The following is a 461,373-nucleotide window of genomic DNA, read 5'->3' on the forward strand; positions in this document are numbered from 1 at the left end:
TTCTGCTCTCCTCCGGTCGGGGGGCGGCCATGCGGGAAGGACAACCGCTGGCCCGGTCATCTTTTATCGTAGCTGCTTCGATCGATGATCGCGCTACACAGGGGGCAATTATGCTGGCAGCTGAGATAGAAGAAGGACAACTGCTTACCTATCATGCAGACCGCATTACAGAAGAAGCGGATGTGTATTGGGATAAAGAAAGTGGGAGTGTGAAGAAACGTCGTCGCACAATGCTCGGCGCGTTGGTCTTAAAAGAAACTTCACATGAAAGACCCTCCGCGGAAGAAACGGCAAACGTACTGTTAAGTGTCATCGCTACAGATGGCATTGAAACTCTACCATGGGAGAAGGGAACCTTACAGCTTCGCGAACGTTTGATGTTTATGCATGCCTTACGTTCAGATTGGCCGGATGTATCAGATGTTGCTTTAATTGCTACGTTGGAGGAATGGCTTTTGCCATATCTGCAAGGTATGAGGAACCTACGTGACCTTCAGCGTGTACCGTTAGCACGGGCGCTTGAGGGGATGTTGGACTGGAATCAGCGACAGATGCTGGAAAAGGAAGCACCTACACATATATCTGTTCCCAGTGGCTCGCGTGTGCCCGTAGATTATACTAATTCTGCTGCCCCAGTATTGGCAGTAAGATTGCAAGAGATGTTTGGACAGCTGGACACACCTCGAATTGGAGGGGGAAAGGTGCCGGTATTGCTGCATCTTTTGTCACCAGCTAGACGGCCTGTGCAGGTAACCTCTGATCTAGCAAGTTTTTGGCGGGGGACCTATTTTGAGGTCAAAAAAGATCTGAAAGGACGGTACCCGAAGCACTATTGGCCAGATGACCCATTACAGGCTATTCCGACTAATCGTACACGTCCCGTAAAATAATTTATGGTTACATATGCTCTTGAAATTTTTCCTTAGATGTTTGGTCTCCCGTTTAAAGGGTAATTACTAGCGAAGACAATTACTAAGGAGGGCTTCAAGTGACTAAAAAAATCGTAGGTATTTTCGACACAGAACAAGAAGCAACCAGAGCAATTGAAGGACTTCACAATCAAGGATTTAGTAATGATGAAATATCAGTAATCACACGTGATCGTGATGAGCTTAGAAACATCTCAGAGGATACAGGCACAAAAGCTCCAGAAGGAGTAGCAACAGGCGCTGCTACAGGTGGTGTAGTTGGCGGCGTTGCCGGACTATTAGCAGGGATCGGAGCATTGGCGATTCCGGGGATTGGACCGATCCTGGCGGCAGGGCCTATAGTTGCAACCCTTACAGGTGCAGCAGTTGGTGCGGGCGCAGGTGGATTAGTCGGCGGCTTGATCGGACTCGGTATTCCGGAGGATGAGGCTAAAGAGTATGAAGGTTATGTGGAAAGCGGCAAAATCCTTGTACTAGTCGATGATAATGGACGCGGCTATCAAGCGCATGATGTGTTCCGCGGTAACCGCTCACTGAATACTCAGCGTTACGAAGGCGTCTATAACGAAGACACTAGACTAGGAAATTCGATGGCTAACAGAGCGGATCGGACGGCTGAAGTCTACAACCGCGATAAAATATAAACATTATCATAACCTGCTTTAAAAGCGGTAAAAGGTTACAAGGAGCGATTCTCCGATTAATGGAGAATCGCTCCTTTTGTATTTATAGTCCATCGCGCCTCCCGTAATCCCCCTTTTCTCATACTCTTCTGAGGGGTACGGACCCAGATGACGCTATTTGCTAATTTTTGCTCTTTGCAGCAGGATTTCGGACTCCATGGACGCTATTCTATAGAATGAGGCTCTAATTTGCTGTTTTTTTTGCCAATAGCTGCAATGGGGTCCGATAGGGTTCCAAATATTGAATAATATTGCGTTTAAGATCCCCTGTGTCCTTTGCTACTATGTACCTGCATCGTTACGCAGTGTCCTTATGCTGCTACGCACGTGCTGTCTTTGTACTGCAATGTATGCGTACCTGATCACTGTGTCCTTATGCTAGAGGTGCATCGTTCCGCTGACGTACATGCACCGTTCCCTAGAGTCCTTTTGCTATTACATACGTGCATCGTTCCACTATGTTCTTATATTGCTACGTAAGCGCACCCGAACTCTGTGTCCTTATCCTACTGAGCATAAGCCCACGGTTTTGCTGCTACGAAATCCTCCCGTTCACAGCGCCCTTATGTTTGCTAAGCACATGCCCCGTTCCGGAGTGTCCTTATGTGCTGCTACCTGCACGATCTTAATCAAGGATGCGAAGCATGCGGACGAAAGAATCAGCTGCTACGGATAACCTCATATCGCGATGGATTGCGAAACCTATATTCCGGGGGGGAGGGGGATCATCTAATTGCAACTCGAAAAGTTCTCCTTTTTGAATCTCATCAATTACAAAAGAACGGCTAATAAAGGCTACCCCGTAACCAAGTCTTGCGAATTCAGAGAGTAAATCGATGCTGCCCAGCTCTATATCTGGTTTAACGGACAATCCCTTACTAGCAAACCAATGATCAACAAACAGTCTGGTGCTGCTTTCTGGGGATAATAAAATAAAAGGTAACTCTGCAAGTTCTTTTGCCGTAAGCGAACGGTTTGCCAGTTCCTGAAAGGCTCGTCCCACTACAAAACAATCCTCAAGGGTGGCAAGCGTCTGAATATTCAATTGTGGATCGTCAATAGGCATATGGACGAGCGCACAGTCTATTTCGCCTTCTTTCAAACGTTTGGTGATCTCATGCGTTTTTCCGTGTGATAGCCGAATTCGTATGCCGGGATATTGTTTGTGGAATGCGTTCAATTGCGGCAGCAAAAGATTTTTTATGAGGGAATCACTCGCTCCGATCCGAACCTCTCCCTCATTTAACTGCTTTAGATTGTGAAGATGCTTTTGTGCAGAATCCAGCATGACTAAAGAGGGCTCAACATATTCCAATAACGCCCGTCCTTCCTCAGTTAGCTCTACACCTTTAGATAAACGATGAAATAATTTGAGACCTAAAGAATCCTCCATTTGTTTAATGGCATAACTTACGGATGGCTGTGTAATATGCAATTCATTTGCAGCTTTAGTTAGATTTTTGTAACGAGCCGTATATAAAAAAATGCGATACCATTCAAGGTTAAAAAATTTGATATAGATCACCTCTATGACAGTCTATTGAAAATGTGATTTCATTAATTGCAACAATCTTATTATAATTTGGATATATAAATAATAAAAGAGTCGGCAATGGAGGTTTGAATATTATGGCAGGTAACACATTTGGAGAAGTATTCAAGATTACTACCTTTGGAGAGTCACATGGTGCAGCGGTTGGGGTCATAGTGGATGGGGTTACACCTAATGTTGAAATTGATGAAGCATATATTCAGAAACAGATGGATAGAAGGAAACCAGGACAGTCCTCAGTAACTTCACCGCGTAAGGAATATGATGTGGTGCAAATACAATCAGGAATATTCGAAGGGAAAACAACCGGAACTCCACTCTTCGTAGTCCTGTACAATAAAGATATGAAACCGGAAGCCTATAACGATATTCAGCATTCATTTAGACCCGGCCATGCGGATTTTACTTTTTTGCAGAAATACGGAATTCGCGATCATAGAGGCAGTGGGCGGGCATCTGGCAGGGAAACAGCGGCAAGAGTAGCTGGCGGAGCGATCGCTCGGAAACTGCTCGAAAAAAGAGGGGTTGAGGTACTGGCCTACACGCAAGAGGTCGGCGGGATTAAGTGTCAAACCTTTAATGAAGATGTTATTGAGCAAAATGCAGTCCGCGCCTGTGATGCTATGGCTGGAGCTGAAATGATAAAAAAAATTGAACACTTAGCTTCGATTGGAGACAGCTGCGGAGGTATCGTGGAGTGTCGGATTAGGGGGGTTATTCCGGGTCTTGGAGAACCCGTATTTGATAAATTGGATGCAGAGTTAGCTAAAGCGATGTTATCTATTGGTGCCGTAAAAGGAATAGAGTTTGGAGCTGGATTCGAAGCGGCCTCTATGCTTGGAAGTGAACATAATGACGCGATGAATAAGGGAGGATTTCTTAGTAACCATTCCGGTGGGATTATAGGCGGAATTAGCACAGGAGAAGAGATTATTTTTCGAATAAGTGTAAAGCCTACATCCTCGATTTCTGTTACTCAACAGACCATAAACACGAATGGTGAAGAAGTAGAGATTAAAACGGAGGGCAGACATGATCCATGTATTTGTCCGAGAATCGTGCCGGTTGTTGAAGCAATGGCTTGCTTAGTATTAGAAGATCTTTATAAAAGACAAGCTGCTATTTTTGGATGAAACACTATTTAAAATGAAACAACTTAAAGACTGCACCTCTTTGCAATAAGCTGTGAGGTGCAGTCTTTTTTGCATATGTGGTATCATATGGATAATCATTCAAATTATGCTTTATCTCTAGCTATGCCATAGTTACAGTACAGCGAAAAGGAGGGAATAGATGAGAATCTTTGTTGCAGGTGCTGCAGGTGTGATTGGACGGTCATTGCTTCCTAAGTTACTACAAGCGGGGCATGAGGTTATCGGTCTGACCCATAAAGAAGAAAACAAAAGAATCCTTGAGAGCATAGGGGCACAAGCGGTAATCGCGGATGTGTATGAGCGTGAGTCTATATTTGCGGCTATTTATGCAGCTCAACCTGAAGTGGTAATTCATCAGCTGACTTCACTAAGTCAGCGGAATTTTGCAGATAATTCAAGGATAAGAATAGAAGGAACACGAAATATTGTCGATGCTTCGATGGCAACCGGTGTTAAACAGATTATTGCCCAAAGTATCTCTTGGGCTTATGAAGCTGGTGAGGGACCTGCCACGGAGAATACTCCATTAGATACTAATGCTTCTGAATCCCGGATGAGAACCATTGACGGTATTCGCTCCCTTGAAAAAGCAGTTGCAGAAATTCCTAATCATGTGATTTTGCGATACGGAATGTTGTACGGCCAAGGGACGTGGTATGATACTGCGGGATTAATGACAGAAGAAATTCGACAAGGGAGACTGACTGCAACAGAAGCAGTTACGTCATTCCTTCATGTGGAGGATGCAGCTAAAGCGGCGGTTCTTGCTCTAAACTGGCCTTCTGGTCCAGTTAATATTGTGGACAATGAACCTGCGCGAGGAATAGATTGGGTGCCTGTTTTTTCTGAAACCTTGGGAGTTCCTAAACCTCCTTTGCATATGGGCAGAGAAGGCTGGGAACGGGGGGCGTCCAATACAAAAGCTCGAATGGATTACGGATGGAGTCCATCATACCCATCATGGAGGTCAGGTTTTGCTCAGAGCTTGAAAGGTTAGCGATGAATCCAAACATGTACAAGGAGAGATGACATGAGTAAATTAAAGAATTTTTCTTTAGTAGTCGTGAATTTGATTGCTGATCTATGGTTTGGAATCGTTCGAAAACCAGAGTTTTATGATAAACACACCGTTACAAGAACAAAGAAAGGGTATGTCCTGTTTGTATCTATGGCAGGCATTATCGCAGTGGGTTCAGCTTTTTGGTTATACTCGAGAATATATTAGAAAAAGGCTGCCCATTGGCGGTCTTTTTTTTGGATATTGGACGTCAGAAAGCTAGAATGTTATGTTATTGCTTAATAGATGGTTAAAAATTGAATTTTTAAAAGAGGAAGCTTCCAATGAATTCTTCTACACCGAACCAACATGTGTTCACTTATTCTCAACAATCCATAGTAGCCTCTCGGTCACCATTTCAAAGCAGGCTCCTTATTATGTTCAGCGCATAAGATTAATATCTAAACTCATGGATGAAAATCGCGCCAAATTGATGCTTATTGCCGCCTCAGCTGGATTCGGAAAAACGACACTTGCAGCTAAATGGGCTCGCACTCATTCCGATGAGGTTGCATGGTTGTCACTGGAAAACCTCCGCTGCATCTTCCACATACCCCATTGCTTTTAACATTTTAGCTTGCAAAACAACCCCTGGCACCCACACGCTTCGAGGAATTACACATGACAAGCGCTTTGTCCAGTTGCACGTTTGCATCTTTAAGATGATTCCGTTCATAGAAAAGATCCGCCAAAAATACAAAACCATGTCCTTGTAACGCAAAATGAAGCAACGTTCTTCTTACTTCTGAGGTAGATACTTTAGCGGATAAATAAGCCATTTTGTTCACCGGGAATACGAACAAATCACACTCGCGCGTATGCTGGTGGTACGTCAAGCTTTTAGTGAGGTAATACCTTGGTTGAACAAACTGCTGAGTGAGGCTAGACGAACGGATCGAATTGGCAGCCAGATGGAGATCTTGTTACTACTTGCTATATCTTATGAAATTCTCAGAAAAGATAATCAAGCCTACGAGGTTCTAGAACAGGCCCTTGAACTCGCTGAGCCAGAGGGTTATATCCGTATTTTTCTTGATGAAGGACAACCACTTATACGATTACTACAACACTGGTTAACTGCCAAGAGAGCAGCTTCCGGACATGATTATGTAAGTCAATTGATTCAGTCTTATCAGAGCGAGCAGATAGATAACGTCAATACTATAAATATTCATTTTACAAAAAGAGAACTAGAACTCATGCATCACATCATCGATGGACTTTCAAATGATCAGATTGCTCGTCAATTATTCCTTTCTCCGGGAACTGTTAAAAGATATATTCACGATATTTATCAAAAGTTAGAGGTTAAAAACCGGGTACAAGCCGTTTCTAAGATAAAAGAAAAGCATTGGCTTTAAATCGGCAAAAGATTAATGTAACAGTTTATTACCAAACATTTACTTTAAGAAGTGATACTATGGAATACAGAAGGTGATAGGACTTGAGGGGGAAATGTAAATGCAATTAATGGCATGGTCTGATTACGAGATTTCATATGACTTAAATAATGATTATTCTATTCGTAAGGCAGAGTCGGAAGAATGGGGACTGTATTGTTCCATTTATTATAATATGCAATATAATGGTTTTTTTAAAGAAGAAAGGTTCAATTCTGCCCAAAGAAACGCTTTTTGGATCTATAAAGGCGAGTCTAAAATAGGTGGAGTAAGGATGTCGCCTAATCGGATATATCATTTATTTGTTATCCCACCTTTTAATGATACATTTGTGGTGCTGAAGCTATTAAAAAAGCTTTTGATTTATTGGTCAGATAGAACAAAACCTATAAAAACCTTCGAGGTTCTGCCAGACCAGGTTCAATTATTTGCGCGGGCAGGGTTTTGGCCTGATGAGTTCAGATGCCGTTGGATGCACCGTCCTACAGATCATTTTGAGGTCGAATGGAACGAAGAGTTAAGGATTGAAAGTCCTCAGATCGATGATAATGGTATGGGCGCTAAACGATTTATTCTTGAAGAACAGATCGCCGAATGTAACTATGCGAGCTTTGATGGAAGTCTTGAGGCAACAAGGAGAAAGAAATTCTCTTATGAAGATTTTATCCCAAGTGAAGAACCAAATTATACAAATGAAGTATTACTTACAGCGTCCACGCTTGTGTATGATAAGAAATCGGGACAGCTAATTGCGAATTGTCTCTTGGGTTTACAAGATGATTACGCAGCAGTTTACAGTATTGGTGTAATACCTGCTTACAGAGGAAAAGGGATTGCTACACGGATGTTGAAAAGAGGACTTAATCTCCTGAAGGATAAGTATCCGATCCTAAGGTTATATGTCATGGAAGGTAATGACGCGGAGTCTGTTTATTTAAATCTAGGATTTGTCCCTGGAGTACAAGAGATACAGAGTATGTATATTCCTATGCACGATTAAGAAAGGCTGCCAGGTGGCAGCCTTTTTATTCGTTAACTAGGCATGAGAGGTAATAGGAAACATGAAATGTTGAGGGAGTTCTTTTAATAGCGGACGTATAAATAAGGTATCTTCACTCTGTGAAATTAATTCTGCCTTAACTTGATCGATTGGATAATCTGGTGTGAAATAAAAATGTATAACCTCAGTTTCCGGAGAAATAATGCTTTTCAATACTGTGTTGATATCAAAACTTGTTGTACTGATAATATCAAAAATATGAAGCTGATGATCCTCATGTTTAAAGATCACAATAACGTCAGCCTCTTTAATATAATAAAAGGAATCATGAAAAGGAAGAATAAAATAAAACAGCAGCTGATGTTCATTATTTATCACACTTAGCGCGGAGGATACTGGTGTTCTTTTGACTGCAAAATTTTTGATCATGCTAAAATCAACGGGGTTACCTATAGATAAAGGCCGCACAGAGTAGGTTGTAGTTGGCTGATTGCTAAGATGAGCAACGTTAAGTGAAAAGCTGCTTTCTTGCATGCGTTCAAACCCGAATTTAGGATAAAAATCCAAAGCGCGCTCATTAGCAAATAAGTAGAGGAAGTCGTATTCATGTTCGTACTTAGCGATAATGTGGTCTATTAATTTTCGGGATAAACCTTGCATACGATAATCAGGATGTGTCATCACCGTCCCAATTTGGATGGCGTTGTATTCTTTTTTGTTGATGAGAATAGTCATTTTATTAATAGATGCATTCGCAATGACATGATCTTCATCGATAAAGGAATAACAAATATATTTGTCATTCCAGCCCCCATGTTCATACCAAGGTTTAAAATCAATGCCAAAGATCGAATGGGCTAAAGAATTGAAGCTAAGCTTATATTTATCGATGTGTTTATAATCGCTAATCAATTGATATTCATTCATAGAATATACCTCTATTTCAGATGATTTTGGAATTCGCATTTTATGAATATATAATACTATGCTTTTTAACCGTAAAGTTGATTTTAAAAATACTATACCAATATAATCCTGTAGATGTGTTATCATAATCTCTAAATTATTAACTCGGAGGTATAAGATGAGAGAGATAGATTACAGTCATTATTTTTGGCAGGATGAGAAAATAAGACTAAGATCCGTTCAGGAAGAGGATTGGGAAGGTCATTACATCAACCGTTTCGATACACCAGCGCGGCGACTTTTAGAGTGTACTGTTGAACTACCACCTACCATTGCTGAATCTCGAAAATTTGTAGAAACATTTGCAGAATTCTCATCACAGCGGCTGATGTTTACGATCGAAAATCTGAATGGTGAATATGTGGGTGGAGTAAATCTTAATAGCATAGACGAGAAAAATGGTACGTTCAGTATAGGCGTGCAAGTGGATAGAGACCATCGAGGTAAGGGGTATGGGACAAGAGCTATCAACATCCTGTTGAAGTATGCTTTTTTGGAGCTTAGACTAAACAAGTTTAACGAATGTGCGCTCGAAGGTAACGAACCCTCAACAGCTATGCTTAGAAAAGTGGGCTGTGTCCAAGAAGGCGTGCGCCGGAAAGTAATTTATACAAATGGACAGTATTTAGACTTACTGTTGTTTGGATTGACGAAGGATGAATTTATGGAGAAAAACGCTATGAAATAGTGATTAGAGAGGTTACTTGGAAAGCGATTCTTCAATACATGGAGGATCGCTTTTTTGTGTTTTGTTTTGTGGATCGATGTTCTATTGAAGCTTGCGGACCCAGAAGACGCTATTTGCATATTTTTTGCTTTTTCAGAGTAGTTTCGGACACCAGTGCAGCTATTCCTCAAGAATCGCTGTATATATGTTACTTTTTATGCCAATAGCATCCATGGGGTCCGATAGGACAGGAAAAGTGGGGAAAAGCAGCGAATAGGGTCAACTGGGTCCGATAGTGGCTCGAACGAGTAAACTTGATCAAACTAAACTGATCAAATTAAACAAAAAATGGGAGGGCGTGCAGAAGCATGTGGGTCCAGAAGGAGTTTGTATCATGCAGAAGTATGTGGGCCTACTTCTTCGAGGATCATTCTACGAAATCAACGATGTACAACCATTTATTCCGTACTTTCATCATATGAAAAATTCACAATAGAAAACCACAAAAACCACACTCTCCCTACTCACATCAACATAAATCATCCTACATACCACCAAATATCTATAAACAACGGAATAAGTGAACCCTCTACCAAATTTCAGGTTGTGAAAGTTGGAAAATAGTGCTTATACTAGAGTAATAGAAGGAAAGATTAGCCAACAACATTTACAACATGAGGAGGGTTTATATGGCGTTTATGATTGCTCAACGAGCGTTTATCAAAGTGTATCTTATAACAATGGTAGAACAACACCGCGGTTACGGATATCAAATGCTGGAGGATTTACGTCGGGATTTCAAAGCCCATGGTTATTCCCCTCCACAGAGTGAAATCTATCGCGCCCTGCATGAGCTGGTGCAGCAAGGGATTTTATATCGAACCAAGCAGCTGAAAGGCAATGATCCTAAAGTGGATTTTCAAGAAATCGTACTTTACCATTTCACCTCAGATGGAGAAGAGAAAGCAAAGTTATATAAAAAGCAGGTAAAGACGGATCTTGACCGCTGCTTAGGCATTTTGAATAAAGCTGTTGTGGACAACTATTAGAACTGCAACTATAGTAATATTTTCAGGATGCTCTCACCCTGTTATAATGGTTACTGCCGGATGATTGCAGTATATACTTGGAGGTAGCAAAAGATGGATGAACATATGAAACGCCGGTTAGACAAACAGCGGAAGCTGTTCAGTCAACTAGGCATCACATTAGACGCTCTAACCATACATGAAAAAGAATTCAGCATGAAGCTGCGTGGCTACGATGCGGAGGAAGTAGATACATTTCTGGACAGCGTAATCAAAGATTACGAACGTTTCTATGCGACGATAGCTGATCTGATGGATAAATGGCAAGAGCAGCAGCTGGAAATGCGGGAATTAAAGGCAGAAACAAAAACAGAGATTATCCAGGTTCCTGTTTCCCGAGGCATTGATCCAAAAGAATTGGAAGAGGTTATTCTGAGGCTTGAAACTAACGTCCGCCAGCTTAAAGATAAGCTTCCTCGCATGGAAGAGTTTTTATAAGGCGCTGTTTGGGATAATGGGAGCTCCGCTTGACATTTCTAAATTTACCATTGACGAGTTAGCAGTTCATGAATTATGATATGTTCATAAATGATCATTTATATTTTAGTGGCGTGTTACCGTTAAGGGCATGAGCCAAGAATTGTCTTTATTTCCATTAGACAATTCTTGGCTTTTTTTGTTCCAATTTGACGATAATTAGGGAGAGGAGTGATGAGCTTGTCGCGAGAGATCGAGCAATTTCAAGTACAGCGTGTAATTGGGAATAACGTTGTAATGGTTCAGGGAAGCAAAAACGGGAAGGAATATGTCATCATTGGCAAAGGTATTGGATTTGCAGTGAAGGGTTCTGGTGTGATCGAAGGGAATGATGCTCGGATTGAGAAGTTGTTTCGTCTAGAAGATCGCGAAGCCTGGAGCCAATATCAAGTTTTGCTGGAAGATATAGATCCTAAGGTAATGAAAATAACTGATGAGATAATTGCAGATATCCAAAGTCAATTTCCTGACAAGTTAAACGACAAGATTTATCTGGCACTCCCGAGCCACATACAGTTCACCATCTACCGTCTGCGCAACGGGATGGATATTATTAATCCGTTTTTGCAAGAAACCAAAATGTCATTTCCGAAGGAATTTGAGATCGCTTACAAGGCATCGGAGAAAATCAATGCTGAATTTCAAGTGCAAATCCCCGAAGATGAGATTGGATTTCTTACTTATCATGTGTATTCAGCAGTCAATAATGTATCGGTTGGTCAGTTAGTCAAGGCCTCTAATATTGTCAATGAGCTTCTAGACATGATTCAGCAAGAACGAAAGATAACTTTTGAGCACGGCAGTATGAATCATATCCGGTTAATGATCCACTTGCGTTTTTCGCTGGAACGTATTTTAAAAGGATCACTAATAGATAATCCCTTTGTGAAACATATTAAGAAAGAATACAAAGAGGAATACAAGCTGGCTAAAAAGCTCGGTAAAGTAATGCAAAGGTCGCTTGAGGTCGAAATTCCGGAAGAAGAACTATGTTTTCTAGCCATGCATTTGCACCGGTTATTTCAGACCTTAGTGAAATCAAATTAACATCTTAAGAGGAGTGGAGCATATGTTTTCCAAATGGAAATCAAAAAAAGAAGAGAAACATACTGAACATACCATCGAAATCATGGCACCAATCAGCGGGGAGTCAGTTCCACTAGCACAGGTTCCGGATGAAACCTTTGCTGGCGGTCATATGGGTAACGGAATTGCAATAAAACCATCTGAAGGAATTTTGAAAGCGCCTTTTGACGGTAGGGTTGCTCATATCGTGAAATCGAGTCATGCAGTCATTCTGGAACATTCCTCCGGTATGCAATTGCTATTACATATCGGAATCGATACTGTCAGCCTCAAGGGCAACGGTTTTGTCAGTCATATAACCTCTGGAGATCAAGTAAAAGCAGGTCAAACTCTAATCGAATTTGATCTGGACGTAATTCGCGCGGCAGGTTGTGACACAATTTCGCCTGTAATCGTGACCAGTACAGAGGAGAATCCACCTCAAGTAAGCGGACATTATGGTCAGGTTACAGCAGGACAGGATCTGATTCTTACCGTGGCTTCAAAGTAATTGGTTTATAGAGCACTACTACTATTGAACCGAAAGGATGATTTTAAATGTTGGCTTTTCTACAAAAATTAGGTAAGTCGTTAATGCTTCCTGTTGCAACCATGCCGGCGGCAGCTATTCTTCAAGGGTTTGGTTTGCTTAACTACGAAAAAGATATTCCGCTAGGAGCGACCATTGGTGGATTTCTAAATCAATACTTTGCTCCATTTCTAAACGCCGGAGCGAATGCGATCTTCGGTAACCTAGCCTTAATCTTCGCGGTAGGGGTTGCCATTGGATTTGCCGGTGACGCCGTAGCAGCTTTGTCAGCTGTAATATCGTACATGGTACTGACTAAGATTCTGCTTATCGTACCGCTTCAATTCTCTTTCATCAATGATGATGTTGTATTGAACATGGGTGTGCTTGGTGGTATTTTTGCCGGTGCTTGGGCAGCGTTCTTATACAAGAGATATCACAATATAAAAATGCCTGATTGGCTTGGATTTTTTGCAGGTAAACGTTTTGTTCCAATCATTACGGCAGCTTCTATGATGGTTCTTGCTGTATTTGTGGGTATGATCTGGAGTCCGATACAAGATGTTATCAGTGACTTCGGGAACTGGGTTGTGTCACTGGGGGCTGTTGGAGCATTCATCTTCGGTACAGCTAACCGCTTGCTGATTCCGTTCGGTCTTCACCACGTGCTTAATACGATTGCTTGGTTCCAAATTGGTGATTTTACGAATGCAGCTGGTGAACTGGTGCATGGTGACTTGTATCGCTTCTTCGCTGGAGATAAAACTGCTGGGATGTTTATGACTGGATTCTTCCCAATTATGATGTTTGCGCTTCCAGGGGCAGCACTTGCATTTATTCATACAGCTAAACCGGAAAAACGTAAAATGGTTGCTTCCATCTTCATCGGTTCTGCCATTGCTTCTTTCTTAACAGGGATCACTGAACCACTTGAGTTCTCCTTTATGTTCGTAGCACCACTCTTGTACGGAGTTCATGCTTTATTAACAGGATTCTCCATGGCCTTGATGTACATTTTAGATGTTAAGCTTGGTTTTGGTTTCTCCGCAGGTTTGATCGATTATCTTGTAAACCTGAAACTGTCTACTAATGCATGGATACTTATTCCTGTGGGTCTTGGATTCTTCGTCTTGTATTATGTACTATTCCGCTTTATTATCTCATTGTTCAAGCTAAAAACACCTGGACGTGAAGATGATGAGGAAGAAAGCCTGTTAGCACCACCTGGAGGTAATGGAACGCCTTCATCATCTTCTAAAGCTGCTCAAATTCTTGAGAACATCGGCGGTCCATCAAACATCCGCAATATCGATGCATGTATCACACGTCTTCGTCTGATTGTTAATGACGAAAAAGCCGTGAAAGATTCCGCATTGAAACAGCTCGGAGCTTCCGGTGTCATGAGACTGGGTCAAGGGGCTGTGCAGATCGTATTTGGTCCAAAATCAGAGCAAATTAAAGATGATATTCAAAAACTGTTATAACTAAATTAACCATGTTGAAATCATTAAACAGGGCTGGTTCTCATACCAGTCCTGTTTTTTTTGCTGTGTCCAGAGATAAAGGGTTGCTTTATAGATAATGCCTAGTATAATACTTGGTATAAGTAAGCAAAGGAGTCGGTACACATGTCAGTCGATGATTATCTGGATCTTTTAAATTACGCCAAGGCGATTAAAGATGGGCAGTGGCAGGCTGACATCATTGAGCGCTTAAAAAATCTTAGTGCAGCAGCGGAAAGTCCTCAGACACAAGAAGCAAGTGTAATAGAACTTTGGTCAAGGTTTGATGCCATTAACATAATGATCATGAAGCTGTTTGAGAAGCTACGGGAGAATGAACATTCAGAACAACAGTTTCAGTGGAAAGAGCAGCTCTGGGAGCTTAGGCTGGAACGGAGTATTTTATCTAAAAAGATTCTTAATCGTTACATTCGAATTAGGTAAACACTAGAAGGCAGTTTCCTTATTAATTTAGGGGCTGTCTTTTTTTTACGTAATCTTGATACAAAAATGCATTGAAAGTCGTCTTACTTATAGCTGCAGCTGATAAGGAGGATTTACAAGATGGAAATTCCGGAATCTGAAATTTTTAAAGCAATATTCTATGAACATTATCCTATTGTCAGACGTAAGCTGACCGCTTTGGTTCGTGATGAGTCGGCAGCAGATGATTTGGCACAAGAAGTTTTTCTGAGATTGTATCGTAACCCCCCAGATGATCCAGCAGCGCTCGGTGCCTGGCTTCATAGAGTCCTTACTCGTATTGGATATGATTATCTGGACAAAAAAGCAAGGGAACGGCGGCTGCAAAATAAACAAGAACAGCTATACGAAGTGGGGGAATCACCTCCTTCAGGAGAGGAAGTCTTAATCAGTAAGCTGGATCAGGAGGATGTTCATGAATGGTTGAACGAACTGCCTGACAGGGATAGACAAGCGCTTCTGCTTAGATACTCTGGTTATAGTTATGCGGAAATAGCAGGCGAGCTTGGTCTAAGACCTCCCGTAGTAGGGACATTACTGCACCGTGCAACCCAGAGGTTAAGACAAAATGCAGCAAAATCACTGTCTCAGACGGAATAACAAAACGAGATAAGCGAAGCTCCAAATTATTTAGGAGGGTTTACTAATGACTAAACAACCGCTAAATCAAGATCATAATAATCAACATACAGATGAAGCCTGGGTCAAATTGCAAAACAAGTTAGCGTCTGAGCCTGTAAGTCCCAAATGGTCTGTGTGGAGTCAGCAGTTGTCTGTGGATGATATGAAAGATGATGATAAAACAGATCCGCAAATAGACCAGCCTCAATCTGCGGATGACAATCCAACAGCAAATCGCCCATCCAAACGTCTTCGCATGAATCGTCGGCGTAAGTGGGGAGTAGCAGTGGCAGGTGCCGCTATCTTTGCGGTTATACTTGGAACTCCAGTAGGAAATACGGCTATGGCATCGCTGCTGAATCAGTTTCGGATGGAAGAAGTTACAGTGGTGAATGAAAATGATATCCGGGATATTTTTTATCAGGTAAATGAAAGTCAATCCATGAATGAAGCTATGAACAAATTTGGTGTGTTTACAAGTTCCTTTGGTTCAAATAAAGGGATTATTCCGCTAGATCAGGTGGAAGAGACTCTAGGTTTTACACTTCCAAGCGGAACTTTGCTCGAGAATGTGAAGAGCGCATATATAACCAATTCACAAGAAATAACCTTGAAGCTTAATATTGAAGCAGTTAATAAAGCAATGAAAAGATTGGGTGCAAAACAGCTTCTTCCAGAGGCCATAGATGGGAAAGAAATTAAACTAGATCTTTCGGAGATCGTGAATTATGATCTTTCGATGGATAATGATAAATGGGCTAATCTTACACAGACGAAGACTCCTTTAATTACGGTAGATCCAACTATAAAGGTTGATGAAGCTTTGGAAGCTATAATCGATTTTCCATTGCTGCCAGATTATCTGAAATCCAGCTTAAAGCAGAGCCGCATTTTATCGGGTGAAATTCCTCTGCCACTGGTAAAAGGCCTGAATACCGATCAAATAAAGATTAAAGATACTACGGTTCTACTGAATCAGAATGAATATAGTCAAGGGATTGTGTACTCGGCCGTTTGGGTACAGAACGGACAACTGTTTGATTTCAACGGAGGAAGCGTGTATACAGATAAAGCTGTATTTCTAGAGAAGCTAGGGGAGTTGATTGAATAATGACGGCGGCCGCAATAGAAGCGAAGTCTTTGACCAAAGAATATGATAACGGACGTGGTTGCCGTGATGTAACGATTACTGTTGGGAAAGGGGAAGCCTTTGGCTTCCTCGGCCCTAATGGTGCGGGGAAAAGTACCTTTGTCAAAATGCTGGTAGGTCTCATTCGTCCATCGAAGGGTAGTGCTACTCTATTTGGCCATAAGATCGGTTCACTTGAAGCCAAGTCCCAAATCGGATATTTACCGGAATTATATCGTTATCAAGAATGGCTTACGGGGGAAGAAGTAGTAAGACTGCATGCCAAGCTCTGCCGTGTAGAGCGATCTGTAGCCGACAAAAGAATTCCAGAGCTTCTAGCAGAAGTTGGAATTGGAAACCGTGGACGGGATCGTGTGAAACATTATTCCAAAGGGATGCAGCAGAGATTAGGGCTTGCTTGCGCTCTTGTAAACAATCCGGCCATCGTTTTTCTGGATGAGCCCTCATCGGCGCTAGACCCGATTGGACGTCAGGAAGTTCGGAATATTTTGCAGAGGCTAAAAGAGAAGGGAGTTACAATTTTTCTTAACTCTCATCTACTGGAGGATGTTGAACTCCTCTGCGACCGGATGGCACTGCTGAATAACGGAGTTATACTGCGGCATGGGAAAGTATCTGAGATCTTAAATAAGCGAACAAGCTGGCATTTTAAAGTGGGCGGTTTTACGCCTATTTTGTTGTCTTGGTTACAGGATAGCACTGAACTTCAGATCAAAGTTTCAGCGGATATCGGAGCTCAATCTGAAAAAGGCGCTTCAATCCCAGCTACATTGGAGAGTAGCACAGTTTGGCTGGAAGCGGAACTGGAGAATGAGGAGCAAGTAGGCTGGCTGAACACGTTAATTATTGAACAGGGTATGACATTATATGAAGTCTCACGGAAGCGAGAACGTCTGGAAGACTGGTTCATGAGTGCTGTATCCGGCTTAAGTCACAGAGGTGAACACGAATGAGAATAATCATAGGAATGACCTGGAAGGAATTGCTGCGAAAACGAGTAATGGTATTAACATTGCTAATGACCATTGTCTTTCTTATAGGATTTTGGTTTGTGGCAAATACGATCGGACAAAGTGGAATACCGAACAGAACAGATATTAGCAGTGGCGAGCATCTCTTAGCTAATTTTACAAATGGTGCTTTTATATTATCACTTGGATTCTTTTTTGGCGCGTTTGTACTCGCCTTTTTGGCGATCTTCAGTTCCTTCTCAGCTATTGCAGGTGAAGCGGAACAAGGGGTTATGCAGGCTTTACTGCCAAGACCGCTGCCGCGGTGGAAATGGTACACAGGTCGCTGGCTTGGATATGTGACGCTTGGGATCGGCTATGCCCTGATTTTATTTATTTCTATTTTATGGATTACTGAGATCCATGCCACCGTTCCTAGAGATGCCGTAGTCCTATTGAAATCATTTTTGTTATTCTCCTCTGTAGTGCCTTTGCTAATTACGATTTCTATGCTGGGTTCTGGATTCTTCTCAGCAGTGGGGAATGGTGTCTTTATGACAATGTTATATGGGGCAGGCTGGTTAGGCGGGATGATTGATAAGATCGGAGGATCGCTGAGATTAGAACCCGATGTTCTTGACACATTAAATAATTTGTCAGGAATGATGGCACTGCTTATGCCAGTGGATGGTTTACAGCGGAAAATGACCGCCGTCCTGTTCAGCGCTAATGAAATGAGTGGAATGATGGGATTGTTCGGCAGCATGAATGGATTGCTGGATTTTAATATGGTTCCGTCAAATATGTTTATTTTTTATGCGATAGGATATACCCTGTTAGCTTTTGTTATAGGTCTACTTCGCTTCGAGCGAAAAGACTTATAAAGGGGATGTTAATCCAAAAAGAGCCCTCTTGTCTCCTGATCGGGACATTTAGGGCTCTTTGAGTTGTGTAGCGGGAATCATTTCTTAATACCAAGCTCAATCCATTCGGTAGACCAGTTTCCAATTTCACCAAGTATAGGAGCAAGCGCTGTGCCTTTTGGAGTTAGAGAGTACTCAATACGTACTGGCATTTCGGGATATACAGTTCGCTCTATAATGCCTTCGGTTTCCATTTCCTTCAATCGGTCAGATAACACCTTGCCACTGAGATTGGACAGACAGCTCTCAATTTCACCAAAACGGCGTGGTCCTGGCATAAGCACGAAAACAATAAGCGCGACCCAACGTTTACTTAGCAAGTCTACCGCTTTTTCAAAGCGAGGACACATGTTGAAATCATTCATAATATCACCTCGACATTCATTATATCATAAACTTACATAAAGTAATTATAAATATTTAAAGATATATTATAACTTGACGAAGTTATATTACAATGATAAACTTACTTACAAATAGTTACTTATAATTTAACTAATATTTTATCCTTATGCTTAGCTCTATCTAAGCATTGATGAACAATGAGGAAGGTGTAATTATGATTAAACCAGAAATCACTTCTATTTTACAGAATAAAATCACGCGAATTCCTTTAGCAAATTCTACAAATATATTGGTTGGACCCATCACGTTACCGGTGAATTTAGACGGCGAGACCGTTGTTTTTAAATGGTACAACTGGCTGAATACAACGGATGCAGAGCTTCTTCAAGAGGATAGCAGTAAAGCAACGGCAGCTTTAATTTCACGTTTGCCATCCATGAACTTAGCAGAAGGACAACAATCCAGTGTGTTGGTATATGGCGATTTCGAAGGGTCTGAGGATGCATTGATCCGGATGCATAGCATCTGCCATACTGGCGATATTTTTGGCAGTAAACGTTGCGATTGCGGATTCCAGCTGCATCAATCCATGAAAATGATTGTTGAGCATGGCTCTGGGGCATTATTTTATCTCGCGAATCATGAAGGAAGAGGCATTGGCCTGTTCAGCAAATCTTTAGCGTATCTTTTACAGGAAGAAGGATACGATACAGTTGAGGCTAATTTAGAGTTGGGATTTGCTGACGATTCCAGAAACTACGAAGAAGCAATTAGTGTTCTGCAAACTTTACGTCACAAACCAGTGACACTGATCACGAATAATCCGAAAAAATTGGATGCGCTCAAGGCTGCAGGGATGAATGCTGTGAAGAGAGTAGCGTTATGGGGAGATGTATCTTCTTTTAACGAGAAATATTTGCGGACTAAAGTCGCTCGCTCAGGGCATTTAGAAGCTGTGAAGGACACCCATTCACTAAATGAAAGACTGGCTAAGTAAAGATTGAAGTAGTGCTTTTGCGCTTCTTCTATTATAATGGGGTACTGGGAACCAACTCTAAGCTTAGTGAGGTACAATATGACTGCTATTCAAGTACAAGACTTACGCAAAACATTTAAAGTACAAAAAAACCGCGAGGGTCTCAAAGGGGCCTTCGCTGATTTGTTTAAAAGGGAATATACGGAAGTGACTGCGGTGAAGGACATTTCCTTTTCCATTCCTGAAGGGGAGATCTGTGGTTATATCGGCGAGAACGGTGCTGGGAAATCGACCACGATCAAAATGCTCACAGGTATTCTCGTGCCGACTTCCGGAAACCTGACAGTAGGTGGGTATGTTCCGTATTTGGAGCGCGAGAAATTCGTGAAAAATATCGGCGTGGTATTCGGGCAACGCAGTCAGCTATGGTGGGACATTGGCGTGATTGAGTCGTTCCAGCTCCTACGCAAGGTTTACCGGGTGTCTGAACAAGATTTCAAGAAACGGCTGGATGAATTGGTCGAACGGCTGCAGCTGCAAGAACTGCTGAATCGTCCGGTTCGTAAGCTTAGTCTAGGTCAGCGGATGCGTTGTGAATTAGTAGCAGCATTGCTTCATAATCCGTCGATTGTATTTCTGGATGAGCCGACTATTGGCTTAGATATTGTGGTGAAGTCAGAGATCCGTGAATTCCTAAAAGATATGAACCGCGAGCATGGGACAACCATACTGCTGACAACACATGACCTGCAAGATATTGAGGCGCTTTGCTCCCGAGTGATAATGCTTGATGATGGCCGTATCATTTATGACGGAGGACTGGAAGACCTGAAGCAGCGCTGGGGAACCGGACGTGAGGTTCAATTTCAATTTGGAAATGCTACGAAACGTCAGCAACTTGAGTTATGGACAGAGGGGTTGCCTGTTATTTGGTCTGCGGAGAACGATCTAGGGGCGTCTGTCTGGATACCGCTAGAGCTAAATGTATCGGATGTATTAGGAAGAGTAGTGGGAAAAGCAGACATTACTGATATCAAAATCATTGAGACCAATACGGACGATATTGTTCGCAGTATTTATCAATCCGGGTCTGCAGACAAGCCTGATGAAATGGCTGCCGCTCTGAAGGATGAAAGAGAGGCTTTACATGTCTGATAAGCTTAATCCTGCAACAGCTATGTCTTCCACCTCAGGAGGTTCATCTTCTGGCGGTCCTCAGGAGAATAGCCGTAAATTACTATTCGGGGCTTACTTAGATTTTATACGCATCCGTTTCCTTACCATGCTTGCTTATCGGATTAATTACTACTCAGGTATTCTTATCTATTCACTGAATATTGGGGTTAACTATTTCACTTGGATGGCCATCTATGGCAATGGGGATTCATTGGGTGGCTTTACTGCAACGCAAATGACATCATATGTTGCTGTGTCGTGGATGGCTAGAGCCTTTTATTTTAATAACCTAGACCGCGAGATCTCTACGGATATCCGTGATGGAAGTATCGCTATCCAGTTTATAAGGCCCTATAACTATGTCTTAGTCAAAATGATGCAAGGTCTTGGAGAGGGAATGTTCCGCTTCCTCTTATTTATGATTCCCGGCATGGCCATAGCGATGTTGCTGTTCCCGGTACAATTGCCAACAGCGCCATCTGCTTGGGCAGGGTTTCTGGTGATGCTCTTTTTCAGCTTTTTAATTAATTCACAGATCAATATCATTACAGGGCTCTCGGCATTTTTCGTGGAAAATAATGAAGGCATGATGCGAATGAAGCGGGTGATTGTAGACTTATTCTCCGGCTTAATCGTACCGATCAGTCTGTTTCCTAACTGGTTATCTTCCGTACTTGAGGTGCTGCCGTTTCAGGCGATTACCTACTTGCCAGGTTCAGTGTTTACGGGACGGGTGCAAGGGGTTGGAATATGGAATGTATTAGGGATACAAATTATTTGGTTCCTGGTATTGCTGATTCCAATTGTCTGGTTATATCATGCGGCGCGGCAGCGTCTCTTCGTGCAGGGAGGTTGAGGAAACATGTATTACCTGGGATTATTAATTGAATATATCAAAAACTATATGAAGAGCCGGCTCACCTATCGCGCTGACTTTTGGGTAGAGGTCATTTCAGACTTACTTTTTCAAGCTACCAACTTTATCTTTATTCTCGTGATTTTTATGCATACAGATAGCCTGGGCGGCTGGAATCAGAATGAAGTAGTGTTCGTTTATGGATTCTTTATGGTGCCTTTTGGGGTGTTTAGTTGTTTTGTGAATCTATGGGGATTTAGTGAACGTTATATCGTTAAAGGTGAGATGGACCGTATTTTAACACGCCCAGCTCATAATTTGTTCCAGATCTTTTTGGAAAATGTTGATCCACCAGCACTTATGGGATCATTCATAGGTATTATTATAATGGCCATCAGTGGCAGCAATCTGGGTCTTCCCTTTGAATGGTGGACGATACCGGCTCTGATCATTCTGACGTTAAGTGCGGTCGCCATCTATACGGGGATTTATACAACGTTGACTTCATTATCTTTCTATTCGGATGCTCCTACTGGGATTCTTCCGTTAATGTACAACATTCAGACTTATGGCCGTTACCCGGTAACGATTTACAATCGTGCTATACAGGTATTGCTTACTTGGATCATTCCATTTGCATTCGTCGGAGTGTATCCAGCCGCGCTTTTTCTGCAGCGGAAGGAGATGACCAGCCTTGCTCTGATGACACCTGTAGTAGGCGCTATATTCCTGGGGATTGGTTTGTTAGCGTGGAGTTATGGCGTACGAAGATATAAAGGTGCGGGCTCTTAAGTTAAGCTAGTGTTTTGTTAAGTTGGAAAGGCTACCTTCGGGTAGTCTTTTTTTTCACCCGGAATTCATGAATATGCTAAAATCATTAATATCTACATTGGGGAGGAATCATAGATGAATGTGTTAGATATTTTACCAGCACCCGAAAACTTAAAAAAACTTATGAAAATACTTGCTTCTCTAAATATTGTCTTATGTCCAGAGGACTGGCTTCGCTATCATAGTTTTGATTCTATATTTGATAAGAATGTTTCTCTAGCATCGATCGATAATGGCTCAGGTGATAATTTGTTTATTATTTTTACACCTCAAGGAACGATAATTAAAGGTTTTGATCATGAGTCCGAAGTAAGTCCATATGCGCGTGACGAACATGAAGTTTGGCCAGGAATCTATGAAGAGGTCCCAACCTCGCTATTGTCTTTACTGGAAGATGAGGCGATAGCTAAGGATGATGTTACTTTTTGTTTTTGGCGTGAAAATAACGACTTGACGTGGCAGAAGGGGAAGGTAGAAATTCCAGCGGAGGTAGAAGATGGTTCGGACTTTTTGCTAGGGACTATTTTCCGCACAGCTGAGGATTTTGTGGAATTTGCCGAAGGTTATTTTGAACTCACACTCCCTTTAGAGGTCGTTGCACAAGTTTATGAGGGTGCAGCCATTACCAAAGAGATGATCAAAGCGTTAAATCCTGATGGTGATGTAGAGACAATTCTTCAGGAATTAGCGGAGCTAGACACTTAGGGACTTATCAATTTTGAAAATAAAGGGGGATGCGTAATGGAACTTTACGTGGAAAAGTTGAATGCTGATGCTGCTAGGGATATTTTAAGCTGGCAATATGATCCACCCTATGATTTTTACAATAATGAAACAACTCCTGAAGCTATAAGTGAAATGCTAGAGGAAGCATTTTTTTCTGTACTTGATGCAAATAAACAATTGATCGGATTCTTCTGTGTAGGAAGTCCGGCACAGGTTCCAAATGATAAATATACATATTCTCAGGATTTTATAGATGTGGGTTTAGGAATGAAGCCAGAGTTAACCGGACAGGGGAATGGGACTCTATTTTTCACAACAGTCCTTAACTATATTAATGAGAGATTCGAGGAAAAACCAAAGCGGCTGACAGTGGCGAAGTTCAACGATAGAGCGATACGCTTGTATGAAAAACTAGGATTTAGCCGGGAAGCTGAAATCGTTAAAGGAACTACAGAATTTATTATTATGATTTGTAATGAAAATGACAATCTTACTCCCCTGTATGAGCGGGCAAAACCCGGCGAAATAATTACTATTGGCTCTTATCCGCAAATGGCGGACGGAGCAGAAAAAATGCCGATAAAGTGGCGGGTGCTGCAAAATTCAGGTAGAGAGCTGTTCATTTTAAGCGAGTACATTTTGGACTGCAGGCGGTATCACGGTGAATATGTTGATGTTACATGGCATGACTCCGATTTGCGAAAGTGGTTGAACGATGATTTTTATAATGCCGCTTTTAATGACTCCGAGCACAGGCTCATCAAGACTACACAATGCTCAGATAACGGAGAGGGAAGTATAAACACGGAAGATAAGATTTTTCTGCTCAGTTTTTCGGAGGCGAATGAATGGACCTTTAAGCTTGGTGAAGATACTTTACGTGCGAAGCGTAGGGCGATAGGAACGGGATTCTCCAAAGTGAAAAAGAACGATGGATGTAAATTATATGTGTATGATAAAAAAGTCAAAGCTGATTATATCCTTGAGAAGGATGAAGAGTTTGGCTGCTCATGGTGGTGGCTGAGAACTCAACCTGCGATTTCTTCACGTGCGTATTTTGTAGGTACCCGTAGCAGTATTCGCAGTTACGGACATGTCAACTTAGCTTGTTACGGTGTGCGCCCAGCTTTAATCCTTAATTATTAAGCTCTTTCTACAACATCGTTTCATGGGAAGCGAATCTTACCACAGAAACAAAACAGCCTGAACCCTAGGAAAACAGGACTCAGGCTGTTTATTATTGTTTCTATTTCATGGAATTAGATTTGTCTTTAGCATTGAGTGTAGCAATCAGTTTCTCGCCTTCGACATCCAGGTTTGGCAGAATACGGTCGAGCCATTTTGGAAGTGCCCAAGCTTTGTTGCCGAAAATAGACATTACAGCAGGAACTAATCCCATCCGAATAATGAAAGCATCGATTAAGATCCCTACGGCCAGTGTAAAGCCGATTTGTTTAATCATGACATCATCCGTAAAAATAAACCCTGCAAAAACGGAGATCATAATTATAGCAGCACCTACTACGACACGGCTCACCTGGTTGTATCCATGAACAACGGACTCTGATCCCTCATGACCATGAACGTACGATTCACGCATGGAACTGACAAGGAAAACCTGATAGTCCATCGCGAGCCCATACAGGATACCCGTAACGATGATTGGCATAAAGCTTAGCAATGGTCCACCGGTGTCAAAACCGAAGAGAGAATGGAGCCAGCCCCATTGGAACACGGCTGTGGTGATCCCGAAGGTAGCGAGTATGCTAAGCAGAAAGCCGATCGTAGCTTTGATAGGAACGATAATCGAACGAAATACCAACAGAAGAATAATGAGTGATAGGAGAATGATGATTCCTACATAAATGGGAAATACATCTGCCAGTTTGGCCGACATATCGATGTTAACAGCGGTAAAGCCGGTAACCCCGAGTCTAACATCATTACTTTGAGCGATACTAGATTCCGTAGCCCGTAAATCATTCACCAGATTTTTGGTTGTTATATCGCTAGGACCCGTTTCTGGAATCAGACTGAAGATAGCCAAATCCTTAGTCATGCCCAGAGGAGTGACCTGCGCGACATTCTTTTGAGCTTGAAGCTCTTTTATAAGATTTCCCAGGAGCTCCGGAGTGACTGGAGTGGAAGAATTCTTTGGTTCTGCAACCAGAATAAGCGGTCCGTTAAACCCCTCTCCAAAACCCTCGGATATTGCATCATAACTTTGTCTTGCTACCGTGTCCAAATTCGCAGAGGCAGCTCCGGGAATGCCCATTTCCATTTTCGCTATGGGGGTTGCTGCTACGCCAAGTACCACGACGATGGCAACAATAGTGACCCAACGATACTTGATGACGAATTTAACCCATCTATCCGCTATACCGTGGTTACCCATTTTATGATGATCCTTGTTTTTATTGCGAGCTTTAGGCGAACAGATGCGTTCACCCACCAATCCGAGCAATGCCGGTAATAAGGTTAAGGCAACAAATACGTTGATGAGGACGGTAGCGGCTGCTACTAACGCCATCGTAGATAAGAAAGTGAGCCCGATTACAAGCATACCGCAGAGAGCGATAATAACCGTCAAACCGGCGAAAAATACGGCGCTGCCGGATGTGCCAATTGCTCTAGCCGCAGCTTCTTGTGCGCTTAATCCTTGATCAATAATCATCCGGCGTTGGCGATTTACAATGAAAAGAGCATAATCGATTCCGACGGCTAAACCAATCATAAGCGCCAAGACGGAAGTGACACTAGGCATTTCAATGAATTTGGAAATAGAAAATGCTCCACCTACACCAATGCCGACTCCAAGCAATGCAGTTATAAGGGGCAAACCTGCTGCAACGACAGAGCCAAGCGTCACCAGCAAAACAATTGCAGCAATGACAAGTCCGACAATCTCAGCTGATCCTACACCGATCGATACTGATTTGAGTGTCTCACCCGGCAGTACAGTAATGTTGGTATCTTTCTCGACATTCTTGACGGTATCAATTACAGAATCAAAAATATCTTGAGAGATAGCAGATTGCTCAATAGTAAACTGGAATTGGAACAAAGCAATTCTACCGTCTGCGGAAAGAATAACACCAGGCACAGGAACGCCATCTGCCATCAGAGGACCATAGGAAAGGGGCGCTGTGGCTGCTGCAGACTGATCCATACTGGCAGCCTGAGTTGCTTCAGTAGTTGAACTACTTGCTTCCGCTGCATAATCCGCAGGATTAATTACTTCGTTTATACCGTAAACCTCATTAACACCCTTAGTGATCGCTGCCAGACGTTCTGGCGTATCCAATCGCTCGTTTTGAGGTGCTTTGAACACGACACTCCCTTGTCCACCAGATGCAGCCGGAAGTTCTGTTGCTAATTGATCCAAAATCTTTTGCGATTCTGTGCCTTCAATCTTCATTTCCGAACTGATATGCACACCATTCATGCTGATCATAGAGATGACAATTCCTAAAATTAAAATCCAACCTAAAATGAAGTATCCAGGTTTGCGATAAGCGTTTTTTCCCACTCTGTATAATAATGTTGACATGTATCTATTTTACACTCCCTCTATGATTAAAACTGATGGTTAGCCTATTAGAATCCGTTGCGTAAATAACCGTAAATAGTTTCCAAAAATTGATCAAAGGTAAGCGTTTCAGGACTTGGATTGTTGCTCGTCGTCTGTCCCGGAAGCTGTACATTAAGTTTTCCTTCAATCAAAGGAAGTACAGTTCCATATACTGAGTTAATAAGCAGATAAGTATAGACCTCGTCATACTTTCCATTTGACAAGTACAACAATGTTTTTTGTGCTTCAGTTTGCGTAAGATGTATGGCTCTTAGAAAATGGGGCTCAAGGGCAGGGAATTCTCGGGAAAGTAATGAAAGCTCACGTAACCTCCCTATAAGCTCAGCTGTAAGTTGCATCTTTATTAGCTGATATAGGGTGTCAAGCAAGGAGGCATTAGCAGGGATTTTGGTGAGCAATTCCTCATACTCATTCGTGTTCCGAACGGTAACTGCTCCCCTCGCAACTGCCTCTTCCTTGCATGTGAAATAGTTTGCGAAAGTTCTTCTGGAGTAGCCGGCTTTTTGCACGATATCTTCAACAACAAAACCGTCCAACCCATGTTCAAGTGCAAGTTCGAATGCCGCTTCAGCTAGCGCTTTTTCAGTGGCTTCTTTTTTGAAATCTCTCAACGTTTGTTTAATCATAATTTTATGTATACACCTCCCATTTGGCTGTTATTGTGGTGAAGATTAGGATTAATGACTATATACTAATGTAAACTTGCCCAAAGTGCAAACTTTCTCATTGGGCAAGTTTATACTTAGGGATCTGCTTATAGAAAACTCTCAGCTGTTACAGACCAGAAAACAGGAAATAAAAATAGAATAATTTCTCTTTATCAACAGATGAAAAGAGTACATAATTACAGACGACCTCATTAACTCTAGAAATATTTTGTGAGAATTATAAAACTGATCTTTTTCAAAGAGGGGAGTTCGTTATATGTATGGAATTCTGGCTGTTTCCGGCCTGTCTTTTCTTCTGGTGGCGGTGTTTACGCCTCTATTAATCTGGACGCTGCATAGACTGAGGTTAACGCAGCCGATTCGTGCCGAGCTTCCAGCAGAGCATCAGGCCAAACGGGGTACACCACTAATGGCAGGGTTGATCCTGCTTATCGGGATAGCGATTTCGCTGCAGTTTCAACCCGGGCCTCTAATGTTACTCTTATGCGTTACGTTTTTGTTGTTTAGTTCAGTCGGATTTTTGGATGATTTCAAAAAGGCTTTTTGGCAAAATCCATCCGGCATCAGTGGTCGCTCAAAACTAGTGCTTCAATTTCTTTTTACTGCAATTATATTATATGTGTTGTTCCATTCGTTCGGCCTGACGAGTGATATCGAGTTATTTAAAGGGCAAAATCTGCAGTTGCCTGTGTACCTTTATGTGGCCATCATTTTGCTGTTTGTGGTCGGCTCCGCGAATGCCATCAATTTTACAGATGGTCTCGATGGGCTACTGATCAATGTTGCCATACCATCGTATTTTTTCTTTTTCATGATTTCGGACAAACCTGAAGTGCAGACATTTTCACTTGTTATGATCGGTTGTCTGCTAGGGCTTTTGCTTTACAATATTTATCCTGCAAGAGCGTTTATGGGCGATACTGGATCACTGGCGATCGGTGGCTCCCTTTCCGTTCTGGCTGTCATTGAAAAGGTTGAGCTTTTGCTTCCGATTTTATTTTTCGTTTATTTTGCGGAGCAGTTGTCGGTCATTTTACAAGTTTGGTACTACAAACGGACGAAGCTGCGGCTATTCCGGATGGCTCCGATCCATTACCATTTCAGCTTAAAATACGGATGGAGTGAGAACAAAATCGTGATGATTTTTGGTTTCATTTCGTGGGTATCCGTACTACTTTGCTGGTTGTTTTGGGAATATTTAATACACTAAACGAACAATTCGATACGAAACATGAATCTACATAATAATATTGCAACAACGAGAGATCGGCATCTTTTGTATTTACAAATCTATAAAAATAGATATAATGGAACACATGGAACCTTTATTGATATTCAAAGCGTTGTCTAACGAGACTCGTAGTCAAATTATGATGTGGCTAAAAACTCCCGAGGAATTTTTTGATGAAAAGCCTTATTTACAACAAGGCCTAAATTTTCGAATCGGGATTTGCGTGGGAGATATTCAAGCTAAAGCGGGGCTTGCACAGTCGGTTATTTCGAGCTATCTATTGACCATGCAAAAAGCTGGTTTGCTGGAATCTGAGCGAATTGGGAAGTGGACGTATTATCGTCGAAACGAAAAGACAATTCAAGAATTTTCCGATTATATTAAAGAGAAACTATAGGAGAGAGGAGGAAGGGCTTTTTTTTGATATTACATATCTACAAATCTAAATATGTAAATATAAATGGAGGATTATTTTAAAATGAAAAAGGTTAACCCTTTACTTATTATTATTTTGGCTTTAGGCGTATTTGGCATTATTACAACGGAAATGGGGATTATAGGTATTCTGCCACAGGTAACTCAAAAATTTAATATATCAACTTCTCAGTCTGGATGGCTTGTAAGTGTATTTGCTTTAGTTGTTGCTATTTCAGGTCCATTTCTGACCTTATTGGCTTCTGGAATTAATCGTAAAGTAATTCTATTAACTGCTGTGCTTATTTTTGCAATTTCAAATATTGTTTATGCGTATACGACCATGTTTGAAGTAATGCTGATTTTCCGTATTATCCCTGCTATTTTTCATCCCGTGTTTTTTTCAGTTGCACTTGTTACCGCTGCCCAACTTGTCCCTCCGGAAAAGAGCACTAAAGCGGTGACAAAGGTTTTCGCCGGAATAACGGTGGGGTTTGCTTTTGGTGTGCCTTTGACTTCTTATCTCGCGGACAAAATTTCGTTAGAAGTCGCTTTTTTATTTGGAGCTTTTGTAAGTATAATTGCCTTTTTAGGAATACTAGCTTGGCTTCCTTCCATGCCAGTTAAAGAAAAAATGTCATATGGTAAACAACTTGGTATTTTACGCAAACCCCTATTGTGGTTAAATATTGTGGCAGTTATTTTTATCTTTGCAGCTATGTTTTCTGTGTACAGTTACTTTGCTGAATATCTTGGGCAGGTAACACATATGAACGGGTCATGGATTAGTATCATGTTGATGGCCTTTGGGATAATCATGATTTTTGGGAATTTTTTATTTGGAAGCCTTTTGCATAAAGGTATTACAAAAACCGTTATTATGTTTCCACTGTTATATGCGGGAACTTACTTGTTCGTGTATTATCTAGGTTCTTATTTCCTTCCGATGGTTGTTATTATAATCATTTGGGGGGCAGTGCATTCCGGTGGATTGATTGTCAGTCAAGCATGGTTAACGACCGAAGCGAAAGAAGCTCCCGAATTCGGTAACAGCTTGTTTATCTCATTTTCCAACCTTGGAATTACTATAGGGACTGCTTTCGGTGGTTGGTTTATTTCTCATGCAGGAATACATCAACTCATCTGGATCGGAATTGTGTTTTCTCTGCTTGCTTTCTTATCGATCATTATCAAAATAAAGATTTCCAAATTAAACGTGGTGGAAGTAGAGTAAAGGCGAAACAGCGATAGCCAAGTATCTTTTTTCTGGTACATGGTTGTCGCTATTTCTATGATTGGTAGTACAGTCTTGTGTTTTTAAGTGTTTTAATTTACTTTTAATAGACCCCATGAAATTACATACGTGTATAAGAAAGAGGTTAACAATGAATAAGATTTATCTAGTAAAAAGCTTTTTAGCCATCACACTCTTACTTGGAACAACAACTGCCTGCAACTTAGCCGAGCAGATTACTTTAGAACCAGTTCCGACGATTACGGCTGATTCCAGTTCTGGTTTGAAGCCTACGCCAGAGAATACAACAGAGGACAACAAACGTTTAATAGATGCAAAGGTAACACGAGTAGTCGATGGTGACACCATGAAGCTGACTATAGGCGGCAAAAAGGAAACCATTCGTTTATTGCTGGTCGATACTCCAGAGTCAGTGAATCCGAATATCCCTGAACCACAGCCATTTTCGCTAGAAGCTTCTGATTTCGCAAAAAAGATGCTTACGGATAAAGATGTACAAATTGAACTAGATGTATCGGAGCGGGACAAATATGGCCGCCTACTTTGTTACCTCTATATAGATGGGAAAATGTTCAATGAGATTCTGCTAGAGCAGGGTTATGCACGTGTAGCCTATGTATTTGCACCTAATACAAAATACGTAGATCAATTTCGAGCGATTCAGGATAAGGCGCGAGAGCGGGGAATAGGTATTTGGAGCATTGAAAATTACGCGCAAGACAATGGTTTTCATGTGCAGAAAAAGAAATAAGCTTTAATTAGAAGAAAGGATGTAGTTTTTTGAGCGATTATATTATGGAGTTAAGAAAGCTGGTAGGTACCAGACCGCTTATAATGGCAGGTGCCTGTGTTTTATTGTGCAGCAATCATCAATTATTATTGCAACGTAGAATGGACAACGGATGCTGGGGTCTGCCAGGTGGCTCGATGGAGCTTGGGGAGACTTTAGAAGAGGTCGCTAAGAGGGAGCTTTTTGAGGAAACAGGCTTAACAGCCAAAGGTCTTGAATTGTTCGACATGTTCTCTGGAAAAGATCTTTATTATAAATATCCGCACGGTGATGAAGTATATAATGTTGTGGTTGCATATCTATGCACAGACTTTGATGGAGAGCTAGAAGTAGATGGAATTGAAGTGCAAGAATTGCGTTTTTTTAGTTATGAAGAATTGCCAAGCGAGCTGTCTCCTCCTGATGTTCCCGTCATTAAGAGGTTTTTGGATCGTTTTATTTGTAACTGAACCGGCTAACGAAACCACATCTCACTCAAAGCGTCACCTTTCCCTGGGTATGTTAATAAGATGAACAATGAAACATGACATCAGCCCGGAAAGGTGTGCGATTATGGACGGAACAATCCTGAATTTCTTTGCTGGCGGCAACACAGCTCACGGCTTCTCTAACCTCTATGAGTCGTCATTGCAAGGTTTAACACGTTTGTTTGTTTTAAAAGGAGGCCCCGGTACGGGGAAAACTAGAATCATTCGAGAAATCGGAGATCTCCTGGTTCAACAAGGTTATGAGATCTGGTTAATTCACACAGCGTCAGATAATGATTCACTCGACGGAGTGGTTATTCCTGAATTAAAAGTAGGAATTATAGATGGTACGGCTCCACGGGTTATTAAGCCAGAAGTGCCTGAAGAGGCCATCGTACATGTGAATTTGGAGCAGGCCGTCGATACGCTCCAGTTAAGCCAGCGTTGTGTTGAGATCGACAGCTTAGTTGATCAGTACACGGAAGAGCATGAACTCGCTTATTCAGGCTTTGCTGAAGCACTCCGCATTCATGACGAATGGGAAGCGATTTATATTGCGACAATGAATTTCCAAGCCGCTGATGAGCTGACTCAGGAGTATATTCAACTTCTGTATGGTGATCAGAACTTCGAAAAAGCAAGCCGGGTGGATCACCGTTTTTTAGGTGCAGCTACGCCTAAGGGTGCCGTGGATTTTGTACCTAATTTAACCGCAGGCCTAAAAAGATATCTCGTAAAAGGTCGCGCGGGTTCCGGTAAATCTACACTTTTAAAAAAATTGGCGGCTGAAGGAATAAAACGTGGTGTCAATGTTGAGATTTACCACTGTGGTTTTGATCCGAACAGTCTTGATATGATTATCGTACGCGAGCTTGGGTTTGCTATTTTTGACAGTACAGCTCCGCATGAGTATTTCCCTGACCGTGCCTCTGACGAGATTGTTGATATGTATTCACGGTGCATACAGCCAGGTACGGATGAAGCTTTTGCCGAAGCCATCGCAGGTATTAAAGAGCGATATTCCAGCACCATGAAACAATCCATTCAACATCTGACAGATGCCAAAGTATTTTTGGATGAGTTAAAGACAATCTATGCCGCAGCTACAGATTTTGACCATGTAGATCAGATTAAATCCCAAATTCAACAAGAAATCATCGGGATTGTGGAAAGTCCTCAGGAGGTTTAACCTTCTTAAAGATCGCTCTCTTAGCGGGCGGTCTTTTTTCTATGTCAAGAAATTGGTAGGGTACATACGCACCCGTGCGGTTATTTCCACCAGAATTGTATTCAAGTATGCTCTCTCTAGGGACAACGATAAGGGAGAGAGAAACTTATGAGTGATCAGAAAGTGATGTTTAGAACGGGTCTTAAGGATTCTGTAGCTATTGTTGCAGGATTTATTCCTGCTTGTTTTACGTTTGGATTGGTCGGTAAGGGATTAGGCCTGGGGAGTCTGGAAGTGTTCTTATTGTCAGCGCTCGTATTTGCGGGAGCCAGCCAATTTATTGGCGTAAAAATGCTTGCCGCTGGGGCCGCCGCTCCAATGATCCTGCTGCTTACGTTGATCATTAATTTAAGATATTTGTTTATCAGCCTATCTTTTGGGGGTCAGCTTGACCGTACAATCAATCCACTGGCAAAAGTCTGGATTGGATTCAGTTTAACAGAAGAAGTGTACGCTGTTAGTATGATCCCCCGCAATCATTCAAAAGAAAATATAACTCTTCTATATTTGCTGGGTCTACAAATTCCTCCGTATATAGCAAATTTGCTGGCAACAGCTGCGGGAATATCGCTGGCATCCTACATTCCGGCTATATACTTACCTGCTTTGAACACCTCATTATATGCCTTACTGATAGCACTAGTAGTGCCACAACTAAAGGGAAGCCTTCGGAATTTGGCCATATGTTTAGCAGCGGCGGGTTCTTCATGGCTCCTACATCCCGTACTTGGAAACTCCTCGATACTTGCAGCTATGTTAATGGGTATGGCAGTAGGCTCCTTATTTCGAGAGCAAGCTGAAGTAGAAAAGGAGGTATCCGTATGACTATTCTGATCATTATCGGGATGGCAATCCTTACATTTTCATTTCGTTTTGTACCTTTGCTGCTGACAAAGCATACGAATGGCTCTTCCAAAGTCCAAGCTTTGTTGGAATATTTGCCTATCGCGGTTCTTAGTGCTTTAACGGTTCCTGGGATATTTCAGGTGGACGCAGATGACAATCTTGTAGGTATCGCTTCGGGTATAGTCGCTGTTATACTGGTATTAATTAGGAAAATCCCGCTGTTACTCGTGATCTTAGGTGCTGTTTCTGCAGCACTAATTGTAAAAATCCTTATTATGAACCATTAAGAAAACCCGGATTAGAAGGGTAGGAAATCTTATGAAGCATGATTTGCTGATTACTCTCGATAAACAAAGACCCATTCCATTAAGCCGTCAAATTTATGAGCAGATTCGTAATGCTATCCATTCAGGAGCTTTAAGTGGGGGGGATTCACTGCCTCCATCAAGGACTTTGGCTAATCAACTGGAAGTATCCAGAAGTGTAATTCTTCAATCCTACGAGCTACTTCAAGCAGAGGGTTATCTGGAGATGAGAAAAGGGGCAGGAACCTATATAGCGGGACTGCCGGTGGAAGAGAAAGATCCCCAGAATTCTGAGAACCCTTACAATTTTATAACGAAAGGTCCTGATTTCCTTACACTCAATCCTACTTCTATTATAGAAAACGACTTGAACACAGTATTATGTAATTTTCGGCACGGTGTACCTGCATGGGACGCTTTTCCAATGGATCAGTGGCAAAAAGCATTAATGAATGCCTGTCGTCGTGCATCTCCTGATACTTTGGGTTACGGCCCGGTCGAGGGCTCTTTGGGACTACGCCAAGAGATTGCACGTTTATTACGGTCCACACGTTCGATGCCCGTGGTTCCGGAGCAAATTGTGATTACATCCGGGGCAACGCAGGCATTGGATATATTATCGAGAATTTTTGTTTCAAAAGGTGATCATGTTATTGTTGAAGATCCATCACATAACGTTGTGCGGGAGATTTTTTCGTTCGCTGGAGCGGTGGTTACACCCATCAGAGTTGACCTAGAGGGTATCTCTGTAGATGAGCTCCAAGCAAGGTGTGATCACATCAAAGATGGTCCTCATAAAAAACCAAAACTAGCTTATGTCACTCCTTCGCATCAGTTTCCTTTTGGGGTGACCCTGTCGATGAAACGAAGAGTGCAGTTACTGGAATGGGCCAAAGCCAATCAAGCTTTTATTATTGAAGATGATTATGATAGTGAATACAGGTACGAGGGTTCGAAGCTATCATCACTTGCTGGACTAGATGTGGACGGTAGAGTAATTTATGTAGGCAGTTTTAGTAAAGTGTTATTTCCTTCTCTGCGCATAGGTTATGTTGTATTGCCTCCGACTCTGATTCAACCTTTTTTGGCGGTCAAATGGATAACAGATCGTATGTCTTCTGCTCTGGATCAGGAAGCGTTGGCGGAATTTATTCAGAATGGACATTATGCAAGGCATGTTACGCAGATGGGGAAACTTTATGCTGCCCGCAGGGCTTGTCTAGTAAAAAGTTTGGATGCTGAATTTGGCAGTCGTGTCCGCTATTATGGGGAAGAGGCGGGTCTTCATTTATTGATTGAGCTGGAATCCAATGCCGAAGAGCATCGCATAGCTGAATTGGCGTTACGATATGGAGTTCGGGTCTATCCTGCGTCTTCTTATTTTGTGGGCAGTAAACCTCAAGGTCCTGTCTTTCTACTTGGTTATTCTAATCTCACCGAGAATCAGATTAAGATGGGTGTGAACCGCTTGATGTTAGCTGAAACGGAAGCGGCAGTTAGTACTAGAACTTAATCGAAAGCGATAGAATATCTAATTCTGGAGGTTTTTATGAAACGGTATATGTTAGGGATTGATCTTGGCGGAACCAATATTAAAGCAGGGATTTACGATACTGATTTTATAGCTGTAAAAGAAAGATCTATACCAACAGAGGCTGCTAAGGGCCCAGCCCATGTGTTGGGACGGATTAGAGAAGCTGTACGTTTAATCACGGATGAAGCGAATATTGCATTGGATTTGGTAGAAGGAATGGGGATCGGAGTGCCGGGATTACTGGATCCAGTAACGGGAATTTCTTTTTTCTCACCGAATTTTCCGGATTGGGAGCATGTACATGTTGTAGATGAGATGAAAAAATTCTATGACTTTCCTACTTTTATTGATAACGATGTTAGGGTTAATCTTTATGGTGAATGGCAACAAGGTGCAGGGAGAGGGTATAACAATCTGGTTCTGATTACCTTGGGAACGGGATTAGGGTCGGGTATTGTGAACGATGGAAAAGTGATCTACGGTACATCTTATAGCGCTGGTGAAATTGGGCATATGAATATGTACAGGAACGGGCGTCCCTGCAAATGTGGAAGCTCCGGTTGTTTGGGGCGTTATGTATCCGCGATTGGCATGGTGAATACTTTTAAAGAGAAGCTGAAAGAAGGACGAACAAGTGTTATTCAGACTTGGACTAAGGATCAAGATGAGCAAATTACCGCGTTAATGATATCTGAGGCTTACGAACTTGGAGACGCTCTCTCTATGGAAGTAATGCAGGAGACTGGAACTATACTTGGATTTGGATTAGCGAATGTTGTGAATATCCTCAACCCGGATCTTATTATTGTAGGTGGGGGAATGGCAGCTGCGGGAGATAAATTGCTCCAATCTGTAAGAGAGACTGTACATCAGCATGCGTTGAAGCTATCAAGCAGGAAGTGTGAAATTGTTCAAGCAGAGCTTGGGAGTCGGGCAGGAACTATAGGTGCGGCCTCTTATGCGTATAGTAAGCTGCAAGATGCAGGGAAATTAAACTTTGCTTAGTGTTATTTGTTTTTTTACATGAAATGGAACCAGATTGAGCCACCCGGAATACAACTGTATAAAACCGTGGAGGTGCTCTTATGTTTGCAATCATGCAATTAATAGGTGGAGTGATTCTTTCTTTGGGATGGATCCCGCAGATTGTTCAAATCCTCAAATCAAAATCCGTAGCCGATTTAAATCTCAAATCGTATTTACTTATGCTGCTCGGGATTAGTCTAATGGAAGCTTATGCGATCAGTTTGGCGGTTACGGGGGTTGGATTAGCTTTTTTGATTACGAATACGATGTCTTTATGTGTTGTATTGCTGGTTATTATTCTAGTGATTAAATATCGAACAAGACCATGAATGAAGCTTATAAATTTAATCTAGAAAGTGAATGCAGGAGGTTAATTTGCGCGAAAAAAATTATACATATGAAATCGATGCCGTAACTTTTCAATTACAGGAAGCCTGTGATTTTGCTTGGTTAACTAAGCTGGGAAAAGTGTTTAAAGTATTCGATCAGCAAGACTCCGGAAATCTTTCTTTTGCTGTGGAGCAGCATGGGAAGAAGTATTTTGTGAAATTTGCTGGGGCGAGACCTTTGACTTATGCCGGGAATCCTCAGGATGCTGTTAACCGTTTAATTGAAGCTATTCCGTTATATCACGAACTTAGATATGATACGCTGATCCCGCTACTGTCGCATTTTGAAGTTGAGTCGGGGTATGTAGCAGTTTTTGATTGGTTTGCAGGTGAATGTTTACATTCGCATTGGCTGTTTGCGGGAGAAGCGAAGCTGAGTCACCCGGAGTCGCCTTTTTTTCGTTATAAGCAATTATCCGTTGAAAAACGTCTGTCTTCATTAGATGTAATCATTTCGTTTCATGAACATGTGGAGTTACAGGGTTATGTGGCTGTTGATTTTTATGATGGAAGTATTCTATATGATTTTGTAAACGATGAAACTAAAATTTGTGATATTGATTATTATAGACTAAAGCCTACTGTAAATGATCTGGGAGAGAACTTCTGGGGTTCATCCAGATTCAAGTCACCGGAAGAGTTTAGCTTGGATGCGCCGATTGATGAAGTTACGAATGTATTTAATATGGGCGCCACAGCATTTGTTTTATTAGGAGGAGCATCCGATCGATCGTTTGTAAAATGGGAAACCAGTCAAGCCCTCTACGAGGTAGCTTTACGGGCCGTCAGTGCGGTGAGGGAGCAGCGGTATCGGAATGTAGCAGAATTTAAATTGGCATGGGATGCGGCAAAGAATGTTTGAGGCTGGTGGGAAGGCGAGGGATATAATTGCAGGTAAACTTTTTTGAGTTGGATAAGGAAAAAGAAGTTGACCTGAAGTACGTTGCTATTATGGTTAAACATGGTGAAGAATGGATCTTAGCGAGACATCAGGACCGTTCGACGTGGGAGTTTGCCGGAGGGCATATAGAGGTTGGCGAAACCCCGGAGCAGGCTGCTGCCAGAGAATTATATGAAGAAACGGGTGCGGAACAATTCTCACTTTTTCCAATAGCTATTTATAGGGTCACTAGTATCGACGCTCCAGAAAATTATGGTAAGTTATATTTTGCAAATGTGGAACAGTTCGCAGAACTTCCTCCTTATGAGATGGCAGAAATCAGAGGATTTACTGAGATACCAAAAGAGCTGACGTATCCCTTGATTTACCCAGCTTTGATATTAAAAGTTCAGGATTTCATTAACCATTCATCTTCAGCTGTAGGATAAGAATGATAGCCCTGCTGTTGTCACATGATATGATTAATAAATAGAACAAGCAGGAGGGATTTCATTGAAAAGAGACATTCAGCATGTACCCTATGGCTATGAGCCACCAGTTGAGCAACGTAAAGGGACTTTAGTGTTTTACGACTCTTTTGAACATATAACAGATCAAGAGCTTGAATTGGCGGCAAAAACTGCAACAGACCGGCGTTTCACCAAACTGGTGTTATATCCACTTCATGAGGAAACGGTGCGACGGATGACCAAAGAGCCGGTGAGCGCTTATTATAAGCGAGAGGACCGGCTGCATGAATGGAAAAGGGAGCAAGGGCGTAGCTTTATTACGGTAGAGAGTTTGGAAGGAAAACGAAAGAAGTATACTCCGCTTGATTCAGCGCTGCGGCATCTTTTGGAGATCTATCCTTCGCCGATTTTTCTGTATTTAACGCCTGAGGTGGCGAATCAGTTTGCATCTTATTCTTCTTTTGAAGAGTGGATTGTAAAGATTCGGTTATTGTTGCCAGCTGCACCTTCATCACTGCATCCACGGTTACTAAAATTTCGCCATCGTTGGGATGTTGTTGGAGAAGAGAAAGATTAAGATTAAGAAATTTAATTAGTGCTGCTTTGTTTACGTCTGTAATTGTACATTCTCCATTGATAATGGATAAAACATCCGATACAAAAACCTAGGATTGCCACAGTGGCGGCCACCGCAACGAGCGCTGTGAAAATGTAAGCTGCGATCGTCCAGCCAACGATGAAGCTGATCAGACCCCCTGCGAGGCAGAAGACAGCTATGCTTTGATTAAACTGTTGTTGTGACCAGTCTTCGAGTACATAGTGGGAACGCTCTTTTGTCAGAAACCTGGCAGCTAGCTTAATGATGGGATTATAACCGAACAAAAGACCGAGTAATCCGGCAAACAAGGGCAGCGCTAGTATCCAGTGTTGTCCTGTTAGCCATGTTAATATTACAGAAATGACGATAAACGCCTGATTAGTTTTTACTAATGGCCGGGGAATTCCTTTGGGCACGTTTTGCATCTTATTCACACCTTTCTCATTGGAATAATTATAGTATACGCTGGGATTGGGGGAATGGGAAGTAGATAATTTCGTGCGAGAGTGGATTAGTGAGGGATGGAGAAGGTATGGAGTTAGCTGGAGGGGATGGGCTTTAATAGCATCCCACCCATTAAGCACATTACGTCCTCATCTCCTCTCCACAGCACATTGGGTCTTCTCTCCTTCACCTCTTCTGCTTCACTCCATCGGACTCCAGAGTCCTTATTTGCTCGAAATGTAACCTATTGAAAGATTAACGGACTCCATTGCAGCTATGAGCACAAAAAGGGATGAAAACAGTCCGTTTTGAGTGGAATAGCGACGGTGAGGTCCGAAAATGTGTCCAAAAGGCTTTTTTAGCATAAATAGTTGCATCTGAGTCCGATAGAATTGTTAGCTTGAGAGTAGTGTAGTACATGGAAAACAAAAGTGTGGGAGTAAGTGTGAGGCAAGGGAGTGCGCAGATAAATGCATGCGCGGAAATAGTGTGGGCCAAGTGTAAGAACTAATGAAGCTAATAGCTCGATGAGAAGTAAATGTTGTAAAAGGATGCTCGAAGCTAGGAGCTATCGGACCTCAGAGTCCTTATATGCTGGAAAAGTAACCTTTTGAGTCATTATCGGACTCCATTGCAGCTATGAGTACAAAAAGGGATGAAAACAGTTCGGTTTAAGTGGAATAGCGACGGTGAGGTCCGAAAAATTGTGAAAAGACATGATTTAGCGCAAATAGCTGCATCTGAGTCCGATAGGGAGGATGGAGCTAACCCAACCCAACCCAACCCCCACGATCTTCCAACAAAATTACTTTGAATTTAAGTAATTTATGTGTTGACATATCTCTTTGAAATATGGTTTTATTATGTAGACCAATTGTTATAATGCAAAGGAAGTGTCAGCTTGTCGAACAAGCCGAATACGCGTGAGGCGATTTTGGACACAGCTTCGAAATTGTTTTTTTCTCAGGGATATCATGCAACAGGACTGAATCAGATCATTAAAGACAGCGATTCACCGAAGGGGTCACTTTATTACTACTTTCCTCACGGTAAAGAAGAACTGGCTTTAACATGTATTAACCGGACTAGTGAAGTTGTCGCTCAGAAGCTTAGACATCATATGGAGAACAGCAAGAGTGCGTCTGAGGCAATGGAGGATTTCATTCTAGGAATGGCTAAAGATGCTGTGGAATCCTCATACGAAGGGATTGTTCCGTTTAGTTTTTGGTTGGCGGCGGAGACATCCTGTATTAGTGAGGAGCTGCGGACTGCATGTAAATCTGTGTTTATGGACTTGCAGGATGTGATCAAGAAACGTCTTTTGGATGAAGGCGTAGAGAACAAGCCCGCGGCCGATATGGCTTCAGTGGTAATCTCTTTATTTGAAGGGGCGCTTCTCCAGACGCTGACTTTTCGGGATGAACAACCGCTTCTCGCGGCGGCAAAGTTTATCCCAGTAATACTTGGTTAGATACAGACAAATAGACAAGATTATCAGGAGGATTAAGGGTGGAAGCAACTATGCAAGGGAATCAACAAAAAGAGGTCAAGAAGTTTAAGACTATTCCAATTCTTGTCTCTTTATTACTAGCAGGCTTCATCGGAATGTTCAGTGAAACGGCATTAAACGTTGCCTTAAGTGATCTTATGAATGTCCTACAAATTACCCCAGCAACAGCTCAATGGTTGACAACAGCATACCTGCTTACACTGGGTATATTAGTACCAATTTCGGGGATGCTGCTTCAATGGTTCTCGACGAGACAACTGTTTATAGCGGCTTTATGTTTTTCAATCCTAGGAACATTCCTAGCGGCAGTATCACCTAACTTTGAGTTCTTACTTACAGCAAGAGTGGTTCAAGCTATGGGAACAGCGCTTCTGTTACCACTGATGTTTAATACAATCCTTATCATCATTGCTCCTGAAAAACGGGGTGCAGCAATGGGGATGATTGGCCTAGTTATCATGGTTGCTCCGGCGATTGGGCCTACCATTGCTGGACTGCTAATTGAAAGCCTCAGCTGGCACTGGATCTTCTGGTTGTCATTGCCATTCTTAGTGATTGCATTGATATTCGGGATTCTGTTTATGCAGAATGTAACAAAGGTGACGAAACCGAAGATTGATATCCTCTCCATTGTGTTATCTTCACTCGGGTTTGGCGGTATTGTGTTTGGTTTCAGCAGCGCCGGTGAAGAAGCGGGCTGGGGAAGTCCGAAAGTGATCATTGCAGTCATCGTAGGTGTAGTAGCACTGTTATTGTTTGGACTTCGCCAAATGAAGATGAAGGAGCCAATGATTAATCTGCGTGCTTTTAAATATCCAATGTTCGCTATTGGTGTAGCTATGGTATTTATCTGTATGATGGTTATTCTGTCCTCCATGTTGATTCTTCCGATGTACCTTCAACAAGGACAAGGTTATACAGCTTTCAAAGCGGGTCTGTTGCTACTTCCAGGCGGTATTATAAACGGATTGATGTCCCCAATTATGGGTCGCATGTTTGATAAATACGGTCCGAAATGGCTCGTTATTCCAGGTCTGATTATTGCAGCAGTAGCCTTGTGGTTCTTCTCCAGTATTACTGTAGCTTCTACGGTTGTGTTCGTAATCGTACTTCACAGTACGCTTATGATTGGTATTTCAATGGTATTTATGCCGGCACAAACGAATGGTATTAACCAGTTGCCACTAGAACTTTATCCAGATGGTACAGCTATTATGAATACACTGCAGCAGGTTGCTGGTGCCATTGGTACTGCATTAGCAGTCAGCATTATGACGGCGGGTTCAAAAAGCTACATGAAAACTGTGGAGAATCCAGCAGATCCAGCTAATATGTTACCTGCGTTCACGAATGGTGTACAAAATGCTTTTATTTTCGGAATGAGTATGGCGATTGTAGGACTAATTCTTGCTTTCTTCATAAAAAGAGTAGTTGTAAATCATAAAATGAATACCACCATGCATTAATAAATAAATTTGACGCACGAAAAAGTGTTCGAATAGGTTATTTTGTAAAATCCCCTTAGGATAGACAGTGAAAAAAAGTTCATGTTCTCATGGACTTAACACTGTTGATCGAAGGGGATTTTTTTGTTCGCAATAAGAAAGAGGACCACTCCTCGGTAGAATACCGAAAAGCGACCCCACTTAACGCTTTCTTTTTTAAGAAAAATGCTGGGATATATTAGTCAGATATTCTTCTTCGGCCGTATTTTCTTTCATTTGAATAAGCATTTTTGCATCTTCACCAACAACATATCGGAATTGATTAGTCCCATCTGTGGCGGCTTGATAAATTGTTTCCGCAACAATTTCTGGAGGCGAAGCATAGGCAGGTTGTTTTTCCATCTCTCCCAATTTACCCAAAAATGCAGTAGTAAAAGGCTTATATTCCGTTAATGCATCATTAAAAAAGAACTCCATTGATCTACCACCAAAGTCCGTCTGAATGGCACCAGGTTCAATTAACTTTACTTTGATGTTTTGTGATGCTAATTCATAGGATACGGATTCAGTAAAACCTTCTACAGCGAATTTCGTTGAATGATACAGAGACATTGTAGGAAAGGTTACTTTCCCACCCATAGAAGAGATATTGATCAGCAAACCATCTTGGTTAGCTCTAAAATGTGGCAGCATGGCTTTAGTCATACTGATAAGACCAAAAACGTTGACTTCAAACTGTCTTCTGATCTGCTCATCTGTAGCTACTTCTATAAGACCCATTGTTCCATAACCAGCATTATTGAGTAGAACGTCAATTTTACCGAACCGCTCAATCGCCTTCTCTAACGCAGGTTGAATCGTGTCTGCTTTCTCAACATCGAGACGTAACACCAACACATTATCAAGTGTAGTGAATTCACTTTCTTGTTCAGGTGAACGCATCGTGGCTACCACATTCCAGCCTCTTTCAGCAAAATACTTTGCTGTAGTTCTACCGATACCAGAAGAAGCACCCGTTATAAAAATTGTTTTCATTTTCAATTCCTCCTAAAAGTTTTATGAGCGGTACATCTTAACCTGGTTCGTATTAAACTCACTTCGTAAGTACTAACTTCTCCATGTGTAACAATCCCTCAGCAATGGTTGTTAGTTTAGCCTTATATTCTTCTATGCCAATTTGAATGCAGATGATCTGTGCTGGATGCATTTCATCTTTATAAAGCGAATATTGAGCGAGTAATTGATCTAACTTATGTTGTGATTCCTCTTGAGCTTGCTTCAACCAAATAATCACCTTCTCATACCCGACAAATTCACCAAAATAAAGTCTCATCATAAAATCAGATTTTTTAATACTGTCAGCCTCTAGTGGGGCTAGTAAATAGGCATTAAAACTATCTCTTCCTTTATCCGTGATGTTTAAAAGATTTTTATTAGGCTTACCTTCCTGAAGTATGTTTTCCTTAGTAATCAGACCCTCCTTTTCCATGCGAGCAAGTGTAGGGTAAATCGTTCCATAACTAGAACTATAGAAATTAGAGAATATTTCCTCCAATAACTGCTTTATTTCGTATCCAGTCAACGATTTTTTCATAAGCATACCTAAAATAACATCCTGACTGTTCAAAATAGGGCCTCCTTTAAGTTTTGAAATATTTGTATATCGTTATCATAATATATCAGACCAGTATATATTGAGTCAATATATATTGGGTAGATACTTGAGGTTATTTTTATGTATTCATTTGTCTGAAATGAAAATACAGTGGCAGTAGAATGAGGATCACAAGTATGAGGATTATAATAATTAAGAGGCATCACGAAAAAATGACGATCGCTACCTGGCAGAATACCGGGGAGCGATCGTCATTTAATTTTCACTTATTTAATTTTCATTGTGTCCATTCCAGCATATATATTCGTTGTAACTCCACGTTAAGGATCACGATACAGTAGCTACCATCATCTTTTTTCTTATAGTAATACAATCCTCTTTCTTCGAGTTCTATAGGGTTCGCCTGAAATAATTTTTCGTATTTTTCTTTTTCATTAGGATGAATGGCTATCACAGAGTCTTTGAAACTTGATATTCTCTCTTTTATGGGGGCAATAGATTCAACATTGAGGGGATGCCAAAATGCTGCGTCTTTGATTTCTTTGAATTGCTTTTCGTCATAATCTAATACGTAAAAGCTTTCGCCATCCCCATGGAAACTGGGTGGACTTTCAAATATCACCTTTGACTCTGTGGGTTTAGAGAGCGATATGCCCCAATTTATCTTCCACGTCTCATAATAGTTTATCGAATTGTTACGGAGCATATATCCAACGAAAATAAATAGGAAAAGAACGGTAAAACTCAAGATTGTTATTGTTGTTTTTCTCATCGTTGATCTCCTCAACATGCTGCTTGTATTACCATTATTATACATGAATGAGGAGGGAATAAGGGATTTCTTAATAGAAACTTTACATACATAGATTTACTATGTATAGTTATCCTAGGTATAAAAGGATAACTAATATTCGTGATATACAGATATTAGTCATTAGAAGGGGAAGCAAATCAACGGTATAAATCCCGTAGAATGAGCCGAATCCGGACCGAAGCAGCAAATCAACGGTATAAATCCCGTAGTATGAGTGGAATTCGGTCCGAGGAAGCAAATCAACGGTATATATCCCGTAGAATGAGTGGAATCCGGTCCGAGGAAGCAAATCAACGGTAGATATCCCGTAGAATAAGCCGAATTCGGTCCGAAGCAGCAAATCAACGGTATAAATCCCGTAGAATAAGCCGAATTCGGTCCGAAGCAGCAAATCAACGGTATAAATCCCGTAGAATAAGCCGAATTCGGACCGAAGCAGCAAATCAACGGTATAAATCCCGTAGAATGAGCCGAATCCGGTCCGAGGAAGCAAATCAACGGTATAAATCCCGTAGAATAAGCCGAATCCGGACCGAAGCAGCAAATCAACGGTATAAATCCCGTAGAATGAGCCGAATCCGGACCGAAGCAGCAAATCAACGGTAGATATCCCGTAGAATGAGCCGAATTCGGTCCGAGGAAGCAAATCAACGGTATATATCCCGTAGAATAAGCCGAATCCGGACCGAAGCAGCAAATCAACGGTATAAATCCCGTAGAATAAGCCGAATTCGGTCCCACGCCAATTGTAAAGTTAGAATTTAGGAGGTGTTAGCCGTTGAAAGTAAGTAAAGAGATGCTGAAGGGCAGTACGGGAACGTTAATTCTGACTCTTTTATTGGAGAAGCCATTATATGGTTATGAGTTAATCAAAGAGCTGGAGCTGAGATCACAGGGTGTTTTTTCATTAAAAGAAGGAACCTTGTATCCAATTCTGCATGCGATGGAAAGTGAGCGCTGGGTAGAGGCTTACTGGATGGAGGTAGAGGGAAGGAAGCGTAAGTACTATAGAATTCTGGAGGAAGGTAAAGAGAAACTCAAGGAGAAAAAAGCAGAATGGGTTATGTTTAAAGGTGCAGTTGACTCCGTTCTGGGAGAGGGGGGTGTATGATGAAAGAGAGGCAGCAGCTATTTTTGGATGAAGTGTGTGCAGAGATTAAAGCGAAAAAAACTCACCCAGAGATACGTCAAGAATTAGCTAGTCATCTAGAGGATTTAATTTGTGAAAAAGAAGCCGACGGTGTATCACGGGAAGAAGCCATTACTTGGGCGATCGCACAAATGGGGAACCCGCAAACGTTAGGGAAGGAACTTCATCTAATACATAAACCACATGTACCTTGGGGATTGTTTGGAATTGTAGCTTTATTATCCGCGATCAGTCTGATCGGAATGAGTTCTGTGGATGTAGGCTACAGTGATATTGTTAAGGGTGCTTTTTTGGATAATGCGTTTAGACGCCAAGCGATAAATATACTCATTGGAATTGTATTGATGTTTGGATTGTATTTTATCGATTTCAGAAAGCTGAAAAGTTTCTCGTGGGTATTATACGGAACATCAATAGCAGGAATTCTGTCGAGTATATTCTGGGGGATAACAATAAATGGAGCGAATTATGGTCCTAGGATTTTTTTGATCTTACCTGATATGACATCCTATCGTCCTTATGTTTTGATAGTCGCGTTAGCAGGGATTTTAGTGAATCGTAAGGAATCGGCTAAAAAGAAAACTTGGCGGAGTGGGTTGTTCGACATAAGCCTTCTGTTAGCACCTGCATTGCTTCTTATCTCTCTAAACTCTCTTCCAGAGCTTGTGGTGTATCTAATCTCTTCACTAGTATTATATGTATGGATTACTCACGATTGGAAAAAGAGTGTAGTATTATTAGGGTCCTTTATAATAGTTGGACTAATGTTCATCTTCAATAGCGACTACCTGATGGCCAGAATCATTAGTGCAATAAATCCATCTTTAGATCCAGAAGGTTATGGCTATATATATCAAGTAATGCGTGAAGTTATTAGTTCAGCGGGTTGGTGGGGGCACGGATTCGGAGCAGTAGAACAAAAGCTGCCGTATGTCTACTCAGATATGTTGCCTGTCTATCTTATTCATTGTTTTGGTTGGGCGGGGGCGCTGCTTTTGCTTGGAGTTATCTCCTGGTTCTTTATCAAGCTTCTATCTACGATACGAGCGATTCGTGAGCCCTATGGACAAGCTTTAGTGCTGGGTTTGGCATTTTTGCTAGCGATAAGACTAACCTATGGTCTTGCTATTTTGAGCGGCGGAATGATACTGACTTCTATCCCGTTCCCTTTCCTGAGCTATGGGAGTCATGTGTGGTTTGAATATGCGGCTATTGGACTTTTGATGGGCATTTATCGTAGGAAGGACATTGGAACCGTCCAGGATAATACTGTACTGAGTTAGATTCAGGATCCTCTCGTATGTCTAATTATTAAGTATGAATACTTAAGGGAGGTCTTTTAATGGGATGGAAAAAAACAGGCTTGTTAAGTGTTGCCTTTGCCCTAGGCTCTATGGGAGGGTTTGGGAGTATACATACAACAGATACTGTAGCTGCCGCAACTGTGAAAGAATCTGCAAAAGTCTATAATCAATTCCAACAATATGTACAGAAGCCGGCATCTCTGGCTAACGCCCGGAATTATTTGATTAACCATATCAAAGAAGTGGATACCTGGACAGCAACTCAGATGACACTCCAGCTCGAAAATGCACAGAAGGCATATTTACCTGTGTACTCTGCGAAGGTTTTTCCGGAGAATGTTCAGAAAGAGATAAATAATGCTTTTTCCAAAAGCAAAAATCTAACCTACAGCACACTCCTTAATGCGATCAAAGATGCTAATGTGCGCAATATGTTAATTGAAGGACGGGATAAGGGATATAAGCTGGAGACTAGTGAGGGCATGTACTATCCAGTGATGCATTATGAGGGCTTCAAAAGCTTTAAGCCGTATGTCACGAAGGACATCGCAGCTTACATTGACATCATGGCCACTGAATCGAATCAACCAAGTGTATTTGATGCAGCTATTGTGATTAGTTGGACAGAGTTAACGAACAGGGCGCTAGCACTGGAGGATTTTGTGACGAAATATCCAGCTTCCAATCGGTCAACCGTTTTACAAAAAGAGCTGCTTAATGCAACTTCACGCTTATTATATGGGTCAAGCAACACACCAGCATATGACTATGATGAGCAAGTAATCAAACCTGAAGTGAAAAAGGCGTATGAGAATGCATTAAAAGGAAACAAAGGCGACACCAGAATCCTAATGATTTTAGAAAAATTACTGCAGTTACTTGATTCCACGAATAATAAACTCACACCTGAAGTGGAAAAATTTCTGAATCAAACGGTTAATTCGAAATGAAGAGGCGGGATCTATTGAGAACCGGATTTAGAGGAACAAAAATCATAGTTTTCGCATTTGTGCTGTTGTTATGGACAAACACTATTGTTATGGGCAGTGCAGATGCAGCTTACGTTGGATCATCTACAGACAATGTACTTCAGCAAATGCAGTTGGAGAAGAAAAACAGTCTGCCGCAAGGATTTGTCTATTTGGATGAAGTGATTCCTACTGCCCAATTTGAAATTCGTTATTACGGAGATAATAATTTTGTAGGGAAGCGGATTGATGGATATAAGGCTCCTTTAGCGATCTTTTCACAGACTGCAGCTACAGCCTTGAATGCAGTAAGTGAGGATTTAGCCAAAAAAGGATATATCCTAAAAATCTATGATGCTTATCGTCCGCAGACCGCGGTGAATCATTTTGTAAGATGGTCTCAGAATTCCGCGGATACTAAGATGAAGCAGCAATATTACCCGCTACTGGATAAACGTAATTTATTCAAACTCGGATTTATAGCGAAAAAATCAGGACATTCCCGTGGCAGTACCATCGATTTAACGATCGTCAATAAAGAGACCGGTGTAGATGTAGATATGGGCAGCCCGTTTGATTTTTTCGGAGATATCTCTTTTTATGATACATCGTTAATCACCAAGACTCAGAAAGCAAATCGTGCAATTCTCAAAGAGGTTATGGTGAAGCAAGGCTTTAAACCTTATAGTAAGGAATGGTGGCATTTTACGCTGATAAAAGAACCTTTTCCTAAGCAGTATTTTGACTTCAAAGTGGAATAGTTATTTAAAAGAAGCGGCTCAACATAATGTTGAACGGCTTCTTTTTTTTGCTTGTCTTGATTATCCTTAGGATTAGCACATGCTGGAAACGCACATAATACTTGTAATAACTAAAGGGAGGTTTCGAGCGGATGATCAAAATGGCAGCGGTTGTTGTGTTAGGTGTTCTATTTTTAACTAATGGATTTGGTGGATTTGCCGCTCCAACAGTATGGGCAGACTCCGGCAAGGTTAGCGTAATTTTGAATGGTAAACTACTGGAAACTAATCCCCATTCAGCCTACAATAAGGGCTCCACGGTCATGATTCCGCTCAGAGAGGCTTCCAATGCACTTAAATATACAACAACTTATCAAAAAAGTTCAGAAACTATAACACTAACAAGGATAAATGAAATAATTAAATGGAAGCTTAACGAACATCAGGTTAGCATTAATGATGCACAAGAATTGTTTTTTAAAGATGATTTCGAATTCAGAGAGGGTCATATCTATGTTCCAATCTCCTTTTTTAAGACAATTGGTTTAGTAACCTCATATGATGGGGAGTCCAATCAAGTTGAAGTGTATACCCCTGAAGTGACAGCGAGTGTTATAGCGGGGTTACTGGTCGGTGGTAAATATAATGAATTATCGGAGCGATATCATTATGATGTGGTCGTAAATAAACCAAGCTCAAATGGATTACTGGGAGACTGGAAGCAAATTACGGTAAAAGCCGGGAATTATCATGGGATTAAATCTACAAAAAGTAGCTATAACGAGGGTCAATTTTCTATCCGCTGTGTATTGGATTTTGCAGAGACAGAGATTCCACTTGAAATTATATTGAACACATCGGGCAAAATTATAGAATTAAGAGAGACGCTCTAATCGGAAAATGATTCCATGATGACTATGCACATTTCCCAAGCGAGAAGATTTTAGGGGATTATGCATAGTCTTTTTGCTGTTCTAATATACATTTCGAGATCATTTCTGAAGGGTATCGTAAACCCGATGTGTTTTTAATGTAAAAAATGGTTTTATTTGTTGACTTCCAGATTCATCGAATGTAAATTAAAATTTGAAATAATCAATAAAGCATTTAATTAAATTAGAGAAATGAGTGGAGTACTGGATGACAAAAACAATGACTGGAATGAGTACTGCAGAAGAGCAACCCTTTTCATTAAAAGCAATCATCCCCCCGCTTCTTGCTATTATTGTCGGTATGATTATGGTTATTCTGGATGGTACTGTTGTGAATGTGGCCGTTCCCAAGCTGGTTGATTATTTTGCTTCCGATCTCAAAACGATTCAGTGGGCAATTACGGGTTATACTTTAGCTCTAGCGGCTGTAATCCCACTCGCGGGCTGGATGACCGATCGTTTTGGATCGAAACAAGTTTTTCTGACAACTCTTACGATGTTTATTCTTGGCTCTATGTTATGTTCGGTTGCACAAAGCTCATCTCAGCTCATTATTTTTCGAGTCATTCAAGGTCTTGGCGGGGGGATGGTTGCTCCCATTGGGATGGCGATGGTTTTTAAATTAGCTCCAGTAGAACGTCGAGGTTCTATTATGGGGATGCTTGGTATTCCAATGCTCTTAGCTCCGGCACTCGGTCCAGTCTTATCCGGTTGGCTGGTGGAGTACGTAAGCTGGCACTGGATCTTTCTGATTAATGTACCTATTGGAATCGTTGGCATTATTCTTGGTGTTAAATATTTGCCGAAGTCTGAAAAAAAGAGCAAAGGTAGACTCGATATCCTAGGCATTATCCTTGCCCCAATTGCCTTCTCTATGTTGGCTTATGGGGTGAATGAAGGCGGTGGAACAAGCTGGTCGTCTACTCCCGCTATTGTTGGCTTATCTGTTGGAGGGGTTGCATTGATCCTTCTTGTCATTGTGGAGCTGCTTCACAAAAATCCGCTTTTACAACTGCGAGTTTTCCGTTCGTCGGATTTCACTCGGGGTATTATTTTAACTTGGGTTATGCAAGCCGCTTTGTTTGGGTCCATGTTATTTGTGCCCCTTTATCTGCAGCAGATTAGAAGCTATACCCCGCTGGAGACCGGCCTAATTCTACTTCCGCAGGCTTTAGCTTCAGCAATCGGAATGCCGATTGGCGGCAGGTTGTTTGATAAGATCGGGGCTCGTCCGCTGGCGTTTGTTGGACTTAGTATCATTACGGTCACCTTGTTCCTGTTATCCGGAATTAGTGTTTCAACAAATTTACCGTTAATTATGACATACCTGGGTTTCTTAGGCTTTGGTATGGGTCTAACGATGATGCCTTTGAATACTCATGTTTTGAATGCTGCTCCACGTGAATGGGTGGGAAGTGTAACTTCACTTACTGCTGCTGCTCAACAAGTCGTTGTTTCATTTGCTATAGCTGGAATGACAGGTTACCTGACTAGTCAGATCGCTGTTCATATGGGAGCACTGAAAGCGGGAAGTAATCCTTTGACAGCCGCAGTTAGTGGTTTTGATGATGTATTCTTCCTGTCTGGCTGCATAGGTGTGGTAGGTGTATTGATGAGTATTATTTTGCGCAAGCCTAAGCTTTCCACTGGAGATCCTTCCTCTGGAGAGGGACAGAAGGCAGATGCGGCGATGATGATGGGGCATTAATTGAACCCATAAACATAGGTAATATAGAAAAGGCGTCGTTCAGCTTGTATAGTTGAACGACGCCTTTATTGTTATAAATGCTCTGGTTTCTTCTGAGCCCACGATGCGGGGAGACTTGCTTTACCAAGCATCTCAGAAGCCACGATTCCCAGCAGAACAAGCGCTGCGCCAGCATAGCCTTGCATCGATAACTTCTCAGCAGCGAACCAATAACCAAACATCGCAGCGAAGACCGGCTCAAGGGAGAAGATTAGTCCGGTGCGGGTTGGTGAAGTATATTTTTGAGCAATAGGTTGTAGGATGAAGCCACAGGCACTGCATAGGATACCAAGCGCTAGAATTGCTGTCCAACCTGGCAAAGTTGAGGGTAGCGAAGGTGTCTCGAAGATTGCGGACAACACTAAGGCCAACCCTCCGGCAAATCCTAACTGCAAGATTCCAATATTCAGGGAATCACATTCTTTTACTGCCTTGCCTGTAAATAAGATCTGTACCGCATAGAACACTGCTGAAAGGATACACAGAAAGTCACCCGGTTGAATAGTTAAGGTTGCATTTAAGGTAAGAAGTCCAATCCCGGCTATGGCGAGGACGGAGCCGAACACTTGCGGAGGTGCAACTCTTTTTTTGAAAATAACTCGATCCAAGATCGGTACAAAAATAACCGTCAATGCAACTAAAAATCCTGCGTTTGAGGTGGTGGTTGTTTGAAGTCCGAAGGTTATACATGTGAATACGCCGAGCAGGAGGAATCCGAGGAGAGCACCATATTTTAATGTTCTCATGTCTACTCGTCTTAATCGTTTATGGAATATCATAGCGGCTAATATAAAAGCAAGTCCGAAGCGGAGTGCAATCAGATTGAATTCACCTAATGTACCTAATCCCATTTTCATAAATATGTAGGAGGAGCCCCAAAATAATGTTACAACTAACAGCAGCAGCTCAGCTTTGAGCGGTTTCATCTCTTCATCCATCCTTCTTCATTTTCAACTCAATATAGTATAATACGGCTCTATACATAAGGTAACTGAATGTTTATCATAGGATACATGAGTAAAACTTATGTAATTGATAAGGGTGGGAACAGAGGTTGAGCATTAATAAATATGAGATTTTTCTGAAAGTTGTAGAGCTAGGCAGCTTAACAAAAGCAGCAGATATGCTGGGTTTTACGCAATCCGGAATTAGTCACACCATCAGTAGCTTGGAGATGGAGTTTGGGTTCGCGTTATTAATTAGAAATAGATCCGGTGTGAAATTGACGGTAAACGGGGAACAGGTTCTGCAGCCTATCCGTGAAATCTTGAAATGGAACGAGAAATTGAAGCAGGAGGTAGCGGACATCCACGGGCTAGAGATTGGCACGATCACCATCGGTACGTTCACCAGTGTGTCTGTGCATTGGCTGCCAGGGATGATTAAGCAATTTCGCAGTGAATACCCATATATAGAAATTAAGCTGATGGAAGGCGGTTATTTGGAGGTTGAGCAATGGATAGAGGCTGGAGTGATCGACTGCGGTTTTATTTCACTGCCTACACGTGAGAAGTTTGACGTAATTCCTTTAAAAAAAGACCGGATGTTAGGGATTGTATCTAAAGAGAATCCGCTTAGTGCAGAACCCTTTCTTTCCTTATCACAAATTGCTAAGGAGGATTTCATTATCCCGAAAGCAGGCTCGGATTATGATGTTAGACGTGTACTGGATAAGGCGGGTATTAAACCTAATGTTAAATTCTCAGCAGGTGATGACTATGCCATTATGTCGATGGTGGAGAAAGGTCTTGGCATTAGTATTTTGCCAGAGCTTGTCTTAACCCGGCAAAATTATAATGTGGCCATGCTAGAATTGGAGGAACGTAGTTTCAGATCGTTAGGAATTGCTGTCCACTCTATGAAATACGCTTCTCCCGTCACCAAAAAATTTCTAAAGCATGTGCAAGTGTGGCTGAAAGATAACACCTAAATGAATACGTCAGAAAATAAGAAACTGATACCTCATCAAAGTTAAGGGGGATCAGTTTTTTTGTTTAGTACTTCAGCTAGTTTTTCAGAAAACAGAAACTACACATATGCTGCTGTAATCGATTTTAAGGGATTTAATCTAAATATATGTATCTCTCCATTATCATATAGTTTTAACGTTGTTATAGGGGATTTAAGGGGTGTTAAATTACGTGTATTTCCTCTATTGATATCTGTTTTATAATAATTAATATGTTATAATTAGAAGAGTGGAAATAAGGAATGTATTCAGATGTTCTGGAAATGTGAGGACTTTATGCACAATTACAGATGGATGAGATTAGGAGGAGGATTAAACGATTGAGCGTTACAATAATTACACTAGTCGTAGTAGCAGTATTTATAGGTGCCTTAATGAGAACCGTGTTTGGTTTTGGTGAAGCGATTGTGAGCATGCCACTGCTTGCACTGCTCCCGATACCTATACATACCTCAGTTTCTTTGATTGGATTGGCAGGCCTCACGGTTGCTTCACTTACAGTTGTGAGTGGGTGGCGGCATATAGAACGACCTATTCTGATTCGATTAGCACTCTCCACAGTGATAGGAATTCCTGTAGGACTAATCATGCTTTATTTAGCACCTGCAAGTGTAATGATGACTGGACTTGGTATATTTTTGATTGTTTATGGAGTTTATTCGGTGATTAAGAAGAGAGTATTTAAGACGATCGATCGTCCCTTGCTTAAGGCAAAAGGTTGGGTGTATCCCTTCGGATTCGCTTCGGGTGTACTTGGCGGTGCTTATAACTTTAATGGTGTCCCGGTCGTGATCTATGGTACTTTACGACAGTGGAATCCTGATCGCTTTCGGGGTACGTTGCAAGCTCATTTTCTTATTTCTGGTGTACTCGTTGTAGCGGGTCATGCTATCGGGGGATTGTGGACGGTGGATGCTCTTGTTCTTTATGGATATTCTTTACCAGCGATTCTCTTAGCTACGGTGTTTGGGGTATATGTAAATAAACGTATTCCTGCTAAAAAATTTGAGAGTTACTTATTTCTGATTATCATTTTACTTGGTGTTCTATTGCTAGTACCTCGCGGATAGTTGAAAAGAAATAGAAAGACGTTCTTCTCCTTAGTGTATATGAACGTCTTTTAAATTTATCCAATCTTAGGGTTGACTAAGAGCCTTGTTCATGAGAAAATGTACGCGCGTACATTAAATGAATGCGTTTTCGAATAGCGTATTGAACGAGGCTAAATGTCACTGTTCATAACCTATGAGAAGGAGGAATTTATATCGCCAGCCGTAAAGAGGTTGCCGAGCTTGCAGGTGTCTCAGAAGCCACAGTATCTCGCGTGTTAAATAACGTTGGTCCGATTAAGGAAGAAACGAAGGAACGTGTGTTGGCAGCTGCTCTGAAGCTAGGCTATACCCCTAGTTCACTCGCACAGAGCTTTGCACGTAGAAGGAGCGGGAACTTGGGTGTAGTGATGCCTTATTTGCCGAAAGCCCGCTTGTTCTCCACTTATTATTTTTCAGAAATATTAAGTGGAATAGGGAGCAAGGCGCGAGAAGAGGGTTATGATCTGTTAATGCTGTTTCGAAATGCCGAAGAGCCAATGGATTATAACGAGTTGTTTAAGATGCGGAAGATCGATGCTTGCATTGTGCTTGGCGCTAAAGAAGAGCCAGGTGAGCTAGCCTCACTCCGCCGTTTGAAGGAAGAAGACCATCCTTTTTGTCTGATTAATCAGCATTTTGCTGGGGAAGCTTTTCACGAGGTGGATGCCGATCATGTCGAAGGAAGCTGGCAAGCGGCTAAACACTTACTGAAACAAGGCTTTACGAGGATTGCTTTTCTAAATGGGCCTGAATCTTATTCCAACAGCCGAGATCGTTTAACGGGGTATGCCCGCGCTTTGGCAGAGGTGAATCTTTCTGTAGATTCTTCACTTTTGTTCGAAGGTAACTTCAGCCGGAAAAGCGGGATTATAGCTGCCAAAGAAATGTTGCCTTTGCTGAATGAGATTGATGCGATTATGGCCGCCAATGATCGGATGGCCATTGGTTTGCAGCAAGGGCTGCAGGAGCTAGGAATACCAAGGGATCGCCTGCCAGCTATTGTGGGTTATGATGATTCGGAAGCTGCGGAGCTTACCACACCTGCATTAAGCAGTGTGCGGGTTCCCTTTTACGAACTAGGTGAACTTGCCGCAGCCCAAATCATTGAATTGCTGGGAAACAATCTGGCAGAAGTACCCGCACCAGCCGTACAGATCAAATTACCGACAGAACTAGTTATACGAGCTTCATCTAAATTTATCAACACTTAGGAGGAATAAGATGAAACAGCTTCGCATTGGAATGATCGGTTATAAATTTATGGGTAAAGCCCACAGTAATGCTTATCGCAGTTTGCCTATGTTTTTCCCGAAAGCGCTTAAACCAGAAATGTCTGTAATCTGTGGACGTAACTGTGAAGCGCTTGAAGAAGCTGCATCGCAGTTAGGCTGGGCGGATTGTGTTACAGATTGGAAGGATCTGATCGCTCGAGAGGATATTGATCTTATAGATATTAATGCTCCCAGCAATGCGCACAAGGAGATAGCTTTGGCAGCAGCCAAAGCAGGTAAACATATTTTTTGTGAAAAACCACTTGCGCTGACCTTGGCGGATTCCCGTGAAATGCTGCAAGCTGCTGAAGACGCGGGAGTTACACATATGGTTGGTTTTAATTATCGCTTTTCTCCGGCAGTTCGACTGGCTAAGAAGCTCATAGAGAGTGGGCGGCTAGGAAAAATTTATCATTTTCGGGCTTGGTTTCTACAAGATTGGATAATAGATCCAGATTTTCCTTTAGTATGGAGACTGCAGAAGGATATCGCCGGTTCAGGTTCGCATGGAGATCTGGGGGCGCATCTTATAGATTTAGCTCATTTCTTAGTAGGTGATATGAAGGAAGTAATCGGCATGAGCGAGACCTTCATAAAAGAGCGTCCGCTCGCCGCTGAAATGACTGGTTTAAGCGCTAAAGGAGATAAAAATGCACCCAAGGGTAAGGTTACCGTTGACGATGCCACCTTGTTTTTAGCCCGTTTTGATAATGGTGCTCTGGGCAGCTTTGAAGCTACAAGATTCGCAGCGGGTCATCGCTCTACCAATTCTTTTGAGATCAATGGAAGTCTGGGCAGTGTGAAATTCGACTTCGAACGTATGAATGAATTAGAAGTTTATTTGACCTCGGATGCCGAGGATGTACAAGGTTTTCGCCGTGTGCTGGCGACCGATCCTGCTCATGAGTATGCAGAGGCATGGTGGCCGCCTGGTCATACGATTGGTTTTGAACATACGTTTATTCACGAAATGCTGGAGCTATCTAACGCAATTGAAGAAGGTCGTCAGCCAGAACCAAATTTCAATGATGGAGTGAAATGCCAAGCGGTGTTAGAGGCTGTAGAACGTTCTATTGATGAACGCCGTTGGGTCGATTTATCCGAGATGTAATCTAACCTTAGAAGGAGTGCTGAAGATGAGAAAAGCATTGATTGTATGGGGCGGTTGGGAGGGTCATGAGCCTGAGCAGGTAGCTGATATATTCGCTAAAATGTTGCAAGAGGAACAGTTTGAAGTTGAAGTATCGAATACACTGGAGGCTTTTGCTGATGCAGATAAGCTTCTTGGACTAGATTTGATCGTTCCGGTATGGACGATGGGTACAATCGAACAGGATCTTGTGAATAATGTCTCCGCAGCTGTACAGCATGGGACAGGTCTTGCCGGTTGCCATGGCGGGATGTGTGATTCTTTTCGTAATAATGTAGATTGGCAGTTTATGACGGGTGGACAATGGGTAGCTCATCCTGGGAATGACGGTGTTAACTATACCGTAGAGATTTGTCAAAGCTCAAGTCCTCTGGTAGAAGGATTAGAAGATTTCAGCGTATGCTCAGAGCAATATTATCTGCATGTAGATCCAGCTGTTGAAGTTCTTGCTACGACTCGTTTTCCTGTAGTTGAAGGGCCTCATTCGTATAATAAGGCTGTTGATATGCCAGTAGCTTGGACAAAACGTTGGGGCTTGGGCAGAGTTTATTATAATTCACTCGGGCATCATGCGGACATTGTAGATCAGCCGCAAGTGCGTGAAATGATGCGCAGAGGATTAATATGGGCAGCTGAAGGTAAAGCGCAAGCATTATCCAATGTTTCGGGGGTTAGGAATAGCTATAGTGGAATGGCAGACAGTCAATAAATTCTGGGAGCGATCAGCGAATGGATAAAGTTAAAGTTGGTATTATCGGATGCGGTAAAATCAGTAGTATCTATATGGAGAACTGTAAAAAGTTCGAGATCCTTGATCTAGTTGCATGTGCGGATTTGGATTTGGTGAGAGCACAAGAACAAGCGGATAAATACAATATTCCAAACGTCTATACCACAGAACAATTACTGAACGATCCAGAGATAGAAATCGTAATCAACTTAACGATACCAGCTGTTCATGCGGAAGTATGCCTGAAAGCTATTGAAGCGGGTAAACATGTATACGTTGAGAAACCTCTAGCTGTGACGAGAGAAGAAGGACGCAAAGTTCTGACTGCGGCGCGGGAAAAGGGAGTACTTGTGGGCAGTGCACCGGAGACGTTCTTCGGAGCGGGAATTCAAACGGTATTGAAGCTGATAGATGAAGGAGTAATTGGCGCACCCGTTGCAGCTACTTCGTTTATGATGGGCCGTGGACATGAGCATTGGCATCCAGATCCGGAATTTTATTATGCCGCTGGTGGAGGTCCAATGTTCGATATGGGTCCTTACTATTTGACGGCTTTGGTGCAGCTGCTGGGTCCTATTCATACGGTTAGTGGAATGACTGGGAAAGCGCTGGAAGAACGTACGATTACAAGTGAGAAGAAATTTGGGAATAAAATTCCTGTCCAAATTCCAACTCACGTAGCCGGAACCTTACGATTTGAAAATGGTGCCATTGCAACGTTGATTACAAGCTTTGATATCTTTGGCGGGAGCAACCTGCCGCATATAGAAATCTACGGAACGCTAGGAACGATTCAAGTTCCAGACCCGAATAACTTTGGGGGTCCCGTGAAACTCCGGCTTATGGGTGAAAATGAGTGGACGGAACAGCCGTTGTTGTCAGGGTATGATCAGAATACCCGCGGGATTGGACCAGCAGATATGGCTTACGCCATTCGGACGGGTAGAGGGCATCGTGCCAGTGGAGAACTGGCTTATCACGTATTAGAAGCAATGTGGGCTTTCCATGATTCTTCTGATGCTCATTCATTCTACGAAATGGAAAGCACCTGCACTCGTCCTGCGGCACTTCCAATCGGTCTTGCTCCTTACACTTTGGATTAGAGAATTCTTCCTGAATCTGCAACCTATCACTTCCGGTCTTCGTTTGAGAAGATGAAGAGTGGAGGTGTTAATAGGATGCGTAAGATGATTTTTGGTTGGATATGGATTCCCGTTGTTATTTTGTTAATCAGTGGCTGTTCAGAGGCTCAACAAGCAAATAAGGAGCCGGTTCCAACTCCTGTAATTAGTTCAGAACCACAAATTCTAGCTTCTACGAACCCCGCAATGGATGATCCAGGCGCGGTTAAGACTTTCTTATCTACTCAGAAGATTCCTAACGGAGATATTTATCTGCAAGATAACAAGGTTCATATTAATATTGTAGGTTTGAACTCGGAGATTGAGCAAAGCCTTGCTCAGACTTTCACTGCTGGTACTTATGAGCTTCATGATGTGAAATATACGATGCAAGAGTTATTAGCTGCTCAAGAATTGTTGCATGAACAAGAACTATACCAGAAACTGAATCTCTACGGCTCTGGTGTAGATACGATTGGTAATAAAGTAACTATTACCATTCCGTCTGATGATGCGGAAGCAGCTAAGCTTGAAATTGAAAAGTGGATCGATCCAAAGATGTTGACCTATGATATTTCAGAAATTGGTGATCCGCATGTAGTAGGTACAATCGTTGATATCGATACTAAACAGGCGAAGCGGATTCTAATCCTTGAACCTGGTAACGAAGATCCATCTTACTGGTTCACTTTCAATGCGAAATCTGAAATGTTTAATGAAGCTGGAGAGACCATCAGCTTTAAGGATTTGCGGGTTGGACAGCAGGTTAAGTTATGGAATACAGGGATGGTGCTGGAATCTTTTCCCGCGCTTGCGAGTGTGCGGAGGATGGAGCTAGCAGTTACTGAATAATCTAATAGACCCGTCAACAGGTAGCAAGTGCTCCACGCATTTGAACTGTAGATGGAAAGTGAGGGTGCTCTAACCCTCACTTTTTTTCTTAATTAGGTATAGTATACTTTTTCTGCTTTATATAATGTATGCTCGATTGTTGGACAGAGATTGGCATCTACTTTGTAATATTTAACTCGGAAATATAAACTTTTCAAAAAGTTCTTTATATTATTTTTTTGTTTAAAGGCAGGAAGAAATTCTGGATTTTTCTCCACAGCACCAAAACTTCGAATCCATTGCTCTACATAAGTCTGACTAAGCATTTTTCTATCTAAAACACTCATTATGGATCTTACCATTCGCTCATCTTCCCCATCGGAGTATATTCGATCTGTTATGGTCATCTTTTCGTAAACCAAATTGAGGATAGTTATGAGGTCATTTTTATCCAGTTCGGAGCATTGAGCCAATTCATCTAAAGTATCTGCTGCATGGGCTATAGCATGAGCCCAGCCTTTTTCTTCGTCATACCCCCGGTAATCCCGCTCATTTTGCACACTGCAAAATACCTTCTCCTTTATCTGATGAATTTGCTCTCTTGAGAGAAATGGTGATTCTTTATGCCTCATGAAGAGGAGTGGGATAACTAGCATAGAGAAAGATCTGGTAAAGACAGAGTCTGTATTGGTTTCACCAAGCTTAAAATGCAAATGGTTTTTATCCAAGATAACGGGTATAAGTTGTTCCAGTTCGTTTGTAGTTAGAGAATTACCTGGGATCCAATGTGATAAGGTTGTATAAATTAGCTCATCCCGTAGTTGGGCATCTAAAGAACCAATGTTATTTATCATTTCTAGTACCAACTGGAAGGTATCGGGAGGTGCTTGGTAATCATTTTCTTTTATACATATCAATGTTTCTTTTAAATTCATTTCATATGCTCCTATTTCCAGTGTGAATTATTTTCTAATACCGGATGGTGTAGTTCCTTTATATTGCTTAAACAGCTTGGTAAAATAATTAGGATTGTCGCAGCCCACTCGTCCAGCAATCTCCGTTACAGTAAAATCTGTCTCCAGCAGCAGTCGTTCTGCTTCATTTACGCGGCAAAGATTAACATAATCGATGAAGGTTCGTCCGGTGAGCTTCTTAAAGGTTTTGCAGAAATGGTATGGATTTAGATTAACGGATCTCGCGGCGCTTTCAATGGTCATTTTCTCATCAAAATGGTTCTCCATGTACTCCAGCAGTGGCTTAAAACGCTCACGATTGAAAGATTGACGTTCATTTGTTCTGCCAGAAACCTGCTCAGGCAAAAAGGTACGGGAGAGCAATACAAAAAGCAGATGAAGTTGATTTTTGATGATCAGCTGAAATGCAGGACCTTTCTGATGCACTTCATCCACGATAGTGTCCAGAAGAGAGTAATAAGTAGAACAGGTTGGAACTAGTGCCGCTGGTTTAACTGGTAGCTGATATCGATTCTCCAAATAGGGAGCTACGAATTGTTCATGTTGAGGATCTTGCTTCCAATCTTTAAATAAAGAACTGTGAAATACGACGGATATAAATCGGACATGATCATCCTGCAGACTATATCCAACGTGCAAACCTCCAGAAGGAACAAACAAAACCTCTCCGGGATGCAGTTCGTAAGGTTTGCTGTCGATGTGGAAAATGGCGCTGCCTGCTTGCATGATAATGATTTCGAAATGCTCATGCCAGTGTAGAAAAAGAATGTTCTGGCCGATTTTCGCATGTCTGCATTCATTAAAAAACAATCGAAACGGATAGGTGTTTCCTTCTAATTGAGGGTATTCTTTAAGATCATTAGGATAGCTCAATATTTATTCAACTCCCACAATATACGACTATATAAACACAATATAATAAGAGTTTTAAGCTCAAATGCAGTATATACTCGGGTTATAGAACTTACTATAAACCAATATTGGAGTGGTACACAAGATGAAGGATACAATGCGTATAGGCACATTAGTTGGTGGCGGAGATGCTGTTAGAGTAATTCCGCAAATCGTAGTCATGGCTTCGAATCTTTTAGCTTAACCTTCTGGCAGACTACAGGTGAAACAGATCTTGTGGAAACTGGTAAGCGTGTGCAAGAACTTGCGGCAAAACATGATTTTGTGATTTCATCGGTTGGCATCTTTGGCAATCCTTTGACGAATACGGGTGACAATTCCGATGCATTAGCGAGCTGGGAGCGGCTTATTGATCATGCTCATGTATTTGGTACTGATATGGTATCAGGATTCACGGGACGACTACCAGGAGTGTCCATTGATGAATCGATTCCGAAGTTTGCCGAGGTATTTGGTGAGCTGACCAAAAGAGCAGCAGATCGCGGAGTAAGAATTGCTTTTGAGAACTGTTCCATGGATGGCAATTGGACATCAGGGGACTGGAATATCGCTCATCATCCAATAGCCTGGGAAAAGATGTTTAACGCTGTACCTGCTGACAATATGGGACTCGAATGGGAGCCCTGCCATCAGATGGTGCAGCTGATTGATCCGATTCCACAGCTGCGCAAATGGACAGATAAGATCTTCCATGTACACGGCAAGGATGCCACCATCGCTTGGGATATTGTAAAAGAATATGGAATCCACGGCCCGAAACCTTATGTATGGCACCGTACTCCGGGTTTTGGTGATACGAACTGGACGGATGTTATCTCCATTTTGCGTCAGGCTGGTTATAAAGGCACCATTGATATTGAAGGTTGGCATGATCCTGTCTATCGGGATGAACTGGAAATGATGGGTCAAGTACATGCCTTGAACCATTTAAAACAATGCCGCGGGGGCAGCTTTGTGCCTAATCCGCTTTAATAAGTCAGGGGGAGAAATATGACAGCAGAGTACCGTGTAGCGGTTGCAGGTTGCGGAGGAATGGCTAACGCATGGATTGAATACGCTTTATTGCGTCCAGATACTAAGATCGTTGCTCTAGTAGATATAAGGTTGGAATCGGCTGAGGCGATGGCTGCGAAGCATGGGATTTCATGTCTGACGTTTACGGATATTAAGCAGGCGATTCAGGAGACCGCAGCAAATCTCGTCTTTGACGTTACCGTTCCCGGAAGTCATTTCAATATTTCTAGCACTGCATTGGAACTTGGGTGTAATGTGTTTAGTGAGAAACCGTTAGCTGAGACTATGGAGGAATGTAATAAGATAGTTGAGATCTCGGAACGGACTGGAAATGCTCATGCTGTGATGCAGAACCGCCGTTATGATCCTCGTATTCGTTCTTTAAGAAAAATCATAGAATCAGGAATGATTGGTAGAACAGGATTTATCGGTGCAAGCTTTTTCCTTGGGGCTCATTTCGGGGGATTCCGTGATGTTATGAAAAGTCCGTTGCTGCTGGACATGGCGATTCATACCTTCGACCAGGCCCGGTTTATTAGTGGTGCGAACCCTGTGTCCGTATATTGCCAGGAGTTTAATCCTCCCGGTTCATGGTATGAAGGGAATGCTTCGGCAGTGTGCATTTTCGAGATGTCCGACGGTTCAATATTTACCTATCAGGGATCTTGGTGTGCAGAAGGTGCATCCACGTCATGGGAAGCTTCTTGGCGGGTTAACGGGGAGAAAGGAACCGCAATCTGGGATGGTCATGAGCTGCCATATGCTGAGGTAGTTGCTGCAGGAGATCAGAGCGATATGTTCATTCGTGACGTAAAGCGTGTAAATGGTGAAAACGTTGAGATGAGTAAAACATTCCATCACGGGTGTTTGGATGAGATGTTCTTGTCATTGGCAGAGCAACGTCCTGCAGAGACGAATTGTAGAGATAATCGGTATAGTATGGCAATGGTGTTCGGAGCGCTGGAAAGTGCTGAATCTGGCCGGAAAATCAATCTAATGGAGTTCTGAGATTGACTTCTGTTACTATAATCGCCAACAAGGAGATCAAAATGAATATTAGAGCTTACCGAGAATCGGATCTTAGTCAAATTGTCTCATTGTTCTACGAAACAGTTCATTCCGTAAACAAACAAGACTACTCACAGGAACAGCTGGATGCTTGGGCACCTAAAGAGGAAGAGGCACTTAAGCTTAATACTTGGAGAGCTTCTTTACCTCAAAATATCACTTATGTAGCCGAAATTAATAATATTATTGTGGGCTTTTCTGATATGACAGCAGAAGGACATTTGGATCGATTATATGTTCACAAAGATTACCAAGGGCAAGGTGTAGCCTCTGCATTGGTGAATAAGCTTGAATTGAAAGCAAAAGAACAGAGTCTTTATGAAATGGATACCGAAGCAAGCATCACTGCTAAACCTTTTTTTGAACGACTGGGATACCAGGTTATTGCGAAACAAAGTGTAGAGCGAAAAGGTATTCTGTTGGTCAATTATAGGATGAGCAAAAAAATAATGTAATTCAAAAAAGCAGGTTGCTCATTAGAGCATTCTGCTTTTTATGATAAGAAGGATATTCAGATTCACCCATCAATCAAGTTCATTAATGCTACAGTATCAAATCGATCCCCTTGCACTAACCATTTACCGTCCACATCAAAGAGAGTCAATATACCTTCCAAAGGCACACGTTTACTTTCTTTGTCATCCTTATCCAATAAAACAAGATCCACCGTATATTTTAACTCGATAATATCTTTTTTTTGTTCGGAAAGGTTGAATTTTAGGTTTTCCGGTTTTAAAGAAAGCTTTTGTGTATCAGCGATTTTAAATGGGATAGTTGTAATTCGGTTCGCTATAGCCTTTTCGGAAAAGTATTCTGTAAAATACGGTTTCATCTCTTCATTTCGCGCAAGAATGGATTCATCAGACATTAAATCCTCAGAAGCCTTGACGGTATATTCTACATTTTTATATTTTTCTGCGGCTTTAGTAGCATCATCTACTTCTGAACCACATCCCATAATTAACGCCAGGGATATTAATATCATGCTTAATATCAACGGCGATTTACGCATTAGTACACCCCCAATGTATTTGATCTTGCATTATTATACTTATATTACCATGTTGTGGTTTCATAATTTCAAGAAGAAAATGATTCAAATCCCTAAATATGGTATGGTGTAAATATGATCGTAAATTTGAGGAGATTAAACTAAAAAGTAGAATTGAAAGGATTATTAAAATGAACACAACCTTAAAATTTACTCACGGGAATAAAGTAGGACTGATTGCTTGTTCAGATGGTGTGAGAGTAGAAAACCTAGCTAAAGTAGAGGAATTAAAAAGAGTTTTGCATTCATTTGGACTCCATGTAGTGGTGGCTAATACTTTGTTTAGAAAAGAGGGTTATTTCAGTGGCAATCCCCAGGAAAGAGCAGCGGAGCTGAATCAACTATTTAAAAATACTGAAATTAGCGCGATATTCGATATTTCAGGTGGGGATTCTGCCAATCAGATCTTAGAGTACATAGACTATGAAAGTATCCGAATGAACCCCAAACCTTTTTTTGGAATGAGTGATTTGTCCGTTATTTTGAACGCTTTATTTACGCAAAATAATTCGAAATCCTATCATTATCAGCTGATGAATTTAGTGTCTTCTGATGGGGCGGAGCAGCAAAGGGCTTTTTATCGGACATTCTTCGAGGGTCAAAACGATCTTTACGATTTCCGGTATCATTGGGTTCGTGGTAACCAGATGAGCGGGATAGTAATCGGGGGGAATATTCGCTGTTTTTTAAAGCTGGCAGGGACAAGCTATTTTCCGGATCCTTCGGACAATATATTATTGTTGGAGAGTTTAAGTGGCAGAGCTAACAAAATAGTCTCCTTTTTTGCTCAGCTCCAGCAATTGAAATATTTTGATGCTTGTGCTGGATTGATTCTAGGGTCATTTTCAGAACTAGAGAATTTTAATGAATTCCCGATAGTAGAAGAGTACGTGAAGGAAATTAGCCATTCCGCCTCCATTCCTATCATAAAGACAGCTGAGATTGGGCATGGCAGTAACAGTAAGTGTATTGTTGTGGGCGATAAAATCACTTTGTAAAAAAGGTGGAGTGTGCGATGGGCAAAATTCTTTGCTTCATATCTGATGATTTTGCGGATTTTGAGATTACCTTGGCACTACATAAGATTAGAAATGTTGGAAAAAAAGAAGTGTTATCCGTAGGATACAGTTATGAATCTGTAGTTAGCGAATCTGGTCTGACTTATCAACCTGATTTGGTCCTCAAAGAAGCAGTTAAGCTTAATGATATTGAAGGGCTAATTATTCCCGGAGGTCCGATTGTACATCAAAAACAGGATTTAACTGATCTGATAAACCATCTTGATCGAGAAGAGAAGATGCTGGCAGCCATATGTCATGGACCACAGTATTTAGGACGAGCGGGCATTTTAGACCATTGTAAATTCACTACTTCGTGTTCAGTGGAAAGAATCAGTAAACTTAATGTAGATGATCCATTTCCAAGAGACAATTATGTTGATAAGAGAGTAGTTAGAGATGAACATATCATTACTGCTAAAGGCCGTGCATTTGTTGATTTTTCATTTGAAATCTTTGATTATTTAGGGATTTATCAGGATCTAGATGAAGAAAAAGAACAATTTTTTAGGGATATTATGGATAAATAGCAGTGATAGATGATAAACAGGGAGAGTTGACGTGGAAACTAATTTAAACGAGAAGAAAAATGATTATAAACCATTAGGGGTATCAGGACTTGGGGGATGGTTGATTCTTGTACAAATCGGTCTTTATGGGACGATTATCATTCAGTTGATGCAGCTTTTTCAGGATTCTTTTACAGCGTTTGATGCCGATATCTGGACTGCTTTTACTTCTAAAGGTTCGGATTTCTATCATCCCTTGTGGGGATTTATAATTGTTTTTGAAACCACTTTCAATATAGCTATATTAGCGTTTAGTTTATACATTCTAATTAATTTCTACAGAAAAAAAGCATTTTTACCACGGTTATTGATTATTTTCTATATTGCAATCCCTGTAGTAGGAATCATTGATGTTGTACTTCTTTATCAAATTCCTCTTGCCAGAGAACTTGGAAATGGAGATTCACTCAAAAGGATCATTAGGTCAGCGTTTACTTGTGCAATTTGGACTGCATATTTATTGAAATCAGAGCGAGTACATAATACATTTGTAAAGTAATTTAATAAAGTGATTTAAAGGAGGGGTATGATGTCAACCGATTATCTATCAAAAGAAGAATTGAAAGATGCGATTCATATGGCCTATCAGTCTCTTGATCAAGAATTTGATGGCATTGAGAACTCCCAAAGAGACAATCGTATGGAAGGGGTTGATCGTACCCCAGCAGAAATCATTGCTTATCAATTGGGCTGGTTGAATCTTGTTATGAAATGGGATAAGGATGAAAAAGCAGGGTTAACCGTTATTACACCTTCCCCGGATTATAAATGGAATCAACTTGGCGGATTATATCAATCGTTTTATCATACATATGCTGCCTACTCATTAGACGAGTTAAGATCTTTATTTCAAGAGACAGAACATCAGTGGCAGAACTGGATTGATTCTTTAAGTGATGAAGAACTTTTTACGCAAGGCGTGCGGAAATGGACAGGAAACAATCCAAGATGGCCTATGGTCAAATGGATTCATATTAATTCAGTAGCACCGTTTAAGACTTTTCGTTCTAAGATTCGAAAATGGAAAAAGCTTAATGTAACTAAGGAAGTATAAAAGGACGGATTATTGTTGAAGAAAATATCTATTATTGTAAGTACATTTATATTTTTGATTGCATTAAGCTCGATTATATTTGTCGTGGTAAACAACTCTGCAAAACCCATTAAAAGTCCTGAGAACATTGAACTAAAAGAGTTGGCGAATGGAAACAAAATACAAGTGGACTTCTCGAAGAAACCCACTGTATTCGTATTTTTCACCTCATGGTGTCCATATTGTAATGACGACGCTCCTAAGATTGTCTCATTGTATGAGAAATATAAAAATAGAGTGAACATATACGGAATCAATTTGCTTTATCAAGATGATCTTTCTGATGTAGAACAATACGTGGCGAATTACAACATTAAGTATCCCGTTCTCCTAGATGAAACAGGTGATCTCCATAAACAATTTGGTGAACAAGCTTTTCCTGCGTTGTTTTTTATAAACTCTGATGGCAAGGTTATGGATCAAATTATTGGCTCGACTGATTTTGACGCAATTGAGAGCTCGTTTAAGATTTTCATTAAAAACTATGATTAGTGTGAGATATATGAAATCAAAGAAACCCATAATCATCTTCGCATTTCTTTCATTTTTGCTTCTCACAACAACGATACTTTTGAACGATTTCGAACAATCGAGGGAGAGAGTTACTGAGTTCTTCGAAGATTTAAAAGACCAATCGAATCCCAAAGCTAGGAGGTTGAGATGAAGAAATTCATTATTGTAATTCTAGCCATAATTGCTGTATTGCCATTACATGCGGTCTCCGCGGATTGGGCCGGTTCGTTTGTTGTTTATTCAGGTGACATCTACGAAATATCAGACGATGAACTCATCCCCTCGGAAGAAATCGATAAGGAGATAGGGCATGTAACTAAATATTCCGATGAGGAAGGAACGTACAGGGGGAATTTCTCGAATATTTATCCTAAAGGTACGCCCTACTATTCAATTATCAATACCGATCCAAAAGATTACATTGCTATTAAGACCCAAGAGGGTATCTTTGTAAAAGCTTATAATAAAGGCCATTATCCCAATGATGAATTGGTTAAAAAAACGATTTGGATGTATTTCTTATTGGGGACATCGGTTATCGTCTTATTAATAATTTGGATAATGAAGCGGAAGAAAGCAGTGTTGTAGCTAGAACGGCGTGGTAAATTATTCAAACTCGAAGGGTGAATCTAGTGGATGAAGTATCAAATTTAATCAAAAAGTTATCATGGCACACACGCGAAGAGGAAAAGGAAGATGCAATAAAGAAGTTACAACATATAGAGGACGAAGATCTTCATTTGTTACTGCAGCCTATATCAAAAGACTATTGGGATGGAGCGGCTGAAACAGTCATACGTTTAGGATATCCACGTGTGAAAAGCATATTGCCGGGTTTGCTTGAATGGATACAAGATTTAAATTGGCCAGGTGCGCGGGAAATAGCTGATTTTTTACTTGAAATAGGTGATCCGATGATTCCATATGTTAAAGATGTACTAAATCAACACAGCGATGATCAAGAATGGGTGTACTGGATTTTTGAAGTATTAATTAATCATTGGAATACGGTACAAGTCCTACAGATACAAGCAGAATTAATTAAGATTTCACAGGAAAAAGCCAATGACCTATCGGCATTAAGAATCTTATTAACTCACGGTATATACGCAAAAGATGTGGTCTATGAAATAATCCAGCGCAAAAAAGATGTCCTTGTATTTGAACTCAAGGAACTTCATGATCCTCATCCTGAAATTGATTGCGAAGCTCTTCATAAAGAATTCTTAAATCAGCAGCCTAATGTAATTAAACAATTTCATGAGCACAATAAAGACCGGTTTTATATATGTAATGCGATATCTAACCGCCAAGAAGTTTTAAGAGAAATAGAAATTTTTACAGCTGAGTTTCTCACTTCATGAAGTTATCAAGCTTTATTGAAATAAATTGAAAGGAGACTTACCAGTGAACAACATCAAAGTGCTTCATTATGATGCTTTTTCGCCCTATCCGAACAAAGGAAATCCAGCTGGTGTAGTATTAGATGCGGCTCATTTGAGCGAAAGTGACATGCAATCGATAGCTCATAAGGTTGGTTTTAACGAAACAGTTTTTGTAGTCTCATCAGATGTAGCTGATTTAAGGCTTAAGTATTTTACACCAGGCCATGAGATTAATCTTTGTGGACATGCTACAATGGCATCTTTATTCGCTTTAAAAACAAAGGGTATCCTTGGAGAGGCTAGCTCGGTAAAGATCGAAACAAACGTGGGTGTGCTACCCATTCAATTCAGTGTGGACAACAATGATCATTTATTTATAAAAATGAAGCAAGATCATCCGGAGTTTATTGAATTTGACGGTGATAGAGGGAAGCTTGCACACGCAATTGGCTTATCAGTTGAAGAGTTAGATCGGGATATGCCGATGGTATATGGTTCTACTGGGGCATGGACGTTATTAGTTCCTATTAAGGATATTGATAGTTTTAGTAGAATGAAACCGTTAAACTCGTTGTTTCCGGAGATTTTAACGCAGCTTCCAAAAGCATCTGTACACCCCTTTTAGCTCCACACGCTTGATCCGCACGCTTTAATGCATGCCAGACATTTCTCATCTCCTTTTTCGGGAACCGTTGAAGATCCAGTAACAGGTACAGCATCGGGAGTTATGGGGGCTTATTATTTAAGATATATTGATTCGCACATGGACTCAATCCAATTTGATGTAGAACAAGGGCAAGAAATCGGTAGAGATGGGAAAGTAAATGTAGAAGTATACCGAAATGAATCCGGTGAAATGGATGTTTTTATTTCTGGAACTGCGGTGTTTGTGGGAGAGGTAGATTTAGGGAAATGATAAAATATTCTCAGCTTGGAGTGTACGGAGTCTTAGTGATACCCAGTTAGAAGAGTTACACCATATAGGGATCATATATAATGTTTTATTATTAGATGTGAACTTTGAGCTTAAGGCTGATGGTGACGGACAAGACTCTGATGGGGCACATTGGATAGAAATCAAACAATTAAACAACCTTGCTATAATCCCTTTTATGAAGAAAATAATGCTGGGTCATTATTAGAATTTTATTGATCTATGGAATGGAGGTAACTTCATGATTGAAATTGATTGTCTGGGAGAAATCTGCCCAGTACCAGTAATGATGTTAAAAAAACATCAAAAAGCCATTCAAAATGGCGAAAAGGTGATGTTGGTTACTGATCATAGCTGCGCGAAAGTTTCTATCACGGATTACTGTCGTGGTTCAAATCTAAAATGTACCATTCAAGAAGTCATTAATGGGGTATGGGAGATTACGATTGAGCTATAAGTTCAACATAATGTATCAATCAATGTCTTTTCTATATAACGAATTAATTGTTTCGTATCATTGTCACAACGCTGATTATGTTTTTTTACCATGTATACATCGTTATTTACCTGGAACTGATCAATATGAATAATCTTGAGTTGTTTACTATACAACTCTTTTTTTATGGACATATAAGGCAGAAAGGCGACACCATGTCCTCTAATTGCTGCAAGCTTTACCGCCTCAAGGGAGTCCAGATTAAACAGTATATTTAGTTTAAGCTCCCCTGCAGATATGTTGTTCAAAGCTCTTTGCACACAATGAAGCTGTGAGGACCAGATTAACGGATATTTAGGGAGCTCATTCAGTGTGATTTTATCAGGACAAACGGTCGTACTGCTTGCCACTAGCATAACTTGATCAGAAAACACCATATTGGAGCTTAATTCAGATTTCGGGGAAGGCCCGGAAATAAAGCCAACATCACCTTCTTCAAGAAGCAAACGTTCTTCTACTAGTGACGATGCCCCTTCGTTTAGAGTGATATGGCAATTGGGAAAATGCTTTTTTACCTCATATAAGGTACATGGCAGTGCATAATTACAGACTTCTGGAATCGCATAAATAGACAGCTCATGTTGTGTTGGCTGTAAATGATTGATCTCTGTGACCATATCATCATACAACTTACAGATTTGCTCCGCATACTTCTCCGCTATAATCCCTGCTTCGGTTAGGCTGGCCCCTTTATTACTTCTCACAAAAAGCTCAGAACCTAAGGTATTCTCCCAGGATTTCAACTGCTGACTTAGTGCGGATTGGGTGATATGAGATTTCTGAGCGGCTTTAGATATACTTTTTAACGAAGCAATATCTAAAAATAATTTAAGCGTTTCCATATTCATACTTATTCCTCCTGTTGCCCGCTGTTAGTGCAAACTATAGCATACTTGATTACGCTCCATCTGTGCCATTAGTAACACTTATACAGCATAAAGAAAGCAGATAACCACAGCATAAATAAGTATGTTACTATTTTCACATAGTCAATTACATAAAACGATGGAGGTGTTAGACTATGGGGCAAACCGTAAGTCCCGAAACGAAATCAACCCGAACCAGAGCTCCTAGAAAACCTAAAAAGAGTCAGTTGCCCATCGCGTTGCTGGTCACAGTTCTCATTATTGGGTTTGGTTTTTTCCTAGACCATTCCCACGATAAAATGGTTGTCTACCTGCTTTTTGGTATTTCGTTTGGGGTTATTTTGCAACGATCACGTTTCTGTTTTACTGCATCACTTAGAGATCCATGTATTACAGGCAGCACATCGGTAACAAGAGCTGTACTGATAGCATTTTCTCTTGCTACGATCGGATTTACAGCCATAAAGTATCCAGCGTTTCTGGAAGGTAAACCGATTCCTGGGATGGACAATGTGGGTCAAATCAGTTTTGCTTTGATAATTGGCGCAGTATTATTCGGAATTGGCATGGTTATTGCAGGGGGTTGCGCTTCGGGTACATTGATGCGTGTAGGTGAAGGATTCACGATGCAGATGTTGTCACTTGTGTTTTTTGTCATTGGTTCACTTTGGGGATCACATGATATGGGTTGGTGGAGAGCTAACGTTATAAAGGATGCACCAACAGTATTTTTACCAGACGTCTTTGGTTGGCTTGGAGCACTAGTTGTTCAGTTCCTGATCATTCTTCTGTTGTACATCGCTGCAGTTAAATGGCAAGAGAAAAAGATGGGAAGCGCAGATTAGTTTAAGTTATTACGTGAATATTTTCACTATTGGGAATTCCAAAAAATATAAAAGGTGGTTTTTAAGATGGCTGAATTTACACTTGATTGCATGGGAGAAGCTTGTCCGGTACCGTTAATGAGAACAGAAAAGAAGATGACTGAACTAAATGTTGGAGACGTTCTAGTTGTTGCTATTGATCATAGCTGCGCAATGAAAAACGTACCAGAATGGGCGAGAAAACAGGGACATCATGTGGAAATCGAAGAGGTCGATGATGGCGAGTGGGAAGTTGTTATTGAGAAGGTAAAATAGGATCGCTGAGTAGGAAAGGACGGTGAATGAAACGGTGAACGAATTCTGGTTGAAGATATCGTCTAACCGCTTTTACAAGCAATTGCTCAAAGAACCGTTTACTTATGTAACTGGAGCTGTACTTCTCGCTGTGTTCGCTACAGCACATCTGGCTGTTTTCTCAAAAGGATGGGGAGTAACCAGCGCCTTCGCGGACTGGGGAGCTTGGGCGTATCGACTGGTAGGAGGAAATGTAGATAACTGGGCTTACTTTAGTACGGAGAAAGCTCAAAAAACATTATCTTCCGGATTTTTAAATGATGGTGGGTCCATTCGAAATGTTGGGATTATCTTAGGTGCATTAGCGGCGACATTGTTTGCTTCCGAGTTCAAGCTGAAGAAAATCAAGTCCAAAAAGCAAGTAGTGGCGGCAGTACTTGGTGGGTTGCTCATGGGGTACGGAGCTAGACTGGCTAATGGATGTAATATAGGTGCATTATTTACGGCTATAGCTTCTTTATCGCTTTCAGGCTGGATTTTTGGATTGTTCCTGCTGGTTGGTGCATTTATAGGCAGTAAATTATTAGCCAAATTCTTTATGTAAAAGTGAAATAGGCTGAGCTTATAGTGCTGACGAGAGTCAGCCTATTTTATTGAAGTCATAGTTTACACAGGAGGGACAATTGAAATGGAAAAGAAGACAGAACAGTATGATGTCGTCATTATCGGTGGCGGGGCTGCTGGATTAACAGCAGGGATCTATTGTGGACGTGCCAAATTGAAGACACTCCTTTTGGAAAAATCGCTGGTAGGCGGTCTTGCGACTTATACTAATGAAATAGAAAATTATCCTGGTTTTCCTGAAGGAACGACCGGAACAGATCTTATGGGATTATTTCATAAACAAGCCAAAAAATTTGGTGTTGATTTCAAAATGACAGATGTCAAATCTGTCTCGGTAGCGGAAGAGATTAAAGTAGTGGAAACCTTTCGGGTTCGATATGAATGTAAAGTCATTATCATAGCCAGTGGAGGAAAACCAAGAATTACAGGTGCAGCTAATGAAGATATGTTCTTATATGATAAAGGGATTTCCTTCTGTGCAACCTGTGACGCTGCGGCAAATACGGGGAAAACAGTTATGGTCGTTGGCAGTGGTGATGCAGCTATTGAGGAAGGGATGTTTCTGACTAAGTTTGCAGATAAAGTGATCGTATCTGTCATGCATGATCATGGGAAAATGGATTGTAATGAAATTGCCAAAACGCAGGCACTAGAAAACCCTAAAATGGAATTCATGTGGAATACGGTGGTGAGTTCTTTCGAAGGTGAGGAACGTTTAAATTCCGTCGTCCTGAAAAATTTAAAAGCTAATGAACTGCAAAACGTAAAGGTCGATTCATGTTTCTTGTTTATTGGATACACCCCGAACACAGAAATTGTATCAGAGGTAGTAGAGTTGAATCGTAATGGATATGTACGTATTAATGAGAAAATGGAAACGAATATACCTGGGGTTTTTGCAGCAGGAGATGTGTGCGATAAGTTTCTAAAACAAGTTGCTACCGCTGTTGGCGATGGTGCCATTGCAGGCTATGGTGCAGAGAAGTATATATCTGAATGTGAGGTGTATGAGCATCAAATTCTGAATCAAGGCAAAGCATCTGTTGTTTATTTATGGAATGCCACAGATCCTTCCTGTCGGGAGTTATTGCCTCTAATCGAAGGATTTGAGCAATCCCATTCGGATGTCAGGGTCACAAAGGTAGATGTATATAAGTCACCCGGACTTGCTGCCAAGCTGGGAATAGATTCAGTTCCTTCTATTGTTTATCTGGATAATGGGAAGGTTCAAAAAGTAATTACTCAAAAGATAAATGAAGAAATACTGAGTACTCTTGCTAATTAAGGAGAAAGTCAAAGACACATGCAGATGTTATCTCTGTAGGTGTCTTTTTTTATTCAAGCTTAAGGAATGTGGGACGAGCTAATGCAAGAGAGTGTCAAAGTATCAATAATAGTTGTTTTGTCATATATTTTTGAAAGCGCTTAAACCTTATGATTATTTTATAAATGTTGCAACTATAGCGGAGGGAGAAAGGACATTAATTATCTGTACATATCTTTAAAATCATCACAAGGAGGATTCACCTATGGCGAACGCAAGCGTCGCACCAGACAAGAGATCCGGACCGAATCTCAACAAGCAACGAACTAGCGGGATCAGACGCTTTTTTAAGCAAATAGATCTACAGCTTATGGTATTACCAGCACTTGTTCTAGTTTTTATTTTTGCCTATATCCCCATGTACGGGATTCTAATTGCATTTCAGGATTACAAGTTAGGAAATAGCTTTATTAGCAGTGATTGGGTTGGCTTAAAGCACTTTATTTACTTCTTTAATGCTCCTGAATTTGAAGTGGTTATGAAAAATACAATCATCATCAGCTTACTGAAGTTTTGTTTTGGATTTCCTGCACCGATTATTTTGGCGTTAATGCTGAACGAAGTCCGTAAAATGTTCTTTAAACGGGTTATTCAGACCGTTACTTACTTACCTCACTTCTTATCTTGGGTAGTTATCGGCTCGATGGTTACGTCGATGTTATCCGTAGATAACGGCAGCATAAATATGCTGCTTGAGAAATTGAATTTCATTGATGAACCGATCAACTTCCTTTCCATGACAGAATATTTCTGGGGCATTTTAGTTACAACCAATGTATGGAAAGAAATTGGATTTGCTTCAATCGTCTACTTAGCTGCCATTGCTGGTATTGACCCGCATTTATACGAAGCGGCTTCGATGGATGGTGCAAGTCGGTTTAAACAGATATATTTGATTACGTTGCCTTCAATTATGCCAGTTGTAATCATCTTTATGATTTTGGCAATCGGTAATCTGGTGAATGCAGGATTCGAAGATATTTTGATCCTAGCTTCCAATCCTGCTCTGCGAGAAGTGTCAGATTCAGTTGATGTATATGTTGTACGTGTCGGTATAGACAATTTCAGGTACTCCTATGCGACTGCTATCGGATTGTTCAAGGCCGTGATCAGCGTGACATTACTTACCTTTGCCAACTTCATTGCCAGAAGAGCAGGGAACAGCTTGTGGTAATGAATTACTCAATATAGGGGGACCAAACTATGAAACGTATTAATATAGGAGATCGAATATTTATAGGATTCATATATGTATTCTTGACCTTACTGGCATTTTCCGCTTTTTATCCATTTTGGAACTCACTTGTTATTTCCTTTAATGAGGGGATGGATACTTCGAAAGGTGGAGTTACTTTCTGGGTCCGTGAGTTCACGCTTGAGAATTATAAGATTGTTTTTGAAGATTCTCGTCTAATGGGTGGATTCGTCATTGCTACATTGCGGACAGTAATCGGTACAGTAACAGCGATACTGGCCACTTCGATATTCGCTTATGGAATGTCGAAGCGTGAACTGATGGGTCGCAAATACTACATGATTATGTGTATCATTACTATGTATTTCGGTGGGGGACTCATTCCGTCATACATGCTTATTAGAAGTTTAGGTCTCTTCAACTCATTTTGGGTGTTTATAATTCCTGCACTGGTCAGTGTATGGAATATGATCATATTCCGGACCTTCTTTCAAGGTCTTCCACAAGGTTTAGAGGAGTCAGCAAAGATTGACGGTTGCGGATATTGGGGGACTTTTGTCCGCATCGTACTTCCTTTGTCGGGACCAGTTATAGCAACATTATCTTTGTTCACAGCAGTAAATCACTGGAATGAGTGGTTCGTAGCGAGTATTTACATTACGAAAGAGGAGTTAATGCCGATTCAGACCATCTTAAGACAGATATTGTTCTCTAATATTGCTTCAGAACAGCTGTCAAATGTAGATGCAAGCTCCATTGCTCATATTAACTCGGCTAAGAAAATTACCTCGAAGTCTTTAACGATGGCTACGATCATGGTTGCAACCATTCCGATTGTATGTGTGTATCCATTCCTACAAAGATTCTTCGTTAAAGGGGTCTTGGTCGGATCATTGAAAGAGTAGGATGATAGAATGAGATTGGGTTTAGAGCGTATTGCTTTGAACATAGATTACAAATTGAAAGGGGAAAATACATTGAAGACTAAGAGAAAGATGCTTCTCGGTATGATGTCTACCTTGCTATTAACGACTTTGGTGGCGGGTTGTGGTGGCAACAATTCAAGCGCTCCGGCGGCAACTGCTGAACCAGAGAAAGAGGGAGGAACAGCGGTTAACACAGCAACTGAAGCTCCTGCGGCTGATTTGTATGAATTAGGAAAAGAACCGCTTGAAGTCTCATTCTACGGAAATTACGGCTGGTATCAAATGCCGAAATGGGGCAAAGATGCTGCTTCTAAATGGATTTTAGATAATCTGAAGATCAATGTCACAGGAATTAGCTCTGGTGGTAATAACGCTCAAAAGCTGCAAACAATGATCGTTGGTAACGAGCTGCCGGATATTGTGTGGACCGAGAAGGGTGCTGACGTAGAACGTCTTCGCCAAGCGGATATGCTAGTTCCTTTGGATGAATATATTGATAAATATCCAAACTTTAAGAAATACTTAACAGCTGGACATTTGGAATTGCTTCGTTCCCCTGATGGGAAGATCTATCAGCTGCCGAATTATTATACAACTCAACCAAACGGAAATGCCGGTTATGCTATTAATAAGAAGATTTACAAAGAGCTTGGTTCTCCTAAGCTTGAAACGACAGATGATTTGTATGCTTATTTAAATGCTGTTAAGGCGAAGTTCCCTGACGTTATTCCGTTCGAGACGGGTTTAGCGAGAGATGGTAACGGAATTGACCAGTTATTCTCCTCTTTTAAAGAGAGTAATCTGTCGTATACTAGAATATACGCCGTACCTGATGGGGACAAAATGGGTTCGATATACAAGGATGAAGGATTCCGTGAGTCTGTTGTATTTGCTGCTAAATTAATGCGTGAGAAGCTAATGACGCAGGATGCGAATACTCAAACAGAAGATCAAATTAGAGAGAAAGCGATGAATGGTAAGTTTGCTGTTATTGCGACTTTTGATCCAATGAAATTGCTCGCCACTGCTGATGAAGAGATGAAGAAGACGGATCCGGAAGCTGGGTATATGTTTATTAAACCGATTTACAAAGCTGGTTTGGATCAAAGTAAGATTACTCCAGGAACGTACAATCAGTTAGGTTGGAACGTTGCTACAATCACTAAAAACGCTAAAAATCCAGAGGCTGTATTCGCTATGCTTGACTGGATGACAGGACCAGAAGGTTCTATGGTTCTTAACTGGGGTCCTCCAGGACCAGAAGGGTATTGGGATGGATTTGAAGCAGATGGACTTACTCCTAAATTTAATAAAGATAAATATCTGAATGAGCCAGAAGCTCTGTCCGAAATTAACGGAAAAGCCGGTGACTTGGTATGGGTAGGTAATACAGTTTTCTTGGATAATACAAAGAAAATGATGTTGCAAACCCTTCCAGCTGACAAAATTGACTTTAGTAACCGTTGGCAGATGGAAGTAACTTGGGCTTCGCAAGGTGACTTCACGGAGTTCCTGAATTGGGATCCGGCTCCGGACAGTGAAGAAGGGATTATCAGACAAAGTGTCAGAGATATCTGGTTAACAGCAAGAGCAAAATCGATGTATGCGAAGACTGATGCAGAAGCATTAGCAATTCTTGATAAAGCACATGAAGATTCTATCAAGGTTGGCTACGAGAAATTCCTTGATTATGTAACTAAAGTATGGACAGAAAATAAGAAAGCTTTAGGTAAATAATAATTTGTAATACGAAGGTTTGCTATTTAGCGAGCCTTCGTTTTTACGTCCCATTTCCAGTGCTCATTGCTTTATAAGCTGTTAGGGAAGAGAATGAATGGTATACTGAAAAAGATTGGTTAGTAGAATTCAGCAGTTGGTTTAAAAACATTTCAAAGGGGGATTGTGTTGATGTACAACGTATTATTAGTAGACGATGAGATGCTTGATCTTGAAGGCATGAGACAATTCATTCCTTGGAATGAACTGGGTATGCAGGTCGTGGAGGCAGCGAATAACGCGTTTACGGCATGCGATATTTTAGAACAGCATGTTATTGATATTATTGTTAGTGATGTGAATATGCCGAATATGTCGGGTCTAGAGCTGGCTCGGATTGCCATAGAGCGAAAAAACGATATACGTGTCATTTTTGTAAGCGGTTACCAGGATTTTAGCTATGTGAAACAGGCACTTTCGCTAAAAGCATATAGCTATGTCCTTAAGCCAATGGATGACAAGGAACTTATTGCTGCACTACAGAAAGTAAAGCAGGATTTAGATGATGAAAGTAAACGGCGTGACGTTGAAGAAGCTTATCAGCATATGATTCCTATGGCCAAAAATGATTTGTTGATCCGCTTATTTGAAGGGGAATGGGAGGGGGACACTCAAGCTGGAATGTTAAAGCTTATGAAGTCCTACGGTCTGGATAAGCTGGAATGGCCTATACGTGTGGCGGTTTTGGAGCTGGATTATTTCAACTGGTTTCAAGAACAGGATAGTCTAACTAAACATCTAATGTCCAAGGACTTTCTGTATGAAGTGAATACTATTGCTCAGAAGCACGGTATGCCACATTGCTATAAGGTATCTTCTTATCGAATCGCGTTGTTGATTAACGAACAGGAGATGGAGAGGTTTATTGAAGAAATTTATGAGTCGATTCGCACAAAATTTCCTGTCACTATGACCGTAGGTGTAGGGAAGCCTACATTTGCTATGGACCAGGTTCACACCTCCTATCGGCAAGCTATGGAAGCCGTTGACGGAAAGATGTTTCTCGGCAAAGGCAAACTTATTATGTATGAAACGGTTAGCAGCGAACCTGGAATGATCGATGCCCGTACGTTGGATGCCCGTATGGATACGCTTTTTAAAGCGATGAAAGAATATGAGTTAGTCCTTATTTATGACGAGATCGATAAGCTGTTCAGATCCGTGAGTAGTTTAAGATCTAAATTCACGATTCATAATCTAGCCATGTATATTATATGGAAGCTGGATCAGCAGTTGAAAGAGGTTAGTGAGGATTTATTTGAAATCTTAGGTATGGAGTTACATAGTTTAGATATTTTGCTTCAATTCGATACGATCAGTGATATACGCTCTTGGCTTGTCCTCAAAACGTTTGAGATATCCGAGTATCTACGCAGCAAAACAGAGTCAGTGAACAATAAACTGATTAGAGAAATTATGCAAATGATGAAGGATAAGATGAGCGAGAATTTTACGTTAAAGGATATTGCACAGCAGTTCTCGTTCTCACCCAACTATTTAGGATATCTATTTAAAGAGGAAACAGGGAAAACGTTCAGCGAAGTACTCATTCAGCTGCGAATGGAACAAGCAGGCAAGCTTTTGAAAGATCCGAAGTGCAAAATCTATGAAATCGCGAGCCAGGTAGGTTACCGTTATCTTCCTTACTTTAGCAGACAGTTCAAAGAAGCCTATGGTATGACACCTATGGAGTATCGTAAGCGGGAGAAGTGATGGGGGATGATGTTGCATGAAACAACCAAGAAGTAAACATAAATATGTGCCGATAGGGTATAAATTAATGCTGACATATATTTTTTTCATTATTATCCCAGTATCTGTGATTGGTTTTGTCTCTCATTCTATGTACAATGATTCATTACGCGAGCATACAAGCTCGAATATTAAAGGTACGTTGTTGCAGATTCGCGATAATATTGACTATAAAATGGGGGAAGTTACCCGGATATCAACACAATTATATAGTGATTATGATTTCTATCGGAATCTTCGAAGCTATGAAGAAGGCTGGGAAAATTATGACCGGATGTCTATGAAGGTACTTCCAAAGCTGGACGTAGCTATTCAATCAACGGGTATGAGGATTGGGATGTCGTTATTTTTAAAGAATGAATCCATTCCTGAGATCTATTCGAATTCACTAGAGGGCTATCTGGATAATAGCAGCTTCTATCATCTCTACCATATGAAACGGATTGAAGGGAAATCCTGGTATTATGATTTTCCAACCGAGAAATATGCAGAGACTATGAAATGGTGGCAGATTGAGCGCGATGTAGAAAATAATCGTATCTCGTTGCTACGTAGATTAATAGATACATATGACCCTCTCGTGCCTAAGGAGATTGGCTTCCTGCGGATTAATGTAGGCATTCCAGATCTGTTCAATAGTGTGAATTATACAAAGATAGGAAAAGGAAGTATTCTAATTTTAAAAAACGAGTTCGGAAGAACGATGTACCAATCGGGAGAACTACCAGAGGACTATACCAATGAAGCCGAACTTAATAAGGATTATCTGACAATTAGTGAAACCGTTACGGTTTCTAACCAAGCATGGCAATTAAACGCATTAGTTCCAATTACGATTCTTGAACAGGATGCAGTGAAGGTACGACTGTTTATTATTTTGATGTGTCTCATCTGTTGTGTGGTTTTTAGTTTTGTCGGCATATTTATATCCCGATATTTTTCAATTCGGATTAATAAGTTCGTATACGTGCTGAATGCCTATCGGGAGGGTGATCTTCACAAGCGTATTTCCTATCGGGGCAAGGATGAATTCTCTCAGATTGCAACCGCATTAAATGATATGGGCGAAAATATCGATATGTTGATTAAAGAGGTATATTTGACGCAGCTCCAGAAGAAGGAAGCAGAGCTTGAAATTCTGCAATCACAAATCAATCCTCATTTCCTATATAATACGTTGTCATCTATTATTCAATTAGCCAAGTTTGGTCAAAATGAGAAGCTGCAGCAGATGGTGCTTGAATTAGCGAAGTTTTATCGCCTGACACTTAATGAAGGACGTACCATGATTCCGGTCCCGACTGAAATTGAGCAGGCAAACGCTTATTTAGAAATTCAGAAAATTAAATACGGTGATCGTCTGGAAGTTATGTTTGATTTTGATACAGAAATCTGGCCTTATGAGACCATAAAGCTCATTCTACAACCATTTATCGAGAACGTGCTAAAGCACGCCTGGTGTGGTGATCACATTCATTTACGCATTGTTGGGCGTAAAGAGGGCAAAGATATTCTATTCCGCATCATTGATGATGGAATCGGCATGAGACAGGAACGTATTGATCAAATTTTTGATCCAAAGGGCCACACGAATACAGGCTATGGGGTCCGTAATGTGGATCAGCGGATTAAACTGCAATATGGATCTGAGTACGGCGTAACTATTTTTAGCCGTGTTGGAATTGGCACTTCTGTTCAGATACTAATCCCTGCTAATAAGGGTAAGCGTGGCATTCGTTCGAATGTTGTACCTGATGAAAAGGGGTCTTAAAGCTAGTATTTCTAGCCTAAGACCCCTTTAATTTTAATTAGAATCCTTTATATTGAGGCTCTTCGGACTCTAATTCGGTTACCCGGTTCTCTACTTGAGTTACGATTTGTTGTGTTTGCTCCGCTGCGTTTGTGAACAAGGTTTTTGCACTCTCGTTTTGTGTTTCTAATGCAAATTGTTCAAGACTGGCTTGAGCACCTTTTAAAGAAGATAAACATGTTTTTACTTGTGAGGCTACTGTCATTGAGTTTCTCTCCTCTGTGTTGGATTATTAGCATGACGATTGCTATTGTCCTCAAATGCATCTGTCGTTATGCAGGAAAAAAATTCATACTTGTAGTAATAGATGATTTTCCATAAATAAGTAGTGAAATTCCGGATTGAATGTGACTTTATTGACAAATAATGAGTGTTAGTAAACAAGCTTTGATTCAAAAGGAGGGTAATTGTAATGCCGGAGTGGTTAGAGGTTGTAGTTCGAACGCTCTTTGCTGTGGTTGTACTTTTCTTTTTAACAAAATTACTGGGAAAGAGACAAGTATCGCAGCTCTCGTTCTTCGAGTATATTACGGGGATAACCGTCGGCAGCTTAGCCGCTTACATTTCTTTGGATACGGATAAGTTATGGCATTTAGGGCTCATTGCACTGATTGTATGGGTGGCTTGTTCCTTAGGGATCGAATATCTTCAAATGAAGAGTAAAAAAGCAAGAGACTTTATTGATTTCAAGTCCACCGTACTAATTAAGGACGGAAAAATACTCGAAGATCACATGAAAAAAGAACGTTTAACCACAGATGAGCTGCTGGAGGAACTACGCAAAAAAGACGTTTTCAATATATCGGAAGTAGAATTTGCGATTATGGAATCTGATGGAGCCATAAATGTTTTACTCAAGAGTGAAAATCAACCGGTAACCCCTAAGCAATTGGGGATAAAGGTTGCCCCGGAGAAAGAGTCACAAGTTGTCATTATGGATGGTAAAGTGCTGGACAAACCATTAGACACCCTAAACCTGACGCGAAGCTGGCTGGATGGAGCCCTTGAGAAAATGGGTTTTACGGTTGAAAATGTTTTTCTTGGACAAGTTGATTCTTATGGTGAGCTGACGGTCGATTTGTATGCAGATAACTTTAAAGTCCCACAGCCGCAGGATAAGCCTCAATTATATGCTTTACTGAAAAAGTGTGAAGCTGATTTAGAAATGTTCAGTTTATCAACAGATAACGAAAAAGCTAAAAAAATGTATGAACAATGTTCGGAGCAATTGCAAGCTTCACTGAAGGTATTGAAACCGTTAATTCAAAGCTAAGAGTAAAGATAAAGGCACTCTCGAGTAGATCGAGGGTGTTTTTTATATTAATTTAAATAAATGTAATAATATGGGCATAAAGTAGCTGTACAACTTCAAAATATTATTTATAGTTGAGATTAGGCTGGAGTTATAGATGACATAAGATTGGAGGAATGCCCTCGCTTTTTATTTAAATCAGAAAACAAGGAGGAAGATGTTCACGTGAAACTAAAAGGAAGATTTTCATTCGGAATTATGGTTACGCTTACAACTTCGCTGGTTCTAGGTAATTTGGTATGGAGTAACCCTACCGCACAGGCAGCAAATATCTTCAGTAATGATTTTGAGAATGGAAAAGCCGACAATTGGACGAGTACAACAGGAACTTGGTCTGTAGTTGAAGAAGGTGGCAATCATGTGTATTACCAATCCAGTCCAAACGAAGGACGTTCGTTCTCCGGTAGCAACACGTGGACAGATTACAGCGTTCAAGCAGATGTGAAGATTGATAATTTCAATGGGACTAATCGAACTTATGTGTGCGGGCGCTATGTTGACGGAAATAACTATTATGCTGCATCTCTGTCCAACAGTAATGGCGGGACGCTTGAAATACGAAAAAAAGTGAATGGTTCAAGTTCAACACTGGTTAGTAAAACGGATTTTCCTGTAACTACTGGGACTGCCTATACAGTTAGGCTAGAGCTTAGTGGAGATTCGCTTAAAATGTATATTAATGATGTTTTGCAGTTGAATGCACACGATAACATTTTAACTTCAGGAGGTATTGGACTTGTAGCTTATAAGACAGCAGCGAAGTTCGACAATATCAATGTCTCCGATATCACAACGGGCACCCCGACACCAACGCCTACTATAGCTCCAACAATTGCACCAACGGTAGCTCCTACGGCTACTCCAATAGCAAGCGCAACCCCCACTGCGACAGTAACTCCAACCGCCACTCCAACTGCAACACCAACAGCAACACCAGTTGCAGGCTCAATTTATGTAGCTCCTAATGGTCTGGACAGCAACGCAGGAACAATTGGAAGTCCAACCACTCTGGTCTCAGCGATTGCGAAGGTAGCCCCCGGGGAAACCATCTATATGCGTGGAGGGGTTTACACGTATTCTTCAACAATAATTGTTGGACAAGATAATAGCGGAAGCTCTAACTTACGAAAGAACATCACTGCATATGGGACTGAGAAGCCTATATTGGATTTTTACGCCCAGCCATTTGACCCAGCTCAACGTGGTTTGCAGATATACGGTAACTACTGGAAGGTAAAAGGATTAGAGATAAGAGGCTCAGGAGACAATGGGATCTTTATTGGCGGGAACTATAACATTATTGAGAATGTTGAAACCCACCATAATCGGGATTCAGGACTGCAAATCAGCCGTTATGCTTCATCACTGACCAGCATGAGTCAATGGCCGAGCTATAATCAGATCATTGGAGTGTATTCTCATGATAATTATGATCCGGATAACGGGGAAGACGCTGATGGTTTTGCTGCTAAGCTGACCATAGGTCCTGGTAACGTATTCGATAAATGTATAGCTGCATGGAATACAGATGACGGCTGGGATCTTTACAGTAAATCAGAAACAGGTCCCATCGGAGTGGTGACGATCAAGAATAGTATCTCCTATAAGAACGGACAGACCTCAGATGGAAATTCAACGGCAAACAGTGATGGGAATGGATTCAAACTAGGTGGTGAAAAGATTTCAGTAAACCACATTGTGCTGAATAGCATAGCGTTTCAAAATAAAAAACACGGATTCAATTACAATAGTAATCCGGGTTCCATTCAGTTAACAAATAATACTTCTTGGAGTAACGGACAGAGTAACTTTGCTTTTGATGCCGGTACTCACCAATTTACGAACAACTTGTCTTTTGCTGGAGGCTCGAGTGACAAAACAAGTGGAACCGATATTCTAAGTACTAATGTGTGGTGGAAAAGTAATGCAAGTGCCAATGCCAAGGGTTTGATAGCCAGTGCCGCTGATTTTGTAAGTCTTACGCCTTCAGTGGTGCGAAGTGCAGATGGTTCTTTTAGTCTGGGCAGTTTCCTCAAATTAACTGGGGGTAGTGATCTAATCGGATCTGGAACACCTAGCGGAACTAATATTGGTGCAACTTTTCCGTGATTTGAAAGCTAGGGGTTTGAGCTCCTTATTAAAGTGACTCTGTAGGATTAGATAGGTCATTTTATTCAATATTTTGATGGGCATGAGTCCGGAACTATACCGGATTTGTGCCTTTTTGGTTTGTTTTAAGTATAAACCTTCCATCACGTTGGCAAACTAAACCAGATTAACAAGTCACAATTTTGGAGGTAGTCTGCAGATGTCTGGAATTATTGAAACAATAAAAGAACAACTGGAAGGATCTAGTGATGCAGTTTTTCAAAACATTCGCCTTCATGGGCATTCCTGTGACTTGATCTATATCCCATTCATCGTGAATTCTCTGAGTCTTCATAAAGATATTGCATTGCCGCTAAAAAATGAAGCAAATTCAGAGCACAAATGGCCGGATTTTTTAGAACGACTGGATCGAGGAGCTGTTTTTCCCATCCCGTATCTTAAGGAGTTTGACATAAACAAGGTTGTGGATTTGATTGTCGCTGGAAAAGCAGTGCTTTGTTTTGAAGAGCTTCCTTATGTTTATTATTTTGAGATCACGCAATATCAGAAAAGATCGGTTACGGAATCACAAAATGAACTTGTGGTGATTGGACCACAAGAAGCATTTATTGAAGATATTGAAACAAATCTGTCCCTGCTCCGACACAAAATTAAACATCCGGATCTAAAGACTATTCATTATACGATTGGTAAATATACAAAAACTGATGTGTATGTTGTATATATTGAAGGACTATATAAAAAAGAAGTTCTTGCTGAAATTGAAAAGCAACTAAATGAAATAGATATTGATGGCATATTGGGCATTAGTTATATATCGGAACAATTGCGGAAGGGGAACTTGACTCCATTTCCGGTATTTCAATATACGGAACGCCCCGACTCGGTGGCAGCTTCTTTAATGGAAGGCCGGATCGGAATATTACAGGATGGCACACCCACTGCAATGATTGCACCTACATCTTTTTTTACAATGCTACAATCCTCTGAGGATTATTATCAAAGCTTCTATGCCGCAAGCTGGATTCGAATGGTTCGATTTGTATTCTCCATCATATCGATGATTCTTCCATCGCTTTATGTTGCGATTACAACCTTTCATCCTCAGATCATTCCCTCAAACCTGTTAATTACGATAGCATCTGCCAGAGAGAACATTCCTTTCTCAGCATTGACTGAGGCTTTGATTATGGAGCTTACCTTCGAAGCCCTTAGAGAAGCTGGAACCCGAATACCAAAGCCTGTGGGCCAGACCGTTTCTATTATTGGGGGTATAGTCATCGGTCAGGCTGCGGTACAAGCGGGAATTGTATCCGCTCCAATGGTTATTGTTGTTTCCATTACCGGAATTGCCACCTACATTATTCCCCATTATGAGCTCGGTCTGACTTTTCGCTTACTTCGTTTCCCTTTATTGATTATGGGGGGAACAATGGGATTGCTCGGGGTATATATTACAGCGTTTTTGATTTACGGGCATTTAGCTAATCTTAGACCGTTAGGCTCACCGTATTTACAACCCGTTGCCCCTTTGGTGTTAGAAGATTGGAAGGACACTTTATCTCGATTTCCCTCTAACTATATGAAGAAACGCAGCAAACTTTATAGCAACAGGAATCTAAGGAGACAGAATCAAAAATGAGAACTCTAAAGATAGGAGTGGTTATACTTCTACTCCTAAATTTAACAGGCTGTTGGTCGTCCAAGGTGGAACTGGACGAATTAACCTTTGTGTACGGCTTATTTATAGATGTAGGCAAAGAAGCAGGCACCGTTGAAATTACGATTAACTCTCCTTTGCCTAATCGTCTTAACTCGGGAAGCCAGCCCTCAAGTGGTGGCGGTGATGGGAATAGTTATTCTACAGTTTCTAAGACCGCAGATACGATCGCAGACGCCATGTTACTAGTTCAAAAAGATCTGACACGTCAACTTAGTCTTTCCCAATTGAAAATAATTGTCTTAGGGAAAGCTTATGCAGAACAAGGGATCGGCGAACTCCTATTATGGATTAGAAGAGAGCCAAGTCTCCCCCTTGGAACCTATGTCATGGCTAGTCCCGGCAGTGCAAAAGAGATGAATACATTAACACCTATTTATGAACAATTACCTTCTGATGTACTGAGGAGCTTTGGAACAGAAAAATATATGTTTTCGACTACAATTAAGGACTGCATATTCGCTGAGGCATCGGGCGTTGGATTTGCTATAAATAATCTTTCATTTGGTAAAAAAGAAGAAACTACAAAAGAAGGCAAACCACAATATTGGGCAGGCATTCAAGGCGCTATGTTGTTTCAGAATGAGAAAATGAAGGGAATACTAAAGCTTAAAGAGGGTAGGGCATTGGCATGGGCCGCAGGCAAGCTTAAGCTGTCGGTTTATTCTGTTACCTGGGATGGTGGAGAAAGTGCAGCAAGTGTTGTATTTGTTAGTACCAAATCGTCAAAAAAAGTAAAAATAACGGATGAGGGTCCAGTTTTTACAGTGAAATTAAAGGGAAAAGCTAGTGTGATTTATTTAAGGGATCCTAAGAATAGAAATCTAGAAGAGATCAGTAATATCATTACAGAGAAACTAAGCGGTAAAGTAACTGCTAATCTGACCGAAGCTATACGTTTATCTCAACAAGCAGGTGCGGATGTTCTACAGCTCGGGATGTTACTGGAATGGAATGATCCGAAACTTTGGAAGCAATTAAGAGAACGTTGGGATAATTACTACGCTCATGAGGCGGATATTAAGGTGAAGACGGACTTTCGGATTGTAGATTTTGGAACAGCAAAATAAAGAACTGAGGAAGGAGAAGTTATGCGTACAACAAAGTGGCAGCTGTTCCGGTTTATCACCATTTTTTTTAGCTCACAAACCACCATTTTTTTGATACCAGCTATTATTGCTACTTCCTCTTATCAAGGCTGGATTGCATTAATCGTTGGCTCCTTATTAGGATTGATATTATTGTGGTTTACAATCTATGTTGGTAAGCTGCGACCTAATCAAGCTTGGGTTCACTTTGGAAAAGAGATCATTGGCAAATGGCCACATAAATTTATGATTCTGCTCCTACTATGCTGGTGTGTTTATTATGTTTCTTTCGATATAGAGAATTTCGTACTATTTTTTGGCTCGAATTATTTAAGAGGAACTCCACCTCTATTTATCCAGTGTGTCGTTGGTCTGGTGATCATGTACACGGCAAGTCTAGGATTTGCAACAATTACATATATGGCCGATGGATTATTTATTATTTTCTTTATTACCGTGATCATTTTATTTAATTTGTTCCTTCCGAATGCGGACTTTAGTATGGTACCTGCTTTCTTTCATTATCATGATCCTGGAATCGCCCTGAAAGATTCTATTGTGGTCATGTCATGGTTTGGAGAATGGATTGTCCTTTTGTTCATTGCACCTGATTTAAAAATTGAAGCGAAAATGATAAAAAGATTAGTATTTGCGCAGTTCTATGTTTCAATTACGGTCTTAATAGGATGGTTATTGACAATGATGAGTTTTGGTCCACATTTAGGCCAGCAACTCCAATATCCTTTTCTTGAGATGGTGCGTAGTTCGAAAGAAGATAATTTATTAGGGAATACAGACCCGCTTTTGATTGGAATATGGTCGTCTTCGATGTTTATTCACAGCGCTTTCCTTATCTATGTAGCTTCAAAATGTGTAGCAAGTTTGTTTAATACTAATAGTAAAAAAATTTACGTTCCCCTTTTAACACTGGCTTCAGTGACAATAGCGTACTTATATTCACGCGACGTCGGCAGATATTACGAACACTACAAAAGCTTTGCCATTGTGATCATTTGGTTAATCGTTGAAAGCATACCCATTTATTACGGGATTGTAGCTTTCTTTCGATATCGGCATAAGACGGCGAAATGAAAATCGAATGGAAGACGGGTGCTGTCTAATTATGGGCAGTGCCTTTTTTTGTGAATTATAAATCGGGTACGCTTTCTGTTATGATTAAAGCACTTATTACATAATTATCCTCAGATTGGATGGTGTATTCACATGAATCTTCAAGAAGTAGCTGAACTTATCAAATCTATTAGGGCCAATCTTGCCAAAGTCATTGTAGGAAAAGAGGAGGGAGTAGAGCTGCTGCTGACCGCATTACTTGCGAATGGACATGTCTTGCTGGAAGATGTACCTGGTACGGGTAAAACCTTGCTGGCAAAGGTTCTTGCCAAATCATTGGATTGTTCATTTAAGCGCATACAATTTACACCGGATTTATTGCCTTCCGATTTAAGCGGGATCAACTATTACAATCAGAAGACAGGAGAGTTTCATTTCAGACCAGGTCCGGTATTTGCTAATATACTGCTGGCTGACGAAATTAATCGTGCAACCCCTAGAACCCAATCCAGCCTACTGGAGTGTATGGAGGAGCGGCAAATTACTATCGATGGGGTAACGCACGGATTAGAAGCACCGTTTCTTGTCATTGCTACTCAGAATCCGATAGACAACCAAGGGACCTTCCCACTGCCTGAGGCTCAATTAGATCGATTTTTGATGCGGATTACTACGGGTTATCCTACCTTTGATGAAGGGATACATATTTTGCAGCGTTTTCGTGAGAATAATCCGCTCGAAAAGTCTTTTCCAGTAGCAACGGCACAAGATATTCAAGCCGCACAGCGTTTAGCCGCATCGGTAAGTATCAGTGATGATTTATTAGGTTATATCGTACGGATAACGGAAGCTACCCGCAAATCTACGGCAGTAAAACTGGGTGCAAGTCCACGGGCTAGTGGCGCGTTGCTTAGATCCGCTCAGGGATATGCACTTATTCAAGGCAGATCCTATGTAACACCGGATGATATCAAAGCCGTGGCTGTTTCCGTGCTTGCACATCGTCTGCTGCTTCATCGGGGATTAGGCTCAAAAGAGGGACAAGCCGCGGATATTGTATTGCAAGTGCTTCGTGAAGTTGAGGTACCGGCTGAACCCGTGACGCCCTTAAGAGGCGGAAAGGTGGAATGACCTATGGCTTTGCCTTGGTTCATTTTCATTACAGTGGCGTTGGTGTTACTACTTGCTGACATTTATAAACGGAATGGCCTGAAAGCGCTTAGTTATTCTCGCTATTTTTCACGTAAGACTGCTTATGAAGGAGAACGTATTGAGATGATCGAGGAGATCGTTAATGCGAAGCTTCTTCCTTTGCCGTGGCTCCGATTGGAGTCTAGTATTGCGAGAGGTCTGGAATTTGGAAGTCAGGATAATCTTGGGATTAGTACGGGTGAAATCTCTCAGAATCATATTAGTTTATTCTATTTAAAATCTTATCGCCATATTAAAAGGCGGCATCAAGTGACATGTGAGCGCCGTGGTTTATATCGTTTGGAATCCGTGACTATGACAACGGGAGATCCATTTGGTTTGACTCGAAAAAACAAAACATATCCACTCGAATTAGAGTTGTTGATCTATCCTGTTCTGCTGAATCTAGACGAGCTTCCATTGCCTATTCATAGCTGGCTGGGTGAGCTTCCTGTGAAAAGATGGATCGTTGAAGACCCTTTTCTGACTGCTGGCATTCGTGAGTATAGCTCAGGAGATTCTATGGGATTGGTAAACTGGAAGGCTACAGCACGTACTGGTGTTATGCAGGTTCATAAAAAAGATTATACTGCTGACTCCCGGCTCATCATCTGTCTGAATATAGAGGATAGTGATTCCATGTGGAGAACGGTGACTGATGTGGAACGAATCGAGCAAGGAATAAGATATGCAGCGACTATAGCTGAATACGCAATGCAGCATGGAATTGAGACCGGATTAATCTGTAATGGTAGGTTGGACGATGCTGGCGAAAGAGATCCAATTGAAGCAGAGCCGATGGCTCAGCTCGAAGATATGTTAGAGCTGCTGGCAAGGCTGAAGCTGGATAGAACACTTCCTATGAGTCGACTATTGGAATTGCAGGTTGAGAGTGGAATTAGTGACACAGACTTTCTAATCATAAGCTGCCATAGGGGAGCAGAATTGCAAAAGGCGACGGATCTCTTAATGCAGCAAGGCAATGGTGTGGAATGGCTGGATATTCCGGAACAAGGGAGAGAGAGTGCATGAAGCTTACGTTGTCTGGCTATGTAAGGGAAACAGTGAAACTCTGGTTGTGGTCTATTATTGAATTGTTGCTATTTCTACCGGTTTGGGTTCTATTTCAGATTTATTTGTTGCCCCAACAAGATGAGCAAATATGGTTGATTGCGCTGCCTATACTAGCTTTAGCGGGCATTCTTTTGCGCAATTTTTGCAATGTAAGATGGAAGCAATTGCTTGCCGCCTTAATCCTCGGAGCATTATTAGGTGCGGTTTCAGGGAGTTTATCCATCGAAAGCCTTCCCTTAGGTGTGGCTGGATTTATATGTACATTCTTAGGGATGACGGTAGACTCTAGAAATAATAGATTCAGAATGTTTTGGATAGGTATAATAATCTATTTTGTAGCTACTATAGCGTTTCATAGAGTTCCTGAATTGGAGCCAAGTGTGCCGTTATTGACCTGGTGTGGCAGTCTGTATTTAATACTGACGTTACTTATTTCTAATAGCAGCTATATACGATACAGCGCACTTACTGAAGAGAATGAAACGCTGCCCAAAGGGATACAACGGAATAATCGTATATATGTCATTGTGATTGGAGTTATTGCAGCTGTACTAGCGGCAGGTGTCGGTAAAGCTATAGGATCATTGGTATGGAGACTCTTACGCTCATTTTTCAATTTTATTAATCAGTTATTTTCTGGCACAAAAGAACCAGAGCCTCCGCCAGCAGAATTGCCGCCAGCAACTCCGATGTTACCACCTGTTGGCGAGCAAAAGCGTGGCTGGCTAGCTATTATACTAGAATACGGGTTTTATATTTTGGCGGCGGTATTATTGGGATTTGTAGCCTATTATGCACTTCGCTGGTTGTACAGAAATGCAGGAGAAAAATGGCGGAAAGCCATAGATGCATTGTTATCGATGTTACGTAGGGAACATACCCCTAAGAATAATACAGCATATCTTGACGAGGAGAAAAGCGTCTTTACTTGGGAACAAACCGTTCGAGGGTTAAAGGATTTCTGGAGCTCCCATCTTCCTTCAAAACATCGTAAGGATCGCTGGGATCAGATGAATGGCGAGCAGGAACGTGTCCGATGGCTTTATCGGCGGTGGCTTAATATAAAGCGCGAAAACGGTTATGAAATGAAAAGTTATCTTACGCCGCAGGAAACAAAAAGGGATGTTTTGCTATGGGGAGATCGTAGCAAGCATAAACGTAAGGGTGATGAAGATTCTTTAGCAGCAGACCAATTGATTGAAGTATATGAAAAAGTTAGATACGGAGAAGACCGGCCTCCCGCTTCTGATATTGCAGCTTTGAAAAATCAACTGAAATTATAAAATCATTTTCAGAATACATGCAAATTGGAACAAATAGGTTACAAAAGATCTATAAGAGTTACAACATGGATACAATTGGAACTGCGCTAACCACTATAATAATTCTAGTAAAATACTCGTGGAGGGAAGTCAATGAGAAAGCATAGCAGTACATATGTTGTTTTACTCTTAAGCACCTTTGTCATAAGCCAGTTGACAGGGCATACCGCTTCGGCTGCGGCAGTTAGTTCTGTTCAGCCAAAATCTGCGGTAGCTGCTGCAACTGTAACAGCTCCTAGTAATCTGGGTTCCGTTTCTTTAGGAGCTAATATCAAAGCTACACTGGAAGATGTGAATATTTGGTCACAGCCTGGAGGCAATATTTTAACTTATACAATTAACTATTCGAATGGCAGCAATAAAAGTGCTAGCCTACTGTATTATTTTTCGAGAGTTATGACCTCTGGCGGCTCTGTCATTCCAGGGAATCCACTAAGTGCGGACGCTACTAAGAAAAAAGTGGGTTCTAACGAAAGCTTGCGCGTTACTTATTATGTTAATGTCGGTCAGGTAAATTCGTTAAAAGGTATCAAGATTCCAATGTACGTTTGGGATTCCAAAACCAAGGGGTATCTCAAGCAAGTAGGAACTTTTAATATACCCGCCAACTATTCGCCAACCGCTGTAAACGGTAAAAATGTAAGCACTACAATGAATGACATTCCGGTTGTTGCTAAAAGTGAATCCTTGGAGCTCTACAAATACAGCGGAAAGGTTTATGCCAAGGTGGGCATAAGCTTGACCAATAAAGGCAGCAAAGTATTAAGTGATCCTGGTTACGCAGCATATTTGGTCTCGGCAGGAGGAAGCTCATATGAATTAGCCCTTGACCGTTCTCAGCTTAGTTATAAAATTCAGCCCCAAGAGAAAAAGACCATTTATTATCTTACAGAAATTCCTTCGTATATGAAGACGGAGAATATGAAACTGCAATTCACCCAAAAGGATGAGGCGCTGAAGCTGGAGATTGCCAAATCCTCGTACAAGCTGCCTGCGGCTACTACACCAAATCTAGTAGTTGGCAAAGGTGTAATCAAGAAAATTACCATCAATAACAATACGGTTGAAACCCAATTAAATAACGCAACCGTATACGCAGAGAACAATAAGGGATTCTGGACTTTTCAGCTGCGAGTGAAGAATACAGGGAAGTCAGCCGTTACGTTACCTTCTTATGAGCTTGCCGTCAAATCCTCAACTGGGACAACCTTTCCGATCAATTCTAAGGGCTTGAGCGGATTAACCATAAAACCGCTGGAGGAAAAAATCATCCCGCTTACCGCACAGGTACCCCTTGAAGTAGAACAGAATTCACTGCAATTGCAGATGATTGAGGCTGTTTCTGCTCCAGATAATAGTGAAACGGGAACTACTGGAGAAGGTGCAGCAACTGGAAGCACTGGTGGAACTAATGTCGTTACGAGCAACACAGCTAAACTAACGGTTCCGGTTGCTTACTTTACGATCTCCTATACCTTGCGTCCTGAGATACAGAAAGGTATGGAATATAGAGCAACAAATGAATATGGGACGTTTACTTATAGTTTAGTTTCCTTGCAGCGTTTTCCATGGAAAGACGATGATATCGTTGTTGCCAGATTAAATATTACGAATACCCAATCGGTTGCCTTGTCTCTGCCGGAATTAAAGGGAGCTGTTCAGGTAGACAATGAGGACATGTCATCTTCAACGGAATTGTTTATGGATAAGGAAACTTCAACGATTGGGCCCGGTAAAAACGCTGAAATCTATGTGTTTGCCAAAATTCCTTATACACAAGAGTTCGATAAATTAAAATTAAATCTTTATTCTATGGTAAAAGAAGAGAAAAGCTCGTTCCTGTCCGTTACTACGAACAGCATGATGAACGCTGTAGCTTCTATTGAAACTGGAGGAAGTTATGTTATCTCTGGTAAAGGCAAAAACGCTAAAGTGCAAGAGAACAAAACCATTATATATGAAGGCCTTAACTCCAATCTCGTATACACAGAGCTGCTTCTGAGCAGTGAAGAGAAAAGACAAAGCAAAATGGCTCGCCTCCAAGCTTATTACAAAACGGGAGATGGTCAGCTATTCGAAGCTACAGCCAATCAGCCGGATACGTCTGCTACTCCAGGCGGTAAGCAATTAATCACCTTCTGGGCGAAGGTTCCCAAGGCTGTTAATGCTTCGGATGTAAGCCTGTTCCTTGGGCCAGGGATTACTGGGAATAAACTGACGGAACCCGGTCAGGAATCCACTGGATTTATTAATATGGCTTCACTGTCATTAAATCCGGTCATCACACCACCTGAGAAGAACTTGACGAAGGTGGCTATTTATCCGTATACCATGTCCGTTCTAAGTTCGGAAGGACGCTCACTACAAGGCAGTGACTCTATAAATATAGTTATGAATTACAATCTTCTTCGTGACAGCAGCTATGATATGGGAACCTTCACGCATAAGCTGGTTCTCAAAATGACGGATCCATATGGTCTATCTCAGGAACGAAGCTTGAACATTGGCACCGATATTCTTGAAGGGACCAACAACTCGTATACAGCAAGCTTTAGCAATAATATGTATAAGAATTTGTCAGGAGGAACCTACCGGATCACGCTGTACGATGAATTCCAAGGCGAACGGATCGAGCTGGCTAGTCAAGCTTATAACATCAAGATTGATAGAGCAGTTGTAACTGAGAAATAGCATTTCATATCTATTATTGTACGAAGAGGAGCAGCTCCAATGTTGCGAGTGGAAAATGTAACGCATTCTTATAAAAACGGTAATGAAACTACAGCAGTGCTTCATCAAATTGACTTTTCTGTGAAAGAGGGGGAGATGGTGGCACTGCTGGGGAGCTCGGGTTCCGGTAAGTCAACGATGCTCAATCTGATGGCAGGACTAATGAAACCTACTGAAGGCCATATTTATATTGCCGATCAAGATATCGTGAAGATGAGTGAGAATAAGCTATCGGAATTTCGCAGAAAAAATATCGGGTTTATCTTTCAAGCTTATGAGCTGATTACTAGCATGACAGTCCGTGAAAATGTAGAGCTGCCGCTGGTTTTTCAATCCGTTGCACCCTCTATACGTAAACAAAAAGCTTTAGAATTGTTGGAAGGAGTCGGCATTCCTGATAAAGCCGACTTGTTCCCTTCCCAGCTGTCTGGCGGACAGCAGCAGCGTGTCAGTATTGCACGCTCCTTGATTACGGAACCATCTGTTATTTTTGCAGATGAACCAACCGGAAACCTAGATTCGAAGACAGAAGAAGAAATTATCAATATCCTGCTTAACCTGAACAAGAAGATGAAGACCACCTTCATAGTTGTAACTCACGAGCTAAAAGTCGCGGAGCAAATGCAGCGGATATTCACACTTCGGGACGGATATATGATTACTGAAAACCAAACTTCTTCGAATACTGAACTCGAAGGGGGTATACTCATTGAGGATAAGTGATATTTCTCGCTTGGCTTGGGAACAGGTCAAACGGCGGAAAGTTGTCACAGGTCTTTGTATGGCTGGCATATCCATTGGATGTGCTGCAATCATAGTTGCATTAAGTATAGGAGACTCCGCACAGAGCTACACGGAGCGGGAAATCAACCGCAATTTCAAAATGGATGAAATTACGGTGTCTCCCAACGGAGGTATACCCTCCCAAGGAGGAGGCAGCGGTGGCAGCGGATCGTCTGCGGCCAATGAAAAGCTTGATCCCGGCAGGCTGACGGCGCAGAAGCTGGAAATTATTAAAGGCTTGCGGCATGTAACTGCAGCAGCTCCCTTTCAAGAGCTAGGGTACATACAGATGTTGACTATCGATAATAAAATAACGGATGTACAGCTTATTGGAACGGATCTACGCTTGTTAACGAAATATGATAAGAAATTCAAACAAGGCGGACCTTCTGATTTGGTAGGAATGGCTGTACTGAACTATGGTGCAACCGTTGGACTGATTGATAATGAAACCCGGCAGCGTCTTTTTGAACAATTGAGTACAGATCCATATAACAATAAGTTGATGGAACAGTACAACAGCTTAAGCATGCTACCAACAGATATGTATAAGCAACAGGTTCAATTACAATCTTTTGATCCCGCCTCTCAAACCGGAGGGATGTTAGTTAGCTCACCGATTCAAGTGGTGGGAATCCTCGACAACCCGAGTGGAACGAACGAAAATATGGCTATGTACGACAAGAAGATCTATGTGTCTCTAGAGACTGGCGAGCGGCTTGTAGAACAAATGAAGCTATCGAGTGGAACCGCTGGGCAAAAGGGTGTCTATAACTCAGCAATTGTAAAGGTAGACAGCACTGAGAATATCGTGGAACTAGAGAAGCTTATTCAGAAACTTACCTTAACAACAAGCACAAATTTGTATCAAAAAGAGGCACTCGCTGATACCTTCAGCATGGTCAAGAAAGCAGCTCTCGGTATAGGTGTATTTATTCTGATTATTGCTTCAATCTCCATTATCGTTGCGATGACTATGTCCACTCATCAACGACGACGGCAGATCGGTATTATGAAAGTGTTGGGCGCCAACATGGGCCAGATCCGCAATATGTTCATTACAGAAGCGGCATTGCTCGGGATGTTGGGCGGCTTGCTCGGCATAGCCTTTTCATACTTGATTGTATTAGGAATTAATAAGCTCATCGGTAACTCTTCAGGAATGGGTGGAGGCGAGCCTTTGGTGATTTATATTCCTCTGATGACTCTTCCGGTAGGGATCGCATTTGCGGTAATGACAGGGGTATTATCGGGTATTTATCCGGCGATCAGTGCATCCAGAACGAATGCACTCACGGCGATTAAACGGGATTAGCTATTTTTAAGTTGAAAGGAAGCCAAAGTGATGAAGAGGAGAATCAAGTGGATTGTATTGGTACTGATTATAATTGCAGCAGGTTATTTTCTATATAGTAAGATGTATAAGCCTGAAGCGCAGTTAGAGCCTGTTGAACCCCCACAAGCCATAACTTTTGAGGTCACACAGGAGACCATTACCAATTCCATACAGGTTAAAGGTAATTCTAATTATGAGAAAGAAACGCTTGTTTATGCTCCATATGCTTCAAAGGTGACAAAGTGGAAGGTTGAGAACGGTGGACAGGTCAAAAAAGGTGACTTACTGTTTACTCTCGATCAGGAAGCCTTGAAGAATGAGATTGCTACACAAGAGGCGACCATCCGTAAAGCAAAGCTGGAAGCAGAGCTGAATGCATTTGTGAGCCAGCAAGACGAGGAGAATGCAGCCCTTGGTGCGACTGAAGCAGAACGGATTAAAGCACTCACAGCTCAAGAAGCAACAAGGCTAGGGGACGAGCTTAATCAGGTCAATGCCGAAATACAGGCACGTGAATTAACAGAGAAAAAAGCCAAACTCAAAACAGCACTTTATTATGCTCCGGCAACCGGCATTTTCTTATTTGACAGTGCAAGCGAAATTCCGCAAACAGTGACAGATAATCAATATATCGGAAAAATAGTAGATATGAACAAGCTAGAATTCATTGCTCTTGTAGGTGAACAAGACGTTTTCCGTATAAAGACAGGCATGAAGGTCGACGTAAAAATGACAGCTATAAAAGATTTGAAGTTATCTGGAGAAGTTACGAAGGTAGCGAAATTTGCGAAGACTGCTTCAGGTCAGAATGCCACTGCCAGTTCTGTTCCTCAATTCGAAGTGGTTATCACGCTGCAGCCTGACGAGCATTTGATTGGTGGCTTAAGCTTAAACGGAGAAATTGAAACAGTTCGCAAAGAAAATGCCACCGTTGTATCCAGCATAGCTGTAATGCATGAAGGAGACCTCTCCTACGTTATGCTGGATAAAGGGGACGGGCAATATGAACGAAAAGACATCGAAGTGGGTCTGGAAACAACGGACAAAACAGAGGTTCTCTCTGGGTTGAAGGTTGGAGATGTTGTTGTTCTTCAGTAAAAATGACTAACGCTTAGAGTTACTTCTTAATCGTTTGACGCCAAACGTTAATATCTTTATTAAGATCGGTAAGATCAGGAACCGGGATTTGCTCATCGGAAAGGTTATATTTGGCTTTTAAGGCTAAGATCCGATAGACGCTTTCATCAATCCGTGTTTCTTGAATCTTACCGTTTTTTACGTTTTGTAGGAGGGACTCCATGACCCGTTTTTCATTATCATAGCCATGAGCGACAAGGAGAATATCACTACCTGCATTCACAGTATCTACTGCTGCTGTGGCCAGATCGTAGTTCTTCATAATGGCTCCCATGGTTAGATCATCAGTAATTACGATTCCTTGGTAGCCCATTTCATCTCGAAGCTGTTCACCAATAATGGTACGCGATAAGGATGCGGGTTTGTCTGGATCTAATTTTGGAAACAAAATATGAGCGACCATTACGGCGTCCGTCCCCTCTTTAATGGCTGCTTGGAAGGGGAGCCATTCTAATTCGGCTAGCTGACCGGCTGTTTTGTTCACAATCGGCAGATCCAGATGGGAGTCGACAGAAGTATCTCCATGTCCTGGAAAATGCTTGACAACAGGAATGACACCTTCACTCTCAATTCCCTTCATTTCGGCAATCCCTAGTGCAATGATTTGGCCAGCAGCATTGCCGAACGACCGGTCTCCGATGACTGGATTGTCTGGATTGCTATTGATATCGAGAACGGGAGCGAAGTTCATATTAAATCCTGCTGAACGTACTTCTCTTGCGAGCAGCTTTCCCATTTTCTCGGCAGCGGCAGGATCATTACTTGCACCCACTATTCCGTTAGAAGGGAATGTAGCATATTCTTTAGGCATCCTGCTGACTTTTCCACCCTCCTGATCAACACTCATGAATAGTGGGGAAGGGTTGCCAGTGTTACTCTTTTTCATAGAATTGATAAGACTGATCATCCCTTTCAGACTTTTAATATTGTCCTTATAGAGGATGATTCCACCTATTTTGTCTTCGGTAATCATCTTTTTAGCTTGCTCATCAAGGACAGTTCCATCAATTCCAACTAGGAGCATTTGTCCGATTTTTTCTTCCAAAGTCATCTCAGCAACCTGAAGAGCAATTGGATCGCTGACTGCTGAGGGGGTGGGAGCCAAGCTGGTGGTTGGTGCAGGTGTGGATTGGGAGGCCGGTGAATCGGTAGCTTCGGACTGTGAATTATTGCTGCTATTAGAACAGCCAGCTATGAGGAACAGTGACACCATAGCTGCAATAATGAAGAGTGTACCGGAAATTTTAGGCTTTAGGCTGTGACGGGTGAATCTAATCATCTGAATAGTCGTCCTTTCGTTAGCTAAAATAGATATTGGGAGAGGAATCCTTGCTGACTTAGAAGCACGGTGATAAGATAAACTTAAATATTTACATATTAAATTTGAATAATGAGGTGACGGTCCAATGAAAGATGGATTAGTACAAGCACTTAATGAACAGATGAATTTCGAGTTTTATTCCGCTCATGTTTATCTAGCGATGGCTGCTTATTGTTCCGGCGAAAGTCTGGATGGTTTTGCAAACTTTTTTCTAATTCAAGCCGAAGAAGAACGGTTCCATGCCATGAAGATTTATAAATTCCTTAACGACCGGGATAACCGTGCTACGCTAGAAGCACTACCAGAGCCGAAGAACGAATATAACTCGATGTTAGATGCTTTTGAACATGCCTTCGCGCATGAACAGCAGAACACTAAACGCTTCTATCATTTGGCTGACCTTGCTCTGGATGAGCGTGAACACGCGACGATTTATTTCTTGAAATGGTTTATTGACGAGCAAGTAGAAGAAGAGGCACTCTTTAGCAACATCATCAGTAAACTGAAACGAATTGATAAAGATAGCAACGCCTTCTACATGCTGGATGCCGAGTTTGCTGCACGTACTTTTACAGCTCCGGCTGAATAAGTTATTGAAGCCCAAAAGCCTGAGAAATCAGGCTTTTTTATTTTATAGATGCAGGAAGCTTAATCGCGAGCAGCTTATTATCCGTCCGAATCATCAGCATCCCTCCAGTTTTAAGGGAAGGGGAAAAGTTACGAGAGCCTGTGTTCACAGTGAAAATAGGCTTTAGTGTTAACATGTCATAAGCGTGAAATAGGCCATCAGATTGTCCACTATAAACCACGTTTCCGAACAGATCCGTCTGTACCACCGGATTCTCTCCAATATTGAGGTCGACAAGCTGTCCGGTTCCTAACTTAAGTGCGGATAAAGTACCTTTATCTTGATTTTGAAATAACATTCTTTGTTGATAAACTTGGTTCAATGGAAAGTCTTTTTCTTTAACCATCGAGGCCCAGGTTTGCACCGGTTTACCTTCTGCAGAATAATTCCAGAAATCATATTTCACAAACTTACTGCCCTGAAAGATGTAAAAGTCCTTTCCATCCAAAAACGCGTTTCCATTCATCCCATTATAACTATACACACCATCTTTATTCTCGGTATCTGTCCATGTATATAAACGTTCTCCTTTTAATTCACCTGTCTTTATGTTGAACACGGATACTTTGACTTTTCGATTTACCGGGTCATCATCCATCATAAATGTATTCGTGATAGAGTAGAGGAGCCCATCCTTCACTGCTAACGGCATCGCTTGCCGGGTCTGGTCCCATAGCTTTTTTCCAGTCAGACTGTCATAAGCAGCCAGTCCAGCAGTTGTTAAGGCTCCTTGAGACAGATAGCTGCGAATAATGACCCCATCTGATTCCATGACCTCTGATAAGCCTGTAAAGTTATTGCTTTTCTCTACAGCCTTCCATTTGATCTTTCCGGTTACGGCGTCAACTGCTGCTAATTGTTCCTCTTGAGTAACATATATAGTAGATCCTAAACGTTGTATATTTGTAGCTTTCGGGAGTGTTATGGAAGCCGACCATGCTTTTTTACCTGCCTCATTAACGGCATATAGGGAGCCGCTTTGGGTCAGACCGTAGATAAATCCATTGCTGTATGTGAATAGTGGCGCTAATCCACTTCCGAACTCCCATAATTTTTTGCCTGTTGCCGCATTCATTGCAGTTAATTTTTCATTGCGCTGCAACGCAAAGATCTTCCCGTTTTCCGCGAGTGCTGTAATGTCCTGTCCGGTGATTCTGTCTTTTTTTAAAATGGCGAGTTGTGCTGACCAAACAGGTTTTAGGATCGGGGCTGTGACTTCACTGTAATAAGTGTTACTTAGGCTTACAACTGCTTTTTCTGCGGAAATGACTGACATTGATCCACTGTTTGTTATTGGAATTAAAATACTGCCTATAGCTAAACATGTAACAATTTTTTTCGGCAAAGACTGAATCATCACTCCACGCTCCTTTGAATTTGTCATTACTATAATTAGACAATAAAAATAGCAAAAAGTTACTATTCGAGAAGAATGGAAGCAAAGTTGAACGAGGGCAAACTATGTTACGTCCTGCAAAACAGTTTTGACCTTGCAACTCTATTTGACAGAGGGAACTATTGCGCCCCGTAGCAACACTGTTTCTCTAGACCCACCCGATTCTCAAAGTGTAGTATAGAACAATACTATTCTTTGGGGGTTCTTTTTTTGGAAACTTATAACGACATTAAACAAGGCGAAAAAGGAGCTTGGCTAAGCATCGTTGCATATATCTTTTTATCAGCTATCAAGCTGTTCATAGGTACGGTCTCAGGATCTCAAGCGTTGCTTGCAGATGGATTGAATAACAGTACAGATATTATTGCTTCTATCGCGGTACTAATTGGCCTGAAGATTTCCAGAAGACCGCCGGATTCGAACCACAGCTACGGGCATTTTAGAGCGGAGACCGTGGCTTCATTAATTGCTTCATTCATTATGATTGCGGTAGGGCTTCAAGTTTTGTACCAAGCTGTGAACAAATTTATTCAACCAGCACTGGAAAGTCCTGATCTCATAGCGGCGTGGACGGCAGTGGGCTGTGCTGTAGTTATGATGGCTGTCTATATGTATAATATTAGGCTGGCCCGTGCCATTAACAGTAACGCAATGCGGGCAGTAGCACTGGATAATCGATCAGATGCTATAGTTAGCGTGGGCGCTTTTATCGGAATTGTGGCTTCCTCCTTGGGCGTTCCTTGGCTTGACCCGCTTACAGCCATCATTGTCGGACTAATCATTTGTAAGACGGCATGGGATATCTTTAGCAAAGCTACGCATGATCTAACGGACGGATTTGATGCGGAAGAGCTTGAACATATGAAAGAAACTGTGGCAGAAATCGATGGTGTACAATCCATAAAAGATATCAAAGCCCGTATCCATGGGAATAACGTATTAGTTGACACAACTGTGCTAGTGGATTCTCAGCTAAGTGTGGTGCAGAGCCATGATATTACGGAAGAAATTGAAGAGCAGTTAAAAGACCGGCACCAAGTTTCCAATGTACTTGTACATATCGAACCCGTGATGAAGTAGAAATTAATCAGTTGGTGCCATATGTACTGCTAAAGGTTGAATATAGGCACCTGTGATGTTGTTAATAGTTCTTTTGTGGAGAAAGGTGGAAAATAAAATTGAAATGTAATTTTCAAGAAACGGAATGGTGATTTCATGATCGCTTGGAAAGATTCATATGATATCGGTGTAGAGAAAATTGACTGCCAGCACAGACAGTTGCTAGCGAAATTGAACGAGTTTTTTGAAGCATGCAGTAATCAGCAAGGGAAAGAAAAGATCGAGGAAACGCTGAAATTCTTAAAAGAATACACGATTGAACATTTCAGTAATGAAGAGCAACTGATGGAGGAGATCAACTTCCCTGAACTAGCTGAACATCGTCAGACGCATGCTGATTTCGTGAAGGCTGTTCTCGAATTGGAAGAAACGGTCAAAACAAAGGGAGTATCCGTACTCTCAACCATCAAGCTTAATCGAACGTTAACAGACTGGCTGATAAATCACATCAATAAATGTGATAAGCTGATTGGTCAATGTATGGCCACACGTGATAAAGCGATATAAGATAAACTTCCAAAGAAGATGCCGATGGGCATTTTCTTTTTTTAGTTCCGATGTTTTCCGAACACCGCATTGCAGTTTATACTGGGTTAACGGTTTGTGTTATGATTTGAGATAAGAAGTAGAGAAGTAGTAAGGTAAAGGGGAGAGAAACGATGAAAACATTACGAATGTTAGCTTCAGGATTTGCTATGCTGCTCATTCTGGGTCTTGTTAATTTCTACATTGGCTATCACGGCTGGTTACTTATTCATGAGTGGTTTTCAGGTGTTTCGTCAGCAGTATTCTGGACATTATTTATGCTCATCGCTTTTGCGTATGTCATTGGAATGATCCCATGGCCAAAGTCGGTTAAACCGATCGCCAGATTCTTTAAAGTGATTGGATCGTATTATCTAGCCTGTATGGAATTTGCTATCATTACGTTACCTTTGGCAGACCTATTATATGTGATACTGGGATGGTCGGGAATCGATCGTACCTATTACATCGCAGAAGCGGGCGGGACAATTCTGATATTACTGGCAGTTTTTCTGGTCTGGGGTTCAATCAACGCCTGGAGTACCGTGATCCGCACACATTCCATTCCTATTGATAAATCTATTGGCACCAGCACGCCGTTAACGATCGCGGTTGCTTCAGACCTGCACTTAGGGAATATCGTGGGCAATCGTCATCTCAAAAAAATGGTGTCACAAATGAACGCTATGCAACCCGATGTGATTTTGCTGGCTGGAGATGTCTTGGATGACAGCATTGAACCTTTTATCCGCAATAGTATGAGTGAACAGATTAAACAGTTAAAAGCTCGTTATGGTGTCTACGCAGTACTGGGCAATCACGAATATTATGGTGGATCCATTAAGGAATATACCGATTTGATGAGTAGTATTGGGATCAAGGTCCTGCAAGATGAGGTTGAAGAAGTCGCAGGAACCTATATTGTAGGCCGAAAAGACAAGACAGCCGAGGCGATGGAAGCTGGTGGCAGACAAAGTGTAAGCACCTTGCTCGAAGGACTTGATCTTACACGTCCTGTGATTATGATGGATCATCAGCCTACAGGATTCGACGTAGCCGCTCAAGCTGGGGTAGACGTTCTACTCTCTGGTCATACGCACCGAGGACAGATTGCTCCTAATCACTGGATCACTAAACGTTTGTTCGAGCTGGACTGGGGATATCTTCGTAAGGACAATTTGCATGTAGTGGTGTCGTCAGGATATGGAACATGGGGACCCCCAATTCGTTTAGCTAGCCGGTCGGAGATCATTAAGCTGGAGGTTATGCTGGAGGATTCTAAAAAATACAGTGAAGAGCCTGTTTCCACAAAAACGGTGTTAATCTAAGGTGAGTTTATTTAGAGGCTGTTTCATCAGCAGATTTATCTGCTAGGTGAGGCGGCTTCTTTTTTTTTGACAACTCATGGGGATTATAGTATGTTTAAAATTAGTTAAGGACTTAACTATATTGGAGCTGAATTATAGAATATGGATCATTTACAACAGTTTGTGCTGAATCAGCCATTGCATACCAAAGCATTTTTTACATTAGTTGAAGCTACTGCAAATTTAGTTTCTGTTTCTGAGAAATATTGGCAGTCGAAAGGATTGAACGGAGCAAGAATTCGTATCTTGGTGGAGATCTCTAAACATGGAGGTGCGATTTTACCTTCTACATTGGCTCAAATTATTGGAGTTACCAAAGCTAATATAAGCATGCTGTTAACACCATTGGAGCGAGATGGATTAATAACCCGTTCGAATGATACAAAGGATGGCAGAAAAAGCGTCATTTCGATTACAAGTGAAGGCCAGCAATTACTTCTGGAGCATCTTCCAGAGAATCGTCAGGCTGTCGCAGAGAGAATGCAGAACCTGAATGATCAGGAGCTACACCAACTTATCTTTTTATTACAAAAACTCAGTACATTCGAATAACAGAAAGGGTGTTATGTATGTCGATTATGGTTACAGGAGCCACAGGTCAATTAGGCAGCTTAATTATGGAGGACCTTGAGAAGTATGTTCCGGCTAGTCAAGTTATTGCTTGTGTTCGTCAGCGAGAGAAAGCTGCTAATTATTTAGAAAAAGGGTTCGAAGTCCGTTTTGGCGATTATGACCAGTTGGATTCGTTAATTGAAGCTTTTACAGGGGTCACAACATTACTTTTAATCTCCAGCTCTCATACCGATGATAAGATCAGATTAAATCAGCATGCTCAGGTCATTCATGCAGCAAAAAAAGCCGATGTGAAACATCTGCTTTATACTGGATTTGCCTTTCCCCCCAAAGGTCCGATTCCTTCTTATCATATTCATTTACTAACTGAGCAGTTGATTCTTGAATCAGGGATAGCTTATACGTTTCTGCGTAACGCTTTGTATATAGATTTTGTGGGTGTGCTTGGGTTGAAGGAAGCGATGGAAAGCGGCGAGCTACCCACTTATCCAGGGAACTGGCAGTTTAATTCTGTCACTCGTGAGGACCTCGCTTTAGCTACGGCAAAGGTTCTTACAACGAGTGGACATGAGAACCAAGTCTACGAACTAGCCGCACCTAACGTTTGGGACTTTAATGACTTAGTTGATGTATTATCAGAGTTATCAGGGAAAAGAATTACGTATCGCCAGGATTCAAGTATTCAGCATTGGATATATTCGTTTCTTGCGAAGATAGATACTGCTTCTACATCAAAAGATCTGGAGAGACTGATGGAGCGGCCGGTTACCACACTTAGAGAGAGTATCAAGCCTTTTGTTTGATCTGACTTTAGTTGTTCTATCGTTATAAAGTTGTTACTATGAGTTCATCCATTATTCAGGGAGTGTAAATGATGAAGAAGATTTTAGTAGCAGATGACGATGTGAATATTCGAACATTATTAAAACATGTACTAACAAGGGAAGGATATCAGGTGATGGAAGCCAGTGATGGCCGAGATGCGATACATAAATTGCAGGACAGTATTGCGGATTTAGCGGTCGTAGATGTAATGATGCCACATGTAGATGGGTTAGAGCTATGTCAGCATATTAGAGAAACGTATGATATTCCGATCATTTTATTGACAGCACGCCAGCAGCTGAGTGATAAAGAGCAAGGTTATTTGCGGGGGACGGATGATTATGTAACGAAACCTTTTGAGCCTGAAGAGTTGCTGTTCCGGATCAAAGCGTTATTTCGCCGCTATTCCATTGCTTCAGATGATCGGATTCGATTAAATTCTCTAGTCATTGACCGCAAAAATTATGAAATAACCGATGGTGATGAGGTTCTGCTGCTGCCGGTAAAAGAGTTTGAGCTTCTGGCCCAACTCGCACAATATCCAGGCAGGTTATATACACGTAGTGAGTTAATTGAACTGGTATGGGGCATGGATTATGAAGGTGATGAGCGAACAGTCGATGTACATATCAAACGTTTGCGTCAACGCTTCATAGATTATCAGGAGGATTTTGTGATCCGAACCGTTCGAGGCATTGGTTATAAATTGGAGATGGTTAACGTATGAGATCCTTGTATGTCCGGATGTGTATTGTCTTCTGTTCAGTAATTGTGGTAAGTAGCCTTCTTGGATTTTTGGTGTCTAATATCTACTATCAAGCCCAGATTAAATCTCAGAACGATGCCAAACTTACCGGAATGGCTATCGAGGTTCAACAATTCGCAGAATCACATCCGGAAACGATGGAGGATTATTTGCGGAGTATAGCCAAGCTAGGTTATAAAATCTATTTAACAGATGCTGAAGGGGAATCAAGATTCTACGGTAAGCCCTTTAGAAAAGAAGATTTGGATGAGCAGCAACTAGAGAAGGTTCTGAATGGGCAAATTTATCATGGGGTCGCGGATTTCCCGGACAGTGCATTTATTACCGGATTTTTTGATAATCAACTGCGTAATTCAATTGGTGTTCCTGTAAAAGTAAACAATGAGACGTATGCTTTGTTTATGCGTCCGGATGCTGAAGTACAGTTCGGTGAGCTCCGCGTCTTTTTCGCTGTGATCATTGGGTTCACCGTGTTGTTTAGCTTAGGCTTTGTAATGATTAGCGTACTGCATGTAGTTAGACCTATTACACGTTTGACGACGGCCACTAAACGGATCTCAAAAGGCAGATACGATATCAAATTGAATACGTGGCGGCGTGATGAGATTGGTCAGTTAGCTTCCCATTTTATGATTATGAGCCGGGAGCTGGAACGAACAAATCGGGCACGTCAGGAATTTGTCGCTAATGTATCGCATGAAATTGAGTCGCCATTAACATCTATTCAGGGATTTGCCCAAGCGTTACAAGATTCAACCTTACCTGAGGATGAACGGTTACAGTATCTCAATATTATTGACCAAGAAAGCCATCGCCTTTCCTTGCTAAGCAAACAGCTGCTTACCTTGTCTTCGCTTGATTATGATCCTAATTCCATACAGAAAAAGTCGACAGACTTGCGTGCACAACTAAGACAGGTCGTACAAATCATGGAATGGAGATTAACAGAGAAACAACTGGCCGTGCGTTTGAATCTTGCTGACATCAGCGTTCTAGGGGATTCAAATCTATTGTTCCAGGTATGGATGAACCTGCTCTCCAATGCCATAAAATACACACCTGCTGAGGGTTCCATTATGATTTCCGCGAAGCTTGTGGAACAGAACTGTATTGTTTCTGTGTCTGATACTGGTGAAGGTATTTCAGCCGAGGAGTTACCGTTAATCTTCGATCGTTTCTATAAAGTAGATCGAGCACGAACGCATGAAACCCATAGCAGCGGACTTGGACTTGCGATTTCTCAAAAAATCGTAGAAGCGCATAACGGAACCATTGAAGTAACCAGTACTTTGGGTGAAGGGACTACCTTTACAGTTACACTTCCGCTTTTGTAATTCATTATTCATACTCCGTTCATTTTCATCTTCTAAACTGTGACTATACAGATTAGAAGGAGTGGTAATATGTTTTTAGCCTTAAGGGAAATGCGACATTCTAAAGCCAGATACCTATTAATTATGGTTATCATGTTATTGGTTTCCTTTCTTGTACTTTTCGTCACGGGACTAGCCAGAGGATTAGCTTATGCAAATATCTCTGCAGTAGAGAACATGCCGGCGAATTATTTTGTAGTACAAGGTGATGCGGATCAGACCTTTAGACGTTCTCAGTTAACAGATGCGGAGCTCCAGAATGTACGTGCAGTAGTTGGAGACAATAATGCGTCTTCGCTTGCAATGCAGATGAGCACTGTCACTGCTAACGATGCAGACGTAAAAGCAGATATTACTTTTTTTGCAGTAGATATGAATGGGTTATTAGCTCCTAAAGTAGTTGAAGGTGACAAGATTACAAATGAGACAAACGGTAAAGTCCTTGTTGATCGTGACCTGGAACAGTCAGGAATCAAACTTGGCAGTTTCATTCGTGATCAGGCAACCGGGATGGAATTTACTGTCGCAGGTTTTGTTGAGGATAGCTCTTACAGCCATACCCCAGTAGTTTATATCAACAATCAGGATTGGCAAGCTATGAAGCAGGGGGTTAACCAAGGAGAAGAAAACTCTTCGTCGGTACCGTTTAATGTGATTGCCCTTAATGCGAATGCTGATCAAGTAGATAAGATTTCAACGAATGTAAAAGATGTAGAGGTCATTACGCAAAAAGTAGCTATATCTAATGTTCCGGGCTACTCGGCTGAGCAGGGTTCACTGCTTATGATGATTGTTTTCCTGTTTGTGATCGCAGCGTTTGTTCTGGCAGTATTTTTCTATGTCATTACGATTCAGAAAACTAGCCAGTTTGGTATTCTGAAGGCGATGGGTACCAAAATGTCTTACTTGGCTTGGAGTGTGGTAGGGCAGGTTATGATTTTAGCTATTTCAAGTCTTTGCATTAGCTTACTGCTTACCTTTGGGATGAATAAGGTTCTACCTGATTCGATGCCATTCCAACTGGAGCCTTCCACCATTCTTTTAACCAGCTGTTTATTCGTTGGGATGTCTCTTTTAGGATCACTAATTTCTGTCGCTAAAGTGGCAAAAGTAGATGCATTAGAAGCTATTGGGAGGGCTGGAGCATGAGTGCAAAACTAATTATGAAGCAAGTAACCAAAAACTACGGTGATGGCGATACAACGGTGTCTGTGCTGAACAATTTGAATCTAATCGTGAATGAAGGGGAGTTCGTTGCCGTCCTAGGACCTTCGGGTACAGGGAAAAGTACATTCCTTTCAGCGGCTGGTGCGCTTCTAACACCTACTAGCGGTGAGATTTTTATAGATGGGGAATCACTTACAGATAAAAGTAAAAGTGAGCTGACAGAGCTTCGTTTAGAGAAGATAGGCTTCATGTTCCAAAGCGCTCAACTATTGCCTTATTTGAAGGTAGAGGAGCAACTCCTTTTTGTAGCTAAGCAGGGGAAAATGAGTGCTAAGGAAGCGAAGGAACGGGCTGCCGATTTGATGAAACGTTTGGATATCTGGAAACGGCGTAATCACTATCCGGAGCAGCTATCCGGTGGGGAGAAGCAGCGTGTAGCTATCGCAAGAGCATGGATGAATAAACCAGCGATTCTCTTTGCAGATGAGCCTACAGCCAGTCTGGACTTCAAACGCGGAAGAGAAGTTGTGCGGATGATCGCTGATGAGGTGAAGAATGAAGGTAAAGCAGCGGTAATGGTCACTCATGATGAACGGATGCTCGAATGGTGTGACCGTGTTCTGCATCTGGAAGACGGGCATTTGGTTGAACATGAGTTAAGCAAAATTTAGTAAAGAAAACGATTCATGCCATTGATGGCATGAATCGTTTTCTTGTGTGAACATGGGTTTCACTTATTTGTCAGCTATGGTGACTTGGCCTGAGCCATAGGTGTCAAACCAACCTTTAATAGTGTTGAAATCGCTACTGAATGAGAGTGCCAGTTCTAGTAGAATTCGGGCATGTGCTGCGTTCAGATTGTCTCCGGCAATGATGCCGTCACCTGATGCATAGTTGGAACCGGAACCCGTACGTGTGGTAGACACGAAGATCACCCCGTTTTCCTTAATTGCTTTCGTGCGAGCTTCCCCCATCGCTTTGGATAGACCACCAGCCCCTGTACCTGAAGTAACAATGCCTTTTGCACCGTCTTGGACAAACCCTGTAATTGCTCCGGAACCAGCATCTTGGTAGGCATAAGCAATCTCTACCTTAGGCATATCGCTGCTTTTAATCTTAGTAAGATCGAATGGTGTTGCCCATTTGTCAGCGGTCAGGAGTGCTCTGGAATTTGCACGATATATTCTTATATTATTTTCATCGATATATCCGAGGATTCCTAGTTGTGGACTTTCAAAAGTGTCTGTACGATAAGCATTGGTCTTTGTAACCTCTCTAGCCGTATGAATCTCGTCATTTAACATGAGCACAGTACCATAATATTTCGTTTTTCCACTAGCAGCTAGTTTAATAGCGTTAAATAGATTGGCCTGAGCATCACTTCCGATAACAGTCCATGGACGCATGGAGCCAGTTACTACGACAGGTTTGGAGCTACGCACCGTGAGATCAAGGAAATAAGCAATTTCCTCCATTGTATCTGTACCTGTAGTTACAACGATGCCATCTTGAGTTTCGAGTGCATTATCTACTTTTAAGGAGAGATCATATAGTTGTTGCATAGTGTACGAGCCAGAGCCTGAATTCCCAAATTGATAGCTAGTTACATCAGCGAACTTTTTAAGGTTAGGCAGCGCCTTAACCATATCTTCCATTAACAAAGTCCCGGCTTTATAGTTCTGGAAGCTGGTCTCATCCACAGATTTACCGGCAATAGTACCACCGGTCGCTATGACTTGGACCTTTGGAAGCTTAACCGTTCCTTCAATCGTTTGGGTGACCTCAGCAGCGTAAGTGGTAGAAACGGGAAGCATGGGTGTAGCGGAGAAGAGTAGAGTAAAAGTGAGTCCTGCGGCAACAGTAGTTTTGGCGAGCTTTGTTTGTAATCCATTCATAGATGTAACCTCCCATTTGATTAGCTGCTTTCACAAATATGTGATGTTATATAACATATTAGTGATTCATGATTGGATTATATCTATGCATATTATATTGTGACAAGTTTACTAACATATGAATAAAGCGCTTAAATGTATTGTTATTATAGAATATCGACTATTTTCTTACGTATTCTATGAATTTTATTATATTATTTTTAAAGTGAAATCCCGTATGTATGTTATGTTTAGTTACATATCTTTTAGGATTATCTTTGGCTTCCTTATTTCATATAAAAAGGCTGCCGAGACTTTCTCGGCAGCCTGACTACTTGTCTTTTCTATAGACAAGTAGCTTTTTTATAAAGACATCGGTAGCTAAGGAAGAAGAACATTCTTGATGTCGGATGATTGAGAATTGCCTTTCCAGATGATGTTGCCTGATTGGCAGCTCTTTGATTTCACCGCTTTCTAGTTCCTTCCGTACAATCCATCTGGAGAGCATGGCGATTCCGAGGCCGGAGGCCACAGCTTCTTTAACACCTTGAGAGCTGTTGAAGACATAGGATCTTTTAGCAGAAATATCTTCCTCCTGTAGGAAATGATCACTGAAAGCTCGTGTACCTGAGCCGTGTTCGCGAAGCACCCAAACCTGATCCTGCAACATACTCTGCTCCACAGAAATCGCTTTTGACAGAGGGTGGGTAGCAGGAGCGACCATAATCATCTCGTCCTTCATATAAGGAGTGACATTCAGATCATTCTCATGGACCTCACCTTCAATAAACCCTATGTCCAGTTCGTTGGATTTAACGCCTCCAATAATCTCCTCAGTATTGCCTATCGTCACTTGCAGCTTGACCTGCGGATATTGATTGGCAAAATCAGCAAGTCTTGCCGGCAAAATATATTCACCAATAGTAAAACTAGCGCCGATATGTATACTCCCAGTGACTTCGTCCTGAAGCATATGGATTTCCTGACTTGCTTCATCGAAATGAACCAATATTTGTTTGGCGTGTTTATAAAGAATACTGCCGGCTTCTGTTAATCTAACCTGTTTAGAAGAACGATGCAGGAGTTTAGCACCGAGCTCATTCTCAAGATTCCGGATATGCAGACTGACACCGGGTTGAGATAAATTCAGCGCTTCTCCTGCTTTGGAAAAATGACTCAGTTCAGCTACAGTAACGAATACGCGTAATGGATCTACAATCATTGTAATCCCTCATTAGATTAGTCTATACTCCCGAATAAGCCAAGAATCCACCGTCAACGGGGACGGTAACTCCGGTCACAAAGCTGGACATTGCTTCATCTGCTAACCAGAGTAGTGTACCAAGCAGATCCTCCGGCTGTCCAAAGCGGCGCATTGGAGTATGAGAGATGATTTTTTGGGAACGGTCTGTAAGCTCGCCATCTTCACGAACCAACAGCTTCTCATTTTGTTTAGTAAGGAAAAAGCCAGGGGCAATGGCATTCACACGTATACCAGACTCAGCGAAATGAACGGAGAGCCACTGGGTGAGATTATTAATTCCTGCTTTGGCAGCGCTGTAGGCAGGTACTTTAGTCATTGGAGAAGGTGCGCTCATGGATGAAATATTAATAACAGATGTGCCCGTTCTGCCGAGCATCTGCTTGGCAAAAACTTGGGTTGGGATCAATGTTCCAATCAGATTAAGGTCCATCACATTGCGAAATCCATCTACACTAAGGTCAAAAAAAGTAAATATGTCCGGGTTCTCCAGGTCATCATTTTTGAAAATCTCTTGGGTCGTATTTGCTGAGGAGTCATTTCCGCCAGCGCCGTTAATTAATAGATCGCAAGGACCCCAGTGATTCTTAACAGCTTCTGCGGCTTTCATAACACTATGTTGATCTGTAACATCACAGGAAAGTGAAATGGCTTGACCTCCAGCGGCTGTAATTTCAGCGGCAACTAAATCTCCCTTAGCTGCGGTACGATTTAGAATCGCGACTTTAGCTCCTTGCCGACCTAACTCTAGCGCCATAACCCGGCATAATACACCGGCTCCTCCGGTAATCACAGCGATTTTTCCTTCTAATGTTGGATGCAAAGTTAATTCTAGCATAACCATTGAGCCTCCCTAAAAGTCCTGAGTGTGATTAAAGTTCCTTATCAAGTACGTGTTGTGATTTTTTTTGCGAAAATCCTATATGATTATAGAACTGTACAGCATCTTCTCTGGTTTGATTGGTCCGTACTCTAATTTTGCTAAACCCTGTTTGGATTGCCCATCGTTCACAGGTTTCTACAAGCTGTCGGCCAATTCCTTCTCCGCGGCAAGTCTGATCAACAACTAGACCTCCGATTTCAACAAATGAAGGAGATTCAAGTAAGATTCGAACGGTCGCATGTATCCATCCTACCAATTGGTGATCTGATTCAGCTACATATACAGTATGATCTTTGTGTGTTCCGATTTCTTGTAGTCTTTCTCCTAATTGTTCGATATTCAAAGGATATCCAAGCTGGCTTGAGAGTCTTGCTATCTCTTGGATGTCGCTTATAGATGCTGTTCTGATAAGAATATTGTTCACCACCTCAAAATTGTAGGTTAGAGCCTTTTTATTATAGTTCATCACATGTTTTAAACATTCCCTAATAAATTTACTTAGTGCTGTTACGATAGGCAGAAGGGGAGATTCCTATTGTCTTTTTGAAATATTTAGAGAAATGGGCTAATTCCATACTTACTTGCTCCGCGATATCTGAAATGCTGAAATTGCTATAAGAAAGCTGTCTTTTAGCATGCTCCATTCTTTTCAATTGTACATAATGCATGGGGGGAACCCCTATAAATTTCTTGAAGTAGGGGATGAAATAGTTCGGATGTAAGTGGACAATTTCTGCTAACTCTTCTATTTCTATGGGTTTATCCAGCCGCTCATCAATATATTGAAGAACATAGGCGAGCTTTCCCTGATCCCCCGTATGTATAAATTCTTGCATAAAGTCTGTTTTGATATTCTCGTTCGATTCAAGACAAGTAGCAATTAGATTGAGGACGTTCGCCTGAGTACGCAGAATGGACAATACATCATCTTTTTGAAACTGTTCGATCATTTCTGTGAAAATAACCCGTACCGAATCTGGGTTGGGCGCATCACAGATAAACAGTTTGTTTGCCGAATGGAATAAGGGCCACTCCCCAATATCAGCATCAAAATGGCAGAAATAGCGTGTATAGGGATCATTCATTGACGTTTCTGTAGTTTGAGTGCTTCCTGCGGGCATAATCATTAGTTGACCTGCTCTCGGATAATAAGTAACACCGTTAATGATAACTTTTCCCTCGCCGCGGTCAATAAAATACAGTCGATTAAATGTTGGAGTTTCCAGCGTACGATTCCACCCGCTAAATCCGCTTCTAAGTTGGGCATGGGTCACTTTTACGGTAAGATTCTGGAGGAATCTGCCCGTAAGGTTACCTGGATTATTCATCATCTAGCTCCTCTATGACTTGATTATCCTTATTATACCGAATTTATTTAACTAAATCATCTTATTATTATGCAAATAATGCTTAGTTTCGCTCATGTTCATGTCTATTAATTAAGTATATTCTCATAACATAACCTCAAATAGGGAAGTGATCTGATTGAATAAAGTACGGTATGGCATAATTGGAATTGGGAATATGGGGAGTGCACATGCACAAAGTCTGTTGAATCAAATTAAAGATGCTGAGCTTACAGCTGTATGTGATGTAAGGGTAGAACGTTTGAAATGGGCAGAAGAGCATTTACCGGAAAGTGTACAGAAATTCACAACACCCCAAGAGTTATATGAGTCTCATCTCATAGATGCAGTATTAATCTGTACTCCACATTATGATCATCCAACTTTAGCTATCGAGGCTTTACAATATGGTTATCATGTATTGGTAGAGAAACCGGCTGGGGTCTATACCAAAGCTGTTAAGCAGATGAACGAAGCTGCAGCAAAGTCTGATCGCAAATTCGGAATCATGTATAACCAGCGGACGAATCCTTTATATCAAAAGCTTAGGGATCTCATTCAATCTGGTGAACTAGGCGAAATCCGCCGCACAAATTGGATCATCACCAACTGGTACAGATCACAAAGTTACTATAATTCCGGTGGTTGGCGGGCAACATGGGCAGGCGAAGGTGGTGGGGTACTGCTGAATCAAGATCCTCATCAACTAGATTTATGGCAGTGGACGACAGGTATGATGCCTAAGCGGATCAGAGCGTTTTGTCATTTTGGTAAATACCGCAATATTGAGGTTGAAGATGATGTAACCGCTTATGTGGAATATGAAAATGGTGCGACAGGGCTTTTTATCACTACAACAGGTGAAGCACCGGGAACTAACCGTTTCGAAATTACTGGTGATCATGGAAAAATCGTAGTGGAAGACGGGAAGCTAACCTTTTGGCGTCTACGCACGCCGGAGCCGCAATTCAATGCAGAGTTTATGGGAGGATTCGGCAGCCCAGAGTGTTGGAGATGTGAGATTCCTGTAGAAGAGGGTGGCGGGGAGCAGCATAAAGGAATTTTGCGGAACTTTACGAATGCTATTCTACATGAGGAGAAATTGTTAGCTCCGGGTGAGGAAGGCATTCACGGTCTAACACTATCTAATGGAATGTATTTATCGGCTTGGACCGACGATTGGGTGGAGTTACCGATTGATGAAGATTTATTTTATGAGAAGCTCATGGAAAAGGTAGAGAATTCTAACTTCAACAAGGAAACCACAGCCGCCCAAACCTTTGATGTTAAGGGAACTCATTAAATTCTAATCAGAGAGGAAAGATCCTATGAATCGTTCAACCATTGCTGCTCAAATGTACACATTACGTGATTTTACTAAAACTGCGGAGGATTTGAGATCCACTTTTCAAAAGGTCTCTGCTATGGGTTATGAAGCTATTCAGATTTCAGGCATCGGGCCAATCGATCCGAAGCTCGTAAAAGAGTATGCAGATGAAGCAGGTTTGGCAATATGTGCAACTCATGTGTCTTGGGATCGGCTAGTGAAAGATTTGGATGCTTTAGCCGCTGAGCATAAGCTGTGGAACTGCAAAAATATTGGACTAGGAAGTTTACCGGAAAAATTCCGTACGGGACAAGAAGGTTACCGTGATTTCGCCAAGCTGATGTCGGGCATTGCAGTTAAATTAAAAGAACAACATGATCTGCAATTTGTTTATCATAATCACGATTTTGAATTTGAACGGTTTGATGGATTGACTGGCATGGAAATTCTGCTCACTGAGTCTGATCCTGCCGTTGGTTTTGAGCTGGATTTATATTGGGTTCAAGCGGGCGGAGGGAGTCCAGCCGAATGGATACGCAAAGTTGCAGGTCGAATGCAGGTAGTGCATTTAAAAGATATGGCGATTGTTAATAGAAAACAGATCTTTGCTGAAGTCGGTGAAGGGAATATGAACTATAAAGAGATTATCAATGTCTGTCGCGAAACGGGTGTTGAATGGTTTGTAGTAGAGCAGGATGTTTGCCGCCGTGATCCTTTTGAAAGCTTGGAGATCAGTCTGCGTTATCTTCTTAATACGTTATAGAATGAAGTAATACTGATTAGGAGGGTTTCTATGAATCGAAAAAATGGGATGACCTATGCACCAACGTATGAATCCAAACCCGTAGTGAAGCCGGGGGAATTCATCATTGCCGCTATTGCCCTAGATCACGGTCATATTTACGGGATGTGTAACGGACTGGTTGAGGCAGGGGCAGAGCTGAAATGGGTATATGATCCGGACGAGGAAAAGGTCAAAAATTTCATTAGTAAATATCCCGGTGTCAAAGCTGCCGGATCAATGGAAGAAGTTCTGGAAGATCCCGAAGTACAATTAATTGCAGCGGCCGCAATTCCATCTGAACGAGGACCTTTAGGCAATAGAGTAATGGCTCACGGAAAGGACTATTTTACGGATAAAGCCCCCTTTACAACCCTGGAACAGCTTGAATCCGCTAGAGCAATGGCAGCTGCAACCAATAAGAAATATATGGTCTACTATAGTGAACGTCTTCACGTTGAAAGCGCTATCTATGCGGGGCAGCTGATTCAACAAGGCGCTATTGGCCGTGTCCTGCAAGTCATTGGATTAGGGCCACATCGTCTAAATGCTCCTAACCGGCCGGAATGGTTTTTCCAAAGGGAGAAATATGGTGGGATTCTGTGTGACATAGGCAGTCATCAAATAGAACAATTTTTGTATTATGCCGATTGTCAGGATGCTTCGGTTATTCATAGTAAAGTGGCCAATTACAACCATCCGACTTATCCCGAATTGGAGGATTTTGGTGATGCTACTCTTGTAGGGGACAATGGGGCAACACAATATTTTCGCGTGGATTGGTTTACCCCTGAAGGGCTGGGCACTTGGGGAGACGGGCGCACGATGATTATGGGTACTGAAGGATACATTGAACTGCGTAAATATACTGATATGGGTCGTTCAAATACACCGGATCATGTGTACTGGGTCAATGGGGAAGGGGAACATTATGAGCATGTAGCTGGGAAGGTTGGTTTTCCTTTCTTTGGTGAACTAATACTTGACTGTCTGAACCGGACAGAGCATGCGATGACACAGACCCATGTGTTTAAAGCTGCCGAGCTATGCTTGAAGGCTCAAGAACAAGCGATCAATCTAACCCCAGCAATACTCAGATAACGATTGAATGATGAACGGAGGGTAATATAGATGAAAGAACTTGGAGCAGCCATTATTGGATGCGGAGCCATTTTCCCTCTTCATGCAAAAACATTAACAGGCATCGATGGTGTGAGATTACTTGCGGTTGCAGATATTGATGCTGACAAAGCATTGCAGACGTCTAATGAATATGACTGCCAAGCCACTAATGATTATAGAGAAATTTTAAAGGATGACCGTATTCATGTTGTACATCTCTGTACGCCTCATTATTTACATGAAGAAATGGCTACGGAGTTGTTACGAGCAGGAAAACATGTCCTTACCGAAAAGCCTCTGGCGGCAGATCTCCTTTCAGCCAGACGAATACTTGAAGCCGCACAGCAAAGTACAGGTCAGCTTGGTGTGGTGTTCCAGAACCGTTATAATGATGCCTCCATGTATATTAAGCGGGTTATTGACTCAGAAATATATGGGAAGCTGCTCTGTATGAAAGGAATCGTGACCTGGCACCGCAGCGAAAGTTATTATAGTGATAGTAACTGGAGAGGACGCTGGTCTACGGAAGGTGGAGGTCTGCTAATTAACCAAACCATTCATACACTGGATTTACTTCAGTGGTTTGGTGGAGAAGTAGCATCGGTGAAAGGGAGTATTACCACGGATGTGCTAGATGGGGTCATAGAGGTAGAGGATACCGCCCATGCCTGCATCGATTTCACTAGTAATGTCAGAGGGCTCTTTTATGGTACAAATACCTATCTGGAGAATTCTCCAGTGGAGCTGGAGCTAGTTTTTGAAGAAGGTACTATCAACCTCCGCAGAGATCATTTATATCTTTGGAAGGATGGAAAGGAAACCTTGCTGTGCGAACCTAGATTCAGTGCTACGGAAGGTAAATCCTATTGGGGCACCGGGCATAAGAGACTGATTGAGGACTTCTATGAGCATGTCGCCAGGGGTCAAAAGTTTTGGTTGGATGGTGCTGAAGGGATAAAAGCGCTGGAGTTGGTGGCGGGGATTTATAGTTCATCGCAGGAAGGCTGAATAAATAATAAATAAGCTGTATCAAAAGTAGATTGATCTACGAATGATACAGCTTATTGTATTTTTAATGTGAATCACTTATTCTCAATCCTCCTAAATCAACAGAACTCTAAATAATCTATAACCTTCCTTGGTAGCTTGTCCATGGGGTTGATTTATGTAATTATGTTCTTGGGTAAGTAATTCGTAGATTTACAATAAATATAAAATGATGATTAACGGCAGGTAGGAGGGGTTTAGAATGAGTGTTACATCGAAAAGAAGGATTCTGATCAATGATCCTATTTCACTAGATCCAGTTCAGATTCAGCAAGACTTGTACAGCGGCAACCAAGTGATTGTTCAGTTCTCTGATCCATCGACCTATGGTTCGATTCTGGATGAAGTAAATGAGCTTTGCGCGCGTTTTGATGAAAATTTTGGAGTGCGTTTTTATGGCCATTATTCTGTATCCTTTGATTGTGAGACACTCCTGCAGATTCCAAATGTTAAAATGCTGCTGCTGAATTGTCTTCGCCAGGCACATAACACGAACGTATTGGCTAAGCTGAATAACCTGTATAGTCTGAGCGTGGATATTTATGAGCTTGAGAATCCGGAGATTCTGAGTATAGATACATTGCGCTCTTTAAGCATTTTAAATATTAGTTCGGAGAAAAAGACGCTTAATCTGGAATACCTAAAAGAATTCTCTCGTCTAGAACAGTTGCATGTAATAGGTAAAGTTAAAAACCTTGATGCTATTGGAGATCTGGAGGATCTTACCTATCTCGCGCTGCACTCCATCAGCAACAAACCCTTACATTTTATTAATCGGCTAAAGAAATTGAAAGAACTTCGCATTTTACTTGGAGGCAGAGAACATATTCAGGACATCGAAGAGAATGAGATCGAGAGCCTGGAAATTTGTAGAGTCCGTGGCTTTCATGATCTGAGTAATATTACGGTTTTTCGTGCGTTAAAAAAGCTTGTGATTGAAGATCAAATCCAGCTACGTGAGATTAACTTTGATCAGCAGATGAAGGCACTGGAAGAGCTAACGATTATGAATTGCAAAACATTGGCTCATTTGACGGGAATGGAGCAATTACCTTTTCTGCACAAGCTTCGTATTTTCAAAACGGCGATCGATTTTGATTCATTTATAGAACAAGAGCTTCCAATCGGCTTAACCACATTAGAGTTTGCAACTTTTAAAAGAAAAGTAGATCAGGAAATTCAAAAAACAATAGTGGGGTTGGGCTATCAAAACGGAATTGTCTACAATGAGAACAGGGCATGATGCAGCCTTTTTTTGTTCCATAAATCTTGAGGACTTATTTCTATCTTTTTTACAAGCTTTTAAATATTTTATTTTTTTCATATAATAGTAGATATTAAATTTATAAATAATTGTAATACACCATGATAAGGTTATAATTGATACAGAAAAGGTGTGACGCCTAAGAAGGAGCGCCCACATCCTTTCTGCAAAATTCAGGGGATAAGGATGGTAATAATGGGCAAAAGTGCAACTGATACAGACGTCATTTTAATTGGTGCCGGAATCATGAGTGCGACTTTAGGAACACTTTTGAAGGAATTAGTACCGGAATGGAAAATTAAAGTATTTGAAAAGCTTGAAAAAGCAGGGGAAGAAAGCTCTAATGAATGGAATAATGCAGGAACCGGACATGCGGCGCTCTGTGAGCTTAATTATACTGTTGAAAAGCCAGACGGATCTATAGATATTAGCAAAGCTATTCAGATTAATGAACAGTTTCAGCTTTCGATGCAGTTTTGGTCTTATCTTGTAAATCGCAAGCTGATACATAATCCCCAGGACTTTATTATGCCATTACCTCATATGAGTTTGGTGCAAGGGGAGAAGGATATAGCTTTTTTAAAGAAAAGATTTGAAGCGCTCTCAAAAAATCCTTTATTCCAAGGGATGGAATTTTCCGCTGACGCTAAAAAACTGATGGAATGGATTCCGCTTATTATACAAAATCGTCCTGCGAACGAATCTATTGCGGCTACAAAAATTGACTCTGGAACGGATGTTAACTTTGGTGCTTTAACGCGTATCTTATTTGAGCATTTAAAGAGTAAAAACGTCGATCTTCACTACAAACATAGTGTCAATAGTATGAAGCGCAACAGTGCTGGCTTATGGGATCTAAAAATCAGAAATGCCAGCGGTAACATTGAACAACATACAGCGAAATTTGTGTTTATTGGTGGCGGGGGAGGAAGCCTGCACTTACTGCAGAAATCCGGTATTCCTGAAGGGAAACATATCGGCGGATTCCCAGTAAGCGGTATTTTTATGGTGTGTAATAATCCGGAAGTTATTGCGCAGCATCATGCCAAAGTATACGGCAAAGCTAAAGTTGGAGCCCCTCCAATGTCCGTACCACACTTAGACACAAGATTTATCGACAATAAAAAATCACTGCTATTTGGACCATTTGCCGGCTTCTCACCTAAATTCTTAAAAACGGGCTCAATGTTTGATTTAATAACTTCTGTGAAACCGGATAACCTCATAACAATGCTGTCGGCAGGTGCTAAAAACATGTCATTAACAAAATACCTGATCGAACAAGTGCTATTATCGAAAGAAAAACGTCTGGAAGAACTGAAAGAGTTTATCCCCAATGCCAAAATTGAAGATTGGGATCTTGTTGTAGCTGGCCAGCGTGTGCAAGTTATCAAAGATACAGAAGCTGGCAAAGGCACACTTCAATTTGGTACGGAGGTTATTAGTGCCGCTGATGGTTCGGTCGCAGCATTGTTAGGGGCTTCCCCTGGAGCTTCTACAGCTGTTCACGTGATGCTTGAAGTGCTTAACAAATGTTTCCCTCAATATATAAAAGAATGGGAACCCAAAATAAAAGAAATGATTCCTTCTTATGGCTTGTCGCTAATGGATAATCCCGTGCTTCTGCAGAAAATACACACTACAACAGCAGATACACTGGGTTTAGGTGGAAAAGAACAGGTTTTTAATCAAAAGGTGTTTTAGTAATAAAAGGGCTGCCGAGAGGCAGCTTTTTTTCTGCTCAAGTCTGAACTATTGACACAAAAGTGTATTACACGTATAGTACATAAATAAGATGTATGAACCACTTAGTACACACACTTAGTATATGGAGTTGGTTGTATGACAGAAGAACAGAAATCAGGCGTCAGCTTTAATATTCGTGAGCCGGTATATATTCAAGTTGTGCGTCATTTCAAGGAACAGATCGCCACAGGGCAAATCGGAGCGGGAGACAAAATTCCTTCACGGCGTGAACTGGCATCAGTAATGAAAATTAATGCGAACACGGCGCAGAAGGCATATAAGGAAATGGAGGAACAGGGTTTGATCGTAACAGAAGGGAATTCCCCGAGCCGAATTACACAGGATCAGCAAATACTAAACTCGATTCGAGCTGAATTAATTGAAAGTGCAGTGGATATATTTATCAGCTCCATTCAGAATATTCAAATTCCAGTTGAAGAACTGGTAGAGATCATAAAGACAAAATATACATCTGAGCGCAAGTTATCTCCAGAGGGTGGTGACACAAGATGATCCAAGTGAATCAGATGGTGAAGAATTATGGATTCAAGAAGGTACTAAATGGTGTTAGCTTCACTGCTGCCAAGGGAGAGATTACCTGCCTGATCGGAATCAATGGTGCCGGGAAGTCAACAGTGCTGAAGTCCATCATGGGACTGACACCATTCAAAGGGGAAGTCTTAATCGATAATGCATCACTAACACCTGCGATGTATGAGAAAATCACTTTCATTCCAGATTCGTTAACGATGCCCTCCAATATGCGAATTGCTGATTGCCTGAGCTTTATGGCTGACTTTTATCGGAATTGGAACGCTGAACGTGCAAAGGAAATGCTTAAGTTCTTCCGACTGAGCTCTTCAGATCGCGTATCCTCATTGTCGAAAGGGATGGCTGCGAAGGTGAATTTGTTGCTGGGACTTGCCTTGGATTGTGATTACATCCTAATGGACGAGCCGTTCTCGGGAATTGATATGTTCAGCCGCGAGCAAATTACTGATGTGTTCACGAGTGAATTGATCGAGGATCGTGGTGTGATTATTACAACTCATGAAATTAACGATATTGAGCATTTAATTGATAAAGCGGTCTTGCTACAGCACGGGAAGGTAGAACGTGAATTCTACTGTGAAGAGGTTCGCGAGCAGGAAGGTAAGTCCATTACGGACGTAATGAGAGAGGTGTACATGAAATGAGAGCTTTTGTGAAGCTATTGAATTTTGAAATGAACCGATTTGCCAAAATATATATTGGACTCATGGTGCTGACAGTTGCCTTGCAGCTTGCAGCAGTCACCATCGGTGCTAATCATTGGCTGGACTCTGCGAATGAGGCAATGAGAGTGAATCAATGGACGCTTGAGCAATATCACAATGTGACTGGATATATTCAGCTAAACAGTATGATGTATGCTCGCTATAATGGACTTCTATATTTCGGACCCATATTTTTGAGCATAACAGTGTTGCTAATATATAGCTGCTTCATCTGGTACCGTGACTGGAGAGGTAAAAATACGGTAGTATATCGCCTGCTCACCTTGCCATCCAATCGGGCGAATTTGTATTTTGCCAAGCTGGTTACGATCTTGCTATTCGCATTTGGACTTGTTGCCCTGCAAATTGTGCTTGTGCCACTGGAGCGTTTGATAGCACAGTCGATTCTTCCTGCTGAACTATATCGGAATATCTCGGTATTTGATTATTTGAAGTATCCTACTGTGCTTAAAGTTCTGGTTCCGCCCTACTTTTCTGAGTTTGTACTATATTATGGACTGGGCATTACGGGGTTGATCGTCTTGTTCACAGCGATTCTAATGGAGCGGAGCTACAGACTGAAAGGGATTGGCTTTATCATATTATACTTAGCGGTTCTAGCTGGATTAGCCTCAATACCCTATCTTATGGGTTATAGCAGATATGATAGCTACTTCTATCCCGGAGAGATCATAGGTGCTTGTCTCGGATTAATAGTGATTATTGCTGGAGGTTCGCTTTGGTATAGCTTGTATCTATTGCGTAAGAAAATATCGGTATAATTGAAGAGGGATGGAGGTTAAGGAATGAGAAAATATATGGTTACCGCCGTTCTTGTAGTGTTCGCGGTTGTTACAATCGGGACGTATTATGTTCAGGCCTCACAAGAGACACTACCTAATTATAAGCTGACGATGGTTCAAGGGGATGCTTCCCTCGTTGAAGGTATAGCCTTATACGGAAATTATCTGACTAAGGATAGTGTTTTTGGCATCAAACGAGCTAATATCACTACAAATGGTACAGATTATCCAGATGAAAAGTTAACGATCAGCAGCCAAAGCTTAAACCGAAGACCAGTGAACACACAATTGGATAAATGGAGGGATCAACATCGTCAGTTCATGCGTGGAAAGAAGAACTTAGCTGGGTTCTATGAAAATCAGGATATGCTTGCTTACGTGAATTGGACCGTAGATAAGCAGCAATCAAATGATCCATCAGCGAAGAAAAATGCTAGACTCAGTATTTCTGTGCTTAATAAGCAGAAGGATAATACGCAGGAAATCAGATCCGATATCAATGTGGATCATGATGTTTCAGATATCTATGTACAAAATGTACAGCTTGTTGATCAAGAGCTTGTTGCAATGGTGTTTTTGAATCACAGCGCCAAAGGTTATGTATCTGAACCGCAGATTATCCGTGTTAATCTAACAACAAAGGAGATTACGAATGAGCCGCTCGTATTACCAGGAGCTAAATCTGAAGCTGCAAATGGGGATAATCAATTCGTTAGGTTAGCCAATCAAAATCTGGATCACTCGGATCAATGGATTTTAACGGTTAGTAAAGATAATCATAAAAAGGCATATCAAGTAGATGTTGCAACAGGACAAATCTCGCCGCTCGCGTTCCAAGGGCATGAAATATTATTGAATAATATTATGAATGCGTATGGGCAGAAAATTTATTTCCTGCAAAAAGCTGTATCGGGTAAGGAGAATATAGGATTTACTGTTATTTCTTACGATCTCGTGAGTAAAGAATATGAGACTACTTTGAAGAATACAAATATAGATTTAAGTGAAAACATTACCTATGATTTTAAACAAGACTATCTCTATATTGTGGGTTATAAGAATATGGGTAATAGGTACTTCAAAGGTAATCGTCTATATGTATTCAATTTGACAAGCGGTAACCTTGAATACAAAGGAAAAGCAGTATCAACAGAGGTTACAAATCAGGCTGAAGATGAAGCTAACATGGATTTGAATTTTATCGATCTCGGTCAGTATTAGAATTACTTGTAGAATAGAAAAATAGAGATAAAGAGATATGAAAAGGTGAAATAAGCCGAGCTAGTGACTTCTAAAGTCAATTAGCTCGGCTTTTTAGTCGAAAGTTATAAAACAATCAATAATCACTGTATATCGATTAAAATATATTGTAAAACAATAAATAATGTGATAAATTCAATTCACAATAAATCTGTGAGGTGTGTTTTTTATGGAAAGAGGTTCAACACTTTTTTTAAGGGCAGCGGTTATTCTTATTGGTATCCCGGTGCTTGCTTTGTGCATATTTGTGGTGCCGGAAATAGCAAGTTTCGCAGCAGAACTGTATCCGGATTATAGTTTATTGAAATATCTCCTTGCCATTGATTTGTATGCCTCGGCGATACCTTTTTACTTTGCACTGTATCAAGCTTTTAAACTGTTAGGCTATATTGACAAAAACAATGCTTTCTCGGAAATGTCTGTGCAGGTTTTAAAGAAAATAAAATATTGTGCAATCATCATCAGTTGCTTGTATATAGTTGGTATGCCACTCTTTTACCTTATGGCGGAGAAAGATGATGCCCCAGGGATTATAGTCATCGGCTTGATTATCATTTTTGCCTCTATGGTGATTGCCGTTTTTGCTGCAGTTCTACAAAAGCTTTTAAAAGAAGCTATTGATATAAAATCAGAAAATGACTTAACTGTCTGAGGTGAAAACAATGGCGATTATAATTAATATAGACGTGATGCTGGCTAAAAGAAAAATGAGTGTTACTGAGCTTTCGGAGAGAGTTGGAATAACAATGGCTAATCTTTCTATATTGAAAAATGGAAAAGCAAAAGCGGTGCGATTATCTACTTTAGAGGCAATTTGTAAGGCTTTGGAATGTCAGCCTGGAGATCTATTAGAATACAAAAATGATGAGGAAACATAAGAATGAAGTCAATAACACAATTACTGCATTTCGGATATCATCAGGCGATGAGTTGCATATTTCCAGTTGCGATTTTTGGGACTTTAGCTCTTTCTAACATAATAGAAATGCCTTTTCTTTACCGTTATGATGCCATTCTTCTAATACTGCTTACAGTGCAGTACCTCATGTACCGTACTGGATTAGAGACACTGGATGAAATAAAAGTAATCTGTGTGTTTCACGTTATTGGTTTATTGCTGGAAATCTATAAGGTAAAGATGGGTTCATGGGCATACCCTGAGCCAGGGTTTACGAAGGTGTTTGGTGTACCCCTCTATAGTGGATTTATGTATGCAAGTGTCGCAAGCTTTATGTGCCAGATATGGCGAAGATTGAAAATGGATATGACCGGTTGGCCGGGGCTTGCTTCAGCGGGATTATTGGGAGGAGCCATCTATTTAAATTTTTTCACACATCATTTTATTCCTGATTTTCGTTGGTGGCTGACAGCGCTTGTGGTTGTTGTCTTCTGGAAAACATGGATCATTTATAGGGTACGGACGGTTACCTATCGAATGCCCTTGACACTGGCCTTTTTTATTGTGGGATTTTTTATCTGGTTAGCTGAAAATATCGCTACATTTTTTAATGCATGGAAATATCCTGATCAATATCAAACGTGGCAACTGGTTAGTTTCAGTAAGATCAGTTCGTGGTTCCTTCTAGTGATCATTAGCGTCATTATAGTTGCCCAGCTTAAACATGTTAAGGCTAGCCGTAATCCGATAAATTCATAATTGAGCTGAGTTCGGACAATAGGGTTGATTTGACGAATAAATCAATCGTTTGTTACAATGACGGCATCAATTAGGAAAAGGATGAGGACGATGGTTCGTCGTTTGAAACGGTTTAAGAATGTCGCTACTGCATCAAGCTTCTAAGTATAAATGAATTACATTACTTAGAAGCGAGGGAAAGAAAATGAAACAACATCAGTTTAGCCATTGGTCTGAAATTAAGTATTTGAAGGATATTGTCACCAACCCAATGATTGAGGTAGGAGATTACTCTTACTACTCTGGTTATTACGATAATCTTGATTTTGAAGATGGGTGTGTTAGATACCTTTGGGGTGATGAACAATCAAGAAAGTTGTTTAATCCCAGCGAAGATTATGGTTGGCATTTAGATAAATTGATTATAGGAAATTATGTTTGTATTGCTAGTGGTGTAATTATTCTCATGGGTGGGAATCACAATCATCATCCTGAATGGATCACCGTATATCCTTTTGTAGATCAGATTGCAAACTCTTACGAATCCAAAGGGGATACAATCATTGCTAGTGATGCCTGGATTGGGATGAATGCAATGATTATGCCCGGTGTGAAAATAGGCGAAGGTGCTATTGTGGCGGCAGGATCGGTTGTTGTAAAGGATGTCCCACCGTATACGATAGTAGGCGGCAATCCTGCTAAAGTGATCAAGCAACGGTTTACAGATCTAGAAATCGAAAAGTTAAAGGAAATGCGCTGGTTCGATTGGAAACGTGAGAAAATTGAGCAAGCCACGTCTATCTTTTCAAGTTCATCTGTTGATCAATTATATGAATTTTACCTTAAAGAAATAAAAAAATAACAAATCAGAACAGGCTGCCAGTATATTCTGCAGCCTGTTTTTTTAACTGATGGGTAGTTTAACAATAATTGTTTTTTACCAGATTAATCCTAATTAGTATGTTAATATAGGAATGGACTCATTTAATAAGTTAGGAGGAAATTATATTATGGCCTTACCTTTACAAATCCGTCGAATGACACAAAATGATATTGATATTATACATACGGGGTTATCTGAGCATGATGTAAGCCAACCTCTTGACTATGTGCAACGTTGTTGGGAAGAAAATCAAAATGAAAAGCGAGTTACACTTTTAGCTTTTTGTGAAAATGAGTTTGTTGGATGGGGACATGTGGTATACAAGTCGGAATACCCTTATTTTGCAAAAAATAATATACCTGAAATTCAAAACTTTGACGTCATCCCGCCATTTAGGAAACGTGGGGTAGGAAGTGTATTAATTGAGGCTCTTGAAAAAGATGCTTTTACTATTTCTAATACTATTGGTATTGGTTTTGGATTATACGCTGACTATGGAACTGCACAACGGCTGTATATAAAGCGTGGTTTTATCCCTGATGGGCGGGGAATCATGTACGATAATAAGCCTGTTGAGCCTGGGGCACATGTTTGTGTGGACGATGATCTCTGCCTTTATCTTATAAAAACTATTGAGCAATAGAAGCAGCTCTTGTACGGGGGAGATAGATTCTGAAGTATATCGAATTTGGTCTCGGTAATACGTGGCTTATTAGAACTGAAACGGAGTTAGAGGATGGAACGGAATATGAAGAAAAAGGCATAGTGAAACCGGTAAAGTTCCGCTCGTTATATTTCAGGATTTGGATTGGCAAAACCGTAATCATTCTAGACTTAAAACAAGGCTTGAAAATAAGTAAGAAGAGTCGTAAAACGTTGAAGATTATTTTTGGTATAACAAGTCTTTAGGTTTAGCATGACAAGGTTGCCGTCTAAATGAACAAATGGAGGAGACCTGACACGAGACTTAGCAGTCCACCTGAGAATTATTAAAAAACTCAAAAATATAACGACAAGCGAGGTTTAAATGGATAATCCAGAGATTTTAACCCAAGCGCTGTCTAAATTTTATGAAGAACTTGAACGAACTAATTTACCGGTTAATACTTTTATGCTATTGCGAAAGGGAGAAGTTATTACTGACTTTTACCGTCAACCGTACCGCAAAAACGTTCCCCAGGTTTTATTTTCTCTAAGTAAGAGCTTTACATCTATTGCAGCAGGCATAGCATGGGATAACGGTTATTTTGAATTAACGGATAAAGTAGTTTCTTTTTTCCCGGATCAGCTTCCTAGCTCAATTTCACCTAATTTGGCTAAGATGACGATACATCATCTTCTTTCCATGAATACGGGACATAACAATAATATATATGGTGCGATAGCCAAGCAAAATGATTGGGTTCGTGCCTTTTTAGCTTTGGACGTAGAAGATGAACCGGGAAGTTATTACAATTACAATACACACGCCACTTATATGGTTTCGGCTATTATCGAAAAGACGACTGGAGAAAATCTTGTTGATTTTCTAATGCCAAGATTATTTACCCCATTGGACATAGAAAGACCGGAATGGGAGACTTGCCCGTTAGGAATGGTTGCTGGTGGAATGGGACTAAGCATACCAACAGATGGAATTGCGAAATTTGGCCAGATGCTCCTCAATCAAGGGGTTTATAATAGCCGTAGAATTGTTTCTGAAGATTATTTAAAGCTGGCGCTAAATGAACAAAGCGATAATCGTTGGGGACAAAATAAGGCTGACTGGTCAAACGGATATGGTTATCAGTTCTTTATGTGCAGGAATGGATGTAAGATGGGGAATGGAGCTTTTGGTCAATTGTGTTTCATTGATCCGAGTCAAGAGATTGTGATTGCTGCAACTTCAAGTTTTACCGAGATGAAGAAGTTACAGGATTTTTTAGATATCATATATGCAAATTTACTGAACCTTGATTGGCCAACGGTTGCATCTAACATTATAAAACCTCCTACCTTTAGCTCCTTAGTAGACAAGATAGTTAAAGTAGATTATAGATCGTACAGTGGAACTTATATCTTTGAAGACAATAAGCATAAGATCAAAGAATTAACAATGAAGTTTGAAGAGGAGCACCTTAGTTTTTCTTTACTTTACGACGATCATTTAGATGAATTTCCGTTCGATTTTTCAAGGCCTACCCATGCAAAGAGTTTATTTATTAAAGACTTATCCCTTAGTGAACAGGAAGTTTGTACATCTGCAAGCTGGCAATATGATGATTCCAAATTAATCCTCACGGTATATTACATTGAAACCCCTTACGTAGTTGATTATACCTTGAGCTTTAGCGGTAAAAAAATTGAACTGTATATGCATAGGAATCTTTCCTTGGAGGTTAGAGAAGACATAACTGTTATTGGTTGGGAGGGATGAAATGACCAAGGGTAAAGGTTGGATGGCTGTTTTATTTTTGCTGTTTTCTTTAGTTTTTGTGGGAATCACACATCAGGGAACTATGTTTGGGGATGACCTCTTCAGAACTATTGAAATTCCGCCTTGGAGCGAGCCTGCGACAAACCATGGTTTACATTACTCAGCAATATTCGGGATTATTATGTTAATCGCCAGTGGGAGTTTAACTATAAAGCACTTTAGACAGCGTTATAAAAAATATGTAGGCAGAACCGTTTTACTTGCTATCATCATTTTCATTACATTATATCCATTTCTAACAGAACGATTGTATTATCTTGTGAATATGAACAATGAAGGAATTGAAGTTGTGGATTTTCTGAAAAAAGATTCGCACTGTATGTACGGTACTCAAGAGGATATTGTGCAGGTTCAATGTACAATCAGGCTAATCAACTATGGCGGGCAAAATGAAACCGTTATGATCCGTCCAATCTTTCGAGAGTACGGTAATCCTCAAGGGATCTGGTCATTCGCAGAGGTTCAGCCGCAAGAGATTACCTTGTTACCAAGATCTAATATTAAACATAACATTCACTTTGAGAGTAAGCCTGACGCTCGGATTGCTGAATTCAGGGCGAACGGTAATACCGATTATTTTGGTGTGGAGTTCGTCAAGGATGGACATAAAAAGGAAGTCATTAGGGACTGAATTAATAAAAAGATTCATGTCAGTATTAGCTTTGATATTATTACAGCTGAGTAGTAACGGAAGGGAAGGTTTCCAGTGACTCAACGACTGATAACAAAAGTGAACCAGCGCCTCGATAGTGTGCGTGTGCTGGTTCAAGAAATGATCATGTCTATAGGTAGCGAACAACGGAAACAGGAAGCATGTGTTCTTCTATACGGAGTGTCTAGCTTCGCTTCATTCCTTGCCATGAAAAGAGAACAAAATCAGGAATTGGCAGCCATTATAGGACTGCTTCATAATTATTATTTCTTCAAAACCGGAGTCAAGGAATTTCCAGGTCCCAACAGTGCAGATACCGTAAGGCCTTTATTAAGAGACTTGAATATGTTTACCAAAGAAGAGCTGATTCAAATTCTAAAGGCGATCTTCCATCAAGGGGACAGGAATAAAGTTCAGGGTCCCTATGAAGAGATTCTAAAGGATGCTCAAGTTCTACAATTACACTTGCAGAATAGGGGATGTAATGTAACACAGCAGGACACGAATAGGCTTCGGAATGTACTTCGTCAAATGACGATTCCAGAGGACTTTTTGGCAGAGGTAGATTACAGTAGCGGGGCTGAAGTTCACCAGCCTACAGATAAACGAGGTAAGTTAGCTAATATTGCTGAAGCATTTGGAAAAGAAAACATTGTTGGAATACCAGGAAATGAACGATATCGAGAAATCTGTAAATATTGGCCTGACCAAGGGATTTATAAAGTATTACAAAACAATTGGTGCGCAGCATTTGTATATTACTGCTGTATGCAAGCTGGATTTCTGCTGCCGATTCGATATCCGAATGCTGATTTTCGATTAGCTGGCGTAGGGGCTTGGTTAGAGTGGGCGCAACTACCTGAGACCCAATTTTTTTATTTTGACGGGCAAGAGGGGTTTACTCCTCAACGTGGTGATATTGTGATTTATGAAAAATTGCTAACTAATGACCCTCACGATCATACAGGTATTGTTTTAGCATGTGATGACAAAGAGATCTTAGTTGCTGAAGGAAATAGGGATAATCAGAATTATTCCAGTGTTTTTTACAGAGATCGCTGGCATTGCGTATATGGCTATATCCGTATCGCTAATGACTATGAATTTGAGTTTAATGGTGAGTATACTCCAATTAGTTGAGGATGAAGAAGATTGCTTAATGGGCGAGTGTAGGAATTATATACTTGCCTTTTAAAAACGTTAGAGTTATCATAGATTTCTAAAGTCGTTAATGGAGGTGCTGAATGAAATATTCCCAAGCGACAGATTATGCACTTCATGCAATGCTCTATATGGTAACAGTGGCGTCTGATAAACCGGTGGGTGTTCAAATGCTTGCTGAGAAGTTAGGTGTTTCCCAAACCTATCTGTCCAAAATGATGACTAAGCTAGTGAAGGCTGGATTGATTCAATCTGCACCTGGCGCTAATGGTGGTTATCGTCTCAGACGCAAGTCGGAAGAAATCTCTTTTTTGGATATTATCCATGCAATCGAAGGAACGGCTTCCTTTTTTGAATGCAGTCTAGATCACGGAAGTGAATGTCTGATTCAACAGGTTGTGATTGACGCTGAGCGACAGATGGAGCAGTACTTAGAGAACACGAAAATTGCAGATTTGGCAAAAACGATGAAGACGGAGTAAAGATCCGTTCTTTTTTCGGGATTAATAGAGATAATGTGAATCCGTAATGACTTTAATAGGGGTTTTGATACTAAAATGTGAAATTTAAAACAATGGAGGATGATTACAATGACTGAAGAGCAAAAATTAAATGCCAAGAGGGCGACCTATGAAAAAACCACTCATATTTCGATTCCCTCTTATGATTCATTATTTTCCATGATCCAATCTTATTTTCGTTTCGAATTAGGTGACATCCCTGTATCTATGCTCGTGGTCGGTGCGGGGGGAGGAAATGAATTTTCGGCATGGGGGCCTTCTAACCCAAACTGGACATTTACGGGAGTGGATCCTTCGGAAGATATGCTTAAGATCGCGAAATTAAAGATAGATGAACTGGGCTTAGAGAGCCGTGTCAGTCTGATTCCTGGGACAATCGATGATCTTCCTCAGCAGGACTCAAAGTTCGATGTGGCAAGTTGTATTTTGGTCCTTCATTTCATCCATGATGTTCAAGAAAAATTGAAATTGCTTCGCTCCATAAAGGATAATCTGAAACCGGGTGCTCCATTTGTTCTCGTAAGTGCATATGGAGATTTGGATGATCCTGAACTCCACCACAGAATAAACGTATGGAAAAGCTTTTGGGTTGCAGGGTATGAATCTCCCGAAGCGTTTAATAATGTAAGTAACAATATTACGAAAATTTCTTTCCTTCCCGAAAAACAAATTGAAGAGTTATTGAAAGAATCAGGCTTCACGAGAATCACTCGATTTTATTCTACTGGAATTATGGTAGGCTGGATGTGTCACGCGGAGTGACTTGAATACCTTCGGACCCAGATGACGTTATTTGCATATATTTAGTCTTTGGAGCATGATTTCGGACTTCAGTGCTGCTATTCCTTAAATAGAGGATGATATATGGTGATTATCAAGCTCATAGCGGCTATGGAGTCCGCGAGCACCCTTAATATAGGAAAAAGTAGCGCATAAGGTCAACTGTGTCCTATAGCGGCTTCGTTCGTGTAAAAAATGTCAAATCAAACCAAGTTTAAGGATTAGATCAGCGATCAGTTAGGCACAAGAAGTAAGGGTGCCCAACAGCCATTATATGGCTATGGACACCCCATTGCTCTTAACGAAAGTGACTAATCTATACATGAAGCTTGTAACGATTTGCTTTGCTCATCCGCTGAATGTCTGCAAGTTCCTCCGAAGTGAGTGGAGCTACATCAGCAGCCATTACATTGCTTTTTAATTGCTCCAGACTGCTTGCCCCAGGAATAATAACGGCTACAGATGGATTAGCTAGTGGATAATGAAGCGCTGTTTGTGCAAGATTGCGAGAGTCACTAGTTTCCTGCGAAAGCTGATCATGTAAATTCAGAAGTTCCTCACTACTGTAATCTAAGTAATTCTTCTCCGCCTTGCTGCGACCACGCTCTGATAGAATGCCCCCTGCTAAAGGTCCGCGTGCGATCATGCTAATTCCCTGCTTAGCTAGCAGAGGAAGGATTTCTTCCTCAGGACGTCGATCTAAAATGCTATATTGGCTCATAACACTTACGATATTTGATTTTTTCACATATTCTCTAATTACATTAGGACGAATAGAAGAGATCCCATAATAGCGGATAAGACCCTCTTGCTTAAGTTCTTCGAAAGCTTCAATCGTTTCGTCAATTGGATCTTCAATAGTGCCGCCATGCAGCTGGTATAGATCGATGTAATCGGTTTGCAGCCGTTTGAGACTATCTTTGACTGCATTTTTAATATAGACTTTTGAAGGATCCCAGCTCAAGCCATCTTGGCCGGGAATTCTGCGGTTGCCAACTTTTGTGGTCAGGATTACATCCTGTCGACGTTGACGAATGGCTTTGCCAATGATCTCTTCATTACGGCCCTCATCATAAAGATCTGCTGTATCAACAAAATTGATTCCTTGATCGAGTGCTTCATGAACAATGGAAATGGCTTTCGCCTCATCCGTACCCAAAGACATACAGCCAAGTCCTATCTCACTTACATACAAATCGGATTGTCCTAAACGATTTTTTCTCATAGCGCATTCCTTTCTACTTCTGTTGTTGTTATATTATAACGTTTTGGAGAATTGAATTCTAATGGTGCTTCGGGCTTCCATTGACTTTATGATCTTTTGGCTTTATCGTCATAGCATATATTATTTATTAGATGAAGATAGATAGGGAGAGATTTGAACATATGGAACAAGCGATGTTTGCAGGCGGATGTTTTTGGTGCATGGTGACACCGTTTGAGGAATTACCAGGCATTCATGGAATTGTATCGGGCTATGCGGGAGGGTTAACCAAGAATCCAACCTATGAAGAAGTCAAAACCGGAACAACGGGGCATTACGAGGTTGTGCAGATTACGTTTGATCCAGCGCTTTTTTCATACGAGAAACTGCTTGAATTATATTGGCCTCAGATTGACCCTACCGATGATGGTGGGCAATTCCAGGATCGAGGAACTCAGTACCGGACAGCGATCTTCTATTATAATGAAGAACAGCGTTTAGCAGCTCTTGCCTCGAAGGAAGAGGTTGCGGGCAGTGGCAGATTCTCCGGTCCAGTCGTTACGGAAATCCTTCCGGCGCCAACTTTTTATCGTGCAGAAGAGTATCATCAGGATTATCATCATAAGAATCCCAAGCACTACAAAGAAGATCGGGAGCAATCCGGTCGGGATACTTTTATCGCTAAACACTGGTAAGTGTTGAAAAAAATTTTAAACCAAGAGCATCCTGAGTCATTCATGGCTTACGGGATGCTCTTTTTGCATTATATACAAATTTTATTTATTTTAAATTCTACATACTTTCCACACATTTGTAGCCTAAACTACTCTAAATTAAGCGAGAACATAACACAGGAGGGTTTAGGATGAAAAAAATCATACCATTTGTTGCCGTTAGTTTGCTTTTGAGTACAGTGATAACAAGCTGCCAAGCAGGCAATAATGTTCCATCTAAGGTTAATTCGCAAGCTAGTTCTGCAACGGTGGAGCAACCTTGGATAGCTACGAAGAATACTAGTCGCATTAACACTTCAGATCCGATTCAAGCCGCAGTGTTAGTTTCTCAGACTTTATGGACTGCGCAAACAAAGAATAATAGACCCTCAAGTGTAGTTTTGACGGATGTGAGTAATTGGCAGATTGCCGCAGTTAGTGCAGATTTGATTCATCATCCCAGTAATGGCCCTGTACTGTATACCACAAAAGAAGGGGTTCCTGAGATTACTCTCGCAGAACTTAAGCGACTGAATCCAATAGGTGCTGAAGGCAATAAAGGGGTTCAGGTAGTGCTTGTTGGGCCTATGGCATCCAATGTCGGACAACAATTAAAGGCCTTTGATTTAAAAGTAGACCGGATAGAAGGGGATGAGCCAGCGGCAGTAGCTCAGGCTATAGATACTTATTACGCCAAAGCAGCGGGTGAACTTCCAAAGTCGGTTATAATTGGTTCTATGGATAGCCCTGAGTACACGTTGCCAGCAGTGAATTGGATCGCACATATGCCGGAACCTCTACTCTATGTAACCAAAGACGAAATTCCAAACTCAACGGTCGAGGCTTTAAAAGAACGTGGAGGTAGCGCAACCATTTACATCCTAGGACCAGAAGACATTGTCTCAGCAGATGTAGAAAAGCAATTAAAAGAATACGGAACAATTACCCGTATAGCTGGAGAAGATGTTTTTAAGAACGCTATAGCTTTTGCAAGTTTTAAGGATGCCAATAACGGATTCGGCTGGGGAATCACTACACCCGGTCATAACCTGTCTTTGTTAACCACGGATTCAACGATGCTCGCTATCGCCGCTGCGCCTTTTTCCCATTTGGGGAAACATGCGCCGCTTATTTTTACGGAAAAAGACGGGCTGCCAGATTCAGTAATGGAGTATATGATGGAGCTTCAACCTAAATTTCAAGATTCACCAGCGGAAGGCCCTTACAATCATGCTTGGATAACTGGAGATAACCTTACATTAAATGAGCGAGCACAAAGTGAAATTGATGACATGCTAGAAATCTCACCTGCTGCAGGAGGCAATCCCCATTCCGGCCACTAACCATAATCACAGGCTGGCATCATTTAGGGATGATGTCGGCTTGTTCTGTGTTTTTTTGTATAATGAGAAGAACTAGGTCATAAAGAGGGTGAACGGCTTGAATAAGCTACAGATACTGATCGTAGATGATGAATGGAACATGCGGAATTTATTGCGGATTTATTTAAGTAAAGAAGGGATGTCTACCCAAGAGGCGTCAACGGGCCATGAGGCACTCCAACTGTTGAAACAACACAGCTTTGACCTAATCTTGCTGGATGTGATGATGCCGGATATGGATGGTTGGCAGGTCTGCAAGCTGGTGAGGGAGACAAGCTCTATCCCCATTCTAATGCTAACCGCACGTTCTGAAACCAAGGATAAGGTCCTTGGTCTTGGTATAGGAGCAGATGATTATCTTACTAAACCGTTTGAGCCGGAAGAATTAGTGGCTAGGATTTATTCTCTGCTGCGGCGTTCAACACTTACATTTGCCTGGCAACCTCAGGAAAGGGTGCTCATATACCCTGATTTTAAAATATACCCAGAAGCTAGGGAGGTATATATTCAAGATACAACCATTGAATTCACTCTCAAGGAGTTTGATCTACTGGCCACTTTGGCGCAAAACACTACCCGTGTTTTTACTAGAGAAGAACTGGTGGAGCGATTATGGGGGAATAATTATGAGGGGGAGAATCGTGTTATCGACACCCATATTAAGAATATCCGTGAGAAATTACATAAAGCAGGCCTAGCCTATAATCCGGTTCAAACGGTGTGGGGATTAGGATATAAATTTCATGCTCCCGGTAATCAGGTATGAAAAATAACATCATCGGACTTAAGCTTGGTTTTGTTATTATATCTGTTTTTGTAGTTGTTTTACTTGTCCTTGGAGTTACTATAGACCGGATGTTTACAAGCTTCTATTACAACGAGATGCAAAAAGAGACGGAGGAACTCACCTCACATTTTATTGGAATGGCGGAATCGCAGGATAGTTCAAATGAGCAGATGATGAGTACTTTTGCAGAATTTTCGGATGTCAGTATCTTTAATATCTCGAAGGATGGCAATGTGATACTCCACTCGGGTGTACATGATCGTACGGATCGTTCATTTATCCATGCTTCGGATGTTAGCCGGATTTTCGCTGGGAAAAGTGTTGATTTTGAGTATAAAGATCCTGCCGGACATTCTTATTTTATCACTGGAAAACCAATAATGGAGGGGGATACAACTCAGTCTGCACTTTATGTAATGTCCTCTACAGAAAGTATGAAGCAATCTTTGGCTTCCATCCGGAACCTGCTGCTGATTGCAGGCTTCGGGGCTTTTATATTGGCTTTAGGGATCACTGGTGTGATCGCCATGATTTTGTCCAGACCTTTGATCAAGATGCAAAAGGCAACCCGGAAAATCGCGGCTGGCGAGCTGGAAACGAGACTTTCTATACGTAGTAACGATGAGATTGGTTTTTTGGCTGCGGCCATAAATGATCTGGCTGTCGATCTGCAACGATACAGAGATACACGGCAGGAATTTCTGGCAAATATCTCACATGAGCTGAGAACGCCCATTACATATTTGGAGGGGTACACCAAGGTTATAAAAGAGGGACTTTACGAGACCGAAGGGGAAAGAGATCTATACCTGGACATCATTCATCAGGAAGCACATCGGCTCCAGCATCTGGTGGATGATTTATTTGAACTGGCAAAAATGGAGGAAGGAAAGGTTACTCTTACCCAAGAGTGGATCGATCTCAGTCAGCTAGCGGAACAAGCCGTGCGCAGAGTTGAACTGAAAGCAAAGGAGAAGGGGTTACTGCTGAAGCTTCAGCTTAGCGGAGATGCGTATATGATCCGTGGAGATCAAAAACGTATGGAACAGATTATTATGAACCTTCTGGAGAATGCAATTCGTTATACAGATGAAGGCGAGATTATAGTTCATATGGAATTCGCAGCGGATGCTGCAACTCTAATTGTTGAAGATACAGGAATAGGTATTCCTGAGGAAGAGCTTCCCTATATCTTCGAGCGTTTCTACCGGGTAGAGAAATCACGTTCAAGACAATACGGCGGTTCAGGTCTGGGACTTTCCATTGTTAAAAAGCTGGTGGAATTGCATGGAGGCAAGATTCGAATGATAAGTCAGCCTGGAGCGGGTACTCGTTGCGAGGTGCAACTATTGAATCTATCTAAATCCGAATAAGTGTAAGTAAAAAGAGACTTCATCATATACAAAATGAGGTCTCTTTTTTGCTTGTTTATAATGTTATTTATTCGACTCAAGCTCTTCAAGTGCCCATTCGCAAAATTGTATAGAGCACTCCATATCAAGCACACGTTTGCGGATCAATAAATAACGTCCAAAAGTGGTGGCTTTTAACTCACGAGTCTCACCGCGTTCATCACGCAAGACTTCGTTTGCTTTGAGCAAAACCTTGTATCGCTCCAGCTCACTTTTACAAAACTCTGCACGTTTTAGCAATAGGTCCTTGGCTTCATCCGGGTTGGATAGCCATAAGCTATACAGCTTAAAATGCAGTTCATCCCGGAGCACCGGTGGCTCTGCAGTAGTTTCCACCCATTGCCGCAATTGCTCCAGTCCTGCTTCCGTAATGGAGTATTCTTTTTTATCCGGTTTGTCGGTCTGTTCAATGAGCTTAAAGGTGATATAACCTTGCTGCTCCATGCTCATTAATAGAGGGTAGATTTGACTATGTCCAGCACGCCAGAGCGGCTTGATATTCTGAGTTAATTCATATCCAGACAATGAGTTAGCGCTAAGTAAAGCTAGAAGTCCATAAGACAGTGTATTCATTACTATAAAGCCCTCCAGTTATTATAAATCCGTTTTCATTGAATTTTTCGGGGATATGTCATCATTGACATATTGATCATACGATTATAACATTATTCAAGTCACCTTATATATGTAAAAGTAGACATATAAAAATAATGAGGAGGGGAAGCATGGAAGAAAATCAAGCAAGCAAAATACATTTTTGGCCGATCATGATTGCCATATTCTTCGGAAACTTCGTCTCTGTCTTAAGTACAACGACGATCAACATTGCTGTTCCTCTTTTAATGGATCATTTCAATACGAGTCTGAACACCATGCAATGGATGGTCACGGGTTTTATGCTGGCGACAGGAGTAACCGCACCACTCGCCGGATATCTTGGAGGAAGATTCAGCTACAAAAAGCTTTATCTTTTCGCCTTGATGGGATTCACCATGTTCTCTTTGCTTTGTGCTTTGGCATGGGATCCAACATCGTTAATTGTATTTCGGATGCTTCAGGGTTCGTGCAGCGGTCTCATCATGGCTTGTACGATGACCATCATATTTCAAGTAGTACCGGGAGAACGCAGACCTTTTGCAGTAAGCCTCTGGTCGTTATCCGCGATGGTCGCGCCAGCCATAGGACCAACGTTTAGCGGGTGGCTGCTCCAATATGCCAGCTGGCATTGGTTATTCTTAATTAACATCCCTATTGGAATCATAGCTGTTATTCTAACCCTAACGTTAATTCCATATTATCGAATGAATATTCCGAAGTCATTTGATATTCCTGGTTTCCTTACGGTTGTCCTCGGTAGTTTATCATTATTAACTGCATTTAGCCAAGGCAATAGCTGGGGATGGACTTCATGGAAAACCTTATCATTAATCCTTTTGGGGGTTGTGTTGTTAGTTTTGTTTGTTTTGCGCGAGCTGAAGGCGGAGGTACCTCTGCTGAATTTGCGTGTATTCCGTAATCGCCGTTTTACCGCCATGCTAAGTATCTATAGTTTGGTTACGATTGCGATGTATGCCGGAACTTACTTAACCCCTTTGTTCTTACAAACGGTAGAAGGGGCTACAACGCTTAAAACAGGGCTGATTTTATTGCCGTCCTCGATCCTCCTTGCCTTATTGAGTCCAATCGTAGGTAAGCTGTATCCAAAGTTCGGACCTGTGAAGTTGATTTCTGCGGGTATTTTATTTATATTCATCGGTTTATTCATGCTTAGTCGGCTGCAAACGAACATATCTTATAGCTTTGTTATGTGGGCGATGGTCGTTCGTAATCTCGGCATTGGACTAGCCAATGTTCCAAGCAGCACAGCCTCAATGGAGGAAATTCCCGTCGAATGGTCTGGGCATGCTACATCGATCAATAACTGGGTCCGCAATGTGTTAAGCTCACTTGGGATTGCAGTATTCACCTCCCTGCTGTCGAGTAGATCTTTACTCCACTCTAAAGAGTTGATCAGCTCCGGTGCAAGTAATACAGATTCGATACGTTTACTATCGTTCACGATGGGGGTGAATGATGTTTTCGTGGTGGGTTCCATTATTGTGTTGTTTGGATTTCCACTGATGTTTTTATTACGCAAGAAGCGTACTGTGGTAACTGTACAAAACGCGGGATGACCGGTGCGATAAAAAAAGCAGATCAAGGGTTTATCCTTGATCTGCTTTTTGACTTAGATTACGTTATGTTAATAAACTTTAATGCATCATATCGCCCATTCCACCCATACTCCCTACAATTTCCGGATTAATCATCCCAAATATCATCGCGATATGCGCCACGACCAAGAATCCACTAATAAGCAGAAAATGCAGCTTCATCTTGTGCTCTTCCGATCGTTTACGAGCAATTAGACCAAGATCTAAGAAAGCCAGTGGCAATAAGAAGAGTACTCCGCTTAAATAGAAGCCCACAGCTACAATATCAACCCATGTGTGCCATTCCCCATTCACAGACAAAGGAATAAACACAGTTGGGAACAAGTAGAGGAATACACCTGTGAAATATAACCCTGCGAGTATGCTGCAGACTTTGTTGAAGGATCGTAGTGGGCCTGTTAGATTCTTGGTGAACAAAATAATAAACTCTGTAATAGTAATCGTCTCAGCAAAAATCACGGGGATTGCCATGAATATTATCAAGTTCCAAGGCTGGTTGTCCGCTAGCAAAGACATGTAATGCGTCATGTTCATAAGATACTCCTCCGATAATATGTAATAGCTTCAGTTACTTATCGTATTCGAGAAGTATGTGGAAAGTATGTGGAAACGAAGGTATGATAAATATATGCAATAATAACAGTCGAGGGGAGCAAGACAACCGTGGGAAGAGGATTACAAAACATTTTATTTGACTTAGATGGTACTTTAACAGATCCCAAAGAAGGCATCACCAAAAGCGTAGAATACGCTTTGAACAAATTTAATATACAGATCGAACATTTGGATGAGCTTCTTCCTTACATAGGTCCTCCGTTATATGATTCATTTATCGAGCTGCACCATTTCACTGAGGAACAAGCGCTTCAAGCGCTTGCTTTTTACCGGGAGCGTTACAGTGCCACGGGATTATTTGAGAATATGGTGATTGAAGGTATACCCCAATTGCTGAAAGGACTTAAGACGAATGGATACTCATTGTATGTAGCAACCTCCAAACCGACTGTTTTTGCAGCACAGATTCTTGAGTATTATAAGCTCGATCACTATTTCGAACATATCGGAGGAAGTAATCTGGACGGTACCCGTTCTAAGAAGCAAGAGGTTATTCAGTACGTCCTTGATGAGAATGACATACATCCAGAGGAAGCTGTAATGATAGGAGATCGTAAGCATGATATCATCGGTGCTATTGGCTGTGGTGTTGAATCCATTGGAGTAACTTTTGGTTATGGTCCCAAGGAAGAGCTTGAACAAGCTGGAGCAGACCATATCGCCTTTCGTGTGGAAGAAATTGCAGATATCATTCAGCATATTTCATTGAGAGAACGGTGCACCAAATGAGTGTTATGAATACTGAAATACTTGACGGGAAATCGATTAAGCTGGTTCCAATAGATGAAAGTCATGCAGAAGGATTGGCGAAAGTGTTAAGAAATCCAGACATCTGGGAATTTACCTGGCGAAAAATAACGTCGGACGAGCAGGTGCAAGGGTTAATCTCAACAGCTTTAGCAAATCAAAAGAACGGTTCACAAATTACCTTTACTATCATTGATAAAGCAACGGAGCGAATTATCGGAACCACTCGTATTATGCATCCGGATTTGGTTCATCGTAACGCTGAAATTGGATGTACCTGGATCTCACCAGACTATTGGAGAACTAGTGTGAACACAGAAGGCAAGTCGCTGCTGCTACACTATTGTTTTGAAGAACTAAAGCTGATCCGCGTAGAATTTACAGTGGTCGCGAACAACTTGAGGTCACAAAGAGCAGTAGAACGAATAGGGGCGGTTAAAGAAGGGGTTCTGCGCAAGCATAGAATCAAGTCTGACGGATCGATTCATGATAATGTGGTCTTTAGCATATTGGATACCGAATGGCCTGCTGTAAAAGAGAATCTGCATTATTTGATAAATGATAAATACGCATAAGTAAATAAACGGGCTAGGGGCTGTTCCATAGGGAGCTACCCTTCATCTAGAATTGATGAATCCAGAGTGGCGACGGAAGTAATTTGTTAAAGCAGAGTGAGCGTTTAATTGTATTTTGTACAACTATAATTCCTTAATTGGTCGGATCATAGATATAACTGTATTTAGTACATCTATTTTTCTCATTTACTCCTTTATAGGTGGATTTTCAGGGTTTTAATTGTACAGAATACAATTAAAACAAGAATAGTTACTTTTGCATACGGAATAAGTGTACAGAATACAGTTATTTCACATTTACCCTATATCACTCTCCATTATCTCATTGGAATCCTTTAATTTCGGTACCAGAAGTATACCAAGAGGGAATGCACCGGAAGCTACGTTCTGTCTGAAAGGATTTCTTCAAGGCATCAGACTTGCAACTCCTGCTTAGTGAGGATGAATATACTTTGGTGGATCAGCGGATGATTAAGCGAGTTAAGTCAGAGTGTAAGGATGTGCCCATAAATTTGCTTAAACACCCCCCCACAGATCAAAAACACCAGGCAGTGATACTCCAATCCCGGAGAATCGCTGCCTGGTTGTTTTTTAATAACAGAGACCGCTACAAATTCTAGAAAGAGCTGCTTGGGGTAGCGCCTTCTTTTATGATTCAGCCCATGGGCTGCTTATGGTTATTGTTTAGGACTTACAAGGATTTTTACTTGATTTTTTTCTTTCAAAAGAGCCTCAAACCCGTGATCAATCACTTCATTCAGTTTAATTCTCTTAGTAACAAGTTTCTCAGCAGGGAAGTACCCTTGTTCCATCAAGCTAATTACAGCTGGGAAAACATCACGGTAACCAATGATACCAGTTAAGTTGCGTTCTTTAAGTACGATATTGTTTGGAGTAATCGTAGCATCTTTTTCGAAGATACTAACGATCATGATTTGTCCACTCAATTTAGTGGAATTGATGGCTTGGGTTAGAACGGGAGGTACGCCTGTGACTTCAAAAGCTACATCTACGCCACCATCGGTACGTTTTTGAATTTCTTCGACCACATCATATTGTTTAGGATCGATTACAATACCACCAAGTTCTTCAGCTTTACTCTTACGTTCTTCAGAAAGTTCTACTACATAGATTTCAGCTGCGCCGGATGCTTTCAAAGCTTCAATGACCAGCAAACCGATTGGGCCAGCACCGAATACTACAGCTTTATCTCCAACCTTCAGTTGACTGGAACGAACAGCGTGTAGAGCAACGGCAGAAGGTTCCACTAGAGCACCTTGTTCATAGGATAAGCTGTCTGGAATTTTGTGCACCATATGTTGGTCTGCTGCGACGTATTCTGAGAATCCACCGCCACCACCAGCCAAACCTAGGAAGCCCATTTTTTCACAAAGATTATATTTACCTTGTCGACAAGCCACACATTCACCACATGCAAAAACAGGCTCGACGACGACGCGATCACCAACATTAAACTTGCTAACGCCTTGACCTACTTCTACGATTTGTCCAGAGAATTCATGTCCCATTACGACTGGAGCTTTTTCACCAGTAAGGGGATGATCTGTTCCTTGGGGAATGAAAATAGGGCCGGCTACATATTCGTGAAGATCGCTGCCACAAATTCCGCACCATTCGATTTTGATTTTCACTTTTCCTTCAAGGGCTGCTGGTTCTTCAATCGTTTCTAACCGTAGATCTTTGACGTTATGCCATCTTAATGCTTGCATATCATTCATCTCCTAGATTAATAATTGATAATAAATAGTATTTTATTTCTGGAAAAGAGGAAACGTTTCCGAAAACAAATATGTCACATAATTTTCATATTGTCAAATTTAAATATTGAAAATATTAATATCGAAAATTAGTGAAATAATTCACTAAAACAGAGTTATATCATGACTTTAGGCTCGCAGTAGCAGCTGAGATAAGTATTCTTCTATGTACTATTATGTTATAATCTATACATTGGAATTTTGATTTTAGATAAGTGAAATAGAGATGAAAACGAAAACGATTCCGGAAATAAGGGGACTATCAGAGTGGCTAATAAAAACAAAGTAACCATAGAGGATGTAGCGAAACGGGCGGGGGTAGGGATTGCTACTGTCTCAAGAGCCATTAATAATTCAGAGGGAATTAGTTCCAAGACCAAGGCGCTGGTACTGCAAGTGATTGAGGAGATGGGTTTCACTCCAAATACCTCTGCGCAAAGCCTCAAAATCCGCCAAACGAAGCAAATTGCTTTGGCCGTTCCTGACATTCGCAACGCAATTATTCCGGATATCGCCTGGTCTGTAGAGCAAGCCGCCAAACAGCATAGCTATCGGGTAATTCAAATTAATACTTCTGGCAACCCGCGCACTGAGCTCGAAACGATCCGTGAGGTCAAAAAATTACATGTAGATGGACTCATTATCATGCCCCTTGCTTATCCAAAGACCATGGTAGAGTTAATTAATAAATCAAGTGTTCCGGTCTCCATCATTAACTACGGGAAAAGAATCACAGAAAATGTGAAAGCAGACATCGTTAGTTTGTCACGTTTTGAAGGACAATTAGTGATGGAGCATTTAATTAATATCGGTCGTACCAGAATTGCATATGCAGGGGCTCAAAAAGATCTTATTGAAGATCGTTATCTTGCTTATCAGCAAGCTTTAAATCAAGTGGATATTTCGCTTGTTTATTTTGGCGAAGACTTTTCCTTGCAAACTGGACTACAAGCCGCTGATTATTTTTACAGCCTGACACATATGCCAGACGCTATTTATGCAGTCAATGATATGGTGGCCATTGGTATTGTGAATCGCTTTAAAGAATTGGGCGTTCGTGTTCCAGATGATGTGGCGGTGGTTGGGGTGGATAATAACGCATGGACAACCATTACAAGTCCGCAGATTAGTTCGGTCTCAATCATGGGAAATGAAGTGGCACGATTAGCCACACAGCTTCTTTTGCAACGTATTCAGGATAATATTACCGGGGAGTATCAACGGGTGCAGCTTGATCCGCGATTAATCGTGCGAGAGTCAAGTGTTTCGGTTAGACGTAGTACGAATTAAAGGCTTTAAGTTTGCGACTACTAAGAATGAATAGGTTGTAAATCCTTTAAATCCTGCTAGACTTAATACAGAGTAATTTGATTGGAAATTAAGAAATGAGGTGCGGATCATTATGGCTAATATTTATAAGAGCTTAACCGATCTGATCGGAAATACACCGTTATTAGAGATTTCAAAGTATAGTAAAACCCAAAACGTAGAAGCAAGGGTTCTTGCCAAGCTGGAATCTTTTAATCCCGCAGGTAGTGTTAAAGATCGTATTGGGTATGCAATGATTAAAGATGCGGAAGAGAGAGGTCTCATCAATAAAGATTCTGTCATTATTGAGCCTACTAGTGGAAACACTGGGATAGGGCTTGCTTTTGCAGCTGCCAGCTTAGGGTATTCACTGATCATCGTCCTACCAGATACATTTAGTATTGAACGCCGTAAATTAATGCTGGCATTAGGTGCCGAACTTGTGTTAACACCGGGAACTGAAGGAATGAGCGGAGCTGTAAGAAAGGCAGAACAATTAGCTGCGGAAATTCCAAATTCATTTATTCCTCAACAATTTAGCAATCCTGCGAACCCGGAGATACACAGAACGACTACAGCAGAGGAAATATGGCGGGATACCGATGGAGATGTAGATATTTTCATAGCGGGTGTTGGTTCTGGAGGCACTATCTCGGGTGTTGGGAAAGCGTTGAAAGAAAAGAACCCCGCAGTCCAAATTGTCGCCATCGAGCCGTTTGACTCTCCTGTTTTATCAGGAGGCCGTCCTAAGGGACATGGTATTCAGGGCATTGGAGCAAACTTTATTCCTGAGAATTACGATAATGAAGTAGTGGATGAGATTTTTCAGGTGAAAAATGATGATGCCTATAGTGTATCACGTGCTCTTGCGCGAACAGAAGGATTGCTGGTGGGTATCTCCTCCGGAGCAGCTGTTTACGCAGCTACACAAATCGCTAAGCGTCCTGAGAATAAGGACAAGACCATCGTCGTGATTCTGCCGGATACCGGTGAACGTTACTTAACAACTACGCTGTTTGATTTTTAACGGAACATGAGCGCTAGATCCAACTAATTGGCTTTAAAAAGCAAGCAAAAGGTTCAGCTATAGGCTGAGCCTTTTTGTTGTTGGAGTATTGGCTGTATATCTCCAGATAACGGTATCTCAAGTAACGAAGAAGTTTAAGAGGGATTCCAAAACTCCCATTAGTACAAGTAGCTAAGAGAGTTTAGTGTGTTACGGACCGTATTGCAGCTATTTCGCCATTTAAGCTCATTTTGCCGAGGTATCGGACTGTATAGCACATATTGGCCAACATTTGCCGATAGACAGTGTGATTTTGAGCAAATAGCTGCAACTGAGTCCGATAGCCTGCCACAAACCCGCAAATGAACAAAATAACGTCTCCTCAGTCCGATCCATCGGCGATAAGTGTGTTAATCAGCAGAGGGTTCCAAATCTCCAATGTTCTTGAGTTTGATCCATCAACACAACACGATGATTGCCCCTAAAGCGACTTGCACGCCTCAAATCACCTGTCTCACAAACTCTAACCGTTTTTTCCTGTTGTGTAATTTCCAGTTTAGAATAAAATGGAACTATTCCGCTAACCACGCGTAACCGATAAATAAGAGAGATAATGATAGATCAGGAGGTACAGATGAACACGAGAACTCTAAAAATACTGCTACATACCACACTTGCTGCCTTATTGTTAAGTGTATTGCTTTTGCCGGCTGTAAGTTTAGCCAAAACTGCTGTACCAAAGCATACAGGGTCATTTTATGTGAATGATTTTGCGAATGTGATTGACGAGAAAGCAGAGAATTACATGGTGAACTATGGGATTCGATTACATCAGGCTACTGGAGCTCAAGTTGTGCTTGTAACTGTCGACTCTACTGAAGGGGTTTCGATGGAAGAGTATGCAAAATCGCTTTTCAATAGCTGGGGTGTGGGGGCTGCGGATAAAAATAACGGTCTGCTGCTGCTCCTTTCTATAAAAGATGATGATTATTGGGCGGTACAAGGTAAAGGTATAGAGGAATCATTGCCTAACAGTAAGATTAAAGAGATTCTTTCACAATATCTTGAGCCGGATTTCGCAGCTAAAACTTACAGTAATGGTGCTAGGAAGACGTATGGAGCTTTTATTCAAGCTATGGGCGGCACTTGGGCAGAAAATGTTGGCACCAAAAATTACGTATCCGATAATGCGGGTGTGCTCAAAAAAGTAACTAAAGACTATCTGAACGATTCCAGCAACAGATATAAAACAACAACTGGAAGTGGAATTTATGTGGTTACCGTAAAAAATGCTGGAGATAAAACATTGCAGGACTATACCTATATGAAGTTTGCTTCGGTAGGTGCTGGTCCTAAGGATGTTATGCTTGTATTGGACATAGGCGGAGACAACTATCATGTTCTACAAGGTAAAGATATCGACAAGGTTTTAACCAATGAGGCTATTAGTAATATTTTAAGTACCGTGCTTGAACCCCAATTTGTGAAAAAAGATTACGGAACGGGAGCTACAACGACAGTTAATTCGTTCTACAGTTTCTTGTTAGCGAGAGCGGATCATCCGCAAGGAGTCACTGGAAACAACGGAAACAATGTTAATTCTGGAACTACAACGAATTCTGGTACTTCCTCTACTACAGCTACAAGTGGAGGTGAGGCGGTTAGTAAAAGCAAGGCTTTTCTAATCTTCTCAGCAATTTTTGGTTCGCTCATCTTATTTGGATTTACTGCTTCACGACGCAATAGATATATAGAAATGTATGGTTTGCCATTTAATCCATATAGCCAAAGGAATATACGCCGTTATGGCCCTTGGCATGGTCAAGCGGATTACGGTTATGGCAGACGCTGGCACAGACGTTATTATCATCACCATCATAATCATCATAGAAATACGCCATCCAATAACTCACAGTCAAGCTTCTGGGGAAACAGTGGTGGCGGAGGCTCTACTAACGGTGGCGGTGCAGGACGGTATTCCTCAAGCAATGAGAACCATGGTGGCGGAGGTTCCAGCAGTGGTGGAGGAGCAGGAAGACATTCTTCCAGCTCTTCAAGCAGCAGCAGATCTAACAATGATAGTGGCTCTTCCGGTGGAGGTGGCTCATCTGGTGGTGGCGGTAGCGCTAGCAGCGGCGGTGGAGTAGGAAGACACTAAATAAATCATGTAGTTAATAAGAGGTGCAAAGGAGCTGTCTCACAAGTAGAAATTCTACTACTGAGACAGCTATTTAAATGGAAAAGAGATTAAGCACTCCACTCAGTTTCTAGTATAAAACCATCTGTATAATGAAGACACGACTAACAAGACCACAAGAACACTTGCCAATGTGAAAAAGATAACCTGATTGAAGAAAGATGAGATAATACTTCCAAATGAAAGCAACCAAATCATAAAACTTATAGTGGAGCTGTAACTTTTTAATTTGATACTTTGATTTCTTTCATCTTCTTCATAGATCACCATTTCTTCAAGCGCATTCTCGTCTTTAAGCAGCTTTCTAAGCTGTATTATGTTCATCACACAGACGCCTTCAATACCAAAGAAAAATCCTGTGATATACGCATCAATAGAGGCGAAATCTACCGTGGTATTGAGCAATTTAATGATATAGGTACCTATTACAGCAAGTCCACCAATAACAGCGATAACTATTTTGGCGCGTAGGCGTTTTTGAATCCGTGCTTTATATTTTTGATTCATCATTTTCCTCCACCTCAGAGAAATCAAATACTTCCTCAATCATTAATCCAAAATACTTAGCTATTTTATAAGCAAGGATTAAAGAAGCTGTGTATTTTTCATTCTCAATTGAAATAATGGTTAAACGAGTGACACGAACCGCTTTTGCTAATTCCTCTTGAGATATCTTTCGCTCTTTTCGCAATTCTCTTATTCTTGTTTTCATGTCATGCTCCCATGTAATAATTAATATCGAAAATTGCTTTCGTGATGAAAACCAAAAACGACAACATCGTACTTTCTTATTATATCAATAAAAAAATTTATCACAATCAAAATAAGTATAGTTAACTATACAATTAATGTATAGTCTGCTATACTTATTTTGGGTTTCTTAAGGAGGATTGTGCGATGCGGAAAATTGAACTGAAAGATGTGAAAAAGACATTCGGGAGTGTAAATGCTATCAATGGATTGAGCCTCTCCATTCAGGAGGGAGATGTTTACGCCTTATTGGGACATAATGGAGCTGGGAAAACAACTACACTTCGTTTCTTATTAGGACTTTTAGAACCTGATGAGGGAGAAGTATCTGTATTTGGTTGTAATCCTAATCTGGAGGGTGACACTGTTCGTAAAATGTGTGGTGTTTTATCAGAAGACGTTGGGTTATATGAGCCTATGAGTGTATATGATAACTTAAGTTATTTTGCTCAAATATATGGTATGAAACGTAGTAATTACGACAAACGAATAGACGAGCTATTGAGTGATTTTGAAATCCTAGATAAGAAGCATTTGCCTGTTAAGGGCTTTTCTACAGGGATGAAGAAGAAGGTTGCTTTAACTAGAGCCTTACTTCACAAACCCAAAATCCTTCTATTAGATGAGCCCACGAATGGACTAGATCCAGTAAGCATCGATCATTTAAGAGTAATGCTGCATGATTTAGCGCAGAAGTATGGGACCACCATTATTTTGACCACACATAATTTAGAAGAAGTAAAAAAGATCTGTAATAAGATCACAATCATGCGACATGGGAAAAACGTATATACTAACACAATGGCAGCATTGAAAGAGCAAGCCAGTAATAAAGTCCGTATTATCTGCAACCAAGATTTGTCCGCTGATTTGGAACGTCTTCATACGGCATTGTCTAGTCTTGAAATAAATATTGAATACAAGGTACAGCAAAACACGATTATCGTTGAACTAACAGAAAATATTGCGATTTCGAAGTTGATTAAAGTGTTAGCCACATTAGAGATAGATGTGAAGAATATTGAAACTAAGGAATTTGATCTCGAAGAGCTGTATATGCAGGTAGAAAATGGTGAGAAACCAAATGAATGAAATAGAAATCGTCTTTAGGATGCAGTTAAAAGAGTATTTCAAGGATAAAGGCGCTCTGATCTTTCATTTATGTGCTGTAGTTCTCATAGGGATCGTTGCTCCTGTATTTCGAATGAACGATACTGTTTTGTTGAGTGCATCAATCTTATTTCCACTTATTCTGTTAAAGCAATGGACAGCCAACAGCTTTGCGGGCGAGAAAGAAATGAAAACGATAGAAACATTATTATCCTCACCAATTAAGAGCAAAAGCCTATTCTATGGAAAATGTATGTATTGCTTCTTTAGCAGTGGAGTTTATTATTTATCCATATTCATTCTAATACTATTAGTGAAGAGTTTCACAAAAGAACATTTTCAAATGAATTTTTGGGAATGGGTAGGTATGTTGATTCTATGTATTCAAATTCTATTAACCGTCACTTTGATAGGAGTAGATAGGTCCATTACTTCTGATGATATACAGATGGCGAATAGTAAGCTAACCGTAGTTTTTTATCCGATTTACATTTATATTGTTATTCTTATTAATTTATTTACTCAGCATTTGATGGTGGCTACTTATTTACTATCAGCAGTATTTTTAGTCGTTTTGATGGGGGTTAACTCTTATTTTATCTTTATAAAAGTTAAGAAAATGAATCGTTCGTATTTTTTTGCGGAGTCATATAAAAAGGTAGGTGTTTCTGATGAAATCACAAATATCTAGTGTACTTCATCATGAGTGGAAATATTTCGTAGCTTTAAAGCGATTTCGGTTTAGCATGCTTTTCTTAATCATTGCTCCAGCCATCTTTACGATGCTAGCCTATTTTTATTTTGGCAAATTGAACTTTTATTATCCAATCATCATTATGGCTCTAGGTGTGCCTCGAATAACAGTAAATATGATCTCATATTCGATTGGAGGAGAAAAAGTATATAAGACCTTTGAATCTTTATTGTCAACGCCAATACGAACAGAGTCAATGTTCATTGGGAAGAGTATGATTGCAATCCTGATTTCACTAGTAATGCTGGTAGTATCGTCATTGTTTACTTGGCTGAGCGCAAACTTCATCCAATATGTTTTCATGCATGAAACCAGCCTCATTTGGTTCTCAACAGCACAAAGTATATTAATCTTTGATAATCTTCTGATTTGCATTTTCATGATCTTTATAACTGGAATATTATCCATGGTAATGCAAAAGCCTAGACAAGGATTATATATTACTTCAGCACTAAGCTTCTTGACGATGGTACCTTCTTTACTGGTTACATTTTGTGTAAAGCATCCATTAGAATGGTCAGCAGGGATTATGATTATTTTGCTGGGAATAAATCTATTCTTCATTTGTTATGTATTGCAGCGAATAAAGAGACCACAAATAATGGCGAAATTATAAAAGAGAACTAACAATCGTCGTATGATGAGAATCGTACGGCGATATTTTTTTGTGTGCTCAGAAACTTACGTATAACTAGTAATTCCCTTAACAGAAACTTTTCATGGAATTTATCGTCTATGATAAAGTTAGACATTTATTTTCAAATTTCGTAATAGTTAGGGAGGAATACTCAGAAGTGAGCACTTCATCATTACCTCAACGTTCCAATGCACGCAATAAGAAACCTGTAAAGAAACCAATGAAAAAGCGGAAGAAACGGAGTTTTTTTCGCACCTTATCCAAAGTTTTTTTATTCTGCTTATTCTTAATGATCGCTGCTGGTGGATGGCTTTATTTTGCACCCTCGGCTCAGAACTTACGTTATACAATCGCAGACACGCTAATAACAACACAACATCGCTATATGGCTAAATATATTATAGGGGAAGATCAACTGAAGGACCGGGTAACAGAATATACCGCCCGTTTTGAAGAGATGGGGGACGAAATAGATACACATACGATCGCTCCCGAACCTGAGGTGGTTGAGAAACCACTTGTCGAGATTGAAAATGTCTCAGGCAGTGGGTATACAGGATATGTAATGATTGTTAATGATCCAACCAAAGTCCGGCTAGGAATACCTAATAAGATTGGTTCAGGTGAAAAAGTAACCAGTATGGTGAAACGTACAGGCGCTATCGCTGGAGTTAACGGTGGTGGGTTCGCTGATCCAAACTGGAAAGGTAACGGATTTAAACCTATCGGTATTGTGATCTCACAAGGTAAGTTATATTACAACGGTCTCGGTGGCAAGAAATCCACGCAAATCGTTGGTCTTGATAAACAAGGGAAGATGGTTGCCGGGAATTATACACTAGATGAGATTAGTAAAATGGGTGTTCAGGAGGCAGTTACTTTTAGCCCACGACTAATCGTCAATGGCAAAGGATTGATTAAGAATGCAGCGGAAGGTTGGGGAATTGCACCTAGAACAGCGATGGGCCAGCGAGCTGACGGAGCGATTATATTTGTTGTTATTGATGGAAGACAACCTACTTATAGTATTGGGGCAAATCTATACGATGTACAGCAAATCCTTCTTAAGCATGGAGCAGTGATTGCCGCCAATTTGGATGGAGGTTCTTCTACCGTACTGGTAAAAGACAACGAGATTATGAACAAGCCGTCCTCTCAATATGGGGAACGATATTTACCTACGGCTTTTCTTGTATTTGAGCACCCTGAGCAAGTCGATATGCCGAATATTTGGAAGGGACTAGATCCTGCCATGATTGATGCTGGGAAAAAGAGATCACAATAAGTATGCATTATTAAGCACATAATAAGGATTATCTTGGAATGAGATGTGTATTTATGCTACGATATCACCTAGCATGAAACAGAATACAGAACTAACAGGTCTGGAACAGGGGGAATAGGAGTGACGTTGCAACAACTCCGCTACGCTATCGAAATTGCAAATAGTGGCTCCATGAATGAGGCGGCAAAGAAGCTCTTTGTTTCTCAACCGAGCCTGTCCAATGCCATTAAAGAGTTAGAAAGTGAACTGGGGATTACGATTTTTGAGCGGACCAACCGTGGAATCAGTATTTCCGTTGAGGGAATGGAATTCCTGGGTTATGCCCGCCAAATTATTGAACAGACGGAGCTTATGGAGAATCGTTATACTGGGAAAAAGCGTAGTCCGATCTATTTTTCTATCTCTACGCAGCACTACGCCTTTGTGGTTGATGCCTTTGTAAATCTCATGAAGCACAATGACGTCGCAGAATACAATTTTAGCTTGAGAGAGACGCAAACCTACGAGATTATCGAAGATGTACGTACCTTGCGTAGTGATTTAGGAATTCTTTATATTAACGAGAGTAACTATAAGCATATGAATAAACTGTTTAGTGATGGCAATCTGAAATTCACACCACTTTTTAATACCGATCCGCATCTTTATGTTCGAACTGGACATCCGCTGGCTCGTAAAGAAGTTATTACTCAGGATGATATTGTGCCGTTCCCTTATATCACTTTTGAACAGGGTGAGAACAATTCTCTGCACTTCTCAGAGGAAATGTTAAGCTTTTCACAAATTGAGAAGAATATTAAGGTGAATGACCGAGCGACACTGACCAATTTATTAATGGGTACGGATTGCTATACGGTAGGCACAGGAATTCTGGCGTCTGATCTAAATGGTGATGGACTGAAGACGATTCCTTTTGAGAGCAATGAAGTATTTACGGTTGGCTGGATAGCGCATAAAGATCGCAGACCGAGTGTAATGGCATCTAAGTATATCGAGATTTTGAATGACCTGGTTTCAGGAAGTTATTTTGATCTAAATCATTTTTTACTATAGCAGTAGGAGGATCGGTATGATTAGACCCGTAATTGGCACCCAGAGAAATGCTCCACCCTTTCGCTACGATATCGTTGGCAGCTTCTTACGAACGGATGAGATTAAAGCAGCCCGCCTCCAATATGACAATGGTGAAATCACGGGCAGTCAGCTTCATGAAATTGAGAATATTGAAATCGCCAAATTACTGGATCTGCAAAAAGATGTGGGTTTATTGGCGGTCACTGACGGAGAATTTCGCCGTTCCTGGTGGCATCTCGATTTCTTTGTAGGGATTAAAGGAACTGAGAAGATTAACTTAAATCAAGGAAGAGCGGAAGCAGTTCAGCGCGCGGAATCTTTTCGAATTGTGGACCGAATTGCCTTTGAAGATCATCCAATGATCGAGCAATTTATCGCGTTGAAACAAATGGCCGGAGACCGAATTCCGAAAATGACGATCCCTTCACCCGCTTTATTTCACTTTGTGGAGGATTTTAACGGGAATGAAGTTTACCCGGATCAAGAAACCCTATTTCAAGATATTATTGCAGTTTACCGAACTGCAATCCAAGCGTTCTATGATGCAGGCTGCCGTTACCTCCAGTTAGACGATACAACTTGGGGAACGCTGTGTAGTGGTAGACATCGGGCGCATTTACGAAGTAGAGGTACAGATCCAGATCAATTGGCTAAGGATTACGTTAGGCTGATTAACGAGAGCATTGCCAATCGTCCAGATGATATGACGATCGCGCTTCACGTATGCCGAGGTAATTTCCGCTCCACATGGTTCGCAGCTGGTGGTTATGAGCCTGTTGCCGAGGTGCTTTTTTCTCATACAAAAGTTGATGCCTTTTTCCTGGAATATGATAATGAACGAGCTGGTGATTTCGAGCCCTTACGATTTATTAAAGACCAATTTGTAGTGTTGGGATTAGTGACAACCAAACATGGGGGTCTGGAGAGTAAAGAGCAGCTTAAGGCAAGGATCGAAGAAGCCGCGCAATATGTAGATATTGAGAAGCTGTGCCTAAGTCCTCAATGTGGATTTGCTTCTACGGAGGAAGGAAATATTCTAACTGAAGAAGAGCAGTGGGATAAAATACGCCTTGTGATCGAAACCGCCCGAGAGGTCTGGTTATAACTAAATAAGCTAATTCGGTGGCCTGCTATAGCGTAAGCTTATGGTAGGCCATAGTTTTTAGGAGTTACCCTGTCCTGATTGTACAGTGCTATAGTGAATTCAACAGAAAAGCACAGACAATGAAGGAGGACGAACCCCTATGAGTACCATCCAAAAAGGAAAACAAAGAACTGAAGTGCCATTCAGAGTAGATATCGTGGGCAGCTTCTTACGTCCGGAAACGATTAAGAGAGCTCGTGTCCAATATCAAAATAATGAAATCTCCGCTGATGAATTGCGCAAGGTTGAAGATACAGAGATTGCCAGAGTTGTAAAAAAACAAAAAGCGGTCGGATTAAAAGGTGTAACGGATGGAGAGTTCCGCCGCTCCTGGTGGCATTTAGATTTTATGTGGGGCCTTGAAGGGGTAACAAAGAAAGTCAGCCCAGTGGGCTACCTGTTTAATGGTGTAGAGACCAGAGCAGAAACTGCAGAATTATCCGGAAGAATCCGTGGGACTAACCATCCGATGATCGCTGACTACAGACAATTGGTTAGTATAGCGGGAAATGATGTTGTAGCTCGCCAAACGATTCCTTCGCCAGCGCAGTTCCTTGCTGAACTTCAGCGCAATCAAAAGACTACTGTAGCGGTTTACAACAACCAGGATGAACTAGTGGCTGATATTGCTGCAGCTTATCGTGAAGTTATTCGCGACTTCTATGAGGCAGGTTGCCGTAATCTGCAATTGGACGACTGCACATGGGGGATGCTCTGTGATAAAGGATATTGGGAAGCTCGTCAAAAAGAGGGTGTAGATGTTAACGAAATCGCTAAGCTATACGCATTTGTAAATAACGAAGCGATAAAAGATCATCCAGCAGATATGGTAATTACGATGCATGTATGCCGTGGAAACTATGCGTCCACTTGGGCAGCATCCGGCGGATACGAGCCTATCGCAGAAGTGTTATTCGGAACGGTGGATGTAGATGGTTTCTATCTGGAGTTCGATACGGATCGGGCCGGAGATTTTTCACCCCTTAGATTTATTAAAGATCAACAAGTGGTTTTAGGTTTGTTCAGTTCGAAGTCAGGTGAGCTTGAGAATAAAGAAGAAATCATAGGACGGATTAAAGAAGCTTCGCAATATGTGGATATCAATCAGTTGTGCCTCAGCCCACAATGTGGTTTTGCCTCTACGGAAGAAGGAAACCATCTGACAGATCAACAGCAATGGGACAAACTGCAGTTTATTAAAGAGATTGCAGATGAAATATGGCAGTAATCTATAAAAAATTAGCAGGCTCCTGATTGAATCAGAAGCCTTTTTCTATTCGTATTGTGACAGCTTGGAGGATTAACCTACTACTGCACTTTACTAGAGCTATCGAAGAAGGGTATAATAAGTAACAATTGTTTTTAATTCATGTTGAAAGAGAGCGGGAACAATATGGGTCGTAAGTGGAATAATATTAAAGAAAAGAAAGCTTCCAAAGACGCAAACACAAGTCGTGTTTATGCAAAGTTTGGTGTTGAGATTTATGTAGCAGCAAAGAAGGGTGAACCCGATCCAGAAGCGAACCGGGCTCTGAAAGTTGTATTAGAACGTGCAAAAACTTACAATGTACCAAAAGCGATCATTGACCGTGCGCTTGATAAAGCTAAAGGCAGCGCTGAAGAAAATTATGAAGAGCTTCGTTATGAAGGATTTGGACCTAGCGGTTCAATGATCATCGTTGATGCGCTCACAAATAACGTTAATCGGACAGCTCCATTAATCCGTTCAACCTTCAGTAAGAATGGCGGAAATATGGGTGTCAGCGGATCAGTAGCTTACATGTTTGACTCTACGGCCGTTATAGGTGTGGAAGGTAAAACTGCTGATGAAGTAATTGAAATGATGTTTGATGCAGAACTTGATGTACGCGATGTGCTGGAAGAGGATGATGCAGTTATTGTTTATGCAGAGCCTGATCAGTTCAATGCAGTGCAAGAAGTATTCAAAAATGCAGGCATCACTGAATTTACTGTTGCTGAGTTAAACATGCTTCCACAAAACTATGTGGCACTCCCAGAAGATGCTCAAGCTCAATTCGAGAAATTGATTGATGCTTTGGAAGACCTGGAAGATGTTCAACAAGTGTATCATAACGTAGATTCAGAAGAAGAATAATTTAAGTTTTATAAAGGGCGATGGAGTTCGCCATAACTGTCTCTCTGAGACTAATGACTCCTACCAGTGTGAGCTTCCCTGGTAGGGGTCTGTTTTATTGTTGTGACTAATTTATTTTGTCCTTAGGAGCTGTCGAGATGAATCCATGGTCTGCCCGATGGTTTGAAATCACTAAGAAGCGAAGTTATTTTGCACTTTGGAGTACTTTTATCAAATGGATTGTGTTTGGTAGTGTGGTTGGCATTTTATCCGGCACTGCCTCTGCTTTTTTTCTGAAAAGCTTGGATTACGTTACAGATGTACGTTTAGAGCATCCGTGGCTACTTTATTTGTTGCCTCTTGGGGGAGTACTCGTTAGTTTCTTATATATGCGTTACGGAAAAAACAGCGCTAAAGGTAATAACCTTATTATAGAACAAATTCAAGACGGCCAAGAGACTATACCTTTGAGAATGGCTCCATTGGTGTTGTTCGGAACATTAGTAACCCACTTATTCGGTGGATCCGCTGGGCGTGAAGGGACAGCTGTTCAAATGGGCGGAAGCCTTGCGGAATGGTTCGGAAAGCTGATTAAAATCAGTCCTATGGATCGCAAAATATTGTTAATGTGCGGAATTAGCGGTGGTTTTGGATCTATATTCGGCACTCCACTAGCAGGAACTTTGTTTGGTCTAGAGGTAGTAACCATTGGACTTATTAGTCAACAGGCATTACTTCCATGTTTTGTGGCTAGTTTTGTTGGTGATCTGGTCACCACTCGATTGTGGGGTGTTCATCATACGCACTATGTAGTGAATGAATTTCCAGCCTTAAGTTTAATGATTATTCTAAAAGTGGTATTGGCCTCTGTAATTTTTGGTCTCGTGAGTATGCTTTTCAGTGAACTGACTCATTTTCTAAAAAGAATCTTCACCGCAATGATAAGCAATCCAATGATAAAAGGTGCAGTAGGTGGATTAATTATCATTGCCTTAGTATTCCTTGTAGGGTCTCGTGATTACTTAGGCCTCGGAATTCCATTAATCAAGGATTCTTTTGAGGGAAATGTCTCACCGTTTGCCTTTTTATGGAAGCTGGTCTTTACTGCCTTTACCTTAGGAACAGGATTTCAGGGTGGTGAGGTTACTCCGTTATTTGCGATTGGTGGCACACTAGGCAATGCTTTGGCTGGAATATTACATGTGTATGGACCCTTTTTAACTGCCCTTGGTTTTATTGCTGTCTTCTGTGGAGCTACTAGCACGCCTATCGCTTGCTTTTTAATGGGGATCGAGCTGTTTGGTTCGGAAGGAGCCATATACATGTTTATCGCTTGTGTGGTGAGTTATTTATTCTCCGGACATAGTAGTATTTATACTTCACAGCTTATTGGTGTATCGAAGAGCCAGTTCATTACAATTCCTCAAGGGACTAGGATCGGTACGGTCAAACGCGCCCGCAAAAAATAACAGCACCTCTCGGATGGTGGTTGACAAGTGCGGGTACACGATTTAAAATGTAGCCAAACGAAGGGATGGTTCAACATGATTCATGTGGAAACTGAAAAATTATATACCAGAAGCTGCTCCGAACAATCGGATACAAACGATGAAACGTTGTCCGGAGCTTAATCGAAAAGCGGATCGCTTTTTATATCATCGAAAGATAGCTAGGTCATTTTAGTATGATTATTCATGCTTATTTGATTACGCCATCTTCCGATGTTAATGATTAAGAGGCTGTAGACAATTTTTAGTCTACAGCCTTTTGTGTTTATAATGTTCAGTTTCTAAACTGACAATTATCTATTTGTGCCGTCTATTCGTGCACTAATAAGCAGAAGGCTTGCGCCCAAGGGCGCGGTGTCTTCTGCTTTTTTTTTGTGCTTAAAAACAATTATAGAAAAGAGGAAAGCAAATGAGTTTACTTGAGGTTTCTAATTTATCACATGCTTTTGGAGATAAAGTGCTGTATAAACAGGTTGCTTTAGAAGTCTACAAAGGGGAGCATGTAGGTGTAGTGGGTCAGAATGGAACAGGGAAAAGCACATTGATTGGTATTCTGACGGGCGAGGTGATTCCTGATGGTGGAACGATTAAATGGCAGCCCAATATCAAAATAGGTCATCTTGATCAATACGCGGTTATTGATGGGTCAAGTACCGTTCAAAGTTATTTAAGGAGAGCGTTCACTGAATTATACGAAATGGAAGAAAAGATGAATGCACTTTATGCGGAATGTGCTGTTACTGGCAATGAAGTGCTTTTGCAGAAGGCAGCAGACCTTCAGGAACGACTTGAGGCGCTCGACTATTATTCTATCGAGAGCAATATCAGTAAAGTGGTTACGGGGCTAGGATTAAATGCAATGGGGATGGACCGTCCTATTGATCAGCTTAGTGGGGGGCAGCGAACCAAAGTTATATTGGCAAAGCTGTTGCTTGAACAACCTGATGTGTTATTGCTCGACGAGCCCACCAATTATCTCGACACCACGCATATTAACTGGCTTGCTGAATATCTGATAGCGTTCGATCAAGCCTTCATTGTGGTCTCTCATAACTATACTTTTCTCGATAAAATATCAACAAGCATTTGCGATATTGAAGGGGAAACGATTAAAAAATATCATGGCAAATATGCTGATTTTTTGAGACAGAAGGAGCATTTTCGCGAGAGCCATATCCGGCAGTACCATGCACAACAGAAAAAAATTGAAGCCACTGAGCAATATATCCGGAAAAATGGTGCTGGTGTTAATTCTAGAATTGCCCGTGGCCGTCAGAAGCAGCTGGATCGTATGGAGAGAATCGCTGCACCGACGTTTGTCACAAAAGCATCTATCCGTTTTCAAGAGCTTCCTGTTAATGCACAAGTTGCGCTTAGAGTAGACCATCTTGTGGTTGGTTACGATAAGCCGCTGCTGCCAAAATTAACATTTTCGATACGAGGAGGACAAAAGATAGTCATAACAGGCTTTAACGGCATCGGAAAATCAACATTGCTGAAAACATTAGTTGGCCAAATCCCCTGTGTTGCCGGAGCGTTCCGCTTTGCCGAACAAGTCTCTATTGGTTACTACGAGCAAAATTTAATTTGGGAAAACGATAACATGACACCTATAGAAATCGTCTCATCGTTTTATCCAAAATTGACTATTAAGGAAATACGTCGTCATCTAGCATTATGTGTTGTAAAAGATAGTCACGTTACACAGCCTATCCGTACACTCAGCGGTGGCGAACAATCCAAAGTTAAGCTGTGTCTTTTATTGCTTACAGCATGTAATTTCATAATCTTAGATGAACCCACCAATCACTTAGATGCCGAAACAAAAGATGCTTTACAGAATGCTTTAATCCAATTTAAAGGTACAGTGATTCTAGTTTCTCATGAGGAGCAATTTTATCAAGGGTGGGTGGATCGTGTAATCAATATTGTGGATGAAAATAGAAATAAAGAACTAAAGTATAGCCATAGATAAGATTAACTAGTAACATGAAGTTGTTCCAAATTAATACAATATTCTTCGAAAGGTTTCCTGGTTTAGGTGAATATTAAGGAGGGCTCCAATCAGACATGTACATTAATAAATCTTCGTTAGCTCAGTTTGCTCAGGGCAATAAGACCTCAGATGTGACCATGGATAGATATCTTACACAATATTTAGATCTTTACGATAAGGTAGAACCACACGTGCGTGCTTTTGTGCCAGAGGAGAACCGAGCAGATAGAATAAAAAATGAAGTGTCTAGGGTAAGAGAGAAGTATTCGGAATTTCCTAACCCATCGCTATATGGAATACCTGTTGGAATCAAAGATTTAATTCACTTAGACGGGTTGCCTACCTGTGCAGGGTCGAACCTCCCCCCACAAGCTTTGACGAAGTCTGAGGGCAGTTTTATTCAAAAGCTTCGGCAAAAAGGGGTTTGGTTCACCGGCAAAACAGTGACGGAGGAATTTGCTTATGCCGGACCTATCACGACCCGTAATCCTCATCAGCTGGATCATACGCCTGGCGGCTCTAGTGCAGGCTCTGCTGCTGCGGTTGCCGCGGGCATCTGTCCATTTGCGATAGGTACACAAACCTTGCGTTCTGTTATGGCACCTGCTTCATTTTGCGGAGTGGTCGGCTTTAAACCTAGTTATGCGCGTATCCCTATAGATGGTGTCCGATTGCTGTCGCCATCTTTTGATACGTTTGGATTTTTCACTCAGGATATGGAGGGTATGGACTTTCTCGCCGCGGAGCTAGTAACAGAATGGAAACCATTTAATGAAGCTCGTAAACCTGTACTAGGGATACCCGAAGGTGTATACATGACATTATTGGAGGATGACACCAAGATAACCTTTCAGAAGCAGCTTAAGAAGCTTGAGGAAGCAGGGTTCAGCATAAAAACAGTTGCAATGCCGTGGGAAGATAGCTTTATCTACGGAGAAGCTATGGTGCGGTTTGTTCACGGAGAAATGGCGCAAGTCCATCATTCACTATTTGATATTTATAAAGATCTTTATGATGATACCGTACGGCAGGCTATTTTATCTGGACGAACCATCACTGAGGAAGAACTGGAAGGATACCGTAGCGGACAAATCAAGCTCAGAAATGATCTATTAGATGTGCAGAAGTCACAGGGGATTGATCTGTGGGTTTCGCCGGCTCAGGCAGGAACAGCTCCGCTGTGGGGAACACGAACCGGATGGACCGGAATGACGGCCATTTGGTCATATGCTGGAGCGCCTGCGGTGAGTATTCCAGCTGCCTCTATAAATAACATGCCTTTAGGTTTTCAATGTATCGGGGCATATGGTAGAGATGAAGAGTTAATTTATTGGAGTAAAGTGGTTTCTTTAGCGCTTCAATGATTCTATGGCTTTAGAACTAGAAGGTGTTAAGTTGAACAATCAAGGTTGAAGAAGTAACTAGATATATGGACATTGAGCCCTGCAAAGATCTCGTAGAAGCTGAAGAAATCATTCAGTATCATTTGGAAGATTTGGGTTGTAGATGGGGGATGTTTGAAAATGCGAAAAATGAGTTTGTCGGCACGCGATTAGAGTTTGAGCGGGATGCTGAACTTCGTGATCAATTGTTGTATTTTGTTCTAAAACGCAATCGGTAGATTACACAGTAGGTCTTCGTTTTATTTGAAGATCTACTTTTTTTTGTATAAAGTGAGAGTTTTTTAAATAGGGACCGTCTATATAGTATCGTGCTTCAAGGAGGCTTCAAGGTGAAGGGACATGTACCGAAAGTTGAAAAAGAGGATGAGAGGCTATGGATCCAAAATGTTCTCGATGGACATAAAGAAGACTATTCGTATCTTGTAAATCGATATAAGAATAAAATTTATGGGCTTTTGCGAGGAATGGGAGCCAATCATCAAGATGCACAAGACATAACGCAGGAGACGTTTATTAAAGCTTACCACAAGCTGGCCTCACATGATTTGGATAAGAATTTTGCGGCGTGGCTATATGCTATCGCGACTAATTTACTGAAGGATTTGTGGAAAAAAGACCGACCGACAGCGAGTTTGCCGGACGACAATGCCGAACATTCTCTTTCGGATAATCCAGAAGAAGAATTAATGCGATCGGAGCATCGCACAGAGCTGCTTCACCTGATGCAGAAGCTCCCGTCTAATTATCGTACGGCTTTATTGCTTCGTTATACCAATGATTTAAGCTATGAAGAAATGTGTATGGTTCTAGATGTTCCATTAAGCAAGATTCAAAATGATTTATACCGGGCTAAACAGCGTTTGAAGCAGCTAATTACACTCCAGGAGGTGAAGACCGATGAGGTGCTTAAATTCCTATGAGATCGAAGAATATATTTTAAGCAAATCTATCTTACGAGATCAAGCCGTAGCTGAACATATGGCAACTTGTACGCAATGTAATATGATCTACGAAGCAGAGCTTGAAGAACAAGCAGAATGGTCGCAGACTATGTATGAAGAGCGCTTACCAGATTCATTTACTGCTCAAGTAATGGCTTCTTTGGAACAAGTAGAGCTAGAGGAATTTACTCCAACACAAATGAATCGCAAGCATCCGAAGCGCAATAAGTTGCTGAGATTATTTATGGGTGCGGCGTTGTTACTGGTTGTGCTAAGTGCCGTGATCTTATATTCCGTTCCTACACTGGCAGAGACTTTACGTTCTCTTTTTGTAAAAAACAACATGGACATTGGCCTTCTACGAGCACAAGAATTTGGGTTAGTAGAACATCCTAATATTAAGGTGAAGAATAAGGGCTACACTATCAAAATAGATGAAGCGGTGGCAGATCCTACACGGGTAATTGTTGCGTTACAGTTGTTTGGACCGGATGGAAAGCATGATAAAAAACGCTTGGTCCTTAATGATGGGAACAGTATTGCGATTAAGGATGATCAAGGGAAGGTTGTTGGGGAGTTATACGATATAGGATTTACCAGTGACTTTTACTATTTGATCGCTAATTTCACAGAACCTCTGCAAACTGATCGAATTACGGTCGAAGGTCATATTACTGAATTGGGAAGTGAACGCAAGAATATCCCTACTCTTAAAGGCGATTGGAATTTCAATTTTTCGATGGATATGACAGAAGCGAATAAACAAACGACCTCCATGCCACTAACGGGTAGCTACACCTCCCCGGACGGTTTAACTGTGACCTTGAAAAAATTAACTCATATGGTGCAAGGTGTTCGTTTTGAGTTTGATACGCAATTGAGTGAAGAGGCAATGACCCGTTCTCCAGGCGAACTATGGAAGCAACAGGGCTTGAAATTCCATTTCGAGGATATAGCAGGCGAAGAGATTCACAGTGTTAATGCTAGAAAGTTTCCTAATAAGAATAGCGTTATGTCCTACTCTAACCTTCCCGGGGCAACAAAGGGACTTATGCACTGGAGCTATACTTTTAAATATTTACCGCAGGATACGCCTTATACTTTCGTATTGGATGGATATTTCATCCCAGAGAAGGATGGTTCTAGTGTGCAATTTGAGCCTGCCAAGTTGAAAGAACATCCGATTCCCTTTGCATTTGACGGGGATAAACTGATGTTAAATGATTTTACAGTGGAATCGTCTCCCGATAACAATGTATCAGCGAAGGAGGGGGTATTACATTTTAGAGGAAGATTGAGAAATGAGTTTATAAATAGTGAATGGATATTTAAGACACTAGATGGCAAGGAGTACAAACTCACTGGACAAGGAGCTCTTACTACCAAAGGGGCAGGATGGAAAGATGGTTATATTGAATTTATCGAGTCTCAGTCAAATAATCAAAAGAAATATTTCCAATTCCGTGCCGATGGCCTTACACAAATTCCCGAGCAGCTTCAATTAGTGCGCACGATAAACAATCGAATGTATACTAATGTAGACTGGTCCGTTCCTATCATGGAAGCTAGCAAAAAAGAGTAAATATAGTTATTTGGTTTCCGGATTGTACAAGCAAATAAGGGGGAATAAGCATCTCATATACTATCACAATCGAAAAGAGGTGGTAGTTTATGACTGCTGCAGAGAAGAGAAAAATTCAAAGAGCTTTGAATGCATTGCGTAAGCAAAGAGTGATTCTGAAAGAAAGTCTTAAAAGAATTGAAGCCATTCTTTGCAGGTTGCCTATTGGCAGTCGTGAAAGATTTGAATTGTTAGCAGTAAGAGACTCAATAGTAGAAGCGCTTCGACTAAATGCAATTGCCATTAGAAATTTGAAAGATGCTACTTGTTCTTGTTAATTACCCTTATACCAGTTCTACGCAGTTTTTGCGTGGAGCTGGTTTTTTTGAAATAATAAGATTCACACTATCCGTTATGATACTATAAACTTAATATGTCGATAACGTAAAAAAGAGAGGAAACCATTTATGACCAACAAACTATACTACAATTCTACATACCTGACTGATTGGCAAACCCGTGTGACTGAAACCATAGAACGAGAAGATGGTCTTTATGTTCTTTTAGAGGAGACGGCTTTTTATCCGCATGGTGGTGGACAACCCTGTGATCTTGGAGCTATTCAGGGAATCCCTGTGCTTGATGTAATCAGTGAGGAAGAGCTTGTACTGCATAAGCTGGAACGTTTGCCTAATGGGGAATCGGTAACTTGCCAGCTCGATTGGAATAGAAGATTTGACCATATGCAGCAGCATAGTGGCCAGCATTTGCTCTCAGCGGTTTGTCTAGAAAAACATAACTTTATGACCTTAAGCTTTCATCTAGGTGAGGACTATTGCACTGTTGATATAGAAGTGCCAGAACTGTCTGCTGATCAACTGTACTCCATAGAGAGAGAAGTTAATCGGGAGATTTACTTAAATCACAATATTCTCAGCTATTTCGTAACAGGGGAAGAGGCTTCACAGCTTAAATTGGTTAAACAGCCAAAAGTGACAGAGAATATCCGGATTGTTGAGATCAAGGATGTTGAATACAACGCTTGTGGGGGGACACATGTGTCCTCAACGGGTGAAATTGGAATGATTAAGCTTTTGAAAGCTGAGAAAATAAAAGCGAACACGCGGATTTATTTTAAATGTGGATATCGTGCTTTAGAGGAATTTAATACTAGTCAGCAAATCCTTGGTACACTATCTTCCAAATTCAACACAGGCAAAGATGAGATTATTGATCGAATTGAAAAATGGGAAAATGAACAAAAGCTGCTGCAAGCTGAAATTAATCTGCTTAAAGAAAAAAATGATGATTATGTCTTGCAAGAGCTTTTAAATGAGCAAACAGGAAAGATGATCGCACAAGTATTTGAGGATAAATCGCTAAAAGATCTACAGAGCTTAGCTAATAAGCTGACTTCGAAATGTGATCTTCCTGTATTATTAGCTACTTCTGCGGAGAATAAGGTTGTGTTTGCGCAGAATGGGAGCACGGAGATTTCCTGTGGAGCTTTTTTCAAAGCTCATCTAGGCAGCTATAATGGTAAAGGCGGGGGCAGCGATAAACTGGCGCAAGCAGGATTCCCAACTTGGGAGGATGCTTTGGCATTTTATGAGTTTGCTAGAGGCTGAGAAGAAACTTTTTCCATTATCTTCCGTCTAATTATATATGATTATAATGTCGAAGGAGACGGATAGAAATGAATAAATGGAAGGTAACACTAGGGATCTTTGCCGTTTTGATTTTAAGTACTGGATATGGACCGGTATCTGCGCAAGCAGACAAGCAAATTCAATTTAACTATAAAGAAATTGGAATCAGCAGTAAACAAGTCATCGCGGAGAATACAACTTTTGTACCCTTGAAATCACTTGCAGATGCTATGGGTTATACGTTATCGTGGGATCAAAAGTCCAAAATGGCCAAGCTGGTACGTCCAGAGCGTGAAGTCATCTTCACCGCGGGTGCTGCAACGTCTAAAGTGAACGGGTCAGCGATGGCATTAACAAAATCTCCACGTATCATAAAAGGTTCGTTGTACATGCCCTTGGTCTCTGCAGTCAGTGTACTTGGGGGTAAAACCGCGCTTAATAAAACGGATGGGGTTATCCAAATCGTAGATGAACCTAGATTTGTTGCTGCTTCTGTAGAAGGTAGATCCTATTGGATATCTCAAAAAAACGCAAATTTATATTACCGGGCTACGGCAGCTGGGAAACCAGTAATTATTGGCCAACTACCCCTTAAGGAGTCAGCTTACAATCATGGATTTGAGATTAAAAAACTTGGAAATGGCACGGACTTACTCCAGTTAACGGACAATCACTATGCAATGTTTAATGATTTCAGCAACAGCTATCAGGTACTAGTTCAAGCAGGTACAATAATTAAGCAAATGGATTATCATTATATGATCTCTGCTTATCCTCATGCGCCTCAAGTGCCCTCCACTCAGGTGTATATGACCGATGGGAAGAACGTTCAGTATATTACTAAGGATGGCGGTTTGGGCAAGCTGTTTGAGATGGAGAAATTAACCGGGGCAACCGGTGATTTCATAGTGGAGTACGCCGCGGAGGATGTGGCACTCGTTCGCTTATTAGATACAACTCAATTATATATTGTCTACAGCAGTACAGGAGAAATCGTCAATCTCAGTGAACAACTGATTACTAGTGAGGATCGTAAAGAATGGGATAAAGTAAATGATGGCAGAGATCAATACATTCTGAGCAGAATGTTAGGGATGAAAAGCCGTAAGGGGAATGTACTGACATTCACCTATACGCCAATCCTTGAAGAAAAAGCAAAAACAGTGACATATACACTTCAAGCGAAATAATTCGGAATCACATCAATATAATTAGTACAAAAAAAGAGCGATGTTGAACATCGCTCTTTTTTATGTATATATGATTATTTCGTTGTCATCATACTTCCACCCTTAATCTGAACGGGTTGATCATTTATAGATACCCAAACATCTATGGCAGAATTGTTGCGGATAATCGTTTTGTCGGCACTTAATTTCAGTGAATAGAGGGCAGTGACATAATCATAAATCTCAATATTAGTTGCGTACCAAATATCTGAATGTCCACCTGCTTGTTGGCAAAAGGTTTCGATTAGCTCCCAATTGTTCTGCTGTGCGAACTCATAGCTATGGCCCCAAACATAACAGAGTCTTAGTTTCTGGGAGGGTCCTTCCATTGTGAATCGCTCCCAAACCTGATGCAGATCTTCAATATGGTGGCAGGTTGGATGCCATTCCATGAAATTAAGTGGCATAAAAAATTGTTTGGTAGAGTGAACAGTGCGGCTGTATTCAATTCCAACGGACTGAAGTGGTGCAATTATCTCCTGTGAGTATGTACCGTAGGGATAGGACATGCCTCGCACTGGATAATCCACCAGCTTTTCCAGTCGTTTACGGTCTTCGAACAGCTCTTCAATTACCATCGGTAAAGGAAGACGCTCTAGATGTGGGTGAGTAACGGAATGGGCGGACACTTCATGATTCCTGAGCGAATGCTTAACATCAGCGGGCGATAAGAACCCAGGTGCATTGATCATTGCACTATTTAAATGGAAGGTCCCTTTGATTCCATATTGATCAAAAATACCAGCCAAGCGGATATCGTGTTTCTGGCCGTCATCATAGCTCATAGTGAGCGCCTTAGATAATCCGCCTGGGAATAAGTTGAATTGAAGTTTCATGAATTCACACTCCTATAATTTGGTAATCTCGAAATTACTTCTTCCAATTATAAACAATTAACGTTATAATCAGATTCCACGTCTAAAAATGAAAGAGTTTTCAGTGAAAAATATACACTTAAGGAGAGATGCTATCTGCCTGACTTTCTCTACGTTGTAAAACTACTCTATGTAAAAGACAAAAGAAACTCACTTTTATATTTTATCACTAACCTGCTGAGCCCACCAATTCTATTTGCAGAGCTATTCATAACAAAATATGTGGTTGACCTCATTCAGAACTTCACGACTAACGCCTACCTACATATCTTACTATTGGTAAGTTCACTGATGTTAATTTTATATCTGGCTGGCATCAATGGTTCTCTTCGAGCCATTTCTGTAACCAATTTAACGGCAACCAGTATTTATGAACTGGAACATAGTATTTTGGCTAAGACCTCTAAATTATCGACGGCTTCCTTGGAAGACCCTGCAACAAAAACGATTAGAGAAAAAGCAAAACGGCTTTCCCTGATCGATTTATTAGATCAATGGACCGGAGTGACAATCCACTTTATAACATTAATCGCACTAATCGTAGTCCTATCCTGTTATGGCTTTTATATCTTGGCAGTGTTCATTTTAGTTGTACAAATTCTGCAGCTTTACCTCATTAGATGGATGTCTCGGAAAGTAGAGGCCATTTCAGCGAATCAAACCTCCTCTGTACGAATGATTAATTATATCGTTGATTTGCTGGTTAGTAGAAATACCCTCCCGGAAGTAAGAATGTACGGAATGTCCTCCTACTTGGTTACCACAATGAAAGAGATCTTCAATGGAAATTTCAAACAAATGCACCGAAAAGTTATTTTATCTGAGACCTTAAGCTTCTCCCAAAGTATAATAATGACTTTATTAAACGGGCTTACGATTGCTATTTTAGCAATTACGCTTGGAGGTAGCGGGCAGAGCGCCGGACTTTTCGTATTATTACTTCAGATATCTAGTCAATTATTTATTGTCATTCCTGCACTAACAAGGATGTATTCTGATCTGACCAAAAGTCGCTTGCGCTTCAATGAGTATAGTGCGTATTTGGAACTTGAAGAGCAAGTTCAAAGAGATCCGGAAGATTCCATAAGGAATACCGATGCGATGCAGATCACAATTCAGCAGTTGAATTATCGTTATGCAACCAATGCACAGGACACGCTTAAAAATATAAACATGACCCTCAAACGTGGTGAACGAGTTGCTTTTGTAGGTGAGAATGGTTCAGGAAAATCCACGCTCATCAAGCTAATAGCAGGGTTATATCATCCAACAGCGGGAAACATCCAGTGGTTTAATGGAGAGCAGGAAGTTCTGGCTCATAACGTCACAAAGGGTGTGAGAGTTGTATTTCAGGATTTCACTAAATTACATAGACCAATTCGAGAAAACATAGCCATGGGGAATATTGCTGCCATGTATGACGATTCAAGATTATTAGCTGCGATGAGAAAAGCAGAAGCCGATTCCTATGGTGTTGCGTTGGACACTTTAGTAGGTCCACAGTTTGGGGGGATCGATCTGTCTGGTGGACAATGGCAAAGACTTGCGATTGCACGTGCTTACCTCAACAACGGCTCGCTTACGATTTTTGATGAACCTACTGCAGCCCTCGATCCTTACGCGGAACAGCAGGCGTTTGAAACCTTTATGAAATTAGCAGAGCAGCAGACCTCCATTATTGTGACACATCGGCTATATATGTCCAAATTCGTTGATAGAATTTTTCTGTTTGAGCGTGGAGAAATCGTTGAAAGTGGAACACATGAAGAATTAATGAAGTTGGATGGTAAGTACAGGGGAATGTTTAACCGCCAGTCCTCTTTATATGGCTGAGAAAGGAGAGATTCTGCTGAGAAGAGACCTTAAGAATATTTTAACGATACTGGCACGGATGATTGGAAAAAGTCCCGTAATCTCAACAATAACGATCATAGTTCCTATAATCAATGGATTATTAACTTTTTACTCGTATTCTGTTCAAGTTCATATCATTAATGCAGTAGCTGCTGGTGCGATAACCTTTCTTCCGATTCTATGGTTTGTTTTAATTCATGGAGTACAAGCCTGTTCATTGAGTATAACCAACATAATGAAAAGTCGAATGAACGCGGAACTAACTCTCGCTTTCCAATCCGAGCTGATAGATATTGCAAACCAAGTTGACTTTGAGGATTTTGATGATGAAGAGTTTGGGAACAAGCTGCAAAGAGCTAAAACAATAGTTGGAGAAGATTTAGAGGGAATTACTGGTTTTTTGGTTTCCAGTGTAGGGAATATCTCAGGACTTATAAGTATCATCTGGTTATCGGCTACAAGTGGATTTTTTTTAGTCACACTGGTGGTGGGTTTAATGATCGTATCTACTTTATCTTTTCGAATGTTTACTGAGATTAAAGTTAGAAGAACAGGGCGAGAGCTTACTTTTGACGGAAGAATGGGGGATTATCTAGCTGTAACTTTGGAAGATCCTAATGCGATTAGGGAAATGCGAATCTATAACTCTATCTCCTATTTTACGGATCTCTGGGCAAAGCTTATGAAGAAGCAGCATGATAAAAGGTATAGTGCGAGGAAATTCGAAATCAAAACAGGGATGATTGTGGCTATGGTTCAGACGAGTGCTATTTTTATCGTATTGGTCTATCTGTTAAGTAAAATGGGGGAGTCAAATACAGTTACTGTGGGGACAATCTCAGTATTATTTCTGGCATTGTTAACTTGTGGTGGTAAAATCATGAGTTTGACCTGGCCGCTAAGCAAGCTTTACATCAGCAGCAGTAAATTATATGACTTAAATGAAGTGCTTACCTATAAAAATAGAGATTTCCGAAAAAATAATATCAATAACAGCTCTGAAGCTATGCTTCCTATTACCGTTTCAAATGTTTATTTTAAATACGCCAAATCCAGTAAGTATGTTTTATCTAACATCAATATGGTCATAAAGCCCGGTAAGAAAATAGCCATCGTTGGAGAAAATGGAGCAGGAAAGTCTACCTTGATCAAATTGTTATTAGGGCAGTACACTGCTAGTTCTGGATCTATATACTGGAAAGACAGTCCAGAACCTCAAGGTAAAGTATCCGTCGTGTACCAGCATTCTATTAAATTCGAAATGACACTAAGAGAAAACATCCTGTTGGGTGATGCCAAATCTTCGCCTGACGATGTGAAAATACTAAGTATTCTAGAAAAATGTGAGCTGATAGATTTGTTTTACGAATTAGGAGGACTAGATGTAAGGTTAGGTCAAATGCTTGAAGGAAGCAGGCAGCTCTCAGGCGGACAGTGGCAAAAGCTGGCGATAGCGCGTGCATTATATAATGATGCGGATCTTATAGTGTTTGACGAACCTACTTCTGCGATTGATCCGAATGCTGAGATGCAGATCTATACACAATTATTAGATATCTGCCAAGATAAAGCTGCGATCTTCATTTCACATAGACTGGGCTGGGCGAAAAATGTGGATACGATCTATGTTATTGATAATGGAAGTATAGCTGAAGTGGGGCAGCATCAAGACTTAATAAATAATAAAGGGATTTATGCAGATATGTACGCTTTACAATCATCTTGGTATAACTAAAAATGCATAGCATAGTAGTTTCCGGCTAACGTTATTGAAGCTGATAAGGAACCTGCTAAGACTCGAAAAGGGCTTCGCTGGAGAGACGTAATCGAGCCGAAAGCCTTGCCGATTTCACTTGTCGGATTTACACTTGCTTTTTCCTATAGCTCCTTGTCTGGATTTATAGCTTCTTTTACGAAAGAAATTCATCAATCACAGCTTACTGGTTATTTTTTTGTGGCTTTTGCAATTATGATTGTATTGTTTCGCCCGGTTATAGGTAAAGTATTCGATAAATATAATGAGCATATTCTCATCTATCCCGGAATTCTAATCTTCGCCGTTGGATTGCTTAGTTTAAGTCAAGCTCGGTCTGGTTTGATGTTAATGATGTCTGGTGTCATTATGGGAATTGGATATGGTGCACTTATGCCATGTTTCCAGACTCTTGCGCTTAAATTAGCGGCTAAAGATCGTAGAGGTAGTGCGAATGGGACCTTTTTCTTGTTATTTGATTTGGGTTATGGAGCGGGCTCCTATTTCATGGGTTTAATTGCTTCTTATACGGATTACCGAATGATGTATGAGGTTGCAGGGGGAGTAACACTTCTTTCTCTTGCTGCGTACTATTTGCTTCATCATGTACCTCAGGCCAAGGCTAAGCTGCACATACAAAAATCAAATATAGACGTTGTATAAATAGATGGTCTTGGCTGTATGATATAATGATTAGAAAAAAATATGGGGAGAACTGTATGACTACAATCATTGATAAAGTTGCATGGATTCATATTCAGAATGGACAAGTTTTGTGTGCGCGTTCCAAAGGGAAAGATACCTATTATTTGCCTGGAGGAAAAAGAGAAGCTGGAGAAACAGACGAGGAGACGCTCGCGCGCGAAATCGAGGAAGAGATCTCTGTTCGTATTAAAACAGAAACCATCTCCTATTTTGGAACCTTTGAAGCGGAAGCTCACGGTAAAGCTGAAGGCGTCATAGTTAAAATGACATGTTATATCGCCGATTTTGAAGGTACACTTAGTCCTGCGTCGGAAATTGAAGAGTTATCCTGGTTATCTTATAAGGATCGAAATCGTGTTTCAGTCGTTACACAGATCATTTTTGATCAATTGCATGAGCATAAATTACTTTCCTAATCTACAATTTAAAGTTCTGAAAGCCCGTTTTAAGCCTAAGAGATGGCTTGAGGCGGTCTTTTTTTTGAAAATATACCAAAGGCTTATAGGGGCAACAACATCGTTTATTTTGGTTTAGGACAGATGTCCTTTTTTAAAGGCCTGAATTGCTTTTTAATATGTAAGAGATCGAAGTTGAGGAGAGAGAGAAATGAGAGGAATTATATTTGCGTTTTTAGCGGGGGCTTGTATCACTCTGCAAGGAGTATCTAATGCTCGAATTAGTCAAGATATTGGGACTTGGCAAGCTGCGACAATTACACAGTTAACAGGATTTATCATGTCTTTACTAATCCTCTTATTTGTTAGAGATGGAAAATGGCAAGGATTAAAAGAAGTAAAACCATTATATCTATTTGGCGGATCTTTTGCCGCAGTCGTTATTTTTAGTGAAGTCACTGCCATTCAACAGATTGGCGTTACTTTTACTATATCGACATTGCTCATTGCACAGCTATGCTTGACCTTTTTAATTGATATTAAAGGCTGGTTTGGGATGGAAAAACGACAAATGAGACTCCCACAGTTTATTGGAATAGGGTTGATGATTGCTGGAGTAGTGATTTTGAAATTCTGAGAATACAATCAACAACTGGAGGAGTTACGTTATGATTTTAGGGTTAATATTAGCGCTTGTCGCGGGTTCATTCGTTAGTTTACAAAATATTTTCAATACGAAGGTTAATCAAAAGGTGGGATCTTGGGCCACAACGACGTTAGTATTAGGGTTGGGTTTTCTGGCTTCCTTTATTATGAGTCTTATCTTTGAAGGCGGCCGGATATTTACTTTGCGAAATATGGAGCCTTGGTACTGGATCAGCGGATTGATCGGGGTGGGTGTAGTAATCTGTCTCGTGCAAGGCACCAAACGTCTTGGGCCAACCTATGCGATCTCGATCGTATTAATCTCTCAGCTTGGGTTTGCTTTATTGTGGGATTCCCTAGGCTGGTTAGGGCTTGAAAAGGTTCCTTTCACCTGGAAGCAGTTGGTCGGAGTACTCGTGATTGTTGGTGGTATTCTAGTGTTTAAGCTAGGTGGTGCCCGTGAGACTCAAAAGTCGGCTTAATTTATTCTCAGACTCATGTTTGTCAAAATAGAAGTGATGGCAGTCACACGAGGGTGAAAGCAAATCAATCTATACTTTGTGAAAGTAGAAATTCAATTATAAATAAGGAGCAAATCGTCCAATGTTCATACAATTGAACTCTCTAACTACAGAAAAGTTGAATGAAAACCTTGGGGAACGACCCGGTTATTTTAAATTATTCTTCGATACAGAGGGCTGTGGTTGTAATGGTGTGATCGTAATTCAGATCATTAGTGAACCCCTTGCTACTGATATTGAAGTTCAGAAAGAGCCTTTTACTTTTTTTGTGGACCGTCAACAGGAATCTTTATTTGATGAACAGATGCGACTTGAAGCAGATGAGAATTACCCTACATTTAAATTAAGTAGTGATGCCAGTCTGTTAGGAAATAATATTCGAGTAAAAGATATTCGCTGAGTAGAGCACTGCTACACTAAAAACCAGAGCATTTGAGATCATCTCTCAATGCGCTGGTTTTTTTAAATTTCGTTCCTATATATGGCACTTGCAATTCGTTTCTTACCCATTGGTTTTTTTCATAAAAGCTATATGGTCTATTTTGCTGTTCACCAGTGTAATTAACTGTTCTGCCATATAGCTCGCCGAATATTTGAAATTGACTTCAGCCCAGTGCATAATTACACCTACTGTAGCAGACATTTGGTAACTCAACATAATTTCATAATCCACAGGAGCAGCATCAGCTTCTATCTCAATTCGCATATCCTCACGCATGGATTCCCGTAAACGGTCGAACAGTTCAACAGTCATTTTCCCTCGTTCCACTGCGGATAAGGCTAAAAACTCCGCTTTATGCCCCTCAATATATTCGAACAGCTGCAGAATGGAAGGGAAGACCTCCGTTGCCTCAATACGTTCCAATCCCTCATAAGGGTCTAATAGCGCCTCACCTATACCCTGTAGAAATTCATCATGTATTTCCTTAAGCAAAGCCTCTTTACTCTCAAAATGCTTATAAAAAGTCCCTCGATTGTAATCCGCTCGATTGGTCACGTCCAATATCGTAACTGAATCATAGCTATTTTCCAATATTAGCTCAACGAATGCAGATTTCAGAGCTTGGCGTGTTCTTCTGGTTCTTCTGTCTTCATGTTCTTCCTGTATCAAAAAAACTACCTCCAGCTATGATCTTTTTATCATTCATTTATAGTTCTTACTTTAAAAGTAACAAAAGATCAGCTAATGTTCAAGATTTAGACATAAGTAAACACGGAGAGCAAGTATGTTGCTTAGGCGACATTACTTAAAATTCTGATTATTGAATAGGTTAACTAATGGGGTGTACTCTAGTAATAGAGATAGGTTATCCCATCTCCTAAGACTATAATATATAGCCAATTCATAACAAAGGATGCGAACATACAATGAGTGAATCAAATGTAAAAACTGCTGTAATTACTGGAGCTGCAGGTGGAATCGGTAAAGAGCTTGCCCGTCGATTGTCTGATCGTAAGCTGAATCTTGTACTTGTCGATCTGAATGAAGAAGCGATAAAAAATGTCATCCAAGATTTAGGCTTAAATGACTCTAACGCTTTAGCTGTAGCTGCGGATGTCTCTAATGAAGAAGACGTTCAGAATTATGTTAATAAAGCGGTAGAAAAATTTGGAACCATAGATTATTTTGCAAACAATGCCGGAATTGAAGGTCCAGCAGGTCAAATCGAAGAGCTTAACGTTAAAGCACTTGATCTTGTATATAACGTCAATGTACGTGGTGTATTTCTTGGACTACATTATGTAATTCCTGTGATGAAAAAACAAAACTCAGGCGCTATTCTGAACACTTCTTCTCTGGCAGGACTCATGGGTGCACCAGGCATGGCCCCTTACATTATGTCTAAGCATGCTGTAATTGGTCTGACTCGCGTAGCTGCAAATGAGCTTGCACCACTTGGCATTCGTGTTAATGCGGTACTCCCAGGAACGATCAATACACAAATGATGCGTAAAATTGAGAATAATTTCGGAAGCGCAGAAGAATACAAGGCAGCTAACGAAGCTGCAACACCTATGGGACGCTACGGAGAACCGCAAGAGGTTGCCGCTGTGATGAACTTCCTTCTGTCGGATGAGGCTTCATTCGTAACGGGTTCTCTATATACAGTCGACGGTGGTATGATAGGTCAATAATGCAAGCTGATTTCGATCATTAAGGATACTTCAAATAAAGGATTGGGCCTGTGCGTCAAGCATTGGGTCCAATTCTTTTTTATTTAGGATACCCGGATCGGATTTTATAATAAGCAATCTGCTGAATTATCTTATAGAATATACAAAGGGGATTTAATCTTTTTAAGTATTGATCAGTTATTTAGATAAATTGTTGGCGAGGAGTGTTCATATGCTTGAATTATCTCAAAAGGATTTTAATGAAGTGAAACCGTTACTTACAGGTGCTCCTATTCATCCTGAAATTCTCTCCATTATCGAGGGGAATAATCCGGGCTGGATCTTTGTAGATCAACTTGTAACACCAAAAAGCGCGTTGGTATGGAGTAAGGGGATGCAAGGCTTTTATATTATAGGCGATCACACCAATGAGTTATTTATTAAAAGCTTAGATAGTTATGTATCCAGTCATATTGCACCGAGGATGAAAGAGCTTGGGCTGGAGTATTTTGAAGTCTCAGGTCAACACAATGGATGGAATCTGGCATTGATGTTTCCTTCTAGGAAGCTGTATCCTTTTGAACAAATGGTGTTCAAGTTATTCCACAAGCCCGTTGAATCCCTTAATAATACGATTAGAATTATAAATCTTAAAATGCTGGACTGGGAGGACTTAGATCTAAAGAATATAGAATTTGTACATGACAATATTGATTTATTCTGGTCATCGAAAGAAGACTTTAGGGCAAAAGGCTATGGATATGCTGCTGTTGAGGGAACTGAGATTATGGGTGTGTGTTATTCTAGTTTCGTTACGGAGGATACTCATGCTATCGGAATTGAAACTCTCTCCAAGTATCAGAATAGAGGAGTGGGGACTCATTTAGCGGCCTTAGTAGCGGAGGATATACTTACAAATGGTTTTACACCTTACTGGGACTGTTCATCAGATAATGAAGCTTCCCGAAAATTAGCTCTCCGTTTAGGATTTCAGCAAATTCATCAATATAAGTGTAGTGCTTTTTCAATATGACGGTTTCGCAAATTAAAAGGTTAGGATGAACATTATGAGAATATTGCTCGTAGAGGACGATAGAACGATTGCTTCAGGACTTGAATATTCCTTGCAGCAGGATCATTTTGAAACTATTTTATGTTATGATGCAACCTCTGCTAGGAGGGTGTTAGCGGAGCGGTTATCTGAAGTAACACTTTGCATTTTTGATCTCTCTCTACCGGATGGCAGCGGATATGATCTGTGTAAGATCGTGAAGGAGCGGAGCGATATTCCGGTTATCTTTTTAACTGCGATTGATGATGAGGTTAATGTAGTGATGGGACTTGATATGGGAGCAGACGATTACATAACTAAGCCATTTCGGATTCGCGAGCTGTTATCACGCATTAAATCGGTGTTAAGGAGATATAACAAGCAGGCTCAGACTCCATCTAATTTTGAACTAGAGAATATACGGATTAATACGCTTGAAGGAAAAGTTTATAAGAACGGCGATGAAGTTCTGCTAACAGCATTAGAATATCGTCTGCTTCTGATATTTGCTAATCATGTGGGACAAGTCCTTTCCAGAAATCAGCTGTTAGAGCGGATTTGGGATGTCGCAGGAGAATTTGTAAATGATAATACATTGTCAGTGTATATTAAACGCTTAAGGGAAAAGTTAGAGGATAACCCGCAAGAGCCCACATTGATCAAAACAGTACGCGGTTTAGGGTATAAGGTTGGTGATTAGATGTTACGAAACAGAGAATTTAGATGGTTATTACTAACGATGACTACGATCAGCCTTCTAGCGATTATAGTAACAGGATTTATTTCATCAGGGGCGATGTGGATCACGGTGGTAACTTCAGTTCTGCTAATAGGTTGTTGTTTATTATTTACCCGCTGGAGATACCGCGAAATTGAGAAGCTTTCAGGGTATCTACGTCAAATTAGCAGCGGTAATTATTCGCTCGATGTTCGTGATAATCAGGAAGGCGAGCTTAGTATCCTGAAAAATGATATTTATAAGGTGACATTGATGTTATCGGAACAGCGTTTGCTTTTGCAAGAAGATAAAATAAAGCTTACCAATGCGATCTCCGACATCTCCCATCAGCTCAAAACACCACTTACCTCCATGACCGTGATGGCAGATTTATTAAGCGACCCTGAACTGGACGTTGAGAAAAGAATAGAATTTACGCGGAAAATCAGCCTTCAGCTCGATCGGATTGGCTGGCTGGTTTCTTCATTATTAAAGTTCTCAAAGATCGATGCCGGAACCATTCAATTTAAAAAAGATTCAATAAAAGTAAAGAAGCTTGTTCAGAAATCTATGGAGCCCATACTGATTCCAATGGATATTAAGGAGCAACGGATCCTAATCGAAGGTGAAGACGCTACCTCATTCATAGGCGATTACAATTGGACAACTGAGGCGATGATTAATATTCTGAAAAACTGTGTAGAGCATACACCTGCTGGAGGAGAGATTACGATTTCTTTTGCAGAAAACACGCTGTTCACGGAAATTGTCATTACTGATAATGGCAAAGGAATTCCTAAGGCAGAGCTCCCCTATATTTTCAAACGATTCTACAAGGGTACAAATGCAAACGAAGACAGCGTTGGAATTGGACTTGCCTTGGCGCAAAGTATTATCACTGAACAAAACGGAACGATTGATGTGGTGAGTGAAGTAGGAAAGGGTACACAATTTCGGATCAAATTTTACAAGCAAGTGATTTAACACTTAAGGCTTAGTGACTAGAATGTCACTTAAGAGTCACTGGAGAGTCATTGTAGACAGATATACTGATCTCATCAACAAACGGAGGTCTAACAATGGATATTTTAAAGATTGAACATCTGTCTAAAACATATGGTAAAGGCGAGACCGCAGTAAAGGCTCTGGATGACGTATCTTTTTCAATTAAAAAAGGTGAATTCGTAGCGATTATTGGACCATCCGGCTCAGGAAAATCAACTATTCTGCATTTATTAGGTGGGGTGGATAGACCGACAAGCGGTAAAGTATTTGTAGATAACACGGATATTTATGATTTGAATGAAACACAGCTGGCGATCTTTAGACGCAGACAAATTGGTCTGATTTATCAGTTCTATAATCTTATACCCGTGCTGACGGTTGAAGAGAATATCACACTTCCGTTGCTGCTCGATCAGCATAAAGTGGATAAGAAGCAATTTGCAGATACCGTGAAGGTGTTAAATTTGGAAAATCGTTTAAACCATCTGCCAAATCAGCTATCAGGCGGACAGCAGCAGCGGGTATCCATAGGCAGAGCATTAATTAGTAACCCTGCAATTATGCTGGCAGATGAGCCAACTGGTAATCTAGACAGTAAGAATAGCAGTGAAATTATTGAATTATTAAAAATGTTTAATAAGACATATAATCAAACACTTATTGTGATTACTCACGATGAACGTATTGCCTTGCAAGCAGATCGGGTCATTACTATTGAAGATGGAAGGATCGCTAAAGATGAGGTGATTCGTCCGTGAATATCGTAAACAAATTAACTATAAGACATTTGAAACAGAATAAGCGAAGAACATTGGTTACTATCATTGGAGTCATCATTTCAGTAGCTATGGTAACGGCTGTGGCGACGTTAGGTTTTTCTTTTATGGAATTAATGAAGAAGCAAAGTATCTCTACTAATGGAGAATGGCATGTCCAATATAGAAATGTTACTAAAGCTCAGCTCAAAGCGATAGAAACAGATGATGCGACAAAAGCCCTAGTGATCTCCAACGTTCGTGGCTACGCCCCTTTAGAGGGTGGGAAGAATGAGAATAAACCCTATTGGTATATCAAGGAATATAATGCAGCTGGTTTTAAACAATTTCCGATTGAACTGCTGGAAGGTAGACTCCCGAAGACAAACCACGAAGTAGTCATTTCTGAGGAGATTGCAAAGAATGCAAAAGTCTCTTACAAGATTGGTGAAACTTTAACGCTTGATGTGGGTGAACGTGTCACTAGCGATGATGAAAATAGTGGCCAACCCCTATCTCAGAATGAACGATTACGGACTGAAGAGGATACCCTGCTTGAAAAGATTATTCATAAAAAATCAATGAACTATACGATTGTGGGAGTGATAAAACGTCCTACTTGGGAACCAACATGGTCTCCGGGTTATACTGCCTTAAGTTATGTGGCTGAAAGCATGATTGGAGCAGCTGAAAAAACCACAGCGACGGTTGTATTAAAAAAGGTGGACAGCTCCATATACAAGCATGCAGAGGAATTGGCAAAAGAAAATAAGATCGAGTCGATCTCTTATAATAATAGTCTGCTCCGCTATTATGGTGTGACGAATAACGATGGCTTACGTAACACACTTCTTTCATTGTCAGTAATTATTATGGTTGTGATTATCATTGGTTCCGTTTCTTTAATCTATAATGCTTTTGCGATCTCTGTCTCGGAGCGTGCACGTCATTTAGGGATGCTCTCCAGTGTAGGGGCTACAAAGTGGCAGAAGCAGAATTCAGTATTTTTTGAAGGAATGATAATCGGTTTAATTAGTATTCCCATTGGGATCATTTGCGGAATAGCAGGCATCGGGATCACTTTTATGTTTATCAATTCGATGATTCAAGATGTATTAGGGATAACAGAAAGATTAACGTTGGTTGTTACACCTCTGTCTCTACTAACCGCTTGTTTAGTTTCAATACTGACAATTCTTATATCCACCTATCTTCCAGCCCGAAAGGCTTCAAAGATCTCGGCAATTGATGCGATCAGACAAACAACCGATGTTAAGCTCTCAGGTAAAGCGGTGAAAACATCCAAGTTCGTGCGCAAATTGTTTGGTATTGAAGCAGAAATTGGTTTAAAGAATTTAAAGAGAAATAAACGCAGGTACCAAGCAACCGTGTTCTCACTTGTCATTAGTATTGTTTTGTTTTTATCTGTATCAGCGTTCACTTCTAATATGAGAAGGTCGGTAGAACTCTCACAGGATGGTTTGAACTATGATATTCAAGTATATATGGGGACTGAGGACGCTCAAAAAGTGGACCGGTTGACGAACTCGATATCCAAATTACCTAATATTACGGAATATAATGTGACTAGAGAACTTAGTGTGAGTTCATGGATTGATGAGAAAAATATGGCAAAAGAATTGCAAGAGATTGTGCAGGCGGATAAGAGTGTTCTAAAGAACGGGAAATATCCTTACTATATTCAGATCTATGCACTAAATGAACAGAGTTTGAAAACCTATGCAGAAACGGTCGGTACAAATTATGAACAACTAACGAAGCTTGATCAGATGACTGCTATTGTGAATGATACGGTTACCTTTGAGGATGAGAAAGCCAAAAAAATTGTTGAGACCAAAGCGTTTCACTCTGAAGTCGGCCAAAAGCTTGAGCTTATTTATACGGATTGGGATACCAAAAAAGAGACGGATTTATCGCCTGTAAAAATTGTCGCTCTAACTGATAAACGTCCAATGGGAGTACATTCAGCAATGGTTGGTGGAATTAACATCATCGTTTCTGAACAAGTCTTCGATAAACTAACAAATGATGCGATGAGTAAAGATATTCAAAGCCGGCTTAACTTGAACAGCACAAACCCATTAGCGACACAACAAGCCATAGAGGAAATGAAAGAGCGGAATATCTATGTTCAAAATGTGTATCAAAATAGACAAAATAGTGAGCAGATGATCATGTTAATGTCTATTTTCACCTATGGTTTTATTGCTTTGATTACTTTAATATCAATTGCGAATATTTTTAATACGATATCAACCAGCATATCCCTTCGTAAAAGAGAGTTCGCAATGCTGAAGTCTGTGGGGATGACACCAAATGGTTTTAATAAAATGATTAATTACGAAAGTGTTTTTTATGGAATAAAGTCACTACTATATGGGCTTCCGATTAGTATCGTTATTATGTACTTGATCTATAGATCAATGATGAGCAGCTTCTCTTATGGATTCACACTTCCGTGGATGAGTATCTTGTGTGTCATTTTGGCAGTGTTTATCATCGTTAGCGCAGCCATGTTATATTCAAGCTCAAAAGTGAAAAAAGAGAACATTATCGATGCATTGAAACAGGAAAATATATAACTATTAGCCCATCATTGCCGCGTTTAACGCGGCTTTTTTGTGTCATATCTGACACGTTGGTATGTAAATTCTTATAAATTCCTATGATATAATGTACACAATTGAATTGATACAGATTATAACCACGAGGTAGGTGTCAACGAATTGAGAACAGTTGTCGTGATTGGCGGGGGAATTACTGGATTGTCCACCGCTTACTATTTACAAAAATCTATAGAGCATAATAAGCTAGATGTAAAAATCATTTTGGTTGAAGCCAGCGATAGACTGGGCGGCAAAATCAGAACACTAAAACAAGAAGACTTCATTATGGAGTCTGGGGCAGATTCTATTGTCACCCGCAAAACGAATGTTGCACCTCTGATTGAAGAGTTGGGTATAGAAAATGAGGTTGTATATAACGCGACAGGAATATCCTTTATTTATACCGAAGGAAAACTGAAGCAAATTCCTAAAGATGCAGTCTTTGGCATTCCGCTCAGTATGGAGTCGCTTGCTACAACAGAACTGATCTCAGCTGAAGGAAAGGTTGAAGCACTCAAAGATTTCTACACTCCCAATAATAAGTTTACGAAAAACGATTCCGTGGGTGATTTTCTAGAAGCTTTCTTTGGAAAAGAACTTGTCGAGAAGCAAATTTCACCTGTTCTTTCAGGTGTATATTCCGGGAAGCTAAGCGAACTTACAATTGCCTCGACGCTGCCTTATTTGATTGATTATAAGAATGAATACGGCAGTATTATTCAGGGCTTATCCGCTAATAAAGCCAAATTTCAAGGAAATGGCGATAAGAAGTTCATGTCATTCAAGGGAGGTGTATCTGTCTTGATCGACTCTATGGAAGAACATCTTTCTAATTCGGAGATCATCAAAGGGATTCGTGCCGAGAGAATTGAGAAGCGTGGAGAGCAGTGCCGGGTAACTTTGGCCGATGGACGAATCATAGACTCCGATGTTGTCGTACTTGGAACGATGCATTCTACTGCACAAGCGCTACTTCAAGACGAAGAACTAAATGAAGATTTCAATCAGTTATATAATAGTTCTATGATTAGTGTATATTTAGGATTTGATATCCCCGACAGTCAGCTGCCTGCGAATGGCACAGGGTTCATCACTGCCAACAGCGATGATGTTCTATGTAATGCGTGTACGTGGACAAGTCGCAAGTGGGAGCATACGTCAGGACAACAGCGTCTGCTTGTCAGACTCTTTTATAAAAGCTCAAACCCTCATTATGATTCGTTGATCAAGCTATCTGAAGAGGAACTATTGAAGGTGGCTTTGAAAGATATACAGACCAGTCTCGGGATAACAGGACAGCCAGCTACCTACGATGTGACCAAATGGCATGATGTAATGCCAAATTACCATAAACTTCATCATCAAATTGTAGTATCCTTAGAGAAGAAGATGACAGACAGGTATCCTAATGTTATCCTTGCTGGATGCTCCTATTATGGTGTAGGCATTCCAGATTGTATTGCGAATGGAGAAAAAACAGCAGAGCGTATTTTGGAACAAGTAATTACACATTAAAAAGGAGGGTGTACAATCGTGAGAAGATTAGCGATCAGCTCTATGCAAAGTCTAGACTTATAAACAACGGCGGTTGTTTGTATAGAGCGAAAAATTGATTTTACCGCTAGTGCAGTGTGCATGGGTTGTTTAAAGAATAGACTTTGCTACCTTCAAACTCATAAAAAGTTTAAGGAGCAGAGCGATTATGAAATATGTAAATGCAGATACGATTTTCCCAAAAGAATTATTAGAGGAAATTCAGAAATATATCAACGGGGGTATGATTTATATCCCTAAGCCTGAAGAATCGCATGTAAAATGGGGCGAAAAGTCAGGGAGCAGAAAATACTTAAGATCTAGAAACATCGAAATCTGTCTAAGGTTTGCTGTGGGTGCAACGGTTGACCAGCTTTCAGATGAATATTGCCTATCTAGGGATAGTATTAAGAAAATTGTTTATTCAAAAAAATAGCTTATCATCCAAAAAAACCACGTTAGAGGAAACTCTGACGTGGTTTTTGGAATTTAATAATAATTTAATCTTAAATACCATACTTTTTCCGATATTTATTGATCCCATCTACGAACTGTCCTTCATACTTCACGCCTTCATCCATCTTTTTATTTGCGGCATTAATAGCTGTACTAGAAACCTTTGTTTTGTATAGTGCTTCTTTCATCATTGTCATTGCTTCTAATTGCAACTTAATCGCTTTTAAATAGATTTCATGTAACGCTATACGATTTGTTTATTCATATTCAAAGAGGCTTCAAATGCATCAATTATATACAGGAATCGTTCTGCTTCTCGGAATACATGAGATCTCGAAACAAAAGGATCCGGCATATCTGAGCGCACCTCCCATTTTTATACAATTATAATATGCGTGAGGTTTGTACGATATCCGCAAAAGTTAAGACGAGTATATAGAAGTACAGTAGGTACGCTTAACTTAATTATCAAATATAAATGGTGACACTATATAAAAATTAATTCTAATCGAATATGGCATATAACTAGAGCGAGGTCGTAATTATACTGAGAAAAGAAGTAATTATTTTAAGTGATCTCGATAAATATATTCAGGAATTCGACAGAAGGTAGGGAGGGAACGACATGAATATCACAATCACCTTAACTGACAGTGCCTCGAAGTTTATTATTAACAACCTTTACCCACTATACTTACACGATCTATCAGAAATATGGGGGACGATTCCTAATCGATATGGGGTATTCGAGGAGGACGAGACACAGTCACTGCAGGAACAGAATAAAGTCTTCGATATTTGGTGGGAGAAAGCTGGCATTTTGTATCCTTATTTAATAAAAGAAAATGATATTCCAGTAGGGTTTGCATTAGTTGCTACACCACCATACACACCGTCTGCTTGTGAATTCTATTTGAATGAATTTTTTATTCTACGGCCCTTCCGTGGTAAGGGGATCGCTGAATATGCAGCTAAGGAAGTCTTAAAGCTTCATTTGGGTAACTGGGAGCTGCAAACGAATCCCACGGATACAAATAGGAGAGCGCAGCGTTTTTGGAGGAAAGTTTTAAAAGAATACACTGGTGATAGTTATTTAGAGGAATGCGGAAAGTCATATGATGATGAATTAAAGATGATTTTTACATTCAATAACCAATCAAAATTATCGAATCCATAAAAGGGGATTTCGAAGTTATGTTTAAGAATTCATTCCTAAAAGCAAAAGCTTATAAGTACAATTCATTGCAATATTTGGATGTTGAAGAGCTGGAGCAACAGGCGTCTGAGGATATTCTTATTGATGAACCTGGTGTGTTTATATTATGTAAATCGGTTGATGAGGGTCATAATATTTATTGGGCTGCAGAGTCTATAGAATTATTTAGGACTGTACTAATAGATCTGACCAGCAAGTTTATACAATTACCTGTGGATGGAACTCATAGAATATATATCGAATTTATACATCCAGATCTCATGCCATTTATGGAGTCTTTGGGGTTCAAAGTAGTTAGTCAATTTATTGATTTCTGGAATGAGGATATCTCAAAGAAGATCACCGATCAAGCAGAATCACCATTCATTAGAAACATTGAGCCTAAAGACTATTTACAGGTTAGTATCATCACCAAAGCATGTATAAATCTTTCAAGAGGTTTCTATGGTGAAGAGTGGGATTTCATAAAAACATGGAATGAATCGGATCATTCTTGTATTCTTGTAGCAGAATTGAATAAAAGCATTGTTGGAGTATGTTTATTGAACATCTACGGATTTGAAAGTGAAAAGGGACCTGTGTTATGGCTTAGAGAATTAGCTGTAGATCCGCAATATCATAACCAAGGTATCGGATATAAGTTAGCTGTTGAAGGTATGCGCTGGGGGAATAATAACGGCGCCAAGCGGAGTTTTCTAGCAGCTGATAAAGAAAATCGAAATGCGATCAGAATCTATAATAAATTGGGGTATATCCATAAGGACGAAGTAGGGCAGATTAATATGGCTTTAGTGCTTGGAATGGATTCTAACACAACCGAATAGGTTTAATAATAAAAGCCGATCTAACTGTCGTAGTTAGAGTGGCTTTTATTGATCTTAACTATTTGAAGCGTTTAACTCGCAAATATATGTTTACCAATTTTTAAGTTTTGCGGACGTGACCAAATCCATGCACTAGTTGCTGTATCGGGATTGAAATAATAGATTGAATTGTTTGTCGGGTCCCAACCTCGAACAGCATCAAGAGCAGCTAAATAAGCTGTCTGATTGGGTGTAAGCCAATACTGGCCGTCAGATACGGCTGTGAAAGCTCCTTTTTGGAATACAACTTCTTTAATATTGTCAGGAAATTGACTAGATTGTATACGATTCATGACTACTGCACCCACTGCAACTTGTCCAACATAAGGCTCACCGCGAGACTCACTGTAGATAACTTTAGCCAAAATATCCATTTCATTAATATTAAGCGTGTGTTTTTTTAAAACATTCCAAGTTTTTGTCCCCGAAATTCCATCAGCGCTTATTCCATAGGCCTTTTGAAATTTAGCAACCGCTGCTTTCGTTTGTGATCCGTATACCCCATCTAAGGGCTCAGTATAGAAATCAAGGGTTTTTAATCTATATTGTAGATCCCATACATCTCCTGAAGAACTTCCTATGGTTAATACCGGAGCTGCATTAGCAGAACCGATCATAGTAGCCATGCTCACCAGACCCAAAAGAAGCAACAAATTGAATATTTTAGTCTTCATTTATAGTAGCCTCCTTTCAGAAAACATTATAAATATAGTTTAAGCATTGAGACAACACTCATTTAATGGAAAATAAATTACTGTCTTACAAACTGTGAATCCTTAGTTCCGTTTGTGATTTTCTGAAATGGGTAAAATAATATTTATAGGCAGATAAAATTTCGGAGGTCTTTTATATGAAAAAGCAATTATTTCTACTAGTCGTCGCAGCTGCTTTCAGCTTAAGTGCTTGTAGTAATGACAATAGCTATGGCAATCAAATGTCTTCTAACGATACACAAATGGAACATAACTCACATTCAAGTTCAGGTGAAGTTCCAAAAGATCTGAGGGTAGCGGAGAATCCTACTTACATAGTAGGAAGTGAAGCTGTGATCCAAACTGACCATATGGAAGGGATGAAGGGAGCCATTGCGACAATTGTGGGAGCTTATGAGACGACAGCATATAATGTTTCCTATAGACCTACTACAGGAGGTCAACCGGTCACAAATCATAAGTGGATTATTCATGAAGAAATAAAAGAAGCAGATGATATATCCTATCAACCAGGCTCAGAGGTTATTATGGAATCTGATCATATGAAGGATATGAAGGGTGCAACGGCTCAGATTAACTCAGCAGAAAAAACAACTGTCTATATGATTAATTACAAACCTACTACGGGTGGAGATGAAGTGAAAAATCATAAGTGGGTAACAGAAGATGAGCTTTCACCTGTAAAATAATAGATCAACACAAAAACTGCAACTTACTCAGTTACGCATGAGCAGGTTGCAGTTTTTGTTGTTTTATAGTCAGCTTCAAAGTAATTTGCGGTTAGGCTTTATCCACTGCAAGTTTTGAAGATTTTATGTTTGACGGGTCCTGTTCAGCTTCCTCAGGAACTGGCATTTGGTTAGAAGTACGAAGTGGAAGCTCCTTCAGGAAGAAGACAAGCACGAAAGCTACAACAAGCACAATGGTCCCGGTTAAGAATACGGATGACAATGTCTGTCCTAAAGCATCACGGATACCCTCAATCATTTGTAAGAAAACAGGCTGTACATCGGCTGGCAGACTAGCTTGAGTCTGTTCAAGCAATGGTTTGTTCATTAATGCCTGTGGATTAGCGAAGGAGAGCATTTGCTCAGCAAGTTTTGGATCAATCTGTGTGAAATCCGGTGCTGAGGACGATTGTAGAGCTTCCTTCAAGTTTTTCGTAAGACTATTTGACATAACGGTACCCATGACTGCGATACCGATCGTACCGCCTAAATTACGGAATAATTGTGAGGAGGCCGTTACTACACCCAGTTCTGTGTGTGAAACCGCATTTTGAGTAGCTAGTGAGAATACTGGCATCCCCAATCCCAACCCAAGACCAAACACAATCATACTTAGGACAGCCATCGGTACATTATTCATAAATACCATAATTGTCATACCAGCAATCATAATCGGGATTCCAATTAATGCGTAACGTTTATACTTCCCTTTCTTGGCCATCTTTTGTCCGGTAAGGGCACTGGCTACAACCATAACGATCGACATTGGCATAGTAACATACCCTGCATAGGTTGCGGAGATCCCCAGAACACCTTGTACGAAGAAGGAAAGATAGATCATAGCCCCCATCATACCGAAGTTCATAATAAAACCAATAATATTAGATATGGTAACTACACTATTCTTAAATAGATGAAGCGGGAGTATTGGATTTTTAGCTTTGGATTCGACAAAAATAAAGAGTAGTGCTGAAACGACCGTTCCCGCCAACAGGCCGAGAATTTGCGAAGAACCCCAATCATATTCTGTACCTGCCCAGGTGAAGGCAAGCAGTAGAGGCACGATGGTAGTTGTCATTAGCAAGGAACCTAAATAGTCAATGCTGGTTGACTCCCCGCGTTTCCCTTTAGGAAATAAGGTAAGAATCATTACGAAGGCTACTACACCAAGCGGTAGGAAGATCCAGAACAGCCAATGCCAATCCATATTATCGATCAAAAAGCCTCCAAGCGTTGGTCCAAGCACACTGGAGAAGCCGAATACGGCCATCATCAAACCCATCCATTTACCACGTTCACGCGGAGGGAATAAGTCACCTACAGCAGTAAATGCGGTGGACTGAATAATACCTGCACCTATCCCTTGAATCCCACGATAAATGATAAACTGATAAACATCGGAAGATGTTCCTGTCAGGAAAGCCCCAACCATAAATAATAGAATACCTGCTAATAGAAAGGGTTTACGTCCGAACATATCAGATAACTTACCGACAAGAACGGTTGCTATTGTTGATGTTAATAAATAAATGTTAATAGTCCAAGTATAGTAATCCATGCCATCAAGAATTGCGATTATACGCGGCATAGCAGTACTTGTAATTGTCTGATTAATCGCTGCGAACAGCATTGCAGCCATAATAGCTATCATAATACTAAGTTTTCGTTTACTGGATAAATGTTCCATTCGATTGTTTCCCCGCCACTTTTTAAATTTTATCTCTTGTCTAAATCAGAAATTATTACTGCGAAAATTCTTCTTAAATGCTCAATATCTTCATCGGGCAGTATCTTAAAGTAAGATTCCATAAGTTCTTGATGGCGTTCCTGCACCTCTTTAATCGTTGCTTCTCCTTTCTGCGTAATGGTGATGTGTACCACCCTTCGATCATCCTTGGCTCGTTCCTTATTTACGTAATCTTCAGCGATTAATTGGTCTGTTACGCCTGTAATTGCTGCTGAGGTAATACCAAGAGCTGCAGCAATCTGTGATACGTTTTGTGGACCGTTCTTAGATAAAGTCCTGAGGGTTTTGAACTGTGTAATATTTAGGGGGTAGTCTTGTTTGTTCCAATCTTGAGAGATTCCTTTTAAAAAGGATTTGAACATAGTAGAAATCTGAAGAAAATCTTCATTATTAGGCAAATCACGCCTCCTAAAGTTATGAAATAGGGCGGAATAAGTAATTCCATTAAATTTTAGATAACAACTAAATGATTAACCACTTAATTATTAAAGCGTGAAACAATATATCATCCTTTTTTATATCTCGTCAAGCAAAGGTTTGTTTTTTTGAATGAAATAGAGTGGGTTGATAATATTGTTGTTGAGGTTCGTTCCTGAGCTAATGAATTATTTGTTATACTGTGTATAGTTATCGTTATTATCATTACTTTAAAAAAGGAGCATTTATTTGAATCTAGCAACTCCTGTAACACCTATTCAACTTATGCAAGTACTTCTTAACGTTTCTGTGATTCGCCCTGTTTTTATCTGGGGGGCGCCTGGTATTGGGAAATCTTCGCTAGTAGAAGCTTTTGCTGATCAGGTGGGTCTTCCTTGCGTGTCTCTATTAGGTTCTCAATTAGCACCTGAAGACATCATTGGAGTCCCGCAAATCGTTAACGGTAAGAGCCAATTCTGTCCTCCAAAAATGATTGCTCGGGATGAACCTTATTGTTTGTTCCTGGACGAGCTTAATGCCTGTTCTCAAGAAGTGCAAAAAGCTTTTTATAGTCTCATCCACGAACGCCGCATCGGCGATTATCACCTACCTGAGGGCTCTATAGTAATAGGAGCTGGTAACCGTGCACAAGATAGTGCAATTGTTAAACCTATGTCCTCCGCGCTTATCAATCGGATGTTCCATATACAGTTAAATGTATCGTTTCAGAATTGGATCTCTTGGGCATATGAGCATAGCATTCATCCCATGGTTATTGAATATCTGGAATTGCGTCCCGATCATTTGTGGAGTGCACCTCCAAAGACTGAAGAGCCTTTCTCTACGCCACGCTCTTGGCATATGCTTAGTGATGCACTACATGAGTTTGGCGATGATATAAATGTGGATACCGTGGGGATTTTAGCGAATGGTTCACTGACACCTTCTCACGCCACACAATTCAGGGCTTTTTATAAAAATCTAACTGGAAAATATGAACTTAATCAAATTATAGATGGTAAATCCTCATTTCCAACGGCTCCAGAAGATCGGGATCTACTGTATTTCCTGGCGCAATCCTTGCGTGCCCAGATTATCAAAGAACTCCCTCCGATTAAAGATAACGTACGAGATGGACATCGCCAATTTGCACACACTGTTAAAAAGCTGATTAAAGACCTGTCCGTCATTAGCTTTGAAATTGCACAGCTAGTAGTTGCTAAGCAGGAGCAAAGTGATAATATTCCAGATTGGTTAATGGTTGAAATTGTACGTGATTTACCACGTCTTGCAATAAAAGAGCGGGGGTAAATATGGCTAAAAAAACAACTCCAGATAATCCCGCTTTGAAAAATTTTAATGAAGCATGTTCGTTACTCGCGGATCATCCTATTTTTGCGCCGTTATCTGTTCGAGCTTCGATTATTCATAATGAAAATAGTCCCTATCCTGAAGACGGCTGGGCAATTGTCACTAATAACGGTTATATTTACACTCATCCTAAACGGCGTGGCGAGGTTGCTGAATGGATGTACGTTTTGGCACATTGTTTTCTTCATTTAGGTCTTGGACATTTAAAGATTAAAGAGAATCAAGTGGCGTGGAACGTTGCATGTGATGTGTACATAGCAAAGTTTTTAAATGACTTGAAGTTTGGGAAAGTACCCGCAGATATGGAGTCGCGAATTGATCTTACAATTAAAGATGAACAACAGCTTTACGAGCAGTTTATGATAAAAGGAATTCCGGACACCTCCAGATATTTTGGGACTGCGGGTGTTTCAAAACTGGATATGAATGTTAGAGAAACCACCAAAAGATACTGGGGAAAACCACCGGATTGGGAAGCCTATTTTGCTTATGGGTTATCTAATGCTGTGACGAATGCAGTAAGTGTTGCTGGAGGCCATGCTAATACTATTAGTGACCCTGCACTTTCATTAACAGCTCCACAACGTGCAAAACGATGGTTTATGGACAGATATCCTTTATTAGGTGCGCTTGCCGCCGGCTTTGAGATTATAGAAGATCCAGCAATATGTCGGCGATTTGATATTTCCATAGCTGCCATTGACGTTATTGATCGCAAAATATTTATGAACCCTGCAGCCGGACTAAACGACGAGGAGTGTATTTTCGTGATGGCGCATGAGCTTCTGCATGCGGGGCTTCAGCATCACGAGCGGTGTCTTGGCCGGGATCATTATCTTTGGAATGTAGCTTGTGACTACGTAATAAATCTATGGCTAGTAGAAATGAGTGTAGGGGAGTATCCGCGAATTGGAATCTTATTAGATCCTGAGCTTAAAGGTTTATCTGCTGAAACGATTTATGATCGTATGGTCGGAGATATCCGCACTTATAAGAAACTGGCAACCTTGAGAGGAAATGGACTTGGTGACATTTTAGATAACGGTTCATCAAGTTTTTGGGATGCGAGAGAAGGACAGACGTTAGATGATTTCTGTAAAAATGCTATGCAACAAGGACTGATGTATCATGAAGAGCAAAGCCGCGGTCTTTTGCCATCAGGCCTAGTTGAAGAGATTAGAGCGCTAGGCCAGCCGCCTATAAAATGGGATGTAGAGCTTGCTCGGTGGTTTGATCATTATTTTTCACCACTTGAGAAGACCAGATCTTATTCACGAATTAGCAGACGTCAATCTTCTACGCCTGATATCCCTCGACCACAGTGGGTTCATAGCGGTGCTGCAGATGATGGCCGTACTTTTGGAGTTATTTTAGATACCTCAGGCTCAATGGATAAAAAGCTTCTGGCCAAAGCATTAGGGGCCATTTCAAGTTATGCGCAGGCCCGTGATGTTCCTTTTGCGCGGATTATCTTTTGTGATGCTTGTCCTTATGATGCAGGTTACATGCCCCCCGAGGCTATCGCGGATCGGGTACAAGTGAAGGGAAGAGGGGGAACGATCTTACAACCAGCTATTGATTTGATTCAACAAGCTGAGGATTTTCCGAAAAAAGGACCGATTCTAATTATTACAGATGGTTATTGTGACAAGCTGACCATTAAAAGAGACCATGCTTATATTTTGCCCAAGGGAAATGACTTGCCTTTCTCACCCAAAGGACCTGTATTCAGAATTAATTAGGGCTTAGAATAAATTTAAAGCGAGGTAACAATGGATATGAATCCCCCAAAACATATTCTTTCAGCAGCTACAGTTGTATTCAATGATCAAGAAGAAATCTTATTAATAAAAGGTCCACGCAGAGGCTGGGAGATGCCAGGCGGACAGGTTGAAGAGGAGGAGTCCCTTATAGAAGCAGCAATCAGGGAAGCCAAAGAAGAATCGGGCATTGATATAGAGATAAATAAGTTCTGCGGAGTTTTTCAAAATGTTGATCGATCTATTTGTACTAACCTATTTCTAGGGAAAGCCATCGGCGGCGAACCTGCTACTAGTTCCGAGAGCTTAGAAGTTGGTTTTTTTTCGATAGAACAAGCATTGGAAATGGTCACATGGAAAAACCTCAGACTGCGGCTGGAGTATTGTCTAAATGATAAGGTGCAGCCTTTTTACGTAGAGTTACGGGGTACAGAAGTTGAAGAAATTATATTTAAATTAGAAAACCAGCAAACTTTTTAGAGTTCCTCCTGCGTCCTAGCTAATGAGTGTCATCGGAAGGCACTTATAAATAGAGATGGAGGATGACGAGATATGAACAAAAGAACAAAAAATCTATTTAAAATGAGTGCAGTTGGATGTGTAGCCATTATGGGAGTGAGTGCAGCTTCTTTACCGGTTCATGCTATGGTTTCCACACAAGTAACAGCTAATGTTTCTGCGGCTTTACCGTCCAAGACACCAGCCCTTGCTGGCATTAAAGTACAAGAAAAAGTACTTAACACAACAAGTAAATACCTGATTGCAGATTTAAAAGTACCACAGCTAACAGGAATGCTGGATACTCATTATCAAGATGAACTGAACGATATTATCCTTTCTCATGCTGAAAAGGATCTGGCACAGTGGGAGAAAGACGCCGCAGAAATGGGCAAAAAAGCACAGGCTGATCAAATGGAATTTCATCCTTATACTCTTTACATTACTTATGATCTGAAATCAGATGGAACAGGTTCTCCAGCAGGCGTTATCTCCTTGACTGTTACTACTGAAGGTTCTGAAGGTGGAACAAGCATGCCGCGGATCGATACTTATAATGTGAAAAATATAGCTGAGGCAGAACCTGTTGCACTAACGGATCTACTGGGAGCTAACTACAAAGAGAAGCTCGATGCAGATATTCTGGCAGCGATTAAAAAGGATTCAGATAAATATTTCTTAGAAGAGTACACAGGAACTTCAACTGAGCAGTCGTTCTATATCGATAAAGGTAACTTAGTCATCGTATTCCCTAAATACAGCATTGCGCCAGGTTATGTAGGTTCACCAGAGTTTCGGTTCAGCTTAAATCATAGTTCAACGGATACAACTAAGCTAGATTTGAAAAAAGTAGCTACTTTCACGAATAAGAAAGGCGTGCTCATGGTATCGCTTCGTGATGTGGCCAGTCAACTAAACTATGAATTGAAATGGAATCAGTCTACCAAAACCGCTGAGTTGATGAAAGGAGCACAGTGGACAAGTGTTACGCTTAACAAAGATTCATACTTTTTCGCAAAAATGACTCCTAAAGCTTTAGGTGCTGCACCTGTTCTGCAAGATAACAAAACCTATGTGCCTGTTCAATTTGTATCAGAAATTCTACAGGTTGAAGTTCAGAAATAACCTTTTAGAAGTTTGTAAAAGTAGTTGGAATTATTAAAAACATCCCGCAGGGTAATTCTTGCGCGGGTGTTTTTTTACTTTTGATAACAGATTAGCCAGTTTAAAGAACTTTTTGAGCTGCTCCTGCGTCCTGCCTATGAACAACAAATAAAGGGTAAGGACTGAAACAGAATGAATGACAACAAGCGTTATATGCCTGGTATTGATGGACTAAGAGCTTTTTCCGTACTCGCTGTCATAGCCTATCATTTGAATTTGAAATGGGCTGGGGGTGGACTGCTGGGAGTGGGAATCTTTTTTGTGATCTCGGGTTATCTCATCACAGACCAAATCATTAACCAATGGGAGCGTCATCGAAGATTGGACCTTCTGGACTTTTGGATACGTAGAGCACGGAGGTTGCTGCCTGCGACGATAGTCATGCTGATCGTTGTCACCATATGGCTCTTAATCATAGATCCTACGAGATTAAATGGGCTGACAGGAGATTTTATGTCATCACTATTTTACGTTAATAACTGGTGGTTAATATTTCATGATGTTTCGTACTTCGAAAGCTTTGGACCTCCTTCACCGATCGGACATTTATGGTCACTTTCTATTGAAGAACAGTTTTATATTCTATGGCCGCTGCTGCTCGTATTAGGACTAAAGATTATACCTCGTCGAGGTAAACTTATTGCCTGGATTCTGGCTTGTGCTGCTGTCTCAGCTTTAGCCATGGCTATGTTCTATGTACCGGGCACAGATCCAAGCAGGGTCTATTATGGAACAGATACTCGTATATTTGCACTTCTAATTGGAGCGGCGCTTGCCGTTGCATGGCCTAGTCAGAAACTTAAAAATACAGTCACAGAAAGATCTCGCTATATGTTTGATATTATTGGTGCTCTGGGACTGCTGGTATTAATGGTGCTAGTTTACCGGATTGACGAGTTTGATGAATCACTATATCGTGGTGGATTTTTGATCATCTCTATCATTACTGCAGTAGTGATTGCCGTGCTTGCTCATCCTGCCAGTTCTCTTGGACGGAAAATGGGCTGGAAACCTTTGCGATGGATAGGTATACGTTCATATAGCTTATACCTTTGGCATTATCCCGTAATTATTCTCACCAGCCCTAATGGGAATCCAGATGAGAGCGGCGTGCTTCGTATTATCCTTCAGTTAGCAGGAAGTTTTCTACTGGCAGCCTTATCATACAAATATGTGGAGGAGCCGCTCCGGCGGGGATCATTAAAAAACATTTGGAACCATTGGAGTGCAAAACAACGCCGCAGCTACCGCCCAGTCTTTCTTATGACCATGATCTTTTTGATTCTTATTCCGATTGCCTGCAATGGATATTTATCCAATGCTGAATCTGACACGCCTACAATCGAAGTTGCAGATAAGCAGAATGTACAGCAAGAGGGAACAGGGCAAGATCCAATAGACTACAACTTATTAGCACCACCCGTAGAAAAAGATACCACTGATGTAGAGAAGCCAAACCCTGACACTGAAGAAAAACAAGTTGAACCAGAAGGAAACATAGCGGTAACCGGGAAAAATCAAACCGGAAAGAATATTACGGCCATTGGTGATTCTGTCATTTTGGATGCAGCACCGTTTTTAGTAGAAAGTCTCCCTGGTATTGTCATCGATGGAAAGGTTGGCAGACAGATGATGCAGGCACAGGAGGTAGTTGATCAGCTTAGAGCACAAGGGCGGTTAGGGAAGCGGATGATCATAGAGCTGGGGACGAATGGAGCTTTTAACTCCAAGCAATTACGTAAACTACTAAACTCGTTAAGCGATGTGGAGCAGATTATTTTGGTCAATACACGTGTGCCGAGAAAGTGGGAGCAGACTGTGAATTCCACCCTTTCAAAAGTTTCCAGTGAATTCAGGAATACGACCATAGTAGACTGGTACTCAGCTAGTGAAGGAAAAGACGACTACTTCTACAAAGATGGTGTTCATTTGAAACGCGAGGGTGCCAAGTATTATGCATCAATTCTAATTAAAGCTTTGGAAAAAGATAATAAATAATTTATTTGAAATTTCCAAACTTTTTTATACTCACCAATCGTCTTACTCCTGTTACAACACCAGATCATAAACAGAGAAGGATAATCGACCATGTTGAATAGGAAAACCGAGAAAATATTGACGCGATGTATCAAAGAAAACAAAGAAAATGTATACCGGCTTGCTTACAGTTATGTGAAAAACAAAGAGGATGCCCTCGACATTGTGCAGGATTCTATTTATAAAGCGATGACACGAATGGATTTGCTAAAGGATCACGATGCTGTGAAAAGCTGGTTTTACAGGATTGTCGTGAATACTTCCTTAGACTTTTTGCGCAGAAACAAGAAAGTTCAGACGATGGAGCCAGAGATAATAGAAACCTATAGTCCGGCTGTTGAGGATAGCTATACAGATATGGATTTGAAAAGAACACTGGAAGAGCTGCCGGCGAAATACCGAAGTGTGATTGTGCTTAGATATTTTGAGGATATGAAGATTAATGAAGTGGCTGAAGTTCTTAACGAGAACACCAATACAATAAAGACAAGGCTGTATCAGGCCCTTCAGTTATTGCGGGTGAAGCTGAATGATGAAGCCTTAAAGGAGATAAAGTAAGATGGACGAAAGAATACAAGAATTACATAAAGAGTATACCGATATTCCCATTCCGGAAGAACTTGATTTGATTGTAAACCGTTCTATAAAGCAGTCACTTAAAGCCAACAGAAAAAAACACACGACAACTAAGTGGGTGGCTAGTGTTGGTGCGGCCGCAGTTATTTTTCTAGTAGCCATAAACACCAGTACAACCGTAGCTAGTGCATTATCTTCCATTCCAGGCGTTGATCGGATAATAAAAGTGCTGACTATTAAAGAATACGTTGTAGAAGAAGAGAACTACGATGCAAATATCAAGGTTCCAGCCGTTACGGATATGGAAAACAAAGAACTGGAGCTTGGATTGAACAGCAAATATTTAAGTGAGAATAAAGCACTATACGAAAAGTTCCAAGCGGAGATCGAAGCGTTGAAGGAACAAGGTGGGGGCCATTTGGGGCTGGATGTAGGTTATGAAGTGAAAACGGATAATGAGCGCATTTTCTCCATTGGCAGATATGTTGAGGAAACCGCTGGTTCATCTTCAATGGAAGTTACTTTTGATACGATAGACAAAGTGAACCAGATCCTTATTACATTGCCAATGCTATTTAAAGATGATCAATACATTGAACGCATCAGCGAAAATATTAAAGAACAGATGATTGCTCAAATGAAAGCAGACTCTGAGAAAGTTTACTGGATCCCTGAGTATGGCGATGATGTGCCAACGGATCAGTTTACCTCCATTACGAAGGATCAAAGCTTTTATATCAATACCGAAGGTAAGCTTGTGATTGTGTTTAATAAATACGATGTCGCACCGGGTTATATGGGCTCAGTTGAATTTGTGATACCCACCGCGGTGCTTGCTGATGATTTAGTCAGTCAGAAGTATATTCAATAAAAGAATTCTGGGAATAACGTCAACTGGGTCCGATAGTCTAACCAAAACTCTTTGTCCAAACATCTAACATCGTTTGATGTCATTATTTTACGGGGGATGCAGCAGCTAACGGACTCAGCTGACCCTAAACGCAGCATTTTCGCATTTTTGCAATCCTAACGGACCGCATCGTCGCTATTGGCACGAAAAACACTCCCCAAGCACTCTTTTCTAACGAATAGCTGCACTGGGGTCCGAAACTCTGCGCAAAAGGTGATAAAAGTGGAAATAACGTCATCTGGGTCCGAAAGTCTAGCCGTAAATAAATTGCTCTATTGCCGCAGTAGTAGCAGTAATATCCGGATTAGAATTGTCGATCAACGCAATATTTTCAGCCGGGAGCGGCCATTCTACCGTACGGTTGCCAAGAGAAGTGCGGAATTCATTCCAATGCTGGAACTTCCATTCATCTAGTGGTGATTGTCTGTCTTGAATTCGTTCCCGGTACAATTCCTCGTTGGCTAACCCTACCAAGACAACCTTGACCTCAACATCTTGAAGGGAACGCCCGATCCGAGCTAACTCATGGCTGATCCAGTCAGGATTGGCCGCCTCTTTGGTAAAGGGACCCACTACAAAAGCATCGACGTCCAAGCTTATATTATCCAGCGCAGCATCCATAGTGATTCGATAACCTAAATCGCGGCATAACCTTTTGTACTCTGCTGAGTCTCTATCTGCCGGATCCAGTCCGTGTAAAGTCATTATCGCGTCAGCAGCAGGCCGTAGTAGGATATCCATATCGAAAAAAGGTATTTTGCGCCGTGAAGCAATCGCTTTAGCTAACGTTGTTTTGCCTGCACCAGCTGGACCAAGAAAAAATACAAGTTTATTCATTTTTAATTCTCCTTAGTTCTCAAGTCAACTCTAATGTGTATCTATGCATACTATCATATAAAAGATGACGAGCAATCGCCAGCGTAATCCCATTCTCGGCAAGTGACGGTTCTCAAAACTAAATTTGCTCGCAAATTAGTCCATAAAATGATATTTTTTTGCTTCTCCATTGAGTTTTTAGTTAATCCTGCTTATAATATAGCGAGAAAAATAAGAAAAAGGTGTCCATAAATGAGCATATTAAATGTTGAAGGATTAAGTCATGGCTTTGGAGATCGTGCGATCTTTAAGGATGTTTCATTCCGTCTCCTAAAAGGCGAGCATATCGGATTATTCGGCGCTAACGGCGAAGGAAAATCCACTTTTATGAATATTGTTACAGGCAAACTGCAACCTGATGAAGGTAAAGTCGAATGGTCCAAGCGGGTGCGTGTTGGCTACCTCGATCAGCATGCAGTGCTGACCAAAGGAATGACGATTCAAGACGTACTCAGAAGTGCTTTTCAATACCTGTTTGATCTTGAGCAAGAGATGAACGATATGTACGGCAGAATGGGTGACGTTTCACCTGAAGAGCTGGAAAAGCTGCTGGAAGAAGTAGGTACCATCCAAGATACACTTACAAATCAAGATTTTTACATGATTGATGCGAAAGTACAAGAAACCGCGCGTGGACTAGGGATCACTGATATTGGATTGGATCGCGACGTAGCGGATCTTAGTGGTGGTCAACGTACCAAAATCTTGCTTGCTAAGCTATTGCTTGAAAAACCAGATATTTTGCTCCTCGATGAACCTACGAACTATCTGGATGAGCAGCATATTGAATGGCTGAGACGTTACCTTCAAGAGTATGATAATGCTTTTATTCTGATCTCACACGATATGCCATTCTTGAACAGTGTTATCAACCTGATCTACCATATGGAAAATCAAAAGCTGACCCGTTATGTGGGTGATTATGAGCAGTTCCAACAAGTCTACGAAATGAGAAAACAACAGCTTGAATCTGCTTATAATCGCCAAAAGCAAGAAATAGCAGAGCTGAAGGATTTCGTAGCTCGTAACAAAGCCAGCGTGGCTACCCGTAACATGGCGATGTCCAGACAGAAGAAGCTCGACAAGATGGAGATCATCGAGATTGCCAAGGAGAAACCGAAACCACAGTTTAACTTTAAAGAAGGTAAAACTGCCGGCAAGATGATTTTCGAAGCAAAAGAATTGGTTATCGGCTACGACTCTCCATTGTCCAGACCGCTTAATTTGTTGATGGAGCGTGGACAGAAGATCGCGTTGGTTGGGGCAAACGGAATTGGTAAAACAACATTGCTGCGCAGTATTTTAGGTGAAATCTCTGCTTTGTCCGGTTCGGTAGAACGTGGATACCATCAGGAGATTGGTTATTTTGAGCAAGAGATGAAGGAAGGCAATTACAAGACTTGTATTGAGGAAATCTGGGATACATTCCCGTCTCTGTCACAATTCGAAGTACGTGCTGCCCTTGCTAAATGCGGATTAACCACGAAGCATATTGAGAGTAAGATTGCTGTACTAAGTGGTGGGGAAAAAGCTAAAGTGCGTCTATGTAAGCTCATTAATAGCGAAACTAATATTCTCGTATTAGATGAGCCGACGAACCATTTGGATATCGATGCCAAAGATGAACTGAAACGCGCTCTAAAAGCATACAAAGGAAGCATTCTTATGATTTCTCACGAACCCGATTTTTATCAGGACATCGTAACCGATATCTGGAATTGCGAAGATTGGACAACGAAAGTATTCTAATAAGCAAGTCTTTGATGAACAAGCCTATGAGTGATAACGAATCTGTTACGCTCCATAGGCTTTTTTAGTGGAATAGAACGGGATCTAAACAGAGACAGGGAGGGTCTATGTGCTAGAGAATAAAATAGATCAGCTTAACACCTGTATTCAGCGGATTTTTGAAGAATCCGAAGCAAAGATAGTCAATTTTACATGTGAAGATTTAGATTATAAAACACCTAATTTTACAACAGCGGGTATCTTTCGTCTAAGCGGTTTTGCATCTATTAATCATAAGCAGCTTCCATGGTCAATCATATTAAAGATAATCAAGCCAGATAGTGCGGAGAAAGATAATCTTCAGCATCACAATTACTGGCGACGAGAAGCCCTAGTCTTTGAATCCAAGATTCTCGAAGAGCTTCCTAGCTCAATCAAGGCAGCTAAGTGTTATCTTGTTGAGGAACAAGCAGATGGTACCGTATGGTTATGGATGGAACGAATTGATGGGGAATATGCCTATACAAAGGAACAGTTTAATTATATCGCTGAGCAGTTAGGTCGTTTCAATGGAACTTATCTGACAGGAAAGAAAATTCCTGATGAGAAGTGGATTTGCAAAAACTGGCTCAAATCATGGACGACCTCGAGTAAAATCTACGCCCCTAATCCAGCAAAATATATAAATCAATTACATAATGATAATGAACGTAGTATCTGGACATGGTTCCAAGACTTCACAGACCAGATTGACAGAAGCTTACGTTCTTTGAATAGCTTGCCGCGAGTGCTTGCACACCAAGACCTCAGTCAAATGAATATGCTGCTAACTCAAAGTGATACGGACGGCGAACGGCTAATATTAATTGACTGGCAATTTATGAGTATATCGGGGATAGGCGAAGACCTTGGCAAAATGTTTGGCGTAAATATGAGCTTAGGAGTTTTTCCTAATCACCGCTACGAGGAATATAAAGAGTCTCTATTCCAAAACTATATGAAGGGATTAAAAGATACAGGATGGCAGGGGGACGAGTCCCTTGCAAGATATGGTTATTGTTTAGGCACTGCTTTACGTAGTGTCTGGGAAGTGCCTCAATACTTTTCATTGGCCGCACAGTTAAAAACGGATCCAACTAACCTAAAGCTTCAAGATCGAGTTTCCCAATTGGAGCAAATTATTAATATTCAACGGAATATGGCGACAGAATGTATCAAGATGAATATATGGGCGCAATTTAGTTAAAATCTATCCTCTACAACTGGATATGAAAAGAAAAGGAGTTCCCAACGGGAGCTCCTTTTTACTAAACCTCAATGATGATTGGAAGAATCATTGGCCGTCGTTTCGTTTTCTCGTATAGGAACTTACTTAATGATTCTTTGATGGTCTGCTTGATGATATTCCATTGGCCGAGATCCGTTTCGTTCATTTTTTTAAGGGTCGATGTTACATGCTGGTTGATCTCGTCCATTAAATTATCGGAGTTACGGACATAAACGAACCCCCTGGAAATAGTGTCTGGCTCGTTTAATAGACGTCCATCGGTTTGGCTCAGTGTAATCACTGTAATCAGGATGCCGTCTGCTGACAGCTGGCGACGATCGCGAAGCACAACATTTCCAATATCACCGATCCCAAGGCCATCCACTAGAATTTGCCCAGCAGTCACTCGACCGGATTGGCGGACAACACCAGACTTAGACTCGACGATGTCTCCATTTTTTAGAATAAAGATATTTTCCGGTTTGACGCCTACCGCCTCCGCTAACAAGCTGTGATGATGCAGCATACGGTATTCACCATGAATCGGAATAAAGTATTCAGGTTTCATTAGAGTGAGCATTAGCTTAAGCTCCTCTTGGCTGCCATGCCCGGAGACGTGAAGCTCACTGCGTGAACCATAGATGACTTTAGCACCCAGCATATATAAATTATCGACAATCCTTGAAACATTCCGTTCATTTCCCGGGATGGGATTGGCTGCGAGCAGCACCGTGTCCCCAGCCTGGATCTCCATCAATCGATGACTTGAGTTCGCTAAGCGGGATAGTGCGGCCATGGGCTCTCCTTGACTGCCTGTACATAAAACAGTTACCTGTGCCGGAGGGAGCTTAGCAGCTTCTGCAGGTTCGATCAGCATATCGTCCGGAATGTTCAAATAACCGAGCTCTTGGGCCACTCTGACTACATTTACCATACTTCTGCCAAGTAAGGTCAATTTACGTTCAGTTAAATGAGAAGCATCAATGATCTGCTGTAGACGATGTACATTTGAGGCGAAGGTAGAAATAAAAATTCTACGTTCTGCTTTTAAAAAGGCTTCTTCTATGTGAGCGCCAACAAGTTTTTCAGATGGGGTGAAGCCAGGACGCTCAGCATTAGTGCTTTCTGACAGCAAGATCTTTACTCCGTTTTTCCCAATATCGGCCATTTTATGTATATCTGGATACTGTTTGTTGACGGGCGTCATGTCAAATTTGAAGTCTCCCGTATGAACTACGGTACCTTCAGGTGTATCGAATACTACGCCAAGGCAATCTGGAATACTATGATTTGTATTAAAAAATGTTGTAGTAATGGCTCCCAGGGTTAAAGTGGATTCTGAATTAATACAATGGAGTTTCGTTTGTCGTAAAATTCCATGTTCCCTAAGTTTATTTTCGATTAATCCTAAGGTTAAACGGGAAGCATATATTGGGATATTTAACTGTTTAAGCAGGTAAGGAATCCCACCGATATGATCCTCATGTCCGTGCGTCACCACCAACGCTTGTACCTTATCAATATTATTTAATAAATACGAAACATCAGGAATAATCAGGTCAATCCCTAAGAGACTTTCATCTGGGAATTTAGAGCCGCAATCAATGACAACAATATCATCTGCGTATTGCAGGATATACATATTTTTACCAATCTCATGAACCCCACCTAATGCTGCAATCGAGAGTTGCTTAGCTACCATTTTCATTGAAGCTCCTCCTAAATAAATTTCTCTTTATTATGTTTGAAACCCATTATAATTATCCATTCTGAAGCTTGATACAATATAATAACTGAAGAAAGCTAATCGAAAGATAGGAGAACGTTACTCATGAATATCCGACTATTACAAATGAAAGATAATAGCTCCATTGAAAAGGTCATCAGGGACTGCCTAATTGAGTTTGGCGGGAATCGCGCGGGTCTAGCCTGGGAGGATGACAGCCTGCATCATTTATCAGATTATTATAATAATAGTGAGAATCGGGCTTATTGGGTTATTGAAGAGGGAGGGGAAGTATTAGGAGGTTGTGGAATTGCTCCTTTCGGGAATGATGACAAAATATGTGAGTTGCAAAAAATGTATTTATCTCAGTCGATTAGAGGTAACGGGATAGCCAAAGAACTTTTAAATACAGCGTTGGACTTTGCTAAGCTTCATTACAACCAATGTTATTTGGAGACACTTCAAAACATGCACGCAGCTAACCGTTTCTATATGAAAAATGGATTTGAGCTTTTGGATGAACCGCTGGCTGGGTCGGAGCATTTTGCTTGTGATGCTTGGTATATTAAAAATTTAATGTAATTGCTTTAAAAATGTTGGAGGCCTGGATTACCAGGCTTTTTTTGATCGAAGGTAATGATTTTTTATTTGACAATAAAACCGTCCAGACGGTATAGTAAATAGCAGAGGTGATTATTGTGAACAGTAATTCAAAACGAAGTAGTATTTTATTAGCAGCTTCTATTGTGGTTAAAAATAATGGGGTGGAGAAGCTTACGCTTGAAGCCGTTGCCAAAGAAGCCGGGGTCAGTAAAGGTGGACTGCTGCACCATTTTCCGAATAAGGAAGCATTAATAAAAAGTATGGTGGAAGAGTTAACAAGCGATTTTTTCAGTAATGTTCAAGAAAGAGTAGGTAATGCATCTAGAGAAACGGGGAAGTGGGGACGAGCGTTTGTTCAGGCGATTGACGACGATCTTAAGGAAGAGCAAGAGATTAGCACAGCGCTTTCGGCTGCTCTTTTTACGAATCCGGATATCCTTAAGAAATTTCAAGACCAATACTCAGTATGGCAAAACAATATAGAGAACGATGGAATAGATCCTGTACGTTCCACAATTGTCAGGCTGGCAGCGGACGGTTTATGGTATTCAGAAATGTTCGGATTAGGAGCTTTAGATAAGGATTTACGAGATAAAGTAATTCAAGAATTAATAAACATGACGGAGTAAGGAGGGGCTATTGTTGAATTCATATGTGTTACTGGCAACAGCGATTATCTGCGAGGTATTTGGTAGCTCCATGCTTAAGGTTTCTAACGGGTTTAAAAAGATTTTACCTTCAATAGGAGTTGTACTCGGCATGGGTTCAGCCTTTTATTGTCTTTCTTTAGCGCTTTCAACGATTCCACTAGGGACGGCTTATGCTATTTGGTCGGGGGTAGGTACGGCTTTAACTGCGTTAATTGGAGTCATCATTTATAAAGAAAACTTCAATCTGAAGAAATTACTCGGCCTGATTCTTATCATTGGTGGAGTAGTCATTATGAAACTTTCTGGTGGATCTCATTAGAGCTTGGAGGAAATGTTATGAACAAGAATAAGGGTTTTTGGGTACTAGGGGTAGCTATTATAAGCGAAGTAATAGGTACAACTATGCTGAAAATGTCAGAAGGGTTCACACAAATATTGCCTACTATAGGTGTTATTATTGGTTTTATAATCGCATTTTATAGTTTGTCCATAAGTCTCAGAGTTTTACCTTTAAGCCTAGCTTATGCGATTTGGGCAGGTGTAGGTACAGTTCTAACCGCAATCGTTGGTATCGTAATATGGGGGGATCCATTTAGTGTGCTTACACTTGCAGGCATAGTATTAATAGTTGGAGGTGTGGTGTTATTAAACGCTCCAGATTCAGCTAATGAAAAAGAACTTAAATCCACAAGTTAATCTTCATAAAAAACTAGGGCCTGAGAAATCAGGCCTTTATTTGATTGGCATGATGTTAATAGATTCCATATATAGGGTAGTTTCGCGATATTGGTATCACATATCTTTTCCGTAGAATTACATCTTATAGCTTGATCCTCTCTTTCTCTATAATGAGAGTGTCTCACATTGAAAGGAGGATCGGTTGTTATTTAATGTGCTCTGAGATGAATCGGATTGTAAACGCTATCATTTGAGCACTCCGATAGGGCGACACGTTAGTGAGTATCTACATTAAGAGGAGGATTATAATGCGCAACAAGTATGTCGTATGGTCGCTTGTAGTAACCCTATTGATTTCAAGTTTATACCTGGCAGCGGGTCCGTTCACATTTGTTAGTGCCTCTGGTGGCGCGAATCTGACGCTGGGCAAAACTGTAACGGCTAGTGGTCAATCACAAACGTATAGTCCAAACAATGTGAAAGACAGCAATCAAGAGACGTATTGGGAAAGCAGCAATAATGCATTTCCACAATGGATCCAAGTTGATCTCGGTACAGAGACAAGTATTGACCAAATCGTATTGAAGCTGCCAACGGGCTGGGAGACGCGTACGCAAACACTCGCCGTTCAAGGTAGTACAAATGGATCTACATTCACTGACATTGTTGGTTCAGCTGATTATGTGTTCAATCCTTCAGCAGGAGGGAACACTGTTAAGCTTGATTTTTCAGCAATCAGCACTCGTTATGTACGCCTGAATGTAACAGGCAATACGGGTTGGCCGGCAGCGCAAGTATCTGAATTCGAAATTTATGGAGCTAGCACACCAATACCGACGCCAACAGTCACACCAACGCCAACAGCCACACCGACAGCAACGCCAACGCCTACAGCAACACCAACACCAACAGCCACGCCGACTGCAACGCCAACGGCCACACCAACGCCAACAGCGACAGTAACGCCAACAGTCACACCAACACCTGTTACGGGCAGTAATATCGCGGTTGGCAAATCGATTACCGCATCCTCTAATACGCAATCATTTGTGGCAGCAAATGCTAATGACAACAACACCAACACATACTGGGAAGGTGGCAGTAATCCTAGTTCATTGATACTTGACCTGGGGTCAAACTACAATGTTTCCTCAATCGTTCTAAAGTTAAATCCAGCCGCTGCATGGGGAGCACGTACCCAGACGATTCAAGTGCTCGGTCACAATCAAAACACAACGACATTTGGGAATCTGGTGTCAGCACAATCGTATTCGTTTAATCCAGCTTCAGGAAATACAGTAACCATTCCTGTTACCGCAACTGTCAAACGTCTACAGCTTAATATTACTGCCAACTCGGGTGCTCCAGCTGGACAGATCGCCGAATTTGAAGTATACGGTACTCCAGCTCCGAATCCGGATTTGGTGATTACTGGCATGTCCTGGTCACCAACGAATCCGGTCGAGTCTAATGCGATTACGCTGAACGCAATCGTAAAGAATATCGGCAATGCCAGCTCTCCAGCTACTACTGTTAATTTCTATTTAAATAATGAGCTTGTAGGCTCAGCTCCGGTAGGTGTACTAGCAACTGGAGCATCGACAACAGCATCGATGACACTTACCGCAGGAGTTAAGCCTGCCGCAACGTATTCAGTTAGTGCCAAAGTTGATGAAGACAACCTAGTTATCGAACAAAATGAAGCGAATAACAGCTACACGAACCCAGCGTCACTTATTATCGCTCCAGTGTCCAGCTCTGACTTAGTGGGAACTGTTACATGGACACCAAGTAATCCTGTTGCTAATAACAATGTAGCGTTCAATGTAAATCTTAAGAATCAAGGAACCATTGCCTCTGCAAGTGGTTCACATGGTATAAGCGTTGTTCTAAAAAACTCTGCGGGTTCCACTGTTCAAACCTATAATGGATCTTATAACGGTGCCTTAGCAGCGGGGGCATCAGTTAATGTTGCGATTCCAGGGACTTGGACAGCGATTAATGGTAACTACACAGTCACCTCTACTGTTGAAGTGGATGCTAATGAGATAGCTGCCAAGCAAGCGAATAATGTAAGTGTTTCTAATCTCGTTGTCTATGCTGCGCGTGGTGCAAGCATGCCGTATAGTCGATATGATACCGAGGATGCTACTCTCGGGGGTGGCGCGACCTTGAAATCGGCGCCAACCTTTGATCAAGCATTACCCGCTTCTGAAGCTTCTGGCCAGCGTTATATAGCTCTTCCTTCGAATGGTTCGAACTTAGAGTGGACGGTCAGACAGGGTCAAGGCGGCGCAGGTGTAACGATGAGATTTACAATGCCTGACTCTGCAGATGGGATGGGATTGAATGGTTCACTGGATGTGTATGTGAATGGAGCGAAAGTAAAAACAGTTTCTTTAACCTCATACTACAGCTGGCAGTATTTCTCAGGTGATATGCCTGGCGATACACCTAGTGCAGGACGTCCACTATTCCGTTTTGATGAAGTTCACTGGAAGATGGATACACCCCTCCAACCTGGGGACAAGATTCGAATCCAGAAGAACAATGGAGATAGCTTGGAATATGGTGTGGATTTCATTGAAATTGAATCTGTTCCAACAGCAATTGCCCGCCCAGCTAACTCCGTATCTGTAACAGATTACGGTGCTGTGGCAAACGACGGACAAGATGATCTGGCAGCTTTTAAAGCTACTGTAAATGCAGCCGTGGCAAGCGGAAAGTCTATTTATATTCCAGCAGGAACCTTTAATCTTAGCAGTATGTGGGAGATTGGTTCTGCTAGTAATATGATCAATAACCTCACTATTACTGGTGCTGGTCTCTGGCACACCAATATTCAGTTCACCAATCCTAATGCTGCGGGCGGGGGTATTTCACTCCGTATTTCAGGTAAGCTAGATTTCAGCAATGTTTATATGAATTCTAATTTGCGCTCACGTTATGGACAAAATGCAATTTACAAAGGTTTTATGGATAACTTTGGAACCAACTCTATTATCCATGATGTCTGGGTAGAGCATTTTGAATGCGGAATGTGGGTAGGCGACTACGCTCATACACCTGCGATTTATGCTACCGGGCTAGTAGTTGAAAACAGTCGGATTCGGAACAATCTTGCAGACGGCATCAACTTCTCGCAAGGAACTAGCAATTCAATTGTACGCAATAGCAGTGTGCGAAATAATGGTGACGATGGTCTTGCAGTATGGACCAGTAACACCAATGGTGCACCTGCTGGTGTGAATAATACCTTCTCGTATAACACCATTGAGAATAACTGGCGTGCGGCAGCGATTGCTTTCTTTGGAGGAAGTGGTCATAAGGCTGATCATAACTATATCATTGATACAGTTGGTGGTTCCGGCATACGTATGAATACCGTTTTTCCAGGTTATCATTTCCAGAATAATACGGGTGTAGTTTTCTCAGACACAACCATTATTAACAGTGGCACGAGTAAAGATCTTTATGGGGGTGAACGTGGCGCAATTGATCTTGAAGCATCAAATGATGCTATCAAGAACGTTACATTTAACAACATAGACATCATTAATACCCAGCGAGATGCGATTCAATTTGGATATGGTGGTGGATTCGAGAACATCGTGTTCAACAACATCAACATTAACGGTACAGGACTTGATGAAATAACAACTTCACGGTTCTCAGGTCCACATAAAGGTGCAGCTATTTACACCTATACGGGCAATGGTGCGGCAACCTTTAATAACCTGACAACTTCCAACATTGCTTATCCGAATCTGAATTATATTCAGAGCGGTTTTAATCTAACGATTCATTAATTTTATGTACGAGGTTAAGGGAGAAGCTCTTAGGAGCTTTTCCCTTTTAGCTTGTAACGAGCTGGATATCTCTAATTTTCCAGAAGGATAATGACTACATGACCAAGAAATTAATATATGGGGAATTTAAACTATTAAATTTTGAAAATCTTTTGCAAATGTGTTGATTTCATCATCTTAAGTTCGTCATAGCAGATGCGTCGGATCTCAAAGGACCTCCTGATTTTGTTAAAACAACTTACTGCGCTTATTCAGGCAAACCATTTAATTACTTAAAGGGAGAGATGAAAAATGAATCAGGAAGTAATCGATTTTATTGAAGCGCTAAAAGAATCATGGCAGGTGGAGTTGTCCACCTCACTACGTGAGGTTGTTCATCAGGCTATACCGGATGTACAGGAACGTATTCAGTATAAGAAACCTCATTTTTTGAAAAATGGAAAATACGCTGCGGCCATCTCGATATCAAAAGACGCAGTCAGCTTTGTAATCTTTAATACAACCGAGCTAACGCTTCCAGAGGGAGCATTTGAGGGACCACCTGAAAGGAAAACCCTGAAGCTTCGAAAAGGAGACACATTTGATTCTGCACAGTTGGTCTCTTTAGTTGCTCAAGCTTCAGCTTCTCTTTGATCCATACTTATATTAAAAGGACGATATCTCAAAGTCATTTGACTTCATGGGATATCGTCCTTTTTGACGATTATACAGTTTTAGTTACTCGTTGTAGTGCTGAGATAGTGAATCTGCTCTTCCAGGATGGTACTTGCTTTGCCTAAAAATGTTGTTATCAACTCAAGCTCCTGTTCAGTAAAGGAAGACGCCAGTTTAACCATCTTAGTGTGCAAAGGAAGGTAGGCATTTCCAACCTCGCTATTCTCATATAAAGGAACAATGATCACCTTACGACGGTCTTTGGGGTCATGTTCTCTGCGAACAAAAGCATTTTTTTCAAGTCGATCAACTAATGTGGTAATGCTGCCTGTAGTAAGTCCAGTTAATTTGGATAGCTCGCCGGCGGTGATAGGACCTTTTTCATGAAGGATATCTATAGATAGAAAATCGTTATTGTATAACCCTAAAGAAGTTGCTACTTTTTGCTGATACAAAACCGTTCGGCTGCCTAGGCCCCGCATGCGTAAAGTTAAGTCTTCCTGCTGAATTGTAACTTGATTGTGCCGATCTCTTGACAAAAGAGGACCCTCCTTTTAAAATGTTTAAATCTTGATAATCAAGATAATTAATAAACAAGATGCTTGATGAACATCTAATTAATTGTCTTGATTTTATCGAATTATTCACTAATTTGCAAAGGGTATAACATCACGTGGTTTGGAATGAAGCCTGTGCACAATCCTTTAACAATTAGAGTAGAACTAAACATTTGGGAAAAGTGGAGGAGAAAAAGGAGCATGGAAAAGAAAAATAAAGTTGGGGTTATTATAGTAGCTCTATTGTTGGCTACACTTATGGCATCAATGGATAATACTATACTTGCAACCGCAATGGGAACCATAGTAGGTGACCTTGGCGGCTTTGACAAATTGATGTGGGTTACGTCCGCTTATATGATAGCTGAGATGGCGGGAATGCCGATTTTCGGTAAATTATCGGATATGTATGGGCGTAAGCGATTTTTTATTTTCGGTATTATTGTCTTTATGATTGGTTCAGCTTTATGTGGTACGGCAAATTCTATTGTCCAGCTTAGTATTTATCGGGCGATTCAGGGTATTGGTGGAGGCGCACTCGTTCCTATTGCATTCACGATTATGTTCGATGTAGTGGCCCCAGAAAAACGGGGGAAAATCGGTGGGTTATTCGGTGCTGCCTATGGTATTTCCAGTATTTTTGGTCCCCTTATTGGCGCTTATATAGCGGATTATATTCATTGGTCTTGGGTCTTTTATATCAATTTACCCATTGGTGTTATTGCATTCTTTATGATCGCTTTCTTCTACAAAGAATCTGTTGAGCATTCCAAAGAGAAAATTGATTATCTTGGGGCTTTTACACTTGTAGCTTCAATCCTTTGTCTCATGTTTGCGATTGAGCTCGGGGGTAAGAAATATGCTTGGGACTCGACAATGATTCTGGGATTGTTTATGGCTTTTGTTGTGTTTTTAATTGGTTTTATTGTTATCGAACGTCGTGCAGAAGAGCCTATCATTACCTTTGGCATGTTCAAGAATCGTCTCTATTCTACGAGTAATGTTATGGCGATATTTAGCGGAGCGGCATTTATTACAGCCTCGGTGTACATTCCAATTTATATTCAAGGGGTTCTTGGCGGGTCTGCTACAAATTCGGGGCTTGTTCTACTTCCTATGATGATTGGTTCTGTTATCACTGCTGCTGGCGGAGGATTCTTGCTGTCTAAATTTAATTATCGCACGATCATGATTTCTACGTTAGTACTCCTTGTTGCAGGTATTGCTCTGCTTACCACACTAACACCAGACTCCTCCCGGTTCATGGTCACTATTTTTATGTTTCTGGTGGGTCTTGGCATAGGTTCATCATTTTCTGTTTTAAGCAATGCAGCGATTCATGGATTTACAGCAAGACAACGGGGTTCGGCAAGTTCGACACTTAGCTTCACACGGGAGCTGGGAATGACACTTGGTATTACGGTATTTGGTATTATTCAAAGTCACATTTTTTCGAATAAATTAACTTCCATGTTCAGTAAGGGAGGAGCGGCACCAGAAAGTGTTAATCTAAGTGATCCAAGTACAATTTTGACTCCCGACACACGGGACAAAATTCCCTCTGAGGTTCTTGATAAAATCACCGAAGGATTATCTTCCTCTCTTGTTCATACCTTTGCTTGGGCGATTATTCCATCAGTTATAGCTCTAATGGCAGCATTTGTGATGAGCAGGGAGAAGTTTGATCCTGCTTCTGAGCTGGAAGAATTTACGGCATCGCATTAAGGAAATAAAAGATAAAATAAAAGCCCAAGTCCTTTGTTAATAAGGGCTTGGGCTTTTTTGATAAGAAGCTCGGCGATCCTATTTCTCTGAAATGCTATATCGAGAATGTAAATGCCAGATAAGCTCTCTACGGCTGCTGACACCTGCTTTAGCGAAAATGGATTTTAAATGATCCTGAACCGTGTAAGCAGAAATATGTAGCTCAGCAGCCAATTCTTTAGTAGATAATCCGCGAATTACTCCTTCAAGTAAATGCTGTTCCCGTTTCGTCAGATCATACGCTTCTGCAATGATAGGAAGCATATCTGCTGGACGTGCAGGCTCGAATGAAATAGCAATTTGCGTCTGACCGTCGTATGCGTGAAGCCGGCTAGCCCGGATCACTAGATAAGGTCCGTCTGACATCCGGATACAGGACTTAGCCATCCCCGAAGATTCAAAGGGACTATTGATTGCTTGTGTGCTCACCGCCCGAATTGGTCGTGGCAGGATATGGTGATCAATTTTTTCTAATGAACGAAGTTTCTCTAACCAGCGGTCTGCTGTAGGATTGGAGGAGAGGAGCACTAGTTGATCAGAAAGGACGGCAATTCCTGAACCGTAATCTTCTTCCAGCCAAGTCTGATTTCTCTCAGGCAAGTCAAGACTGTAAGCCCGCATTCTTGCGGCAATCTCAGGAAGCATTAAGGTTATCCACTCACAATCTTCCCGTGAAAATACAGGCTGACCCGATTTTCTGTAAAGTGTCAGATACCCCCAACACGCATCTCCGTGAACAAGTACAGCGCGTAATTCATCCTCAAAACCTGCCGGAGATAGTACTTTTTGATAGCGAGCACTCAAATCTGGCTGCCCTTCGGTTGCTTCATATAAAGTAGCTACGTGCACTTTACTATGAACCATTTGCTCATAGGGATTAATATCCTCTTCACCGTATTCGATCTGGAACAAGTGATGATGAATGGATTCCACGTTATCTTCTGTAACCGCACCTGTCGAGAGTAGTGTCTGTGGATCAACATGGGTACAGCAGGCAGCATCAAAGGGTACAGCCTCGCGTAAAATCGACAGTAAAGAAGTACGGTAGCTATGTGAAGAATCAGAAACAGCACCTAACCTTATGATTTGTTGTTTAATATGATTAAGTTGTCTTATGGTTTTCATAGGTAAGCCCTCTAGTCATGGAGTATAAAAATAGGTATCCCACATTTATGGGATAGTGAATATAAAGCATATCCGTATAATTGAGAATGGTTCTTAATTATTTCTATTATATAGGATGCGGTGATAAAATGCAGAGAAAAGAAGATATTGTAGTCGTCGGCGGATATGGCCATGTAGGGCGTACCATTTGTGAAATCTTAGAGAAAAAATATCCTGGAAAAGTATATGCTGCAGGGCGAAGCCTTGTAAAAGCAAAGCAATTCAGTCAAACAACTGATGGGAAAATTAAGCCGATGCAGTTGGATATTAATAAACCTTTACCTACCGATAAGTTAGAACGAGTGAAATTAATCATTATGTGCTTAGATCAAACGGATACAGATTTTATAAGAGCTGTGTTTCGAAGCGGTATTCATTATGTGGATGTATCTGCGAACGGTTTGTTTTTGAATGAAATTGAGAAATACAAGAGAGAGGCTGAAGACAATGGGTCAAGTGCTGTCTTAAGTGTAGGACTTGCTCCCGGCATCACTAATCTCCTGGCCCTTGAAGCAGAGCGGCAGATGGATCAGATCGAGGAGATAGAAATTGCCATTATGCTCGGATTAGGTGATTCTCATGGCAAAGCGGCGCTAGAATGGACAGTCGACAGTTTAGCAGCTAAGTTCGAAGTGAAGCAGGATAATCAACAGGTTGAGGTGGAGAGCTTTACAGACAGAAGGTTGTATCATTTTGGTGATGAGATGGGTAACCGATATGCTTACCGTTTTCCATTCTCAGATCAACAGACACTTAGCAGAACACTGAAATCATCGTCTATCTCTACACGATTTTGTCTTGATTCAGCTGTAGTTACTAAAATACTGGCAATAACGAAAAGAACTGGAGCCGTTCGCTTACTGCAAATAGGCTGGCTGAAGAATTCAATTGTTCGTGTTATGGGGCGGCTGCATTTGGGGGATGATGGGTTCGCTATTAAGGTTGAGGCACGTGGAAGAAATTCAGAAGGTAAATTACTTCATGCGGATTTTTTATTACAAGGAAAGAATCAATCTATCATTACGGCAAAAGTAACAGCGGCAGTAGCAAAACATCTATATGATTCACCACCCCCAGGCGGAGTTTACCATATTGAGCAGATGACTGATATGACGTATATACAGAAGGAATTAGGATCAGCCATTTCTCTCAAGACTGCGGTAAACTAGTATAATATTAATCATATAGAAAGGGGCGTCTTAGAATGAATAGAAAAGATTGGGAGCTGTTGAACGGTCATAAAGCGGGCGTGTTTTGGTTCACAGGATTATCAGGTTCAGGAAAAAGTACACTAGCACAACAAGCTGAAAAAGAATTGTTTAAGCAAGGCATCCGATGTGCTGTGATCGACGGCGACCAGCTAAGAAAAGGTTTGAATATTGATTTAGGCTTTTCAGAAGAGGATCGTAAAGAAAATATGCGGCGCGCAGCCGAAGTAGCATCTATGTTTTTGGATCTAGGCTTTATAGTGCTTGTCCCGATGATTTCACCTTCTTCAGCTGCAAGAGAAGCGATTAGATATCGTTTTCAGTCTGGCGAGTTTGCAGAGATTTATGTGCAATGTTCATTAGAAACCTGCGAACAACGTGATCCTAAAGGGCTGTATAAGAAAGCTAGAAAAGGTGAAATTCGTGAGTTTACAGGTATTGATGCTATTTATGAAGCCCCTGAACTTGCCGAATTGACAGTTAACACAGAGATTTACGATATGGAGAGCAGTGTGAATCTGCTAGTTGATTTTGTTACACATAATTACGCTAAAAAGATATAGAGGGAAGTTAACAGAAGCCTGCTCAAGTAGGGCTTCTTTTTTTGCATTCTCAAATGGAATTTTATCGCATAAAAGGGATCAAGGTGCTACGATATGAATGAACAAAATATAATTCATTCATTTTTACAGGTATTAATTAAAATATGCATATATGGAGGGGTTCAAATGAAAAAAGTTACTGCATTTATTGGGAATCAACAAAAGCATGCGACCTTTGAAGCGGTTTGTGAATTTGGCAATAATTTAAAAGCATATGGTGATATTGAATTTGAGTATGTCTTTTTAAAAGATTATCGGCTTGAATATTGCCGGGGCTGTAAGATATGTTTCAATAAAGGTGAGGAGTATTGTCCACTAAAGGATGATCGTGATGTATTGATGGAGAAAATGATCCATTCTGACGGAATTATTTTCGCCACGCCTAATTATGCATTTCATGTATCGGCACCGATGAAGAACCTCTTGGATCGGCTTGCTTTTGTATTTCATAGACCTCGTTTCTTCGGGAAAACCTTCACGGCTATTGTCAATCAGGGGATCTTTGGAGGCAACAAAATTGTAAAATACCTTAGCGATATGGGCGAGAATTTCGGATTTCAAGTTACAAAAGGCTGTGTTTTGACTACTTTGGAGCCAAGAACAGAAGTTGCGCAGAAAAAAATGACGAGAGAAATAAAGAAAGCCTCCGAAAGATTCTATAAGGACCTTATATCGCCCAAGACCCCAGTTCCTTCTTTTCTCAGATTAATGCTGTTTCGAATGTCACGTACAAGTATAAAAACAATGCTTGATGATCATTCCAGGGATTATCGTTATTACAAAGAACAAGGCTGGTTTGAGTCGGGTTATTATTATCCTGTTTCATTGGGTCCTATAAAAAGGACAGCGGGTCTGATCTTTGACTTTATTGGGAAACGTATGGCGAAGAATTCGTAACCATAAAGACACTTCTCCGTATAAGATATGAACATGACCGACAATTAACCAAAAGAGAAGTTGAGGTAATCCACCTATGAATGTGAATGTAACCGATCATGCCGATTCAGCCTATTCGCTAGCCGAGCAGAGGGCGGCTCAGTATTTTGTTTCACTGCACATGCAGTTCAAAGAAAAAACTTATGTATCTACTCTGACTGAAGATATTCAATTATGGAAAAAACATCATATTCATCGCCGCTCATGGTTGTCATTTTTCTCTAGAGGGAAAAGGAAACCTGATTCTCAGGATTATCATAGGTATATAGGCTGGCTGAATCTTAACGGTAAATTGGATGATTATTTAGATCGCAGCGTGTCCTATTTATATATGAGGGATCTGGGCAAAGCCTTGGATTCTACTGATACACAAAACAGGATTAAGCGAATGGTTGCTGACATTAGATCTCAATTGATCCCAGACGATTCAACAACGATAAGAGATCAATCGGAATTTATGAGCTTGGCAGGAGTATATCGCTGGGCGCAGAAAGAAGGCGTCGAGACCGCCACCATCTGGGTGATCGACAAGCTAAAGAACGTATCAACCCATATTCCGCAGGAAATGAATGCCGAACAAGCGCAGCGTAAGTTAATTAAGATCATTATCGGGGTCATTCTGCATGTAATGGAGGAAATGGGGGAGAGTACCCCACCTTTGGAACGTTCTAAGAAGCTTAGTGAAGCCATTAGACTTGGTTATTCTTATGGGCTGACTTACCCTTTTATTGATGATCTTCTCGATTCCAGTGTCTTAACGGTTCAAGAAAAAGAGCAATATTCCCTTATGATACGCGACGCTATCCTTACTAGATCTGTGCCTGAGCTTGGAGAATGGTCCGGAGATAACATGGAATTCATTCGATACGTACATTCGGAGCTTAGTGAAGCTTTCGAATATATTAAAAGCTATCAACGTCCAGAAATGCAGAACATATTTTTCGAGCAATCCTTTGTGTTTTTTCAATCTCAGGAGCTGGACCGTGTTAAGGAACTTTCCAACGCTAAATACACCAATGAAGAGCTTTATATCCCCATTATCTTAAAATCTTCTTCTTCCCGTTTAATTGTCCGATCCGTTATTAGTGCACCTACAGATGATGGATTTGATCAACGTACTTTTTATTATGGTCTTTACAATCAACTGGCTGATGATTTTGCAGATATGTTTGACGATATGAAAGAGGGAGCGGTAACGCCGTATACCTATTTTCTGAAATACCGTGATCAACGTTCAGATTTGATAAACCCTTTTGAATTATACTGGACCGTCATCTCTCACCTAATCCATACCGTATATCAATCCGATGCCAAAACCCGTGAAGTGATTCTAGATCGAGCAATTAACGGTTTGAAGCGTTGTAAAGAACGTCTGGGTACTGAAAAGTATAAAGAGATTATGGAGATCTTTGCTTCGGGTCAACCCGAATTTAATCGTCTCGTGCAGCAAATGGTGTTGAAAGCTGATGATGTGGATTTTTTTGACAAACTACTAAGAGATCAGATGCTTACGAATTTAAAAAACAACAAGCAGGAAAAGGTGGATTTTCACAATACGATTCAAAAGGTTCGTGGTGAAATCAACAATCAATTGCCAATTAATAAACCTGTTGGGACACCAGCTATGAAAGAAATGTTAATTGATGCAGCCAATTATAGTTTAGAGGGTGATGGCAAGCGAATACGACCTATCCTGACTTGGGTTATGGGTGTGAACGAATACGGATTAGACAGCGCGGCAATTGTGCCGCTTTTGAGGTCTCTGGAATATATGCATACTGCATCCTTAATTTTCGATGATTTGCCCTCTCAGGATAATGCTCCCACTCGAAGAGGCCGTTCAACTCTACATGAGGTGTATAATAGCGCAACGGCGGAATTGACAGGCCTCTTTCTAATTCAGAAGTCGATTGAGGAACAGGCATCCCTTCATACATTCGATGCTACATCCGTAATTGCTTTAATGCAATATTCAGCTCAAAAGGCGGAAGATACCTGCATGGGGCAAGCGATGGATTTGAATTCTAAAGGAAAAGCATTGACGCTAGAGCAATTAAATATGATTTGTTTCTATAAGACGGGCATTGCGTTCGAAGCTTCACTAGTTATGCCAGCGATTCTTGCACAGGTTAAGGAGACAGAAATTGAAGCATTGAAGAAATTCGCTTATCATGCGGGGATTGCTTTTCAGATTAAAGATGATTTACTCGACTTGGAAGGGGATTTACAATTACTGGGTAAGCCCACAGGTCAGGATGTTGAGAATAACAATGCAACGTTTGTCTCCATTCTGGGTTCAGAAGGCGCTAGAAAAGAGATGTGGGAGCACTATTGTCTTGCCATGGAGGCGCTAAAAGAGATCCCCCGCAATATCAATTTTTTAAAACATCTATTGAATTATATGGTTAATCGTGATCGATAAATATGAAAATGGAGTGTTGGCATCTTTGCCAGCACTTTTTTATGAAAAAAATCAATCGTTTTTACGTTCAACTCCGTCTTACTTATAAGAACATCAGAACGATGACTTTATCCTAATACCGACACTGACAAAAAAAGAGGGGGTGTGGTGAGTGGTGGATAGGACGATGGACGAGGTCAGAATGGTTGATTTTGCCCGAATGGATGAGGAAGTTTTCTTTAAACGCCTGTATGTGGAGCATCGGAAAATGTACACCGTCGCTTATAGTTATCTACGGACAGAAGCGGACGCGTTAGAAGTTGTACAAGAGGCTTCATGTCGAGCTTGGATGAAACGTAAGAAGCTTAAAGATGAACAGTCATTTACACCTTGGTTGATTCGAATTACGATCAATTGCTGTATGGATGAACTACGACGAAAAAAACGAGTGATTCCTACGGAGAAGCTGGCAGAGGTTGCAACTCAGGAAATGAAAAGCAACGACCGGATTGATCTGGAACGTGCTATGAACCGGCTAAAGCCCAAATATCGGCATGTGGTACTTCTTAAATATTACAATGACATGACTACAATCGAAATTGCAAAGGTGCTAAAAAAACCTGAAGGTACAATCAAAACCTGGTTACGTGAGGGACTTAAACAGCTTCGTAATGTGCTTAAGTGATATGGGAGGTGAACGGAGTGACAGATAAAGAAGATCGTATTTTGCAGAAAAATGTTGATGAAATGAATCAGAATACTGAAACTTTACAGGAAATGAAAATATATAACGCGATGCGAAAGGGAATTATGGAAGGAAAAAAACGTGAGAAACGCCGCTTTTATACCGCAGGTATGGGAGTGATCGCAGCTGCAGCCGTAGCCCTATTATTTACATACTCTTCAATCGGATTACCGGCCAAGGAAGTGGCTCAACCTTCAGTTCAAACCGCCAGCCCTAAAAATACAGATGATTTTGCAGCTTATCGTTCATTTTCAAGGTTAGAACCAGCGCTTGCTAGTGCTCTGGAACAGAATCTCGTGATGCCGGTGGGTCAGAGCGCGGAAAACAAGGGGTACCGAGTGGATGTAACTGGTGCAGTAACAGATGGAAGGAAGGTTTATATTCTATATAGTGTTCAGAACAATACAGACAAAGAAGTTATACATGCGGATTTTGCGCTTCAATATGAAGGCATACAGGAGTCGAATCTACATAAAGGTGCTGCACTAAGTATGCTTGCCAGCGATAACCGAATTCAACCAGGAGAGTCTAAGGATTTTATATACACCACTAGTCTTTCACCAACGGTTAAATATCCAAAGGAAGTAAACTATAATGTCATTCTCACTGAAACTTCAGATAAGGCGCTACAATCCAGTAGTAATAAATACCGGACTAATCTGGATGTTGCGTTCGAACTTAATCCTGATATGCTCAAAGCACAGGAAAAAATTCTGAAAACGGATGAAACGCTGACAGTTGACGGGCAAAAGATTAAAGTGAATCTAGTGCAATATACACCGCTTAGTACCTATGTAGATTTGGAGTATGATCTGAACAATGTTAAACAAATTTTCCAATTGATTAATCCAGTTCTGATTAGTACAAATGGGGGAGCTACCGAAAAATTATTTTACCCTGACATCGTCAACTCTGACAATTCTGAAGTTTATTCGGACAACTCCAAGTTCACGCTGGTGTTCAGGAACAGTCAGAGCGGCCTAAGCCGTCAGCTAGACACTGTTTCATTAAAAACCTTTGGTATCTCAGCAGTGGAAAAGAATAAAATGAAAATTGTTGTTGATCTCAATAAGCAGCAAATCATTGAAGCACCGGGAAGCGGCCTTGAGCTTGTTGCTCCAACGCAAGAGAATTATGCAGATGAAGGAGAAATCTTGTTGCGGCATACAATTACTGATGCCGAATATTTAAAATACTACACTAGACTTTCTGAGACTTTTACTGATGCGGAAGGAAATGTGCATAAAAGAGCAATCAAAACAACTTCGGCAGGAAACTTCGGTGGCTACATGACTTCAAAGGAGGGTACAGCCGTGGATGAAATGCGTTATACTTTTGGAAAGGGAGCGAAAGATTATCCTCAACCCCTAACGATTACGCTAGAGAAATATATCCATCCGATTATGGATACGCAAGCCGTAGAGTTATTTTCTAAGTCATAGATTAAGCTTAACGATTAATAATCTTGTATTTGTTGTAATCCTATAGGAGGTAGTTATGCGTAAATATAACACTGTAATCTTTGATGTGGATGGAACCTTAATTGATACAGAAATTGCTGTTTTGAGTTCTCTGCAAAAGATGTTAAAGGTGGATCACAACAAAGAGTATGAATTGTCAGAGCTCTATTTTGTGTTAGGTATTCCCGGTTCAGCTTCATTACCACAACTTGGGATTGAAGATATCCATGAGGGCAATGAGAGATGGAATGTTTTCATGAAAGATTTCTATGATACTATTAACATTTTTGACGGAATTGTAGATGTAATGAGTTCATTACAGTCAAAAGAGATCGTTCAAGGAATTGTGACTTCCAAGACAAGAGATGAGCTAAATGACGATTTCGCTCCATTTGGCTTAACTAAATATTTATCATATACCGTTATCGCAGAAGATACAGCAAAGCATAAGCCGCATCCAGACCCCTTGCTAGAATTTATTAGATTATCAAAAGCAAACCCTGAATCATCTATTTACATAGGGGACACGATTTATGATTATGAATGTGCACGAGATGCTGGTGTCGATTTTGGATTAGCTTTATGGGGATGTAAGCAGCATGAGCATATTCCCGCGAAATATAAATTTGAAACTCCGCAGGATATTTTAAAGCTGCAATTGTAAAGTGAATAGGATGAATATAGAGCAGAGCGGCATTTTGCCCTCTGTTTTTTTAATGGAAAAACCTTCATTGTATGTTCTTAACATTGACTCTTCTCTATCTTATCGTTAATATTACCTCTGTGCTTCATTGCCCAAAAGCCTAAAAGCTTAAAAGCTTAAAAGTAAGGAAGCGCCGCAATCTCCGAATTTTATCCCAATCACAATGTTAAGGAGCACTATCGTTATGGACCGTCAGCTTAGTTTTTCAAAAAGTATGATTATCATCGCTTTTATTTTTGCACTTCTTTTTGTATCTATTTTCCTATTAAAAGCAGAACCTCATATCCCCCTTCTCGCAACCACAGTTGGCACAGCAGTCTTATTGGGTTTATTTGGCGTGTCATGGAAAGATATTGAGGCAGCTATCATTAAAGGCATCCAAACAGCTATAATGCCCATTCTTATCCTCATGCTGATCGGAATATTGATCGCTGTATGGATGATGAGTGGAACGGTGCCTACACTTTTATTTTATGGTATGGATTATATTAATCCGAACTACTTTGCAGTAAGCGCGTTATATGTCACAATTGTCGTCTCTATGTTTACTGGAAGCTCGTTCACCACCGTTAGCACGATCGGTGTAGCTTTGATGGGTATTGCTTTGACGACAGGGATTTCGCCAACACTTGCTGCTGGAGCAATCATTTGCGGAGCTTGTTTTGGTGATAAAATGTCACCTTTATCTGATACTACAAATTTCGCACCTGCAGTGGTAGGTATATCCTTGTTCACACATATTCGTAATATGATGTACACAACGATTCCGGCGCTTATAATAACTACTGTCTTTTTCTTGTTCGCACCAAAAGCTGATGCGATTGATTTATCGTCGATTCAGGGGATTAAGTTTGCTCTACAAGATGGATTTCATATTCACTGGTTAACGTTGATCTCACCACTTGCCGTTATTATTTGCTCAATCAAACGAATTCCAATTCTCCCTACACTGATGGTTGGTATTGTCACTGGTCTTCTAGTGACCGCTATTATTCAGCAGCAGGCAGAAATCGGTGTCTGGTTCAGTGTGATGCAGAATGGATACGAAAGTACTATTGCCAATGAATCCGTTGCTTCTATCGTTAACCGAGGTGGAATGCAATCAATGATGAGTTCCGTTTCACTTATCTTGATTGCTTTATCATTAGGCGGACTAATCCAACATTGTGGTGTCATAGAGGCTTTTTTTCGCAAAATCATTCAACCGCTCAAACGTAAAAGCAGTATCGTGCTTATGAGCGGCGCATCATCCATTGCGGTTAATGGGATGACTGGTGAACAGTATCTTTCTATTCTGTTGCCCGGTCAAATGTTCAAAGATGAATATAATCGCCGAGGCATTCCAGCAAAGACACTATCCCGTACGTTAGAGGATTGTGGAACCCTTGTTAATCCTTTAATTCCTTGGGGAGTTAGCGGTGCTTTTTTCGCTGCTACACTAGGTGTGCCGGTAATTGAATATATACCTTATGCCACCCTTCTGTGGTTAAGCCCATTCATCACGTTTGCGTATGCTTTGATCCCGAAGCTGCAAAAGAATTCGCTAGGCTAACCTTCTCTGAAAGAATGTATTTATTGAACGGATATAAAGAATAATAAGAGTGATTTCTGATTTATATCTGGGGAATTCAGCGGGGGTATTGTAGTGAGTCGCAATAAATTGCAGGACAGGATCAGGTTAGCAAATGTCGAGACTAAACATGCAGAGCAATTTAATAATTTATTACGTTATGTATTTCAAGTGACGAATCGTGATTTACAAATCTTTGGTTGGGAAAATCGCGAAATCACCCAAGCGAAGCTGCCAGTTCTAAAGTATGCTGATGTAGTCGGTTGGTTTGATGGTGATAAATTGATTTCACAGTTAGCAGTATACCCATTTCAAGTAAATATTTTTGGGCGAATTTATGAGATGGGTGGCCTGACGGGTGTGGGAACCTATCCGGAATATGCTAATTTAGGTTTAATGAATAAACTAATGCTCCATGCATTAACTAAAATGCGGGGCCGCAAGCAATCAATTTCTTATCTATTTCCGTATTCTATTCCATATTATAGGCGGAAAGGCTGGGAGATCATTACCGATAAAATCTCATTTGAAGTTCCGGATACCCAGCTGCCGAAAACTAAAAAAGTTCCTGGGAACGTGGAGCGGGTAACTATTGAACATCCAGATATCAAGGAGATATATGATCAGTTCTCCATGCAGCATCATGGAGCTATGCTTCGAAATAAGTTGGCTTGGGAAGAATATTTACGCTGGGATCTGGATGAAATGACGGTAGGCATCTATTATAACAATGATGATTTGCCCACAGGGTATCTGTTGTATTGGGTTGCTGAGGAGATCTTTTATATCAAAGAAATGGTTTATATTAACGAAGAAGCTCGCGTGGGATTATGGAACTTTATAAGTGCACATTTTTCGATGATTACTCTTGTCAAAGGGGATATTTATAAAGGGGAGCCGCTTTCCTTCGTTTTAGATGATGGTGACATCAAGGAAACCATTGCTCCTTATTTTATGGCCCGGATAGTGGATGTACAATTATTTATCGAACAGTATCCGTTTAAAAAACAGGATAAAGAGGGTTGCCTTATCTTCACCTTGAGTGATCCGATGCTGGAATGGAACCGGGGTACATTTACGCTTAATGTGGATAAAGATGGAACAGGTGTTTTGCACGCAGGAGGGATTAACCCTTCCTTGTTGATTGACATTCCTACTTTAACCACGATGTTAATGGGCTATAAGCGACCTACCTATTTGGCTAGGATCGGTCGGATCCAGGCAGATGAAGCTACAGTTCAATTCCTGGAAGGGTTAATCAGGCCAGAACATCCTTATTTCTCTGATTATTTTTAAAAAGCATACTCTAATGAGTGTGCTTTTTTGTTCTTTTATAGTAGAATTGATTCTCGGCAACACTAAATGATATGGGGTGTAAGAATGGCGATTAATTTCACCAAACCAATGATCCAAAGGTTAGAACAAGAAATCATAGAGGTAGAGAGCAAGCTCAAAAACGTGAAGAACAAAAAGGAAAAATCCAAATTCAAAATTAATCAATTAGAACAGGATATGAAATTTAGCAAGTCTCACACAGATTTGAGCAGTAAAATGACGCGAATCAAAAAGCTTAACGATGAAATTAAGAACATGAATCGCCTGCAAGCTGATCTTTCCAAAGAATTAACAGCAAAGAAAAACTCGTTAAAAAAACTCCAGGTAAATGCATCTATAGTGACCAGTGATCCTACTAAAGGATAATCGATCATTTAGACGCTAGAAAAGAATAACGTAAATAACGCTATAGCGTTCAGTTAACAGGTTGATTATAGGGGAGCTACCACTATAATCAACCTGTTTTTTTTGCTGTCTACTTATTCTTACAGCAGTGATTAGAAATAAAAATTAAAAGAAAGGATTTAAAGTAAAATAATGGGAAGTTACGCCGATATATAGGTTAGGTGTGCGCTCCAAATACTTAAGTTTTTAAATATGAAGTAGTACATAAAGACCTGAGGGGTCGAAAAAAGTAGTGCATTGGATGGTCTAAGTGTAAGAACTGGAGGTCATAAATGGCATTGGACAAAATGGTATTTAAAGAAGATGAAGTTGAACGCCTGCAGACAAAAATCAGACTGGTAAGCCAAGATACCAACCGGCTGTACTTGCAGCTGAGAGGTCAGACCAATAACTGGGGTGGGATTCCGCTGGGTTCAGATTTGATACGAGCTCAGACACTTATCAATGAACTGACGGTAGAAGCTGAAAAGCTTGAAGATATTATTCGTCTTGCAGTAAAAGGGGTTCAAGGTGCACAGGATGAGAACAAGAGGCAGGCTGATCAACTTTTTCAGCAGTTTAGTACTCTTGGAGGGATGTTCGGAAAACTTGGGGGAGGCAATGCAAGTGGGCAGTTTCCGATCCCAACGTATGCCCAAAAGATGGTCAAGAATCTGATCACCTCGGTTGCCGCTTTAATGGGGCGGGATGAGTTGAATAGCGATCCTTTGGTGCAGAAACTCCAAATAACAGTTAAGAATTCCGGACTGGGAACGATCGACTCCATTACAGCCCAAAGCAAGCTGAAGGATATCTACCAGGCACGGGATCAAATTGCAAAAGCGCAGACCGCATATAAAGTATATCAAGCGTTTGGAAACAAGACTCAAATGGAAGCAATGCATAAGCTGGCGGAAGACGCACGCCAAAAGCTGAAATATCTAGGCATAGACGAAGTCCATTACCAAGCAGGTAAGGATCTAAGTGGTTATTTCAAGAAGCCAGTGGTTAAGGCGTGTGATTATGATCCGTCGATTACTACCAGCAGCGTACCATTAGTTCAGAATGAATCGTATCTGCTGATGCTTCGTATGGCGATGGAAACGGGAGAACAGGGAGCCTGGGCCAAGCGCCAACTCGTAGGAGAACGACTGAATATTCCGCCGATGGAGCTTCCAGATGGGACACCAATTACCGCATATAACAATAGGAATGAGATAACCCTCAACTATTTTAATGCGCATGTATTAAAACCTAACGAAACCAATTCGTTATCGGTATATTATTCGTGGTTGGAATCAACCTACGGAATGACCGAATGGCGGAAAAAAGTGGTTCAAGCGGATGCGGTTACGCGGGCATTTGTAGGATCTCTTATCGAGGAAAACGTTATGGGTGTAGTGGATACAGTGACGTTTACATTCCATTTTGTCATAGACCCGGAGAAGACGACACAGGAAATGGCAGATACAGCATCTTATATCATGGAACATCCAGAAGTATTGGCAGAAGCAGCAAAGAAGATGTATCATAACTTTAATGAGGGAACGCCGGAGGAAAAAGCTTCCATGCTGGGTGCAGCTGCTTCTGTATTGGTACCGGGGCTATCTGTGACAAAGGGTACAAAGGTAGGAAAAGTGGCCGATGGGGTACAAGATTTTGCCACTAAAGCGATGGAAGGCGTGAAGGACCTCAATAAAGTCATTCAGAATTCCGGTCACTTGGCTGAACTCCCGAAATTCAAGCCGTTTTTAAGCACGCCAGAAGGTGTGCCTTTCAGTATAGGAAAGATTCCCCTGGATTCAAATCCACTGCCCAAAACATTTGTGCAGGAGCATTATATAAATGAGATGAATGGGTTTGGGGATGTGAAAGGTGGTAAGATTGAGGGGACGGGTAAAGGTCAGACAGATCATAGACTTGTTGACCAATTTGACGAAGCTGAGAATTTTATTGGCAAAAGAACACAATCTGAGATTGACGCTTTGGCACATGATCCAGCTCATGCAGGTTCCACAAGGCAGATTGATATTGAAAAAGGAAAACATGAGGCAAGGGTTGGGTTAGAACTTGAGGAAATGAAAAAACTAGATGGACCTATAGCTAGAGATCCATCTGGAAAAGCAGAATTTATAGATGCAAAAGGGCAAGCTTGGGATGTCAAGTCCTTTAATTCAAATTATCCGCCTAAAAAGGGAGGTTACAAACTTTCGAGCGCTATGAGATCAATTAATAAATCTCTAAGCGAAGGTGAAAATGTGATACTAGATGTCACTAATTTAAGTATCGAAAACAAAGCAGAACTTTTGCATGAAATATCAATTCAAGGTTTTATAGATAAAGTTGTTACATGGCCTTAGGAGGTGTTATTAAATGGATTTATTTACAAAACTAAAGAAATACACTGAGTTTTCAATGGGGCTTTCAAAAGAAGTATGCGAACTTAATTATCAAGATACTTCTTTTGATGGGATAGTGTTTACAGGATATGATTTAAACAATAGTAGTTTTTTAGAAGTAGTATTCAACGAGTGTGACTTTTCAAACGTGTATTTAAGTGGAGCATCTCTCTGCGGTAGTAACTTTAATAGGTGTGAATTTTCAGATAATATATTCAGGAAAGGTAAGGCGGACGATACGAGGTTTAGTTCAACAGTCTTCAAAAACTTAGATTCTTTTAGAACAACCTTTTATGAATCGAAGTTTTTTGATGTGGAAATTTCAAATGCACAACTTGAACTAACATATATGGATGATTCAACTTTTTCTGAAGTTGAATTTAAAAACACTAGATTTTCATCATCAACATTTAATAATTCTACTTTTAAAAATGTGAAATTCCTTAATTGTCACTTTGAAAATACGAAATTCCTAAATATCACTGGTTTTGATGAAATACATTTTGTGAATTCAAGCATTACAATACATGGAGAATTGCTAGTTGGCATATCAAGCCATGAGATGAAGTCTCTTTTAGATTTTAGCAATACTGGAAAACCGAATAAAGAATTAGATTAGGTTGACTTGGAAACTTTTATCAAGGATTAGAAGCTCTGATTAAAGTTATAGGGAAGTTTATTAAATAATATAGAATGGATACCAATTTAAATTTGGGAATAGCTTTGAGCATTGCCCGAGAATATAAAAATAAATATGAGTTGTCAGGTGAGATTTCAGATAATTTGGAGCGTGACATAAAATTTTATAGTGAATTCGACAGTATTAATGGTTCAGTTTGGTTAGTCAGAGTAAGTATAGAACCAAATGATTTTTTTGCGGAAAATGAATACACAATTGTTATTTCAGATAATGAAGCAACTGTTAAATATATTATCGACCCTAATGGTCATATCTATTGTCCACATTTAGAAATAAACACTGAGTAATTATTTGGCTTATATGTGAAAAGGAATGTGAAGACTCTTAATAGTTTGTGGCTAGTGCCGTGCCGAGTGAACTAATCATACACTTAACTATATGTAATATTCGGATATAAGATATAATTATTTCGTTTGTACATGCACAAATACTCGGAAAGTACAACCTAATTATCTCTAAAGCGGTACAATAAACAGGTGGATTATGGTTAGATATCCCCATGATTGACCTGTTTTTTGTTATGTTCGTTTACTTGATTTTTCTTGAAACATTTGCAACTTAATTAAACATTATAGCAATAAATACGATGTAGGAAGACAATTATGTGGGGCGACCAGCTAACATATAAGGAGAATGTTGGGTTATAATTAAAGAAACCTTGAACCATGATTGAGAATGAATTTCTATGTCTTGTAAAAAAATCAAAGGTATTTCAAAGGAGTTATTTATAAATAAATAGTCCAGTAGCTGTAGTCTAACAGATTGATTATGCTCAAAACCACCATATTAACTTATTTTCTTACCAGCTCATCTGTTTCTCCCCTTAACAAGGAAATCTCATGCTTATAGGGTGCGTTTACATATTTCTTTTCACCGATGGAGGGAGTCTCTAGGAGTTTGGGAATGGTTGATAGTTGAGGATGGTGGACCACATATCGAAGCGCCTGAAGGCCGATATATCCGTGTCCTATATTTTCGTGCCTGTCTTTACGTGAGCCCATAATATTCTTTGAATCATTGACGTGAATGACTTTTAGGCGCTCTATTCCGATCAATCGATCAAATTTATTCAAAATGCCATCAAAATTTTCTTTAACGTTATAACCGGCATCATGGATATGGCAAGTATCCAAACAAATCGAAAGACGCTCATTATGGGTCACTCCATCAATAATAGCTGCAAGTTCTTCAAAAGAGACTCCACATTCACTACCTTTTCCAGCCATAGTTTCTAATGAAACCTGAACATTTCGTTTATCTGTTAGCACTTCGTTTAAGCCTTCCACGATCCGAGAGATGCCGGCTTGAGAGCCAGCACCAACATGGGAGCCAGGATGTAGGACGATTTGGGTTGAACCCAAAGCTTCTGTTCTTATGATTTCTGATTTAAGAAACTCTATACTATGCTCAAAGACCTGTGTAGAAAGTGTATTTCCTAAGTTAACAATAAATGGAGCGTGAACAATGATATTAGAAATACCATTATCTCTCATATGAGCATGTCCAGCTTCAATATTCAAAGCTTCAATGGGTTTGCGGCGTGTATTTTGTGGGGCTCCGGTATAAAAAAGGAAGGTGGTCGCTCCATAAGATGCTGCCTCTTCACTAGCTCGAAGGAGCATTTTTGTTCCGGTCATAGACACATGAGAGCCTAGGAGTAAAGACATTGGGGTTGACACTTCCTTTCCTCTGAAAAGAGAGCAAGTTTTAGTCACTATATATCCTATATGTCTATTAATATTTGTGAATTACCCGGATAATATGTATTGGTATTACAAGAAAGTAGGAAGTTTTTTAGGGAAGATCAAGGTTGTCTCATCTGATTTATTATTTATGAGAGACAACCTTAGCGACCCGGAATTTAGCGCTAATTAGCGGCAGAAATAGTCTCACCTTGAATTGGTTTTAAATCTTGCTCCCATTTAACTCTGATTGCCCGGGAAGTGAATAGATCAGCTCCATCTGAGATTTGGAAGTGTAGATGGGCCTCGCTCGTATTACCAGAATTACCTGTTAAGCCAATAACTTCACCTTTTTCGACTTTATCCCCCGGTTTTACAGTAACTGACCCTTGTTTGAGATGCGCCAAATGACTATATTCCCCGCCATGATCAATGACAACGATATTTCCTGTAGCTTGATTCGGATTCATGACCCCAACTGGCTCATTGTCTTTAATGTCATTCACAACCGATACAACGGTGCCGTCCGCTGGAGCGAGAATGTTTTTGCCAAAGGCATAATAGCTTTCATTTTTTAGTGGATCTCCTTTATAGGAATAGTTATCTTTGGTTTGGATAAAATCGTAAGCGTAACGCTGGATTTCTAATTCATAATGATAATTTACAAGCACATTCTCACCACCCCAAAACACATACCAATCCCCCTCAAACGGCAGTGCGTATTCATGTTTGCTTAGTACATTGTCGGTTGCAGGTGAAGGGGTAAGCTCTTGAACTTGAATTGATGTAATCGTCCCATCCGGATCAAACATCCCGACAAGCCCCTTATTGCCAGTATCACTAACCCATGTGCGTCGATCAAATCCATTAAGCTGCATGGTCGATGCCTTTTCCAATGTATGGATACCCTTAGTGAATTCTTTTCCTGTCTCGGTTAATTCTGCTTCACTTATTTCATCTTTTAAAGTCTGGTTAAAGCGGGCATACAACTCCTTGTACTTCCCGTCCAGTAGAATCTTTGATAGTTCATCTGGAGCAAATCCGCTCAGAATGGCAGCTGTGACCGGGCTTGTTGTCTGCTCCGCCTTTTCAGTAGTCGGCACATCTGCATTCTCTCCTCCACAGGCAGCCATTAATAAAGACAGTGACCCTACAGCTAAGGCAGTTCTTGTATTCAAAATAACTTTATGAATGATTTTTTTAGGTTTTTTGTTCATATATATCGCCTCCCAGTATTACGATTGTAGCAGTCTATCCTTAGCTCTTCTGAAATTCTATATTAACACTTACATAATTTACTAGCTATTTAATGAATACGAATTAAGCTTCCGTTAAGATTAGTAAGATTGCTAGCCAAAAAAATCATGCTATGATGATAAAAACGTCTATTGTGAAAGGGAAAATTTATATGAATGAGGCTTCAATTTTATTGGTTGATGATGAGGTATCGCTTTTAGACATTATGGAGACAGTGCTTCGTAAGGAAGGTTACGTCAATATAGATACAGTGCAAACAGGTGAAGAAGCAGTAAGTGCCTGTGAATCCAAAAAATATGATTTAATTGTGCTGGATGTAATGCTGCCCGGACGTAGTGGCATCGAAATCTGCCCTTTTATCCGGCAGACGACGGATGCCCCTATTCTTTTTCTGACTGCGCGGACGTCTGATTTCGATAAATTAACGGGCTTTGCTATAGGCGGAGATGATTATATTACCAAGCCCTTTAACCCGCTTGAAGTGGTGGCTCGTATAAGAGCACAACTGCGGAGATATTTTGCTTCTGTTAACCAACAGGCTACTGGCAAGAGTGTAGAAATAGTCCCCCATAAATCTGCAAATGTATATGATTACGGAAGGTTTAAGCTAGATGAGACAGCGGGAGAACTCCTGGTAGAGGGTCAGTCTGTTGCTTGTCCGGCACTTGTATTTCAACTGCTGGTCTTCTTATGCAAACATCCCAATCAGATTTTCAGCAAAAGTGAGTTATATGAGAAAGTATGGGGCGATGAAGCACTGAGTGATGATAATACGGTCATGGTTCATATTCATCGAATTAGAGAACGTATCGAAGCAGACCCGTCCGATCCAAAATTTATTGTTAACGTTAGGGGTCTTGGTTATAAGCTGGTAAAGGTAGACCGCCAGGAGTTGTCCATGCCATGAATATCAAACGTCGGTTAACGTTAAGGTTCGTTCTACAGCTAGCAATTACGGGAATGGTTGTTCTCGCTATTGCAGCAGTAACGTTTACTTGGATGCTGTTGCGTTTTCTCGATATCAGTATTACGCGTGATTTTGCGAATGTTGGCTTAGAGCAACTGGTTGAATCCTCCAAAATCGATGAGAAGGGCATTCAATTTTCCCCAAGCTTGCTGGAGCAAGTGAAGAAGAATAAGGGCTGGCTGCAAAACATCGATGAAAATGGAAAAGTTGAAAGTGCCTACAACACTCCAAAAGATGTCCCAATTCAATATGGACCGGGTGAAGTAGTCGCCTATTGGACAGGGACTCAGCCTTTTCCGTATACTCTGGCTGTATGGATTCAAGAGAAAAACGGGAGACAATTCACGCTTCTTTATGGCGCGCCAAATATACTAGATCCTCTGTTAAAAAAAATGAGCGAAGGTACATTTGATGCAGTAGATGGAGATCTGGTTCTGCCTGATTCGATTGAAAGAGAAATTAAATCATCACAGGCTTTTGTTCAACTCATTGATTCATCAGGTACGGAGCTGCTCTCCTATAATAGGCCAAAGATGATTCCCACCAAGTACTCAGTGCCAGAGCTAGCACTACGCACTCTCTACAGTGAACGTTACGGCTATCATGTCCGATCTTCTTTTGATAAACAAACGGGCCAAACATGGATCGTTGGACAACCAAACGTAAAGGGTGCAGATACAGGACAAAAGGTATGGGTACCTGAAGAGGTTAAAATTGTCATTAAAGGCTCATTAGCAATGCTCGCGGCTTTATTGCTTGCATTTATATTGCTTTCTTTATGGCAAGCTCATAGGTTTGGAGCGCCAATGCTGCATATGCTTGTATGGCTCGATTCCATTGGAAATGCTATATATACAGAGCCTATGGACCGTAAAGGAAATCGTCGTAGTCGAACACAAGTAGGTAAATGGAGGCGGAGATACCGGGTTTTTTCTGATGTTATGGTATCCATAGAGAAATTATCTGCTAATTTGCAGAGAGATCAGGCGTTGCGGCAACAAACAGAGAATTTGAGGGAAGAATGGATCGCAGGTGTTACACATGATTTAAAAACTCCTTTATCTTCTATAACTGGTTATGCCCATTTACTGGCGGAGCCTTCGTATGATTGGTCGAAAGAGGAAGTTCGCAAGTTTACAAGGACGATACTGGATAAATCAGCCCATATGGACATGCTTATTAGTGATCTTGCCATGACCTATCGGCTAAAAACAGGGATCAAGCCACCAGAGCTGATGGAGGTGGAATTGAACTCTTGGTTACGTCAAGCCCTTGATCAAGCTGCTGCAAATCCCGAATACGGGAAGCAACGAATTATATTTGTGCCGGCACCAAACAAAGTGAGAGCCCGATTGTATACTCCATGGCTAGAGCGGGTGGTCAACAATTTGACTGCGAATGCTTTACTTCATAACCCCTCTAATACGATTTTAACGGTTTCGCTTACTATGAATGATGAGGACAGTGGATTTACTATTCAATTCTCCGATGATGGCGATGGAATGGATGAAGGCACACTTAACCGTCTATTTGAACGATATTATCGAGGAACGGACACGGGATCTAGCTCCAACGGATCCGGCCTTGGCATGGCGATCTCCAAGGGATTAATCGAATGTATGGAGGGCAGGATTGCTGTTGAGAGTAGCCCTGGACAAGGAACCATTATTAAGTTGAGTTGGAGCTGATCATAGAACCAGCGTTTTTCCTAACGGAATTGACGGTGGTTTTTTTGTTGTGAAAAGAATTTTTTAATTCTTCTGTTTATTATCCAGCCAGAGTTGGGATCATAAATAAGTTGACATTCAAACTGATTGTAACTACAATGGTTACAGGTAGTGCTTAAAAATAAATTTATCATCCCAATTTGAGGAGGAAGTAAAAATGAAAATAGCAATAACAGGAGCAACAGGTCAATTCGGATCATTGGTGATAGAAGCTTTACTTAAAACTGTACCCGCAGGTGATCTTGTAGTTAGTGTGCGGAACCCAGAAAAAGCAAGTGATCTTCAGGCTCGTGGAGTGGAAGTCCGTCATGGTGATTTTGATCAACCTGAGACGCTGGAATCAGCATTTGCCGGTGTGGATCGACTATTAATTGTATCTGCAGATGGTGATAATGAAACCCGGATTCGTCAACATAAAGCAGCTGTTGCTGCTGCGGAAAAAGCAGGCGTCGGCTTCATTGCCTACACAAGTGTAGGACAAGCAGACAAGAGTGAACTATTCCTTGCTGAAGTTCACCGCATCACCGAAGAAGCTATTCGCACAACAGGCATTCCTTACAGCTTCCTCCGTAATAACTGGTATTTGGAGAATGAGATCGGCTCCATTCAAGGTGCTCTAGCGGGTGCCCCATGGGTGACTTCAGCAGGGAATGGTAAAGTTGGCTGGGCTACACGCGGAGATTATGCAGAAGCTGCAGCAAATGTTCTGACAGGTGACGGACATGAGAACACAGTGTATGAATTGTCTGGCAACCCTTTAACACAAGAGGAATTGACTGAGATCATAGGCAGTGTAATCGGTAAAGAAATCAAAGTAATCCAGGTTGACGATGAGGCTTATGCCAAGACCATGTCGGAGGTGGGTGTCCCAGAAGCTGCGCTTCCAATAGTTGTAGCTATACAACGTGGGATTCGTGAAGGTTGGCTTAATATTGAAAGTAGCGATTTAGAGAAACTGCTGAAACGTTCAGCTACTCCTCTTGCGGATGTCATTCGTGTTATGGTCGGTAATTTACAAGCATAATAATATAAAAGATAAAAGGCTTCCTCGAGGTTGAAAAACCAGTGAGGAGGCCTTTTTTTGTGTTGATAGAGGGTGAATCAAATACATAACTTTTCACTATTTTGCCTTGTTCATAATTGTGTTAGTTTAGTTTAACTAGTTATACTAAAAGAAATGGAAGATACTCTGAGTGGATACATATTCTGGCGAATAAGCGAAGGAGATGATTACAAATGAAAAGAAATATCTTGGTGGTATCGGGAGTGGCGGTTGTTGTATTAGGTGCGTATTTGTTATTGGGAGGTATCGACAAGGATAAGCCTTCAGCACAAGATACAACAGACATTAAGCAATTAGTGCAAGAATATAGTTCAAGCAGTCTGGACAACCTGTCCGCTTCTATCACTTCTGAGCAACTTATTGTAACCGATAGTAACAATAAAGAGAAAACTTACGACTTGCCTAAAGATGAGTTTTTTGTTTCTATAGCTCCATATGTGGAGAATACGCATCCTTGCGCAACACATAGCTTGACTGGCTGCCAAGGGGAATTAACAGATGATGAGTTTAAAGTATATATCGAAGACAGCGAAGGCAATGTGATTGTGGATCAAGAAATGAAATCGCTATCTAACGGATTTATTGATCTTTGGTTGCCCCGGGACAAACAATATAACGTAACCATTGAGCAGGATGGAAAAGCAGCAAAATCTGAGCTTTCCACTTTTAAGAGTGATAATACATGTGTTACCACTATGCAATTGGCAGAAAGTATCTAAAAAGTTGCAGAGAGAAGACTTGAAAAGCGAATGCTCAGGAGGATGTTTCTTAAGCGATGTCGAAGTCGTTATTCATAATCCAATTAGATCTTGCTTCTGATGTATTCAGTATTGGACTTTCGCCATATGTCCATCGTATCGGACTCCATTGCAGCTATTTTAAATTTTCGCAGCATTTTTCAAGCTTATCGGACTGCATAGCACTTATTGGCTTGTAATGGCGCAGAATTGGAGTGTATTTAGGGAAATAACTGCATCTGGGTCCGATCCAGCGGAGAGTTAGAAACTGTTTGGGAAAAGAAATCAAAAGTATCACACGAATGATCAAAAGAAATTGCTTTACAGAAGAGAGGAGAGAGATGAATGGTTAAAGAGCTGATCATTGGGGATGTTTTGCAAGAGCTGGCTGGTACGCGTCGGATACTGGAGAAGCTGCCTCAAGAGAATATGACATGGAAACCACACTCTAAGTCAATGAGCCTGGGTGGGCTGGCCACACACCTCGTTAACCTTCTGAGCTGGCAATCTGCAATTCTACTTTACTCGGAGTTTGATTTGGCATCTGTGGCATATCGACGAGAAGCACTGGAGAGTCCCGAAGCGGTTCTACAAGAGTTCGACCTGAAAGCTCGTGAGATTGAGGAATTAATTACTGCAAGCAATGTGGAGATGCTCGGCGCGGAGTGGACCTTGCGGAACGGGGAGCAGATCATCCATCGTCAGACACGGGCAGCTGCGCTTCGTACCATCGGATTGAACCACATGGTTCACCACCGGGCACAGCTTGGAGTCTATCTGCGGCTGCTTGACGTGCCGGTTCCTGGTCTTTACGGACCCTCGGCTGATGAATTAGAATTAGCAAACGGTGAATCTTAATAAGTGAGGAAGCCCTGCACTGCCAAGTAAATTCAACATATAGCTCTTACCTTATATATTGGAGTATTAAGTTACTTCCAAACATACGGTAATGGGCTTATTTGCTTTTTTCTAGCATTACACTAAATAAACTCCTAGAAACATCGTGAAGTTTGGGTTGACACTTTAGTTAATTTGGAGATATTATAGATTCATTAAGTCTACGATGTATCGTTTTTTTAATTTAATAATAGATAAAAAGAGTCTTTAATATCTGCATATAGGAGATGATTCATGTGATTTACGATTGCATTATTGTTGGTGGTGGACCCGCAGGCTTGAACGCAGCCCTTGTTCTTGGTAGGGCAAGACGAAAAGTAGCTTTAATTGATAATAATCAGCCAAGGAATGCTGTTACCCATGCTTCACATGGTTTTATTACAAGAGACGGGGTTACACCAGCCGAGTTTCGTCGCATTGCGTATGAGGAGGTACTACGTTATCCGTCAGTTGAGCATATCCAGACTGAGATTATTTTGATTAACAAAATTGATTCTGGATTTGCGGTACATGATTCGTTTGGTCGTCACATTGAAGCTCGCAGATTGATTTTGGCGACTGGGTTAAAAGAAGTCCTTCCTGAGATAGAGGGTTTACGACCATTATACGGAAAAAGTCTGTTTAATTGCCCGTATTGTGACGGCTGGGAATTACGAGATCAACCCCTTATCGTTGTTTGCGAAAATCCACATGTTTTTCATATGGCAAAAATGCTGCTCAATTGGAGTAAAGATTTGGTTATCTGCACGAACGGCAAGACATTCCTTTCAGATGAACAGAAAAAAAGTCTTGAGGCCAAGGGGGTTGTAGTCAATGAACAATTGATTTCCTCTTTTATGGGTCATGATGGGCTACTTCAGGCGGTTCGCTTTGCAGATGGTACTGAGATCTTAAGAACGGGAGGGTTTATTTCTCCGAATTTGATCCAAACGTCATCCATCGTAGATCATTTGGCTGTAGAGCGGAATGATTCTGGTGGGTTTAGCACAGATGGTGCGGGGAGAACCTCGATTCCAGGATTATATTCGGCTGGAGATGTTTCTTATTTTATACCTTCTCAGTTAGTGTTTGCCGCGGCTGACGGGAGTCGGACAGCTATGAGTGAAAATATGGATCTTACAGAAGAAGAATTTGAACTTTTTTAACGAATTATGGGTAGGAAGTTGAAAATAATAAGTATGCATGATAACATAATTACAAATTAATGATCGGAGTTGAAAAGTATAGTGTAGTAATTATTCTTGCGTCCCATGATGAATAAAACAACAACAATGGTTTATTTCGTTTGTTTTATTCTTTGTATGCAAGAAAGTTACTACTTCTTTTCACTCGAAAATATATCCATATCTAACTCCATTTGGGGCTGGATTTGCTGTATTTATTTGAGTCACAAGAAAGTAACTTTCTTGTGGCTTTTATTTTTTAGAATACAGGAGGATTATTTTATGTCATTAATAAATGTCACAAATCTAACCTTTGCCTATGAAGGCAGCTACGATAACATATTTGAGAATGTAAACTTTCAAATCGATACTGATTGGAAATTAGGTTTCACAGGGAGAAATGGTCGAGGGAAGACTACATTTCTTAGCTTATTGCTTGGAAAGCATGAATACAGCGGTAATATTTCTGCTCATGTCAGCTTTGAATATTTCCCTTTTCAGGTGAATAACAAGGAGCTTAACACCATAGATGTGATCAGCGAGATTTTTCCGGATTATATTCATTGGAAGTTAATGCGTGAGCTTTCTTTGCTAAAGGTTTCTGAGGATGTGTTATATCGTCCCTTTGATTCATTGTCTAACGGAGAGCAAACGAAAGTGCTGTTAGCCACATTATTCATTAAGGAAAATAGCTTCCTGTTGATTGATGAACCTACAAATCATTTGGATATGACAGCAAGAAAGCTTGTCAGTGATTATCTCAATACGAAAAGTGGATATATTCTGGTTTCTCACGACAGATCCTTTCTTGATAATTGTGTGGACCACATCTTGTCAATCAACAAAACCAATATAGAGATTCAAAAGGGTAATTTTTCTAGCTGGTGGGAGAATAAAGTCAGACAAGATAACTTTGAGTTAGCGGAAGACGAAAAACTAAGAAGAGATATCAAACGCTTGTCAGCATCATCTAAACGAACAGGTAACTGGTCACATGAAGTGGAAAAAACTAAAAATGGAACTAGAAATTCTGGATCTAAGTTAGATAAAGGTTATGTTGGGCACAAGGCCGCTAAAATGATGAAACGCTCTAAAGCCATCGAGCAAAGACAGCAATCTGCTATCAACGAAAAGTCTAAGCTTCTTAAAAACATCGAAAATTCTGAGAACTTAGAGATTACGCAGCTTGCTTATCATAAACGTCATCTTGCGGAGCTGGATAATGTTTCGGTTTTTTACGGAGAGAAAAGGGTATGTTCAGAAGTAAGCTTTACCATTGAGCAGGGGGAGAGAATTGCACTCTCGGGTAAAAATGGTTCCGGAAAATCAAGTATCATCAAATTGATCTGCGGTGAGGAGATAGATTATACCGGCACCTTCACTAAGGATAGCCAGCTTATCATTTCCTACGTATCACAAGACACTTCAGATCTACGGGGCGATTTAACAGATTATGCTAGAGAGAATGGGATAGATGAAAGTCTTTTTAAATCTATTCTGCGAAAGCTTGATTTCTCCAGAATTCAATTTGATAAGGATATATCCACATACAGTGGCGGCCAAAAGAAAAAAGTCCTGATCGCCAAAAGTCTTAGTGAAAAAGCTCATTTGTATATTTGGGATGAACCGCTTAATTTTATTGATGTTATTTCACGTATGCAAATTGAAGAGCTATTGCTTGAATATACCCCAACACTCGTTTTTGTGGAGCATGATCGCGAATTTTGCCATAATGTTGCCACGAAGATCATTGAACTTAGCTGACATTTTTCATTGATTGAAAATTTCCAACTCTAACAGACCAATATTATTATATTAATTAAGATAATTATTATATATATTACAGTTATCCAATGTACTATAATGGTATAGTTAAACTTTATGATATGTAATTGATGCCTAAAGAAACAACCTATAGAATTGAACAACAGGAGGAAACAAGTTGAGTACACAGAGTGTGGGAATTCCATTAGAAGGTTTTGCAGAATTTAGCCGAACGGTAGCAGCAGAAGGTGCGGTACTGTTGAAAAATGATCATCAGGTGCTTCCGCTTGGTGAAGGTGATAATGTTGCTGTTTTTGGCAGAACTCAAGTGAATTATTATCGCAGTGGTACTGGTTCGGGCGGTAGTGTTCATGTTACTTATACGACCAACCTGCTGGGCGGTCTTCGCAGTAAAAAGAACCTTATGGTCAACGAAGAGTTGGCAGCAGTATATGAGAAGTGGATTGAGCAAAATCCATTTGATAATGGTGGCGGCGTTTGGGCTGCAGAGCCATGGAACCAGAAGGAAATGCTTTTATCCGACGAATTGGTAGCTGAGGCTAGAAATAAATCGAACAAAGCAATCATTGTAATCGGACGTACAGCAGGAGAAGATCAGGATAATGTCGATGGCTCAGGAAGCTACCAACTAACAGCTGATGAAAAGGCGATGCTGAAGCAGGTAACTACATATTTTGAGCAAACGATTGTTGTACTGAACGTCTCTAATATTATTGATATGAGCTGGCTGAACGATGAAAGCTATAAAAATCCGATTTCGTCTGTCATCTACTCTTGGCAGGGGGGAATGGAAGGTGGTAATGCAATTGCAGATGTGCTGGCTGGAGAAGTAACTCCAAGCGGTAAATTAACAGACACGATCGCATATTCCATCAACGATTACCCGTCAACACATAACTACGGCAATGAATTTACAAACCTTTATCAGGAAGATATCTATGTTGGTTATCGCTATTTCGAGACATTTTGCCCAGAAAAGGTTCAATATGAATTTGGTTATGGAATATCGTATACCACGTTTAAGCTCGAGCCAGAAGAAGCTAAACTTATTTATAAAGCTGGCGAACTTAATGTTGAAGTCGGCGTAACCGTAACTAATACAGGAACTACCTTTGCTGGAAAAGAGGTTGTTCAGGTCTATTATGAAGCTCCACAAGGGAAATTGGGACAGCCTGCTAAAGCTTTGGCAGCATTCGCAAAAACAGAAGTCCTTCAGCCGGGCGAAGCCCAACGTCTTACCGTGAGTTTCCCTGTTCATTCAATGGCTTCCTATGATGATGCTGGTGTGTCAGGGCATGCTTCCGCTTATGTGCTAGAAGAAGGCACGTACCGCATGTTTGTGGGAACGAGTGTTAAAAAAGTGGAGGAAGTCAAAGTTGAAGGGCATAGCGGCTATGTCGTGGAAACACTTCAAGTTGTGGAACAGTTACAAGAAGCTCTTGCACCCACGCAAAGCTTTACAAGAATGCAACCTGGCGTTCAAAAAGCAGACGGTTCGTATGAACTTGTTTATGTAGAGGTTCCAACACGCAAGATTTCGTTAGCTGAACGGATCGAGAGCAATCTACCCACAACGATCTCCCAGACAGGCAATCAAGGGTATAAATTAAGAGATGTATTTGAACAAAAAGTTAGTATGGAAGCTTTTATTGCCCAGCTTAGTGACGATGATTTGGCTGCCATTGTCCGAGGTGAAGGCATGAGCAGTCCTTTAGTTACACCGGGTACAGCTTCTGCATTTGGAGGAGTAAGTGATAGTCTATATAACTTAGGAATCCCTGTTGCATGTACAGCAGATGGTCCTTCAGGAATTCGTATGGATAGTGGAGCAAAAGCGACTCAGGTTGCGATCGGAACGCTTCTTGCTGCTACTTGGAATGCCGAATTAGTCGAAGAGCTGTATGTGTTAGAAGGACAAGAGTTAGTAAGAAACAACATAGACACCTTGCTTGGACCAGGTCTAAATATTCGTCGCAGCCCGCTGAATGGCCGCAACTTTGAGTATTTTTCTGAAGATCCTTTGATCTCTGGGGTATTTGCCGCTGCATGTACACGTGGGATTATGAAAGGTGGCTCTAATGCCACGCTGAAGCATTTTGCCTGCAATAATCAGGAGAAACATCGCAGTAAAGTGGACGCTGTTGTATCGGAACGTGCGCTTCGCGAGATTTATTTGAAAGGTTTTGAAATTGCAGTGAAGCAGGGTGGAGCGAATTCAATTATGACCTCCTATAACCCTGTTAATGGACATTGGGCCGCTTCAAATTACGATTTGAACACAACAATTCTGCGCGGAGAATGGGGCTTCAAAGGTATTGTCATGACAGACTGGTGGGCCATCATGAATGATGTCGTTAACGGTGGAGCTGCAGACCGGAAATTTACAAATTGGATGGTCCGTGCACAAAATGACCTGTACATGGTTGTTGCTAACTATGGCGCCGAAATTAATGGATGGAATGACAACACCATTGAATCCTTGGAAAATGGATCTTTGACTAGAGGAGAGCTGCAACGTTCTGCAATGAATATTTGTGAGTTCATCATGCATGCTCCAGTATTCTCGAGAAAACAGCAAATTGTTGAAACAGTTGAGTCCTTTAAGGCTAATCCTTCACTTACTGCAGAACAAGTACAATCCTTATCTCAAAATCCACAGGTTAAGCCAGCCGTTGAAGGATCGACTTTCTTTGAAGTTGGTCAAGCGGGTCAATATCGGATCCTCGTGCATATCATGTCAACAGAGCCTGAGCTGGCTCAAAGTGCATGCAATGTTAATTTGAATGATCAATTGATGACAACCATTCAAACCAACGGGACAGAAGGTCAATGGATTAGACAAAAGCTTGTGAAAGTAGAACTCGAAGCAGGTCTTTATGAAATGAAACTGGAATTCATTAAACCAGGTTTACAGATCGACTGGATCGAATTTAATAAAGTCGACTAAATAGCTCTAAATATAAGTTAAAGGAAAAACCCTGTGCTAATGCGCAGGGTTTTTCCTTTTGCTAATCGATTAGTTTAGAGTTGAAACTACCTTATTCTGCTTGGAATTGGAACCACTTAAAGTCAAACTGGCTTCCTGGTAGAAATATAAAGGTGACGGTTTGCAGACCGGTTACGCGCTCCAACACAAATTCTCTTTCGCAATAATCACTTGACTGTGTAAACTCCACAAGCTGTCTCTTTTCACCCTCTGGTCCGCTAAATAGAATATGAAGAGTATTTTTATCGATAGGCGAATGCCCGCATAAAGTTAGTTTAGTGCTTCCAGTATCACCGAAGTCCATATCTTTAAAGATGAGAGAGACGTTGTTACCAATATTTTTGATTTGTCCATCTGCCAGCGTAAAGGAATCCCCATAAATCTGATTGTATTCCAGAACGTTAAGTTGTTCGTACGCTTTTAAAGGTTTGTTAAACTGAAAGCCCTTGAGATGAATCTTTTTATGAAGAACAAAACAAAGGGTGGTGACACCTTTTATTCGCTCAGGTAATGAGTAGGTTTCCTCTTGATATACATTCCATATGGAAGGTTTTTGATAGGTTACCTGTGTCAGCAGAGCTGCGTTTGGAGCATCCGGAGTACCTTTCCAGATATCAATCGTATAATTATCGTTATCTAGCGCGAAGATAGGAAGGGTAAGTTCAGTAGCTCCATAATCACCGAAATCGATGTTGTCGAAACAGATCCAGCTTTCTCCTTCTCTTGCAGTAGCCACTCCGCGTTCATTCCCATTTGTTAAGTTCCGGCTCGTATTGCTATGATAACCAGCGGAAACAAACTCATAAGGATTCAAAAAGGCAGCTCCCAAATCTCGAATATGGAATTCCATAAGCGAGTACAGGCGCACTTGATCTGCACCGTTTTTCGTTGCACACCGTACATAGACGTCTCCGTCTCCCAAAGCCGATATTACTGCTTCATGCCCATTTGCCTCAAGAACGGCTATATTGGCGTCAATGCCGGCAGCATTCGTAACTCGCCATTCAATTTCCTGGTAGGTTGCGTTCTCTGGATGAATTTGCACACGAACCGGAAGTGCTCGGGTGTCCTTCGTTAGTTGATTTCCTTGTGGGCATATGATTTCCAGCTTGCGAACGGGAATTTCATCTGATAAATAGTCTTGGGATAACTCGCTCACATCCGATAGTGATTGTGACGAATGCTGATAAAGTACAAGCTCTTCGTCCTTAGAATGATCTAGCTCTCGTGCTTCGGAAGTCAGTGTAAGCTCAGCAGACTGTAAGCCATGGGAAGATGCACGTACAACGATTGTACCTGGCTCCAATGAAGAGGCAATGACCGCAAGCAATTTGCCGCTGAACATCCGGCGACTTGTTCCTTTATATGAATCGTAGTCAGTGCTGTCACCATTATCTAAACCAACAAGACGCCCCGGCCCTTCTACAGAGATTTGAATACGATTATTGGCATTTTCCACGGGACGTCCTTCTTGATCGAGGGTTGAGATCTCAACAAATACCAAGTCCGATCCGTCAGCAGTGATCTGTGCCTTATCAGGATTCATGACCACAGTGGCCGAATCTCCGAAAGAAGTTACCGTATCTTCAGCGATCTGTACTCCGTGTTCATCATAAGCGACTGCTCGCAGAGTACCTTCGCTATAGGGGAGCTGCCATTCCCCAAGCAGCTTTTTACCATGTTTATGGTCAATGTTAACCGTGCCCATGGATTGATCATTAAAGAACAATTCGATTTGTGGTGCGTTGGAGCATACTCGCACATCAATAAGCTGCCCTTCAGAGAAATCCCAGTACGGAAAAATATGAATCATCGGGGCGACCTTGTAATCCGTCCATTCTGCTTGATAAATATAATAGGAATCCTTTTTGAATCCTGCGGTATCCAGTTGACCGAAATACGAGTTTTTAGTGAAGTACGGGGTTGGCTCCCCGATATAGTCAAATCCAGTCCAAATAAATTGTCCCGGTGAGTAGGTCGCATCACGATCTGCGATAATGCAGGCTTCTGTGTTTTTGGCACCCCAGCTAGTAGAACTGTTCCCTAAGGCTGAGCATTGTTCATCATCATCAGACAATACAGACTGAGCAAAAGGGAAGTGGTAGATGCCTCTGCTCTGTACAGTAGACGAAGTTTCACTACCATAAATAATCCAGTCGGGATGTTCCTCATGATGCTGGTCATAGTATTTTTCGGCATAGTTATATCCTGCGAACTTCACTAGATCTGCGCATTTCTGTGCATTCTCCCATGGCATATAGTTGGAACCGATAGTAACTACTGCATTACCTTTAGGGTCATGAACCTGCACCAGATCACGTAATTCTATGGTTAACTCTTGGCCGCGTTCATCGGCATGGGTGTCGTATATTTCATTTCCGATACTCCACATGAGCATGGAGGGACGATTTCTATCCCGGCGTACCCAACTGGCAATATCTTGTTTCCACCAATCCGGATAAAATCTGGCGTAGTCAAAAGGAGTTTTACTCCGTTCCCACATATCGAATGCTTCGGAAACTATGAGCATGCCCATTTCATCCGCTAGTTCCATCAGTTCAACGGCTGGCATATTGTGGGCCGTACGAATAGCGTTTACGCCCATCTCCTGCAAGAGGATAATCTGTCTTTTTAGAGCTACCTTATTCACCGCAGCCCCCAAACATCCCAAATCATGATGTTGGCATACGCCATGAATCTTCACCTTTCGGCCATTCAAAAAGAAACCTTGTTGGCTGTCAAACTCCATCGTACGGAATCCGAAGGTTTGGATTTCTTCTTCAATTACTTGATCATTCTCCAGCAGCTCCGTTTTTAGGGAATAGCAGTAAGGCTGGTTAATATCCCAGAGCATTGGATTATTGACGGATAAGAGGGCAGAGCTGGATACAGCAGGCCCGACTTGTACTGGACTTTCATTTTCTGCATGAGAGATACAGATACCTGAAGCATCCAGTATACTGTGACGAATTATGTAGTGCTTTGCGGGTTGTAATAGATCATTGCACAATACTTCGGTATCTACCTCAACATTCCAGGAATCCTCTTTTTTATGAGTAGAGATATAAATACCATCAGGCACAATATGTGTCCCTGGATACGTCTTCAGCCATACACTCCGATAGATGCCCGCACCGGAATACCAGCGTGAGTTAGGAGACTCATGAACCACTTGAACATAGATTTCGTTGATACCTTCAATAATGTATGGCGTGATATCTAATTCAAAGGTGGAGTATCCATTTTTCCAGACGCCTGCGATATGGCCGTTCACATAGAGAGTGGAGTCCATGTATACGCCTTCAAAACGAAGCGAGACACGACTATTTGGCACTTTCTCATCTATAACTATGCTTTTACGGTACCAGCCTTCTCCGCTTTCATATAGATTATGTGTATCAAAAATTAGCCAGTCATGGGGTAAGGTTACGTCGATCCACTCCAAATCAGCTGCTATCACCGATTCTAAAGTAGACTTAAGCGGCTGTTTGCTGAATAACCAGTCATTATTTAATCTTGTTTTCTGACTCATGAATGAAGTTCTCCTTTATCTTTGGAAAATTTAGAAGTGGTTATTAACGATGTGAATGATTTCCGTAAAGCCTTTTGTATTCTTTTTTATCATATCAAAGATTTTGCAAAAAGACATTCACGAAGAAGAGTGAAAAAACTGTAATAACAAAGCTTTTGAAATCGCATTCAAAATGATAACATGCCATTGGTAAATTATCTATTTATTTCTTAATATATCTTTTATTGAGGTGGCTGAAATTTATACAAAAACAGTACTAATGAACGATGCAAAGAAGTATCTCTGATCTATGAAAAATGTTTTTGCTTCAGAAGCTAATGAAAGTGAGGAAAATTGCCTGGTATACCAACTAAAATGTGTTGAGCTTATCGCTGATTAAATACTTTACAAATACTTGTCTGCATGTACTTGTGTTTGTTCGAATAAGTTAGAAAGAAGGACAGGACAAACCATAGGTGGAGATGCGTATAAATGGGGATGCGTAAACAAAGTTTTATTCGTGGCACGTTCATATTAACCGTGTCGTCATTTTTCACAAAAGGGCTTGGTTTTTTGAACGGAGTCTTGTTGGCACGTTTTTTGGGAGCAGAGGGAGTAGGGCTGCTTATGATTGCTCATCCACTGCTTCCCTTATTTATTACGCTGACAGAGCTGGGACTTCCTGTTGCGATTTCAAAGCTTGTATCGGAAGCTGAGGTTAATCAGGATGAAGCGCGGGTAAAGCGTATTCTCAAAGTATCCTTAAGCATTACGGGTACGTTGAGTATTATATTAACTTTAGTGGCTCTATTTGGCTCCAAATGGATCGCATCAATTTTTTTAGCCGATCAGCGGGCGTATTATGCAATGGTTGCTATTACGCCGATCATTCCAATTATTGCGATGTCTGCTGTACTGAAAGGTTATTTCCGTGGAAAACAGAACATGAACCCACTTGCCTTTTCCGATATTATTGAGAATCTGGCGCAAATCATTGTCATTATCGGTGTGGTCAACGTTTTGTTGCCCTACGGTATTGCTTATGCAGCTGCTGGCGCAATGGCTGCCTCCGTTGTTGGGGAAGGTTTTGGTTTGCTCTACTTGTTTGCGGTTTTCAAATGGGCTAATCGAGGTAAGATCAAAACCTCTCCACCACCAACGTCAAGAATTTCACTTAAAGGAGATAGTACGTTAAGAGATTTGCTGCGCATCGGCTTACCGATGACAGGCAGCGGTTTTATTCATTCGCTCTATCATGCCTTTCTACCACTGCTGATTACGAAAAGTCTAGTACTATTTGGTGTAGGTGTTGAGATGGCAACCAAGCAATTCGGACTTCTGGCGGGTTATGCTCTTCCCATGTTGTTTCTCCCCAGCTTCTTCACACAATCGCTGTCGACTGCATTAATTCCGGCGATCAGCGAAGCAAGTGTGAGCAACAATAGCAAGCTTATGCATAGTCGGATGGATATGGCTATGCGATCCGCGCTTATAGTAGGTTTCCCATGTACAATCATCCTGTACTTATGGGCTGTACCCTTAACAACTTTGATCTATCATTCGTCAGAAGCGGGCGAGCTGCTAAGGTTAATTGCACCCTTATTTTTTCTTTATTATTTCGGAGCGCCGCTGCAAGCGATTTTACTTGGTTTGGGGAAAGCATCAACTGTTATGTGGAATCATATTCTTACGAATATTTTCGAAGTGATTGCGATCTTTGTTCTAGGTTCTAATATTGGAATCGAAGGGGTGGCCATGGGTTTCGGACTGGGGCTCTTGCTGCTGACACTGTTGAATTTTTTATCCGTGGCAGGAACGATCGGGTTTTATTTTGACTTTCGTATTGTATTCAAGGTGGGAGCAGGAGGAATTGTCATGGTGCTTAGCGGGTTGGCGGCTCACGGAATTCTGGAACGATTGCACCTGGGGCAGATCATTGAACTGTTCGGAGCGTTGCTCGTTTCGTTAATTACCTATGCAGCAACATTGCAGGTAACCCATGCGTGGGAAAGGGCACCGAAACCACCAACGATTACACCTGTTTCTTGAAAGGGAATATTTCTGATATTCCGGTACCGTGCTCCAAAAAGTAAACTGAGTAATGATGCAACCCTCTGTGTACCCGTATGGAGGCGGATGAAGGTAATGGATGGGGAGCAGCGAGGTGTTTAACTGTATTTTGTGCAGCTATAATCGTTCAAAATAGTTGTGCATCAAAAATAGCTGTATTTCATACATCTATTCTCATGAGATTAAGGCTTCTAGGTGATTTCTCTTGATTTTAATTGTATAGAATGCAGTTAAAGTCGAAGTTATTCCCTAGCAATATGGATTAAGTGTATAAAATGCAGTTATTTCATTAGATTGCTTGAAAATCTTGCGCTACAAATATACGGAGTGGGGATATTAGAAGTTACAGTCATAATTTGCTCAGGCAAAACGCCGCTGATCCAAAATATCAGGCAGCGATCCTTGATTATCGGAGATCGCTGCCTGATTGACTATGTGTTAACTACGCTCAATTGACTCAAAGCAAAAATGGAGTCTATCTCATTAGTAATTTAAGTAATTCCTATAGGGCTGATCCAAATGGCAAGTTGGATTGATTAGGTAACATTTTGCGCACACGTATTTGCTATCGGACTCAGCTGACCTTAAGAGCAGATTTAGCTTACATTTGGAATTTTAATGGACCCCATCGCAGTTATTACTATGAAAAACATCTAAAATGACTCTCTTTTTAAGGAATAGTTGCACTGGAGTCCGTAATCTAACTCAAAAGCCTACAAACAAGCAAATAGCGTCTTCTGGGTCCGAAAATCTCTACGCTTGATCAAGACTGGGTGATTTAGAGGTAGGTGCAACGGACAAAACATTCAACCTTAGTTCATAACAGCAGAGCAACGATTCTCCTATAACGGATGATTGCGCTCTGGTGCTTTTTACTGATAGAAAAAGAAAGTGGTCTTTATGGAAAGAAAACATGTAGTTTAGTTTGAACAGATGAATACGTACTGGAGCAAGTTATTAAGAACAGTTTGTCGTAAAGGACGGCATAGGGCGCGATTCAAGCTTTTACGAGACAGTTAAGAAGTGGAACAGGACAACGCAAGATATTACCGAGTATTACCGAGTATTATCCTTGACCGTATTTTTTTCTGTAATGACTCAGTGTGAGTAGTGGCCAGATATAGCGATAACTATGATAATTGGAATAAAAATTACCGGGAAGACCAGCACCAGTGGGATAAGAAGTTTTCCAATCCTCTTCATGAATAGACGTGATTAGTCTTTGAATTCCTTTTTCCACCGCAGCTGTTGGTTCTGGCTGAACGGCGATAATCGCATCAAGTGCCCAGGCGGTTTGTGAAGGTGTGCTTTCTCCTAAAGGAACATATTGTAGAAGCCGGTCGCTGTGACAAGACTCCCCCCAACCGCCGTCCGAGTTCTGAATGCTTAGGAGCCACTTTACTCCTTTTTGCAATGTATCATGATTTATAGGGAGCCCAACAGCCTGCAGGCCTGTTAATGATGCCCAAGTGCCATAAATATAACAAACACCCCATCTTCCGTACCACGAACCATCCTTCTCCTGATGTTGAATCAGCCATTTCGTACCCCGTTTAATGAACTCGTGTTGTGTATTTAAACCAGCGAAGTTTCCGAGAAACTCCAAAGTTCGTCCGGTAAGATCTGCTTCCGAAGGATCAATGGCTGCAGATTTAGCACCATCGATAGCGAGCCATGTGAGCATTTCTTTATTGGTGTTTTTTTCGAATGCCGGCCAGCCACCGTCGTTATTTTGCATCGTTAGGACCCAATTCAGTCCGCGATTCCATGATTCCAAATATGAAGGATGAATTGTTGACACGCTTCGGATGGCTCGCAAGGCTGCCGTTGTATCATCTACGTCCGGATTGATTGTATTAGACTCAGAGAATCCCCATCCACCGGGAACTGTGTCCGGATTATGGATGCTCCAATCAGCAGTTTTATGATGCTGTTTATCCAGAAGATAAGATGCAGCGTGCTTTATTCCTTTGTGATCAACCGGAATATGAGCCTCTTGTAAAGCATAGGAGATTAACGCTGTATCCCATATTGTAGATGGAGAGTTTTGAATTGTAATATTATGATTTGATTGGCATTGCAGTGCGGTGAGACCTTGAATGGCCTGTGTAATTATTGGATGCTGCCGATCATAATCGAGAGCAAGCAGGGCAAAAACCATAAGAATTGTACTGCTGGCATAGCTGTAAAAAGTACCGTCGGATTCGATTCGCTGAAGTATATATTGCTCTGCTTTGTTTTTGGCAGCTTCATGTATGTAGTGTGGACTCCCGAGTAATCTGCTCAAACCCATTTGAATAACGTCCTGCATCTCCTGGTATCCACGGGTAGGCGATTCATCTGCATCCAACCGTGTCTCCATAAGATCTGACAGATCAGGAGCATGGGCTGTAGTGACCGAAAATCGCCGATCGGCCATAATGAGCATAGGAGTCAGGTGTACCCTAGAGTAGCCAGAGAATTCGAAATAGTTAATAGGGAAGTAAGAGGGAAGCAAAAGCACCTCCAGTGGAATCGAAGAAATTGCTAAAGGCCACTTGCTTTGACCCGTTGCAGCGAGTATGACTCTAGTTAAGATACTTGTAACTTTACCTAATCCACCTTTAGACAGTATATAACGCTTAGCCCGCAGTATTGGCTCGTCTGTTATCTTACTGTACCCAGAGTAGAGTAGGGCATAATAAGCTTCGACTGATGTGGATAAGTTCCCAGCTTCTTCGTCCTTATATAGCTGCCAGCAACCCTCTCGCTGTTGTGCATCAAGAATGCGATCATGTAGCTGACGAATGAGCGTTTCATTCTGTAGGTTCAACACCCTAAAGAGAATGATCATATAAGCATCGATCACAATTCCGTTCTCAAAACAAAAATGCCATGAGCCGTCATCCTTCTGCTGTTGTAGCAAGAACGTTGACAAACGTTCGATTTCTTCATCTACTTTACTTAGTATATCCGTCATTTTTTGGGTTCCTCCGAAGGCATCATTTTTAACATTATATGAAGTCGGAGAACAGGACATGAGAAAGAGCTGCTTAGTCGCTTTTAAGCAACTTTGCAGCCCTTTTTGCATTCCTTCTTAGCATTATAAAACGGTTAATTTTCAATCACAATACGATTTAGCTTGAGATTAACAGGAGCAGCAATGGTGTCACCTACAGGGCATTTGCTCTCCAGAAATTGTACGAACTGTTCGACCTTCTCAGCAGGGGATGGAGTCTTTATGTAGAATGTATACCGAATATCGGAATAGCCAGGACGTACTTCAGAGCGGTTGAAGAATCCGTCGAGATCCAAGTCACCCTCCACATCTACTCTGAAATCTTCAAGCTCCACCTCAAATTTAGAGGCGTAGACCCGAGCTACAATGGATTGGCAGGCACCCAAAGAAGCGAGCAAAGCTTCAACAGGATTCATTCCTGTATCTGTCCCCCCTAGACTTGCTGGTTCGTCGATGACCAGCTCGAATTGTCTTACATTAGTAACGACCTTAACGCCGTCTTGCAAATGAGCAGTTGCTTTGAAAGTTTGAACATTTGGCATGTGTTTACACTCCTTCTTGTGGACAAACCAAGTATGATTTAATGTTTCTTATTTTTTTATAATTCATAGTATCTTACTAGGAATTGTATAGATTATAGTTCTATTCTGTATACCCGTCAATACATGATTAAAATATTGTTAGGAGGCAGATAGAGTGTCAATCAAAATTAAGAGTGATTTGGACTATCCAATGGTTGCAATTCCAGGGGGAGAAATAGAATTAAGAGACGATCGGATAAAGCGTAAATGGAAAGCAGAAATAAAACCATTTCTTCTTGCACCCTATCCTGTAACTGTGGATCTATTCAATGCTATAATTAATAACTCATCTCATGGAGATCTAAAACCTGTTGTGAATATTTCATGGTTTGAAGCCATCTCTTTTTGCAATCTGCTTTCCCAGAAAGCTGGATTGATAGAAGCTTATGCTATAGGTGAAGATGGTGAGCACATTATTTGGGATAGGGAATCTGACGGCTATCGACTTTCAACAGAAGCAGAGTGGCAATATGCATGTAAAGCAGGAACTTCCGGTTATCAATATGGAGTATTGGATAATATCGCTTGGTATAATCAAAATTCAGGTGGCGAACTCCATGAAATTGGACAAAAGGAACCCAATGCATGGGGACTTTATGATATGTTAGGAAATGTATGGGAATGGTGCTGGGATTTATATGATGAAGAAGTGTATGGCTCCTATCGAATTTTTCGCGGAGGCAGCTGGGCAGAAGAGGACAGAGGATGTGGAGCCACATGCCGCCGTCGTAGTCATCCAACATTTAGCGTAGATGATCTTGGCTTCCGTCTCGCCCGGTCTTATTAACGGGTTATGGATTTGTAAGTGGAATTAGAGGAGGGAATAATTATGTGCGAAGGGCACATAGATAAGCACGGTTATAACGAGCATCGAGAATACGGAGAGCATGGAGAAATGAATATAAATGGAGTCAAGGAGGGTTCGGAGCATTCTCACAAAAGCGCTCAGACCTTTCGTCGTGCTAGGGCTATCGCATTTTTGGACAAGCTAATGATTAATCGTTCAGCATTGCAGCAGCAGCTAAAAGAGTCAGAGATTGAAACGACAAAACAAGTCATTAGTGGTGAACTAAAAGCTACGGAAGCGATCATCGATGAGTTCATACATATGTTTCAGATTCATGAGATAACTTCTGATAATAGAGAAGATAGAACCTAAGCCACTCAGGTATATAGAGGTGTTCATTCCCTAAGTTTTGATATGAATGAAAAAAAAGACTTCTGAAGCAATCAGAGGTCTTCTTTGTGTGTAGCTAATAAAGAAAAATATCTAATGTAAAGAGAATACATCATTAAGTAAAACGCTTTCATGTTCACTCGATAAATTGATTTATATAATTAGTCCTGTAAGTAATATAAAAATGGGGGGCGAAAAAGAATGAAAAAAGTCAACAAAAAAAGGATGAACCTAACTCTAACAGTGTTGATGGCTATGTCCATGCTTATCACTGCTTGTGGTGGGAACAACGGGAATAACGTGAATTCTGAGGCTAATGCAAACTCAGGCAATACGGGAAAAACACCTGCGGCGGAAGAGAAGCTCAAGATTACCATGTGGTCCCAATTCGCGGATCCAAATTCTAAAGACGGAGGGTTTGTTGGTTTTTATAAAGCACTTGAGGCAACCAAGGCTAAATTCCCTAATGTAGAAATCGAGCATGTGGGTGTTGGGGGCGAATCTTATAAAACAAAAGTGAAAGCGGCTTCAGCAGCCAATGAACTGCCCGACATTTTTTACACCTGGGGTGGCGGATTCTCTGAGCCATTTATAGCGGGGAACCGGATTTTGTCCATTGATGATCTCGCAAAGGATGGAACACTGGACCAAATCGTACCAGGTACGACAGACAATTTCATCTTCGATAGCAAGCTTTACGGCCTGCCGATCAATATAGCTACTGCTCAAATGTACGTCAATAAAGAACTATTCGAGCAAGCAGGAGCGAAAATTCCGGAAACATGGGATGAGCTTGTTGCTGCGATTGAAGCACTAAAAGCAAAAGGCATTCAGCCGATTGCACTTGGAGCTAAAGACAGATGGCCAGCAATGCAATGGAACGCGATTCTAGCCATCCGGATGGCAGGCGTGGATGCTGTAAATGCCGCTTTAACGAAAACAGGATCATTCGATACACCTGAATTCACAGAAGCTGCTGCGAAATACAAACAATTGATTGATGCGGACGCCTTCGGCAAACATTTTGTTGGAACTTCTTATGATGACGCGACAAATATGTTCCTATCCGGCAAAGCAGCGATGATGTTCATGGGTGCTTGGGTCAACGGACAGATTGAAGATGATAACTCTCTGGTCAAAGGTAAAGTAGTACCGATTAAATTTCCAACCATTCCAGGGGGAAAAGGAAATGCTGACGAGTGGTTCGGAGGTTCGGGTGAAACATTCGTGCTCAATGCCGATCTGAAAAACAAGGAAAGAATATGGGAAGTATACAAGTTCTTTATTGAGACCATGTCTAAAGAAGTATTCCTGGCTGGTTCAGGCTCCTCAGCATGGAAAGTTGATGTAGGTGACACTTCTCAAATGAATCCACTGGCTCTGCAAATTGGTGAGTTGTCTTCTTCAGCAACAGGTTTCTCCTACTGGTGGGATCAAATGCTGAATGGTAATGACACTGAATCTATGTTCGGATCGCTGATGAAATTCGTCGCCGGAAAAACAACACCTGAAGACTACACGAAAGAACTACAGAGCAAGGTCAATCAAGGTCAATAATCTGCGTCAGGCGGTGAGAATTGTTCGCCGCCTGTTCGATTTAAAGGTGGAGTGAAGCATGCATCAAGTATTCGGAAACAAAAAGGCTATCGCCGTATTTGTTGTTCCTGCTTTGATTTTATACATTCTTGTTGGTTTTTTCCCGATCCTTCAGTCCATGTATTACAGTCTGCTGGACTGGGACGGAATTCAACCGGCTAAATTTATCGGTTTAGCTTCTTATAAGAATTTATTTTTTACAGATACGTTCGGCATGGATTTTAATCATTCGATACTTAATACGTTGTATCTGGCAGTTCTTTCTGTTTTCATGCAACTTCCGATAGCCCTGGTGCTCGCTCTGGTTCTTGCCAGAGGGGTCTGGGGGGAAAAGCTGTATCGTACTTTGTATTTCATTCCAGTCTTGGTATCCTCCTCTGTCATCGGGGTTATGTTTCTGAAAATCTATCAGCCTGAATATGGCTTGCTGAATACGATACTCAATCAATTAGGCTTGTCCTCCTGGACACATGATTGGTTGACGGAAAGCGGAACAGCACTAATTAGTGTTATGATTCCAATCGTTTGGCAATATATCGGCTACCATATGCTGCTAATGTACGCTGCAATCAAAGGGATTCCTGAAGATTTGTACGAGGCTGCAAAAATTGACGGAGCATCAAGTATAAGAACCGCCTTCTCTATCACTATTCCACTTATTTCACCGATACTGAAGGTATGCGTCATATTTGCTGTTTTGGGATCTTTGAAGTTTTTCGATTTAGTCTTCATTATGACCAATGGCTACCCTACACCGGAAACTAGTGTTCCAAGTACATTGATGTATTCGTCGATTTTTAATCGCAATATGTATGGGTACGGCAGCGCGATGGCCGTGTTTATGGTTGTGGAATGTCTCTTTTTCTACTTAGTTCTACAAAAACTGATCAGAACCTACGATGATAAGGAGGAGAGCTAATGACAACAACACATAACCGCCGCTGGCCAAAGGTTGTTTTGCAAATTGCGTTTCTAATTTTCGCCGTTATTCAACTGTATCCGCTCGTGTGGCTTGTATTTTCCTCCTTTAAAACAAACATAGAAATTACAGGCTCAAATGTGATGGGCTTGCCTAATGAGTGGCGGTGGGCGAACTACGACTACGCACTTTTTAAGGCGAATATCGCACGTAACTTTTTGAACAGCCTTATGTATACAACGGTAACTGTCATTATTTCTGCTCTGTTATCGGCAATGGTTTCTTTTGCTGTCGCAAGAATGAAGTGGAAGCTTAATAATGTGGTGCTTACTTTCTTCATGCTGGGATTGATGATTCCCGTTCATGCTACGCTGCTACCTGTCTTTCAGATGTTAAAAATGACAAGCTTGCTGAATACGCCGTGGGCCTTAATCATTCCTTATACCGTTAGTGCACTTCCTACTACAATCTTTATCATGATTGGTTTTTTTAGAGCGCTGCCAGGGGAGTTGGAAGAAGCCAGCGTTGTAGACGGCTGCAATATTTATCAGGTTTTTTTCCGTATTATGCTTCCGCTTGTAAAGCCGGCTATCGTAACCACTTCCATCTTTACTTTTTTATCCGCTTGGAACGAACTGATGTTTGCCAATACGTTCATTAATGATCCTGACTTAGCAACAATTACCGTCGCCATCAATTCGTTTAAAAGTGCCTATGCCACAGAATTCGGACCTATGTTCGCTGGAATGGTTGTGGCTACACTACCCATGATCATTATCTACTTGTTCCTAAGTAACCAAGTCCAAAAAAGCATTATTGCCGGGGCAGTTAAGGGCTAAAGCAATGGGATAGGAATCCTTCGAAAAATGCTATACTAGTGTCGTATTGAAGTAGCTATAAATAAAAGTCCGTATTCGCTTAATTGTCGGCCAGGAGGTTACCGATGAGGTTTGCACGTATCCGATCACAAATCGTTTTTTACTACTTGGCCTTATTAGTGGTTTCCATGATTGCAAGCGGTATTATGTACCAACGAATCAATGAGAAATTCACCGAGGAAAAGGTAGGTGAGGTATCGCTTCAAACCTTAAACGCCATGAATTCCGGAATCGAATCACTTCTTGACAGCACGAATAATTATTCTAAGATGATCGTGTCGAACAATACGGTTCAGGAAATTTTGGGCAGTGATCTGGCGGGTAACGACATCGGGATTTTAACTTACAAGCTAGAGGTGGCTCTGTCAGATTTTATGCTCGCAGAGCCTTCTATCTCTTCTGTTTATCTATTCGATAATGCAGGACGTAAGTTTGCGATTGATTTGCAGTCTGCAAAACCGATCAGAACGGATGGGATCGAGTCAGCGGAATGGTACTCCGAGGCGGTCGCCTTGGACGGAAAAGCAATTTGGAGGAAAAATGCCGGAGGTATCTTCAATTTTGAGACGAAGGAACCCCAGCAGGATCCACAATATATTTCTCTGATTCGCATCGTAAACGACATGAACACTTCCAAGAAAATAGGAGTATTAGTCGTGAACATTACTGTTCAGGAACTGAAAAAAAGCTATGAACGTTCGATCAACGATAATAAACCTGATTTAATGATCGAAACTGGATATGAGACACTCCTTGATTTTACACGGCCTGAATTATCGACTTATACAAACTCTTCTATGCTTGATGTGCCGCTCGGCAGTAGCAAAATCGTAAAGATCAAAGATCATAATTATCTGATCTCTTCTCTGGTTTCAATGGATCGTGGTTGGAGGTTTACTAGCGCTCAGCCTCTGGGGGAATGGGAAAGCCCCTATCGTCAATTTAATCTGATGCTGTTAATGATTATGTTGTTTAATTTCATTTCTATATTTTTAGGTTCCGTCTGGATTTCTAGATTCATTACTACACCTATTTTACATATGCTGCGATCCATGAAAAAAGTGGAGATTGGAGATTTCAGTTTGGTTCGGTACGAGGCTAGAACTGATGAGCTGAACCAGTTGAAAGATAGGTATAACAATATGATTATGACCATTGAGCAAGCGCTGAAGCGGGAGAAAGAAGAACAGAAATTGATTCGGAAACTCGAATTGGATATTTTGCAGCAGCAAATTAAACCACATTTTTTATATAACACGTTAGAATCAGCTGGCTATTTAACTTTGTCAGGAAATAATAATGAGGCGTACCAGATTATTTCTGAGCTTGCAGCCTTCTATCGTCAGAGTCTTAGTAAGGGCAGTGATGTAGTAACGTTAAGAGAAGAAGTAGAGATCACTAAAAGTTATTTGAGTATACAAAATATTCGCTATCCAGAAATTTTCACCAGTGAAATTGATGTGCCGGAAGAAGCTAAGTATGTTCGTATACCTAAATTGACGCTTCAGCCGCTTGTAGAAAATGCGCTTTATCATGGTATTCGCCCTTTAGGGGAGTGTGGTAAGATTCGCATCCTTGCCCGAATTCAGGGGAATCGACTGAAGCTAGTCGTGGAAGATGATGGTGTGGGGATGAATGAAGACAAACGCCGGGAAATGCAAGCTGAGCCCTATGGGCAAAATGAGTCCAGTTTTGGGTTGCGCGGTACTTTGATGCGTCTGAAGCTGTACTATGGGGCGGACATGAATTGTAGTTTGGTCAGTGCACCGGGAGAAGGAACTCGGATTGAATTGGAACTACCGCTTGAGGAGGGGAATAGTCATGGAGCTTGAACTGCTCAGAGCCATTGTTGTAGATGATGAAATGAATGCGAGAAAAATTGTTCCCATCATTATAGATTGGCAAGCGGTTGGTTACAGATTCGTAGGTGAGGCCTCGAATGGAAGCGAAGCGTTAGATCTGATCGAAACCATGAAACCGGATGTAGTATTTACAGATATCAGTATGCCTTTTATGGATGGACTGGAATTAAGCCGGTTGATAAAAGAAAGGTATCCGCTAGTCAAAATTGTAATCATCACTGCACATCCCGAATTCGAATATGCAAAAAAAAGCCTGGAGATTGGAGTGCAAAATTTTATCTTGAAGCCGCTTCAAGCCGAGGAAGTACGAAGAGTTGTGGTAGATCTTCATGGGAAAATCCGGGAAGAGACAGAGCGGTGGAACGAATATCAGGAGCTGAATCGACAGTTAAAAGAAAACGCCGTTCAACTAAAAGATAAATTTCTAAATGATTTGCTTTCAGGCCTCTGGGACCCCGATCAGCTGGTTAGCCGATTCCATTACTTTTTTCCTGACTCAGCGAACAGCTTGTTTTCAATCATGCTCATTGAACTTCAAATTCCCTTAGAAGAAGGGGAGGAACAACGAATCCTGCAGTCTTTGCGTTGTAAGAGGTTTATTGATTACGCGCTTGAAGAGTATGAGGGAATTGAAGTTTTTTTTGATAACAGTCAACGGATTGTCCTTCTTAATAGAAAAGATAATCAGAATCTTACGAAGATTGGAGAGTGGCTGGCCCAATCGCTCCATGAAAAGCTTGAATATAAAGCATCCATTGGCGTAGGTAGTACCTGTACGGATTTCAATAGGATCAAAGAATCCTATAAAGAGGCGCTGGAGGCAGTTAGATATGGTAAGTTAAAGGGCAGTAACGCCATCTATTTTTTTAATGATGAAATTCATTTCGGGGGCCGATCCTGGGAAGTTAAGACGAATGAAATTGAGGAAATTTTGTTTTTTGTAAAAGCTGGTATCTTAGACAAGGCTATGCAATCCATCGAGAAAATGTTTCAGGATTTGGAGAAGTCCAAGGCTTTTTCTGTGGAAAGAGCTAGGTTGGTTTCCGCTCAATTTGTCTCCACATTAATCAATTCACTCGCTGAAATGGGAGTTAAACTAGATAATAATCTTTCTTTCGATATTTCGCCATATAAAAGGATTTTTGAGCTTGATAGCCTGCCAGAAATGCAACAGACATTGCTAGAACTCACAGAAAAGGTAACCTCTCAAGTAACCCGGGCACGAAGCAAAAAAACCAATAACATTATCCATGAAGTTAAAGACTTTATTCAACAGGAGCTGCACATTCCGGAGATGTCTTTATCCTATGTATCGAATAAATTCCACATGAATTCCAGTTACTTTAGCCGGATCTTTAAGCAGGACACAGGGGTTAGCTTTACGGAGTATCTTCTCAAGTGCAGAATGGAAAAAGCGGTGAAGCTTCTGAATGAAACGGATTGGAAAGCTTATCAAATTGCTGAGAAGGTAGGCATTAAAGATCCATTTTACTTCAGTAACTGTTTTAAAAAAGTAATGGGAGTGTCCGTTCAGGAGTATAAGAAAAATAGTTTTTCCCTATAAATCACTCCGTTGAATTTGATGATTTTTCTCTTTAAGCCCGCACTATATGCGGGTTTTTTTATTGTTTTTCCAGATATAAAGTAAGCAATAATGATGTTACAAAATGGAAAAATGATCTTGACAGAAATGGTTTATATCGTATACATTTGTATACATGAAGATCGCGTATACAAATGTATACATTGCAAAAGGAGGAAATAAAATGCGTGAAGGACATGTCGGCAAACGTGGCGGTCATAGAGAGCATGGAGAGCACAGAGATCGTGAGGGACGTGGTGAACACAGAGATCGTGGCTTTATGAAACATGGGATGACGGAATCAATGGATCAACATCCTAAAAGTGCTCAAACTTTTCGCCGTGGCAGAGCCATCGCTTTTTTAGATAAGCTTCTGGTTAACCGGGCTACATTACAGCGGCAGTTAAATCAGCCAGAGCTTGAATCGATTAAACAAGTGGTTAGCGGTGAATTAAAAGCAACGGAAGCGATCATTGAAGAGTTTAAACAAATCTTTCAGATTCATGAGATCGCTCCAGAAGATACAACATCAAATGTTAAAAAAGAGGAGTGTAAAGAAAAAGATGAAAATAATTGAGCTCATTAAAACCCGTAGAAGTACAAAACAATTCAAACAGACTCCAATTCGTGAAGAGGAGTTACTTTCATGGCTGGAGGCTGCAAGTTACGCTCCTAATCATCGTATGACCGAACCTTGGGAGCTTCTTTTCATCGGACCCAATACTAGAGCGAAATTAAAACATAAGACGGATTTTGGCAACGCACCTGTTGTTTTTGCAGTTCTGTCTAAGCCTGCCGCAACTGCGTTTGAACGCGATGAGAATGTTATGGCTGCTGCATGTTTCGTACAAAATTTCCTATTAGCTGCACATGAAGCAGGTGTAGGTACGTATTGGGCTTCGCTGGGGGCTTTGCCTCATAATCGTGAGCTTCTTACTGTTCAAGAAAATTACGATGTTATAGGGATATTTGGAATGGGGTATCCGGAGGAAGTGCCGAATGCGAAACCCAGAACACCGATTAGTTCTAAAATCACGTATTTATCTTAAACAATTGAAGGTGGCGGAATGTGGAAGCTTAAGCATTATTTGAGGCCATATTGGATTTGGTGTGTGTTGGCACCATTGCTGATGCTGGTCGAAGTGACTATGGATTTACTGCAGCCCACGCTCATGGCGAGCATTGTGGATAAGGGTGTTATGACAAAAGATTTGTCTCATATTTTCTCGACCGGACTGATCATGCTCGGTGTAGCGTTTATCGGTCTAATTGGTGGGGTGGGCTGCACTATTTTTTCGAGTATTGCTTCTCAAAACTTTGGTAATGATTTACGGATTAGCTTGTTTGAACATATTCAGAAATTTTCTAACAAGAACCTGGATCAATTGAAGACGGGCTCACTGATTACGCGGTTAACAAATGATGTGGTGCAGCTGCAAACCTTTGTGCAAATGATTTTACGGAGTATTCGATCTCCATTGCTATTAGTCGGAAGCTTGGTGATGGCGATCCGGATTAGTCCTATGCTGACCCTCATCCTAGCCGTTGCCGTGCCACTCTTGAGTTTAATCTTATATGGATTAATCCGGCTTTCTTTTCCTTTGTTTCAGAAAATGCAGGTCAAATTAGACGGTGTGAACACAGTGTTGCAGGAAAATTTATCGGGCATCCGTGTAGTCAAAGCATTCGTCCGCGCTAACCATGAACAGAAACGCTTTAATACAGCTAACAAGGATTATACAGAAATTGCGATAAAAGCGGTACGGTTAATGTCATTAAATATGCCGCTAATGATGCTTGTACTAAATGCCAGTATTGTTGCTGTACTATGGTTTGGGGGAGTGCAAAGCTGGAACGGTGGGCTGCCAGTTGGTCAGCTGATCGCTTTTATTAACTATATAACCCAATTGTTGATGTCAATGCTGATGTTAAGCAATATGTTGACCTTCTTCTCACGAGCCAAGGTTTCTGCCGATCGGGAGAATGAAGTATTCTCCACCATTAGTGAGATTACAGAAGTTGCCAACGCTAAAAAAGATGCCATACACAACGGTCGGATCGTATTTGACAATGTATCTTTTGCTTATGATCCTACGGATGAAAATCTAGTGTTAGACGGTATTAATTTCACTGCGGAGCCAGGAGAAACAGTGGCCATTCTTGGTGCCACCGGTACTGGTAAATCATCATTGGTCAGCCTCATTCCCCGGTTTTACGAAGTGTCCTCTGGATCTATCACTATTGATGGCTCCGACACTCGTATGATTGCTCTGGAAGATTTGCGTAGCAGAATCGGATATGTTATGCAGCAGGCTATTCTGTTCAGCGGTACTATCCGCGATAATATCCGATATGGCAGACCGGATGCCGCAGATGAGGATGTGGAAGAAGCAGCAATCGCCGCTGAAGCTCACAATTTCATTTTAGAACTTCCACAGGGTTACGATACAGAGCTCGGCCAGCGTGGCATTAACCTATCCGGTGGGCAAAAGCAGCGGCTTTCGATTGCACGGGCACTTTTAATTCAGCCAACAATCCTCATTATGGATGACAGCACTAGTGCGCTCGATGCAGCGACAGAGTCACGAATCCGGCAGATGTTAAAAACACGGCTGCGCAGCAGCACGAATATTTTGATAGCTCAGCGTGTCACCTCTGTAATTGATGCTGATCGTATTCTGGTATTAGAAAACGGCCGAATTGCTGTACAAGGTACACATGATGGGCTTATGAACAGCAGTGAAATATACAGAGATATTTGGAGATCACAGATGAAGGGAGAGGAGGTGCCTTATGTCAAAGCTTAATAACGGCATGAACACCACTCCTTTTAATCGATCAGGCGGATTCGGACCTGGACCTGGATCTGGGCCTGGATCTGGCCCTGGACGGGGCGGAGCTGTGCCAATCGTACGCGCTAAGAATCAAGCGGGCACACTCAAACGCATTTGGACGTATTTGAACCGCCAGCGGTTCGGGCTAATCATTGTATATGTATTTACAGTGTTGAATGCAATCCTTTCGTTGATTGGGCCTTATCTAATCGGTAAAGCGATTGATACTGCCGTAATTCCCCACGATTATCAGGGTCTTATTCGCTTTTGTCTACTCCTAATAGGTATTTATGGGCTAAGCAGTGTAGTTGCTTGGGTGCAAGCCTATGTTATGACCTCTGTTTCACAGAATACCGTGTTTGAGCTGCGTCGTGATCTGTTCAGCAAATATCAACAGCTACCGATTAAGTTTTTTGACACGCAAGCTAACGGAGAACTAATGAGCCGGGCAACAAACGACATAGAGAGCGTATCCAGTACACTTAATCAGAGTGTGACCCAGTTATTAAACAGTTTGATCACACTAAGTGGTTCACTAGTGATCATGTTAATGATGAACGTTCCGTTGACCGTAGTTTCACTGATAACGATCCCTCTTGTGTTATTGTCCAGCCGTAAAATCATAGGTTTAAGTCGAACTTATTTTAAAAATCAGCAACGCCATCTAGGTGAGCTGGGTGGATTTATCGAAGAAACCATCAGCGGACAAAAAGTGGTCAAACAATACAGCAGGGAAGAGACAGAAGTGAAACGGTTCCGCAAAATCAGCGGAGAGTTGAATAAAGTCGGCATTAAGGCACAAATTGTATCCGGATTAGTGGGACCGGTCATGAATATGATTAATAACCTTGGATTTGCAATCATTGCCGGGGTGGGCGCTTGGATGGCTTTTCATAACATGGCTACGGTTGGCGTAATCGTTAGCTTCCTTACGTATTCCAAACAGTTCGGACGACCGATCTCCGATCTTGCTAACCAGTACAATCTAATTCAGTCGGCAATTGCTGGTGCGGAGCGTGTGTTTGAAGTAATGGATATGCCATCCGAATATGGTGACGGTGATGAACAAAGTGACGATCTGCCTAGGTTAAAAGGGAACGTTGTTTTCAAAGACGTTTCATTTGCTTACAAGCCGGATTCACCAATTCTGAGTGGGGTTACGTTTGAAGCAAAACCCGGAGAAAAAATTGCACTTGTTGGCCCAACAGGTGCTGGAAAAACGACCATTGTTAACTTGCTGATCAGATTCTATGATTTGAGCAGCGGCTCCATATTCATTGATGGGCGCGAGATTGGAGAGCTAGATAAAAATGCACTTCGTAGTCAATTGGGAATGGTATTGCAAGACGCACATGTATTCTCGGGAACGATTCGGGAAAATATTCGCTTTGGCCGTCTTGATGCGACAGACCAAGAGGTAGAGGAAGCGGCAAGTTTGGCCAATGCAGATGCCTTTATCAATAGACTTCCGCATGGATATGAGACTATTCTCCATGCGGAAGGCAGTAATTTGAGCCACGGCCAGCGTCAGCTTTTAACGATTGCCCGCGCCATTCTAGCTGATCCAGCTATTTTGATCCTAGATGAGGCAACCAGCAGTGTGGATACGCGTACGGAAATGCATATTCAACAGGCGATGGAAAAGCTAATGAAGGGACGAACAAGCTTTGTGATCGCTCATAGGCTTAGTACCATTCAGGATGCTGATCGTATACTCGTTATTCAGGGTGGCGGAATTGCCGAGCAAGGCAGTCATAAAGAGCTTCTTGCGCTGCAAGGTGTTTATTACGAGCTGTACAATACCCAGTTCAAACGTGCGATTTAAAAGAATCATTTACTTGAACCGATAACATTTGTAAGTAGATGCTTTTATCGGACTCATCTGACCGTAAAGGCGAGATTTTCTGATTTTCAGAAGATTAAAGGACCCCACTGCAGCTATTTGGTGTGAAAAACACCAAATATAAGTCACTTTCTAAGGAATAACGTCCTTGAGGTCCGAAGCCCTGCTTCAAGAGCCGAAAACTACCAAATAACGTCATCTGGGTCCGAAGTCCTTAAAAAATGTGTAATCTATTGCGTAATGAATGCCCGATAAAAAAGAGCGACGATTCACCTATTATAGGAGAATCGCCGCTTTTTTTATAAATTCCTCTCTAATAATGTTCCGAGTTGTTCAGCCAAGACTTGATAGGTCACAGGTCTTTCATTCTTGAACCACCATTCCACTACCCCTGCATAAGCCGATGCAACAAAACTAATAATAACCTCTTCATTTAATTCTTGGTTTATTCCTGCGGTGACATTTACTTCATGCCGAAACTCATCGAGAAGAAAGTTTAAGAAACGATTTCGAAAATAAGGAGCAACTTACCTCGCTAACATCATAGAGAAGAAAGAATAATTTCTATCGAAGTATTCCGTCCAGATCAGCGTTGTCTCGATAAAATCCAATTCAGACGCGGATTCACAAAGTGATCTTAAGACCTCTATATGTTCCTCTATATGTTCCTCTATAAGCTAATCTAACAAATTATATTTATCCAGATAATGAAGGTGGATCGTTCCGCGGCTTACATTTGCTGTGTCGGAAAGATCCTGTATGGTAATGTCGTCAAAATATTTCTCAGACGCTAGTTCAATAACAGCCTTTTTAAGCGCATCTTGAGTTTTGAATTTCAGAAGGAAGTCACAATAGAACAGAGGATCATATCATTGAAGTACTCATTTATTTCCAATCGATGGATTGATGCTGGAGGGTGGGGGCGTTTTAAATGGCTCTTTCCTGAATGAAGATTTAATTGATGAGTTGAGCTTGGTTATAGTTCCCATCGCTGATGGTGCCTCTAATTCTGTGACCTTATATGAAATGGATGCATCTATGAAACTGCAGCCCCCAGCAAATTTCAGCTTAAAAGTGTAAAAAAACTTGCGAATGATAGGCTGTGGTTGAAGTATGTAACACAGCGTGATTAAATCTATGTTTCTTAAAAAGCGCAAAGCAAAATATGCTTTGCGCTTTTTGAATTTGAGAAAGTAGTAAGCAAACTTCTCATTCCAAGCCTGCCAGATGCATCGTTTGTTTCAGACGATCTACGTTTACATAGATGTCTTCCAGTCCTGGAAAACGAATCGCAGGATCCGCTACACCTTGCCCGTACACCATATAATATTCGAGATTATTATGGTTGCAGATCATCCAATAGGTTGGAACAACATGCTGGGCATGGAAAATTTCAATGACCTGTGTTCCAGGCTGGCAAAAAGCCAGATTAGCGAGTCCAGCACCATGCGGACCTACGATTACTTTCGCTGAGGCAAATAATTGGATTTGTTGGGCAACCGTCCAGTCTTCTAGACAAATCGGTACGATATTAAATTTCTCTAGGCAGCGGATGACATCATCTTCATTAACCAACCTTCTTGAGCTTGCTTTTTTTCGTGAGATATAAAAACGTTCCGGAGTGGCTAGTGTTGTTTCTCTATGCGGTAACAAAAATCTCCGCAGTGTATCCGTGGTCCAAGGAGGATAATGTGAATTCATCATTAAGGAAGGGACAAGTAGCTGGTCAGCTTGAACATATGCTTCTGAATTCGTCCGGATCACCAATGACTCGGATATCCCAAGCATGGCTCACGTTTGTTCCACAAAGGGTCCGTACGGATTTGGATTCATGATAATAGTGGAGTAAGTGATTCCGCTCGATTGAAGCATCGCTAATCTAGGAAGTACATCATACATCCAATGAAAATAGTTATGGGCTCCGCAAAATGTTAACACCGCCGCGGTCCCGGCAAAATATTGAAGCTGAGGATGGTTCCACCGGTGAAACACTGGGTGCTCATCTGCTTCAAGCATCCTGTATTGTTCAGCATCATATTCTTGGGAAAGATCAAAGATCAATTTCCCTTCTGGTGTTAGAACAGCACCAGATTCTCCCCATACCTTCCCTCTGGAAATGGCGGCTACGTATCCGCCAAAGGGTTCTAAACAATAAGGTGTTAGTGCTGGAGCAATGCTCGTTTCAATGCTTTTGGGCGCTTTGAACTCAGCCGCCCGTCCGAAGTCAAAAGGAACGACATTCCCAGCTTCCTTTGTACTGTTTTCGTTGTGGGAAGTAAAGTCCCAGATGCTTTGGTAATATCCTTGGGGTGGTACCCCTTGTGCAGAAAATAACATCATGTCACCTCATATTCCCAAGTAGAAGCGCAGAAACCTTATTAAGCTATTTTATGAAATGAAGAATCTTCGGACACAGGCTTACTCGGAAAGAGGCGGATGAACAAGATTTGATTCAAATGCTGTTATTACTTGATTAGTAGGCTTGACATGGACCAGGATTGAATATAAATTCAGTTTATTCAAACGCTGTTTAAATCATCGATTAGGTCCAATGTACTGCCGGAAGTGTTAACTATTCCCCAGTTCCTTTTAATCGGTATGCGTTGGACCTTTTTTTATGAATTAATATTTACCACTTTAAGACAGCGCAATAGGATATTACAATTTAATTAGAAAGTGTGGATTCGAGATATATGAAGTATACAAAACTTGGAAAAACAGGGCTGGACGTATCCCAACTGTGTTTAGGTTGTATGAGCTTTGGTGTTGCCGAACGTTGGATCCATCAATGGGTGCTTGATGAGAAGCAGAGCCGTGTTATCATAAAAAAAGCGCTTGACCTGGGTATTAATTTTTTTGATACAGCGAATGTATACTCCGATGGAACGAGTGAAGAAATCGTTGGACGAGCGATTAAGGATTATGCCAATCGAGACGAGATTGTTTTAGCAACTAAGGTCTTTAACCGTATGCATGAAGGTCCGAACGGAGCTGGATTATCCCGGAAAGCAATTATGAGTGAGATTGATAAGAGTCTCAAGAGATTGGGAACAGATTATGTAGATCTATATCAGATTCATCGTTGGGATTATCACACACCTGTCGAAGAAACGATGGAAGCTCTTCATGATATAGTGAAGGCTGGTAAGGCAAGATACATAGGTGCCTCAGCAATGTATGCTTGGCAGTTTCAAAAAGCGTTATATGTAGCGGAGAAAAACGGTTGGACCCGATTTGTATCTATGCAAAATCATCTCAATCTTATCTATCGTGAAGAAGAACGAGAGATGCTGCCGCTTTGTAAGGAAGAGAATATAGGTGTTATTCCCTATAGTCCCCTTGCATCAGGAAGACTTACGCGAGACTGGGCGGTATCAACTCATCGTTCAGAAACTGACCAGATTCAAAAATCTAAATATGATGGAACTGCCGATACCGATCAATTAGTCGTGGAGCGAGTTGCAACAATCGCCCAAAAACACGGTGTTCAACGGATTCATATCGCTCTTGCTTGGTTGCTTCAAAAAGAACCGGTTACAGCACCTATCATCGGGGCTACAAAAACATCGCATCTCGAAGATGCCGTAAATGCGTTATCCATTACTTTAACCTCTGAAGAAATTGCGTTTTTAGAGGAGCCTTATGTACCACATTCCATCGTTGGTTTTAATTAATAAATAATCAATGAGGGAGGATAATCCCGTAGAGCCGAAGTCAGCGATGTTTATCAACGTTTAACTGTATTTCGTACAACTATATTCCTTCAAATCACTCAGCTCGTGGATATAAGTGTACTTCGTACATCTATTTCCTTGATTTTCTACCCATTAGGTGGGTTTGGTTGTTTTTAGTTGTATAGAATGCAGTTAAAGTATGAAGTTTCCTTTTGCGTACGGAATAAGTGTATAGAATGCAGTTATCTCCCAGATTCCATTAAAACGTGGAGCTACATGAATGCGGAGAGGAACTTCCGATCGCTTCAAGTCCAAGGTTTGTTAAAAGCGATTATCGACCATTAGTTTGTTTATATTCACTTGCCCATAATCTGATCAGGTAAGCCGCATTAATCCAAAAACACCAGACAGTGATTTTCCAATAATAGGAGAATCGCTGCCTGGTGTTCTTTTTTACTCTCAAAGCTTGTTCCTATAGACCTTAGGTGAGATCCCATAGATTTTAGTGAATTGGCGGGTAAAATAATTGCTATCACTAAACCCGCATTCATGTGAGATTTGGGTGATACTGAGGTTAGAATGCCTTAATAGCCCGCAAGCCCGTTCCAGACGTAAACGATGAAGATAAGCGATCGGGGTTGTCTGATAGTAGGAGCGAAAGATCCGGTTTAAGTGTCTGACTGAAATGTCCGAATGTTTGGCGATTTGATCCAGTGTTAAGGGCTCAAGATAACGATCTTCCATATATGAGAGTGCAATCGCCAAATGTATCAGAGGGTTCCCCTGAATCCCTTTTTCCTGTTGGTCATAATGTCTGGACAAATAGACGACCAGTTCCATAAACTTGGAGCCCAGCATGGTCTGATAACCCTGTAGCTTGTTGTGATATTCTTCAATCATGCCCGCTATGAGAAAAGAGACATACTCCAGGTTAGGAATCGGCAAGCTGAGTTTGCTTGTGTAGGAATGTTTATGGCGATACAGGGGTTCCAACACAAATAATGCTTGAAAGCCGTTGGATGTCCGCAAATCTGCTCCAGCTGTCGATAGCATTTCAGGCTGGAACATAATATTGCAGATCTTGAAATCCTGAGGATCTTTAAAAGCATGCGGGGTCGAACCATTAATTATAAACACATTTCCCTTTTTGATAAAAGACTCCTCAGTATTAACAATATGTGTAGCTGTGCCACTCATTACAATTACGAGCTCTGAAAAGTCCGCATGTCTATGTAGATCTGTGTCTTCGTCGTGATAGCCGTATTGAATAAAAAATGGAAATTGACGATCAGATGTAAACCATTTTAAATAAAATTCACTCAACTCGTTACCCTCCAAAAGCTTGCCTAGATGAATGTCTATATCATGCTATTTTAGGACCGAATAATCAAGGCTTTCTATCCAGTTGAAGCATATAATCCTTGACATAGGTTTCAGTGATTAAGATAGAGAAGGAGAATACTACATGAAATATAAGAATCCGATTATCCCGGGGTTTTATCCAGATCCAAGCATTTGCAGAGTAGACGAGGATTATTATCTGGTAAACAGTTCATTTGCTTATTCTCCGGGAATACCCATTTGGCACAGCAAGGATTTGGTGCATTGGAAGCAGCTTGGGTACTGTTTGACTCGTGAGAATCAGCTTCAATTTGATGAATCCGTGGTGTCCGGAGGTGTTTGGGCGCCGACTCTTCGTTATTATAACGGACGTTTTTATATGGTTACGACAAATCAGGATAGCGGAGGTCATTTCTACGTTTGGGCAGATGACCCGGCAGGCGAATGGTCGGATCCACTTTATGTGGAGCAGGAAGGCATTGATCCCTCCTTGTTTTTTGATGATGGAAAGGTTTATTTCACAAGCACAGGCTCTGAACAAGGGATGGGGATCTACCAATGTGAGATTGATATTGAAACGGGGCAAAAGCTTAGCGATACACGCTTGATCTGGACTGGTAGCGGAGGGAAATTCCCTGAGGGTCCACATCTTTACAAAATAAACGATTACTATTATTTGATGTGTGCAGAAGGTGGGACAGAATATGGACATATGGAGACTATAGCAAGAAGTAGAACGCCATACGGGCCTTATGAATCGTCTCCTCACAATCCGATTTTGACTCATCGAAGTTCAGATTACTCCATACAAGCTACAGGGCATGCCGATTTAGTTGAAGCTCAGGATGGTAGCTGGTGGGCAGTATTTTTGGGGATTCGACCAGTAGGTTATCCTTACCGTCATCATCTTGGCAGAGAGACATACTTGGCTCCGGTTCATTGGACGGAGGAGGGGTGGCCAATGATTGGTGATAACGGAGTGGTTGGATTAGAAATGGAAGCTGACCTGCCTTCACCAACGCCGTGGGAAGAAGAGCCTGAAACAGACGATTTTAATCAATCTGACCTAAGAATGAGCTGGAATTTTATTCGTAATGCTAATAAGGTGGATTGGTCATTGCAGGAACGGGGAGGGTGGCTAGCTTTACGAGGATCAGATGTGAGATTAAACGAAAAGGGAACGCCTGCTTTTATTGGCTGTAGACAACGGCATTTGAATTGTGAAATTACCACCAAAATGGAATTTAGCCCTCTTGATGGTGACGAAGCTGGTCTTGTAGTTTTTATGGATCAGCAGTATCACTACGCAATTGGACTGACGCAGATGGAAGGTATAAAGGTTATAGCGTTGCGCAGACAGGTAGGGAGCATTAGTGATGTGGCATATTCTTCGCCTATCGAAGGCACGGCGGTAGAATTGAGAATCCAGGCTTTACCTGAAAAATATATGTTTTACTATCGAGGTGTGGATCAAATATGGCATCTGCTTGGCGAAGCCGAGACACACTTGATATCTACTGAAGTCGCAGGCGGATTTACTGGAGTCTTCTTTGGTATGTATAACTACTCTCCTAATCGGACAACTGCTTATTATGATTGGTTTAGCTATCAAAAGAAATAAAAGGCGTTCGGCTACGTGATGGTCAGAAAAAGCAGTGTGAGCTTGTGAAAAACACAAAGCAGCGATTCTCCAAGTATGGATGAATCGCTGCTTTGTGTTTTTGGGTTGTTGTTGTTGTTGTATGTCGTTTTTTTTGGTCGTCGTTGCTTGTCTGCCTCGGCTTGTATTTATCAACCTCTTGGACTTAAGGACTCAGAGAACGTTATTTGCTTATTTATCCCTTTTTGAGCATAGGTTCGGACCCCAGTGCAGCTATTACTTCGAAATAGATTCAGATTGAGTGTTTTTGGAGCCAATAGCGGCTATGCGGTCCTTTAGCATCCCAAATGTGAGATAATACTGCGTTTAAGGTCCTCTGGGTCCGATAGTAATAAGCTCAATAGCGATAAGCCCGATAGATTCAGTGTGTGCGCAAAGGTTACCTATACATGTTGGTCTTTAGCGGATAGTTCCACATTGTGAATAAAGAACACGTTCGCTTTTATCCTATGAGCATATTTTCCTTCAAACGCTTGATGTCTGCTCTAGGTGGTGAACCAAACATCCGAGAATATTCGCGGCTGAATTGTGATGCACTTTCATAGCCAACACGGAACGCGACATCCGCTGCATCCGCTGATTCAGATAATAAAAGGCGGCGAGCTTCCTGTAAGCGCAGATGCTTTTGAAACTGAATAGGACTCATGGCAGTTACTTCTTTGAAGTGTCTATGGAACGAAGAAATACTCATACTGGCTGTTTCAGCAAGCTCTTCAATCCGCAAAGGTTTATCACAGTTCTCGATAATCTGTTCGATGGCCTCCCGAATGCGGTAGGTGCTGCTACCTTCCATCGCAATTTGAGCGAGTGTAACTCCATATGGTCCCTGCAGAAGCCGGTATAGAATTTCATCAGTATAAATCGGAGCCAAAAACGGAATGTCTTGGGGATCATCCAGCAAACGTACCAATCTCAGGATCGCATCCAATAGTGATAACTCTATTTGTCCGACATACATAGCTCGCTTAGCATTTTCTTTCGGAGCGAGTTTAAATTCGGAATCATTTAGTACCTTCAATATCTGACTCTGCGTAAATTCTAGTTTGAAGCTTAAATAGGGTGCGTTGGGAGAAGCTTTTATAATCTGACCGATAACGGGTAAATTCATTGATGATATTAGATAATTTGCGGGACCATACTCAAAACGCTCCTTGGCCAATAAGATCTCTTTTGTTCCCTGCGCAATGAAACATAAAGAAGGTTTGTATACTCTGTATACTGGCTCGGTCACATTGGAGTTACGAATCACAAACAATGAGGGGATAGCGGTCTCATACACTCCATCCTGGCTCGAATGATGTTCAATCAATCTGGCGAGTTCTTCTTTCCGCTCTAGTAATTCTTTAGACATGTGCTCCTCCTAATGTTTTGTTCTTATTCAATTATAAAGTAAAAACATCTTTTGTGTTAGTGATAGTGAGAGGAATAGGCAATCATTTAAGATAATTGAGATAACGGCGTTCACTTCATTTATCGCATAATTAGAACTAAGAAAGGGGTTTTGAAATTGAGCAATGTTTTGATCTTAGGCGCTAATGGCGGAATTGCACAACATGCGATCGATTTGTTTTTGAACGAAACCGGTGCCCGGTTAACACTTTATCTCCGCAACTCGGACAGATTAAGCCATATAACATCCAGCCGTGCTCGAGTAGTTGAAGGAGATGTGTTGGATGGTGAGCAATTAAAAGAAGCAATGATCGGGCAAGATGTTATTTATGCTAATCTGGCAGGTAATTTGGAGAAAATGTCTAAAACTATCGTTGAAACAATGAACACCACTGGTCTTAAACGTTTGATTTTTATCAGCTCAATGGGCATTTACGATGAAGTTCCTGGCGAGAAGTACAGTAGTATATTGGATCCATATCGTAAATCAGCAGAGATCATTGAAGCTTCAAATCTTAACTATACAATTTTAAGACCTGGATGGTTTACCTATAAAGATGAGATAGACTACGAAACAACTCAGAAAGGTGAACCTTTTAAAGGGAGAGAAGTGTCGCGAAAAAGTGTGGCTGCATTAGTTGTTAAGTTGGCCGAGTCACCAGATATGGAAATTCGACGCAGTTTAGGAGTAAACAAACCCAAAATCTAAAGGAGGCACAAAGTAATGGAAAATACAAAACTTGGTCGTACGGGTTTGGATGTTTCTAGAATTTGTCTTGGTTGTATGAGTTACGGAGTACCTGAACGTGGAATGGCTCCGTGGTCGCTAAATGAGGAGCAAAGCAGACCCTTTATTAAAAGAGCATTGGAGCTTGGCATCAACTTCTTTGATACGGCTAATGTATACTCTGACGGAACAAGTGAAGAAATTGTCGGACGTGCCTTAAAAGAATTCGCTCGCCGCGATGAGGTAGTCATTGCTACAAAGGTGTTTTTCCGGATGCATCAGGGACAAAATGGAGCAGGACTTTCACGCAAAGCGATTATGACCGAAATAGATAACAGTCTAAAACGGCTGGGCACAGATTATGTGGACCTATACCAGATCCATCGTTGGGATAATGACACCCCTATCGAAGAGACCATGGAGGCTCTTCATGACGTAGTAAAGGCAGGTAAAGTTAGATATATTGGAGCGTCCTCTATGTATGCTTGGCAGTTCTTGCAGGCACAGCATGTTGCTGAGCGTAACGGTTGGACTAAATTTGTCTCTATGCAAAATTACTTGAATCTACTCTATAGGGAAGAAGAACGGGAAATGTTGCCTCTTTGCCGGGAAGAAGGAATCGGTGTGATTCCATGGAGTCCGCTTGCTAAAGGTCGACTAACCCGTGATTGGAATGAACAAACGGCTCGTTCAGAGATAGACGAAGTCGGAAAGGCATTTTATGCAAAAATGGCTGAGGCTGACCGCAAGGTTGTTGAGGTAGTTGCCGAAATTGCGGCTAAGCGCAGGATTCCACGAGCACAAGTAGCGCTTGGTTGGGTTCTGCAAAAAGAGCCAGTAACATCGCCTATCATTGGTGCAACCAAACCTAATCATCTGGAGGACGCCGTTGCAGCGTTATCAGTGAAGCTGGAGCCAAGTGAAATAGCGAGTCTGGAAGAGCCTTATGTGCCACACCCAGTTATAGGAAATCTAAGCTAGATAAAAAAGCGTGATGCCCTAGGGGATCGCGCCTTTTTTTTACCTAAGCCAAACTTTCATCTACCATTTAGTGCCTTTAGAAACTTGTCTTTAGTTTGGCTTAATCGTTGCTCAGCGCCATGCGGGTGTAAGGGTTTGCTTAAATAGGTGAATAAGAAAACACATTCCAATCGATAAAAATGACATGTTCATTCTTCTTTAGCCAAGGTAATATGTATCCGACATGTGAGAGTGAATATAGAAAAGGAGATGAACTCTTTATTATTAATTCCACAATGAAGCATACGCATATGAATACTGAAATTGGCCAACCAGCTATCCTCAACCCAAGTCAGGTTTACCCGACGGTTTCCTTCACACCGTGTGTTAACGGAAGGGTTGCCGGTGAATTGATTTTTGATAGAACGAAACTGGTGACTGAGTTGCCTGAGACTCCTATGGTTAAAGACTCGTTAATGGAATGGACACCGTTAGGCACAGCTGATCTACTGGGTACTTATGAACTGCGAATGACCCTCAAGCAGGACGGAGAAGCTCCTCAGTATGACTCATATTATTTTACCGTGCTGGATCCAAAGAGCATCCCCGCGGGACAGAGCACAATTGCTTTCCTTGGTAACGATGGAATGATGATGTATATCGGGGATTATAGAGGTAATCGGATCTTGGACTTTTCTAATGCGGGTTATAGAGGTGGTGGTGTTGAGATCCCGAATATTCCCGTTAAGTCGACCGTTCTACCCTTGGACGGAGACGCGACGGAACGTATTCAGGTGGCGATTGATCAGTTGGCCATGCTCCCGCTCGATAAGGACGGATTCCGCGGGGCAGTCCTTTTGAAAAAAGGCAGATATGAAGTCGGAGGCACGTTGTTCATTAAAGCAAGCGGGATCGTCCTTCGCGGCGAAGGTCAGGACAAAGAGGGCACCATTCTCTATGGTACCGGAGCGAAACAACGAAATCTAGTTGAAATTGGTGAGAATGCAGATCTTATACTGGACAGCAACTCGAAGCAGATGATTTCAGATTTGTATGTACCTTCAGGCTCGCGTTCTTTCCATGTAGAAGACGCGAGTGCTTATCATGTTGGAGAACAGATCATAGTCCGCAGAATAGGTAATAAAAACTGGATTCACGAAATTGGTATGGATAACATATATAAGCGCCCGGGTGGAACCGTAACCCAATGGTCACCGTTCAATCTGGATTTTGACCGAGTCATTACTGCTATTGTAGGTAATACGATTACGGTCGATGCCCCATTAGCGAATGCTATCGAACGTCAGTGGGGCGGCGGAGAGATCTATAAATATACAGACCATGCCCGCATTCAGCAGGTGGGGGTAGAGAATATGAGGGTAGAGTCCGATTTTGACCCGAGCATTATAGATATTAAGATGGATAACGATACAACGGATCCTTATTATGCGGACGAAAAGCATGCTGAACGCTTCGTCGTGTTCAACAGTGTGAAGAATGGCTGGGTTCGAGAAGTGAGAGGTTACCATCTGTCCTATTCTCTCGTTCAAATGAAGCGTTATTCCAAATGGATTACGGTTCAGGACAGTCAAATGTACGATATGATCAGTGTGGTTACAGGGGCGCGCCGTTATGTCATACATCAGATGGGCCAGCTAAATCTCGCTCAACGTATTTATACAGAGACGGCGCGGCATGCGTTCACCGTTGATAGCTGGGTACCGGGGCCGAATGTATTTCTGGATGGAGAAGCTGTTAAAAATTATAACACCAGTGAACCTCATCATCGCTGGTCAGTCGGAGGCCTGTTCGATAATATCAAAGCTTCCATCTCTATTCGGGATAGGGCGTGGTTAGGCAGCGGACATGGCTGGGCAGGCGCGAATTATGTAACCTGGAATACGCAAGGAGAGCTTACTTTACAGCGGCCACCAGCCGCTCAAAACTACGCCATTGGCCATGTTGGTAGCAAGGTACCCGGACTGGTTCCTAACGGTTATGATCCCCGGCCCCGTGAAGATGGATATTGGTGCAGTTGGGGTCAACATGTCGTCATTAATAGTCTCTACAAGCAGCAGCTGATGGAACGTTTAGGTCGAAATGCGCTCAGTAATATAAAAAAATAATTTACAGTAGGGTGCGGAATCTTCCGCATCCTTTTTAGTTTGGATCATAAAAAAACACAACCCCTAACAATCTATGCCATGGAGAGACATCAGGATCAAGAGTAGCATAGGAAGTGGAGTTACTGACGAATGATATGACCTGAAAATAGGAAAGGCCAGGTGAACAAGAGTTGAGTGAAAGAAGACGAGCGAAACAAGAGGTGGCATTACCGGCAACCATGCGAGAATCAGAACGTCTTCGATTATGGTATACAAGCCCGGCGTCAAATTGGAATGAGGCTCTTCCCATAGGAAATGGGCGCCTCGGGGCAATGGTGTCCGGTATGATCGGTCAAGATAAAATCCAGCTTAACGAAGATTCAATCTGGTATGGCGGCCCTGGACGCGCAGCTAATCCTGCAGCTCAGCCATTTTTGACGGAGATTCGGCAAATGTTGAAAGACGGCAGGCAGGCGGAGGCAGAACATTTGGCAAGAATGGCTATGACTGCTTCACCAAAATATGAGCAGCCGTACCAGCCACTTGGCGATTTAATTTTGAAGTTTCTGGATTCTAGTGAGGTTATTGAAGAATACGAGCGGGAGCTCGACTTAGAGCAAGCCGTCGTTACGGTATCGTACCGTTGTGGCGGGGTTCGCTATTACAGGCAATATTTTGTAAGTGAACCGGACGGTGTATTAATAGTCCGATTGACAGCTGACAGACTTGGCAAGATCACGTTGGCTGCGAATCTTATGCGTCGTCCGTTCGATACCGGCTGTAGCACTGGTCCTGCAAACACAGTTCTAATGAATGGGGAATGCGGAGCGGATGGCGTTCGCTTTTGCACAGCACTAAGGGCAGTTCAACAAGGAGGCCGCCAGAGGCTCATCGGGGATTTCATCTCTATTGAGGGGGCAGACTCCGTCACCCTTATGCTGGCAGCGCAGAGTACTTTCCGCGTAGATCAACCTGAAAAAGGCTGTCTAGAGCAATTAGATCAAGCTACGGCTCAGTCTTTTGCAACTCTAATAAAGCAGCATAAGGAGGAATACAAGTCCCGGTTTGCTCGATTTTCAATCGATTTAACAAGGGATGGAGACCCGTACGCGGAGCTTCCTACCGATAAGCGATTACAGCGGTTACAGCAAGCAAAAGATGAAAGCAGCAATTCCAATGAGTCTGGTGATCCGGGACTAGTTGCACTATATGTACAGTATGGGCGCTACTTACTGCTTTCCAGTTCTCGACCAGGTACGTTGCCTGCTAATCTGCAAGGCATATGGAGTGATAGCTTTACCCCGCCATGGGAATCAAAATATACAATTAATATTAACCTCCAGATGAATTATTGGCCTGCCGAAGTCCTAAATATGGCTGAATGTCATGAACCGCTGTTTGATCTAATCGAACGGATGCAGTTGAACGGTCAAGAAACGGCAAAAGAAATGTACGGCTGTCGCGGTTTTGTTGCTCATCATAACACTAACTTATGGGCGGAAACCCGACCAGAAGGCATCCTAATTACCTGTACGGTCTGGCCAATGGGGGCTGCTTGGTTATGCCTTCATTTGTGGGAACATTACCGGTTTGGACTGAACCTGTCTTTTCTCAAGGAAAGGGCCTATCCAGTGATGAAGGAAGCAGCGCTTTTTCTGCTTGATTACATGGTAGAGGAAGGTGGCTTACGAATTACTGGGCCTTCTGTCTCCCCGGAAAACCGCTTCCTTCTTTCGGACAAAAGCAGCGGCAGCCTCTGTATGGGACCATCCATGGATTTGCAAATCGCATATACATTGCTATCAGCCTGTTCGGAAGCGGCATTAATTATCGGAGAAGAAGATACAATGTTTCTCTCTGAACTACATGAGACGCTTGAACACATTCCACAGCCGAGTGTGGGCAGCCATGGACAGATTAAGGAATGGCTGTTTGACTACAAAGAGCAAGACGCAGGTCACCGGCATATTTCTCAGTTGTTCGCATTACATCCGGGTGAACAGATTGACATGAGGCACACCCCTGAGCTTGCCGCAGCAGCCCGGCGAACGCTTGAACGCCGCCTTAACGGAGGTGGAGGTCATACCGGCTGGAGCAGGGCATGGATCGTCAATTTTTATGCCCGTCTCGGTATGGGTGCGGAAGCCTATGAGCATTTAATTAAACTGTTAACCTCCTCCACGTATTCGAATCTTTTAGACTGCCATCCACCCTTTCAAATAGACGGAAACTTTGGTGGAGCAGCTGGGGTAGCAGAAATGCTGCTGCAATCCCATCGAGGAGAACTTCGACTATTACCTGCCCTTCCTAAGGAGTGGGCTTCAGGCAGCATAAAGGGGATGAGAGCAAGAGGTGGTTTTACCGTTGATCTTTCTTGGAGCCAAGGAAAGCTTGATGAAGCGACGATTCACTCTACGGTTACTGCTGAATATCGAATTTGGTCTGCTGTTCCGCTCGATCTGCCAGAACAATTTCTTATTGGCAATGGTCAGGGCTTCGAATATACTTTTTCTTCGGTTGCAGGGAAGACCCGCAAGATTCGTGCACAATAATCAATCGTAATAAAACACAGGCAAGCCGAAAAATCTCCATTTTGAAGAACTGGATATTGGATTAACATTAGCCATACAACAAAATCCAAACTGCAACCAAAGGAGCGATATTTATGCCACAACAAGTGCCAGCCGCATTGCCAGCGAGCAGGCCAGATCTTTCCCCATTCCAAAGACGAATGACCAATTTGCGCAAATATAAAGCGCTGTATCTCATTTCACTTCCGGGCATTATTTTTTTTATCGTATTTAAATACTTACCCTTGGCGGGTTCCATCATGGCCTTTCAAAACTACAACATTTTCAAAGGTTTTACAGGCAGTCCGTGGGTTGGTCTTGATCAGTTCCGGCGGATGTTCACCTACCCAGAGTTTTTGAGAATTCTTGAAAATACTATCTTGATCGGCCTATATGATATGGTCTTTGCGTTTCCGGTTCCCATAATTTTCGCCCTCCTTCTTAATGAAGTGAGAAAAGCTTTCTATAAACGGATTTTGCAGACCGTCGTTTATTTGCCCCATTTTCTCTCATGGGTCATTATTGGGGGGATTATGATCGGCATTTTGTCCCCGACGACAGGTATCGTGAACCAAATCTTAAATGCTTTTGGGCTCGACTCCGTTTATTTTCTGGGTGAGGACTCGTATATTCGTACCATCCTGGTTGGAACAGGCATATGGAAAGACAGTGGATGGGGAACTATTGTTTATTTAGCCGCACTCGCTGCTGTGAATCCCGAGCTGTACGAAGCGGCCCGGATTGATGGAGCAAATCGGTGGAAACAAACCTTATCTATAACGATCCCGACGATTTTGCCCACCATTATGATTATGTTCCTGCTTCATATCGGTAACTTCCTTGATTTTGGCTTTGAGCGAGTGTTTGTATTTATCAATTCGCTTAATGAGACCAATGGAGATATTCTCGATACTTATATATACCGAGTGGGTCTTATTGATCAGCAATACAGCTATACAACAGCCATAGGCCTCTTTAAATCGGTCGTCGGACTGTTGCTAGTCATGATCGGGAATACGCTTAGCAAAAAAGCATCAGGGGATGGACTTTACTAGAAAGGAGTCGAAGAGTAAATGAAAAATAAAGGTCGCCTGTTTGACGTTTTTAACTATATATTTCTGATGCTGGTCGGGTGCTTGATGGTCTTCCCTCTGCTGCATGTGCTCGCCAAATCATTTAGCAGCACTCATGCCATTAATGCAGGCGAGGTTAAGCTATTCCCTGTAGATTGGACGCTGATGAATTATCAAGTTATTCTTGGGGATACCTCCATCTGGAGAGCTTTTATGGTAAGTATATTCATTACAGTCGTCGGAACGCTTATTAATCTGATTTTAACTGCATCACTGGCCTATCCTTTATCCAGATCCGAATATTCGATGCGCAAGGGAGTTCTGATTTTAATCCTAATTACGATGATATTTCACGCTCCGCTCATACCGAACTATATGGTCATCAAAAACTTGCACTTAATCGACTCTTTATGGGTATTAATCATCCCATCGGCCATCAGTGCATATAACCTGTTCATCATGCGTTCTTTTTTCTCAGCCCTGCCTACTGAGCTGATAGACAGCGCGCGAATGGATGGAGCGGGAGAGCTGCGCACGATGTGGAGCGTCATCCTTCCTTTGTCCAAACCTGTTATGGCAACTATGGGCTTGTTCTATGCGGTATCCCATTGGAATTCTTATTCATCGGCATTGTATTTTATCAATACACGAGCGCTTTATCCACTTCAGCTGCGGCTTCGGGAAATCGTACTGAGTAACGACCTTGGGCAAGCGGGCAGCTTATTAGAAAACGTAAATGAAGTATCTCCGGCAGGTGTGCAAATGGCAGTTATTGTAGTCTCCGTCATCCCGATTATTATCGTGTATCCGTTTCTGCAAAAGTATTTTATCAAAGGAATGTTAATCGGATCTATTAAGTCTTAAATCACCAGCTTGCATCATCCTTTAAAAGAAACAGCCATCTGCTTATCAAAATATGGTAAGATATATTCCAAACTCAAAAATGGAAGCGTTGCCAATGATCGCAACTTCAAATCAATTTCATACCACAAGACAACTGATTCTGATTCCATTTCGGAAGGGATTTGATACAAGTGCGAGTATTGATTGTAGAAGATGAGCCTGTCATTCAAAAAGGATTGGTGAAGATGGTCCAGCGTTATCCGGTCTCATTCACCGCAATTTATACAGCCGACGACGGAGAAGCAGCTTTAGAAACCATCCAGAAGCTAGAACCGCATTTAGTGCTGACAGATTTACGCATGAAGCGGATGGATGGCCTTGATTTATGTGAACGAATTCACCGTGATTACAGTCATGTACAGGTGGCAGTCATTTCCGGATACAATGACTTTCAATATGCACAACGAGCAATGGCTTATGGCGTTAAGCGGTATTTACTGAAGCCGGTTCTCCAGCAGGATGTGCATGATATGCTGAGAGAACTGATATCAGGCATGACAGGCAGCATTATTCCTGTTCATAAATACGTGGATTGGGCCGAACAGCTGGAACAACACATCTGGCTGCTGCAACGTGATGAGACAAACCGTCTGCTTGATGAAAGAGAAACATCCGGTTTATTTGAAGGATTGAACGTCTTTAGCATGGATGCAGTGCTGAATGATTGTCTGCAAATGATCGTAGATCGCTTGGAACGCCGAGGCTGGAAGCCTCAGTCCCGGTGCTGCGGAGATGTGAAAGCCGCCAATACGAAAAAAGAAACGATGTTAGCATTTGTCGCGATAATAAACGGTATACTTGCGGAGCTGCAACTTACTCGCAAAGGCAACTATAAGGACCCGGTTGAAGAAGCAAAAGCTTTCATTGATAAACATTTGGCTGAGGATGTGTCGTTAGAAGAAGTAGCCAAACGGGTGGGACTTGCCCGCACCTACTTCAGCGCATTATTCAAAAAAATGACGGGGGAAACCTTCGTACACTATCGGATCCGGAGACGAATGGAGGAAGCGCGCAGACTTCTTGCCGTACCCACCATGACAATCAGTGACATCTCGATTCATGTAGGCTACGAGGATTATCCTCATTTTACGAAGACGTTTAAAAATCTCGTGGGTGTATCACCTTCGGAATACCGTGCTTCGTTCGGCATTGAATAATGAGAGCAACCCTCAGCCGGAAGCTGCTATTTTATTTTACCATTGTCATCTTACTTTCCCTCTCAGCGCTGGGGATTTCCTTCTACAGCATTTCTGCCAAGCAATTGCAGGCAAGCACTGAAAACCAAATGATTCAGATCGTAAATAATGCAGTTCATCATACCAATCTCTATATTTCATCCTATCAACGGTCGACCGTGGCGCTACTAACGGATTTGAGAGTTAAAAGATATATAGATCTATCAGCAGATCGTGAGGAATATGAAAATTACCGCTACACGACCGATATTCGCGACGCTATTGTTGAACCTGTATGGATTCGCAATCCCGAGATTGAAGCCTTATATATTATCGGGTATTCCGGGAATGCGCTTTATTATTATAATGGCGGTTCAGCGCCATCTTTTACACAGGAAGACACGGCTAGACAGATCCGGTATTTCAAAGAACATACAGATGTCAGTGGACAGTTAAATGTAATCAATTACAGTATTCGTGGGGATCAAACGCCGATGTTGACCTTAATCCGCAGCATCCGCGGTCTTCAGTCACCAGAGATGAAAGGATTTGTAGGCATCGAAGTCAAAGCGGAGGAGCTCTCTACGTTATGGAAAGGAATCGATCTTGGTCCCGAAAGCTATTTTTTTATTGTAGATGGCGAAGGCAGGATTCAATATCATAACGATCAAAACAAAGTAGGGACGTTGATTCCCGATAGTCTTGGCAAGCAAATTGAGCAAGCAGGAGAGGCGATGTTCCGCAGTTCGGCAGAGGGAGTGGAAAAATCTTATATCAGCCGTAATGCGGAATATTCCGGTTGGCATCTGGTTGTATCCATCCCAGACACTCAGCTGCAAAAGCCGCTAATTACCATCCGGAATTATATTATTGTTGTCGCGATTTTGACATTTATGATAGCGCTGTTTCTGGCAAGCCGATTTGGTAAGTCCGTTACTACACCCATCCGTATACTGATGAAAGGAATGAGCCAGACCGAAAAAGGAAATTGGGAATTAATCTCCCTTCCGAAAAGCCAGGATGAGGTCACTGGGCTTATCGTTCGTTACAATCTGATGGTAACCCGCCTGTCAGAGCTTGTGGACACCGTGTATCAATCAGAACTGAAGAACAAGGAAATGGAAGCCGAGCGGCAGAAGGCCGAATTCCAATCCTTACAGCTGCAGATCAACCCCCATTTTTTATACAATACGCTCGAAACGGTGGTCTGCTATGCAGTAATTCAGGATTCAGATGAAATATCAGAAATCGTCGGAGCCCTGTCCTACATGCTGCATTATTCGGTGCGCACCAATCTTGAAGAGATAACCGTGGCCAATGAGCTGAAGCATGTCATCCATTATATGGTCATTATCAATCACCGGATCGGAAGACCGTTTGAAATCGATGTGCAGATAAAGCCTGAAATGCTTCTGCGCAAAATGGTCCGTTTGACCTTACAGCCACTTGTGGAAAATGTGTTCCAGCACGCCTTTCGTTATGGTGTTGAAGATTATCACACAATTACGATTGATGCTGGAGAGGATGGCGATATCATCTGGGTCAGCATTACGGATAATGGCAGCGGGATGACCCCGGAGCGGCTTGAAGAACTTCGCCTCAAACTGAGTGAAAATCGACTCGCCGATGTGGAGGAAGGTAAAGGGAGCCCAGGCGGCATCGGTGTGCAAAATGTTCATCGCCGGATTCAACTTGTCTTCGGAGAAGAATTCGGCGTTAACGTAGAAAGCAGTCCAGAATGGGGAACACGAATGATCATGAGAATGCCGATTTCCGGAAGGAAGGAACATCAAGTGCTTAACGCATAGGTGCTACTCGCCGAAGAGAACGAGGATCAAAAGGCTGTCCTGAGGTCCGAGCCGCGGACTTTTGGGATGACCTTTTTTTATAACGACAACCGATCACAAAAAAACACATCCCACAATAATCCACCCCATGGGAGTGCTGATGATACAGCTTTATGATGGGTACAGGTAAACCAAATACCTTTTTATACTAATAAGGGGGATTATCCAGATGAAAAAATGGGTTAGTCTGATCCTATCCACGGCGCTTGTCTCAAGTCTCGTCACAGGATGCGGAAGCAATGAAACATCGGACGGTAACGTCGATGCAGCAGGCGAATCAAAACCGCTTAAATTTAGTATTTCGTTAAACACAAGCGGAAACGCTTACACGGAAAGTTCTAAAGATATTAATACTGATAAGTGGGTCAAGGAGTTGGAGAAACGGGCGAATGTCGATTTAGACATTAAGTTAATTCCTTTGAAGGACTTTGATTCCAAAATGGCGGTTATGTTTGCCGGCGGTGATATCCCGGATGTGGTTCAAAATGTCGGAGGGGCTACGGATAAATCGATGGCTGGGTCGGTTCAGGCTGGTGTTTTTATGCCGCTGGATGATCTGCTGAAGGAGAATGCGCCTAACCTGATGAAGGTTGTCCCCCAGGAAGCATGGGATGAAGTCAGCTACGACGGAAAAATATATGGCATTCCGACTTGGCTCAGCAATCCGTCTCGACGTGCTACCTTTATCCGAATTGATTTATTGGAGAAAACTGGCCTTCCGGTACCTGTAACGATTGAAGATTTCTTGAATGTGCTGCGCGCTTTTAAGAAACTCGGTGTGAGCGCTCCTTATCAGATGCGTGAGAACTTCAAGTATGCAGATATCGCATTTGGTGCATATGACGCGCTTGGCTATCAGTTTACAGAGGATAATGGAGAGATTGTACCCAAATTTTATAATTCCGAGAATATGGAAAAAGCACTGAACGTATACAAAACGATGTATGACGAAGGACTCATTCAAAAAGATTTTGCGACAATTCAGACGGCACAGTATGGTGAAAATATTGCTGCAGGCAATGCAGGGATCTGGACAGCTAATGCGCAGAATCTACTGGATTTCCGGACCCAGATCGCCGCGTCCAATCCGGAAGCGAAAGTGGATATTATCTCGTCGCCAACCGGTGACCATGGACAAAAAGGATACGGCTTGTATAGTTCGGTCAATACCTCACTGTATATCAACAATAAAGTCAGTAAAGAAAAGGCTGCCCGGATTGTCCAAATGTTTGAATGGATGCAAACCCCGGAAGCCAGTAATTTCTATAGCTTTGGGATTGAAGGCGAGAATTACACGGTAAAAGACGGAAAAGTTGATTATAAGCTGCCTGAGAACAAGGCAGCCCAAGATGAAGAGAAATTCCGCACACAGCTGCGCTGGGTAGGGGACGGAACAATCAACCGCGAACGAACTGAGCTGCTTTCGGGTGGTAAAGATGTTTTGAAAGCATTGGATGAAACTCTGAGTAAAGAAGGCTTAGGGGGCATCGGATTTGTACCTGATCTGGAGTCATTCAGCAAATTTCCTGATCTTGCCTCCAAACGTCCCGATCAGGCACCAAAACTGATCATAGACCATATGGTCAAAATGATTTATGGCAAAGAACCGATTAGCGATTTCCCAAAAGTCATCGAGGAATATAAGCAAAAGGGTGGCGAAGAAATCTTAAAAGAAGCAACAGAACGCTACAAAAATAATGAGGGAATCCTTAATCAGCAAAGCCGGAAATAGATAGATTCTCAGGAAGCCTCTTCATTCGAAGGGCTTCCTGCCAGTTAGGAGGGAGAACGATGGGTCAAACTGCTTTGTGTGATGAGATCATGCGTCTGCCTGTAATCGATACACATACCCATCTCGTCGGCGATAAGCTAAACGCGGCTGACTTCTGGGAAATAGCCGATTATTTCTGGTTGAACCAAGAGCTTCAGTCAGCAGGATATCCGGCGGATGCGGATCAACTTTCGAAAGAGAAACGGGCTGACTCTTTTGTTAGAGCTTACCACGCTTCCCGTAATACGATGATGAATCGTGCTTTTACAGCAATCATGAAAGATTTGTACGGGATCTCCATCACTGATTCAGAGTCGGTATTCAAAGCGGATATAACGGTTAAACAGAAAAGTAACGATGCCGGCTGGGCGCAAAACGTAGCTGACCGCCTGCATGTGCAGCGGTTTATTGTAAACCGTCCGGAGCATGCCAACTTTGCACACATGAGAGAAAATGCTCTACTGATTCCTCGAATTGACTCCTGGCTGCCTGAGCTGGCTAATAATATTGCAGATGCCTCTAATCCCAGCCGGGAAGGGGCTTATACTCAAGCGAAAAAGTTTATTAGCGAGCAGTTGTGGTCTTATCAGACGATAGGCTGTCCGGGAATCATGACTACGTTGCCAGCTTTTGAAGCCAAAGCTCATGATGTTTACAATCTTAGCAACGTAACTGGACGAGATGAAATCATGATGCTGCTCCTTCATCATATTTGTTCGGAACTGCAAGCAAGCGGAATGTTTTTGCAGCTGTTTCTCGGCGTTGAACGCAGATGGTGTAATACATCGGCTGCGCCAGTTAACGATCCGCTAAGGATTGTTAAATTGTACGGTTTGTTCGAACGGTATTCCATTCCATTTGAGCTGGTGGTGGCTTCGGAATTAAATAACCTGGATGTTGTGCAGGCTGCATGGAATTTCCCTAACGTTCATGTAGGCGGAATGTGGTGGTATAACTTCAGACCCAGTACCTATTTGCAGAGCATGCAGTATCGGTTGGAGGCACTCGCTCCGCTCAAGTGTTCGCTCATTGTCTCGGATGCGCGCTGTATCGAATGGACATATGGCAAGCTGCTGATCGTTAAAAAAATACTTGCGCGCTTTTTGGAAAGCCAAATAGCGGAAGGCTGGATCAGCCGGGAGGAGGCACTGAATATTGCTGCGGAATGGCTACATGGCAGTGCTGCTAAACGTTATGGACTAACAGATGTAAAGCAATAAGCCGTGGAGGGAGAAAATGACTTTTTCATTGATGGACCGAATGTTGCCTGCTCCTTTGAACGGAGGGTTCCGCATGGAGGATTGGTGGGTGTGGTGCGGATCAGCTGTGCGTGGCGAGGATGGGCGTTTTCATTTATTTGCATCCCGTTGGCCGAAGTGGTTGCCGATGCATCCGGGATGGTTACTCCGTTCAGAAATTGTCCGCGCATCTGCCGATAACGCGGAAGGACCCTATACGTACGAAGAAACCGTACTACCCGCAAGGGGAACGGAATACTGGGACGGACGAAGCACCCATAATCCGCATATCCTTCGTTATGGTGATAAGTATTTGTTATATTATATGGGCTCAACTCATCCATTCGCTGAGCCGCAGCCTAATGAAACAGTGGAACTTGACGACTATCGGGTGATTGCCGCTCGTGCCAACAAACGTGTTGGCCTAGCTATAGCCGACAGTGTATTCGGACCATGGACAAGGATGGACGCACCTATTCTGCCTACACGTCCGGGCAGGTTCGACAGCTTCCTCACATCCAATCCGTCTCCTTGTATCCGCGAAGATGGCTCCTTGCTATTGGTATATAAAGCCCGCAAATACGAGGGCAATTCCTATGGACAGATGACGCTTGGCATTGCCGGTTCATCTAAGGACGAAGGGCCATATAGAGTAATTAACAACGCACCTCTGTTTCCACCAGAGCGGTCCCATATTGAAGATCCATTTATCTGGCGGTCCGCGGATGGGTACCAAATGATCGCCAAGGATATGGATGGCCGGATATGTGGAGAAAAGCACGGTGGGATATTTGCATCATCTACGGATGGAACCTACTGGCAGTTGGCTGATTCAACGCAATCGTATTCCCGGCGGGTTCTCTGGGAGGACGGCACTGTGCAGTGGATGGGCAGCTTTGAACGTCCGTTCCTATTATTTCAGGAAGGGGTTCCTACCCATTTATTCGCTGCAGTAGCAGATGGACCGGGAGGGTTCCGAAATGCGAAGCACACTTGGAATATGGTCATTCCACTACGGACAACGTTTTAAGAAATTGAATTTCATAAATATCATCAGTGTTAACAGGAGGAACTAAAATGGGAGAAGTACTGCCAACTCAACAAACTCGCGAACTGCTGATTTCGGAGTCTACTCTGGAATGGGCGGATAGCGCATGGCAACAAATTGTAAATAAAGTGGAAAAGACTAGTAAGCGAATTGGTGTTAGTTTTCCGCATGCTTCCGTGAGCGGAGTATACGATAACATGCGTCCATCGTGGTGGACAGCAGGGTTCTGGCCGGGTATTTTGTGGCAGATTGCCGCAGAAGGTAATCATCCGGCACTGCAAGAAATCGCCGAGCAAATTGAAGAGGAATTGGATGAACCTCTTTATGCCCTTACCGTACATCATGATGCTGGTTTTATATGGACACTCTCAGCTTTGGCCAATTACCGAGTGACTGGTAATGAACGCTCCAAGCAGCGCGGGTTGATGGCTGCCGCTCAACTGGCCAGCCGCTTTAACCTGAAAGGGTCATTTATCAGAGCCTGGCATGACACGGAGAAGATAAACCGGGCGGGATGGTCCATCATTGATACTGTAATGAATCTGCCCTTATTATACTGGGCATCGGAAGTTACAGAGGATCCGCGATTCCGGCATATCGCCGCTGCGCATGCGGAAACGGTAGTGGAGCATTTTTTACGTCCGGATGGATCAAGTTATCATATTCTGCAGTTCAACCCGGAATCAGGAGAAAAAATCGGAGCTATGGCCGGTCAGGGTTACGCGGAAGAATCCGCTTGGGCACGGGGCAGCGCATGGATGATTTACGGCCTTGCTTTGTCTTACCACTATACCGGAGAGAACAAGTTTCTATCGGGAGCTAAAAGAGCTGCGCACTTCTTCTTGGCTAATCTTCCGGAGGATCATGTACCTCACTGGGACTTCAGGTCACCTGATGCAGGCGAAAATCCGCGTGATACCTCTGCTGGTGCATGTGCGGCATGTGGCTTGATCGAGCTGGCAAAGATCGTACCACAGGCGGAAGCCTCTTTTTACCTGCGAGCCGCAGAACAAATCGTTCGCTCACTTTATGAGAATTATGGGACTTGGGACATTCCGGAAGAGGAGGGCTTGATTCTTTCTGGAACATCCAATCTTCCAGGGGGTGTGCACATCGATACGCCACTGATCTATGGCGATTATTTCTTCGTCGAGGCTGTATCTAAACTCCGCGGAGCCGTTCTTCAGTTATGGTAAGGGACGAAAAAACAACAGAAAACCTTCTCGATGATCCATATAGTATACAGTCGGTCGATACTCCGATAGATAACGAGCAGGCTCGGCGTATGGAATGGTGGCAGGAAGCCAGGCTCGGCTTGTTTATTCACTGGGGCCCTTATGCCCTGCCTGCGGGTGAATGGAAGGGAAAAGAAATACAAGCTTCTTATAGTGAGCATATTATGCTACGCGCGAAGATCCCAGTTGCTGAATATGAGGAAATGGCCGCGGCGTTCAATCCATCAGCTTTTGATGCAATGAAGTGGGTGCGGACTGCCAAGCGTGCTGGTCTAAAATATATCATCTTTACAGCTAAACATCACGACGGCTTCGCGATGTATGACTCGAGTGTATCCGAATATTCGATCGTTAAGCACACCTCATTGGGCCGTGATCCCCTTCGGGAACTAATGGAGGCATGTCGTGCGGAAGAAATGGTATTCGGAATTTACTACTCCCATGCGATGGATTGGCATGATCCAGACTCTCAAGGGAATACCTGGGATTATCCACTGAATATCGGCGCTTATGATGACGTTCAAACGTGGATAAATGATACCGATAAAAGCACCCGCTTTGAACGATATTTGCACTGCAAATCAATCCCTCAAGTCCGTGAACTGCTGACGGACTACGGAAAAGTTGGTTTAATGTGGTTTGATTGCGGAGGTAAACTGACCCGTGAGCAAGGAGAAGCGTTTTTGGCGGCGGTTCATGCACTTCAGCCAGATTGTTTGATCAATAGCAGAGTATGGAAAGCACCACTTGGAGATTATTCAAATACATCTGATAATCAACTTACGACTCGTAACCTTGGTAAGTACTGGGAGAATATTATTACGTTAAATGACTCATGGGGGTATAAGAGGTCCGATCACCACTGGAAATCCCCTGTAACTATCATCCGCCAGATCATCGATGTGGTTAGCAAAAATGGGAATCTGGTTATCAATATCGGTCCAACAGCAACAGGGGAATGGGATCCGGTATCCGAATCGATTTTGCTTGAAGTAGGAGATTGGTTAAATACCAATGGGGATAGCATTTACGGTGCTGGAGAATCGCCCACAGCCAAACCGTCTTGGGGCAGATGCACTCTGAAAGGAAATACATTATATCTACATGTTTTCGATCTTAAGAAGGGAAATAAGCTAATCGTCCCCGGTCTGAAGACCGCTGTTCAAAAGGTATTTGCTTTAGATGGAGGGGAGGAGCTGATTTTCACAAAGCTATCTGAGCAGGATCTGGAAGTCGAACTCCCCAGTTTACCGAACTTTGCCGAAAATTCTAATAACATGCCGCTGGTCATTGCAATTGTCTGTGCAGAACCTGTAGAAGGTAATCCAGTCCGATTATTGGACTTTGGAGAAGATACCTTACTAGAATTAGGGGTATTTGAAAGTGAGATCTTTGGTCCAACCCTTCGTTACGATACAGGAAAAAAAGACCATGATAATCTGTTGGACTGGAAGGATAGAGAGGATACCGCAGTTTGGCATGTCCGGACATTAGTTCCGGTAAGATTTCAGGTTAGTATCGAATATCGCAGCGAAGAAGGAGAGAATGGCGGTGGAGGAGTCTACCTCATCAAGGCTGCGGATCAAATTTTGCAAGCGAAAGTTATTTCTACCGACGGGGTTAGCAATTTTCAAAGCTTTCAAGTAGGTGAGCTGTATTTCCCCACGGCAGGAGAATATATGATTGGATTGCAGGCAGAGCATATTTCTGGGGGATATCTGATGCAGCCTAGATGCTTAAAACTACTGCAACTATGAGATTTTTATATTGAAATAATGAAAAAGAACTCAAATCACTTGGGTTCTTTTTTTTTGTTGATTGAAGGAATGTTGTTGACATATTGCCCTCGGGTAAATATATTGTATATAAGAATAAAAGTTTACCTAGGGAAACAAATTGGACCAAAGGAATCATTGTTTCTATTAGGAAATAAATTAACCAGGTGAACAGAACAGTGCTACATATGAACTTAACAGAGATAAGGAGTTTTTTTATGATTGAAATCAGAAACCTAAACGTAGATTATTTCGGTAATTCTGCACTAGAAAATGTAAATATTGATATTCCCTTTGGTTATTCAATCGGAATTATCGGACCAAATGGTGCCGGGAAATCTACATTTATTAAGTCATTGTTAGAGGTGATAAAGAAGAGAACAGGATCAGTTATGGTGGAGGGAAAAGATATTTCAGAGTACAAACGGAAGATCGCATATGTGCCGCAAAAGAATGACATTGATCTTTCTTTTCCAATCACGGTAAGGGATACAGTGCTGACTGGAACTTACCCAAATTTGCGAATCTTCCAGCGTCCCGGAAAAACAGAGCGGCAAAGAGTCGAGGAATGTATGGCGATGGTGGATATAAGTGATCTTGCGAATAAACAAATTAGCAATCTGTCCGGGGGACAACTCCAAAGAGTTTTTATCGCCAGGGCGCTTGCACAACAAGCAAATGTATTTTTTTTAGATGAACCTTTTGTAGGCATAGATTTAGTCAGTGAGAAAATCATTGTAAAGCTGTTAAAACAACTTCGCGAAGAAGGAAAAACCATACTCATCGTTCATCACGATTTGCATGAGGTCGAAGAATATTTTGACAAAGTCATCATTCTCAATAAGAAATTAATTGCTTTTGGTGATGTTAAAGACACCTTTACGCCAGAGAATATCCTCAGCGCCTATGGTGCCTCCTTAGGTAATCTGGTGATCAAAGGGATGGGGGCGACAGATCATGATTGATTATTTCTCAGGGGTATTAAATATTCCGATATATGCACTTAACGCGGGATTATCTGCTATCATTCTTGGAATTGTATCAGGGGTTTTAGGAAGCTTTATTGTACTTAGAAAGATGTCATTAATGGGAGATGCGTTATCACATGCGGTGTTACCCGGGGTGGCTTTATCTTATATCTTAGGAATCAACATTCTTCTTGGAGCTTCACTATTTGGACTATTAGCAGCAGTTCTCATTCAATTTATTACAAGTCGCAGCAATATTAAAAGTGACACCTCTATCGGCATTATTCTTAGCTCATTTTTTGCGCTAGGTATCGTCCTAATTACTTTTGCCAAAAGCGGGCTTGACCTAACTCACATTCTGTTTGGTAATATTCTTGCCGTCCCACAGTCGGAGTTAATGCAATCCTTTATTATTATGATTGTTGTTATTGCCATCATTTCATTGCTGTATAAAGAGCTTTTAATGAGTTCATTTGATCCGGTTGTTTCCAAAGCCTATGGGTTAAAAACAGGGTTCTATCATTATTTATTGATGATGCTCCTATCTGTGGTTACCGTATCTTCGTTATCTCAAGTAGGAATTGTGCTTGTGATTGCAATGCTGGTTATTCCGGCTGCTACATCCTATCTCTGGACGAATAAGCTGTTCCACATGATTATCCTGGCTTCTACAATCGGTGCTGTATCCGGAATTATAGGTGTAATTGTAAGCTTTAAATTCAATTTACCTACAAGTGCTACGATTGTTCTGGTCGGCGTAAGCATGTTCGGAATTTCATTTATAATCTCACCCAAAAATAATTTTTTCAGGAAAGGGTTGAAACAAGGATGAAGACCATAAAAATACTCTCTTTGACAATGTTTATCGTACTTCTTACTGCATGCTCAAAGGTTAGTGAAGGAGAAGCAGACCATGATAAGCTGCAAATTGTTGCAACATACTCCATTATCGCTGATATGACCGAAAACATTGTAGGGGAGAAAGCTGAAGTTTACAGTATGGTACCCATCGGAACAGATCCGCATATGTACGATCCATTACCCAAGGATACTAGTAAGGTTTCTAGCGCAGATTTAGTGTTTTATAACGGTTTGAACCTAGAAACAGGTAAGGGGTGGTTTCAAGATCTTCTAGATGTGACTAATAAAAAGGATGTTGCTTTTGCAGTCTCAGATGAAGTATCTCCAATGTATCTAACAGAAAAAGGAAAAGAGACTCAGGTAGATCCTCATGCCTGGCTGGATATTCAGAATTCAATAAAATATGTAGATATCATCACAAAACGTGTAATCGAAAAAGATCCCGACAACAAAGAATTTTATCTTAATAATCAATCGGAATATGTTAAGAAACTGAATGAATTAGATCAATATGCAAAAGAAGCAGTCGAAAAAATTCCACAAGAGAAACGTATCCTTGTTACCAGCGAAGGAGCATTCAAATATTTTTCTAAAGCTTACGGATTCAAATCAGCTTTTATCTGGGAGATCAATACGGATAGTCAAGGGACGCCAGAACAAATGAAAAACATAATTAAGATCATTGATGAAAATCAAGTGCCTGCATTATTTCTGGAAACTAGCGTAAATCCAAAAACAATGGAAACTATCGCAAATGAAACGGGAGTACCGATACATTCTAAGATTTTCACCGATTCTTTAGCTAAGAAAGGCGAAGAGGGCGACACATACATTAAGATGATCAAATGGAATATTGATAAAGTTATAGAAGGTTTATCTCAATCCTAAATGCCTGGCTCCAAGCTTATATCAACCGACAGAAGGTTCAGTTTACAGCTGATTCCTATGTCGGTTTTTTATTGAATAAAATCTACATTCGAGCCTCGAGATATTACGTTTACGCCTTGGGATAACCTGCTACAGGAAATATCTTCTTGTCTACTTTTCAAAAAAATCTTGGTAAGGTAGAGGCTAACACTTAATAAGAGGTGAAGAGTTGTCATGATTAAGAAACACTGTTTGTTCTGTGATGAGATTGTTTCCATTGAACCAGAAGGCGATAATGATAGATATATAGGCTGTTCTTGTTCACCAGGCGGGTTTTATAGTCTACGTAGAGACAGCTACGAACCCATTAATTCGCTCCCGCATCAAAAGAAACGCGACATGCTGCATGTAGTATCGGCTTACATACGTGAGCTGACTGATTGTGATGAAAAGATCACTATATCTGCTGATGATTTAGAGTCCATTGTAAACTCACCCAAAATACCTGTGAGCATTGAAGATAAAGGAAACCGTCTACTGCAATATTTATATAGACATTCTGAGGGCCCGGGGGAAGCGGTTGTCATTCAACCCCTCTCAAGCAGCTATAACTTGACGTATTCTCCCAATCTGCAAGAGCTGGTATACATCATAGACAAGTTGATAAGTGATCAGCTTTTGATCAGGGAAGGCATGACCTTTAAGCTTACTGAAACCGGCTGGAATGAAGCTGCGGAAAGCGCTGGAGGGAAGAAACTAAAACCTTGCCTCGTGCTCGTGTCGGATGAAGAGAATTTGTCTACAACATGGCTGGAGAAGTTATTACCCAAAATAGAGCAGTGTGGTTTCCTGCCGCGATTATTAACACATACGAAAACTCAGAACGGTGAAAAATACGAGTTGGATCAAATCGCAGAAAGCAAACTGATTATCGCAGATTTAACGGGGCAATCCCCAGAGGTGTATTTTTCGGCGGGATATGCACTTGGTTTAAACATACCCGTATTATGGACCGTAAACAGTATTGAGGCGGATAAACTTTTTGTACAGCTTAAGGATATTCGTCCTATCGTGTGGGATTCAGCAGAAGAACTAGCAATTATACTGCAGCAGAAGTTGAGTTAACCCGCATATTTCTTGCCCATAACTCGTCAAACGAAGCTGAAATTCAAACAGGTGTCTTCTTAAATGAGGACGCCTGTTTCGTTTGGTACTGTAAGAACACTATCAAATTTTCTTAGGAAGTGATATTGTAACCGATATAAAAAAATGAGCAAATGTATGTAAATGTATGCTTCAGTTAATATTAGCTCATATTCATACTCTGGATAAGAAAGAGGGATAGAATTGTTTTCAAAGCGGCAAAAAGAAATACTTTTATACTTAATTAATTCTAATCAACCTGTCACAGCTGCATGGATTTCTAAAGAACTGAATGTTAGTGATCGAACGATCCGTAATGATTTAAAGGAACTACAAAATATATCTTCCGGATTAGGTCTGAAAATAGAATTGATTCGTGGGAAAGGTTTCGCAGCAAAAATTACTGATATAAATCTATTTCATCAGGAATTTGGTGATTTAACAAGTGATAAGAACAGTTATACTACGATTGACTTTTCTGAACAAGACAATAGGGTCTTTTATTTGTTGAACCGTTTTTTATTGAAAAATAACTATATCAAATTAGCGACGATTGAAGATGAGATGTTTGTTTCTAAATCCACAATACAAAATGATTTAAAAGAAGTGCGTAAAATACTAGAAAATTACAACCTGAGTATAGTAAACCGCCCCCATTACGGCTTGTATATAGAGGGGGATGAATTTATGAAACGAATATGTTTGTCCAATTATTTATACAAAAGAGAAGAAGAACTCGATCCAACTCACGTGAGCTCTAGTTTATTTGATAAAGATACATACAAAAAAGTAAAAGAAATAATCGTTGATAAAGTAAACAACTACAAAATCGAAATATCTGATATTTCTTTAGATAACCTTGCCATCCATTTAATTATAGCTTGCAAGAGAATTGAAGAGGGCTTTCTAATTGATAATCCTTCAGTACATCTAAAAGAAGATTATCCTTTTGAAAAAATAGTGAGCCAAGAAATTGTTAAAGAAATAGAAGACTTTACCGGACTAGAGTTTCCTGATTCGGAGATCAACTATGTTATTATCCATTTGGTGGGTACGAAGTTGCTTCCAAAAGAAAGTTTGTCAGAGTACAGTAAGCTGGATGAAGTGGGTACCATTGTAAGATGTATACTGAATAGATTAAAAAACGAATCCAATTGGGATTTTAATGGTGACGTTGAATTCATTCAAGCTCTGACCCTTCATATCAGGCCTGCGATGAACAGAATCAGGTATAAAATGAATATTCGAAATCCTTTGTTAAAAGAAATTAAAATAAATTTTCCGGCGGCTTTTGAAGGAGCTCTTATAGCCAGCAAGTGTATTAACAACTTTTTAGATTTAGAAGTTGGGGAACATGAGGTGGCTTTTATTGCTTTACACATTGGAGCTGCTTTAGAAAGAATGAAAAGTAAAAATAAAAAGGTCAAAAGAGTTATTCTTGTATGTGCCTCAGGTGTGGGAAGTGCAAAATTACTCTATTACCGTTTAATCAATCTATTCGAAAACAAGATTCATGTTGTAAATACAATTAGCTATTATAAATTAGCAGAAACCGATCTATCCTCGATTGATTTAGTCATCAGTACAATCCCTATCAAGGAAAATATAGGAATACCTGTTCATGTAGTGAAAACCTTTCTAGATGATACAGATCTGGATCAGATCAGGAATCTCTTATCTTCTTCAGAACAGCCGGGAGAAGCTCATATTTATCTTGATCCGTTCCGGATATTTGTGAAAAAAGAATTAACAACAAAGGAAAGTGTTATTCATTTTTTAAGTAGTGAGCTGATTAAGCAAGGTCTTGTTCCTGACCATTATGAATCTTTAGTATTAGATAGGGAGGTACTGGCTCCAACAAGCTTTGGTAATCTGGTGGCCATTCCACATCCAACTACTCCCGTAACGAAAGAAACCTTTTGGACGTTATGCACGTTAAAACGGCCTATTCGTTGGAATGATAAGCAGATGGTGCAGTTAATATGTCTGTTAAATATAAAAGAAGGAAATAGTGGCGATCTAGATAGTATGTATAAGAAACTTGGTTCCCTTATTGAAGATAAAGAGATCGTTGAGCAAATTCTTGTTAAAGATTCTGCGGAAGAAATCTTAGAGTTACTGAAATGAAATAACGAGAATCTGCGTTTTTACACTGCAAACGTTTCCTATTGTTTTTGGAAAAAGGTTCGCTTAAAAAGAAAGCTGTTTAGCGCTAAACTGAGGTTGTTAGTAAATACAACAGTATTTAAGGGGGAGAACAATAATGAATACAATTATGTTAGCGTGTAATGCAGGGATGAGTACAAGTTTATTAGTAACTAAAATGCAAAAGACCGCTGAGGAAAAAGGAATACAAGCTAATATTTTCGCGAAACCAGTTACTGAAATTGAACTTACGTTGCAAGAAAAAAACGTAGACGTCATCCTATTAGGTCCACAAGTGAAATTTATGAAAAAACAATTAGAAGCTAAACTGGTCGGTAAAAATATTCCGATTGAAGCGATTGATATGCTGCATTACGGTATGATGAACGGCGAAAAAGTACTAGAACAAGCATTAAAGATAATTGAGAGCAAATAAGCGATTAAGCAAATAGAGAGAGACGAAGGGAGCGGTAAGTAATGGTAGATGAAGTGAAAGAGGAATACTATACTGTGGCATTTAACATCATAAGCAATGTCGGCGCAGCTAAAAGCTCAGTAATGGAGGCGCTCTATGCAGCAAAAGAGGGGGATTTTAAAGGAGCGGAAGAAAAGTTAGAAGAATCAAAGCAATTTTTTAGAGAAGGCCATAAAATGCATAAATCATTAATCAAAAGAGAAGCAAATGGAGAACAACTTCAATTCTCACTGATTCTTGTTCATGCTGAAGATCAACTAATGAGTGTAGAAACCATTTCTCTGCTTGTTACAGAAATGATTGAACTATATAAGCGTGCGAAATAAATAAATTAACGCTGCAAAATACCCCTTTCAAGAAAGGAAAGTGTAGCACATATGAAAATAACGGACTTCTTAGAAGAAAAGGTAATGCCTGTTGCGGGGAAAATAGCTGCACAAAGGCACTTATCTGCACTCCGTGATGCGATGGTCTTGACTATCCCATTTATAATTATTGGTTCAGTATTCTTAATACTAGCTTATCTGCCCATTCCAGCCTATTTAGATTATTTAACTGCTCATCCAGGTATCAAAACTGCCTTGTTGTATCCCTACGGTGGCACATTTAACCTAATTGCATTAATTGCTACTATTGGCGTGGCATACCGATTAGCAGAGAGTTATAAAGTCGATCCGCTATCGTCTGGGATAGTAGCTTTATGTTCCTTCTTTATTATCACACCTAATTCAACCTTTACGGTAGATAATGTGACTACCACAGCGGTGAATGTTGTTTATTTCACTAGCCAAGGATTGTTCGTAGGATTGATCATTGCCGTTTTGACAACAGAAATATTCCGCAAGATTGTCCAAAAGGATATTGTTATCAAAATGCCGGACGGAGTTCCGCCAACAGTTGCGAGATCTTTTACAGCACTAATTCCGGGGTTTGTAGCAGTCATGAGCGTTGTCGCGATTCGTTTGCTCGTTGAGAACTTCACCTCTTTTGAGAGCGTTCACAAAATTGTGGCACAACTTCTCCAAGAACCTTTAACTGCTGTTGGGACAAGCTTAGTAGGAACTATTATTGTTTTCTTACTTGCCAATTTATTGTGGGCTGTAGGTCTGCACGGTTCTTCTATTATCGGCAGCACCATTATGTTGCCCGTCTGGCTTCAGCTGTCAGCAGCCAATGCCTCTGCACTTTCTGCAGGCATGCCTCTTGAGAATATCGCTACTGCAGAATTCAAATTCTTTATCTGGATAGGTGGCGCAGGTACCACGCTAAGTCTAGTTGTTTTAATGTTCCTGTTCTCCAAAAGTAAGCAGATGAAGCAAATAGGACGAATAGGTATTGGACCAAGCTTATTCAATATTAATGAACCCGTTCTATTCGGACTACCGATTGTATTGAATCCGATTATGTTAGTTCCGTTTCTCATTACTCCAATCGTTACTGTTCTGCTCGCATATCTATCCATGTCTTTAGGAATCGTGGCCAAACCAATCGGAGCATTGCCACCTCCAACAACGCCGATATTTATTTCAGGATATTTGGTAACGCAAAGTATCTCGGGAATTGTCTTGCAGCTTGTTAATTTCGTGGTAGCGATTCTTATCTACTTCCCGTTCTTCAAAGTTTTAGATAACCAGAAATATAAAGAAGAACAGGATAACCGTAGTAATGAAACTGAAAGCGTTTTAGCTTAGTAGCAAAATATTAGATTGATTAAAAAGAAGGAGGTAACAACATGGGATTTCCACAGGGATTTTTGTGGGGTGGTGCAACTGCAGCTAATCAATATGAAGGTGGTTACAATGAAGGAGGTCGAGGATTAGCCGTTTCTGATCTGATGACTGATGGCACAAAAGATTCTCCGCGCAAAATATTTTATCAGTTTCCCGATGGCCGCGAAGGAGTAATTGGACAAGGTGCCTGCATACCAATCGGAGCTAAAGGCATTTTAAAAGAAGGATATTATTACCCAAGTCATAATGCGACGGATTTCTACCATCATTACAAAGAAGATATTGCTTTATTTGCGGAGATGGGATTTAAAGTTTATCGATTATCCATTTCTTGGACGCGAATTTTTCCAAATGGTGATGATGAAATAGCTAATGAAATGGGACTGGAGTTTTATGACAATGTTATAGATGAATTGCTGAAATACGGCATTGAACCTCTGGTAACATTATTGCATTTTGATATGCCTCTTAATCTGGCTGATAAGTATGGGGGCTGGACCAACCGTAAGCTAATTGATTTCTATTTAAGATTCGCCGAAACTATATTTGTGCGTTGGAAAAACAAAGTGAAATATTGGGTCACTATTAATGAAGTGAATGTGCTTGGAGGCTATTGGACTTTGGGGTTAGCTTCAAATAATATCAAGGAAGGAACCCATTCTAATCAAGGCGAAACTCCCCTCGCTGATGCAGGTGACAAATTACAATCTATCCATCATCTTATGGTTGCTTCGGCTTTAGCTAATAAACTGGCACGAACGATTAATCCTAACTTTAAGATGGGAGCTATGTTGGCATTATCAGGGATCTATCCAGCAACATGTCATCCAGATGATGTATTTGGGGCCTATGAATTCAGAAGAAAAGCGTTAATTTTCTCAGATGTAATTTTACGAGGCTATTATCCAAATTATGCCCAAGCCATTTTTGATGAATATAATTTCGAGTTAAAAACAGAGTTTGGTGATGAAGAGATCCTAAGGCAGTATACTTCCGATTTTCTAGCGTTTTCTTATTACCGTACAACTGTATTTGATCGTTTTTCACCTAACACAACAACAACTGGTGGACAACAAGGTTCGCCTAACCCGTATCTTAAAGCAACACCGTGGGGTTGGCCAATCGATGCAAAAGGTCTGCGTTTTGTATTAAATGAGCTATATGATCGCTATCAAAAACCTCTGTTTATTGTTGAAAATGGAATGGGCAACATAGATAAGGTTGAAGAAGATGGTAGTATCAATGATGATGAACGTATCGACTACTTAAAAAATCATATCAAAGAAATAAAAAACGCTATCGAAATTGATCATGTGGATCTGATAGGTTACACACCTTGGGGCTGCATAGACATTGTTTCTGCTGGAACGGGTGAAATGAAAAAGCGTTATGGCTTTATTCACGTCGATCTGGATGATAAAGGAAACGGGTCGTTTAAACGTTCGAAGAAAAAATCATTTTATTGGTACAAAAATGTTATCGCTACTAATGGAGAACAATTAGATTAAATATTAAATCGTAAAACGAAAGGATTCATCTGGAGGCATTATCAAAAGCAGTCCTAAGCTGAACTTGCTCTTGGTAATGCTTTTTTTTCTGGATTGTTGACATGTGACCATTTGGTGTCTTATAATCAATTAGACACCAAATGGTGTCCTATTAGGTAATAAAGATGGATACTAGGTGACATTACAGGAAATATTACGGAAAAGGTGGGGGTGGTTGTGAGCGACAATAGTCAAGTGAGGGATGTTTATGACGCTGTTGCGGATCCAACAAGACGAAAGCTTCTTCAAATTCTGGCTGATGTTGATGAATTACCTCTGTATGAGATAACGATTCATTTTGAAATGGGTCGTACAGCCGTTTCGAAGCATTTAAATATACTTAAAGATGCTGGTCTCGTAATTGCTCGAAAGGTTGGCAGAGAGACGAGGTATCGGTTGAATGCCAATCCTTTGAAAGAAATTCAAGATTGGGTATCTTTTTATGAAGGATTCTGGAAGCAAAGAATTGATAAATTAAAACTTATATTGGAGGAATAACTATGAAACCAGATGTATCATTAGATTTTCAATTTACAAGTTCGATCGAGAAGGTATGGAATGCTTTAACGGATTCGGATACGCTTGCGAAATGGATTTGGAGTAATGATTTTAAACCCGTCGTTGGTCATAAATTTCAATTCCGTGCTGAGCCAAATGAATGGTGGGATGGAATTGTAGATAGCGAAGTACTCATCGTGGATGAGCCTCATACGTTATCTTATACTTGGAATAGTGTGGGAGAAAGTACTACTGTTACTTGGACTGTGAGTCAAGATTCAGAGGGGAAGGTTAATCTCCATCTAGATCAATCAGGATTTAGTGAAGAGACGAAAGCCCGCCAAGGAGCCATCGAGGGTGCTAAATATGCTTGGACAAATATGGGTGGTCAGCTCGAAAAGGTATTAGCAGAATTGTAATTCAAGAATAGGGCGCTTTTCTGGAACAGGGAAAGTGCCCTATTTAATGGAATAAATCATGGCAATACTAGATGAAGAGAATGGAGATGAGATGAGCTTACTATGAAAATAAATCAATTAATTGTGAACAATATTAACAGATTAGAAACGGTACTGCCAGTTGATGAGTCGTTAGGAATTGCTGGTTTGTCTGGATCTGGTAAAACAACTTTTTGTCAAACGATTGGGGAAGAATCAAAAAAACGTCTCGTTTCCTTATTGCCAAAAGCTGAATACCAGTATTTATTCCCAAATATTATGGAGACTAATTTCAGTGCGATCAAAATGGAAGCAATGCCCCTTGTTCTTTTTCTTGGTAGGTCATCCATATCTTCAAATCCTCGGTCAACCATTGGCACACATACAGGTGTGTTTACTGAAATTCGTGTCACTCTTGCTGAAAAATATAATCTCTCTCCAGAGGTTTTTTCATTTAATAATGAATTAGGTTGGTGTCCTGATTGTAAGGGGCGTGGAACTACAAAAAATATCGAGTGTAAAAAGTGTCAAGGAAAACGCTACAATCAAGCAGCTGAACAATATAAAATTGAATTATTGGATCAATCACAGAGTATTTCCGATCTAAACGACTTTAGCATCGAAACCATTTTTAAACTAGCAGAAAAGCTTAATATAAGTGAGGGTAAACAACAAATTCTGAAAAATATAATCAATATGAATATTGGTTATTTAACATTAAATCGTATTATGGGTACATTGTCAGGCGGAGAATTAACACGACTTTACTTGGCAGAATTCATGGCAACAAGTGAAAATACCGTGATTATCATTGATGAAATCTCCGTGGGTCTCGATCACCAAACGCTATTGAAGATTTTAGCGGAGATTAAACAATTGGGATATAAAAATCAAATTTGGCTCATTGACCATTCTGACACGGTGCTGGATACAGCGGATAAACACTTGTTCTTTGGACCTGGCAGTGGCAAATACGGCGGGAAAATAGTTGAGGAATCACCACGTCCTGAGCCCATCAATAAAGAACTAAATCAGGCAGCACCTGCAGAATATTATCAATTTCATGATCTTTATTGCCGTAATATTCAAATGGTCGAGATTCAGATTCCCCAAAATAGACTGGTAACTTTTACTGGTGAGTCCGGATGTGGTAAATCTACGCTGGTTAATGAATGTATGGTCAAAGATTTTCTAAAGCGTTATTCCAAAGATAAGCTGGTGATCGTAGGGCAAGATCGAAATCAGTCGATTACCAGTCGCTCGACCGTTGCCACTTTTCTTGATATTAAAAGGAAACTCACAAAGTACAGTGAGGATATTGATGATATTTTTGAGCGCTCGATTGAAGATATTATTGTTGAACTGCCAAATGAGGACATTGCTCATAAAAGACTAAGCTTATTGATCAAGCTTGGACTTGGTTATTTGACGTTGGAGCGAAAAACACAATCCTTATCCACGGGTGAATTTCAATGTGTCCATTTAGTTTCTGAGCTGTTTGCGGGCTCCAGAAATCCACATACACTTTTTATTTTTGACGAGCCCTCCAAAGGTTTATCACAAAATATTTTAAATCAATTCATTGACAGTATTAGGGACATTTTGCAGGATGAATCTGTCTCCATAATCATGATTGAACATAATTCTTATATGTTAGATAACTCTGATTTTATCGTTGATTTTGGCAAAAGACAGCTTGCACCTGTGGAGCATCTTGATGTTCTCAGTCATGATGATTATTATCGTCAACAAAACAGTGCAGATAGCGTGGCGCCTGCGCACATTTCTTCAACACTCCAGCAACAAAATGGAATTGCCTATTTAAAAGAAGATCAGATCGCCTATTTTAAAAATGCAGAGAACATCTATAAAGGTGGCATATTAAAAAGCTTATCCTCCATGGCCCGCCTGATTTATGGTGAATATGAATCGGATACGATTGCACCTGTCATCGCCATTGATCTGGAACGACACTTGTTTAGTCAGTTTACTTTCCTTTATGAAATGGGTGGCTTGATCAACCATATTGTGGCAGCGCATCCCACTAATAAGGATACAAAAAGCTTTGATTTCTATCAATCAGACAATCATTGTCCAAGCTGTAAGGGTCGCCGTGTGATTGAAGAATTTGATTTTGATATTGTACTTCAGGACAAGAACGTACCTTTTTGGGACGGCTCATTACATCCAGATGCGATGGAGATTCTGAAATTCTATCAATTACCAAAAATAAAATTCATCTTTGATGAGTTAAAGAATGAGCTCGGACAGGATATTAGCAAAAGTTATAATGAGATGACAGAAGCTGAAAAACACACCTTTTTATACGGGTATTGGGAAAAGTCCTTCTATGATAAAGCAGCTAAAGCCTCGAGAACTTGGGAAGGCTTTAATACCATTATCGGGAACTATATGGTCATCTCGAAATCAATTATTAAAGAGTATATTAAAGCGTCCAAAAAAACGATTACCTGTCCAATCTGTCAAGGAACGGTGTTAAATCATCATAAAAAGCTTAAATTCGGCGACACTGATATTCGCGAGCTTATTGGGATGCCCCTTGATCAAGTCATTAGCACCGTTGGTGAATTACAGGTACTAGAAAAAATGAAAGCCATCGTGGGCGGAGATATGGTTTTGACAGAAGAGGTCTCTCTATTACCCAGGGAAACACAAGTCGCTCTAAAAATGCTTGAACTAGAGTTAGGAAGTTTTGCGCAATATGAAATGGTGTTACAAAACGCCTTGCCATTCTGGGACATTATTAGCGGCAGTATCGAATCCATCAGCAGGAATAACCGGATTACGATCTGTGATTTTGCCAATATCCACGAAACAAGAGAAAATATCATAGATAAGTATTTCACTAATGGAAAATATAAAAAGCTGACTTATGTCTATGAAGCGTTTGGTTACAAAAAAATCGTCACCTTAATTAATAAGATTAAAGCAAGCCATCCCTGTCCATTCTGTAAAGGAAAAAAAGTTATTTCGGAAGATGGACTTCATGATGGCGTATATAAATTAACGATTCCTTGTGTTAGTTGTTATGCGAGTGGCATCAATGATGAAGGGCGTAAGGAAATTGTTGAAGGTATAGATGTGCAAACTTGGCTAACGGGTAAAGTAAGTGACGTTATTTCTGAAAGCTTAAATATTGAGGCTGTTGCTGAAATTCCAATTTTCAATCGTATTCGTGAGTTGAATAAACAAGAGATGATGGCAGTTTACCAATTTCTTGAGCAAAATAATTAATTAAAGCCCAACCTCCATCGGTTTATGGAGAAGTTGGGCTTTTTTGGTATTTGGAAATTTAGGATAGGTTATTTTCTAATAGAATTTCCAGTTGATTTTCCATAATGTCAGGTGGATAAGGCATTTCGTTAGTAAACCACCATTCCACGATCCCTACGTACGCTGGTGCAATAAACTGAAGAATAATGTCTTCGTATAATCCCTGTTTTTTCCCCTCTGTCATCTCCCATTCATTCTTGATATCCTCAATGACAAACTCAAGAAACCGGCTCCGAAAGAAGGGAGCTCCTTTACTAGATAACATCGCTGAAAAGAATAAATAGTTTTGTTCAAAATATTCGAACCAGGTCAACTTACGATTTGCTGAGTTAACCTCAGACTCAGTGCTGCAGGATTCTCTAAGTTCATGGATATGTTCCTCAATTAACTTGTCTAATAAATCGTATTTATCCTCGTAATGTAGATAAATCGTTCTTCGGCTAACATCTGCTCTGTCAGAAATATCTTTTATCGTTATGGAATCGAAATTCTTTTCAGACATCAGTTCAGTCATTGCTTTTTTTATGGCTGCCTGAGATTTAAGTATTCTTCTATCAACCTTTGTCACGTAGCTTTACCAACTTTCCTGCAGAAAATTAACAGATCGAAGTAATGTGTGAATTATTACACGGATCACTGATATTTGCTAATTGAAGAAAATCAGCTCATCTATAATAATACACATGAGGGTAATAATTCACCAGTGTTTACTTTCGAGTATAAAACAAAATTATATATAGGTAAGGGGTTAACATGGCAAAACAAAATCATCTGTATTTACTCATTCTAATTATAGGAGTCTTCGGCATCTTAACAACTGAAATGGGGGTAATAGGAATGTTACCTTTAATTGCAGATAACTATCATGTTTCAGTCTCCAAAGCAGGTTTGTTAGTTAGTCTCTTCGCACTTGCTGTCTCTATTGCTGGCCCTACGATGCCGTTATTATTCTCTAGTTTAAACCGTAAAAAAGTCATGTTGCTTGTACTTGGTATTTTTATTCTTGGGAATATCATTTCCATTTTCACATCAAACTTTAATATGTTGTTAATTGCTCGTGTGATTCCCGCCTTTTTTCATCCAGTTTATTGTTCGTTGGCTTTGACAGTAGCTTCTACTTCAGTCAGTAAGGAAGAAGCTCCAAAAGCTGTCTCTAAAGTCATGCTGGGAGTGACAGGAGGAATGGTTCTTGGCGTACCCATCACTAATTATATTGCTAGTCAGAGCTCAGTAGATATGGCGATGTTCTTTTTTACAATCGTAAACGCTCTAGCCTTCATAGCGACGTTATTATTTGTACCCTCCATGCCAGTGAAGGAAAGAATTTCATACGGATCTCAAATAAGCTTATTAAAAAAGCCAATTGTTTGGTTAGCCATTATTGCAGTCGTACTTATTGGATCCGCAACAGCTAGCGTTAATAGTTACATCGCAGAATACCTTGAGTCTATTACACATATTTCGGGGAAGACGTTAAGCTTAGTGTTATTGCTATATGGATTAGCCAGCTTGGCTGGAAACTTTGCAGGGGGAAGATTACTCTCTAAAAATGCGATAAAAACAGTCATAACATTCCCAATTATATTAGGAATCATTTATCTATTATCATTTGTAACGGGTGCGTTCACAGGACCTATGATCATAACAGTTTTATTATGGGGTTTGTTCTATGCAATAGGTAATCTGATCAGTCAATACTGGATTACATCTGCGGTTCCTGAGGCGCCAGATTTTGCTAATGGTTTATTCCTATCCTGTGGTAACTTAGGAATAACCATGGGTACAGCAGTAGGTGGATTATTCATAACAGGAATGGGTACACAATACATCGTTTTAGGAGGAGTATTATTTTTGGCATTGAGTTTATTCTCGATTTTTCTGAGAATTCACTTCTTTAATCCGGCTAAATTGAAGTCAAGATAGCCATTAGAAAAAGAAGAACCGCATCGAATCCATAGACCCGATGCGGTTTTTTACAATTGATTATAAAGCTCAGCATCAACAGGTTCTAACCACTCTGTTTCTCCGGGTGAAATGGCTAAGTGGACAAACCAACTGTCTTTTGTAGCACCATGCCAATGTTTTACGTTCGCTGGAATATTCACAACATCCCCGGTTTGGAGGAATTGAGCTGGTTTGCCTTCTTCTTGATACCAACCCTCACCACCGGTAACTAATAATACTTGTCCGATTTTATGGGAGTGCCAGTTATTGCGAGCTCCCGGGGCAAAGGTTACATTCCCAATAGGTGCATTCAAAGGTGTCGTGTCAGTATAAATCATCTGCAAGTATGCGTCACCTATAAAATTTGCTTCAACCTTTTGTCCGAGTGGAAAGATAGTACTGTTGCTTAGTTGCTCATTAGCCATAATAAAAACCTCTTTCCTTTAATTTTTATAAATTTCTTTGGCAATATTAAATGCCGACCAAGCTTTAGGCCACCCTACATAAAACGAAAGGTGCGTGATGATTTCCGCTACTTCATCTTTTGTGACTCCGTTTGCCTTTGCTTTATGCAGATGTGGGGTTAATTGTTCGAAGTTTCCTCCTGAGATTAATGCTGTAACTGTAATCATGCTGCGGTCACGTGGAGATAAGTCTTTCTCTCTTGACCACACTTCACCGAATAAGATATCATCGTTCAGTTCAGCAAATTTCGGAGCGAATTCTCCTAATAAGTCTCGGCCTGCTGTTTGTTTTTCAGCCATGTAAGAACATCCCTTTCATCGATGATTAACTGCTTTCAAAATGAAGTATAGACCTTAAAGTACACTTTAAGGCAAGCCATAAAAATGGATTCATACTCCGACCTTTGGTTTTTTATTAATTTAAGTATATCCTTTGAATAGAAACAAAATTAGAAATGGAGGTGGGGATCATGCCTTATTCCATTGGAGAATTTGCAGAAATCGTCGGTGTTAACAAGAGCACGCTCAGATATTACGAAATGGAAGGTTTACTTACTCCACATCGAAGTGACAATAATTTACGCGAATATACAGATCAGGATATTGGATGGGTTCAATTTTTGCTTCATTTAAAAGATTCAGGAATGACGATGGCAGAATTGAAGCAATATACCGAGTGGCGGGCTATGGGGGACGAGACAATTCCTGAACGGAAAAATTTACTTGAACAGCGTAAGCAACAAGTGGAACAAGAAATTAAGGCATTGCAACAAAACTTAGATATACTGAACCGTAAAATTGTATTTTATAATGATCAACTAACGGGGAATAAATACGAATTCGTCCTTTATCACAATGAAAAGATATCACATCAAGAAGAAAAAGTAGATTCCTAACAAGTTAAGAGGCAGATGAACAACCTTTGATAATCAAAGGTTGTTCATCTGCCTCTTGTTCATGATTTTGTCCATTTAGCTGGATTCGTGTCATCCGGGATTACCTGATTGATAATATCTAGATAATGATCAGCTTTGTCTTCCATATATTTGACTTTAAGTTTGGCCTCTTCCAACTGAGCTGCAGCAGCAGCTTTATACTCCATTATGATTTGATAACGTTCGTGGATGGTAGAATCGCCTAGTAAACACAAGTCTACATAGCTTTTAATATCTTCTACTGACATTCCGCATTGTTTGAGATATTTTACACCTGTTAGCCAATTAATGGAGTCATCATCAAAAAGACGAATGTTATTTTTATCCCGTTGTATTGTTGGAACTAAACCCTTATCCGTATAATAACGGATGGTATGTTCAGTCAAACCCAGTAGCTTGGCGACTTCCTTCACAGTATACATTGTAATTCCTCCTTAAAAAGAATGCGAAAAGAACTCAGTGTCGCTTGACTTCGTGTTACTCGAACCTGTTAGGCTAATTATTGTAATCTTAATCACAGAACATGTAAATAGGAGGATTTCATATGCAAACAGTAACTCTGAACAATGGTGTAGAGATGCCTATCCTTGGTTTTGGTGTCTATCAAATGAATGATGCTAGCGAATGCGAACAAAGCGTTTATGAAGCTATTATGGCAGGCTATCGCCTGATTGATACTGCAGCAGCTTACCAAAATGAAGAAGCCGTCGGTAGAGCCATCAAACGCAGTGGTGTACCAAGAGAAGAAATATTTATTACTACTAAACTTTGGATTCAGGATGCCGGTTATGAGCGTACTAAGAAAGCTTTTGCCAAATCGCTCGATCGATTACAAGTGGATTATTTAGATTTATATTTAATTCATCAGCCATTTGGTGATGTATATGGTTCCTGGCGTGCTATGGAGGAATTGTACCGTGAGGGTAAGATCAAGGCGATTGGAGTCAGCAATTTTCAAATGGATCGTCTAATTGATTTGATTAGCCACAATGAAATTACACCTGCAATCAACCAGATTGAAACACATCCTTTTCAGCAGCAAATCGAAAGTGCGAATTATATGAAAGAGAAGAATGTGCAGATCGAGTCATGGGGACCTTTTGCGGAAGGACGAAACAACCTTTTCAATAATGAAGTATTAGTTTCTATCGCTGAAAAATATCAGAAATCCGTTGCTCAGGTAGTTTTACGTTGGTTAACTCAAAGAGGCGTGATTGCTATTCCAAAGTCTACGCATAAAGAACGGATCATCGAAAACTTTAATATTTTTGACTTCGAATTAAACCAAGAAGATTTAGAGACAATAGCTACATTAGATACGAAACAGAGTGTTTTCTTCTCGCATAATGATCCCCAAATCGTAGAAGGACTCGCCAAACATAAATTTGACATTTAACATTTGTATAGCACATCCAAGGGGTGCCTTTAAAAGCCATAAAAAGGCTAAGGGGCACCCTTATTTTATAAAACCCGAAATTTAATTGAGGAGATGATAATCTACTTGAGTAATCATATTGCATGATCCGGTCGAGATATTACATTCTCATTTATCCGTTTATTAATTATATTGAAGCTGTATTCGTTTAAAAAATCCCAGAGTAAAGGAGAAATTACTTTTGAGAAGAGAACTGAGGAAGGTTTTGTCTTTTTTGTTGGTTTTAGTGACAGTGGTTGGCACAGGGATTAGCTTTAACGGCAATGTTGTAAACGCTTTCGGACCTAATGTCTTATATGTACCACCAGTAGATTCACCATCCTATGGGGCTTTATCACCTAGGGCAATCCAGCTTAAATATAGTGGCATCAACAATAACAAAATGTATGCTACGTTTGAACAAACCTCTAATACCACCCCTGTTTTCCCTATTTATGAAAGCGTTGACAATGGCGTCACTTGGAATCAGGTTGGAGAAGTGGAGGATACTCAAAATGGTTGGGGAATGTTAAATTGCCCAGAATTGTTTGAACTCCCCCAACCTATAGGTAACATGCCTGCGGGTACTATGCTTCTTGCAGGAAACTCTGTACCAAGCAACAAAGCAGCTACCAAGTTGGAATTATATAAAAGCAATGATTTAGGTAGAACATGGACATATGTAAGCACCATTGCTGAAGGTGGACGAAACGATATTGGTTACGATCCCATTTGGGAGCCTTTCTTTTTGGTTCACAACCACAAACTCATTGTTTATTATTCAGATGAACGTGATCCTGCCCATGCCCAGAAGTTAGTTCATCAGACTACGTTGGAGGGCACGAACTGGGGACCTGTGGTAGTTGATGTGGCATTTGCAGACAGCAAATTACGTCCAGGAATGCCTACAATCGCTAAGATGGGCAATGATAAATACGCAATGACCTATGAGATGGTAGGATACCCGGGCGTGCCCAATTATTTGAAAATTTCAGCAGATCCTGAGAGCTGGAATCCAACTGAAGTAGGAACTCTTGTAGGGTACGGAGGAAGTCCCTATATTTCTGCTTTGGGAGATGGGAGACTCGTATTAAACGTTGCAGGAAAAAAAGAAGTGCTGATCAACTCTTCTAGAGTGGATGCATCCGGAAGCTGGGTTCCATATAATCCGCTCGTAGATGCAGGGTATAACCGCCAACTACTGCCGCTTAGCAATGGCCGCTTATTTATCCCTCAAGCCGGATTTTTTAGTGGGAAAAACACGGTGAAATATGGTGATATGTCCGTAGGTTACTACAAATTAATTAATGTGAAAAGTGGGAAAGCTTTAGGTGTATTGGAAGGCGGAACTGCGAATGGCAATCATCTCGTGCAATGGAGCAGCGGGACTAATTCTTTGGATCAATATTGGCTCATTTCCACTGCGGAAAGTGGTTATGCTCCTAACGGTTACAAATCCATTGTGAATGCAAAGAGTGGAAAGGTCGCCGGAATATTAGAAGGATCAACAACAGAAGGAGCCAAAGCCGTATTATGGACTGATAACAATTCCGATGACCAGCAGTGGACTTTACAAGCCTCTGGTAACTACTACAAGATTGTTAACCGTTACAGTGGTCAGACGTTAGGTATAGCGCAGGGTTCTACTGAAGAGGGTGCCCAAGTTATACAGCAGGCTGATGCAGGCAGCACTGATCAGCTGTGGGAGTTGGTTCCAGATGAAGGACATATTATGGTGGACAGTTATCGAATGGTTAATGTGAATAGTGGTAAAGTGTTGGGTATCTATCAGGGTTCGATGGCAGATGGAGGGAAGGCGGTTCAGTGGACCAGCGGAATTTCATCACATGACCAAAATTGGTTTGTAGTCAGCACAGCTGATGGTTATACGAAACTGGTCAATACTAATAGTCGTAAAAACTTGGGCATTTTAGGAGGTTCATTAGCTAATGGTGCTCAAAGTGTCCAATGGAATGATAACGGATCGAATGACCAGCAATGGACTTTGGAACCCTCAGGTGAGTTTTACAATATTATTAATCGTAACAGTGGAAAAGTTCTGGCAGTAGATCAGGGTTCGACGACAGAGGGGGCAAATATTATTCAAGCAAATAATACAGGTTCTGCTAGCCAGCACTGGAAACTAGTCACGAATAGATAATTTATGTAACAAAAAGTCATCGGCCTTAAACTAAGGGTGATGGCTTTTTTATCGGAATAAGCTTTGAATGACTAAATCGTCACCTTCAGTGTCACGGGAATGTCACTTTGGAGAGATATACTATTTCCATCGACATATGGAGGGAATTGTGAAGTTATTATGGGAGTGAAATTACGAAAGATTCTTATTATAGGAACTATTTTTTATACACTGTTGATCTTATATTTTTTGTTTTTTGCTTTCAATCGAGTAGAGCATGCAACAAGCCAGTATGAATACACGTTTATGTTGATTCCAGAAAGTGTTCCGCTTCTTTTTCCTGATCTCTTTGACCTATCCTTTTCTTGGGTTTATGACTTTGGGAATATCGCTGCTTTTATTCCTTTTGGCGTATTATTCCCTTTGCTGTATCGTACACATTTTAAAAAGTTTATTTGTTTGTTTATCTTAACCATTTTTGGGCTGGAAACTCTTCAAGCTTTAACTTTTTTGGGTTCCTTTGATGTAGCCGATGTCATCTCCAATACGTTAGGGGCAATGATAGGATTTTGTGCATATAAGATTGGATTTTCAGCGGAAATCACCAGGAGATCGCTTTTTACTTCGGCATTATCTGTTGTTGTGCTATTGGTTGGAATCATGGGAATCTCTGAGATCATTGATTTAACTCTGAAGAAAAGTGAAAGACCTGTGCAGGGATTCCAAACGTTGGAAAAGCTTACGGGAAGCATGCCTATCACGCATAATCTTCCCAGTTTCACTATCGCTGGTGAAAATATAATACCAAAAATGAACTTGTACAGCAGTGAAGGTGAAGAAATTAAAAAATACACCTATACTTTGGGTGATAAAAGAGAGGTATGGTTATATTTCAGCTTTGGATTCCCGCAGAATGAAAATTCTAGCAGTGAACTAATGATTATAGCTGATGGCAACATGATCCTTCAATCCAGTGAACAATATAGTTCCCAAGCTGAACTCAACAACACGGCATTAGTTACCGTAAAAGAAATAACCTTTATCCTTAAAGGGAATGTGAAGTTATGGGATGTAGGATTTAGTGAAATGAAGCATTGGTGGGAATGAGGAACTAACCCTTCGTTAATTATATTAACGGAGGGTTTCTTTTGCTGATCGCCTCATATACATATTCCGATATACAGCCGGGGTGAGGTTCTCGTATTTTTTGAAGGTTTTAATGAAATAGCCCGTGTCGCAAAAGCCCAAATCATCACTGACTTGATTGATCGGGGAATCCGTGGCTTCCAGCAGTTGCTTAGCCCATTCAATCTTGAGTCTGGCAATGAAGACGGAGAAATTCTCTCCAGTTTCTTTTGTGAAAATACGGCTGAAATAACTGGGGCTGATATGACAAAGCTTAGCCATTTCTTTGAGGCTGAAATTCTCATTTTTGTGTGCATAAATGTAATTAAAAGCAGGCTGAAGCACAGAATTTATTGAGACGAACTTTTGAACACCATTCTTCAATTTGGTCTCGATCAAAGCCCCGGATAACTCCTGCTGTATGGATTGGATTTTTCGGTACGTACGGTCTGACTCGTCCATAGCTTCAGCAGAAGCGGGTTCTTCTATATTGGTGGTCAGAACCTTTTTGTACAAATCCACGGTAGTATGCTTTTGAATGGCTTCCTCCACGATATAGGTACTTAACTGCAGCAGCAGCTCAACACACTTTGTTACTTCATCGTAGGATAAAACAGGCAGTGCCTGGTAATCCTCTTTGAGTGCTTTAAACTTTATGTTCGTCTCCACATTCGGCGGCCGAGAGACAATCTGCTCCAGTTGTGGCACGTCAGGTTCACGAAGCTTGAGCTGTCCGGCCATAATTGCACCTAGATATTGATTATCTATAATGATGGGAATCGCGATATCAATAATATTGAAATGACATAAATAAATAAACGGTTTGTTCTGGCGAACCGCTTCAATCCCAGCGTGGGCATCACATTTTTGACAATATTGAGAGAGATGGGAGTCCTGGCGCACACCTTGACAGAAAGGCTGACAATAGCTGTGCTTGGTCACGGGAACACCCTTGTAATCAACAGTAAGAATAGCCATTTTGGTTACAAGAGATAAGGAATCCTGGAGCTTTTCCCATTTCTTCAAATCAATAATTTCTTCTAGATTGAACCGGGATTTTGACATCACAAAATTCTCCTATGTAAGTTATAGAATCTTAATGAACATTATACAGAATAATTCAACAGAATGACATGAAAGTTCGATTTTTCACGATTATGACAAAAAAATACGATAAGAAAACGCTTTAATAAGCTTTTATTGTTTCATGTTTCTTAAATTAGAGCAATCTATAATGATAACTATAAACAACTGAGGAGGAACGAAAAATGAGAAGAGCGTTTATCAGTCCGACGAAATATGTACAAGGTGAAAATGAATTATTGAACTTAGGATACTTCGTAAAAACATTCGGTGATTCTGCTTTGTTAATTGCCCATCCAGATGATGTAACACGTGTGAAAGACAAACTGGAGTCAACTAAACAGAAATTTAATATAACTCTTGTTGAAAGCGGCTTCCACGGGGAATGCTCAAGACAAGAAGTCGCCAGATTACAAGCGCTAGCCAAAGAGCATCAATGTGCATGTACGATTGGCTTGGGTGGAGGTAAGGCGATTGATACGGCAAAATGTGTAGCTGAAGGAGAAGCATTGATTATCGTTCCAACGATAGCAGCAACTGATGCTCCGACAAGCCACTCAGCGGTGCTCTATACTCCGGAAGGTGAATTCGATGATTATGCTTATTTCAAGCAAAGCCCGAGTGTAGTCATGATTGATACAACAGTTATTGCCAATGCACCTACAAGATTTCTTGTGGCAGGCATGGGAGATGCACTTTCAACCTATTTTGAAGCAAGAGCTACTGCAAATTCGTATTCCAACGTGAATGCAGGTTTACCTTGCGGAGTTCGTGAAGGGGTTTGCGGTGAAGCTAAAGGGACAGTAACAGCGTTGGGACTTGCGAAGCTCTGCTATGAGACATTACTTGAGAATGGATTCAAGGCGAAGCAAGCTTGCGATCTGAATATCGTAACCCCAGCTTTGGAGAATATAATTGAGACAAATATTCTTTTATCGGGTCTTGGGTTTGAAAGTGGTGGTTTGGCAGCGATTCATGCGATTCATAATGGGTTAACTGCTTTGGAAGGAACTCATCATTATTATCATGGTGAAAAGGTAGCCTTCAGCACGATTGCTCAACTGGTTCTTGAAAACGCAGACCGGACTGAATTAAAAGAAGTGTTGGACTTCTGTCTTTCGATTGGTCTCCCAGTATGCTTAGCGGATATTGGTGTTGAGCATGTAACCTATGAGGAACTGCTTGAGGTTGCTAAAAAAGCTTGCATTGCTGAGGAATCTATCCATTCGATGCCGTTCCCAATTACGGAGGATGCGGTTGCATCAGCAATTATGGCAGCCGATCAATTAGGCCGTCAATATAAATCAAGTAAGGAGCTTTAAAATGAAAAAAATCATAAACAAGCCGGAGACTCTGGTTAGGGAAATGTGTAACGGGCTTGTCTTGGCGCATCCCGAGCTGGATTTCGATCCTAAATTCAAAGTGATTTCTAAGAAAGAGATTAATCAAGATAAAGTTACCCTGATCAGTGGTGGCGGAAGCGGGCATGAGCCGGCTCATGCCGGGTTTGTAGGAACCGGGATGCTGGATGCAGCTGTATGCGGTGATGTGTTTGCTTCTCCATCCCAAATTCAGGTTTATCAAGCGATTCGCCGCACAGCAAGCACCAAAGGTTCGCTGCTTATTATCAAGAATTATAGCGGTGACATCATGAACTTTAAAAATGCGGCCCATCTAGCCACTGAAGACGGCATCGAAGTGGATTATGTCAAAGTAGACGACGACATTGCCGTTGAAGACAGCCTTTATACAGTAGGAAGAAGAGGCGTAGCCGGAACAGTGCTTGTTCATAAGGTAGCCGGAGCAGCAGCAGAAGCTGGATTGTCCTTAGCGGAAGTGAAAGAAGCGGCGCAACATGCAATTGATCATGTGCGCAGCATAGGCTTCGCCTATACCTCTTGTACCGTGCCTGCCAAAGGTACTCCGACATTTCATATTGATGAGAACGAGATGGAATACGGGGTTGGCATCCATGGAGAACCTGGAATACGCAGGGAGAAAATTGTACCCGCAGATGAATTAGCACAGCGAATGGTTACCTCTTTGCTAGACAACTTCCAAATGAATGATCAGAAGCAGGAGGAAGTAGCCGTATTAATTAATGGATTTGGCGGCACCCCGCTGCAAGAGTTATATTTGCTGAACAATTCTGTCATCCGCGAATTAACCGCTAAGAATAAACAAGTGTTTAAAGTGTTTGTTGGTAACTACATGACCAGCATTGACATGGCAGGTGCATCGGTGACGATAATGAAGCTGGATGAGACACTGAAGAAATGGTTATCTGCGCCTTGTGATACACCAGCCTTGTCGATTAAAGGCCCTTTTGAGCCTGTGAACTATACTGAAGTAATCCAAGAAGAGAAAACAGACAGCAATGTATCCTTTAAGAATAATACGGATGCTGCTGCAGCGGTGATTAAGAACAATCGGTTTACTTTGCAAAATATCGTCTATCTGCTCGATCAAATGAGCCAGGTCATTATCGAGAATGAGGTTCCGTTCTGTGAGCTTGACTCCCACGCTGGAGACGGCGATTTCGGGATGAGTGTAGCTAAGGGCTTTAAACAGCTGAAAGTCGAGTGGGAGGATATTTTAGCTCACCATCTCACTAATATCGGTGAGTTCCTTGACGCCTGCTCCATGGTCATTATGGAATACTGCGGCGGAGCATCCGGACCGATCTGGGGATCAGGCTTCCGCGCAGCGAGTAAAAATGTTCAGCAGAAGGAAGAGCTGACCATTCAGGATTTTGCTGATATGATGCAAGCTGTTGTCAAAGGGATTCAAGATACCGGGGAAAGATCTTTTGGCAGAGGGGCTGTTGTCGGAGATAAGACATTGATTGATGCACTCGTACCGTTCGCTGATGCTTGGACTCAGAGTGCAAAACAAGGCGACGATATCAAAGTGGCGGCAAGTAAAGCAGCGGAAGCAGCTGTCCAAGGTTCAAAAAATACTATTGAAATCGTTGCCCGTATGGGAAGAGCCGGCACAGTAGGGGAACGCAGCATCGGTTATCCAGATGCGGGTGCTCATGCGCTGGGGGTTATTTTCACAGAGCTGGCAAAAGCAATGAAATAAACAAGGTTAATTGGCGTATCACCTAAAATTAAAAAAACGTACTGCAGCTAATGCAGTACGTTTTTTTATTAAATATTAAATTCAACGATGTATTGTTGGCAAATGAGTTCATATCCCAGCGATTGGTATAGAGAAATGGCTCCTACATTCTCCTCAAAAACATTCAAATATACGTTAGCTGAAATGGCATGTCCTTGGCGTGTTAGCTCTGCACAGACTTTTTTTCCATATCCATTTCTTCTCCAGGCCACATCTGTTCCGATATTTCCTAGTTCAACGTAATCCTCACTATATATGTGGTATCCGCCTACAGCAATCAGCTCGTCTTGTGCCATCACACCATAGAACGGATTCTGTAATTCTTCTTTTGAAAAAGCCATGGTTTGCAGCTCGTCCATCTTTGCTTCAATTCGCTGGAAATGAGCAGGTCCTAAGTGCATAACATGCTTGTCCGCTGTTGGTAGAACATCTTCATGAATATGTTTCATAAGAAGCAATTTTTTGGGAGGGCTGTAGAACTCAAGCTGAGAAGCAAAGACCTGCAGCTCTTGTTCGTTAATAATAAAGCTACCCACCGCATGGTTATGTAGATGTAATTCATCTTTCATGAACGCCAACATTGAGCTGAGACAAAAGGATTGCTGAACTGGATATACAGAAAAAGCATTAAACGGAAGGCCACTTAAAAAGGCTAATACCCCAAGCAACTCGCCCTGGTCAGAATACTGACCGTAATGCACTGTGTTTGGTCTGCGAAAAGTAAGGTATGAATAATATAAAAAATGCTGTTCCTTATTAATCGAGCTTAAAATAACATCCAACTCTGCTGCTGTTAATTTTCTATACATATACGACCTGCCTCCATTAACAATTGCTGTTGCTATTTCCTCTTGCCGAATTAGCACAACCTTTTCTAATATATCATAAATCAGAACTTTAATTGCTTTATTGCTGGGTTGAGCCAAGTATGATACTATTGTCCCCTTAGAATCATAAAATGAGATATGAAGGTTTTCTTGAAAGGATGATATATATTAAGGCAATCTTAGTTCGGGACTTCGGAAATCCGCAAGATCGAACCGCCATGTTCAACGCTGCTTCCCTAGTCATCAATGCTTTTATTGGTATAGGCAAGTTAATTCTTGGGTTATATCTATTGTCCGGATGGTTCATCACAAATGCACTTTATTATCTGATCCTTTGTATAGCCAAAGGACAGGTGCTTCATAAATATACATTAGCTAAAAAAGTCAGTTCACCACAGCAAAGGTATTCCATGGAGCTTTATGTTTATAAGCGTGGCGGTGTTTTTCTTTGTCTTCTAGGTGTTTCATATCTGTTGGTCTGCCTACGGATTTATCTAGTCGGGGACGCTTTGGTTTATGAAGGTTACATTGTATATCTGGTAGCACTGATCGCTTTTACAAAACTTGGTTTTGCCATTCATGGAAACATTGTTAACCGTCATCTCAATAATCCCATTATATCAACATTAAAAATGATTAGCTTTACTGATGCCGTAGTCTCCATTGTTGTCACTCAAATGGCTGTGCTTACGATGAAAGGCTCACCTCAGGCATTAAACGCCAGCGCGTTGTTTGGCATGGGCTGTAGTGTTTTATTTTGTCTGGGGGGGATCTGGATGATGCTACGTAAGACAAAGGCTCCAATGAAGGAAGTAGAATTAATTAAAAATTAGAAGATATTATAACTTCCCCTTATCCCATAGGATGAGGGGTTATTTGTATTTTTATGTCATATTATCAGCGTTGAATGCCGAAGCTTATAGAAAATTATATTTTTATGCAACCTAAACACTTCTTTTCCTACTTTATAAGTGAATGCTTAATCAAATCGAACGGAAGTGATGGAGTGGAAGATAGTGAAATCATACAATTGTATTTTGCACGTAATGAAAGGGCAGTAGAAGAAACATCGAAAAAATATAGAAATTATTGTACTCGGATCGCTCATAACATTTTGTCTAATGCTGAAGATTCGGAAGAATGTGTTAACGATACCTTTCTTGGTGCATGGGAAGCCATACCGCCGAAGTCTCCTGCAAAGCTGTCCTCTTTTCTGGGGAGAATCACACGAAATATTGCTTTGAACAAATATGATTATTACATGGCTAAAAAACGGAATAAAAAATTCGATACGATTCTTGATGAATTAAACGATTGTTTATCCTCTTCAGACAACGTTGAAACCCAATACGAGGAAGCACAAATAGCCGAATCTATAAGTAAATTTCTACACAACATTAAGGAAGATCAGCGGAATATTTTTTTGAGGCGTTACTGGTATTCTGATTCTTTGGCCGATATTGCCGCACGCTTCTCAATCAGTGAAAGCAAAACCAAATCAATTCTTTTCAGAACACGCAAAAAACTCCAAATATATCTTCAGAAAGAGGGTTATTTCCTTTGAATAATAAAGAGCTCTTCAAAACAATCGGTTACATAGACGAAAATCTGATAGAAAAAGCCAACTCCGCGAGAAGCACTAATAAAAAAGCTTATGTAAAGTGGGGCTCACTCGCAGCTTGTGCTGCATTGGTATTAGGTGTGGCCGTTTATAAATTTCCGCAGACGCCGTTGCCTAATTCACCACAAATATCGCAGCAGACACCAGTCTCGTCTCCCACAGGGGTTCGCAAAATTCTGAATTACAATGGATACCGTTATGCATTCGTAGCAGATGGCGCTCAGTTTAAGTTCACAGGTATGGAGCCTGACAAATCGCTTGGTGCATTAGAGTTTGATCTCAACCAAGAGCCCGGAAAGAATGACGGGGATAAGAATGCGGAAAAGGATTATACCGCTACGTTCGCTATGGGTGGAAAGCTGTATGAAATCCCAACTTACCCATCCCATTTTCGTATTGCAGTTAAGGATGAGCAATATTATTATCTAGCTGAAATTGTGGCGAAGGTAGACGATTCTGCAATGAGCGCGAAGGAGTATCTAGATCTGGCTAATCTGAAGGAGCATGCAAAAGATATCTATATTCTGAATCATGTGGGGAATGACGTGCAAAAGACTATCACTGATCATCCTATTGTTGAGTCCATTATCGAAGGTTTGTACAGCGCAAAAAAAACAGAGCTAAACAATAAGGAATATGAAGCTCTTGCAGCGGCGCAATCCCAAGGAAAATCATATCAATTACAGTTCAACCTCAAAGACGGGACTTATATCGCCATGTATATCATTCCGGAATTAAAGGTGGTGTCTATGGGTGATACTTATTATTATTTGCCTGATGCCTTTTTTGATCAAACCAGCGACCTCTTTTCAGGGCTGACACAAGAAGTGCTACCGCTTTACTGAGGAGGCGGAGAGAAGTGATCCTTACAAACTGTACATTGCAGGTTATCCAATATCTCGCATATAATGATCTAAATGATAATCGTTATCATTTAATAGAAGAGAAAAGGTGATCTGCTCATGATAAAACATAATATTGGGATTACGGAGTGCAGCTTACCTGCTGAGTGTATAACAGAATGACAAGTTCATCTATTCATAACATCTATAACGGGTATTTCGATGCTTTGTTTGAGGCTCCGTCTATGAGGGACACTACAGAGAGGAAACATTTTGCACAATCCAGTACCCAAGGATACGTCGATAGAGTGATCACACCCTCCGGGATCGAAATTGTTGATAGTGATTACCGTTTTGCTGATGATCGCCTAGTTCAGGTTCAATCCGAAGCAGCGATGATTGAATTAAGTTTTTGTCTGCAGGGGAGCGGGGAAGTTCATGTAACAGATACCAGCCATGAGTTATTGCCTGACAGTTGTTCATTGCAGTTCATGCAGGATTTCCAAGCGGAATTTCACTATCGCAGTGCTGAACCTATCCGTTTATTGTCCATAGGTGTACCGGTTACACTATTCGATTCATGGATGGCGGATCAAGGCTCTTCACATGCTCGCAGCTTATCCGGGCTGTTAGATTCACGTGCTTTTCGAATGTTCCGTATGCCTATTCTTCCAGAAACCACCCGATTATTGGTTCAATTGAGAGACTGTCCATATCATACCTCCATGCGCCGGTTGTACGTAGAGGGGAAGGCATTAGAACTCCTATCTGTATATTTTGACGCTTTTCTTTTTGAGCAGAAACATACTAAACGCAGTTTGCATTTATCACGTAGTGACCGAGAAAACATTCGGAAAGCCAGGGATATCATCCTTGACCACATGGCAAACCCACCTTCGCTTATCGAATTGTCCAAGCTGGCAGGCATTAACGAATACAAATTAAAAGTTGGATTTAAGGAAGAGTACGGAACAACTGTATTTGCATATTTACGGAACAAACGTTTAGAAAAAGCATGGGAAATCATAAGTACCGGGGAGATTAGTGTCAGCCAAACAGCGACGATGGTAGGTTACAACAACTTTAGCCATTTTGCCGAAGCTTTTCGGAAGCAGTATGGAATTAACCCTTCAGAAGTAATTAAAAAACGATAAAAATTAAATAAATATCCGCCAAACCGTTATTCAATCCCTCTGCCGGTAGTTCTGTCCTATCAGCAGAGTGTATGATCGGACTTGCTAGAAGTGAGAATGATTATCAATAGATTGGAGAGGGTTGGAAAAAATGTTCAGTTTAAAACGGATCTCTTTTGTCGGAATCGCCTTAATCATGATGGTGATGCTGTACGGGTGTGGAAATTCAGGTCAGGAGGTTAAAGTAGAAAATTCACCACCTGCGGTAAATTCAGAACCCGTCGCTACGAATTCGACCGAAACACGTACCCTCAAGGATGCTAAAGGAGAGGTGGTAATACCGGTGAAGCCGGTTAGAATTGCCGATGTATCCGGCTCAACGGAAGAACTTCTGGTGCTTGGATATAAACCTGTTATTACTGGGAATACAGATATGGCTAATTCATTAGAAATCACTCCTATTCTTAAAAAAGTACTGCCTGATGTAACTCCCGCTGGATGGTTTCAGACGGAAGTCAACTTAGAAGCGATCATTGCAGCAAGCCCTGATTTGATACTGGCAGGACCTACCCAAGAAAAAATCTATGATCAACTAAATATGATTGCTCCAACAGTGAGGGTGCCTTATGGCTTTAACGCTTTTAGAGAGCGATTTGCATTTGTCGCGGAGGTGCTTGATAAGAAAGCGGAAATGGAAACGTGGTTGAAGGTCTATGATCAACGTGCTCTACTACTACATGGTCAAATCACTGAGATAACCAAGGAAGAGACATTTGCGGTAATCGAAGCTACAGAGAAAGAAATACGCATCTATTCCCGCACAGGTATTGCGGATATGATTTTTAATGATCTAGGATTACCCATCGCGCCAGGTACACCGGAGCCAGATCCATGGGGAGGAAAAGTGACAAGTCTAGAAGCACTGTCCACCTTTAATCCAGACCATATCATTTTATTATCCGATAATGACCAGAATGTTCTTGACCAAAGCAAAGTCTGGAGCAATCTGAAAGCTGTAAAATCGAATAATATATATCGTATGACAAGCAGACAAAATTATAATGAGGCTTTCTTTGCTTTAGGAAAAGAAGCATTGTTGGAGCAAATAGCCGAACAAATCAAGGAACATATCAAACAGTAAAGGATAATTTAATCTTTTCTCGAATATTCTCTGAGTTGCAATGATTATTATTTGAAGGGATGATTAAATTGAAGCAAGGGATATTAGTTTTTCTAAATGGAACTTCAAGTTCCGGAAAGACCTCCATATCGACTGAACTGATAAAACAGAAAGAGATCCCTTTTTATCATTTATCAATTGATGATTTTTTTAATAATTACAATGATTTTATTAATAATAAATTTCCAGATGAACCTACAAGAGAAATAGATCATCAAGTTGTTTCCCAAATATTGGATGATTCAATATTCTCAGTCTACCACTCGACAATTAAATTGTTAATAGAAATGGGTTTTAATGTAATAGTAGATACCGTAATCGACAATGATAAGAGGTTTAATGTGTTTCTTGAGCAATTTTTCGATCACTCTACGATATTTATAGGTGTAATATGCTCGAAAGAAGAACTCATAAGAAGAGAGCAAACAAGAGGAGATAGAAAGATTGGACTAGCAGCTTCACAGTTTAGCAAAGTATATTGCTTTGATGAATATGACCTCGAAGTAAATACGGAAGAGATGAATTCAATAGAATGTGCCGAAAAGATATTAAGTTTTATTAAGTCCAATAAGGAATACTCGGTATTTAAGAAATTAAGTAAAAGAAATGTTAGTGTTTCCTAGATGGCGTATCCAGATAACACCTTATTCAAGCCTTGGGGCTATCACCCCTCGGGCTGCCGAGGAATTTCGGGATTAAGCTAACCGTTAGATGGTCAAAAAAGAGAGGATCCTTTATAATAATGAGAATGGTTCTCACTATTATAAAAACTTGATCGGAGAGCGGTAGCAATGACTGGAATAGATTATCATCACAATTTCAATCTTTTTTTTGATGGACTTGAGCTGCCGCGGCAGAATAGAGATCGTACAGAGCACATGGCACTACATTCGCAAAGGGGAGAAGGGTTCGTTCGTCGATTCGTCCCACGCTTTGATATCAATGTGGTGGTATCCGATTTTACCTTTCGCCAGGATTACAGCATGCCTCTCGTAACCAAAACAGCAATGGTTGAGCTTAATTATTGTTTGCAAGGGAAAAGAGAAGTCTCTGTTGATGGTGTCCAGTATGAGTTTGTTCCGGGAAGCTGTACGCTACAACTCATGAATGAAGTTGGCTCTCAATTTGAGTTTCAGGGGAATGAATCTTATCTTATGTTAGGCGTAGGTATTCCTGTTTCGACTTTTCATCACTTCATGGAAGAAGGCGGGGGAGGGAGATCCGCTGATTTTGACCGCATTCTTGGCCAAGCATCTTTTCGTGTATTCCAGGAAACGATGCAGCCGTCTACTGCTATCGTTCTTGAGCGAATGCTGGCAGCTCTTCAAAACCGCAGCACCAAAAATCTGGAGATCGAATGTAGTACATTAGAGCTTTTGTCGTTGGGCTTTCAATCGATTCTAACAGAAGGTACTTCTGGGACAACAAAGCTATCGAAAAGCGACATGACAAAAATTAGTGAAGCGCGGGACATCATGATGCAACGGATGATAGATCCGCCAAGCCTGTTGGAGCTCTCCCGATTGATTGGAATGAATGATAACAAATTAAAATCTGGCTTTAAAGAAATGTTCGGAACAACTGTATTCGGCTATTTACGGGATATAAGGCTGGAGAAGGCTCTACACTTATTGCAGCAAGGTAATTTGAACGTGAATGAGACATCCTGTGCTGTGGGTTATTCCAACTCAAGTCACTTCTCGGAGGTGTTTCGGGAGAAATACGGGATCAATCCCGGCAAGCTTGTGAAACAGTTTGCTTCTTCTGTACTGTTGACTTCAAAACAAGAATCGAACCTTTAAAGAATACTAAGATAACAGTTGCAAATAACCCACCAGTCACGACTGGTGGGTTATTACATTTACATATGAAGATAAAATGCAAATCCCTCAGAATTTATTCTATCTCTCGACTACTGTTTCTCCTTCAATTAACACAGGTTGATAATAAGTATTGTTGGGAAGATCCTTTTTTCCTTGTAATTTTTTAATGACCCAATCCGCTGCATCACGCCCCATAGTTTCTTGGGGATGCGTTAAAGTGGTCAGTTTGATGTTCGCATTTTGGGCAATATAGGAGTTGTCCTGGCCAATAATTGATAATTCCTCTGGTATAGAAATGTCCAGCTGTCTGCAAGCATTGACCACTTCCAGACCAACCTCGTCGTTGTAGCAGACAATCGCAGAGAGGGTAGCTCTATTTTTATTTAGGAAATCCTTCAAGTTCGTAGCTAAGGTTTGTTTGGTCTCGGTGTTGAACGAAAATATTTGCTCTGGATAAAACCGCAATTTAGCTTCTTCGAGGGCTTTGATATAACCCTTCATTCGATATTTGCCTTGTAGATCATCCATTTTTGCGATAAGTCCAATTTGAGAGTGGCCTTTGGCGATCAATTCTTTTGTTGCCAGATAACTGGACTGCACATCGTCAAGACAAAGGAACGGTAGCTCTATTTCCTCATAAAAAGCATTAATCATAATGAGTGGAATATCTTGCTCCTTAAACGACAGATAATACGCAATATTGGGGTTATACAGATTACTTTTCGTAGGTTCAATAATTAAACCATCAACGCCGTAGGACAACATCATTTCGAGAGCTTTTTTTTCTTGCGCAACATCGTTATTGGTACTAGCCAATAATAGTGAATAGTTATCCTCATTCATTCGGCTTTCAATCCCCCGGATAATAGAAGGGAAGATGTAATCAGAGATATACGTCGTAATTACACCGATCGTCTTCTTATGTGAACCCCCGCCGGTCTTTGTGCGATATTGGTTGCTGACATACGTGCCAGAACCTTTTTCGCTGCGGAGGAATCCTTCGTTGGATAGCTCTAAAATGGCTTTTCTAACTGTCTGTCTGCTAACCTCGTACAAGGACTGCAAGGCAGACTCCGTAGGAATTTGTTCGCCTACATTGTAATCTCCTGAAAGGATCTTGCTTTTTATATCCTCTATAATCACTTGATACTTTGGTTTCATGTAATTCCTCTTTCCATACTTGTTCGCATTATAATTCGTACATTTCGTTAAGTTGTATGTACAAATTATAGCATGACTACGAATTAAATATAAAGGGGCTCTTTTTTTATGAAAAAATGTAAATATTTCGTACCTTTAGATCATCATAAACAAACTAAGTCCGGAGTTAAATTATTATCATCTCCATATTTGTATGTATATATAACTATTTTATTGACAAATGTACGTACAAAAATTTATACTAAAGCTGTCAATTAAGAAAGCGAATTCTTTTATATTAAAAAAGCGCTGTCAGAGAGGTGACCAACGTGATATCGAATCGATTAAGCATCGAAGAAGCAATCAATACGGGAAAAACTTCGCTAGGGATTGAATTTGGATCCACGCGTATTAAAGCAGTACTTATTGATCATAGTTTTCAAACGATCGCTTCTGGAAGTTATGAATGGGAGAATCAATTGAAAGACGGCTTTTGGACGTACAGCCTAGAAGATATTATCAAAGGTCTACAAGATGCTTATCGTGAGATGAAGCAAGAAGTTCAACAAAATTACGGAATCACCCTCCAAACTGTTGGTTCAATCGGGTTTTCTGCAATGATGCATGGATATATGGCTTTTGACGAACAGGATCAATTGCTCGTTCCGTTCCGGACTTGGCGTAATGCAACAACTGGTAAGGCAGCCAAAGAATTGACCGATGTATTTAAATTCAATATCCCGGAACGTTGGAGTATTGCTCATCTTTATCAGGCGATCTTAAACAAAGAAGAACATGTGCCGGAGATTCGGTTTGTTACGACGTTGGCAGGATACATTCATTGGTTATTGACCGGCAACAAAGCACTTGGTGTTGGGGATGCTTCAGGGATGTTCCCGATTGATGAATCCATAGGGAATTATAATGAATCTATGATACAACAGTTTGATGAGCTTATTGCTGGCAAAGGTTATTCGCTGAAGACCAGCGATCTTCTTCCTAAGGTGTATGTTGCCGGTGAGCAAGCGGGTCTATTAACCGAAGCAGGAGCCAAAATTCTGGATCCATCATTGCAATTACAAGCTGGGATTCCGCTTAGCCCTCCAGAAGGGGATGCGGGAACCGGTATGGTTGCTACCAATAGTGTAAGAAAACGTACCGGGAATGTCTCCGTAGGAACCTCTGTTTTTGCCATGATCGTATTGGAAAAAGAGCTTTCCAAGGTTTATCCGGAAATTGATATGGTGACTACGCCAGACGGAAGTCCGGTAGGTATGGTTCATGCTAATAACTGTTCAAGTGACCTTAACGCCTGGCTCGGATTATTCCGTGAGTTCTATGAAGCAATGGGGCAAAAGGTAGAAGCTGATAAATTGTACAGCGTACTGCTGAATAAGGCTTTGGAAGCAGACGCAGATGCGGGTGGATTGCTCAGTTACGGTTATTTCTCGGGTGAGAACATTACGGGCTTAGAAGAAGGCCGTCCATTATTTGTACGTTCCCCTGAGAGCAAATTTAATCTGGCTAACTTTATGCGTACACATTTGTTCAGCGCCTTTGGTGCTTTGAAAATTGGAATGGACATTTTGACGAAAGAAGAGAATGTAGCCATAGATAGTATTTTAGGACACGGCGGTATATTTAAGACTCCGGTTGTTGGCCAAAGAATGATGGCAGCTTCACTGAATGTTCCTGTTTCCGTAATGTCAACTGCTGGAGAAGGCGGCGCCTGGGGAATGGCTATTCTTGCCTCCTACATGATGAACAAAAATCAGGAAGAAAGCTTGGAAGACTTCCTCGATCAAAAAGTGTTCAAAGATGTAAAGGGAGAAGAAATTCATCCCGATGCAACCGACATTAAAGGCTTTGAAACCTTTATCGAACGTTATAAAAAAGGTCTGGCGATTGAGCAATCCGCTGTGGATAATTTAGTCTGAAAATGGAGGGACCAAGATGTTAGAACAACTTAAAGAAGAGGTTTTTCAAGCCAATCTGGAATTGCCGAAACATGGACTTATCAAGTATACATGGGGAAATGTGAGTGCAATTGATCGCGAAAGTGGATTATTCGTAATCAAACCTAGTGGTGTAGATTATGAAACAATGAAAGCCAGCGATATGGTAGTCGTTGATCTGGATGGCAATGTGGTTGAAGGGGAGATGAGACCTTCCTCCGATACACCTACTCACGCAGTACTTTATAAACATTACTCCGAAATTGGTGGAATCGTGCATACACATTCCACTTGGGCAACTATTTGGGCACAAGCAGGACTTGACGTTCCTGTAATGGGAACTACGCACGCTGATACATTCTATGGCTCCATTCCTTGTGCGCGTTTCTTGACGCAAGAGGAAATCGATCGGGGTTACGAAGCGGAAACAGGTAATGTAATCATCGAAACCTTTGAACAACGCGGGATAGATATTATGGCTGTTCCCGGTGTTTTGCTTAAAGGCCACGGACCCTTTACTTGGGGGAAAAATGCAAAATCCGCTGTAATGAACAGCGTAGTGCTGGATGAAGTATCAAAAATGAATTTATTTGCTAGAGAGTTGAACCATTTTGCGGAAGAATTGCCACAACGTATTCTAGATAAACATTACTTGCGCAAACATGGGAAAGACGCTTATTACGGTCAAAAATAATCAAACTACAAAATGATGAAAAGAGGATGAATATGTCAACAGCAGTAGCAAAAGAATTTTGGTTTGTCGTAGGTTCGCAACATCTTTATGGGGAAGAAGCATTGGCTGAGGTTAAAGCGCACGCACAAACGATGACAGATGCTTTGAATAAAAGCGGAGTTTTGCCTTACCCACTAGTATTGCAGGATTTAGCTGTCAGCGCAGATAAAATCACCAACATTATGAAAGAAGTTAACTACCGTGACGAAGTTGCCGGTGTCATCACTTGGATGCATACTTTCTCACCTGCAAAAATGTGGATTCGCGGAACAAAAATGCTGCAAAAACCTTTGCTTCATCTAGCTACGCAATATAATGAAAGTATTCCATGGGCAACAATTGATATGGACTTCATGAATCTAAACCAAGCAGCTCATGGTGACCGTGAATATGGTTTTATTAACGCCCGTTTGAACAAACAAAACAAAGTGGTTGTAGGCTATTGGGAACGCCCTGAAGTTCAAAAGCAAATTGCAGAATGGATGGACGTAGCCGTTGCTTATAACGAAAGCTTCAATATCAAAGTTGCTCGTTTTGGTGACAACATGCGTAACGTTGGTGTAACTGAAGGAGATAAAGTTGAAGCCCAAATTCAATTTGGCTGGACGGTTGACTACTTTGGTATTGGTGACCTGGTTCAAGTCATTAATGAAGTTAAAGAAGAAGAAATCGATGGTTTGTTTGCTGAATATGCAGAGCTGTATGAATTCGATTATGGCACTAACAGCAAAGAAGCATGGGAAGCTAGCGTAAGAGTTCAAGCAAGCTATGAAATTGCTATCAAACGTTTCCTTGATCAAGGTGGCTACAATGCCTTCACCTCAAACTTCGAAGATTTACATGGAATGAAACAACTTCCAGGACTTGCTGTTCAACGTTTGATGGCACAAGGATATGGTTTTGCTGGAGAGGGAGACTGGAAGACTGCAGCTCTCGACCGCTTGCTTAAAGTGATGAGCCATAACCAATCCACTGGCTTTATGGAAGACTACACTTATGAATTGACGGTTGGACAAGAATCTATTCTTCAATCCCATATGCTTGAAGTAGATCCTACTTTGGCAAGCAACAAACCAAAAATCATCGTGTCTCCTCTAGGTATTGGTGGTAAAGACGATCCAGCCCGTTTAGTATTTGACGGTAAAGCAGGAGACGGTGTAGTGGTTTCCATGGCTGACTTCGGTACGCATTACAAACTTTTGATCAACGAAGTGACTGCTTTTGAACCAACTGTTCCAGCTCCAAACCTACCAGTAGCTCGTGTGCTTTGGAATGTTAAACCAAACTTCCAAGACGGGGTTAAAGCTTGGATCGAAAATGGTGGCGGTCACCACACCGTTGTTTCATTAACTCTTACAACTGACCAAATTATTGCTTACGCAAAACTTGTTAACTTGGAATATGTAGTTATTAAATAATAGCAAAGCTTTATTACGATTAATAGGACTCCATTCCTCGACCTTTTCGAGGAATGGAGTCCTATTGTTTTGTTCGATATACTTCAATAAATGCGATAGTTTCCACTTAGGGCCAATAAACTAAAGAAGTACAGACAGTTATCATAATAACGACTTTGTCCAGTTCGCAAAGGTGTATCCCAAAACAAACGGACAAAATGCTCTGCCTCCGGGCCATCCGAAGCAAGCGAAGCCATGGCGTTGGTTGCCAAAAGGCCTACCGGATGCAGCGCCGGTTCGTCGAATGCCTGTCCCTCAATAGTATACCGCCGGTAATTGGAAACTTCGATATTCCTAAAAAAAGCTTGAATCCGGTTACATTGATCGACCTGCCAGCTGTCCTTTTGGAACCATGCCCAGTCCAGACCGATATTAGCCGCAACCCGGTAAGCATCACTGAAAAAATGGCTGAAATCACCATGAGGCTGGGGTTCTGCCGGAGTGCCGTTAAAATTGGCATATTCGGGAGCGAGACCAGTTATAGGATGGCATGTAGTGTGTAGATATGTGCGGCTGGCTTCCGCCGCTTCTCGCCAAAACATGTGGTCACCTTCATCAGCCCACAAAGCGAACAAATCATAGAAATGGGGGAGATGGTAAGATGGATCACTGAAGGTGGATTCCGGTACGAATTTAATCAGTTTCGTTTCCGCGTCCCACATTGAGTCACCAGCGCCTGTTTCAGTTTTATGTACACAAGCACGCAATATTGTTCGAGCCTGCTCAGAATAATTATAAGGTTCCGGACCGTTCCCCCAACGTTTTGAGGCAAAAAACAGGGCCATGGCGAAAAACTCTTCTCCGTCCGGTGCGGGTCCCTGAGAAATTCTTGTGCCGTCAGGCTTGCAGTGCCAAGCAAAGTAATCGGTATAACGGCCTTCTTTGTGCTGCATAAACGTCTTAGAAAAGTTCCATAAACGATCAAACTCATCTTTTTTATTCATTTGAACCGCCATCATCATCCCGTAGGACATTCCTTCAGACCTAACATCCAGATTACCTGTATCCAGAATATAGCTTTTATCCTCGTCCAGCGGATAGTAGATTCGTACGTTTGGATCTCCGTAAAACAAATCACTCCAAGTTTCTTCGAGTTTAACGTTGATTTCAACTTCAGAAAAGCCAATCTCCTTAAATAAATTGCGATATTTCCCCGTATAAAAAGCACCTTGTTGTGTCATTGGCATGATATTTATTTCCCCTCCTGTGCACTACAGCATGCACTCCATTTCAATAAAAACTAAGGATGGATGGTTTGAATGGTGCCATCATCGTTGTATTTCAGCTCCGTATATTTTACAGAACGCTTGTTGTCAGCACCACCAGACAAAGAACTATCATGATAAAATAAATACCACTTCTCTTTAAACTGAACAATAGAATGGTGTGTTGTCCAGCCCAGGACGGGTGTAAGTATTTTTCCTTGATATACATAAGGCCCAAGCGGATCTTTACTGATAGCGTATACAATATTATGGGTAGTTCCCGTGGAATAAGAAAGATAATAATAACCGTTATATTTATGAACCCATGGACCTTCAAAATATCTTCTCTCTTCATCTCCAGCAAGAATCGCATTTCCGTTCGTATCGATGATGGATATTTCTCTAGGCTCACCTTCAAAGCTCAGCATATCCTCGCTCAGCTCCGCTACGATAGGTCCAAGAGCTGGTGCCGTTTCAGCCGGTCCCTCGGCATTCGCAACAAATGAGCCGGTTTGCCATTTTTCAAGTTGACCGCCCCAAAGACCCCCAAAGTATATATATGATTTGCCATCATCATCAACGAAAACAGCGGGATCAATGCTATAACTGCCGGGAATGTAGTTCGGTTCAGGTGTAAAGGGTCCGGAAGGTGACGCTGAGGTGGCAACCCCGATTCGGAAAATATCGTCATGGTCTCGGGCTGGGAAAAACAAATAGTAGGTATTGTTTTTGTATGCTGCATCCGGAGCCCACATTTGCTGTTTAGCCCATGGAACATCCTTCACATGAAGTACTTCACCGTGGTCGATACAAGGGGAGCCATCTCCATCAATAGACAGAACATGGTAATCCTCCATATTATATTGGTCACCGTTGTCATTAGAGATCATATCGTGATCCAGGTCATGAGAGGGATAAATATAAATTTTGCCTTCAAATACATGAGCAGAAGGATCCGCAGTATAAATATGAGTTACGAGAGGTTCATTGGGTTGCACTGGCTTTGTCAAGTCATTTCCTCCTATAAAGTTAATCGCTTACAAAGTTAATGGTATAAGAACTTTAGGACTCTGTATATATAGCAACTATAGTTTATACCCCACAAAGTTTAGATGTTGCTTCTTGACCTTGCAGACCCTTTCCCATTTATGCTGCCTCGCAATATTTTCTCTAGATAATCTGGTACAATAGAAATCTCCAAACTTTGACCTTACAAATACATTGAGGTGGGATTAACATAAGGGAATATAAATCATAATTTTACACAAGAATGAATGTTAGAGCGAAAGTCACCAAGTATTCTACATTATATTTTTAAAAAGATGAGGTCAGCTTAATGCAAAAAATTCAAAATTCTAGAATTTACTTTATAGGTATACATGTGCTTTTGTTAATCTTATTGTTCACCTCTTTGTATGCTTATTCCCCCTGGATTCGCATTAAAGTAAAGGAAATTATCATGCCTGCGGATAAAGTATATACAATCGCTCACCGTGGTGCTTCAGGATATGCTCCTGAGAATACAATACCTGCATTCGAGCTAGCCATTGATATGAAGACCGATTATATCGAGTTAGACATTCAGTTAACAAAAGATCATGTTCCTGTTGTTATTCACGATGGGACTGTAAATCGCACCACGAATGCTAAAGGGTATGTAAAGGATTTTACTTTAGAGCAGATCTCGATATTAGATGCGGGTTCATGGTTTAATGAACAATATCCCATGTTCGCTAGAGATAAATATGTAGATTTACGTATTCCGACACTAAAAGAGGTATTTGAAAGGTTCGGAAAAGAAGTGGACTATATGATTGAGATTAAAGATCCCACGTCGAATTCGAACATCGAGGCATTGTTAAATGAAGAAATCTTAAATTATGATCTGTCGGCTCATGTTGCTATACATTCATTTAGTGAAGCGAGTTTACGTAGATTCCATTCCATAAATCCAGCAGTCCCTCTTTATCAAATTGTATGGTATGATTTCCCTGTTTATAAAATATCAGAATCCTATGTGAATAGATTAAAAACTTATGCGGTAGGCATAAGTCCTAACTTTCAAAAAATAAATGCGGCATATGTCGCGCAGGCAAAAAATTCAGGGCTAAAGGTGTTTCCATATACTGTGAATTATCAAGTGAATATGGATAAAGCCGTAATTTGGGGTGTAGATGGTGTACATACAAATTTCCCTGACCGCTTTAGCGAAGTAATTAAGAATAATAAAAGGTAAAGGGATGTGAAATCACCCTTTTCTGGACATAAATAAAGCTGTCGAGACTTTCTCGACAGCCTAAGAACCTTTATCCAAAGGTTCTTTTTTTACGGAAAAATCAATTATTTTTGTTTCTTCTTACTAATGAAGTCTTTTCTCGTGAAATTGTAGATGAAGCTCCCGTACTTGTTCTGCAAGATCCGGCACAGGGCCATCTACGAACGCATCGTGAATAACCTCTTGAATACTTAAATTACGGACGGGTGATGCTGCAATTCCCATATCCTTTAACCACGCCGATAATTGCTTCGAGGAACTGGCGTATACAATTCGTCCTAAATGAACCCAACCGTGTGCCGCTGCACACATAGGGCAATGTTCTCCAGAGGTATACACTGTTGCCTGCTTACGTTCTTCCAGTGTCATATTCTGAGCTGCCCAGCGGGCTAAAGCGAATTCGGGATGCTGAGTATGGTCGCCGCTACCTACATGGTTGCAATCTTCCGCCAGCACTTCTCCACTTGCTGATACAAGGACGGAACCAAAGGGTTCGTCACCAGCTTCGAGTGCAATTTGGGCAAGTTCAATACAACGCTTAAGATGTTTGATATCCGTGTCGTTTATCATGATGGTAGAACCTCCTGAATTTTAATTTATAGATAAGTTTCATGAATAGTAGGCCTGAGCCTGTTTGTTCACCACATTCTTCTATGTTAGCATGTAAAGTATTCGATGAAAAATATATCATGCAATATCAAGATAGGGAGGATATATAAAAATGAAGCACCCATTTATATTGAACGCCGTATGGAACGGTGGCCGTAACAGTGACGGAACTATTGAAGCTGGACAGCTTAAGACTCAAATTTCCATTCCGAAGGAAATGGGAGGACCCGGAGTAGGAACGAATCCGGATGAGATGCTTTTGGGAGCAGCAGCAACCTGTTATCTCATTACACTTGCAGCAATGCTGGAGCGGGCAGGGCTGACGACTTCAGAGCTGACGTTAACCTCAGAGGCGACGGTCGATGTAACGAATAACATTTTTACATATGAAGCCATCAAACATTCACCCCTAATCACCCTTACCAAAGATGCGTCACAGGACGATATTGATAAAACCATCCGTATTGCCCATAAAGCAGAAGGCTCCTGCATGATCTCCAGAGCCGTTGCAGGAAATGTAGAAATCACGACAGAGCCAACGGTGCTGACTGCAAGCCTATAAAATTGAGTTCTAGGTAATCAGAGAGGAGACGTTAACTTTGAATGTTGAGTTATATAAGGATTTGATCAAGGATGATCGCGGAAATTATTACGTAGCTGTACAAAAAGAGAGCAATGAGCTGACTTTGGTAAACGCAATGCTAGAGCGGTCTTACCAAGAGCTGTGGGAGTTTAATGAAGCTTTCAAAAAGAAGTACGCGGAATACGAGCATCAGTTCATCGGCAAAATGATTATGGATAAGCTGCGGCACGATGTTGTTTTTGCCTCCAAAGAAGACGGCCATGGCCGAATGTATGATCTGGCCGCGGTTTCAGTTGATTACAAGCTTATTTTTATCGATATGATCGAATTTTACCGAAACCCTCGAGTAGGACTTAACCATGACAACAACATCCATTAAGCTTAGTGTTTTAGATCTCGTACCTGTTTTTAATACGGTGGATGCTAGTACCGCATTGAGACAAGCAGTGAAGCTGGCTCAGACAGCAGAAAGACTGGGGTATTCTCGTTATTGGGTTGCTGAACATCATGATATGTCGGGATTAGCATGTACCTCTACGGAGGTGCTTTTATCGCATATTGGAGCTAAAACAACACACATTCGCCTTGGCTCAGGCGCTTTATTGCTGCCACATTATAAGCCGCTAAAGGTGGTGGAAGCATTTCATTTGCTGGCCAGCTTGTACCCGGGACGCATCGACCTTGGATTAGGCAGAGCTCCCGGCGGAACTGCTGAGGTAAGTTTAGCACTGAGTGGCAATTTTCTCGAAAATGTTTGGAAAATGCCAGAACTGCTTAAAGGAGTCACCGAATTATTGCAGGGCAACTATTCTTATGAAGGACGTTCAATAACCGCACGTCCGGTCCCACCCGTATCTCCAGAGCTCTGGCTGCTGGGTACAAACAAGAAAAGCGCGGCATATGCTGCCGAGTTTGGAGCAGGTTATGTGTTCGGCCAGTTCATGAGCGATGTAGCAGGGGAGGAGATTTTGCAAGCTTACCGTGAAACATTTACTCCTTCTTCACTTTCTCCTGAACCGCAGGCCATGGTTGCTGTTGGCGTCATTTGCGCCGAGACTGAGGAAGAGGCAGAGCGATTGGCCTCATCTGATACGGCATTATTCCAACAAGAAGGTTCTGCCGAAGCGAAGTCTGAGCCCTTGGAACGCAAGCTGCTGGTAGGTACTCCGGAAAGTGTTAAAGGTAAGTTGGAACGGTTATCTCTTTTGTATGGAGTTAATGAATTCATTATCGTTACCATGATTCCAGATTATGAGAAACGATTGCATTCGTTCGAGCTGCTTGCCCAAGCGTGCTGGAGTTCTTAATAAAGGAGGTCCGTATGTATGAAGTCTCATACCTCTGATCAAATTAAAATCCCACCAGGATTTTGGGCTGGATTAAGTCAATTAGGGATAACTGCACAAGATGTAGCCAGCAAAGCAAATCTTTCACTTAGCCAGATCACAGAGTCAGAAGTCACAACCGCCCATTATTTCGCAGTCTGGCAGGCATATTCCGATCTCATTGGAGATACTGCCGAAGGAATCATTAAGCTTGCAACCGTCTTTGAAACCACACAATATCCGCCGACGGTTTTAGCAACATACCATGCTAAGGACTATCGCGATGCTCTTAACCGAATGGTACGATACAAACAAATGTGCCCTCCTGAAAGCTTGCGTATTACCGAGGAAGGCGAGCTATGTACAATCGAATTGGAATGGGAGCATCCCGGGCATTATGGTCCACCGCTGCTGCTCGGCCTCACTTTGGCATTTCTTCTAGAACTCGGACGGCGAGGCACAGGCCTACCTTTGACAGCACAGCTTGTCGAGTTTTCACAGCCTATAGGAAATGTAAAGATTCTTGAAGCTTATTTCGGCTGCCGAATTCAGATAGGTACTCAATATAATCGTTTGACGTTGCGTCGAAATGATTTGGATCTTCCTTTTATCTCGTACAACGAAGAGTTGCTGGAGATTCTGACTCCCGTTTTAGACCGGACGCTTGCTGAACAGAAGGGCACATGTTCTATAACCGAGAGGGTCAAATGGATCATGAAACGCAGCTTCAGCGGAGGCCGCCCTGATATTCAAGCTGTTGCGAAGGCGTTAAGTATGAGTGACCGTACCTTGCAACGCAGGCTTACTGAAGAAAACACAAGCTTCAAGCAATTGCTGACACAAGCTAGACACGAGCAAGCACGAGAGTATCTGGCAGATCCTTCGCTTGATATTAAAGAAGTGGCTTTCTTGATTGGATATGAAGACCAGAACTCGTTCTACCGTGCCTTTCGTCTTTGGGAAGGTGATACTCCTTCAAATTGGCGTAATGAACATTTAGGTTTAAACACGATACCCTCTTCATAAAGACAGTATTTTCAGAGTTTTATCATTGGCGTGTTAAACAAGAACTTTGGCGCAATCCGCTAGTTACTGAACAACCCCGGTACGATAATATAATCCTAGCCGGCACACAGGACTGTTCTTAAAATGACAACTACTCAGCACGCCGGGATAAAAGGAGAAATATAATATGGATATGGGATTAAATAATAAAACAGCTTTAATTACAGGATCAGCAAAAGGTATTGGTAAAGCAATCGCCATTGAACTCGCTAAAGAAGGAGTTAATGTACTAATTAATGGACGGAATTATGATCAGGTAGAACAGACTGTAAATGAAATAAAGTCGAATTTCCCGGCTACCTCTCCACAAAATGCTACAGCGGATATTGTGGATATTGCGCAAAGAGAAGCCTTATTCGAAAAATACCCTAATATAGATGTTTTAGTTAATAATATGGGTATCTATGAAATTATGAAATATGAGGACGTTGACGACGAAATATTTGAAAAATACATCCGTACTAATGTCCTTGCTGCGAATGGATTAACAAAATTCTATTTACCTAAAATGTTACAAAAAGATTATGGCCGAATTCTCTTTATTGCTAGTGAAGAAGCCATTATGCCTTCAGGCCAAATGCCTCAATATGCAATGACCAAATCAATGTTATTATCATTGTCAAAAAGCTTATCTAAGTTAACGATAGGAACTGAAGTTACAGTCAATACCATCATGCCAGGACCAACACTATCTGAAAATGTGCATCAAATTATTGATGGGATATACTCCAATGAAGATATGACTTTTTCAGAAAAAGAAAGAAAATTCATGACTACAAATCTTCCTCAATCTGAATTACAACGATTTATTAAACCTTTTGAAATAGGCAGACTAGCAGCATTTGTATGCAGTCCTTATGCCTCTGCATTTAAAGGTTCTCCAATTCGCATGGATGGGGGAATGGTGCCGACTATTTTTTAAGCGTACTCTAAAAGGATATAGATAACGATACAAAAAAGCCACTCCTTATGGAGCGGCTTTTTTGCTTGAAAAGTTATCACTGTCCTCTGGTACAACAAAGGATACCAAGGTGCCTTCTCCAGGCTTACTCTGGATCGAGAGACCTTGACCATATAATTGACTTAACCTCCGATGGGTGTTGGCCAGCCCGATGCCACCTTTGCCTTCCATCAATGGCTTCAGCAGTAAAGAGAGTGTTCCGGAATCCATGCCTTGCCCATCATCCTCCACTTCAATCTTTACAGCCTTGTGCAGACGGATAATACGTATTTGAACAGTTCCACCCTGTTGGCGCTTAAGTATACCGTGCTTAACAGCATTTTCTACCAACGGTTGGATGGATAGAGGAGGGATTAGGATATCAATATTCGGATCTATTTTCCAGACAACAGATATCCTTTCTGCAAATCGAGTCTGTTCAATATACAGATAAGATTCTACCAATTCCAGTTCATGGGAGAGGTTCACGAGCTCTCCGACATTTAAAAAGTCAAAACTGATTCTTAAGAAAGAAGTAAACGCCCCAATGAGCTCCTGCATTTTTTTAGTATCCAAATCACTGAGTGCGGCAATAGAGTTCAACGTATTGAATAAAAAATGTGGTTGTATCTGTGCTTGTAGATATGCTGCTTCTATACGTACCCGTTCATTGAAGGATAGCTTCATTGCAGTTAAAGCCCGAATACGATATTTAAGCTCCACTGCGTCCACAGGTTTTGTGACATAATCATTGGCACCGGACAAAAATCCAGTATAAATATCCTCAGGCTGGCTACGGGCAGTAAGCAATAAAATCGGAAGCTCATATAGGGAGTAGCGAGTACGAACCTTCTGTGTTAATTCGTATCCCGACATCTGTGGCATCATAACATCGCCAATAAGTAAGTCCCAGTTCCTTTTATCCAATAATTCCAATGCTTCATGGGCTGAGTTCACGGTAGTTATGATATAAGGTTCGGTTTCAAGAATACCCTTTAGTACATTCAGATTGACAGGATCATCATCTACCACAAGAATATTTACCTTAATCTCTGTAAAAAGCGGTGGGATTTTTTCAGAGTGATTACTTGGCTGATGTTCGGAAATTCCCCACTCAGTCATCTGTCTATGAATCTCATCTGCCAGATACGAAACTGTAGGTTCCGTTTGCCTTATTATCTGTTCGCTGTAAGAATCGGCAAGAGAGAGTGTGAAACTAAAAGTTGAACCTTTACCAAGCTCTGATTGAATGCTTAGGCTGCTCCCATGCAGTTCTACCAGCTGCCGGCATATGCTTAATCCCAGCCCAATTCCACGTCCGTCATTTATTCCGTGAGGGCCTTGCTCATAGGGGAGAAAGATCCGTGCCATAGTCTCTTCAGTCATGCCCACTCCGGTATCTGTCACATAGATAAGAACCTGTCCGTCCTGTTCCTCAGCCTTAACAGCTACAAGTCCTGCATCGGTGTATTTGAGCGCGTTGTGCACCAGATTTAATAAAACCTGCACCAGTCTTTTCTCGTCCGCAAGAACTGGCGGCATAGCTTCCGGGATATCCATAGATAGCTGTACAGGCTTACCTTCAATCATATATTGCAGCATACCAATCACACCGGGAACTACCGATTGAACCGAAATAGATTCCTGTTGTAAAATAACACGATGCTCCTGAAGACGGACCACATCCAGTAGATCACCAAGCATATGAGACATACGGCGGCTGATTGTAATCAGCAGCTCCATATCTTGACGGCTACTTTCGTAAAGTCTGTCCTTTTCCTTTGTCACAATATTTTGCGCGATATTCATGATTCCGTGAAGCGGTGTGCGCAGCTCATGTGAGGTGTTAGCGAGAAACTGGTCCTTAAGTTTGTCTGCTTTTTTCAGCTGCTCATTCAGTTCCATGTTCTCTTTAGCATTTTGAAAATACTTTTTAAACCAATATGCTGAGAAGCCCACGATGGCTGCGATAATATCCAAAGGATAATAGACAATTGAATAGTGTCCGTTACTATCCCACAAATTCCATAACAAATTAGAAACGATCGCCGCACCTGATAACAGCAGAAAAACAACATCTTTATCATCTTGCTTTTTGAATAATAAGCGCCCTAAGCTATAGAGCAACCAAATGAAGGGAATATACTGGAACACTTGAATGATTCCCAAATGAATGGATGTGCTGACCCAATAAGCTGGGACGGTAAGTATAAAAACAGAATAAAGACCAAGACTCACTACGTATGCACGTAACCCCTTATTGATTTTGGCAACTGAGGTGAATTTTCTAAAAACAAGCAGAATAAAAAGATTTTGCCACAAAAAAGCAAGCAATCGGATCTTTAATGACCAGGTATAATTAATCGGCACTATTGCAAGTAGTAAGTTGTCATTACGGGCTAAAATGATAACAGCTACGGATAATGTCATTAACCCTACAAGAAACAAAGCACGTTCTTTAGGATTAAATAAATAAAGAATGCAGGCATAGAGCCCATGCAATAACAGAATAATTGCTGTTAACAATTGAAAACCTACGGTATAAAAGTATGTACGGTCAACTTTTTCCTGAGAACCAAAATATACAGGCCCTGCAATCCCCCCCTTATAAGGTAGATCAAAGTTTGCTACACGAATAAGCACATCAATTACTGTTGTGTTTTTTGTGAAATAGGATACTTTATATGAGGTGGTTTTGGGCACATAAGTATCGGCATCAAGAGATATTGTCCCATTATTGAGCAATAGGCTACCGTTAATTTCTACGCTGGATGCAGTATAGATTTGTTTGATCCACAATGCTACAGGCTGCTGAAGGGGTTCTACCAAAATTCGCAGACGGTAAGTACCATAACCATAAGAAGAATTCTGATCGCTTCCCATAACATGATTCCAATTTCCAGGAACTTGAAGCGAGTGGGATAGCTTTGGTATAGTAGAAGTCTTCGATGAAACGAATTGCGAGGGATAGAAGCTCCATTCACCATCCAGCCTGAATAAGTTAGCCTGCTCCAGATTCTGGCCGCGTAAATCCAGTACACCATTATTAATCACAGGTACAGTGTTGGAAACCTTAAATATACTCAACCAAATGCAGCGTAGGCCAAAGAGAATGCTTATAAAAAGTAGAATGATAGCTAATTTGTTTAGAATAGTTTTATTTTTCATGAGAACATTATAGCAAATAATTCTAATCTAGAATCTAAAATGAAGATTATTTACATAAGAAGGAGCAGTAATGAGCAATGGACACCACGTGGGGCTAAGAGGAATGATCTCCAAATGGTAGAAGCATGATGTATCTCCTTGAGCATTTGAGTACTCGAATACTCGAACACACGGATACTTCAATACTTGATTGGTGCTTTGCTGTTGGGCGTTTGTATTACTTGATGTGCGACTATGCTGTTTGTTTGGCCTCTGTGATACCGGATGAGCGACTATGCTGCTTGTTATGCGTATTGCATTCCCACACTCTCTCTTCACGATGAGCGATCGGACTCAGATGCAGCTATTTGGCTGAATTTTGGCTTTTAAGAAGTGTTTCGGACCCCAGAGGCGTTATTCGTTCCAAACATGCGCGATATGAGAGCTTTTCGAGCCAATAGCGACTATAGAGTCCGATAGGTTCTCAAATGAGCCGGATTATGGTTAATAGCGACTATAGGGTCCGATAGACTTCACTCCTGCTTCTAATGCCATTTGTTATAAGCTTGGCTTTTGTTTATTGGTGAATGTGATATTGAATCCCCCGTTGGCACTACCATTCGATGTAATGACGGGAGGTTAACGGTGGATTCTCCTTAATCCTAAAGGGTATATTATTAGAAAATTCAATGCAGACAGGAGTGTAGATCCGATGATTAAAGGCTTCGGAGGAATATTCTGGAGAACTAAAAATTTTGAAGCTACAAAAAAGTGGTACAGTGAGGTGTTGAAGCTTGACATAGAGAATTGGAATGGGACTGTGATAAAACCTCAAGTGGGAAATGAGACTATCTTTTCTTTCTTTACCGAGGATGACAGTTATTTTCCAACAGAACAACAAGTGATGTTAAATTTCCAAGTGCATGATCTAAACGAGACGATTAAGCATTTTGAACAGATGGGTGTACCTCTTGCAAAGAAAATAGAGATTAGTGAATTTGGAAAGTTTATTTGGATTGAAGACCCAGAAGGTCGACTGATCGAGCTTTGGGAGAAATAAGGAGTTGCACATCTTTGCTATTGAGCTAACAGGTGCGTTTTTTTTAATAAAAAAGCTCAGTTCAACATCTAATTGTAAATGAATTAGGGATTAAAGTTGAATCAAATCCCTGGGGAATATTTCTTCAAAGCTTTCAGCTCCTGAAAGAACTTTAACTTCTATCACCTGATGTGCGGCGCTTGCGCTGCATCCACGGCTAACAGAATACTATAAGTCAACCTAAATAGGGAGCATACCGTCGAGGTGTACTCCCTATTGCATTGAAGGAACTGGAAAATTAGTGCAACATTTCACCTATAACTTAAGTCAATAAAGATGTTATGTAATAAAATCATAAGAGCAGGTGGTAAATTGAATCTTCGTTTAATCACGTTAATATGTTTATTCACATTCGCGTTCTTTATTGCAAATGGACAAGATGCTAAAGCTTTATCCTGTGTCGAGATAGGAAGTCCTAAAGAAGCCATAGAGGTCTACGGTGGAGCTATTTATGGTGAAGTAAAACAAATTAAGGTTGATTTGAAACAAGAAGGATTTGCGGGGCCAAAAGAGAAAATCAGATATATATTAGTGGATGTTGAACGAAGTTGGAATACTGAAGTTGACTCTCAAATTATTGTGGGAACAGACTACACTTGGGGTTTTGATTTTAAGGAAGGTAATAAATACTTAATATACATTAGCGAAGTGGATGGCGTAACAAGCAGTAGTCCATGCAGTTCAACAATTGAAATGAATAACCTTAACCAAGCAACAGAACTATTCGGTGAAGGACTTCGACCCAAACAGCAAGTACACATAGAATACAAGATGTGGTTAATGTTTGAGCAGGATATTGATTTGTATATCATAATTGCAATAGGACTAGTAGTGATTTCATTCATTTACATGAGAGCAAGAAAGAAGAATAAGGGCTAAGTGTAATCTTAGTGCACGAACGGGCAGGATAGTTCAATAAAATGAAGAAAAAGATAGCTGAACTTATTACTATTTCATTCATAACATGTGAGGTGCGAGTTGAACTTAGTAGAAACGATCATAGAAAGATTTAACCTTAATGTATTAAGTATAGATAATGTTCCTGAGTCCTTTAGTTCACAAGTATACAAGCTGAATCTTACTAATGGAGAAACGGTGTATGCGAAGATCCCTTATAACAGGGATAAGCTATATCGCGAATATCGTATGCTTGAACTGTTGAGGGAGGTATTACCAGTTCCAAAGGTGTTAGACTTCTGGAGTGGGGATGACTTAATTTCTGGTGCATTACTTTTATCGGAGATTAAAGGTATACCATGTACAGGTGCTGTTGACGATGAATTAGCATTTCAAATTGGGGTACTTCACGCAAGGCTGCATGAAGTTAAAATGCCGGGATATGGTGTGGAAGGATTAGACGGTTTTCAATTTTTTAATCAGAACAATTGGAGACTTTATATAAGAAATAGCTTTGAAAAATTTATAGAACCTTGCAAGGAAGTCCTTGAGAGAGGACTTTTCGAAAAATGTATTAATCACTTTGAGAGTGCTTTTTCAGTTTTGCCTCCTCCTGATGACCCCTGTGTTGTTCATATGGACTTTCGACAAGGTAATATACTAACAAATAATAATGTGGTTGTTGGAATTATTGATTTTGAGAGTGCACGGGGTGGATCCTCGGAAATTGATTTCACAAAAATTAACCGATATGTTTGGGAAGTGAATCCTCAAAGTAGAATTTCGTATAAAGAGGGATATTCAACAATTCGTCCTCTAATGGATTTGGAAACAGTACTACCCTTTTATGATTTTTATGATGCTTTTAGTGCTGTTGTCTGGTGTAAAAATAGAGGGATTGAAAAGAATAGGGCGTTCCTAAAGGAAAGTATTTCTGTATTGCAGAAATCCGTAGGTTGCTGAAATTACGGGACACGATATTTAAAGACATTTTAAGACGATGAGCTACCTGCATGATGGATAGCTTTATTACGTTAATGGACATCAAGGTAAATAAAGGATATAATGATATAAAATGGTGAATATTAGATCGGCAGTATGCTGTAAAATTATAATGATGCAATCATGAATACAATAGCCTATCGTAATGTATGGATCAACAGACCTAATAATGAAAAAATCGAAACCCGAAAAACGCAATGGGGAAAGATGAATGTTGCTCAAATGTTGGCTCACTGTTCAGCGTTTCAAGACATCGCAATCGGAAGTTCCTTTCCCCCAAGACATTGGCTAGGAATATTAATAGGAAGGTTTGTAAAATCTATTTTTTACAATGACAAGCCGGTACCACACAATATGTCAACAATTCCGATCATACTTATTTTAGATGACAGAGATTTTGGAGAAGAAAAAGAAATACTGAAACAAAAGATTATGAATTTTCAAAGTAACGGTCCGGAGAAATGTTCATCCCATCCACATCCTTTTTTCGGGAAATTCACTCCAGAGCAATGGGGTAAAGGGATTTATAAACATCTAGACCATCATTTAAGACAATTTGGTGTTTAGTGTTTTTTCGCAATGAACAATAATATATTATTGACATAAAATCCCTATTACTTTATATTGTATCTAATTACATTGCAATCAAATGCGACGAAGAGGACAAGTAAATCTGGAAATGTCGATCAGAGAACTGCCGGTTGGTGCGAGGCAGTGGACACCCGAATCGAACAATCGCCTCAGAGCTGGCTCCCGAAATCATAGTAGGCGGGCCCGGGATTCTGCCGTTACAAAGAAGCATCGTTGTTGGACGATGGCAGAGAGGGTGTATTCACGAATACACTAATCAGGGTGGTAACGCGGAATCTACTCCGTCCCTAATGGGACGGAGTTTTTTGCGTTCTTATAAATAAATAAATAAGGAGGAATAACAATGTTTCAAAAAATCAATGTCTCCGATCGAATACTTAACCAGGATATGTTTATTGCTGATGAGGTTCAATACAACCTGATTCACCTTATTTGCGAGTCGAAGAGTTCTACTTGCTTAAAAGATTCTGCTGAAACAATGATATATGCCCAGTCAACGGGACATAACGCATGGCTTTGGAGTTCCAAGGATATTGCCGAGGATAAGAAGGCCGTTCTCTACGCAGAACTTATAGAATTCCTTAAAGGGACTACATTACCAGGAGTATCTGGAGAACCAAAAACAACAGAACGTTTTGCAGAGCTGTATTCTCAGGCAAATCATCTTCAATATGAGTCCACGATGACTATAGAATCTTATTTCTGTACAAATCCAAAGAAACCATTGAACGTAAAGGGCATAATGCAACAAGCAACGAGAAAAAATGCGGCCATTGTAGCAGAATTTTTGGCGGGATTCTCAGAAGAGGCTTATGGGATTACGGTGAACCCACAAACTAAAATTCTAGATGCCAAGAGGATGATTGAGACAGGGGACTTGTATTTATGGTTTGTAGACGATAAACCTGTATCTATGGCGTACATTGCGCATAGGTCGGCAAGATATTCCAGATTAAATGCGGTATACACACCTCCGTCTTGCCGGAAAAAAGGTTATGCAAGTGCACTAGTAGCAGAGTTATGTTCTATGCTTTTATCGGAGGATTTAGTGCCCATGCTTTATGCTGATTTAAAGAATCCTGACTCGAATAAGGTTTATCGAAATATTGGTTTTGTGGAAAGCGGCAAGATTGTTGACATCAAGTTCAAATAGGCACGAAAGGGCTACCGCATGGTAGTCCTTTTTCTATGATCATTATGTTACTAGGCATTACTTTTATACAATTTCACATAGTTTGTAAGTTCAGCTATCGCGAAAAACTGCTTCATTAATTGAGAATTCAATTTTTGTAAGGCAAGCTGAAAGGATACCTCCACTTTTTTGTAGTTATGTGTTTCTATTTCATTCAAAAGCTGTTTCATATTCTCGATATAATAAACAGTTTTCCTTAAACTGCTGATAAGAATAATTTTTCTTAATTCCGTTAAAGTGAAGACTCTGTAGCCATTATCTTTGTTCCTATTCGAAGAGATTAGCCCTTCTTGTTCCCAATGCCGAATAGCTGATGGATTAACGCCTGCCATTTGTGCAACTTCACCAATCGTCATTGAATTTGTTACAGTTAACTCTTTGTATTTTGATAAATCAACATCCCGAAACATGCGTAAAACTTCCTCTAACCTTTCTTTTTCCACTTGGGTCTTATGTTGCTCTTGATTGATTGCCCAAAGAGCAGACTCCATCTGCTGGCCTTTAATCTTCCTCATCACATCGTACACAACCGGAATTTCATATCCCTTCAATAATGCCCGAATGGTAATAAAAGCTTGCACATGGATGGAAGTGTAACATCTGCGGTTGCTGGCGGTCCTTGGTACATCTGGAATTAAGCCTTGATCTTCGTATCTCCTTAAAGTAGTGGTACTCACATTTAATTGCTTAGCTATCTGTGTAGGTGTATATATCTCTTCCATAATCCTCACCGCCCCAAAACATTAAAGTTGAACCTTCAAGTGCTATAACAATATTAAATCGAATTTAGGTAGATATATCAAGGGAGGAAGAGGGATAAACCGAAAGATTGCATGAATGTTATATGATACTTCTATAGAACATAAAGGAGTGAGTTCATTGAAAAAGATAATACAATTAGCAAACCAATCTGAAATAGAAGTAGGTATGGCAGGGCTTCCAAATCGTCCGACCATCATGTTACCCATCGCTAAAAAATCTGTGTACAATCAGGAAGCAGAAAACTTAAAGCTATGGGGAGTAGATCCCGAATTAGGTAAACATTTTGTTGAAGGACTAGCGGACACTTTTCAAGTGCTTTATTTCGATTATGAAGGTCATCTATTTCAATATCCAGTGGAAAATCTAACAGCAGATTATATTGTGAAGGATCTTCTACACATTGCTGATGAAATGAATGTTACAGGCTTTAGTTACTATGGCTATTCCTGGCTTGCGTTGATTGGATTGCAAATGGCTATAAGAACAGATCGCTTGGAGAGTTTGGTAATGGGAGGTTTTCCACCCTATGATGGCCCCTATCAAGAAATGAGGGTTGTGACCCATAAAACACATACACAAGCTTTGAGTAACCAAAAAGAATCTGTGGAAAGTCCTGCTGGACCGGATAATCCAAATGAAATGGATTGGGACAATATAAAGGTTACCCTAGATACCCTTGTTACAGCACAATTTGTCACCTTATACCAGAGCCTCACAGCCTTTGATGATCGTAGAATTCAACATTTGCTTAATCTCCCAAAACTAGCTTTTGCAGGAGGAGATGATACGATCGTTTACGGTGAAAATTTCGGGAGCGTTACCGTTGACATCGTCGGGTTGTTAAAAAAGAATATGGAGCAGTTGTCGGATTTAGGCTGGGATGTTGAAATCCTTTTGGGAGCCCGGATGGACCATACAAAAGCTATGCAGCCAGCAGTAGTTGTACCACTGATTAAGCCATGGTATATGAACGTGTTACTAAAAAATACTGGATTGTAATTGTGGCAGATACAAAAATCCAGTGAATAAGATATCCCAAAAGAACAATACTTTTTTGGGTAAGATCTTTAATTTGAAGAGATTAAATAGTAAACGATCTATGATAAGATTCCATATGTAATCGCTTACATTAATATATATGGAAGGAAGTGGTGTTTCGAATCTGCCCCAACAAAGAATTGCTTCGACTACTAGAAATACAGACAAGCAGTATGTAGGTATGTAGTGTCAAAAATTTTCAGGAGGTAGATTATGTTTAAATTTAACAAGAAAATCGTAACTGTAATTATGGCCGCTTCAATGAGTTTCAGCTTGTTTGCAGCAACCACAAGTGCAGCGACAGACTATTGGCAAAATTGGACCGATGGTGGCGGGACAGTAAATGCTACCAATGGATCTGGTGGGAATTACAGCGTTACATGGTCAAATACTGGTAACTTCGTTGTTGGTAAAGGTTGGAATACTGGATCTCCATCTAGAACAATAAATTACAATGCAGGCGTCTGGGCACCATCCGGCAATGGGTATTTAACACTTTATGGGTGGACAAGAAACTCCCTCATAGAATATTACGTCGTTGATAGCTGGGGCACTTATAGACCTACTGGAACTTATAAAGGTACCGTGACCAGTGATGGAGGCACATACGATATATATACGACTACGAGAACGAACGCCCCTTCTATTGATGGTACGGCAACCTTCACACAGTTTTGGAGTGTAAGACAATCCAAGCGAGCAACGGGAAGCAATGTCGCGATCACTTTTGCCAACCATGTTAATGCTTGGAAAAGTTACGGAATGAATCTGGGCAGCAGTTGGTCTTACCAGGTATTAGCGACAGAAGGATATCAAAGTAGCGGTAGCTCAAACGTAACAGTCTGGTAATAACAGGTTTTCTATAAGTAATCACTATCATTGCTAAGGTTGTCGGTCCACAGCCGGCAGCCTTAGATCATTCAGCAAATGATACTTAACTACATACCAGTGGTTGGAAAGGAGATATATCCATGAGAAAACTATTAATTTCTCTTTTAATAGTAGTTGCTATCAGCGCTTGTTCGCAAGAAAAGCCTGAACAGAAGGATACTTATGTATTAGTTAAAGGTGGAAATTTTATTAACACAAATTCCAACTACAAAAGTACAACTATATCAAATTTCTATATCGGCCAATATGAAGTTACTCAAAAAGAGTGGGTTGAAATAATGGGAAGTAACCCTTCAGCATTCAAAGGCGACAACTTGCCAGTAGAAATGGTTAACTGGTATGACGTAATAGATTACTGTAATAAAAGAAGTATAAAAGAGGGGTTCAAACCCTATTACAATATAGATAAAAATAAAAAAGATCCGAATAATAAGAGTGATAACGATACTTTAAAATGGACAGTAACGCTCAATGTTGGAGCTAATGGTTACCGATTGCCTACTGAAGCAGAGTGGGAATATGCTGCAAGTGGAGGACAGTTTAGCAAAAGTTACACCTACAGTGGAAGCAATAAAGCAGATGAAGTAGCATGGTATTGGCAAAACGCTGGAGACAAATACTTATCAGGAGATTGGAACTGGCCGATCATAGAAAACAACCATAACAAAACAAAATCTATTGGTGGCAAAAAACCTAATGAGCTAGGTCTTTACGATATGTCAGGGAATGTTAGGGAATGGTGTTGGAACTGGTACGGAGATATAGATAGTAAGAGCGGTTCTTTCCGGGTTGTAAAGGGTGGCGGGTGGATCGGCGGCATTAACAACAACGAGATTTCATTTCGGGGAAAGTTCGAAGCGAATGGTATGGGTCCTGATCAAGGTTTTCGAGTGATTCGTGGTGAGTAGACGGGAACAAGACATACCAAGTCTAATCGGAAAAAGCTGAAAAGGGTTTGATTAATATACAAGCTTTGCGCTCGAATATAATCAAACCCCAATATGTATGTTGCTATATTTCTTCGATCATTTGGATTAATTTTGACAACGCACTAGAAAAAACCGCGTTCCGGCGATACACAAACCATACCTGCAAATCTCGATATCCTTCAGGCAGACGGTGGGAAGTAATTACTCCCGCCTCTTCGGCCTTAGAGATCGAAGATTGGGGCAGCATAGACACGCCGAGTCCAGCGGAAACCCCACTTAGAATTACATCTAACGTTCCGTATTCCATAATGTTATAAGAGCTCATCCCGCTTTCATTTAGGAAACTCTCAGCTTTGGCACGATGTGTACATCCGACGTCGAAAAACAACATTGGCTTTGTAAGCAATTCGCGCATATCGCTCTTACCTGGTTGTGAGATAAGCACCAGCTCCTCTTCGAAAGCAACTACATGTTCTATATCAGGCTGGTCAATGGGTCCATAAACAAAGGCTCCATCTAGTTGGTAATCAAGCACTTTTTGTAAGAGTTTATGCGTTTCTCCCGTTATAAGCGATAGATTAACATCGGGATATCGTAAGTGATATTCGGTTAGCAGAGGCGTTAGATGAGTAGCCGCTGTTGTTTCGATGGAACCTAAACGGAGCGGACCAGTAGGGTGCTCAGAGTATTGTGTGGTTATTACAGCCTCGTCCATGAGTAATAATATTTTGTCTGTATATGCCAGTAAGTTCTCACCTGCCGGCGTTAACGTCATCCCTCGATTGGATCGGCGAAATAGGGGGATTTTCAGCTGAGCTTCTAGATACTGAATCCGGTTTGTCACATTTGACTGGACATAATTTAAGACTTGAGCAGCCTTCGTTATACTACCCTCGCGAGCAACCGCTTGAAATATTCTCAAATCTCCACTTTCCATTTCCTTTGCACCTTCTTGGTATGATGATTTATGATAGTCACCTTCAGTTTTGATCATTTTACTGGATTACACCCACTATGTAAAATTTATTATAGATTCATTAATAACAACTTGAGGAAGGGGCTTGGATGATGAAAGCCATTGTACATGCTGGAGAAGGTGGCCTGAAGGGCTTGAACTATAAAGAGATTATGGATAAAAGACCGGGGATTGGAGAAGTGAAGGTTAGGTTAAAGGCTGCAGGGCTGAACCACAGGGACTTGTTTATCATGGATGACAGAACAAAACAGGATACTCCTTTGATTATCGGCTCTGATGGCGCGGGGAGAATTGAAGCAATAGGTGAAGGTGTACTTGATCATAATGTTGGTGAAGATGTCATCATTAATCCGTGCATCGGATGGGAATATGCCGACAATGTTCCTAACGTTCCAGCCATTGTAGGGGGACCTTCAGAGGGTACATTCGCTGAGTCAATCATCATTCCTGCGCAAAATGCCATCAGCAAGCCAGCTTACCTGTCATGGGAAGAAGCCGGCGTGCTGCCCTTATCAGCTTTAACAGCCTATCGGGCGCTGTTCACTAGAGGCCGCTTAAAGAAAGGTGAACATGTTCTTATACCTGGCATTGGTGGTGGGGTTGCGACTTATGCCATGATGATGGCTTCAGCGGTGGGTGCACGTATCAGTGTCACTTCACGCAGTGAAACGAAAAGACAAGCTGCACTCGCTCATGGAGCTGACCATGCTTTTGACAGTCATAGCAATTGGAAGGAAAGTATGAATGGAGACACCGTTCATCTCATCCTCGACAGCATTGGGCCTGCGACGTTCCCACATTACTTTGATATTATTAAACCCAATGGACGTATTATCACGTTTGGTGCAAGCTCAGGAGATCGAATGGAAATCCCGACGCGAGCCATATTTTTCCCGCAAATTAGTATTATAGGTAGCTCAATGGGAAGTGGTGAAGAGTTTGCGGATATGCTTCAATTTATGGAACACCATTCGATTCGACCTATCATTGATCGAGTTTATCCTTTACAAGACACAGTTCAGGCATTTCACCGAATGCAGCAGGGAGAACAATTTGGTAATATCGCGATAAGAATAGAATGAGCTGAGTCCCTTATAACTGGAAGTCAAATGCCAAAAATATCGATTTCGGAGACAGGAAACCACTTTTTCGAAGCCACATCTTTAAAAAAAACTTGAATAGTGTAGGTGCCCTTTGTATTAAAGGAATATGTATACTCGTTGGTTTTGAACCAAAAGTTTTCTTCGCTGTTCTTAATTTGTTGAGCATCAATAGTTTCTGTTTTGTCCGCAGGATCGGTGATCACAACCTTAATATCTGAAATTTCAGTTTTTAAATGGTCTACCTGTAATAGAGTAGAAAATGCAAAACATGACGGGCTTTTTACTTTTCCAAAAATCTCTCCGTTATTATCGAGCATAACCATGTTTATATTAGGCTTGTAGATTCGAACGGTTTTACCTGATTCATCCAAGGCGAATAGTGCAAATAAATCTTTAGACAACTGTTCAGTCGTCAAGGAAATCGAACCTTCGGACAATATTGCGGGCTGTTTTTGAAGCACATTATTCAAATATAATGATACTTCAGATGAGCCAGCTGCAGCATAAATCACGGTTCCCGGTAAAATCATGATGCAAAATCCTAAAAGAATCAGCTTCCTTATTTTTCTCAATGATTTTCCCTCCTATAGAGCTTTATGTTAATTATACCCATAAGATGGAAGATAGTTTCTTATACACCATTAATAAAATATAAGAAGGTCAGTAGAGGGAAATACCCTTACCTGATCTTCTTGGTGTGAAATGAAAGAGTTATTTTTTCTCAGGAGCCAGGATAAGAATGTAACAAAACATTGTGGCATAAAAATAGCATTGGGACTAGATTTCATTTGACAGAGGAGATGTGTTTGGTAAAATTATACATAGGGTTTATTAATAGGAGGTTAGCAATGGATATCGCCATTGAGTTAATTGAAAGTATGTTAGTCAAATTTAGATCGGAAAAGAAATGGACGCTCCAAGCAATCGAGCAATGCACCCAAGAGGATATTACCTGGTCCCCAACCGTGGAAAGTAACAGTATTGCAAATTTGGTTGCTCATATTAGCGGGGCAGTACACTCACGAATTGAAACCATTCTTTTAGATATTCCTGATACAAGAGATAGAGAGAGGGAGTTTGAAAGAGGTCTAGAAATGACAAAAGAACAAGCCATAACTATGACCAGGGATGCTTTTGATATTATTATCCAATATCTTGAACGGCTCCAATCTAACCCGGAGTTATTGATGTCACAACCCTTTCTTAATTTACCACCACTTACATATAGCCAAGTAAATAACGAGACTACTGCTCTTAATCTCATGATAGCGATGGTGAGAGAAGTCCATTATCATACAGGCCAAATCATCTATGCAGCAAAAATAAGAAAGGGTCAGCTTGTATGGCAATGACAGTTTAACTAGAGGAACGATACATACACTAACAAAGGACTGCCAAGAGGCAGTCCTTTGTTCACTCTAACTAGAATCCTCTCACACTGCTAGGGGTTACCTTTTTATGCTTTTTGAAGGTGCGGCTGAAATAGTAGATATCGCTGAAGCCAGTAGTGGTAGCAATTTCAGAAATCGTTAGCTGGGTATGGCGGAGTAAATAATCTGCACGGTCTAAACGGACAGCATTTACATATTCCGATATCGTATGCCCAGTGAGTTCCTTAAAGAGACGGCTGAAATGGAAGCGGCTTAACCCCGTTAGCGCCGCAAGTTCGTCAACTTGAATCGGCTCCTGGTAATGGGTATCGATATAACGCAAAACAGGTGCGAAGCGTTCAACGGTCTGAATACGTCTTTCTTGCTCCGCTTGTGAGAGTACGGTGACGATATGTCTGCGCAACAACAGTGTTAGCAGGCGGTACAGCTCGGATTTGACAGCCAGCTCGTAACCAAATTCGCGACGTTCCAGTTCCCGGATAATCGCCAACGCACAGTCTGTAATGTGCTGATCCCCTCGGATATGGTTACGTAACAGCAGCTGGTTCCGCTGAATCGGGGCGATGAACTTAGTTTCGGCAGCGTCGCTTACCGCACTATGCAGCAAAGAAGTATCTGCAATAATCGCATAATACAATAAATCAGAAGAAGCGCTTACCCCATAATGCAGCTCGTTGCTGTTCACAGCAACTAAATCGCCAGCCCGGACGTTAATTGGTGTTCGTCCGCACTCAAAAACAGCCTCACCACTTTCAATAAATATAAACTCAAGATGCTCATGCCAATGATGTGGGAACAACATAACTCCTTCTTGGTTGAAACGCTGGGTATGTACTTTAATCGGGAACTCGGGATCCGGCATGTCCATGGGTTCCTGTAGATGTTTATCATAGTCCAACATTTATAGACTGCACCTCCTATAGCACAATTGTACAAATGAAACCGCAAGGCTCTGCATGGTGTTTAGGGTTGAAATCATTATAATACGAATCATAACCTATGCAAAATAAAGGAGCGAGTGTTAATGGATAAGATCAAAATTGGCGTGATAGGTACGGGCTCTATCTCCGGCATGCACTTAAGTGCTTATCGGAATAATCCGCAGACAACCATATATGCGGTATGTGATCTGAATGAAGAACGTGCACGCGAAGTAGCTACAGAATATAACGTCGAGAAGGTATACACGGATTACCGTGAATTACTGGCCAATTCCGAAATAGATGCAGTCAGCATCTGCACATGGAACAACTCCCATGCCGAGATCAGCATCGCGGCGCTTGAGGCTGGCAAGCATGTGCTTGTGGAAAAGCCGCTTTGCCGTACGGTTGAAGAAGCGCTTCAGGTACAGCAAGCAGTGGAAAAGAGCGGCAAGATTTTGCAAGTAGGCTTTGTACGACGTTATGACTCCAATGCCCAGCTCCTTCAGACATTGGTGGAACAAGGAGAATTCGGCGAAATCTACTATGCAAAAGCAACAACGTTCCGGAGACTAGGCAATCCCGGCGGCTGGTTCAGTGATATTGAACGCTCCGGCGGCGGACCGCTGATCGATATTGGCGTCCATGTGATCGATCTTTGCTGGTATTTGATGGGCCGTCCGGATCCAGTATCGGTAAGTGCCAATACCTACCGGAAGCTCGGCAATCGTTCTAATATTAAGAATCTCTCTTTCTATAAAGCCGCGGATTACGACGCAGCTAACAATACGGTGGAAGATTTAGCGAATGCACTGATACGCTTTGAGAATGGAGCTTCGCTGATGGTCGATGTCAGCTTTACACTGCATGCCAAAGAAGACGAGCGTTCGGTACGCCTGTACGGTGACAAGGGTGGTTTTGAAATTGATCCTGAGATAGTCATTGTTAAAGAACAGGCGGATACGATCGTCAATACCTATCCGCAGACCGATAATAAGGGGTTTGAGTTCAACAGTGCATTCCAGAATGAAATTAATCATTTTGCGAGCAACATCAGTACCGGCTCTACACCGATTAGTCCTGTGCAAGATGGCGTCACAATCATGAAGATACTCGGCGCGATCTATGAATCCGCAGCCAAAGGTGAAGAGGTGAAACTATGAAGTTAGGAATCAGCACTTACAGTCTGCATTCAGCTTTTTCGACGGGTGAGCTCACGCTTGAAGGTGTCATTGAGACGATCGCCGATCTGGGCGCAGAACATGCGGAGATTGTACCCTTGGGCATCAATCTGGTTGAAAATCCTGAGCTAATAGATCAGATTGTACGAACAGCAGCGGGTCGTGGACTAGAGTTGTCCAATTATGCTATCGGGGCGAACTTTGCCGGGCTGGAGTCAGCGGAAATGCAGCGGGAAGTCGAGCGGGTAAAGCGGGAAGTAGACGTGTGCGCGGCATTAGGCATTCAGCGGATGCGGCATGATGTAGCCTCGTCAAACGATCTATCCATCACGCATTTTTTGGAAGAGCTTCCACGTTTGGCTGAAGCCTGCCGAGAAGTTGCCGATTATGCCGCAGGTTTGGGCATTACGACCAGTGTGGAGAATCATGGATACTTTATTCAGCACAGCGATCGTGTACAGGCGCTGGTTCATGCGGTAGGCAGAGACAACTTCCGTACAACACTCGACATTGGGAATTTCCTGTGCGCAGATGAGAACCCGCTAACAGCTGTACCTAACAACATCAAGCTTGCTTCGATGGTGCATTTCAAAGATTTCTATATTCGTCCGCAAGACCGGCAGCCTGGCGAAGGTTGGTTCCAATCCTCCGGTGGGAACTGGTTGAGAGGTGCCATCGTTGGTCAAGGAGACATCGATATGCCGAGTGTAATTCGAATCGTTAAGGAAAGCGGTTACGACGGATATATCTCTGTAGAATTTGAGGGAATGGAAGAGTGCCGTAAGGGAACAAGACTGGGGCTGGAATACATTAAGCGGGTTTGGAACCAAATCTAATTCATTATACTGGAGGATTATTGCCATGGTTAAGCCAATTATCACTAATAAAATCGGTGTTATCGTAGACAGCTTTCAGGTTGGAGTGAAAGAGGGATTGCGTAAGGCAAAAGAAGCTGGGGCAGATGGAGTTCAGATTTATGCGGTGCAAGGCGAATTTGATCCCGCTACTCTCTCTCAGTCAGCACGCCGTGAATGGAAGGATTACATTGCTTCGCTGGGTTTAGAAATCTCTGCCCTCGTTGGAGATTTAGGCGGACATGGCTTTCAGGATCCTGCCCAGAACCGTGCCAAAATTGAAAAGTCCAAGCGCATTATGGAGCTGGCTAAGGAGCTAGGTACAGATATCGTAACTACACATATCGGTATTGTTCCCTCTAACCCAGCCAGTAAAATCTATGAAACCATGCACATTGCCTGTGAGGAACTTAGCAGATATGCACATGAGATGAATTCTTATTTTGCGATTGAGACTGGACCAGAACCCGCTGCACGTCTGAAGACGTTCCTCGACGGTCTGGGTTCCAGAGGGGTTTCCGTTAATTTTGATCCGGCCAATATGGTTATGGTGACTGGTGATGATCCGGTGCAAGGTGTTCATACTCTAAAAGACTACATTGTTCACACCCATGCTAAAGATGGTCTCAAGCTTGCTGATATCGATCCACGCGATGTTTACGGTCAATATGGTTATGAAGCACCAGCATTAGACCATGAGAAAATCGCTGAAATGGCCGAGACCGGCTCGGCGTTCCGTGAAGTTCCGCTCGGAGCGGGTTCTGTTGATTGGAACAACTATCTGCAAGCACTGAACGACATCGGTTATACAGGATTCCTGACCATAGAACGGGAAGTTGGCACTAATCCGGAGGAAGATATCCGCCAGGCTGTGAATTTTTTAAAGGGTTTTCGGGTCTGAACACGGTAGTGATAAAGAATAAATAGTTCATCCAAACAGTCCCTGTGAAAAAAGCTCCTACATCCATTGGGACTGTTTGTGTTATAGCGTGTGCGGGAAAGACCTAGGACGGTAATGTTCTGAATTTGGAAAGAAGGTGTGACGATGACAGCAGAACGTTTGCTCCTCCGCCGGGCGAAAGTCCTGAATGGAGCGGAAGTGGACATTGTCATAGCTGATGACAACGTAGTCCAGATTGTTCCCGGTGGCACTGCCGAAGACCATGGGTTCAAGGTCGTGGAAGCCAATGGGGCGTATGTCTCTAGCGGCTGGATAGACTTGCATGTACATGCGTTTGCAGAATTGAATCCGTATGGAGACGAGATCGATGAAATCGGAATCAAATGTGGCGTGACTACGCTCGTGGACGCAGGTAGCTGCGGAGCGGAGCGAATGGGTGAACTGGCGGAGGCGGGGAAAAAGTCAGCAACGCAACTGCTAGCTTTTCTTAACATTTCAAAGATTGGCCTAATGCGAATTGACGAGTTGTCCCAACTAGAGTGGATTGATCATGAAAAGGTGCTTCAGGCGGTAGTTGCTTATCCAGAATTTATCGTAGGCTTGAAGGCCAGAATCAGCAAAAGTGTAGTGGGTGACAATGGCATTCAACCGCTTCATCATGCGCTGGAGCTTTCGGAGAAGACCGGGCTGCCGCTGATGGTACATATTGGCTCCGCTCCGCCGGATATCCGTGAGGTTCTACCGCTACTTCAACGCAACGACGTGATAACCCATTATCTAAATGGTAAAAGCAACAATTTATTCGATAAGGAGAATCGTCCGCTCCAGGTATTGAGAGATGCTATTGAGCGAGGAGTTCACTTGGATGTGGGACACGGTACGGCTAGCTTCTCGTTCGCTGTGGCCGAGGCGGCCAAACAAAACGGTATTGATCCGGATACGATCAGCACAGACATATACAGAGGCAACCGTATGAATGGTCCCGTCTACTCCATGGCGAATCTGTTGAACAAATTCCTTGCACTGGGATATTCCCTTGAAGAAACAATTGCGCGGGTGACGAGCAGAGCAGCCCAGTGGCTGGGACGCCCGGAACTTGGGGAGATTCGGATCAATAACAAGGCGAATCTGACCCTTTTTCGTGTGACGGATGAGAAGATTGAGCTGGTAGATTCTGAGGGGGAACGCCGGGTAGCGCAGCAAACCATTCAAGCAATAGGGGTGATCATAGGTGACAAATACATGGAATGCGAAATACGGCCTGAAAAGAGTTATTAATGCAAGCGGCCGGATGAGCATCCTCGGGGTATCGGCACCGACCGATACGGTGATGGAAGCTATGCGCCAAGGCGGACAGAGTTATGTGGAAATCGCCGATTTGGTGGATAAAGCGGGAGATTATGTTGCACGTCATACAGGTTCTGAAGCAGCGGTGATCGTGAACTCGGCTTCCAGTGGAATCGCTTTATCGGTAGCGGCGCTGGTAACCCGCGGTAATATCCGTACAAGTCTGCGGCTCCATCAGGATAGCATTTTTAGAAATGAAATTGTAATGCTAAAAGGTCATAACGTACAATACGGTGCACCAGTGGAAACCATGGTTTATCTCGGCGGGGGTAAAGTGGTGGAAGCAGGTTATGCCAATGAAGGACGGGCGGAGCATTTGGCCGCTGCCATCTCGGATCAGACTGCGGCTATCTTGTACGTCAAATCTCATCATGCCGTTCAGAAGAATATGATCTCTGTAGAAGAAGCTTGGGCTGTGGCCCAAACTCATAACGTACCGCTTATAGTAGATGCTGCAGCGGAAGAGAATCTGCAGAAATATGTGCAAATATCCGATCTGGTCATTTACAGTGGCTCCAAAGCCATAGAAGGTCCAACATCCGGACTTGTGGCGGGAAAACGTCTTTATATTGAATGGCTGAAAGTGCAGCTTCACGGCATTGGACGCAGCATGAAGGTGGGTAAGGAAACATCCTTCGGCCTGATGCAGGCGTTGGATGAATATGCTCACAAGCAGGATACAAGCGAAAAGGAAAAAGCTACGCTTCAATTGCTGATGCCGCTCGACGGGCTTCCCGGAATTCGGGTAACTATCGTGCAGGATGAAGCAGGCCGGGCAATTTACCGTGGACGCATCCATGTGGACCCGAATCAGTGCGCAATAACAGCACTTGAGCTGTCCCAGCAGCTTCAACAAGGTGAAGTGGCTATTTATACTAGAGACTATGGGGTAAGGCAAGGTTATTTTGATATTGATCCGCGTCCGCTAATGGGTGATGACATAGAAATGATTACTGCAAGGATAAGGGAATTGACAGGAGGGGCAAGCAATGTCTGAAATTAACAAGCGGTTCTATAAAGGTCGGGTGGCCTTAAACGTATTGGCTAAGGATATAGAAAATGCCAAAGAGGTGTTTACTGCTGCCGAAGGTTATGTACTGGTCGGTGTATTGTCCAAAGACTATGCAACGGTAGAGGAAGCCGTGCAGGCGATGGAGGCATATGGACGGGAAATTGACGGTGCGGTATCGATAGGACTAGGTGCGGGTGATAATCGGCAAGCTGCTGTTGTTGCAGAGATTGTCAAATCCTATGCTGGCAGCCATATTAATCAGGTGTTCCCAGCAGTTGGTGCGACCCGTGCCAACCTTGGAGCGAAAGATAGTTGGATTAACAGCATGATCGCACCAACGGGACAACCTGGTTTTGTAAATATCTCCACCGGTCCGGCCAGTGCGGCACAATCTGTCCCAGCTGTAATTCCCGTAAATGCGGCGATTGCATTGGTTCGGGATATGGGCGGAAATGCTTTAAAGTATTTTCCGATGCAGGGGCTGAGCCGTAAAGCGGAGCTAATCGCTGTGGCCAAAGCCTGTGCGGAAGAGGGTTTTGCGCTGGAGCCGACCGGCGGTATCGATCTGGACAACTTTGAAGAGATCTTGTCCATTATATTGGAAGCAGGAGTGCCGCAGGTGATACCCCATGTCTATACATCGATTATCGATCCGCAGAGCGGAGCAACGAGAGTGGCGGATATACAACAGCTATATCGGACGATGAAAAAGCTGGCGGATCAATATGCCTAAACATATCGCCGCTTTTGGTGAAATAATGATGCGGCTACAGGTACCAGGCTTTGAACTGTTATCTCAGGGTAACCTGCTGAAGTATTCGTTCTCCGGCACCGGAGTCAATGTACTGTCCGCATTGTCCCGATACGGACATCGGGGGACTTTGGTGTCCAGACTGCCTGCGAATCCTATTGGTGACGCAGCAACAGCCTATCTTCGGCGACTGGGCATCCAGCCCGAGCATATCCAGCGCGGTGGCTCAAGTATAGGGATGTACTTTCTTGAAAACGGATTCGGGGCTCGCCCCTCCCGAGTGACTTATTCCGGTCGCCCGGAGAGCAGCTTCAATACTGCTCCCCCGGGTACTTATCCATTCGCAGAGCTGGCAGACCTCGCGGATGCTGTTCATTTCTGCGGGATAACACTGGCAATGAACGATGATGTGCGAAAAGCGATGAAAACTTATGCGGAAACGGTTAAGCAACACGGTGGCCTAGTCGTTTTTGACTGCAATTACCGCCCATCGCTCTGGGGAGAGAGAGGCTATGAGCTGGCGCGTTCCCATTACGAAGACATGCTGCATTTGGCCGACATCGTGCTGATGAATGAAAAAGACGCAATGCTAATCCTTGGTATGAAGCCCGAGGGAACTTCAAGGGAAGAACAACTTCAGGAGCTAATTCCCGCAGTAGCTTCACGCTACAGTCTATGTACGATAGCAGGAACGCATCGGTCCATCCATGAAGATAACCGCCATTCGTTGCGCGGTTATATCTTCAAAACCGGTCGCTTCGCATATTCCGAGACCTTAAGCTTTCCTGTGCTTGATAGAGTCGGGGCTGGAGATGCATATGCCAGTGGTATAATTCACGGAGAGCTGGAAGGTTTTGATCCTCAGCATACTGTAGCCTTTGCGGCCACGGCCGGCATGCTAGCCCACACAGTAGAAGGAGATTCTCCGCTGGCCACCGAGCAAGAAGTTATTGGTGTGCTGACAGGTGCTGTAAGAGATATATTGAGATAAAGAAGAAGCTGCCTTACAGGAGAACAGGCCTGTGCGGTGGCTTTTTTTATCGCTACAGACACTGTAACTTTGCTCAGATCAAGAATCTGATCCAATGGCTACAGGCTAGATTTGGCTTATTTAGGTCTTTTTAAATAGGTGTAAAATCTCATTTTTTGCAACTTTATCCTCTAACCGGCGTCAAAGAAGAGAGAATAAGAAGGGGGAGCCTGTATGAAAAAGTTAAATCTACTAGCCCTTTTAGCATTTATTTCAATAATCTTTGTTGGATGTGTCAATACAGGGAATAAAGATAAAGCGAATCAAACGCTAATCGATCTGAGTTCTGTGGACTCCATTACAATCCATAATGATAGCGGCGGATTAATAACCATAACGGACCAAAAGCTAATAGAACGTTTCAATAAAGCTATACATACTGCTGAGTATGACAACGCGAAGCTTGATATTGCAGCACCTGATTATGAGGTTACTGTTGAATTGAAGAGTAAAGAAAACGAAAAATTCTCATTCTGGATTATGGGCAATAATAATGGTCTTTTCACCAAATCAGGAGTAAATGGGCATTACAAGTTATCTGAAACGGATAAGGCTGCTTTGCTTACCTTATTTCAATCAAATGATCAACAAGTAGAATCAGATAATCTAAATAAGATAGATGTGACCATCAAGCGAATCACATTAGCAAACTCTCTAGCACATGGTTCTGTGAATGCTAACATAAAGGATGAATACACAGATCATGAAACCATAGATATTTTCGTCCGAGCCATCCGTACCGCTGAACAAATACCAGGGAATTTAAATACCGCAACGCCTAACTACGATATCGTTCTAATTTCAGATAATAATAAATATGCCTTTCATTTATGGATTACCGAGACAAACGAGCAAGGCATGTTAATGAATGTGAACGAAACGGATACAGGCTACACAATTACTAAGGAATCAACTGCCGAGTTAAAAGAGATTCTGTTCTCGGAAGCAAAATTTAATGGTTTGGAGTTTAATACAGAACGGAACTCTATTGGAGATCTGGTGGCCAAACCGATGGGCCTATCCGAAAATAACTATCTATTAAACGGTGGAGAAGTAGTTGAACTGCAAGGGATCTCTTATCATACCATTCATCTTTTCTATGGCGACCATAATGCTGTCAACGCTTTGTTAGCCCATGATCCTGCTACGGAAGAGGTAAAGGTGAAATGGAGCGACGAGCTCAACGATTCCAATAATCGATGGAATAATGCGTTTATGAGCAACTATAATATGCTAATCCCGCTGGATGAGGATCATCTATTATTTCTGGAATCGGATGTGACGAAAAAAGCCGGGCAATATCATTTATCCTCATATAATGTTCTTACAGGAATGATTGAACGACTTCGGGAAAACTTTTGGCCGCTTTCTGATGATTATGATTACATTTATAAATTTCAATGGAAAGCTGATAAGCAAAAATTGTTTATGCAGAGTTATCTCGGCAATGTATGGATCTTTGATCTGAAAACAGGAAAGGACGATGTCCATCTTCTGAAATATCGCGTAATCCCACATTCGACGACCGGGGCGCCATCCCTGTTCCTCTCACCAACTTTTAAAAGATTTGTACATGATGATGAGAGCGGCGAATTAACCTTTTACGATAATAAAGGAGTTTCTCTTCGTACTGTACCGTTACCACAAGAGCAATATGTACCTTCTGAGAAAATAAAGTGGAACCCGGCGGGCACGATTGCCTGGATGGATACAGCAGAAATCAACGAAAACCGAATTCTTGACATCGATATCGATTATCTGAAAATAGCTGCACAAAAAATTAATTTTTATAATCAGGATGGTCTTTCCATCGGCTCCATTAAGACTGAAGGCAACCATGAAGATACTGCTATTGAAGTTGTGGGGTGGATGGACGCTAATGTAGCCGTGATAAAATCCTATACTGTAGAACTTATACACAAGGATTATGTAGGGCTTAATGTTAAGGATGTTTCTTATTATCTCTATGATGTAAAAAAGAAGCAGAAGGGGGCAAGCTTTTCGTCCATCCCTTCCAGTGCTACCGTTACTACAGATCTTCGAATGGGCGATGCTGATAATACGGGCGAAATCACTGTAAGTTTTAAAGAAATTACTTATAAAAAAAGAAAAATAAATAAGCCTCGGGAGTTCACCGTAACGATCACACAAGATCATTGGGGAAGCTTTCCGAAGCTTCTTTTTATATTTAAAAGACAAATATTTAAGAATTCTCGAATTCTATAATTGTCCCGCTGTAGAAAGGACGGAGGACAGCAGGTCTAGCCGGAAGCCTTGTACTAGAGTGTCACCGTTCATAAGATCGGTCTCATACGCACGATTAAAGCCTAAGCGCTGGTACAGTTTGATGGCTGAAGACATCATTTCCGAGGTGTGCAGGTTCAAGGTGGTAGCACCCAACTGTAGTGATCTCCGTGCAGCATCGTGAATCAGAAGGGTTGCAATGCCAAGACCACGAGCGGATGGAGATACGGCTAGCAGACGTAGGATAGGGGAGTGAATCCCGAGCTCCGGTTTCCCGTAAGCCGTTTCCGAGGAGCTGAACAAGAGTGCACTACCAACGATTTTCTTGTCGGTTTCAGCGATGATCCGTACGAGCGGGGTATCACCATGAACGGAATCAAGAAGCGATTTCCGATACTCCAGCCACAACGGCTCAGGCATGATCTCCGAATATTGGTGGTATGCATCTAACAGCACTTCGGCGATAGCATTACGATCTTTATTCTCAGCTTCACGGATAATGATCTTTTGTGACATGTTTTGGCTATCCCCCTTTCAGACAAATGTAATGTTCATTCGAATGAAATTATTATAGATGATAATTCCCAGTGGAATAAGAGGGGTTTCATAATTCTGATATAGGAATAGAAAAGTTCTATATGAAATAAACATAACCTTTGATTCGAAATCCGATTGATTTACACGGAATTAATTGTTGACAAAAAATAGGGCGATGACTAAGATATAAACAAAATCTATAGGAAAGCACCGCTATAATTCATTGTTTTTTTATCGGAATAGTAAAATTAATATAAGCATAGGGGGATTAGGGATGAACATTGATAATATTGAGGCCTTTGTCTACATCAATCATTATGGAAGCTTCAATAAAGCGGCCGAAGTCCTATATATCTCACAGCCGACAGTAACGGCCCGGATTCAATCGCTAGAAAGGGAACTGGATTGCAAAGTGTTTGATCGGTTGGGGAAGCAGATTAACCTGACGGATAAAGGTAAACAGTTTCTACCCTATGCCCAGCAGATTCTCCAGATCTATCAGAACGGTAAATATCAGGTTCAGGCTAAGGGACACATTCCAAATGAACTGAGAATCGGCAGTACGGTCTCGGTTTCCAATTATTTAATGCCCCATCTGATGCTTCATTTAAAGCGCAGATATCCTCATATCACAATCAAGCTTATGACAGCTTCTACGGAAGTATTGACTGAAAAGTTAAAATCGAAAGAGCTTGATTTGGCTTTTATCCGTAAGGTCGTAAATCCGGCAATTCAAACCTTTCCTTTCTGCGAGGACCCCATCTCACTGTATGTACATGAGGGACACCGCTTTGCTAGAGCACAACGGGCTTCACTGGAGGATATCCGTCAGGAGACGTTGGTTTTTTTTGAATGCGGCTCTTTGGACTGGATGCGGCTGCATCGTGTTTTTGAGAGTATGGAACAGCCGCCGAAGATTGAATATCAGGTAGATAACCTGGAGACAGCCAAAAAGCTGGTATTGAAAAAAGCAGGCATCTGTTTTCTTCCCGCCCTCAGTGTGCAGGAGGAAGTGGCGGTTGGGTCACTGATCCGGGTGGATATTGCGGAGACGGAAGGCATCTCCTTGCGAACCAGCCTGATTTCGCTAAATGGAGAGAACGCAGAATTCATCAAAACCCTGCTAGAACTGGGGATTGGTAAAGTGGGAGATCGACTAATTGTATAGATGTATTAAAAAACTCTATTAGCGCATGGACACATGCAGTGATAAAGTTAATTGCATATAATCACGACTATTTCGATAGGGATTATAAAGTTAATTTTGGAAAGGCTGGAGGGCATGTGATGAGTGAGGTATACAGGCTGGCAGAACTGAAGGATGCGGAGCAATTGCTAGATGTTACATATCGTGCCTATCAGCTGATTCGTGAACTCGGGCTGCATTGGCCGGCGGCCACAGCCGACTTGGCGCTTATTGAAGACAATATAGCTACGAATGAGTGTTATGTGCTTGAAGTTGACGGAACGATAGTTGCGACCATAACCCTTTCAAAGGAAGAAGAGATTAAGAAGATTAGCCCACTGCCTTTTATCAAATGGTTTGCTGCTCATCCAGATTACAGTAACAGAGGTTATGGTGGAAAACTTTTGGATTGGGTGGAAGAGAACATTATTGCTGGTCAGTTAGGTTCGGCTGCAGTCACGCTGGCAACGGCGAAGAAACATCCGTGGTTGGTTCAAATGTATGAACGCCGGGGGTACGAACGGTTTTTAGAACTGGATCAGCAGAACGGTGACGGCATTATGTATCTGATGAAAAAAACACTTACAGACAAACCACAGTTCATTTAAAGGGGATAAAACAATGAAAAAGTCCATTTCACTAATATTTGCATCGGTATTGACACTGGCGATTGCCGGCTGCGGAAACAACAGTAACAGCGCTAGCAGCAATCAGAATGGAAATGCAGCAGAAGCTGCGGCACCGGCAAAGGATTCGGCAAAGGTAACTAAGATCATTGTGGGCACGGGTACTGCTTTTCCGAAAGTCTGCTTCATAGATGAGAACGGCAAACTCACCGGATTTGATGTGGAACTGCTCAAAGAAATCGATAAGCAGTTGCCAGAATATGAATTCGAATTTCAAACCATGGATTTCAGCAATCTGCTGCTGAGCCTGGAAACCAAAAAAATCGATTTGGTCGCCCATGTCATGGAAAAAAATCCGGAACGGGAGCTGAAATACTCTTTTAACAAAGAAGCCTATGCCCACTGGAGAAACCGCATTGTAGTGGCAAAGGATAACAATTCAATCCAATCGCTTGATGATCTCAAAGGGAAAAAGGTGCTTGTAGGTGCAACGAGTGCACAAGCACAAATACTCGAGAACTACAATAAAGAGAATGACAATGCGATTGATATCGTGTATCAGAATGGTGCAGCGAATGATACCGTCGCACAGATTAGTACTGGTCGTGTGGACGCAACGCTGGCTGCAGATTTTGTCCTGCCGATCATTGATCCGCAGAATCAGCTAAAAGCAACGGGCGACGAGCTGTCCTCCGCGGACATTCTCTATGTTTTCCGTAAGGATGCTGCCGATTCACAAAAGCTGTCAGATGCGATTGACAGTGCGATTAAAGAGCTGAAGACAGACGGCACACTAGGCAAGCTTAGTACGGAATGGTTGGGTGCGGATGTTACAGCGGATTCGGTGAAATGATTGAGCCGGTGAGCACGGGAAGGGAGGGAATATATGGGCGCACAGTTTGATATCAGCTTTGTATTTTCGTTTTTGCCTAAGTTACTAGGGACTTTAAGCACTACGCTTCTGATTGTCGCCTGTTCTCTACTGACAGGAATTCTTGTCGGCTTTCTCGTAGCTCTGCCAAGACTTTATAAAGTACCTGTGTTAAAAACCATCTCCGAAATCTATATTTCTTTTTTTCGGGGAACTCCGATCCTTATCCAGCTCTTCTTGTTTTATTATGGTCTGCCCGAAATTATGAAGCTGGTTCATGTCGATATGACCCGGACTCCCGTGCTTGTTTTTGTGATTCTTACTTACGGGCTGCATACGGGGGCATACATGTCCGAAATGATCCGGGCTTCTGTAATGGCGGTGGATAAGGGGCAGGTAGAGGCTGCTTATGCTACAGGGATGACGGGGTTTCAAGCCTTTACGCGAATCGTACTGCCGCAGGCGCTCGGAATCGCAGTTCCGGTATTCTCCAATCTGGTGATTGCTCTACTGAAAGATACGTCATTGGCCTTTACTCTTGGGGTGATGGAAATGTCAGGTAAAGCTCAGACGCTAGGCAGTTTAACTCAGCATTTTATTGAAACGTATATCGCGCTTGCGCTAATCTATCTGGTCATCAGCTTTACAATCGAGAATCTGCTGCTTATAGCAGAACGCCGGCTGTTACGGCATGAGAAACGGAATACACCGGAGAAAAAATCGTTCAAAATCAACAAAAGCTGGTCCTACCGCCGCATCATTGCTGAACTTGGACCGGGTAAAGGAGGTAGCGGATTATGAAGCTGGACCCATCTTTTATCTGGACTGCTCTGGTGCAAATTTTAAGTGCAATTCCTGTGACCTTATCTATTACTGTTGTCTCAGTACTCATTGGATTTGTGATTGGTGTGGCTGTAGCGTTGATCCGGATATACAGAATTCCGCTGCTGTATCCGCTGGCTGTCGGTTATGTTACGTTCATCCGCGGGACACCGATGCTGACACATCTTTTGCTCATCTATTTTGGGCTTCCCGTATTAATCGATGGTCTGGCGGTACAGTTCGGCTGGAGCTTCAGGTCGGTATCGATTCCGATGATCGGTTTTGCCTATATTTCGTTCTCGATTACAGCGGGAGCCTATATGTCCGAGGTCGTCCGTTCAGGTCTGCTTGCAGTGGATCGGGGTCAGCTGGAAGCGGCACATTCTATCGGCATGACCACGCCCCAGGCACTGCGGCGGATTGTTTTTCCTCAGGCGCTGGCGGCGAGTCTGCCCAATCTGTCAAATTCGGTAATTGGTATGCTGCATGGATCTACCCTTGCTTTTACCGTTTCGGTGGTGGATATCAATGCTAAGGCGCAAATTGTTGCTTCAACGAACTGGAAGTTTTTTGAGGCTTATCTGGCGGCAGCACTGATTTTCTGGGGACTTACGTTCCTGATCGAACGCGTGACGTCGCTGATTGAAAAAAGAATTAATCTGTACAATCGAGGTGGAGTAGCATGATCAAGCTTGCGCAAATTTCGAAGTCATTCGGTCGGAATCAGGTGCTCAACAATATAGATTTAACGGTGACGAAGGGTGAAGTTGTCGTCATTCTCGGTCCCAGCGGCTCAGGCAAAACGACACTTTTACGCTGTGTGAATTATCTGGAGAAGCCAAGCAGCGGAGAGATTGCCATCGGCGATTTCAAAGTGAACTGCAAGCACGCCCGTAAAAAGGAGATTCATCTGCTCCGGCATAAAACGGCAATGGTGTTCCAGCAGTACAATTTATTCCGCCATAAAACCGCGCTGGAGAACGTGATGGAGGGACTGCTGATTGTCAAAAAGCTTCCGAAGGACGAAGCGAAAAATCGGAGTATCGCCCTACTTGAAAAGGTTGGTCTTGGCAGCAAGCTGGACGCCTATCCAAGTCAGCTGTCCGGAGGCCAACAGCAGCGGGTTGGCATTGCCCGTGCCTTGGCGCTCGAGCCGGAGGTTATATTGTTCGACGAACCCACATCGGCGTTGGACCCAGAGTTAGTGGGTGAGGTGCTGGCCGTCATCCGTAAAATTGCCAAGGAAGGCATCACAATGATTGTGGTGACTCATGAAATGGGCTTTGCTCGCGAGGTGGCGAATCATGTGGTTTTTATGGACGGAGGCGTCATTGTTGAAGAAGGGACACCGGCAGAGCTGTTTAACCATCCGCGCGAAGAAAGAACGAAGCAGTTCCTGAAGCGGATCACACCTGAATTTAACTATTCCATATAGGAGGCAAAACAATGGCTATTACAATCAGCGTACTTGATCAAAGTCCGATCTATCCGGGAGAAACGCCGGAGGAAGCATTCCAGCATACGATCAAGCTGGCACAACTGTCCGAAGAGCTTGGATTCCACCGGTTCTGGGTTTCAGAGCATCATGACTCCGAGCAGGTAGCCGGCTCTTCCCCGGAAGTACTTATCTCACATCTTCTGGCTAAAACAGAGCGAATCCGCATTGGATCCGGTGGCATCATGCTCCAGCATTACAGCCCGTATAAGGTAGCGGAGAACTTCAATGTGCTGTCTACACTGGCTCCTGGACGAGTGGATCTCGGTGTGGGACGTGCTCCCGGTGGACTCCCACGCAGCACACAGGCACTACAGCAGGGAAAAGCTGAGACCCCAGACCTGACGGACAAAATCATCGAGCTGGAAAAGTATGTACATAACCGCCTCGAAGAAAACCATCCGCTGGCAGGGTTGAAGGCAGGTCCCCTTCCTGGTATTCCTCCCGAGCTGTATGTCCTTGGCGCGAGTGTAAGCAGCGCGGAAATTGCCGCTGAACTGGGGTTACCGTACGTATTCTCCCTGTTTATTAACAGCGATAAGGCGGTAGCGCTGGATGCCATTCGTGCTTACCGCAGCGGTTTCGCTTCTTCACAGGGCAGACAACCGCAAGCGATTATCGCTTTAGCGTTAGTGGTGGCTGAGACTGAGGAGGGAGCGAAAGAACTGGCAGGTGCGCATAAGCTGATCCGGATTCAACTGGCGAGCGGGAAGAAGCTGACAGTAGGGACCTTGGAACAGGCGGAGGAATTTGCCCGCCAGAGCAATGAAGCCTACACGATTGAAGAGCTGGAATCGGAGATTACCAAGGGAACAAAATCATCTGTCCGTGAACAGTTGTTGGAACTTTCAGAGGCATCCGGTGTCGAGGAGTTCATCATAACGACGAATGTACAGCCCTTTGACAAACGGCTCCGATCCTTTGAGCTACTGAGCGAAGCAATCGCTGAAGTGGCTGCAGAGGCATAAAGCGGGCGGGCTCGGTATCACACAGGAAATCGTGTAAAGGAGGATGACTGTATATGACAAGTAAAGCTAAAGAGTTGAGTGCGGAAGCGCTTGAAGAAGAATTAATCGGGATACGCCGTCATCTGCACCGGCACCCGGAACTGTCCAATGAAGAATATGGCACAACAGAATATATTATTTCTCTGCTGGAGCGGGCAGGAGTCAGGATCGTAGAATACGGTCTGTCTACCGGCGTGATCGCAGAGATTGGCGGTAAAAAGCCTGGTTCGGTCATCGCACTGCGCGCAGATATTGATGCCTTGCCAATCCAGGAGGAAAGCGGAGTATCCTTTGCTTCATTACATCCCGGCAAAATGCATGCCTGCGGGCATGATTTCCATACGGCTGCCTTGATTGGTGCCGCCTATCAATTGAAACAGCGAGAGCAGCAATTACAGGGAACGGTGCGCCTGTTATTCCAACCAGCGGAGGAGAAGGCGCAGGGTGCACAACGAATCATTGCTAGCGGGGCACTAGAAGACGTCCGGGCAGTGATCGGGCTGCATAACAAGCCAGACCTGCCAGTCGGAACCATCGGTATTAAGGGTGGTCCTTTAATGGCAGCAGCTGACGGGTTTGTGATTGAAGTGCAGGGTGGCAGTTCTCATGCTGCCGTTCCGGAAGCTGGTATAGACCCGATTGTAGCGGCTTCGCATATTGTGACGGCATTCCAGTCCATTGTAAGTCGCAATGTCATTCCTCTGCAGAGTGCGGTGGTTAGTGTGACGCAGATTCACAGCGGCAATTCATGGAACATTATCCCCGAAAAAGCCGTGCTTGAAGGGACGATCCGCACCTTTGATGAAACGGTGCGCAGCAAAGTGCTGGACCGGTTTCAGGAAGTGGCGGTCGGTGTAGCAGCGGCTCTTGGAGCAGAAGCTACCGTTCGCTGGATAGAAGGGCCACCTCCGGTTATCAACGATCCCTCCCTAGCAGCGCTTGGAGTTGAATCGGTCGAAGCTCTTGGCTACCGAGCGATTCAGCCAGAGCTTTCTCTGGCTGGAGAGGATTTCGCCTTCTATCAGCGCGTGGTACCCGGACTGTTCGTTTTTGTAGGTATTGAAGGAAGCCAGGAGTGGCATCATCCGGCCTTCAATCTGGATGAACGTGCACTCCCTGTGGCAGCACATTTCCTTGCGGATGTAGCTGTACGATCCCTAGTGCAGTACAGTCCCGATGGAGGTGCAGAATTATAGCTGAACATAACAGTTACGATGTAATTATCGTCGGGGCAGGCTCGATGGGCATGAGCGCCGGTTACTATCTTGCGAGGCGCGGAGTGAAGACGCTGCTAATTGATGCCTTTGATCCTCCACATACACAGGGAAGCCATCACGGGGAAACCCGGCTGATCCGGCATGCTTACAGTGGAGATCCCGCCTACATTGATTTGGCTCTGCGGGCAGATCGTTTATGGCAAGAAGCCGAGCAGTTGAGCGGAATAGAACTGCTTGTCCGCTCGGGCGTTTTGAATCTTGCAGATAGTGCAGTGTATTCCTTCAGCGGTCGTCTCGCGGAAGCAAAGAAACGGAAGGTGCAGGTCCAGCATATGGATGCCGGAGAGATCCGGCGGCGCTGGCCGGGATTGAACATTCCGGACACATTCGCGGCAATGTATGAACCAGATGCCGGCTATTTGTATAGCGAGCGCTGTATCTCCGCCTACCTCCAGCTTGCTCTTGGACAGGGTGCGGAGCTGTTGATGAACACTTCGGTAGTAAACGTCACCGCCCGCGAAAGTAGTGTAACAGTTCATACAACAAACGGCGATTATCACGGAGCGTCAGCTATTCTTAGTGCCGGAGCCTGGTTTGGTGCGTTAGCGCCTTTTGTGCATTTGCCAATCAAGGCGATCCGTAAAGTTGTGGGCTGGTTTGAGAGCTCACCTGCTTTTGCTGCCGGTAACTTCCCTGGCTTCACGCTAGGAGCTGAGGAAGGTGGCTATTATGGCTTTCCCAGCATTGATGGAGCCGGTCTGAAGATCGGCCGGCACGATACGGGGCTGGAATGGAAACCAGGCACACTACTTGCTCCCTTTGGCAGTGAAGCCAGCGATGAGCAAGACCTCCGAAGAGTACTGGAGTCTTATATGCCGGGTGCAGCTGGCCGATTACTTAAAGGTTCTGTATGCAAATATGAGCATACGCCTGATGAAGATTTCATTATTGACCGCCATCCGCTCCACTCCAATGTGCTGGTAGCCGGAGGGTTCTCAGGGCATGGTTTTAAATTTTCTAGTGTTGTAGGTGAAATACTTGCTGATATGGCGACAAGTGGAGCTACCAACCACAACATCCAACCTTTTTCGTTATCACGTTTTGCACCTGATCATTCGCAAGCAGGCCTTATAATGGAGGGGATTTAATGAGCAAAGTTCAAATCAGTAATTTTTTAAGTACTTACAACCAGCTGGTGCATGCAACTGCAGGGTTAACAGAGGAACAGCTGAAATGGAAGGCGGAACCAACAAGTTGGAGTGTCACTGAGGTGCTGGCTCATCTAGCTGATCACAGCATTGTGGTTTCGTTCCGCATCCGTGATATTCTCGCTGCTACAACTGCGCAGCTGCCAGTCTTCAATCAGGACGCTTGGGTCAGCGGCCAGTACGCCAACAGTGGTTATGCTTCCGATAGCCTGGAGTTGTTCCGCAGCCTGCTTTATTATAACAGTCTATTGTTTGAACGGCTCAGCGCAGAGGATTGGGAGAAAAGCGGGATTAACTTCAAGGGGGAGATCGTGAAAATTTCCGATATCGTCCATAGCTTCACCGCACATGTGGAAAGGCATCTTGGCCAGATCGAGCGAATCAAGCAGGGCGCAGTCAATGCATCGTTCGTGCAATGAATACTTTCAAAGTTAGTTTTGCATGAAGTAAAAGCTGGGAATCGTATGCTCACAAAACTTTTAGGAGGAATGAACATGACCAAACCAAAACAACTGAAGCTAGGCGCACTGCTGCATGGAGTAGGAGGCAGCACGTCGATGTGGCGCCATCCCGATGCAAAGCCGGATGCAAGTGTAAACTTTGAATTATACAAAGCGTGGGTACAGAAGGCAGAAGAAGGCAAGCTGGATCTGATCTTCATCGCAGACGGTTTGTACATTAATGAAAAGTCCATTCCGCATTTCCTTAACCGGTTTGAGCCGCTGACCATCCTTAGCGCACTCGCCGCCGTGAGCACCAACATTGGTCTGGTTGGTACCCTGTCCACCTCCTACAGTGAACCGTTTACCGTCGCGCGTCAATTCGGCTCATTGGATGTAATCAGCGGTGGCCGGGCCGGCTGGAATGTGGTGACTTCACCGCTGGAAGGCTCTGCCTCGAATTACAGCAAAACAGAGCATCCTGACCATGGCAAGCGCTACCGTATTGCTACCGAATATTTGCAGGTGACACGCGGATTATGGGATTCCTGGGAGGATGATGCGTTTGTTCGAGACAAAGAAACAGGTGTTTTCTTTGATCCGCAAAAAATGCATACCCTGGACCATCAAGGCGAGTTTTTCTCTGTGAAAGGACCGCTCAATATTGCCCGTTCGAAGCAGGGGCAGCCAGTCGTGTTTCAGGCAGGTTCCTCAGAAGTTGGTAAAAATTACGCCTCAAAGGAAGCGGATGCTATCTTCACTGGCCACGAAACGCTAGAAGATGCCCAGGCATTCTATAGTGATGTTAAGACACGGGTAGCTTCATTTGACAGGGAGCCGAATGAGGTGCTGATCTTTCCTGGCATTGCACCAATCATTGGCGACACACCAGAGGAAGCAGAGCGCAAATATCAGGAGGTTGCTGGTCTCGTGACGATTGAGAATGCACTGAACTATTTGGGCAGATTCTTCGAGCATCATGATTTCTCGCAATATCCGCTGGATGAACCGTTCCCTGAGCTTGGCGAGTTGGGGCGCAATAGTTTTCAGAGCGGCACGGATAAAATCAAAAAGGACGCGAAGGAGAGAGGCTTAACACTAAGACAGGTCGCCTTACAATCCGCTACCCCGCGCAGCAGCTTTATTGGCACACCTGAGCAAGTGGCTGATCAGATTCAAACCTGGTTTGAGGGTGGAGGAGCAGACGGATTTATGATCGCCGCTGCTGTTCCTAACGGATTGGAGGAATTCGTCGATCGGGTAGTGCCGATTCTGCAAGAGCGGGGCCTGTTCCGCACTGAATACGAAAGTAGCACCCTGCGTGGAAATCTCGGTATTCCATTGCCAGAGAACCGCTATTCCAAGGCTTCACAACCGGTAGGGCAAAAAGCCGTACATTAACAATAATATTAATTTGAATTTGAATAATTAGCTTTCGTCATAAAAATGTAACGCAGCCGTTTAAGGCTGCGTTTATTTGCGTGTGCGCGGAGCTTGTCTAACAACGTAAGCGCTTTAAAGAACCAATCAGAGCAATAGATAACCAATCACTGTTATATAGGCAGGGTTCCCGCTGCACCTTATGATAGAAATATCAAGGAGGGATGTAAATTGTACGCTAAGTTCTACAAGTACCGATGGCAATATTTAATGATTCTTCCGGGAGTGCTGTTGCTATTTCTGTTCAGCTATATTCCGATGGCAGGGATTCAGGTCGCCTTCCGCGACTTTCAGATTGGCACCTCGATCTGGAACAGCGCATGGGTGGGATTAGACAACTTTTCTTTCCTGCAAGATCCCCAGTCTTTAACTGTCGTCAAAAACACGTTATATATATCCGTGCTTAAGTTCATCTTCGGATTCCCGGCACCGATTCTACTGGCACTGGTGATTAACGAGGTAACCCGGCCTGTATTTAAGCGATTCGTGCAATCGGTCAGCTATTTGCCACATTTTTTCTCATGGATTGTAGTCGCTTACATCCTGCAGTCTTTTCTGACTTTGGATGGTGGGCTGGTCAATCAGTTCATCGAGAAAGCAGGTGGTGATCCCGTATTTTTTCTAGGTTCCACGGAGTGGTTCCGGCCCATGGTTATATTAAGCGGCTTGTGGAAAGAGACCGGCTGGAACACGATTCTCTATTTGGCTGCGATCACAACGATTGATCCGCAATTGTATGAATCCGCCAAAGTAGAGGGTGCAGGAAAGCTAGCCCAGATTCGGCATATTACCTTCCCGGGTATTCTACCGACAATATCGATTGTGCTCATTCTGAGTATCCCAAGCCTGATTTCAGTAGGGATGGATCAGATTTATCCGCTGATGAATTCTGCTAATCAAGGGGTCGCGGATGTACTGGATACGTATATCATCCGCAACGGATTGCAGCAGGGATATTTTGGGATGGCGACCGCAGTGGGATTGTTATCCTCAGTGATCAGCTTGATATTGGTTGTTTCGACTAATCAGTTATCCAGAAAAATAAATGGTGAAGGATTATGGTGATGGCATATGAAGCTCAGCAGAGGTGAAAAAATAGCTCAATACGTCATCGTCATAGTACTGGCCGGTCTGTGCTTGTCTGTACTATATCCATTCCTGTACATGCTGGCCATCTCACTGAATGACGGTGCAAGTGCGGCCAAAGGTGGCGTGTATCTATGGCCCAAGAATTTCACATTAATTAATTATGAGATTGTATTAGGAAATGAGATTATCCGCCAGTCTTATCTAATTACAATCGCTAGGACAGTCATTGGCACATTCGCAGGACTTATCGTCACACTTCTGGTGGCCTTTGGCTTGTCCTACCGCGGTCTACCATTAAGAAGCACGATACTAGGCTATATTCTTTTAACCATGTTATTCAGTGGAGGACTGGTTCCTTTCTATATTCAGCTTAATAATCTCGGGCTTATCAACACGTTCTGGGTGTATATTTTCCCCGGGCTGTTCTCGGTCTGGAACATGTTTGTCATGCTGAAGTTTATACAGGGAATCCCTGAAGCTCTGGTAGAATCCGCTGAACTAGATGGAGCCGGTCCTGTTCGTACGCTGATTCAGATTATTATTCCACTCTCTCAACCTATGCTTGCAGCGCTGGGTCTGTTTACCGCAGTGGGACACTGGAATGATTGGTTCGCCGGTGCTTTCTTCGTCACGAAGCAGAATCTGATTCCGGTGCAGACCTTCCTGCAGCAATTGCTCGCTGCTCAGGATTTATCCGCTGTCCTTGGCTCGAATACCAACCAGGAAGCTTTGGCGAGAAGCTCACAAATGCAGAACATTACGCTGATGTCGATTAAGATGGCAGTCGTTATGGTGAGTGCAATCCCCATCCTGTGTGTGTATCCGTTCCTGCAGAAATATTTTGTGAAAGGAGTTCTTGTAGGGTCAGTAAAAGGTTGATTTACAATAATAGAACAGGGGGAAATAATCAATGATGATCAAAAAAACGGGTCTAGCCGCCTTGGCTGCAGTAACCTTACTGATGTCTATTGCCGGATGCTCCGGATCAGGTGGGAATACTGCGAACAAGCCTGGAAGTGACAATGAAACGTCAAGTAACCAGCCCGCTAGTGGCTCGACTTCCTTTAATCTCTGGCTCGGATGGACGGCAACCATCAATAATGATAGTTTGGTCCAGAAATATTGGCGTGAACAGGAGCCTGGAGTAAATGTGAAGCTGGAAACCACTCAAGGCGACGCGATGACTGCACTTAATTTGAAGATAAACACTGGCGGCTTTGAGGATGCAGCTATCTTCAGCCGAAACGAAACGGTCAAAAGCGCGATGAACCGGTCGAAACAGCTTATGCCGCTAGAGCAGTATTTCGACATGCCTGACAAATATCCGGGACTTGCGTCTATTCCAAAGCAGTATCTGGAACTTATGAAGGATAATGAGGGTCATATCTGGTCCATCCCTACCTGGTTTGACCAAAACCCGGAAGATCCGTGGCCAGGTTGGGCATCTCAAGCCTGGATTGTCAGAAGTGATGTGCTGGAGAAAACAGGTATGACCAAAGAGGACTTAGCAACGTTGGAAGGAGTTGAGACCTTCCTTCGGAAAGCTACAGAAGTGAAGGACGCTTCCGGCAAATCGCTTATTCCTTTATCATTCCTGATGGACACTAGTGATAATCTGGGCTGGAGTGATGAAAACGCGATTTTGACAGCATTCGGGGTGACTACAGCGGGTAATGGCGTTGACAAACGCGGCGATGATTTTGTATTCGCTTACGACGATCCCAATTATAAAGCAGCTTATCAATGGATGAACAAGATGTACCAGGAGAAGTTGATCGATCCTGAGGTCGTCACCAGCAAAAAAGAACAGTATACAGAAAAGAACAAATCAGGTCGTATTGCCTTCAATGTCGGCAGCTTCTGGAACATTCCTGCCTCAGCCTGGGAGACATTGGACGGCCCAACAGAGCCAGGGTGGTTTTACGAAGCGATCCCTTTTCCTAAAGTGAATGGTGTAGAGAAAGTCGGAATTAATCAGGTTACCAATCCGAATCCAGGCTATGATGTCTATGTTAGTGAAAAAACTAAAAATCTGGAAGCTATTCTGAAATTCTTCGATTATACCTTGCAGCCGAAACCTGAGCAGCAGCAGGTCATTAATGAAGGACCGGCGGGATTATACTGGGATTGGATTGATCAACCGTTGGGCAAATGGAAATTCACAGACGAAACCTACAAGACGAGCCGCAATTCCGGAGACACCGCACAAAAAGCTAAAGTCACCCCTGAGCTTTACATGACTGCCTCTTACAGCAATGAATGGTACCCATGGTGGAACACAGAGGATGCAGGAAAAGCCGGAGCTGCTAAGACAATTAAGTTCACAGAAGCTATCGGCAAAATGGGAACGATCCGCGTGGCAGAGCCTTATGATCTATTCCAGATGAAACAGGGCGGCGCATGGGAGAAATATTCACCGGAGATCGAAAATATCCGCAAGGAATATCGAGCCAAGCTTTTAATGGCCAAAGACGAGGGGCAATTCGAGAAGAATTGGAGCGATTTCCAAGCAGCACTAGAGAAGCGTGGGCACTGGAGTGAAGTCAAGCAGGAGTGGCTGGATACGTACAAGGAGGAAGTAACAGCCTTGCAATAGACAACCGTGATGCTCTTTCAGTCGCGGATCTTAAACGATAAAAAATTAATGGAGCACCTCTCACTTGGAGGGGGCTCCCTTTGCACTTCATGGGGGGAATCTATGATTAAACAACAAATAGAGAAATGGATCATCCGTATGACCCGATCCATGAACCTGAGGAGTAAAATTGTATTATTCTACGGATTAATTGTATTTCTCCCCACCGTACTGCTGGCTGCAGGTGCAGGGTACATGATGCTTCATACGGTGCGGGCCAATTATATGCTTACGATCAGGGAAGCCGTTCGGCAAAGTGCGCAGAGTATTGAATTCAGGAAGCAAAGCTATGATCTGCTGGCTACCCGGACGGCTACGGATGGTGAGCTGATCTCTAGATTAGCCAGGGACTATGCGGATATCGATGAACAATTGGGTACGGTCAATTATGTGGACCGATCCTTTCTGCTCACCAGCAAATACTTGCCAGGTATTGAGAATTTCCGGATCTATCATACCAACGATACACTAGTTCAAGATGGAGGGCTTCTGTGGAAGCCGGAAGAACGTAGCCTTTCGGGCATTCGAGAGCGGGATTGGTATATGAAAATGCTTCGCACAACAGACAATCTGGTATGGACTAATGCAGCGGACGACAGGACTAAGCTAGTGGTGTCCTATAAAATTCTGAACGCGTATGGAGATGTTTACGGGATTGTGTACCTGTTACTGAACTATAACGGTGTCTTCATGGAATCGTTCGAGCATCCTTTTGAAGGGGCCGGAGAATTGTATATTGTTGACGACAACGATCGAATTATTGCATCCTCGGAGCCCTCAGAAATTGGCAGCCGGTTATCCTCATCCTCCTTAGGTCAGTACTGGAACAACTCGTTGGAAACATCGGCGACAAAAAGCGGGATGATGCTGATCACTCAGGAGATTAAGTCTGGCTGGACGGTTGCCGCGCTTGTGCATCTTGACCGACTGGAGGAGCAGTCTACACGGATTATGTACTATATCGGAGCAGGTATTGCATTTTTCCTACTGCTGTCTATATTTCTAGTTATGATTGTACTTAAAAATGTGATTTGGCGGATCCGCAAGCTGGGCACCCGAATGACAGATATCTCACAGGGCTATTTCGAAGTTACAGTGAGAAACCGTGACAACGATGAGCTGGGTGAACTTGAGATATTGTTCAATTCCATGTCTGGCCGTTTGAGAAAACTGGTCGAAGAACATACAGAGGCCATGCTCAAAGAGCGGGAGCAATCATTCAGGGCGTTGCAGGCACAGATTAACCCTCATTTCATCTATAATTCGCTAAGTCTGATCCGTTGGCGGGCATTAGATCAGCAGGACGAATTGCAAATCCGAACCATAGATGCGCTGACGACATTCTATCGGCTGGCACTCAATAACCGGGTTAATGTGACGCTGATCCGTGACGAAATTGAGCATCTTAAGGCGTATATCGAAATTCAGCAGCTGCGTTATCCCGGTCAGGTATCCGTAGAGTGGCTGGTAGAGCCTGACGTTCTTGACCTGTACAGCATTAAGCTGATCCTACAGCCAACGGTCGAGAACTGTTATCTGCACGGGGGCATCACAACTAGAACTCATGCTTTTATACAAATTACGATCAAACGAGTGGAGAATACGGTGCAGTTTCAGATTTTTGATAATGGAAAAGGGATTGGCAGTGAGAAGCTGGATCAGATCCGTGCCGGCAGCTACACGGGGACGCAAAACGGATTCGGGATGAACAATATCCGTGAACGTCTTTCATTGTATTTTGGCACAGAGGGCCGCTTTGAGATTGACAGTGTAGAAGACGAATGGACTTGTGTAACCATTGATATCCCTGTTTGCAAGGAAAGTCCTGAGATAAAAAAGGGGGATGGAGCTTAATGAGGGCATTAATTGTCGACGACGAGCCTATGCAGATTCAAGGGCTTCTTCGTCATATTGGCTGGAAAGCTCTGGGGTATGAGGAACCGTTAACTGCATTATCTGGTGAAGAAGCACTAACAATCCTAGGAGAAACTCCTGTGGATGTGCTGATCGCTGACGTCTCGATGCCCGGTATGACAGGGATCGAGCTGCTCGCCAGATGCAGAGCGGATTATCCGTTACTCCAGTCTTTACAGACTGTGATGATTAGTGGATATGACGAGTTTGAATTTGTGCAGGAGGCTATACATCTGGGAGCTAAAGCTTACGTTCTGAAGCCCATCAAGACGGAAGAACTCGAAATGAAACTGGCGGCGTTCAGAGAAGTAGTTGAGAAGAAAAAACAGATTGAACAGGAAACCACTGTACTTAGGGAGAAAGTTACAGAGAGCTATGAGGTGCTGCAGGAACGTTTCGTCAAAGATATGGTCGAAGGCTGGATCCACAGTGATGAGCTACTCGAATCCTGGCGGCGTCTGCTGGATCTGCCTATTGGGGAATGGCAGACAACATTATTCCTGTTCGGATATGACCGCAGGTTCCTAGATAATCCGCATGATGCCAAGGATCGGATCCTGCTTAGCGAAGGGTTATTGAACTGCGTTAAGACGGGTCTATCTGGCTTCTCCGGTACCTATATAGGGAAGACAGGAGCGGATGAATTGGCCGTCATTGTGCTGAACGCAACGCCATTGGTGCGGGCAAGACTTGAGAAGCAGCTTGCGTTTATCCAAGATATCCTAAGAGAGCAGTATAAAGCTTCCGTCTCGGTAGGAATCAGCAGAGAGTGTTTGTTCTGGACGGAAATACCGTTGCTTTATAAGGAAGTAAGGCATATGATGACCGGTGCCAGGCTGGCCGGCTACGGACAAATCCTCTATTTCGACCGGAACTTGATGAATGAATATCATGATTTCCGGTTGCGTGAAGAATACATTCCGGAAATCGTTAAGCTACTGGACAGAGGAGAGAGCGATAAAGCTTCCGCATATTTCAATCATGCTTTCGAAGTGTTACTTGCGAGAGAGCCTGTATCCTTTTCCTATGTGCAGGCTTTGGGAATGGGTTTGCTTAGCGAACTAGCCAGAAAACTGAAGCGTATACATGAGAAGGATTCAGAGATGAACATCCTCATGTGGCAGCGGCTGATCGACTGTACAGGCGTAGATGAAGTCAGGAAGGTCGTACTGGAATATTTGGCGCAATATGCTAAGCTTAATCAAAGAGAGCAGGTCGCTCAGCAGCATAACCTTATCCAGCGGGTCGCCCGCCAACTGGAGGAGCATCTGCATGAGAACATGACTGTAAAGCAGCTTGCTGAGCAGTTTCACTTGAATCACAGCTATTTAAGTGTTCTCTTCAAAAAAGAAATGGGCCGCACGATTTCCGACTTCGTGCAGGAAGCGCGTATGAACAAAGCCAAGGAACTACTTCGTGACCCCAATATTAAGGTCTACGAGGTTGCCGAGCAAGTGGGCTTTCAAACCGCGGCTTATTTTACCTTCCTTTTTAAGAAAACAACCGGCACTACACCTCAGGAGTTCAGAGATTATCATTATTAGGAGTGATATTTTGCAGACAAAGATCAGCCTGAAAGGCGAATGGAAGTTGCAATTGGATGAGGGAAATCAAGGACTGGCATTGCCTTTTACAGATGTTATCACACTGCCGGGAACAACGTCCTACGCACGCAAAGGTTCGAAGAACGAGGATGTTTTAGTAAGCGCATTAACGGATGAGTATTTGTTTGAAGGGCAAGTCTGGTATTCAAAAGAGGTCGTCATTCCGGAAGAACTAGCCGGCAAAGTCTGCTTCCTATATTTGGAACGCACGAGGCTGACGACTCTATGGCTGGACAATCAGGAAATAGGCAGCCGTAACAGTCTGAACACCCCACATATATACGAGTTGCCGCAGCTTCAACCTGGGAATCATACGCTCACCATCCGTGTGGACAATACGGGTTACCCAACCAAAGGTGGACATTTAACGTCGCAGGATACCCAGACCAACTGGAATGGGATTACCGGACGTATGGAGCTTCAGTTCTATGGTGAGTCACGGCTCAGCGGCATCCGGCTCGATCCGGATCTCTCAGCCCGCTCAGTCCGAATCACGGCAACCTTGGACAGCAGGAACGAATCTATACTTACAGTGTCTGCGCAGAGCTTCAACAGCGACAATACACATGCTGTGGATCAGCGGGAGTACCCAGTCTCACCGGGTAGTTTTTCCGTCAACTATGAGCTTGGTCAAGACGCGCTGCTCTGGAGTGAAGGCGCTCCCAATCTTTATAACATAAACCTTGTTTTGAAAGACAGCGGTGGATATATAATGGACCGACAGGAGCTCGTTTTTGGATTGAAGGAATTCCGGGCAGAGGGCGATAAGTTTACAATCAACGGAGAAAAAACCTTCCTCCGCGGCAAACATGACGGCCTGATCTTCCCGCTAACCGGTTATGCCCCGACTGACGTCGAGGAATGGGTAAGAATCCTGGGCATCTCCAAGTCTTACGGCATCAATCATTATCGCTTTCATACCTGCTGTCCGCCGGAAGCTGCTTTCACCGCAGCGGATATGCTCGGTATCTACATGCAACCAGAGCTTCCATTCTGGGGAACAATCACAGAAGAAACCGACGAGGGCCATAATCAGGCGGAGCAGGACTATCTGATCAGCGAAGGCTATGCCATTCTTCAGGCTTTTGGCAATCACCCCTCCTTCGTGATGATGTCGCTTGGCAACGAGCTATGGGGCAGCAAAGCCAAGATTGATTCCTTCCTAAAGGACTATAAAGCATTTGATAACCGGATTCTCTATACACAGGGGTCCAATAACCACCAATGGGTGCCAGAAATTCTGGAACATGACGATTTCTTCAGCGGCGTGCGCTTCTCCAGAGATCGGCTGTTCAGAGGCTCCTATGCGATGTGTGATGCTCCATTAGGTCATGTCCAGATCGATCTGCCAGGCACGATGAAAGACTATGACGATCAGATCATCCCTCAGGATTTCTTCAACGGAGAGGGGATGGAAGCTGCCGCTGGCGGCGAGATCCAGATCCAGTATGGTACGGAAGCCAAGACGGTGAAGGCTGGAGATGCTTCCGCAGAATGGATACCGCACATTCCGGTAATCTCGCATGAGATTGGACAGTATGCTACCTATCCAAATTATGAGGAAATCGATAAATACAACGGTCCGCTCAAAGCCGAGAATTTCAAAATTTTCCGTGAACGACTGGAAAGTAAAGGGCTGGGTCATTTGGCCGCCAAATATTTCGAATGCTCGGGGCAACTGGCAGTAGCTTGCTACAAAGAGGAACTCGAGGCGGCATTCCGCTCCCGGAGGCTTGCGGGTTTCCAATTGCTTGATTTGCAGGATTTCAGTGGCCAGGGAACGGCGCTGGTGGGTGTCCTTGACGCCTTTATGGATTCCAAAGGAATGATAAGTGCTGAGGACTGGCGAACTTTTTGTAATGATGCCGTTCTGTTGGCGAGATTTCCCAAGTATAACTATGTCTCTGGTGAAACGTTCGATGCCCATGTTGAACTGAGCTGTTTCCGCAGTGGTATGCCGAGTGCATTTGATCTGCATTGGGAGCTTACCGCGGATAATGATATACTCGCCGCAGGTTCAACCGAGGTGGACGTACCTGCAGGAACGAATTATATCGATATCTGCGATCTGGCAATAAAACTACCTGAAGTTGACCGTATGAGTACTATCGTATTGTCCCTCTCCATACAGGGAACAGATATCCGTAAGAGCTATGACCTGTGGATTTATCCAGTGAAGAGTGGCAACATGCTGGAGGGTGTCCATGTCTTCGACAAGCTGTCTGATGATGCGCTTGCATTGCTGGAGCAAGGTGAGAATGTACTGCTTATGCCGAAACCGGAATCTCTCAAAAATGCTGTTGAAGGTTATTACTGCACAGATTTCTGGTGTTATCCAATGTTCCGCTCGATCTCAGAGAGCATGAACCGGCCAGTACCCATTGGTACTATGGGGCTGTTGATTGATAACAAGCACCCGGTGCTTCGTGAGTTCCCGAGCGAGGAATATTCTACTTATCCTTGGTGGAGTATTGTTGAGAATTCGAAATCGCTCATCATGGATGCAGCTGACCGCGATTGGAATCCCGTTGTGCAGACTATCGATAATTTTGAACGCAATCATAAGCTGAGTTTCCTAGTGGAATGCAGTGTAGGAGCAGGCAACCTGCTGATATGCGCATTGGATGCTGATAAGGTTAGTGATACGCCGGAAGGCAGACAGTTCTTATCCAGCCTTGCGGGTTATATGAAATCAGAGGATTTCAAGCCACAGTACAAGGCGAATGTTGCAGAACTTCTTGAGCTGATCCAATAGGCAGAGGCAGGCGATTACAAGGCACCTTATCGCATTTCAGATGGATGAACAGTCCAAGGGCGCTATACTAAAAACTACTTACTTCATTGAGTAAGACAGACGGTTTCATCGTAAAAAACTCTAGAGCAGCGATTCTCATAATAAAGAGAGATTCGCTGCTCTTAGTTTTTTGCTGCTTTTAGTTTATTGGTAGCCGCCAGCTTCAACAGTGTTATCGTTATCTGAGCCTCTGAGGGTTTCGGACTCAGATGACACTATTTGCTAATTTCCAGCCTTTTGAACAACATTTCGGACTCCAGTGACGCTATTGCTTATAAAGAGGTTCATATGTGGTGTATTTCATACAAATAGTGACTATGGGGACCGTTAGCCCACCAAAAGTACAAGAATACTGCATTTAGCGCCATCTATGTCCGAAATGAAGTTCTCCCATCAATCTTTTCAAACAAATATGAAAAAGTATCTCATTACGTCACATTCATTAAATGATTCAGTGGTACGACATTACAGAGAACGCATCAATCAGGCAGCTTTTCGAGACAATGAATTAAAAGATATTCCTTTAATTACTATACTTTTTCAAAGCATCTGCCATATCCAATTTATATTGATCTACTTTATTGAAATTATCGATAGTGGTTACTACCATTTGGAAAAGATACTCCGATGTTCCTCCTAATTTTAGATTGTTACGTATTAAATTCATTACAATGTCCAAAACGATTGATGACGGAATGAGGACATCTGTAAGTCTAAACGTATGAGATAAGGATTGTGACCCTAAAGGCCATGGTAAGTCAATCGAAAAAGAAACGGGCACTTTAATATCCAATTTGAAATTTTTCATATTTAAACCTTTTTCAAGTTGATTCTGGATCTCCCCAAAAATATAATCGTTAAAAATCTCAGAAAATTTAGTAAAAGTAAAGTCGGAAACGTCTCGGCAAAGATCCACGAGCTTACGAGGATTGAACTTGATTTCTTTCACTGTCATAACAACAGGAGGGATGATTGCTTCTTGAATTATAGCTTCGACTGCTCCTCTTAACCCTTTGAAAAATTCATCTTTTACTTTACCGGCACCGATTAGAGAAAAAATGTTAAACGTTAGTACGTCAGCGGCTTTTTCAGCGATTTCCATTACAGGTTCAATCAGTTCTTTCATTAATTTTTCTTGCATTAACTTAGTTATGAAATCGGTAATAGTATTTAATATCTTGGCTATTACATTTAGCCAGTGTTCGATTATGGCCAGGAGCTCATCGATCAAGGCTTGAAACAACGCTGGAATCAGTTTTAGAGCGAATTGAATCATATGATCAGTTAAATGATTTATCAAAATTTTGGCTATTGCTTCTATTTCAGCCATTTGAGGCATCCACATCGGATCGCTTTGCAAATGGTTGGCGAAGTCCACGGCGTTACCTTTTATTGGAGTAAATATGTTTAGAGCATTCTCAAAAAGTTGTTCTTGTGCTTCAGGTGTCAAAGGCGCTACCATTTCCGCAATAATTTTAACAGCTGCCTCCAACGGTTTCTTTAAAATATCTTGAGCTCCAAGTGGTCCAAGAACATTTGCAGCCTGACCAGCAGCTTCGCGAAGAAGACCCTCGATTTGTTTATTAACTGAAGTCTGAATTCCGTCCATGACATGAATAACGCTTCTTCCAAGCATTGTGAGTAATACGCTGGATAATGCTTCTTGCATAGTTTTTATGTCAAAATTTTGAAATCCATTAACGATCTCTGGAATTAGAACATCAGAAGTCAGTTGTATGCAGGGAATCAGGGCTTGCTCAAATAGAATCTTAATCTCTTCCTCGCCAGCCAAAGTGTTCGAGATTGCAGTTTTTCTGGCACTTATTTCCGTATCCACGTAATGATCGAAAGCTTGATTTATGGCTCCAAGTGTTGATCTAAAAGAGTTTTCCCCTGTAGTCGAAGGAAATGAGGGACTAAATAAGAACTTCATTGCATCTTGGGCCGTTCCTGAAACGGCAGGTTTGAGAATTGCTGCTATCTCCCGAACGCTATCTACATGTTGTATGGTAAGCGTCAAAGGTTTATCAAGTAGAAATGATAGAAGATCCCCCTGGTTCAAATTTGTGTCAGAAGGACGGTTCAGATCTGTATTAATTGCACTTTTGACAGCGGGAGGAGGCTGGTAAGACAATTGTGCCGTAAAAGTAGGCATGGTTGCTTTATCTGCCGCTTGCACTGCAAGGGGGAGCAACAAAGCTGATACCCACAAAGCAGAAATACTTCTGACAAACTCCTTCTTAAGCTGCTCGTTTTGAATTAATGCTGATAATGAGTCTAAACGAACAAAAATTTCATGGTTATCCGGCACTAACTGAAAAGAATTAAAACCTTTCAGGGTTTGAATGACTTCTGAGGTTTGTTCAGCTGGTAAAGAAGCAAGGCCAATTAAACGAAGGATCTCTTCCTTAAAGAACACATTCATAGTCAAGAAGAACAACGATTGGAACTGTCCGCCAATAAATGTAAGAACGGTTTGCGCTAGTTTTTCGTTATTGCTCCCGGTACCTTCATTTAATTGTCTACTGACCTCATAGGCTGAATTCACTCCTATCCTTAGCATAGTACCGAGCATTAATGCTTGTTCCTGCTGTGTGTCAATAGCTTTATTAACAATACCCTCAATTAAGCGGTCCCCATAACGATTGACCAGTTTTGCAGAATCGGGGAATTTAAAATTGATGCCACCTCTATAGCCACCCCCCGCAATAAATCCCATTCCCGCCTCATAGACAAATTGGAATCCAGATTCCCCTAGAGTAGCTGTCTTATGTAAATTACCAAGCATAACAAAATTGGCATACGCCATAAAACCAACCGCAAATTGGGCGTACAAATAACCTTCGAGCTTTGATTCTTCTAACAATAGCTCAATCAATTCACCGGATAAACCATTTCCTGACGGTTTATTCTTCAGGATTTTCAATAACTCTTTAACTGTCATATTCATGCTTAATCCAGCCGCTACCGCCGCTTTAAGAACGGCTTGAAGTCGACCGGCTAGCCCGGCTTCGTCGAATAGATCCAGGGGCGTTTGTATCTGTACTTGGAGAAGAAGCGAAACTTCGGCACTCCCCAATATTTTTAATTCAGCCCATTTATTTAATAAATTATTGATTTGAGCCATAGCCTGTGCGCCTAACTTATAGTTCATTCCTCTTCTCATGCTACCCTGGCCCGCAACTAAAGTCTGTCCCTGAATATTTCCCCAGCTTTGAGTTGTTGTACTTTGTTGAAAGATCTGCTGATCTTGATTGAGTGGCAATCTAACACCTCCATATTTACGTTGTTTTAGTATTAAGTAATATGGGTTATGAACTCATTTGATAACTTTTATGGAAAAAATTTGCTTGGATGAAAACGAAAACTTCTCATGAAACTTTTCATCCAATAACATAATTTCTGCTTTTCTGCTGACAGCTTGGTTTCCAAACTTAACATCAATGATAAACTCATCACTCAGCATCTGCCGATACCGGGATATAATTTCTTCTTCCATCAATTCTCCCATTGACTTCGTTTCAGTCGGGATTACAGAGATTCCAGCTTGCTCTACCAAGCGAAGATTTTGTTTGATATCTGTAGCAACTTTGCTAAGAATGCTTTCGCTTATTGCTGTCTCAATATCTACCATTCCTTCATTCGTATAAAAATGCTTGTTGACTGCAGCGAGTGCAGCATGTGAAACATGAAATGCTTGAATATCTTTTTGTATTTCATGCTGCATTTCAGCTGTTTCGAATATCAAAGCAAGCTCCTTAACTCTTTCGGTCGTTTGTCCATTTATTTCACCATAATAAGTTTTGGAACCAAATTGAGCGTATAAAATATCCTCTTTAATGTCTCCACCTGCACCAGGGAATCCTGGAAGTAACCGATCACCCACGATTTCAAGCCAGGAATTATAACCAATAGTGTTGGTCAGTGTAATTATTGTTTTGCTCTGATTATTTTTGATCGCAGACAGGGCAGATTCTGCCTGATCATATCGTACAGGAACAAAGATAAAATCATAGATGTCATCATCTGCAAGCTTTTCGACCGTCTTAATGGATAGTTGCTTTATCGTTCCGTTGTCGTTGTATCTCAAACCCTTCCGCTTAAGTTCATCCAGCCTTTCTCCCCGAGCCAGTAAAGTGACGTCAAACCCTGATTGTGCAAATCTAAGAGCATATAAACTGCCAATTACACCAGCGCCAAATATTAGAAGTCTATTTTGTTTTATATTCACTATTATCATTCCTTCCGACTAACTAGTCACTGATTGTTTAAGCAACATCTGTTTGATAAGATAATAGTATGGCAAGATTATGCTTACAACCGTCAATGTAAGAAAAGAGTTGCATAGACAACAAATTCCGATAATTGATGTTTTAGAAAGGGGAGACTCAGATGGTACATCAAGAAGATCCGAGAGTATTACGGACTCGCCTGTTAATAAGAGAAGCTTTCAGAAATCTTTTAAAGACTAAAGGATTTGATTCAATGACAATAAAAGATATCTCACAGAAAGCTACGATAAACCGGGCTACTTTTTATGCCCATTATGAAGATAAATATGCTTTACTCGATGAATTTACAGAACAGTCTTTTCATCAAATGATTCCTGAACAAGTAAATAATGCACGGGAGTTTTCAGATGAAATATGTAATCAGTTGATCTTGTTGACTCATCAGTACATCGTTGATTTTTATCAGAAATGCAGAATGGATTCCAAATTCATTGCTAAGCTGGTGGATGAGAAAGTGAAAAATATGCTGCAACAAATCATAGAAAACATATTTTTAAAAGGGGTTAATTACGATATTGCAGACCGCCAACATACAAAGATCATTTCAGCAATGACAGGTTCAGCGATCTATGGCGCTGCATTTTCTTGGTTAATTGAGGGAGAGGCTGATCAGACCGATTTACTTGTGGACATTGTTCGTCCTTATGTAATGAGTGGCCTGGGACTCTTGATAAGATAGAATAGGAGCGCTTAAAGGCATAACACTCGGGATAAGTCACACGAACAGGAAAGTTTAATCACTTCGCCAAGATTATTAGAAAGGTGGAACCTATGGTTGATTTTGACTGGTCATTTTGGGAGACGGTATTACTTTATTTCATGCTCATTTTTTTCAAATCACCAGTAGGTATAATTATCGTAATTATTTTTGTTATTATTTTTATTAAGTTTATAGTTGATAAACTATTCATCAAATCCTAAATTGCAAATATCCACAAAAACTAACGCTTCGGACTCTTCCGAAGCGTTAGTTTTTGTATTCGCAAGTTATGTTTCGTGGTCTAATGCATGCCTAAATTCAGAAATAATAATTCTCAAATTAACTATTTTAAATTTTATTAAAATGATATAAAATAAGGTAACAAACGAAACAATACGAAACGTATCGTTCTATAATTACAGGTTATTATTAACTTAAATAACATCTAGGAGGTGAAATGAATATGAACGGGAAAAACAAAGAACCTCGAAGTAAAAAGGAGATTCTTACTGCAACTCTTGAAATGTTAGAATCCAACAGTTATTCATCTTTAACGATTGAGGCGATTGCAGCACAAGCTGGAGTAGGTAAAACAACAATCTATAGATGGTGGGAAAATAAAGCACGTCTTGTACTGGACGCTTTTCTAATGACCGTAGAATCAGAGTTTGAATTTGATAGCAATAAATCCATTGAGTTTAACTTCAAACAACAGCTTGAAGCTTTAGCTCGTATCCTCAATAGCAAAATCGGGAAATCCACTTTAACTATAGTTACAGAGAGCGAAGAAATCGCGAAAGATTTTTACATATTGTTTTTAATGACAAAAAGAAATGAAGCCAAACAATTACTCCAAGCAGCCATAGATAAGGGAGAATTGAAATCAGCAATTAACCTGGATATAACTTTAGATCTGCTTTATGGTCCCATTTACTTTCAAATTCTTATCTACAAAAAAATTCCGGATGCGGATTACATAAACGATTTGTTGATCCATGTCTTAGAAGGCATCACTGTTGCAAATTAATAGTAAACCGGGGGATATTCACTTTATGAATCAGACGATAGATGTTCAGAATTACAATAAGAACTATTCATTAATGACGATTATTTTATTTTGGTGTGGATTAGTTATTTTAACTAGCATGTATATTACAATTCCATTATCCCAAGTATTTTCACATGCCTTTCAGATTAGCCCGAGTGAGGCGGCTTGGATTGGGAGTTCATTTTCTCTTTGTTATGCTCTGGGCTGTCTTTTGTATGGACCTTTCTCAGACAGATATGGACGTAAAGTATTTTTAGTAGCCAGCATTATTGGGTTAACCGTAGTTACGCTTGCGCTAGGATTTGTGGATAGTTTTTACGGGCTTATTATGCTCAGAGGAGTGCAAGGCCTAGTGGCTGCTGCTTTTGCGCCTATTGCGCTAGTGTATGCAGGGGAAATGTTCCCTCCTCATAAAAGATTAACAGCCGTTGGATTTATAAGCTCAGGACTGTTAATGGCGGGCATAGTAGGCCAGGTTTTTAGTGGGATTGTTAACGAAGCTCTGGGCTGGCGTGCTATTTTCTTTATTTTGGGGATTGTGTATGGTATTACTTCAGTGATTGTAATGAGGTTCCTTCCTAAAGATGAAATGCTAAGACCGAAAGAAAATGTTCTGCGGAAGTTTAAACAAATGACAATTCTGCTAAAACAATCACAATTGCTTTTGGCTTTTGCGATAACCTTTATGCTCCTATTAACTTTAGTTGGCATGTACACCGTTTTGGGAAGTTATTTAAGCTCAGCTAAGTTTGGACTTTCCTCACAGGATATCCTGTATATTCGTGCATTTGGAATCGCGGGGATGCTTTTAGCACCCTTTTCCGGAAGAATTGCTCAAAAACTTGGAATGGCCGCTGTTCTAAGGGGAGGCTTAGCATTAGCTGCAATTGGGTTGCTTGCTCTAGGTTTTAGCACGAACCTGCCACTTCTTGTCCTAATGAGCGTCGTATTTGTGGCTGGTATCGCGCTGGTAACTCCCGTTATCATCTCAATCGTCAGTCAATTAGGGGGAAATGCAAGAGGGTCTGCTATTTCATTCAATGCATTTATTCTATTCCTAGGCGCTAGCACAGGCCCGATATTAGCTTTGAAATTATTAAAAACAGAAAATTATTCGTTATCCTTTACTATATTAGGTTCTATTCTTTTATTAGGTTTTTTAATCTCACTTTTTCTTAGATTATCGGCTAGGGAACCCGCAGTAAAAAATGAACGGGCTGCTTCATTACCCACAGAGTGATAGGAATGATTAAAGAAACGGAGATTTGCATTGTTGGTGGTGGACCTTCTGGCCTCTTTCTAGGGTTGCTGTTAGCCAAAAACGGAATTAGAGTTACCGTACTGGAAAGTCAAACAAGCTTTAATCGCAAGTTTAGAGGAGAAGTACTTCAGCCTCGATTTGTAAAGCTCATGAAAGAGCTGAATCTGGAACAGTGTCTTGAAAAGTATGAGCATATAAAATTATTTAATGCTGAGATATGGAATAATAAGAAATATATCACTCAAATTGATTATGAAAAAGAAATGCCGGAGGCACCTTACGCAATTAAAATAAAACAATCCGTCCTGTTAACTTTTCTTTATGATCTAGCAAAGGATTATATTAATTTCGAGCTCATTTTTAACGCTAAGGTCACTTCAACTATTAAAAGTACAAATCGAACAGTCGGGGTAAACGCCTTAGTAGATGGACAAATGACTGAGATCCATGCTTCTTTAGTAGTCGGAGCGGATGGACGGATGTCCACGGTTAGGAAGACAAGCGATTTTTCTTTTAAGTATAAAAAAGAAGATTTTGATTTAATCTGGTGCAAAATATCGACTAATGAGTTCAAGCTAAATCAAAAGCTCCTTTTCAGATTGTCTGATTTTAGTAACTTCATAGGGCTTCCTTATTCCTCTGATTGTGTGCAAATAGGTTTCACAATGAAGAAAGACCAATGGAATACCGTAAAAAGCAAAGGCATCGAACCATTAAAGCTTGAATTCATAAAGGCCTTTCCTGAGCTTAAAGAAGACATTGAAAAAATCGGTGATTTCAAATCGTTCGTTTCTATCCAATCAGAGACTTTTATGGTGGACAATTGGCATGATAAGGGTTGTATTCTAATCGGTGATGCTGCACATTGTTCTTCTCCACTCGGAGCTATCGGATTGTCCTTGGCTTTTGAAACAGCGCTGGTCACAGCTGAACTTATTGTTGCATCAAAATTAGAGCCAAATCATGAATACAAGCGTTTAGATCGTTTGCAGCCCATTCGTAATCGGGAAATTCGTTTTGTGCATTTTGCTCAACAGTTGATAATCAGCATGATCGTTAAATCCCCTAAAGGGATTAAAAACTTCTCGCTAGCGTGCATGAAACTGATGGGAAATAGCAGGATCGCTAGATATTTAATGCGGAGATTCTTTTTGGGGAGTCCTAAAATAACGGTTGATAATGCCTTTAAATTTTAACGAAGCCTCATTCCTAAGTAGAGTTCATTGGGAATGAGGTTATTTTAATTTGTTGAAACGCAAAGAATTTGTATAGAAAACGCTTTCTATCCATTGTAAAATACAGGTTGAGGTGTAATTACAAAACAAGGATGGAAATCCCATGCGGATCAAATTTAATATTTTTCAGAAAATGCTAGTGTTGTTGCTGATTCTGCTAACCCCGGTCGTGGCGCTGTACTATTATTCTACCTCTAAGAGCATCAACGTTATACAGGACGAGCTTATCAAAGCCAGCCTGAACCGGATGGAGCTTTTCGTGGCACAACTGGATGCCAGCATTGAGAAGTTCGACTTAGTCTCCGCACCTATGCTCGTTGACACGAACGTGCTGGAGTACCTTTACAACCTCAACATGAGCGATTATTCCCTAATGAAAACAAGGCTGCTGATCCAAGAGAAGCTGTCGCTGGCCAGCGCATCGGGCAACTGGCGCAATGACGTGACCGTCTATTTCCCGCAACGAGACGATAGTATTTCTTCTTCCCCCTCCTATGAATATGACCTTAAAGAATTTGAAAGCCGATTTTCGCTAGGGTGGAGCTACAGCGAAGATTTGGAAATTGGCTCCGGTTTTACTCGAACTTATGTCACTACGGGTTACAAACCAGCCCGTCCGGACGATTTGGATGTTGCCGTTCGCATTAACCTCTACAAGTGGAGCTTCGAAAATTTGCTTGATACCTACAAATCTGGTCACTCTGACAACCCATTTTTTTACAAAGAAGGACATGCCATCATCGCCAGCCGATCCGCAGATGGGCCCAAGATGGACCAAATCATCGCGGAATTAGGCGACAGGATCAATAGCCGGGATTCAAGTTTTTTAATTCATTCCTTCGACGGCAGGCCTTATCTGATTACCTATTATTATTCCAATATTCTTGAGTGGCATCTCGTCGATTCTGTTCCACTTAACCAGATTATCGGACCTATCAAGCAACAGCGGTTATTGTTTGGAGCCTCTTCGATTATTTTGCTCCTATCCTGTATTACCGCCGCGTCTGCCTTGTACTGGAACGTACATCGACCTATCTTCCAACTTGTGCGTGCGGTGCAGCGGATTAAGGAAGGCGATTACGCCTACCGGCTGCCGAAGAAATCAAACAATGAATTCACGTTCCTGATGCAGAACTTTAACGAGATGGCGACGCAGATCCAAGATCTCATCGAGAATGTCCTACAATCGCGTATCCTTGCACGCGATGCTACGCTAAAGCAGCTACAAGCACAGATCCATCCTCATTTTCTGTACAATTGTTTAGGTTTCATCATTAATATGACCAAGATGGGGAAGAATCGGGCTGTCATAGACATGGCGTATCATCTGGCTGACTATTACCGGTATACGACGCGAATGGATAATCAAGGAGTCAGCCTGAGTGAAGAACTGGCGTTCGTGCGCATTCACCTCGAGATTCTTCGGCTTCGCAATGAGACGCTGTCCTACAGCATCGAACTGCCTGAAGAGTTGGCGGAGCTGCGAATTCCCCGGCTTCTTATCCAACCGATCGTGGAGAATGCGATCGTGCATGGACTTGAGAACGTCGAATATCCAGGCCGGGTTGAAATTAGAGTTTACGTCAATGAAGACCAATTACTCTTGGAAGTGGAGGATAACGGAAAAGGATTAAATAAAGAACGGATGGACCAACTGCAAATAGAGCTTCATATTCCGGCCAGCGAATATGCAGGCTGCGGTCTTTGGAACGTATATCAAAGACTGCAAGGCAACTTCGGTTCAGACGCTCAAATTGAGTTTTGCCCGTCCAGACTGGGGGGGCTAAACGTCAGGCTGATTTGGAGTATGGGGATAAAAGACGAAACGAAGGAGGAAGAGCAATGAATAGCCTGCTTGTAGTTGATGATGAGAAACATTATGCGGACAGTCTGGCAGATACGATTCCATGGGCGACACTTGGTATCTCCCGCGTTTGGAAGGCTTACAGCGCGAGCGAGGCACTTGCTCTGATAGACTCCTTCCCCGTTGACATCCTTATGACGGATATCCGTATGCCGCGCATGAACGGCCTGGAACTGATCGAACAGGCCAGGCTACGTATTCCAGGGCTGAAGTGCCTGCTGCTCACAGGTTATGCGGACTTCGATTACGCCCGAAAAGCGATTGAGCTGCAAGCGCTCGATTACCTGATGAAGCCCGCGAAGGACGAGCAGCTACTTACGGCAATGAGCCGGATCATTAAGCAGCTTGAGCAGGAGCGATCAATCGAACAGGGCTTCCGTATCTACCGAGATAATAGTGCAGAATTGAAAGCAGGGTTGTTACTCAAAGTGCTCAGCGGAAATCTGAATAGCAAGGCGCTTGCAGAGAAGTTAAAGCTGTTTGACCTCCCTCTTCCCATACCAGGTCACGTCTCAATGTGCCTTGTTCGGTTGGGTTCCCCTTTCGACGGACAAGATCTCTATTCACAGTCACTGATCCGGTTCGCGGTAACAAACATGCTGGAAGAATTGCTAATGGACCGCTATGACTGCTGGTCGGCTGCGGATGATGAAGGAAACCTGCTCGCTCTGGTATACGACCTATCAGGAGCACCACCCGATCCGGAATGGGTGCTTGAGCGGATAGAGCGATTAAAGCAAGAAGTACAGAGTTTGCTTAAAGGTAAAATTTCTGTAGGGGAAACCGACTGCTTATTCCCGGAAGGACTGCAAGCTAGTTATATGACAGCTAAATCGCGATTGGATAGTGACGGTTTTTCGGGTGGGCAGGTGCCTGAGCGGAATGAAGAGGAAGCGCGTCTTATGCGCAAGCTCTACGAAACGCCTCTGCTGACACATCTTTTGGAAACGGAGCAATGGGAAGCGGCGGAAACTAAAATCCGAGCGTTCGTGTCACCGCTAATGCATACGGGTTCACCTTACCTCATGCGCGACGTCTTTTTCTTTCTCTCCAATGCCTTCCAGTATATCGCGAATCGCAGTGGCAGGACGCTGGCCCAAATGCTCACTCCTGAGCAATCGGCTTTCGTTAAAGGAAAAGCGATGCTGCACGCGTCGCAGTTGGAAAGCTGGGCGCTCGACTTACTACGCACACTTCGCGATAAGCTAGGGGAGGAGACCGAGGACCACAGCCAGGTGATCGTCCGGAAGACGCAACTTTACATCCAGAAGGAGCTGGACAAGGACTTGTCACTTACTTTGCTGGCCAAACGCGTCTTCATACATCCTAATCATCTGTCAAAAATCTTTAAGCAGTGTACAGGCACTACCGTATCCCAATTTATTTACGAGCAGCGTATGCTCAAAGCCTGCGAAGTGCTCAAGCATACAAATAATAAAATCTACCATATTGGTGAAAGCATTGGCTATCCCAATACCAACTGGTTTATTCGAAAATTTCGTGACTATTATCAGGTGACGCCGCAGGAATTCAGGGATAGATACCGATCGGGAATGGAGTGATTGAGCCGGTGAAGAAGCAAAAAAGAAAGGTCATCTTTCTATGGGCAGTTCTGAGCGGAATGCTGCTAGTTTCCGGCTGTTTAAGTAACACAGGGAAAACCGCACAGAACAGTACATCCAATGGGGAAACGAAGCCGGTATGGGACTTTAAATACGATCCGCCTATAACGATCACTACAGGAATCGTGGACGAGAATCGGCCTAACGCATTCAAGCCAGATGAGAGCCTTACAGACAACGTGCATACCCGCTGGATGGAAGATAATCTGGGAATCGTCACGAAGTTTGATTGGATTGTCAGCAAGTTCGAAGATGCAGATACCAAAATTCGGCTGGCGCTGGCTGTGAATGGCAAGCTGCCGGACACCCTTAGCGCTGAAGGAGACATCCTGAAGTATCTGCTGAAAGCCGACAAGCTGCTTCCGCTTGATGATGCCATCGAGAAGTATGCGCATCCTAAGCTAAAAGAAGCGCTCGAGAAGTATGCTTATACTATGACAGAAGTAACCAAAGACGGCAAGATATATGGACTTCCCCGTTTTAGTGCAGGAGATGAGGGAACGGTCATGTGGATCCGTAAGGATTGGCTTAAGAAACTGTCGCTGAACCCGCCTACGACGATAAGTGAGTTGGAGAACGTGCTGAAGGCATTTTCTGAACAAGATCCTAATGGGAATGGCGATGATGACGAAGTTGGTCTGGCGGTTCCGCTAAAGGAAGGTCCCTGGAGCTGGATGGGGCAGACAGATGCGATCGTCGGAGCTTTTTCAAGGCAGATGATTAGCACGTCTGACATCAAACTGTTCTGGAATGAGGACGAGAAGGGCAGCTTGATCTTTGGCGCCGTACATCCGGATGCTAAGAAATACCTGGAAACGATGGCGTCCTGGATGGCGAAGGGCTACATGGACAGGGATGCAGGCATGCAGGACCCGAGCCAAGCGTCCGAACTGGCGGTTAACGGAATGGCTGGTGTCATGTTCGGCCCGTTTTGGATGGGAGCCTGGCCGCTCGGCGATACAGTGAAGGTCGACCCGGAAGCGGATTGGCAGGCTTATTCCCTTCCTGCCGGACCGGATGGGTTAAAGGGCAAAGCACAAAAGCCGTTGTACGGTATCTACACGGTGTTCAGCAAGGATTTCACGAATATGGAAGCCTGGTTCGCTTATTATAACAAGTTGCTTGCCAAAAATTTTGGACCGGATGATCCGTACTTCGATCCCCGATTCGCACCAGGGTTTCACGAAGGTTACGATTATGTGATCATGAACGACAAGGTCATTACTGTCAATTTCGCGACTGAAGGCGTGCCGAATGCAAAGTGGCCGCTTGCGGACGGGTCTTCAATGGATATGCGCTGGATGCTCTATCCGCTGACAGGTGGCGCTCCAGCCTTGCCTTATATGAATGCGGATGCAATCAGAAAATTATCTGAAAATTCGGAAGCCATAGTGACGACGCCGATCGAACAGGCCATTAAAGGTTTAAATTCGGCTCAACTTACGGCGGCTGGGGTGGCGATTGCCGAGCAGGGACTCGAAATCCCGAACCGATACCACGGACCTTTAACGGACGGGATGGAGAAACACGGAGTGTTCCTGCAGAAACTCGCAACGGAGAGTTATCTGAGCATCATTTATGGCGAGAAGCCGCTCTCCTACTTTGATGAGTTCGTAGCCCAATTTTACAAGAATGGCGGCGACGTAATCACGAGGGAAGTAAATAATTGGTACATGGAAAACAAGCCATAATATTGTGGCTTGTTTTCTTCTATGTTCCTTTATTTCTTCTATATAACAGGATTAACTTCGTGAATTAAAATGATTTTATCAGAAAGCGTTTTCAATAAAAAAGAGGTGATGGTATACGCAGACAATCATAGAGTAACTCTCACAACTAAGTATAGACTTTCGAACTGAGTTTTGTATGAAGCGGAGCGAGGCAAATTATGCTCACAAAACTTTTTAGGAGGAGAGGTAATGAGGAAAAAAGTAAGCGTGTTTCTGGCATTAACTATGTTTGTGACTATCTTTTTTTCAAATCCGATCAAGACTAATGCGGCAACCCCCGAAGCGCCTGCAGGGTGGAGAGACTTACTGGATTACCAAATATTCAGTAATATATCCGACGGCTGGGCAGGAGATAGCGGGTTTGGATTGGAGACGGAGAACAGTAAGCTGCCCATAGATTCTACAGCAATGTACAATGGATTGCCTTCATTATTGTTGAATGCGAAAACGCCTACCAGTCCTTCCTGGTACAACGCTTTAATTACGGTTGCAGGCTGGAAAGCGTATGACTTTACCTCTTATCATCCAAATGGATTCCTTGAGTTTAATATCAAAGGAAATGCGGGTGGAGAGTCCTTTTTACTGGGCTTCAAAGACCGGGTATTCGAAAGAGCTGCCGGCAATGAAATTACCACTACAGTAAACATTAACAACTACGTCAACATTACTACAAGTTGGACCCATGTGAAGATCCCGTTAAAGGATCTAATTCAGGTCTCCCAAGGAATTGATGTATCTTCAATAGATGCATTATCCATCAAGAATAATGGTTTTCAACCTTTAAAAGTCTGGCTTAATGACATTAGGGTTACGTCTCCCGATAAGGAGAAAGAGTACGCACCCATCAAGGTCAATCAATTAGGGTATCCCGTAGATGGAGTAAAGCAAGCGCTCGTAACCGGTTTTGAGGATGTGCTCACGGTCGATGCAGGTACTCCGTTTAACATTATTAACGCCACAAACAATTCCACAGCTTATTCCGGAACGCTTGTACTCACCAAAAATTATGATGCTATCGATAGCGGGGAGCGTATTTTCACCGCCGATTTCACGAATTTAACGATTCCGGGAAAATATTATGTTTCAGTGCAGGGTCTCCAGAATTCGCCCAAGTTCACTATCGGCGAAGCTAACGAAATCTATGAACCCTTTTTAAATGACGTAACGAGATACTTCTATTACCAGAGAACCGGGATTAATATTACCAGCCCATACACTCAAAATTATCAAAGAACAGATTTTACTCCTGACACCGCAGTACCTTTAATGTCCAATCCTTCCATCAAAAAAGATGTTTCCAAGGGATGGTATGATGCGGGCGATAAAGGCAAGTACGTTAACGCAGGAGCCAAAGCCTTGTCGGATCTCTTCTGGGCCTATGAAATGATGCCGGAGAAATTTACGGACAATCAATTTAATATTCCTGAGAGCGGAAACGGCATTCCCGACATCCTGGATGAGGCAAGGTGGGAACTGGAATGGATGCTCAAAATGCAGGATGCTGCAACTGGCGGTTTCTATGCGCGAGTGACCTTTCAGGATGACGACAATATGGTAGACAGAGAAATTATCGATAAGGATACGGTAAGCTCGCGGACTGATATCAAAACGACCGCCGATACAGCTACCGCAGCAGGTGTATTGGCACATGCCTACTTAATTTATCAGAATATTGATCCGGCTTTTGCCCAAAGTTGCTTGGATGCGGCAATAGACGCATGGGGGTACCTGGAAGCACATCCGGAAAATATTCGGACGCCTAATACGGGCAGATGGCCTTACGATGTGACGGATGACGCTTCGAATCGTCTTTGGGCTGCAGGCTCCCTGTACCGATCGACCGGCGATGCCGAATACAACGATTATTTCCTGGCGAATTACACTGATATGGGAATATTTTTTGAGGATACCCTTGATTTCGCCAGTGGTTGGGCAAACACCTGGAATACTGGCTTCTTCAGCTATCTGAAAGCCGCTAATCCGGACTCCGGAGTCTTAAGCTGGTATTCAGATAAATTCCAGCAATGGTTCAATGACAAAGTGAGCAGATATAACGATAGCCCTTGGAAAAGCATCATTAAAGATGGTAACTACTATTGGGGAATCACCATGCAGGTTGCGGACACACCGATGGAAATGATCATCGGTACGAAATTGCTGGGAACCTTTGAGAGCAACCGCGCTATCATTAATGAGATTAACAATAGCCAGTTAGACTGGATTCTGGGGCAGAACCCGGTAGGCGTATCTTTTGTATCAGGTTACGGCGATAACAGCGTGAAATATCCGTTCAGCATCATGTATAGAACGGATGGTTTACCTGGTGTACCTAAGGGATATCTGGTCGGAGGACCGAATAAATACTCCAACGACATAACTGTAGGAAACCAGATATCAAGATTTGCAGCCAAGAACTATACCGATAACTTCCAAGAATGGACTACAAATGAACATACCGTTTATTGGAATTCAGGGTTGGTATTCATTGCCGCATTCGCAACCGGAAATAGCAGCAACTCGACCATTAATCCAACGACTGCTGCCTTTGATAAGAAAACCACAAATCAAGCTGATATTCCGGTGACCCTAACGTTGAACGGCAACACGCTCACCGACATTAAGAACGGTACGACATCTCTGGTTGTGGACACGGACTATACCGTTTCGGGTAACACGGTCACTCTACACAAGAGCTATCTCGCGCAGCAGCCAATCGGCACGGCGAACCTCACTTTCCTGTTTAACGCCGGTTCATCTGCTACGCTATCCGTTGCTGTGAACGATTCGTCGGTTAATAACTCGACGATCAGTCCGCCGACTGCTACCTTTGACAAGCAAACCGCGAATCAGACCGACATTCCGGTGACCTTGACGCTGAACGATAACACACTCATCGGCATTAATAATGGCACGACTGCTCTAGTTGCTGGTACGGACTACACCGTATCAGGCACGACAGTGACGATCCAGAAGGCTTATCTGGCTTCCCAACCGGTGGGAACAACCACGTTGACGTTCAACTTTAGCGCAGGAGCAAGTGCGAATCTTGCGGTCTCCGTGGTCGATACCTCCTCTACCGGAAGTGGTTCTATCACAGTTCAGCAGTACAATTCTCCTGTTACGGCAACGAGCAATTCGTTAAACCCACGGATAAAGCTGAAGAACACCGGTACCACTGCCATCAATCTGTCCGACGTGAAGCTTCATTATTATTACACGATCGATGGGGAGAAGGACCAGAATTTCTGGTGCGATTGGTCCACTGTCGGCAGCAGCAACGTAACTGGCGCCTTCGTCAAGTTGCCGGCTCCTTTGACAGGAGCTGATCATTATCTGGAACTCGGCTTTACGAGCGGAGCCGGAAGTTTGGCAGCTGGAGCCAGCATTGAGCTTCAGATCCGCATGAACAAGACCGATTGGACGAACTACACGCAGACGGGGGATTACTCCTTCGATCCGACCAGTTCGACTTACACCGATTGGAGCCATACAACTGGCTATATCGCAGGCGCTCTTCAGTGGGGAACAGAACCTCAATAAGTAACGACACAATTGCCGTTACATCTCAATAGTGAAAACCTGAACTCCCCATTACCGCCTAAACAACGGTGTGGGGAGTGTGTAAGACAGTGAAAGGAGTGCAACAACTCTATTGAAAGCTATGCCACTTCCTACAAATAGGAAACCAATACGTACTGTACGTAATTTTTCCATCGTGAAGAATCTTCGTACTTACTGGATGTTCTACGCAATGATGCTGCCGGGAATCGTTCTGCTTGTTATAAATAACTACATCCCTTTATTCGGAATCGTTATTGCCTTTAAAACAATTAATTACCAAGACGGTATCTTGGGAAGCCCTTGGACAGGGATGAAAAATTTCGAATACCTGTTTGCCTCGAAGGATTCGTACATCATCATTCGCAACACATTGCTTTATAACTCGCTGTTTATTGTATTGAACATGGCGCTTCCACTGGGGTTCGCCTTGATGCTTAACGAGATGAAGAACCGCTTTCTCTCGAAGCTACACCAAACGATCATGTTCCTGCCATACTTCCTGTCGATGATCGTCATCTCGTACTTAGTGTATGGGTTCATGAGCGACGAGCGAGGATACTTCAACGGCACGTTGCTGCCGGCGCTTGGTCTTGATTCCGTACGCTGGTACTTCACGAAAGAAGTGTGGCCGATCGTCTTGCCGATCATAAACACGTGGAAGAACATGGGGTACTACACGGTTGTGTACATGGCGGCAATTATTGGTATCGACGAGGAGTACTACGAAGCAGCGACGATAGACGGGGCGAACAAGTGGCAACAGATCAAGAAAATCACGATTCCTTTGATCATGCCAGTCCTCACGATTATGACGTTGCTGCAGGTTGGGCGGATCTTCAATGCCGACTTTGGCCTATTCTTCCAAGTGCCGCGTGAATCGGGGGCATTGTTCCCTGTGACAAACGTTATCGATACCTATGTCTACCGCACCTTTCTGACCGTTGGGGATATCGGACTTTCCTCAGCAGCAGGCCTGTTCCAATCAGTCGTTGGTTTCATCTTGGTTTTTGTATCCAATTGGGTCGTTCGCCGCTTTAACCGCGAGAACGCGCTGTTCTAAGAGAGGAGCCCTTATGACCAATACAAAGAGTAAATCCCTATCTGGGTCCAATCCAAAGAATCAGCTGTCGGGATGGGCGTCAACCCTCATAAACATCTTCTTCGTTATCTATTCGGCGCTCTGTATCCTACCGCTTTTGCTGATTCTTTCGGTATCGTTCTCCGATGAGCAGTCCGTTATGACACACGGATATCGATTTATGCCCGAAAATTTCAATCTAGCAGCCTATCGATTCCTAATGAAAGATATCAGTCAAATCGTTCATTCCTATGGAATCTCACTAACCGTCACGGTGATCGGTACGATACTAAGCGTCATCATAATAGCGCTGTATGCGTACCCCATTTCTCGGAATAATTTTCCACAGGCTAAGTATTTTACATTTTTTGTTTTTCTAACGATGCTGATTTCCGGCGGCTTAGTCCCTTGGTACTTGGTATACGTTCAGATGCTGGAATTAAAAGATACACTTTGGGCACTGATCATGCCGCTGATCATGTCCGCATTCTGGGTACTGATCATGCGCACTTTCTTTAAGGAGACTGTACCTGAAGCTGTGCTGGAGTCAGCCAAAATAGATGGGGCAGGGGAGCTACGGATATTTATCCGAATTGTATTGCCCTTATCTCTGCCGGTTCTGGCAACCGTTGCACTGTTCCAAACACTGACATATTGGAACGACTGGTTCCTAAGTCTAATGTTTATTACAGACAACCACAATATATCCGTGCAGTACTTTCTTTACAAGATGATGGTCAACATCCAGTACTTATCCAGTAACCCGAACGCGATGGCTGAAATTACCCGAGCTGGCGGAATGATCAACTTCCCGAGTGAAACCGTGCGTATGGCGATGGTGGTTGTAGGTGTTGGACCTATTGTATTTGCTTACCCGTTCTTCCAGAAATACTTTATCAGAGGCCTGACAGTAGGCTCCGTTAAAGGCTAAGATTGCCGATCACTTACGTGGGCACGGAAACGGCTAAAACCAGTATATGGTTTAGCATATCATTCTATTTTATGGGGGGATTACTTGAAAATGAAGGATACGAAAAGCAAGGCTTCACTGCTTCTCACACTGATGCTTATCTCAGCATTAGCCACTACGGCTTGCGGCAATTCAAACAACTCGAACAACGCTACACCGGATAATGCCGGAAAAGAAAGCGCCGCACCGAGCTCATCAGCGAATTCAACCACAAATAATACATCCAATGAGCCCTCGAAGCTGGAGCCCTATAAACTAAAGCTGGTCTACGAAGGAGCTCCTCAGGCGGACGAGGCTATCGTCGAGGAAGCGCTGAACAAGATCTTGACTGAAAAAATCAACGCGACGGTAGATATCGCACCAATCGATTGGGGAGCATGGGATGATAAGACTAACCTCATTATCGCTTCTCGAGAGCCCGTAGACATTCTATTTACAGCTTCATGGAACGGGTATGCAAAGAACGTTGCCAAAGGTGCTTACTTAGATCTCGGTCCCTTGCTCGATCAATATGGCCAGGGCATTAAGGATAGCTTGGATCCAGCTTTTCTCGATGGCTCCAAAATCGGCGGCAAAAATTATGCAGTCCCTACTAATAAAGAATTGGCATCGTCAGGGGGCATTGTGTACCGGAAGGACATTGCCGATGAACTCGGCATCGACATGAGTAAAGTGCAAAAAATCGAAGATTTAGATGCCGTTTATAAGATCGTTAAAGAGAAGAAGCCAACCATGTATCCGCTGTATACAACGGGTGGTACGTTCGCCTCTCACTCCTTTGTGGAATTGGATTTTTTAGGTGATACGACGATACCTGGCGCTATCGATAAGAATGGCACGGAAGCGACAGTCAAACCGGCCGAAGAGTATCCCCAATACTTAAATGCATTAAAAGTAACCCGTGATTTCTTCCAGAAGGGGTATCTTAACAAAGATGCGGCCACTTCCCAAACGTCATCCCTTGATGCTTATAAGACGGGCAACGTATTCTCCACCGTAGAGCCTCTCAAGCCAGGCAAAGCAGAGGAAATCGCATCCGCGACAGGACTTGATGGCAAGCTTGCACAAATTACTTTGACAGGTAAAACGGTCGCCACATCGGAGACTACCGGCGCCATGTTAGCCATCTCATCAACGTCTAAGAACCCGGAACGCGCCATGATGCTGATTAACCTGCTTCATACAGATCAAGAGATTATTAATCTGCTTAACTTCGGTATTGAAGGTACGCATTTTACACTTAATGGTAATGTTATGACGCAGACGGAGAAGTCAGGACAGTACGCACCGGGCGTCGCTTGGGAGCTGGGAAATCAATTCCTGAACTATGTCTGGAGCTCGGAAGCTCCGGACAAGTGGGAGCAGTTCAAAAAGTTCAACGAAGGGGCCAAATCGTCACCGGCGCTGGGCTTCACCTTTGACAGTGAGCCAGTCAAATCAGAAGTTGGAGCACTAGCAAACGTCCTAAGAGAATATCAGAAGATGCTTGAGACAGGCTCGGTTGATCTGGATAAAGAATTGCCTAAATTTATCGCCGCCCAAAAATCGGCCGGACTAGATAAAGTCATTGCTGAAAAGCAAAAACAGCTTGATGAATTCCTTGCCAGTAGGTAATATGCGTTCATAGCGAATAAAGGACCTACTCATTGTTCTGGATAAGAACAATGAGTAGGTCCTTTTGACTTTTGCTATATAATTCATAGTTCAACTAGGATTTAAGAGGCTTGATCAAATTGGCTATTATAAAGCTCAGCATAGAAACCATTTTTGGCAAGTAGTTCTTCGTGGCTGCCGCTTTCCAGTATATCGCCTTCCTTCAAAACCAGAATCACATCGGCGTTCTTAATGGTTGAGAGTCTGTGCGCAATCACAAAGGAGGTTCTTCCTTCCATAAGCTTATCCATTGCCTGCTGAATCAAGAGCTCTGTTCTTGTATCGACTGAGCTTGTGGCTTCATCGAGGATGAGCATTGGAGCATTCTTGAGCATCGCACGGGCGATGGTAAGCTGTTGCTTTTGGCCGGTGGATAAATTAACCTTGTCATTTAGTATGGTATTGTAACCGGCACTTAAGGTCTGAATGAAATGATGCAAGCCTACCGACTTACAAGCATCTTCAACTTCTTTATCGGTTACACCTGTTTTGTTGTACACTAGATTTTCCCTGATAGTGCCCTCAAAAAGCCAGGTGTCCTGCAGGACCATACAGAATAGATCATGGATATTTTCTCTTGTTAAGCTGCTGATGGGGGTATCATCTATATATATTTCTCCGCCTCTTAATTCATTAAAACGTATTAGAAGATTTATCAGTGTAGTTTTACCTGCGCCGGTAGGACCGACTATAGCAATTTTTTGCCCAGGCTTAATCCCTGCAGAAAAATCTTTAATCACAAGTTTATCTGAATTTTCATAAGCAAATTGCACATGTTCAAAATCCACTTTGCCCACTGCAGTTTTAAGATGTCTTTCTTTATGACTTTCATTGTCCATTTCATCAGCATCGAGGAACTCAAAGACACGTTTGCTTGCTGCGGAAGCCGATTGCAGACTTTGTGCGGCTTGAGCAATTTGAGAGAGCGGTTGTGTAAAATAACGCACATACAGTATAAAGGCTACAATGACCCCAAAGGATATCGTTCCGTTCATAGCAAGTACAGCACCAACGACACAAACGGCCACAAAACCTAGATTGCCTATAAACATCATAATCGGCATCATAAGACCGGAGAGGAACTGCGCTTTAAATGCACTATCTTTAAGATTCATATTCAGGGATTCAAATGTATTGCGCATTTGTGATTCACCATTGTAGGCTTTCACTACTGTATGTCCTGTATATACTTCCTCCACATGGCCATTGATTTTCCCTAAGTATTCTTGCTGACTTTGAAAATACTTTTGGGATTTTTTCATAATTGCCGCTATGAGGCCAAAGCCAACGATAGTTGCAACAACCGCCGTAATAGTCATGATCACATTTGTTTTGAACATCATGATGATGGATCCCGTAAAGAGGGCAAGGGCAGTTACCAGTGTGCCGACGCTTTGATTTAAAGCTTGCCCGATCGTATCCACATCGTTGGTAACCCGGGACAGGATGTCACCGGTTGTAGAATTATTATAATAAGAGATCGGAAGTTTGTTCATTTTGCGTGAGAGATCGGCTCTTAAGTTTTTGGAGACCTTTTGCGTAACTGCGGACATAATTAATCCTTGTACCAAAGATAACACAGCGCTAAGGATATAGATAAATACAAGGAAAAGGCCGATAGAAGTTACTGCTTCCATATCAATTCCGGTGACGAGGCCCGCCGTGATCAAGTCTGTCATCTCTGAAAGCTTATCCGGTCCAAGCAAAGTCAGAACCGTACCGATTGCTGCACTAATAATAGCTATAAGAACTACAGGGATATATTTTCTGCAATAGTGGAGAAGTTTGCTCCAAGTGTTGAGTTGCTCTTTGCTTTTGTTCATTAAGCTAGCTCCTCCTTTGAAAGTTGTGAGTAAGCAATCTCTTGGTAGACATCACAGGTCTGCATCAATTCATCATGTGTTCCCATGCCTGCCATTCGTCCGGCTTCCAGTACAATGATTTTATCTGCATCTTTGATTGTACCGATCCGTTGAGCAACGATTAGTATCGTTGTACCGCTGGATTTTTTCTTCAATTCACTTCGCAATTTGCGATCCGTCTTATAATCAAGCGCTGAGAAGGAATCGTCGAAGATTAATATTTCAGGACGACGGGCAATGGCTCGGGCAATGGAAAGACGTTGTTTTTGACCGCCAGACAAGTTCGTACCGCCTTGAGAGACATGAGCCTCGTAGCTTCCTTCCATCTTTTCAACAAAATCTGAAGCTTGAGAGGTGTAAATGGCATCTACAACATCAGAGGACAGATCACTGCCATTGTCGCCAAAAGCAACATTAGAGCTCACCGTGCCGCCAAACAAAATCGCTTTCTGAGATACATATCCCATTTTATTGCGCAGTGCAGTTTGCTCATATTGGTTAACATTAATACCGTCCACCAACACTTCACCTGCTGTAGCATCATAAAAGCGAGGGATCAGGTTCACTACGGTACTTTTTCCGCATCCGGTTGAACCGATAAAGGCCACAGTTTCTCCTTTTTTCACCGTAAAGCTGATATCCTCAATAACGTATTCTTCTGCATCCGGATATTTAAAGCTGACTTTTTTGAATTCGACTTCACCCAACCGATTTGTCTTAGAGGAAGTAAGTGATCCGTTCTCTAAGCTTGGCTTAGTATCCAGCACTTCATTGATTCTTTTAGCGGATACATGGGCACGAGGCATCAGGATAAAAATCATGATCAGCATCATGAATGCCATAACCACCTGCATCGCATAGGATGAGAAGACAATCATATCTGAAAATAAGCCCATCTTCGCCGTACCATTGGCATTTTGAATCAAAATAGCACCAATCCAATATATTGCGAGACTTAAACCGCTCATAATGAGAGAAATACTTGGCATCATCATGGACAGTACATTATTGGCAAATAAATTCGTTCGGGTAAGCTCGCTGTTGGCTACGCTAAATTTATCTTCCTGGTAACTTTCAGCATTATAAGCACGAATGACACGAAGGCCGGTAAGATTCTCTCTTGCAACACGATTAAGATTATCAGTCAGTTGCTGCAATTTTTGGAATTTCGGAAGCACAAGCACGATCACTATGCCGACAATAAGAATCAATACCCCAATGGCGACACCGGTAGCAAGCGACCACTGCCAACTCTTGCCTGTAATTTTGAGCATTGCCCAAACGGCAAGGATGGGAGCCTTCACCAGCAGTTGCAGACCAATGACAATCAGCATTTGCACTTGCGTAATGTCATTCGTCGAACGAGTAATTAAACTAGCTGTAGAGAAGTTGTTGATTTCTTCCATAGAAAAAGATTGTACCTTATCAAACAATTTGGAGCGTAATCTTGAAGAGAAGTTAGCGGCAATTTTAGCGGCGATCCCTGCCACTATGATTGATGTAGCTAAGCTGCCGAGAGCACAGAGCAACATCCAGCCTCCGGCTGCAATGATTTCGCTCATTTCACTTCCTGGTATCTGTACAAGACGAGTAATCTCGCTCATATAACCGGGCAATTCCAGATCCAGCCATACCTGTGTGACAATGAACAGGATGCTGATACCGATTAGGGTCCATTCCTTCGGTTTTAAGTACTTAAGTATAGTTACCATACATCTGACTCCTTTATGTGGCGTTGCTTAAATGATAACGAAAGAAGATAAACTGAAAGTTAACTTTTCTGAAAAATGAAAAAACCCTGAAAGAACGATGAGGTTCTCCAGGGCTCGTACTACATTCCAATCGGAATCGTAACTGTAAATGTGGTTCCTTGTAATGGAATGCTTTCGCAAGAAATGGTTCCATTGTGTAGATGAATGATTTTTTTAACAATTGCTAATCCAAGTCCATTGCCCGCAGTCGAGTGGGAAGTATCCTGCTGATAAAATTTATCGAATATCTTGGGAAGAGCCTCCGGATGAATACCGCTTCCGCAGTCACGAACTAGAATCACCAGGTTATCTTCGTTTTTCTTCATGTTAACTTCAATTTCGCCATGTTCAGGAGTGAATTTAATCGCGTTATCTAATAAATTTAACCAAACCTGATTTAAAAGCTCTTTATTGCCGGAGAGTTCATAATCCTGAATATTAACGTTTAGCTTCAGGTGCTTCTTCTCAAATTTGGCAGCCAGCAAAAGCACAGATTGGCGAATTTGTTCCCCAACATTAAACCTCATTTTGTTTGTCAGAATCTTTTGCGTCTCAACCTGCGTCAGCTCCAGCACATTCGAGGCAAGGGAGGCAAGTCTGGTCGATTCCTCAATGACAATATCTAGATATTCATTCCGTTCTTCTTTGGTAAGATCATCGTTCTTTAAGACTTCGGCAAACCCTTTAATAGATACAATCGGTGTTTTGAATTCATGGGAAAAATTATTCACAAAATCGGTTCGCAGAATTTCGATACCCCCAAGCTCTTCAGCCATCCGGTTAAAATTCTCTGATAAAATTTCAAACTCTGGCGGGCTTTTGAGCTGGAGCCGCATGGAGAAGTCACCGCTGGCAAGACGCTCTGTGGCCTCAATAAATAACCGGATGGATTTTACCATTTTTCGGCTTGTGATGGCGGATATCGTGGTACCGATAATTGTACAAGCGATTAATACCATTATGGGGAGTACGAATCCATCCTGGGCAAGCTCTTCGTTCAACAAACCAAAAACCTGTGCGAGAAAGAAGAGTAGTCCTGTAATCACAACGGTAATAAGAAAGATGAAAAATATGATAAGGGAAAAATAGATGGGAAGGCTGATTCTGTTGCTGAGCTTGTTACTTATTTTGCTCACTGGCTTCGCACCGCCTTGTATCCAAGACCTCTGACGGAAACCAGTTCAAACTCAGGATAAGCGTCAAACCGTTTCCGCAAACGATTAATGTGCACATTAACAGTTGTATCCGTACTTTCACTTTCCATGCCCCATATTTCGTCCATAAGCTGGATGCGCGTGAAAATCCGTTCAGGATAGGACAATAACTTATACAACAAATAGAATTCTTTTTGCGGAAGCGTTTGTTTCTCGTCCTCCCGGGTTACTGTCAATGCGTCATAATCAAGGATCACTTTACCCACTACTAATTTACGGGCACTTGCGATTTGCGAACGGCGAAGCAGCGCTTGGATTCTGAGCAGCATTTCTTCGGTATCAATGGGTTTGGTCATATAATCATCAGTTCCGATCCGGAACCCCTTTTTCTTATCTTCAGGCTGCTGTTTTGCTGTAGCCATAAGAATGGGGACCAAGCTATCGGCATCTCTTACTTCCTTGGCGAATTCATAACCATCCATATTAGGCATCATAATATCCAGAATGATTAGATCAATATGTTGTGAATCTAGGACCTCCAAAGCTTTAACTCCGTCTTCAGCAGTTACAACATCATATCCTTCGCGTTTCAGAACAGCTTCAAGAAGTCTCCTTACATGTTTATCATCTTCAACTACGAGTATGTTAATCATTACTGTTCACTCCAATAGTAGGTTTGTATCCATTATTACCTGTGTGGAATTTGTTTTAAAGGGAGCAGAATCAATATTTATCTAATCTTAAGATTTGGTTTGAAATCCTTGTAGTCGATATAAAGTGACTCATACATAGGGAGGATTCAATGAAATGAGAGGAATAGGCAATGATTTAATACTATTAGGATATCTGTTTTGTAAAATAATGTTGCATACTAAAATAGTACCCAAACTAATTTAGCTGGATTAACGTGCTGATCAATAGTGCAGCTTACGTTGAAATTTTGACTGAACTTCATGCGAAAGGAAGATCACAGATGCAAAAGCGCAGATTAGGAAATAGTGGCTTGGAAGTTTCGGCACTAGGGCTAAATTTGGAATTTTAGGACAAGAAGCTGTAGACGGTCAACCTCAACTTATTTTGAATAGCAGACCAGATTCTATTCGTGAACAAATAGAAGGTTCATTAAAAAGGTTGAAGGTCAATTGCATTGATTTATATGATCAGCACCGAGTGGATCCGAATGTCGAACCTGAAGCTGTTGCAGAAACAATGAAAGATTTAGTAGCTGAAGGGAAGATTAAAATATGGGGAGTCTCAAATGCACCGATTGACTATATGAAACGACTCATGCTGTATGTTCGATTACTGCAACCCAAAATCAGTACTCCATGATGTGGCGTGAACCAGAAAAAGAGTTGTTTCAACTTTGTGAAGAGTTAGGAATTGCTTTTATCGCTTACAGTCCATCAGGAAATGGTTTCTTAAGTGGTAAATATACAAAGGAAACCAAATATGAGGAAGGTGACTATCGAAGTTTCATGGGAAGATTCAAACCTGATGTGATTGATCATAATCAAGTGTTATTAGATTTAATTACTCAAGTTGCAGAAAGTAAAAATGCAACACCAGCTCAAGTCGTATTACACTTTTAACTAGAGCTATATCATCAACTAATAGGAGGATTTTTTTATGCAAAAAGTTATTTTGAACAATGGTGTTGAAATGCCGATACTTGGTTTTGGAGTTTTTCAAATTCAAGATGAAGCTGAATGTGAACAAGCCGTTTACGATGCGATCATGTCAGGTTATCGACTGATAGATACCGCAGCCTCTTACCTAAACGAAGAAGCGGTGGGAAGAGCCATCAAACGGAGTGGAGTACCAAGAGAGGATCTATTTATCACTACCAAATTATGGGTTCAAGATACAGGATACGAACGTACAAAGGAAGCATTTGAAAAATCCCTTTCAAGATTGCAACTTGATTATTTGGATTTGTATTTAATTCATCAGCCCTTTGGCGATGTGCATGGTTCTTGGCGGGCGCTGGAGGAATTGTACCGTGAAGGAAAAATCAGAGCGATTGGCGTAAGTAACTTCCAGAACGATCGTCTGATTGATTTGATTATTCATAATGAAGTAACACCTGCCGTTAATCAAGTTGAGACACATCCATTCTGTCAACAAATTGAAAGTGCTGCATTCATGAAAGAAAACAATGTTCAGATTGAATCATGGGGTCCATTTGCTGAAGGTAAAAACAACATGTTCCAGAACGAAGTTTTAGTATCAATAGCTCAAAAATATAATAAATCTGTTGCCCAAGTGGTTTTACGCTGGTTGACGCAAAGAGGAGTTGTTGTGATTCCAAAGTCTGTCCGGAAAGAAAGAATAATTGAAAACTTTAATATCTTTGACTTTGAATTAAACTCAGAGGATATAGAACAAATTGCGCTGTTAGACACAAAAGAGAGTTTGTTCTTTTCACATAGAGATCCTGTAATGGTAAAAGCGTTAAGTACCAGGAAGCTGGATATCTAATTTTTCTTAGGATCTTGTTGGTTATGATAAAAGAGGGGTTAACCATAATTAAGGGGTTAACCCCTCTTTTATTTATAAGAACACCCTTAGCCTTGAACAGTTCATTCTAATTTGAAGGTTTAAGAATAAAGGCAGCTAAAGTTTGTGAATATCGCATTATAATCTTGATCTTCTCCAGTGGCGTACAAACCAATAAGCACACCTGTGAATCCTCCGGCTATTTCAGAGGATAGATATTTGGTTTGCGCAGCTCCGAGTAAGATCTCAGTACCGTCTACCTGGATATAAAAGTGATAATGCGTTGGACTGCTTTTGACAACTAATAAAGCATGGTTGCATTGACCTATATTTTTTGTTTTTTCAATGGATTTGATATCTCCGATATTCAGCCGTTCGATAATCTCATAACCCTCTGGATATTTACGCAAGGCCAAGTCATAATGGTGATTTTCGTCCATGTAAAGTGTAATTCCGGCTTCACCATTCGTAAGGCTGACTTGGCACGATATAATTGCGTTGAAATCTTTTTGACGAATACCAATAAATGTCGGAGTAGCCGGGACATCTAATGTTACAGCAGTTCCTTTAAGCTTTAGTTTATCAGCTTCTAACCGATAATTTTCTTTAACCGGGTGACGCAGGTAACACCAATCCAAATTCCAATCTGTGTTCTCGAACGTAAAGACTCTTTTCTCCTGCTGAATGACTGTGTCCGCAATACGATCAGTCTTGAAACTTATTAGAGTGGTACCTTCATGACCTGCTGTAAACCATCCATCCTCGCCAAAGGTAATCGGAGTTAGAAAAACCTCGCGCCCCAAATGGTGATAGGTAAGATACTGGCCAGTCTGCCGGAATCCAAGATGTAACAGCCACCAATCCCCCTCATGATCTTGTACCAAATCTCCGTGGCCAACACCCTGAAGCTCGTAACCGCCTAAATTTCGATTAGTCAATACGGGGTTACGCGGATAGGCTTCGAATGGGCCAGTAGGAGAATTGCCTCTTGCATAAGTGACCATATGCCCATATTCGGTTCCGCCCTCAGCTGCTAGCAGATAGTATTGTCCATTAATTTTGTATAAATGAGGACTCTCCAAATAACGCCCACCGGATCCTTGCCAGATTGAACGGCTTGGCGACAGCTTCTGCCCAGTTTCAATTTCAATTTCACATTGGACTATACCATTTACTCCGTAATCGTCGGTCCCATTACTCATGAAATACGTTTTGCCGTCTTCAAAATACAAATCCGGATCAATACCGCCTTGATCTACATTAATCGGATCAGACCATTCGCCGTAAATATTGTCAGTCCAGACATAAAAGTTCTGGCGCAAAGTGTCATTAGTGGTCGTCATGTAGAATCGTCCATTATTGTACCGCAGGGTGGGGGCAAATACACCACCGGAGCTGTCCACAGTATCCAGTTGAATCTGGTTTTTTCGGGTTAAGCAATGACCGATTTGGGTCCAATTAATTAAATCTTTGCTTTCAAAAATCGGAACACCGGGAAAATACTGAAAGGAACTGCAGACCAAATAATAAGTGTCTTCAACTTTACATGCGCTGGGATCAGGATAAAACCCTTTGATGACCGGATTATTGTATTTCATTTCTCCACCTCATTAATAAATTCATATAAATAAGAATTCAATATATTTAACTACTATGAAAATTAAACACTATTGTTTATAGGTTTTCAATGAATCAGGGTTGAAGATATACGTTATATTTATTAAATTAATATATATGTAATTTCAATAAGCACAGGTCAGGTGATTATGATGATGATCAAAGCAAACGGCGAAGCAAAATTCATGGCGTTATATGAAGCGCTGGCAAGCGAAGTCAGATGGAGGATTATGAGCCTCATTGCAGATAATGAAATGAATGTGAAGGAGATCGCGGCTAAGTTAGAGCTTAGCCCTTCCATAGTTACTATGCATATCCGAAAGCTCGAACAAGCTGGACTTACAGGAAGCCACAGGGTACGCCTAAACGGAGGAACACACAAAATGTGTTTCCTTGAACAAAAAAAAGTTGAAATCGAACTCCCCACTGCCACTCAAACCCCGAGGATCAGAGAGCAGACCATTTCAGTCGGTCATTATACCTCGTTTGATGTCCATCCTACATGTGGTCTTGGGACACAAGAGAAAGAAATTGGGGTTTGGGACGATCCCCGCTATTTTCTCGATCCCGAACGGGTCAACGCCGGCATTTTGTGGTTTGGGAGAGGTTACGTAGAGTACAAAACGCCTAACTACTTACTTCCCGGTCAAATGCCCGAGGCCATCGAGATTTCAATGGAAATTGCTTCTGAAGCGCCAGGCTTGAGAGATCATTGGCCTTCGGATATTGAGTTCTTTTTTAACGGTGTGAAGCTTGGAACCTGGACCAGTCCGGCAGACTTTGGAAGAGCGGCACGAGGCATATATACTCCGGATTGGTGGCATCGGAATGTAAATCAATACGGGTTATTGAAGACGATCCGCATTGACACTTCGGGCACATTTATTGATGAAGAACGGATGTCGGACATTACTGTCGCAGATATTTTGCTACGGGAACAATTCTGGACGCTTCGGTTCGCAGTTGACGAGAAGGCTGCTAATGTTGGTGGTTTGACACTTTATGGGGCTGGATTCGGTAACCATGACCAAGATATTTTAATTCGTGTGTACCTAGGAACGATGACCTAATGAAGCAGGATATTTCAGTTATAGTTGTTTTCTCCATCCAGTTTATCAGCTGGAACTGGTAAACTATCCATATATTGAAGGAGTTGAGAGGAGAGATATTCTGAATTATAACGAGGTTATTAAAATCGCTGATACACACTTACTTCCATTAGTGATGGAATTGTACGGATTGGAAGGTTATGAAATCAGGCTTATCAATGCACATGAAGGAGGACGGAATATCGCATATAACTGTGATAAAGCTGATTCTGAAGCAAAAATAATCAGAATTGCCTTCTTAAGTGACAGAAGCCGAGAAGATATTCTGGGTGAAGTGGAATATATCAGGTATTTGTTCGAGCATGGCGGCAGTGTTTCGAATGTGGTCAACTCCCAGAAGGGGAATCTGCTGGAAACGATAACGCTTAATAATCATACCTTTTTTGTCTGCTTGTTTGAAAAGGCCAAGGGGGGTATGCTCGTGGAAAATAATTATCAGTATCGGGAAGGCGTTCCTATTACGGAATACTATTATAACTGCGGTAAAGTCCTTGGAAAAATGCATCAATTATCGAAGGGTTATACACCTGTCCATTCTCGGTATGATTTTTCCGATAAATACAATGCCGATTATATAAATAAGCTAATACCTGACTCGTTATCTCTGCTGAAGGGGAAGCTGGTAGATCTCCTTACAATCTTAGAAGAGATGGACAGGAATCACGAGTCTTTTGGGATGGTACATTTTGATTACTGTGATGGGAATTATATGATCGATTTTGATACAGGGCAAATAACTGTTTTTGATTTCGATAACTCCTGCTTTTGTTGGTATATGTATGACCTGGCAAATCTCTGGACACTTGGAGTGGGCTGGATACAATTTGAACAAGACACTGATAAACGCAAAAAGTTTATGGATGATTATTTTAAAACAGTCCTTGATGGCTACAGATCCGAGACCAGGATCGAAGATTCGATGTTAGACACATTGCCATTATTTATCCAAGTAACCCTCATGGAAAACATCGTTGATGCATTCGAGGTAATGCGGAACAATGGTGAAGAGCCGGAATGCGATGAAGAGCTGTCATATCGTATAAAATGTCTAGAAGACGAGATCCCATATGTAGGATTTTTCCATGAAATTTACTCATGTGATGAACCCTTTGAGTATGAGGAACGAAATATTTAGGATGATGGTGTTTATGATATGCTGCGGATAAATTCATAGTAGACTCAAACAAGCAGGAGTTGGAGTAAAAATGGCTTACGAAAAACCGGAATTGACCATGAGTGAAATTGAAAAAGTACTGTGGAATCATCTTGGACAGGGAGCGGCTGAGATTACACCGTTGTCTGGCGGCAATATAAGCAACGTGTTTTCTTTTATTTTAGAAGGAAAAGATTATGTTGTGAAATTCAGCGATTTGGAACGAGCATATGAGACCGAACAATTTGTATCGAATTTGCTACTCGACCAAGGTATCCCTTTCCCAAAATGTTTGGGGTTAGGGAGGACTAATCAGTTAACCTATTTGATCATGGAGCGAATGGAAGGTCGCAATCTATCCGATTGTACAGCAGAGGAACAAACCCGTCTGATGCCGGAAATTATCGGCATTTTAACAAGGATGGCCGAAACGGACATTGAGGGAACTAACGGTTATGGTTGGATCGGACCTGACGGCAATGGTTCCTATCCATCTTGGAAAGACTTCGTCATTGCCGTAAATGCGGAAGATCAGACGGGAACATTCTGGGAGAATTGGCATGAACTCTTCCGCACGTCTTGCTTGGAAAGAGACGTATACGAAGAAATCTATAGCCGTTTGATGGCCTATGTACCCTATAATGAATCTAATAGAAGCTTTATACACGGAGATTTTCAACAGTGGAATATGTTGTCCAACGGAACACGGATAACCGGCATTATTGATGGAAATTGCATGTATGGCGATTCTCTCATAGACCTTGCGATTCTCGACAAGCATATGCCTTGGTGTAACGTCATTAACGCGTATCAAAACTATCAAGAGAAAGCTAGAATAGTGACCCCCAATTTTGAGGAGCGGCTAATCGGTGCCTATTATTTTAAGGGACTCGATGGACTTCGATTCTATGCTAAGATGGGCTGGACAGATGCTTATCAGGGCACACGGCATTTTCTTTTAAACCTGAAAGGGTAATATCTAAGCACTTTACCTTATCCTATACATTTAATAGCCGCATAGTTGCGGCTTTTTTGTATATAAATATCAAATTTCTAGGATCAAATTCCCCACTGGGATTATAGCCTAGGCTGACGACCTGTAATAATTGCACCTGAACTTGCCATTAATCCACTATCTATAGCTTTGTCCAACTTGATAAAATGTAAGCGCAATCATTTAATCTATCGATTGGAGGAGTATGCATGAAAAAGATTGGTGCAGGTTTTATATTCTTACTTGTGATGTACGCAGCCTTATCCACAACTGCGTTCGCTAAACAGCCTTATTCATCCTATTGGTTTCCGGAGCAACTGCTTCAGTGGAGTCCGGCATCCGACCCAGATGCGGCATTTAACCGGAGCACAGTCCCGCTGCAGGACCGGTTTGTAGCAGATGGAGTCAACGCTCATGCAACCAAAGCGCCAAAAGTCATGGCTTTATCAGCACTAAACCCGGGAACAAGCGGAGTTCCATCGCAGGGTTCAAGCAAATTCGAAGCTAACACATTTACCTATTGGCAATATGTTGACAAGCTGGTCTATTGGGGTGGTTCCGCGGGCGAAGGGATCATCGTACCTCCAAGCGCTGATACGATCGACGCGGCTCATAAAAATGGCGTGCCGATCATCGGAACGGTGTTCTTCCCACCAACCGTATATGGCGGGAAGTATGAATGGGTCAAGCAGATGCTTCAGCAGAATAGTGACGGTTCCTTTCCTGCTGCTGACAAGTTGATCCAGGTTGCGAGCCATTACGGATTTGACGGCTGGTTTATTAACCAGGAGACTGAGGGTGGAACGCCAGCTGACGCACAGCAAATGAAAGCTTTCCTAAGTTATCTGGAATCGCACAAGCCAAATTCTATGCACATCGTATGGTATGATTCCATGACCAATGAGGGCAGTATCAGTTGGCAAAATGCACTTAACGACAAGAATGCGATGTTCCTGCAAGACAATAAAAAGCAAATAACAAACAATATGTTCCTGAACTTTTGGTGGAAGGATCTTAAAAGCTCGGCAGAGAAGGCTAGAAGCTTGGGTAGAAGTCCCTATGACTTGTATGCAGGCATCGATGTCGAAGCCAAGGGTTACGATACAAAGGTGAACTGGAATCTGTTGTTTCCGGATAAAGATCCTGCCGTTACTTCCCTTGGTATTTACCGCCCGGATTGGGCTTTTAACAGCGCAGAGAGTATGGAAGATTTCTTCGTACGCGAGAACAAATTCTGGGTGGGTCCAAACGGGAATCCGAGTAACACCTCGAGCGATCAAGCCTGGAAAGGTATCGCTAACGATGTGATCGAATCATCATCAATAAATGAGCTGCCTTTCACCACCAACTTCAACACGGGAAGCGGACAGAAATATTTTGTAAGAGGGAAGCAGGTGCGGGATAAAGGCTGGAACAACCGGAGTCTGCAGGATATTCTTCCCTCCTGGCGCTGGATTGCAGACAGCAAAGGTACCCCGCTTTCACCAGTGCTCGATTGGTCCGATGCCTATTACGGCGGCAGTTCGCTGAAGGTATCAGGCGTGCTGAACCCTACCAATGCGACACATCTGAAGCTCTACAAGACCGACCTTAAGATCGAAGCAAGCACAAAGCTGTCTATTACGTACAAAACACAAGATAAGCCAAGCCTAAAGGTTGGTCTTGCATTCGCTGATCAGCCCGATCAATATATCTTCCTTAATGTGAGGGATAAGACATCGCCAGACTGGACAACTGAAACATTGAATTTGACCCCATACAAAGGGAAACGGATCGTAGCGTTGTCCCTGTATTTTGATTCTAAGAATGCGATTAATAATTACAACATTCAAATTGGCCAGCTCTCCATTCAAAATGCGAATGACCCGATCAAACCACTACCCGCGGTTCGCGATCTTAAGGTCACTCAAACTGATTTTCGCAATGGTATTTATGGAGATGCCAGATTACTGTGGAAACAGCTTGACCAACAGGTCAAGCAATACGAAGTCTATCGAGTACTTCCAGATGGTAGTGAGATGTTCATAGGTGCAACACCAAATCATGTGTTTTACGTTCCTGAAATGCGAAGAATAGACAAAGAAACTATCACAGTATTGAAGGTTGTTGCTGTTAATGGAAGATACGAGCAAGGTCAATCCTCTAGCGTGAAGATCAGCTGGCCGGATTATCCAAAGCCGACTGCGGAGTTCAAAACTGATCGAACCCTAGTCGCTCCAGGCGAGAGCGTAAACTTCACCGACCTGTCGACTGAAGTGACAGAAGGATGGTCATGGACCTTCGAAAGCGGAAGCCCCGCGTTCAGCACATCAAAGAACCCAGTTGTGACGTTCGCTCAGGAAGGCGTTTATAGTGTGACACTGACTGCAACTAACAGCTCGGGCCAAGACACAATTACGAAAAAAGCGCTCATCACAGTGAGCAAGGAAGCTGGCGCAGTGAAAAATCTGGCACTTGGTAAAGCTGCAACAGCCGATCATGCCTGCGGGGAAAAGGAAGGTGCACCTAATGCCGTAGATGGTAAAGTGACGGATAACAGTAAATGGTGCGCAATTGGTAATCTGCCCCATTGGCTTCAGGTAGACCTCGGGGCCGAACATCAACTCAGCACTTTTGTCATCAAGCATGCTGAGAGCGGAGGAGAGTGGTCCGGTTTTAATACCAGTGATTATACGATTCAGGTCAGCAGCGACGGAATGAACTGGACGGATGTCGTCAACGTCCAAGGAAACTCGGCTGCCGAGTCGACTGATTCAATTGCGTTAGTAAAAGCCCGCTATGTAAAATTATTGATTCTCAAACCTACGCAGGGAGCCGATACGGCAGCGCGGATCTATGAGTTTGAAGTGAAGGGATTATAATATACCCTATTACGACATTCTAATATTAAAGCAAATAAACCGTAGCCCACTTGAGGGGCTACGGTTTATTTGCTTTAACACTAATGATAGCTGAAATCAAAAAAAGAACCTGATTTATCTCATCAGATTCTTATATATTGCATATGAAAAGACACGATGATATAATCAACTAACGACTGAAATCCAATAGTTAGGCATAATAAATGCATCTTATATATTTAGTTTATCATGCCGTTAAATTCTTGTCAATTTTTTTCTCAATTTAATAGTTAGGAGCGATAATAAATGCGTTCTTTAGTTCTCGGTTTTCAGGAAGTGGACAATACACAGCTTTTGCTCGTTGGCGGAAAAGGGTTAAATTTAGGGAGATTATCAAAAATAGAAGGAATACAAGTACCAGAAGGATTCTGTATTACAACAGTAGGATATCACCAAGCCCTCGAACAGAACCAAACGTATCATGCTTTGTTGGATCAACTAACTATGCTAAAAGTAGAAGATCGAGATCAAATCGGTGAAATCAGTAGGAAGATTCGGCAAATCATTATGGAAGCAGAAATTCCTTCCGATGTTGTGAAGGCAGTTTCTCACAATCTCACCCAGCTTGGTGATGAACATGCTTATGCAGTGCGTTCTAGTGCCACCGCTGAAGATTTACCACATGCCTCTTTTGCAGGTCAACAAGATACCTTTTTAAATATCATCGGCATAGAAGCAATCCTTCAGCATATCAGCAAATGTTGGGCTTCTCTATTTACGGATCGTGCCGTAATCTACCGTATGCAAAATGGATTTGACCACAGTCAAGTTTATTTATCCGTTATCGTTCAAAGGATGGTTTTTCCACAGGCTTCAGGGATTTTATTTACCGCTGATCCGATTACTTCTAACCGGAAGCTGCTATCCATCGATGCCAGTTATGGACTTGGCGAAGCGCTGGTCTCTGGCTTAGTATCTGCCGATGGTTATAAAGTACAGCAAGAGAAAATTGTCGATAAGAGAATAGCAACCAAAAAATTGGCTATTTACGGACTAAAAGAAGGCGGAACAGAGACCCGGCAGCTCGACCTCAAACAGCAAAAGACTCAAACACTTACTGAACAACAAATGTTACAAATAGCAAGGATAGGCAGACAGATTGAAGCCTATTTTGGTTGCCCACAAGATATCGAATGGTGTTTTGCCGAGGATACATTCTATATCGTCCAGAGTCGGCCAATCACGACTTTATTCCCCATCCCTGAAGCGAATGATCAAGAAAACCACGTTTATGTATCCGTTGGTCATCAACAAATGATGACAGATCCCATGAAACCGCTGGGATTGGCTTTTTACCTGTTAACGACTCCTGCACCTATGCGTACAGCTGGCGGAAGATTGTTTGTTGATGTCACATCAAGTCTTGCTTCACCTGGCAGCAGAGAAATGATCATAGAAGCCTTAGGTAAATCTGATCCCCTCATAAAAGACGCACTCATAACCATCGTAGAGCGGGAAGATTTTATAAAATTTTCGGCAGATAATGAAAAAGCTTCTACTCCGAGTAAGAGCAATACAAGCCTGCCACCTAGTAATTCTCAAGTACAACTCGAAAATGATCCGACAATCGTTTCTGACCTCATTAAGAGCAACCAAGCATCGATAGAAGAGTTGCAACAAAACATTACAACCAAATCAGGGGCGGAGTTGTTTGATTTTATTCTGGAAGATATGCAGCAATTAAAGAAGATTCTATTCAACCCACAAAGTATGCGTGTGATTATGGCGGCTATGGATGCTTCAGCATGGATCAATGAAAAAATAAATGAGTGGTTGGGTGAAAAAAACGTAGCGGATACGCTTTCTCAATCTGTACAGGGCAATATAACTTCAGAAATGGGTCTGGCGCTACTCCATCTCGCTGATGTGATTCGGCCTTATCCGGAAGTCATTGATTATTTACAGCAGGTTAAAGATGAAAATTTCTTAAATGAACTGGTTAGCTTTGAGGGTGGGCAGGAAACCCAAGACGCTTTCTATGACTATCTCAGTAAATACGGAATGCGATGTACCGGAGAAATCGATCTTACAAGAACTCGTTGGAGCGAAAAACCAACTACACTTGTCCCCATGATTCTCAGTAATATCAAAAACTTTGAACCTAATGCTGGCCATCGGAAATTTGAACAAGGTCGACAGGAGGCTTTGAAAAAAGAACAAGAGCTATTAGATCGATTGAAGCAATTACCCGATGGTGAACAAAAAGCGAATGAAACAAAACGAATGATTGATCTCATCCGGAATTTCAGCGGGTTTAGAGAATACCCAAAATACGGCATGGTTAATCGCTACTTCGTTTATAAACAAGCTTTACTGAAAGAAGCAGAACAACTAATACAAGCGGGAGTTATTCCTGAAAAAGGAGATATATACTATCTCACTTTTGAAGAACTACGCGGAGTCGTAAGTACAAATAAATTGGATTACCAGATCATCAGCAAACGCAAAGAAGAGTACAAATCATTTGAAAAACTAACTCCACCACGTGTTATTACGTCTGATGGTGAAATCATTGCGGGGAAGTATAAACGAGAAAACCTCCCAACAGAAGCTATTGTAGGTTTAGCGGTTTCTTCTGGTGTTATAGAGGGACGTGCGCGTGTCATCTTAAACATGGAGGATGCTGATCTGGAAAAAGGAGATATATTAGTTACCTTATTTACTGACCCTAGCTGGACTCCATTGTTTGTATCTGTAAAAGGCCTAGTTACTGAAGTTGGTGGACTAATGACCCATGGGGCAGTTATTGCGCGTGAATATGGCTTGCCAGCAGTTGTCGGAGTGGAGAATGCTACCAAATTGATAAAAGACGGGCAACGAATTCGTGTGCATGGAACAGAAGGCTATATCGAGATATTGTAATGACTGAATCACGTTAGTGGTTTGACAAATTCAATCTTTTGAACTATTTTTAATAGTGAATTATCAATTCATTATTAAAGTGAGGGGCAATATGCAGTCTAAAAAAGATGAAGTGAAACAGGAAATTGAATCTGCCGCTTTAAAGGTATTTTTCCAAAAAGGCTTCTCTGATGCCAAAATGAATGATATTGCCGATGAAATTCAAATTTCTGTTGGAAATATTTATACTTATTTTAAAAATAAAAAAGAGTTGTTCTATTCGGTTGTTCCGCCGTCTTTAGTGGACTATTTGAAGAATGTGTTAGTGGAAAATATTCGCATCGATAACCAGACTTTTTTTGATGATGTTAATAATGAGAAAAAATCAGCTATCGTTCAAGAGCAAATAACTATATTAACCCAGTACAGCAGGCAGATTGTCATTATTTTTGAAAAGAATAAAGGGACCGTATATAGCAATGCCAAAAACGAGCTGATCGATCTGATGATCGAAACTAAAAGGCCCTATATTAAGGATCATTATAAAAGATACGAAATCGGAACCGAAGAAAATATGATTCTGCTGAAGATCATCGCGAACAATGTCATCAATATGATTCTGGATTTATTAAAGCACGAGATGAGCGCCGATAGCCGGAAACGGATTTTTGAGGCATTAAGCTTATACTGGCTGCATGGACTAAAAAGCTTAAACGAATAACGTCAATGCTCCGAATTTAGGTGTGGGGTGGAACTGGCGCATAATGCTGCAATTAGGGACAACCAAGTAGATATGCATATTTAGCATCTATGAGGGTCCCTATTTTTTTAATTCAATAATGAATAATATATTCATTATTGAATAGTGCAATCATGAAACGGAGGAAGCTACGATGAAGATAGGTTACGCATTTAAGGACTGCAATGTTATTTATGGAGATGCTATAAAAGGCACAGATACCCATATGACTATTTTGATTCATGAAAGCGGATTGATTCAGGAGATCGGGAAAGCAAGCGCTGTAACTGTCCCGACCCACTACCAAACGATCGATTGTTCAGGGAAATATGTGATGCCCGGTCTTATCAATGCGCATGTCCATCTTTTTGCCGATGGCAAGCCGTTTACGCTGTCTGCCAGTGAAGGGCTGCTGAATTTTGCGTTTCATCATATTTTGGATACGAGACTGGGCAGAAACGTGTTGAAGAAACGGATGAAAAAAAATGCCCTAACCGCACTGCATTCCGGAGTAACAACGATGCGTAGCGTAGGTGAATTTTTTTATACTGATGTTCTTTTGAGGGATGAGATTAAGGCAAATCAATTTATTGGACCTAATCTTTTGGTGTCTGGGTATTTCCTGAGCGTAACGGATGGCCACGGTGCACCTTATTTGGCATTAGTCGGTGATTCACCATGGGAAGGGAGAAGAAATGTAAGAATCAATGTAAAAAACGGAGTAGACCTAATCAAAATATGTGTAACTGGCGGGGTTACCGATGCCAAAAGGGTCGGAGAAGCTGGCCGCTTGCAAATGACAAAAGAAGAGGTGGCTGCGATTTGCGAGGAAGCTCATAAAATTGGGATGCGTGTGGCGGCACATGCAGAAAGTACCGAAGGTGTAAGAGTTGCGTTAAAGGGTGGGGTGGATACTATTGAACACGGCGCGGAGATGGATGAGGAAATGATCAGGCTGTACAAAAATAATCCCAGAGCCTTAAAGGGCTACACCGCTGTGATCCCTACTTTACAAGCAGCTTATCCCAGTGCGAAATTAGATCCGAGCCTGACAAAGTTGAATACAACCGTTAAGGAAAATGCCCGGCTTGTGTATGACTCTATGTTAAAAGGGCTACAGCAGGCTATAGAACATGATATCAAAATTGGTGTGGGCACAGATGCCGCTATGTCCTATGTAACCCACTATGATCTTTGGCGTGAGCTTGATCATTTCATGCGACAAACAAAGTTGAACGCAAGTCAGGTTATTGAACTAGTAACCAAATCAAATGCAAATATTTTGGGAATCGATCACCAGACAGGGACAATAGAAGTTGGCAAATATGCGGATTTAATCATGATGGGGCAAAACCCATTAGAGAACATAAAAGCTTTGTCTGATGTAGCTATGGTTATGGTCAGAGGAAATTTAATACAAACACCATCTGTGACCAGAATTCAAGCAGTTGACGAGCTGCTGGATACGGTTTGGAGTATTTAGGAGTGAGATAAATGATCGTAGAAGCACGTTTGGGTATCCTAGCTATTCTTAAAAGAACAGCACCCGGTATGAATAACTATAAGCCTCTCAGCCTTTCTGGTCAGGAAGCTTATTTATTATGATTCCTGTAAATAACGGACCCGCATGAAGGGAATTCTAGAGATGAGAGACATCTCAAATTCTAATCAGGATGAGGACGGAATTCATGAAGCAACCTTCCAGTAAAACTGAAGAAGAAGATAAACTGAAATGGTGGCAACTAAGCTTGTTAGGCATTGCTGGCACTATAGGAACCGGGTACTTTTTGGGTTCAGGTCTAGCAATTTCTATGGGAGGGCCAGCAGTGCTGCTAGCCTACATTTTAGCTGCTATTGGAACATATGTCGTATTTGATGCACTGGCTCAGATGACAGCGGAAGATCCGGAGCAGGGTTCATTTCGATCCTATGCAAAAAAAGCATTTGGAAATTGGGCAGGGTTCGGGAGCGGCTGGGTATATTGGTTTTCGGAACTGTTGATTATGGGAAGTCAGCTCACAGCATTGTCCATTTTCTCACGATTTTGGTTCCCGGCCGTACCGATGTGGATATTTGCTGCCGGTTACGCTGTTGTGAGCCTGTTGATTGTGTTTTTTGGCAATAAGGGCTTTGACAGGGTTGAAAATATACTGGCCATCATTAAAGTGGCGGCTATACTAATGTTCCTAGTTATTGCTGCCGTACTTCTGACGGGTTGGATCGGCGGTTCTAAGTTCTCACCGAAAGTTCCACTTGGGTTCAAAGCGTTATTTCCGTCAGGAGGTATCGGGTTGTGGTCTGCCTTTATTTTTGCTTTTTATGCCTATGGTGGCATTGAGGTGCTGGGAATTATGTCCTACAGGCTAAAGAAACCTGACGAAGCTCCAAAAGCAGGAAAGGTGATGTTGCTGGGACTGGCTACAGTATACGTTCTCTCAATCGGGCTTGCAGTAATCATGGTGCCGCTTAGTGCTTTTAATCCAAAAGAAAGTCCTTTTGTGCTCGCACTCAGCAGCGACCATCTGACCTTTGTACCGCATTTGTTTAACGGAGTGTTGATCATAGCTGGGTTCTCCACGATGACAGCTTCGCTTTATGCCATTACCTCGATGATGATCACTCTTTCACAGGAAGGGGATGCACCCAAGGTTTTTTCGAAGAAATGGAAGGATAAATATCCGTTTTTTGCCCTTTGTTTAATAGCTGGAGGTTTAGGGTGTGCCATTATGATGTCATTGTGGTTGCCAGGAAAAGTATATGAATACATTACAACTGCTGCCGGACTGATGATCCTCTATAACTGGTCCTTTATATTGCTCTCCTCCCGCAAGCTGCTTAAGCCCAGTCTTCTAAACGGGGTGAAACGCTGGCTAGGTTTAGTGCTGATCGCTACAGCTGTAGGAGGTACGCTTTTTCACGCGCTCAGCCGTCCAGGCTTCTACATCAGTCTGTTAATTGTTTCACTGATTGCGTTGAGTGATTGGATTGTTCAACATATCCATAACAAGAATGGCGGTTCTGTTAAGGATCACAGTACGGACGAACAGTCCAATGAATATCATTCTTTACCGGGCGGTCCTGAATTTCGGATTAAGGGCATCAGGATGCGAAGAAACAAGGTTTAATGAAAAAAGAGAAGTCGGGCAGCCTGTACACCAAAATAAAAACCAAAGCCAATCAGTGAGAGACCCGATAGAATAGAAATCACCCTTAATACCTGGACGGTCAAAAATCTACGGAAGAGGCTGGAGGCGGCAGCCATGGCTACATCCCAGAATAAGATCCCAAGGACGATCGCTCCACTGTAGATCAATAACTGCTGCATTGGATACTCGCTAACCACCTTTGCTAATATTGAGCCGTATATCCCCAGCCAAAAAAGGATGGAGAGGGGATTAAACAAGGACATCAGAAATCCCGAAAGATAAGATTTGGACAGTGAGACATCGTTTCCCCTCATCTCGATCCCTGAAATTTCTCTTGTATTTTTAATGCTGTCTACACCTGAATAGACAAGGACAAAGAATCCGAACAACCATAAAAACACTTTAACAAACGGAGCATTCAGCAGATGAATGAGGCCAAAATAAACAAGCAGCATATAGATGATATCGGCACTAACCGCCCCTAAACCAACTATCCAGGCAGGCATAAATCCTCCGCGGAGTCCCTTGTCCAACTGTGCTGCATTAATGGGTCCGAGAGGTGCCGAGAGGGATAATCCTAGAATCATATAACCTATAAATACGTTTATGTTGTCCTCCTCCTTTATATAGATAACATATTCCAATAAAGGTAGTAGTAGGACAACCAAAAGAAGGCCCTCGGATGATCGCAGGCCTTCTTTCTTTTATAAGAAGTTGAAGAGTGAGTAGGATTACGCCTTAACGGATTCAGGTCTTTTAACAAGAAGAGGTGGAGGAATCAACCAGCCTTTTTTCTTAGTCAAATGTAGAATTTTAAGACCGATGGCTGCTTTGGTAAGGTGATATTTAGCAAACAAAGCCCCTATATCTTCTCTGATCGATTGTCCCATTGCCTGACTACATGCCACAAGTCCAACAGCATTATCAGCTGCAAGTTTGGCTGCAATTTCAGGATCTGTGAAACGTGCCCCTACAGGAATATCTTCAAGTTTAGCATCGGGCCGATTTGGCATTACTGGTGCAGATGCAATACCTTGCTCTGAGAGCAGTGTATCACACTCGCTGATTTCAAGCTCCGCTTGATCAATTAATGCTCCTAATATTTTTTTCAGATCACTATCTCCAGCATGATACAAATAAGCTCTGTAACAAGAGAGCGCTCCCTTTGCAACCATTGAGGCTTGCCAAACCGTGAAGATTTCTCCATAATGCATCGGTTCTTCTTTAGGGTTACCGCCTAAAATTCCTGTCATAAATAGGCTCCTTTATTATTAGATTTGAACAAACATTATCATGCCCACAAAAAACACGAAAATTGCAGCACTTACACCATTAGCGCTTACAATTTTTAGAAAGGACTTTTCTGTAGAAAGAAAAATCTATACGAGTACGCTAAGAAGCCCACGCTGACGATGGGCTTCTTAGTCAATGTGGATATTAATCTGTCCAAGATCGATAGATACGGCGCACTTCACGGAAGGATTGTTTAGGTTTGCGGTATTCATTAACCAGACCCTTATTGTTGAAGCCGCGGGCACGGTCGCGAAAGTTCTTGCTGCTGCTCTTCAGATCGCCGCGGATGTCTGCAAACTGCCAGATGTAAGTCCCGCCAATTTTCGAATCATTTTTGAAGATCGCCAGTGCTTCAGTTACAATATCTGCCTGATAATCCTCGCTGAACAATCTCGGCTCCCAGCCCACATCCCCAAATAGTCCAGCACCACCGAATTCCGTCATGAGCACTACCTTGTCACCGGCTCCCATCTGCTCCGCACGCACATGGAACTGTTCCAGCATGTCTTTGAAGCTGGCTGTATCGCCTTCGTACCAACCAAAATATTTATTAATACCGATAACATCGAATAAAGGAAGTAGAATATCTTCGAGTGGATGCATCGTAGCGTAGGTGACGAGCCTAGTGCTGTCGAGTTTCTTCACCAATCCGACTAAAGCTTGTGTAAAAGCATATGCTTCTTGGGTCCGGGTATCAATCTCATTATGAACAGACCAGAAGATCACACTTGGGTGATGCATATGCAAGCTGATCATTTCTTCAATCATAGTCAGTGCACGCTCCTGGAAGAGCGGCTCACTTACTGTTTCGTTCGGCAGAAAGGCACCCCATATCGGAATTTCGCTCCAGTATACAATCCCTTGCTCATCGAGAAGATCAAGCCAATAGGGGCTTTGGGGATAATGAGAACCCCGGACGGAATTGCAACCTAACTCCAAAATGATACTGAGCTCCTTGTGCATCAGCTTCGGAGGGAAGGCAAAACCCCACTCAGGATGCTCTTCATGTCGGTTCACCCCCTTAAGATATACGGGTGAACCGTTAATTAGAATCCGATGATCCTTTGTCTCAATACAGCGAAAACCGATCCGTTCAATCTTGTCGTCTTCCTCTGTCCGTAGTTGAAAGGTATACAGTTCTGGAAGACCTACGTTCCACAAACGTACTTCAGGCAGAAGCAACTTGAACGTATGACTGAGGGTCTGGCCAGTCTCAATTCGTACTTCTTCCGAGTGCAATTCATGTCCGCTTTCAGAGAATATGATCTTTGTAGTGTGCTGCTCATTATAGAATGAATGGAGCTGCATCTGAACAGTGACATCAGCATCTGGTCCACGCAGTTCATAATCAATCTTCAGTTGTTCAATGTAAAGATCAGGCAAATATTGCAGCTCCACCGGCCGTATGATACCCCCATAATGGAACCAATCCACCTGCTCCGTAGGAATCGTAAGTCGGTCCAAGGTGCTGTCCGTCCGGACGACAATCTCATGTTCTCCTGCCCCTAAGGAAGGAACAATGAATTCAAAGGGTGTAAATCCTCCATAGTGATACCCAAGGTGCTGCCCGTCCAAATAGACATCGGCATGGCCCAGCACGGCATGAAAGATGAGTTTGACATGCTGCGCATTTACAGTCTGTATTTTTTTACGATACCATCCCACACCTTCATAATCGTACATTCCCAATTCATTATTCCAGCATGAGGGCACATAAAGAGACATTTGAGAATGTGGAAATCGCTCAAACCATTTTTCTTGAACACCCGTATTTAACGGATCCATCATGAAATCCCAAGGCCCATCCAACAGCTCAGTACTCCGAATTTGATACTCGCTAAAAGTCCTTAACAAGTGTGTTCCTCCTTTTTTTCCTGTAATGTATTGTGAATTTCAGACATCTTGATAATATGGATAGTAACATTTGGAGTTTAAGCATTGAATAGAAAAAAACGTTACCGTCTTGTTTAAATCGCTCTTTTAGCAGCTGGAGGGGATAATAATTGGAAGAAAATGATTATAAGCTGAATGACCTCACAGTGCATATCCATTTTGTACTCGATAAAGCTACTTATCCCGGCTGGGAGGACATCCGTAACATGGTAAATGTGCACAGCTTGTACTGGATTCATGAAGGTAAAGGGGTTTTTCTGACCAATGTTGAGCACAAAGTAGAGGCTGGTATGCTAATCTATTTAAAACCAGGCCTTAAACTGTCCATGCGTTCGCAGATGGATGCTCCACTTCGCATTACGATGCTGCTCTTCGATTGTGCAGAGCTTAGTTATGATGCGGTATGGAAGGAAGTCAAGCCAATCGGAAAACTGAGACTTCCTTTCTTAAGCCAATATAATCAACAGCAAGCTGAGGAAATTAGCCAGCTGGTCTGGGGGATTCACCAGGACTGGCTGCCCGGACTAACCGATGGCATAGCTGTCTCCCGGGCTAAAATGCAGATCCTGCTGCATATGCTGCACCAGACCGTGCAACCGGATTGGAATCTGATGGATTCAGGAGCTTTCGCTGCCTTCGAACAGATCAAGAAAACACTCGAGAACGACTATAAGGATCATCACCGGATCGAGAAATTGGCAGAGAAATACGGCATTTCGCCATCTTACTTGCGGAAGATGTTCCTGAAATTTACGGGGATGGGGCCGAAGGAATACCATATGCACATACAGAACCAGCAAGCTTGTCGTTATCTGGTTTTTACCGATTATCCAGTTAAGGAAATCGCCAAATTATGCGGGTACTACGAAGAATATCATTTCAGCAAAATTTTTAAACAGCTTAACGGGATCCCTCCGACAGTATACCGGAACAAACAGAGAATCAAAGATTAATTATCCCTTAGAACCTCGGGCGAAAAAATCGTGCGGTTATGTTTTTTTACGCGAAGGGCTGTACCATGATAATATTGAACTCATTGAGGCATGTTTAAGGAGGGGAAATTGGGCATGATTATATCACTCAAAAATGTATCATGGCAGCGTGATACGACAATGATCTTACGCCATATGAATTGGGAAGTGAAGCAGGGACAACACTGGTGTATCGTCGGTCTGAACGGATCAGGGAAAACGACGATGCTAAACGTCGTGAACGGCTATATCTGGCCGACAACAGGACAAGTCGAGGTGCTGGACCATCGCTTTGGCGATGTGGACTTGAGAGAGCTACGCAAACGAATCGGTTGGGTAAGCACCTCCTTGCAGCAGAAGCTGTACGGCCATCAGACTGCCCTGAACATCGTCCTAAGCGGAAAATTCGCGACGATAGGTCTGTATGATAAGACGAATGAAGAGGATCAAAAGCAAGCTGAGGAGTTAATGGAGTTTCTAGACTGCTCTTCTTTGGCTGGTCGTACATATGATACCTTGTCGCAAGGTCAGCGTCAGAAAGTCCTCATTGCACGCGCACTAATGGCCAACCCAGATTTACTAATCCTTGATGAGCCGTGCACGGGATTAGATATTTTTGCCCGTGAACAGCTGCTGCAGATGATCGAGAAGATTACGAAGCAACCCGGTGGACCAACCTTGCTGTATGTAACCCATCATATCGAGGAGATAACACCATGCTTCACGCACACGCTGCTGGTAAAGAACGGTGAAATCTACAAAGGGGATGAGACAGTAAACTGCTTGCAGTCCGATGTTTTGAGCGATTTTTTCGATACTCCCGTTGAAGTACAAGAACATCATAATCGCAAATGGCTTACACTTGCCGGTGATAAGTAAGATATCGAGGCTCATCGAATAGGCGAGCAAACCTTTCTGAAGTGGTTTGAAGGATTGCTTGCAGATATATAAAATGAAATCTGATCACAATATAATTTTAAAATAACCCGCGTTCCGCGCGGGTTTTGTATTTGTTTGCAAGCTTATAAACCACGTCCCAGAAACAGTGGAACAACATATTAACGGTACCTGTAAAAAACATTTTGACATATCTAACAGGTACCGTTATAATACAAATCAACAGGTACGGTCATAAAGTACAACAGGTACCATAAGAACTATAAGGAGGATTAATTATGGACATAAATACTGAGTTGTACGAAAAACTCGCGAAACTGCAATGGCTGTTGCAAAGGCAACACTTGAAATCTCACGCCGCGGTTGGTCCTATGGCCGACGCATCACGTGGGCAAGGAAGGATATTAGCGTTTCTTCGGATGAAAGACGGTATCAGCACCAAAGACTTATCCTATATGCTGGACATCCGTGTATCATCCCTCAATGAATTGCTTGGTAAACTGGAGAAAGCAGAATACATCACCCGTAAACCCTCAGAAACAGACAAACGTATCATGTTGATTTACCTAACGCAAAAAGGACAAGAGGAAGAGAAACAAGAGAGAGACAGCGGCAACATATTTTCTCGCTTATTGCCAGAAGAGCAGATAGCTTTCGGGGATTACCTAACTCGCGTCATTACAGCTTTGGAGGAAGAACTTGGATCGGACGGAGAACGTGATGTGATGGCTATGTGGATGGAAGCTGCCAAGGCGCGTATGGGAACAGAGGAATTTGAAAAAATGATGGCTATGCGCGGACAAATGCATAGAATGTGGGGAAATTCTAGGGACGAACGCTTTAGCGGAAGGTTCCCTGGGTTTGGCGAAGAAGGGCGTGGTGACATGCGCGGATTCGGCTGGCCTTCCAGCGATGACAGTAATTCGTCACCTGACAAGCCACATGGCCCGGACGATAAGTAATTAAAGTCTTTTAGCAACATAGCTGAGGCGCTGCCTTTCCACCAGAGAAAGATGAACGGCAAAGGCAGCGTAATGTGAAACTGAAGAATAGTTAAATTTCGTACGCCAAATCTGAAAACTCGTCGTTAGGGTACAGGTTTGCTTGTTGCTGCGTCACGGTTCATATTGGACCGATAGTTAGAATTCTAAGTAATTTCAAAAAACAAAATAAAGAAAGATAGTGGTGAACCCTATGGATGCAGAAAACCTCCATTACTTTGAAAAAGCACCTGTCGCAAAAGCCGTAGCTCACTTCGCAGTACCGATGATGCTAGGCATGTCGATGAGTGTCATATACTCCATTTTGAACGCTTATTTCCTAGGTACACTGGGCAATACTGCGATGTTAACCGCACTCGCACTAACTTTACCGTTATTCGCTGCCATTATGGCGCTAGGTAACTTGATTGGCATCGGTAGCAGTGCATTCATCTCCCGTTTGCTGGGAGAGAAAAAATATGATGATGTAAAGCATGTGTCTTCATTCGCCTTTTACAGCAGTTTAGCTCTCGGTCTTATTTTGATGGCTGCCGGCATCCCGTTGATCGATTCAATCGTTCATGGCTTGGGAGCGACGCCTGACTCCTTCGGATTTACGAAGGACTATGTCACGATTATGCTTATTGGTTCACCTTTCGTCGTTCTATTCTTCACGCTGGAGAATATTGTGCGCTCGGAGGGGGCAGCGATCACTTCGATGATCGGCATGCTTCTCAGTGTTGTTGTGAATATTATTCTCGATGCGCTAGTCATTTTCGTCTTCCATTGGGACGTGATCGGGGTTGCATCTGCTACAGTCATTTCTAACTTGGTTGCAAGTGCATTCTACGCCTTCCACATGGGATATAAGAGCCAATTCTTAACCATCTCTGTAAAATGGTTCAAAGCTTCCAAAGACATTCTCAGCAATGTATATAAAATTGGAGTTCCAGTCTTTGTTATGAGTCTCTTCATGGGTGCAATGTCACTCATCTTTAACCGTTTTCTGGTCGAATATGGGGAGCAGGCCATTGCGGCTTTCGGAATTTCATCACGTTTATTACAATTTCCAGAGGTTATTCTAATGGGCTTATGCGAGGGAGTTGTGCCGCTGATTGCCTTCTCTTTTACAGCCAATAAATTACGCATGAAGCATACCATTACATTCACAATCAAAGTGACTGTAGCATTAGCTGCCGTGTTCGGCATTATTGTATATCTGATTTCCGACCACTTAATCGGTTTATTTACGAATGACCCGCAATTAATTGAACTGGGCAGCTACATTCTTCATGTAACGTTCTTATCCCTGTTCATTTCAGGAACGACCGCGTTGTTTACAGGGATCTTCCAAGCGACAGCACAAGGAACCGCCGCCTTTATTATGTCAATTATTCAAGGTATTACTCTGATTCCAGTATTGTATATCGCTAATCGAATGAACGGTTTCCACGGAGTAGTCTGGTCGCTCGTCATTTCGGATGCTGTTGCGTTCCTTGTGGGTGCCATCATGCTGTATGTTCTGCGGAACAAATTGCAGCCTGATTTAGATACTTTAGTACAGTAAAATTCTAAGCTTTAAGTTGATATTTTAAGTTCATCTAAAAAAACCTTGGATCAGCAAGGTTTTTTTGGCTCGTATGATGACGCAGCCTGCCATGAGGCAGCACATAGCTGCTTTGGAGGCGAAGCTCCAGTTAAATTTTAATGCTGACTTCTCCACTTGAAAGATACTCCTCGTCACCATTCTCATATCTGACTTTCAGATGGCAATCGTCATCGATATCAATGGCTGTTGCTTTACGTTGTTCATTATCCTTTATCACGGTCACAGGTTCGCCAAGTGAAATTAACCTTTTTTTGTATTCGGAAAAAAACAATCTGTCCGTTAAATGCTCATAATATCTCATGAAATTGTTTAGTACTTCTGCAACGAGACGGTTGCGGAGATCACCATAAGGATTGTTTTCGGAAATTACAGTTGTTGCAATCTCGGTAAGATCATTGGGAAAGCCTTCGGAAGGGAGGACTACATTGATACCGATGCCGAGAACAGCATAATCAAGCCAGCCGTTTTCCAGTGACACGGATGCTTCGGTAAGAATCCCGCACACTTTTTTCCCTTCCATGAAAACGTCATTCACCCATTTAATCTGCGTTTCTTTACTGGATACGCTCTCGATAGAAAGGGCTACAGCTACTGCGGCGCAAGTGGTCAATAAAGCTGAGTCTGTTGCGGACAGCTTGGGACGCAGCAGGATACTCATATAGATACCCGTTCCAGGTGGAGAAAAGAACTTCCGGCCCATTCGCCCGCGACCAGCTGTTTGTTCTTCCGAAAGGATCACTTTACCTTCAGCTTCTCCATTTGAGGCAAGGTTTTTTACGGCTTCATTCGTGGAAGATATGGTCTTAAAGACTTCGACTCGTAACTTTTGCCCCTGAGTATCCAGGTACTTTGAAATTGCACTTGCTGATAAGATATCCGTTTGTGGTGACATGGAGTATCCTTTATTGGTTACAGCTTGTATGGAATAACCGTCTGTCTGTAAAGATTTTATGGCTTTCCAGACCGCGCTGCGCGTCACGGATAACTGAACGGCTATTTCCTCGCCGGAAAAATATTCACCCTTATTACTGTCGAGCAAGGCAAGAATATGTTCTTTTACTGTCATGAACTTAAACCTCCAAAAGTATAACTCTCCGAGCAAAACCCATTGAATAGATTAACATCCAACGATTGCGACTGAATACTCTAATTCTATATAACAATAGGAAAAACTCAAGCATGGTATTTTATTCTATTGTAAACCATATAATATTTTATGGTTTACAATAAAGAATATCTCCATTATAATTCAGCTTACTGGACGTATTTACTAACCAGAATACAATCATTGATATCCAATGGAGGTCATTTTTTTGAAGACAAAAGAACTTATTTATGCTGCATTATTCGCAGCACTTATCGCGGTGTTGGGGATGATACCGCCCATCCCACTCGGCTTCATCCCCGTTCCGATCACTGCCCAGACGCTTGGTGTCATGTTGGCCGGATGTTTTCTGGGGAAACGGATGGGTGCCCTCAGTCTAATTATTTTCATCATACTAGTAGCCATTGGGCTGCCTGTACTGACTGGCGGTCGCGGCGGAATCGCGGTGCTAGTTGGACCTTCTGCAGGATACATATTTAGCTTTCCAATCGCGGCCGGCCTTATTGGCTGGTATTCCGAAAAAATCTGGCCGAAGGTTCGAACTTGGAAGCTGGTAGCTATCAACATAATCTTCGGTGTATTACTAGTGAGTCTGATTGGTGCCCCTGTCATGGCATTGATAACCAATACTTCGATCTGGGCTGGTCTTGTCGGAGCATTAGCCTTTCTTCCGGGAGACATCATCAAATCCGTTATTGCAGCCGTCATAACGATGCAGCTGAAAGCAATTAGCCCTATTGAAGAAAAAACACAAATATAATGTGATTTGAAACTCGGGTAAATAAAACCCGGGTTTTTTTATTGAAAAATAATAGGGTTATGGGTGCGAATTTGTTTATACTATAAAAATTAAAACGAAATTGAAGTGGGTGTAGAAAAATGGATAAGGGATTTAATTTAGCTAGTCAACTATTAACGCTGCTTGATACGGAACATAGATGGTTTACCTTAGCGGAAATTGAAAAAAGTTTAGGGATCTCTGATAAGACCATCCGGAAGATGGTGGAGGAAATCAGCAAGCAATTACCATCTACTGTAACCATTGAGGTTTCTAGAGGAAAGGGAATAGTTCTTCAACGTGATGGGCGAAGTACGATTAGTGAAGTGATTTCTTCTATGTTCAGACAAACCATCTTTTATCGGCTGATGGATTTTTTATTTACGAATGTGGGTCGACTGTCTGTGGAGGAGCTCTCCGAAGCCATGTTTATGAGTACCTCGTCTTTGAAGAAATTGATTGTGCAATTAAATAATGATGATCTAAAAGCTTATAAGCTTCGCATTAGTTTTTCTACCCCCATGATCAAAGGGAATGAAATGAATATTCGATATTTTTATTGGAAGTTATATGGTGATGCGTATGAGTTTACAGGATGGCCCTTTGCGAATGTTGATTTTGCTTATATTAATCAGTTAATCACAAATATAGAAAATGAGGATAACATTGTATATTTTATCAATTCCAAAAGGAGATTATCGTTTTTGTTGGCCATTGTTATAGAAAGAGTGGCTAAAGGAAAATGTGTGAAAATCGACGAAAATGCTTACCCTTGGGAAAAGGGGATGTTTTATTTTCCAGTGAAAACTATTGCAAAATGTCTTGAGGACAAGCTGTCCCTTGAATTTCCAAACAGTGAAATATTCTTTATGCAATCCATGGTTAGCCTCAGCCAATATCATTATTATGAAGGGTCAGAGATCACTCCGATGAAAGAAGTCGAATTACATAAGGATAAAGAAGAATATCAAATGGGGAATCTGCTTCTAATGTTATTAGCAAAGGTATACCCGAACTTGCATATGCAAGAACGGTTTATTTTGGAGATTTACGGGTTCTTTGACAAGCTATTAATCGAAAATGCCATTCCGGAATGGATGATGATTTCGAAAAGTCATTTAACAACATATGTAGAGCAGGAGTGCCAGCAGATTTATCAAGAAATGCAAACCTGTATGCAAACGTGGAATAAAACTTACCCTTCCGTTCTCTTCAATAATTTTCATTTAACAAAACTAACCTTAATTGTCCGTTCGAGTTTACGTTACAAAAGTAAGAGGGCTTTTTTAGTGATCGGGGAAGAATTTTCAATTCGTCATTACATAGCAGATTTGATAAAAAAAGAAATTGGGGATCAGTTGATCCTTAATACTTCCATAATGAAAGGCCTGACCGACGAGATCATGCAGCAAAATAATATCGATCTTGTCATTAGTAATATCCCGGTTGCATTAAAGACAGTGCCTGTTGTTATTATTTCTACGATCCCCTCTAAAAGAGACTTAGACAACATTCGTAAAGAACTGCTTTTATAATTTGACCAATTATTTTCCGTAAGCTCCGTAAGTTTTTGGTCTAGTTTGTAATGTTAAAAAACCTTATGCTCAATCTAGTTTCGAAACTGATTTTACTTGAAGGCAAGTGGAAAGCGATTTCGGTAAACCTCAGTTTACTATTAAAAGTTGGAGGAAGAACTATGAGTAGGCATTTAGGTGCAAATAAGGGAGAAATAGCAGAGCTCGTGTTGCTCCCAGGAGATCCCTTGCGTGCAAAGTTTGTGGCAGAACACTTTTTAGAGGAGGCTTATTGTTATAACGAAGTAAGAGGGATGTATGGATACACTGGATTATACAAGGGTGTGCCTGTGTCGGTTCAGGGGACAGGGATGGGAAATCCATCGATGAGTATCTACGCGACAGAATTGATCGTCGATTATGAAGTTAAGAAATTGATTCGCATTGGTACATGTGGCGCGATGCAGGAAGAAATCAATATTCGCGATATTATATTAGCCCAAGCAGTATCTTCAGACAGTAATATGACGGAAAAGATCTTTCATGGCTGTAATTTTGCACCAACGGCAGATTTCTCATTGCTAATGAAAGCATATCAACAAGCACAAGCTAAAAATACCAATGTGTTTGTTGGTAACATCTATAATTCTGATGAATTTTATCGTGAAAATTTAGATCGGCTTCACAAGTTTATGGATTTCGGTGTATTAGCTGTAGAAATGGAAAGTACCGCCCTATACACTTTAGCCGCTAAATATGGTGTAAAAGCTTTATCGATTTTGACCGTCGGTAGTCAATTGTTAAGACAGGAACACCTAACTCATAAAGAAAGTGAACAATCCTTTTATGAAATGGTAGAAGTAGCTCTTAACACAGTCATTGATGGCTGATTTATTGATAAGAGTGCAGTGTTGTTAGAAAAGAGAGTGAGAAAGAAATGAAGGTAATACTGTCAGGATTGCAGTGGATGATTTTTATGATTGCTGGTGCAATTGCTGCACCCATTGCTATCGCAGATTTATATAACTTAACACCCATAGAGACTTCCGGACTCATTCAGAGCACCATGATTACTTTAGCAATAGCTGGATTTTTACAAGGCCTGATGGGTCATAAGTTCCCTATTCATGAAGGTCCGGCAGGGTTATGGTGGAGCATTTTTACCATTTACGCGAGTTTAGTGGGGGGGATCTATTCCTCTAACAACGGCGCTTTACAGGCTTTAAGTGGAGCGATGATCATTAGCGGAGTGTTGTTTATCCTAATTTCAGCATTTAAGCTAATGGATAAAATCGCTCGTCTATTCACTCCGACCATCACCTTTATTTATTTACTTTTATTGATCTTTCAATTAAGTGGATCTTTTATGAAAGGGATGATGGGGATTACCATAGCCCACACCATGTTAGATGTTAAAGTGTTCATCCTTAGTGTGATTGTGGTCTGCATTACCTTTTGGTTAGGCAACAGCCGCTTTGTATTACTCAGCCAGTTTTCAATAATTTTCAGTATAGTGATAGGCTGCCTATTATTTATAATCTGCGGTAGTATGCCGGCGGTTTCTCGTGCGGATACTCTATTTAAGCTGCCGGAAATATTCCCATTTGGAACACCCCGGTTCGATGCCGGGACAATTACTACTGCATTTTTACTAACCCTATTATTAATAACCAATGCAGTGGCATCCATCCGTTTGATGGAAACTGTTATGAAACCAAAGCAAGGGGATCATCGTCGTTATTTGCGCGCCGGGTTAACTTCTGGAATTACGCATCTTATCAGTGGTGGTTTAGGAGCGGTCGGCTCAGTCCCTATTTCGGGAGCAGCGGGATATGTTGAGCAAACGGGGATGAGGGAGCGCAGATCATTTTTAATAGGATGCAGCTTAGTGATCTCAATATCCTTGTTCCCGCCCATAATGAATTTCATATCTGCGATTCCAGCTCCCATAGGCTATTCTGTTACCTTCGTCATTTTTGTGAAGATGGTCGGACTAGCTCTAAAGGAATTGAAAACGGTTATTCATGAAGAGCGAACATTTATTGTCAGTGGGCTTTCCCTTTTAGTAGGTGTAGGTTTAATGTTTGTTCCTGCATCAGCTACAGCCCATTTATCTCCGATCGTGATAGCCATTTTAAATAATGGATTAATATGCGGAAGCCTGTTAGCAATTATTTTGGAACAAGGGTTAATGTGGAAAGATGCATTACGATATGAGGATTCCAAGAAAATTAACCGATAATTTGGAGGGCTAAAAATGCATTATCTAATTTCTATTGCTGGTTTGGTTATTGTTCTATTACTGGCATGGCTAGGAAGTAACAATAAGAAAAAGATTAAATATCGTCCAATCATTGTAATGATTGCTATTCAGATAGGTTTGGGATTAATTATCCTAAAAACGAGCATTGGAGAATTTTTGATCAAAGGGTTTGCTGATAGTTTTGCAAAATTACTTGGATACGCCAATGAAGGTACTGATTTTGTGTTTGGCGGGATTGCAAATGAAGGGGCGCATACATTTTTCCTTTATGTTTTGATGCCCATTGTTTTTATGTCAGCATTGATAGGGATTTTGCAACATTACAAAATACTGCCATTCATTATAAAGTATATTGGTTTGGTGCTGAGTAAAATAAATGGCATGGGTAAATTGGAATCTTATAATGCAGTTGCAGCCGCAATTGTCGGACAAAATGAAGTATTTATTTCGGTGAAAAACCAGCTTGGACTATTGCCAAAACATCGCTTGTATACATTATGTGCGTCTGCAATGTCTACGGTATCCATGTCAATCGTTGGTTCCTATATGACGATGCTAGAACCTCGGTATGTAGTAGCTGCATTGATATTAAACCTATTTGGCGGATTTATCATTTCATCCATCATTAATCCGTATGAAGTTACACCTGAAGAAGATATTGTTGAAGTTCAGGTAGAAGAAAAACAAACGTTTTTTGAAATGCTGGGCGAATATATTATGGATGGCTTTAAAGTAGCCATAGTAGTTGGGGTAATGTTAGTTGGTTTTGTGGGAATCATTGCTTTAATTAACGGTGTCTTCAGTGGCATATTCGGAATCTCGTTCCAAGGAGTGTTAGGCTACGTCTTTGCACCCATCGCCTTTCTTATCGGTGTGCCATGGCATGAAGCTGTTGAGGCCGGTAGTATTATGGCGACAAAGCTTGTTGCGAATGAATTCGTTGCTATGCTTGACTTTGTTAAGATTCAAGAAGGTTTAAGTGGCCGTACTACAGCCATTGTCTCCGTTTTTCTAATCTCATTTGCTAACTTTGGGTCGATTGGTACCATTGTGGGTGCAGTGAAGGGATTGAATGAAAAGCAAGGGAATATCGTCGCACGATTTGGATTAAAGCTGTTATTTGGCGCCACACTTGTAAGCGTTTTATCAGCTTTGATTATCGGTATCATATTCTAGTTGTAGCAAGGAGTATTAACATGAAACAAACACCCCGGTTTAAGCGGATTTTCGTCATCGTTATGGATTCTGTAGGCATTGGTGAAGCCCCAGATGCTGAAAAGTTTGGGGATGCAGGATCACATACATTACGGCATATTGCAGAAAAAATGAATGGGCTACATGTTCCTGCGTTATCCAAGCTAGGGTTAAGCCATATTGACTCTATACCCGGAGTTCCCAAAGTAGAGCACCCTTTAGCTTATTGGACCAAAATGCAGGAAGCTTCTAATGGAAAGGATACGATGACAGGTCACTGGGAAATCATGGGCCTACGAATTGATGTTCCTTTCAAAGTGTTTCCTGAAGGGTTTCCTTATGAATTAATTAATGAATTAGAAGAAAGAACAGGACGAAAGGTGATTGGGAATAAACCCGCTAGTGGTACAGCTATTCTTGATGAGCTTGGACAAGAGCATATGAACACAGGTGCACTCATTGTCTATACTTCTGCAGATTCCGTGATTCAGATTGCGGCTCATGAAGAGGTTATTCCTTTGGAAGAACTGTATCAAATCTGCGAGATTGCCAGAGAGATTACTTTACGTGAGGAGTACATGCTAGGCAGAGTGATTGCTAGACCATTCCTCGGGCAGCCCAGAAATTTCAAAAGAACATCGAACCGCCATGATTATGCCTTGAAGCCTTATGGAAGAACCGTGATGAATGAGCTCAAGGATGCCGGGTTCGATGTACTAGCGATTGGCAAGATCTCAGATATATACGATGGGGAGGGTGTCACCAAGTCTTTGCGTACAGTGTCTAACATGGATGGCATGGATAAACTCATGGAGACCCTTCATACTGATTTTACAGGACTTAGTTTCTTGAATCTTGTTGATTTTGATGCACTTTATGGCCATCGTAGAGATCCGATCGGGTATGGGAAAGCGCTAGAAGAATTTGATGATCGATTACATGAAGTTCTAACGGAGCTATGTGAAAACGATCTTCTAATAATTACGGCAGACCATGGGAATGATCCCATTCATGCCGGTACGGATCACACCCGTGAATATGTTCCTTTACTTCTCTACAGTAAGAGTTTCAATCGACAAGGGGAGCTGTCTATATCGAAGACTTTTTCGGATATTGGAGCAACAATTGCTGATAACTTTGTTGTGACCATGCCCCAATTTGGTCAGAGCCTCCTACAGGAGCTTAAATAAACTATAATTTGAATAGACACTTTGAATAGAAACAGGATACCTAACTTGTATTAGTAAAAGGGATCCTGTTTGTTTTTTTATCTACATATCTTTGTATCTAAAAAGCTGCCGAGAAATCGGCTTTTTTTTGTTATTACGGATCAAATATTAGGGTAATAATCAATTATTAAAGGGGTTAATTTTAGAGCCACCTGTCGTTAACCCTTTTTTCGATGAATCGCATTCTTATACAACGTTATAAATAATCTAGTTTCTACTCATGCCACTCCTTCGGTAGTAATAGTATTGACAACCTGTATATACAGGTTTAAACTGTGTGAAGTGTTTGAACTTGTATATACAGGTTTAATGGTTGAAATAAAGGAATTCTTTTTGGAGGTGTTCAACTTGAGTCAGTCCCAGTATTCTGAATGGTGGCGCCGCTCCACGGTGTATCAGGTGTACCCGAAGAGCTTTAAGGACACTACAGGCAACGGAACAGGAGATATTAAAGGACTTATTGAGAAATTAGATTATTTGCAGAAGCTTGGAATCGATATTGTCTGGTTACAGCCGGTTTATGTTTCGCCGCAACATGATAACGGTTACGATGTGGCAGATTATGAAAATATTAACCCGGATTTCGGTACGATGGAGGATTTTGACGAGCTAATACAGGAACTGCATAGACGCGAAATGAAGCTAATGATTGATATCGTGGTTAACCATACCTCGACTGAACATGAGTGGTTCAAACAGTCCATTTCAAGCAGGAACAACCCTTTCCGTGATTACTATATCTGGAAGGACCCGGCTCCGGACGGCGGCTTACCCAACAACTGGCAGTCGAAGTTCGGTGGGCCTGCCTGGCAGTTCGACGAAGCGTCGGGACAATATTATCTTACTCTCTTCGATAAAACCCAAGCGGATCTGAACTGGGAGAATGAGAAGGTACGTAGAGCAGTGAATGATATGATGTTATTCTGGGCTAAAAAGGGTGTCGACGGCTTCCGCATGGATGTAATTAATTTAATCTCCAAAGATCAGCGCTTCCCTAATGATGACGGGAGTGTTCCACCGGGGGATGGACGTAAATTCTATACTGACGGTCCACAGGTCCATGCATACATCAAAGCAATGTATGAAGAGGTGTTTGGTCCGTTTGAGATGGTGACTGTAGGAGAGATGTCCTCAACTACACTGGAGCATTGTATCCGGTACTCAAGTCCCGAAGAGCGGGAATTTTCCATGACCTTCAATTTTCATCATTTAAAAGTCGACTATCCGAATGGACAGAAGTGGGAACTGATGCCTTATGATTTCGAGGCAATGAAACGGTTGTTCTCGCAGTGGCAGACCGGAATGCAGAAAGGCGGAGGCTGGAACGCACTATTTTTTAACAATCATGATCAACCGCGTGCTCTTTCCAGATTCACAGATGATAAGTTCTACCGTGTGGAAAGCGCCAAGCTGCTCGCGACAACTCTGCATGGCCTTCAGGGAACACCTTATGTATATCAAGGGGAAGAAATCGGTATGCCGAATCCGGTATGGAAAAGCATCGATGAGTTCCGCGACATTGAGTCACTAAATATGTACCGCATTCTGTGTGAACAGGGGAAAAGCCCGGAGGTTGCTCTCAGCATTCTCCAAGAACGTTCGCGGGACAATTCACGTACGCCGATGCAGTGGGATGACAGCCGGAATGCCGGATTTACCACTGGTACTCCTTGGTTGAAGGTAGATGAGCGGTATCCAGACATCAATGTGCAGAAGGAACTTGAAAACCCTGATTCCATCTTTCACCATTACCGCAAACTGATTGCTCTACGCAAGGAGTATGGAGTATTCATAGAAGGTATTTTCAAGAGACTCGATGAAGGTCATCCTGAAGTCTTCGCTTACGCCAGAACAGGAGTTGGAGAGACACTTGTTGTGGTCTCGAACTTCAGCAGTAAAGAGATCTCTTTCCGCTTTAAAGATAATCACTGGACTGAATTGTCGCCAAGTGGTAAGGACGAGCTTCTGATTGGGAATACAGCAGATGCACCTTCATTAACACAAGAGCTTCAGCTTAGTCCTTATGCTTCCTACATGTGGTTAGTCCGCTAACGAGGTGTACTTGAGAAGGAGCACACATCAATTTTGTAAGGAGTGAAGATATGGCTATAGACCGCAAAAATGTTGAAGATATTGTACGGGCGGTTGGGGGCAAGGAGAATATTGAGGTTGCGACGCATTGTGTAACCCGGCTGAGATTCTCGCTGTATGACGAGAGCAAGGTGGATTCGGAAGCTCTGGACCGTAACGAACTCGTAAAAGGACAATTCTCTACGCAGGGGCAGTTCCAGATCGTTATTGGACCAGGAACTGTAGATAAAGTATACGATGAAATGATTCAGATCACTGGTGGTGCCCGCTCTTCCAAGGATGACGTGAAATCAGCGGCAGCACGGAAACAGAATCCACTGCAGCGGGCGATCAAAACACTGGCTGATATTTTTATTCCGATTCTTCCGGCCATCGTAACCGCAGGTTTGCTGCTTGGGATTAATAATATTTTGACCGGACCTGGTATCTTCTTTGATAGTAAGTCATTGGTAGATGTCTATCCTGCATGGAAAGACATTGCTGCGATTATTAACACGATTGCCAGCACGGCCTTCACCTTTTTACCAGCCCTTATCGGTTGGGCAGCTGTTACACGTTTCGGGGGCAGTCCTCTGCTGGGAATCGTGCTGGGTTTAATTCTCGTACATCCGGATCTATTAAGTGCGTACAGTTATGCAAGTGCTAAAACTGAGGGAACCGTGCCGACCTGGAATTTGTTCGGCTGGCATTTGGAGAAGATCGGTTATCAGGGGCAAGTATTGCCTGTACTGGTTTCGGCCTATATTCTGGCTAGACTGGAGAAGTTCCTCAACCGCCGGGTGCTTGATTCCATTAAACTACTGGTTGTTGCTCCAGTGAGCCTGCTGGTCACAGGTTTTCTGGCCTTCACCATTATCGGACCCGTTACGTTCGCCATTGCCAATGCTATCACCTCGGGTTTGATCTATGTATTTGATCATTTTGCGCTCCTTGGTGGTTTGATCTATGGTGGATTCTATGCACTTCTGGTCATCACTGGGATGCATCATACTTTCTTGGCAGTCGATGTTCAACTCATCGGCAGTGAGGGAGGCACCTTCCTCTGGCCGATGCTGGCGCTCTCCAATATTGCGCAAGGCGCTGCGGCACTGGCGATGATGTTCGTTGTTAGAGAACAAAAGGCAAAAGGCTTGGCGGCTACATCTTCCGTCTCTGCATTCCTCGGCGTGACTGAGCCGGCAATCTTTGGGGTGAATATCCGCTATCGCTATCCTTTCATCTTCGGGATGATCGGCTCAGCAATTGCAGGTATGCTCCTTACCGTTAACCAGGTTCGCGCTTCATCCATTGGCGTAGGGGGAATTCCCGGTTTCCTTTCGATTTTCCCGAATCAGTGGGGCGTTTTCTTTATTGGCATGGTTATTGTTCTCGTTGTGCCATTTGCCGCCACAGTATTGTACGGACGTTCTGTAGTGGGTCGTTCCGAAAAGAACACAGCTACAGAGACTTCTAGTCCTACGAGCGAACCAGAGGAATTGAGCAGCCGTCATTCAGTTCAAGGGTCACAGGAATCAGTTAATATTCTGGAGCTTGTCTCACCGCTTAGTGGAACTGCAGTATCGCTGGAACAGGTGCCCGATCCTGCCTTTGCTGAAAAGCAAATGGGTGAGGGAATTGCAATCGAACCTTCTGAGGGGAAAGTATATGCTCCCTTTGATGCTACAGTAGCCCATGTGATTAAGAGCAAACATGCGCTTATACTGGAGCATGCCAGCGGTGTTCAGGTATTAATCCACGTTGGAATTAACACGGTGGCGCTTAAAGGTAGCGGTTTTACCAGCTTGAAGAATATTGGTGATAAGGTGCAAGCAGGAGAGCTTCTACTAGAATTTGATATGGAAGCTATCCGCGCAGCAGGTTACCCGGTGATTACTCCAATCATCATTCCTGCAGGTCAGGAGATGGTCGAGAAGATCGAGGAGAAGACCGGACCAGCTACGGCCAAACAAACAAGCATCTTGACTATTCATCTCAAGGGTTGATAAAGGCTATATTGGCAAAGACTTTATACTACAGTAAGACAGCCCCTTGGGGGCTGTTTTTCTATAAATATAAGAATTTATATGTTCAACGCTATAATTTTCCCTCCAATTGAATCGATGCTTCCAAAGGCATGACGTGATACAATAAAGGGCGGTGATCAAAATTGAGAGAAAATAAATATTTGCAAATTTATAATGAATACAGCAACCAAATCCATTCTGGACAACTTCTGCCGGGAACCAAGCTGCCTTCCGAAAGTGAACTCGCCGAAGCTTACGCCACTTCACGAGAGACCGTGCGCAAAGCGCTGAATCTACTTTTCCGTGAAGGATATATTCACAAAATTAAGGGCAGAGGCTCCTTTGTGCTTGACATGACCCGAATGGATTTCCCTGTTACCGGTTTGATTTCATTTAAAGAGATGGCCGATACCCTGGGTACTGCCTCACGGACACTGGTAGAGCGGACAATACAAGAGCCGGCAGGCTCCGCAATCGCCAGACATCTGCAGATTCCACCTGAAACTCTGATTTGGAAGGTTGTTCGCGCCAGAGAAATTGAAGGTGAACGGATCATTTTGGATAAGGATTATTTTCGTGCGGATATTGTTTCCTTTCTGAGTGAGGAAATCGCGGAAGGCTCAATCTATGATTATCTGGAGCTGGAATTGGGGCTTAAAATCAGTTATGCGAAGAAGCTGATATCCGTTGAGCCTTCTACCGAGGAGGATCATAGACTGCTCGATTTGAAGAATTTTACGCATATTGTAGTAGTACGAAACTATGTTTATTTGGAGAACACGGTGCTTTACCAATATACCGAGTCTAGACACCGGCTGGATAAATTCCAGTTCGTGGATTTTGCTCGAAGAGTGAGGCGATAAGCTGATCCAAGGGTGTCCTAGTTTGGGATATCCTTTTTTTTATGAGAGTTCCCTGTGAATAAATACAATCCGATTATGATATATGAAATCTCTATTCCTTTCAATCACTATCAGGTGTGTTGAGTTATATAGCAAATACTAAGCAAATTCCCGATACAAGAACCCTTCAGAGGTTCATTCGCTCCGTACGTAAAAACGATATATTAAGAAAAAAAGCTGCCCTCAGAGGCAGTTTTTTTATGTAACATCCATTATGTTCCATATTGTCATATGACAAAAGTGATGACAACCCACACTATTTAAATGTCCTTTATACATATATATTGTTGGAATATGGAAACAGCGATACCTTCGTAGCCAGTCGTAACAAATACGGTATACGTCGCAAGCCAGAATTATTAGGTGAAAAATTCTGTCATCCTGAAAAAACTCTTTATTACATTAATAAAGTAAAGTTAGATTCCCGGCTGTCTTTTTGAGCTTATCATTATTTGTGAAACGGGCTAATAGCAACTTTGGTTGTCTTGAATGCAACGCTAATAGAGTGGTAGATTTAGGGAAAATATCGAATATAGGAGGAAAAGCGATTGAATATTAGCATCATATTGTTGGCTCAGCACTTTAACCTGACCGCACAATGTCTGGATCGGATTAAGAAATATACGTCTATGTCCTATGAGCTGATTGTCGTCTCGGATAACAAATCTGCCGAATTGTCGAATTACCTTGCGTATGAATGCGGCGTTCATGTCATTCATAGCCGGAGCAAAGGGGTTGCAGCAGCATTCAATCTGGGCGCGGTGTCATCTTCGGGAGAACGTCTTGTATTCATCCGCGATCAGATTATGGTAAACGAGGGATGGTTAGAAGAGTTGTCGGGCTGTCTGGACCATCATTCGAATGCTGCAATCGTGGGTCCGAGGATGAATGATGTTAGCGGCGCTCAACGGATTCCGATTGTATATCAGAACATGGAGCAACTCTATCAGTCGTCATCGATGCTTGCCAACGGAAAATCAAAGTCTTGGACCCGGGTTCCTAGACTTGTCAGTTTACTAATGATGATACCCCGTCGCTACTTTGAGCAGATTGGGTCCTTTGATGAGCGATTTGAGGTCGAATCTTACGAGGATGACGATCTGTGTTATCGTACGTTATCTATGAACCTGGATATTTACATAGCCGAAGGATGCGTAGTCTTCCGGAAGGAACCTCCTTCAGTAGATCTCAATGATCCTGATTGGTACAATAACCGATTAATCTTGAATCGTGCTATGGCCATAAGCAAGTGGGGATTCGATTTAACTTCTTCCTTGCATAGCGGCACAAGGAAAGTCACTGTCAGCCTATGCATGATTGTAAAAAATGAAGAGCACACCTTAGGACGTTGTTTATCCAGCGTGAGGGAGCTTGTCGATGAGATCATTATTGTGGATACAGGTTCGAGTGATGGGACCAAAGAGCTTGCGGCATCTTATGGAGCACGGGTTTATGATTTCGAATGGGTGAACGATTTCTCCAAGGCAAGAAATTATGCCTTCAGTCTCGCTACTCAAGAGTACCTGCTGTGGTTGGATGCGGACGATTATCTGCAATTAGAGGATACAAAGGCTCTCCAGTCCATCGTATCCGAACTACCATGGGATATCGATGCTGTATCGATGCATTATTATCTCGACCGTGACAAAGACGGAAGTGTAACTTCGAGCTTGAGACGTAATCGTCTGGTAAGACGAAGTTGTGATTTCCGTTGGATTGGAGTCGTTCATGAGTACCTTGAGGTCGCAGGCAATGTGTTCTATGCCGAGTTAGGTATAACACATGATCGAAAGCATACGCAGTCCTCGCGTAATCTTCTCATCTATGAGGAGATGTTGAAAGCGCAAACGAGGTTCACTCCGCGGGATTTATTTTATTATGCCAACGAGTTATACGATCACGGCCAATGGCAGCGAGCGATAGAGCAATACGATGCCTTCATTGCCATGACGAATGGCTGGATGGAGGACAAGCTACTTGCGAGTCGGCGTGCCGGCGATGCATTGTCACAATTAGGTCTCTTTCAAGAAGCCAAGCTTAAAGTACTTCAAGCTTTTGCCTTGTCGCCTCCCCGAGCCGAAGCCTGTTGTCAATTAGGGTCTTATGAGCTAATCGAACAACGGTTTGAGAATGCTGCTTTTTGGTACAAGCTAGCCACGGAAGTACCAAAGCCGACTGAGCCTAACGCTAGAGTAGACGTTCCGGCATGGACGTGGCTGCCGCATTTGCAATTATGCGTCTGTTACGATCGCTTAGGACAATACGAACAAGCTCACTGTCACAACGAGATAGCTGGGAGCTATGTACCAGATTCTCCGAGCGTCATGGCTAATCGCGATTATTTGAAGCAATACATAACTTTATAAATTTGAGGGGGATTTAGTAATGGCAAGATTGAAGAGGACGAAAGCAAGTGGCAAGAAAAGTGGCAAGCAGTTAGCTTACAAGAGTTCAATGGCATTTATTCTGATGAGTCAGTTAATTGCTCCCTTGAGCCCTGCTTATAGTAGTATTCTACCCCGGGCAAGTGCAGCAGCTTACAGTGATGTCGACTCTACCTCATGGGCATATCAGTATATCACTAAAGCTTCAGCGCTTGGGGTAATCGAAGGAGACGGTTCCGGAAACTTTAGCCCTAACCGACCAGTCACGAATCAGGAAGCGGTTGTTATGGCGCTAAGGTTCATGGGATATGAGCAGCCTAAGGCTACTAGCGGCAGCCTGCCCTTCACCGTAGATTCTTGGGCTACTGTTTGGATTCAACAAGCGATTGACATCGGCCTCGTGATTCCAAGCGAGGAAGTAAGACCCAACACCGTCATCTGGGGAAAAGAGCAAGCAAGTCGAGAGTGGATAACACGTCTAATTATTCGTGCTGCAGGCAAAGAATCCGAGGCCATCGAGTTTAAGGATAGCGACATAGGTTTCTTAGATGCATCAGACGCATCGGACTGGGCAGCAGGCTACATTAATGCCGCAGTTAACCGCAATGTCATATCTGGCTTCCCTAATAATACTTTCAAGCCTAAGCAAACGGCTACTCGCGCCGAGTTTGCAGCTATCTTGTCTAAAACGGAAATATTTGCGAGCAAGGTATCCGATCGGATTATCCATGGCTCTGTCGTCTCGATGTCCAAAAATTCGATCGAACTCTTGAGCAGCAGCGGTCAGACGGAGAAGTTCGAAATCAATAGCAAATCTGTTCTGTTCGGGGACAATGGCAAGGGAGTGTTTCCTACGGGGTCTTTGGTGACGCTCATTCATAATGGAGGAATGGCATCCTTCGTTGAAGTGTTGGGATTAGGGGCTGTAGGTCAGACTAGTCCGAAAGGGGAAAAAGGAGACACAGGTGCAACCGGCGCAGCGGGTCAAAACGGGGCTTCTGGTTCAATTGGACCGCAAGGTGTCACTGGGGCTACCGGAGCTGTCGGCGCGACTGGGGCTGTTGGAGCTACTGGTGCTATCGGAGCGACTGGCGTAACCGGGGCTACTGGGGCTGTTGGAGCTACTGGTAATATCGGAGCGACTGGCGCAACCGGGGCTACTGGCGCTGTCGGGGCTACTGGGGCTGTTGGAGCTACTGGTGCTATCGGAGCGACTGGCGCAACCGGAGCAACTGGTGCTGTAGGTGCTACGGGTGCAATCGGAGCAACTGGTGCTAATGGAGCGACTGGTGCAACCGGGGCTACGGGTGCTGTCGGGGCTACTGGAGCAGCCGGAGCAAATGGGGCGACTGGTGCTAACGGTGTAACTGGCGCTAATGGAGCGATGGGGTCAACTGGCGTAACAGGTGCACAGGGTATCCAAGGGATAACCGGTGCTAACGGATCGACTGGTGCAACTGGCATTGGTCTTGATAGCATTACTCCGTTTAGTTCAGCGATTTCCTATCATGCAGGACAAGTCGTTACTTATTTAGGAAGTATCTACATCGTTACCATAAACAACCCATCTGGAGTACCTTCTGATATAAATAACGACTTTACCCTGCTTGTCTCTAAAGGTGAACCCGGAGCTACCGGGGCCCAAGGAGTTCAGGGAATTCAAGGGGTAACTGGAGCAACTGGCGCAACCGGAGCCATAGGGGCAATAGGAATTCAAGGCGTAACTGGCGCAACCGGAGCTACGGGTGTACAAGGGATTCAAGGGATAACCGGAGCTACCGGGGCATCTGGCGCATCAACGATAATTCCATTCTCTTCAGGAGCACCAATTACCATAACGACTGCCCTCGGGGGATTAAACAACACAGTGGCGATGCTCGGATTTGGCAATTCCTTCTCAGGTGCTAGTATATCAGGTGGAATAATAGATTTGTCTAAAAGTAATAGTTCGAATCCTACAAATGATCCATACAACCAGGCGTTTATCGTTCCACGTGATGGTACGATCACTTCAATATATGCTTTCTTCAGCACAACTGTAGCTTTGAGTTTAGTAGGCACGTCCGTAAACGTTCAAGCACAATTATTTAAAGCGGCAAGTAACAGTAACAGTTTTACACCTATTAGTGGTCCAACAGTAACCTTGTTGCCTAGTTTGACAGGAATAATTTCTACTGGATCTACTAGTAACGGAGCATCCACAGGCTTTAATACGGCTGTTCATGCTGGCGATCGCTTAATGTTAGTAGTGTTCCCTACCATAACTGCGGGTCTAGACTTGAGAACTACACTAACAGGTTATGCGAGCGCCGGAATTGAGATTAAGTAATTCAAGACTTGAGGTAGGAACCATCCATTTTATTTGATAGGAAGTGATTGAAAATGGCAAGGAAGCTATTTCCGATAAAAAAATTGAGCTTAATGTTGGTGTTAGTTCTTATATTTCCATCCGTCATTCAATTCCCGTCTGTAGGAGATGCAAAAGGACGCTCTTTTGAACAAGTAAAGCTATTGGCTGCACCAACGAATCTGGCAGTCAGCGATTCAACCTCCACGAGTATTCGCCTTACCTGGGATGCCGTAGAGGGAACCTCTAACACGGATGTGAGTTATAAGGTAAATCTAATGGAGTCTACCATTCCTAGCATAACCGATGTGGTCTATACCTTCGATGCAGGCGAATTAACGGAGTATACGTTGAAGGGATTGGTTTCCGACCGGAGCTATACATTTACGGTCCAAGCCGTAAACATATCCGGACCCGTGTCAAAAACAAGTCCACCTTTAATCGCAAGTACGCTTCCAGCGGAAGCGCACCCATCAACAACGAAGGATGAGGAACTCCCACTAGCCGATCAAGAATCGCCGAGTACGCCCGAGCTAACTCTTTTCAGTCGCACATCAGATAACATTAGCTTGGCATGGAGTCCATCCGAGGATAATGTCGGAGTTGCGGAATATGTTCTATATAAGGACTCTGATCTGTTGGCAGAAGTAAGGGTTAGTACAACGGTCTACACGGCCGTCGATTTGAAGCCTGGACAGGAGTATACCTTTCTAGTACAAGCTATAGACGAAGCAGGGAACAAATCAGCAAATAGTAACGAGTTGAAGGTTAGTACACTTGATGTTGTAAGTAATGTTGGTCCCATTATGAGCATGGGCAACGGGAATTCCTTTCATACATTGACTGTACAACCGGATGGTACCGTATGGGCTTGGGGCAATAATAGGAAGGGCCAGCTCGGTGATAGCACAACTATTGCTCGTAATAAGCCTGTGCGAATTATAGGCTTGCCGGAGATAAGCGCCACATCCGTTGGACAAGACCATTCCATCGCGCTCGCGACGGACGGAACGGTTTGGACATGGGGAAGCAATAGCGTGGGCCAGCTGGGTAATGGTACGTCGGAGCCCCAGCTTGTGCCGCAGCAAGTGCCTGGATTGGTGAATGTCATAGCGGTTCAAGCAGGTGAGCAGCATTCGTTAGCATTATTGTCCGATGGAACGGTGTGGGCATGGGGACTTAACACATATAGTCAGCTTGGAGATGGAACCACCGAGGATAGTGCATTACCAGTGCAGGTTGCAGGTTTGGAATCAATCGCATCGATCTCAGCCGGAGCCTTTCATAATCTAGCGGTTAGCTACGATGGTCAGGTTTATGCATGGGGGTTCAATGCTTACGGTCAGCTTGGTGATAACACAAAGAGCGATCGCTCAACTCCCGTGCAGGTTGCTGAGTTAAGCAGCGTTACTTCCGTAGCTGCCGGCTTTTATCACAGCATGGCAGTGAAAAAAGACGGAACCGTATGGAGCTGGGGAACGAACGTTAAGGGAATCTTGGGGGATGGGACAACCGAAGATCATTATACTCCCGTTCAAGCCTTGGATCTTGGTTCAGTTATCAGTGTATCCGCTGGTGCCTTACATAGCATGGCTCTGAAAAGCGATGGAAACGTATGGCTATGGGGAGCGAACAATGAGGGCCAGCTCGGTGGTAGTACTGAGTCGGAGCGTTCCCTCGCATCTAAGCTCAACATTGGCACTCGTATCGTCGCTATTAGTGCAGGTTATATGAGCGGCGGTGCGGTTAGTGAGGAGGGAACCTTGCTGACCTGGGGGTATAATGGGTTAGCCCAGCTTGGTGATGGCACTTATACTAATGTCATAGAACCTGTTGCAATTTCACTTGTAGAACAATCTAATTAGATTTGAAGAGTAGGGAATTTCATGCCTAAGTGGCAATGAATTCCCTATTTTTATAGGTGATTCAAAAAGAGAAAACTCTTTTCATATTCATTCTTTATCATTACAGCTATCCGTCTAGACTGTTAAAATGATGGAAGTATGATAGACAAAGTAGATAAGCAATGAATAATGGCTTTCGGATCAATACTGAGGAGAACCGACACCGAACTCTGAGGCAAGTAAAGCAAGCGGCGTTTCATGCTTTGCAGGAATATGAAATAGACTGGAACTCCATTCACTTCATACAAATATCCGAACATGTCACCTTCCGTATTGTAAGCGATGTAGGGGAACAGTTCTTGCTCCGCATTCACCCGGATAACAAACAACGCGAAGGAACCATATCAGAAATTGAGTGGTTGTTCGCTTTGAAGAGCAAGGGCCTCATATTGCCCGAAGCTGTAATCAATCGTGAAGGAGCCTTTATTACGGAAACATCGGCGCGTGACGGACAACGGTTTTATTCGAGCTTAATGAGATGGGTCGAGGGAAAGCATGTAGACAAAAGTGAACTAACGGAGGGAGGCATCCGTAAAACCGGATCATTGATGGCAAAGCTTCATGAGGCCAGCTCTGATTTTAGTCCTTCCAGCGGTTTTACTCGTCCTTCTTGGGGTGCACTGAGCTTTAAACGGGACTGGAATCACCTAAGTCTACATCGCAAACATTTCATATCGGATGAGGATTTTAAGTTGTATTCCATAGCTGCCACTAAAGTGGCAACATGTCTCGAAAGGTTCACAAGACATGAACAAAATTATGGGATGATCCACGGGGACTTACATAATGGAAATGTCATTTTTCGGGATAATGAACCGTATCCTATCGATTTTGGCAGGTGTGGCTTCGGCTATCATCTTTATGATATAGCACAGGCTATTATGGGATTATACCCAACACAAAGAGCTTATTTCGTCGAAGGATATCAGAGAATCAGGAAGCTTGAAGATGAACATATAATGAAGCTAGAGTGCTTCTTAGTCATGGCGATAATCGAAGCCTATAGCTTTCATGCAGAGAATCCGCTTGAGACCGAGGGTTTGATTGAAGAGCAACCATATGCTCAAGCGATTTTGAGAGCTTATGTGAACGGGACAACCTTTTTATTTAATTCTCTGGATATTTCATTATAAAAGATTAGAAAATGATGTGCGTTATATTTTTCAAATGGTATTATTAGGATGAACTGCTGAAAACTATTTAAATTGTATTTGGAATCTTGGCAAATGAAAATGGTTGACAAATCTTTATAAAAAGTGAGGAGCATAGCAATGAACTTTGATAAAGAACAGCTTTTTTGGATAAATCCAATCAATGATTATTCTATTTCAGAAAACAGGATTGAATTTGTAACGATGCCGAATACAGATTTTTGGCAACGAACCTATTATGGTTTTAGAAATGATAATTCACCTGCACTGTTAATGAAAACTGCTGAAAAGTATTTTTCTTTTATAGTAAGAACAGATTATGATAGTGCAAATAGATACGAGCAGTGTGGGATAATCATCTATCAGGACAGTGACAATTGGTTCAAGGCATCGGTAGAATATGAAAATGAGGAATTCCAAAGACTTGGAAGTGTGGTTACAAATCATGGATATTCAGATTGGGCAACAACTGATATCGATGCAAACATTAAAACTATGTATTATAGACTAAGTCGACGTGAAAGTGATTTCTGTATTGAAAGCTCTTTGGACGGGACTACATTTGAACAGATGCGTATTTTTCATTTGTTTGAAGGGAATGAGGAAATAAATTTTGGCTTATATGCTTGTAGCCCAGAGAATTCTTCATTTAAAGGTGTTTTCACGGAAATGGAAATTACAGATTGTAAGTGGTTGGAGCATAAATAGTCGTTTACGCAGCTGAAAGTGAATATAACTCAAAAGGACCTTCCTAAAAGGAAGGTCTTTTTTTTAATGGAGCGGTTATAAAGTTGTCATCAGTTTCCGATTTCTACAGTTATTCATGTGGTAAAATTAGGATAATTGGATCTTGGGAGGCGAGGACATTGAGTCTTGTGATGATCATTTTATTACTGTTCTTAAATATTCCAGTATATAAATTTTTATTTCGCGTGTTCTTCGTGGATAATGATGATTATAGCGAATCGATTAGGCATACTTTTACACCTAATATCATTTCATTATTCCGGGGAGAGTATTGGAAGGATAGAATGAATACGGCAAGACTTCAGTTTTTTATACTCATTTGCGGTGGGATTGTTGTTTTGGAATACCTTGTTTTGCATAAAATAATTGATATTTTTCGTTAACTAGAACTTCATTTAGAAACTTCTGCTTATGGTGAGCAGGAGTTTTTTTATTTTGCATAAGCACCGCCCTATTATGGAAAACTTATGTAGTGCGAATAAACAGCATGAATTTATTTTGCGAGGTGATAATGATGACAAATCAAGATCCGCAGGAGCTTCTTAAAAGCAAACACAAGCTGGATGAGCAGAAGAGGCAGTTCACAAATTTTGCCCGAAGTGCTTCCGGTCATGGTGAAGCAGAAGCAGGCCAGGAATTCAGTAATGACCGAGTGCCAGACGATCAAAACCGCATGAAATCTGTTGAGAACAGACAAGATTGATCTTAAAAAAGCTATCAAATAAGCCGATCCTTTTCTGGATCGGCTTAGAAAAATAATTATTATGTTATAAATTTGTTCAATAAGTATCGGATGCTAGAGTTTTCTTGCTTTTATTACAAAAGTTACAGGAAGCATCTTTGCTTTTTTTGCAAAATCGCTTCTATCGTCCCGCGACTGCATAAGTTCGTCATCAGATTGCTCAATCATTTGCTCAATAACAAATCCCGCTTTAGAGAGCGCATTCACATAGGTTGATAATTTACGATCTGATAAAGTTAGCGTACTTTCGTCAAGAGATACTGAATACCAAGATTCATCGAAATAACATTTTTTAAAAACAAGCATATCATTTTCTGCAACAACACATTTGTGTATAGGGTGAGACCAGCTGAAAATAAATGATCCATCTTTTTTAAGATAAGAAGCAATCCGGCTAAAAGTACCCTCAAGGTCAGTTGTCCAGCCTATGGCATAAACCGAATAAACAAAGTCAAAATAATCCTCTGGCAGGCCACATTCTTCTTCCATGGGAGAACAGATCAATTTAGCTGAAAAACCGTGCGCCGTCAAAAGTTGCCTAGTCTTTTCGATTTGGTTTTCCGATATATCCGTACCCCATAGTTCAGATGCATTGCGTTCCCCCAGATATTGCAAAGATTGACCGCTTCCACAGCCTATCTCCAGCACCTTTTTACCTGAGACATCACCAAAAAGTTGGCATTGTTCTTCCGATACAAATGCTCCATAAAGAGGGAGTGCAGTAGCTCCTAAAACTTCATTTCCTTTCGTATCCCAAAATAAGCTGTTTGTTTCATGAATAGTATTCGTATCCATATCGACCGAGATGGCGATGCCAACCTCACCAGCGCCTATAACGTTTGTTCTATAACCAGAATTTTTGTCCATGCAGACACCCGCCCTAAATATAGATTATATAAGCCTAAACATATCTCCCGGCTTGCGCGTAATCCCAATAACATATATCGAACACGAACAAGCTGAGGGATTAACCATAGAGTAATCTACCATTTTTCTATGAATGTATCTATCCAAAATTTTCCGCTAAATTTCCCATTTGTGAAATATTACTCAAATAAACAGTAAGGATAAACATAAACAAATCTACTCCTCTAGCTTCTTCTAATCTAGGCAGCCCAGTTCCGTATTGTTTTTGCAGGGATAGCCCATAAAACCAAGCGAATCGGACTGATAACGACGATTTCTATCACTTTTAATCACCATATGTAGGAGTTCTTGGGTCAACGGGATCTCCTGGCTCCAATCCACCATTTTTTTCCAGCAACACAGTCTTGGACTGAATAAGAAAGTCCAAGACTGGTTCTAATTTTCGCCTATTGTTTCGAGATAGATTTCCTGCCTGCAGTAGGCCGTACAACTCGAAGACCTTTAATAGGAGAGGTACTCCGGCCAACATTTTTCCTTTTACCAGGAACTGCTGTGTTGACATTTGAAAACTTAGATTGACTTTGAATACTAGTGGATACAATATTGACCGTGTAATTTCTGTAGTTACCAATACTGATTTTTCTCAATCCAAGCCTTCTACAAAGCGGAGCAGCACAGTAACCTGCGCCACCGCAAAGTTTGAAAGCATTTTGCGGTAGAGTAAGATAGTTAACACCTGACCATACAAGACGCCTATCTGCAGATTCGGCATAGTAATATATCTCACGATTGTTGACTGCCCCATTCAATACCTCTACCGTTTGACCTGGATTAATTGTGTACCAACCAACCGCTTCATACCAGCTGGGCCAAGGTATTAAGGGGATAGAGCCCTTATTACAGCTTGCAGAGGAGTAATATGCGAAGGCAACATATATGGTTACACTGGTACTATTACGAAAACTAAGTCCCATTGCATTCAGCTCCTTTCTTTTTGATAGAATAAAGTATGCAGTTTAATAGAAGAAAGGAATGGACATTAAGAAAACAATTTCGAATCGATTGGGCTGCTCATGTGTAGAGCCAGGGTAGATAAATTAAGAAGAGAGCTCTCGAAACGAAGGAGGAGTTCACAATGATCATCGAGGTCAGTGATAAGGCATCAGATAAAATCGCCGAAATTTTATTAAGTGCGAATATCCGAAATCCATTTCTAAGAGTGGGTGTAGATGAAGAGGGATGCAGTGGATTATCCTATACCCTAGTCGTGGATGAGCAGCAAGCAGAAGAGGATATTATTTTAAATAAAAAAGATTTTAGTATATTGGTTCACCCGAATAGTATTCCGTATATTGACGGTCTTGAAATTGACTATGAAGAGAGTGGAATGGTAGGCGGATTCACTATGAATAACCCTAATGCAAAAGCTTCATGTGGATGCGGAGCCAGTTTTAGAATGGCCAATTACTGTGGCGAAATAAAAAATGTGATTAATCAGCAGAAAGGAGAGAAGAGGAATGATATCATTTGCAGTATCCGAAAAAGCATTGGATCCATTTAAGAATGAATGGGGTTTGGAAGCAGGTGCAGAACATTGATAAATTTGGACAAATTAGCAAAGGCATTTACTAAAGGTGTCTATGAAATAGAAAATAGAAGCCGCTTAGTCATCCAGCCCAAAAGCTTATTAAGTGAATTCACCACCGTTAAGCATGGATTTCTATTCATCATTCGCGGGGGAGCCAGAATACGTGTGAATGGAACGGTATATGAATTACGGGCAGGCTCAGTTTTTCATGCTGCTCCGGGCATGCAGATGGATTCGCAGGTTATAGGACAATCTGAGCTCGAGTATTACTCACTTTTTTATAAATTGGATATGCCGGAAGAAAAAAATAGTATTTACGAATTTGACTCTCATTTCAAGCTGGAGCCGGGGGCGAATCTAAAAATTATTGAATTACTAATTATGCT

At 41.8% G+C, this 461,373-nt stretch carries 415 protein-coding genes, 4 pseudogenes, 1 riboswitch and 1 other annotated feature (1 of these 421 only partly in view); of the genes and pseudogenes, 340 read left to right on the forward strand and 79 right to left on the reverse strand.

All coding sequences use genetic code 11. The annotated features are described in order from the left end of the window. On the forward strand, window positions 1-890 hold an 890-nt coding region (locus tag MHH60_RS00005), incomplete at its 5' end, for an ATP-dependent helicase C-terminal domain-containing protein (RefSeq protein WP_341161104.1). A 98-nt stretch (window positions 891-988) separates the two neighbouring features. Next, window positions 989-1,573 (forward strand): general stress protein, encoded by a 585-nt coding sequence (locus MHH60_RS00010; protein ID WP_051491471.1) that lies wholly within the window; start codon window positions 989-991, stop codon window positions 1,571-1,573. Window positions 1,574-2,237: 664 nt separating this feature from the next. On the opposite strand, the gene MHH60_RS00015 is transcribed toward MHH60_RS00010, so the two are convergent. Continuing rightward, entirely contained in the window at window positions 2,238-3,137 is a 900-nt protein-coding gene (locus MHH60_RS00015; protein ID WP_256715110.1) for a LysR family transcriptional regulator, read from the reverse strand. A gap of 104 nt (window positions 3,138-3,241) precedes the next feature. Between MHH60_RS00015 and aroC the strand changes: the two genes are divergently transcribed. The 3 genes from aroC (at window position 3,242) to MHH60_RS00030 (ending at window position 5,543) form a co-directional block, all read left to right on the forward strand. Further along, the gene (gene aroC / locus MHH60_RS00020) at window positions 3,242-4,297 is read left to right on the forward strand and encodes a chorismate synthase (protein WP_076135210.1); all 1,056 of its coding nucleotides are present in this window, start codon (window positions 3,242-3,244) and stop codon (window positions 4,295-4,297) included. Between the two features lie 160 nt (window positions 4,298-4,457). Beyond that, window positions 4,458-5,315 (forward strand): NAD-dependent epimerase/dehydratase family protein, encoded by an 858-nt coding sequence (locus MHH60_RS00025; protein WP_076135208.1) that lies wholly within the window; start codon window positions 4,458-4,460, stop codon window positions 5,313-5,315. 33 nt (window positions 5,316-5,348) lie between these two features. Beyond that, window positions 5,349-5,543 carry a hypothetical protein gene (locus tag MHH60_RS00030; protein WP_076135207.1) on the forward strand — a complete coding sequence of 65 codons (195 nt, stop codon included), beginning with the start codon at window positions 5,349-5,351 and terminating at the stop codon, window positions 5,541-5,543. Between the two features lie 404 nt (window positions 5,544-5,947). Here MHH60_RS00030 and MHH60_RS00035 read toward each other — a convergent pair whose 3' ends face one another. Then, complete coding sequence (locus MHH60_RS00035; RefSeq protein ID WP_143766691.1) at window positions 5,948-6,163, reverse strand: hypothetical protein; 216 nt, start codon at window positions 6,161-6,163, stop codon at window positions 5,948-5,950. Between MHH60_RS00035 and MHH60_RS00040 the strand changes: the two genes are divergently transcribed. Continuing rightward, window positions 6,146-6,736, forward strand: a complete 591-nt coding sequence (locus MHH60_RS00040) for a LuxR C-terminal-related transcriptional regulator (protein ID WP_341041893.1) — start codon at window positions 6,146-6,148, stop codon at window positions 6,734-6,736. The genes MHH60_RS00035 and MHH60_RS00040 overlap by 18 nt on opposite strands. A gap of 100 nt (window positions 6,737-6,836) precedes the next feature. Beyond that, the gene (locus MHH60_RS00045) at window positions 6,837-7,775 is read left to right on the forward strand and encodes a GNAT family N-acetyltransferase (RefSeq protein WP_076135202.1); all 939 of its coding nucleotides are present in this window, start codon (window positions 6,837-6,839) and stop codon (window positions 7,773-7,775) included. Between the two features lie 36 nt (window positions 7,776-7,811). Here MHH60_RS00045 and MHH60_RS00050 read toward each other — a convergent pair whose 3' ends face one another. Further along, window positions 7,812-8,702: a GNAT family N-acetyltransferase gene (locus MHH60_RS00050; protein ID WP_076135201.1), complete on the reverse strand. Its 891-nt coding sequence runs from the start codon at window positions 8,700-8,702 to the stop codon at window positions 7,812-7,814. A gap of 157 nt (window positions 8,703-8,859) precedes the next feature. On the opposite strand from MHH60_RS00050, the gene MHH60_RS00055 reads away from it, so the two are divergent. From MHH60_RS00055 to MHH60_RS00105, 11 genes are all read left to right on the forward strand, one after another. Beyond that, complete coding sequence (locus MHH60_RS00055) at window positions 8,860-9,429, forward strand: GNAT family N-acetyltransferase (RefSeq protein ID WP_076135199.1); 570 nt, start codon at window positions 8,860-8,862, stop codon at window positions 9,427-9,429. Window positions 9,430-10,097: 668 nt separating this feature from the next. Continuing rightward, complete coding sequence (locus tag MHH60_RS00060; RefSeq protein WP_036686667.1) at window positions 10,098-10,457, forward strand: helix-turn-helix transcriptional regulator; 360 nt, start codon at window positions 10,098-10,100, stop codon at window positions 10,455-10,457. Between the two features lie 93 nt (window positions 10,458-10,550). Next, window positions 10,551-10,934 carry a DivIVA domain-containing protein gene (locus MHH60_RS00065; RefSeq protein ID WP_076135198.1) on the forward strand — a complete coding sequence of 128 codons (384 nt, stop codon included), beginning with the start codon at window positions 10,551-10,553 and terminating at the stop codon, window positions 10,932-10,934. Window positions 10,935-11,147: 213 nt separating this feature from the next. Then, complete coding sequence (locus tag MHH60_RS00070) at window positions 11,148-12,020, forward strand: PRD domain-containing protein (protein WP_076126156.1); 873 nt, start codon at window positions 11,148-11,150, stop codon at window positions 12,018-12,020. A 22-nt stretch (window positions 12,021-12,042) separates the two neighbouring features. Beyond that, complete coding sequence (locus MHH60_RS00075) at window positions 12,043-12,549, forward strand: PTS sugar transporter subunit IIA (RefSeq protein WP_076126158.1); 507 nt, start codon at window positions 12,043-12,045, stop codon at window positions 12,547-12,549. 47 nt (window positions 12,550-12,596) lie between these two features. Beyond that, entirely contained in the window at window positions 12,597-14,051 is a 1,455-nt protein-coding gene (gene nagE / locus MHH60_RS00080; protein ID WP_076135196.1) for an N-acetylglucosamine-specific PTS transporter subunit IIBC, read from the forward strand. A gap of 144 nt (window positions 14,052-14,195) precedes the next feature. Next, window positions 14,196-14,513 carry a hypothetical protein gene (locus MHH60_RS00085; RefSeq protein WP_076135194.1) on the forward strand — a complete coding sequence of 106 codons (318 nt, stop codon included), beginning with the start codon at window positions 14,196-14,198 and terminating at the stop codon, window positions 14,511-14,513. A 120-nt stretch (window positions 14,514-14,633) separates the two neighbouring features. Further along, window positions 14,634-15,152: a sigma-70 family RNA polymerase sigma factor gene (locus MHH60_RS00090; RefSeq protein WP_076135192.1), complete on the forward strand. Its 519-nt coding sequence runs from the start codon at window positions 14,634-14,636 to the stop codon at window positions 15,150-15,152. A gap of 46 nt (window positions 15,153-15,198) precedes the next feature. Then, the gene (locus MHH60_RS00095; RefSeq protein WP_076135191.1) at window positions 15,199-16,284 is read left to right on the forward strand and encodes a DUF4179 domain-containing protein; all 1,086 of its coding nucleotides are present in this window, start codon (window positions 15,199-15,201) and stop codon (window positions 16,282-16,284) included. Continuing rightward, window positions 16,284-17,276: an ABC transporter ATP-binding protein gene (locus tag MHH60_RS00100; RefSeq protein WP_076135189.1), complete on the forward strand. Its 993-nt coding sequence runs from the start codon at window positions 16,284-16,286 to the stop codon at window positions 17,274-17,276. Before MHH60_RS00095 ends, MHH60_RS00100 begins: the two co-directional genes overlap by 1 nt. Further along, window positions 17,273-18,157: an ABC transporter permease gene (locus MHH60_RS00105; RefSeq protein ID WP_076135188.1), complete on the forward strand. Its 885-nt coding sequence runs from the start codon at window positions 17,273-17,275 to the stop codon at window positions 18,155-18,157. The genes MHH60_RS00100 and MHH60_RS00105 overlap by 4 nt, the downstream gene beginning before the upstream one ends. Before the next feature lie 77 nt (window positions 18,158-18,234). Here the strand turns inward: MHH60_RS00105 and MHH60_RS00110 are convergent, their stop codons facing one another. Further along, window positions 18,235-18,561: a winged helix-turn-helix transcriptional regulator gene (locus MHH60_RS00110; RefSeq protein WP_036686688.1), complete on the reverse strand. Its 327-nt coding sequence runs from the start codon at window positions 18,559-18,561 to the stop codon at window positions 18,235-18,237. A gap of 194 nt (window positions 18,562-18,755) precedes the next feature. On the opposite strand from MHH60_RS00110, the gene MHH60_RS00115 reads away from it, so the two are divergent. The 6 genes from MHH60_RS00115 (at window position 18,756) to MHH60_RS00140 (ending at window position 24,252) form a co-directional block, all read left to right on the forward strand. Further along, window positions 18,756-19,538, forward strand: coding sequence for a GTP cyclohydrolase II (locus tag MHH60_RS00115; RefSeq protein WP_036686690.1), 783 nt, complete (start codon window positions 18,756-18,758; stop codon window positions 19,536-19,538). Between the two features lie 78 nt (window positions 19,539-19,616). After that, window positions 19,617-20,672 carry an ABC transporter ATP-binding protein gene (locus MHH60_RS00120; RefSeq protein ID WP_076135186.1) on the forward strand — a complete coding sequence of 352 codons (1,056 nt, stop codon included), beginning with the start codon at window positions 19,617-19,619 and terminating at the stop codon, window positions 20,670-20,672. A gap of 127 nt (window positions 20,673-20,799) precedes the next feature. Continuing rightward, on the forward strand, window positions 20,800-21,549 hold the full coding sequence (locus MHH60_RS00125) for an ABC transporter permease (RefSeq protein ID WP_051491475.1): 750 nt from the start codon (window positions 20,800-20,802) through the stop codon (window positions 21,547-21,549). Between the two features lie 6 nt (window positions 21,550-21,555). Then, entirely contained in the window at window positions 21,556-22,341 is a 786-nt protein-coding gene (locus tag MHH60_RS00130; RefSeq protein ID WP_076135184.1) for an ABC transporter permease, read from the forward strand. 114 nt (window positions 22,342-22,455) lie between these two features. Beyond that, the gene (locus MHH60_RS00135) at window positions 22,456-23,085 is read left to right on the forward strand and encodes a hypothetical protein (RefSeq protein WP_076135183.1); all 630 of its coding nucleotides are present in this window, start codon (window positions 22,456-22,458) and stop codon (window positions 23,083-23,085) included. A gap of 36 nt (window positions 23,086-23,121) precedes the next feature. After that, the gene (locus tag MHH60_RS00140) at window positions 23,122-24,252 is read left to right on the forward strand and encodes a GNAT family N-acetyltransferase (protein ID WP_081388980.1); all 1,131 of its coding nucleotides are present in this window, start codon (window positions 23,122-23,124) and stop codon (window positions 24,250-24,252) included. Between the two features lie 100 nt (window positions 24,253-24,352). Here MHH60_RS00140 and MHH60_RS00145 read toward each other — a convergent pair whose 3' ends face one another. Both MHH60_RS00145 and MHH60_RS00150 read right to left on the reverse strand, forming a co-directional pair. Then, window positions 24,353-26,656 (reverse strand): MMPL family transporter, encoded by a 2,304-nt coding sequence (locus MHH60_RS00145; RefSeq protein WP_076135181.1) that lies wholly within the window; start codon window positions 26,654-26,656, stop codon window positions 24,353-24,355. A gap of 47 nt (window positions 26,657-26,703) precedes the next feature. Beyond that, complete coding sequence (locus MHH60_RS00150; RefSeq protein ID WP_076135180.1) at window positions 26,704-27,324, reverse strand: TetR/AcrR family transcriptional regulator; 621 nt, start codon at window positions 27,322-27,324, stop codon at window positions 26,704-26,706. A 298-nt stretch (window positions 27,325-27,622) separates the two neighbouring features. Here MHH60_RS00150 and mraY point away from each other — a divergent pair, with 298 nt between their 5' ends. The 14 genes from mraY (at window position 27,623) to MHH60_RS00220 (ending at window position 38,778) form a co-directional block, all read left to right on the forward strand. Beyond that, window positions 27,623-28,576, forward strand: a complete 954-nt coding sequence (gene mraY, locus MHH60_RS00155; RefSeq protein ID WP_076135177.1) for a phospho-N-acetylmuramoyl-pentapeptide-transferase — start codon at window positions 27,623-27,625, stop codon at window positions 28,574-28,576. A gap of 106 nt (window positions 28,577-28,682) precedes the next feature. Further along, window positions 28,683-28,994: an ArsR/SmtB family transcription factor gene (locus tag MHH60_RS00160; RefSeq protein ID WP_076135242.1), complete on the forward strand. Its 312-nt coding sequence runs from the start codon at window positions 28,683-28,685 to the stop codon at window positions 28,992-28,994. A gap of 81 nt (window positions 28,995-29,075) precedes the next feature. Continuing rightward, complete coding sequence (locus tag MHH60_RS00165; protein ID WP_076135175.1) at window positions 29,076-30,245, forward strand: MFS transporter; 1,170 nt, start codon at window positions 29,076-29,078, stop codon at window positions 30,243-30,245. Between the two features lie 151 nt (window positions 30,246-30,396). Beyond that, window positions 30,397-31,017: a thermonuclease family protein gene (locus MHH60_RS00170; RefSeq protein WP_076135173.1), complete on the forward strand. Its 621-nt coding sequence runs from the start codon at window positions 30,397-30,399 to the stop codon at window positions 31,015-31,017. A 44-nt stretch (window positions 31,018-31,061) separates the two neighbouring features. Beyond that, window positions 31,062-31,505, forward strand: a complete 444-nt coding sequence (locus MHH60_RS00175; RefSeq protein ID WP_076135240.1) for an NUDIX hydrolase — start codon at window positions 31,062-31,064, stop codon at window positions 31,503-31,505. Between the two features lie 103 nt (window positions 31,506-31,608). After that, window positions 31,609-32,712, forward strand: coding sequence for a PRK06851 family protein (locus MHH60_RS00180; RefSeq protein ID WP_076135171.1), 1,104 nt, complete (start codon window positions 31,609-31,611; stop codon window positions 32,710-32,712). A 147-nt stretch (window positions 32,713-32,859) separates the two neighbouring features. Next, the gene (locus MHH60_RS00185) at window positions 32,860-33,576 is read left to right on the forward strand and encodes an AzlC family ABC transporter permease (protein ID WP_076135169.1); all 717 of its coding nucleotides are present in this window, start codon (window positions 32,860-32,862) and stop codon (window positions 33,574-33,576) included. Then, entirely contained in the window at window positions 33,573-33,884 is a 312-nt protein-coding gene (locus tag MHH60_RS00190) for an AzlD domain-containing protein (protein WP_076135167.1), read from the forward strand. The genes MHH60_RS00185 and MHH60_RS00190 overlap by 4 nt, the downstream gene beginning before the upstream one ends. 31 nt (window positions 33,885-33,915) lie before the next feature. Further along, window positions 33,916-35,415, forward strand: coding sequence for a MocR-like pyridoxine biosynthesis transcription factor PdxR (gene pdxR, locus MHH60_RS00195; RefSeq protein WP_076135165.1), 1,500 nt, complete (start codon window positions 33,916-33,918; stop codon window positions 35,413-35,415). 36 nt (window positions 35,416-35,451) lie between these two features. Further along, window positions 35,452-36,441 carry an ROK family protein gene (locus MHH60_RS00200; protein ID WP_076135164.1) on the forward strand — a complete coding sequence of 330 codons (990 nt, stop codon included), beginning with the start codon at window positions 35,452-35,454 and terminating at the stop codon, window positions 36,439-36,441. A gap of 80 nt (window positions 36,442-36,521) precedes the next feature. Beyond that, complete coding sequence (locus MHH60_RS00205) at window positions 36,522-36,791, forward strand: PQ-loop domain-containing transporter (RefSeq protein ID WP_076126195.1); 270 nt, start codon at window positions 36,522-36,524, stop codon at window positions 36,789-36,791. Between the two features lie 46 nt (window positions 36,792-36,837). Then, window positions 36,838-37,713, forward strand: a complete 876-nt coding sequence (locus MHH60_RS00210) for a serine/threonine protein kinase (protein WP_076135162.1) — start codon at window positions 36,838-36,840, stop codon at window positions 37,711-37,713. Between the two features lie 47 nt (window positions 37,714-37,760). Next, on the forward strand, window positions 37,761-38,180 hold the full coding sequence (locus tag MHH60_RS00215) for an NUDIX hydrolase (protein WP_143766690.1): 420 nt from the start codon (window positions 37,761-37,763) through the stop codon (window positions 38,178-38,180). Between the two features lie 64 nt (window positions 38,181-38,244). Then, entirely contained in the window at window positions 38,245-38,778 is a 534-nt protein-coding gene (locus MHH60_RS00220) for a hypothetical protein (RefSeq protein WP_076135159.1), read from the forward strand. Window positions 38,779-38,789: 11 nt separating this feature from the next. Here MHH60_RS00220 and MHH60_RS00225 read toward each other — a convergent pair whose 3' ends face one another. After that, window positions 38,790-39,224, reverse strand: a complete 435-nt coding sequence (locus MHH60_RS00225; RefSeq protein WP_076126204.1) for a DUF4395 domain-containing protein — start codon at window positions 39,222-39,224, stop codon at window positions 38,790-38,792. 920 nt (window positions 39,225-40,144) lie between these two features. On the opposite strand from MHH60_RS00225, the gene MHH60_RS00230 reads away from it, so the two are divergent. Together MHH60_RS00230 and MHH60_RS00235 are read left to right on the forward strand one after the other, a co-directional pair. After that, window positions 40,145-40,714 carry a TetR/AcrR family transcriptional regulator gene (locus MHH60_RS00230; RefSeq protein WP_076135158.1) on the forward strand — a complete coding sequence of 190 codons (570 nt, stop codon included), beginning with the start codon at window positions 40,145-40,147 and terminating at the stop codon, window positions 40,712-40,714. A 50-nt stretch (window positions 40,715-40,764) separates the two neighbouring features. After that, window positions 40,765-42,219, forward strand: a complete 1,455-nt coding sequence (locus tag MHH60_RS00235) for a DHA2 family efflux MFS transporter permease subunit (protein ID WP_076135238.1) — start codon at window positions 40,765-40,767, stop codon at window positions 42,217-42,219. A gap of 195 nt (window positions 42,220-42,414) precedes the next feature. Here MHH60_RS00235 and MHH60_RS00240 read toward each other — a convergent pair whose 3' ends face one another. The 4 genes from MHH60_RS00240 to MHH60_RS00255 form a co-directional block, all read right to left on the reverse strand. Beyond that, window positions 42,415-43,233 carry an SDR family oxidoreductase gene (locus tag MHH60_RS00240; RefSeq protein ID WP_076135156.1) on the reverse strand — a complete coding sequence of 273 codons (819 nt, stop codon included), beginning with the start codon at window positions 43,231-43,233 and terminating at the stop codon, window positions 42,415-42,417. 58 nt (window positions 43,234-43,291) lie between these two features. Then, entirely contained in the window at window positions 43,292-43,825 is a 534-nt protein-coding gene (locus MHH60_RS00245) for a PadR family transcriptional regulator (RefSeq protein ID WP_081388978.1), read from the reverse strand. Window positions 43,826-44,090: 265 nt separating this feature from the next. Next, on the reverse strand, window positions 44,091-44,585 hold the full coding sequence (locus MHH60_RS00250) for a hypothetical protein (protein WP_076135155.1): 495 nt from the start codon (window positions 44,583-44,585) through the stop codon (window positions 44,091-44,093). 109 nt (window positions 44,586-44,694) lie between these two features. After that, entirely contained in the window at window positions 44,695-45,324 is a 630-nt protein-coding gene (locus tag MHH60_RS00255; protein WP_341161105.1) for a hypothetical protein, read from the reverse strand. A gap of 81 nt (window positions 45,325-45,405) precedes the next feature. Between MHH60_RS00255 and MHH60_RS00260 the strand changes: the two genes are divergently transcribed. From MHH60_RS00260 to MHH60_RS00285, 6 genes are all read left to right on the forward strand, one after another. Then, entirely contained in the window at window positions 45,406-45,738 is a 333-nt protein-coding gene (locus MHH60_RS00260) for a PadR family transcriptional regulator (protein WP_076135152.1), read from the forward strand. Continuing rightward, complete coding sequence (locus tag MHH60_RS00265; RefSeq protein ID WP_081388977.1) at window positions 45,735-47,060, forward strand: FtsW/RodA/SpoVE family cell cycle protein; 1,326 nt, start codon at window positions 45,735-45,737, stop codon at window positions 47,058-47,060. The genes MHH60_RS00260 and MHH60_RS00265 overlap by 4 nt, the downstream gene beginning before the upstream one ends. 59 nt (window positions 47,061-47,119) lie before the next feature. Beyond that, a complete protein-coding gene (locus MHH60_RS00270; protein ID WP_076135149.1) occupies window positions 47,120-48,031 on the forward strand; it encodes a hypothetical protein in 912 nt (303 codons plus the stop codon). A gap of 14 nt (window positions 48,032-48,045) precedes the next feature. Beyond that, window positions 48,046-48,810 carry a M15 family metallopeptidase gene (locus MHH60_RS00275; protein WP_218640674.1) on the forward strand — a complete coding sequence of 255 codons (765 nt, stop codon included), beginning with the start codon at window positions 48,046-48,048 and terminating at the stop codon, window positions 48,808-48,810. Between the two features lie 131 nt (window positions 48,811-48,941). Next, a complete protein-coding gene (locus MHH60_RS00280; protein ID WP_076135147.1) occupies window positions 48,942-49,682 on the forward strand; it encodes a copper amine oxidase N-terminal domain-containing protein in 741 nt (246 codons plus the stop codon). Window positions 49,683-49,929: 247 nt separating this feature from the next. Beyond that, on the forward strand, window positions 49,930-51,429 hold the full coding sequence (locus MHH60_RS00285; RefSeq protein ID WP_076135145.1) for an MDR family MFS transporter: 1,500 nt from the start codon (window positions 49,930-49,932) through the stop codon (window positions 51,427-51,429). Between the two features lie 71 nt (window positions 51,430-51,500). On the opposite strand, the gene MHH60_RS00290 is transcribed toward MHH60_RS00285, so the two are convergent. Then, window positions 51,501-52,394, reverse strand: coding sequence for a DMT family transporter (locus MHH60_RS00290; protein ID WP_076135144.1), 894 nt, complete (start codon window positions 52,392-52,394; stop codon window positions 51,501-51,503). Window positions 52,395-52,522: 128 nt separating this feature from the next. Between MHH60_RS00290 and MHH60_RS00295 the strand changes: the two genes are divergently transcribed. From MHH60_RS00295 to MHH60_RS00325, 7 genes are all read left to right on the forward strand, one after another. Beyond that, complete coding sequence (locus tag MHH60_RS00295; protein ID WP_076135142.1) at window positions 52,523-53,398, forward strand: LysR family transcriptional regulator; 876 nt, start codon at window positions 52,523-52,525, stop codon at window positions 53,396-53,398. 359 nt (window positions 53,399-53,757) lie between these two features. After that, window positions 53,758-54,507, forward strand: coding sequence for a sulfite exporter TauE/SafE family protein (locus MHH60_RS00300; RefSeq protein WP_076135140.1), 750 nt, complete (start codon window positions 53,758-53,760; stop codon window positions 54,505-54,507). A gap of 188 nt (window positions 54,508-54,695) precedes the next feature. Next, window positions 54,696-55,739 carry a LacI family DNA-binding transcriptional regulator gene (locus MHH60_RS00305; protein WP_076135138.1) on the forward strand — a complete coding sequence of 348 codons (1,044 nt, stop codon included), beginning with the start codon at window positions 54,696-54,698 and terminating at the stop codon, window positions 55,737-55,739. Between the two features lie 10 nt (window positions 55,740-55,749). Then, window positions 55,750-56,910 (forward strand): Gfo/Idh/MocA family protein, encoded by a 1,161-nt coding sequence (locus MHH60_RS00310; RefSeq protein WP_076135137.1) that lies wholly within the window; start codon window positions 55,750-55,752, stop codon window positions 56,908-56,910. A gap of 25 nt (window positions 56,911-56,935) precedes the next feature. Continuing rightward, on the forward strand, window positions 56,936-57,658 hold the full coding sequence (locus MHH60_RS00315; RefSeq protein WP_076135135.1) for a ThuA domain-containing protein: 723 nt from the start codon (window positions 56,936-56,938) through the stop codon (window positions 57,656-57,658). 20 nt (window positions 57,659-57,678) lie between these two features. After that, window positions 57,679-58,782 carry a Gfo/Idh/MocA family protein gene (locus tag MHH60_RS00320; RefSeq protein WP_076135133.1) on the forward strand — a complete coding sequence of 368 codons (1,104 nt, stop codon included), beginning with the start codon at window positions 57,679-57,681 and terminating at the stop codon, window positions 58,780-58,782. A gap of 75 nt (window positions 58,783-58,857) precedes the next feature. After that, on the forward strand, window positions 58,858-59,652 hold the full coding sequence (locus tag MHH60_RS00325) for a hypothetical protein (RefSeq protein ID WP_076135132.1): 795 nt from the start codon (window positions 58,858-58,860) through the stop codon (window positions 59,650-59,652). A 92-nt stretch (window positions 59,653-59,744) separates the two neighbouring features. Here the strand turns inward: MHH60_RS00325 and MHH60_RS00330 are convergent, their stop codons facing one another. Then, entirely contained in the window at window positions 59,745-60,566 is an 822-nt protein-coding gene (locus tag MHH60_RS00330) for a DUF2785 domain-containing protein (protein ID WP_076135130.1), read from the reverse strand. Between the two features lie 27 nt (window positions 60,567-60,593). Continuing rightward, a complete protein-coding gene (locus tag MHH60_RS00335) occupies window positions 60,594-61,478 on the reverse strand; it encodes a helix-turn-helix domain-containing protein (RefSeq protein ID WP_076135128.1) in 885 nt (294 codons plus the stop codon). A gap of 252 nt (window positions 61,479-61,730) precedes the next feature. Between MHH60_RS00335 and MHH60_RS00340 the strand changes: the two are divergent. The 3 genes and pseudogenes from MHH60_RS00340 to MHH60_RS00350 all read left to right on the forward strand — a co-directional run. Then, window positions 61,731-62,489: pseudogene (locus MHH60_RS00340) on the forward strand (sugar phosphate isomerase/epimerase family protein); the annotation flags it as partial. Window positions 62,490-62,507: 18 nt separating this feature from the next. Then, on the forward strand, window positions 62,508-63,539 hold the full coding sequence (locus MHH60_RS00345) for a Gfo/Idh/MocA family protein (protein WP_076135127.1): 1,032 nt from the start codon (window positions 62,508-62,510) through the stop codon (window positions 63,537-63,539). A 41-nt stretch (window positions 63,540-63,580) separates the two neighbouring features. After that, entirely contained in the window at window positions 63,581-64,054 is a 474-nt protein-coding gene (locus MHH60_RS00350) for a GNAT family N-acetyltransferase (RefSeq protein ID WP_076135233.1), read from the forward strand. A gap of 62 nt (window positions 64,055-64,116) precedes the next feature. Here the strand turns inward: MHH60_RS00350 and MHH60_RS00355 are convergent, their stop codons facing one another. Then, complete coding sequence (locus tag MHH60_RS00355; protein WP_076135125.1) at window positions 64,117-64,611, reverse strand: hypothetical protein; 495 nt, start codon at window positions 64,609-64,611, stop codon at window positions 64,117-64,119. 170 nt (window positions 64,612-64,781) lie between these two features. Between MHH60_RS00355 and MHH60_RS00360 the strand changes: the two genes are divergently transcribed. From MHH60_RS00360 to MHH60_RS00400, 9 genes and pseudogenes are all read left to right on the forward strand, one after another. Next, complete coding sequence (locus tag MHH60_RS00360) at window positions 64,782-65,648, forward strand: S66 family peptidase (protein ID WP_076135231.1); 867 nt, start codon at window positions 64,782-64,784, stop codon at window positions 65,646-65,648. Between the two features lie 17 nt (window positions 65,649-65,665). Next, window positions 65,666-66,238 carry a DJ-1/PfpI family protein gene (locus MHH60_RS00365; protein ID WP_076135123.1) on the forward strand — a complete coding sequence of 191 codons (573 nt, stop codon included), beginning with the start codon at window positions 65,666-65,668 and terminating at the stop codon, window positions 66,236-66,238. A gap of 31 nt (window positions 66,239-66,269) precedes the next feature. Then, complete coding sequence (locus MHH60_RS00370; RefSeq protein ID WP_076135122.1) at window positions 66,270-66,776, forward strand: DUF2569 domain-containing protein; 507 nt, start codon at window positions 66,270-66,272, stop codon at window positions 66,774-66,776. A gap of 27 nt (window positions 66,777-66,803) precedes the next feature. Continuing rightward, entirely contained in the window at window positions 66,804-67,331 is a 528-nt protein-coding gene (locus MHH60_RS00375) for a ClbS/DfsB family four-helix bundle protein (RefSeq protein ID WP_076135120.1), read from the forward strand. Between the two features lie 15 nt (window positions 67,332-67,346). Further along, window positions 67,347-67,862 (forward strand): TlpA family protein disulfide reductase, encoded by a 516-nt coding sequence (locus MHH60_RS00380; RefSeq protein ID WP_051491011.1) that lies wholly within the window; start codon window positions 67,347-67,349, stop codon window positions 67,860-67,862. A 168-nt stretch (window positions 67,863-68,030) separates the two neighbouring features. After that, window positions 68,031-68,471: a hypothetical protein gene (locus tag MHH60_RS00385; RefSeq protein ID WP_179088899.1), complete on the forward strand. Its 441-nt coding sequence runs from the start codon at window positions 68,031-68,033 to the stop codon at window positions 68,469-68,471. Between the two features lie 44 nt (window positions 68,472-68,515). After that, window positions 68,516-69,247 carry a DUF5071 domain-containing protein gene (locus MHH60_RS00390; RefSeq protein ID WP_076135118.1) on the forward strand — a complete coding sequence of 244 codons (732 nt, stop codon included), beginning with the start codon at window positions 68,516-68,518 and terminating at the stop codon, window positions 69,245-69,247. Window positions 69,248-69,290: 43 nt separating this feature from the next. After that, window positions 69,291-70,184: pseudogene (locus MHH60_RS00395) on the forward strand (PhzF family phenazine biosynthesis isomerase). A gap of 259 nt (window positions 70,185-70,443) precedes the next feature. Then, entirely contained in the window at window positions 70,444-70,659 is a 216-nt protein-coding gene (locus MHH60_RS00400; protein WP_076105587.1) for a sulfurtransferase TusA family protein, read from the forward strand. Window positions 70,660-70,661: 2 nt separating this feature from the next. On the opposite strand, the gene MHH60_RS00405 is transcribed toward MHH60_RS00400, so the two are convergent. Next, window positions 70,662-71,546 carry a LysR family transcriptional regulator gene (locus MHH60_RS00405; protein WP_076135116.1) on the reverse strand — a complete coding sequence of 295 codons (885 nt, stop codon included), beginning with the start codon at window positions 71,544-71,546 and terminating at the stop codon, window positions 70,662-70,664. A 173-nt stretch (window positions 71,547-71,719) separates the two neighbouring features. On the opposite strand from MHH60_RS00405, the gene MHH60_RS00410 reads away from it, so the two are divergent. The 9 genes from MHH60_RS00410 (at window position 71,720) to MHH60_RS00450 (ending at window position 82,050) form a co-directional block, all read left to right on the forward strand. After that, window positions 71,720-72,409: a YeeE/YedE thiosulfate transporter family protein gene (locus MHH60_RS00410; protein WP_076135115.1), complete on the forward strand. Its 690-nt coding sequence runs from the start codon at window positions 71,720-71,722 to the stop codon at window positions 72,407-72,409. 66 nt (window positions 72,410-72,475) lie between these two features. Continuing rightward, window positions 72,476-72,703 (forward strand): sulfurtransferase TusA family protein, encoded by a 228-nt coding sequence (locus MHH60_RS00415; RefSeq protein ID WP_076135112.1) that lies wholly within the window; start codon window positions 72,476-72,478, stop codon window positions 72,701-72,703. 22 nt (window positions 72,704-72,725) lie between these two features. Further along, window positions 72,726-73,286, forward strand: coding sequence for a YeeE/YedE thiosulfate transporter family protein (locus tag MHH60_RS00420; RefSeq protein WP_232061338.1), 561 nt, complete (start codon window positions 72,726-72,728; stop codon window positions 73,284-73,286). Window positions 73,287-73,370: 84 nt separating this feature from the next. After that, a complete protein-coding gene (locus MHH60_RS00425) occupies window positions 73,371-74,591 on the forward strand; it encodes an FAD-dependent oxidoreductase (protein WP_076135110.1) in 1,221 nt (406 codons plus the stop codon). A 244-nt stretch (window positions 74,592-74,835) separates the two neighbouring features. Continuing rightward, on the forward strand, window positions 74,836-75,804 hold the full coding sequence (locus tag MHH60_RS00430; protein ID WP_076135108.1) for an ABC transporter permease: 969 nt from the start codon (window positions 74,836-74,838) through the stop codon (window positions 75,802-75,804). A 29-nt stretch (window positions 75,805-75,833) separates the two neighbouring features. Next, the gene (locus tag MHH60_RS00435) at window positions 75,834-76,730 is read left to right on the forward strand and encodes a carbohydrate ABC transporter permease (protein WP_036678249.1); all 897 of its coding nucleotides are present in this window, start codon (window positions 75,834-75,836) and stop codon (window positions 76,728-76,730) included. A 72-nt stretch (window positions 76,731-76,802) separates the two neighbouring features. Further along, window positions 76,803-78,488, forward strand: a complete 1,686-nt coding sequence (locus MHH60_RS00440) for an extracellular solute-binding protein (protein ID WP_175617374.1) — start codon at window positions 76,803-76,805, stop codon at window positions 78,486-78,488. Window positions 78,489-78,659: 171 nt separating this feature from the next. Then, window positions 78,660-80,240, forward strand: coding sequence for a response regulator (locus MHH60_RS00445; protein WP_076135105.1), 1,581 nt, complete (start codon window positions 78,660-78,662; stop codon window positions 80,238-80,240). 16 nt (window positions 80,241-80,256) lie between these two features. Beyond that, window positions 80,257-82,050, forward strand: coding sequence for a sensor histidine kinase (locus MHH60_RS00450; protein WP_076135103.1), 1,794 nt, complete (start codon window positions 80,257-80,259; stop codon window positions 82,048-82,050). A 37-nt stretch (window positions 82,051-82,087) separates the two neighbouring features. Here the strand turns inward: MHH60_RS00450 and MHH60_RS00455 are convergent, their stop codons facing one another. Further along, on the reverse strand, window positions 82,088-82,294 hold the full coding sequence (locus tag MHH60_RS00455; protein ID WP_036678243.1) for a DUF1657 domain-containing protein: 207 nt from the start codon (window positions 82,292-82,294) through the stop codon (window positions 82,088-82,090). Window positions 82,295-82,501: 207 nt separating this feature from the next. On the opposite strand from MHH60_RS00455, the gene MHH60_RS00460 reads away from it, so the two are divergent. From MHH60_RS00460 to MHH60_RS00515, 12 genes are all read left to right on the forward strand, one after another. Then, a complete protein-coding gene (locus MHH60_RS00460) occupies window positions 82,502-83,362 on the forward strand; it encodes a DUF421 domain-containing protein (RefSeq protein ID WP_076135101.1) in 861 nt (286 codons plus the stop codon). Between the two features lie 858 nt (window positions 83,363-84,220). Further along, window positions 84,221-85,510 carry a right-handed parallel beta-helix repeat-containing protein gene (locus MHH60_RS00465; RefSeq protein ID WP_256715112.1) on the forward strand — a complete coding sequence of 430 codons (1,290 nt, stop codon included), beginning with the start codon at window positions 84,221-84,223 and terminating at the stop codon, window positions 85,508-85,510. 199 nt (window positions 85,511-85,709) lie between these two features. Further along, the gene (locus tag MHH60_RS00470; RefSeq protein WP_076135099.1) at window positions 85,710-87,152 is read left to right on the forward strand and encodes a spore germination protein; all 1,443 of its coding nucleotides are present in this window, start codon (window positions 85,710-85,712) and stop codon (window positions 87,150-87,152) included. After that, window positions 87,149-88,300, forward strand: a complete 1,152-nt coding sequence (locus tag MHH60_RS00475) for a Ger(x)C family spore germination protein (RefSeq protein WP_076135097.1) — start codon at window positions 87,149-87,151, stop codon at window positions 88,298-88,300. Before MHH60_RS00470 ends, MHH60_RS00475 begins: the two co-directional genes overlap by 4 nt. 21 nt (window positions 88,301-88,321) lie before the next feature. Further along, complete coding sequence (locus tag MHH60_RS00480) at window positions 88,322-89,410, forward strand: GerAB/ArcD/ProY family transporter (RefSeq protein WP_076135095.1); 1,089 nt, start codon at window positions 88,322-88,324, stop codon at window positions 89,408-89,410. Between the two features lie 132 nt (window positions 89,411-89,542). Further along, window positions 89,543-90,520, forward strand: coding sequence for an AAA family ATPase (locus tag MHH60_RS00485; RefSeq protein ID WP_076135093.1), 978 nt, complete (start codon window positions 89,543-89,545; stop codon window positions 90,518-90,520). 3 nt (window positions 90,521-90,523) lie between these two features. After that, window positions 90,524-91,612: a DUF58 domain-containing protein gene (locus MHH60_RS00490; RefSeq protein ID WP_076135091.1), complete on the forward strand. Its 1,089-nt coding sequence runs from the start codon at window positions 90,524-90,526 to the stop codon at window positions 91,610-91,612. Beyond that, the gene (locus tag MHH60_RS00495) at window positions 91,609-92,937 is read left to right on the forward strand and encodes a hypothetical protein (RefSeq protein WP_076135089.1); all 1,329 of its coding nucleotides are present in this window, start codon (window positions 91,609-91,611) and stop codon (window positions 92,935-92,937) included. The genes MHH60_RS00490 and MHH60_RS00495 overlap by 4 nt, the downstream gene beginning before the upstream one ends. A 132-nt stretch (window positions 92,938-93,069) precedes the next feature. Continuing rightward, the gene (locus MHH60_RS00500; protein WP_081388974.1) at window positions 93,070-95,667 is read left to right on the forward strand and encodes a hypothetical protein; all 2,598 of its coding nucleotides are present in this window, start codon (window positions 93,070-93,072) and stop codon (window positions 95,665-95,667) included. Between the two features lie 39 nt (window positions 95,668-95,706). Continuing rightward, window positions 95,707-96,429: an ABC transporter ATP-binding protein gene (locus MHH60_RS00505; RefSeq protein ID WP_076135087.1), complete on the forward strand. Its 723-nt coding sequence runs from the start codon at window positions 95,707-95,709 to the stop codon at window positions 96,427-96,429. Continuing rightward, window positions 96,416-97,804, forward strand: a complete 1,389-nt coding sequence (locus MHH60_RS00510) for an ABC transporter permease (RefSeq protein WP_076135085.1) — start codon at window positions 96,416-96,418, stop codon at window positions 97,802-97,804. The genes MHH60_RS00505 and MHH60_RS00510 overlap by 14 nt, the downstream gene beginning before the upstream one ends. Window positions 97,805-97,834: 30 nt before the next feature. Next, window positions 97,835-98,923: an efflux RND transporter periplasmic adaptor subunit gene (locus MHH60_RS00515; protein WP_076129326.1), complete on the forward strand. Its 1,089-nt coding sequence runs from the start codon at window positions 97,835-97,837 to the stop codon at window positions 98,921-98,923. A 19-nt stretch (window positions 98,924-98,942) separates the two neighbouring features. Here the strand turns inward: MHH60_RS00515 and nagZ are convergent, their stop codons facing one another. Beyond that, window positions 98,943-100,241 carry a beta-N-acetylhexosaminidase gene (nagZ, locus tag MHH60_RS00520; RefSeq protein ID WP_076135083.1) on the reverse strand — a complete coding sequence of 433 codons (1,299 nt, stop codon included), beginning with the start codon at window positions 100,239-100,241 and terminating at the stop codon, window positions 98,943-98,945. A 127-nt stretch (window positions 100,242-100,368) separates the two neighbouring features. On the opposite strand from nagZ, the gene MHH60_RS00525 reads away from it, so the two are divergent. Further along, window positions 100,369-100,872, forward strand: a complete 504-nt coding sequence (locus tag MHH60_RS00525) for a ferritin (RefSeq protein ID WP_036678216.1) — start codon at window positions 100,369-100,371, stop codon at window positions 100,870-100,872. 37 nt (window positions 100,873-100,909) lie between these two features. Here MHH60_RS00525 and MHH60_RS00530 read toward each other — a convergent pair whose 3' ends face one another. Then, window positions 100,910-102,268, reverse strand: coding sequence for an outer membrane protein assembly factor BamB family protein (locus tag MHH60_RS00530; protein ID WP_076135081.1), 1,359 nt, complete (start codon window positions 102,266-102,268; stop codon window positions 100,910-100,912). A gap of 249 nt (window positions 102,269-102,517) precedes the next feature. Between MHH60_RS00530 and MHH60_RS00535 the strand changes: the two genes are divergently transcribed. The 9 genes from MHH60_RS00535 (at window position 102,518) to MHH60_RS00575 (ending at window position 110,693) form a co-directional block, all read left to right on the forward strand. Then, window positions 102,518-103,387 carry a cation diffusion facilitator family transporter gene (locus tag MHH60_RS00535; RefSeq protein WP_076129330.1) on the forward strand — a complete coding sequence of 290 codons (870 nt, stop codon included), beginning with the start codon at window positions 102,518-102,520 and terminating at the stop codon, window positions 103,385-103,387. Between the two features lie 135 nt (window positions 103,388-103,522). Beyond that, on the forward strand, window positions 103,523-103,933 hold the full coding sequence (locus MHH60_RS00540) for a bacteriohemerythrin (RefSeq protein ID WP_051491008.1): 411 nt from the start codon (window positions 103,523-103,525) through the stop codon (window positions 103,931-103,933). A 152-nt stretch (window positions 103,934-104,085) separates the two neighbouring features. Then, on the forward strand, window positions 104,086-105,279 hold the full coding sequence (locus MHH60_RS00545) for a metallophosphoesterase (RefSeq protein WP_076135079.1): 1,194 nt from the start codon (window positions 104,086-104,088) through the stop codon (window positions 105,277-105,279). A 141-nt stretch (window positions 105,280-105,420) separates the two neighbouring features. Next, entirely contained in the window at window positions 105,421-105,870 is a 450-nt protein-coding gene (locus MHH60_RS00550; RefSeq protein ID WP_076135077.1) for a MarR family winged helix-turn-helix transcriptional regulator, read from the forward strand. A 17-nt stretch (window positions 105,871-105,887) separates the two neighbouring features. Then, window positions 105,888-106,694 carry an NmrA family NAD(P)-binding protein gene (locus MHH60_RS00555; protein ID WP_076135076.1) on the forward strand — a complete coding sequence of 269 codons (807 nt, stop codon included), beginning with the start codon at window positions 105,888-105,890 and terminating at the stop codon, window positions 106,692-106,694. Window positions 106,695-106,765: 71 nt separating this feature from the next. After that, complete coding sequence (locus tag MHH60_RS00560) at window positions 106,766-107,443, forward strand: response regulator transcription factor (protein ID WP_076105601.1); 678 nt, start codon at window positions 106,766-106,768, stop codon at window positions 107,441-107,443. Beyond that, entirely contained in the window at window positions 107,440-108,816 is a 1,377-nt protein-coding gene (locus tag MHH60_RS00565; protein WP_076135074.1) for a sensor histidine kinase, read from the forward strand. The genes MHH60_RS00560 and MHH60_RS00565 overlap by 4 nt, the downstream gene beginning before the upstream one ends. Before the next feature lie 123 nt (window positions 108,817-108,939). Continuing rightward, a complete protein-coding gene (locus tag MHH60_RS00570; protein WP_232061342.1) occupies window positions 108,940-110,004 on the forward strand; it encodes an ABC transporter permease in 1,065 nt (354 codons plus the stop codon). Continuing rightward, window positions 110,001-110,693 carry an ABC transporter ATP-binding protein gene (locus MHH60_RS00575; RefSeq protein WP_076135070.1) on the forward strand — a complete coding sequence of 231 codons (693 nt, stop codon included), beginning with the start codon at window positions 110,001-110,003 and terminating at the stop codon, window positions 110,691-110,693. The genes MHH60_RS00570 and MHH60_RS00575 overlap by 4 nt, the downstream gene beginning before the upstream one ends. A 63-nt stretch (window positions 110,694-110,756) precedes the next feature. On the opposite strand, the gene MHH60_RS00580 is transcribed toward MHH60_RS00575, so the two are convergent. From MHH60_RS00580 to MHH60_RS00600, 5 genes are all read right to left on the reverse strand, one after another. Then, window positions 110,757-111,917 carry an asparaginase gene (locus tag MHH60_RS00580; protein ID WP_076135068.1) on the reverse strand — a complete coding sequence of 387 codons (1,161 nt, stop codon included), beginning with the start codon at window positions 111,915-111,917 and terminating at the stop codon, window positions 110,757-110,759. Between the two features lie 310 nt (window positions 111,918-112,227). Further along, window positions 112,228-113,118: a LysR family transcriptional regulator gene (locus MHH60_RS00585; protein WP_076135066.1), complete on the reverse strand. Its 891-nt coding sequence runs from the start codon at window positions 113,116-113,118 to the stop codon at window positions 112,228-112,230. A 22-nt stretch (window positions 113,119-113,140) separates the two neighbouring features. Then, entirely contained in the window at window positions 113,141-113,995 is an 855-nt protein-coding gene (locus MHH60_RS00590) for an SDR family oxidoreductase (protein WP_076135064.1), read from the reverse strand. A gap of 34 nt (window positions 113,996-114,029) precedes the next feature. Beyond that, on the reverse strand, window positions 114,030-114,506 hold the full coding sequence (locus MHH60_RS00595; RefSeq protein WP_076135062.1) for a GNAT family N-acetyltransferase: 477 nt from the start codon (window positions 114,504-114,506) through the stop codon (window positions 114,030-114,032). A gap of 28 nt (window positions 114,507-114,534) precedes the next feature. After that, the gene (locus MHH60_RS00600) at window positions 114,535-115,368 is read right to left on the reverse strand and encodes an AraC family transcriptional regulator (protein ID WP_076135060.1); all 834 of its coding nucleotides are present in this window, start codon (window positions 115,366-115,368) and stop codon (window positions 114,535-114,537) included. A 157-nt stretch (window positions 115,369-115,525) separates the two neighbouring features. On the opposite strand from MHH60_RS00600, the gene MHH60_RS00605 reads away from it, so the two are divergent. From MHH60_RS00605 to MHH60_RS00705, 21 genes are all read left to right on the forward strand, one after another. After that, a complete protein-coding gene (locus MHH60_RS00605; RefSeq protein ID WP_076135058.1) occupies window positions 115,526-116,689 on the forward strand; it encodes a Gfo/Idh/MocA family protein in 1,164 nt (387 codons plus the stop codon). Between the two features lie 25 nt (window positions 116,690-116,714). After that, entirely contained in the window at window positions 116,715-117,476 is a 762-nt protein-coding gene (locus tag MHH60_RS00610) for a sugar phosphate isomerase/epimerase family protein (protein ID WP_076135056.1), read from the forward strand. 30 nt (window positions 117,477-117,506) lie between these two features. Then, the gene (locus MHH60_RS00615; protein ID WP_076135054.1) at window positions 117,507-118,595 is read left to right on the forward strand and encodes a Gfo/Idh/MocA family protein; all 1,089 of its coding nucleotides are present in this window, start codon (window positions 117,507-117,509) and stop codon (window positions 118,593-118,595) included. Between the two features lie 30 nt (window positions 118,596-118,625). Then, window positions 118,626-119,624: a Gfo/Idh/MocA family protein gene (locus MHH60_RS00620; protein ID WP_076135052.1), complete on the forward strand. Its 999-nt coding sequence runs from the start codon at window positions 118,626-118,628 to the stop codon at window positions 119,622-119,624. A 241-nt stretch (window positions 119,625-119,865) separates the two neighbouring features. Beyond that, a complete protein-coding gene (locus MHH60_RS00625; RefSeq protein ID WP_076135050.1) occupies window positions 119,866-120,906 on the forward strand; it encodes a hypothetical protein in 1,041 nt (346 codons plus the stop codon). A 216-nt stretch (window positions 120,907-121,122) separates the two neighbouring features. Beyond that, on the forward strand, window positions 121,123-122,631 hold the full coding sequence (locus MHH60_RS00630) for a malate:quinone oxidoreductase (protein WP_076135049.1): 1,509 nt from the start codon (window positions 121,123-121,125) through the stop codon (window positions 122,629-122,631). A gap of 138 nt (window positions 122,632-122,769) precedes the next feature. After that, a complete protein-coding gene (locus tag MHH60_RS00635) occupies window positions 122,770-123,186 on the forward strand; it encodes a GntR family transcriptional regulator (protein WP_076129346.1) in 417 nt (138 codons plus the stop codon). After that, the gene (locus MHH60_RS00640) at window positions 123,183-123,869 is read left to right on the forward strand and encodes an ATP-binding cassette domain-containing protein (protein ID WP_076135047.1); all 687 of its coding nucleotides are present in this window, start codon (window positions 123,183-123,185) and stop codon (window positions 123,867-123,869) included. Before MHH60_RS00635 ends, MHH60_RS00640 begins: the two co-directional genes overlap by 4 nt. Further along, a complete protein-coding gene (locus tag MHH60_RS00645) occupies window positions 123,866-124,711 on the forward strand; it encodes a hypothetical protein (protein ID WP_076135046.1) in 846 nt (281 codons plus the stop codon). The genes MHH60_RS00640 and MHH60_RS00645 overlap by 4 nt, the downstream gene beginning before the upstream one ends. Before the next feature lie 24 nt (window positions 124,712-124,735). Continuing rightward, on the forward strand, window positions 124,736-125,953 hold the full coding sequence (locus tag MHH60_RS00650; protein ID WP_076135045.1) for a hypothetical protein: 1,218 nt from the start codon (window positions 124,736-124,738) through the stop codon (window positions 125,951-125,953). Window positions 125,954-126,161: 208 nt separating this feature from the next. After that, window positions 126,162-126,644 (forward strand): DUF2975 domain-containing protein, encoded by a 483-nt coding sequence (locus tag MHH60_RS00655; RefSeq protein ID WP_076135043.1) that lies wholly within the window; start codon window positions 126,162-126,164, stop codon window positions 126,642-126,644. A 10-nt stretch (window positions 126,645-126,654) separates the two neighbouring features. Further along, a complete protein-coding gene (locus MHH60_RS00660) occupies window positions 126,655-126,870 on the forward strand; it encodes a helix-turn-helix domain-containing protein (protein ID WP_076129351.1) in 216 nt (71 codons plus the stop codon). Between the two features lie 2 nt (window positions 126,871-126,872). Next, window positions 126,873-127,649, forward strand: coding sequence for a DUF817 domain-containing protein (locus MHH60_RS00665; protein WP_076135041.1), 777 nt, complete (start codon window positions 126,873-126,875; stop codon window positions 127,647-127,649). A 184-nt stretch (window positions 127,650-127,833) separates the two neighbouring features. After that, on the forward strand, window positions 127,834-128,490 hold the full coding sequence (locus MHH60_RS00670) for a CatB-related O-acetyltransferase (protein ID WP_076135039.1): 657 nt from the start codon (window positions 127,834-127,836) through the stop codon (window positions 128,488-128,490). Window positions 128,491-128,638: 148 nt separating this feature from the next. Then, window positions 128,639-129,154: a GNAT family N-acetyltransferase gene (locus MHH60_RS00675; RefSeq protein ID WP_076135037.1), complete on the forward strand. Its 516-nt coding sequence runs from the start codon at window positions 128,639-128,641 to the stop codon at window positions 129,152-129,154. Between the two features lie 29 nt (window positions 129,155-129,183). Further along, window positions 129,184-129,420 (forward strand): DUF3977 family protein, encoded by a 237-nt coding sequence (locus tag MHH60_RS00680; RefSeq protein WP_076135035.1) that lies wholly within the window; start codon window positions 129,184-129,186, stop codon window positions 129,418-129,420. Window positions 129,421-129,538: 118 nt separating this feature from the next. Further along, window positions 129,539-130,927 (forward strand): serine hydrolase domain-containing protein, encoded by a 1,389-nt coding sequence (locus MHH60_RS00685; protein WP_076135033.1) that lies wholly within the window; start codon window positions 129,539-129,541, stop codon window positions 130,925-130,927. A gap of 1 nt (window position 130,928) precedes the next feature. Next, window positions 130,929-131,618, forward strand: coding sequence for a hypothetical protein (locus MHH60_RS00690; RefSeq protein ID WP_076135031.1), 690 nt, complete (start codon window positions 130,929-130,931; stop codon window positions 131,616-131,618). 75 nt (window positions 131,619-131,693) lie between these two features. Continuing rightward, a complete protein-coding gene (locus tag MHH60_RS00695) occupies window positions 131,694-132,779 on the forward strand; it encodes a CHAP domain-containing protein (RefSeq protein WP_341161106.1) in 1,086 nt (361 codons plus the stop codon). 104 nt (window positions 132,780-132,883) lie between these two features. Then, the gene (locus MHH60_RS00700; protein ID WP_076135029.1) at window positions 132,884-133,282 is read left to right on the forward strand and encodes an RrF2 family transcriptional regulator; all 399 of its coding nucleotides are present in this window, start codon (window positions 132,884-132,886) and stop codon (window positions 133,280-133,282) included. A gap of 108 nt (window positions 133,283-133,390) precedes the next feature. Next, a complete protein-coding gene (locus tag MHH60_RS00705; protein WP_076135027.1) occupies window positions 133,391-134,083 on the forward strand; it encodes a class I SAM-dependent methyltransferase in 693 nt (230 codons plus the stop codon). A 334-nt stretch (window positions 134,084-134,417) separates the two neighbouring features. Here the strand turns inward: MHH60_RS00705 and MHH60_RS00710 are convergent, their stop codons facing one another. Continuing rightward, window positions 134,418-135,326 carry an aldo/keto reductase gene (locus MHH60_RS00710; protein ID WP_076135025.1) on the reverse strand — a complete coding sequence of 303 codons (909 nt, stop codon included), beginning with the start codon at window positions 135,324-135,326 and terminating at the stop codon, window positions 134,418-134,420. A 161-nt stretch (window positions 135,327-135,487) separates the two neighbouring features. Between MHH60_RS00710 and msrA the strand changes: the two genes are divergently transcribed. The 4 genes from msrA to MHH60_RS00730 all read left to right on the forward strand — a co-directional run bounded on the left by msrA (window position 135,488) and on the right by MHH60_RS00730 (window position 139,560). Continuing rightward, window positions 135,488-136,000, forward strand: coding sequence for a peptide-methionine (S)-S-oxide reductase MsrA (msrA, locus tag MHH60_RS00715; protein WP_076135022.1), 513 nt, complete (start codon window positions 135,488-135,490; stop codon window positions 135,998-136,000). 170 nt (window positions 136,001-136,170) lie between these two features. Further along, the gene (locus MHH60_RS00720) at window positions 136,171-137,361 is read left to right on the forward strand and encodes a cell wall-binding repeat-containing protein (RefSeq protein ID WP_076135020.1); all 1,191 of its coding nucleotides are present in this window, start codon (window positions 136,171-136,173) and stop codon (window positions 137,359-137,361) included. Window positions 137,362-137,458: 97 nt separating this feature from the next. Next, window positions 137,459-138,166: a response regulator transcription factor gene (locus MHH60_RS00725; protein ID WP_172628816.1), complete on the forward strand. Its 708-nt coding sequence runs from the start codon at window positions 137,459-137,461 to the stop codon at window positions 138,164-138,166. Then, on the forward strand, window positions 138,163-139,560 hold the full coding sequence (locus MHH60_RS00730) for a sensor histidine kinase (RefSeq protein WP_076135019.1): 1,398 nt from the start codon (window positions 138,163-138,165) through the stop codon (window positions 139,558-139,560). Before MHH60_RS00725 ends, MHH60_RS00730 begins: the two co-directional genes overlap by 4 nt. Window positions 139,561-139,623: 63 nt before the next feature. Here MHH60_RS00730 and MHH60_RS00735 read toward each other — a convergent pair whose 3' ends face one another. Continuing rightward, entirely contained in the window at window positions 139,624-140,172 is a 549-nt protein-coding gene (locus MHH60_RS00735; protein WP_076135017.1) for a PadR family transcriptional regulator, read from the reverse strand. Window positions 140,173-140,324: 152 nt separating this feature from the next. On the opposite strand from MHH60_RS00735, the gene MHH60_RS00740 reads away from it, so the two are divergent. Continuing rightward, window positions 140,325-141,773: an MDR family MFS transporter gene (locus MHH60_RS00740; protein ID WP_076135014.1), complete on the forward strand. Its 1,449-nt coding sequence runs from the start codon at window positions 140,325-140,327 to the stop codon at window positions 141,771-141,773. A gap of 78 nt (window positions 141,774-141,851) precedes the next feature. On the opposite strand, the gene MHH60_RS00745 is transcribed toward MHH60_RS00740, so the two are convergent. Next, a complete protein-coding gene (locus tag MHH60_RS00745; RefSeq protein WP_076135012.1) occupies window positions 141,852-142,346 on the reverse strand; it encodes a DUF6803 family protein in 495 nt (164 codons plus the stop codon). Window positions 142,347-142,475: 129 nt separating this feature from the next. Between MHH60_RS00745 and MHH60_RS00750 the strand changes: the two genes are divergently transcribed. Next, window positions 142,476-143,156, forward strand: a complete 681-nt coding sequence (locus MHH60_RS00750; protein ID WP_076135010.1) for an HAD family hydrolase — start codon at window positions 142,476-142,478, stop codon at window positions 143,154-143,156. 5 nt (window positions 143,157-143,161) lie between these two features. Next, window positions 143,162-143,749, forward strand: coding sequence for a GNAT family N-acetyltransferase (locus MHH60_RS00755; RefSeq protein ID WP_256715107.1), 588 nt, complete (start codon window positions 143,162-143,164; stop codon window positions 143,747-143,749). 677 nt (window positions 143,750-144,426) lie between these two features. On the opposite strand, the gene MHH60_RS00760 is transcribed toward MHH60_RS00755, so the two are convergent. Beyond that, complete coding sequence (locus tag MHH60_RS00760) at window positions 144,427-145,479, reverse strand: 2,3-butanediol dehydrogenase (protein WP_076129368.1); 1,053 nt, start codon at window positions 145,477-145,479, stop codon at window positions 144,427-144,429. A 315-nt stretch (window positions 145,480-145,794) separates the two neighbouring features. Here MHH60_RS00760 and MHH60_RS00765 point away from each other — a divergent pair, with 315 nt between their 5' ends. From MHH60_RS00765 to MHH60_RS00775, 3 genes are all read left to right on the forward strand, one after another. Next, a complete protein-coding gene (locus MHH60_RS00765) occupies window positions 145,795-146,817 on the forward strand; it encodes a LacI family DNA-binding transcriptional regulator (protein WP_076135006.1) in 1,023 nt (340 codons plus the stop codon). Between the two features lie 112 nt (window positions 146,818-146,929). Beyond that, window positions 146,930-147,862 (forward strand): cysteine synthase A, encoded by a 933-nt coding sequence (cysK, locus tag MHH60_RS00770; RefSeq protein ID WP_076129370.1) that lies wholly within the window; start codon window positions 146,930-146,932, stop codon window positions 147,860-147,862. Between the two features lie 613 nt (window positions 147,863-148,475). Continuing rightward, a complete protein-coding gene (locus MHH60_RS00775) occupies window positions 148,476-149,999 on the forward strand; it encodes a TPM domain-containing protein (protein ID WP_076135004.1) in 1,524 nt (507 codons plus the stop codon). A gap of 102 nt (window positions 150,000-150,101) precedes the next feature. On the opposite strand, the gene MHH60_RS00780 is transcribed toward MHH60_RS00775, so the two are convergent. Further along, window positions 150,102-150,548, reverse strand: coding sequence for a hypothetical protein (locus MHH60_RS00780; RefSeq protein WP_143766689.1), 447 nt, complete (start codon window positions 150,546-150,548; stop codon window positions 150,102-150,104). After that, the gene (locus MHH60_RS00785) at window positions 150,529-150,750 is read right to left on the reverse strand and encodes a helix-turn-helix transcriptional regulator (protein ID WP_076135000.1); all 222 of its coding nucleotides are present in this window, start codon (window positions 150,748-150,750) and stop codon (window positions 150,529-150,531) included. Before MHH60_RS00785 ends, MHH60_RS00780 begins: the two co-directional genes overlap by 20 nt. Before the next feature lie 185 nt (window positions 150,751-150,935). Here MHH60_RS00785 and MHH60_RS00790 point away from each other — a divergent pair, with 185 nt between their 5' ends. The 17 genes from MHH60_RS00790 (at window position 150,936) to MHH60_RS00870 (ending at window position 169,135) form a co-directional block, all read left to right on the forward strand. Continuing rightward, window positions 150,936-151,880 (forward strand): ABC transporter ATP-binding protein, encoded by a 945-nt coding sequence (locus MHH60_RS00790; protein ID WP_076134999.1) that lies wholly within the window; start codon window positions 150,936-150,938, stop codon window positions 151,878-151,880. Next, complete coding sequence (locus tag MHH60_RS00795) at window positions 151,873-152,589, forward strand: hypothetical protein (RefSeq protein ID WP_076134997.1); 717 nt, start codon at window positions 151,873-151,875, stop codon at window positions 152,587-152,589. The genes MHH60_RS00790 and MHH60_RS00795 overlap by 8 nt, the downstream gene beginning before the upstream one ends. Continuing rightward, a complete protein-coding gene (locus tag MHH60_RS00800) occupies window positions 152,570-153,268 on the forward strand; it encodes a hypothetical protein (protein WP_076134996.1) in 699 nt (232 codons plus the stop codon). Before MHH60_RS00795 ends, MHH60_RS00800 begins: the two co-directional genes overlap by 20 nt. Window positions 153,269-153,446: 178 nt before the next feature. Then, window positions 153,447-154,574, forward strand: a complete 1,128-nt coding sequence (locus MHH60_RS00805) for a phosphodiester glycosidase family protein (RefSeq protein ID WP_076134994.1) — start codon at window positions 153,447-153,449, stop codon at window positions 154,572-154,574. Between the two features lie 120 nt (window positions 154,575-154,694). Further along, window positions 154,695-155,627: a LysR family transcriptional regulator gene (locus MHH60_RS00810; RefSeq protein ID WP_076134993.1), complete on the forward strand. Its 933-nt coding sequence runs from the start codon at window positions 154,695-154,697 to the stop codon at window positions 155,625-155,627. Between the two features lie 16 nt (window positions 155,628-155,643). Further along, entirely contained in the window at window positions 155,644-156,753 is a 1,110-nt protein-coding gene (locus tag MHH60_RS00815) for a 5-methyltetrahydropteroyltriglutamate--homocysteine S-methyltransferase (protein WP_076134991.1), read from the forward strand. 139 nt (window positions 156,754-156,892) lie between these two features. After that, on the forward strand, window positions 156,893-158,020 hold the full coding sequence (locus MHH60_RS00820; protein WP_076134989.1) for a 5-methyltetrahydropteroyltriglutamate--homocysteine S-methyltransferase: 1,128 nt from the start codon (window positions 156,893-156,895) through the stop codon (window positions 158,018-158,020). Window positions 158,021-158,185: 165 nt separating this feature from the next. Continuing rightward, a complete protein-coding gene (locus MHH60_RS00825; RefSeq protein WP_036678376.1) occupies window positions 158,186-158,908 on the forward strand; it encodes a YebC/PmpR family DNA-binding transcriptional regulator in 723 nt (240 codons plus the stop codon). 7 nt (window positions 158,909-158,915) lie between these two features. Next, window positions 158,916-158,978: riboswitch (Fluoride riboswitch) on the forward strand. Window positions 158,979-159,045: 67 nt separating this feature from the next. After that, window positions 159,046-160,356: a voltage-gated chloride channel family protein gene (locus MHH60_RS00830; protein ID WP_076134988.1), complete on the forward strand. Its 1,311-nt coding sequence runs from the start codon at window positions 159,046-159,048 to the stop codon at window positions 160,354-160,356. 448 nt (window positions 160,357-160,804) lie between these two features. Beyond that, complete coding sequence (locus MHH60_RS00835) at window positions 160,805-162,370, forward strand: ABC-F family ATP-binding cassette domain-containing protein (protein WP_076134986.1); 1,566 nt, start codon at window positions 160,805-160,807, stop codon at window positions 162,368-162,370. A 95-nt stretch (window positions 162,371-162,465) separates the two neighbouring features. Beyond that, window positions 162,466-163,755, forward strand: a complete 1,290-nt coding sequence (locus MHH60_RS00840; protein WP_076134985.1) for an amidase family protein — start codon at window positions 162,466-162,468, stop codon at window positions 163,753-163,755. Window positions 163,756-163,820: 65 nt separating this feature from the next. Continuing rightward, window positions 163,821-164,012, forward strand: coding sequence for a hypothetical protein (locus MHH60_RS00845; protein ID WP_076134983.1), 192 nt, complete (start codon window positions 163,821-163,823; stop codon window positions 164,010-164,012). 111 nt (window positions 164,013-164,123) lie between these two features. Continuing rightward, on the forward strand, window positions 164,124-164,714 hold the full coding sequence (locus MHH60_RS00850; protein ID WP_076134982.1) for an RNA polymerase sigma factor: 591 nt from the start codon (window positions 164,124-164,126) through the stop codon (window positions 164,712-164,714). Next, entirely contained in the window at window positions 164,692-166,317 is a 1,626-nt protein-coding gene (locus tag MHH60_RS00855) for a DUF4179 domain-containing protein (RefSeq protein ID WP_076134980.1), read from the forward strand. The genes MHH60_RS00850 and MHH60_RS00855 overlap by 23 nt, the downstream gene beginning before the upstream one ends. 89 nt (window positions 166,318-166,406) lie before the next feature. After that, window positions 166,407-166,634 carry a hypothetical protein gene (locus tag MHH60_RS00860; RefSeq protein ID WP_036678084.1) on the forward strand — a complete coding sequence of 76 codons (228 nt, stop codon included), beginning with the start codon at window positions 166,407-166,409 and terminating at the stop codon, window positions 166,632-166,634. A 129-nt stretch (window positions 166,635-166,763) separates the two neighbouring features. Further along, complete coding sequence (locus MHH60_RS00865) at window positions 166,764-167,924, forward strand: alanyl-tRNA editing protein (protein ID WP_076134979.1); 1,161 nt, start codon at window positions 166,764-166,766, stop codon at window positions 167,922-167,924. A 68-nt stretch (window positions 167,925-167,992) separates the two neighbouring features. After that, window positions 167,993-169,135 carry a copper amine oxidase N-terminal domain-containing protein gene (locus MHH60_RS00870; RefSeq protein WP_076134977.1) on the forward strand — a complete coding sequence of 381 codons (1,143 nt, stop codon included), beginning with the start codon at window positions 167,993-167,995 and terminating at the stop codon, window positions 169,133-169,135. 74 nt (window positions 169,136-169,209) lie between these two features. Here the strand turns inward: MHH60_RS00870 and MHH60_RS00875 are convergent, their stop codons facing one another. Then, window positions 169,210-170,010, reverse strand: a complete 801-nt coding sequence (locus tag MHH60_RS00875; protein ID WP_076134975.1) for a polysaccharide deacetylase family protein — start codon at window positions 170,008-170,010, stop codon at window positions 169,210-169,212. Window positions 170,011-170,340: 330 nt separating this feature from the next. On the opposite strand from MHH60_RS00875, the gene MHH60_RS00880 reads away from it, so the two are divergent. The 7 genes from MHH60_RS00880 (at window position 170,341) to MHH60_RS00910 (ending at window position 176,322) form a co-directional block, all read left to right on the forward strand. After that, a complete protein-coding gene (locus tag MHH60_RS00880; RefSeq protein ID WP_076134974.1) occupies window positions 170,341-171,882 on the forward strand; it encodes an ABC transporter ATP-binding protein in 1,542 nt (513 codons plus the stop codon). Further along, window positions 171,875-173,638: an ATP-binding cassette domain-containing protein gene (locus MHH60_RS00885; protein ID WP_076134972.1), complete on the forward strand. Its 1,764-nt coding sequence runs from the start codon at window positions 171,875-171,877 to the stop codon at window positions 173,636-173,638. The genes MHH60_RS00880 and MHH60_RS00885 overlap by 8 nt, the downstream gene beginning before the upstream one ends. Before the next feature lie 105 nt (window positions 173,639-173,743). Further along, window positions 173,744-174,319 carry an MFS transporter gene (locus tag MHH60_RS00890; RefSeq protein ID WP_076134971.1) on the forward strand — a complete coding sequence of 192 codons (576 nt, stop codon included), beginning with the start codon at window positions 173,744-173,746 and terminating at the stop codon, window positions 174,317-174,319. Window positions 174,320-174,375: 56 nt separating this feature from the next. Next, window positions 174,376-174,777, forward strand: a complete 402-nt coding sequence (locus tag MHH60_RS00895) for an NUDIX hydrolase (RefSeq protein WP_076134969.1) — start codon at window positions 174,376-174,378, stop codon at window positions 174,775-174,777. Between the two features lie 190 nt (window positions 174,778-174,967). Beyond that, on the forward strand, window positions 174,968-175,393 hold the full coding sequence (locus MHH60_RS00900; RefSeq protein WP_076134967.1) for a DMT family transporter: 426 nt from the start codon (window positions 174,968-174,970) through the stop codon (window positions 175,391-175,393). Window positions 175,394-175,424: 31 nt separating this feature from the next. Further along, window positions 175,425-175,883 carry a DMT family transporter gene (locus MHH60_RS00905; protein ID WP_076125820.1) on the forward strand — a complete coding sequence of 153 codons (459 nt, stop codon included), beginning with the start codon at window positions 175,425-175,427 and terminating at the stop codon, window positions 175,881-175,883. A 121-nt stretch (window positions 175,884-176,004) separates the two neighbouring features. Further along, complete coding sequence (locus MHH60_RS00910) at window positions 176,005-176,322, forward strand: iron-sulfur cluster biosynthesis family protein (protein WP_076134966.1); 318 nt, start codon at window positions 176,005-176,007, stop codon at window positions 176,320-176,322. Between the two features lie 102 nt (window positions 176,323-176,424). Here MHH60_RS00910 and MHH60_RS00915 read toward each other — a convergent pair whose 3' ends face one another. Next, entirely contained in the window at window positions 176,425-177,033 is a 609-nt protein-coding gene (locus MHH60_RS00915) for a TetR/AcrR family transcriptional regulator (RefSeq protein WP_076134965.1), read from the reverse strand. 257 nt (window positions 177,034-177,290) lie between these two features. On the opposite strand from MHH60_RS00915, the gene MHH60_RS00920 reads away from it, so the two are divergent. From MHH60_RS00920 to MHH60_RS00955, 8 genes are all read left to right on the forward strand, one after another. Continuing rightward, complete coding sequence (locus tag MHH60_RS00920) at window positions 177,291-178,058, forward strand: SDR family NAD(P)-dependent oxidoreductase (protein ID WP_076134963.1); 768 nt, start codon at window positions 177,291-177,293, stop codon at window positions 178,056-178,058. 211 nt (window positions 178,059-178,269) lie between these two features. Continuing rightward, window positions 178,270-179,070, forward strand: a complete 801-nt coding sequence (locus MHH60_RS00925; protein ID WP_076134961.1) for a GNAT family N-acetyltransferase — start codon at window positions 178,270-178,272, stop codon at window positions 179,068-179,070. Between the two features lie 34 nt (window positions 179,071-179,104). Beyond that, window positions 179,105-179,788 (forward strand): response regulator transcription factor, encoded by a 684-nt coding sequence (locus MHH60_RS00930; protein ID WP_076125811.1) that lies wholly within the window; start codon window positions 179,105-179,107, stop codon window positions 179,786-179,788. Further along, entirely contained in the window at window positions 179,789-180,790 is a 1,002-nt protein-coding gene (locus MHH60_RS00935; RefSeq protein ID WP_076134960.1) for a sensor histidine kinase, read from the forward strand. 95 nt (window positions 180,791-180,885) lie between these two features. Next, a complete protein-coding gene (locus MHH60_RS00940; protein WP_076134958.1) occupies window positions 180,886-181,569 on the forward strand; it encodes an ABC transporter ATP-binding protein in 684 nt (227 codons plus the stop codon). After that, window positions 181,566-184,169: an ABC transporter permease gene (locus tag MHH60_RS00945; protein WP_076134957.1), complete on the forward strand. Its 2,604-nt coding sequence runs from the start codon at window positions 181,566-181,568 to the stop codon at window positions 184,167-184,169. Before MHH60_RS00940 ends, MHH60_RS00945 begins: the two co-directional genes overlap by 4 nt. 144 nt (window positions 184,170-184,313) lie before the next feature. Continuing rightward, entirely contained in the window at window positions 184,314-185,708 is a 1,395-nt protein-coding gene (locus tag MHH60_RS00950) for a protoporphyrinogen oxidase (protein ID WP_076134955.1), read from the forward strand. Window positions 185,709-185,895: 187 nt separating this feature from the next. Beyond that, window positions 185,896-186,162 carry a CD3324 family protein gene (locus MHH60_RS00955; RefSeq protein ID WP_076134954.1) on the forward strand — a complete coding sequence of 89 codons (267 nt, stop codon included), beginning with the start codon at window positions 185,896-185,898 and terminating at the stop codon, window positions 186,160-186,162. Between the two features lie 70 nt (window positions 186,163-186,232). Here MHH60_RS00955 and MHH60_RS00960 read toward each other — a convergent pair whose 3' ends face one another. Beyond that, window positions 186,233-186,379 (reverse strand): hypothetical protein, encoded by a 147-nt coding sequence (locus MHH60_RS00960; RefSeq protein WP_172628817.1) that lies wholly within the window; start codon window positions 186,377-186,379, stop codon window positions 186,233-186,235. 428 nt (window positions 186,380-186,807) lie between these two features. Between MHH60_RS00960 and MHH60_RS00965 the strand changes: the two genes are divergently transcribed. Further along, complete coding sequence (locus MHH60_RS00965) at window positions 186,808-187,359, forward strand: GNAT family N-acetyltransferase (RefSeq protein ID WP_076134952.1); 552 nt, start codon at window positions 186,808-186,810, stop codon at window positions 187,357-187,359. A gap of 17 nt (window positions 187,360-187,376) precedes the next feature. Continuing rightward, a complete protein-coding gene (locus tag MHH60_RS00970; RefSeq protein WP_076134950.1) occupies window positions 187,377-188,222 on the forward strand; it encodes a GNAT family N-acetyltransferase in 846 nt (281 codons plus the stop codon). Between the two features lie 71 nt (window positions 188,223-188,293). Here the strand turns inward: MHH60_RS00970 and sleB are convergent, their stop codons facing one another. Next, window positions 188,294-188,887 carry a spore cortex-lytic enzyme gene (gene sleB, locus MHH60_RS00975; protein WP_256715111.1) on the reverse strand — a complete coding sequence of 198 codons (594 nt, stop codon included), beginning with the start codon at window positions 188,885-188,887 and terminating at the stop codon, window positions 188,294-188,296. Window positions 188,888-189,111: 224 nt separating this feature from the next. Here sleB and MHH60_RS00980 point away from each other — a divergent pair, with 224 nt between their 5' ends. Further along, window positions 189,112-189,663: a YdhK family protein gene (locus MHH60_RS00980; protein WP_076134947.1), complete on the forward strand. Its 552-nt coding sequence runs from the start codon at window positions 189,112-189,114 to the stop codon at window positions 189,661-189,663. Between the two features lie 91 nt (window positions 189,664-189,754). On the opposite strand, the gene MHH60_RS00985 is transcribed toward MHH60_RS00980, so the two are convergent. Both MHH60_RS00985 and MHH60_RS00990 read right to left on the reverse strand, forming a co-directional pair. Further along, entirely contained in the window at window positions 189,755-191,389 is a 1,635-nt protein-coding gene (locus tag MHH60_RS00985; protein ID WP_076134945.1) for an MDR family MFS transporter, read from the reverse strand. 29 nt (window positions 191,390-191,418) lie between these two features. Beyond that, the gene (locus tag MHH60_RS00990) at window positions 191,419-191,847 is read right to left on the reverse strand and encodes a MarR family winged helix-turn-helix transcriptional regulator (protein WP_111503997.1); all 429 of its coding nucleotides are present in this window, start codon (window positions 191,845-191,847) and stop codon (window positions 191,419-191,421) included. Window positions 191,848-192,115: 268 nt separating this feature from the next. On the opposite strand from MHH60_RS00990, the gene MHH60_RS00995 reads away from it, so the two are divergent. The 7 genes from MHH60_RS00995 (at window position 192,116) to MHH60_RS01025 (ending at window position 200,143) form a co-directional block, all read left to right on the forward strand. Then, window positions 192,116-193,177, forward strand: a complete 1,062-nt coding sequence (locus tag MHH60_RS00995) for an AAA family ATPase (RefSeq protein ID WP_036678009.1) — start codon at window positions 192,116-192,118, stop codon at window positions 193,175-193,177. A 2-nt stretch (window positions 193,178-193,179) separates the two neighbouring features. Beyond that, window positions 193,180-194,979 (forward strand): vWA domain-containing protein, encoded by a 1,800-nt coding sequence (locus MHH60_RS01000; RefSeq protein ID WP_076134943.1) that lies wholly within the window; start codon window positions 193,180-193,182, stop codon window positions 194,977-194,979. A gap of 36 nt (window positions 194,980-195,015) precedes the next feature. Further along, on the forward strand, window positions 195,016-195,477 hold the full coding sequence (locus tag MHH60_RS01005; RefSeq protein ID WP_076135220.1) for an NUDIX hydrolase: 462 nt from the start codon (window positions 195,016-195,018) through the stop codon (window positions 195,475-195,477). Window positions 195,478-195,549: 72 nt separating this feature from the next. Next, window positions 195,550-196,620 (forward strand): stalk domain-containing protein, encoded by a 1,071-nt coding sequence (locus MHH60_RS01010; RefSeq protein ID WP_076134942.1) that lies wholly within the window; start codon window positions 195,550-195,552, stop codon window positions 196,618-196,620. Between the two features lie 171 nt (window positions 196,621-196,791). Continuing rightward, entirely contained in the window at window positions 196,792-198,657 is a 1,866-nt protein-coding gene (locus tag MHH60_RS01015; RefSeq protein ID WP_076134940.1) for an acyltransferase family protein, read from the forward strand. A gap of 90 nt (window positions 198,658-198,747) precedes the next feature. Beyond that, entirely contained in the window at window positions 198,748-199,254 is a 507-nt protein-coding gene (locus MHH60_RS01020) for an RNA polymerase sigma factor (protein WP_076125785.1), read from the forward strand. 1 nt (window position 199,255) lies between these two features. Continuing rightward, window positions 199,256-200,143 carry a DUF3298 and DUF4163 domain-containing protein gene (locus MHH60_RS01025; RefSeq protein WP_076134938.1) on the forward strand — a complete coding sequence of 296 codons (888 nt, stop codon included), beginning with the start codon at window positions 199,256-199,258 and terminating at the stop codon, window positions 200,141-200,143. A gap of 291 nt (window positions 200,144-200,434) precedes the next feature. Here the strand turns inward: MHH60_RS01025 and MHH60_RS01030 are convergent, their stop codons facing one another. Next, the gene (locus MHH60_RS01030; RefSeq protein ID WP_076134937.1) at window positions 200,435-201,019 is read right to left on the reverse strand and encodes an AAA family ATPase; all 585 of its coding nucleotides are present in this window, start codon (window positions 201,017-201,019) and stop codon (window positions 200,435-200,437) included. A 231-nt stretch (window positions 201,020-201,250) separates the two neighbouring features. Between MHH60_RS01030 and MHH60_RS01035 the strand changes: the two genes are divergently transcribed. Together MHH60_RS01035 and MHH60_RS01040 are read left to right on the forward strand one after the other, a co-directional pair. Beyond that, on the forward strand, window positions 201,251-202,807 hold the full coding sequence (locus MHH60_RS01035) for an ABC-F family ATP-binding cassette domain-containing protein (RefSeq protein WP_036677991.1): 1,557 nt from the start codon (window positions 201,251-201,253) through the stop codon (window positions 202,805-202,807). Window positions 202,808-202,916: 109 nt separating this feature from the next. Continuing rightward, window positions 202,917-204,032 carry a phosphotransferase gene (locus MHH60_RS01040; protein WP_076134935.1) on the forward strand — a complete coding sequence of 372 codons (1,116 nt, stop codon included), beginning with the start codon at window positions 202,917-202,919 and terminating at the stop codon, window positions 204,030-204,032. 61 nt (window positions 204,033-204,093) lie between these two features. Here the strand turns inward: MHH60_RS01040 and MHH60_RS01045 are convergent, their stop codons facing one another. Then, window positions 204,094-205,761, reverse strand: a complete 1,668-nt coding sequence (locus tag MHH60_RS01045; protein WP_179088898.1) for a ribonuclease J — start codon at window positions 205,759-205,761, stop codon at window positions 204,094-204,096. A 123-nt stretch (window positions 205,762-205,884) separates the two neighbouring features. On the opposite strand from MHH60_RS01045, the gene MHH60_RS01050 reads away from it, so the two are divergent. The 6 genes from MHH60_RS01050 to MHH60_RS01075 all read left to right on the forward strand — a co-directional run bounded on the left by MHH60_RS01050 (window position 205,885) and on the right by MHH60_RS01075 (window position 212,152). Continuing rightward, a complete protein-coding gene (locus MHH60_RS01050) occupies window positions 205,885-206,361 on the forward strand; it encodes a GNAT family N-acetyltransferase (RefSeq protein WP_076134933.1) in 477 nt (158 codons plus the stop codon). A gap of 116 nt (window positions 206,362-206,477) precedes the next feature. Further along, window positions 206,478-207,011 carry a TetR/AcrR family transcriptional regulator gene (locus MHH60_RS01055; RefSeq protein ID WP_111504005.1) on the forward strand — a complete coding sequence of 178 codons (534 nt, stop codon included), beginning with the start codon at window positions 206,478-206,480 and terminating at the stop codon, window positions 207,009-207,011. Window positions 207,012-207,024: 13 nt separating this feature from the next. After that, the gene (locus tag MHH60_RS01060) at window positions 207,025-207,351 is read left to right on the forward strand and encodes a DMT family transporter (RefSeq protein WP_036677974.1); all 327 of its coding nucleotides are present in this window, start codon (window positions 207,025-207,027) and stop codon (window positions 207,349-207,351) included. A gap of 17 nt (window positions 207,352-207,368) precedes the next feature. Then, window positions 207,369-207,728, forward strand: coding sequence for a DMT family transporter (locus tag MHH60_RS01065; RefSeq protein WP_076134929.1), 360 nt, complete (start codon window positions 207,369-207,371; stop codon window positions 207,726-207,728). 290 nt (window positions 207,729-208,018) lie between these two features. Then, complete coding sequence (locus tag MHH60_RS01070; RefSeq protein ID WP_076134927.1) at window positions 208,019-211,519, forward strand: discoidin domain-containing protein; 3,501 nt, start codon at window positions 208,019-208,021, stop codon at window positions 211,517-211,519. A gap of 291 nt (window positions 211,520-211,810) precedes the next feature. Next, complete coding sequence (locus MHH60_RS01075; RefSeq protein ID WP_076134925.1) at window positions 211,811-212,152, forward strand: DUF1801 domain-containing protein; 342 nt, start codon at window positions 211,811-211,813, stop codon at window positions 212,150-212,152. 80 nt (window positions 212,153-212,232) lie between these two features. Here the strand turns inward: MHH60_RS01075 and MHH60_RS01080 are convergent, their stop codons facing one another. Further along, complete coding sequence (locus tag MHH60_RS01080; protein ID WP_370511170.1) at window positions 212,233-212,655, reverse strand: MarR family winged helix-turn-helix transcriptional regulator; 423 nt, start codon at window positions 212,653-212,655, stop codon at window positions 212,233-212,235. Window positions 212,656-212,931: 276 nt separating this feature from the next. On the opposite strand from MHH60_RS01080, the gene MHH60_RS01085 reads away from it, so the two are divergent. Then, window positions 212,932-214,455: an MDR family MFS transporter gene (locus MHH60_RS01085; RefSeq protein ID WP_076134921.1), complete on the forward strand. Its 1,524-nt coding sequence runs from the start codon at window positions 212,932-212,934 to the stop codon at window positions 214,453-214,455. A 78-nt stretch (window positions 214,456-214,533) separates the two neighbouring features. Here MHH60_RS01085 and MHH60_RS01090 read toward each other — a convergent pair whose 3' ends face one another. Continuing rightward, window positions 214,534-215,619, reverse strand: coding sequence for a helix-turn-helix transcriptional regulator (locus tag MHH60_RS01090; protein WP_076134920.1), 1,086 nt, complete (start codon window positions 215,617-215,619; stop codon window positions 214,534-214,536). Window positions 215,620-215,747: 128 nt separating this feature from the next. On the opposite strand from MHH60_RS01090, the gene MHH60_RS01095 reads away from it, so the two are divergent. From MHH60_RS01095 to MHH60_RS01155, 13 genes are all read left to right on the forward strand, one after another. Next, entirely contained in the window at window positions 215,748-216,827 is a 1,080-nt protein-coding gene (locus tag MHH60_RS01095) for a saccharopine dehydrogenase family protein (RefSeq protein ID WP_076134918.1), read from the forward strand. Between the two features lie 35 nt (window positions 216,828-216,862). Continuing rightward, window positions 216,863-217,429: an adenylyl-sulfate kinase gene (gene cysC, locus MHH60_RS01100; protein WP_076134916.1), complete on the forward strand. Its 567-nt coding sequence runs from the start codon at window positions 216,863-216,865 to the stop codon at window positions 217,427-217,429. Between the two features lie 93 nt (window positions 217,430-217,522). Beyond that, entirely contained in the window at window positions 217,523-218,365 is an 843-nt protein-coding gene (locus MHH60_RS01105) for a flavodoxin family protein (protein WP_256715105.1), read from the forward strand. A 76-nt stretch (window positions 218,366-218,441) separates the two neighbouring features. Continuing rightward, window positions 218,442-220,826 (forward strand): polyprenyl synthetase family protein, encoded by a 2,385-nt coding sequence (locus MHH60_RS01110; protein ID WP_076134914.1) that lies wholly within the window; start codon window positions 218,442-218,444, stop codon window positions 220,824-220,826. A gap of 166 nt (window positions 220,827-220,992) precedes the next feature. Then, window positions 220,993-221,490: an RNA polymerase sigma factor gene (locus MHH60_RS01115; protein WP_036678355.1), complete on the forward strand. Its 498-nt coding sequence runs from the start codon at window positions 220,993-220,995 to the stop codon at window positions 221,488-221,490. Between the two features lie 17 nt (window positions 221,491-221,507). Beyond that, window positions 221,508-222,992 (forward strand): DUF4179 domain-containing protein, encoded by a 1,485-nt coding sequence (locus tag MHH60_RS01120; protein ID WP_076134913.1) that lies wholly within the window; start codon window positions 221,508-221,510, stop codon window positions 222,990-222,992. A gap of 55 nt (window positions 222,993-223,047) precedes the next feature. Further along, a complete protein-coding gene (locus MHH60_RS01125) occupies window positions 223,048-223,674 on the forward strand; it encodes an HAD family hydrolase (protein ID WP_076134912.1) in 627 nt (208 codons plus the stop codon). Window positions 223,675-223,897: 223 nt separating this feature from the next. Next, the gene (gene nhaC, locus MHH60_RS01130) at window positions 223,898-225,265 is read left to right on the forward strand and encodes a Na+/H+ antiporter NhaC (RefSeq protein ID WP_076134911.1); all 1,368 of its coding nucleotides are present in this window, start codon (window positions 223,898-223,900) and stop codon (window positions 225,263-225,265) included. A 93-nt stretch (window positions 225,266-225,358) separates the two neighbouring features. After that, window positions 225,359-226,579, forward strand: a complete 1,221-nt coding sequence (locus tag MHH60_RS01135) for a GNAT family N-acetyltransferase (RefSeq protein ID WP_076134910.1) — start codon at window positions 225,359-225,361, stop codon at window positions 226,577-226,579. Between the two features lie 84 nt (window positions 226,580-226,663). Beyond that, the gene (locus MHH60_RS01140) at window positions 226,664-226,984 is read left to right on the forward strand and encodes a hypothetical protein (RefSeq protein ID WP_076134909.1); all 321 of its coding nucleotides are present in this window, start codon (window positions 226,664-226,666) and stop codon (window positions 226,982-226,984) included. A gap of 311 nt (window positions 226,985-227,295) precedes the next feature. Then, on the forward strand, window positions 227,296-229,362 hold the full coding sequence (locus tag MHH60_RS01145; RefSeq protein ID WP_341161107.1) for a hypothetical protein: 2,067 nt from the start codon (window positions 227,296-227,298) through the stop codon (window positions 229,360-229,362). Between the two features lie 13 nt (window positions 229,363-229,375). After that, window positions 229,376-230,020 (forward strand): pentapeptide repeat-containing protein, encoded by a 645-nt coding sequence (locus MHH60_RS01150; protein ID WP_076133412.1) that lies wholly within the window; start codon window positions 229,376-229,378, stop codon window positions 230,018-230,020. Between the two features lie 74 nt (window positions 230,021-230,094). After that, a complete protein-coding gene (locus MHH60_RS01155) occupies window positions 230,095-230,388 on the forward strand; it encodes a hypothetical protein (RefSeq protein WP_076133409.1) in 294 nt (97 codons plus the stop codon). A 504-nt stretch (window positions 230,389-230,892) separates the two neighbouring features. On the opposite strand, the gene MHH60_RS01160 is transcribed toward MHH60_RS01155, so the two are convergent. Both MHH60_RS01160 and MHH60_RS01165 read right to left on the reverse strand, forming a co-directional pair. Then, on the reverse strand, window positions 230,893-231,768 hold the full coding sequence (locus tag MHH60_RS01160) for a deoxyribonuclease IV (protein ID WP_076133407.1): 876 nt from the start codon (window positions 231,766-231,768) through the stop codon (window positions 230,893-230,895). Window positions 231,769-231,968: 200 nt separating this feature from the next. Next, complete coding sequence (locus tag MHH60_RS01165; RefSeq protein WP_076133405.1) at window positions 231,969-233,000, reverse strand: M23 family metallopeptidase; 1,032 nt, start codon at window positions 232,998-233,000, stop codon at window positions 231,969-231,971. A 191-nt stretch (window positions 233,001-233,191) separates the two neighbouring features. On the opposite strand from MHH60_RS01165, the gene MHH60_RS01170 reads away from it, so the two are divergent. From MHH60_RS01170 to MHH60_RS01205, 8 genes are all read left to right on the forward strand, one after another. Then, on the forward strand, window positions 233,192-233,947 hold the full coding sequence (locus tag MHH60_RS01170; RefSeq protein ID WP_076133402.1) for a response regulator transcription factor: 756 nt from the start codon (window positions 233,192-233,194) through the stop codon (window positions 233,945-233,947). Continuing rightward, complete coding sequence (locus MHH60_RS01175) at window positions 233,944-235,695, forward strand: sensor histidine kinase (RefSeq protein WP_076133400.1); 1,752 nt, start codon at window positions 233,944-233,946, stop codon at window positions 235,693-235,695. Before MHH60_RS01170 ends, MHH60_RS01175 begins: the two co-directional genes overlap by 4 nt. 196 nt (window positions 235,696-235,891) lie before the next feature. Continuing rightward, on the forward strand, window positions 235,892-236,758 hold the full coding sequence (locus tag MHH60_RS01180; protein WP_076133397.1) for an SDR family oxidoreductase: 867 nt from the start codon (window positions 235,892-235,894) through the stop codon (window positions 236,756-236,758). A gap of 212 nt (window positions 236,759-236,970) precedes the next feature. Continuing rightward, window positions 236,971-237,516 carry a CueP family metal-binding protein gene (locus MHH60_RS01185; protein ID WP_076133395.1) on the forward strand — a complete coding sequence of 182 codons (546 nt, stop codon included), beginning with the start codon at window positions 236,971-236,973 and terminating at the stop codon, window positions 237,514-237,516. Between the two features lie 363 nt (window positions 237,517-237,879). After that, window positions 237,880-238,392 (forward strand): DinB family protein, encoded by a 513-nt coding sequence (locus tag MHH60_RS01190; protein WP_076133392.1) that lies wholly within the window; start codon window positions 237,880-237,882, stop codon window positions 238,390-238,392. Window positions 238,393-238,667: 275 nt separating this feature from the next. Beyond that, window positions 238,668-239,576: an NAD(P)/FAD-dependent oxidoreductase gene (locus tag MHH60_RS01195; RefSeq protein WP_076133390.1), complete on the forward strand. Its 909-nt coding sequence runs from the start codon at window positions 238,668-238,670 to the stop codon at window positions 239,574-239,576. 300 nt (window positions 239,577-239,876) lie between these two features. Continuing rightward, window positions 239,877-241,358 (forward strand): Lsa family ABC-F type ribosomal protection protein, encoded by a 1,482-nt coding sequence (locus MHH60_RS01200; RefSeq protein WP_076133387.1) that lies wholly within the window; start codon window positions 239,877-239,879, stop codon window positions 241,356-241,358. A gap of 178 nt (window positions 241,359-241,536) precedes the next feature. After that, a complete protein-coding gene (locus MHH60_RS01205) occupies window positions 241,537-244,326 on the forward strand; it encodes a glycoside hydrolase family 3 C-terminal domain-containing protein (RefSeq protein WP_076133385.1) in 2,790 nt (929 codons plus the stop codon). 91 nt (window positions 244,327-244,417) lie between these two features. Here MHH60_RS01205 and MHH60_RS01210 read toward each other — a convergent pair whose 3' ends face one another. Beyond that, window positions 244,418-247,897, reverse strand: a complete 3,480-nt coding sequence (locus tag MHH60_RS01210) for a glycoside hydrolase family 2 (protein WP_076133383.1) — start codon at window positions 247,895-247,897, stop codon at window positions 244,418-244,420. A gap of 471 nt (window positions 247,898-248,368) precedes the next feature. Here MHH60_RS01210 and spoVB point away from each other — a divergent pair, with 471 nt between their 5' ends. Next, window positions 248,369-249,925 (forward strand): stage V sporulation protein B, encoded by a 1,557-nt coding sequence (spoVB, locus tag MHH60_RS01215; protein ID WP_076133380.1) that lies wholly within the window; start codon window positions 248,369-248,371, stop codon window positions 249,923-249,925. 1,087 nt (window positions 249,926-251,012) lie between these two features. Here the strand turns inward: spoVB and shc are convergent. Both shc and MHH60_RS01225 read right to left on the reverse strand, forming a co-directional pair. After that, window positions 251,013-252,905 carry a squalene--hopene cyclase gene (shc, locus tag MHH60_RS01220; RefSeq protein ID WP_076133377.1) on the reverse strand — a complete coding sequence of 631 codons (1,893 nt, stop codon included), beginning with the start codon at window positions 252,903-252,905 and terminating at the stop codon, window positions 251,013-251,015. Window positions 252,906-253,039: 134 nt separating this feature from the next. After that, a complete protein-coding gene (locus tag MHH60_RS01225; protein WP_076133374.1) occupies window positions 253,040-253,486 on the reverse strand; it encodes an OsmC family protein in 447 nt (148 codons plus the stop codon). 190 nt (window positions 253,487-253,676) lie between these two features. On the opposite strand from MHH60_RS01225, the gene MHH60_RS01230 reads away from it, so the two are divergent. From MHH60_RS01230 to MHH60_RS01280, 11 genes are all read left to right on the forward strand, one after another. Further along, window positions 253,677-254,312 (forward strand): formylglycine-generating enzyme family protein, encoded by a 636-nt coding sequence (locus MHH60_RS01230; RefSeq protein WP_179088852.1) that lies wholly within the window; start codon window positions 253,677-253,679, stop codon window positions 254,310-254,312. Between the two features lie 42 nt (window positions 254,313-254,354). Next, window positions 254,355-254,684, forward strand: coding sequence for a hypothetical protein (locus tag MHH60_RS01235; RefSeq protein ID WP_232061350.1), 330 nt, complete (start codon window positions 254,355-254,357; stop codon window positions 254,682-254,684). 219 nt (window positions 254,685-254,903) lie between these two features. Further along, window positions 254,904-256,259, forward strand: coding sequence for an ABC transporter substrate-binding protein (locus MHH60_RS01240; RefSeq protein ID WP_076133368.1), 1,356 nt, complete (start codon window positions 254,904-254,906; stop codon window positions 256,257-256,259). A 58-nt stretch (window positions 256,260-256,317) separates the two neighbouring features. Continuing rightward, window positions 256,318-257,217: a carbohydrate ABC transporter permease gene (locus tag MHH60_RS01245; RefSeq protein WP_076133366.1), complete on the forward strand. Its 900-nt coding sequence runs from the start codon at window positions 256,318-256,320 to the stop codon at window positions 257,215-257,217. Then, the gene (locus tag MHH60_RS01250) at window positions 257,217-258,056 is read left to right on the forward strand and encodes a carbohydrate ABC transporter permease (protein WP_076125690.1); all 840 of its coding nucleotides are present in this window, start codon (window positions 257,217-257,219) and stop codon (window positions 258,054-258,056) included. The genes MHH60_RS01245 and MHH60_RS01250 overlap by 1 nt, the downstream gene beginning before the upstream one ends. Before the next feature lie 104 nt (window positions 258,057-258,160). After that, the gene (locus MHH60_RS01255; protein ID WP_076133363.1) at window positions 258,161-259,927 is read left to right on the forward strand and encodes a cache domain-containing sensor histidine kinase; all 1,767 of its coding nucleotides are present in this window, start codon (window positions 258,161-258,163) and stop codon (window positions 259,925-259,927) included. Further along, complete coding sequence (locus tag MHH60_RS01260) at window positions 259,917-261,521, forward strand: response regulator (protein ID WP_076133361.1); 1,605 nt, start codon at window positions 259,917-259,919, stop codon at window positions 261,519-261,521. The genes MHH60_RS01255 and MHH60_RS01260 overlap by 11 nt, the downstream gene beginning before the upstream one ends. A gap of 202 nt (window positions 261,522-261,723) precedes the next feature. Further along, window positions 261,724-262,116, forward strand: a complete 393-nt coding sequence (locus tag MHH60_RS01265; RefSeq protein ID WP_081388835.1) for a hypothetical protein — start codon at window positions 261,724-261,726, stop codon at window positions 262,114-262,116. Then, window positions 262,103-262,588 carry a nitroreductase family protein gene (locus MHH60_RS01270; protein WP_076133356.1) on the forward strand — a complete coding sequence of 162 codons (486 nt, stop codon included), beginning with the start codon at window positions 262,103-262,105 and terminating at the stop codon, window positions 262,586-262,588. The genes MHH60_RS01265 and MHH60_RS01270 overlap by 14 nt, the downstream gene beginning before the upstream one ends. Window positions 262,589-262,606: 18 nt before the next feature. Then, on the forward strand, window positions 262,607-264,346 hold the full coding sequence (locus MHH60_RS01275; RefSeq protein ID WP_076133354.1) for an ABC transporter ATP-binding protein: 1,740 nt from the start codon (window positions 262,607-262,609) through the stop codon (window positions 264,344-264,346). Further along, window positions 264,333-266,198: an ABC transporter ATP-binding protein gene (locus tag MHH60_RS01280; RefSeq protein WP_081388834.1), complete on the forward strand. Its 1,866-nt coding sequence runs from the start codon at window positions 264,333-264,335 to the stop codon at window positions 266,196-266,198. Before MHH60_RS01275 ends, MHH60_RS01280 begins: the two co-directional genes overlap by 14 nt. Before the next feature lie 317 nt (window positions 266,199-266,515). Here MHH60_RS01280 and MHH60_RS01285 read toward each other — a convergent pair. Then, window positions 266,516-267,055: pseudogene (locus tag MHH60_RS01285) on the reverse strand (TetR/AcrR family transcriptional regulator). Window positions 267,056-267,122: 67 nt separating this feature from the next. On the opposite strand from MHH60_RS01285, the gene MHH60_RS33185 reads away from it, so the two are divergent. After that, window positions 267,123-267,296 (forward strand): dihydrofolate reductase family protein, encoded by a 174-nt coding sequence (locus MHH60_RS33185; protein WP_081388833.1) that lies wholly within the window; start codon window positions 267,123-267,125, stop codon window positions 267,294-267,296. A gap of 129 nt (window positions 267,297-267,425) precedes the next feature. Here MHH60_RS33185 and MHH60_RS01290 read toward each other — a convergent pair whose 3' ends face one another. Together MHH60_RS01290 and MHH60_RS01295 are read right to left on the reverse strand one after the other, a co-directional pair. Then, complete coding sequence (locus MHH60_RS01290; protein ID WP_179088851.1) at window positions 267,426-267,980, reverse strand: glycosyltransferase family 61 protein; 555 nt, start codon at window positions 267,978-267,980, stop codon at window positions 267,426-267,428. 27 nt (window positions 267,981-268,007) lie between these two features. Continuing rightward, window positions 268,008-268,556 carry a glycosyltransferase family 61 protein gene (locus MHH60_RS01295; RefSeq protein WP_143766621.1) on the reverse strand — a complete coding sequence of 183 codons (549 nt, stop codon included), beginning with the start codon at window positions 268,554-268,556 and terminating at the stop codon, window positions 268,008-268,010. 353 nt (window positions 268,557-268,909) lie between these two features. Between MHH60_RS01295 and MHH60_RS01300 the strand changes: the two genes are divergently transcribed. After that, complete coding sequence (locus tag MHH60_RS01300) at window positions 268,910-269,890, forward strand: aldo/keto reductase (protein WP_076133346.1); 981 nt, start codon at window positions 268,910-268,912, stop codon at window positions 269,888-269,890. Between the two features lie 459 nt (window positions 269,891-270,349). On the opposite strand, the gene MHH60_RS01305 is transcribed toward MHH60_RS01300, so the two are convergent. Then, on the reverse strand, window positions 270,350-271,213 hold the full coding sequence (locus MHH60_RS01305) for a helix-turn-helix domain-containing protein (RefSeq protein ID WP_076133344.1): 864 nt from the start codon (window positions 271,211-271,213) through the stop codon (window positions 270,350-270,352). A 142-nt stretch (window positions 271,214-271,355) separates the two neighbouring features. On the opposite strand from MHH60_RS01305, the gene MHH60_RS01310 reads away from it, so the two are divergent. Next, complete coding sequence (locus MHH60_RS01310; RefSeq protein WP_076133341.1) at window positions 271,356-272,852, forward strand: glycoside hydrolase family 43 protein; 1,497 nt, start codon at window positions 271,356-271,358, stop codon at window positions 272,850-272,852. A 481-nt stretch (window positions 272,853-273,333) separates the two neighbouring features. Here the strand turns inward: MHH60_RS01310 and MHH60_RS01315 are convergent, their stop codons facing one another. Continuing rightward, window positions 273,334-274,242: an AraC family transcriptional regulator gene (locus tag MHH60_RS01315; RefSeq protein ID WP_076133338.1), complete on the reverse strand. Its 909-nt coding sequence runs from the start codon at window positions 274,240-274,242 to the stop codon at window positions 273,334-273,336. Between the two features lie 156 nt (window positions 274,243-274,398). Here MHH60_RS01315 and MHH60_RS01320 point away from each other — a divergent pair, with 156 nt between their 5' ends. The 25 genes from MHH60_RS01320 to MHH60_RS01440 all read left to right on the forward strand — a co-directional run bounded on the left by MHH60_RS01320 (window position 274,399) and on the right by MHH60_RS01440 (window position 306,633). Further along, complete coding sequence (locus tag MHH60_RS01320; RefSeq protein ID WP_076133336.1) at window positions 274,399-274,989, forward strand: NAD(P)H-binding protein; 591 nt, start codon at window positions 274,399-274,401, stop codon at window positions 274,987-274,989. 15 nt (window positions 274,990-275,004) lie between these two features. Next, window positions 275,005-275,988 (forward strand): aldo/keto reductase, encoded by a 984-nt coding sequence (locus MHH60_RS01325; protein ID WP_076133334.1) that lies wholly within the window; start codon window positions 275,005-275,007, stop codon window positions 275,986-275,988. Window positions 275,989-276,263: 275 nt separating this feature from the next. Beyond that, complete coding sequence (locus tag MHH60_RS01330; protein ID WP_076133332.1) at window positions 276,264-278,093, forward strand: hypothetical protein; 1,830 nt, start codon at window positions 276,264-276,266, stop codon at window positions 278,091-278,093. Window positions 278,094-278,263: 170 nt separating this feature from the next. Continuing rightward, the gene (locus tag MHH60_RS01335) at window positions 278,264-280,624 is read left to right on the forward strand and encodes a glycoside hydrolase family 95 protein (RefSeq protein ID WP_256715049.1); all 2,361 of its coding nucleotides are present in this window, start codon (window positions 278,264-278,266) and stop codon (window positions 280,622-280,624) included. Between the two features lie 179 nt (window positions 280,625-280,803). Further along, the gene (locus MHH60_RS01340) at window positions 280,804-281,697 is read left to right on the forward strand and encodes an ABC transporter permease (protein ID WP_051491014.1); all 894 of its coding nucleotides are present in this window, start codon (window positions 280,804-280,806) and stop codon (window positions 281,695-281,697) included. Between the two features lie 18 nt (window positions 281,698-281,715). Next, on the forward strand, window positions 281,716-282,579 hold the full coding sequence (locus tag MHH60_RS01345) for a carbohydrate ABC transporter permease (protein ID WP_076125649.1): 864 nt from the start codon (window positions 281,716-281,718) through the stop codon (window positions 282,577-282,579). Window positions 282,580-282,749: 170 nt separating this feature from the next. Next, the gene (locus MHH60_RS01350) at window positions 282,750-283,775 is read left to right on the forward strand and encodes a response regulator transcription factor (RefSeq protein ID WP_076133329.1); all 1,026 of its coding nucleotides are present in this window, start codon (window positions 282,750-282,752) and stop codon (window positions 283,773-283,775) included. Further along, window positions 283,775-285,601, forward strand: a complete 1,827-nt coding sequence (locus MHH60_RS01355; RefSeq protein WP_076133327.1) for a cache domain-containing sensor histidine kinase — start codon at window positions 283,775-283,777, stop codon at window positions 285,599-285,601. The genes MHH60_RS01350 and MHH60_RS01355 overlap by 1 nt, the downstream gene beginning before the upstream one ends. A gap of 208 nt (window positions 285,602-285,809) precedes the next feature. After that, a complete protein-coding gene (locus tag MHH60_RS01360; protein WP_076133324.1) occupies window positions 285,810-287,372 on the forward strand; it encodes an extracellular solute-binding protein in 1,563 nt (520 codons plus the stop codon). A gap of 59 nt (window positions 287,373-287,431) precedes the next feature. Continuing rightward, on the forward strand, window positions 287,432-288,631 hold the full coding sequence (locus tag MHH60_RS01365) for a glucuronate isomerase (protein ID WP_076133322.1): 1,200 nt from the start codon (window positions 287,432-287,434) through the stop codon (window positions 288,629-288,631). A 16-nt stretch (window positions 288,632-288,647) separates the two neighbouring features. Continuing rightward, a complete protein-coding gene (locus tag MHH60_RS01370; protein ID WP_179088850.1) occupies window positions 288,648-289,679 on the forward strand; it encodes a glycoside hydrolase family protein in 1,032 nt (343 codons plus the stop codon). Between the two features lie 47 nt (window positions 289,680-289,726). Beyond that, window positions 289,727-290,893: a glycoside hydrolase family 88 protein gene (locus tag MHH60_RS01375; protein WP_076133320.1), complete on the forward strand. Its 1,167-nt coding sequence runs from the start codon at window positions 289,727-289,729 to the stop codon at window positions 290,891-290,893. Beyond that, window positions 290,887-292,689: an alpha-L-fucosidase gene (locus tag MHH60_RS01380; RefSeq protein ID WP_076133317.1), complete on the forward strand. Its 1,803-nt coding sequence runs from the start codon at window positions 290,887-290,889 to the stop codon at window positions 292,687-292,689. Before MHH60_RS01375 ends, MHH60_RS01380 begins: the two co-directional genes overlap by 7 nt. Before the next feature lie 239 nt (window positions 292,690-292,928). Continuing rightward, a complete protein-coding gene (locus MHH60_RS01385) occupies window positions 292,929-293,672 on the forward strand; it encodes a metal ABC transporter ATP-binding protein (RefSeq protein WP_305953768.1) in 744 nt (247 codons plus the stop codon). Beyond that, window positions 293,665-294,507, forward strand: coding sequence for a metal ABC transporter permease (locus MHH60_RS01390; protein ID WP_036677866.1), 843 nt, complete (start codon window positions 293,665-293,667; stop codon window positions 294,505-294,507). The genes MHH60_RS01385 and MHH60_RS01390 overlap by 8 nt, the downstream gene beginning before the upstream one ends. After that, entirely contained in the window at window positions 294,504-295,424 is a 921-nt protein-coding gene (locus MHH60_RS01395) for a metal ABC transporter substrate-binding protein (protein ID WP_076133313.1), read from the forward strand. Before MHH60_RS01390 ends, MHH60_RS01395 begins: the two co-directional genes overlap by 4 nt. A gap of 213 nt (window positions 295,425-295,637) precedes the next feature. After that, the gene (locus tag MHH60_RS01400; RefSeq protein WP_036677862.1) at window positions 295,638-296,528 is read left to right on the forward strand and encodes a hypothetical protein; all 891 of its coding nucleotides are present in this window, start codon (window positions 295,638-295,640) and stop codon (window positions 296,526-296,528) included. Between the two features lie 222 nt (window positions 296,529-296,750). Then, on the forward strand, window positions 296,751-298,673 hold the full coding sequence (locus MHH60_RS01405) for a BglG family transcription antiterminator (RefSeq protein ID WP_256715048.1): 1,923 nt from the start codon (window positions 296,751-296,753) through the stop codon (window positions 298,671-298,673). A gap of 136 nt (window positions 298,674-298,809) precedes the next feature. Then, window positions 298,810-299,127, forward strand: a complete 318-nt coding sequence (locus MHH60_RS01410) for a PTS sugar transporter subunit IIB (RefSeq protein ID WP_076105684.1) — start codon at window positions 298,810-298,812, stop codon at window positions 299,125-299,127. 41 nt (window positions 299,128-299,168) lie between these two features. Then, window positions 299,169-299,492, forward strand: coding sequence for a PTS lactose/cellobiose transporter subunit IIA (locus MHH60_RS01415; RefSeq protein WP_076105685.1), 324 nt, complete (start codon window positions 299,169-299,171; stop codon window positions 299,490-299,492). Window positions 299,493-299,543: 51 nt separating this feature from the next. Further along, a complete protein-coding gene (gene celB / locus MHH60_RS01420; protein WP_076133308.1) occupies window positions 299,544-300,857 on the forward strand; it encodes a PTS cellobiose transporter subunit IIC in 1,314 nt (437 codons plus the stop codon). A 41-nt stretch (window positions 300,858-300,898) separates the two neighbouring features. Further along, the gene (locus MHH60_RS01425; protein ID WP_076133306.1) at window positions 300,899-302,404 is read left to right on the forward strand and encodes a glycoside hydrolase family 1 protein; all 1,506 of its coding nucleotides are present in this window, start codon (window positions 300,899-300,901) and stop codon (window positions 302,402-302,404) included. Between the two features lie 216 nt (window positions 302,405-302,620). Next, window positions 302,621-302,941: an ArsR/SmtB family transcription factor gene (locus tag MHH60_RS01430; RefSeq protein ID WP_038571021.1), complete on the forward strand. Its 321-nt coding sequence runs from the start codon at window positions 302,621-302,623 to the stop codon at window positions 302,939-302,941. Window positions 302,942-302,943: 2 nt separating this feature from the next. Then, window positions 302,944-303,360, forward strand: a complete 417-nt coding sequence (locus MHH60_RS01435; RefSeq protein WP_076133304.1) for an SRPBCC family protein — start codon at window positions 302,944-302,946, stop codon at window positions 303,358-303,360. A 102-nt stretch (window positions 303,361-303,462) separates the two neighbouring features. Then, a complete protein-coding gene (locus MHH60_RS01440) occupies window positions 303,463-306,633 on the forward strand; it encodes an ATP-binding cassette domain-containing protein (protein WP_076133302.1) in 3,171 nt (1,056 codons plus the stop codon). A 58-nt stretch (window positions 306,634-306,691) separates the two neighbouring features. Here the strand turns inward: MHH60_RS01440 and MHH60_RS01445 are convergent, their stop codons facing one another. Then, window positions 306,692-307,240, reverse strand: a complete 549-nt coding sequence (locus tag MHH60_RS01445) for a TetR/AcrR family transcriptional regulator (protein ID WP_076133301.1) — start codon at window positions 307,238-307,240, stop codon at window positions 306,692-306,694. A gap of 185 nt (window positions 307,241-307,425) precedes the next feature. Here MHH60_RS01445 and MHH60_RS01450 point away from each other — a divergent pair, with 185 nt between their 5' ends. Then, entirely contained in the window at window positions 307,426-308,595 is a 1,170-nt protein-coding gene (locus MHH60_RS01450; protein ID WP_076133299.1) for an MFS transporter, read from the forward strand. 50 nt (window positions 308,596-308,645) lie between these two features. On the opposite strand, the gene MHH60_RS01455 is transcribed toward MHH60_RS01450, so the two are convergent. Further along, a complete protein-coding gene (locus tag MHH60_RS01455; protein WP_076133297.1) occupies window positions 308,646-309,041 on the reverse strand; it encodes a cupin domain-containing protein in 396 nt (131 codons plus the stop codon). An 18-nt stretch (window positions 309,042-309,059) separates the two neighbouring features. Beyond that, window positions 309,060-309,380 carry a carboxymuconolactone decarboxylase family protein gene (locus MHH60_RS01460; RefSeq protein WP_076133295.1) on the reverse strand — a complete coding sequence of 107 codons (321 nt, stop codon included), beginning with the start codon at window positions 309,378-309,380 and terminating at the stop codon, window positions 309,060-309,062. 170 nt (window positions 309,381-309,550) lie between these two features. On the opposite strand from MHH60_RS01460, the gene MHH60_RS01465 reads away from it, so the two are divergent. Next, window positions 309,551-309,976, forward strand: coding sequence for a MerR family transcriptional regulator (locus MHH60_RS01465; protein ID WP_076099242.1), 426 nt, complete (start codon window positions 309,551-309,553; stop codon window positions 309,974-309,976). Between the two features lie 59 nt (window positions 309,977-310,035). Here MHH60_RS01465 and MHH60_RS01470 read toward each other — a convergent pair whose 3' ends face one another. Then, on the reverse strand, window positions 310,036-310,437 hold the full coding sequence (locus MHH60_RS01470; protein ID WP_076099241.1) for a MerR family transcriptional regulator: 402 nt from the start codon (window positions 310,435-310,437) through the stop codon (window positions 310,036-310,038). Between the two features lie 122 nt (window positions 310,438-310,559). Here MHH60_RS01470 and MHH60_RS01475 point away from each other — a divergent pair, with 122 nt between their 5' ends. The 3 genes from MHH60_RS01475 to MHH60_RS01485 all read left to right on the forward strand — a co-directional run bounded on the left by MHH60_RS01475 (window position 310,560) and on the right by MHH60_RS01485 (window position 314,676). Continuing rightward, the gene (locus tag MHH60_RS01475; RefSeq protein WP_076099240.1) at window positions 310,560-311,411 is read left to right on the forward strand and encodes an aldo/keto reductase; all 852 of its coding nucleotides are present in this window, start codon (window positions 310,560-310,562) and stop codon (window positions 311,409-311,411) included. Window positions 311,412-311,631: 220 nt separating this feature from the next. Continuing rightward, complete coding sequence (locus MHH60_RS01480) at window positions 311,632-313,590, forward strand: RICIN domain-containing protein (RefSeq protein ID WP_076133293.1); 1,959 nt, start codon at window positions 311,632-311,634, stop codon at window positions 313,588-313,590. A gap of 159 nt (window positions 313,591-313,749) precedes the next feature. After that, complete coding sequence (locus MHH60_RS01485; RefSeq protein ID WP_076133291.1) at window positions 313,750-314,676, forward strand: VanZ family protein; 927 nt, start codon at window positions 313,750-313,752, stop codon at window positions 314,674-314,676. 24 nt (window positions 314,677-314,700) lie between these two features. Here MHH60_RS01485 and MHH60_RS01490 read toward each other — a convergent pair whose 3' ends face one another. Next, on the reverse strand, window positions 314,701-315,759 hold the full coding sequence (locus tag MHH60_RS01490; protein WP_076133289.1) for a PocR ligand-binding domain-containing protein: 1,059 nt from the start codon (window positions 315,757-315,759) through the stop codon (window positions 314,701-314,703). Window positions 315,760-315,962: 203 nt separating this feature from the next. Between MHH60_RS01490 and MHH60_RS01495 the strand changes: the two genes are divergently transcribed. After that, window positions 315,963-317,099 carry a glycerol dehydrogenase gene (locus tag MHH60_RS01495; RefSeq protein ID WP_076099237.1) on the forward strand — a complete coding sequence of 379 codons (1,137 nt, stop codon included), beginning with the start codon at window positions 315,963-315,965 and terminating at the stop codon, window positions 317,097-317,099. A 1-nt stretch (window position 317,100) separates the two neighbouring features. Further along, on the forward strand, window positions 317,101-318,861 hold the full coding sequence (gene dhaK, locus MHH60_RS01500) for a dihydroxyacetone kinase subunit DhaK (protein WP_076133287.1): 1,761 nt from the start codon (window positions 317,101-317,103) through the stop codon (window positions 318,859-318,861). A gap of 68 nt (window positions 318,862-318,929) precedes the next feature. On the opposite strand, the gene MHH60_RS01505 is transcribed toward dhaK, so the two are convergent. Then, on the reverse strand, window positions 318,930-319,709 hold the full coding sequence (locus tag MHH60_RS01505) for a GNAT family N-acetyltransferase (protein ID WP_076133449.1): 780 nt from the start codon (window positions 319,707-319,709) through the stop codon (window positions 318,930-318,932). A 176-nt stretch (window positions 319,710-319,885) separates the two neighbouring features. Here MHH60_RS01505 and MHH60_RS01510 point away from each other — a divergent pair, with 176 nt between their 5' ends. From MHH60_RS01510 to MHH60_RS01540, 7 genes are all read left to right on the forward strand, one after another. Beyond that, complete coding sequence (locus MHH60_RS01510; protein WP_143766620.1) at window positions 319,886-320,560, forward strand: hypothetical protein; 675 nt, start codon at window positions 319,886-319,888, stop codon at window positions 320,558-320,560. A gap of 173 nt (window positions 320,561-320,733) precedes the next feature. After that, on the forward strand, window positions 320,734-321,291 hold the full coding sequence (locus MHH60_RS01515) for an RNA polymerase sigma factor (RefSeq protein WP_076099234.1): 558 nt from the start codon (window positions 320,734-320,736) through the stop codon (window positions 321,289-321,291). Further along, window positions 321,288-322,193: a hypothetical protein gene (locus tag MHH60_RS01520; RefSeq protein ID WP_256715047.1), complete on the forward strand. Its 906-nt coding sequence runs from the start codon at window positions 321,288-321,290 to the stop codon at window positions 322,191-322,193. The genes MHH60_RS01515 and MHH60_RS01520 overlap by 4 nt, the downstream gene beginning before the upstream one ends. Before the next feature lie 176 nt (window positions 322,194-322,369). Further along, the gene (locus MHH60_RS01525) at window positions 322,370-323,344 is read left to right on the forward strand and encodes a helix-turn-helix transcriptional regulator (protein ID WP_076133283.1); all 975 of its coding nucleotides are present in this window, start codon (window positions 322,370-322,372) and stop codon (window positions 323,342-323,344) included. Between the two features lie 130 nt (window positions 323,345-323,474). Continuing rightward, window positions 323,475-324,464: an ABC transporter substrate-binding protein gene (locus MHH60_RS01530; RefSeq protein ID WP_076133281.1), complete on the forward strand. Its 990-nt coding sequence runs from the start codon at window positions 323,475-323,477 to the stop codon at window positions 324,462-324,464. A 68-nt stretch (window positions 324,465-324,532) separates the two neighbouring features. After that, the gene (locus MHH60_RS01535) at window positions 324,533-325,126 is read left to right on the forward strand and encodes a chloramphenicol phosphotransferase CPT family protein (RefSeq protein ID WP_076133279.1); all 594 of its coding nucleotides are present in this window, start codon (window positions 324,533-324,535) and stop codon (window positions 325,124-325,126) included. 168 nt (window positions 325,127-325,294) lie between these two features. Beyond that, window positions 325,295-326,305, forward strand: a complete 1,011-nt coding sequence (locus MHH60_RS01540; RefSeq protein ID WP_076133277.1) for a helix-turn-helix transcriptional regulator — start codon at window positions 325,295-325,297, stop codon at window positions 326,303-326,305. Between the two features lie 99 nt (window positions 326,306-326,404). On the opposite strand, the gene MHH60_RS01545 is transcribed toward MHH60_RS01540, so the two are convergent. Beyond that, window positions 326,405-327,487, reverse strand: coding sequence for a GntR family transcriptional regulator (locus tag MHH60_RS01545; protein WP_076133275.1), 1,083 nt, complete (start codon window positions 327,485-327,487; stop codon window positions 326,405-326,407). Window positions 327,488-327,795: 308 nt separating this feature from the next. On the opposite strand from MHH60_RS01545, the gene MHH60_RS01550 reads away from it, so the two are divergent. From MHH60_RS01550 to araA, 3 genes are read left to right on the forward strand one after another with little or no spacing between them, the layout of a single operon-like run. Continuing rightward, window positions 327,796-329,403 (forward strand): xylulokinase, encoded by a 1,608-nt coding sequence (locus MHH60_RS01550; protein WP_076133274.1) that lies wholly within the window; start codon window positions 327,796-327,798, stop codon window positions 329,401-329,403. Between the two features lie 16 nt (window positions 329,404-329,419). Continuing rightward, on the forward strand, window positions 329,420-330,115 hold the full coding sequence (locus tag MHH60_RS01555) for an L-ribulose-5-phosphate 4-epimerase (protein WP_036677359.1): 696 nt from the start codon (window positions 329,420-329,422) through the stop codon (window positions 330,113-330,115). Between the two features lie 32 nt (window positions 330,116-330,147). Beyond that, window positions 330,148-331,572: an L-arabinose isomerase gene (gene araA / locus MHH60_RS01560; RefSeq protein ID WP_038571054.1), complete on the forward strand. Its 1,425-nt coding sequence runs from the start codon at window positions 330,148-330,150 to the stop codon at window positions 331,570-331,572. An 83-nt stretch (window positions 331,573-331,655) separates the two neighbouring features. Here the strand turns inward: araA and MHH60_RS01565 are convergent, their stop codons facing one another. After that, window positions 331,656-332,798 (reverse strand): glycosyl hydrolase family 8, encoded by a 1,143-nt coding sequence (locus MHH60_RS01565; RefSeq protein WP_076133272.1) that lies wholly within the window; start codon window positions 332,796-332,798, stop codon window positions 331,656-331,658. Window positions 332,799-332,851: 53 nt separating this feature from the next. Next, window positions 332,852-333,826 (reverse strand): glycoside hydrolase family 43 protein, encoded by a 975-nt coding sequence (locus MHH60_RS01570; RefSeq protein ID WP_076133270.1) that lies wholly within the window; start codon window positions 333,824-333,826, stop codon window positions 332,852-332,854. Between the two features lie 326 nt (window positions 333,827-334,152). Between MHH60_RS01570 and MHH60_RS01575 the strand changes: the two genes are divergently transcribed. Continuing rightward, window positions 334,153-335,052: a glycerophosphodiester phosphodiesterase gene (locus MHH60_RS01575; RefSeq protein WP_076133268.1), complete on the forward strand. Its 900-nt coding sequence runs from the start codon at window positions 334,153-334,155 to the stop codon at window positions 335,050-335,052. A 123-nt stretch (window positions 335,053-335,175) separates the two neighbouring features. On the opposite strand, the gene MHH60_RS01580 is transcribed toward MHH60_RS01575, so the two are convergent. Beyond that, on the reverse strand, window positions 335,176-335,661 hold the full coding sequence (locus MHH60_RS01580) for a nucleoside deaminase (protein ID WP_076133267.1): 486 nt from the start codon (window positions 335,659-335,661) through the stop codon (window positions 335,176-335,178). A 151-nt stretch (window positions 335,662-335,812) separates the two neighbouring features. Between MHH60_RS01580 and MHH60_RS01585 the strand changes: the two genes are divergently transcribed. From MHH60_RS01585 to MHH60_RS01605, 5 genes are all read left to right on the forward strand, one after another. After that, on the forward strand, window positions 335,813-336,262 hold the full coding sequence (locus MHH60_RS01585) for an OsmC family protein (protein WP_038571065.1): 450 nt from the start codon (window positions 335,813-335,815) through the stop codon (window positions 336,260-336,262). 37 nt (window positions 336,263-336,299) lie between these two features. Beyond that, window positions 336,300-336,662, forward strand: a complete 363-nt coding sequence (locus tag MHH60_RS01590) for a hypothetical protein (protein WP_076133265.1) — start codon at window positions 336,300-336,302, stop codon at window positions 336,660-336,662. Continuing rightward, window positions 336,643-337,590 carry an LLM class flavin-dependent oxidoreductase gene (locus tag MHH60_RS01595; protein ID WP_076133263.1) on the forward strand — a complete coding sequence of 316 codons (948 nt, stop codon included), beginning with the start codon at window positions 336,643-336,645 and terminating at the stop codon, window positions 337,588-337,590. Before MHH60_RS01590 ends, MHH60_RS01595 begins: the two co-directional genes overlap by 20 nt. 18 nt (window positions 337,591-337,608) lie before the next feature. After that, entirely contained in the window at window positions 337,609-338,634 is a 1,026-nt protein-coding gene (locus tag MHH60_RS01600) for an AraC family transcriptional regulator (protein WP_076133260.1), read from the forward strand. Window positions 338,635-338,800: 166 nt separating this feature from the next. Then, window positions 338,801-339,595 carry an SDR family NAD(P)-dependent oxidoreductase gene (locus MHH60_RS01605; protein WP_076133259.1) on the forward strand — a complete coding sequence of 265 codons (795 nt, stop codon included), beginning with the start codon at window positions 338,801-338,803 and terminating at the stop codon, window positions 339,593-339,595. Window positions 339,596-339,640: 45 nt separating this feature from the next. On the opposite strand, the gene MHH60_RS01610 is transcribed toward MHH60_RS01605, so the two are convergent. Beyond that, window positions 339,641-342,700 carry an ATP-binding response regulator gene (locus MHH60_RS01610; protein ID WP_306081709.1) on the reverse strand — a complete coding sequence of 1,020 codons (3,060 nt, stop codon included), beginning with the start codon at window positions 342,698-342,700 and terminating at the stop codon, window positions 339,641-339,643. A 772-nt stretch (window positions 342,701-343,472) separates the two neighbouring features. On the opposite strand from MHH60_RS01610, the gene MHH60_RS01615 reads away from it, so the two are divergent. The 5 genes from MHH60_RS01615 to MHH60_RS01635 all read left to right on the forward strand — a co-directional run bounded on the left by MHH60_RS01615 (window position 343,473) and on the right by MHH60_RS01635 (window position 347,502). Continuing rightward, on the forward strand, window positions 343,473-343,820 hold the full coding sequence (locus tag MHH60_RS01615; RefSeq protein WP_076133256.1) for a VOC family protein: 348 nt from the start codon (window positions 343,473-343,475) through the stop codon (window positions 343,818-343,820). Between the two features lie 351 nt (window positions 343,821-344,171). Next, window positions 344,172-344,738 carry a hypothetical protein gene (locus MHH60_RS01620; protein ID WP_076133254.1) on the forward strand — a complete coding sequence of 189 codons (567 nt, stop codon included), beginning with the start codon at window positions 344,172-344,174 and terminating at the stop codon, window positions 344,736-344,738. Window positions 344,739-344,837: 99 nt separating this feature from the next. After that, window positions 344,838-345,719: an aminoglycoside phosphotransferase family protein gene (locus MHH60_RS01625; RefSeq protein WP_076133252.1), complete on the forward strand. Its 882-nt coding sequence runs from the start codon at window positions 344,838-344,840 to the stop codon at window positions 345,717-345,719. 162 nt (window positions 345,720-345,881) lie between these two features. Next, window positions 345,882-346,325: a DUF1569 domain-containing protein gene (locus MHH60_RS01630; protein ID WP_076133251.1), complete on the forward strand. Its 444-nt coding sequence runs from the start codon at window positions 345,882-345,884 to the stop codon at window positions 346,323-346,325. A 78-nt stretch (window positions 346,326-346,403) separates the two neighbouring features. Next, window positions 346,404-346,641, forward strand: a binding site (T-box leader). Between the two features lie 51 nt (window positions 346,642-346,692). Next, the gene (locus tag MHH60_RS01635; protein ID WP_076133249.1) at window positions 346,693-347,502 is read left to right on the forward strand and encodes a GNAT family N-acetyltransferase; all 810 of its coding nucleotides are present in this window, start codon (window positions 346,693-346,695) and stop codon (window positions 347,500-347,502) included. A gap of 50 nt (window positions 347,503-347,552) precedes the next feature. Here MHH60_RS01635 and MHH60_RS01640 read toward each other — a convergent pair whose 3' ends face one another. Next, on the reverse strand, window positions 347,553-348,263 hold the full coding sequence (locus tag MHH60_RS01640) for a MerR family DNA-binding transcriptional regulator (RefSeq protein WP_076133248.1): 711 nt from the start codon (window positions 348,261-348,263) through the stop codon (window positions 347,553-347,555). Window positions 348,264-348,420: 157 nt separating this feature from the next. On the opposite strand from MHH60_RS01640, the gene MHH60_RS01645 reads away from it, so the two are divergent. The 3 genes from MHH60_RS01645 (at window position 348,421) to MHH60_RS01655 (ending at window position 351,140) form a co-directional block, all read left to right on the forward strand. Continuing rightward, on the forward strand, window positions 348,421-349,302 hold the full coding sequence (locus tag MHH60_RS01645) for an alpha/beta fold hydrolase (RefSeq protein ID WP_076133246.1): 882 nt from the start codon (window positions 348,421-348,423) through the stop codon (window positions 349,300-349,302). Window positions 349,303-349,554: 252 nt separating this feature from the next. After that, window positions 349,555-350,190 carry a glycoside hydrolase family 11 protein gene (locus MHH60_RS01650; RefSeq protein WP_076133244.1) on the forward strand — a complete coding sequence of 212 codons (636 nt, stop codon included), beginning with the start codon at window positions 349,555-349,557 and terminating at the stop codon, window positions 350,188-350,190. 122 nt (window positions 350,191-350,312) lie between these two features. After that, window positions 350,313-351,140 (forward strand): formylglycine-generating enzyme family protein, encoded by an 828-nt coding sequence (locus MHH60_RS01655; RefSeq protein ID WP_076133243.1) that lies wholly within the window; start codon window positions 350,313-350,315, stop codon window positions 351,138-351,140. A gap of 103 nt (window positions 351,141-351,243) precedes the next feature. On the opposite strand, the gene MHH60_RS01660 is transcribed toward MHH60_RS01655, so the two are convergent. Next, window positions 351,244-352,098 (reverse strand): LysR family transcriptional regulator, encoded by an 855-nt coding sequence (locus MHH60_RS01660; RefSeq protein ID WP_076133445.1) that lies wholly within the window; start codon window positions 352,096-352,098, stop codon window positions 351,244-351,246. Between the two features lie 131 nt (window positions 352,099-352,229). Between MHH60_RS01660 and MHH60_RS01665 the strand changes: the two genes are divergently transcribed. After that, window positions 352,230-353,219 carry a zinc-binding dehydrogenase gene (locus tag MHH60_RS01665; RefSeq protein WP_076133444.1) on the forward strand — a complete coding sequence of 330 codons (990 nt, stop codon included), beginning with the start codon at window positions 352,230-352,232 and terminating at the stop codon, window positions 353,217-353,219. A gap of 23 nt (window positions 353,220-353,242) precedes the next feature. On the opposite strand, the gene MHH60_RS01670 is transcribed toward MHH60_RS01665, so the two are convergent. Beyond that, window positions 353,243-353,812 (reverse strand): hypothetical protein, encoded by a 570-nt coding sequence (locus MHH60_RS01670; RefSeq protein ID WP_076133241.1) that lies wholly within the window; start codon window positions 353,810-353,812, stop codon window positions 353,243-353,245. Window positions 353,813-354,088: 276 nt separating this feature from the next. On the opposite strand from MHH60_RS01670, the gene MHH60_RS01675 reads away from it, so the two are divergent. Further along, complete coding sequence (locus tag MHH60_RS01675; protein ID WP_036677310.1) at window positions 354,089-354,592, forward strand: DUF1572 family protein; 504 nt, start codon at window positions 354,089-354,091, stop codon at window positions 354,590-354,592. 70 nt (window positions 354,593-354,662) lie between these two features. On the opposite strand, the gene MHH60_RS01680 is transcribed toward MHH60_RS01675, so the two are convergent. Continuing rightward, a complete protein-coding gene (locus tag MHH60_RS01680) occupies window positions 354,663-355,532 on the reverse strand; it encodes a helix-turn-helix domain-containing protein (protein WP_036677307.1) in 870 nt (289 codons plus the stop codon). A gap of 123 nt (window positions 355,533-355,655) precedes the next feature. Here MHH60_RS01680 and MHH60_RS01685 point away from each other — a divergent pair, with 123 nt between their 5' ends. From MHH60_RS01685 to MHH60_RS01720, 8 genes are all read left to right on the forward strand, one after another. Further along, window positions 355,656-356,714, forward strand: a complete 1,059-nt coding sequence (locus MHH60_RS01685; protein ID WP_076133239.1) for a Gfo/Idh/MocA family protein — start codon at window positions 355,656-355,658, stop codon at window positions 356,712-356,714. After that, window positions 356,711-357,568: a sugar phosphate isomerase/epimerase family protein gene (locus tag MHH60_RS01690; protein WP_076133238.1), complete on the forward strand. Its 858-nt coding sequence runs from the start codon at window positions 356,711-356,713 to the stop codon at window positions 357,566-357,568. The genes MHH60_RS01685 and MHH60_RS01690 overlap by 4 nt, the downstream gene beginning before the upstream one ends. A 25-nt stretch (window positions 357,569-357,593) precedes the next feature. Further along, complete coding sequence (locus MHH60_RS01695; protein ID WP_036677301.1) at window positions 357,594-358,487, forward strand: sugar phosphate isomerase/epimerase family protein; 894 nt, start codon at window positions 357,594-357,596, stop codon at window positions 358,485-358,487. Window positions 358,488-358,631: 144 nt separating this feature from the next. Next, a complete protein-coding gene (locus MHH60_RS01700) occupies window positions 358,632-359,765 on the forward strand; it encodes an amidohydrolase/deacetylase family metallohydrolase (protein WP_076133236.1) in 1,134 nt (377 codons plus the stop codon). Between the two features lie 13 nt (window positions 359,766-359,778). Next, window positions 359,779-360,831, forward strand: a complete 1,053-nt coding sequence (locus MHH60_RS01705) for a DgaE family pyridoxal phosphate-dependent ammonia lyase (RefSeq protein WP_370511467.1) — start codon at window positions 359,779-359,781, stop codon at window positions 360,829-360,831. Then, the gene (dagF, locus tag MHH60_RS01710; RefSeq protein WP_036677295.1) at window positions 360,824-361,579 is read left to right on the forward strand and encodes a 2-dehydro-3-deoxy-phosphogluconate aldolase; all 756 of its coding nucleotides are present in this window, start codon (window positions 360,824-360,826) and stop codon (window positions 361,577-361,579) included. Before MHH60_RS01705 ends, dagF begins: the two co-directional genes overlap by 8 nt. Further along, window positions 361,572-362,588 carry a sugar kinase gene (locus tag MHH60_RS01715; protein ID WP_076133233.1) on the forward strand — a complete coding sequence of 339 codons (1,017 nt, stop codon included), beginning with the start codon at window positions 361,572-361,574 and terminating at the stop codon, window positions 362,586-362,588. Before dagF ends, MHH60_RS01715 begins: the two co-directional genes overlap by 8 nt. Before the next feature lie 213 nt (window positions 362,589-362,801). After that, window positions 362,802-364,853, forward strand: coding sequence for a hypothetical protein (locus MHH60_RS01720; protein WP_076133231.1), 2,052 nt, complete (start codon window positions 362,802-362,804; stop codon window positions 364,851-364,853). Here MHH60_RS01720 and MHH60_RS01725 read toward each other — a convergent pair. After that, the gene (locus MHH60_RS01725; protein ID WP_076133229.1) at window positions 364,848-365,387 is read right to left on the reverse strand and encodes a GNAT family N-acetyltransferase; all 540 of its coding nucleotides are present in this window, start codon (window positions 365,385-365,387) and stop codon (window positions 364,848-364,850) included. The two genes, MHH60_RS01720 and MHH60_RS01725, sit on opposite strands and share 6 nt — an antisense overlap. Window positions 365,388-365,682: 295 nt before the next feature. Between MHH60_RS01725 and MHH60_RS01730 the strand changes: the two genes are divergently transcribed. The 17 genes from MHH60_RS01730 (at window position 365,683) to MHH60_RS01810 (ending at window position 385,717) form a co-directional block, all read left to right on the forward strand. Beyond that, window positions 365,683-366,576, forward strand: a complete 894-nt coding sequence (locus MHH60_RS01730) for a LysR family transcriptional regulator (protein WP_076133227.1) — start codon at window positions 365,683-365,685, stop codon at window positions 366,574-366,576. A gap of 119 nt (window positions 366,577-366,695) precedes the next feature. Further along, a complete protein-coding gene (locus MHH60_RS01735) occupies window positions 366,696-367,202 on the forward strand; it encodes a GNAT family N-acetyltransferase (protein WP_076133225.1) in 507 nt (168 codons plus the stop codon). Between the two features lie 13 nt (window positions 367,203-367,215). After that, on the forward strand, window positions 367,216-368,073 hold the full coding sequence (locus MHH60_RS01740; protein ID WP_076133223.1) for a transporter substrate-binding domain-containing protein: 858 nt from the start codon (window positions 367,216-367,218) through the stop codon (window positions 368,071-368,073). 33 nt (window positions 368,074-368,106) lie between these two features. Next, the gene (locus MHH60_RS01745; RefSeq protein ID WP_076133222.1) at window positions 368,107-368,892 is read left to right on the forward strand and encodes an amino acid ABC transporter permease; all 786 of its coding nucleotides are present in this window, start codon (window positions 368,107-368,109) and stop codon (window positions 368,890-368,892) included. Then, the gene (locus tag MHH60_RS01750; protein ID WP_036677282.1) at window positions 368,889-369,599 is read left to right on the forward strand and encodes an amino acid ABC transporter permease; all 711 of its coding nucleotides are present in this window, start codon (window positions 368,889-368,891) and stop codon (window positions 369,597-369,599) included. The genes MHH60_RS01745 and MHH60_RS01750 overlap by 4 nt, the downstream gene beginning before the upstream one ends. Beyond that, window positions 369,596-370,348, forward strand: a complete 753-nt coding sequence (locus MHH60_RS01755) for an amino acid ABC transporter ATP-binding protein (RefSeq protein ID WP_076133220.1) — start codon at window positions 369,596-369,598, stop codon at window positions 370,346-370,348. Before MHH60_RS01750 ends, MHH60_RS01755 begins: the two co-directional genes overlap by 4 nt. An 11-nt stretch (window positions 370,349-370,359) precedes the next feature. After that, window positions 370,360-371,376, forward strand: coding sequence for an LLM class flavin-dependent oxidoreductase (locus MHH60_RS01760; protein WP_076133219.1), 1,017 nt, complete (start codon window positions 370,360-370,362; stop codon window positions 371,374-371,376). A 53-nt stretch (window positions 371,377-371,429) separates the two neighbouring features. Then, a complete protein-coding gene (locus MHH60_RS01765; protein ID WP_076133217.1) occupies window positions 371,430-372,611 on the forward strand; it encodes an amidohydrolase in 1,182 nt (393 codons plus the stop codon). After that, window positions 372,608-373,780 carry an N-methyl-L-tryptophan oxidase gene (solA, locus tag MHH60_RS01770; RefSeq protein WP_076133215.1) on the forward strand — a complete coding sequence of 391 codons (1,173 nt, stop codon included), beginning with the start codon at window positions 372,608-372,610 and terminating at the stop codon, window positions 373,778-373,780. The genes MHH60_RS01765 and solA overlap by 4 nt, the downstream gene beginning before the upstream one ends. Further along, on the forward strand, window positions 373,780-374,259 hold the full coding sequence (locus MHH60_RS01775) for a DinB family protein (RefSeq protein WP_076133213.1): 480 nt from the start codon (window positions 373,780-373,782) through the stop codon (window positions 374,257-374,259). The genes solA and MHH60_RS01775 overlap by 1 nt, the downstream gene beginning before the upstream one ends. A gap of 75 nt (window positions 374,260-374,334) precedes the next feature. After that, complete coding sequence (locus MHH60_RS01780) at window positions 374,335-375,681, forward strand: LLM class flavin-dependent oxidoreductase (protein WP_076133212.1); 1,347 nt, start codon at window positions 374,335-374,337, stop codon at window positions 375,679-375,681. A gap of 210 nt (window positions 375,682-375,891) precedes the next feature. Beyond that, the gene (locus MHH60_RS01785) at window positions 375,892-376,785 is read left to right on the forward strand and encodes an ABC transporter permease (protein WP_081388832.1); all 894 of its coding nucleotides are present in this window, start codon (window positions 375,892-375,894) and stop codon (window positions 376,783-376,785) included. A gap of 6 nt (window positions 376,786-376,791) precedes the next feature. After that, window positions 376,792-377,688, forward strand: coding sequence for a carbohydrate ABC transporter permease (locus tag MHH60_RS01790; RefSeq protein ID WP_036677267.1), 897 nt, complete (start codon window positions 376,792-376,794; stop codon window positions 377,686-377,688). A gap of 31 nt (window positions 377,689-377,719) precedes the next feature. Beyond that, window positions 377,720-379,405 (forward strand): hypothetical protein, encoded by a 1,686-nt coding sequence (locus MHH60_RS01795; RefSeq protein ID WP_076133208.1) that lies wholly within the window; start codon window positions 377,720-377,722, stop codon window positions 379,403-379,405. A 102-nt stretch (window positions 379,406-379,507) separates the two neighbouring features. Further along, the gene (locus MHH60_RS01800) at window positions 379,508-381,298 is read left to right on the forward strand and encodes a cache domain-containing sensor histidine kinase (RefSeq protein WP_076133206.1); all 1,791 of its coding nucleotides are present in this window, start codon (window positions 379,508-379,510) and stop codon (window positions 381,296-381,298) included. Further along, window positions 381,298-382,902: a response regulator gene (locus tag MHH60_RS01805; protein ID WP_076133204.1), complete on the forward strand. Its 1,605-nt coding sequence runs from the start codon at window positions 381,298-381,300 to the stop codon at window positions 382,900-382,902. Before MHH60_RS01800 ends, MHH60_RS01805 begins: the two co-directional genes overlap by 1 nt. 10 nt (window positions 382,903-382,912) lie before the next feature. Beyond that, window positions 382,913-385,717: a glycoside hydrolase family 2 TIM barrel-domain containing protein gene (locus MHH60_RS01810; RefSeq protein WP_076133203.1), complete on the forward strand. Its 2,805-nt coding sequence runs from the start codon at window positions 382,913-382,915 to the stop codon at window positions 385,715-385,717. Between the two features lie 562 nt (window positions 385,718-386,279). On the opposite strand, the gene MHH60_RS01815 is transcribed toward MHH60_RS01810, so the two are convergent. Beyond that, window positions 386,280-389,021: a hypothetical protein gene (locus MHH60_RS01815; RefSeq protein ID WP_076133201.1), complete on the reverse strand. Its 2,742-nt coding sequence runs from the start codon at window positions 389,019-389,021 to the stop codon at window positions 386,280-386,282. Between the two features lie 54 nt (window positions 389,022-389,075). Continuing rightward, window positions 389,076-389,987 (reverse strand): ketopantoate reductase family protein, encoded by a 912-nt coding sequence (locus MHH60_RS01820; protein WP_076133199.1) that lies wholly within the window; start codon window positions 389,985-389,987, stop codon window positions 389,076-389,078. Between the two features lie 161 nt (window positions 389,988-390,148). Here MHH60_RS01820 and MHH60_RS01825 point away from each other — a divergent pair, with 161 nt between their 5' ends. The 11 genes from MHH60_RS01825 to MHH60_RS01875 all read left to right on the forward strand — a co-directional run bounded on the left by MHH60_RS01825 (window position 390,149) and on the right by MHH60_RS01875 (window position 406,731). Next, on the forward strand, window positions 390,149-390,727 hold the full coding sequence (locus MHH60_RS01825; RefSeq protein WP_076133197.1) for a TetR/AcrR family transcriptional regulator: 579 nt from the start codon (window positions 390,149-390,151) through the stop codon (window positions 390,725-390,727). A 484-nt stretch (window positions 390,728-391,211) separates the two neighbouring features. Continuing rightward, the gene (locus MHH60_RS01830) at window positions 391,212-391,775 is read left to right on the forward strand and encodes a TetR/AcrR family transcriptional regulator (protein WP_076133196.1); all 564 of its coding nucleotides are present in this window, start codon (window positions 391,212-391,214) and stop codon (window positions 391,773-391,775) included. Window positions 391,776-391,848: 73 nt separating this feature from the next. Further along, complete coding sequence (locus tag MHH60_RS01835; RefSeq protein ID WP_256715046.1) at window positions 391,849-393,036, forward strand: MFS transporter; 1,188 nt, start codon at window positions 391,849-391,851, stop codon at window positions 393,034-393,036. A 5-nt stretch (window positions 393,037-393,041) separates the two neighbouring features. After that, complete coding sequence (locus MHH60_RS01840) at window positions 393,042-394,253, forward strand: FAD-dependent monooxygenase (RefSeq protein ID WP_076133194.1); 1,212 nt, start codon at window positions 393,042-393,044, stop codon at window positions 394,251-394,253. Between the two features lie 142 nt (window positions 394,254-394,395). Beyond that, a complete protein-coding gene (locus MHH60_RS01845; RefSeq protein WP_076133192.1) occupies window positions 394,396-396,138 on the forward strand; it encodes a sensor histidine kinase in 1,743 nt (580 codons plus the stop codon). Then, window positions 396,135-397,718, forward strand: coding sequence for a response regulator (locus MHH60_RS01850; protein ID WP_076133190.1), 1,584 nt, complete (start codon window positions 396,135-396,137; stop codon window positions 397,716-397,718). The genes MHH60_RS01845 and MHH60_RS01850 overlap by 4 nt, the downstream gene beginning before the upstream one ends. A gap of 8 nt (window positions 397,719-397,726) precedes the next feature. After that, window positions 397,727-399,469: an extracellular solute-binding protein gene (locus tag MHH60_RS01855; RefSeq protein WP_076133188.1), complete on the forward strand. Its 1,743-nt coding sequence runs from the start codon at window positions 397,727-397,729 to the stop codon at window positions 399,467-399,469. 228 nt (window positions 399,470-399,697) lie between these two features. Further along, window positions 399,698-403,048, forward strand: a complete 3,351-nt coding sequence (locus tag MHH60_RS01860; protein WP_076133186.1) for a glycoside hydrolase family 9 protein — start codon at window positions 399,698-399,700, stop codon at window positions 403,046-403,048. 121 nt (window positions 403,049-403,169) lie between these two features. Further along, entirely contained in the window at window positions 403,170-404,129 is a 960-nt protein-coding gene (locus MHH60_RS01865) for an ABC transporter permease (RefSeq protein ID WP_038574490.1), read from the forward strand. Between the two features lie 13 nt (window positions 404,130-404,142). Beyond that, on the forward strand, window positions 404,143-405,078 hold the full coding sequence (locus MHH60_RS01870) for a carbohydrate ABC transporter permease (RefSeq protein WP_038571187.1): 936 nt from the start codon (window positions 404,143-404,145) through the stop codon (window positions 405,076-405,078). 90 nt (window positions 405,079-405,168) lie between these two features. After that, window positions 405,169-406,731 (forward strand): ABC transporter substrate-binding protein, encoded by a 1,563-nt coding sequence (locus MHH60_RS01875; protein WP_076133184.1) that lies wholly within the window; start codon window positions 405,169-405,171, stop codon window positions 406,729-406,731. A gap of 101 nt (window positions 406,732-406,832) precedes the next feature. On the opposite strand, the gene MHH60_RS01880 is transcribed toward MHH60_RS01875, so the two are convergent. The 4 genes from MHH60_RS01880 to MHH60_RS01895 form a co-directional block, all read right to left on the reverse strand. Then, window positions 406,833-408,593, reverse strand: a complete 1,761-nt coding sequence (locus MHH60_RS01880) for an ABC transporter ATP-binding protein (RefSeq protein WP_076133182.1) — start codon at window positions 408,591-408,593, stop codon at window positions 406,833-406,835. Further along, window positions 408,593-410,344 carry an ABC transporter ATP-binding protein gene (locus tag MHH60_RS01885; RefSeq protein WP_076133180.1) on the reverse strand — a complete coding sequence of 584 codons (1,752 nt, stop codon included), beginning with the start codon at window positions 410,342-410,344 and terminating at the stop codon, window positions 408,593-408,595. The genes MHH60_RS01880 and MHH60_RS01885 overlap by 1 nt, the downstream gene beginning before the upstream one ends. Before the next feature lie 119 nt (window positions 410,345-410,463). Then, on the reverse strand, window positions 410,464-411,519 hold the full coding sequence (locus MHH60_RS01890; protein WP_081388830.1) for a HAMP domain-containing sensor histidine kinase: 1,056 nt from the start codon (window positions 411,517-411,519) through the stop codon (window positions 410,464-410,466). Then, window positions 411,516-412,190, reverse strand: a complete 675-nt coding sequence (locus MHH60_RS01895; protein ID WP_076133178.1) for a response regulator transcription factor — start codon at window positions 412,188-412,190, stop codon at window positions 411,516-411,518. The genes MHH60_RS01890 and MHH60_RS01895 overlap by 4 nt, the downstream gene beginning before the upstream one ends. A 478-nt stretch (window positions 412,191-412,668) precedes the next feature. Here MHH60_RS01895 and MHH60_RS01900 point away from each other — a divergent pair. Together MHH60_RS01900 and MHH60_RS01905 are read left to right on the forward strand one after the other, a co-directional pair. After that, window positions 412,669-413,129 (forward strand): annotated as a pseudogene (locus MHH60_RS01900) (aldo/keto reductase). 37 nt (window positions 413,130-413,166) lie between these two features. Continuing rightward, window positions 413,167-414,018 carry an aldo/keto reductase gene (locus tag MHH60_RS01905; protein ID WP_076133176.1) on the forward strand — a complete coding sequence of 284 codons (852 nt, stop codon included), beginning with the start codon at window positions 413,167-413,169 and terminating at the stop codon, window positions 414,016-414,018. A 119-nt stretch (window positions 414,019-414,137) separates the two neighbouring features. Here the strand turns inward: MHH60_RS01905 and MHH60_RS01910 are convergent, their stop codons facing one another. Next, complete coding sequence (locus tag MHH60_RS01910; protein ID WP_076133174.1) at window positions 414,138-415,634, reverse strand: glycoside hydrolase family 43 protein; 1,497 nt, start codon at window positions 415,632-415,634, stop codon at window positions 414,138-414,140. Window positions 415,635-415,808: 174 nt separating this feature from the next. Between MHH60_RS01910 and MHH60_RS01915 the strand changes: the two genes are divergently transcribed. From MHH60_RS01915 to MHH60_RS01950, 8 genes are all read left to right on the forward strand, one after another. Continuing rightward, window positions 415,809-416,723 (forward strand): ArsR/SmtB family transcription factor, encoded by a 915-nt coding sequence (locus MHH60_RS01915; protein ID WP_076133172.1) that lies wholly within the window; start codon window positions 415,809-415,811, stop codon window positions 416,721-416,723. Window positions 416,724-416,877: 154 nt separating this feature from the next. After that, the gene (locus MHH60_RS01920) at window positions 416,878-417,897 is read left to right on the forward strand and encodes a phosphotransferase enzyme family protein (RefSeq protein WP_172628894.1); all 1,020 of its coding nucleotides are present in this window, start codon (window positions 416,878-416,880) and stop codon (window positions 417,895-417,897) included. 70 nt (window positions 417,898-417,967) lie between these two features. Further along, complete coding sequence (locus MHH60_RS01925; protein WP_076133168.1) at window positions 417,968-418,891, forward strand: aminoglycoside phosphotransferase family protein; 924 nt, start codon at window positions 417,968-417,970, stop codon at window positions 418,889-418,891. 227 nt (window positions 418,892-419,118) lie between these two features. After that, window positions 419,119-421,770, forward strand: coding sequence for an endo-beta-N-acetylglucosaminidase (locus tag MHH60_RS01930; RefSeq protein WP_076133166.1), 2,652 nt, complete (start codon window positions 419,119-419,121; stop codon window positions 421,768-421,770). Between the two features lie 285 nt (window positions 421,771-422,055). Beyond that, entirely contained in the window at window positions 422,056-424,671 is a 2,616-nt protein-coding gene (gene ppsA / locus MHH60_RS01935; RefSeq protein WP_076133164.1) for a phosphoenolpyruvate synthase, read from the forward strand. A 91-nt stretch (window positions 424,672-424,762) separates the two neighbouring features. Next, window positions 424,763-425,371, forward strand: coding sequence for a TetR/AcrR family transcriptional regulator (locus MHH60_RS01940; RefSeq protein ID WP_076133162.1), 609 nt, complete (start codon window positions 424,763-424,765; stop codon window positions 425,369-425,371). Window positions 425,372-425,543: 172 nt separating this feature from the next. Then, window positions 425,544-426,872 (forward strand): metal-dependent hydrolase family protein, encoded by a 1,329-nt coding sequence (locus MHH60_RS01945; RefSeq protein WP_076133160.1) that lies wholly within the window; start codon window positions 425,544-425,546, stop codon window positions 426,870-426,872. 205 nt (window positions 426,873-427,077) lie between these two features. Next, window positions 427,078-428,514, forward strand: coding sequence for an amino acid permease (locus tag MHH60_RS01950; protein WP_076133158.1), 1,437 nt, complete (start codon window positions 427,078-427,080; stop codon window positions 428,512-428,514). On the opposite strand, the gene MHH60_RS01955 is transcribed toward MHH60_RS01950, so the two are convergent. The 3 genes from MHH60_RS01955 to MHH60_RS01965 form a co-directional block, all read right to left on the reverse strand. Next, on the reverse strand, window positions 428,511-429,122 hold the full coding sequence (locus MHH60_RS01955) for a LysE family transporter (protein WP_370511152.1): 612 nt from the start codon (window positions 429,120-429,122) through the stop codon (window positions 428,511-428,513). The genes MHH60_RS01950 and MHH60_RS01955 overlap by 4 nt on opposite strands. A gap of 144 nt (window positions 429,123-429,266) precedes the next feature. Then, window positions 429,267-429,788, reverse strand: coding sequence for a DUF3231 family protein (locus MHH60_RS01960; RefSeq protein WP_076133156.1), 522 nt, complete (start codon window positions 429,786-429,788; stop codon window positions 429,267-429,269). 184 nt (window positions 429,789-429,972) lie between these two features. Continuing rightward, the gene (locus MHH60_RS01965) at window positions 429,973-431,682 is read right to left on the reverse strand and encodes a glycoside hydrolase family 2 TIM barrel-domain containing protein (RefSeq protein WP_076133155.1); all 1,710 of its coding nucleotides are present in this window, start codon (window positions 431,680-431,682) and stop codon (window positions 429,973-429,975) included. Window positions 431,683-431,831: 149 nt separating this feature from the next. Here MHH60_RS01965 and MHH60_RS01970 point away from each other — a divergent pair, with 149 nt between their 5' ends. From MHH60_RS01970 to MHH60_RS01985, 4 genes are all read left to right on the forward strand, one after another. Continuing rightward, window positions 431,832-432,674: a helix-turn-helix transcriptional regulator gene (locus MHH60_RS01970; RefSeq protein ID WP_076133153.1), complete on the forward strand. Its 843-nt coding sequence runs from the start codon at window positions 431,832-431,834 to the stop codon at window positions 432,672-432,674. Between the two features lie 114 nt (window positions 432,675-432,788). After that, window positions 432,789-433,571, forward strand: coding sequence for an ABC transporter ATP-binding protein (locus tag MHH60_RS01975; protein ID WP_076133151.1), 783 nt, complete (start codon window positions 432,789-432,791; stop codon window positions 433,569-433,571). A 296-nt stretch (window positions 433,572-433,867) separates the two neighbouring features. Further along, window positions 433,868-434,551 carry a MarR family winged helix-turn-helix transcriptional regulator gene (locus MHH60_RS01980; protein ID WP_076133149.1) on the forward strand — a complete coding sequence of 228 codons (684 nt, stop codon included), beginning with the start codon at window positions 433,868-433,870 and terminating at the stop codon, window positions 434,549-434,551. 232 nt (window positions 434,552-434,783) lie between these two features. Beyond that, window positions 434,784-436,136 carry an MATE family efflux transporter gene (locus MHH60_RS01985; RefSeq protein WP_076133147.1) on the forward strand — a complete coding sequence of 451 codons (1,353 nt, stop codon included), beginning with the start codon at window positions 434,784-434,786 and terminating at the stop codon, window positions 436,134-436,136. A 130-nt stretch (window positions 436,137-436,266) separates the two neighbouring features. On the opposite strand, the gene MHH60_RS01990 is transcribed toward MHH60_RS01985, so the two are convergent. Next, the gene (locus MHH60_RS01990) at window positions 436,267-437,244 is read right to left on the reverse strand and encodes a biotin--[acetyl-CoA-carboxylase] ligase (protein ID WP_076133145.1); all 978 of its coding nucleotides are present in this window, start codon (window positions 437,242-437,244) and stop codon (window positions 436,267-436,269) included. A gap of 247 nt (window positions 437,245-437,491) precedes the next feature. On the opposite strand from MHH60_RS01990, the gene MHH60_RS01995 reads away from it, so the two are divergent. From MHH60_RS01995 to MHH60_RS02070, 16 genes are all read left to right on the forward strand, one after another. Then, window positions 437,492-438,043, forward strand: coding sequence for a biotin transporter BioY (locus tag MHH60_RS01995; RefSeq protein ID WP_076133143.1), 552 nt, complete (start codon window positions 437,492-437,494; stop codon window positions 438,041-438,043). 119 nt (window positions 438,044-438,162) lie between these two features. Then, complete coding sequence (locus MHH60_RS02000; RefSeq protein WP_076133142.1) at window positions 438,163-439,596, forward strand: helix-turn-helix domain-containing protein; 1,434 nt, start codon at window positions 438,163-438,165, stop codon at window positions 439,594-439,596. A 161-nt stretch (window positions 439,597-439,757) separates the two neighbouring features. Continuing rightward, a complete protein-coding gene (gene deoD, locus MHH60_RS02005) occupies window positions 439,758-440,465 on the forward strand; it encodes a purine-nucleoside phosphorylase (protein ID WP_076133140.1) in 708 nt (235 codons plus the stop codon). 47 nt (window positions 440,466-440,512) lie between these two features. After that, the gene (locus MHH60_RS02010; protein WP_076133138.1) at window positions 440,513-441,817 is read left to right on the forward strand and encodes a purine/pyrimidine permease; all 1,305 of its coding nucleotides are present in this window, start codon (window positions 440,513-440,515) and stop codon (window positions 441,815-441,817) included. A 15-nt stretch (window positions 441,818-441,832) separates the two neighbouring features. Continuing rightward, complete coding sequence (locus tag MHH60_RS02015) at window positions 441,833-443,014, forward strand: NupC/NupG family nucleoside CNT transporter (protein WP_036677141.1); 1,182 nt, start codon at window positions 441,833-441,835, stop codon at window positions 443,012-443,014. A gap of 20 nt (window positions 443,015-443,034) precedes the next feature. After that, complete coding sequence (gene deoB / locus MHH60_RS02020) at window positions 443,035-444,222, forward strand: phosphopentomutase (protein ID WP_076133137.1); 1,188 nt, start codon at window positions 443,035-443,037, stop codon at window positions 444,220-444,222. Between the two features lie 387 nt (window positions 444,223-444,609). Continuing rightward, complete coding sequence (gene treC, locus MHH60_RS02025; protein ID WP_256715045.1) at window positions 444,610-446,313, forward strand: alpha,alpha-phosphotrehalase; 1,704 nt, start codon at window positions 444,610-444,612, stop codon at window positions 446,311-446,313. A 50-nt stretch (window positions 446,314-446,363) separates the two neighbouring features. After that, window positions 446,364-448,334 (forward strand): PTS system trehalose-specific EIIBC component, encoded by a 1,971-nt coding sequence (gene treP / locus MHH60_RS02030; protein ID WP_076133135.1) that lies wholly within the window; start codon window positions 446,364-446,366, stop codon window positions 448,332-448,334. A gap of 164 nt (window positions 448,335-448,498) precedes the next feature. Next, window positions 448,499-449,218, forward strand: coding sequence for a trehalose operon repressor (gene treR / locus MHH60_RS02035; RefSeq protein WP_076133134.1), 720 nt, complete (start codon window positions 448,499-448,501; stop codon window positions 449,216-449,218). Window positions 449,219-449,805: 587 nt separating this feature from the next. Beyond that, window positions 449,806-451,623 (forward strand): glycosyltransferase, encoded by a 1,818-nt coding sequence (locus tag MHH60_RS02040; protein WP_081388829.1) that lies wholly within the window; start codon window positions 449,806-449,808, stop codon window positions 451,621-451,623. 19 nt (window positions 451,624-451,642) lie between these two features. Beyond that, window positions 451,643-453,970: an exosporium glycoprotein BclB-related protein gene (locus MHH60_RS02045; RefSeq protein WP_341161108.1), complete on the forward strand. Its 2,328-nt coding sequence runs from the start codon at window positions 451,643-451,645 to the stop codon at window positions 453,968-453,970. Between the two features lie 92 nt (window positions 453,971-454,062). Then, a complete protein-coding gene (locus MHH60_RS02050) occupies window positions 454,063-455,853 on the forward strand; it encodes an RCC1 domain-containing protein (RefSeq protein ID WP_179088849.1) in 1,791 nt (596 codons plus the stop codon). Window positions 455,854-456,014: 161 nt separating this feature from the next. After that, on the forward strand, window positions 456,015-457,025 hold the full coding sequence (locus MHH60_RS02055; RefSeq protein ID WP_076133129.1) for a phosphotransferase enzyme family protein: 1,011 nt from the start codon (window positions 456,015-456,017) through the stop codon (window positions 457,023-457,025). A gap of 138 nt (window positions 457,026-457,163) precedes the next feature. Further along, on the forward strand, window positions 457,164-457,751 hold the full coding sequence (locus MHH60_RS02060; protein ID WP_076133127.1) for a DUF1349 domain-containing protein: 588 nt from the start codon (window positions 457,164-457,166) through the stop codon (window positions 457,749-457,751). Between the two features lie 158 nt (window positions 457,752-457,909). Then, a complete protein-coding gene (locus MHH60_RS02065; protein WP_081388828.1) occupies window positions 457,910-458,173 on the forward strand; it encodes a hypothetical protein in 264 nt (87 codons plus the stop codon). A gap of 128 nt (window positions 458,174-458,301) precedes the next feature. Then, complete coding sequence (locus MHH60_RS02070; protein WP_076130505.1) at window positions 458,302-458,493, forward strand: hypothetical protein; 192 nt, start codon at window positions 458,302-458,304, stop codon at window positions 458,491-458,493. A 93-nt stretch (window positions 458,494-458,586) separates the two neighbouring features. Here MHH60_RS02070 and MHH60_RS02075 read toward each other — a convergent pair whose 3' ends face one another. Continuing rightward, a complete protein-coding gene (locus MHH60_RS02075; RefSeq protein ID WP_076133125.1) occupies window positions 458,587-459,399 on the reverse strand; it encodes a class I SAM-dependent methyltransferase in 813 nt (270 codons plus the stop codon). A gap of 446 nt (window positions 459,400-459,845) precedes the next feature. Then, window positions 459,846-460,373, reverse strand: a complete 528-nt coding sequence (locus MHH60_RS02080) for a DUF1036 domain-containing protein (protein WP_076133123.1) — start codon at window positions 460,371-460,373, stop codon at window positions 459,846-459,848. Window positions 460,374-460,534: 161 nt separating this feature from the next. On the opposite strand from MHH60_RS02080, the gene MHH60_RS02085 reads away from it, so the two are divergent. Both MHH60_RS02085 and MHH60_RS02090 read left to right on the forward strand, forming a co-directional pair. After that, complete coding sequence (locus MHH60_RS02085) at window positions 460,535-460,960, forward strand: HesB/IscA family protein (RefSeq protein ID WP_306081688.1); 426 nt, start codon at window positions 460,535-460,537, stop codon at window positions 460,958-460,960. Window positions 460,961-461,002: 42 nt separating this feature from the next. Continuing rightward, on the forward strand, window positions 461,003-461,373 hold the start of the coding sequence (locus MHH60_RS02090; protein WP_232061363.1) for an AraC family transcriptional regulator. The gene runs 427 nt beyond the window's last position; 371 of the gene's 798 nt are visible here — the first part of the coding sequence; the start codon lies at window positions 461,003-461,005; its stop codon lies off the right edge, out of view.

This window comes from Paenibacillus sp. FSL H7-0716, assembly GCF_038002705.1.
GTDB classification, from domain to species: Bacteria; Bacillota; Bacilli; order Paenibacillales; family Paenibacillaceae; genus Paenibacillus_AQ; species Paenibacillus_AQ odorifer.

Coding starts and splice junctions, on each gene's coding strand:
- MHH60_RS00410 (WP_076135115.1), top strand. CDS start 71,720: ATGGGGCAAACCGTAAGTCCCGAAACGAAATCAACCCGAACCAGAGCT.
- MHH60_RS01605 (WP_076133259.1), top strand. CDS start 338,801: ATGGATATGGGATTAAATAATAAAACAGCTTTAATTACAGGATCAGCA.
- MHH60_RS01940 (WP_076133162.1), top strand. CDS start 424,763: ATGCAGTCTAAAAAAGATGAAGTGAAACAGGAAATTGAATCTGCCGCT.
- MHH60_RS01435 (WP_076133304.1), top strand. CDS start 302,944: ATGAAACCAGATGTATCATTAGATTTTCAATTTACAAGTTCGATCGAG.
- MHH60_RS00660 (WP_076129351.1), top strand. CDS start 126,655: ATGGCGATTATAATTAATATAGACGTGATGCTGGCTAAAAGAAAAATG.
- nagZ (WP_076135083.1), bottom strand. CDS start 100,241: ATGATTAGATTCACCCGTCACAGCCTAAAGCCTAAAATTTCCGGTACA.
- MHH60_RS01945 (WP_076133160.1), top strand. CDS start 425,544: ATGAAGATAGGTTACGCATTTAAGGACTGCAATGTTATTTATGGAGAT.
- MHH60_RS01210 (WP_076133383.1), bottom strand. CDS start 247,897: ATGAGTCAGAAAACAAGATTAAATAATGACTGGTTATTCAGCAAACAG.
- MHH60_RS00055 (WP_076135199.1), top strand. CDS start 8,860: ATGAGAGAGATAGATTACAGTCATTATTTTTGGCAGGATGAGAAAATA.
- MHH60_RS00640 (WP_076135047.1), top strand. CDS start 123,183: ATGATCCAAGTGAATCAGATGGTGAAGAATTATGGATTCAAGAAGGTA.
- MHH60_RS00460 (WP_076135101.1), top strand. CDS start 82,502: ATGCCGGAGTGGTTAGAGGTTGTAGTTCGAACGCTCTTTGCTGTGGTT.
- MHH60_RS00360 (WP_076135231.1), top strand. CDS start 64,782: ATGAACACAACCTTAAAATTTACTCACGGGAATAAAGTAGGACTGATT.
- MHH60_RS00865 (WP_076134979.1), top strand. CDS start 166,764: ATGACCAACAAACTATACTACAATTCTACATACCTGACTGATTGGCAA.
- MHH60_RS01270 (WP_076133356.1), top strand. CDS start 262,103: ATGAAAATAATTGAGCTCATTAAAACCCGTAGAAGTACAAAACAATTC.
- MHH60_RS00615 (WP_076135054.1), top strand. CDS start 117,507: ATGAATCGAAAAAATGGGATGACCTATGCACCAACGTATGAATCCAAA.
- treP (WP_076133135.1), top strand. CDS start 446,364: ATGGCTATAGACCGCAAAAATGTTGAAGATATTGTACGGGCGGTTGGG.
- MHH60_RS01760 (WP_076133219.1), top strand. CDS start 370,360: ATGGCTATTACAATCAGCGTACTTGATCAAAGTCCGATCTATCCGGGA.
- MHH60_RS00560 (WP_076105601.1), top strand. CDS start 106,766: ATGAAGAAGATTTTAGTAGCAGATGACGATGTGAATATTCGAACATTA.
- MHH60_RS01650 (WP_076133244.1), top strand. CDS start 349,555: ATGTTTAAATTTAACAAGAAAATCGTAACTGTAATTATGGCCGCTTCA.
- sleB (WP_256715111.1), bottom strand. CDS start 188,887: ATGGCTACTATGATCGGTTCTGCTAATGCAGCTCCGGTATTAACCATA.
- MHH60_RS01635 (WP_076133249.1), top strand. CDS start 346,693: ATGTTTCAAAAAATCAATGTCTCCGATCGAATACTTAACCAGGATATG.
- MHH60_RS00505 (WP_076135087.1), top strand. CDS start 95,707: ATGTTGCGAGTGGAAAATGTAACGCATTCTTATAAAAACGGTAATGAA.
- MHH60_RS00780 (WP_143766689.1), bottom strand. CDS start 150,548: ATGATGAATCAAAAATATAAAGCACGGATTCAAAAACGCCTACGCGCC.
- MHH60_RS00830 (WP_076134988.1), top strand. CDS start 159,046: ATGAATCCATGGTCTGCCCGATGGTTTGAAATCACTAAGAAGCGAAGT.
- MHH60_RS01370 (WP_179088850.1), top strand. CDS start 288,648: ATGACTTTTTCATTGATGGACCGAATGTTGCCTGCTCCTTTGAACGGA.
- MHH60_RS01395 (WP_076133313.1), top strand. CDS start 294,504: ATGAAGACCATAAAAATACTCTCTTTGACAATGTTTATCGTACTTCTT.
- MHH60_RS00325 (WP_076135132.1), top strand. CDS start 58,858: ATGCGTAAGATGATTTTTGGTTGGATATGGATTCCCGTTGTTATTTTG.
- MHH60_RS01930 (WP_076133166.1), top strand. CDS start 419,119: ATGAAAAAGATTGGTGCAGGTTTTATATTCTTACTTGTGATGTACGCA.
- MHH60_RS01200 (WP_076133387.1), top strand. CDS start 239,877: ATGTCATTAATAAATGTCACAAATCTAACCTTTGCCTATGAAGGCAGC.
- MHH60_RS01170 (WP_076133402.1), top strand. CDS start 233,192: ATGAATGAGGCTTCAATTTTATTGGTTGATGATGAGGTATCGCTTTTA.
- deoB (WP_076133137.1), top strand. CDS start 443,035: ATGAAACAAACACCCCGGTTTAAGCGGATTTTCGTCATCGTTATGGAT.
- MHH60_RS00175 (WP_076135240.1), top strand. CDS start 31,062: ATGGAGTTAAGAAAGCTGGTAGGTACCAGACCGCTTATAATGGCAGGT.
- MHH60_RS00740 (WP_076135014.1), top strand. CDS start 140,325: ATGGAAGAAAATCAAGCAAGCAAAATACATTTTTGGCCGATCATGATT.
- MHH60_RS01580 (WP_076133267.1), bottom strand. CDS start 335,661: ATGATAAACGACACGGATATCAAACATCTTAAGCGTTGTATTGAACTT.
- MHH60_RS00280 (WP_076135147.1), top strand. CDS start 48,942: ATGATCAAAATGGCAGCGGTTGTTGTGTTAGGTGTTCTATTTTTAACT.
- MHH60_RS01260 (WP_076133361.1), top strand. CDS start 259,917: ATGGAGCTTGAACTGCTCAGAGCCATTGTTGTAGATGATGAAATGAAT.
- MHH60_RS00430 (WP_076135108.1), top strand. CDS start 74,836: ATGGCGAACGCAAGCGTCGCACCAGACAAGAGATCCGGACCGAATCTC.
- shc (WP_076133377.1), bottom strand. CDS start 252,905: ATGACGGATATACTAAGTAAAGTAGATGAAGAAATCGAACGTTTGTCA.
- MHH60_RS00320 (WP_076135133.1), top strand. CDS start 57,679: ATGGATAAAGTTAAAGTTGGTATTATCGGATGCGGTAAAATCAGTAGT.
- MHH60_RS01460 (WP_076133295.1), bottom strand. CDS start 309,380: ATGGCTGAAAAACAAACAGCAGGCCGAGACTTATTAGGAGAATTCGCT.
- MHH60_RS00170 (WP_076135173.1), top strand. CDS start 30,397: ATGAATAAGATTTATCTAGTAAAAAGCTTTTTAGCCATCACACTCTTA.
- MHH60_RS01115 (WP_036678355.1), top strand. CDS start 220,993: ATGGACGAGGTCAGAATGGTTGATTTTGCCCGAATGGATGAGGAAGTT.
- MHH60_RS01140 (WP_076134909.1), top strand. CDS start 226,664: ATGGCGATTAATTTCACCAAACCAATGATCCAAAGGTTAGAACAAGAA.
- MHH60_RS01495 (WP_076099237.1), top strand. CDS start 315,963: ATGAGAAGAGCGTTTATCAGTCCGACGAAATATGTACAAGGTGAAAAT.
- MHH60_RS00925 (WP_076134961.1), top strand. CDS start 178,270: ATGCTTGAATTATCTCAAAAGGATTTTAATGAAGTGAAACCGTTACTT.
- MHH60_RS00110 (WP_036686688.1), bottom strand. CDS start 18,561: ATGAATGATTTCAACATGTGTCCTCGCTTTGAAAAAGCGGTAGACTTG.
- MHH60_RS01240 (WP_076133368.1), top strand. CDS start 254,904: ATGAAAAAAGTCAACAAAAAAAGGATGAACCTAACTCTAACAGTGTTG.
- MHH60_RS00665 (WP_076135041.1), top strand. CDS start 126,873: ATGAAGTCAATAACACAATTACTGCATTTCGGATATCATCAGGCGATG.
- MHH60_RS00050 (WP_076135201.1), bottom strand. CDS start 8,702: ATGAATGAATATCAATTGATTAGCGATTATAAACACATCGATAAATAT.
- MHH60_RS01250 (WP_076125690.1), top strand. CDS start 257,217: ATGACAACAACACATAACCGCCGCTGGCCAAAGGTTGTTTTGCAAATT.
- MHH60_RS01410 (WP_076105684.1), top strand. CDS start 298,810: ATGAATACAATTATGTTAGCGTGTAATGCAGGGATGAGTACAAGTTTA.
- MHH60_RS00855 (WP_076134980.1), top strand. CDS start 164,692: ATGAGGTGCTTAAATTCCTATGAGATCGAAGAATATATTTTAAGCAAA.
- MHH60_RS00350 (WP_076135233.1), top strand. CDS start 63,581: ATGAATATTAGAGCTTACCGAGAATCGGATCTTAGTCAAATTGTCTCA.
- MHH60_RS01025 (WP_076134938.1), top strand. CDS start 199,256: ATGGACGAAAGAATACAAGAATTACATAAAGAGTATACCGATATTCCC.
- MHH60_RS01725 (WP_076133229.1), bottom strand. CDS start 365,387: ATGTCACAAAAGATCATTATCCGTGAAGCTGAGAATAAAGATCGTAAT.
- aroC (WP_076135210.1), top strand. CDS start 3,242: ATGGCAGGTAACACATTTGGAGAAGTATTCAAGATTACTACCTTTGGA.
- MHH60_RS00720 (WP_076135020.1), top strand. CDS start 136,171: ATGAAAAAAATCATACCATTTGTTGCCGTTAGTTTGCTTTTGAGTACA.
- MHH60_RS00790 (WP_076134999.1), top strand. CDS start 150,936: ATGCGGAAAATTGAACTGAAAGATGTGAAAAAGACATTCGGGAGTGTA.
- MHH60_RS00905 (WP_076125820.1), top strand. CDS start 175,425: ATGATTTTAGGGTTAATATTAGCGCTTGTCGCGGGTTCATTCGTTAGT.
- MHH60_RS00820 (WP_076134989.1), top strand. CDS start 156,893: ATGAGTACCATCCAAAAAGGAAAACAAAGAACTGAAGTGCCATTCAGA.
- MHH60_RS02060 (WP_076133127.1), top strand. CDS start 457,164: ATGAACTTTGATAAAGAACAGCTTTTTTGGATAAATCCAATCAATGAT.
- MHH60_RS01330 (WP_076133332.1), top strand. CDS start 276,264: ATGAAGCATACGCATATGAATACTGAAATTGGCCAACCAGCTATCCTC.
- MHH60_RS01390 (WP_036677866.1), top strand. CDS start 293,665: ATGATTGATTATTTCTCAGGGGTATTAAATATTCCGATATATGCACTT.
- MHH60_RS01245 (WP_076133366.1), top strand. CDS start 256,318: ATGCATCAAGTATTCGGAAACAAAAAGGCTATCGCCGTATTTGTTGTT.
- MHH60_RS00530 (WP_076135081.1), bottom strand. CDS start 102,268: ATGATTCAGTCTTTGCCGAAAAAAATTGTTACATGTTTAGCTATAGGC.
- MHH60_RS01440 (WP_076133302.1), top strand. CDS start 303,463: ATGAAAATAAATCAATTAATTGTGAACAATATTAACAGATTAGAAACG.
- MHH60_RS00985 (WP_076134945.1), bottom strand. CDS start 191,389: ATGGAACATTTATCCAGTAAACGAAAACTTAGTATTATGATAGCTATT.
- MHH60_RS33185 (WP_081388833.1), top strand. CDS start 267,123: ATGCTGGAGGGTGGGGGCGTTTTAAATGGCTCTTTCCTGAATGAAGAT.
- pdxR (WP_076135165.1), top strand. CDS start 33,916: ATGAAGCATGATTTGCTGATTACTCTCGATAAACAAAGACCCATTCCA.
- dagF (WP_036677295.1), top strand. CDS start 360,824: ATGTCTGAAATTAACAAGCGGTTCTATAAAGGTCGGGTGGCCTTAAAC.
- MHH60_RS00145 (WP_076135181.1), bottom strand. CDS start 26,656: ATGTCAACATTATTATACAGAGTGGGAAAAAACGCTTATCGCAAACCT.
- MHH60_RS01765 (WP_076133217.1), top strand. CDS start 371,430: ATGACAAGTAAAGCTAAAGAGTTGAGTGCGGAAGCGCTTGAAGAAGAA.
- MHH60_RS00400 (WP_076105587.1), top strand. CDS start 70,444: ATGATTGAAATTGATTGTCTGGGAGAAATCTGCCCAGTACCAGTAATG.
- MHH60_RS01425 (WP_076133306.1), top strand. CDS start 300,899: ATGGGATTTCCACAGGGATTTTTGTGGGGTGGTGCAACTGCAGCTAAT.
- MHH60_RS01035 (WP_036677991.1), top strand. CDS start 201,251: ATGAGCATATTAAATGTTGAAGGATTAAGTCATGGCTTTGGAGATCGT.
- MHH60_RS01980 (WP_076133149.1), top strand. CDS start 433,868: ATGGACATAAATACTGAGTTGTACGAAAAACTCGCGAAACTGCAATGG.
- MHH60_RS01775 (WP_076133213.1), top strand. CDS start 373,780: ATGAGCAAAGTTCAAATCAGTAATTTTTTAAGTACTTACAACCAGCTG.
- MHH60_RS00870 (WP_076134977.1), top strand. CDS start 167,993: ATGAATAAATGGAAGGTAACACTAGGGATCTTTGCCGTTTTGATTTTA.
- MHH60_RS00590 (WP_076135064.1), bottom strand. CDS start 113,995: ATGCTAGAATTAACTTTGCATCCAACATTAGAAGGAAAAATCGCTGTG.
- MHH60_RS00290 (WP_076135144.1), bottom strand. CDS start 52,394: ATGAAACCGCTCAAAGCTGAGCTGCTGCTGTTAGTTGTAACATTATTT.
- MHH60_RS01865 (WP_038574490.1), top strand. CDS start 403,170: ATGCCACTTCCTACAAATAGGAAACCAATACGTACTGTACGTAATTTT.
- MHH60_RS01185 (WP_076133395.1), top strand. CDS start 236,971: ATGAAAAGAAATATCTTGGTGGTATCGGGAGTGGCGGTTGTTGTATTA.
- MHH60_RS02080 (WP_076133123.1), bottom strand. CDS start 460,373: ATGGGACTTAGTTTTCGTAATAGTACCAGTGTAACCATATATGTTGCC.
- MHH60_RS01655 (WP_076133243.1), top strand. CDS start 350,313: ATGAGAAAACTATTAATTTCTCTTTTAATAGTAGTTGCTATCAGCGCT.
- MHH60_RS01225 (WP_076133374.1), bottom strand. CDS start 253,486: ATGCCAAATGTTCAAACTTTCAAAGCAACTGCTCATTTGCAAGACGGC.
- MHH60_RS01190 (WP_076133392.1), top strand. CDS start 237,880: ATGGTTAAAGAGCTGATCATTGGGGATGTTTTGCAAGAGCTGGCTGGT.
- MHH60_RS02045 (WP_341161108.1), top strand. CDS start 451,643: ATGGCAAGATTGAAGAGGACGAAAGCAAGTGGCAAGAAAAGTGGCAAG.
- MHH60_RS00980 (WP_076134947.1), top strand. CDS start 189,112: ATGAAAAAGCAATTATTTCTACTAGTCGTCGCAGCTGCTTTCAGCTTA.
- MHH60_RS01705 (WP_370511467.1), top strand. CDS start 359,779: ATGAGCATCCTCGGGGTATCGGCACCGACCGATACGGTGATGGAAGCT.
- nagE (WP_076135196.1), top strand. CDS start 12,597: ATGTTGGCTTTTCTACAAAAATTAGGTAAGTCGTTAATGCTTCCTGTT.
- MHH60_RS00225 (WP_076126204.1), bottom strand. CDS start 39,224: ATGCAAAACGTGCCCAAAGGAATTCCCCGGCCATTAGTAAAAACTAAT.
- MHH60_RS02050 (WP_179088849.1), top strand. CDS start 454,063: ATGTTGGTGTTAGTTCTTATATTTCCATCCGTCATTCAATTCCCGTCT.
- MHH60_RS01720 (WP_076133231.1), top strand. CDS start 362,802: ATGAAAAAGTTAAATCTACTAGCCCTTTTAGCATTTATTTCAATAATC.
- MHH60_RS00735 (WP_076135017.1), bottom strand. CDS start 140,172: ATGAATACACTGTCTTATGGACTTCTAGCTTTACTTAGCGCTAACTCA.
- MHH60_RS01340 (WP_051491014.1), top strand. CDS start 280,804: ATGACCAATTTGCGCAAATATAAAGCGCTGTATCTCATTTCACTTCCG.
- MHH60_RS01365 (WP_076133322.1), top strand. CDS start 287,432: ATGGGTCAAACTGCTTTGTGTGATGAGATCATGCGTCTGCCTGTAATC.
- MHH60_RS01180 (WP_076133397.1), top strand. CDS start 235,892: ATGAAAATAGCAATAACAGGAGCAACAGGTCAATTCGGATCATTGGTG.
- MHH60_RS00920 (WP_076134963.1), top strand. CDS start 177,291: ATGAGTGAATCAAATGTAAAAACTGCTGTAATTACTGGAGCTGCAGGT.
- MHH60_RS01080 (WP_370511170.1), bottom strand. CDS start 212,655: ATGCGGGGCCTAGGCAGCCGAACGGTTTTGTATCAGCAAAAAGTAGCA.
- cysC (WP_076134916.1), top strand. CDS start 216,863: ATGAATAGAAAAGATTGGGAGCTGTTGAACGGTCATAAAGCGGGCGTG.
- MHH60_RS01845 (WP_076133192.1), top strand. CDS start 394,396: ATGCGGATCAAATTTAATATTTTTCAGAAAATGCTAGTGTTGTTGCTG.
- MHH60_RS01125 (WP_076134912.1), top strand. CDS start 223,048: ATGCGTAAATATAACACTGTAATCTTTGATGTGGATGGAACCTTAATT.
- MHH60_RS01465 (WP_076099242.1), top strand. CDS start 309,551: ATGCCTTATTCCATTGGAGAATTTGCAGAAATCGTCGGTGTTAACAAG.
- MHH60_RS01105 (WP_256715105.1), top strand. CDS start 217,523: ATGAATGAACAAAATATAATTCATTCATTTTTACAGGTATTAATTAAA.
- MHH60_RS01490 (WP_076133289.1), bottom strand. CDS start 315,759: ATGTCAAAATCCCGGTTCAATCTAGAAGAAATTATTGATTTGAAGAAA.
- MHH60_RS00450 (WP_076135103.1), top strand. CDS start 80,257: ATGAAACAACCAAGAAGTAAACATAAATATGTGCCGATAGGGTATAAA.
- MHH60_RS00165 (WP_076135175.1), top strand. CDS start 29,076: ATGAAAAAGGTTAACCCTTTACTTATTATTATTTTGGCTTTAGGCGTA.
- MHH60_RS01740 (WP_076133223.1), top strand. CDS start 367,216: ATGAAAAAGTCCATTTCACTAATATTTGCATCGGTATTGACACTGGCG.
- MHH60_RS00900 (WP_076134967.1), top strand. CDS start 174,968: ATGAGAGGAATTATATTTGCGTTTTTAGCGGGGGCTTGTATCACTCTG.
- MHH60_RS00485 (WP_076135093.1), top strand. CDS start 89,543: ATGAATCTTCAAGAAGTAGCTGAACTTATCAAATCTATTAGGGCCAAT.
- MHH60_RS00960 (WP_172628817.1), bottom strand. CDS start 186,379: ATGACAATGATGAAAGAAGCACTATACAAAACAAAGGTTTCTAGTACA.
- MHH60_RS01540 (WP_076133277.1), top strand. CDS start 325,295: ATGACTGGAATAGATTATCATCACAATTTCAATCTTTTTTTTGATGGA.
- MHH60_RS00125 (WP_051491475.1), top strand. CDS start 20,800: ATGCTTGCTTATCGGATTAATTACTACTCAGGTATTCTTATCTATTCA.
- MHH60_RS00480 (WP_076135095.1), top strand. CDS start 88,322: ATGCGTACAACAAAGTGGCAGCTGTTCCGGTTTATCACCATTTTTTTT.
- MHH60_RS00090 (WP_076135192.1), top strand. CDS start 14,634: ATGGAAATTCCGGAATCTGAAATTTTTAAAGCAATATTCTATGAACAT.
- MHH60_RS00700 (WP_076135029.1), top strand. CDS start 132,884: ATGAAATATTCCCAAGCGACAGATTATGCACTTCATGCAATGCTCTAT.
- MHH60_RS01730 (WP_076133227.1), top strand. CDS start 365,683: ATGAACATTGATAATATTGAGGCCTTTGTCTACATCAATCATTATGGA.
- MHH60_RS00115 (WP_036686690.1), top strand. CDS start 18,756: ATGATTAAACCAGAAATCACTTCTATTTTACAGAATAAAATCACGCGA.
- MHH60_RS01295 (WP_143766621.1), bottom strand. CDS start 268,556: ATGATGTTATTTTCTGCACAAGGGGTACCACCCCAAGGATATTACCAA.
- MHH60_RS00500 (WP_081388974.1), top strand. CDS start 93,070: ATGAGAAAGCATAGCAGTACATATGTTGTTTTACTCTTAAGCACCTTT.
- ppsA (WP_076133164.1), top strand. CDS start 422,056: ATGCGTTCTTTAGTTCTCGGTTTTCAGGAAGTGGACAATACACAGCTT.
- MHH60_RS01850 (WP_076133190.1), top strand. CDS start 396,135: ATGAATAGCCTGCTTGTAGTTGATGATGAGAAACATTATGCGGACAGT.
- MHH60_RS00405 (WP_076135116.1), bottom strand. CDS start 71,546: ATGAATATGGAAACGCTTAAATTATTTTTAGATATTGCTTCGTTAAAA.
- MHH60_RS00635 (WP_076129346.1), top strand. CDS start 122,770: ATGACAGAAGAACAGAAATCAGGCGTCAGCTTTAATATTCGTGAGCCG.
- MHH60_RS00840 (WP_076134985.1), top strand. CDS start 162,466: ATGTACATTAATAAATCTTCGTTAGCTCAGTTTGCTCAGGGCAATAAG.
- MHH60_RS01155 (WP_076133409.1), top strand. CDS start 230,095: ATGGATACCAATTTAAATTTGGGAATAGCTTTGAGCATTGCCCGAGAA.
- MHH60_RS01510 (WP_143766620.1), top strand. CDS start 319,886: ATGATATATATTAAGGCAATCTTAGTTCGGGACTTCGGAAATCCGCAA.
- araA (WP_038571054.1), top strand. CDS start 330,148: ATGTCAACAGCAGTAGCAAAAGAATTTTGGTTTGTCGTAGGTTCGCAA.
- MHH60_RS01835 (WP_256715046.1), top strand. CDS start 391,849: ATGACGATTATTTTATTTTGGTGTGGATTAGTTATTTTAACTAGCATG.
- MHH60_RS00375 (WP_076135120.1), top strand. CDS start 66,804: ATGATGTCAACCGATTATCTATCAAAAGAAGAATTGAAAGATGCGATT.
- MHH60_RS01600 (WP_076133260.1), top strand. CDS start 337,609: ATGAAGTCTCATACCTCTGATCAAATTAAAATCCCACCAGGATTTTGG.
- MHH60_RS00610 (WP_076135056.1), top strand. CDS start 116,715: ATGAATCGTTCAACCATTGCTGCTCAAATGTACACATTACGTGATTTT.
- MHH60_RS00705 (WP_076135027.1), top strand. CDS start 133,391: ATGACTGAAGAGCAAAAATTAAATGCCAAGAGGGCGACCTATGAAAAA.
- MHH60_RS01830 (WP_076133196.1), top strand. CDS start 391,212: ATGAACGGGAAAAACAAAGAACCTCGAAGTAAAAAGGAGATTCTTACT.
- MHH60_RS01780 (WP_076133212.1), top strand. CDS start 374,335: ATGACCAAACCAAAACAACTGAAGCTAGGCGCACTGCTGCATGGAGTA.
- MHH60_RS00875 (WP_076134975.1), bottom strand. CDS start 170,010: ATGAAACTTCAATTCAACTTATTCCCAGGCGGATTATCTAAGGCGCTC.
- MHH60_RS01300 (WP_076133346.1), top strand. CDS start 268,910: ATGAAGTATACAAAACTTGGAAAAACAGGGCTGGACGTATCCCAACTG.
- MHH60_RS00585 (WP_076135066.1), bottom strand. CDS start 113,118: ATGATTGTAGATCCATTACGCGTATTCGTTACTGTAGCTGAACTGAGT.
- MHH60_RS01910 (WP_076133174.1), bottom strand. CDS start 415,634: ATGAAATACAATAATCCGGTCATCAAAGGGTTTTATCCTGATCCCAGC.
- MHH60_RS01310 (WP_076133341.1), top strand. CDS start 271,356: ATGAAATATAAGAATCCGATTATCCCGGGGTTTTATCCAGATCCAAGC.
- MHH60_RS00745 (WP_076135012.1), bottom strand. CDS start 142,346: ATGAACATGACGCATTACATGTCTTTGCTAGCGGACAACCAGCCTTGG.
- MHH60_RS02075 (WP_076133125.1), bottom strand. CDS start 459,399: ATGGACAAAAATTCTGGTTATAGAACAAACGTTATAGGCGCTGGTGAG.
- MHH60_RS01450 (WP_076133299.1), top strand. CDS start 307,426: ATGGCAAAACAAAATCATCTGTATTTACTCATTCTAATTATAGGAGTC.
- MHH60_RS01315 (WP_076133338.1), bottom strand. CDS start 274,242: ATGTCTAAAGAATTACTAGAGCGGAAAGAAGAACTCGCCAGATTGATT.
- MHH60_RS00935 (WP_076134960.1), top strand. CDS start 179,789: ATGTTACGAAACAGAGAATTTAGATGGTTATTACTAACGATGACTACG.
- MHH60_RS00760 (WP_076129368.1), bottom strand. CDS start 145,479: ATGCAAGCATTAAGATGGCATAACGTCAAAGATCTACGGTTAGAAACG.
- MHH60_RS01005 (WP_076135220.1), top strand. CDS start 195,016: ATGAATCCCCCAAAACATATTCTTTCAGCAGCTACAGTTGTATTCAAT.
- MHH60_RS01700 (WP_076133236.1), top strand. CDS start 358,632: ATGACAGCAGAACGTTTGCTCCTCCGCCGGGCGAAAGTCCTGAATGGA.
- MHH60_RS01485 (WP_076133291.1), top strand. CDS start 313,750: ATGGGAGTGAAATTACGAAAGATTCTTATTATAGGAACTATTTTTTAT.
- MHH60_RS01685 (WP_076133239.1), top strand. CDS start 355,656: ATGGATAAGATCAAAATTGGCGTGATAGGTACGGGCTCTATCTCCGGC.
- nhaC (WP_076134911.1), top strand. CDS start 223,898: ATGGACCGTCAGCTTAGTTTTTCAAAAAGTATGATTATCATCGCTTTT.
- MHH60_RS01175 (WP_076133400.1), top strand. CDS start 233,944: ATGAATATCAAACGTCGGTTAACGTTAAGGTTCGTTCTACAGCTAGCA.
- MHH60_RS01275 (WP_076133354.1), top strand. CDS start 262,607: ATGTGGAAGCTTAAGCATTATTTGAGGCCATATTGGATTTGGTGTGTG.
- MHH60_RS00070 (WP_076126156.1), top strand. CDS start 11,148: ATGAGCTTGTCGCGAGAGATCGAGCAATTTCAAGTACAGCGTGTAATT.
- MHH60_RS01885 (WP_076133180.1), bottom strand. CDS start 410,344: ATGGTAACTATACTTAAGTACTTAAAACCGAAGGAATGGACCCTAATC.
- MHH60_RS01400 (WP_036677862.1), top strand. CDS start 295,638: ATGATTAAGAAACACTGTTTGTTCTGTGATGAGATTGTTTCCATTGAA.
- MHH60_RS01380 (WP_076133317.1), top strand. CDS start 290,887: ATGGTAAGGGACGAAAAAACAACAGAAAACCTTCTCGATGATCCATAT.
- MHH60_RS01355 (WP_076133327.1), top strand. CDS start 283,775: ATGAGAGCAACCCTCAGCCGGAAGCTGCTATTTTATTTTACCATTGTC.
- MHH60_RS00415 (WP_076135112.1), top strand. CDS start 72,476: ATGGCTGAATTTACACTTGATTGCATGGGAGAAGCTTGTCCGGTACCG.
- MHH60_RS00930 (WP_076125811.1), top strand. CDS start 179,105: ATGAGAATATTGCTCGTAGAGGACGATAGAACGATTGCTTCAGGACTT.
- MHH60_RS02070 (WP_076130505.1), top strand. CDS start 458,302: ATGATGACAAATCAAGATCCGCAGGAGCTTCTTAAAAGCAAACACAAG.
- MHH60_RS00555 (WP_076135076.1), top strand. CDS start 105,888: ATGTCGATTATGGTTACAGGAGCCACAGGTCAATTAGGCAGCTTAATT.
- MHH60_RS01790 (WP_036677267.1), top strand. CDS start 376,792: ATGAAGCTCAGCAGAGGTGAAAAAATAGCTCAATACGTCATCGTCATA.
- MHH60_RS00180 (WP_076135171.1), top strand. CDS start 31,609: ATGGACGGAACAATCCTGAATTTCTTTGCTGGCGGCAACACAGCTCAC.
- MHH60_RS01825 (WP_076133197.1), top strand. CDS start 390,149: ATGGTACATCAAGAAGATCCGAGAGTATTACGGACTCGCCTGTTAATA.
- MHH60_RS01950 (WP_076133158.1), top strand. CDS start 427,078: ATGAAGCAACCTTCCAGTAAAACTGAAGAAGAAGATAAACTGAAATGG.
- MHH60_RS01150 (WP_076133412.1), top strand. CDS start 229,376: ATGGATTTATTTACAAAACTAAAGAAATACACTGAGTTTTCAATGGGG.
- MHH60_RS00075 (WP_076126158.1), top strand. CDS start 12,043: ATGTTTTCCAAATGGAAATCAAAAAAAGAAGAGAAACATACTGAACAT.
- MHH60_RS01880 (WP_076133182.1), bottom strand. CDS start 408,593: ATGAACAAAAGCAAAGAGCAACTCAACACTTGGAGCAAACTTCTCCAC.
- MHH60_RS00490 (WP_076135091.1), top strand. CDS start 90,524: ATGGCTTTGCCTTGGTTCATTTTCATTACAGTGGCGTTGGTGTTACTA.
- MHH60_RS00200 (WP_076135164.1), top strand. CDS start 35,452: ATGAAACGGTATATGTTAGGGATTGATCTTGGCGGAACCAATATTAAA.
- cysK (WP_076129370.1), top strand. CDS start 146,930: ATGGCTAATATTTATAAGAGCTTAACCGATCTGATCGGAAATACACCG.
- MHH60_RS01065 (WP_076134929.1), top strand. CDS start 207,369: ATGAACAAGAATAAGGGTTTTTGGGTACTAGGGGTAGCTATTATAAGC.
- MHH60_RS00185 (WP_076135169.1), top strand. CDS start 32,860: ATGAGTGATCAGAAAGTGATGTTTAGAACGGGTCTTAAGGATTCTGTA.
- MHH60_RS01555 (WP_036677359.1), top strand. CDS start 329,420: ATGTTAGAACAACTTAAAGAAGAGGTTTTTCAAGCCAATCTGGAATTG.
- MHH60_RS00580 (WP_076135068.1), bottom strand. CDS start 111,917: ATGAATGGATTACAAACAAAGCTCGCCAAAACTACTGTTGCCGCAGGA.
- MHH60_RS01050 (WP_076134933.1), top strand. CDS start 205,885: ATGAATATCCGACTATTACAAATGAAAGATAATAGCTCCATTGAAAAG.
- MHH60_RS01805 (WP_076133204.1), top strand. CDS start 381,298: ATGAGGGCATTAATTGTCGACGACGAGCCTATGCAGATTCAAGGGCTT.
- MHH60_RS00355 (WP_076135125.1), bottom strand. CDS start 64,611: ATGCGTAAATCGCCGTTGATATTAAGCATGATATTAATATCCCTGGCG.
- MHH60_RS00330 (WP_076135130.1), bottom strand. CDS start 60,566: ATGAATTTAAAAGAAACATTGATATGTATAAAAGAAAATGATTACCAA.
- MHH60_RS00425 (WP_076135110.1), top strand. CDS start 73,371: ATGGAAAAGAAGACAGAACAGTATGATGTCGTCATTATCGGTGGCGGG.
- MHH60_RS01615 (WP_076133256.1), top strand. CDS start 343,473: ATGATTAAAGGCTTCGGAGGAATATTCTGGAGAACTAAAAATTTTGAA.
- MHH60_RS01715 (WP_076133233.1), top strand. CDS start 361,572: ATGCCTAAACATATCGCCGCTTTTGGTGAAATAATGATGCGGCTACAG.
- MHH60_RS00190 (WP_076135167.1), top strand. CDS start 33,573: ATGACTATTCTGATCATTATCGGGATGGCAATCCTTACATTTTCATTT.
- MHH60_RS00315 (WP_076135135.1), top strand. CDS start 56,936: ATGAGAAAAGCATTGATTGTATGGGGCGGTTGGGAGGGTCATGAGCCT.
- MHH60_RS01640 (WP_076133248.1), bottom strand. CDS start 348,263: ATGGAAGAGATATATACACCTACACAGATAGCTAAGCAATTAAATGTG.
- MHH60_RS02085 (WP_306081688.1), top strand. CDS start 460,535: ATGATCATCGAGGTCAGTGATAAGGCATCAGATAAAATCGCCGAAATT.
- MHH60_RS01090 (WP_076134920.1), bottom strand. CDS start 215,619: ATGAAAACCATAAGACAACTTAATCATATTAAACAACAAATCATAAGG.
- MHH60_RS01255 (WP_076133363.1), top strand. CDS start 258,161: ATGAGGTTTGCACGTATCCGATCACAAATCGTTTTTTACTACTTGGCC.
- MHH60_RS00630 (WP_076135049.1), top strand. CDS start 121,123: ATGGGCAAAAGTGCAACTGATACAGACGTCATTTTAATTGGTGCCGGA.
- MHH60_RS00495 (WP_076135089.1), top strand. CDS start 91,609: ATGAAGCTTACGTTGTCTGGCTATGTAAGGGAAACAGTGAAACTCTGG.
- MHH60_RS01045 (WP_179088898.1), bottom strand. CDS start 205,761: ATGAAAATGGTAGCTAAGCAACTCTCGATTGCAGCATTAGGTGGGGTT.
- MHH60_RS00285 (WP_076135145.1), top strand. CDS start 49,930: ATGACAAAAACAATGACTGGAATGAGTACTGCAGAAGAGCAACCCTTT.
- MHH60_RS01960 (WP_076133156.1), bottom strand. CDS start 429,788: ATGACAGGAATTTTAGGCGGTAACCCTAAAGAAGAACCGATGCATTAT.
- MHH60_RS00825 (WP_036678376.1), top strand. CDS start 158,186: ATGGGTCGTAAGTGGAATAATATTAAAGAAAAGAAAGCTTCCAAAGAC.
- MHH60_RS00755 (WP_256715107.1), top strand. CDS start 143,162: ATGAATACTGAAATACTTGACGGGAAATCGATTAAGCTGGTTCCAATA.
- MHH60_RS01665 (WP_076133444.1), top strand. CDS start 352,230: ATGAAAGCCATTGTACATGCTGGAGAAGGTGGCCTGAAGGGCTTGAAC.
- MHH60_RS01455 (WP_076133297.1), bottom strand. CDS start 309,041: ATGGCTAATGAGCAACTAAGCAACAGTACTATCTTTCCACTCGGACAA.
- MHH60_RS00365 (WP_076135123.1), top strand. CDS start 65,666: ATGGGCAAAATTCTTTGCTTCATATCTGATGATTTTGCGGATTTTGAG.
- MHH60_RS01505 (WP_076133449.1), bottom strand. CDS start 319,709: ATGTATAGAAAATTAACAGCAGCAGAGTTGGATGTTATTTTAAGCTCG.
- spoVB (WP_076133380.1), top strand. CDS start 248,369: ATGGGGATGCGTAAACAAAGTTTTATTCGTGGCACGTTCATATTAACC.
- MHH60_RS00550 (WP_076135077.1), top strand. CDS start 105,421: ATGGATCATTTACAACAGTTTGTGCTGAATCAGCCATTGCATACCAAA.
- MHH60_RS00955 (WP_076134954.1), top strand. CDS start 185,896: ATGAAATATGTAAATGCAGATACGATTTTCCCAAAAGAATTATTAGAG.
- MHH60_RS00150 (WP_076135180.1), bottom strand. CDS start 27,324: ATGATTAAACAAACGTTGAGAGATTTCAAAAAAGAAGCCACTGAAAAA.
- MHH60_RS00575 (WP_076135070.1), top strand. CDS start 110,001: ATGAGTGCAAAACTAATTATGAAGCAAGTAACCAAAAACTACGGTGAT.
- MHH60_RS01070 (WP_076134927.1), top strand. CDS start 208,019: ATGCGCAACAAGTATGTCGTATGGTCGCTTGTAGTAACCCTATTGATT.
- MHH60_RS00265 (WP_081388977.1), top strand. CDS start 45,735: ATGATGAAAGAGAGGCAGCAGCTATTTTTGGATGAAGTGTGTGCAGAG.
- MHH60_RS01955 (WP_370511152.1), bottom strand. CDS start 429,122: ATGATTCTAGGATTATCCCTCTCGGCACCTCTCGGACCCATTAATGCA.
- MHH60_RS01415 (WP_076105685.1), top strand. CDS start 299,169: ATGGTAGATGAAGTGAAAGAGGAATACTATACTGTGGCATTTAACATC.
- MHH60_RS01735 (WP_076133225.1), top strand. CDS start 366,696: ATGAGTGAGGTATACAGGCTGGCAGAACTGAAGGATGCGGAGCAATTG.
- MHH60_RS00600 (WP_076135060.1), bottom strand. CDS start 115,368: ATGAATAATCCAGGTAACCTTACGGGCAGATTCCTCCAGAATCTTACC.
- MHH60_RS00470 (WP_076135099.1), top strand. CDS start 85,710: ATGTCTGGAATTATTGAAACAATAAAAGAACAACTGGAAGGATCTAGT.
- MHH60_RS01165 (WP_076133405.1), bottom strand. CDS start 233,000: ATGAACAAAAAACCTAAAAAAATCATTCATAAAGTTATTTTGAATACA.
- MHH60_RS00710 (WP_076135025.1), bottom strand. CDS start 135,326: ATGAGAAAAAATCGTTTAGGACAATCCGATTTGTATGTAAGTGAGATA.
- MHH60_RS01690 (WP_076133238.1), top strand. CDS start 356,711: ATGAAGTTAGGAATCAGCACTTACAGTCTGCATTCAGCTTTTTCGACG.
- MHH60_RS01595 (WP_076133263.1), top strand. CDS start 336,643: ATGACAACAACATCCATTAAGCTTAGTGTTTTAGATCTCGTACCTGTT.
- mraY (WP_076135177.1), top strand. CDS start 27,623: ATGTATGGAATTCTGGCTGTTTCCGGCCTGTCTTTTCTTCTGGTGGCG.
- MHH60_RS00645 (WP_076135046.1), top strand. CDS start 123,866: ATGAGAGCTTTTGTGAAGCTATTGAATTTTGAAATGAACCGATTTGCC.
- MHH60_RS01110 (WP_076134914.1), top strand. CDS start 218,442: ATGAATGTGAATGTAACCGATCATGCCGATTCAGCCTATTCGCTAGCC.
- MHH60_RS01915 (WP_076133172.1), top strand. CDS start 415,809: ATGATCAAAGCAAACGGCGAAGCAAAATTCATGGCGTTATATGAAGCG.
- MHH60_RS01230 (WP_179088852.1), top strand. CDS start 253,677: ATGGTTGCAATTCCAGGGGGAGAAATAGAATTAAGAGACGATCGGATA.
- MHH60_RS00120 (WP_076135186.1), top strand. CDS start 19,617: ATGACTGCTATTCAAGTACAAGACTTACGCAAAACATTTAAAGTACAA.
- MHH60_RS00675 (WP_076135037.1), top strand. CDS start 128,639: ATGGCCTTACCTTTACAAATCCGTCGAATGACACAAAATGATATTGAT.
- MHH60_RS01470 (WP_076099241.1), bottom strand. CDS start 310,437: ATGTATACTGTGAAGGAAGTCGCCAAGCTACTGGGTTTGACTGAACAT.
- MHH60_RS01235 (WP_232061350.1), top strand. CDS start 254,355: ATGTGCGAAGGGCACATAGATAAGCACGGTTATAACGAGCATCGAGAA.
- MHH60_RS00570 (WP_232061342.1), top strand. CDS start 108,940: ATGGTTATCATGTTATTGGTTTCCTTTCTTGTACTTTTCGTCACGGGA.
- celB (WP_076133308.1), top strand. CDS start 299,544: ATGAAAATAACGGACTTCTTAGAAGAAAAGGTAATGCCTGTTGCGGGG.
- MHH60_RS01745 (WP_076133222.1), top strand. CDS start 368,107: ATGGGCGCACAGTTTGATATCAGCTTTGTATTTTCGTTTTTGCCTAAG.
- MHH60_RS01870 (WP_038571187.1), top strand. CDS start 404,143: ATGACCAATACAAAGAGTAAATCCCTATCTGGGTCCAATCCAAAGAAT.
- MHH60_RS01800 (WP_076133206.1), top strand. CDS start 379,508: ATGATTAAACAACAAATAGAGAAATGGATCATCCGTATGACCCGATCC.
- MHH60_RS00940 (WP_076134958.1), top strand. CDS start 180,886: ATGGATATTTTAAAGATTGAACATCTGTCTAAAACATATGGTAAAGGC.
- MHH60_RS01145 (WP_341161107.1), top strand. CDS start 227,296: ATGGCATTGGACAAAATGGTATTTAAAGAAGATGAAGTTGAACGCCTG.
- MHH60_RS00565 (WP_076135074.1), top strand. CDS start 107,440: ATGAGATCCTTGTATGTCCGGATGTGTATTGTCTTCTGTTCAGTAATT.
- MHH60_RS00670 (WP_076135039.1), top strand. CDS start 127,834: ATGAAACAACATCAGTTTAGCCATTGGTCTGAAATTAAGTATTTGAAG.
- MHH60_RS00815 (WP_076134991.1), top strand. CDS start 155,644: ATGATTAGACCCGTAATTGGCACCCAGAGAAATGCTCCACCCTTTCGC.
- MHH60_RS01280 (WP_081388834.1), top strand. CDS start 264,333: ATGTCAAAGCTTAATAACGGCATGAACACCACTCCTTTTAATCGATCA.
- deoD (WP_076133140.1), top strand. CDS start 439,758: ATGAGTAGGCATTTAGGTGCAAATAAGGGAGAAATAGCAGAGCTCGTG.
- MHH60_RS00045 (WP_076135202.1), top strand. CDS start 6,837: ATGCAATTAATGGCATGGTCTGATTACGAGATTTCATATGACTTAAAT.
- MHH60_RS01085 (WP_076134921.1), top strand. CDS start 212,932: ATGGAAAAGAAAAATAAAGTTGGGGTTATTATAGTAGCTCTATTGTTG.
- MHH60_RS00250 (WP_076135155.1), bottom strand. CDS start 44,585: ATGAGAAAAACAACAATAACAATCTTGAGTTTTACCGTTCTTTTCCTA.
- MHH60_RS01575 (WP_076133268.1), top strand. CDS start 334,153: ATGCAAAAAATTCAAAATTCTAGAATTTACTTTATAGGTATACATGTG.
- MHH60_RS00445 (WP_076135105.1), top strand. CDS start 78,660: ATGTACAACGTATTATTAGTAGACGATGAGATGCTTGATCTTGAAGGC.
- MHH60_RS00800 (WP_076134996.1), top strand. CDS start 152,570: ATGAAATCACAAATATCTAGTGTACTTCATCATGAGTGGAAATATTTC.
- MHH60_RS01530 (WP_076133281.1), top strand. CDS start 323,475: ATGTTCAGTTTAAAACGGATCTCTTTTGTCGGAATCGCCTTAATCATG.
- MHH60_RS01675 (WP_036677310.1), top strand. CDS start 354,089: ATGGATATCGCCATTGAGTTAATTGAAAGTATGTTAGTCAAATTTAGA.
- MHH60_RS00620 (WP_076135052.1), top strand. CDS start 118,626: ATGAAAGAACTTGGAGCAGCCATTATTGGATGCGGAGCCATTTTCCCT.
- MHH60_RS00385 (WP_179088899.1), top strand. CDS start 68,031: ATGAAGAAATTCATTATTGTAATTCTAGCCATAATTGCTGTATTGCCA.
- MHH60_RS01015 (WP_076134940.1), top strand. CDS start 196,792: ATGAATGACAACAAGCGTTATATGCCTGGTATTGATGGACTAAGAGCT.
- MHH60_RS00435 (WP_036678249.1), top strand. CDS start 75,834: ATGAAACGTATTAATATAGGAGATCGAATATTTATAGGATTCATATAT.
- MHH60_RS01985 (WP_076133147.1), top strand. CDS start 434,784: ATGGATGCAGAAAACCTCCATTACTTTGAAAAAGCACCTGTCGCAAAA.
- MHH60_RS01905 (WP_076133176.1), top strand. CDS start 413,167: ATGCAAAAAGTTATTTTGAACAATGGTGTTGAAATGCCGATACTTGGT.
- MHH60_RS01265 (WP_081388835.1), top strand. CDS start 261,724: ATGCGTGAAGGACATGTCGGCAAACGTGGCGGTCATAGAGAGCATGGA.
- MHH60_RS01925 (WP_076133168.1), top strand. CDS start 417,968: ATGGCTTACGAAAAACCGGAATTGACCATGAGTGAAATTGAAAAAGTA.
- MHH60_RS00775 (WP_076135004.1), top strand. CDS start 148,476: ATGAACACGAGAACTCTAAAAATACTGCTACATACCACACTTGCTGCC.
- MHH60_RS01875 (WP_076133184.1), top strand. CDS start 405,169: ATGAAGGATACGAAAAGCAAGGCTTCACTGCTTCTCACACTGATGCTT.
- MHH60_RS00095 (WP_076135191.1), top strand. CDS start 15,199: ATGACTAAACAACCGCTAAATCAAGATCATAATAATCAACATACAGAT.
- MHH60_RS00085 (WP_076135194.1), top strand. CDS start 14,196: ATGTCAGTCGATGATTATCTGGATCTTTTAAATTACGCCAAGGCGATT.
- MHH60_RS00650 (WP_076135045.1), top strand. CDS start 124,736: ATGAGAAAATATATGGTTACCGCCGTTCTTGTAGTGTTCGCGGTTGTT.
- MHH60_RS00860 (WP_036678084.1), top strand. CDS start 166,407: ATGACTGCTGCAGAGAAGAGAAAAATTCAAAGAGCTTTGAATGCATTG.
- MHH60_RS01975 (WP_076133151.1), top strand. CDS start 432,789: ATGATTATATCACTCAAAAATGTATCATGGCAGCGTGATACGACAATG.
- MHH60_RS00690 (WP_076135031.1), top strand. CDS start 130,929: ATGACCAAGGGTAAAGGTTGGATGGCTGTTTTATTTTTGCTGTTTTCT.
- MHH60_RS01525 (WP_076133283.1), top strand. CDS start 322,370: ATGACAAGTTCATCTATTCATAACATCTATAACGGGTATTTCGATGCT.
- MHH60_RS01920 (WP_172628894.1), top strand. CDS start 416,878: ATGGAATTGTACGGATTGGAAGGTTATGAAATCAGGCTTATCAATGCA.
- MHH60_RS00540 (WP_051491008.1), top strand. CDS start 103,523: ATGATCGCTTGGAAAGATTCATATGATATCGGTGTAGAGAAAATTGAC.
- MHH60_RS01095 (WP_076134918.1), top strand. CDS start 215,748: ATGCAGAGAAAAGAAGATATTGTAGTCGTCGGCGGATATGGCCATGTA.
- MHH60_RS00270 (WP_076135149.1), top strand. CDS start 47,120: ATGGGATGGAAAAAAACAGGCTTGTTAAGTGTTGCCTTTGCCCTAGGC.
- MHH60_RS01795 (WP_076133208.1), top strand. CDS start 377,720: ATGATGATCAAAAAAACGGGTCTAGCCGCCTTGGCTGCAGTAACCTTA.
- MHH60_RS01630 (WP_076133251.1), top strand. CDS start 345,882: ATGAATACAATAGCCTATCGTAATGTATGGATCAACAGACCTAATAAT.
- MHH60_RS00965 (WP_076134952.1), top strand. CDS start 186,808: ATGAATATCACAATCACCTTAACTGACAGTGCCTCGAAGTTTATTATT.
- MHH60_RS00135 (WP_076135183.1), top strand. CDS start 22,456: ATGAATGTGTTAGATATTTTACCAGCACCCGAAAACTTAAAAAAACTT.
- MHH60_RS01895 (WP_076133178.1), bottom strand. CDS start 412,190: ATGATTAACATACTCGTAGTTGAAGATGATAAACATGTAAGGAGACTT.
- MHH60_RS01840 (WP_076133194.1), top strand. CDS start 393,042: ATGATTAAAGAAACGGAGATTTGCATTGTTGGTGGTGGACCTTCTGGC.
- MHH60_RS02000 (WP_076133142.1), top strand. CDS start 438,163: ATGGATAAGGGATTTAATTTAGCTAGTCAACTATTAACGCTGCTTGAT.
- MHH60_RS00060 (WP_036686667.1), top strand. CDS start 10,098: ATGGCGTTTATGATTGCTCAACGAGCGTTTATCAAAGTGTATCTTATA.
- MHH60_RS00100 (WP_076135189.1), top strand. CDS start 16,284: ATGACGGCGGCCGCAATAGAAGCGAAGTCTTTGACCAAAGAATATGAT.
- MHH60_RS00625 (WP_076135050.1), top strand. CDS start 119,866: ATGAGTGTTACATCGAAAAGAAGGATTCTGATCAATGATCCTATTTCA.
- MHH60_RS00525 (WP_036678216.1), top strand. CDS start 100,369: ATGAAAGATGGATTAGTACAAGCACTTAATGAACAGATGAATTTCGAG.
- MHH60_RS00065 (WP_076135198.1), top strand. CDS start 10,551: ATGGATGAACATATGAAACGCCGGTTAGACAAACAGCGGAAGCTGTTC.
- MHH60_RS01860 (WP_076133186.1), top strand. CDS start 399,698: ATGAGGAAAAAAGTAAGCGTGTTTCTGGCATTAACTATGTTTGTGACT.
- MHH60_RS01680 (WP_036677307.1), bottom strand. CDS start 355,532: ATGTTGGACTATGATAAACATCTACAGGAACCCATGGACATGCCGGAT.
- MHH60_RS01990 (WP_076133145.1), bottom strand. CDS start 437,244: ATGACAGTAAAAGAACATATTCTTGCCTTGCTCGACAGTAATAAGGGT.
- MHH60_RS00105 (WP_076135188.1), top strand. CDS start 17,273: ATGAGAATAATCATAGGAATGACCTGGAAGGAATTGCTGCGAAAACGA.
- MHH60_RS00910 (WP_076134966.1), top strand. CDS start 176,005: ATGTTCATACAATTGAACTCTCTAACTACAGAAAAGTTGAATGAAAAC.
- MHH60_RS00130 (WP_076135184.1), top strand. CDS start 21,556: ATGTATTACCTGGGATTATTAATTGAATATATCAAAAACTATATGAAG.
- MHH60_RS00030 (WP_076135207.1), top strand. CDS start 5,349: ATGAGTAAATTAAAGAATTTTTCTTTAGTAGTCGTGAATTTGATTGCT.
- dhaK (WP_076133287.1), top strand. CDS start 317,101: ATGAAAAAAATCATAAACAAGCCGGAGACTCTGGTTAGGGAAATGTGT.
- MHH60_RS00140 (WP_081388980.1), top strand. CDS start 23,122: ATGGAACTTTACGTGGAAAAGTTGAATGCTGATGCTGCTAGGGATATT.
- MHH60_RS00205 (WP_076126195.1), top strand. CDS start 36,522: ATGTTTGCAATCATGCAATTAATAGGTGGAGTGATTCTTTCTTTGGGA.
- MHH60_RS00310 (WP_076135137.1), top strand. CDS start 55,750: ATGAAACAGCTTCGCATTGGAATGATCGGTTATAAATTTATGGGTAAA.
- MHH60_RS00730 (WP_076135019.1), top strand. CDS start 138,163: ATGAAAAATAACATCATCGGACTTAAGCTTGGTTTTGTTATTATATCT.
- MHH60_RS00455 (WP_036678243.1), bottom strand. CDS start 82,294: ATGACAGTAGCCTCACAAGTAAAAACATGTTTATCTTCTTTAAAAGGT.
- MHH60_RS00515 (WP_076129326.1), top strand. CDS start 97,835: ATGAAGAGGAGAATCAAGTGGATTGTATTGGTACTGATTATAATTGCA.
- MHH60_RS00545 (WP_076135079.1), top strand. CDS start 104,086: ATGAAAACATTACGAATGTTAGCTTCAGGATTTGCTATGCTGCTCATT.
- MHH60_RS01030 (WP_076134937.1), bottom strand. CDS start 201,019: ATGAATAAACTTGTATTTTTTCTTGGTCCAGCTGGTGCAGGCAAAACA.
- MHH60_RS00885 (WP_076134972.1), top strand. CDS start 171,875: ATGGCTGAGAAAGGAGAGATTCTGCTGAGAAGAGACCTTAAGAATATT.
- MHH60_RS00970 (WP_076134950.1), top strand. CDS start 187,377: ATGTTTAAGAATTCATTCCTAAAAGCAAAAGCTTATAAGTACAATTCA.
- MHH60_RS02010 (WP_076133138.1), top strand. CDS start 440,513: ATGAAGGTAATACTGTCAGGATTGCAGTGGATGATTTTTATGATTGCT.
- MHH60_RS01545 (WP_076133275.1), bottom strand. CDS start 327,487: ATGAAACCAAAGTATCAAGTGATTATAGAGGATATAAAAAGCAAGATC.
- MHH60_RS00835 (WP_076134986.1), top strand. CDS start 160,805: ATGAGTTTACTTGAGGTTTCTAATTTATCACATGCTTTTGGAGATAAA.
- MHH60_RS00795 (WP_076134997.1), top strand. CDS start 151,873: ATGAATGAAATAGAAATCGTCTTTAGGATGCAGTTAAAAGAGTATTTC.
- MHH60_RS00685 (WP_076135033.1), top strand. CDS start 129,539: ATGGATAATCCAGAGATTTTAACCCAAGCGCTGTCTAAATTTTATGAA.
- MHH60_RS00345 (WP_076135127.1), top strand. CDS start 62,508: ATGACAGCAGAGTACCGTGTAGCGGTTGCAGGTTGCGGAGGAATGGCT.
- MHH60_RS01160 (WP_076133407.1), bottom strand. CDS start 231,768: ATGTCTTTACTCCTAGGCTCTCATGTGTCTATGACCGGAACAAAAATG.
- MHH60_RS01750 (WP_036677282.1), top strand. CDS start 368,889: ATGAAGCTGGACCCATCTTTTATCTGGACTGCTCTGGTGCAAATTTTA.
- MHH60_RS00895 (WP_076134969.1), top strand. CDS start 174,376: ATGACTACAATCATTGATAAAGTTGCATGGATTCATATTCAGAATGGA.
- msrA (WP_076135022.1), top strand. CDS start 135,488: ATGGAACAAGCGATGTTTGCAGGCGGATGTTTTTGGTGCATGGTGACA.
- MHH60_RS01345 (WP_076125649.1), top strand. CDS start 281,716: ATGAAAAATAAAGGTCGCCTGTTTGACGTTTTTAACTATATATTTCTG.
- MHH60_RS01075 (WP_076134925.1), top strand. CDS start 211,811: ATGAATCAGGAAGTAATCGATTTTATTGAAGCGCTAAAAGAATCATGG.
- MHH60_RS01360 (WP_076133324.1), top strand. CDS start 285,810: ATGAAAAAATGGGTTAGTCTGATCCTATCCACGGCGCTTGTCTCAAGT.
- MHH60_RS01475 (WP_076099240.1), top strand. CDS start 310,560: ATGCAAACAGTAACTCTGAACAATGGTGTAGAGATGCCTATCCTTGGT.
- MHH60_RS00845 (WP_076134983.1), top strand. CDS start 163,821: ATGGACATTGAGCCCTGCAAAGATCTCGTAGAAGCTGAAGAAATCATT.
- MHH60_RS01660 (WP_076133445.1), bottom strand. CDS start 352,098: ATGGAAAGTGGAGATTTGAGAATATTTCAAGCGGTTGCTCGCGAGGGT.
- MHH60_RS01585 (WP_038571065.1), top strand. CDS start 335,813: ATGAAGCACCCATTTATATTGAACGCCGTATGGAACGGTGGCCGTAAC.
- MHH60_RS00235 (WP_076135238.1), top strand. CDS start 40,765: ATGCAAGGGAATCAACAAAAAGAGGTCAAGAAGTTTAAGACTATTCCA.
- MHH60_RS01375 (WP_076133320.1), top strand. CDS start 289,727: ATGGGAGAAGTACTGCCAACTCAACAAACTCGCGAACTGCTGATTTCG.
- MHH60_RS00595 (WP_076135062.1), bottom strand. CDS start 114,506: ATGAACTATAATAAAAAGGCTCTAACCTACAATTTTGAGGTGGTGAAC.
- MHH60_RS00240 (WP_076135156.1), bottom strand. CDS start 43,233: ATGAAAACAATTTTTATAACGGGTGCTTCTTCTGGTATCGGTAGAACT.
- MHH60_RS02055 (WP_076133129.1), top strand. CDS start 456,015: ATGAATAATGGCTTTCGGATCAATACTGAGGAGAACCGACACCGAACT.
- MHH60_RS01565 (WP_076133272.1), bottom strand. CDS start 332,798: ATGCCAATGACACAACAAGGTGCTTTTTATACGGGGAAATATCGCAAT.
- MHH60_RS01020 (WP_076125785.1), top strand. CDS start 198,748: ATGTTGAATAGGAAAACCGAGAAAATATTGACGCGATGTATCAAAGAA.
- MHH60_RS00025 (WP_076135208.1), top strand. CDS start 4,458: ATGAGAATCTTTGTTGCAGGTGCTGCAGGTGTGATTGGACGGTCATTG.
- MHH60_RS00880 (WP_076134974.1), top strand. CDS start 170,341: ATGTTAATTTTATATCTGGCTGGCATCAATGGTTCTCTTCGAGCCATT.
- MHH60_RS01695 (WP_036677301.1), top strand. CDS start 357,594: ATGGTTAAGCCAATTATCACTAATAAAATCGGTGTTATCGTAGACAGC.
- MHH60_RS00475 (WP_076135097.1), top strand. CDS start 87,149: ATGAGAACTCTAAAGATAGGAGTGGTTATACTTCTACTCCTAAATTTA.
- MHH60_RS01000 (WP_076134943.1), top strand. CDS start 193,180: ATGGCTAAAAAAACAACTCCAGATAATCCCGCTTTGAAAAATTTTAAT.
- MHH60_RS00785 (WP_076135000.1), bottom strand. CDS start 150,750: ATGAAAACAAGAATAAGAGAATTGCGAAAAGAGCGAAAGATATCTCAA.
- MHH60_RS01010 (WP_076134942.1), top strand. CDS start 195,550: ATGAACAAAAGAACAAAAAATCTATTTAAAATGAGTGCAGTTGGATGT.
- MHH60_RS01755 (WP_076133220.1), top strand. CDS start 369,596: ATGATCAAGCTTGCGCAAATTTCGAAGTCATTCGGTCGGAATCAGGTG.
- MHH60_RS02015 (WP_036677141.1), top strand. CDS start 441,833: ATGCATTATCTAATTTCTATTGCTGGTTTGGTTATTGTTCTATTACTG.
- MHH60_RS00160 (WP_076135242.1), top strand. CDS start 28,683: ATGGAACCTTTATTGATATTCAAAGCGTTGTCTAACGAGACTCGTAGT.
- MHH60_RS00655 (WP_076135043.1), top strand. CDS start 126,162: ATGGAAAGAGGTTCAACACTTTTTTTAAGGGCAGCGGTTATTCTTATT.
- MHH60_RS01325 (WP_076133334.1), top strand. CDS start 275,005: ATGGAAAATACAAAACTTGGTCGTACGGGTTTGGATGTTTCTAGAATT.